Raw genomic sequence first — 461,373 nt, 5'->3', positions numbered from 1 at the left:
GCGGTCAAGCATCACGACCCGCGCACCATGATCGCGGCCAATCGCCTACTCGCCCAACGCTGTGACTACCCGCTCCACCTCGGTGTCACCGAGGCGGGGCCGATGTTCCAGGGCACCGTGAAATCGGCGGTCGCCTTCGCGATTCTGCTCGGTGAAGGGATCGGCGACACCATCCGGGTGTCCATCTCGGCGCCGCCGGTCGATCAGGTCAAAGCGGGCTGCCACATTCTGCAGTCGCTCGGCCTGCGTCCACGCAAGCTCGAGATCGTCTCCTGTCCAGGATGTGGCCGCGTCCAGGTCGATATCCATCGGCTGGCCGGGCAGGTGGAGGCGGCGTTCGAGGGGTTCCCGCATCCGCTGCGGGTCGCGGTGATGGGCTGCGTGGTCAACGGGCCCGGCGAGGCCCGCGAGGCCGATCTCGGCGTCTCCTCGGGCAACGGCAAAGGGCAGATCTTCGTCCGGGGCAAGGTCATTCGCACCGTGCCCGAACATCTGATCGTGGAAACCCTGGTGGCCGAGGCGATCGCGCTGACCGAGGGCCGCGAAGAAGCACCGGCGGAGGGGAACTCATGACCACCACACACGTCGAGCCCGCGACACCGGTGGACCTGGCGGCGATCCGGACGCGGGTGGACGGCGCGCTCGAATACTTCCTGCGGGACAAGGCAACCGCCACCGAACCGGCGCTGCCCGGCGAGCTCACCGGCACCGTGCACGACTTCCTGTTCGCCGGCGGCAAGCGGATCCGACCGCTGCTGTGTGTCCTCGGCTGGCATGCGGCCGCGGGCGAAGTGCCGGTGCCGCAACCGATTGTGCGGGCCGCGGCCTCGCTCGAACTGTTTCACGCCGCCGTGCTGATCCACGACGACATCATCGACAACAGCGACACCCGCCGCGACCGGCCCACCGTGCATCGCATTCTGGCGCAGCGACATCAGGATCGCCGCGATCCGGACCGGTTCGGCGCGCATGCCGCCCTCGTCCTCGGCGACCTGACGATGGTCTGGTCGGCCGAACTGCTGCACACCGCACAGCTCACCGCCGCGCAACTGGACGACGCGCTCACGGTGCTCGACGGCATGCGCGCGGACGTCATGTACGGCCAGTACCTCGACCTGCTCACCACCGCGCGACCGTCCAGCGACCTCGGGCGCGCGCTGCGGATCATCCGCTACAAGACGGTGTCCTACACCTGCGAACGGCCACTCCAGCTGGGTGCCGTGCTCGCCGGTGCCCACAGCGGGGTGCGGGCGGCGCTCACCGCCTACGCCGGACCGCTCGGTGAAGCGTTCCAGCTACAGGACGATCTGCTCGGCGTCTACGGCGATCCGGCGCGCACCGGCAAGTCCGATCTGGAGGATCTGCGCGACGGCAAGCACACCGCGCTGGTCGCGTTGGCCCTCGAACACGCGACGCCCGCGCAAGCCGCGCAGCTGCTGGCCCTGCTGGGCGATCCGGAGCTCGACGACCGTCAAGCCGACACCTGCCGCGAAATCCTCACCGCCACAGCGCGACACCACGTCGAGGCGATGATCCGTACGCGCTGGGCACAAGCCAACCGGGTCCTCGACCACGCGCCGTTCCCCGCCGCGGTCAACCAAGCGCTACGCGATGTCGCCGACGCCATCGTCTCGAGGAACACCTAGAAAGGTCGCGCTATGGACAGTGAGCTCGTACAGCAGTTGGTCGTGCCCCTAGCGATCGCTGCCCTTGCCGTCATCGTCTTCGTGGTCGGGAATCGGCTGCGGCCCGCCTCGTGGCGCGAGACCGAGGACGAAGGGTCCGGCACCCTGGTGCTCGACCTGATCAACACACTGTTCATGGCCGTGGCCGCCTTCGTCGTGGTGATCTGCTGGCAGCAGTACGACAACGCGCACAACCACACGGTCGCCGAGTCCAAGGCCCTGGTCGACGTCTACTGGGCCGCGCACTCGATGCCGGAACCGGCGCACCAGCAGATCCAGCGGCTGGTCCACGACTACACCGAGCAGGTCGTCACGGTGGAGTGGCCCGAGATGGACAACGAAGAGAGGCTGAGCCAGTCCACCCAGGACACCTTCGACAAGCTGCGCGACACCGTGCTGGCCATCCAGTCCGAGGATGCGTCGGTCACCGAGTTGCAAGCCAAAGCGGTGGCCGCCCTCGACGCGGTCGCGCAGGCCCGCCACGATCGCGCGATGGACGCGAAACTCGGCATGCCCGGATTCCTTTACACCGCACTGTGGTTCACCACAATTCTGCTGCTGTGCAGCGCGGCGCTGTCCGGTGTCGAGGTGACCAAACGCAGCGTTGTGATGACCGCGCTGCTCGGCGTCGTGGTCGGCGCGGCGATCGTCGCGATCTACGGGCTCGATCGGCCGTTCTCCGGCGGGAACATCGTGTCCAAGGACGCATTCGAACTGGCACTGTCCCGCTATCAGGACATCACCTGACCGAACCTGTTGGCTGCGAACCGATTACGAACGGAATGTGCGCACATGGCACAGAGCAGAGGATTCACCGCCGTGACGGCACTGCCCCTCGCCGCCGCGGCACTGGTTGCCGGTCCGGCCGCGGTCGCGACCGCCGATCTGCCACCACCGGAATGGCCATCGCTCGGCGAAATCGTCTCGGGCAGTGCCGCTCCGGGTGGCATCGATACCGGCAGCGCGTACTCCGGGACGCCGTTGCAGCTCGGTCCGAGCAGCGGCCCCGCAGTGCACGAATACCTCGGTACCGGTAGCGCAGGCATCGGTGCCGCAACGCACACCGAAACAGAAACCGGCACAGCGGAAATCGACGACACCGTGTCGGCGGCCCCGGTCCAGACAATGCCCGGCGGCTCCGCCGAACTCCCCGATCTCGACTCCGACGGCGTCCGGACAGCATGCACCGGCAGCGTCGCCGTCGGCGGCGCGCTCATCCTGCTCGGCATCGTGACCGGCAGCTCGCACGGCATCCTCGGCTCCAGCGGATCCGCGCTCGGCAGCGTCGTCGTCGGCAGCGCCGCCACGGGCAGCGGACTGGCCTGCCTCCTGTGGCCGCGCGACATCCTGCCCCCCTATCCCGGCAATCCGCTCCTGCTCCCCCCACCGTTGCCGATCCTGCCGCCGCTCCCCGCGCTACCGGACGTCCCCGCTCTCCCAACCGAAGCGCCACTCGCCCCTGAACTCACACCGGCGACACCGAACCTGCCGAGTCCCCGAACCCCGCTCCGCCCAACACATTCGGCGGAAGCGGAACTGATCCTCGACCCCGTTGCCTGGAATCCCTTGCAACTGGTGACGATCATGGTGGTCACGATCCTCACCGCCGTGCGCGGCGTCGCCGTCGTCAGACGTCGGCACAGCGGATAACCGGAGCAGTCCATGGCCCGTTCGGCACCGAATAGTTTCCGAACGACTCATCGACTCGCACGTACGTTTTGGGAAGGAATGGTTCTGCATCATGGGGTTCCAGCGCAAGCTCGGCAGTTCGTTGGCCGTCATCGGCCTGACCGTGCTCACCGGCGGCTTGCTGACCGGGACAGCGTTCGCCGACTGGCCCGCCGATGCGGGCGCGTTCCGCATCGCGAGCGTGAAAGATCCCAACAAATGCGTAGCCAGTGACGTCCCCGCCGGGCAGCCACCTCAGGTGATACGTCTGCTGAACTGCGACCCGGCCGCCGCCGACCAGCAGTGGGTCGCCGCCGACGGCAAGCCGAAATCGCGGCTACGGAACGTGCAGAAGAAGGGCCAGTGCATCAACGCAGACGGCCAGTCGGCCGAGTTGTTCGCACTGATTGCGCTCTCGTGTAAGACCGGCCTCGAGTTTGTCTATCAACCCGACAAGGACCACCCCCACGTCGGAACGATCGTCGGGAAACAGCCGAACAGCGCAAAGAAGTTCTGCTGGGAGCTGCCGGTGGAACCGGAGCACAAAGCCGCCGCGATGGTGCCGTGCCGGAACGGCGAGATCGCGCAGCTGTGGCGGGTGACCGCCGTGGGATGAGCGGGCGGCTAACTACACCGGCGCCACCAATCGAGGAAGTGCGCGAGGGCCGGGGCGTCGGAGCCGCGCATCCAGGCGATGCGGATGGCGATTTGGGGTGGGTTCGTGCCGAAGGGGATGACGACGATATTTTCGTGGGCGATTCGGGTTGCGCGTTTGCGGTCGAGCACGCTGATGCCGGTGCCGGTTGATACGAGGTCGAGGACTTGTTCGGCGTCGGATTCCTCGGCAACCAGGTTCGGGGCGCCGTCGCCCCAGATGTGGGTGACCAATTCGTCGTAGAAGTCCGGTCCGGTTTGTCGGGACCAGAGCACGATCGGCTCGTCGACGATCTCGGCTATTTCCAGGGACGCTTTTTCGGCCAGGGGGTGGCCTTTGGAAACCACCACTGCGGCTTCCTGTAGTCCGATGAGGTGTGTCTGCACCCGTGGGTGGGTGATATTTCCGCGGACGAACGCGACGTCGACCTCGCCCGATTCGAGCAGGTCGAGATTCCACGAGGTCCAGCCGGTAATAGTCGAGACGGTGATATCGGGGAACTCCTTGCGAAAGTCTCTGATGCGCTGGGAAATATCGCTGTCGGAGCCCGATCGGGTGAAGGCGATCTTCAACTCGCCCGCCGTGCCCGAAGCGCGCGCACGCACCGTGCGCTCGAGCTCAGCGGCCGTGGCGAGGAGTTGCTGCGCACCCGCCTGCAACGCCAAACCGGCCGCGGTCATCACGAAACCCCTGCCGGTGCGGGCGAGCAACTCGACTCCGAGCTCCTTCTCCAACGCCTTGACCTGCTGAGACAGCGCGGGCTGGGTGATGTGCAGCGACTCCGCCGCGCGACCGAAGTGTCGGTGCTCGGCTACTGCTAGGAAGTAACGAACGCGACGTAGGTCGTCCACGCGGTCAGCCTAGCCAGATAAGACTTCCTTATCAACGGGAAGCAAATACGTATTGGACCTGGCGTTCTGCGTGGCCCGAGACTGTAGCTACCGAACAGTCCGAGCCCCGCTACCGCGAGAAGGTGTCCCGATGCCGACAGTCGCCGCCGCCATAGCCGAGAATCTTCGCGCCAGGCAGATATCCGAATTCTTCGGCCAGAGCCTGCCTTCGCTGCTGGTATTGGCCGCCGAGGATCTCGGGATCCGGCAGATCGTTTACCGCACCGAAAACGCGGGCGGCACCATGGCCGACGGCTTCGCCAGGGTGTCCGGGCATTGTTCGGTCGTGGTGGCGCAAAACGGTCCCGCGGCTACCCTGCTCGTGCCGCCACTGACCGAGGCCGCGAAGGTCTCGATTCCCGTGGTCGCCTTCGTGCAGGATGTGCCGAGTCCGATTCGCAACAAAAACGCGTTTCAGGAAATTGATCACCAAAGTCTGTTTTCCGGGTGCACCAAATGGTTCGATCGCCTCGATGATCCGGTCCGCGTCCACGATTATGTCGACGCGGCCTTCCGGGCGGCGACCAGCGGCAGGCCGGGCCCGGCCGTACTCATGCTGCCGAAGGACGTCCTCGAACTGGACGCACCCGCACCGCCCGCAGGACTCGACCGCCCGGTGTTCCCGCTCGACCGGATCCGCCCGCCCGAGGCCGCTGTCCGGGCCGCCGCGCAGCTGCTGGCCGGTGCCGAGCGACCGCTCGTCGTCGCCGGTGGCGGCGCGGTCTCCGCCGACGCGGGCGCCGCCCTGGCCCGCCTGAGCGATCTGGCCTCGCTGCCGGTGGCCACCACCCCGATGGGCAAGGGCGTCGTCCCGGACACCGCCGATCTGAGTGTGGGCGTCATCGGCAATTACATGGGCCCGCACGGTGTTTCGCACGGCATGCGCGAGTGGATCGCCGGGGTGGACACGGTCCTGCTCGTCGGTTCGCGCACCAACGAGAACGGCACCGATGGCTGGACCCTGTTCCCGCCGGCGGCCACCGTCATCCACCTCGACATCGACCCGACCGAGATCGGCCGTAACTATCCGTCGCTGCGATTGGTCGGCGATGTCCGGACCGGCGTCGATGATCTCGCGGCCGCACTGCGCGACCTCGACCTGAGTAAGCGCAGCGCCGACCGCCCCGCGATCACCACGCAGATCGCCCGGTCCCGCGCGGAATTCGAGACGACCACGGCCGCCGTACGCACGTCGACGCGGCAGCCGCTGCGCCCGGAGCGGGTGGCCGACGAGATCAGCACGCTGCTGCCCGATGACGCCATCGTCGTCGCGGACGCCAGTTACTCCTCGATCTGGGCCGCGAACTACATCCGCGCCACCACCCATCGTCAGCGGTTCCTGCTGCCGCGCGGCATGGCCGGGCTCGGCTGGGGCCTTCCGCTGGCGCTCGGCGCGAAGGCGGCGCGACCGTCCGCTCCGGTGATCTGCCTGGTCGGGGACGGTGGTTTCGCGCACTGCTGGGCGGAGCTCGAGACGGCCGTGCGCGAGCACCTCGACGTCGTGGTGGTGGTGCTGAACAACGCCATCCTCGGCTACCAGAAGCACGCCGAGATCGTCCAGTTCGGCAGGCCGACCTCGGCGGTCGAACTCGGTCACGTCGACCACGCGCAGATCGCCACCGCATGCGGCGCGCACGGGCACACCATCCACACCGATGTGGAACTGCGCGAAGCGCTTTCGAAGGCGATCGTCGATTCGGCGACCACCGTCCTCGACGTCATCACCGACTCCGACGCCTACCCACCGATCACCGGCTGGGACGCCAACCGGGCACTCACCGACCATCTCGCCGACCAGAAGCTCAACTGACCGACAGATAACACCCTTCGAGAAAACGGAGACTCCCATGGCTTTCGACTACACGGCCTTTTTCGAGAGACGAATCGACGACATCCGCGCGTCGGGTCAATACCGCACCTTCGTCGAAATCGAACGCCTGGCAGGCCGATTCCCGCAGGCGGTGCACCACCACCGGGACGGGCTGCGCGAGATCACCGTGTGGTGTAGCAACGACCACCTGGGCATGGGCCAGTTCCCCGCCGTCGTCGAAGCCATGCACCGGTCGGTGAACCGCTCGGGCGTCGCGGCGGGCGGGTCGCGCAATATCTCCGGCAACAACCACACCCACATCTTGCTCGAACGTGAAGTGGCGCAACTGCATCGGAAGGAGGCGGGCCTGACCTTCATCACCGGCTACGCGGTCAACGATGCCGTGCTCGGGGTACTCGGCAAGGAGCTACCCGGGGCGATCTTCTTCTCCGACGAGCAGAACCACGCGTCGATGATCCTCGGCATGCGCGCCTCGCGCGCCGAGCGACGCATCTTCCGCCACAACGATCCCGCCCACCTCGATGAGCTGCTCGCGGCCACCGATCCGGATCGCCCGAAAATCGTTGCCTTCGAGTCGATCTACTCGATGGACGGCGATATCGCGCCGATGCCCGAATTGTGTGCCGTGGCAAAGAAACACGGCGCGCTCGTCTACGTCGACGAGGCACACTCGGTCGGCATGTACGGCCCGGAGGGATCCGGCATGGCCGCGCAGCTCGGCTGCGCCGATCAGGTCGACCTGCTGATGGGCACCTTCGCCAAAGGCTATGGCACCCTGGGCGGCTACCTGACCGGGCCCGCGCCGATCCTGGACGCCGTGCGTAGTTTCGCGCCGGCCTTCATCTTCACCCTCGCGATGCCGCCCGCCCTCGCGGCCGCCGCGCTGGCGAGCGTGCGGCATCTGCGGGAATCCGACAACGAGCGAATCCTGCTGCACCACCGGGCCGGACTACTCCAGGACCTGCTCGCCGACGCCGAAATCCCGTTGGTGTCCACCGAAAGTCATATCGTTCCCGTGCTCGTAGGTGACCCGTACAAATGCAAACAACTGGCCGACATCCTGCTCGAGGAATACCGCCAATACGCCCAGCCGATCAACTTCCCGTCCGTCGCGCGCGGCACCGAACGACTCCGGATCAATCCGTCACCGGTGCACAGTCCCGCGGCCGTGCACCGGTTCGCCGAGATCATCGACACCGTCTGGTCACGGCTGAACCTGCCCCGCCGCCCGGTACTCCCGATCGCCGGCCGCGTTGCGCTGGAGAAGGTTTCGGTATGAGTATCGAGACGCGGGCCGAGCCACGCCGGAGCCTGCATCCGGCGGTGGCGGCTGAGCCCCCGACGCCGTGGGCTCAGCACATACTTCTCTACGCCGCGTTCTTCCTGATGGGCGCCGAAATGTATCTGGTGGCACCGATGCTGCCGGAGATCGCGCGATCGTTGCACGCGTCGGTGGCCGCCTCGGCCACCATTGTCACCGCCTACGTTCTCGTCTACGCCGTCGCGGGTCCGCCCTTCGGTATCCTCGCCGACCGGTATCCGCGGCGCTGGTCGATCCTGCTCGGCTCGCTGGTCTTCATGCTCGGGAATCTGGCGTGCGCGGCGGCGGGCTCGCTGCCGATGTTGGTGGTCGGACGCGGTATCACCGGTCTCGGTGCGGCGATCGCGGCCCCCGCGATCTGGGCCTATCTCGCCGAGCGCACACCGCAGCACCGGCGCGGACGGGTGATCTCGCTCGGTGCGAGCGTCTATTCGCTCGGGCAGGTTCTCGGTGTGCCACTCGGCGCCGCCCTGGCCTCGCTGACCAGCTGGCGCTGGCCGTTCCTCGCCGTGGGCATACTGATGATCGCCACCTCGGCGGTGCTCTATGCGCGGCTCGACCACCTTCCCGCGACCGGCACCGCCCGCGGCTTCAGCGCACTCTTGGCGCCGTGGGCACAACCGCGAATCAGTTTGGGGCTCATCGCGACACTGCTGCTGCAAGCGGGCCGCCTCGGCGCCTACACCTTCGTCGGGGTGATCTTCGCCCAGCGCTTCGGTTTCAGCCTTAACGCACTCGGTCTCGTCGGCCTGCTCGTCGGCGCGGGATCGCTGGTCGGCTCGCTCGGCACCGGCACCATTCTCGATCACCTGCACCGGCGGAAGGTGAGCGGCGTGTGGGTTTCGGTGGTGGCTGCCGCCGCGTTCGCACCTTGTGCCGCAGTGGCTTTGAGCACGCAGCACGTGCTCGTCGCCCTGGTGGCGCTGACGCTGTGGTGCGTGTTCGGCGGGGCGTTCTACTCCAGCCAGCAGGCCTACCTGTCTTCGGCCGATCCGACTCAGCGTGCGTCCGTCGTGGCCTGGAACAACTCGATGATGAACGCGGGCATCGCGATCGGCACCACCCTGCTCGGCACGCTCACCGTCGGCAGTGCCGCCTTCGCCGGATTGACCGGCGCCCTCGGTATTACGGCGGCGCTGGTCGCGGCCGCCCTGCTCGTCCTGCTCCGAAAGGACCGTCAGCCAGCATGATTCCCGCATCGACCACCGCACCGAGTCGAATCGCCTTGCCCGTCGCCACGTGGGCGCAGGGTCCCTACATCTACGACGCCGACGGAAACGACTACCTCGACGGCTCGTCCGGCGTGCTCAACGTGAATGTCGGACATTCGCATCCGACCGTGTTGCAGGCCATCGAGGGCCAGCTCGGACAGCTGACCTTCGTGCACCGCACCCAGTTCCGCAATGATCCCGCGCGGCGACTCACCGAACGCCTGCTCTCGATCGCGCCCGCCGAGACCGCCGCCGTCGAGTACAGCAACTCCGGCTCCGAGGCCAACGAATGCGCGCTGCGGCTGGCGTTCGCCTACCAGCACCGGCGCGGCGCAACGCAGCGCACCGTCATCCTGTCCGAAGAGCCGAGCTACCACGGGATGACCGCGGCGGCGCTGTCCATCACGGGTAGTCCCAACAAGCGCGATCCGTCGGTGGAACCGCTGTTGGGGCAGCCGAACGGGAACCGAGTCCTGGTGCGCCCCAAGCCTGGTCGGCGGCGCGCCACCCACGAGGAGTGGGCCCAGGCCCTGCTCGGCGTCGGACCGTCCAAGGTCGCCGCCATCGTCATCGAACCGCTAGGCGGCGCATCCTCGGGTGCCGCGCCCATCGACGTCCACACCATGCAATGGCTGCGCCGGGAGACGAAGAACAACGGGATCGCCCTCATTGCCGACGAGGTGATGTCCGGCTTCGGGCGTACCGGAAAGTGGTGGGCCTGCGACCATTCCAGCATCGCCCCCGACATTCTCACGTCAGGAAAGGGGGTCACGGGCGGCTACACCAGCCTGGCGGTCACCATGATCTCCGAGACGATCACCTCGGCGATCGCGGAACCGCTCGGACCGATCGCGCTGGGGCACACCATGTCCGCCAACCCGCTGGCGTGTGCAGCCGCCAATGCGGTGCTGAGCGTCATTGAGGACGAAGCACTGCTGAGCAACGCCGCGTGCGTGGGTGAACTGCTCGCGGCGGCGCTGACTGCGCTGTGTGATCGATATCCGACGCTGCTGTCGGATCAATCGGGCATCGGGCTCATGCGGGCGCTGCATATCCAGACCGGACAGCCGGCCGACATGAACAAGCGAATCATCGCCGCTGCGAAGGGAAACGGGCTTGTTCTCTGTGCGGCAGGCATCGGCGAGGCAACCAATTCGGTGCTCGTGGCGCCGCCGCTGAACAGCACCCCCGAGCTCATCGATGAGCTGGCCGACCGCCTCGACAAGACGCTGTCGGCGATCTCCGGAAGCCGAGCAGGCGATGCGTGAGGTAGCCGAGCTGCTCGCCGCCCTACCCACCGACCTGTGGATCGGCGGCGAGCAGACACCGGCGCTCACCGGAAGCACCTTCCCCGTGCACAATCCGGCGACCGGTGAGGTCCTGATCGAGGTCGCCGACGCGGCGGCCGCCGATGGCGCCCGAGCCCTCGACGCCGCGGCTGCGGCACAAAGCGGCTGGGCTGCAACGTCGTCGCGCAGTCGAGCTGAAATCCTGCGTCGCGCATGGGAACTGGTCCTCGCGCGACGCGACGATTTCGCCATGCTGATGACCCTGGAGATGGGTAAACCGCTGGCGGAAAGCCAGGGCGAGGTCGACTACGGCGCGGAGTTCCTGCGCTGGTTCGCCGAGGAGGCGGTCCGCGTGCACGGCCGCTACACTCATTCGCCGTCCGGCAACGGCCGCATCCTGGTCACCAAACAACCCGTCGGTCCGACCTTGGCCATCACCCCGTGGAACTTCCCGCTCGCCATGGGCACCCGCAAGATCGCCCCCGCACTGGCGGCGGGCTGCACGATGGTGGTCAAGCCCGCGGCCGAGACGCCGCTGACCATGCTGCTGCTCGGGCAGGTCTTTGCCGACGCCGGACTGCCACCCGGCGTGCTGTCGATCCTGCCGACCGCGGACGCGGCGCCGCTCACCGACCCGATGTTCGCCGACGATCGGCTGCGCAAGGTGACCTTCACCGGCTCGACCGGCGTCGGCAAAATCCTGCTCGCCCAATCGGCTACGCGGGTCCTGCGCACCTCCATGGAACTCGGCGGCAACGCGCCCTTCGTCGTCTTCGCCGATGCCGACATCGATGCCGCGGTCGACGGCGCGATGGCCGCCAAGATGCGCAACACCGGTGAGGCGTGTACCGCGGCCAACCGCTTCCACGTCGACAACGCGGTCCGTGCGGAATTCACCACGAAGCTGACCGACCGTATGCGCGCGCTGAAAGTCGGTCCCGGCCATCTCGACGGGGTACAGGTCGGTCCGCTGATCAGCGAGAAGCAGCGCGGCATCGTCACCGAATTGGTCCGGGATGCAAGAGAAAAGGGCGCGCTCATTGCCACCGGTGGTGCGCGTATCGCGGGCGAAGGCTACTTCTTCGAGCCGACGGTGTTGACGGAAGTGCCTGCCGAGGCACGCATCCTGCGCGAGGAGGTGTTCGGTCCGGTGGCCGCGATCGCCGGTTTCGACGGCGAGGCGGAGGGGATCATCGCCGCCGACAACACCGAATTCGGCTTGGCCGCATACATTTACACCACCGACCTGGGCCGCGCGCTGCGCGTCGCCGAGTCGCTCGAAGTCGGCATGGTCGGGGTGAACCGCGGCGTTATTTCTGACGTGGCAGCACCTTTCGGCGGCGTCAAGGAGTCCGGTCTCGGCCGCGAGGCGGGCACCGAGGGCATCGAGGAGTACCTCGAAACCAAATATATTGCCCTGCCATGACACCGGAGCGACTTGCCATACGCGTATTTTTACGGCATCTTTACGGGTAGGTGCGCCGGGAAGTCTGGTCGGCAAACCCGGCCCGCAGAGCGGCGGGTCGGGCCGTTCGACCACGGGGAGATTCGCACCATGTTCGTGACACTCAGGGATGACAACAGGGGCGGACTCCACTACGTCAGCATGGCTCTCGGCTGGGATCCGGTGCACCAGCGCCGGTGGTTCGGCGGCGGCGCCAAAGACATCGATCTGAACGCGTCCGCCCTGTTGTACGCCGAGGACAGCCTCGTGGACGTCGTCTACCACGAGCAGCTCATGTCCAGAGACGGCGCGGTGCGCCATCTCGGCGACAGCACCACCGGAGAAGGCCACGGCGACAACGAGATCGTCACCGTCGATCTGACCCGGCTGGCACCGGAGATCACCCTCGTGTTCTTCCTCGTGACGTGTTACACGGGACAGAGCTTCAACCAGATCGAGAATGCGTTCTGCCGCATCGTCGATGGAGTGTCCGATGTCGAAATCGCCCGCTACGACCTGAGCAGTGCCGGGTCATACACCGGCTTGATCCTCGGCAAGCTGGCCCGATCGGGCAACGTGTGGCAATTCGACGCGATCGGTGAAGGTATCTCGGTCCGGCATCCCGCCGACGCGGTCCCTCAGCTGAGAACCTTGGTACCGTAACGGGATTCAGTCCGGCCTGGCCGGACCGTCGAGTTCGTCCAGCACCTGCTGCCCGATGGCGAACGCGGCATTCGCGGCAGGAACTCCCGCGTAGGCACCGGTATGCAACAGGACCTCGGCGATCTCGGCGGTGGTGACGCCGTTGCCGAGGGCGGCGCGCACGTGCAGCGCTATCTCCTCGTGTCTGCCCAGGGCCGTGAGTACCGCCAGGGTTATGCAGCTTCGGGTACGGCGATCCAGACCGGGGCGGGTCCAGAGGGATCCCCACACCGCCTCGGTGATGTATTCCTGGAAGGGGCGGGTGAATTCAGTGGTTTTCGCTTCGGCACGGTCGACGTGCGCGTCGCCGAGCACCTCGCGCCGCACCTGCGAACCCTGTTGTGCGCGCTCGTTCACGAATTCTCCTTCAACTGTCCGCGGATCAGGTCATTGACGATGCCGGGCTGTTCGACGTTGGCGAGATGCGCTGCCGGACCGATGATTTCGAGCCGAGCCAACGGCACCGCATCGACTATCCGTTGTGCGTGCGCCGGTGGCGTCGCGGGATCGTCCGCGCCCGCGACGACCAGTGTGGGTGCGCTGATCCTCGGCAAGCCAGCGGTGAGGTCCATGGTCTCGATCGCCGCGCAGCATGCGGCGTAGCCTTCGGCGGGAGTGCTCGCGATCATGTCCTGAAAGTCGTGGGTCCGTTCCGGGTGAGCAGCCCGCCACCGCGGGGTGAACCAGCGCTGCACGGCCGCCTCCGCCACCGCGCCGGTCCCGCAGGCTCGAACGGTCGCGGCGCGGTCGGCCCAGCCGCTGGGCGGACCGAGCTCGGCCGAGGTGCAGCACAGCGTCAGCGTGTGCAGCCGGTGCCGTGCGTGCTGTCCGACCCACATGCCGACCATGCCGCCGAGTGACAGGCCAACGAAATGCGCGCGGCGAATGTGCAGCCGGTCGAGCAGTGCGAGCGCGTCGGCACCGAGATCGGCCAGCGAGTACGGGCCGGGCGGCACCGGGGAACGACCGTGCCCGCGCTGGTCGTAGCGCACCACCCGATAGCCCGCCGTCGTCAGCGCGGCGACTTGGGGTTCCCACATCCGCAGGTCGCTGCCGAGCGAGCCGCTCAGCAGGACCGGAGGGCCATCCGGCGACCCTTCCGCGAGGTAGTGGACATCAACCGCAGTCATCGCTCCCCTGCCTGGGTGCCCGCGGTTGTGCCGCACACCCTTTGATGCCCGCACACCGGCTCGCCGCGCTGACACGCGTGCGTCTGCCAAACCCTGTGCGGCTGTCGCGGTTGACCTGAGTGGCGGTCATCGGCGCGACTGCCGGTCGCGTAGTGCGCGGCGAATGAATTCCTGCGTGGAACCCAGGTAGCCGGCCGGCTCGAGCAGCTCGCCGATTCTGCCGCGGCTCAGAAACTTTGCGATGGCGGGGGTGGTCGCGAGCACGTCGGCGAGGTCAGTCGTTGTCGCCTCGGCTTTGCGGCAACACTCCGCGACGAGGTCGCCTGCCTCTTGTCTGCCCACCGCACCGTGCGAGGCCGACACCAACTCGATCGCGACGTGCTCGGCCAGCAGCCGGCCGCCGGTGCTGTCGAGATCGGCACGCATGCGCTGCGCGTCGACCTGGAGACGGTCCAGGCAGACACGGAGCCAGTGCACCGCGGACCCGGTACTGCGCAGCAGCTCGATCAGTGGCCGCCACTCGGCATGCCACGAACCGGCGGCCCGCTGGTGTTCGTGCGCGGCGGCCGCCAGCAGCGTGGCGACAAGTCCGGGGGCTTGCGCCGCCGAACCGGCAGCGAGCACTGCGGCGACCGGATTCCGCTTGTGCGGCATCGTCGATGAGCCACCGCTGCCCGGCGGACCCTGTTCGGTCACCTCGGCGATTTCGGTCTGCGCCAGCAAAGTGATATCGCGGGCGATCTTCGCGACCGCGCCGCTCGTCTGACCGAGCACCCCGGCGACCTCGGCGATCCGGCTGCGCTCGGTGTGCCACGGCAGCACCGGCTCGGCGAGTCCGAGGCGATGCGCGAGCCCGCTCGATACGGGGATGCCCTTTCCAACCAGCGCAGCCAAAGTGCCTACAGCACCACCGAATTGGATTGCGAGGCGCTCTCGGAGAAGCGTGTCGATGCGGTCAAGCGCCGCGGCCAGGCCGCCGAGCCAGCCGGCCGCGGTGAGCCCGAAGGTGACCGGCGGTGCCTGCTGCAACAGACTGCGCCCGGCCAGCACGGTGCCCGCGTGTTCCTCGGCAAGCTGCGCGAGCCTGTCCGCGCAGCCGTGCAGATCGGCGCGCAGCGCGGACAGTGCCCGCGCGGTCACCAGCATGGCGGCGGTATCGAGGACGTCCTGACTGGTCGCGCCCAGATGGACGTAGGCAGCGGCCTCGGGGGTGACCCGTGCCGTCAGTGCGCGCACCAGCGGGCCCGCGGGATTGCCGATGCCCACCGCGGCAGCAGCGAGCTCCGCGATGTCGTACTCCGCTGCCCGGCAGCACCTTTCGATAGCAGTTGCGGCCTCGGCCGGAATTACGCCCACCGCGGCCGACGCCAGCGCGAGCGCCGCCTCGAAATCGAGCATCGCCTGCACCCAGGCCCGATCAGCGACCAGCTCGGCGACGGGTCCCGCCGCGAGCACGCCGTCGAACAGCCCCTCAGACATCGAAGAACACCGTTTCGCCAGCGCCCTGGAGGTGCACGTCGAACACGTATCCCTCGCCGTCGCGCACGGCGATCAGTGTGTCGCGCCGCTCCGGTGGCACCGTGGCCAGCACCGGGTCGGTTCGATGACGGTCGGCATGTTCCGGAAAGTAGACCCGGGTGACCAGCCGATGCAGTAGCCCGCGGGCGAACACCGACATATCGAGGTGCGGCGCCTGCAGACCCCCGGCACCGTCGCACACCGGACCGGGAACGACCGTGTAGAGGGCGAAGTGCCCGCGCCGAGTGTCGCTGCGCGCGAAGCCTCTTCGGTCGCTGTGCTCGTTGTCGGCCGAGCCGAGTGCGTCGGCCTGCCAGGTCTCGACCATGGCGTCATCGATGGCCGTACCGGCTCCGTCGAATACCCGGCCCGTGATCCACACCGCGCCAGGCGTTCCCGGCGGCACCGCGAACTCACACTCATCGCGGATCAAACCGATGTGCAGATAGGGTCCGACGGTCTGGGACGGAGTGCTGCGCAAGCTAGTCATCGTCGTCCTCCTCGTGTTCGAACGGTGTCGCGTCGCGGCCGCGTAGGACGATGTCGAACTCGAAGGCCAGCGCCCGCTCCGGCTCGCTGCGCGCGTAATCGATACGGCTGACCAGTAATTCACGCGCATGTTCAGGAACCGAGTTGAAAACCGGGTCCTGGAAGAACAGCGGATCGTCCGGGAAGTACATCTGCGTCACCAGCCGCTGGGTGAAGGCCTGCCCGAACAGCGAGAAGTGGATGTGGGCGGGTCGCCAAGCGTTGTGATGGTTGCGCCACGGATAGGCGCCGGGCTTGATCGTGGTGAACTCGTAGCGCCCGGCACCGTCGGTGTAGGTGCGCCCGGCTCCGTCGAAGTTGGGGTCCAGCGCGCAGTTCCAGCGGTCACGATCGTGCCGATAACGCCCGCCCGCATTGGCCTGCCAGATCTCCACCAGCGAGTGCGGGATGGGCTTGCCGTCGCCGTCGAGCAGCCGTCCGTGCACGATGATGCGCTGACCGATCGGCTCGCTCGCATGCTGGGCCGTCAGATCATTATCGTTGGGGCCGAGCCGATCCGAGCCGAACACCGGGCCGGTGAGCTCGGTGAGCCGCTGCGGCAACAGGATCAGCGATTCACGCGGATGCCGCAGCACCGTGGAGGTGTAGCCGGGAAAGTCCAGCGGCGGGTGGATGTCGTCGGGATCGCGACGGAATCCCGCCGGGTGCGCCGGTCGTGTCTTCATGACGTTGCCTCCAGAACGACGGCGAGGCCTTGGCCGACACCGATGCACAGCGCGGCCAGTCCCCACCGGCTGCCGCGGCGGCGCAGCTCGCGGGCGAGCTGGTTGACGATCCTGGCGCCGGATGCACCCAGCGGGTGCCCGAGCGCGATCGCGCCGCCGTTCACATTGACGATCGCCGGGTCCAGCTCCGGCCACCCGGCCAGACAGGCGAGGGACTGCGCGGCGAACGCCTCGTTGAGTTCCACCACTCCCACGTCGCTCCAGCCGATTCCTGCTCGCTGCATTGCAATTCGCGCGGCCTCTACCGGACCGATGCCGAACGCGTCCGGGTCGACACCTGCCGCGCCGCGACCGGCGATGCGGGCCAGTGGCGCGCTACCGATCCGATCGGCGAGCGTCTCGTCACCGAGCAACAGGGCGCACGCGCCGTCGCTCAGCGGTGAGGCATTGCCCGCGGTCACCGTCCCGTTCGTGCGGAACGACGGCCGCAGGCGTGTCAGGGTGGCCACGGTGGTGTCCGGGCGCACCGGCTCGTCCCGAGTGAGGTCGACGTCCGGCACGACCGCGACGTGATCGTCGTAGAAGCCGTCCTGCCATGCCTGCGCGGCAAGTTGGTGACTGCGCGTGGCGAATTCGTCCTGCGCTGCACGATCGATCCCGTAGAGGTCGGCGAGCAGTTCGGTGCCCTCGCCCAGCGATACCGTCCACCGCGCGGGCATCGCCGGATTGACCAGGCGCCAGCCCAGTGTCGTCGAGTGCAGCGTGGCATCGCCTGTGGGAAAGCCCTTGGGCGGCTTGGCCATTACCCACGGTGCGCGGCTCATCGACTCGACTCCGCCCGCCACGACGACCGCGGCGTCTCCGGTCTCGATCATGCGAGAAGCGTGCAGCACCGCGTCCAAACTCGAGCCGCATAGACGGTTCACGGTGGCGCCGGGCACCGAGGTCGGCCAGCCCGCGAGCAGCGCGGCCATCCGCGCGACGTTGCGGTTGTCCTCACCCGCCTGATTGGCGGCGCCGAACAGCACGTCGTCCACCGTCGCCGGGTCCAGTCGCGTGCGCTCGGCCAGTGCGCGCAGGACGTGTGCGGCGAGGTCGTCGGGGCGGATGCCGGCGAGCGCACCGCCGTAGCGGCCGAAGGGGGTTCGCACGCCGTCGTAGAGAAATGCTGCGCTCATGACTGTGCCTCGCGAACAACGGGTGCCGGCTCGCTCATGACGCCGCCTGCAAGGTGTGCAGGGCCGCGAGTTCGGCGGCGGTCGGCGGCTCGGTGACCGCCAGGTCGGCGGCGACCTTCAGCTCCCAACCGGTAGCGGCACGGACCTGTTCGGCGGTCACCCCGGGGTGCACGGCGGTCAGCACCAGCTCACCGTTCTCGTCGGGCCGCATGATGCCCAGATCCGTGATCACCTGGGTCGGTCCGGCCCCGCGCAGCCCGAGCCGCGCGCGCTCGGCACCGCCGCGCCCGTGCCCGAACGAGGTGACGAAATCGACTCGCTCGACGAAGGATCGGCGCGATTGCCGGACCACGACGAATACCTCACCGCACGATGCGGCGATCTCCGGCGCGCCACCCGCTCCGGGCAACCGCACCTTCGGCTTCCGGTACTCGCCGATGACGGTGGTGTTGATATTGCCGAAGCGGTCCAGCTGCGCCGCGCCGAGGAACCCGATATCGATGCGACCCGGCTGCAACCAGTAGTTGAACACCTCGGGCACACTGATCACCGCGTCGGCGGTTTCGGCGAGGATGCCGTCGCCGATCGAGGCGGGCAATCGCCCCGGCTTGGATCCCAGGGTGCCGGACTCGTAGATGAGCACCAGGTCCGGCGCGTGGGTGGTGCGCGCCAGATTCGCGGCGGTGGACGGCAGGCCGATGCCGACGAAACACCGCTTCCCACCACTCAGCGCCCGCGCGGCCACGACGGTCATCGTCTCGTCGGCGGTCGAGCTGCTCATGCCACGCTCCCTGCGATGTCGGCGAATACGTGCTGCTCCAGCCAGTCGGCGAAACGTTCTCGGTCACGGCTGATCGCGTCCCACGCGGCGTAGTAAGCGTTGTCCCGCTCGGAATACCCGTGCGCGTACGAAGGATTCGCGCCGCCGGGGACCTCGGCCACCACGGTCACCGCCCAGGCGGACAGGGTTATCGCGCCGGGCACCGGGGTGAGCTCGTCGACGATCTCTTCGACGGTGACCAGACTGCGGCGCGCGGCGAGCACGGCCTCCTTCTGCACCCCGAGCAGACCCCATAGCTGCACGTTTCCGGCCCGGTCCGCGCGCTGGGCGTGGATCACGGTGACGTCCGGATTGAGCGCGGGCACCGCGGTCAGCCGCTCACCGGTGAACGGGCAGGTGATCGGCTTGATGGTCTCGGTCACCGTCGGCAGATCCGTGCCGACGTAACCACGCAGCACCGCGAAGGGCAGTCCGGAAGCGCCCGCGACATAGCGGTTGGCCATGCCCGCGTGACTGTGCTCCTCGATCGCCAGCGCGCTCGGCCAGGCATGCTCGACCGCGTCCCGAAACCGGTGCAGCGAACCGACTCCGGGGTTGCCGCCCCACGAGAAAATCAGTTTCGCTGCGCATCCTGCGCCGATCAGCTGGTCGTACACGATGTCCGGGGTCATCCGCACCAGGGTCAGCTCGCGTCTGCGCTGCCGGATGATCTCCTGCCCGGCCGCGACCGGGATCAGGTGCGTAAAGCCTTCCAGGGCAACGGTGTCGCCGTCGTGGACGAGTTCGGCTACCGCGTCCGCCAAGGACGAAATCCGGGCCACAATCACTCCTTACGTTCGTCGGGTCTGTTTCTACTGCTGCCAGCCGGTGTAAGCCTCGGCGAAATATGCTGCGCCATAACGGGACTCGGCGATCAGCGACAGCTCACCGCGCTGTCGCTCGATATCGAAGGGGGACGCGCCGCCGACCGCGTGCAGCATCGTGGTCGCCCAGTACGAGAAGTGCTGTGCCCGCCATACCCGCCGTACGGCGCGCTCGGTGTACCGGTCGAGTACGTCGGCGTCACCGGTACGGTAGAAGTCGCCGATCACCTCGGCCAGCACGGCCACGTCGGCGAGCGCCAGGTTCAGCCCTTTCGCGCCGGTCGGCGGCACGGTGTGTGCGGCGTCGCCGGCCAGCAGCAGCCGGTCGTGGCGCAGCGGCGCGGTAACGAAGGAGCGGAACGGCAGCACCATCTTCGCGCTGATCGGGCCTTCCCGAAGGGCGAAACCATTGCCGTTGACGCGGCGGCGCATCTCGGTCCAGATCTGGTCGTCTTCCCAGTCCTGCGGGCGCTCGTCGGGCGCGCACTGGAAGTACATGCGCTGCATCGTCGGTGTGCGCTGGCTGATCAGCGCAAAGCCGAACTCCGAACGGGTGTAGATCAATTCTTGGTGCGAGGGCGGCGCCTCGGTCAGGAAGCCGAACCAGGCGAAGGGATATTCGCGGAACCACTCGCCGCGTGCGCCGGGCGGGAAGGCGTGGCGGCACATCGATCGGGAGCCGTCCGCACCGACGAGCAGGTCGGCCTCGATGCGCACGCGGCTGCCGTCCGGTTCGGTGCACGTCACCGTCGGGCGTTCGCCGGTGACGTCGACGGCGGTATCTGCCACGCCGTAGCGCACGTCTCCCCCGTCGACCGCGCGCCGCCTGGCCAGATCCAGGAACACCTCGGTTTGCGGGTACAGCCAGACGGATTCACCGATCAGCTCCTGGAAGTCGATCCGGTGGTTCTCCCCGTCGAAACGCAACACCACACCGTCGTGCCGGTGGCCCTCGGTGACCACTCGATCGGACACTCCCGAATCCACCAGCAGCCGAACAGAACCCGCCTCGAGAATGCCCGCCCGGATCGTGCCTGCGATCTGCTCGTAGGTGCGGATATCGACGACGATGGACTCGATGCCCGCGCGGTGCAGCAGATGCGAGAGCAGCAGGCCTGCCGGGCCGGCACCGACGATCGCTACCTGGGTGCGGGTGGTCCTCATGCCGGGCGAGCTCCTTCGTCGATCAACGGGACCGGCTCCGGCACGAGTCCATCGACGGTGGTGCGCGGCACGGCGGCCATGGCGAGCAGGCCGATCCCCGCGACCGCCGCGAAAAGGTAGAAGCCCCAGGGGTTCGCGGAACCGAGGACGATGAGCCAGCCGGTGATGGTCGGTCCGAAGATCGCGCCGAGGCGGCCAACGCCTGCGGCGAATCCCATTGCCGTGGCTCTGATCTCGGCGGGGTACGCCTGAGTTACGTAGGCGTAGATGAGTACCTGCGCCGAGAAGACGAAGACTCCGGTGACCAGCACCAGTGCGTTGAGCAGCACCGTGCTGGAAATCTTGATACTGAGCAGCGCGAGGAAAACCGCCGCCGCACCGAACCACACCAGCACCGTCGGTTTGATGCCACGCCGATCAGCGAGCGTTCCTGCGGTGAGCAGGCCGATCACCGCGCCGATGTTCAACATCAACAGCACCGTCAACGAGGTCGACATGTTGTACCCGGCATCACGCATCAACTTCGGCAGCCAAGTGTTCAACCCGTAAACGAGCAGCAGCCCCATGAACGATCCGACCCAAACCCCCAGCGTCGCACGCAGATACAACGGCTTCAGCAACACCGCGGGCCGTACCCGGGTCGGCGCGTCCTTGGCCGCGAGGAACGCCGCGGACTCCGGCAATTTCGCCCAGATCACCGGCAGCAGCACGAAACCGGCCAGGCCACCGCCGTAGAACAGCGGCTGCCAATGCGGGATGACCCGCAGCGCGAGCAGTGCGGTGAGCACCGCCCCGGTGTGGTAACCGGTCATGGTGATCGTGCTGGCGAAGGCGCGGCGCGCAGGCGGCATGTGTTCGGCCATGAAGGTCAGTGCGGTAGGCAGGCATGCGCCGAGCCCCACGCCGGCGATCAGCCGGAACGCGGCGAAGACACTGACCGATCCGGCCAGCGGAATAACAGCGGTGAACAGGGAGAACACCGCGATCGAGCTGATCAGCATGCGGCGGCGGCCGTAGCGATCGGCAATCGGTCCGGAGGCCGTCGCGCCGATGGCCACGCCAACCAGCGAGATGGTCGCGGCGAAAGTCGCACTGGCCGCGGTGAATCCGACGTGGTGCTGGTCGATGAGGGTGGGAATGACGGCGCCGAGCACGACTAGGTCGTAGCCCTCCAGCAGCACGATCAGCCAGCAGAGCACCGCCGGCCAGGAGAACAACTTCTTCATGGTGACTTCGTTTCTGGTGTGCAGTTGTGACTGCCATCACGCTACGATCGGCCACATCAGAAATCCAATAGATGTTTTTTCGCATCTGCATAGAGGAGATCTATGGCGGCCGAGTTCGATCTGAACCTCATCCGGACCTTCGTGCTGCTCTACGAGACGCGCAGCGTGACGGCGGCGGCCGACGTCCTCGGCGTCACCCAGCCCACCGTCAGCTACGGGTTGGGCAAGCTGCGCAGGCGGCTCGGCGACGAGTTGTTCGTGCGCGGTCCCGGTGGTCTGGTGCCGAGTTCGGAGGCCGAGCGGCTCTATCCGCCGCTGCGGACCGCCATCGAGCAGCTCGATGTGACCCTCGGCGCCGCAACACAATTCGATGCGTCGGGACCGGTCAGTTTCTCGCTCGGCCTCTCCGATCTCGGCGAGGTCAACACGCTGCCGCTGGTACTGGCGGAACTCGCGGCCCGCGCACCCGCCGCGACCCTGCAGGTGCACGCGTTCGACATCGACACCGCCACCGACGAACTCACCCGCGGCCGGGTCGATGCGATCGTGGCCAGCCCGGTGCTGGATTCGGTTCGGCTGCACCGGGTTCCGCTGTTCACCGAGGGGTATGCGGGCATGGTCGCGGTCGATCATCCACGCCTGCGCGGTGATTCGGCGACCGAGCACGAGCTGCGCGGCGAACGGCACATCGTCGTCGACGGAACCACGGGTCATCCCGCGCCCCGGCAAGCGTTGCGTACCTATGGACTGGAAGGCCGAATCGCCGTCCGCGTCACCCGTTTCGCCACTTTGCCGTATGCCGTGCAGGACACCGACCTGGTCGCGATCGTGCCGCAACGTGTCGCTCGCGCCTTGGCCAGGACCCATCGCGTGCGGACCTTCGCGTTGCCGTGGGCCATCGAACCCGCCGAGATCGCCGCCTACACCCGCCGGACGCCCGGCCGCAGTCCCGCCCAGGCGTGGTTTCTCGAGGTGATCCGAGCAGCGCTGCAAGATCTGCCCTGACCGCGCCGCCGACCCCACTTCTGCGGGCATGACTACCCGCCGCGCGGCACATACGATCCCCGGACAGGCAGACTGCTCGTCAGACGTCCCATAATTGAATACGGGGGCGGCGGGGCTGACGAATCGCTCTGACTTCGATGACGACCATGGGAGGAATCGTCAGTGAACGATGATCGGGCGGGAAAATTCGAGCAATTGGATCATGGGCGCAGCGGGGTGCTCGGGTTGGGGACGACCCTGCGCTGGTTCCGTGATCCGCTGGCCGTGATGGGTCGGCTCGCCGACCAGCAGGGACCGGTAGCCGGGTTTCGGATCGGGATGTTTCCTGCGGTGCTGGTCACCGGGCCGGAGGAGATCCACGAGGTCCTGGTGTCGCGGGCCCAGGAATTCCGGCGGGCCAGGGCGGTGACCGGCACGCTGTGGCCCGCGCTGCGGGAGGGGTTGATCATCTCCGAGGGCGAGGTACATCGCACGCAGCGGGCCATGGTCGCGCCGCTGTTCACGGCGCGGCGGGTGCCGAAATACGTCGACGTGATGGCGGCCCGCATGCAGGCGCATCTGCGGCGATGGCAGGCGGTGGGCGAAGTCGACCTGCTCGCCGCGGTGCAGGCGATGATGCACGATGTCGTCGCCGGGTTGCTGATCGATGAGCCGCTCGACGATCACGCGGACGTCGTCGACGCGGCGACCAGGATCTTCGACTGGGAGATGCGGGCGATGTCGCGGCCGATCGTCGCGCCGTTGAACATTCCGACGAAACGCAATCGCGACTTCATCTCCGATCTCGCCTTGGTTCGCGACTGGGCCGCGCGAGTGATCGACGCGCGCCGCAGGCATCCGGAGCGGCACGACGACATCGTGACCGCGCTGCTCGCCCAGCGTGACCGCGACGGCGCGCCGATGAGCGAGGATCGGCTGGTCGACGAGGTGATCAACCTGTGGGCGGCGGCGCACGAGACCAGCGCCGACGCGATGTTCTGGACCGCGTACGCGCTGTCTCGGCATCCCGGCATCGCCCGGCGGGCCACCGACGAAGCCGACCGCGTACTCGGCGGGGCGATGCCCACCGCTGAGGATCTGCAACAGCTCCCTTACTGTTTGCAGGTGTTCAAGGAATCGATGCGGCTGTATCCGCCGTCGCCCGCGTTCCTGCGCGAGGCCGCGCAGGACACGCGGATCGGTGACTACGCGATTGCCGAGGGCACGATCGTGTTCGTCGCCCCCTACGTGATGCACCGTTCGGCGCGGCAGTACCCCGATCCGTTGGCTTTCGACCCCGATCGGTTCGCCCAGGAATCGGCGCGACCGTGGGAACGACTGTCCTACTTGCCTTTCGGGGCGGGCGAACACGTCTGCATCGGTTCGGCCCTCGCGTTGCTCGAGGGGCAGATCTTCACCGCGCTGCTGCTCAGCGGCGGCACGCTGCAACGGATCGACGGCGAGGTCGGGATGAAGCTGACGATCAACCTGCGCCCGAAGCGCGAGGCCCGAGCGGTCTACACGCCGAGACGCCGGGTATCGACCCGCGAGCTGTCCGGGATCGAGGTCGGCGAATCTCGATGACTTCGCCGTCCTTGTCCGACCGCGTCGCGGGGGCGGTGTCGCGTCGATTCTGTCGGCGGTCCTCGTCCACCCGGGCCGCGACCGAGCAGATCGAACGCATCCTCGCCTTCGCGCTCGGCGTCGGTGTCTGGATCTTCGGTGTTGGTGACGCCGCCGAGATCGCCAGGCAGTCGCGGCACTTCCCGACCTGGTGGACCGTGCTGGCCATGTGTGGCGTGTACGGCACCGCGCTGCTGATGGCGGGGCTCGCACTGCGCGCCCCGCTGACTGCCGTGCGAGCCCTCGCGGCAACGCACGCAACGGTTTTCGCCGTGGCCGTCGCGTTGTCCGGCTTCGCCGTTGCGCCAGGACAGATCACCGACGACGTGGCCTGGATCTATCGACTGGTCCCGCTCGGCGGGGTCGCCGCCACGCTGGCCTGGCGGGCGCCGGTGGTCTCGATCTACGTCGTCGGCGTCGGCACGCTCGCCGCGTCGTCCACCGGACAGGCCACCGGCGACCTCAGCTGGACCGAGTTCGGGCTCACCTCGATGCGGATCCTCGGGATCACAGTCACCTTCGTCTACATCACGGAGATGGCGCGCCGCGCGGCCCGGCTGCTCGACCAGGAACGGGCGCGCGCGCACCATCAGGCCTCACGCGCGGCGGCAGACGAGGCACGCGCCAGCGAGCGAGCCCGCTTCGCCGGCGTGATCCACGACAAGGTGCTCGCCACGCTGCTCGACACCTCCCGTGGTGGTTGCCCCAGCATGCTTGCGCGGCAAGCCAATCAAGCCCTCGGTCAATTCGCCGCCATCGGGCGCGTCAGCGACCTGTGCACCGATCTGGAGGCGATCGACACGATCACGCGCGAAGCGGTCGGCGCCACCGGTGCCGAACTGCGCGTGCAGGTTCGGCACGACTGCAACTCGGCCGATCTGCGCATCGACTCAGCCACCGTCACCGCGCTCGCCCAGGCCGCCGCCGAAGCGGTTCGTAACAGCGTGCGGCACGCCGACGTGCCCGGGCGAACTGTCGCAAGACAATTGAGGATCGAGGCGCGCGCGTCCGGACTCACCGTCGTCGTCGGCGACGACGGCGCCGGATTCGACCCGGCGCTCGTCGCGGCCAATCGGCTCGGGCTCACCGTGAGCATCGTGCAGCGGATGCGCGAAGCGGGCGGCCGCGCCATCATCGAGTCGCAGCCCGGTGCAGGCACGCGGATCATCCTGGAGTGGAATGACCCCGATGACACCTGACAGCAGCGGCGACCTGAGCAGACTGCTCAGCGCGCACCGCTCCACCATGGTGACCATCATCGCCGTGGTGCTGGCCACCGACGCCGCCGTGATGATCCGCTCGGTCCGCCGAGCCGATCTGCCCATCTCGGTGACCCTGGTCGCCGCCGCGATCGTCATTGTCGCCGCCACCGTCGTCGTCGTGCTCGACACCGGGAAACCGATCCACACCTACGCGGCCGTTTTCGTGGCCTCCGCCGGCGCCGTCGCCACCCTGATCGCCAGCGACCAGGTGACCGCCGAACTCAACGCCAACACCAGCGTCTGGACCGCTTACACCGGCGGCAGCGCGCTCGCCATGCTCGTCCTGCGCGGCCGAAACATCCTGGCCTGGACGGGAACCGCGGCCACCTGGCTCGCCGTCGTGCTCGCTTCGGACGGCGACCCGACCGTCTACGTGCAGGCGATCGTGCCACTCGTCAACGTCGCCATCGCCGCCGCGTTCGCCGCTATCATGCGCCCCACCCTGCGTTCCCTGCACGAACTCGAAATCGAGTCCACCGCCCGCGCCGCCAAACAAGCCAGGCTCGACGCCCAGAACGCCGAACGCAAACGCCAACTCGATCGTCTGGACCGCCGCGCCCGCCCCATGCTCGAACGCATCGCGGCCGCCGTCCCCTTCCAGCCCGACGAGCGCGAAGAATGCCGCCTGCTGGAGGCCGAACTCCGCGACGAACTCCGCGCCCCCACCCTCTCCACCCCCGAACTCCTCGCTGCCGCCCGCGCCGCCCGCGCCCGCGGTGTCGAGGTCATGCTCCTCGACGACGGCGGACTCGAATCCGCCCCCGCCGCCCTCAGCACCCGAGTCCGCGAAGTAGCCACCCGCGAACTCGACAACACCACCCACGGACAAGTAACCGTCCGCGTACTCCCCCCGGGTCGCCACAACCTGGCCACCGTCCTGGTAGACGAGAAATGCGGCAACCGCCGCACCGAAATCGACAGCGCCGGAACAGTAACCGTCACCCTCGACCGAGCAGTCCGCTCAGACGAATCCAGCGACCCACCCCCACCCCGCAAGTCCCCCTGACCCGCAGAGCGGACCCAGGGGCGACCGCGCGACGCCCGGCGCGGCCTTGTGTGTGCGCAACACCGAAATGTACTACTGGACAAACGATCACGGGGAACTGGCGATGGCGGCTTGTCGACTGATGCCAGCACCAGTTCCACGTGATCGGACGACCAACAACGGGTTCAACCGCCTCGACAGGTAGTTTCCGATCTGCTTGGCTCGAGTCCGCGGCGCTGCCCGGTAACATCCAGCGGAATCCTGGTTTCGAGGCAGGTGAGGGGTGCCGACTGATGGCTGCTGATACACATGACGGGTCTGTCGGCGATGGGGCGCCTGGAACTGGTTTGTGGGTGCAACAGGTTCGGATCGTGCACCGGAGAGTGGAGTATCCGAGTCAGCCTGCGGTCGAAGAATTCGAGATGGTGATCGTCCCGAATGGGCCGATCGACGTCGACTGGCTCGGCGAGCAGATCGAGTCTTTGCATCTCGATTACGACGAAGAGTCGGCCAGGAATTTTCAGCGCTACCCCTACGACTTGACGCAGACGCGTAGGCATTTCAGCTGGGGTGCGGATTCTCAGACGGTCCAATTTCTCCTCGAGACGGCCGCGACCTTCGGACGCGACGGTTTGATCGCCGTGGGCGGCGCCGGAGCTACGTTGCTGCTCGAACAGGGTTGGCAGAAGCTGTACGACCAGCTGAAGGCGCGGGGGCACGACGTGCGGTACGGCAGGGTCGCGACGCTCTCCGATGAGGAGACCGAGAGCCGGGGGCGGTGGCTGATCGTGGGCGAGTACGGGGTCGAGTACGACGAGCTGACGCCCCGAGCGGTGGGTCAGAACAAGTCGGACCAGACCTATTCGCTGACGGCATCTGGTTTGGACGGTGCGGTCTACAGCGTTGTGTTCCGAGTTCGGGGTACCAGCGCGACACTGCTCGAGTGCAAGAAAGAGATGCCGTGATGCGCCCCAGCGCTTTTCGTACCTGCACAGCAGACCCGCGGTTGATGGCTACGTCAGCGGGGGCGGTGGGCTCGGATATCGACGGGTCGTCCGTCGGGATCGCGCGCCGTCATGGTCCATTGGGTGGGTAGGGTCTCGATCTCTCCGACGGGCCAACCGGCGGTCAGGATTCGTTGGCGGACTTCGCACAGCTGGTCGTGTGTTCCTACCCGCAGTCCCCATCCTGCTCGGCCCAGGGGGTCGACATCTGGGATTGCGGGGGTGGGGGTTTCAACGAGCATCAGGTGGTCCGCTGCGCCGACATCGATGACCGCGATGCGTGGATCGTCGGGGGTGGCGGGGCGTTCGAAGGCGCGTCTGGCTCCGAGCATCTCGTAGTAGCTCACGAGCTGGTCGAGGTTGGCGGTGGAGAGGGTCAGGTGGTTGATTCCGAGCAGTTCCTGCATGATGAATCGAGCGTAGTGTGGCTGTTGGGCGGGGCCTAGCCCTCGCTGTTCAGGGCCGCCGCACGAGCGCTCAGGGGGTGGCGTTTCGGTTCTCCAGCACCAGTTCTCGGTATTCGGCGGCGAGGCGGTGGCAGTCGCCGGGCCAGCGGGCGGAGATGTAGTTGCGGTCGTGGACGGTGAAGCCGCGGTTCGGGTGCGCTGCGGTGTCGCGGCGCGGGAGCAGCGGCCCGGGTTCGAATTGGCGCGGATCGCGTAGGGCGGCAGTGACTTCCGCTTGGACGGTTCGGGGGTAGGTGCGGTAGTAGTTGCCGAGGCGCAGGCGAGTCAGGTTCCAGGCGGAGAGTTCTAAAGTTGCTGTGACAGCGGTGGTTCGACGGTCGTAGAGCACGGAGCGGCCGGTTTCGGGGTCGGTGGCGCGGGCGGCCAGCAGTACGCCGTGGCAGACGGCGGCTACGGGTTTGTCGGCGAGTAGGGCGCGGCCGAAAATACCTTGGGCGGTGGTGGATTCGAGCATCGATTTCATGCCGGGTGCGTGGCCGCCGGGAACGACGACGCCGGAGATTTCGTCATCGATGACGTCGGTATAGGCGAGGGGTGCTTGGAAGTCGGGGTCTTCGCGCATCCGGTCGTAGTCGTGGAGCGCGTCGGCGCGCGTCATCAGGAGTGGAGACAGGATCGAGAAGCCCTGTTCGACGAGGCGATCGTCGGCGAGGGCGACTCGACCTTCGGGAGTGGCGAAGCGGACGGGCACGCCTGCGTCTCGCAGGGCCGCCCACGGCACCGCGGATTCGGTGGGGTCGTAGTCGCGGGCGGGCAGGAGAAACAGGATCATCTACAAATGGTAGCGGTGTATTTGCCCGTTTAGAGGTTCAATGGCTGACGGCCCGGTCGGGTGCGGCGCCAGGCGACCGCGAGGAAAGCGATGAGGCCGAGCAGGGGCAGGGTGGCGATGGTCCAGCTGAGCGGCAGGGGTGGGCCGGGTTGGTCGAGGACGTGGATGCCGTCGAGGGTCCCTTCCCCGTGGCCGAGGGGTCCGTCGAGCAGGAAGGTGATGCGGTAGTCGCCGGGGTCGTCGATGGCCATGATGTCCAGGCCCCAGGAATCACGTTTGCGCGGGTGGCGGACGAAGGGGGCGTTGCGTTTCCAGGACTTGAACGCGGGGCCTGCCATCCGGAACGCGCCGGTCTTGTCGGCGATACCGCCTTCGGGCATGAAGGTGAAGTCGAGCGACCTCATCGCGCGGATGGGCCAGGTGGAGAAGCCGACGGTCATGGCGTAGGGGCCGACCTGGACTCGTTCGGTGTGCACGATGTCGACGGGGGCGTATGCGGAGGCGGGGGCGATCGCGACCAACGACAGGGTGATCGCGGCGAGAACGGTGAGGGCGAGTCTGCGCAGCGCGATCATCGGGCGACCGCCGTGACGGGCGCGGGCAGCATCCGGACGAAGCGGCCGGCGAGGAAACCGGCGAGCAGGCCGAGCGGTATCGCGACGACCGTGGACAGCACGACGTCGTTGAGGGCGAGGCGGGCGAAGAAATGCGTGAACTGCAACTGCAGCGGGAACGTCACGCCGACCACGAGCCCGGTTACCAGACCAGCTGCCAGCACGATCTTGTTCGGGTCGTAGCCACGGGTGCGCGCCAGCCAGAACAGGCCCTCCACGGCGAGGGCCGCGACGATCAGGAACATCGGCATGATGGCGGGCAGGGACGGCGGCCGGGAACCGAGACCGTCGCGCAGTGGCAGCCCGATCGACGAGGCATAGACCTGCGCGGCCCACGGCGAGAACCACCACAGCGTCGCCTGGATCGCGCCGAGGGCGGCCGCGATGGCGATGGCGGCGCCGGGCCGGGCCAGCGCCGCGGCGCCGAGGACGAGCAGCATCGGCCCGAACAGCAGGACACCGAGAATGGTCGAGTCGACGGGCAGTTCCAGATTGTCCAGCGCCTGGGTGAGGATGGGCGCGAAGGTGATCATGATCGGGATTGCCAGCACGATGCCGACCTGACCCCAGCGGTGGTCGCGGTGGGCCGCGAAGACCATGATGCTGCCGATCATGGTGAGCGTGATCGACAAGAACAGCGCCACGTGCGACGGCGTGTTCAGCACCGCGTCGAAGCCGTAGATCGCATGCCACTGCATGTCGAGCAGACCATAGAGCAGGAACAACGCGGCGCCCGCCCCGGCAACCATATAGCCGAGCGGGGCCGTGAGGTTACTGCCGAATACCCGGATGGGCGTGCCGCCCAGGGCGGGCACCGGCCGTCCGGCACGTTGGGCGGCGGTGGCGAGGACAACCATGGCGAGGCTGGCGAATCCGGAGATGGCGCTGCCGGAATAGAGGAACAGGTGCGGCAGCGTGAAGAAGGTGTCGGGGCCGACGTCGTTGTGCCACTGGATGTCCCAGCTCAGGCCGATCAACGTGACGGCGGTGCCGAGCAGCACGCCCCATGCGCCGGCGCGGGCCGCCGTGCTGTTGTCGGACGTGGCGGTGTGCGCGGTGGGCGTGCTCCCGTCTTCGATCGTGTCGGACGGTGCTGAGATTTCCATGACGAGCGGTCCCTCCTCGGTGGTCTTGCGATTCGTGCTGATGCGTGCGTCTTTCGGCTCAGCCGCCGACCCACAGGGGCAAGGTGACTTGGTCGATGCCGTGGTGCGCGTCGATGTACAAGCGCAGTTCCCATGGGCCGGTCATCATCAGCGACACCGATGCGGCACGGAAATGCCCGGACCCGGTGGCGGCGGCCGCAACCGGGGCTCCGGCGTGGCCCATCAGCGGCTGTATCGCTTGCACCTGGACCGCCGCATGGTCTATCGCCGCCCCGGTGCGATCGGTGACGGCGACGTCCACGGTGGTGTCGCCGATACGAAGGCTGTCGATGGTGACGGTGACGAGGTGTTGCGGCGTACCGGCCTTCAGCACGACCGGATCGGGCGAGCCGGGCCACACCAGCCATCCGATGGCGGCTATGACGACCACGGCGGCTACCGCCGCGACGATACGAAGCGAGGGACGACCTGTGGACGACGCGCTCATCGATGCGCCCCCGCCGCGACATCGAGGACCACAGGAATGGTGAGCACGGTGTAGTTCCGCTCGACCTGGATCCAGAGCCGGTACCGGCCCGCGACCGGGAACGTGAAGGTGAACGGCACGTCAGGGCCGAACGCGGCGACCGTTTCGTCCGGCGGACTCTCGCCGTTGACGGGCGGCATGAGCATCACTCCGCGGCCCGCTTCGGGCGTGTCGTGCATCCCCGACATGTCGTGCGCACCGTTCATCCCTGGCATGTCGTGCCCCCTGCTCATCTCCGGCATATCCCGCATCGACATCGGACCCATCGAGTGGGCATGCCCCCAGACGGACGAATTCTGCACGGCCGCAGCGATATCCACGCTGCGGTCCGGCACCGGACCCGCCATGACCAGATGTCCGACCATGCCGAGCCATGGTTGCAGATCGGAAGTGTCGCCGACTTCGGCGGTGATGGTCGTGGGTTTCCCGGCCACCGCCTCGGTTGTCCGGACGGTAATGGCATTGCCATCGAGAACCATCGACGCGGACCTGTCCGACCCGCCGAGACGCAACGGAGTGCTGGGCGGCCGGGGCACAATGTCACTCGGCACTACCTCGACTCCCGTTGCCGCACGGGCCATTTGGACGCCCCCGCCACGACGAGCCAACTCCGCAGACAACGCATAGCGGCCAGGCTCGGACGCGTTCAGATGAACCTGATAGCGACCGGGACCGGTCCGGATCGGATGTAGGTGCGAGAGTCCACCATTCGGGCCGACCACCAGCAGATGCACGAACGCGCTGTCGTGCACGACGAGGTCGTCCGCCACCGCTCCGGTGGCCGCATCGATCAGGACCAGATCGAAATCGCTCCCCCGCCCGGCTACCGCCGAACCTTCCACCGTGAGCAGCACGGGCGGCCGGGAGAAGTCCGAAAGCATCGGCTGGCCCAGCGAATACGGATCGGTGACGTTGTCCACGGTGGGGTCGAGCTGACTGCCTGGCTGCGGCGGCAACGGCAGCGATACCGACAGCAGGGCGGCCGTCACCGAGACGGCGACCCCGGCCACCATTCCACCGGCAGGCAGCAACGCCCACGCAGTGCGCCGCGCCCGCATCGCGACCAGCACCGAGACCGGAAGCAGCACACCGGCTACCAGAAACCCGCCGTACACCAGCCGCTCCGGCGGCGAAGTGACCTGTGCTGGCACGACGAACGGAATCCGCGCCACCCGCACACCGTCACCGATCGCGAGTTCCCAAGGGCCAGGCCGATCCATGTCCAAGGTCGCGGAATACATCCCCGGCGTGCCGCCGAGTTCGACCACCGCTTCCGCAGTGGGAGCGCCGGGAGCAGGCAGGTCCGGCACAGATCCCATCGGCGTCGCCGCGACCGTCAGCTGCCCCGCGGCCGTGCCGGCGTGCGTGACGACATCCACCCGCAGCGGCCCCGGCACGCTCGTCACCCGGCGCAGCACGACCGTGAGCTCCCGTTCGCCCAGCGACTGCGCGACCGAGATATCCCCACCCGCGGACGCGGAATCAGCGGACGCGGGCGCCATTCCAGCCGACACGAGCAGGGCCAGCAACCCCGCGACGAGCAGAGCGCGACAGCGAACGGCACGGGCGACAGTCACTCGCGCCATGCTATGGCCGCGAACCGGCGAGATCATCACCTCCTGAGGGGATCCCGCCTCCCCCATCGGGTTGATGCCGTCATAGGGGAAGTCCCGGAGAATGCCCCCGCTACCCGCCGCGCAATTCGACTGGCGCTCTTGACAACCCAACCTCGGTAGAATGCAATATATTGCATGCCGGTTCCGCACAGCGAAGGTCTCGTCGCCAGGTCATTGCTTCGCGAGAACGCCTACCGCGCGATCCGGGACGCGATCGTCGACGGCACCCTCGCGCCCGGCGAGCGCCTCAACGACAACGACCTGGTGAAATGGCTCGGCGTCAGCCGCACACCGGTGCGGGAGGCGCTGATGCGCCTGGAGCAGGCAGGATTGGTGCAGACCAAGCCCGGCCGCTACACCATCGTCAGCCCGCTCGACGTCCGTGCGGTCCGCGCCGCCCAGTCCGTGACCACCGCCATGCACGAACTCGCCGTCCGCGAGGCCCTGCCCAACCTGTCCACCGACGAACTGGCGGCCATGCGCGCAGCCAACGCGCGCTTCGCGGAAGCCCTGCGCCGCAACGATGTCGACGCCGCGATCACCGCCGACGACGACTTCCATCGCATCCCGGTCACCGCGAGCGCCAACGACGCCATCCGCAGCGTCCTCGAACAGTTCACCCCGGTACTGCGCCGGGTGGAGCGCCTGCGGTTCTCCTCACTGAGCGGCCGCAGTTCCGTGGCCCAGCACGACCGCATCATCGCGCTGTGCGAGGCAGGCGATGTCGAAGGCGCGGTGGCAGGCACGAGGGCGAACTGGCAGACGCTGGTTCCCCTGCTCGAAAACCTTACTCCCGGAACGCAATAAACACACCGGCTGCACCCCCTAGGAACCATCGATGTCTCTCGACACCTTCGAGCGTTATCCCCTGCTGTTCGGACCGAGCCCGGTCCACCCGCTGGACCGGCTCAGCGATCATCTCGGCGGCGCTCGGATATGGGCCAAACGCGAGGACTGCAACAGCGGTCTTGCCTTCGGCGGCAACAAGACTCGCAAGCTGGAGTATCTGGTGCACGACGCGCTGAGCAAAGGCGCCGACACCCTGGTCAGCATCGGCGGCGTGCAGTCCAATCACACGCGGCAGGTGGCCGCGGTCGCCGCCAAAGCCGGCCTGAAGGCAGTACTGGTGCAGGAGAGCTGGGTCGACTGGCCCGACGCGGTCAACGACAAAGTCGGCAATATCCTGCTGTCCCGCATCATGGGTGCCGACGTGCGGCTGGTCCGGGCGGGTTTCGGAATCGGTTTCAAGGACAGCTGGCACCAGGCCCTCGACGACGTCCGGGCCGCGGGCGGCACCCCTTATGCGATTCCGGCGGGCGCGTCCGACCATCCGCTGGGCGGCCTCGGCTTCGCCAACTGGGCCTACGAGGTGCAGCGGCAAGAGCGTGAACTGGGCGTCTTCTTCGACACGATCGTGGTGTGCAGCGTTACCGGCAGCACCCAGGCGGGCATGATCGCGGGCTTCGCCGGTCAGGACCGGCCCCGTCGCGTGCTCGGCATCGACGGCTCGGCCGAACTCGCCGAGACGCACGCACAGGTGGCCAAGATCGCCCGCAGCACAGCCGAACTCATCGGCCTCGGCCGCGACCTCCGCGACGACGAGATCGCCGTCCTGGACGGCTGGGCCGGTGACCGCTACGGCATCCCGGTTCAATCCACCCTGGACGCCATCCGGCTCACCGGCAGCCTCGAAGGCATGATCATCGACCCGGTCTACGAGGGCAAGTCGATGGCCGGTCTCCTCGACCTCGTGCAAAACGGTGAAATCCCAAGGGGTTCCACCGTCTTGTACGCCCACCTCGGCGGCCAGCCCGCCCTCAACGCCTACAGCGGCGTCTTCTGACCGGACGGTGGCGCGGGCACCGGACACGCGTCCGCTGCTTCGGCCACCACCTGCGCGGCGTCCGGAACCGGCGGACGGGCCCCGGCGGCATACTCGGCACCCACGAGGGGTGGCGCCGAGTCGAGCGCTTCGTTCTCCGCCGCCGTGAAAGCCCGTGCCCTGCTGAGGAATCGCCAGCCTTCCGGCGCCTCCAGGCTGAAGCCACCGCCCCGGCCGGGCACCACGTCGATGACGAGCTGGGTGTGCTTCCACGCCTGGAACTGCGAGCCGGAGATCCACACCGGCACCGCGTCGAGGTCGGCGGCGGGCAGGTTCGCAGGCACCTCCCCCACCGCCAACCGCAGATCGAGGAGGCCGACCAGTACGTCGCGATCACCGACGATGAACTCCCCCAACGGATAACACATCGGCGACGAGCCGTCGCAGCAGCCGCCGGACTGGTGCATCATCAGCGCGCCGTGCACATCGCGGAGGCGGCGCAACAGCGCCGCCGCCCCCACGGTCGCGACCAAACGGGGCGGGGCGACACTCACCGTGGAGCCCTTTCCCGCGCTGCCCGCTTGCTCGACATCAGAAGAATCCCATGGCTTTCGGCGCGTAGCTGACCAGCAGGTTCTTGGTCTGCTGGTAGTGGTCGAGCATCATCTTGTGGTTCTCCCGGCCGATACCGGACTGCTTGTACCCGCCGAACGCCGCGTGCGCCGGGTACTGGTGGTAGGTGTTGGTCCACACCCGCCCGGCCTGGATGTCGCGGCCCGCACGGTAGGCGGTGCCACCGTCCCGCGACCACACGCCGGCGCCGAGGCCGTACAGGGTGTCGTTGGCGATCGAGATGGCGTCGTCGTAGTCGGTGAACGAGGTCACCGACACCACCGGGCCGAAGATCTCCTCCTGGAAGATCCGCATCGCGTTGCGGCCGGTGAAGATCGTCGGCTGCACGTAGTAGCCGCCGTTCAGGTCGCCGCCGAGCATCGCGCGTTCACCGCCGGTAATCAGCTGTGCGCCTTCGCCTTTGCCGATCTCGATGTAGGACAGCACCTTCTCGAGCTGATCGTTGGACGCCTGCGCGCCGATCATCGTCTCGGTATCGAGCGGATCACCTTGGCGCACTGCCTTTGTCCGCAGCGCGGCAAGGTCGAGGAAGCGATCGAAGATGTCGGCCTGGATCAGCGAGCGCGACGGGCACGTGCACACCTCGCCCTGGTTGAGCGCGAACATCGTAAAGCCTTCCAGGGCCTTGTCCAGGAAGTCGTCGTCGGCGCTCAGCACGTCGGAGAAGAAGATGTTCGGGCTCTTGCCGCCCAGTTCGAGGGTCACCGGGATCAGGTTCTGCGACGCGTACTGCATGATCAGCCTGCCAGTGGTCGTCTCACCGGTGAACGCGATCTTCGCGATCCGGTTGCTCGAGGCGAGCGGCTTGCCCGCTTCGAAACCGAAACCGTTCACGATATTGACCACGCCGGGCGGCAGCAGATCGCCGATGATGTCCCACAGGAACAGGATCGAGGCCGGGGTCTGCTCGGCAGGCTTGAGTACCACGGCGTTGCCCGCGGCCAGCGCGGGCGCCAGCTTCCAGGTCGCCATGAGGATCGGGAAGTTCCACGGAATGATCTGCCCGACCACGCCGAGCGGCTCGTGGAAGTGGTAGGCGACGGTCTCGCTGTCGATCTCCGACAGCGAACCTTCTTGGGCGCGAATGGCTCCGGCGAAGTAGCGGAAGTGGTCGACGGCGAGCGGGATGTCGGCGGCCAGCGCCTCCCGGATCGGCTTGCCGTTGTCCCAGGTCTCGGCGATGGCGATCGCGTCGAGGTGCTCCTCGATCCGATCCGCGATCTTGTTCAGGATCACCGCGCGTTCGGCGGGCGAGGTCTTGCCCCAGGCCGGGGCGGCGGCGTGCGCGGCGTCGAGCGCGAGCTCGATGTCTTCCGCGGTGGAACGTGCTACCTCGCAGAAGGTTTCACCGGTGATCGGGGTGGGGTTCTCGAAGTACTGTCCCTTGACCGGCGCAACCCACTGGCCGCCGATCCAGTTGTCGTAGCGAGGCTGGAAGCTCACCGGGGACTCCGGCGAACCAGGACGGGCGTATACGGTCATCGAAAACTCCTAGCGTTCACGGCGGTCCCCCCTGTGATCCACGACACTAGAGTTCCAACGTTGCATCATCGTTGGGAACGGCCGAGCTCACGATCCAGCATGGCGAGCTGCGCCGCGACTTGGGCATACAGCGAGGAATCCGGTTCGAGCGAGGCGAGATAGGCCGACCACGCGCCACGGTCCTCGCGACCGTCGACCGACGAGATCCACCAGCCGAGAATCGCCGGGTCCCTGGAGGTCAGCACCGCGGCCCGCATCCGCGCTCGCAGTGCTTCGCGCGCCCGGCCGACGCCGGGCGCGCGCGAGGCGGGCAGCAGTTGGCCGCGGTAGCGTGCGACGGCCGCGCCGATGTCGCCGCGGCGCAGGCTGCGCCGCAGTTCGCCCACGTCCGAATCGAGCTCGGTGAGTAGCCGGTAGGGGCGCGAGCCCAGTGCGGTGCCGCCGAGAATCCGGCGCAGGCGCGAGATCTCGGCGCGCACAGTGACCGCGTCGAGGTCCCGCTCGTCGAGCAGCACCGCGATGTGCTCGGTGCCGAGGCCCTCGGGATGTTCCATCAGCAGGAGCAGGATCTCCGAATGCCTGCGCGACAACGGGATTCGCTCGTTGCCGAACAGCAGCGCCGGGTTGGTGCCCAGCAGTTCGACCCGCGGTGTCGTGCGGATCGTGATCGGGTGGGCCCGCAGTTCCGACTCCGCGACGGCCACGGTCGCCCTGATCAGCGAAAGTACCTCCGGCGCAGCGACACGCGGGCCGCCGGTGATGTCGATCGCGCCGAGGATCCGGCCGGTCGCCGGGTCATGGACCGGTCCGGCGGCGCAGCTCCACGGGTGCACCATTCTGCTGTAGTGCTCGGCACCGAAGATCTGCACGCAATGATCAAGGGCCAGTGCCGTTCCCGGCGCGTTGGTGCCGACCGCGGCCTCGCTCCAGTCCGCGCCGTCGACGAAGTTCATCTCCGCCGCCCGGTCTCTGGCCGCCGAATCGCCCTCCACCCACAGCAATCGGCCGTGCGCGTCGCTCAGCGCGATCAGCAGCCCGGTGTCCCTGGCGTCCTCGACCAGCAAGGTCTGCACGACCGGGCGCACCGACGACATCGGATGGGTGCGCCGGTAACGCTCCAATTCGATTCCGGCCAGCGAGGTCCGGCCGATCTGCCGGTCCGGATCGATGCCGTTGCCGCGGCTGCGCACCCAGGAAGCCTCCACCACCTGGCGCACCGACCCCGGCGTCTCACCCCGCTCGACGAACGACTCGTGCGCCGCCGACACATCCGTGCTCACCTGCTCCGCGTCCTCGTCCGGACGCAACGCCACCCACGGATTCACCCGAATATCCGCACCGCCGGCCACGTACTCCATCCTCCTCGGCAAATCCGCCCCGATCAATGCGCCGCCGGGCCCAGCTCGACGCTACCCACCGATCCGGTGCGAGCCACCCGTTCGGCCGAACGGGTTCACCGAAGTCGCGCCAGAGCGCGCAAGTCCGAGATCCTGCGTGACCTGAGGCACCGATTCACCAAGCGGTGCGATGACTTTCGCAGCGCCGCACCGTCTGTATTCGCATGCGACTCGATAAGAAGAATGCAGTGGTGTACGGAGCGGCGGGCAATATGGGCGCGGCGGTGGCGCGAGCGTTCGCTCGAGAAGGGGCCCATGTGTTCTTGGCCGGGCGGACGCAGCAGACGCTCGACGCGGTGGCCGAGGAAATTATCGAGCAGGGTGGGCGGGCGACCGTCACTCCGGTTGACGTGCTCGATCGAGCTGCGGTCGAGGCGCATGCCGATCGCGTCGTCGACGAGGGTGGGACGCTCGATATCTCCTTCAACGCGGTCGGGATGGACGCTGTTCAGGACGTCGCGCTGGTCGACCTGGAGCCGGCGGATTTCCTGGCGCCGATCATGGATTCGGCGCGATCGCATTTCAGCACCACGACGGCGGCCGCGCGGCGGATGACGGCGCAAGGCTCGGGCGTCATCGTGCTGCTGTCCGCCACGGCGGCCGGTGAATCCCGGCACCGGATGGGCGGATTCAATATCGCCTGCGCGGGCATCGAAGCACTGAATCGCAGCCTGGCGGGCGAGGTCGGGCCTTACGGAGTGCGCGTGGTGTGCATCCGTTCCAATTTCACACCAGAGACCGTGCCTGAGTTGTCCGAATCCGATGAGGCGATTCAGTCCTTGGTCCGTGATACCCGATTGGGTCGACTGCCCCGGCTGACCGAGATCGCCGAGACCGCGGTGTATGCCGCCTCCGACGGCGCGGGTGCGATGACCGGCGCGGTGCTCAACCTTTCGTGCGGCGCGCTCGTCGACTGAGCTGCCCGGCCTGCCCCGTGACTCGTGCGTCGGCTCAGAGGAACGGGGCCACCTGCTCGGCCGCCTCGACCGGGTGGCCGGCTTGGATAGGGGCGCCGAGCGCTCGGAATTTCCAGACGTCGGCTTCGCGTTGGACTTTCGCGACCACCATGCCGGTGTGTTTGCCGCCGACGCGCAGGCTGCCGCCGGTGAGTTCGATGTCGGTGGTGCCGTCGACCAAGCGCCAGAAGGCGTTGCGCACTCGCTCGAATGTGTGTCCGGCGTAGGAGGTTACGACGAAAACGACGGTCGAGGCCTCGGGGGAAAGCCGGGTGAGGTCGACGTCGATCATCTCGTTGTCGCCTCTACCGGCACCGGTGAGATTGTCGCCCTGGTGTCGGACCGATCCGTCTTTCGAGGACAGGTGGCCGTAAAAGGCGGCGTCCAGGAGTTCGCGGCCGGAAAAGACCAATGCCGAGGCGTCGAGATCGATATCGACTTCCCGCAAACCGAATCGTCCCGGCTCACGTACCGGGTCCCAGCCCAATGCCATCTTCACATGGGACAATTCGGCGCCGCCCGGATTGCGCAGCGCCAATTCCTGTGCGGTGGCGAGCGCACTTGTCATTTCCGGATCGGGCAGTGGCCGCACCGGCTTCGGCGTGCGGCCTACCGCGACGCCGTGCGCGGACACCAGGGCGGCGAAACCGCTGCGGTAACCGTGCCCGAGGGGACGCAGCCGCCAGAGGTTGCCCCGATCCAGGTCGAAGGCGACAACCGTGGATTCCGCACCAAGTCCATCGATGACGTATTCGCACAGCCGATTGCCCGCGGTGTCATCGATCCGCAGTTCAGGCGCTGGATAGTTGCCCAGGCTGTCCTGCTGATCGTCGAGCGCGACGACAACGCGGACATGCTCGATCCCCGGGGGCACCACGCGCAGATCTATCGCCAATGCGCCTGGTTGGCCGCCTTCCCCGGGCACCAGCCGCACCCCCTCCCCCAGCGGCTGGTTGTAGAAGACCAGATCCGCGTCCGTCCGAACCATGCCGTTCGCGGTGAGCAGCAATGCCGACAGATCGACCGCCGCGCCGTGTCGCACCGAAACAACAATGTGCTCGGCCTCGAGCACATTTACCTGCCCCCGAGCCAGTTGCACGGTCATTCACCACACCCTACAAAAACAATCGTGGAATGCCGGGAACGGCGCGCGTCGATTATGGCGCTAGAGAAAGTCCGCCGAAATGCCATAATTTTCAGCTGCCGCGCTGCGCGCCAGTATTGTCATGACATCGAATCTCGAGGATCCGAAATCCACCGCTCGTGGGCCCGGCCGCACCTAGGCTTGTGCTATGTCGATAACACATCAGGTGGAACGAATCTTCGCGGGCCTCAACGCATCTCTGTATCGAGTGAGTGGCGGCAAGCTCGGCGGCCGGCTGGGCAAGGCGCCGATCCTGCTGCTCACCACCGTCGGCCGCAAGTCCGGCCAGCGCCGCACCTCACCGCTGCTCTACCAGCAAGAAGGCGACCGCTACCTCATCGCCGGATCCCATCGCGGCACCCCGACCCATCCCGACTGGGTGCTGAACCTGCGCGCGAACCCCGAGGCGGAGGTCCAGATCAACAGCAAGGCCATCCCCGTCACCGCGACCGAGCTCTCGCCTGCCGAGCGCGACGCCGCATGGCCCGGCCTCGACGCCATGTACCCCAGTTTCGCGGACTACCGCAGCAGAACCGACCGCACCATCCCGATCTTCGCGCTCGTACCGCGTTCGGACGGCACCGCCGGACCGCATTAGCCCTCGGTGCCCCCAGCTGCCGAGCCCGTTCCCCAGTTGTGACACAAAACTAGCGAACGTCACGATCGTGTCATAGTGTGGAGGAAGGCCACACCCGACCGATGGGGATTTCGCATGACCGTCGAGCACAACACCCGCGCACTCGAACACGACATCGTGACCGACTTCAGCTCGCGCCTGAGCTACGGCGGCTACCTCGACCTGACCACCTTGCTCAGCGCCCAGCATCCGGTCAGCAAGCCCGAGCACCACGACGAGCTGCTGTTCATCATCCAGCACCAGACCACCGAGCTGTGGCTCAAACTGGTGCTGCACGAAACCCGCGCCGCGCGGGCGGCTTTCGATGCCGACGACATCGGCGTCGCGCTGAAATGCATTGCGCGCGTGAAACATATCCAGAAAACGCTCACTGAGCAGTGGTCAGTGCTCGCGACCCTGACGCCCACCGAGTACGCCCAGTTCCGCGACTTTCTCGGCAATTCGTCGGGCTTTCAGTCGTACCAGTACCGAGCCGTGGAGTTCATTCTGGGCAACAAGAACGCCTCGATGCTGAAGGTCTTCGAAGCAGACCCGGTCGCGCACAAGGAATTACAGACGCTGCTGTACGAACCGAGCCTCTACGACGCGTTCTGGCGCCACGCCGCGCGCAGCGGACACGACGTGCCGCGCTCCACGCTGGACCGGGACGTGGCGAAGGCCTACGTGCTCGACCCCGAGCTGCTCCCTTTGGTGAAGTCCATCTACGAAGCGCCGGAACAACATTGGTCGGTCTACGAAACCTTCGAGGAGCTGGTCGACCTCGAGGAGAACTTCCAGCTGTGGCGGTTCCGGCACCTGCGCACGGTGCTGCGCACCATCGGCATGAAGCGCGGCACGGGCGGATCCAGCGGGGTCGGCTTCTTGCAGCGCGCGCTCGACCTCACCTTCTTCCCCGAACTGTTCGCTGTACGCACGGAGATCGGACGCTGACCGCATGACCTCGCCCTCCCTCGACTTCGCTACGCGCGCGAAAGCTCTCGACGACGCCGATCCGCTGCGCGACTATCCGAGCCGATTCCTCGGCAGCGACAACCCGGAGATCATCGCCTACCTCGACGGCAACTCCCTCGGCCGTCCGCTCCGCGCGACCGCCGACCGCCTCACCTCCTTCGTCACCGACGCGTGGGGTGGACGCCTCATCCGCGGCTGGGACGAACAATGGTTCGATCTCCCGCTCACCATCGGCGACCGGATCGGCGCGGCGGTGCTCGGTGCCGCCGCGGGCCAGACCACGATCGGCGACTCGACCACGGTGCTGCTGTACAAGATCGCCCGCGGCGCGCTCGCGCGCCGAGGACGGCGCACCGAGATCGTGCTCGACCGCGACAACTTCCCCACCGACCGCTACCTGCTGGAGGCGATCGCGACCGAGCTCGGCCTGACGCTGCGCTGGATCGAACCGGAGTTCACCGGCGGCGTCACCGCCCAGCAGGTGGCCGACGCCGTCTCCGACCGCACCGCGCTCGTCGTGCTCAGCCACGTCGCCTACCGGTCCGGCTATCTGCTCGACGCGCCCGCCATCAGCACCGTCGTGCACGACGCAGGCGCCGCGCTGCTGCTCGACCTGTGCCACTCGGCAGGCGCGGTCGAGCTCGAACTCGATTCCTGGGCCGTCGATTACGCGGTCGGTTGCACCTACAAGTATCTGAACGGCGGCCCCGGCGCACCCGCCTTCGGCTACGTCAACGCCGCGCACCTCGCCGATTTCACGCAGCCGATCTGGGGCTGGATGGGTCGCGAGAGTCCGTTCGAGATGGCGCAGGGTTACGTTCCCGCCCAGGGCATCCGGCGGGTCATCAGCGGGACCCCCGCGATCGTCGGCATGCTGCCGATCCAGGACACCCTCGACCTGATCGAGGAGGTGGGGATGGCGGCCGTGCGGGCGAAGTCGATTGCCCTCACCGAATTCGCGCTCGAACTGGTGCGGGCCTGGCTGCTACCGCTGGGCGTTGCGGTATCGTCGCCCACCGACCCCGCTCGTCGTGGTGGCCACGTGACGATCGACCACCCGGACTTCAAGGAGATCACCGCGCGACTCTGGCAACGCGGCGTCATCCCCGATTTCCGTCCGCCGCAGGGCATTCGGATCGGGCTGAGCCCGCTCAGCACCACCTACACCGAGGTTCTCGCCGGGATCTCGGCGATCCGCGATGAACTCACCACGCGCTGACCTCGCGGGCGCGGTCCTCGACGACATCGATTCGAGGCCGGGCAGCGCGACCTCGCTTGCCCGGACCGTGCTCGGCGCGTACGTCCGCGACCTGGGCGGCTGGCTCGCCATCGCCGACTTCAGCGCGCTGCTGGCCGGACTCGGCGTGCCCGAGCAGAGCACCAGGACCGCCGTCACCCGGCTGAAGAGCAAGGGCGTGCTCGACGCCGAGTCACGCGACGGCCGCAGCGGATACCGCATCACCGCCGCAGCCGAGGCGATGTATTCGCGCGGCGATCCGCGCATCTTCGGCTTCCGGCAGATGGCCGATGGCGACGCCTGGCACCTGATCTCGTTCGGCATCCCGGAATCCCAGCGCGCCGCGCGGCATCAGCTGCGCCGCAGGCTGTCCTCGATCGGCTGCGGCACCGTGTCGGCCGGCCTGTGGATCTGCCCGGAGTATCTGGCGGCCGAGGCGGCCACGATCGTCACGGCATTGGCGCTCGACGACTACGTGACCTCGTTTCGCGCCACCGACCTGACGGTGCCCGGCACGCTGCGCGCCGCGGCCGCGCAATGGTGGGATCTGCCCGCCCTCGCCGAGCGGCACCGCGCGTTCCTCGCCCACCACGGCGATATTCTCACTCGCGAGGATCTGACCGACCGTCAAGCCTTCGAGTACTTCGTCCCGCTGCTCGACGAATGGCGCATCATCCCCTATCTCGATCCCGGCCTCCCGGCGGCGATGTTGCCCGCCGACTGGCCGGGACCGGCCAGTGTGCGGCTGTTCGCGCAGGCGCAACAGCGCTGCCTGGCACCGAGCCGACGCTGGGTGCGGTCGAGCATCGAGGCCGGAAGCAAACCCGGAATATTGATCCACTGATTTCCGAAATCACTTGGCACCCAATGCCGTAAAGTGTGGCTCCGCGCCGGGCAACTCGGGCTGAGCACGCGCGCGAACAGGTGTTATTCCATTCGGTGGTGGACCGCAGTGCGGCGTTATACCATCAGGCCCCTTTGTCACTTCGTATGGCGGGACCAGAGCTTGACCAGTGGTATTCAGCGGACCCCCTCGTCCGCTCGTCGTGAACGTTCCCGCCGGAGCTCCTCGACACACTCCCCCACCCTCGCCGCACTGCTCGCCTCAGCCGTGGAACGCAATCCCGACGGTGTCGCGGCGGTGTGCGGCGACAGCTCGATCACCTACCGTCAACTCGACGCCCGTTCCTCGCGGCTGGCGCGGACGCTGCTCGCGCTGGGCGTCGGGCCGGAGACCATGGTGGCGGTGGCGCTGCCCCGATCGATCGACTCGGTCCTCGCGGTGTGGGCGGTCGCGAAGACCGGCGCCGCATTCGTGCCGATCGATCCGGGCTTGCCGGGCAAGCGCATCCAGTTCCAAGTGGGCGACTGCGGCGCCGACATCGGGCTGACGAACTGCGAAAACGCGCCCGCACTGCCCGCACGCGTGCGCTGGCTCGCGATCGATGACCCGGAGCTGGTCACGCGGACCGCCGCGGCATCGGCGAACCCCATTTCTTACCTCGATCGCCCTACGCTGCTTCGGGTTTCGAACGTGGCGTACCTGATCTATACCTCCGGCTCGACGGGCAGACCGAAGGGCGTCGCGGTCACCCACGCCGGTCTCGCGGCGTTCTGCGCCGAGCAGATCACCAGGTACACACTCACTTCTGCCGCGCGCACACTGCATTTCGCGTCACCGAGCTTCGACGCCTCGGTGCTCGAGCTGCTGCTCGCCATCGGCGCCGCCGCCACCATGGTGATCGCGCCGCCGACGGTCTACGGCGGCGCCGAGCTGGCGAGTCTCATCGCGCGCCACGAGGTCAGCCATGCCTTTCTGACCCCGTCGGCGCTGGCCTCGCTCGAGCCGACCGGACTCGACACGCTGCGGGTGGTGATCGTCGGCGGCGAAACCTGCCCCGCACCACTGGTTCACCGCTGGTCGGCTCCCGGACGCCGATTCTTCAACGGCTACGGCCCGACCGAGACCACCATCATGGTGTCGATCAGCGCGGCGCTGGCCCCGGACCTGCCGGTCACCATCGGCTCGGGACTGCCGGGGATCAGCTGCCGGGTACTCGACAAACGACTACGCCCGGTCGGCGTCGGTACCGCAGGTGAACTGTACGTCTCCGGGCCCGGCCTGGCCCGCGGGTACCACGATCGCTGCGGCCTGACGGCACAGCGCTTCGTGGCCGACCCGAACGGGTTGCCCGGCACCCGGATGTATCGCACCGGCGACATCGTCCGCCGCGGCACCGGCGGTGACCTCGAATATCTGGGCCGCAGCGACGATCAGGTCAAGGTCCGTGGCTTCCGCATCGAGCTCGGCGAGATCGAATCGGTGCTGACGAGCAGGCCCGGGGTGCGCGCGGCGGTTACCGTCGATCGCAAGACCGCGGCGGGTGAGACGGCGCTGGCGGCCTACGTGCAAGCCGAACCCGGCTACGCACTCGATGACACCGAACTGGCGAGCGCATTGGCTCGGCAGTTGCCGCACTACATGCTGCCCGCCACGATCACCATCATCGACCGAATTCCCTTGACGCGCACTGGAAAGGCGGACCGGGCGGCCTTGCGCGCCCGCGCTGTCGATCAGCTCGCGTGCCGCGCGCTGTCGGGCCCCGGTGAGGAACTGGTCGCCGAGGTCTTCGCTCAGGTACTGGGTCACGATCAGCTGGGCGCGGACTCCGATTTCTTTGCCTCGGGCGGCAATTCGCTGCTCGCCACCCAGGTCGCCGCACGGCTGAGCGAGATGTGGCAGGCGCGGATCCCGACCCGACTGCTGTTCGACCATCCGACCGTAACGGCGCTGGCGAAAGCCATTCAGGCGCAGCGGTTCGACGAGAGCCGACCGGCGCTGCTGGCCCGGCCGCGGCCCGAACGGGTGCCGCTGTCCCCGTCGCAGCTGCGGTTCTGGCTGCGTAACCGGTTCGATCCGGAATCGGCGGTGGACAATATCGGCTTCGCCTTCAGCATGTCCGGCGACCTCGATGTCGCCGCCTTGCGCGCCGCGTTCATCGATACCGTTGCGCGCCACGAGATCCTGCGCACGAGATATCCGGCCGACAGCACCGGACCGCGGCAGCACGCGCTCGAAGCGGGCAGTGGTGTCGCCGATTTCGCCGTCGAGGAGCTGGCGACGGCGACACCCGACGAGCTGGCCGAACGGGTGCACGCCATTCTGTGGCGCGGCTTCGACGTGTCGACCGAAGTGCCGCTGCGGGTTCGGCTGCTACGGACCGCCGACGACCACGTGCTGGTGTGCGCGGTGCACCATATCTGCGCCGACGGCTCCTCGCTGGCGCCGCTGGCTCGCGATATCGCCACCGCCTACACCGCGCGCGCCGCGGGCACCGCTCCGGCATGGCGTCCGCTCGATATCCAATACGCCGACTACGCGCTGTGGCAGCAGGAGCTGCTCGGCTCCCGCGACGACCCGGATTCGCTGCTGTCCCGGCAGCTTTCCTACTGGACGACCGAACTGGCCGGGCTGCCGGACGAACTCGATCTACCGAGCGACCGGCCCCGACCGAGCACCGCGTCGTTGCGCGGCGCGGCCACCCAGCGGCCGGTGCCCGCCACCCTGCACAGCGCGTTGCTCGCCGTGGCCCGCGAGCACAAGGCAACCCTGTTCATGGTGATGCGGACGGCCTTGGCCGTGCTGCTGTCGCGGCTGTCCGGCAGCACCGACATCGCCATCGGGGTGCCGATGACCAACCGGGCCGAGGCCGCCCTGGACGATCTCGTCGGCATGTTCGTCAATACGACGGTGTCGCGCACCAGGATCGACCCCGGCGAGAGCTTCGCCGCGCTGCTCGACCGGACCAGGGATCGGGATCTGGCGAACTTCGCCCATTCCGAGGTGCCGTTCGAGCACGTCGTCGACGCGGTCAACCCGGTGCGGTCGCCGGGGCGGCATCCGCTGTATCAGGTCGGTTTCGCGTTCCAGAACTTCGGCAAGGCCAGCCTCGAACTGCCCGGCCTGACCTTCGCCGGGCTCGATGTCGACACGCGTACGGCGAAGACCGATCTGCACATCGCGGTGGTCGACGACCACGGCGCCGACCGCACGCCGGGGCAGATCATCATCCGGTTCGGTTATGCCACCGATCTTTTCGACGAACCGACCGTGCTGCGGTTCCTCGACGCTTATGTCCGGGTGCTGCACCAGGTGGCCGCCGATCCGGTCGCCGCGGTCGGTGACATCGATATGGTGCATCCGGACGAACGGCGGCGGATCGAAGCATGGTCGGCCGGTGGTGCGCACGCGGTCGCGCCCGAGACCCTCGGCGCGGCGCTGCAACGCCGGGCCGCGGCCACGCCGGGTGCCGTCGCCGTGGTGTGCGGTTCGGCGACGATGACCTACGGGCAATTACAAACCCGAAGTAATCGGTTGGCGCGGTGGCTGATCGGGCAGGGTGTCGGACCGGAATCCGTTGTCGCGGTGGCCATGCGGCGTTCCCTCGATCAGGTTGTCGCACTGTGCGCGATCGCCGAAGCGGGCGGCGCTTGGGTGCCGATCGATCCGGATCATCCCGCCGAGCGGATCGGCCATGTGCTGGATTCCGCTGCGCCGCACTGTGTGTTGACCACCAGCGGGGACTTGTTCACGGTCACGGCGGCGCACGCCGTCGACAACTTGGACCTGACCGGATTGGACTCGGTGCCCGTCCGCGAGGACGAGCGCCGGATCCCGTTGCGTGGCGACCATCCCGCGTACGTCATCTACACCTCCGGCTCGACCGGGCGACCGAAAGGCGTGGTGGTCAGCCACGCGGCGATCGTCAATCAGCTCGGCTGGATGCAGCATCAGTACGGGGTCGACGCCGCTGACACCTATTTGCAGAAGACGCCGGCGACCTTCGATGTGTCGCTGTGGGGATACTTCCTGCCGCTGCGCGCCGGCGCGCGGATGGTGCTCGCCGGTCCCGACGACCATCGGGATCCGGCGGCGCTGTGCGGGCTGATCGCCGCGCACCGGGTCACCCTCACCGATTTCGTGCCGACCATGCTGACGGCGTTCGCCGGGCATGCCACTGCCGCCGAAGTGTCTTCGCTGCGTGCGGTTTTCGTCATCGGTGAGGCCTTGGCGCCGGAGACCGCGCGAGCGTTCGCGGCGATCAGCAGCGCCGAGGTGCACAACCTGTACGGGCCGACCGAGGCGGCGGTCAGCATCACCCAGCATCGCGTCGACGCGGCCGAGCCGGCGGCCACGGTGCCGATCGGGGTGCCCGAGTGGAATTCGCGGGTGTTCGTTCTCGATACGCGACTGCGGCCGGTGCCGGTGGGCGCGGTCGGCGAATTGTATTTAGCCGGAGTCCAGTTGGCGCGCGGCTATAAAGCCGCGCCCGGACTCACTGCCGGAAGTTTCCTCGCGAATCCGGCCGAGCGGGGTGCACGGATGTACCGGACCGGGGATCTGGTGCGCTGGAACGCTCACGGCACCCTGGACTACCTGGGGCGCAGCGACTTCCAGGTGAAGGTCCGCGGGCACCGCATCGAACTCGGCGATATCGAGACCGCGCTGCTCGCCGATCCAGGAGTCGGGCAGGCGGCGGTCGCGGTGAAACCGTCCGACGGTGGTGACCGGCTGGTCGGCTACGTCGTCGCGGCGGCCGACTCGGATGTCGACCCGAATGCGTTGCGGCAGTCGCTTTCTCGCATGCTGCCTGCCTACATGGTGCCGTCGGCGGTGCTGCTGCTCGACGCGCTTCCGGTCAATACCAGCGGCAAACTCGACCGGGCGGCACTCCCCCAGCCTGTTTTCGCGGCACGCGACGGCGTCGCCCCGTCGACGCCGCTGGAGATCACGATCGCCGAGGTATTCGCCGAGGTGCTCGCCGTCTCCCCGATCGGGGTGACCGACGACTTCTTCGAGCTCGGCGGTTCCTCGCTGATGGCTTTCACCCTGCATCAACGACTCTCGGCCAGGCTGGCCCGCGATGTGCCGATGTCGGCACTGCTCACCACCCCCACGGTGGGCGGCCTCGCCGCGCACCTCACCGGAACGGCCGCGCAGACTCGGGTGCCGACCCCGGCCGAGGACGCCGTACTCGACGATGACATCGCTGTGCACGACGGTCTCGCCCCGCCCACTGGGACACCGCGCGTGGTGTTGCTGACCGGCGCGACCGGCTTCCTGGGTGCACACCTGCTCCGAGATCTGCTGGAGCACACCGACGCACGCGTGTGGTGTCTGGTGCGCGCCGAAACCGCCGGCCAGGGTGCAGATCGAATCCGGCAGGTACTACAGCGTTACCGGCTGTGGAACGAGGCCGCCGGGGACCGAATCGTCGCGGTGCCCGGCGATCTCGCCGCGCCACGATTAGGGCTCGCCGACACCGAGTACGACCGACTCGCCGAGACCGTCGACGTGATCCTGCACAACGGTGCCCGCGTAAATCACATCGATCCGTACGCACGACTGCGCGCGGCCAATGTCGAGGGCACCCGCGACGTGCTCCGCCTGGCGACGACACACCGGCTCAAACCGGTACATTTCGTCTCCACGCTGGGCACGACCGTCGCCAAGACAGCGACACCTCGCCTCATCGTGGAAAGCACCAGGCTGCGGGCAGACCGGCTGGCCGAGAACGGCTATGTCCTGTCCAAGTGGGCCGCAGAGGAACTGGTGTGGCAGGCGGGCGACCGCGGCGTGCCGATCGGCATCTACCGCCCCGGAACCATCTGCGGCGACCCGCAATCCGGCCTGAACAGTGCCGACGATTCGTTCTGGAACATGATCCGCGCCGCCGCGATCCTCGGGCAGGCACCTGATGTCAGCGACGCCGCCGTCTCTCTCAGCCCGGCGACTTATGTCTCCCGCGCCATCGTGGAACTCGTCACGCACCCTCGCGCGGAGACCGTGTACCACTTGGTCAACAAGACCCCGGTGGCCGTGAAAACCATCTTCGCCCGGCTACGCCGCCACGGACTGCCGGTGACCACCGCCCCACTGGACACGGTGCGGGCCGCCCTCACCGCCGAATCCCACCGCCGCAACGCCGCCGGTGACGATTCACTCGTCCGCGCCGAACTGCTCAGCTCGAACTACCTCGGCCTCGCCCGCCTCGACTGGAGCGACGCCCACACCCGCGCCGCCCTCGCCGGCACCGGCATCACCTGTCCACCGATCACCGAAGCCGCCCTCGACGCTTACATCAGCGAGTTCATCGCCTCCGGTTTTCTGCCGTCCGGCGCGGCACAGGGTTTGCCCGCGCCGGACCCGATTCTCGGTGCCGGTCAGCAGGTGGTCGGGCCGGGGTCGGCGCCCGCGAGGACGGCGGTGAGCCAGAGCAGCGATGGTTCGTAGCCGAGGAGTTCGGCCGAGATGTGTTCGGAGGCAGGGACTCTGAAGAAGCGGAGGTTGGCGCCGGCTGCGCAGTAGCGTAGTACGACGGGTTCGATGGCGGCGATGGGGATGATCGGGTCGGTGGTGGAGTGCCACATGGCGATCGGGACGTCGGGGGTGTCGCCGTAGCCGAGACTGTCTCGGTGCAGGACGTTTTGGATATCGGGGTCCAGGAACGCCTTCGGGTCTTTGAGGTAGTTCTTCAGCGGGCGCCATGCGCCGGTCGCGGCCGCGGTGTAGAGGCAGCGGTGCTCGATGTCGTGGACCATGGTCATGCCGTCGGCAGTGAGGAACTTGTCGAGGGGCAGCAGGTCGGGAAATTCTCTGGACAGTCCGATCAGCCAGATCCAGCCGACGAAATCGGCCTGCCCGGCGATACCGGGGCCTGCGTCCATGGCGAACAGGGTCATGGCGTGTTTGTCGCCGGGCACACCGCCCTGGGCGCTGCCCTTGATCGGCAGTTCGGGGGCGTAGCCGCGGTGCAGTTCGGCCGCCCAGCCGGTGGCGCTGCCGCCGCCGGAGTATCCCCACAGTCCGATCGGTGCGTCGGCCAACCCCAGGCCCGCGCGCCGGGTCGCGCGGACACCGTCGAGCACCATGTGGCCCTCGCTCGGCGCCAGGGCGGTGCTGGTCTTGCCGTTGAAGTCGGGGATCGTCACCGCCATGCCTTCACCGAGGAACTGCAGCAACAGCTGGGTTTCCTTCATGGTTCCCGCGCGCACGGTGTGCGAAGGGTTGCACGCCGGGTCCAGACCGTCGATCGCCTCCTGATAGGAGATGACCGGTCGCGGGCTGGGGCCGAGCCACGGGATCCCCGGGATCATGACGGTGGTGGCGGTGACGATCGGGCGGTCCCGGCTGTCGGTGCTGCGGTAGAGGATCTGTTCGGTGTGCACCGGCGGCCACGGCACGCCGAGCAGGTAACTGGTGACCACGCGCTTGCGGATCACGTCACCGTTGGCGTAGCGGTCGAGGTCGTCCGGGTCGTCGTACCAGTGATCGTCCGCGGGCAGCGGGACGGGAATGAACCGGTAGATATCGGTTTCGCTCGGCAGTGGCGGCAGCTGGTTCTCGTCGGGGCGGACCGGCCAGGTGGCTTCGGGTCCGGTGCTCGGGGAATCCGTCTCGGCGGTCGCCGTCACGGCAACGGCAAGGGAAACACTGAGCGCGAAACCTACTGCGAATATGGCACGACGAACATGGATCACAATCGGGGTACCTCTCGGGCGGAGCTGACATCGAAGCCAGAGGCCGCTGTACGCAGCGGCCGCCAACCGGGACACCATCGAGCGCCCGACGGACCGAACGAGGTCTCAGTTCACACGACCGTTAGCACAGGTGTCACTACGCAACCGGCCAGGGTTTCCCGGCTACCACTGTGCACACTGCATAAATCTTGACGACCTGGAGTCAATCAGGATGTTGCCGAGCGGAATCGCAGCTGTTGCCCTGGTCGCAGCTGCGCGAGCAGGTCGACGTCGGCTGTGACCACGGTCCCGACGACCGGGTATCCGCCGGTGATGGGGTGATCGGCGAGGAAGACGACCGGTTCCCCGCTCGGTTGCACCTGGATCGCGCCGAGCGGTACTCCTTCGGTCGGCAGCTCCTTGTCGTTGATCCGGGTCAGTGGCGCGCCGTCGCCGACCCTGGCCAACCGCACACCTACGCGATCGGCGCGGTCGGTCATTTGCCAGCGGCCCGTGAACAGCGACTGCGGGTCGGCGAACCAGTCGTCCCGTGGACCGAGCAGCACCCGGACGGTGACCAGACCCGAGTCCATCGGGGGCACCGGCGCCACGTCGACATTCGGCCACGGGAAGTTCTCCGTCGGACCGATGCTGAGCTGCGCACCCTCGGCCAGCGGCTCGGGGCCGAGCCCGGCGAGGGTGTCTCTACTGCGCGAGCCGAGCACCGGATCGACGGCGATACCGCCGCGCACCGCGACATACACGCGCAGCCCGGCGATGGCCATGCCGAGCTTCAGCCGCTGTCCGGTGCGCAACGGGAGAACGGACGCGTGCGCCTGGGCGACGCCGTCCACGGTGATCGGCGCGTCGGCACCGGTCACCGCGAGCAGCACCGGCGCCTCGGCCACGAGTTCCAGTCCGCCGAGCAGGGTTTCGATGCCCGCGGCGTCCTCGGGATTGCCGACCAGCCGATTCGCCAGCTTCAGCGAACCTCGATCGGCCGCGCCGGATACGCCGACGCCGACGGAGAACCAGCCGGGCCTGCCGAGGTCCTGGATGGTGCTCAACATGCCCGCGTCGAGGATGCGTACCGCGGTCATTCGCCGGCCTCCTCGATGAAACGGACCCGGGTACCCGGGCGTAGCAGGGACGGCTCGGCCCGGTCGAGATCCCACATCCGGACGTCGGTGGTGCCGATGAGCTGCCAGCCGCCGGGCGAACGCCGCGGATAGACGGCGCTGTATCCGTCGGCCAGCGCCACCGAGCCCGCGGGCACCGAGGTCCTGGCCTCGGACCGCCGCGGTACGGCCAGCCCGGACTCGGCGGCCTCGAGATAACCGAACCCAGGAGCGAATCCGATGAACGAGCACCGCCACACCGTGCGGGTGTGCGCGGCGATCAGCGCGCGGACCGAGATACCCAACTGTGCCGCAACGCTTTCCAAATCCGGACCGTCATAACGGACCGGGATGGTGCGCACGTCATCCGGTAGTACCTCAGCCGAGCCCGCCCCCTGGATACTCCGAAACAGCTGCCGCAGTTGCTCTTCGACCGCCCGGCTGTCCGCGGCATCGGTCATGGTGACCAAGACGGTCTGTGCGGCGGGCAGGACGTCGTGCACGCCGCAGGGTAATTCGCGGCGGAGCAGGTCGATGAACGCGACCAGATCGGCGTGCTCGTCTGGCGCGACGAGCATCGACCGGTCCCCCGCGGGCAGGATCCGCAGCGGCGCCCTCGGCACGGTGATCGCGGACATCGACCCTCCTTCAGGCTAATTCGCGGCCGCGGGTTTCCGGCAGGCCGAACAGCGCGATGACCGCGAGAACATATCCGAAGGCGCCGAACATCATCGCGCCGGCCAGGCCCAGCGTGGTGGAGGCCAAAAAGCCGACCACGGTGGGGAATACGGCGCCGACACCACGACCGAAGTTGTAGGTGAAGCCCTGCCCGGTACCGCGGGACGCGGTCGGGTACAGCTCGGACAGGAACGACCCGAAGCTGGAGAAGATGGCCGCGGTACAGAAACCCAGCGGGAAGCCGAGAATCAGCACCATGGTGTTCGCCCCCTCCGGCACCTGGATATAGGAGACCATGAAGGCGACCGACAACACGGCGAAGAGCTGGATGGTGCGTTTGCGGCCGATCCGGTCGGCGAGGATGCCGCCGGTGACATACCCGAGGAACGCGCCGCCGATCAGCAGGAACAGATAACCGCCGGTACCAACGACATTCAAGTCACGGGTCTTCTTCAGGAAGGTCGGCAGCCAGGTGGCGAGAGTGTAGTAACCGCCCTGGACACCGGTGGCCAGCAAGGAGGCGAACAACGTCGTCCGGAGCAGGTCGCGCCGAAAGATCGACACGAATGATCCCGCACGATTACCCGCCGATTCCCGGCGCTGGGTGACCGTCTCGGAGTCGGTCAGATTGCGGCGCACCCAGATGATCAGCAATGCGGGCAGCGCACCGGTCCAGAACAGCACCCGCCAGGCGAGATCTTCACTGACGAACTGGAAGACGAGCGTGTAGACCAGGACCGCCAAGCCCCAGCCGACGGCCCAGGCGCTTTGCACGTAGGCCACCGTGCGGCCTCGATATTTGGTCTGCGCGTACTCCGCGACCAGGATCGCGCCAGCGGCCCATTCCCCGCCGAAACCGAGACCCTGGAATGCCCGGAAGACCAGCAGCGTCTCGAAATTGGGTGCGAAACCGCACAACACCGTGAACAGGGTGTAGGTGGCGACGGTGAGTTGCAGCGTGCGCACTCGCCCGATCTTGTCCGCCAGCACGCCCGCCAGCGCGCCACCGAGCGCGGACACCAGCAGGGTGACCGTGGTCAGCAACCCCGCCTGGCCCGAACTGATGGCGAAGTACGACGAGATGGCGCCGAGCGCCAGCGGCAGCACCTGGAAGTCGTAGGCGTCCAGCCCATATCCGCCGAACGCGCCGAGGAAGGCCTTCTTGCCTTTGGCGCTCAACGTTCGGAACCAGTCGAAGGGTTGTGACTTTTCGGCCGGATCCACCGGGAGGTCTGTGGAAAGGCTCATGGCTGCCTCGCAATGCTCGAGCTCAGGAGAGCGACGTACGTCACAGCAGACTACGGATCGTTGAACGATTCTGCAATCCTAAGGTGGGATCGTCGGCTGGCGGTTCGATCGCTGGGTTATGCTCGAACGGCAAAGCCACTGGTCCGCGGAGGTTTGGATGACGACACCGGTAGATCGGCCCGATCCCGTCTACACGGCACTGTCCGAACACAAGGGTCTGCTCGCCCGCTCCAGTCGCAGTTCGCAGACCGCCGACATCGTGCGGGCCAGCATCCTGGACGGGTCGCTGCGGCCGGGCACGCGGCTGTCCGAACCGGATATCTGTGCGGCACTGGGCGTTTCGCGCAACACGCTGCGTGAAGCGTTCCGCTCGCTGATCGAGGAACGGCTGGTCACCCACGAGCTCAATCGTGGTGCGTTCGTACGCATCCCGACTCCGGCGGATGTCGCGGAGCTCTACCAGTGCCGCCGGGTGATCGAGGGTGCCGCGGTGCACGGTTTCGATCCCGCGGGCCCGCCACCGACCGACCTCGCCGCCGCACTCGCCCACGCGGATGCCTGTGCCGCGAAACAGGATTGGACCGGCGTCGGCACGGCCGACATCGACTTCCACAAGGCGATCGCCGCGCTCAACCGCAGCAGGCGGCTGGACGAGATGATGTCGAGCGTGTGGAACGAGCTGCGTCTGGTCTTCCATGTGATGGCCGATCCGCTGACCTTCCACGAGCCGTACCTGGCCCGCAATCACGAGATCTACGAGGCGATGGTCGACGGTCGAACCGCCGAGGCCGAGCGGATGCTGGCCGATTACCTCAGCGACGCCGAGTCACACATTCGCGCGGCGTACACCCAGATTGTCGCCTGAGCTCTAAAGATCCGAGGCGGATCCCGACGAGTCCGCCGCGCCGGTTTCCGGCACCGTGAGCGCAATCCTGGTCACCGGGCCGTCGGCCGAGGACAGTGGGACCACTTGTCCGTGTGTCTCGTGCCAGGAGAGGTCCTCATGCCCGACAGCAGTGCGCAATTCCGGCCGATCGAGTCACTGCTCGCGCAGACCGCAACCGAGTTGGGAGTGCGGTCGGTGCTCGTGATGCGGTCGACGCCGACACATATGGCGGTGGAGGCGACGGCCGGTGCGGCGGAGGTGCATTACCCGGTCGGCGCCGAAGGCAAGAAGGGCTCGGCCTTCCCGGCGGCGCACGAGCTGTACTGCGAGCGGGTGGTCGACAACGACACTGCACTGTTCGTGCGTGATTCGCGCGCCGACCCGGATTTCGCGGGGAACGAGGACGAAGTGGAGTTCGGCTTGGTCAACTACCTCGGGTTGGCCGTGCACAACCCGGACGGCAGCGTGTACGGCACCGTGTGCGTGCTCGACGACCAGGCCCGCGACTACACCTCCGAGGAGCGAGCTCGGCTCGAAGAACTGCGCGCGGCGGCCGAGCAGGCCCTTGCCACGCGCCCCGCGGCGCTCTGAGCTGCGGCGGGACACGCACAGAAAATCTACAGTCGCCACTGTAGACATTCCGACGCCGCTGTTATATGGTTCATCCCGTCAGCAGAGAAGAAAGCCGCAGTGGCCGGGTAGAGGATGAACTTCCCGGAATGAGATGAAGTGACTGAATACCCTCCCCTCCGGGTGGCTGACGACAACGCCACCGGAGGGGAGGGACGTACACCACGAAAGGTAGGGAGCGGTGCCCGGTTCCGACGCGCTCTCAGCGTTCGGACGGCATAGCGCGTATCGCAGCGCAAGCGGGCATCGCGGTTCCATGGATTGGAGGTGGTCGACAGTCCTAACGATGCGATCCCCACACCCCACCCTGCAGCACGGGATGTGGAAAGACGAAGCCGGTCACGATGGCCGGCATGGTGAATAAACCCCCTCTGGGCCCCGGCGCTCCACGCGCCGGGGCCCAATTCTTTTTTCGCAGATAGGTATTCATGGAACAGACCCACGCCGACCCGGCAACCGACAACCCCGGCGCCAAACTGGACGACGACGACTATCCCGCCTACAGCATGGGCAGTGCCGCGGACGCCCTCGGCGTAACCCAGGCCTTCCTGCGCGCCCTCGACGCCGCCGAACTCCTGACCCCCCAACGCTCCGACGGCGGCCACCGCCGCTACTCCCGCTACCAACTGCGCATCGCCGCCAGGGTCCGCGAATTGGTCGACCAGGGCACCGCGCTCGACGCGGCCTGCCGCATCATCATTCTCGAAGACCAGCTCGCCGAAGCACAGCGCATCAACTCGGAACTGCGCCGGAATCACGGACAGCACGCGGCCGGCTCCGGACGCGATATCGCGCAGTAGCCGTTGCGCTCAACAGGTTCGAAGAGCTGATACGCGGACAGGGGCGGTGGTCGACGCGACCACCGGTTCACGCCTCGTTCGCGGTCAATGCGGCGACACCCGGACCAGTCAGCAGTGCGGCTGCCGCGGAACGGCCTGTCGCGAGCAGGAGCAGCGCGCCTGCGGTTCCCTGCACGAGTTCACCCGTGCCCGTTGACCACTCGATGTCGGTCGCGACGAGGCGATAGCGCGACAGGCGCTCTTCGATGCCGAACCGGTCGGCCGTTTCCCATACCCGATGCAGCGCCGATCGGGCTGGTACGGACGGCATGTCGTGGATGATGCCGAGCGGGATGGCGATATCTTGGGCATGCACGAGCACGTCCAGCAGGCGGTCGGCGGGGACTGTGCCGATCGGGACGAATCGGGACGGCGCGGTGGCGCGGAGGTCCGCGAGCAGCTGGCGGGTGCCGACGCGGTCGGCGTAGCGAATGGCGCTGTCCCGTAAGCCCCGATGCACGTTGCCACGGGCACGGATCAGATTGACCACTATCCAGCCGAGATTCGCGCGCGTCGACAGCACCAGATGCGCGACGACATCGCGGACTCGCCATCCCGCGCAGAGAGATGCGTGATCCCAGTCGGATTCGGCGCGGTCGGCGAGCAGGTCGGCCACGCGCGCGCGTTCGGCGGCGACGGCGTGCCAGATCTGCTCGGTCGTCATGGATTCGGGGTGGTTCATCGGTCGATCCCTCTCACTCGAAGTTCCATTACGGTAGGAACTCCACCCGAGTGGAGGTTCAAGTCGATGTGACCGAGGACACCTACCGCGCCGCGATGAGCATCGGCGAGTTGGCGCGCCGCACCGGCGTGCCCGTGCGAACCATCCGGTTCTATTGCGACAGCGGGATTCTGGAGTATCGCCGGACCGGCGGCGGGCATCGGATATTCGACTCCCCCGCCGCGGTGGACCGGCTGCTGCTGGTGCGCCGATTACGGGCGCTGGGTCTGCCACTGCCTGCGATTGTCGGCGTGCTCAACGGCGCTGAATCGCTCGGTGCGGTCGCGGCGGCCGAACGCGCCACCCTCGATGCCGAGCTCGACGCGCTCCGGTGGCGCAGAGCGACCCTGTTCGCTCTCGAATGCGCGCCGCCCGGCGAACACACACGTCGGCTGGAACTGCTTGCTGCGGTGCAGGACCGGAGCTCGATCATCGATAGCGCCGTCGCATTCTGGCGGCCCATTCTCGGTCCGCTGCCCCGCGAGCAGTTCGATTCGTTCATCGACATGAATCTGCCGACGCTCCCGAGCGATCCCGCGCCGAATCGGTTGGTCGCCTACGCCGAGCTCACCGCGCTCACCACCGATCCGCGCGTCAAAACGGCGATGACGCAGCAGATCTGGCGATCGGAGCGCGGGAGCATCGGTGACCGCAGGCAATTGGTGACGGCCGTCGCCGACGTCTGCGAGATCGTGGCCCCGCTGGTCGCCACCGGCGAAAGGCCCCGTCCGGGAGCGGAGCTCGACCAGTACGTGCACGCCCACGCGGCAGCCCGCCGCCAACGGGACACGCCCCGGTTCCGGCGCGCACTCCTCACCGGCACAGCGGACACGGATCCTCTGCTGCACCACTACTGGCACCTCACGGCCGAGATCACCGGCACGGAGGCGACGGCAGGAGCCATCCACTACTGGCTGTCGGACGCGCTGCGGCAGACGATCTAGCGCCGCAAAGGTTTCCTCGGCCTAGCGGTCGCGGCCCGCCGCGGGGGTGGACGTCTTGCGGCTGGTGCGGGCGCGGCGCCGGGCGGCCTGGAGTTCGGCGAGTTCCTGTTCGAGGATCTCGGCGATACGGAATTGGCCGGTGTCGTGGATTTCCGGGGTGGGGATGGCGGGCGCGTCTTCGCCGGGCTTGGCATCCGCTGGGGTGGTGGGCTTTTCGTCGGCCGGGGCGGTCGGCCGCTTGACGGCGGCGGTCGGCGCGGTCGCGGACGGGCGTTCGGCCGACTTCACGGTGAGTTTGTCGGGGGTGGCGGCGGGCTTGCTCGGCTTCGCCGGCGTGGCGATCGTCTTCGACGGAGCGGCCTGCTGCGCGGTGGCCTTGGTCGGGGTGGCCGACTTCTGGCTGGGGGCCGCGACGGCGGGCTTGGTCGCCGTGCCGGTGCCGTTCACCGGCGTGGCGGGCTTGCTGTCGGTGTCGCGCTTCTCGCCGTTCACGGGGGTGGCGGGCTTGCTCTTCGCGGCAGGCTCTTCGGGTGCCGGTGCCGGCACCGTGGGCTTGCGGTCGGGAGTGCTGGGCGCGGAGCCGTTTTCCGACTTCGCCGCCGGACGGATGTCCTTGGTGTCGGCGAGGTCGCTGCCGAGCGTCGCGGCGGCCACCACCTTTGCCGAGGGCGGCGGAGTGGCGGAACGGAACGCCGAGCGGACCGGAGCGGCGGGCTCGGGCGTGGCGGCATCGTCCTCGTCGGTGACCACGACGGTTTCGATCTCGGGGTCCACGACGGCGTCGCCGGTTGGCCCGGCGTCCAGTTCCGCGAGCGGGTCCGGTTCGGCCTCGACGGTCAGTTCGGCGATCGAGTTGGACGCCATCACCTCCGCCGCCGAGCGGCGCAGCCGGTAGCTGGCGATCGCGGGCAGCGTGCGGCGGATCTGCTCGGCCGGGTCGGGCAGATCCCGGACCTGGTCGGTGGCGCGGTGGATGGCGAGCCCGTAGCGGGCGCTCGCGGCGTCGTGGATGAGCAGCGCGACACCGATCATCACCGGCGCGACGGCGTGCACGGCGGCGTCGTACCAGTGCTCCGCCCGCAGATACGGGTAGGTGTTCAGGGTGACGGTCAGCGACAGCAGTGCGACCTCGGCGGCGACGACCTGCTTACGGTTGTCGACGACACCCCACTCGGCCACCTTGTTGGTGCCGATCATGATGATGATCAGGCAGACGCTGATCATCGCCTCCAGCAGGTAGCTGAACCAGTACAGCGGGTCACCGGGACCGCCGGGCGCGATGTTGTGCTGGACGTTCACCGCGGACCACAGCATGCCCGCGCCGACGACACCGGCCAGCGCACGCAACGACCAGGCCCGATGCCGGTACAGCGAGGCGAGTTTGGCATGCGGGCTCGACTCACGGCGCTGCGCCGCAATTGCCTTGCGGGCCACCAGTAGATCTCGCATGTCGGCCTTCTCGATCGCTTCGGTGGTCTGCCTGGCGCGGTCGGCCGCCGACGCGGCGGCTTGAGCCTCTTTCCAGCGCTGACCACGGTCTTGCCCGCGAATCTTCTCGGCGAGCTCGCGTTCGGCCAGCAGCTCGTCCTCGGAGAGCGCTTCGGTCAACGCGGGATCGAATTGGTATGCCAGCCGGCCGCGGGCCTTCTCGACCCGCCTCGCCAGCTGTGTGACCTCGTCCTCAATGGGATGCTGGATGGTCATTTCGGCTCCAGGAGGAGATTCGATGGCAGACAAGTGATCACGCGTGGGAAGGCTACATCGCATTCGCCCGCGACGCACCGTTGCCAGCGAAAACCGTCGATTTGCCGGGTGAATGCGGCGTGCCGCCGCGGTGTTTTCCGGATGATCATAGAACAGGCACGACGATTCGCAACCGCTGTGTTGCCGGCGGTCGACCAGGTGGCAGCCGTGCGGCGGCGGTCACTGCGCGCCGAGTGTCTTTGCACCGTCGGCGAATACGACGCGATCAGGAAAGGCCCGACTTCACTATGACCGGTTCGTCCGGCTCTCCACGATGAAACTCGCTGCGGTCGTGGCGCTCCCACCGATGTTGAGGGTGGCGAACCGACAGGCATCCGGCACTTGATAGGCTCCTGCCTGCCCGGTGACCTGTTTATAGGCATCGAGCACCATTCGTACACCGGTCGCTCCCACGGGATGGCCACCGCCGATCAATCCGCCACCAGGATTGACCGGTATCCGGCCGTCACGCGTTATATCGCCGCCTGCCACGGCTTTCCAGCTCTCCCCAGGGCCGGTGATGCCGAGGTGGTCTATCGCCATGTACTCGGACATGGCGAAGCAGTCGTGCACCTCCACCCCGTCCACCGCGTCGATATCGGGCAGGCCGGCACGGCCGAGTGCGTCGAGCATTGTCCGGCGCACATGGGGAAAGACGTATGGGTCCTCGGCGCTTGCTCGTATCTTTTGCGCCAGTGGCAGGCCCGCGGTGCGATGGCCCCAACCGCTGATCACCGCGCGACCCTCGGGCCGTAAGTCGCTGCGCCGCGCCAGGAATCGATCCGAGACCAGAACCACGGCGGCCGCACCGTCGGTCATCTGACTGCAGTCCTGGCGGCGTAGTCGACCGGCCACCGGCGGGTTCGCGGTGTCGTCGGTGCCGAAGCTATCCGGGGTGAATGTCCAATTCCTGGTCTGTGCCAGCGGGTTGGTGCGTGCGTTGGCGATATTGAGTTCGCTGATCGCGCGCAGGTGGGTGTCGTCGAGGCCGTAGCGGCGGTCGTACTCGTCGGCCAGCTCGGCGAACATGGTGGGCCACACGAACTTCGTGTCCTGTGCCTCGTGACCGACCCAGGCGGCGGCACCGAGATAGCCCGCCGCCACGTCGCCCGGCACGGTCTTCTCCAGCTCGGCGCCGATCACCAGGGCGCAGTCGTAGCGGCCGGATTCGAGGTCGGTCATCGCGGCCAGCAGCGCCATGCTGCCGGAGGCGCAGGCTGCTTCGTGCCTGCCCGCAGGTACGCCCCACAGTTCGGGGATGACCGTGGCGGGCATACCGCCGAGCTGACCCTGGCCGGTGAACAACTGCCCGAACGCGTTACCGACGTGGATCACGCCGATCTCGGACGGTGTGATGTCCGTTGTCGCGAGAGCCTGGCCGACCACGGTTCCCATGAGTGCGTCGAAGCCCTTGCCGTCGCGGTGCCAGTTGACGGCGAAATCGGTTTGGCTACCGCCTAGCAGGTGAATGGTGCTGGTGGACATCGGAACTCCTGTATCTGTTGGCAGAACGGTGTGCTTGCCGATTTCCGATCAGGACTGATCGCCGGTCAACGTCGTCCGCAATTCGCGGCGCAGCAGCTTGCCGACCGGGTTGCGGGGCAAGGTCTCGACGATCTCCAGTCGCTCGGGCAATTTGAAGGAGGCCACCTCGCGGGCGCGTAGATGCTCGGTCAGGACGTCCAGCGTCACGGTCGCGTCGGGCGCGGGAACCACGAACGCGCAACACTTTTCGCCGAGTACCGGGTCCGGGTAGCCGACCACGGCGACGTCGGCTACGCCGGGCGCGTCGGCAAGGAGGCCCTCGAGCTCGGCCGGGGCGATGTTCATGCCGCCGCGGATGATGATCTCTTTGATCCGGTCTACGAAACGCAGGTATCGGCCGTCCTCACCGCACAGCTCGAATACATCTCCGCTGCAGAGGAATCCGTCGTTGTCGAACGGTTCGGCCGAGGCGGTGCCTGGCAGGTAGCCGCCGAAGACGGCGGGGCCCGCGAGCCGGAGTTCGCCGGTCCCACCGACTTGCGTGACCGTCGCGCCGGTACCGACGTCGACGAGTTTCACCGCCGTCCGGTCGGCGAGCCGGGAGGCCCACTGCACGCCGGGTGCGCCGTAGCGCGGCAGGTACTGCGCGCGGATCTCCGGATCGGGGAAGTCGACGGGTGCGCCGAGCAGGCATACGCCTTCGTTGGAACCGAAGAAGTTGAGCACCTCGATACCCAGCTCGTCCTGCCAGCCGCGCACCACGCTGGGCGGCAGCGGGGCGCCACCGGACCCGACTCGCCGCAGTGACGACAGGTCGGCCGAGGCGCGCAGAGTTTCGTTGTGCAGCAGCATCGTCAACAGTGCGGGCGGCATGCTGGTGTGCGTCACCCGGTGCCGCGCGATCTGGCCGAGGAAGACCGGTAGGTCCAGCGGGTGATGTTGCACCAGGTGTCCGCCGGTGAGCAGCCATGGCAGGAAGGATGCGGCGAAGCCCGCCATGTTGACCATGGGGAAGGGGTTGAGCAGCACCGAGTCCGAGGTCAGATGCAGGCCGTCTTGCACGCCCCAAGCCATGGCGAGCCAGTCACCGTGGCAGCGGGGAATTCCCTTGGGTGCGGCTTCGGTTCCGCTGGTCCAGCAGATGGTTACGCGGTCGTTCACCGAAACCGCCAGTCCGCTGGCGTAGCACCGTAGCCGCTCCCGATCCGCGGTGTCGGCGGGTTCGCCCAGCAGGATCGCACCATCCGGCACGCCAGGTCCGAAGGCGAAGACGGTGCCCTCGTCACCCAGCACTTCCAGTGCCTCGCAGGCAAGTTCGCGCCCCGACAGTCGACCCGCCGTGATGATCGCCGTCGCGTCGGCGGCGGAAACAATGCCGGACAGCTCATGACGGCGATAGGAAGCGGGCATGGGTGTCGCGACCGCGCCGAGACGCCACAGCGCGAAATAGGTGGCCGTCAATGCGATCGAATTCGGCAACAGGACCGCGACGGTGTCGCCCTGTCGAATGCCGTTGCGGTGCAGCACCGCTGCGAGATCGAGGATGTGCTCGTCGAGTTCGCGCCAGCACAGCGTTCGTGGTTCCGCACCGGTCAACGCGGCGAGGTTGGCGGGATCGGTGACGGCGGGCGCGTCCGGTGCCGCGTCGACCCGGCGCTGGAAAAGCTCCGGCAGGGTGTCGGGCTGCCACCACCCTCGATCGAGATACTCGCGCACCCGGTCTTCTGGGTGGCAGGTACGGACATTCACCCTTGCGACAGCGGAACCACCTGCGACCGTGAAGTTCGCGGAGGCATCGGAGCTTGCGGGGTCAATGGAATTGGTCGCAGCGGCGGAGTCGGGGGCCACAGCAGTGGACTCGGTATCAGCCGTCGGGTCGGCGGCAACGGTGGCAGCGTTGGGGTCCGCGGCAGCCATGGGGCCGGCGGCAGCGGTGGTGGAGTCAACGACGGCGACATCTGCTGCAGTGATGGGTGATTCAGCCATGGGGTGTTCCTTCATTCGAGACGCCGCAGCACCACCGCGGAGCCCAGACCGAGGGCTGCGGGGATGGTGATCAGCGCGTGTTCGCCACCCGTGCGCGTCAGTGCGTCGAGGGCTTGGACGATCAGGTTGCCGCCGGTCGCGCCGAGGGGGTGGCCGACCGCGAGTGCGCCACCGGTCGGGTTGACCAGGTCCTCGTCGAGATCGAGCTCTCTGGTGAGCAGAATCGGTGTGACGGCGAAGGATTCGTTGGCCTCCACCACGTCCAGGTCGGCGGCGGTGAGACCGGCGCGCGCGAGCGCTGCCCGTGCTGCGGCGGCCGGGGCGGTCAGCAGTGGTGAGCGCACGGCGGTCTGCGCGGCGCCGACGATCCTCGCGATCGGCCGCCGCCCGAGCAGCCGTGCCGCGCGGACGCTTCCCACGACCACCGCGGACGCACCGTCGGCGAGCTGTGGCGCGGTCGCGATCGTGTGCAGGCCGGCTGCCGGGCGCGGAGAATCGGGCAGGCGGCGGGCTACCCGCTCCCAGGCCGGGTCATCTCCGAACAGGGCCGGTAGTGCGGCGAAAGCGGCACTATTGGCGTCCGGCCGAGCGCCCTCGTCCGCGGCGAGCAGCACGGTACCGCCCTTGTGTACGGCCACGATGGACTCGGAAGTCGTTGCGGCGGCTGCCTTCTGGTGTGAGCGCACCGCGTAGGCGTCGAGTTCGGCGCGGGTGATGCCGTAGGAGGCGGCGGTGAGGTCGGCGGACACTCCTATGGTCACGAAGCCGGTGCGTTCACCGAGGTCGGTGTCGGTAGCAATGGCCGGACGATCCGACAGCATCGGTACCCGGGACATCGACTCCACCCCGCCCGCGACGATGACGCCCGCATAGCCTGCGCCGACCCTGGCCGCGGCGCTCTCGATGGCGTCGAGTCCGGAACAGCACAGCCGCGACACGACGCCGCCGGGCACCCGGTCGGGCCAGCCGGCCCACAGCGCAGCAGCGCGCGCCAGATTTCCGCCCTGCTCCCCTACCGTCGTGCCGATGCCGACCAGGATGTCGTCGACGGAATCCACGCTGAGCGAACGGCTTTCGAGGGCGCTGAGTAGTTGTCCGAACAGCTCGTACGGCGGAATCTCGGCGAGCGTGCCCCCTGCTTTACGAACTCGTCCCCTAGGCAGCCGGACGGCGTCGTAGATGTAGGCGTCAGGCATTGTCGATCCTCGCGAGGGTTTCGAGGGTGTGGTGACCGGCGGGATCCTCGGCCGAAGTGGTAGGCACGACGACGATCTCGTCGGCACCCGCACGGCGATACGCGTCGAGGCGGTCGGCCAATGCGGCAGTGTCGCCGAACATACCTACGGCAGCAGGCAATTCGTCGGGCACGGCGGCCAGGACATCACGCGGGTGTGCACCACTCTGCGCCAGACGCACCACCTCGCCGAAGCCCGCCTCCTCGAACATAGCGTCGTAGCCGGGCGCCCGCAGATAGCCCACGACACCGCGGCGCACGGTGGCGCGCATGTCGGCGGTCGGGTCCGCGGCGGCGGTGACCCACACCGAGATCGCGGGGCTCGGTAGGCCCGTGTCGACGGCGGCCGCTCGCACCAGTTCGGCACACCGCGACACCTGTTCCGGCGTAACCAGATTCAACACCACACGATCGGCGGTACGGGCAGCGGCAGCCAGCGCACGAGCACCGAAGGCGGCCACGGCGATCGAGGAGTGCGGCGGCGCGAGCCGGAGCCGGTAGCCCTTGATGCGCTCCACCGCCCCCTCGAAATCGACCTTCGCGCCCGTGAGCAACCCACGCAGGATGCGCGCCGAGTCCTCCAGATGTACTGCGGTACGGGTTCTTTGACGGCCATGCCAACCGCTCACGACCACGGTGCTCGAGCTTCCGATAGCGACATCGACAGACCGGCCGGTGAGCGCGGCCACGCTCGCCACGCCCATGGCGATGGTGGCGGGACTGCGGACATCGACGGCAAACGGGCCGAGACACAGTGGGATTCGGCCGGGTGCCATCCCGATAGCGGTGGCCAGCGCGAAAGCATCGAAGGTCGCCATCTCCCCGATCCACAGCCGGTGGTAACCGAACTTCTCGGCTGCTTCGGCGACGGCGAGGGCGTCCAGCGGATCGCGGTCCTGCCAGTACGGCAGGCTCACGCTGAGCCGGTGCCGGTCGGCGCTCACTCGGCTGTTTGCGCCGCGGCGCGCATCCGGTCACCACTGACCCAGGTGGCGTGGAAACCGAGGGGCACGCGGGTCGGCAGGCCCAGGCGGCACAGTGGACCTGCGGCGAGGTCGGCAGCGTCGTAGATCCATACCTCCGACAGTTGGGTGTGGCTGTTGAAGGCGAACATGGTCAACCAGGCGTCGTCCTCGTCGCGCGCATCCGGCCGGGGCACCACGGCGAGCTCGCTGCCGAAGATGCCGTCGCCGAACGGCTGGGTCTGCTTGGCGCCGGTGCGCAGGTCGTATTTGATCACCGCGTCGAAGAGCATGGTGCTGTCCACCGACAGCCGCATCTGATACGACCAGCGGCCGCGTTGCCCGGTGCTGCCCTGGTCGATGGCCGGGAACTCGGTGTTGACATCGTCCATCACCTCCTCGAGGGTGGTGCCGGTGCGCAGGTTGAAGCGGTACTTGTGCAGTTTCGCCTCGGGCCGCAGGTAGGCGAGCAGCTGAGCGAGCGGGTTCGCGCGGTCGGAAACCGGGCTCGGCTTCGAGACCCGGCAGACCACCATGACGATCTCGTCGCCGTCCTCCCAGGCGTTGACCGTGTGATAGATGTAGCCGGGCGCGGCCTCGAACCAGCGCACCTGGGTGCCGTCGCCGCGGCGGGGCAGCACCGCGAAACGGCTGGGCAGCGTGCGGTCGAAGAACAACTTGAACCGGCCCGCCGCGGCGGCCCTCGGGTCGTTGTAGAGCGGCAGATCCATCAGGATCGAGTAGTTCTCGGTGATCGCCATGTCGTGCGGCAGCCGCGGTCCCGGCAGCTCGAGCCCGGTGTAGTGGGTGACCGTGCCGGACGGGTCGGCGACGCCGTAGCGCAGGTATGGCGCGTGGATGCCGTAGTCGAAGAAGATGAATTCCTCGGTGCGCTCGTCGACCTTCGCGTGCGCGGAGACCTCGCCGGGCAGCGTGCCGCCGAAGGTGTCGACGCCGCGGGTCTCCAGGCTGATCGGGTCCAGCGCATAGGGTTTGCCCGCGCGGTACCACAGCGAGAGCAGGTTGCCGTGATGGAAGACGACGTCGGTGTTGGCGGAGTTGCGTTCCCTGCGGTCACCCGGTGGGTTGTCGTCCCACGGCTCGATCACCCCGCGCCACAACGCCGTTCCCGCCGCACGCTCGGCCTCGAACTCGGCGGTGCGGATGTAGCGGTTGCGGTAGGTGGCCTTGCCGTTCTCGAAGTGCACCGCGTGCAACATGCCGTCGCCGTCGAACCAGTGGTAGCGACCGATGGGTGCGAACTGCGGGTTGGGGCCGTTGCGCACGTAGACGCCGTCGAGGTCGGCGGGGAGTTCGCCGTGCAGGACGGCGAGGTCGGTCGCGGTGATCTCGGCGGCGGACGGCGCGTACATGCCTTCCAGATACGGATTGGTCAGTGCTTGCGCGGCCGGCGCGATGAGTTCTTCCTTGAGCGTCACAATGCCCTACCCTCCACTACAGTTAATGAAGTGATACGCGTCTCAAAGAAGGGTGTCAAGAGTGCCTGGTGAGCGGATCAGGCCAGGCGGTCGAGGATGGTCTGCGAGACCGGTTCGAACCGGACGTCGGTGCGTTCGAGCCGGGCGTCGCAGCCGCGGCAGCGCAGCGCGGGCACCAAGTCCGAGCCGCACGCGCGGTGCCGGATACGCAAGCCCGGTTCGGGCGCTTCGGGATGCACCCGCGCCGACCAGGCGAGCAGGAAAGCGAAGATCGGGAACAGTGCGCGCCCGCGCGGGGTCAGCCGATATTCGCGGCCCGCGCCTTCGCCGGATCGGTACAGGATCTCGGCTTCACACAGGCGAGTGAGCCGCTCGGTCAACGTGGTCGGAGACATGTTCATGGCCATACGGAAGTCGCCGAATCGGCGCATGCCCGCCAGCGCCAGACCGGTCACGGTGGCGCTCCATCGATCGCCGATCGCGGCCATGACCTCGTCGAATTGCATATCGCTCCGCGCGGAAACCGGGGCGCGGGCGCGGCGCCTGCCACTGGAGGTGAAGTGCCCCAACGCGTCGTCGCCCAGCTCGACATCGGTGTCGCGCGGCGTCACCGTGTGGCCGCAGGTTCGGCACATCAGCACCGGCGGTCCCCGATGACCGCACGCGTCGTGTACCAAGTCGGGGTGCAGCGCGCCCTCGGCGGTCCACTCGCGCTGCCAGCCCCAGATGGAGACGAGGATTTCCCAAGTCGCGCGGCCCAGTTCGGTCAGCAGATAGTCGAATCTGTCCGGCGTCCCGGCCTGCGGCGTGCGAACGAAAACGCCTGCGTCGACAAGGGCCGCGAGCCGCGCGGTGAGCACAGCGGGCGGTGCGCCGGTGCGCTCGATCCACTGATTGAACCGGCGGGTGTGATTGACGAAGGCGTGCCGCAGGATGGTCAGCGTCAGGCGGTCGCCGAGCAGGTCGAAAGTCGCCGCAACCGGATGCGGAACGGGTTGCCCGGCGTCGATCGGCCCATCCGCCATTCGCGCGTACACCTTCGCATTTCGGGTCGACATTTGCACTTCATTAACTGTAGTCGATGGCACTTCTGACACTGCGTGTTCGGCCCGCAGGGTATCCCTGATACGCGCAACGCGTCGATCAGCTCGAGCACGCCGACATCGAATTGATCGCTGAGAACACCCCTTCGCCTTCCCCGCGGCCGCTTACTGCAGCGAGACGAGGATCGGTATCAAACCACGACCATCGGCATGTCCCTGTAGCGCTTTGCCCAAGACCGCGCCGAATGCCAAGGCCGGGTCGGTCGCCTTCATGGCGTATCCCGGTGTCGGCGAGGTGGTCAGGAGATCGCCCACTTCGACGGCCCCGTGGTCCGCGTCGACCATGCAGAATGCCTTGCCGTTGAGGGCAACCGTCACTCGTTCGCCTGCGCCGCCGACGCGATCGAGCACGATACCCGGCCGCAAGGTACCCGCTCCGGAGACGACGCCGGCTACCCGCCGGTCGTAGGGCCGCTCGCATTGTCGCAGTCCCCCACCGGAATCGATGACCAGCACACTGCCGGGCGCGAGGCCGGCGACCGGCGTATCGAAATCCTCGGCACAGTCGCCGCCGGCCAGGATCAGGTCGGTGGCGGTGACCGTTCCGGTGACAGTGACGTCGCCGACGAAGTGGCCCGCCGGGGTGCCCTGGCCCCAGATGCCTGGGCCGTGCTCGCTGTAGCCTTCGACCGCGGTGGCGTTGGTCGCGACACCGACGACACCACGTCCCCCTCGGCCGCCTGCGCCGAACACAGCGATCCCGGTCTCGGTGTTCCCTTCCACCGCAGTGTGTTCGGTGCTGGTACCGACGACACCACGTCCGCGTTGGCCGCCTGCGCCGAAGACGGCATCGCCTGCCCCCGTATGCTCGCCGAGTACGGCGGCGGTCGCCGGATCTGCGGACTGCTCTCTGACTGCCATCGGAGTCTCCTTGCTAAGTCATCAGTTGCCGGACACCGACCCGTTCGCCGGGCGTCAGCGAGCGGAGTCCTGGTGTGAGAGTGAGGTTGTGGTCGCGCAGAAAACGGCGCAGACTGCGGTCGGCCGCACGGTGGCGGGTGATCGACCAGGTCACCGTGTAATCAGAGTTGCTGCCGCAGCCTGCGGGTGAGTCGTCACCCGGGTAGCGGATCGTCTGCCGATAGGTGGTTCCACCGGCTGTATCGATGGCCTTGTCCCAGGCGGCTTTCGTCTTACCGATGCTGCCCATGGTGACGAAGCCGTCGCAGTCGGGAAACAGGAATGACCCGAGCTTAGCGATCGGAATAAGACGCAACCAGCTTCCGTCGTTCCATTCGATGGCTCGGCCGTCCAGGTTCATCCCGCCGCCATCCGGATAGCTGATCTCCTTCTCCCCCGGCGACACAGCCTGCTCGATGTGTTCCTTCGCTTTCTCGGTGAGCAGCTCGTTGGCAGCGGCCAGCCCGCGCTCGAGTTTGCCGGCGTCGCCGTTGTAGATCGTGTAGCTGAATACGATCGGTGTCGCGACATCGGCGGCGACGACGGGAGTGAAAGTCAGATTGACGCCGTGGTCACCGTCGTCGACGTCACCGGCGAAATGCGATTGCGTGGGATAAGAGCGACGTCCGGCTTTGAGACCGAAAGTAACCGTATCGGTATCGTCGTTCCGAGACCGGGTGGTGTCGATATGAAATTTCTCCAACGTGATGGTGTATATGCCCACGGCTACCTCCCCTGCCAGCACAACCCTCGGCTGATGAGTGTGGCAGAACAGCGCCGCCGTCTTCGCGGCATTGTTTCGCTGAGCGGACCGCGAATTCCGGACGGCTGTTGTCCGTTACGGAGGTGGTTGATTCCGGGCGTACTGCTTCGCGATCCACCGGCAGATGGCTTCCACGACGTAAGCCCGCTCGGCGTCGTCGAGCGCGTGCCCGGCCGGAATGCCGTGCCAGCGCGCGAGACAGGTGCGGCAGCACGTCGCGGTGGCGTGCTGGGCGACGAAGACGGGATGTCCGCGATAGGGCGTCTGCCGACCGTCGTTGGGCGGCTCGGCCGGGGCCAGTCTGCGGGCGATCAGATCCCCCGCGTGCTTACGAACGGTCTCGATCCCACGCAGGTCGACGACCGCGCGGTCCCGTCCGCGTAGCCGGAACTTCGCGCGGAAATGGTGCTGGCCGATCCGGTCCAGCCTGTCATCGAGTTCGTCCGTCATAGTCCGAGTTCGGTTCGAGGGCCGTGGCGGGCGTCGCTCTGATCGCCCCGAAACCGACGCTATCAGCGGCCACCGACACCAGCCTGAGCAGCAAGTATCGGCTCACTCGAACGCGCGGCTGGTCGAGACCGGGCATTGCCGATCCACCAGCTTGCCCGCGCCGCCGATCAGGCGCCGCCCTTGGCGAGGTAGTCGGCGGGGTCGTACAGGATGCACAGGCGCTGGATTTTCTCTTCGGCGAAGGTGAAGAACTCGGCGAGCCGGGTGACGCCCTCAGGCAGGTGGGCGTCGTAGAGGACAGCGGTGCCGTCGGGACCGTGCACCTCCTGGATCAGGTCGATCTTCTGGACATTCGCGATGAATCCCCGCACTCCCTGCAAAAACCGCGCCGCGCCGGTCACCGGCCCAGCGATCGGACCCTCGAAGTGCAGGTCGGCGGCGAGCAGCGGCGCCAGATCCGCGCCGTCCCCGTAGTTCTCGATCCCGCCCGTGAGGATCCGGTAGTACTCCCTGAGTATGGCGGGTGCCTTGTCGCTGACGACAGTCATGGTGATCTCCCTTGCCTCGGTACCTGGTTTAGAAACTAAACCACCTAGTAGAGATTTTCAACCACTCTGCTAGTCTGCCGATATGCGCTCGTACAATCAGTTCTGCTCGATGGCCCGCGCCCTCGACCTGGTCGGCGACCGCTGGATCCTGCTGATCGTCCGCGAGCTGCTCACCCAAGGTCCCTGCCGCTTCTCCGACCTGCGCCGCGGGCTGCCAGGCATCGCCAGCAACCTGCTGGCCGACCGCCTCCGCGACATGGAGAGCACCGGGCTCATCGCCCGGCACGACGAACCGCCGCCGGTCGCTGCCACGCTGATCAGCCTCACCGACCGCGGCCGGGACCTCAGCGGCGTGGTCCGCGAACTGACCCGCTGGGGCGCCCCACTGATGGCCGCTCCACCGGACGACGACGCATTCCGGGTGCACTGGTTCTCGCTGCCGCTGCGCCACCTGTGCACCGACACCACACCCGACGAACCAGCGAGCGTCGTGCGCCTCGGCGACCTGAGCGACGGCTGCGACATCATCGCCGACCGTGGCCGGATCGAGGTGCGCCCCTGCACGACCGACCGTCGACCCGACGCGACGGTCACCGCGCCACCGCAGGTGTTCGTCGCGCTGTTCACCGCAGCGGTGACCCTGCGGGCGGCGATGACGATGGGACTCGCCGTCGACGGCTCCGTCGCGGCCCTCGAACGCGTGCTACCCCGAGGCGCCGACGACTGACACGCACAACGGCGACAACGGTTGTGGACCACAGCTATCTCAGGGGATTACCACCGACTCCAGTTCCAGATCGATGCCGAGGCGGGCGAGCATTTCCCGGAACTCGGTCGCCGGGTAGCGTTCGTTCTCGGTGACCAAGCCGACGACGGTGCCGGTGCCCGGTACCGAGAGCGGACGGATCTGGTCTACTACGCCTTCGATGGGGTCGAAGAGGTGCAACTCGGGGCGGGCGCGCTCGAAATAGTCACGTAGCCAAGGCAAATGCGTGCTCGACAGGGTTATCGCGTCGATGGCGGGATGTGCTGCGAGCAGCGCGTTCAGGAAGTCGCTGATCACCGACGCGGTGTGTTCGCGGCGGAACAGGAAATCGCCGCTCTCCACCAGTTCGACCAACGATGACGCGTTGACCGCGTGGATCCGACCGATCGCCGAACCCGTTGTGGTACGCAGGAATTCGGTCAGCTCGGCGCTCTCCACCAGGGAACGCACACCGAGCACCGCGACCTCGTCGGCGATGGCCAATGCCTCGGCGATCGGCGGGCGCACCCCGAAAATCGGGACGGGGCTGTGCAGGTCGTCCAGGATGGTTACCGACGGCGCGTTGGAGGCCAGCAGGATGGCGCTCGGTGCGAACTCGGCCAGGAAGCGCACCGCACGGTCGACCACGGACAACAGTTCGGTCCTCGTCTTCGCGCCGTACGGGAAGCTGGCGCGGTCGGCGAGGTAGACGATGTCGCGGTCCGGCAGGCGCCGGTGCAGCAGTTCCACCGCCGAGTAACTGCCGAGGCCCGCGTCGAAGACGGCGATCGGCTGCCGTAGAGAGGTCACCCGCCGATCATGCCGGGCGGTCGCCGTGCGGTGGTCGTTGGTGCCTGACAGACTCGGCGGGTGACCGATTCTCGTGATGCCGACGCGACCCGGCTGGCAGCCGCTTCGCTGGCGCAAGGTGACCCGACCGGATGGTTCGAGCGACTCTACGCGGCCGCCTCAGCGGGCGCGGCGGTGGTGCCGTGGGATGCCGACGAGCCGAATCCGCTGCTGGTCGACTGGGTCGAGCGGCATGAGCGGGCCGGTGGCGGGATGCGGGCGATGGTGGTCGGATGCGGGTTGGGGCGCGATGCCGAGCACCTGGCCGGGCTCGGGTTCGAGACGACCGCGTTCGATGTGTCGGAGACCGCGATACAGACTGCGCGGCAACGCTTTCCGGCGTCCACGGTGAACTATCGGGTCGCCGATCTGCTCGCGCCGCCCGCCGAGTGGGCGGGTGCGTTCGACCTGGTGGTCGAGTCGATCACCGTGCAGTCGATGCCGGTCTCGGTGCGAGCGGCGGCGACGGCGCAGGTCGCGCGGATGGTGGCGCCCGGTGGCGAACTGCTGGTGATTGCGGCTATTCGCGAAGAAGGCGTGGCGGTGGACGGGCCGCCCTGGCCGCTCACCCGGGCGGAGATCGATGCGTTCGCGGTCGAGGATCTGCGGTCGATGCGGGTGGAGCAGGTGGCCCGACCGGACAAGCCGGGGTTCGCGCGGTGGCGTGCGGTGTTCCAGCGGAGCTGAGATCTGCGCGTCTCGAGCGACGACGGCAGGATGGGTAGGTGACCGACGACATCGGCCTGGTCTGGTACGCGGCCTACGGGTCGAACATGCACCTGAGCCGACTGCGGTGCTACCTCAACGGAGGCACGCCGGAGGGCGGCGCACGAGCCATGCTCGGCTGCCGCGACCCGGCCGAGCCCGTCCGCTCGGTGCCCATCATGCTGCCGGGCCTGCTGTATTTCGCCACCGAATCCCGGATCTGGACCGGCGGCCGCGCGTTCTACGACCCGGAGGGTCCGGGCGAGACCGCGGCTCGCGCCTACCTGCTCACCGCCGCGCAATTCTCCGACATCGCAGCCCAGGAGATGTACCGCTCCCCCGGCACGGACCTCGACCTGACCGAGGTGATCACCACCGGGCGCGCTCCTCTCGGCCCGGGCCGATACGAAACCCTCTCCTACGCAGGGACATTGGTCAACCACCCGATAATTACCTGCACCGCCCCCTGGCGCCACACCGACCTCCCCGGCAACGCCCCCTCCCCCGCCTACCTACGCCACCTCGCCGCGGGCCTCGTCGAATCCCACGGCTGGACCATCGAAGCCACCGCCACCTACCTCGCCACCCGACCGGGTGCTGACCTCACCTGGACCCCGGAAACCCTCACCACACTCCTGACCAGCACTCCGCCCCCGGTGTGATGCGCCGCCGAAAATAGTTTCAGCTGCGCGGGCAAATGTGAGAGCGTCGCGGCGTGCGCGATGGATGGCCCGAACGCCTGGTAGTACGTCCCTTCACCCGCAGTGACGCCCGGCAGGTAGCCGGTTGGCAGTACGCCGGTCCGTGGCAGATCTACAATTTCGACTCTGCCGATGACGATGAATTGCCAAGTGCGGCCGATGGATACATGGCAGTGGCCGATGCCGACACGGACCGCATTGTCGGGTTCTGCTGCACCGGACCCGAGGCGCGGGTGCCGGGCCTCGATGAGATTCCCGCCGTGGTCGATCTTGGCGTCGGCATGGACCCGCAATGGGTTGGCAGAGGTCACGGTGGGCACTTCGGCACCACCGTGCTCGCTCAGCTCCGCCGGGACTACCCGGCCATTCCGGTGCGCGTGGTCGTCCAGACCTGGAACACACGGAGCAGGCAGTTGTTCCGCCGACTGGGATTCGTCGAACGCGGCGAACACCACTGCGTGCAGAACGGTCGATCGGTCGCCTACACCGTGGCTGTGCTGTCGGCCTGAACGCCATGTCCGAATCCAGCCGGACATCGGATGATCATGTCCGTTGAATAGCTTTCATGAGCGAAACCGAAATCCCGACCACCAAGACGGCCCTGGTTACCGGCGCGAGCCGGGGCATCGGCCGTGCTATCGCGGAACGATTGGCCCGCGACGGTGCACTGGTAGCAGTACATTTCGGTCAGAACGACGCGGCGGCCAAAGACGTGGTCGCCGGCATCGAGGCCGACGGTGGCCGAGCTTTCGCGGTACGCGGCGACCTCAGCTCCACCGACTTCGCGCCCCTGCTGGATGACATGGACGCGGGCTTCGCCGGCCTCGGCGCTCCCGGCGGCCTGGACATCCTGGTCAACAACGCGGGCATGACCATCATGAAGGGCGTCGACACCATGGCGCCCGCGGAATTCGACACCCTCTTCGCCACCAATGTCCGCGCCCCGTTCTTCCTGGTGCAAGGCGTCCTCGACCGGCTCCGGGACGGCGGCCGCGTCGTGAATCTGTCCTCGGCCGTCACCAGGATGGCGGTCCCCGACATCCTGGCCTACACCATGACCAAAGGCGCCATCGACAGCTTCACCCGCGTCCTCGCCCAGACCCTCGGCCCGCGCGACATCACCGTCAACGCCGTCGCCCCCGGCTATGTACTCACCGATATGAACGGCTGGCTCATCGACAACCCCGACGGTCAGCGCGAAGCCTCGGCCAACGTCGCCCTCGGTCGCGTCGGCCGCCCCGCCGACGTTGCCGACATCGTCTCTTACCTCGTCAGCGACGACGCCCGGTGGATCACCGGCCAAACCATCGACGCCAGCGGCGGCACCGCCCTCTGACAAGACATGCTGTGCCGCAGTCGATTACGGTCCACAATAGCTTCGACGCTCGGAACCGAGCCCGGTTATCCGGTCGGCACAGCCCTGGCGGGCCCGTCAACGATCCGAGCTGTCAGCCAGCATCAGCTTGAAACCCACGTGGCTGGCTTCGAATCCGAGCTTGCCGTAGAAACGATGCGCGTCCACCCGACTACCGTGCGAGGTCAATTGCACCAGGGCGCAACCGCGTTCACGCGCCCGCCGCACGCACTCCTCGATCAGCCGCGATCCCAGACCGATGCCACGCATCGGCCGATCCACCCGCACCGCCTCGATCTGCGCCCGTACCGCACCCCTGCGGGCCAGGCCGGGCAGAAAGCTCAGTTGCGCCGTTCCCACCACGGCACCGCGGTGTTCGGCTACAAGTAACTCCTGACGCGGATCCTCGTCGATCTCGGCGAAGGCCGCGCGATACCGGCTCAGGTCGGCTACTGATTCGCGGCCGCTGCCGAGTGTGTCATCGGCGAGCATCGTCACCAGCGCAGAAAGGTCATCGATCGTCGCGGACCGGAAGATGATCTCGTCCATGCACTGATTCGATCACGAGCCGCGCAACAGGACTACCGTGCACGCCGCCGAGAGCCTGAAACCTGGGATCGGTAGGGGGCGCACGCGGCATCTACTTACCCCATGACATCTTCTCAACCTCCCATGAATCAACCGCAGTCCACCGGCTTGGACAAGAAGACCAGCGCGATCCTCTCGTACACGCTGGGGTGGCTCACCGGAATCATTTTCCTGTTCGTCGGAAAGAACGATCCGGACGTGAAATTCCATGCCGCGCAATCGATCGTCTTCTTCGGGGCGGTCTCGGTGGTCAATATCGTTTTGAGCATCGTCGGCTCGTTCCTCGGAGTCCTCGGGCTCATCTTCAGCCTCGCCGGACTCGCAGTCGCGATTTTCGCAGTCGTCGTCTGGATCATGGCCATGGTCCAGGCGAACAACACCGGTGGTGTCCGCGCGGAGCTGCCTCTCGTCGGAAAGTTCACTGCCCGCTATGCCGATCAGCTGGCCAACGCGAGCAAATAGCGGCATATACCCCCGCCGGCTTTCGTAGCCGATGATGCTGTCGGCATTCTGCACGGCATGCGACAGTCCGAAGATCAACGGCCCGAGGCTATCTCGGGCCGTTGGCGTTCGTGCGGCCGGTTCGGGGAGCGCTCAGCCCTCGCCGTCGAGGTTCAGCACGACCAGCGGCATGGGCCGGTCGACCTTGGACTGGAAGTCCGCCAGCAGTGGATGGTTGGCCAGCATCCAGGCCGCGAACTCGTCGTACTCCGCACCTTCGAGCACCTTGCCGGTCGCCTGATAGGTCTTGCCCCTGAGCTCGACAGTGACCTGCGGATTCGCCTTGATGTTGTACCACCAGGCCGGGTACTTGTCCTCGATGAACGAGCTCACGAACATGGTGTCGCCCCGGTACAAGGGTCCCAATGGAGTCGTGTGCCGCTTGCCGCTCTTGGCTCCCGTGGTGGTGAGCAGGATGAGGTCCCCGCCCGCGTAAGCACCGCCCACCTTGCCCGAGTTCTCCCGGAACTCCTTGATCACATCATCGTTCCAGTTGGCGATGCCGCCCTCCTGGTCCCATGCCTGGTTCCACGGCGCGTTCGGATCGTTGTAGTCGGTGATCTCGGCCTGCTCCGGCTGCCCCGCAGCCGATTCGGTTTCGCTCATGAGTCGAGTATGTCGCGCAGGTAGGACAGATACGGTCCTAATTCGACGAGAGATCGTGAGCAATTCGGACGCGTGCTCTGTCATGCTGCGGGACGCACGCGCTGGGCAGTCGTCCAGGTCGCTTGGTCGACAACGCACCTCGATGCACGCTCAGTAGCCGCTGTACGCGCTGTTCGATCGGCCACCAAGGGCTCTCCGGAAGAGTAACTGTCGCAGATTGTTTCAGCGTCCAACGCACTGATGTGCCGCTGGGCGCGCGGTTCGGTTGGACTGCGACCGTCGCCAGCGCTTTGGTCGTGATCAATAACGACCACCTGGACATCTCCTTGCTGGTCCACTGGGCAAAGCGTGAGTTGTACTGCCGGACCGCCGGACTCAACTCTTGATGGTCAGCCATTCGCGGACATCGGCCATTGCCGTGCCGCCGCTGTCGGCGTCGATGTCAGCGGCCAGGTCGGCGATGGAGACGTGGGCGAGCGCGTGTGCCCATGCGGCTTCGGCGGCAGCCATCGCACGGGCGATCGCGCACGGGCGTGCACATTGCCCGGCGGGAATGCCCAGCGGTCCGCGCTGCCTGAATCTCGCCACATCGGTAGGCGGGTTCGTCGCCATCAATAGCCCGCACCGCCTGTAAAGCGCTGATCTCCGAGGCGGGTTTGGTGAGGGTGTAGCCACCGGCTTGGCCCATGGCGGAGCGAACGATGCCGCCCCGCGACAAAGCCTGGAGGTGCTTGGCCGTATACGCCGGCGGGGTGCCGTGCAGTTCCGCCAGCCGCGCCACCGGCACCGGATCACGCCTTTGACCGAGCGTGACACAACTGTGTAGGGCCCATTCCACGCCGCTCGACATCTTCACGCCCCCACCCTAACCCATCGGGGATAAACGAAAAACGCTGACGAACTATTTTCCGCCAGGGGTGCATTTCTGGTCGACGATGCTGTCGGGAGTATTGACAACAGCACTGCTACATGACGTCAGATAGTCGTCCGTTTCAGGGTCGAAGATGGCAATCATATACCCGGATTTACCTTTGAAGCTGCCACGTTTGAGGCTTTCTCCACGCGCTTCACAATCGCTTGCAGTTACCGAAATTCTATCGTTCTTGGCAGTGATTTTTACTTTGGCTTTTGGGGCAGTCGTATGCGATCGGTTTGTTGGTTATCACTGGCTTGTCGCCATCGTCGGCGAGGGCCGCAGGCGTAGCGATCATCAAGCCCGCAACGACAAGACCGCACGTTGTGAGAATCCCGGTCGTTCGTGCACGATCGAGGTGCATAGCCGTTTCTATCCGTCGAAGGTGGACCAGCTGATCCGGTTCACCGTATCCCCATGTATTCGGAGCTGCAACGATTCCGGATGGGAGTGTCATGAAGCATCTGCGATGGTGGTCCACCGAACAGGGCCGGACCACTCACGTGGCCAGCGCGGGACTGAAACATGTGTCGTCCAGTTACCTCCGACAAGACGGACTTTAACTGCCGCGATGCCGCCGTCATCCTGTGTTGGGCTATCGATGCGGTACGGCACGATACAGCTCCGCGAACAACGACCCCCGCATGCTGAGCGAACCGGGCGCGGCTGCGGATCGTCGACAAGCTAGAACTCTCACAGCGCCTCGGCATCGCCGACTGGGGCCAGCCCGCTGCCGACCGCTTCACTCGCGGACATGCCGCAGTCACACCTCGGCCCGTCGATGGGCGCGCGTTGGTCGCCCATCCAGATATGTTGGTCGACGTGGCTTCCCAGCGCGCAAATGGCTCCCCTCTCGCGTCAAGACATGATTCGCAGGTCGGGAGTATTCTGGTTATCGGTGAGTCCGGGTTGTGGCTTGTCCGAAGTGCCGGTGTGCGGGGTTGAGCCGGTCGCGCTGGAGTCAAGAGTCGCCCCCGATTGCCCTCCCGGGCTTGCCGTTTCCCGTCGTTGCTGGTCGGCGAGCATGCGCGCGTAGACGATATTGGACAGGCGGCGTTTCAACGCCCGCGTCGCTTCCATCGAGGTCTTGCCCGCAGCTTTGCGGCGGTCGTAATAGGTGCGGCCCGCGCTGGGATTACGCAGCTGAACGATGGCCATGATGTGCAAGACCCGATTGATTTTCCGGTTCCCGGCACGCGATAGCCGATGCCGTTGCTGCTGACCAGAAGAAGCATCCAAGGGGGCGGTGCCGTTCCAGGACGCGAACCGGTTGCGGTCCCGGAATCGGTGCAGGTCACCGACATCGGCAAGCAGCCGGGCGGCCCCAGCGGGTCCGATCCCGTTGAGGTCGGTCAAGGTGGAACCACGTTCGGCGACGAGCTCGCGCAATTCCTTATCCGCGGTCTTGATCTTGCGATCGATGACCTCCAGTTGACCGATCAACTCAACGGTCAGGCGGCGGCGGACCTTGCCTGCGGGATCACGGGGCTTGACGGTCGCGACCAACTTCCGTGCTTGCATCGCGGACAGGAATTTCTTAGCCCCGCCGGGCAGCAATTCCAGCAGCAACCGGTGTAAACGGTTGACGGTGTCGGTGCGGGCGCGGCCGAGTTCGTCGCGTCGGTCGGCGAGCATGCCCAACGCGATCAGTTCCGAATCAGCTTGCACGCGATGCAGATTCGGTGAACGTAAAGCCGCCAACGCTACTGAATGCGCATCGACAGGATCGGTTTTGCGGCCGTTGCCGGTGGCGAATACCCGCACCTGCGCCGAGAGTTTCGCCGGCACATCGACGACGGTTTCACCGTCATGGACCAGGCGGTGGGCGAGGTGGCGGCCGATGCCATTGCATCCCTCGATCGCCCACACCCGATCCGGGTATCGCCTTGCGGCGGTGAGCATTGCGCTGTAGCCGGCGTTGTCGGTGTCATATCGCCCCGTCGCCAGCACCGCTGCCGCGGGGTCGATGATTTCGATCGTGGCTGAGCGTTTGTGCGGGTCCATCCCGATGATGACCTTCACCAGTGCATCCTTCCCGAATCGACGGATGGTGTCCGTGCGGGAAGGCACCGCTACTTCGAGCTGGGCAAACCCCTCTTAAGCCATTCCCTGCACGGTGACCGGTGAGGAGCAAGCCATTTGAGAGCCACACCAATGACGCAGGTGGGCAGCCGATTACCGAGCTTCTCACCGGGCACCTGGACCCGATCCTGGCCGGGATCAAGCCCTAGCGCCAATGCTAAGTAGCCGAATACAGTGCACGCTACAGACTTGGGGTTCCGGTAGTAACCGCCGAAAAATCAACGGATATGGCGTAGCTGCTGGTCAGCGTCGGCGTTCGGCTCCCGGGCCCAGGATCGAGGTCAGCTCGCGCATCGCCTGCGGGGACGGTTTGAAGTAGCGGCGCAGGTTCTCGGCCTTGCGGTGTCGGGACTTGGCCATCAGTTCCAGCAGGCTGGCCCCGGCTTCCCCGAGGTGGGTCAGGCCGGAGTGGCGCAGTTCGTGCAGGTCCCAGCCGGTTCCGGGCCCATCGGCGGCGGTGGCGGTGTCGAGCAGGTCGCGGGCTTGGTCGTAGGACAGCCGGGCAAGGCCGGTGTCGGGGCAGACGTCACGGCCAGACGCGTACCGCCGTTCGCCGCAGTCACCGATGCCTACGCCCCCGGATGACAGAGTCGGCCAAGGTCTCTCGGGGCCCGCGCAATGAGCAATGCCGTCCTGCCTACCGGTGCCTCCACCCGGCCGGGTGGAGGCACCTTCGTCGTTCCCGGCTAGCGCCGAGTCCGCCGCGATCATGGAATATTGTGCCGGTCATGACCACGGATGACTGGTTGGCCGACACCCGAACCTCTTATGACACGGTCGCGGTCAGCTATGCCGACCAAGTGCGCGGCGCCCTCGCCGGACACCAGTACCTTCGCGCGGCTCTGGCGTTGTTCGCCGACAGCGTGCGGACCGCTGGCGGCGGGCCGGTCGCGGACGTCGGCTGCGGCCCCGGTGAAGTCACCGCCCACCTGCATGAGCTCGGTGTCGACGCCTTCGGTATCGACCTCTCCCCGGCGATGATCGACGTGGCCCGGCGCGACCATCCCGGCCTGCGGTTCGAGGTGGGCTCGATGACGGAACTGAACCTGCCCGTCGCTTCGGTGGCCGGCCTGCTCGCCTGGCAGTCGTTGATCCACATCCCAGACGACGAGGTGCCGACTGTATTCGGGCGCTTCCACCGAGCATTGCGTCCCGGCGGACCGTTGCAACTCCTGTTTCACGTCGGCGACGAGTCGCGGTTGAAGACGGAGGGCTACGGCGGTCACCCGATGAAGGTCCATGTCCACCGCCGTCAGCCGGACCAGGTGGCGTCCTGGCTGCACGATGCCGGATTCGTGGTCGAGGCCCAGATGCTGCTCGACCCGGATGCGAAAGCTCAGCAAGCGATTCTTTTCGCACACAGTAAGTCCTAACTTCTGCATATGTCGGGCTCGCCATTCGGAACCGCGGGTCCCCGACGTACGCCGCCCGCCACGAACCCGACCTCCGGCACCAACCAATAGCGTAGGGAGCCAAACCAACCAGCAACAGGCCATCACCGCAGGATGAACCAGGACTCACCCGCGACCAGCCACGGCATATCCGTTGATTTTTCGGCGGTTACTACCGGAACCCCGACTTGGGCCATGCTGTCCAGTCAGTCTCTGCCGCTGCCGATTTGGGCGTTGCGGGCCATTCGCCGTGAGATGATCTCGTGTGGGTCGGCACTGGGCCGAGCGGGAGGAGGCAACGCCATGTCTGGCGAGCAAGAGCCCGAGCAATTCTTTTACCGCGATTCCAGTGAACTGGAAGCCCTTCAGCCGGACGAAGCCCTCGGGGCAGACGAAGCCCTTGAGCCGGACGAAGCCCTGTCCGAAGACTCCTGAGCGCGCCTCGCAAGCGGTGAGTGTGCTGGGTGACAAGTTAGCGCCGACCAGACCTGACTTCAGTCAAGGCGAGTGAGCTGTAACGCCGCTGATCGTGTTGCCCGGCAAGCCAATCGCCTGCCGGGCATCGTCCTGTCATGCCGCGTGCAGCGCGTCTGCGAACGTCCGCAACTGCCGATGTCCGCGTCATCGGTAGCCGCTCGGACACGGATAAGGCCCGCAGGGAGGCGGCCGGCGTTGCCATGGCCGGATTTCTCGAATCAGGGTGCTGCGTGGCCCGCCGTTCGCCGCCTGCAGGATGTCCGGATCTCGCGTTTTCTCGTCCAGCTCAGTGGGGCCGAACACGTTGTCTCTCAAACACACTGAGCGCACGGCGCAGAGGTGCGCAGTGAGGAGAGGACGATCATGGCAGGCAACCCATTGGGAATTTCACTGGAACCGGCGGCACAGGTATTCGTGGACGCGACATCGGAACCGCCGTATCTGTACCAGCTTCCGCCGGAGGAAGGTCGCAAGACCGTCGACGGCGCGCAGGACAGCTCGATCTTCAAACCTGAGATCGACGAGGAGTGGGTGACCATCGACGGCGGCCCGACGGGCTCGGTGCGGGCACGTATCGTCAAGCCTCTTGGAGCGGCGGATCCGCTGCCGGTGATCGTCTATACCCACGGTGCCGGGTGGGTTTTCGGTGACGCGCACACCCATGATCGTCTCGTTCGCGATCTCGCGATCGGTGTGAACGCCGCGGTGGTGTTCCCCGAATACGATCGCTCGCCCGAGGTGAAGTATCCGGTCGCGAACGAGCAGTCCTATCGCGTGGCGCGGTGGGTGAGCTCCGACGGTGCCGGCAAAGGGCTGGATGCCTCGCGCATGGCCGTCGCGGGCGATTCCGTGGGCGGGAATATGGCCATCGCGCTGACCCTCATGGCCAAGGAGCGCGGTGATGTGTCCTTCGCGCAGCAGGTGCTGTTCTATCCCGTTACCGACGCGAACTTCGGCACCGATTCCTACCGGCAGTTCGCGACCGGCTACTTCCTGACCCTCGAGGGGATGAAGTGGTTCTGGGATCAGTACACGAACAGCGCCGAGGATCGTGCACGAATCACCGTGTCGCCGTTGCGCGCCGGCCTCGAGCAGCTCGCCGGGCTCCCGCCCGCGCTGGTGATCACCGCCGAGGCCGACGTGCTGCGCGACGAGGGAGAGGCCTTCGCCGCTCGCCTGCGGGCCGCCGGGGTGCCGGTCACCCAGGCTCGTTACGGCGGCATCGTCCACGACTTCGTCATGCTCAACACGCTCCACGACACCCACGCCGCCACCGCCGCCGTCGCGCAAGCCGTTGACGTGCTGACACGGGCACTGCACGGCTGATTCGGAAGGAGCCGACGATGATGACAACCGTTCGCAAAGCCGTTCTCGCGGCGGTGAGCGCCGCAGGGGCGATCGCGCTCGCGGCCCCTGTCGAGGCCGAACCGACAAGCCCGACAATAGTTCTGGTGCACGGTGCATTCGCCGACGCGACCAGCTGGGACAGCGTGGCCGCGAAGTTGCGCGCCGACGGGTACCGAGCGGTGGTGCCGGACAACCCATTGCGCGGGCCGGGCAGTGACGCGGCGGTCATCGAGCAGACCTTGGCCGGTATCGACGGCCCGGTCGTGCTGGTCGGGCACTCGTACGGCGGTGCGGTGATCACAAACGTCGCCGACCCGGATGTGCGAGCGTTGGTCTACATCGCGGCCTTCGCTCCCGCGCCGGGCGAGCCGATGTTCTTCGCCATCAACCCGTTGCAGTTCCCTGGTAGCCGGTTGCTGCCGCCCGCGTTGTCGCTGACGGTCGCGAACGGCGGTCTGGACGGCTATGTCGATCCGGTCTACTTCCGCGAGGTCTTCGCGCAGGACGTCAGCGATGTCACCGCTGCGAACATGATCGCGCATCAGAAGTCCATCGCCGCCGGGGCGAATATCGAACTGTCCGGACCCGCCTCCTGGTCGACCACGCCCAGCTGGTTCCTGGTCTCCGCCGACGATCGCGTGATCCCTCCCGCCGCACAGCGTTTCATGGCGCGGCGCGCGGGCTCGCGCACCACCGAGGTGACCGCCTCACATGCCTCTCTCGTCTCCCAGCCCGCTGCCGCCGCAGCGGTGATCGAACAAGCCGCTCAGTAAAAGGGAATTCGCCATGACCACACCGTCGTCGATCGATCAGCACACTCTCGACCAGATCAATGCCGCCAACGAAAGCGGCCGCACCCCGGTGGTTTTCGTGCACGGCCTCTGGCTGCTGGCCAGCAGCTGGGACCGCTGGGCGGAACTGTTCGCCGCCGCCGGTTACGCACCGGTGACCGCCAACTGGCCCGACGACCCAGAAACCGTCGAGCAAGCTCTCGAACACCCGGAAGTGTTCGCGGGCAAGACCGTCGGACAGGTCGCCGACCACGTCACCGCCGTAATCGAGGCCCTCGACCGCAAGCCCGCGGTGATCGGGCACTCCTTCGGCGGCCTGCTCGCCCAGATCGTGGCCGGGCGCGGACTGTCGGTGGCGACGGTCGCCATCGACGCGGCGCCGTTCCGTGGCGTACTGCCGTTGCCGATCAGCTCGCTGCGAGCAGCTGCACCGGTGCTGACCAACCCGGCCAACCGGCATCGCGCGGTGCCGCTGACCTTCGAACAGTTCCGCTACAGCTTCGCCAACGCGGTCAGCGAGGACGAGGCCAAGCGCCTGTACGAGACATTCGCCGTCCCCGCGCCCGGTGCTCCGCTGTTCCAAGCGGCCGCGGCCAACCTCAACCCGTGGTCGGAAGCCAAGGTCGACTACGAGAATCCCGATCGCGGGCCGCTGCTCATCGTGTCCGGCGAGAAGGACAACACGGTGCCGCGCGCCATCACCGAGGCCGAATTCCACAAGCAGCGCAAGAACTCCGACGTCACCGAGTTCATCGAGATCCCCGGGCGCGGTCACGCCCTGACCATCGACGACGGCTGGCGCGACGTCGCCGAAACCGCACTGAAGTTCATCCAGCGCTTCGCCTGAGCACTGAATCCGGGAGCGGGACAACGAGGTCCCGCTCCCTGGGCGGGTCAGCCGACGCTGTGCAGGGCGGACCTGAACCGCTGCTGATACTTCTTGGGCGAGATTCCCAGCCGCATCACGAAGGCCCGTCGCATGGACTCGCTGGTGCCGAACCCTGACACCACGGCTGCCTCGGTCAGCGAGTGCCCGGCCTCCAGCTTTCCGCGAGCCACGGCGAAGCGCACGAAGCTCACGTACTCGGCGGGAGAACTGCCCAGCTCGCTGCGGAACAGGCGGGTCAGATGACGGGAGCTCACCTGCACATGCGCGGCAAGGCTTTCCACCGTGTACGGGAATGCCGGATCGGCCCAGATCAAATCGGCGACCTTGCGTACCAGCGGGCTGCTCGGAGTGGGCGCGGTCAGCGCCGCCGAGAACTGCGACTGGCCACCGGCCCGCTGCATGTACACCACCAATTGCTGCGCCACCTTGCGTGCGATATCCGCACCGTGGTCCTCCTCCACCAGAGCCAGCCCGAGATCGATGCCCGCCGCCACGCCCGCGGAAGTGTAGAGGTTACCGTCGCGCACGAAGATCGCGTCGGCGTCGACGTCGATCTGCGGGAACTTCGAGGCCAAATCCCTTGCGAACTCCCAGTGGGTGGCGGCGCGGCGCCCGTCCAGTACACCGAGATGGGCGAGTACGAACGCACCGTTGCAGATCGAAGTGAGCCGTCTGGCGTTCCGAGCCAGTTCCCGAGCACCTGAGAGCACCGATTCGGTGACGAATCGGGCCGGAAGCCATTCGCTGCCCGGGATCACCACGGTGTCGAACCGTCCAGCGTCGGACACCGCGCATTTGACCCCTACCGGCCCGCCGATCGAGGTTTCGACCGGCCTCCCATCACTGGAAACCAGCACCACCTCGTAGGCCGGCAAGGTTTGGTTGGTCTGCACGAAAACCTCTGCGGGACCAACGAAGTCGAGCATCTTCACCCCGTCGAACAGCAGAATCCCGATACGCTTGCGGGTCATTGCCGACTCCTCCCCGGCCGGTGGCCGTGCCGAATCTGTCCGCGCCGATCCGTTCGAGAGTGCACGACAGCGGTCCACTCACCGACAGCTCTGCCCGCGGCTTCGAACCTATGATTCGCCCGCATCAGCGGAATCGCTTTGCTCAGTGTGCATCGATTCATGTTCCGAGTGCGCAAGCGACGGCGCACCGATTGCGCCCCGCACAGCGGCGGGCCAATCTGGATTCAGTCGATCACTAGAGGTTGGTATGACGACAGTGTGGAAGTCAACGGATGTGCCTGCCGCACAGCGGGCGGATGCCGTGCGGGAAGCCGTCGGCAGTCAAGTTGTCCGCGTGGACATCGACCTGCCCGAGGACCCGCGAGAGGTCCAGGTCGACCTGAGTCTTTCCCACGCCGGACCCGTCCAGATACTGACCGTCAATTCCATGGCTACCACCGTGACCCGGAGCCCCCGTCTGGCGCGTGAGGAGAACGAACCCCAGCTCTTTCTCACGCTTCAGGGAGCCGGTGCCTCTGCGATGACCCAGCACGGTCGAGAGGCAAAGCTGAGCACCGGCGAGTTTGCTGTCTACACCACGTCGAGTCCCTACACTCTTGCCTTCGACCAGGGACTGGACGCACACTTCTTCCGGTTTCCCCTCGCCGAGCTGGCGATGCCGGAATCGGCTATCCACGAGGTATCCGCGCGTGTCCTCGGCGCGAGCAATGCTGTCGGCCAACTGACAGCCGGCTATTTGCAGCGCATCGCCGAAAGCACGGATCTGCGGTCGCGGGCGATCGCCGACACCCTCGCTCAGCCGACCATCGATCTGGTCCGCGCGGCCCTTTTCAGCAGCATGGCCGACCCGCGGGTCGGCAAGGAGTCGATGCAGACCACCCTCGAACTGCGTCTATTGGAATACCTGCGTACGCACCTCGGTGATCACAGCCTGACTGCAGCGAAGATCGCAGCCGCGCACCACATTTCCGTCCGGCACCTTTACACCGTGCTTGGGCGGGCCGAGATAAGTCTGGGCGAATGGCTGCGCACCCAGCGTCTGGAAGCCTGCCGACGCGAGCTTGCACATCCGAATGCCCGACATCGCACCATCGCCTCGATTGCCTACCAGTGGGGTTTCGCCGACGCCACCCACTTCAGCCGGGCCTTCCGCTCCGCGTACGGATTGACGCCGAGCGACTGGCGCAAAGCGAAAGCGAAGCCGCCCAACAATATTCGCTGACCACGCTCGCGCTGCCCGGGGCTCGACCATCTCGGTTTCGCCGACCTCGGGGTGGTGGGGTCAAACGACCGCTCTATGCCGCGTGGCGCGCGATCCCCAGGCCGCGCGGCTCCGGCTGGTGAACGCACTGAACTGCCAGGTATGCGTCGGTTCTGGGTCTACAGGTTGGCTCTGTCCACGAACTTCAACGTCAGTTGATCAGTGCCAACGAGAACACATCATCTCCCCGGACGCGTGGTTAACCGCAGCCGAAGAGCCTGCGGCATTCATTGGGCCGCCAGTAGCCGGACCTGACCGGCGGCCTACCCAGGGCACCTCCTATCGGACTAAACATGCTGGATGTGCGCGTTACATGAAACCCGAAACTGCACACCCACAGCCGCAGCGCAGGCGAACAATTTCAGACGGCGACAATATTCCATTGATAAGATTCAGAATGGGCGTAGTCTGCGGGGCCTCGGTCAATTGTGTTGCGGATGTCGCGCATCAAATACTTTTCAGAGTTGTCTTTCCCTGTATCCAAGAATACAACAACGCCCTCCGAGATCGGCTTTGCGGTAAACTTCGCCGCTTGATCGCAGTCATTTGGTTCATATCTTGCCGGAGGAGCTACGTGGGCTTCAGTATCGTTGAGCTCCTCCTCGGAATAGCGGTCCAGGGACCAAGAAATACATTTTCCCAAGCCGTTGCGAAGATTAATCTGCCCGCCTTCCAGTCGCACGGCGATCCACTGGACCCCCTTGTCGCTGGTGTCGCAGTCCAGATGCACTAACTTGATCTCCTTCGTGGCGTCGCCTTGGTCAACGCCCATCCCTGTGCAGTCCACTCGCTTACCCGCTTTCATCGTGAACGGTCCGGACGGCAGTGGATCCGTCGCACTGGCCTGCCCCATCCCGCACACCGAAACCCCGGCGGCAACAGACACGATCGCTATTCCACGAGCTACTGCGACGACACCAGCATTACCTTGAGCACGATGCATAGTATGTCCAATCCGTAGGGGTGGACCAGCCATTCCGGTCCACCGTACTTCCACGTATTCGAACCAGCGGAGATTCCGGATGGGACTGTCAGGCAGCACAGGGCGGTCGTCGGGCAAACCTCCACTCATCGGCGTAAGACGTTCTGCGGCGCTCCCGCCCAGGCTGACTTTAGTTAGTGCTAGTGAGCGATAATGCCGCGGAGCGCGCGCTGGTCAGCCGTCCAGATTGCTGGTGGACAGGGCTTCCCGACGCGCGCCCATGCCGAATTCAGTGCGTCCATTCGACCGCTTCCGTCACGCCCGCCGGCGCTGTGGGCCAGCAGCCGGAGAGCGGCTGGGCGCTGCGTCGTGCAGCCATGTCGCCCCCTTGAATCGGCCGGAGTTCAGTGGAGTCGCAAGTGCCCGGGGAATGCGCCAGAACAATTTTCCGATGCACGGACATCCTCCATGCGCCCGACGTGTGCCGGGTGGCGAGGATCCAGCATCGTGATGGAGAACCCGACTCCGCCTGAGGTGATCTCGAAACCCCTTCGACAGATTCTTTGCCTTGAAATGCCGGATACCGCGCCCGGCGAGCTCATGCTCGAATTGTCCGAACGCGACGGGAAGGGTCGATTGCGAGCAAGTTATTGACGTGTCGCCGAACTTCGCTCTGACACGCCGTAATGTACGATCCGCCGATTGGCGTCTCACGCCTTTTGTTCAGTTGTCGAGTTCGTATATTCGTTGGGCGTTGTCGCGGAAGACTTTGCGGAGGACATCGTCGCCGCGGGGGCCGAGAAGGTCGGCCAGCATGCCCGCTACAGTGGGCACCGTCGTATTCGGTCTGTCCATGGGAAAGTTCGATCCGAACATCAGGCGATCGGCTCCGAAGGCATCGATCACATGGTCCATCAGGGGACGCCACAGGTCGCGGAGTACCTCGTAGCGACCGATATTACCCTCCGGTTCGTGGCCGTACCCGAGTTGGGGAAATGCGAAGCCCGAACTCTTGGCGACCACGTTCGGATATTCGGCCACAGCCGAGATCCCGTCCCGCCATTCGCTGGCGATGCCAGCGCGCTGGGCCATCGTCCATCCGGTCCGCGATCCCATGGGCCCGAAGAGTCCGATCGGGGTGGCGAGGTGGCTCACCACAATCGTCGTCTGCGGGAATTCGCGCGCCAGGACCGGGACGTCCGCGAGTTGGTTCGAATTGACAGTGGCCTCGAAGGACAGGCCCCGTTCCGCCACGGCGGGGAACCCCGCGAGGAAATCCCGGCTGGCCAGCAGTCCGGGCGTATCGCACAGGCTTTTGACCTTCGGATCCGGGTGCCAGGCGGCAAGCTGACGTATGCATTTGACCTTCGTACTCACCTCCAGGTGAGTATCGAGGAGAGTTCTGCACTCCGGATCCCTCGGGTCCGCTCGGGCAATGATCGCGGCCAGGCTCGGACGGCCGTCCTTGCCGAAGGGCAGGGACATCAGCCACCGCGTCTCGTCGGCCGCCGCCAGCGCCCCCTTCGCCGCCCACCCTGCCTCGCAGTGCACGACGGAGCGGATCGGCGCCCCCACCGCCTCGACCACTCCCTCGACATCCGCCGTGTACTGGTCGGGGAGGTACGGCCGCGCTGCATTTTTCGGGGTGAGAAGAAGTTCCTGGTTCGGCTGCCCAGCCAGCCGCCCGAAGTGCTTTTCGACAAAACCGGGTGCCAGTCGATACATCTTCGCCAGACCGCTGGCCTCTCTCGGGGTCTGGAACGGGTCCCACTCATGCATATGGGCGTCGACGATCCCATCGACGACTCCTTCGAGACTGTTCGACATTGCTCCTCCTCAAAATCACCCCAAGGCTTCGGCTACCAGGTCAGCGCTGCGGCGACCAGGGGTTCGGCGCCCCCGCCAATGACTTCTTCAGAGCTGGACGTATGGGGGTCGGGTCGGGTCGACGAGGATCGGTATCGCGGGTCCGTAGCCGAACAGTATGAACACCGCCGGTTCGGTCGCATCCGGCAGACTCCCGTCGTAGTGCGGGGTGCCGGCCTTCCGAATTACGTACTGTCCCTGGGTCATCGGTAAAGTGGACGCGAGATCGATGCGGGTGCCCGCGCCGACGGACCAGGTTCCCGACACCACGATCGCTTGCCGGTCGGTCAGGTACGAGTGCGGTGTGCTCATCCAGCCCGGAAACCAGCGGGCATAGCAAACATAGAAGCCGGGCTTGAGGAACGAACCGAGGATCGGCACTGTTTCGAAGGTCCCCGGCGGATGTCCCGGCGGCGCCTCCCACGCCGTGTCGTCGGGGAGGCCGACGACCGTGGTCCCCGATCCGGGGGAACGGCCCTCGACGTCCCGAAAGGGGGAACACGCGCCCAGCAATCTTCGTGCGTCCACGACCGGCATCGCCATCTTGGTGAGAGCGGATGCCAGTGCGTGTTCTATGCCCCCGTCGTCGTTCGTGGTCACACCGACCTCCTAGTTCCCGGAAAGTGGAGTGCGCATCGTCTTGTGCATGCGTTTACCCGCCGTTGCGCGCCCGAACCGAACGGCCGGTTTGACGCTGCGCGCGTGACGGTCGGAGCCCGACTTGAAGAGCCCGAGTACGGCCCTCTGGGAATCCGCGGCCTCTTCTACAAACTCGCCGAGAACCTGGGCGCCGGCATCCCTGAGGAAGATTTCAACCAACGGCCAATCCTCAGCGGCCAGCTCCGACCGCCCTCCGCATAGCCGCCGCTACCGGTCAAGATGCCGCATCTCACGTTGAAGGAGCTCGGCGGAACTGTGGCTTGACCCCGGCAGTTCGACAAGTAGTGGAATGTCCGCACATGCCGCGTGGCGCGCGGCACTTCTGTCCAGTCTGTTTCTGCCGCTTACGATTTCGGACGCTACGAGCAGTTCGCCGTGAGATCATCTTTTCTGGGTCGGCGATGAGTACGTCGACGGTACGGACGTTTTCCACGTCCGCGAATACCTCGATGACGGCAAGAAGACCGGTAGCTGATACCGGCAATGTTCCTACCCGGCAGTGGATTACCTGACCGGCCCCCAAAACCACAAAAGAGGGATTGGGGCATTCTGTTTACAGCAGTTCGGGCGCGAACGAATTAACCGCTGCAAACACGAAACTTAACGCATCATCATCGGTCAAATTGTAATGAAACGCTACACCCCTCGCGACAATGCGACCATTGATCTCGGTGCTATTCGTTGATGTCTCCTGCTTCTGTTTCCGGAATTCCTCAGCAGTCCTCTTCCCCAGCTCTATTGTGTTACCGCGATCCCTCCACGTCAAACGCGCCAGATCATCGCTGGTGCTATCGAGCGCGAACAGAAATTCCTTCTCTTCGCTCGTCAGCAACGTTAAATGATGCTGTTGATACAGCAGCCCCACCGAGAACCCGACACTCACGCCGAACGCGAAGATGGCTGCTGCAAACCCTGCCCATTTCCGTTTACTCACGCACCCGAGCCTAGCACCGTATTTGCTGGCATCGGTAGATCCCGGGGGCAAATCCTCCGGCGCAGGTGCCGGAGGGAGGGATCACAGCCACCGAAGTTGTTCACCGGGACCAGGGACGATTTTCAAGCGTCGCTGGCCGCTCTGCGTAACACCGAACTGGTCACTAATGGCTAGCGCCGACACCCGAATCGACATTAAGGAGAACACTAATGCCAACAACGTTCGAGACAGTTTTCGACTCCAAATTTCTTTGGACAGCGGCGGGACCTAGCTCCCTGCCGGGTGGGCTCCAGCGGTTCGGGTCATCTATCTTCGAATGAGGTTCGGTCATGTCTATCTACATTGTCCCGAAATCGGAAGGCTCGAAGCGTCCGAATCGGTTCGCGTTCCGCTGCCGCGACGGCGGCAAGGTCTACTCTGTCCCGAAACTTCAGTACCTGTCCGGCGACGGTAGCGACTACATCGAGTCGGCTATTGCTGACAAGGTCGATGAGATTCGGATGACTCGGCGCCTGCTGATCATCGAATGCCCCGAAGCAGAGGACGAGATTGGCGGATGGCAGGCGATCAGATTGCCCACCTGTCCAACCAATGGGCTGAGGCTTCAACGGCGACTGTGGGGGAATCGGACGGCTCCGCCGACTCTTAGCCGAGTACGCGGGGCCTATCGAGGCCGAATTACTGTACCGCGGTTTCCGTTTGGCCGATATCGGTACCGAACGCTTGTCGTGGCATGAACTGGATGTGTTCCTGTCCCATCTACCGCCGACAGCAGACAGCGCGCTGTATCGCGCACGGTATCCCCGCTCATGGCACTGGACGCCGGACACTGAGCCATTGGCGCTGGTTGTGCACGCCGCACAGGGCGCGAACTGGCAACGCGCCGGGCAGACCAGGAGGAGGCAACACCATGTCGGATGAGCAAGCTACACCCGAAGTCACGGACCTGGACGAGATCCCGGCAACCCTGCTCAGGCCCGATGACGCGGCAACGCTGAGTCTGCGATACGTGGAGGGAGTGCCCACGCTCGTAGTCACCGGCGGAGCCGCTGTCCCCGAGATCATCACAGCTGTGGACGACTCGGGCACTCCCGTGGTGCAGTACACCGCGAGCCCAGTCACGTCCGCCCGGGCTTCGCACAATTTCGTGTACGGAGGCCCGGAGCCTCAGACCCGCTAGTGCTTCGGGATTATCTGTAGCGGTTGACGATGGGTCGACCAGTTGCCCGGCAGGCCAATCGCCTGCCGGGCATCGTCCGGTAATGCCGCGATCCGCGCGGAACCGAGGCACTCAGTGCGGGCGTGCGGAATATCAACGGGCAGAGTCCATCTCAGCATCGGCAACGCACCATATTGCCGAATTTGGTGCGTTCCGCGTGACCGCAGGGCGGGGCCGGGCGTTAGTCGAACCTGTGGTGGTCGGCTGCTGCCGTGCTCGATGTGCGCGCCTGGCTAGTGGTGGGGCCCGTGCCAACCCCGGGCTCCGCCAAGTTTGACCGTATAGTAGACGATCGAGGCGCAATCGAACGTACGAGATACGATAGCTGTAGCTCGTCGGTATGTAGAGCAGGGGCGAATGTGGGCGAGGGCAAATTCCAGGACACCGACATCTCCACCCGCACTCTGGTGGAGAGTCTCGTCCGCGAGGACGCGACAATCGCAGCTGGTGAACTCTACGACGTCGCCAATGCACTCAGCATGAGCGATCAACAGGTCCGGCTCTGCATCAAACGGCTCGTGGCGGAGGGCAAGTTTGTTCAGGAGGGTCGCGGCCGCAAGGCCGTGCTGCGCGCGACGGAGCTGACCCGTAACAGTCTCGAACCCGACCTCGACTTCGTGCACTACATGTATGCCCAGGATCGTGGAGAGGTTTCCTGGGATGGGCGCTGGCACTTGGTGGCGTTCGGTGTTCCTGAATCCGCGCGGCATGCCCGCGATTCCATGCGCGATACCATCCTGAGGCTCGGTGGCGCGCCGATTCAGGGTGGCCTCTACGTTTCGGCGAATCCGTGGGAAGAACGAATCCGTTCCGCCGCAACAACGCTGGGCGTTTCCGATCACATCACCACTCTTACAAGCACCGATCTGGCCATCGGTGGCCATACCGCCCCACGCGATCTTGCCGAGCAGTTATGGCCGCTCGGCCGCATTGCCGACGGTCACCGGCGGCTGCTGGTGTCCGCCGAGCAGTATTTGCAGGAGCTACGGGAGTCCTCGCGTGTTCGGCATCTGACGATCGCCGTCGCGTTGGCCGCGGAGTTCACCCACGCCATGGAGCCGGATCCGCTGCTGCCGCCTCAGCTGCTTCCTCAGCCGTGGGTCGGCACGGCCGCGCGCGCGGCGGTGGCCGCCTGCTGGGTGGAACTTCTCAAATCCGAACCCGCGCAACCTGTTCGATTGTTCCGCTGGTACTCGAAGGTCACCGGCGGGGCCACCACCTCCACTCACGCGTCGTAGTTCGGGACCCGTCGCCAGGGCCACGCACCTCGACGCACCACATTCGACGCAGCGACACCGCGGTCAGCGCTGTGGCCAGCAGGGACTGCGGTAGCGTCGCTGCCCCCAGAAGCAGCCCGACAGCGGACTCGACGAAGACGAGGCGCCGAGTCAGACGCAGATGATGTAATCCGCGCGGGCACGAACGTGTGGTGCTGTGGTTCGCCATCGGCACCCCTGGTTCAGATCGAAGCGAGCTCGGCGGTGCCGATGATGTGGTGGAGCACTCGGCGAGCAGCGGCAGGTGCCAGGGTGATTCCAGAATGCATACAGGCGACCAATACCTGAGGGGCGGTGCGCAGGGTGCCCAGGTAGGGCCGGCCAGCGGTGGGCATCGGCCGGAAGCCGACGCGAAAGTCCATCAGTTCCAGGAAATTTCGCAGGCCGAAATCGCGGCGGACGGCGTCGAGTGCCCGGTGTACCCGGATCAGGGGTCGATAGGGATCTTCCGTCGCCGCGTAGCTCTCCGCGCCCAGATATGTTCCCCGGTGCCAGGGCCGGATCTCGTAGTCCGGGCCGGACAGGACTCGTCGCGACAGCTGCGCGCTGGTTCGGAAGGTGTATCGGATCGTCGGTGCGGACTCGACCGCCAGCACGGCGCCCACCTGGGCGGCCAGACGTGGGACACCGAGCCCATTCGCCAACACCACATATCGCGCATGGAAGACGCCGGCATCGGAGCAGACCTGTACGCGACCGTCGATCTCAACCGCGATTTCGGAGACGGCAGCTTCCACGACCCGGGCACCGAGGTCTCGGGCAGCGGCCAGCAGTGTTCGTCGCATTCGCCCCGGTGCAACAGCACCTTCCTGCGGTGCGTACGCCGCGATTTCCGGTCGGCTACCCAAGGTGGGTTCCAGACGTGTGAAGCCTTCGGCATCGACGGCCTCGGTCGGGAAGCCCAGCCCCTGTTGTGCCCGCACGAACGATTCGGTGTCTTTCGGCGTTCGGAACCAGGTCAGTGACCCTGCCCAGGAGACCGATAGCGCACCGTCGAGATCCGCGTCCAGGGCGCGGAAGTCAGCGATGGCGTCGTGGTGCAGTTCGGAGCCGCTGCCGGTACGAGTAGCACCGATCCATCCGAACGCGCTATCGGTTACTCCCGCCCCGCGCACATCGAGATCGATACAGGTTACGCGAATACTGTTGCGCGCCAATGCATAAGCGATGGCAGATCCCACCACGCCCGATCCGATGACAATGACGCCGGTCGCCGCCTGGTCGAGATCTCGCATGTGGGGAAGGTCGCGCCTGCGCTGCCGGACGTCGTCGATCCTGCAACGGCGGTCGATGCCCAGGTGCCGCGTCGACGTCGATGGGGTGGCGATCCCAGCGGAGTACCCGGCCATATCTCACACCCTTTCGGTGACTCATAAAAACTATCGTAACTGATACGATCGTAATGACTATGAACGAAGGAAGGGTGATGAACTCTCTGACCCGCAGAGCAGCGCTGCTGCTCGTGACCGCAGCGATCACAACTGGAACGGTCCTGGTCCTCCCGGCTGCGGCCGCGGAGCACCGTCCACGCATCGTGTTGGCGAGCAGTGCCGCGCACGATCACCGCACTGACTCCCCGAGGTCGGACCTGCCGCACCACTACCCGGGCACCGGGGATCAGCGGTGTGGCGGCAGGTTCCAACGCCCACTCTCGCGAGTCCCGCGCCCAGACGGCGATGGAAAGGCGCTGTGCCGACCGCGAGCGAAGTGGTGCACGGCGCCGTGCGCGTGAAGAAACAACCCCCAGCCTTGGAAGTTAGGAGTATCCGATGAAGGTTCTCGCATTGGGAGGGCCGGGTGCCATGGGCACCGTGGCCGTGCACACCGCGGTGAATATCCCAGGCGTGACGGAAATCATTGTGGCAGACAGGGATCTGGCCGCAGCCGAAGGTTTGGCACGCCGCTTGGCCGACGTACCCACGCCTGTCCGGGCGATCCAGGTGGACGTTACCGACGATGTTCAGTTGCGCGCAGCGCTCGCACCGGCCGACGTGGTGCTCAATACCGTGGGGCCCTACTACCGCTTCGGGCTGGCGGTATTACAAGCGGCGATCGACACGCGGACGCACTACCTCGATATCTGCGACGACTGGGAACCCACGATGCAGATGCTCGAGCTCGACGCGGCGGCGCGGGCCAGGGAAGTGTGCGCGATCATCGGCATGGGCGCCAGCCCCGGCATCAGCAATTTGCTGGCGGCAATCGCTGCCGCGGAGCTCGACTCGGTTCGCGACGCCTACACCGCGTGGCCGGTCGACGTCGACGGCGCGGGCGATACGACCCGGGACGACGGGCAACTGCTCGGGCCCGACGGTCGCCCTTCTGCCGCAGCGGTGCATTGGATGCAGCAGAGCAGCGGCACGATCAAAGGCGTGACCGCCGGTCGGCTCAGCGAGCAACGCCCCCTTCGCCCGGTCACACTGGCGCTTCCCGGCGGACGACGCGGCACCGCGTACTCCATCGGCCACCCGGAGCCGATCACCTTGCAGCGCACCCTGAAACCCAGCGGCGATGCGATCAATCTGATGGTGATGAGTACATGGGCAATGGCCTACCTCGATACCCTGCGTCGCGATATCGACAGGGGAAAACTCACCAACGAAGCCGCGGCGGGCGCCTTCGCCGACCCGAACCTGCTACGGATCCTCCGCTCGGCGCCAAGAGCGCTACGCGCCAAGGGGCCCGGAACCCTGCCGCCGTTCTTCGCAGCGGTGTCCGGCACCAAGCGAGGCCGCCCGCACATGGTCCTGGCACACCTGAACCCGGCCGGCCCGCTAGAGGACCCGGCCCACACCTTGCTCGGCGATATGGCGCGGGTAACCGGAATCCCGTTGGCGATCGGCATGGCGCAGGTCATCGACGGCTCAGCCCGTCGGCCGGGCGTGCACCCGCCCGAAGCCGTCATCGACCCCGGGCGGTTCTTCGAGGTTCTCGATGTCGTGTTGGGTCGCCCGGCAGGCAGCGTCCCTGTCTATCTGGTCGAGCAGGAATCAATCGGATAGTCGACAGAAGGCCGGTCCGGATGTCGGACCGGCCCTCTCGATCAGATGGAGCGAAATCTGTTCAGCGGACCACCTGGTTCCCGGCATACTCACGCAAGGAATCAAGGTAGCCGGGTGCGTACAGCGTGCGTGGCGCGAACAGCGCCACCACTGCCGCCCGCCAATCCTGGTCATTGTCGAAGCGGGCCTTGACGATGTTGTGCGAGGCGTCCGGATAGCGCTGCACCGTGAGCTGGTGCGGCGGAAGGATCTCGCGGTAGACGCGTTCGGTCTCATCGACGTCGACATTGAGATCGTCGTCGCCCAGCGCCAGCAGTATCGGCACCTTGACTCGCGGCAGAACCGTGGTCACGTCGGAGCGATAGTTCCGTTGCACGAAATTCCAGCGTTCTTCTGGCATCGGGTCCGAGTCGTGTTGAGCGGCGAGATATTGCTCATAGGTGGCGTTCTCGCGTAGCGCCCGCAAACCGGCGTCGCGGCGATCGAGGGCAGCGGCGATATCGGCCTGAGAAGCGCCTCGATGCCGCATCTCGGCGAGCAGGTTGTATTCACCTTGTCGCAACCAATTCACCGCCGCGCCAACAAGAACCACGAACTGTAGATCGGGCAGATTCGCCGCCACCTCAGGCACGACCCAGCCGCCTTGACTGATCCCCCACATACCGATCCGACGCGGATCGATGTCATCGCGCTGGCGCGCCCACGCAATCGCCGCCTCGGCCTCGGCCGCGCGATCATGCATGCTCTGATCGAGCCAGTTCCCCGGCGCCCCATCGATTCCCGGCTTGTTCCAGGACAGCGACGCGTACCCGGCCTTGGCGAACGACTCCCAGATCGGTTCGTAGAACGAGTCACGGGTGGCATTGGCAGGCCCGTCCCCATGCACGAACACAACCAGGCCGTAAGGCCCTTTCCCGTGCTCAGGCAGCGCCAAAGTCGCTTTCAACGGCTGGGTCGACCCGGGAATCGTCAATTCCTCCTGCCGGATGGCGAAGTCGTTCGCGTAGATCACCCACCCGCCCGCGCCCACGACCAACGCCACCACGCAGCCGACAGCGATCAACGTACGACGCAACCACCGCTGGGACCTACCCGCAACGCCCCTGGCCGAAGACCCTTCCGAGGAAGACACTGCATCACTGGATCTGTCCATATATCTAACGTATCAGAAACGATCGTTTTGCATACAGACGTATCGATGCCTTTTATGTCGCAGGTGGCGCAACGTCATCAATGGAGCATCTAGGTGCAACCGAGGAGGCGGACGCCCGCTTCGTCGCAGGTCAGAAGGCATCGAGATGAGGCAAGCTTACTTGGGCGTACGGCGAGATCATGGCCACAGTTAACTATCGTGCATATAACGCTCGTTACAGATATGATCGTAGGATGTCAGCACCCCAGAGCGTTCGCTTGCCTCATGACAGCTCCCGATACGCAGTAGGCGCACGTGCACCGCAGCGCCCGCTGGCCGAGGGAGGTCAAAAGATCAGCCTGCGCCGTATCACCGCACGCACCGTCGCCGACATATGCGACCTGAGCGAAACCCTCACAACCGAACAGCGAGCGATGGTCGCCGACAACGCGATCTCGATCGCCGACGCACATTTCTCCGAAAGCGCTTGGTTCCGCGCGATCTACGTCGGCGAAGACCCGGCTGGATTCATCATGCTGCACAACGGCTACGACTACGAGGACGGCCTCGAATGCCATGGCGTGTTCCTCTGGCGCCTGATGGTGGCAGGACCGTACCAAGGCCTAGGGGTCGGCCGCAGAGCGATCGAAATGATCGTCGAGAGCCTCAAAGCCCGTGGTATCAGCGAACTCTACGCCGGCTGTGGCCAAGGCCCCTCCAGTCCGGGCCCGTTCTACGAAAAGCTCGGCTTCGTGCCCAGCGGTGTCTTCTACGGTGATGACGACGACGAAATCGGCATCGTGCTTCGCTGGTAGCCCGCTATCAGCTGCACCGATTAACCCGATCTCCCTGCCAGGCGGCATGGACGTTGTCTACACACCGTCCAGCCGAGCAAGAACTTGCTGACGAACAGGACGAGGCGGCGACCCGGACAACCGGAATCGGCTTCGACGATCCGGTACGTTTTGCCGTGGCCGACTTCCACGCCGGAGAAAGCATGCCGTGTACTGCTTCAGGATGCTCTTTCGGCGATGAATACGAATGCCGGTTGAGTGATAGCCCCGCTTCGTTTCAGCGCTGGACGATTCGGCTCCGCTTATAAAGGTTCACTCCGCCGCCTGAGATGAACACCGTGCAATCGGCGTTCCTGGCGCGCATCCATTGCTCTTTTATCTTGATTCGCCTTTCCCACTGCGCCGACGAGTGGCTGGCCAATCGAAAGGGAGGCTTCGGCCTCGACCTGAAAGTGAGGGGTATCAGGGGACCGCTGAACCTGCCCGCTCTGACGTGGCAGGACACCGTGTCGACAGTGATGGGAGCACCGCCTTCGTTGGTCACCCGCGCCCACACGACGAGAGTCTCGGTGCCCTCCCGATGGCCCGCCACCGAGAGCCTGAGCTTGGGCTGCGGCGCACCGGGAAGCAACGTCTGGATCCCTCGGGCGATGGCGGCTATCAACCCTCCTGAAGGATCGAGTCCGTCAGTCATGACGGTAATGATGGCAGGCGAAGCAGGTACAGGACAGTGCGATTCACGGCCAGCGTTCGAGGAAGGTGGCTGTCGGCGCCGAGATTCCAGCGGCCACCGACATCCGGCGGATGGTACGCACAGACTTTTGACGATGCCTCGATTCACGAACTCGCGCGCCGCATCTTCGTGAAATACACCGCCGGTTCCCGCGCGATCAGCCCGTACCCGCCGTCCGGAGTCGCCGCGAACGGAGCGGGCAAATACAGCACCGGCAGCACCTCACCGATCAACGGACGCTGCTCCCGCGTGATCCGATAACCGATCTCGACCACCTCGGGCACATCATCCTCCACAACCGCACCACCCTCGCGCCGGACACACCGATGCGGTTCGAGCCGCACCGTCCGAATCGCCGTACGCGCCCATCGAAACAGCACGCACTCACTCGCCCCCGGTCGCGCGTACTCCACCAACCCCCCACCATCACCCCAGAAGACGAACTGCTCATCCTCCATCGAGCTGTGATACCCGGCCTCCACACTCCACTGACCGACGATCTCGTCACCACGCATCGAGCGATTCAACCACCGCGCCACCCACCCAACGAGCATGTCCACACATGCCGCTGTGCGCGCTGAGCGAAGCAGCCACACCGTGGTGGCCGGGCACCCCGAAGTCGCTGCGGCTCAGAACATCCGATAGTGCCGAATACCGGCTGTCGGGGAACGATCCCGCAGTACTCATCAGGCCGTGAAGCATGGACAGCATGGCATCGAGAGCAGTGCCGTAGCTTTGGTGTCCCGGGCGTTCGCAGTCTCCAGCACCCATCTTCGTCATCCCGGCATGCCTTCTGACGGGATACGTTGTCCGCCTGTGGGTTCGGCTGAAGGCACGCCGGAATGACAGTAGGGTTGTTTCAGGCCTTGGCGGGCCCGGGTGCAGGATTTCGCTGCGGACGGGCTGCGCGGGTAGCGTCGCCCGCGGAGAGGTCGGTCAGAGGGGATGAAGGCATGATGGTGTCGCTGGGGCGGTGGCGGCGCTCGGTGACGTGCTGGCGTGTGTTGACCCTGGTCCTGGTCGCATTACCACGGGTGCTCGATGTGCCCTTCCCGGAGCTGCCGGACAGCGACGCCGGGGCGATCCACAGCGAGTCCACGGCGTTCGACGTAGCGGCGTACTCCCTGTCGTCGCCGCCGCTGCTCGAGCAATGGCTCGAATATGTCGCAGAGTCCGGCCTCGTGGTGCTGCTGCCCGCGGTCGTATTCGTGCTGCCGCGCAGGTATGCCCGGCTCGGAACGCGCTGGGCCGCAGCTATTCTGGCCGTTCTCGGTGCGGTAGGCGGATATCTCGGGATGTCGTCGCTCGAGTACGGCGCCACGCCGGTATCGGGTTTGCTGTTCCTGTCGCCGTTCTACCTGCTGGCGGCAGGCGCGCTCGTGCTGAGTGAACGGCAGCACCGGCCCGAGACGAGTGAGCCCGCGACGAGCTAGCGTTGCCATGACAAAACACTGGGGCGTGTTTGTCATATCTCCCACACCGGAGACCATGCAGTCCTCTAACGGTGATCGACCCGCCGATCTACAAATGTGGTCGACAGCGCGCGGGGTGATCAGTTGAATCGGGGCATGATGCATGTCCGGTTCGAGTTGGCGCCCCTCGAGAAGGTTGTTCCGTGGGGCGAGCATCGCCGTCTGCAGACCGATCGCCGGTGCGTTGCACTCCACCTGCGGACCAGATTCCCAGCAGATACCTTCTCCCCCTCAGACATGGAAAGACGGTACGGCGCACATGATTGAGCGTCATGACAATCCGCATAAGCGGACCTATTGTCGGCGACGTTCTGAAGGCCGATAAGGCTGAGAGCAGCGATGCGAGGTAGTGCCGCTGGCCGAACCGGCCAGCGCGGCCTGGCGAAGGTCAACAGACCCAGCTGATCCGGCGCCGGCCCAACGCACCAAAATGCCGATTTTCGTACGTCTGCTGCCCGGTTCTGGACCGCCGGTAGCTCCTAGACCGGTCGGAGACGACATCGCTGTCGGCGCGGGCAGCGTGATCACCCGCGACCTACCGCCGCGAGATTTCGCGGCAGGCAACCCGGCGCGGGTGATCCGCGAGCTTCAGCCCGCTGCTAGGCCACCTTTACTTCATCACCGTGCACCGGGTCCTGGTTGAGGGGTCCCGCCATCTCGTCGCCCTTGGCGTCGAGCGCGTACAGGAAGACGTAGACAACCTCCGACTTCTTGAACGGCTTCTTCTTGGGCTGTGGGACGGACACATTCACATTGTGCGATTGGCCGTCACAGGTGATCCCTGATGCCTTGCCGTTCGGATTATTGCTCTTTCCCTCACCGATCTCGGCCTTGATGCCTTTGAAGCCCCACTCCTTCTCGCACTGGTAGTTGACGGCTAGCACGACCTTGTCGCCGGAGATGTCCCCCGACACCACGCCTGCCGCTCCGGTGAACCGGTCGTCGGCATGTGCCACGCCCGATCCACCTGTGATGAGCGCGGAAACAGCGATGGCGATTGCGAACACATGGGGCCTCATGGGCACTCCTCTGCAGCCGGGGTCAGATACAGCTGCTTATTCGGTCCCGCAGCACGCTCGGATGGGTCGGAACCGCTGCGCTCGGGGTCGGTTGCGGCGATACTTCTGAGCTGGTCGGCACGTTCGTGCACGGTCAGTAGTAGGTGGTCGAAGCTGGCTTGCCGGCGGTCAACCAAACATCCGGTATGCCGCGACCCGGCAGACCGCGCTGACCTAGACGGCCGCACGACATAACTGAGGATCAACGCCCAAGGCCATCTCGGGGCGTTCGTCATCTCTGAGAATGTCCGAAAATGCCGCGTGGCGCGCGTTGGTCGGCTGATGACGGCTGCCCGACCGGGCAGATATTGGCGGAGTGTCGCGCGAGCGTGTCCGATCCGGCGTGCGTGCTGTTCCGAATAGAAGTTCATACGATAGTGCCCGCAAGAGAGCACCAGGAGATCCCGCTGTCGTATCCGGCCCCGCAGACCTGCGAGGTCAACGGTCTCCCAGAACATCCGATGGTGCCGGATTGACCATGGCCGGCTGACTATCTTTCCTGGCGTCGCCGGTGGTATGGCGTAGTAGTCGCCAGGCCCGCCCGGCACAGGCCGGGCGTAGCCAGTGAGTAACCAGTTGCGTTAGCCGAGTGGTTTTTCACACAACACACGAGCCTCGGCTTCGGCTTTGCCGTCGACGCTCGAGCCCCCCTCGGAGTCGAAAGACAAAACCTGCGCGTCCTTACCCTCCTCTGGGGCAATAAAGATGGTCTCCGCCTTGACCTTCAATATGTTTTTCAACCTCTGAAACACCCCATCGGGTATCTCCTCGTAGTTCGCCAGCTTGCCGCCCCAGTCCTCGCAGACTTTCTCGGCATCGGTCGCGTTCCAGACGATCTGGCCGGAGAGGCGATATTGGCGCTTGTTGGATTCGGCCTTGATGATCAAATCTTTCGCGCTTGTCGAGCTGTCGGGTTCGGCGTAGGCGATCGTGGTCTGTACTGGCCCGATAGCCATGGTGGCCGCCACGCTGGCAAGGATTCCTTTCGCACCCAACCGCAGGCGCTTGCCGGAGATGTTGTGAAGCGTCATGAGCAGCCTTCCGTCGTCGTTCTGCCTTGTTCGCACCTGGTCCGGCCCCGTCGTGCGCCGGGAAGATCCAACCAACCGCAACTGTTCCAGCTGGTTATTCGAGGCTCGAGCCTCGCCGGATCGGAGCGTGTTTTGCATACGGCGGCAGATCTCACCCCACGACACAGGTCACTCGTCCACCGGTGCGTCGGGCCCAGCCGAAGGATCGCGAGGACGACCACGTCGCCGCGGTATTCGCCAGGTCCTGTCGAACTTTCTCCCACGGTCCAGCACACGCCAGCTGGCTTGGACCGCAACCCTCATGTCCGCACATGCCGCGGTGCGCGTGGCTGGCGAACGCACGGTAGTGCCGAGTTCCGGGCGTTCGGACGAAGGTGACCAGAGGGCTACGACCGATCTCGCGAGGGCTTCTCTGTAACGAAGATCAGCAGGGTGCCAATCGCAGCCGTTTGCATCAACAGCTGCCCCACAGGGTCGGTAAAAACCGTGCCTGTACGGATGATCGACGTGATGATGCCCGCCGGAGCCAGGGCGGCCACGAGCAGCGCGACAGCCATTCTGCTCTTTGAGCGTCGTCTCCGCGGACCAACTGCCACGCCCATTTCCTGCCCGAGTGAAATCAAGCCAAGCAGGCCGGCAACGACACCAGTCAGGCCGAACAGACGACTTGCGGTCAGGTCACCCCAATCCTCACTGACAGCCAACCTGGTCAGGGCAACAATGTAGAGGCCGATGATGACAACGGCGGCGCCCCCTCTGAACTGTGCCCATCGCTTCTTCCGGCCATCTGCGGCAACCGATCCCGCCCCCTGTGTGCTCACAGCCGGAGAGCCTACAAGTCCGATGGTTACGCCGCCTGGTGTGCGGTGCACGCTCGTGCCGCGGAGCGCGCGATCCCAAGGCCGCGACCTCAGTCGACGAACGCACTCAAATGCCGATGAGCGATCAGCGTCCCTATGCGGTGGGCAGTGATTCCGGCTCCGTCGGCACGCCTGCGGATCGGCCGGAAGCCAGAACGCCGCCGGAGGGGATGGCTTCATTGCTATCAGTGGTTTGCGCGATCGAACCAGGTTCGCAGAAGATCGGGTGATCGATCAGCGCAACCCAGCGGTGCAACAGCCGGATTCGACTCCGTGCCGTATCAGGAATCTCTGAGAGTCTGCTGGAGTGTGAGCCGCACTGTGCGGTCGGGATCGTGGCGAAGGACCTCCTGCAGTGACGGGGGGAGCTCCGTGGCCCGGCGTGCGAGAGCACGGCGTACAGCTTCCGCAGGGTCACGGACTAGCACGAGCGCGACATCCTCACTCATGGGGTGGTGGGCAGCACCGATACTGCGGATCGCTGGGTCGCGATCGTGCACGAGCATGAATAGACATGCCTCCGACGAATCACCGCTGAGCACCAAGTCTTTCAAGGCATCAGCAACCAGGTGGCGCTGTCGGTCGCTGCCATGGGCAAGAATGTCGCCGCAGGCGACGCTCAGTCGTGTTGCTAGGCCAGCATCGACGGCAACCCTGACACGGCTGCGGCGGTAAGCGGCTGCAACGCAACGAAGTCCGTGTGGTTCGAAGTCGGCTCCCCCGAGGTCGACCTGTACCGGCGCCAACACGTCGGTGTGTCGTTCGAATTCTTCGCCAGGCGCGATCGAGGGCATACGCAGAGCGGTGTCGACTCGCATTGCGATTGTGCGCGCTTCCAGTGGGTCAACCAGCTCCATGATCTCGGTTAGGGCACGGACAGAGCGGACGCGAATGGTATTGGAAGTGGCGGTGTCCTCGACGATCTGAACGAGTTTGTCGACGGTGGCGGCGAGCAGCGCAGCAATTGGGCCAGCGGCGGTCGCTGCGGCGTGCTGGAGATCGGTCTCGGGTTCGCCAGGCGTACTCGGCAGTGTCGCATCTGGCGATTGGTCGCCGTAGTCGACCTGCATAATTGCCGAAGCTGGTCGGCGAAGCACCGCGGCAAGTACATCCGGCGTGAATCCAGTGGGTTCCGTGACGCCAATCAGTACATGGATGGCGTCAACCGCATTGGCCTCCATATCGCTGATCGCATAGCCGTTGGCAGGAATACCGATCGGGTAGAGCAGTACCCGGCCGCAGTTGCGGCGCGCGGCCAACTGGAGAGTCTTCGACGCGGGTTGTCCCCATTGGTTGAGTAGGAGCGCTGCGGCGATGTTGCGGTCGTGCGCTCCGACCGCGGTGATAGTCGAGATCAGCGGTGATCGAGCATCCTCGGGTAAGTCCCGCAGCATTGCCCACACACGGTCGTGGCTGACTGATGCTGTGACCAGTGCAGGGACTAGCGCTTCAGCGAGGTCGGTGCGTCGTGAATCAACTGCGTAGTAGGTTTCCAAGAGCAGTCGACAGATCGATTCGTCGCGGTGCGTGGACGCCGCCTCGGCCGGTGCGGCGACCGCGAGGATGCGGTCGACCGCCGACTCGGGGATCCGGATGCCGAATCGGGCTAGTGCCCTCAATGCGGCGAATTCCGGCCGCGGCTGGTGGACAGTGGAGAACTCCCAGGTCTTCTCAGCGAGTGTAAGCAACTGCTCGACGACCGGGAGAATTTGGGTGTCCTCACAGCGGCTCGCCTGCACAGCGACGACTTCTACAGCCGCGTTCTGAATGCGGCGGGTGCGGGTGGCCAGCCAGTGCGAAATGTCGACGCAGGTCTGGGCGTCGCGGGCGGTATCGGCAGCTTTGCCGGCGCGCCCGGCTCGCACATAGCTGTCGATCGCGTTGGTGTACCGATTCGCGGCGGCCTCGATATCCCCCTGCAGTTCCAGGGCGCGGCCCTCGGCGGTGGCGTCTCCGGTGATACGGCTTTCGATCAGCCACCACCGGATTTCGTCGTAGGCAAGCCCAAGCTGGCTCTGGTTGACCGCTTCGAGTGCGTTGATCGAGGAATTGGTCACCGTCTCAAGGACCCGTCGCCGGTCCGGCAGTGCCCGCACGTACATGTCGAGCCCAATCTGATACGGGCGGCCTTCGCCTGAGGCCAGCCATCGGCGTGCACGCAAAGCCGACCACGTGTCACCAAAGTAGCGATCTTCGCAACTGGCCATCGCGGACTGCTCCCAGAGACTCTCGGCGCGTTCGGCGTAGCCACGAGTGCCATAGGCGTACGCCGCGCGGGCGAGCACAAGTCCTTGCAGGCTGCCGAGTCGCCCACGTTTTGCCGAGTCGACCAACTCGCCGAAGGCGGCGTCGATGGCGCATTCATCGGCCAGCAAGGTCATGGATGCATCAGCGCGTGCACACCGCAGGCGCGTGCGAACCCGCTGATCGGCGCAGTCAATCTGCGGGGCAAACTCCAACAGCCCGGCGAGCAGATCCACGGTCGCGTCGGCGACCACCAGGCCGGACAGTCGCGGGGGTGTGTGGTCGCAATACCCATCGGCGATCACCCGTTCCAGCAGCAAGCATGTCAGCATCGCCGTCGTGGCCGCTCCGGGCACTGGAAGGCCGCCAAGGGCGCGGATTGCCTCCCCTATCTGAGCTTCGTCGGCCCGGGTGTGCAGAAGCACGGCCGCCACGGTGATTTCGCGGAGCTGTATCTCGTCCAGCTCGAATTCGCGAAGGGCGGCAAGGAATTCGTCGGCAACACTGTGGTCGCCGGAGAACAGTTGCGTTACCGCGGTGTCGAATAGGAGGGTGTAGGCGTCGTCCGCGCGGCCCGTGTGTCCCAGGGCCGCAGCCTGCTTGCGCAGCATTGCCATGGCATGCCCGGGAAACCCGCCAGTGCGTAACGCTTCGGCGATCGTGGCGTAAGCCGCGGCCGCGCGCGGGCTCAGTGTCGAGGAGCGCACCGGCCTCGATGACCAGCGACGTCAGATGCAATGCCTCGACAGGTCCAGTGACGAACCCGTATCGGTTGGGTGGGGGCTCCGGGTTCTCAACCGGGGCGACCCCGCAGTACGCATGAGCCCATGCGGGCCCGAACACGACCTGCACCACACGTGCGAGGTCACGCAGTTTGCGTGATAGTGCTTCGGCACCCCATACGTCGATCTCCAGATCGCCGGCGTATTTGTCTTGCAGGCGAGCCAGCTCGTCGACCGACGCTGTGTCGTTGTCCAGGCAGGCGGAGGTGACCACGATAAATGCGCGGGGATTGAACCGGCGCGGGCGGTGTGGGCCGACGAAATCGGCGTCGGTTCGGGGCGCACCGGCATAGTCTTCGACAGCTTCGCGAAGTTTGGCCGGTGCGAGCTCCTGATAGCGTTTGACCTGGTAGAGCACGCGTGTAGCGGTCCGTTCGGTTTCCACGATGTCCAGTCCGTATTGCGTCTGGCCCGACCGTCCGTAGAACTGGACACTGTGGTGGTCGCGCAGCAGGCTCACCATCTCGGCGACCACCCGTTCAAATACTGCTGGTTCGAGGACCGCGAACGGCAACTGACCCGGGTTCAGGGTCGGAGGAAGCGGGATCGCAACAGTGGCTCGGGCAGCCAAGATCTCCGGCAGCGATCGGCGCTCCGCATCCGCCGGCGGCGCGTCGAATTCTGCTGCGTTCGCCATCAAATCCTCACCATTCGGTTCTTTCCCGCGCCGACCACACTGCGGTCAACCTGATCGCAGCATGTCTGCTTATGTTGTCGTAGCGCGATCGCGGTGTGTTAGCCATTGCGGCCTCGCTGATCATTGCTCAAGTCTTCGACGACACCGCCGGGGCCTGCGTGCATTGTTGAGCCAGACAGGGACGCGGACCGCGTTGCCATCGGCCGCGGCGATGGCATTCGCTGGAACAGATCAATACCGGACTGTTGCCCCCCAGTGCGACAGGTGAACGCACTCAAATGCGCGTGGCGCGGTCCGGCTGGCCGCGCGGACTGCCCCCAAAGATCAACGGGCCGACGTCATCTCGGCAACGCACCATCATGCCGACGAACATGCGTGCGGGTGAGCTCGTCGCGCTAGCGGTCTCGATTGCCGACTGGAGCATGTCGGACCGGAAAGAAGCTTCGCATCAGCGCCGGGGGATCTGGACGTCGTCGATGAGTCCACCCGCTGCGCTCGCGTGCAACCACCCGTCAGAAAGCACGCGCGGGGCGCCGCGCGACAGATCGTTGTAGTGGGCATCCTTCTTGTCTCCCACCTCAGGCTGCTATCTCCCACGATCGGCGGGCCGGTGAATGATCACAGGGAGCATGTACAGATACGCTGGCGGCGTGTCCGAACCCGAGGCGTTCGGGGCACACGTCGCACGAATGGATAGATCGTTGGCCGAGAAGACATTCGAGGACAAGGCGCCCACATCGGATGCGCGCGCGAGGGGGGCGGATCAGATGCCGAGCCGAGTACGGCTTGTCGGGTTGCTTGCTGTCCCCGCGTTCTTTGTCGCAGCGATCGCGGCGTGGTTCATTGCCAGGCCCGACGACGGTTTGGCAGTCCGTTTCTACCGGTTCGACGTCATCCCCCTCGTCGCGGTCCCGATATTCTGGACGGCTGCCGTGGTGCTCTGCTTCGTGTGCGCGCCTAGGCTGAGTCGGTACCGCAAGTGGGTGTGGCAAACGTTTGTTGCCGTCGTGACGCTGGTGGCGGTACCGCTATGGATGTTGACGGCGTTCATAGCAGCCTGGTCCGACGATGACGGCAATGTCGAGGACATCGTGGTCAGCCCCGACGGCGGTCATGAAGCGGTCGCGGTGCCTTACTACGCCTTCGACTCCGGCTGCCACGTATGGCTTCGGGAGCGCGGCGGGCTGTTCAGCAGGCAAGCACTGGTGTGGGTCGAGTCCGAAGGGCCTTGCCCCGCACAGATGTCCTTCATAGGTGACAACACGATCAGCATCACCGAATTGCGCGGCGGAAAGACCCTGACGACCACCTTCGACCCCGATCGAACTTCCGTGGCTGCCGTGTTGTACTCGTAGCGAAGCTACTCGTTCTCGATCCACAATCGCCGCTTTTCCGCCCCGCCACAGGACCCGGCCGGACTGCTGGGCACGGCTCGAGGTGTCTTGCGTCAAGCGGGTGGCAAGGCGTCTGCGGCTGGTTGAATTGGTCGCGACAGCGATTCCGCGGCAGGTGCACTCACCAGCCTGACGTCTGCTCTTGCCGCTGGGCGCGCGTTGGACAGTCGCCCAGATTGGTTAGCTGGCAGGGCTTTCCATGTACGGAACTCGCCGATGTGCGTGCCCTGGCTGCCGGTATATAACCGTGCTCTGAAGCGGCCCGCACGAACGACGGTGGGCCGTATCCGGTCGCGGTCAGCGTGTGGTCCTGCGCGCCGAGGAGCCCATCGAGTACCCGACGACAACCACCGGAAGTCTCACCTCTAGTGCAGATAAGCCCGGAGTGCGGGGAGCTGCTGCACACCGCGGCCATGGCGGGTGAACCCGCGTGGTACTGCCACGGCTGCGACTACCGCGCCCATGCGGCGTAGGGATCGAGTCGAATTCCGGGGTGCTGCCGGTTAAGAGATAGCCCGTATTGCGGTCTGCACACGTGACGGTCCAGGAATCCTGAAGCACCGGCGAAGTGCCACATGTCGATCCATACTCAGGGTTGAAAGTGTTTCTCAACAACTGTTTTGAAAAACATGGGGGTTACCTTGAGTACACGTATCTTACGGACATCAAAGAGAGCGACTGCGGTCCTGGCTACGCTCGCGGCTGTCGCGGGTTTGACCCTGGCTGGGGCGCCCAACGCGGCTGCCGACGATCGGGCCACGTTCAAACTCACCTACGGTGCGACCTACTACATTGGCACGATCGACTTCACTAACCGGTCGGTCCTCGTCGCTGGCAGCCTCCGAGGCTTGAGCACCGGTTGCCGCCGGGGATGGGCTGCCGCATTCGATGGCTCCTTCGAGCGTTTGGACTACAACAGTACGAGCGCCACGTGCACGGGGCCCGTTCATCGGGAGATCCCGCTCACGGCAGACGTGGAGGGTGGAGTCAGGTTCGTCGAGGTCCGCCTCCAAGAGGCGGACGGCACCGAGCTTGCTTCCTGCTTCCTCACGCGCGGAGTGAAGGTGTGCGACTGAACCGCCCCGGCGAGTCGGTAGACTTACTATGCCGCTGAGCGCTCGGCCAGGCGGATGACATCCGTTGCGGCTCAGGCCATCCGCACATGCCGATGTAGATGATCACGATCCGCCATTTGGGCATCGAGATCCGTCGTGTGTGCAGAGCTGCACCGATCGGCGGATGACCTGCTTCGAGCACGTGAACGACATTCAGCAGGAGTACGGCCTGGCCTTATCGCCGAGGTGGAGGCGGCGGCGCGGGTCACCGATCGGACGCGGCGCCGCGCCAGTCGCGATTGTGGGCGCTTCTGATCGGTGCTAGAACGGTGTCATGCGCCGGTTGCTGCTCACCGAGAACATCACCGCCGACGGGCGGATCGAGATTCTCGATGAGTGGTTCGACCCGTCTCCCGAGGGGGGCATCGAGGACTGGTTGGGGGCGACGGAGCTCTTGGGCGCGTCCTCCGACGCGGTGTTGCTGGGGCGGCAGACCTTCGAGGACTTTCGCGGCTACTGGCCTCAGCACACCGACGAGCCGGCAGGTGCGTACCTGGACCAAGTGCAGAAGTACATCGTCTCTTCGTCGATGACGGATCCGCAGTGGCGCCACTCGACGATCCTGTCCGGTGACCCGGTCGAAGAGGTGCGTCGGCTCAAGGAGTCCGATGGCGGCGACATCACGTTGTGCGGCAGCCTGACCTTGGCGCACGTGGTGCTGGCAGCCGGGCTCGTCGACGAGATCCGGCTGCTCGTCTTCCCTGCCGTCCAGGGCCGGGGAAAGGGCCTGGTCGCTGAGGGCACCGCGCTCTCCGATCTCGAGCTGCTCGAGTCACGGGCGTTGCGTTCCGGCGTGGCTCTGCTCCGATACGCCGTGACCAACGGCTGAGCTGCCCGGGGACTGGCAAATCGGTTCCGTATCCGGATCGGCCGACTTGATGGTGCAGGACCGCGGCCAAATACTGGCCCGCGTCAGCAAGGCGGGCACCGCTCGCCGGCGTCGGCAGCGTCCGAACTTGTCCCATCACCACCATCCGCACTACCGCACATAGTTGCCCGGGTACGAACGGCTCATCGCCGTGCCCCGCACTGTCCACACGAACGTACGGAAGTGCCGCATAGCGCGCGTAGGCCCGACTTCCAAACTGGTTGGCTGACAGCACTTCTCAACGCGCTCATGCTGATGAGCGAGCGCGCTAGCTCGAGGAAGCCGTGTCCGGAGCGGAGTGGATAAGGTCCGTTCGCATTCGGCTGGGCCGATACTCACAGACGAGCGTGGCGGACCGTGACGGCCATCCGGCGCAGCCTGCCGACCAGCAGACCGTCGGTGTTGGGTGCCAGAGTCACACCGACGGTGTCGGCGATCTGGTCGGCTACCGCCGCCACCGCCGTGGTGTCGGTCCAAATATGTTCGGCGAACTCGGGTTTGCTCAGCTGCTCGAGGCAATAGTCGAGCTTGTCCACGGCAAACTGCTCTCGGCGAAGCAGTAGATCATTGGTGCAATCACCACCCCGTCGTGCTGGGCAAGCACATGATCGAGGACCTCGAACACGCCTTGCCGCCAGCTGGGATAGCTCTGGAAATCGGCACGCAGATCCGATGGCATCATCCGATGCAGACCGAACCCCACCTGCTCGGGATCGCATATGACGCTTCCGGGAAGCCGCCGATGCAGCTCGTACGCGGTCTGGGTCTTTCCTCCGCCGAAGGGCCCGTTGATCCAAAGCAGCATGGCTACAACCCTATCCACGGATTGACCGACCACCCTGGAGTATGGCCGCCCCGGATACTGATCCGCACGCCTCGTCGAGGTTCGAACGTCCGGTGTTGCCGCGACCCGCGCGTTCGATCACGCGCAATCGTTGGCCGGCAGTCGATCTCGCGAACGTCCGGATCTGACGGTCACAGATCGTTTTCGGGAAGCCGGACCGGCCGCTTGCACGCGATAAACCCGGTGATGTCGGTGGCCATCCCCGCGATAATGGCCGACGTGGAACAAGTGGAGGTCGTCGTCGCCCATCACGAGTGCGCGACCTTGCGTGTCGGTGACGTGTTCTTGAAGATCGACGCTGATCAGACGCGCACCGACGTCGAGGTCGAAGCGATGGCTATGGCGCCGGTCCCGACTCCGGAGGTCTTGTGGCGCAAGCCGCCGGTGCTCGCACTTGCCGCCCTTCCCGGCGTGGCACTGGGGCGCCTCGGCGAGCCGTCGAGCGCGTCGGCGGCGGCGTGGGCCGCGGCGGGTACCGCCGTCCGGATGCTGCACAACGGGCCACTGCCATCCCGGCCCGGGCGCAGCCTCGACGAGATCGCGTCGCATCTCGACGGCGAATGCGCGTGGCTCCGCGCGAACGAAATCCTTCCCGCCGACGTGATCACGCGCGATCGCCGAGGCTGCGCTGCGGCCGTGGACGCCGGTGTTCACGCACGGCGACCTGCAGGTCGCCCATGTGTTCGTCGACGGTGACGAGGTCACCGGCGTGCTCGATTGGTCCGAAGCGGGCCAGGGCGATGCGCTGTACGACCTCGCCACCCTGACGCTCGGACACCCGGAGCATCTCGACGATGTCGTGGCCGGCTACGGCACCGACGTCGACCTCGATGTCATCCGCGCGTGGTGGTCGTTACGAAGCCTGCGGGGGGTGCGCTGGCTGGTCCAGCACGGCTTCGACCCGGCCTCGCCGGGCTGCGAGGTCGACGTGCTGCGCGCACAGGCGATGCGAGACTGACGAGACATCCGGTCGCAGCCGCGGATTGCGCTCAGTCGGTGGCCGGGATGCCCTCGAGAATCCCCAGATGGAAACGTTTGACGGGGTTTGTCGGCCCGGCGGAGCCTGATCACATGAACTCCAAACCCTTCCTACTCGGCGCGATCGCCGCCGCCCTGCTGATCCCGGCAGCACCCGCGAATGCCAACGGGCCCATCGTCGTCGAGGGCACCTTCAAGCCCTGGCAGGATGGCGCCGTCGCCGTCACCCACGACCAGACGCTGGCTCCGGTCGGCAGTCATGCCAGGGTTGTCATCGGCAACTACGACGAGAAGACCGTCGCCATCCTGACCGTCCGCGGCCTCCTCCCCAACCGCGTCTACGGCTCACACGCACACGTGAAGTCTTGTGGCGCAAAGCCGGCCGACTCCGGCTTCCATTACCAGAACGTGGAGGACCCGAACGCCAAGGACAAAATGTCCATGGACGCAAGGTATGCCAACCCGCGAAACGAGCTCTGGCTCGACTTCACCACCGACAAGAACGGCAACGCGACACAGGTCTCCATCGTCGACTGGACCTTCCGCAAGGGCAAAGCCGGTTCGATCGTCGTGCACGAGAAGAAGACCGACACCACGGACGGCAATGCAGGCATGGCCGGCGCCCGCGTCGCCTGCCTGAGCGTCCCGCTCTAGTCCTTCCGCTCCCCCAGGTAGACAGATGAGGTGGACATAGCAGAACTGCAAGCCCGGGCCGTAGCGATTCACGACCTCTACGACGCACTCAACCTCGCCGAGCGAGGGCGGACGTGGAACCGGGCGGACTTCATGCTCGGATTCGTCGGCGACGTAGGCGATCTCGCGAAACTGGTCATGGCGGCCGAGGGCACCCGATCGATGCCCGGCGGGCGTGCGGCACTAGAACATGAACTCGCCGACTGCCTTTGGTCGGTGTTGATTCTGGCCCATCGGTACGAGGTGGATCTCGCGACGGTGTTCACCAAGACGATGGGTGAGCTCGAGGAAACCATTTCGGCCCGGCTGGATAATCAGCCGGGCCTTTGATCAGGTGCAGGTGTCAGGATTGGGTCCGGCTAGGTGAATCATCCTGATGGTAGGCGAGTTCGACGTTGTGGCTGACTTCACCACCGGTGACGGTGACCTGGCTGGTGGACGGAGGGTAGCCGCGGGCGACGATGGTGTAGCTGCCCTGGGGCAGGTCGGGGATCAGGTAATGGCCGTTGTCGTCGGTGCGGGTGGTGGCGGTCACATCGCCGGTGGCGTCGAGGAGGCTGATCTGGGCGTCGGGGATCGGGCGGCCGTCCTCGGATAGTGCGACGCCGGTGAGCACTGCCATGGCGGCCAGTTCGATGTCGTGGCGGAGCAGGCCGGTGTCGGGCACGGTGAGGGTGGTTGCGGTGGGGCGCATGTGTTCGGCTACGGCCACCAATGTGTATGTGCCGGTGACGATGCCGTGGCAGGTGTAGGTGCCGTCGGCGGCGGTGACTGCGGTGCCGACCACGTCGCCTTGCAGGTCGGCCAGCGTGACGGTCGCACCGGCCAGCGGTGTGCCGCGGCTGGCCGAGCGGACGACGCCGGACACCTCGCCTGAGCCGAGCAGGGTGAGGTCGAGGCGCTGGGGGCGCTGGCCCACGGACACGGTGACCGCGGCGGGTTGGTGGCCGGTGGCCGACACGATCAGCACGTAGCTGCCGCCCTCGGGTACGCCGATCAGGTAGCCGCCCTTGGCATCTCCGCTCGTTCGCGACACCTGATGTCCACGCTGGTCGATCAGGGTGAGCGTGGCGCCGGGCACCGGATGACCGTCTTCGCGGCGAATATGCCCGCCGATCGTGCCGTCGTCGTCGCCGGCGAATCCGTCTGCCTCCAGCACGGTGACCGCGGAACCGGCTGCCGCCACTGCGAACTGGTGCGAGCCGTTGCCGAGGTGCTCGGAGGCGTGACTGCTGACGGCCCCGGCCATTGCCGGCTCGGGTTCCGAAAGTACCTGCGCGGCACCCTCCCAGACCTGATCCTCGTCCCAACTCGACTCCGCGACAGGCGATGCCGTCGGCGCCGCCGCGACGGGCACCGGGGCATCCTGCAACGGAATCTCTTTCATGAACGTGAGCACCAGGCACGCCAACAGCGCCACTGCGGCCGCGACGTAGAACACCGCATGCATGGAGTCGGTGAACCCGGTCAGGATCGGCACCTTCAACGCATCGGGCAGTGACTCGATGCCGCTGGTGTTGCTCTGGATACCGGTGAGTTGATCGGCCCCGAACTCGAGCGGCAACTGTCCGCCGAACGCGTCGATTATCTTGTTGGGCAACAGGTTGAACATGATCGTCAGGAACACGGCGACACCGAGGGTGCCACCCATCTGCCGAAAGAACGTCGCCGACGCGGTGGATACCCCCATATCCGACCGTGGGCCCGCGTTCTGCGCCGCGATGATCAATGTCTGCATGCAGCCGCCGAGCCCGAGCCCGATCACCGCACCGTAGGCCAGCGGCTGCCACAGCGGGCTGTCGTAGTGCACCTGCGCGTACAGCGCCGAGCCGACCGCGATGACGAAAGTGCCTGCCACGGGCAGCATCTTGTAGCGACCGGTCATCTTGGTGATCCGCCCGGCGAGCTGCGCGCCGATCGTGATGCCGAGCACCAGCGGCAGCATCAGCAGACCCGCGTTGGTCGGGGTGAAGCCGCGGACCACCTGAAAGTACTGCGGCACCATGGTGATGGCACCGAACATGGCGACGCCGACGATGAACCCGCCCGCGATGGTGACGCTGAACGTCGAACTCTTGAACAGCCGCAACGGAATCAGCGCCGCGTCCTTCATCAGGAACTCGACGAGCAGGAACAGCAGCAACCCGAAGGCGCCGATCCCGTAACAGAGCAGCGACCGGTGCGAACCCCAACCCCAGTGTCGGCCTTGCTCGGCGACGACCAGCAGCGGCACCACGCCGATCGTCAGCGCCACCGCACCGAACCAGTCGATGCGATGACGCTGGCGCTGGTGCGGCACGTTCAGCACCTTCGCGACGACCAGCCACGCGAGCACGCCGACCGGCACGTTCACCAGGAACACCCAGCGCCAGCCGTCGATCCCGCCGAGCGTCTGATAGTCGGAGAAGAAGCCGCCGAGCACGGGGCCGAGCACCGTGGCGGTACCGAAGACGATCATGAAGTAGCCCTGGTAGCGCACCCGTTCGCGGGCGGGCACGATGTCGCCGATGATGGTGAACGCCAACGACATCAAGCCGCCCGCACCGAGCCCCTGGAACGCGCGGAAGCCGGCGAGCTGATACATGGAGGCGGCGAAGGTGCAGGCCACCGAGCCGATGATGAACAGCCCGATCGCCGTGAGATAGAACGGCTTACGCCCATAGATGTCGGCCAGTTTGCCGTAAAGCGGCGTGGTGATCGTCGCGGTGATCAGGTAAGCCGTTGTCGCCCAGGCCTGTTCATCGAAGCCGTGCAGGTCGTTGGCGATCTTCACGATCGCCACGCTCACGATGTTCTGATCCAGCGCGGCCAGGAACATGCCGAGCAACAGGCCGGACAGAATGGTCATGATCTGCCGGTGTGACAGTGCCGTGCCCTCGCCGGCTTCCAGGCCCGGCGGCATTGCCTGGGTGGTGGAATTCGTCATGTGCGCCCTGATTCTGGTCGGCTGTGTTGTGGCGTTGTCCTCGAACACGGGTATCCCTCGCCGGCCGCCGCGAGCACCTGCGCGGCCGTCGAGTGGGTCGGCCCGGCGCGCGGCCGAGCCTTGTGCGACAAGCGATCTGCTCTGTACTACTGCTGGTAGAACTCTCAGCGTGCGACAGATCGGCGAGCATACCGGTGCGCTGCGGGCCGCCAACGGGCGTGGGCCCTCCCCTTTTTCACCAGCAGGCTTGCTCGATCCGAGCAACTAGTTGCTGAAGCAAACAATACAGCGGCGCGCTGCCCGACTGCCAGCACGGGTGGGGTTGACCGAAACTCGCATCCGGATAGCCGCTTGCTATGTAAGGTCTTTCGTGTCTCGCCGCGGGCGAGGCAGCTTCTGCGGCGCGGGCTGCGGTTCGCCTGTCGCAGGCAAGGACCAGCATCCGGCGACAGGGGGAAGCAGCAGATGCCCGACAACGAACCGGCACCGGGCAACGGTGGCGCGACCCACTTCTGGACCTCGGCGCTGTTCTGGACCATCGTGGGCAGCGTCGCGGGTGTGCTCGCGGTGGTCGTCGGTGTCGCCGAGTGCGCGGGCTCGAATGCACCGTCGGTGGCGCCCAGTGCGTCCGGCGGCCCCGGTCCCGCCACCTCCGCCGGTCCGTCCGCGCGGCCCACGACCACCGCGCCGCCTTCGGTCGCGCACGGTGTGAAACGCAGGATCGCCAACGTCGAGGGAATCGACTTGGATACCGGGCAGATCCGCGATCAGAACGAGCCCGGTGTGGACATGAGCCCGTCCAGAACCGGCGACTCCCTCAACGCCATGACCCACGGCGCCGCGCGTTTCGCCATCCCGCGCGCCGACGCCGGCCTCGACCGCTGCACAACGATCGCCCCCGGCGCCTGGACCAAAACTCTCGACAACGTCTACCACCTGCTCCTCGACAGCCACCTCTGCGTGCAGACCGACCAGGGCAACCTCGCCGATCTCACGCTCACGCACATCCCTTCCGCCGCTGAGCAATACCTCGAGTTCGACTTCACCACCTGGCGCGCCGGCTAGCGCCGAGACGCAGCACGGCGATTCAGCACGCCCGACGCGCCGAGCCGCACGGTCGATGATCAACGGCAACCTCCAGCGCAGACCCACCCTCAGCGGGTGTGAGCTGCGTCGATCACGGGAGGAATCGAGTTGTGCACCACACCCGCGGATCCGGTCGGCGGCCGGACCCACTCTTTCGGGACGGTAATGTTGTCGCGTCGTGCGGTACAAGGCCCGGAGGGTGCGCTTCGCGATTGTGGGTACTCCGCGTTAGTCGTGTGTCACGGCGACCGAGTAGTTGACGCGGATTGGAAGGAGACCCGAGTCGATGCTTTCCGGGCAGAGTGGGCGCGTAAGCCTTCTCGGCGGTAGCGACGGCAAGGCCCCCGGAGCAGCTCCGATTCCGGTGCGTCCTCCCGAGCGCGCCGCCGTCTGGCACTGGCCGGACCTATCGGTATTGCTGATCGAGGACGATCAGGCCGATGCCCTGCTTGTCGAGGAGTTGATCGCCGACGGCGCACCCGGCCTGCCCGTGCGGTGGGTCCGATCCGCGGCCGAGGCCCGCGAGCGTCTGGCCGTCGAGCTACCCGATTGCGTGCTGCTCGACCTGCACCTGCCGGACGCGCAGGGGCTGGAGGCGCTGGCCACGGTGCGCGAATACACCGACCAGGTGGCGGTGGTAGTGCTCACCGGGCTGGACCAGGAACAGATCGGGCTGGCCGCGGTGGCGGCAGGCGCCCAGGACTATCTGATCAAAGGGCGGATCGAGCCCGAATTATTCGGTCGCGCATTGCGTTACGCCATCCAGCGCAAGCAGGCCGAACGCGCCGCGGCAGCGCTGCGGGCGAGCCAGATGCGCGCGCAGGAGAACGCCCGACTGGAACGCGGCCTGCTACCGACCCCGCTGCTGCGCGGTGAACGCGCGGTCGACATCGTGGCGCGCTATCGCCCCGGCCGGGCCAACGCCCTGCTCGGCGGCGACTTCTACGACGTCGTACAGCAGGCCGACGGCACCGTGCACGCCTTGATCGGCGATGTCGCGGGCCACGGCCCGGACGAGGCGGCGACCGGGGTGGCGCTGCGGCTGGCCTGGCGCACCCTGGTGCTCAGCGATATCTCCGGTATCCGGCAGCTGCGGCTGCTGGAGGAGGTGCTGCTCGCCGAACGCACCGGCAAGCAGATCTTCGCCACCCTGACCAGCCTGACCCTGTGCCCGGACGACCATCGCGTGCTGGTGACCAGGGCCGGGCATCCCGGCATGCTGTTACGCACCGGCTCGGCGGTGGACTGGGTCGAGGTGCCGGGCGGTCCTGCCCTCGGCTTCCTGCCCGGCCGCGCCGACTGGACCACCCACGAGATCACGCTGCCCGTCGGCTCCGGCCTGATGCTGTTCACCGACGGACTGTTCGAGGGGCACACCGCCGTTGGCGAGGAACGCCTCGGCGAGGAGGGCCTGCTGGAGCTGGCCCGCACCGTCACCGCCGCCGAGCCCTCGGCGTTCGTCGACGAGCTGATCCGGCGTGCCGAAGCGCTCGCCGAGTCGCACGGCGGCCTCGAGGACGACGTGGCGGTCATGTACTTGCAGTGGCATCACCGAGACCTGAATCAGGACAATCGATGACGACATCCCCCAGGAAGCAGTCCATCGCCGGTCGGCTGACCGTGCAGGGCTGGTTCATGCTCGTGCTGGCCCTCATGGTGATCCTGGTGATCGTGGGCACCGCGATCGGTGCCCATCAACTCACCAAGACCAACCGGGTCGCCGACCGGATGGTGGACGGGCTGCACCCCGCCACCGCCGAGACCTACCGCTTACAAAGCGCGCTGCTCAACCAGGAGACCGGCATCCGCGGCTACGCCATCGCCGCCGACGCGCAGTTCCTCGCACCGTATTACGAGGGCAAGCAGGTGGAGGCGCGGGCCGCGGCCCGGATCCGTGAGCTGCTCGCGGGCCGCCCGCAGCTACTCGCCGACCTCGACGCGCTGGAACGCGCGGCCGACGAGTGGCGCGCCGGTTATGCCGAACCGTTGACCGCTGCGGTCGCCGCGCGCGGCACCGGCGCCGTCGACGGGCCCGCGGCTGCCCGGGGCAAAGCGGCCTTCGACAACGTCCGCACCCTGTTCACCAAGCAGGACGCCGACCTCGCCGCCGAGATCGACCGGGAACGCGCCGAGCTGGAAAGCACTCGCGACGTGCGGGATACCGTGCTGGCGAGCATGGTCGCCGCGTTCCTGCTGGCCGCGATCGCGTTGACGCTGCTGGTGCGCAGGCTGGTCGCGCGGCCGCTGGACTATCTGGAGGCCGCCTCGCTGCGCGTCGCCGACGGCGACTTCGACCACCACATCGCCGCGCACGGACCCGCCGACCTGGCCACCGTCGCGGAGGCGGTGGAGAGCATGCGCCGCCGGGTCGTCGCCGAGTTGGAGTCCTCCCGCGTCCAGGAGGCGGTACTGGCCGAGCAGACGACCGAGCTGGACGCGCAGACCGCGGAGCTGCGCCGCTCCAATTCCGAACTCGAACAGTTCGCCTATGTGGCCTCGCACGATCTACAGGAGCCGCTGCGTAAGGTCGCCGCGTTCTGCCAGCTGCTGGAGAAGCGGTACGCGGGCCAATTGGACGAGCGCGCAACCCAATACATCGCCTATGCGGTGGACGGCGCCAAGCGCATGCAGGTGCTGATCAACGATCTGCTCACGTTCTCCCGGGTCGGCCGGGTCATCGATGGCAACGTGCCGATCAGTCTCGACCAGACCCTGGACAAGGCGATGACCAATCTCGCTGCGGCCGCCGAGGACAACGATCTGGCGCTGGAACGCCCGGACGAACTGCCGGAGATCACCGGCGATCCGACCCTGCTGACCATGTTGTGGCAGAACCTGATCGGCAATGCGATCAAGTTCCGCGCGCCCGATCGGTCGCCGGTCGTGCGGCTCGCGTGTGCGCCGGACGGCGACACCGGCGGGTGGCTGTTCTCGGTGTCGGACAACGGGATCGGCATCCCACCGGAGTTCGGGGAGAAGGTGTTCGTGATCTTCCAGCGGCTGCACAGCCGGGAGGAGTACACCGGCACCGGTATCGGACTCGCCCTGTGCAAGAAGATTGTCGAGCACCACGGCGGGAAGATCTGGCTCGACACCGAGTACACCGACGGCACCCGCTTCTGGTTCACGCTGAATTCGCCGGTGGCAGCGAGCGACTCCGAGCCGACCGGCGATTCGAGCTCATCCGGCGAGGCCGGGCAGGACACCGCGTACAGCGAGACCATTTCCCTCAGCGACGCCGGCGCGAACGGCGACACCAGTCCGGTCGAGCACACCAGCTCACCCAGCCCGGCGAGCTGACTCCGCTTTACCATTTCACCGAACCGGCTGTGCCTCAACGTGCCTCAGCCACACCACAAGGAGATTGCTTTTGTCCATCCCCGCTCAGCCCATCGACATCCTGCTCGTCGAAGACGATCCCGGCGACGAGTTGATGACTCGGGAAGCGTTCGAGGACAACAAGATCGGCAACACCCTGCACGTCGCGCACGACGGACAGGAGGCGCTCGACTTCCTCTACCGGCAGGGCGAGTACGCGGAGGCACCGCGACCGGACCTGATCCTGCTCGACCTGAATCTACCGAGATACGACGGCCGTCAAGTGCTCGAACGGATCAAGGCGGATCCGGATCTGTCGCACATCCCGGTGGTCGTGCTCACCACGTCGGCGGCCGAGGAAGACATCCTGCGTAGTTACAAGCTGCACGCCAACGCTTACGTGACGAAGCCGGTCGACCTGGACCAGTTCGTCGCGGCGATCAAGCACATCGACGATTTCTTCGTCCAGGTCGTCCGGCTTCCTCGACACCGCTGATCGGCGCCGGACAGCGTTGCCCCAGCCCCCGGCAACGTTGATCCAGCCCCGGCTACGTATTTCCGGCTCAGGCTGCGGTTATCCCAGCCTTCGGCGGTTCCGCTCGAACCTAAGCCGGGCGGCGCGGTTCCTCGACGGACAGCGCGTCGTCCACGGTGTTGTGCACGCTGAGCAGCTTGTCCAAGCCGGTCACCTCGATCGGGCGGCGCACCGGCGGCGAGGCCACCACGCGCAGCTGGCCGGATGGCAGGGCCTCCGCGGCGACGAGCAGCACGCTCAATCCGGCGGAGCCGAAGAATTCCACCAGGGACAGGTCTACAACCAGCGTGTTCGGCTGATCCCGCAGGGCTTCATCCACCGCAGCCTGGAACTGCGGAGCGGAGGCCATATCGATCTCCCCGGTCAGGGACAGAATCCGGGTGGAATCCACCGACCGCACGTCCGCCTCCAGGCTCTTCGCCTTTCCGTCCGCGCTCATCGGGCGTCCTCCTCGATACCGACGCACACGGCGCCAGCGGGCGCCGTTCCACCTCGGCTCGACCGACCTGAGCCTGCTACACCAAACCGGTTGCCTGGCATCGCCACTTCGCTACCTCCGACGCGTCGACCCTCCGCCCGCCCGAACACGGCGCGGAGATGATCCAACTCGCCAAACTACCGTAGTCGGACCTCGGTTGTTGCGCCCGCCTGGACCTGCGGCGTGCCGGTTCGGCAACCGACCGTGCGAAGTCGGCGCAGTCTCCGGCGATCGCAGGCCCCAACTGGCCTGATACCGCCTGAGGTTGGCCGATCGTGCCGAGTCGCGCGAGCAGCTGGTCGATCGTCAGCGCACTCGGGCGGGACGGCGATCGTCGGCGAAGTCCAGCTCCAATGTCACGGGAATCACTTCGACCTCCAATGCTTCACGCAGCCGGGTGACGGCGTGGCCGAGGATCTTGCGACGCAGTTCGGTGATGTCGGCGCTCGCCTCGGCGGTCACGATCAGGTGCAGTTCCGGTGCGGTGCGCTCGCCGGACAACCAGGCCGAGGCGGTGCGCACGCCCGGGTAGCTCTCGATATCCGCGGCGACCGGGGCCGCGGCGGTCGACGAGGCGAGCACGGTGGTGCCTGCCCATTCGGCGCCGCCGGTCCGCCAGGTGACCGACTTCGGCATCCGGAACACCTGTGCCAGCAGCCAGCGCAGGCACAGCAGGGCGACCAGCACGGCGACGGCGACCGCAGCCCACAGCACCCAGGTCGGCGGTGCGTCGGTGCCGGGAACCACGGTGTCGTCGGACTGGACCCAGCGCAGCCGCCCGTAGTGCGCGGCAACGGCCAGGAGGCCTGCGGCGAGCAAGAGCAGGCCGGTTAGGCCGAGCAGGGTCCGGTTCAACGTGGCCGGACGGTTGGTTCGCACCATCACACCTCTCCCGTCTTCGGTCCCCGCAGTTTGGCCCGCACGTGGCGCACCCGCTGCGGGCCGATCTCCTGAACGCGGCGGGTGAGCCGCTCGCAGATCTCCTCGGGCAGGCCCTCGGCGCCCGCGCGATCGGTGCGAGCGGAGACCTTGACCGCTTTGCGGCGCAACCGGATTCGGGCGGTGCTGACGCCGTCCACCGTGCCGGCGGCGCTGCGCAGGGCGGTGCGCAGTCCCCCGCGCGTCACCCCGGCGGAGATGCCGTCGTCGGCGGCGAGCGGCAGCACCGCGGCCCGGCCGGGCCACAGCGCCAGCGCGAGCAGCACGAAGCCGAACACCATCGCCGCGATACCCACGCCGAGCACCGGCATGTCGTGCCACTGCATCCCGTGCAGATCGGCGGCCACGGAGTCGTAGGAAACGAACTCGTGTGCGCCGACCAGGCGCTGGATCAACGACACCGCCACCGCGACGCAGACGGCCAGCAGCAGCGCCGCGACCAGGATCGCCGGACCGACCCGGCGCGGCCTGCGGATCACCGGACTCTCCTTCCCGCAACGGTTTCGGTGGTCAGCTCGGTCACCACGATGTCGATGGCGGTCACCGCGAGGCCGGTCAGCTCACGCGTCCGGCCGGCCAGGTGCGCGCGGCACGCCTCGGTCACCCGGCCGATCGGCGAGGGATAGCTGATCGGCAACCGGACCGCCAGGGTGGTGCGGTCCGGGTAGACCTCGGCGTCGACCCGCACGTCGGCACCCACGCCGGCCACCTCGCGGGCGGCCTGCTCGACGATCCGCCGGACCGCGCGCGGCGCGACCGTGAGCACGCCGGGATACTCGTCGGTGACGACGGCGGTGGTCATCGTCTGCCCTTGCCCTGCGCCGATTGGAGCAACCCGGCCAGGTCGAGTTCGCCGTCCAGCCAGCGGCCGACCAGCAGGCCGAGCACGGCGAACAGCAGCACGATGGTGAAGGCGCCGAAGCCGCCGAACGCACCGGCGAAGCCGAGCGCGAGACCGACCGCGAGGCAGATCGCTGTGGCGCTCATCTACTGCACCCGGCTGCTCTGCTCGGGTTCATCGTCGTCACCCGGGATGTAGACATCGTTGACGTTGATGTTGACCTCGACCACGTCCAACCCGGTCATCTGCTCGATCGCGTTGATCACGTTGCGGCGCACCGCCCGCGCCAATTCCGCGATGGCGACGCCGTATTCGACGACGAGTTCCAAATCGACGGCGGCCTGCGTCTCGCCGACCTCGACCGAAACCCCTTGGCCGACATTGGTGGACGCGCCAGGGATGCGATCCCGGATGGCACCGAACGCCCGCGCGGCCCCGCCGCCCAGGTCGTGCACGCCGCGCACCTCGCGGGCCGCAAGCCCGGCGACCTTCTGCACGACGATGTCGGCGATGGAGGTGGTGCCCTGGTCGCTGACCAGCTTGCTGTCCTTGTCCGACGATCCGGCGGTGGACACCCGGCTCGCCTGCGCCTTGTTGTCGGCAGCTGCCTTGTTGTCCGTGCTCTTGTCGGTGGTTGTCGTCGCGCTCATTGTTGCTCCTCCTGATTTCCCTTGCGGTGCATCGGATATCGCCTTCAGGTAGATCGACACCTGTCCGGTCCGGAACGTCACGGGCGTTGGGGTGTGAGCTAGGTAACCCCCTCACTGCCGAACGCGCCGGCGTCGAGTTCGGCCACCACCAGGCGTAGGCGGGCATCGGCCCAGTCGGTGTGGGCGAGTGCGGCGCGCACGGCTTCGCTGGCCTTCTCCAGCAGTGGCGGCAACGGCAACTCGGCCGCGGCGACGCGCACCTCCACCCGGCCCGGACCCACATCGATAGCGAGACCTCGTGCATCCCAGGGCCACCAGGCCGGGCTCTCCCCACCCAGGGGTGTCGCGGGGCGAATACCGTCGATCGTGTCCAGCGCGCCAAGGATCACGGCGATGAGGTCGCTGGTAGAAGTCACGGCACCGCCCTTATATCCACTCGGTTCAGCAAAAGACGCACGCCGCTCACGACCGTTCCGGCTCGATATCGAGAATCGACACCGAGACCTCGTCGACCGTCTGCCCGGTCTGCTCGAACACCACCCGCGAAACCTCCTGTTGCACCGCGTGACCGATCACCGCCGCGGCGCGCTCGGCCGAAATCACTATGTCCACTTGCACACTCAGCGCACCCGAGGCGCTGCGGCGCACCCGCACGCCCTCCGACGCCGCGGGGTCGGCGCTCGTCAGGCGCTGCTTGCCGACCCGCACCAACGACGAGACCAGCCCGCGCACACCGGGTTCGAGGCGGATGACGCCCGGCGTCGCGCACGCCGCCTGCGCGGCCACCGCGGCGACGACCGGGGCCTCGATGCGCACCTCGGAAACAGCATCGGTCGTCATCGCTGCGCGTCCCCCGTCTCGTCGTCCGCATAGATGTCGGCGACCACCAGGTCCAGCGTGGTGAGCACGAGACCGACCTGCGCGGCGAGCGCGGCGGTGACCCGTTCGCGCACCAGTGGCAGCGCGTCGCCGACGGTGGTGTGCCCGAACCGGATGGCCACGGCCAACTCGACCGCCACCTCGGTCTCGCCGTCCATCCCCATCCCGACGCGGCGCACCCGGCACTGCCTGGCACGTACGCCGGGCACCGAGTCCGCGGCGTAGCGCAGCACGGTGGCGACGGCTTGTTCACTCACCTCGACCGTGCCCGCCGCGGGGGTGGGCAATACCAGGGTCCGGCCGCGGCGGGCCTCCGCGCGCACCGCGGACATGATGCGCCCGGTCAGGTCGGGCGGCGGCGGGTCCGGTTCATCGATCAGTTCCTTGGTCGCCGCGCGCAGAGCCAGCAGGCTGTCCCTGGCCGACCGGCAGTGCGGGCAGGTCTTCTCGTGTTCGTCGCCGAGCCCCGCCTCGACCGCGTCGAGCCGGTCCCAGACATGTTCGATCTCGCGGCCGCAGGGCAGCCGGTAGTCCTGTTCTGTCGTTCCGTTCACCGCCATGGTTTCATCACCTCGGACAAATGGGCTCGTGCTCGGGCTATCCGGCCGCGCACCGCCGTCGTGTTCACTTCGACGATGTCGCCGATCTCCTCGTAGGTCAGCCCGTGCACCTCGCGCAACAGCCAGCAGGCGCGCTGTTCGGGCGTGAGCAGTTGGAGCGCCGCGTTCAGCGCCTCCAGTTGGGTGCTCACCTGAACGGCATGCTCGGGTTGGGTATCCGAGCGGGGCGATTCGGTGGTCTCCGGGTCGACCTCGACCGTCGGCCGACGCGCCCGGATCACATTCAAGCAGCGGTTGGTGGTCATCCGATAAAGCCAGCCGACGAAGGCGGCGTCATCGTTGAGCTGCGGCAGCCTGCGCCACGCGCCGAGGAATACTTCCTGGACGACGTCCTCGGCGTCGGAGCGGTCGGCGAGCATCTTGACCGCGAGGCGGAACATCTGTCCTTGATAGCGCAGCACTAGCTGCTCATAGGCCCTCATGTCGCCGTCGCGCGCCCTGCTCACCAGGGTCGCATCGTCAGGCGCGGTCTCGGCAACCGTTTCTGTCGTGGTCACAGCACCTCCTCCACCGCTCATCAGGTAGACACCGGGGATCGGAAAGCGTCACGTCCAGTATGACGTGATCGTTGTCTCAATGGTTGCTGCGTGCGCTTCGCTGGGGGGCCGTGTCTATACAGCGTGTGCATCCAACCCGGATGTGCCGCGACACAGCGGAGGTTTCGATGTCTCTGAGCGACAAGATCGGCAACAAGGTCGACGAGTTCGGCGGCAAGGCCAAGGAAGCCGCGGGCAACGCGACCGGCGACGACGACCTGCGCGCCGAAGGCAAGGCGGACCAGGCCGAGTCCGCGGTCAAGGGCGCGGTGGAGAACGTCAAGGACGCCATCGGTGACGCGGTGGACAAGGCGAAGAACGCGCTGGGCAAATAGCCCGGCCCGCGTGGCGTGCGGCCGCTGATCCGGCCGCACGCCGCCCGGCTCGAACAAAGGTATGACTGTGATCGATCATCGACCGACCAGAATCGCCGGTGCCGAACCGGGCACCGCACTGCTGGCCGCGGCCACCTGCCTGGCCTTGACCATCGGCGTCGCCGCCATGACACAGTCGGTCGTCGCGACCGTCGCCGCGTGCGCCGCCATCGTGGTCGGCCTCGTCGTTGTGCTGAACATCTTGTCGCACAAGGCTTGACGAGCTAGGGAGTGTAGAGCTCCGTGAGCTTCGGCAGGTCGTTGCTGCTGCTGCCGCCCGCGGCGAGCACGCGGCCGTCCGACAGAAGCGTGGCCGCGAAGTCGAAACGCCCGTAGCTCATCGGCGCCGCAGAGGTCCACGTGTCGGCGTACGGGTCGTACCGCGCCGTGGCGGTGAATGCGGCGTTGAGGCTTTGCTCGTCGCCACCGCCGAAGACGAGCACCTGGCCGGATCGCAGTGTGACGGCGTGGAAGCGGTCGCGGCCGAACGGCATCGCGGCCGCAGGCGCCCACCGTTCGGTGATGGGGTACCAGCGCTCGGTGGTGGCCAGCGAGTGCTTGTCGAACACCGGACCCGCGACCCATCCGTGACTCGTGCCGCCGACGACCAGCACACTCCCGTCGGGCAGCAGCACTGCCTGATGCATGGTGCGCGGCACGGCCATCGAGCCGGTCGGGGTCCACTTACCCGTTTCCGGATCGTAGACTTCACAGAACGCCAACGGCGCCACGTTGTAGTTGTCGACACGGATCGCGCCGCCCACCACCAGCACCCGGCCATCGGCGAGCAGAACCGCTCGATGAGCGTTGCGTGGATCGGTCATCGAACCCGTCGGCGCCCAACTGTCGGCGACCGGGTCGTACAGTTCGGCCGCGTTCGTCGTTTTGAGCGCCGTACCAGCCAGCCCTCCGGCAACCAGCACGCGACCGTCGGCGAGCACGGTGGCGGTGTGCAGACACCGCTCCAGCCCCATGTCGGTGCGGGTCGCGGACCACTTCCCGGTCACCGGATCGAATCGTTCCGTTGTCGCGACCGCGATCATCGGAAACTTGTACGGGCCGGTGATCCCACCCGCCGCGAGCACCGTCCCGTCGCCCAGGCGAGTGACGGTGTGCAATCGACGGCCGATGGCCATCGGTTCCGCCGTAGTCCAGGTGGCGGTCGCCGGGTCGAACAGCGCCGTGGCGGCGATCGCGGTGGCGGCCGCGTCGGCACCGCCGGCGAGCAGCGCCTGCTCTTCGCTCAAAGCGACCATGTTGTCGTCGTTTTCGAACCCGAGGTTGGCATCGGGCAGGTCACCGGCCATAGTCCAGGTGTCGGTCGCATCGTCGAGCGCTGTGCTCATTGTTCCCCCTCCGCCGGTGTGTAGATCTCGGTGCTCGCGGTGAGTTCCCAGTCGTCGGCGGACCAGTCGATGTGTTCGACGCCGCCGGTGACGAGCACTCGGCCATCGTCCAGCGCTACCGCGCCGAATCCCCAACGTCCCGTTGCCGTTCCGGTGACCGGGTGCCACTTCCGGGTGCGTGGATCGTAGAGTTCGGCGCTGCGGTATCCGGTGAGCAGGCCGAAGGCATTGGCGCCGCCGATTACCAGCACCCGCCCGTCCGGTAGTAGCACGGCGCGATGGAACAGGCGAGCGCACGACAAATCGCTCTCTCTGGTCCACGCGCCGGTGACCGGGTTGTAGCGTTCGGTCGTCCAATCGTGGTGCGCGTTGAAGACCCACCCCGCTATCCACCCCGACGAGCCACCGCCGGTGACGAGCACCGTGCCGTCCCGCAGCACCGTCGCCGTGTTGTCGAAGCGAGGGCGGGCCATGCTCCCGGTGGGCCGCCATGCGTCGGCCACCGGATCGTAGATCTCACAGAAGGCGAGACCGGTGTAGCCGGCACCGCCCACGTTGGCGGTGCCGCCGATCACGAGCACTCGGCCGTCGCGCAGCAGTACCGCTTGGTGCGCCGCTCGCGCGTCGTTCATCGGCGCGATCGAGGTCCACGTCTCGGCGTCCGGGTCGTAGATCTCCGCCGACGCCGAGGTGCCTGTCGTGCTCGACCGATCGGCGCGGCCACCCGCCACCAGCACCCGGCCGTCGGCGAGCCGAGTGGCCGAATGTGCCGTGCGCGCAACGGTCATCGTCCCCGCAGGCTCCCAGGTGCCGTCCGTCGGGTTGTAGCGTTCGGCAGTTGCCGAACCCGCGGGTGACACGCGCGGCGTGGGGAATCCGCCGACAGCCAGCGCCGTGCCGTCTGCGAGTGCGGTGAGGCTGTGCCCGGCACGTACCTGCGCGAGCGGACCGGTACTGGTCCACGCTCGCGCTACCGGGTCGAACACCGCACCGGCCGATACCGACGCGAACTTCGCGCCCTCGCCCCCGGCGACCAGTACCCGGCCGTCGGTGAGCAGCACGGCGTTCTCGTCCGGTGACTGCCAATTCACCGCTACCGGAAGATTTTTCGCCGGTGTCCAGGTCCCACCATCGGCTACCCGGCCGGACGCTTGGAACTCCTTTGTGCTGGAACGTGTCATGGCGTGTACACCTCCGCCGTCGTGGTGAGCAGGTCCTCGCCGAGGGTCGGGGCCGCCGGGCCGGACCGCACGACGCCGCCCGCGACGAGCACCTTGTCTCCCGGCAACGCCGCGACCGCCGCCGCCCAGCGGCCGACGGTCATGGTGGCGCTGATCGCCCAGGTGCCCGCAGCGCCGTTGGCGCCGGGTGTGTACAGGATGGTGTCGGTGTAGCCGGTGTCGAAGACACCGCTGTCGGTGCCGCCGATCACCAGGACCTTGCCCGAGGTCGGCAACAGCACGGCGCGGTGCTGGCTCAGCCCCCACGGCATGGCGGTGTCGGCCCGCCAGCCGCCGACGCCGTCGCCGTTGAGCTGGAACCGTTCGCAGGTCTCCTGGCTGTAGGGCTGGATCGTCGACGAATACGACGAGGTCGGGATGTCGCCGCCGGTGACGAGCACCGAGCCGTCCTTCAGCAGGGTGGCCTGGTGACCCTTGCGCGGCGCGGCCAGGCTCGCTGTTGTCGACCAGGTTCCGGTGTCGGGTCCGGTTTTGGGGTCGTACATTTCGCAGTAACCGAGCGCCGCGTATTGACCGCGACCGATGGTGATGACGCCGCCGACGACCAGAATCTTGTTGTTGGCCAACCGGATCGCTGGATGGCCGAGCCTGATGTCGTTCATCGGCTCGGCGACGGTCCACGTGTTCGCGGCCGGGTTGTAGATCTCGGTCGACCGCAGCGCCCGGTTGCTGTCGCCCGATCGCGCCGAACAGCCGCCCGCCACCAGCACGCTGCCGTCCGCGAGCAAGGTCGCCGAGTGCGAGAACCGCGGCTCGTTCATCGACGCGACCGTGGTCCAGCCGCCGCCATTGGCGGGGTCGAAAATCTCGGCCGTATTCGTGCCGCGCGCAGGGACCGTGACCGGGCCCGTAATACCGCCCGCGACAAGAACTTTGCCGTCGGCAAGCCGCGTGAGGGTGTGCAGCCTGCGGGCCGTGTTCAGCTGCCGCGCGGTCGCGGTCCAGGTGCTGGAGGCGGGATCGAACCGTGCCGAAAGAGCGAGTGGGTTGCGGCGGCCGTCCTCACCGCCGGCCAGCAGGATGGCGCCGTCGGCCGACATGACCGCGGTGTCGTTCGGCTCGGCCCAGAAGCCGGCGACCGGCAGGGTGCCCGTCGTCGGCGCCCAGCTGCCCGAAATCGCAGCGACAGCGGCATTTTCGGCGGCCGGATACCGGTTCGACGGGAATGGGCGCAAGCGCAATGGATCTGCTGGAAGTCTCATCAGTTCTTTCCCTTCACGGTGAACGGGCATACCAGGAGCAGGTCGAGGACGGCATCCGGATCGAGCCGTCCGTCGGCGGTGAGCAGGTGCGGGTCGAGGCCGGTGAGCGGGACGGTGACCCCCCAGTCCTGACCTCGGTCCTCGACTTCGGCGGTGATGCTGGGGAATCCGGCGCGCGGCATGCCGCCCAGCGTCGGGTCGGGCAGCAGTTTCACTGCGGGACGGCCGGTACCCGCGGCCAAGGTGGCGATCAGCGGCTCGCCCTCTCCGTAGTAGTCGACGAGCCGGGTGGTGCCGTCGGGCCCGAGGTCCCGGGAAAGCATTAGCACCAGTTCCGGTTTCGTCACGCTGTAGCGCTCGTGCCGAAATAGTTGCGGGAACCGGGATTTCGACAGCGTGAAGGTGGCCTTCGCGGTGCCGTCGGCGGGTGTGGCCAAGAATCTCTGCCATTGGTCGGCGAATTCGCGCCGGGCACTGAACACCCGGAGCATGCCCGCGCCGCCACCGGCGTGCACCCAGTCGTTGACCGCCTTGCGCAACTCGGCGCTGACCTTCTCCCCCAGTGCGATACCACCGTCGCGGGCCGTGTAGCGCAGGTGCAGTACCACATCGGTGATGGACTCGTAGTCGAACTGCCGGAACTCCTCGGGCAGCGACAACTGCCACTCGCTGATCGCGCCCGCACCCTCGAACGGCAGGAACCGCTCGTCGTGCAGGTTCGTCTCGAACAGGCCGGAGTCGTCCTGTCCGGTGCTGGTGACGATCGACTGCACCGGCCCGGTGAAGTCGCGAAACCGGATATCCGGGCCCGGCCGTTTGCGCGCGTACTTGCCCTCCGGCAAGCGCGGTTCGACCCGGACACTGCTCCGCGTCAGCGTCGCGGTGAGATTCACCGTGGTGTATGGCCCCACCACGCACGGCACCGTGACGCTGAGACTCTTGATCCTGCGGAAGTAGTGACCCGGGGTGTCCAGGTCGAACAGCACTTCGGGCAGCGTCACATAGCAGCGCCCGGTTTCCTTGAGCGCGAGCAGAGCGCGGCCGTCCAGCTGCGCCAACGAGATTCGCTTGGACAGCTCGAGCTCGCGAGCATTGGCGTCGAGGAACGCGGCGTCCATCCGATGCAGATCGGCGACCAGCCGCTCCCCCGACAGCAGACCCTTGTGCAGGCTGTCCCAGTACCCGAACTTGACGAAATTCGAGTCTTCGGTGCCCAATTCGTGCCGATAGGAGCGCTCGGCACGCTTTGCCACGTCATAGGCCAGCTGGTAGGTCTGGAAGAAGCTGGTCGACAGCTGACCGACCATCCAGTCGTAGAGCTCCCGGTTGGTGTACTTCCCGCGCAGGAACCGGTCGACTTCACGCGCCTGATCTCGCTGCTTGTCATGGTTGGTCAGCTCGGTATCGGCGATCTCCTTGCGCAGCGTCGCCGCCGCGACCTGCCGGTCGTACTGCGCGATCTCGATGTCGGCCTGTCCGGCCTGAAAGGCCCAGTCTTCGCCGCGCCGGTAATAGCCGCCCATGGTCGCGGCCAGACCCGCGCCCGCGCTCAGGATCCCGGCGGCCGTGCCGATGGCACCCGCGGCGTGGCTCAGCGAGTTGCTGATCTGGCTGCCGCCGAAGGTCGCTCCCGTGGTCGGCGGTGGGCCGACCTTGGCGTCCGGGAACAGCGCGGCCACCGACGCCGACGCCTGGAACAGGCCGCTCACGCCCTGCACGACCATGCTCGCGGTGGTGAGCGAGCGGTGCGTCTTCTCACCGTCGTTCATGAATTCGCGCTCGCTGTAGTACTTCTTCTTGTGCTCCGCGATCTGCTTGGACTTCTCCAGCGCGGCCAGCGCCTGATTCGCCTCGCTGACCTGGTGCACCCGCACGTTCCTTGCCGCGTCCAGGATGGCGCTCTCGTGGCCGGCCCGCAGCCGGGCCAACGCCTCGGCATCCCGTTTCTCCAGTGCCGCCAGCAGCGCCGCGCCGAACGACTTGACCTCGGCCGCCAGTTCCTTGGCCTTGGCCAGCATCGGCCCGAAGCGGTAGTGCGGCAGCGGCGCGTTGATGTCGTCGAGCACCGACGACAGGTCCAGTCCCGCCGCGACCGCCCGGACGAGCAGATTCGGGTCGATGACATTCCCGAAGGCGGGCAGCTTGCGAGCGACGCCATCGATGGTGCGACCGGACCGAATCTTGGACAACCGGTCGTCGACGAGATCCCAATACCCGAGCAGCTTTTCGTTGCGCGGAATGTGGAAGTAGTTGTACCAGGCCATTCCTGAGCCGATGGTGATGGCCGGTGCGACCGGGGCCTCGGTCGAATTGCCCGGCGCGATCAGACTTTCCGCCGCGACGACCGGGCTCACCGGACGGTTGCGGGTCGCCAGCTCGCGGAAGCTCTTGATAGGCGGCGGGGCGGGGTCTTTCACCTCTTCCGGCCTACGGCCGAGCAGTTCCGCGGCCAGGATGTACAGCTGCGCCGCCTGATTGATCGACTCGCCGGTGTCCTGGCGGAACAGCTGGTCGCCCCAGGCGATCAAATTGTCCAAGTACTTCATCACGACCGCCTTCTGATAGGCGGTTGTACGAAGCTGAGCGACTATGTCGGGCTGGAAGGGATTGCGCATCCACAGTCCGACCGCGTTGTGCTCACCGGTGCCCTGCGCAACCCGCCGCAGCACCTCCTCGATGCGCTGCTGGTAGTAGCCGCTGTTCGGCTCGGACGGGTCGCCCGCCGTCTGGAAGAACGGCTTGGTGCGCCAGAACCGTTGCGGCACCGGCTCGTTGCTGGTGTCCAGCGGGTCGAAGATGGTGTGGAACCACTTCTGCGCTTCCTCGAACTTCCGATCGATCGAGAGGCGCTCGGCGATCAGCAACGGCGAATGGAAAAACAACTCCCAGTTGTACGGCGCGTACGGGTCGGCCCGGTTGAATTCGACTGTCTCGACGGGCAGTTCGCCACCGATGTTCGAGTAGTCGGGATCGTATTCCGCAGCGAAGTCGAACGGCCCGCTGTAGAGCTCCGGCTTCGTCTGCAATTCGCGCCGATACAGTCCGACCGGTCCAGCCGAACCGAACTGGCCGGCAAACGATTTCGCATGCGGATGATAAAGCGGTTGGATGACGAAGTGGAAGTCGAAGATGAACTCCACGTGCGCCTGCAGCATGTATACCCGCTTGTTGTCGGTGTAGAACAAGACGTTCTTCCACATCTCGTTCATGTCCCCGATCCACTCCTGATGCGGGTGCAGCAGACGACGTTGCTGACCGGGCGGGGTTTTCCGCCAGACCGTGAGCGTCAGCGGGCTCCGCGGGTCGACCGTGTTGATGGTCGTGAAGGCGGTACCGCCGAGGTAGAACTCGTTGTATACCGTGCTCAAGACGGGGCGATCCGGTATCGGAGTCTGGTGCGGGTAGTGGTCGGGCTGGATCGTCGTCATGCCCCGGGCATTCACCGTCTCCCGTGCGTCGACCCGGAACCAACCACGCGCCCGCACCGGCGTTGGTTCGGTCTCCGGCTTTTCGCGGTACACCACGGCGAAGAACAAATCGCCCGCCGCATCGTCGGGAATCACGTACACCTGATATTGCGACAGTTCGTCGATGAACGAATACGGGCTGTGTGTAACGCTCAGTTGAGATTTCGCGGTCTTCTTGGCCTGCCACGCGCCGTTGATGAAGCTGCTCCAGTTGAGCTGGACCTTCATCACCCGGAGCGAATCCCGCATTTTGTCCCTCGGCGCGGGCATCTCGAACTCCACCGGCGCGCCCTCGTAGGTGGAGGTCAACCAGAACAGATAGAGCCGCTTGTTCCAGACGACCGGCAGCACGCTGTCGGTGTCGATGTCCAGGTCGACCTGCTGCCACGGCGTCCATCCCGAGCCCCCCGCCCGATAGACCAACTGGCAGGAGCGGAAGAAGTAACTCCGCGGGCTCGACTCGGTCCGGGCGAAGACGTAGAACACATTCGTGTTCTTGTCGTAGTACGTGCCGCAGGGGTGCAGTCGCGACACCTCTTCCAGTTGCTTCAGGTAGCCGCCGATCGCGGCTTCGCCGCTGCCCGTGTCGGATTCCTGCTGCATCAACTCGTTTTCGAGCTGCTTGAAGAACGGCGTCTTGTCCAGCCGCAGGTCGGGTTCGAAATAGTTCTCCGGGTACAGGAAGACCTTGTGGTTCGCCTCCCACAACCGGTACTGCTTCATCCACTCCCACACCCCGAGATCGCCGGGTGCGGCGAGGGTGACATTCGGCTCGAGGTCGAGCTGGATCCGCTGCACGAACAGCTGGACGCTGTAGATGGCCTGGGCGATCCGTGTGGTCAGTTGCGCGGCGCCCATGTCGACGTCGAGCAGGAAGTAGTCGTGCAGGCCGTACGCGTCGTGCCATTGGGGTGTGCCGTTGGCAGCCTGCACCGGGTTCGCCACCAGATAGGAGACCAGTGCGTTGCGCTGATGTTCGCGGATCGTGTCTTGCATCGGCGCGGCGATGACCGGCCAATCCCGCAGCGTGTGTTGCGCTTTCGCGGCCTGCCAGGCGGCCTGGGCGACCTCCGGGGTGAGTTCGGCGTGCAGCCAGGAGCCGAGGCGGTCGGCGGTCACACCGAGGCGGCGCAGCATCCGGACGGCGGTGTTGAGGACGGTCACCGCGCCGACGTCGAGGAAGCGCGCCCCCGCGGACAATCCGAGCAACTCGGCCAGCCCGGCGAGATCTCCGGCGTTCCAGCCGGTTCGGGCGGCTAGCACCGCGACGACCTCGGCGGGTGTCGCGTCGCGGCGGTCAGCGGTCTCCCACAGCAGTGCCAGTGTCTGGTTGCGGCCCGGCGTGGCGTTGCGCAGCCGGATCAGGTCCAGTAGCCGCACGAACTTGCCGAACAACGGTGCGGGCCCGGCAATCTGAGTCGACGGCAGGTCGTTGAGGTCGAGCCAGCCGACTCGATCGGCATAGCGGAACAGTGACGGTAGTTCGAGCGCGGTGATCCCCAGCTTCGCCGCGACCACTGCCACGCGGTGGATTCGAGCGAGTGAGCTGAACTGCTGCCCGAACGCCTTGCGGGTCATCGAGACTGCCCGATCGCTACTGACGTAGCTCGGTACCAGGAAGTCCTCGAGCACGGTCGACGAGGGCGTCGGCCGAAGCCATTCGCCGAGCAGTCGGTCGGCGGTCGCGGCGTCCAGTCCGATTGCCTGGCCGAGCTGCTGCTTGATGGTGATCTCGCTGAGGGTGCGCCGCAGCAGTGGGTTGAGCTTGCTCAACACGACACGGAATCTGCCTGCGGGGCCCAGGGTGTCGTCGGCGAAGAAGCTGACGGCGTCCCCGGCGGTCAGGAACGTATTACTGTCTCCTGCCGACAACGGAAGGTCTTGAACGGTAAGCAGGGTGGCGACCGCCGTGGCCAACCCCGCGCCGCCCGGTGCGTCCGTCAACGCTTCGGCCTCGGCCTTCGACAGGTAACCGCGAAGCTTCAGCGTGTGGTCGTTGATGTCGTAGAACACCTTGCCCACCAGAACTTTCGGGATCTGGTAGCCGACCGGCAGCTGCGGTAACGGCGCCGCGCAGACCGGAACTCGCAGGGCCTTCATCCGGGTCCGGACGAACCGTCGCGGCGCGTCGTACAGTTCCTCCACCGCGCCGATATACGCCGCGTTCCCGGGCAGCACCGCGCGCAGTTCGATGCGCTGGGCGTTGGTCATCGGGCCCGCGAAGACCAGCAGGCGATCGTCGCGGTGGTAGCGGATCGGCACCTTCGGCGGGAAAACCACCTCGTCGGGCAACGACTCCACACGCGCGGTGTACGTGACGGTTCCGAGCAAGGTGGCGGCAGCGTCCTGGGCGAGCGCCGGTTCCCAGCCGAGCTGGGCAAGGTGCTTCTTGGTCAGGTCGCCACGCTCGTCGAGGGTTTGCGCGGTCTCCAGATACACCGTCTGCAAGGCCGACCGCAGCACGGTGAGGATGCTCGCCAGTGTCTCGTCATCCGGAATCACCCCGCCCTGCGGCGGCAGCGTGGCGGTGAGCACCGCATCCACCTCAGGGATGGTGAATCCAGCATCCTGAATCGCCGCCACCGCGTCCAGGAACTGTTCGGTGACAACGGTTTGCGCGTAGATCGGCACGGGCGGTGCGGTGTCGATCAGAGTTGGCGGACGCACCGGGGCGCCACCGGACACCTCGCCCTCGACACCGATGGCGAACGCGGGCAACGGCTGTCCGACCGTCGGCAGCATCGGCGCGCCACCGAGCACCTCGTTCTCCACCGGCCCCCTGGCGAACACGCCCGCCAGAATCGGGAAGGGGCCGCCGCCGCCGTAGAGTTCGATGAGCCGCAACAGATCCGGGATGGACAGCGACAATGCGGAGGCGAGAGTGACCGTGCGCACCAGCGCCGACAGGTTGGCCAGATTCGCTACCCGGTTGGGGATCACCGCGCGGGTACCGGTGGTCAACGCGGCCAGATCCTCGTCGGTCAGTTGCAGCACCGCGAGCAGTGCCGCGGTCACCGTCGGGTCGGTGATGTCACCGAGCACCGACAACTCGGCCCGATCGGCGCGCAGCGCGAATGGATTCCGTGTGCCAGGCACCGTGGTCACCACCGACGGGTCAAGGAACATCCGGTCGTAGAGCGGCGGTTCGGCGTCGGTGCGGTAGATGTGGGTCGCCACCGTGTTGTAGAAGGTCGACACCTGGTCGACCGAGAGATCCAGGCGCGCGGTGATTTTACGCATCGCGCCGATGGTTCGCAGCGTCTCCCGGTTCAGCTCGCCTCGACTGTTGCTGCCGAAGATCGCGCGGTCCAGCGTGGTGGCGGACCAGCCGAGTGCGCGCTGCAACCGGACGAACCGATGGAGTCGGTCGAGGGCGCCGTGGTCGAGGCCGACGAGGGTCATCTTCGTGGTGTCGTACGGTGAACGCGCGTCGGCCTTGATCGACAGGGCGGCACCGGGATTGACGAACCTGGTGTCGAGCAGCTCGGTCAACTCGCCGTACCGCAACGAGCCCGCGTCGAGCAACGACCGCACATCACCGAGCACGGTGAGGAGATCGGTGGCAGGCGGCTTGCCGTAGAAGTCGGCGAGCGTGCGTGCCGGGGTGAGCGGCTCGCCCGCGACGATCTGTGCGGCAACAGTATTGAGCCCGAGCCGCTCGTCGGCACGCAGGGTCGGGGAATCCTGCGTGGCGCCGATGGTTTCGAGCAGTGATACCCGGGTGACCCCCATACTCGCCAGGTAGGAGCCGGTTTGATCGCGCCACAGGTCATACGGCAGATCCCAGGGGTACACGGCGGTGCGCAACTTCTCGTAAGCGCCGTTGTTCACGTGCTGCGGTTGGATCCGCAGCGTCGCGGCGTCTCCGTCGCTCTGTCGCAGCTTCGGCGGGATCGCCGTGGTCGGCGCGACGGTCGACTCCAGCAACTCGTTGATCAGATCGACACAGGGCAGCTCGAGGGTGGTGTTGTCGATGCTCAGGTCGACGTCGACCAGATCGCCGCGTCGTGCGTAGAGCACATCGGCCACGGTGCCCTCGTGCCGGTCGTCGCCCCCGCCGAGCCTGCGCAGGAAGTACAGCAGGTCGACCAGGTACGCGGCCTGGCCGTACACCGAGTGTGCGTCGTCGAAGGTGCCGTAGTCGACGGAGCCGAACAGCTCTTCCCAGTTCGGAATCGGGTGTGGCGCGGCCGGGTCGGCCGGTGCGAAGCTCGGCAGCCACGGCACGTCGAAGTGGGCTGCGGTGCGGTAGTCGGCGATCAAATTGACCGCGCCCGCGTGCACCTCGGTCGCCCTGGCGTGGATAGCGTGCGCGTCGGCTTCGCCGATCTCGTCGCAGACCGCGCTCGCAAAGGCGTCGCGAGCCAACCGGGCAACGGCGGACGAAGAGCCGAACCCGTTGTCGCGCAATGACTGCATGGCGTCGAAGCGGCGGGCGACCTTGAATGTGCGTTGGATCTCGCCGAGTTCGTCGCGCGCTTGCTCGTCGGGGACGGTGGCCGAGTTGACCGGCGTGCCGATGATCTCGAACTCTGGGTTCTCGGCGAGAAATCGGCTTGCGGCCGTTTCCGCGTGTTCCGGGCGGGACGATAGTTCGTAGGCGATGTGCGCGGTTGGATAGGTCTCGATGACTTTGCTTCGCACGGTGTCCGCGTACCTGGTGACGTGGTCGGAGTCCGACAGTGCCAGCGCCGTGTCCGAGCCAGTAATCGAGGCTCGAAGTTGCTGCGGCACACCGTCGGTCTGCTCGATCAGCTCGTGCCATGCGCCGTCGAGGCGCACCAGGTCGCGCAGGTGTCCGAACTCGCCGCTGTCGAATCTCGCCAGCAGTTCCCCCAGCAGTGGTGGGTTGTCACCGATCAGCCCGCGGAGTTCGAACGCGCGACGCAGCCGCGCGGTCTGCGGGTCGTCCACCGACTCGGCCGACAACGGGTCGCCATCGAGGTACGCGGCGTACATCCGCTGGCGGGCGTCGGGTTCGGTCACCGCGGCGGCGAACAAAGCGCCGACCGGCGACACCGGAACGTTTGCCGTCGGGTCGACGGTAGCCCGCACCTGTTCGGTCCGGAGAACGGCCGCGAACGCGGCTGCTCCGTCGGATGTTTCGATGAGATCCGCGGCCGCTGCGGCGTCCACCGCGGCTTCGATCTCGGCGGGCGAGCGCGCGGAGAACTCTGCCAGATCACGCGGCAGCCCTTGGCGCAGTGCGCCATAGAACAGTTCGGCGGACAGGCCTGTCACCTCGGCGTGCCGGGTGGCGGTGGCGAGATCCTCGATCTGCTCCCGGCTACGGCGCGTGGCCGCGGCCAGCGGGCCTATGTCAGCGGTGCCGAGGCCACCGATCGTCGCTCCGTCGAGCAACGGGGTGACCGCCGCGCGCACAGTCGTGTACTCGGTCCTGCGATCGACGGGAAGATGCAGATCGATGACGACCTCACCAGTGCCCGTGGGTTCGCGGCTGGATTCCACAGTAGGTCCGCCGTTGTGCGCGGCCCGGACGATCACGCCGACCGACCCACCCACCGCCGCGTAGTCGATGCGGTATCGGCCGTCGGCGCCGGTCACACTCTCGCCGACCGGCGCCTCCGAACGCAGCCTGCGCTCGGCTACGCTCACCATCACCCCGGCGACTGGCAGACCGTCCTGGTCGCTGATCGTGCCGGTGACCGAGTCTGTTTGCCCGACAACCTCGTTGGATGTCATCGATGTCCTCATTCCGCTGTTGACAGAACTGTCATGTCTGGGTCGGACGGCCGTGGTCGGCCGTCGATTCGTGCGCCCCTCAACGGAGCCAAGTGGTAAGGAACTGGTGCAGCGTCATACTCGGCTGCGGTACGTAGGGTTGATTCCCATTGCGCGGATCGGCGGATTTCGTGGCACGGTCGAGCAGCACGCCGGTGTTGTGGATGGTGTTCTTCACCGCGCTGGTGGTGGATAGCCCGTCGATGCCGAGATCTTTCGCCACACCATGGATCGCGGCATCGATACTGTGCGGCCCGGGGCCATCGTCTTCGGCGGGCTCGGGAGCCGATTCGGGTGTCACCGAATGCAAGGTGAGGCCACCGCCGAAGGCGAGGGTGCCGACCGAGGCATGACCGTAGAAGCCGTACTCCCGCATGTCGCTCAGGTTCAGGAAGGAGCCTGCTCCGCCTTTCGTGCCGCCCGGGCCGGGCACCGCGAATTCGGTGAGGGCGATCTGCTCGATCTCGGTATGCCAGTCACGCATGTAGAGATACGACTCGACGCCGCCGACGGCATCCCCTTCGACCGTGCCGATTTCCTTCTCCGGCCCGGCGGCGAGCAGACCGGCGAAGTAGAAGCCCTTGTTCAGGTCGTAGCCGAAGAGCGTCAGGCCCTCCCCGACCAGACCGTGCCCGGCGGCCGGCCCCGCGAAAATATAGACACCAGTGAATGCGGGCCCGACGGCCGAATCGGTGATTTCGCGTTCCTCGCTCGCCGCGGCGGTCGGCCCGGCGGGGTGGGCGGCGTCCCAAACCCCGCTCAGCACATCGACACTCAGCGGCCCCGGCGCTGCGCGCCGGAAGTCGCGCCATGAGGCGTAGTTCGACGGGTTGCCGCGATCGGAGTCGGAGGCATGCTGCGCGGGCGCCGGATGCGCTGCGGCCCAGGCGTTCTGCAGACCTTGCTCGGTCCACGGGCCGAACGCGCTGCTCCGAAACTGTTCGAAGGTCCGGTAGTTCGCTGGATCATTGGCGTTCTGATCACTTGTTCCGTTCTCACGTGACTGAGTACCCGCCGGATCCATCAATCGGATGGGGTTGTTTCGCACGTAGGCGTAGAGATTCGGGCCATCCACGAATCCCGCTGGGTCGCAGCTGATCCAGCGACCGAGCCAGCGGGCGCAATATCGAGCACCGTGGTAATAAAATCCGGTTTCGGTGTCCTTTTCCTTGCCGGTGAAGCGGTAACGCTTGAGGCTTACCTGGGCAGCACCGGTGGCGGACCGGTAGGAGGTGGTGCCGAAGGGGTGGAATTCCTCGTAGGAGAGGACGGCGGCGGTATCGCTCAGTTCGATTGTGGCGGAACCGAGATGGTCGGCCAGTTGGTAGCGGTGCACCGGGCGGGGATTCGGAACGGGGAGACGATTGTCGATGGTGGTTGTCTCGATCAGGGCAACGCGGCGGGTGCCGTCGAGGATGTGCAGGGACTCCCTGCGGGTGCGGACGGTGCCCGCAGTGACACGCTGGTATATCTCGCTGTTGCCCAGATAGATTCGGGTGTCAGTGGTGCCGTTGGTGCGTACCGTCGCGCGCACGCGCTGGCCGGTGGAGTCGTATTGGTAGTAGGCGTCGCCACCGCCGCCCAGATCGGCGTGGACCAGACGGTTGTCGGGGTCCCAATCGATGGTGGGCAGGTGCGGCATCGAGGTGGTGTTGCCGTTGGCGTCGTAGGTGTAGATCGCGGCGAGGCGATCATCCGGGTCGCCGGGAGTATCGCTGGCCGATAAGCGATTGCTGTCGACGGCCGTCGAATGACGGCGGCGCCAACCGCCGTCGGCTGCGGTATGGGTGACTGTGCTGATGTTGCCGCTCTTGTCGTAGGTGTATGTCTCGGTGTATGCGCGCATCGCGCTGCTGTCATTGGCGTGCGGGATCGGCGCGATCGCGGATTCGCCAGGTCCCGGTGGGGTGGTCTGGCCGATGTGTTCGCGGCCGGTTGCCGTGGCGAGCCGGTAGCTCGGGTCGTAGGTGAACGTTCGGGCGGCGCCGACAGCGGCATTCGCGAAGAAGACCGTCGGCTGCGCGGGATCGGCTGCGACACTGACGTTCCCGGACGGGTCGTAGGTGTAGCGCAGTGCTTGCAAGGCCGGGCCGTTGTTCGTGCGGGTGTCCACGGCGGCGAGCCGGAAGGTGTCGGGTTCGTAGGCGTAGCGGGTCTCGGTGCCGCAGCCCGAGGTGACCAGCGATCGTTGGCCGCGCGCGTTGTACTCGACGCCGGTGATGAACGCCGTCCACTCGGTGCTACCGCGGAGCCGGGATTCGAGGCGCTCCAACAGGTTCGCTTCGTTGTAAGTGGGCTTGGTCTCGCTGCCGTCGGGCGTACCGAGCAGGGTCGGCCGGTTCAGCGCGTCGTAGTCGGTGGTGCTGCGGTAGACCGTCGGCTCGAGTAGCCGCGTCGCCGCACGCAGCGCCTGCTCCGGGTCCGTGATGTCGGACAGGATCGACCAATCCGGTTCGGTGAGCGGGTCCGCCGCCAGCCGGCGCTCGCCGGCCAGCAGATTGCCCTTGAAGTCGACCTGGGCGGTGCGCACCACGCCTGCGCCGTCGAAGATGAGGTACGGGCGGGAGCGCAGGTTGTCGTCGGCGCCATGGTCGAGGGCGTCACCGTAGTACCCGCGCGACCGCAGGCGCTCCCCAGCACCGGCGGTGGTGGCGTATGAGTGGGTGGGACGGCGCAATTCGTCGTAGCGGTAGCGCTGGACCGTCCCACGGCCGTCCCACGAGCGTGCGGGTTGTCCGGTGACATCGACCAGCAACCACCGCTCGCCCGCATCCCGGCTTCGGGTATGCGCCGGCCGCCCGAGCATGTCGAACTGCTGCTCCAGCACCGGTATCTCGCGCGGATCGAGGGTGGCCAGCTCATGCCCCTGCACGTCGTGGATGACGGTGGTGGTCAACTTCTCGGCGCCGTTGTCGACGATGTCGATGTGCGCCCGGCCGAGGCTGTCGAGCTCGGTGGTGCCGTACGTACCCGCGTGCGGCAGTGTGGCTTTCGCGGACAAATTGCGCGGATCATTGGTGGGTAAGGTGATTCTGTCCGCGTACCAACGACTTTCGAGCACGGTGTCGTTGCGGTCCCACTCATGTTGTGCCCAGGCGTCGAAGGTGACCCGGCTGAGGGTGCCATCGGGGAAATCGGTGCGGATGAGCCTGCCGAGCGGGTCGTAGGTGAGGATCGAGGACACTCCGTGCCGCACCACGTCCGGTTCGGTGTCGAACTCCGCGTCGGGGGCGAAGTACGGTTCGTACTTCTTGATCGGGTTGCCTTTGTTGTCGTAGATCGTCCGGCCGGTGCCCACCCAGCGGGGCGCGCGATCGGCGCCCGGTTCCGCCGGTACCTTCGCCAGGATGACCCGGCCGCTGCCGTCGATGTAGGTCAGCGACTCCCGCACCCGGCTGTTCACCACCCGGTGCCGCTCACGCGCGAAGGTGTGCAGTCGCACCGGACGCGCGGTCAGGTCGTAGGTCAACCAGGTGGTGGGTCGATCGTTGTCGGAGGGTTCGGGGGTGGCCAGGTCGAGAACATCACCCTCAGCCCTGCCGTCCTTGCCGAGCACCGCGGTGGCGATCACCAAGCCGAGCGGGTCGAAACGGACGGCGGTGCGATTGGCATTCGGGTCGGTGAGCAGCCACGGCTGTAGCACGCGATAGTTGATCGAGGCGGTGACCACGTTGCCGACCGGATCGGTGATCCCGTTCTGCCTCAGGAGGTGGCGTTCATAGGCGATCTGCCAGGTCGCCCCGAAAGCGTCGCGGTAAGAGACCGGCAGGTAGAAACGTGCCGGATCGAACGTCTGCCTGCCCGACGGCAGCCACCAGACACCCTCGCGCAGCAGATATCCGGCCTCGGTGAGCATCTCGTCGGTGACCTTGGTGCCGTACAGCCTCGCCACCTGCCCGGCCGCGAACACCTGGCGGTAGGAGCGCCACGGCAGGGCGGGTACGGCGAGATGACCGAGCGGCAGTTCGGTGGACGCATCGGCGGCGGCATAGGTCTGCTGGGTTCGCGAGATCAGCCTGCGCTCTTCGCGCGCGCCGGAAAGCTCTTCCTGATAAGGGATTTCGTGGTGGGCGGCGCGCAGCAATCCGGCCCGTAGCTCGGTCTCGGTGAAGATTCGGCCTGCGCGCGACAGCCCGCCGACCTCGTATTCGCGACCTTCGATCGCGATGCCGACCCGCCAGCGGTCCTCGGCGGTCACATCGTTGCGCACCTCATGTTCGCTGACTGTCACGTGCAGCAGCCCCTGCGCGGTGGCCTCGGGGCGACGGCGCGGGTAGGCGATCCGCGCCGCGCGCAACACATTCCCCCACTCGTCGACGTCCAAAGTGACCGTGTGCCCGATCCGTGGATCTTCGGCCAGCCGTTCGGTGTGCACGGTCAACGTCTCACCCGGATCTACGGCGATCACGCAGTACGGCGCCGATCCGCGCGGCTGCAGCAGGCGCGGCCGATAATTCGATTCGGTCACCGAGTACGGCTCGCCGAGTTCGCCATGGCCGTCCTCGGCGTAAACCTCTTCCCGTAGGACGTGACCGCGCAACGCGCGCGCCGCTTCGCGCTCCTCCTCGGGCGTCAGCCCTGCGGGCAACAGCGTGTCGGTCAGATCCAAATCCTTGTCGTAGCTACGGTATTCGGTGGCGAACTGGGTGGAGAGCCGGGCACCGTCGCGGTACCAGCCGGTGTGTTGCCAGCGTTTGACGACCGCAGGCGGCTGGTACATCCGGTCATCCGCCCCGGCGAACGACAGCGCGTCCCGCTGTTCGACGTAGCCGAAACCACGGAACTCGCGCTCGACGCCGTCGTAGTAGCCGTGGCGGTAGCGGTAGGTCGCGACCAGCGTGGTATCGGCGATCTCGTCGCGCGTCCAGACCGCCGACACCACCTGCACCGGGAAAGGCAACCGGGTCGCCCATGGGTCGTTCGCCGCCTGATCGGCCAGGTAGTACGTCGTTGACGACTCGTAGGAGATGGTGGTGCGCAGGCCACGGTTGTTGTCGACCGCCGACAGCAGGTGCGGCTTGCCCGCCGCCATGAGGTCGAGGTAGCGGACCTGCGGGTCGAAGTCCGGTCGCGGCTCGGCCACCACCAGACAGGCGGTGCCCTTGCCGAGCAGATCCGTCACCGTGGTGGTGCTTGCCACATCCGGGACGCCGAAGCCGGTGATCGCCTCGGCGGCACTCCAGGAGTTGCCGGACTCGTTGAACCACAACGAGATCCGATCCGGACCCAGGTAGATCAGGTCCGTCGGCGCGCTCCCGTCGAGGTCGGCGAGCCGAATCCGGCGCTGGTCGAACCGATCCGGATTATCGAACACCGGCGCACCGGCCATCGGCACCTTCGGGCCGAACCGGCCGTAGCCCAGGTTAGGCCAGTAGGCGATCTCGCCGTTGCGGATACGGACCAGATCGGTGAGCCCGTCGCCGGTCATATCCGCCAGGTAGACACTCTGCTCGGGGTCGGCGAACACCAGACGCGGCCCATGTTCCTCGGTGTCCGCGTTCGACGTTCGGCTCGCTTCGCCGAAACCGGCGAAGCCTGCCGAGGGGTGCCAGGTGAAACCCTCGCTCTCGGTGAGCAGCACATCCGCGAGCCCGTCACCGCTCAGATCGACGAACCGCAGGTTCGGGTCAGCCCACGACACCACCGGCAACGAGCCGAAGACGGCGAAATCGGTCCAGCCGCCGACAGCGGTGCGCCGATGGAAACCCGCTGCCACACCGGCGAAGTCGGCCAATGCCTGGGTGCCGTCGCCCGCCAGATCCAGCAGCTGCCGCCCACTCGCCAGGCTCGCGCCGACCGGCAGCGGGTCGACGGCCCGCGACGCGGCGACGGACCCGCCGCCCCGGTTGGCGCGGTAGTACCAGGCGCCGCCCTCCTCGGCCAGTATCCCGGGGAGGCCTTCGCCGTCCAGATCGATCCAGCGGTAGCCGTCGTCCAGCCGCGGCGGCGCGGCGCCATCTGCTGTCGTCAGGGGATGGATCGCGCGGGAGACGGTCCGCTCGGTGTACTCGAAACTCAACGGCGGCAAATCGTTACGTACGTACCCTCCATCGACCCGCAGATAGCCCGCCTGGGTCGCCTCGGTCAGCTTCGTCGCCGCCGGATCGGGCAGATAGCCCAGGTTCGTCGCGGACACCAGCACCGGCTCGGCAGCGAGTTCGGCGATCCGGTGAAACATCAGGATTCGGTCGCACAACCGATACGTGCGTACCTCGAAGCCGGATCGTCTGGTAGAGAACGGATCCCGTCGCACCTTCCACGGCGCGACACCATCGGGGGTCGGCGCCGCGGCGTCGTGCTCGCCGTAGTCGAGCACCACCTCGAAGCAGAAGTCCGACTGTCCAGGTGTCGAATTGCCGTACCGGACCCGCTTGAGGTAGCGGTTGACCACGGTGTCGCGATTGCGCTCGCACGGCGCACCCAGGTCCACCCCTGCCCGGTCCTCCGGCTTGTACTCATAGCGGACCAGATTCCCGCGATCATCGGCGGTCTCCTCCAGCAGCCACTGGAAGACCCGGCCCGGGTCGGCCGGGTCGGCGATGCGGGCCGCGCCGTTGCGGCCGAACACACTGGTGACGTTCGCCGTTGAAGTCACCCGCCAATGCGTGTCCCCCGAGTTTCGGTCGCACCATCGCTCGATCCTCGAATACAACCCTTCGGTCCGCGGCCGATAGGCGACCACGTCGAAGCCGCTTTCGCTGCGCCGCGCCGGAAACACCGCGGGCACCAGATCTTCGGCGCCGGACAGCTGGAACACATCGATCTCGTCCAGATAACGGGGCAACCCCTTGTCGGTCTTGCGCGAGATCGACGGCACATCCATCGACCAACCGAGGCCGAACGGCCCGTTGCCCGCCCCGGAGTCGTAACCGAGATTCAGCTGTGGCGTCATCTCGGCCCGACCCGGGGTGAGCGGCACCGGTACCGTCACCCCCGCGGTGCCGGTCACCGGGTTGGTCGCGAACTTCTCCCCCATGCCGCGGATCGCACCCCCCGCCTTGGGCAACGACAGCGACGGTTGATCACGCTGCGGTGCCGCGCCGGACTCGCGAGCGCCCGCGGTGGCGGACGACGGCGGCGAGCCCGGGTCGGGTCGACGATCGGGCTCGGTCCGGGTTTCCGGGACAGGCTGTGGCATGAGTGGGCTCGTCCTTGTCGATAGGGGGACTGCGGGCGCGACTTATTTCCGGGGGCTTTGCAGTGCGTCCTCCACTGCCGCGAGGGCGTCGACCGGGGTGCGGTTCTGGCCCTTCTCGTTCTGGCCGAGCTGGGGCCAGCCGAAGCCTTGCGGGCCGTGCAGCTGGGTCCAGATCTCGCGGGTCTTGTCCAGCAGCTCGCGCTGTTCCATTTCGTTCAATGCGGACATGAATTCCTCCTCTATTCCGACGCCGCACGCCGCGGCGAAGTCCTGGGGCGACATTTCGTAGGCGATGTTCATGTCGCAGTCGCCGAACGGCGGGCAGCCCTCGGGCAGGCCACCGCCGAAGCCCTGACCGTCGGTGTATTGGTGGGCGAGCTGCCCTGGCAGATTCGGATTGCGGCCGTAGCCCGCGCCGATCATGCGTACACCTTCCGGGCGGTCGGCCCACATATCGAAGAAGTCGCCGCGATTCGCGTAGGCGATCACCCGCCGCCGGTCGCCGAGCCAATCGACCAGATTCCAGTACGACGCGTTGATGCCGCCGGAGTGGTCGCCACCGGGATTACCGCCCGATTCGAGGTCGATCATGCTGATCATCCGCGGGTGCGGGCCGCCCATTCGCGCGACCATGTCGCGGTGCGTTTCGACGGTCTCCAGCCAGTTCGGCCGCCAGTAGAAGTACACGATGAAGCACGCCAGGCGTCCCGAATCGACTGCCCGGCAAGCCCATTCGTAGTTGGCGGCGAAGTTGGCGTCGCGGAAGTCGCCGTCGTTGGATCGGAAGCTGAGTATCGCGTGCGGATAGGAATCGTCCACCGGGACCTGAAAATATGACACGTCCGCGAAAAAAGTGTCGACCATTGGATCTCCCTCGATTTCGTCTGCCCGAAATTTCCCCCGAGTGGTCGTCGCACCGCCGATCACCCCGCATCTCGACGCCGTGAGACGTCGATGAAACGTGAGTGAAGGGCGCGGACCGGAGACTCTTCCCTGTAGCAAGAACCGCCGGTGCCCGTTCAGCGCGACGGAGCCAATGCTGTAGCTGGACGGCGGGCCGGGGTAGTTGTCGGTCTGATGAGCGAACCGAGCGTTCCATTTGTCGGACCGCGAACGATATGAAGCACGTGCTCGGTTCGTTGCAGTATCTGCACGGGAGGACAGAGAGTGAACGAAGCGACGATGGAAAAGGCGGCCTTGGGGGGCCGTGGTGTGCTCGAGGGGGCATTCGCCCTGCTCGAAGCACTCGCGCACGGGGAAGAGCTCGGCTTGACCCAGCTCGCGTCGGCGGCAGGACTACCGAAGGCAACCGCCTATCGGTTACTCAATCAATTGGTCGCGGAAGGAGCAGTGCAGCGCCGCAGCGGGCGCTATCAGATCGGACCCCGGGTGTTTCGGCTCGGACAGACCTGGCAACCGGCGCGGTTGCTGCGAGCTGCCTCGGCCCGGCCGCTCGGGCAACTGACGGCGACATCGGATCGGGGCGGCTTCAGCCTCTCGGTGACCGACCGGGGGCACACGATGCTGATCGGCGGCATCGGGCGCGAGATCGATGCGGTCTTCCCGCTGCGGGCGGGGACGTTGCTGCCCTCGGGCACCGCCGCCGAACAGGTGCTGGCCATCGGTCATCCGAATCACCAACCACCCGAAGGGTTTTCGCCCCGCGAGTGGAGCCGTCAGGTCACCCTGGCGCGGGAGCGCGGACTCGCCTACGACACCGACCTGAGCCGATTCGGGCTGGCCTGCGTCGCGGCGCCGGTGCGCGGTCCGGGCGGCGAGGTGGTCGCCGCGCTGGCGGCGACGGTGGGCGAGCTGAACCGGCTGCCCGCGCTGGCCGAGGCGGTGGTGCGCACGGCAGGGCTGGTGAGCGCCAATCTCACGAGGCTGCTGCGGTCGCAGGGGGTCATGTCGCTCTGAGAGCGGGAGTCGTGGGGGTGCCGCCCAGGCAGTGGGGCGGCACCCCGACGGCTCGCACCTAACTCATCGCGTGTGAAACGCCACCACACCAAACTTGGGTGATGGCGCGGGTGGCGTGGATGTCGGACAGCGGGTCGCCGTCGAGCAGCACGAGATCGGCGCGCATGCCCGGTGCGATGGTGCCGCGGTCGGGCAGGCCGAAGTGGGCGGCGGGCGCCGTGGTCGCGGCGCGCAGCGCCTCGGCCGGGGGCAGGCCCGCGGTGACGAGCAGCTCCAGCTCGCGGTGCAGCGAGTCGCCGTGCGCGGGCTGGAAGGGCACGCCGGGTTCGGCGTTGGCGTCGCTGCCCGCGAGGACGGGCACACCGGCGGCGTGTAGCGTCGCGACGCTGGCGAGGCAGTCGGCGAAACCGAGGATGCCCAAAGTTGTTGCCACGCCCTGCATCATGACGAGGGTGGGCGCGGCGACGCGGCCCTGCTCCGCCATCCGGCGCACGGAGTCCGCGGGCAGCTGGCCGTCCATCGGGACGTGGGTGATGATGTCGCCGCCGACGTCCAGCGCCAGCGCGTAGGCGCCCAAAGATGCTGCGTGGATGACGATTCGGAGGTCCTTGGCCCGCGCCGCGTTGACCACTGCTTTGGCGGAGGCTTCGTCCGGGCCGCCCTCCCCCGGCGCTTCCAACACCAATTTGATGTAGTCCGACCCTGCCGCGGCACGCTCGGCGACCATCGCCTCGGCCGCCTCCGGACCGTGGATGACCGCGTGCTCGGCCATGCCGGGGATACGGGCGTGCGTACCGCCCGGACCGATGATCGGCGTTCCCGCACTGCGAATGTCGGTGGTGCCCGGCTGGTTACGCAGCGCCGCGAGGTGCTCGGGCGGCCAGGTGGTCATGTCCAGCGCCGTGGTGACGCCGTGCGCGACGAGCTGGTCGAGCGATTCCGGGCCGTGTAGGTGCACGTGGGCGTCGATGAGTCCGGGTAGCAGGATCGCGCCGTGACCGTCGATACTCTCGGCGCCCCCGGCATCGGTGCCGATCACCGCGCCGTCGATCACCACCGTGGTCGGCTCGGTCAGCTCCGCGCCATCGAAGACACGGACGTTGCGCAGAGCGGTCTTGCCGATCGCTGGGGAGTCGACGGTCACGCAAACCTCCGGTGCGGTAGTCGTGCAGCGGCGAGGGGTGCGACCGCTCCGCTACGGAACGTTAGTAGCCGCCAGTGGATTTGTCCGCACACGAAGTGGTAACGCAGTGTTCTTGCAGAGGCACCGTTTGGTCTCGCACATGGGGTGGCCGAGCAGCGAATACTGTGCGCGCTGCGCGCCTGACGTCAGCGGGCGGGATGAGACAGTGGTCCTACAGACCTCGGGAAAGCTACGCATATGCTCAGCTGGTGAACTACTGCCCATCGAGGGTGGCATCCGAAGTGTGACGCACAACACTGACGGGGTGATTATGACCGGGGACACGAGCGTTGCACTGCAAGCCGCCATCTTGCCGGGACTCGATACCGGCATTGCGGTACCGACTTATGACCGGTCCGGAATCACCACCGGCATAGTGCATTTCGGTGTCGGCGGGTTTCACCGCGCGCATCAGGCGATGTATATCGACCGGCTGCTCGAACGCGGCGAGGCGCGCGAGTGGGGCATCTGCGGCGTGGGCGTGCTGCCCGGTGACCGCCGGATGCGCGATGCGCTGACGGCGCAGGACGGGCTGTACACGCTGTCGGTGCTGGCCCCGGACGGCAGCTGGAACACACGAGTGATCGGCTCGATCGTCGAGTACCTGTACGCGCCCGACGATCCCGAGGCGGTGCTCGCGAAGCTGGCCGACCCGGCCACCCGGATCGTCTCGCTCACGGTCACCGAGGGTGGCTACCACTACTCGGCGACCACCGGCGCGTTCGACGCCGAAGATCCGGATATTCGAGCCGATCTCGCGCCAGATGCGGTGCCCGCCACCCTCTTCGGTCTGATCGTCGAGGGGCTGGCCCGGCGCAGAGCACGGAATATCGCACCGTTCACCGTGCTGTCGTGCGACAACATCGAGGGCAACGGGCACGTCGCGCGCACTACGTTCAGCGCGTTCGCCGCGCTGCGCGACCGCGAGTTCGGCGACTGGGTGGCGCGGGAGGTGCGCTTCCCGAACTCGATGGTCGACCGGATCACCCCGGCCACCCCGCCCGAGGCGGCGGCCCAGGTCGCACGCCGCTACGGGGTGGTGGACCGGTGGCCGGTGGTGACGGAGCCGTTCACGCAGTGGGTGCTGGAGGATTCGTTCACGCTCGGGCGACCCGATTACGGTGCGGTCGGCGTGCAGTTGGTCGAGGATGTCGCGCCCTACGAGTTGATGAAGCTGCGGCTGTTGAACGCGAGCCATCAGGCGCTGGCGTACTTCGGATATCTCACCGGTTATCGGCTGGTGCACGACGCGGCCCAGGATCCGGCGTTTCGCCGATTCCTCCTGCGCTACATGAACATCGAGGCGACACCGACCTTGCGACCGGTGCCCGGGGTCGATCTGGACCAGTACAAGCAGACGTTGCTCGAGCGGTTCGCCAATCCGGCGATCGGCGACACCGTGGCGCGGCTCTGTGCGGAGTCCTCGGATCGGATACCGAAGTGGGTGCTGCCGGTGGTGCGGAAGCGGCTGGCCGAGCACGGCGAGATCACCTGTGCGGCGGCGATTGTCGCGAGCTGGGCGCGCTATGCGGAGGGCGTCGACGAACACGGCGAGCCGATCGAGATCGTGGACCGGCTGCGCGATCGGCTGATCCCGCTGGCTCGCCGCCAGCGCGACGATCGCACCGCATTCCTCAGGGACCGTTCGGTTTTCGGCGATCTGATCGACGAACCACGGTTCGTGAGCGCCTATGTGGCGGCGCTGGATTCGCTGTACGCCAAGGGTGCCCGGGCTACCGTCGCGGAGCTGGCCGGGCCCGCCTGAGCTAGATGGGCAGGACCCGGGTCACCGCGTGGGTGTCGTCGCCGACGGCGAACCAGATGTCGAGGACCGAGCCCGCCCGGTGGGCGACGAGTTCGACGAGATCACCGGACCGCAGCGGCTTGGCGTACTCGATGATCGCGCGGTGCGCACCCGACTTCAGGTCATCGTGATCGGCCAGGACCTCTTCGACGCCGCTCAGGTAGACCGAGTTGTTGACGTGGTCGAGCATGTCGATATCGGTGATGCGCAGCGGGAACGGGCGCACCTGCACGCCGGTGGTTTCGGCGGCGGGCGCCGGGTCGGTGAGGGCGGCTTTCCAACGCAGGCGGTGTTCGGTGGTGCTGGCCAGCATCGGCTCCATGAAGCGGTCGCTCATCCGGGCGGGCACGCCGGATTCGGTGCCGAAGTGGATCAGGAAGGCTTCGGTCTCCACCAGGCCACCACTGCTGCCACAGATCTGCACGCGCATATTGCACCACCGGTTGGACAGGCCGGAGCACCAACGGCGCAGGGTGACCCGCTCGCCGAACTGGATCGGCTTGAGGACATCGATCACCGTGCGGCGCACCACCCAGCCGCGGTGGCTGTCGCCGTCCTCGACGGCGTCGAGGTGCTCGAAGCCGATGTCCTGCAGGTAGCGGGCGATGGCGTCGAGCCGCAGGCGTTGATCGCCGTCGGTATCGGCGAGACGTACCGGCCACCCCGTTTCGAACGGGGTTCCGGCGGGCGGACGTTCCGGCAGCACGCTGGGAATGACCATGGTCGGATAATGCCAGGTCATGGTCGCCGGGCGCGCGTCGGCACGGTCAGCGCGTCGCGCATCTCACACAATCGGCTTGTTGTTGATCGGTCGATCGGGCGGCTCAGTGGCGCCCGGAGTTGACCTTGACACGGTGTCAGGTCGTTGGGTGGACGCATGCATCCATACATCGGTTCAGGTCCTTACTGCTACAGCAATTCGCTGGCCATGCTGCTCGGTCCGCACGCGCCGGCGACCGGGGTGATCGAGACGTTGACCGGGTCGCCGTTCGGCTTCCAACTGGAGAACGGCTCGACGCCGTTCTTCGATCCGGTCGGTTGGCATCCGGAGATCGGGTTGGCCGCCGCTATCGAGTCGCTCGGGTGGTCGTGTGTACGCAGCGACGGCGGGTCCGACGCGGCGGCGCTCGACCGGCTGCGGGCGGCCTGCGCGCAGGGGCCCGCGCTGGCCGGGCCGCTGGAGATGGGTCTGCTGACTTATCGTCCGGCTGCCGGAATCGCTATCGGCGCAGACCATTACGTGGTGGTGCTCGCGGTCGAGGGTGACACCGTGTTGCTGCATGATCCGCAGGGAAACCCGTTCGCGACGCTGCCGACCGGGGCGTTCCTCGAGGCCTGGCGTGGCGAGAAGGTGACCTATATCGACACGCCGTTCGTCCTGCGCTCGGGATTCGTGCGGGAGCGAGTCGTCTCCCCCATCGATGCGCTGGAATCCGCTATGCCCCAAGCCATCCGGTCGCTCGAAGACTCTTCCGCCGTGGTCGAGAAATTTGCCGAGGTAGTCGCGCGGGGTCTGGACCCGGAGATCCGAAACCTCATGGCCATCTTCAGCATTCGAGTCGGCACCCGCCGGCTGCTGGATGCTTCGGTGAACTTGACCATGCTCGGCCGCACCGAGGCCGCCGCCCTGGCCGCCGCCCAATCACGCATCGTCGGCAGCCTGCAATATCCCCTGGTCACCGGCGACGATGCGGCACTGATCGCCATCCTGCGCACGCTCGGGCCCGGCTACGACCGCCTGCGCGCCGCGCTCGTCGGCTGAGCCGGCCGCGCTGGCAAAGAGCCCCGAGAGCAGATCGCGCTCTCGGGGCTCGGTTCGCGAACTGCCTACCGCTTCTTGGAAGTCCGCTCACGCTTCTCCCGGACACGCACCGAGATGCGTACCGGGGAACCGTCGAAGTTGAACTCCTCACGCAGCCGGCGTTCCAGGAAGCGGCGGTAGCCTGCCTCGAGGAAGCCGGTGGTGAACAGGACGAACGTCGGCGGGCGGGTCGTCGCCTGGGTGGCGAACAGAATGCGAGGCAGGCGGCCGCCGCGCATCGGGGGCGGGGTCGCCGCGACGACTTCCTTGAGCCAGGTGTTCAGGCGGCCGGTGGAGATGCGCTTGTCCCACGACTCGAGCGCGGTCTCCATGGCGGGCACCAGCTTCTGCACGGCGCGGCCGGTGTGCGCGGAGATGTTGACCCGCTGGGCCCACGGCACCCGGACCAGGTCGCGGTCGACCTCACGGTCCAGTTGCAGGCGGCGGTCCTCGTCGACGAGATCCCACTTGTTGAACGCCAGCACGAGCGCGCGACCGGAGTCGGCGACCATGCTGATCACCCGCAGGTCCTGCTCGGTGATCGGCTCGGAGGCGTCGATCAGCATGATCGCGACCTCGGAGGCCTCCAGTGCCGCCTTGGTGCGCAGCGAGGCGTAGAACTCGGTGCCGTTGGCGTGCGAGACCTTACGGCGCAGGCCTGCCGTGTCGACGAACTTCCAGACCTTGCCGCCCAATTCGACGAGCGAGTCGACCGGGTCGACGGTGGTGCCCGCGACATCGTGCACCACCGAGCGCTCGTCGTCGGCCAGCTTGTTCAACAGGCTGGACTTGCCGACATTGGGCTTGCCGACCAGCGCGACCCGGCGCGGGCCGACCCCGCCGGTGCCTTCGCGCGGGGTTTCCGGCAGCACCGCGAGCACGTCGTCGAGCAGATCGCCGGTGCCGCGACCGTGCGCGGCGCTGACCATCCTCGGCTCGCCGAGTCCGAGCGACCACAGCGCGGCAGCCTCGGACTCGACCTTCTGGTCGTCGACCTTGTTGGCCACCAGGATGACCGGAATCTTGCTGCGGCGCAGCATCTTCACCGCGGCCTCGTCGGTGGCGGTGGCGCCGACCACGGCGTCGACGACGAGCAGGATCGCGTCGGCGGTCTGCATGGCGACCTCGGCCTGGCGGGCCACCGACTGCTGCAAACCCTTGGCGTCGGGCTCCCAGCCGCCGGTGTCCTGCACCAGGAAGCGGCGCCCGGACCAGTTGGCCTCGTAGGAGATTCGGTCCCTGGTGACACCGGGGACGTCTTCGACAACGGCCTCGCGGCGACCGAGGATACGGTTCACCAGGGTCGATTTGCCCACGTTCGGTCGGCCGACGACCGCGAGCGTCGGCATGGCCAGCAGTTCTTCGCCGGCCAGCTCACCATCGAGATCGGTGAGCTCCCAGTCGGTTTCGTCACTCCAGATGCCGTCGCCGGCCATCACGTCTTCGGTCACTGGGAACCTCCCGTCCTGGTCTTCGAGATCTGCTGCGCGACAACGCGGTACAGCTCGTCGATGACCTCATCCATGTTCAGGTCGCTGGTGTCGACCAGCACCGCGTCGTCGGCCGGACGCAGTGGGGACACCTTGCGGGTGGAGTCGAGGTTGTCGCGCCGCTGCACGTCGGCGAGCACGGCCTCGTAGTCGTCGCCGCGGCCTTCGGCGATGTTCTGCTGATTGCGCCGGTGGGCGCGGGCCTCGGCCGAGGCGGTCAAGTAGATCTTGGCGTCGGCGGCAGGCAGCACGACGGTGCCGATGTCGCGTCCCTCGACCACGATTCGCTGTGCGGCCATCGTGATCTCGCGTTGCAGCGCGACGAGCAGATCACGGACCTCCGGCACGGCCGACACCGCGGAGACGGCCTTGGTGACGGCGTCGCCGCGGATCTCCGAGGAGACGTCCTCACCGTCGAGCTGGATCACCTCACGGCGCGGATCGGTGCCGATGGACAGCGGCAGCTCCTTGACGGCCGCACCGATGGCGGCGGCGTCGGTGAGCTCGATGCCCGCGCGCAGCACGCGCAGGGTCGCGACCCGGTACATCGCCCCGGTGTCCAGGTAGCGGGCGCCGAGCCGGGTGGCAAGGCGGCGCGAGACGCTGGACTTGCCGGTGCCGGACGGGCCGTCCATGGCGACGACGAGCGGGCTCGTCCCCGTCAGCTGCCGTGGCGTCTCCACCGGAATCTCCACACCCATCACAACGACACCGCCTCGTAGAGTTTGCCGATTTCACCGCGGCCGAGCACGCGCAACGTGCCGGGCCGTTGGTCGCCGAGCGCGACCGGACCGATATTGGTACGCACCAGCCGGGTCACCGGATGGCCGACCGCGTCGAGCAGCCTGCGCACGATGTGCTTACGCCCCTCGTGCAACACAAGTTTCACCAGGGAACGTCCCTCGCCGATTTCGAGCACCTGGAAGCTGTCGACCTTCGCCGGGCCGTCCTCGAGCTCGATGCCGTCCTTGAGCTTCTTGCCGATCGCCTTGTGCACCTCGCCGTTCACCGTGGCGAGGTAGGTCTTGGACACCTCGTAAGAGGGGTGCATGAGCCGGTGCGCTAGATCGCCGTCATTGGTGAGCAGCAGCAAGCCCTCGGTGTCGGCGTCCAGGCGACCGACGTGGAACAGGCGCTGACCGGCCGCGACGCGCTCGGCGACGATGTCACCGACGCAGGGGCGGCCGAGATCGTCGGACATGGTGGACTGCCAGCCCTTGGGCTTGTTCAGCACGATGTGCACCAGTTCCTCGCGCACCATCACGCGGGTGCCGTCCACCCGGACCACGGCGACCTGCGGGTCGATCCGCAGGCCCTGTTCGACCACGATGGCGCCGTCGACCTCGACCCGGCCCTGGGCGATCATCTCCTCGGCGGCGCGCCGGGAGGCGACACCGGCCTTGGCGAGGACCTTCTGCAAACGCTCGCCCTCGCCCCACGGCATTTTGGTGTGGCCTTCGGCGGCCGCAGGCTCGACGTGCTGGCGCTTGGCCGGCTTGGCGTTGTTCAGCAGAGGTGCGGACTGGGTTTGGCGCTGCGGCTTGGGGTTCTTCTTCTTGCCGGTGGGCGCGGGCTGCGGAGCGCGGCGCTGCGGGATGCCGCCCTGCGCGGGGCCGCGGCCGGTGGATCCGCCGGGTGTGGTGCCGCGATAGGAGTTGCCGGACTGGGCGTTGCCGCTCTGCCCGCCTTCGGAGCGGCCACGGTAGGCGTTGCCGCCGGTGCCTGCCTCGCTGCGGTCGCGGTACGGGGTGCCGCCCTGGTTGGCGCTGCCCTCGGGGCGGCCGCGGTAAGCGTTGCCACCGGAACCGGCCTCGCTGCGGCTGCGGAAGGAGCTGCCGCCTTGCGCGGAGCTGCGGTCGTTGCGGCCTTGGTATCCGCTGCCGCCATCAGCGCGGTCACGGTAGGAGCCGCCCTGCCCGCCTTCGGTACGACCGCGATAGGCGTTGCCACCGGAACCGGCCTCGCTGCGGCCGCGGTATGTGTTGCCGCTGTCCGAGCGGTCGCGGTAACCGCCGCCACCCTGCGCGTTGCCATCCCGCGCGCCGCGGTAAGAACTGCCGCCCTGCGCGGCCCCGCGGTCGTTGCGGCCCTGGTATCCACTGCCGCCGTCAGAGCGGTCGCGGTAAGAGCCGCCTTGAGCAGCACCACGGCCTTGGTATGTGCTGCCACCGTCGGAGCGGTCACGATAAGAGCCGCCTTGGGCGGAGCCACGGTCCGTGCGGCCGCGAGAGGCGTTGCCGCCCTCGGAACGGTCGCGATAACCGCCGCCGCCCTGCGCGGAGCCGCCACGATATGCGTTGCCGCCCTGCGTGTTTCCGCGCTGCGTGCTCGACTGCGCGCCGCGGTAGCCGCCGTCGCCGCGCGATGCGCCGCGGTCGGTCCCCCCTCGAGCGCCCGCACCCCGCGCGGGGCGCTGCTGCTCGTCACTGCGTTTCCTACGATCCGGTGTGCCATCTCGGCGAGCGGAATTATTCATTTTGTCCTGTCAATCCTCGCTGCCGAGGTCCAAGTCGGCCTCGGCGGGTTTTTTCAGCCTGGTGTAACGGGGGTCCGTATCCAGGCTCTCGTTGATCTCATCGATCAGGTCGACGCCCGGGAGCAGGGGCGCCAGTGGCGGCAGGTCGGACAGCGACGCGAGCCCGATCCGTTCCAGGAACAACTCGGTCGTGCAGTACATCGTCCCGTTCGTCTCCGGGTCGACGCCCGCCTCGGCGAGCAAGCCCCTGGCCAGCAGCGTGCGCATCACCCCATCGACGTTCACGCCGCGCACCGCGCTGACCCTGGTCCGGGTCACCGGCTGCCGGTATGCCACCACCGCCAGCGTTTCCAAAGCCGCCCGCGTCAACTTGGTGCGGGCGCCATCGAGCAACACCCGTTCCACATACGGTGCGTACTCGCTGCGAGTATAGAAGCGCCAACCGTCCCCGACGAAACGCAGATCGATCCCACTGCCCCGCGCGGACAGTTCCGCGCGCATCTCCCGCAACACCTCATCCACCCGCTCAGTGGTGTCATCCAACGCCGCCGCCAACTGCTCTACCGGGGCCGGAGCATCCACCACAAGCAACATCGCCTCCAACGCGGACCGGAACTCCGCATCCTTGAGACGCTCGGGGGTGAACTCCGCCACTGTGTTGTTGGCGACTGGTGTCGCGTCGTAGGTGGTTGCGTTTGGGGGGTCGGGTCGCGAGGTGTCTTTGTTCGCTGTTGCGGGGTTGTCTGCGTCCGATGGGTCGGGTTGCGAGGTGTCGTTCTTCGCTATTGCGGGGTTGTCTGCGTCCGATGAGTTGGCGTCGGTTGCGGCGGACTCGGTGGCGGCGGCCGAAGGTTGAGCGGTGTCGGGCGTCGAGATATCCGCAATCGCAGGCTCGGCGTCGGCGGACTTCGTCGCGGCCACGGTCTCGCCGCTGGGGGTCTGGTCAGCTGGGCGCTCGGCGCTGTTGGCTTCGGTCGCGTCGACTTCGAGTTCACTCGCGTCCGAGACCTCAGTGTCGACGGTGTCGCTCACGACGCCACCTCGCTCACGCTCGGTTCCGCCGTGCGCGACGGCGCGCTGTGTCCTTGGTTCGCTCGCTGACGCTCGCTCACCCGTAGTCCTCCTCGATAGTCACAGTGCCCGACGGGTCGGCGTCGGGGGCGTCGTCGCCGATCCAGCTGATGGAGAGTTGGCCGAGGGGGTCGGGTTGGTCGAACTCGATCGTTTTTCCTCGGTACAGCTCCAGCAGGGCAAGGAAGCGGGCGACGATCTCGATCGGCGCTGCGCAGTCGGCGACCAGTTCGCTGAAGGTCGTCCAGCCGCCTTTGCCGCGTTCTTTGAGCCGTTCGAGCACGAGCGCGGCCTGTTCGGCGACCGAGATGGCGTGCGAGTGCAGGTGGTCGAGGCCGACCTTGGGCACCGGGCGGGGCCGGAAAGCGGCGGCGGCGATCGCGGCGAACTCGTGCGCGTCTACTCCCAGCGTAACCTCGGGCAGCAGACCGGCGAAGCACTCCTCCAGCCCGACGGCGCGCGGGTAGCGGCGCAGCGCGACAGCCTCCAGTTCGCCGAACAGCTCGGCCACCTGCTTGAACGCCCGATACTGCAGCAGCCGCGCGAACAGCAGATCGCGCGCCTCGAGCAGTTCGAGGTCCTCGGCGTCGGTCATCTCCCCCGACGGCAGCAAACGCGCGGCCTTGAGGTCGAGCAGTGTGGCTGCGACAACCAGGAATTCGGTGGTCTGGTCGAGGATCTTGTCCGCCCGCAGGGTGGTCGCGGCGGCATTGGGGTAAGTGCCGTCGGACAGCGCGGCGGTCAGCGCCTTGGTGTAGGCGATGAATTCGTCGGTGACCTGATGCAACGCCACCTCGGTGACGTCGAGCTTGCGCGAACTGATCAGCGTCAGCAGCAGATCGAACGGGCCCTGGAAGTTGCTCAGCCGCAGATGGAACCCGGACTTCTCGTCCTTGGGCGCAGCGTCAGCTGAGCCGCCATCGCTCGAAGTCACGGTGTCGACCTGTTCGTCCGGGTCGTGCGGGCCTGCGTCGGCCCGCTCCAGGAGATCACCCGGTGCGGAGTCGGCACTGGCGGACTCCGAGCCGGGTGATGAGGTAACTGCTGCGGGTGGCGCGGGGTCGTTGCTGCCGATCACCGGCCGGACCGGTGGATGACTTCCCGCGCCATCGCCCGATATGCTTCGGCTCCACTGGATTTCGGTGCCCACGTGGTGATCGGCTCGCCGGCGACGCTGGCGTCGGGGAACCGAACGGTGCGCGAGATCGCCGCGTCGTAGACCAGGTCGCCGAACACCTCGACGACTCGCGCCATCACCTGACGCGAATGCAGTAGTCGGGCGTCGAACATGGTGACCACTATTCCGTACAGGCTCAGCCGCGGATTCAGCCGGTCGCGCACCTTTTCCACGGTGTCGTTGAGCAGCGCGAGGCCACGCAGCGAGAAGTACTCGCATTCCATCGGAATGATCACACCGTCGGCGCAGGCCAGCGCGTTGACGGTCAATAACCCGAGCGACGGCTGGCAGTCGATGATGATGTAGTCGTACCGATCGCGGATGCCGTGCAGGGCCCGGCCGAGCGAATGCTCCCGCCCGACCTCGTTGACCAGCTGGATCTCCGCCGCCGACAGGTCGATATTGCTGGGCAGCAGATCCATGTTCTCGACCCGGGTCGGCATCAGCACGTCGTCGATCGAACCCTTGGAACCGACGAGCAGGTCGTGCACGGTCAGGTCGAGATCATGGTGGGCCACACCCAATCCCGCCGACAGCGCGCCCTGCGGGTCGAGGTCGACCAGCAACACTTTGCGCCCGTATTCGGCGAGGGAGGCGCCGAGATTGATGGTGGAGGTCGTCTTGCCGACGCCGCCCTTCTGGTTGCACATGGCGACGATGAGGGCGTCGCCGTGCCGGTCCAGCGGTGGCGGGTCGGGTACCAGACGCAGTGGGCGCCCGGTCGGTCCCAGCGCCGCGTCCTCGGGGACTGGTTCGGCCCCGGTGCCCCACAGGGTTTCGGCCGCGGCCTCCGAGTACGGACCCGAGCGCGCACCCGTAAGCGGCTCCGCCCCAGCACCCATCGGCGGCTCTGCCGCTCCGGCTGATGTCACGATCCGCTGCTCCTTATACGTTCCTGCCCGTTGCCTCGCCGAGCGTAGCGAGGCGGATCAGGCCCGACCCTCGCTTTCGTACGGTCCGACTCTCGTTAGACGCTACCGCTTGCGAGCGTGCAAGTGCCGCGACGCGCGCGGCGTGTTCGCGGCACCACGCCGAGCCCCGAACAGCAAAACGCTACCCCGTATCGCTCAGCGCCACTCCGGGTCACCATCGAAATGCACGTCGAAGCGGTCGTGCAAGTCGTCCATGCTGTCCCATTCCGCCTCCCCGCGGGCGATCCGGCCGAGCTGCCGGAAGTACTCGAAGCGGACGATACCCGGTGTCAGCACGGCGAGAAACTCGGCGGGTCCGTCCGCCGACGCGCCGAAAGCGTGCACGGTGCCGGGCGGGACGACGACCAGTCCGCCTTTGCGCACCGCGCTGATTTCGCCGTCGACGAGGAACTCCATGGTGCCGTCGAGGACGTAGAAGATCTCCGTGGATTGCGTGTGGTGGTGCGGGCGAGTGCCATTCGCGCCTGCGGCGAGTACGAGACGGTTCGCGCCGAACAGACCGTCGGATCGCTCGCTGTCCTCCAGCAGCTGGAAGGACCCACCGCCGGGCAGCGCCACCGCTTCGACATCGGATTCCTGGACGATGAAAGACTTTGCCACTCAACTCACCTCACGTTTGCGCACGCCGAGCCGCACAGCGCGGACCCCGACACGAAGGGGTTAACTGGACCGCAGTCCGATTTGTTCCCCGAGCCGGGAGCGGCGTCTTGGAGCGACACACGCCCGCACAGCCCCGGTGAAATCTATGAACGCTTTGGCGGACTCGACTAACGAGCGCGCGGATGGGCGGTTGCCCAGACTTCGCGCAACGTGTTGACGGTGACCAGGGTGTAGATCTGAGTGGTGGTCACCGACGCGTGGCCGAGCAACTCTTGCACCACGCGCACATCCGCTCCCCCGTCGAGCAGGTGTGTGGCGAACGAGTGCCGCAGGGTGTGTGGCGAGACGGTGGCACCGATACCCGCGCGTTCGGCGGCGGTCTGGAGCACCTGCCAGGCGCTCTGCCGAGACAACCGCCCGCCACGCGCGTTGAGAAAAAGCGCGCCCGCGTTGCCTTTTCCGCTGGCGGCAAGCTTGGGACGACCCCGAACCAGGTAGGCGTCGACGGCGGCCAGCGCGGGCCTGCCGATCGGCACCATGCGCTGTTTACCACCCTTGCCATGCAGCACCACGGCACGTTCGTCGGTGTCGAGATCGTCGACGTCCAACCCGACCATCTCGGAAATCCGTGCGCCCGTGGAGTAGAGCAGTTCCAACAGGGCGCGGTCGCGCAGCCCACGCGGACCGCCGTCGGTGCCCGGCGCGGCCTCCGGATCACTCGCCGAACCACCACCCGCGGCTTCCAGCAACTTCAGCACCTGGTCGTAAGGCAACGCCTTGGGCAACCGACGACCGGGTGCAGGCGGTTTCACCGCGTGTGCCACATCGGTGGTGGTCATCCCCTCGGCCGCGGCGAACCGATGCAGCCCGCGCACCGCGATCAGCGCGCGAGCCACCGAACTCGCGGCCAGCGGCGGGAATTCAGCGCCGCCGGCCCGCAACGCCATGGTGAACTCGGCGACATCACCCTCGGCGACCTGATCGAGCGCGGTGATGCCGCGCCCGGTCAGGAAGTCGAGATATCGGCCGAGGTCACGCCGATAAGCGCCGAGGGTGTTACGCGCGGCGCCGCGCTCGACCGCGAGATGGTCGAGGTAGGCATCCAATTCCCGCGCGAGCACCGGCCGGCGCCCGTCAGTCCGCGGACTTCTCGGCCGCCTTGCGGCGCAGGAACGCGGTGGGCTGCCCGGGCCACGGCGCGTCGGCCGGGCGCAACTCGGTCTTGCTCGCCCGAGCCGCGGCGAGCGCGAAAACACCGGCGACGGCGGTCGCGTTGACGATCTCCCCCGCGAGCGCCGCGCGCACCGCCTCGTCGACCGGCATGCGCACGATCGAGAGGTCGGCTTCTTCGAATTCCGGCTCCGGCTGGTCGGTTTCGTACAGCCCGCGCGCGCAGTACACCCGCAACGCCTCGTCGGTGAACCCCGGCGAGAGCGCCACGTCCACCAGCACGGCCCATTCCCTGGCCGCCAGCCCGGTCTCCTCGGCCAGCTCGCGGCGTGCGGCGACGAGCGGATCCTCGTCGGGCAGGTCGAGCAGACCGGCGGGTAGCTCGAGCAGCCGCCTGCCGATCGGATGCCGGTACTGGTTGATCAGCACCACGTTGTCGTCGTCATCGATCGCGGCGACGGCGACAGCGCCGTGATGCTCGATCACCTCACGCTCGGCGACGTGCCCGCCGGGCATCCGCACCTGGTCGAGGCGCAACGCCAGGATGGCGCCGCTGTAGACGGTTTCGCTGGATACGGTTTCGAAATCGTGGCTGCCTGGTCCGGCGGTGCCACCGTCCTGCGTCATCGTGCTACGCCTGGTCCGCCGCGCTCGCGAACTCCTCGTCCGGGATGTCGACCGGAAGCCGCTCGGCCAGCTTGTATTTCAGCGCCGCCGCGACGAGCGCCGCGAACAGCGGGTGCGGGCGGGTCGGACGGCTCTTCAGCTCCGGGTGCGCCTGGGTGGCGACGAAGAACGGGTGCACGTCGGCGGGCAGTTCGACGAACTCCACCAGGTGCCCGTCCGGCGAGGTGCCGCTGAACTGCAGCCCGCTCTTGGCGATCCGGTCGCGGTAGGCGTTGTTCACCTCGTAGCGGTGCCGGTGCCGCTCGGAAACCTGCTCGCTGCCGTAGGCCTGGGCGACCACGGAACCCTTCGCCAGGGTGGCCGGGTAGGCGCCGAGGCGCATGGTGCCGCCGAGATCGGCCTCACCCGCGACGGCCTGTTCCTGATCGGCCATCGTGGAGATCACCGGATGCGGGGTGTCCGGCTCGAATTCGGCCGAGTTCGCCTCGACCAGACCGACCGAACGCGCCGCCTCGATGACCACGCACTGCAGACCGAGGCACAGGCCGAGCAGCGGAATGCCGCGTGCCCGGGCGTAGCTGATGGCGCCGACCTTGCCCTCGATGCCGCGGATGCCGAAGCCGCCGGGGATCAGGACCGCGTCCACGTCACGCAGCGCGGACTGAGCGCCGGCCGGGGTCTCGCACTCGTCCGACGGCACCCAGCGAATGAGTACCTTGGCCCGCGAGGCGAATCCGCCCGCGCGCAACGCCTCGGTGACCGACAGGTAGGCGTCGGGCAGGTCGACGTACTTGCCGACGAGCGCGACCTCCACCGTCTCGCGCGGCGAGTGCACCCGGTCGAGCAGATCGCCCCACACGGTCCAGTCCACGTCGCGGAACGGCAGCCCGAGCTTGCGCACCACGTAGGCGTCCAAGCCCTCGCGGTGCAGCACGCGCGGGATGTCGTAGATCGACGGCGCGTCGGGGGTGGAGATGCAGGCGTCGACCTCGACGTCGCACATCAGCGCGATCTTGCTCTTCAGCGCCTGCGGCACCTCGCGGTCGCAGCGCAGGATCAGCGCGTCGGGCTGGATGCCGATATTGCGCAGCGCGGCCACCGAGTGCTGGGTCGGCTTGGTCTTGAGCTCGCCCGAGGGCGCGAGGTAGGGCACGAGCGAGACGTGCAGGAAGAAGACGTTGTCCCGGCCGACATCGTGGCGGATCTGGCGCGCCGCCTCGAGGAACGGCTGCGACTCGATATCGCCGACGGTGCCGCCGATCTCGGTGATCACCACGTCGGGGGTCTGCCCGTCCGCATCCGGCGCGCTCATCGCGACGACCCGGCTCTTGATCTCGTCGGTGATGTGCGGGATCACCTGCACCGTGTCGCCGAGGTACTCGCCGCGGCGCTCCTTGGCGATGACCGTCGAATAGATTTGCCCGGTCGTGACATTCGCGTCCCGGGTCAGGTCCCTGTCGAGGAACCGCTCGTAGTGACCGACATCCAGATCGGTCTCGGCCCCGTCCTCCGTCACGAAAACCTCTCCATGCTGGAAGGGGTTCATGGTGCCGGGATCGACGTTCAAGTACGGGTCGAGTTTCTGCATCGTGACGCGCAGCCCACGCGCCGTCAACAGCTGACCGAGGCTGGAGGCGGTAAGACCTTTACCCAATGAGGAGGCGACTCCACCACTCACGAAGATGTGCTTCGTAGCCGTTCGCGCCTGATTCCGTGTATGACCCACGGGTCTTCACGGTAACACGGATCCGGCGTGGGGAACTAACGCCACGCACGTTTGCTGTTGGATCGCCGGAGCGTTGATCATGCGTCATGCCGACGGCTGTGAGGGAGGTCGCCGCGTGGGCTGTGCGGTATCGCGGTAGCGCGGCGAGTCCGGGGTCGCCGCCCAACTGTGCGTGCCGCCTATCGCACGCGAGCTGCGGGCGAAGGCAGACATTGTCAGCGGGGCATCGCAGCCAGGGTCAGCGAGGTTGCCTTGGCACCGGTGCCGTAGCGACCCGTGCCACCGTTCAGCTGCTCGCTCAGCGCGAGCACGGTGGTGACGCGGCCGATCTCCCGATCCAGGTTGTCGACGGTGCTGACCGTGGTGGCGAGCGGGCCGTCGGAGCGGACGATGGCGAGCGGACCCGGGTTCTCCGCGGCACCGGAGCGCCCCGCGAGCACGACACCCGCGCCACGACCACGCAGCGCGCCTGCGAAACGGGCGATGTTGGCACCCTGACTGTTCTCGGCGGACTTCGCGCCGTTGCCGGTGATCACGACCGCCGATTGCGCGGGGCGCACCGGGGTGTCGCCGTAGGCGAGGAAGCCGCCGCCACGCAGCGTCTCCAGCACCAGACCCAGTTCCTGCGGAGTGCCGCGGGTTTGCCCGTTGGCCGGATCGAGCAGTAGGACCAGGCCTAGCAGGTCGCCGGCCATGCTGCCCTGATCGACTGCGCCGGTGCGCAATTGGGCGCCCGCCGGGATGACATTGGTGACGGCGGAGCGCATCCGGTCGCCCTCGGTGGCGTCGACGAACGCGTCGGTGAGCGCGATCCGCCCGGTGATCGCGGCGCCCGAGGTTTCCAGCGCCTTGGTCACACCCTCGATATCGGCGGGATCGGCGTCGGGGGTGGTGAACACGGCGACGCTGCGATCGGCCAGGGTGCCGCCGAGGATGCGGCCCGCGGAGCCGGCGATGAAGCGGTCGGCCGCATTGAGCTGATCGGAGAGGCGCCGGTTCTGGTCCGACACCGTGTCGACCTGCTGGCGCAGATCGGATTTGTCCGCGCGTAACCCCGATAGCAGATCCGCTGCCAGCGTTTGCGAGCCGAGCACCACGCCGATGGCGAGGGCCAGGAAGATCGCCGCGATCGAGATGGCGTGCTGGCGTAACGAGATCATCGTTCTCCCTTGGTCATTTGTCGCCCGCGCCGACCAAGCCCTGCGCCCACAGCGCGAACCGGTCCCAGGTGTCGGCGGCCCAGGCCACGGCGTCGGTGCCGGTGTTGGAGGCGAGCAGCACCACGATCACCGCGATCAGGGCGGCGAGCACCACCATCGCGATGCCGATGCCGGACACCCGGTTTCGGTACAGCGTGGCCACGGCCTTGGCGTCCATCAGCTTGGTGCCGAGCTTGAGGCGGGTGAGGAAGGTCGCCGGGTTGCTCTCCCGGCGGCTGCGGTCGAAGAAGTCGTCGAGCGTGGCGGCGGCGCCCGCGGTGACGATCAGCGACGCGCCGTGATGGTGCGCGAGCAGCAGCGCCAGATCGGCGGGCGCGCCGGAGGACGGGAAGGTGGTCGCGCCGATGCCGAGATCCTGGATGCGTTCCAGGCCCTTGGCGTGACCATCAGTGTCGGCGGGCAGGATCACCTCGGCGCCGCATTTCAAGGTGGCGGAGGTGATCTCGTCCGGATCGCCGACGATGAGGTCGGGGCGGTAACCCTGCTTCATCAGGGTGTCCGCGCCGCGACCGACGCCGACCATGATCGGCACGTACTCCTTGATGAACGGCTTGAGCCGCTTCAGATCCTCGGCGTGGTCGGGGCCGTCGGCCACCACGACCACATGCCGGTGCTTCATCGCCAGTTCCAGCTCCGGCACGCCGATACCGTCGATCAGCAGGGCGCTTTCGGTGCGAATGAACTCGATGGTGTTGCCCGCGAACGCTTCCAGATGATCGGCCAGCCCGTTGCGCGCCTCGATCATCCGTTCGGCGATGTCGGAATCGGTCAGCTCGATGCCCTTGACCAGGACTTCGGGTTCCTTCTTGATCACCTTGTCGGCGTAGACGACGCCCTCGTCGATGCGGACCTTGACGCCGTCCTTGATCTTGCTGAACGCGTCGGAGCTCACCGTGTCCAGCAGCAGGATGTTGTTCGCCACCAGCACTTCCGGACCGAGGTTGGGATAGCGGCCGGAGATCGACGGCGACGTATTGATCACCGCGACCACCCCCGCCTCGACCAGGCGATCGGCGGTGAGGCGGTCCAGGTCCATCTCGTCGAGCACGACGACATCGCCTGGTCCGACCCGTTTCAGCAGGCGCCGGGTGTTGCGATCCACCCGGGCTATCCCGGAGAGGCCGGGCAGCGTTTCGGTGTTCCTCGACAACAACGCCAGCATCTTCATGGCTCCGATGCTGCACGCAAACCCTAAACCGTTGGTGGAGGCGCGCCGTACCACCTACCACATACATCACTGTGACAACACTGACACCACACGCGACACGCGGGAGAACTCGCCGCAAGGAGCGATTTGTGTCGGCCATCACATTCCTGCGTTTAGTTCGCGCGCCTAACGAGCCTGACCGCTATCGTTTCGTTACCGTCGACCAGCCCCGACGACATCTCGACGTGACGTGACGAAGGACGACAGCGTGATGTGCCTCGAAACCCTTGTGAATACCGGGCGATTGCGCCGTGGACCAGACGTTTCGCCCATATCGGCCGCTTCGGGACAATACAGACAATTGCGGGTGAGTCGATGAGCGCCAATTCGACGCGGGGTCACAGGCGACGAGTCGGGGGCGATCAGCACAATTCGGTCAATCCTCAGCAATGCGATAGCTATTCGATGCGGTGGGTTGAGTCGGTGGCACCGTTCGAGGATCAGTGGGCGTCACCCGAGGATCGATGGGCCACGCCCGAGGACCGGTGGACATCATCTGAAGACGGCTGGGCCGCGCCCGCGTATCCGCCGGCGGATCACCCAGCGCGGTCAGCCGAACTGTGGGCGTCACAAGAGGATCGATCGATACAGTCCGACCAGACCTGGCCGACGTCGGACGATGCTTGGCCGTCGCCGGAGAATCAGTGGTCCGAACCTGCGGATCGGCGGGCCGAACCCCAAGATCAATGGGCCCCGACCGAGAACCAATGGCCGGCGCCGGAACACGAGCAGGCACAACCAGATAATTCGTGGTCGTCGCCGGAGGATGCGTGGCGGTCGTCAAGAGGCCGGTCGGCGCAGCAGGACGATCGGTGGCCGTCGTCGGACGACGAGCGGGTGCCGTCGGCTGATGCGTGGCGATCCTCGGCCGCGGATCGACCCAAGCGGCGCGGCGGCAAGCATCGCATGCCCGCACCGCCGACGGCATTGAAGGGTCGCGCCGCCATCCTCGCGGTCGCCGCAGGCGCATTCGTCGCTGTCGGGCAGGATCTGCTGGCGGGCAGCGACGAACCGCCGATGGACACCACCGTGGTGCCGATGGCGCTCGGCCAGCCGCAGTCGTCGGCCGCGGCACCGGTCGGTACCGAACCAGGATTGCTCGCTGAAGGCCCGGCCGATCTCGGTCAGTTCAGCGACATCCTGCAAAACGGCAGCAAGGTCGCGGAGGAGATGTCCGCGCAGGCCGCCGCGAAGTTGCGCCCGCTGTTCACCAAGTTCACCTCCGGCACCTTCACGTCCGGCTACGGAATGCGCTGGGGCGCGCTGCATGCCGGCGTGGACGTTGCCGCGCCGATCGGCACCCCGATCGTCGCCGTGGAAGACGGCACCGTCATCAGCGCCGGACCCGCGAGTGGCTTCGGCATGTGGGTGCGGCTGCTCGGGGACGACGGCACGATCACCGTGTACGGCCACATCAACACGGCGCTGGTCAGTATTGGTCAGCACGTGCTGGCGGGCGACGAGATCGCCACCGTCGGCAACCGCGGCGAAACGACCGGCCCGCACTGCCATTTCGAGGTCTGGCTCAACGGCACCGACCGGGTCGACCCACTCCCCTGGCTCGCGACCCGCGGCATCAGCCTGGGTGCCGAACGCGATTGACACGGTCACCCAGCTCTTTCCGCGGCGCCTACTCGAGGCGGCCGACGATGCCTGCACCCCACTGTCTGTGACACCGGTTACACAGGGCCCCGGGCCTACCCGGTACTACCTATATGCTGCCCGTCACAGGTAACTCGAAGAGGAGACCCCATGGCCAGCACGACTGTCGACGCCGTCATCGCCGCCCCGCGTGATGTGGTGTATCGGCTCTTCGCCGACCGCGAGAGCATCAGCCCGTACCTTCCGATCAAGGTCAAGCTGACCAAGCCGGGCCTGACCGAGCGCGAAGGCGTCGGCGCGCAGCACCTGCTCGGTGTCGGCCCGCTCGGCGTCACCGAGGAGATCACCAAGCTGGTGCCCGGTGAGCGGATGGAATACAAGATCGTCAAGGGTGCCCCGGTGAAGCGGCACGTCGGCGTGGTCACCTTCGCCGACGCCGACAACGGCACGCGGGTCTCCTACACGATGGAGTCCGAGCCCAGCCTGCCCGTGCCCGCCAAGGTGCTCGAGTTCGGCTTGAAGAACCTGATCACCCAATTCATCAAGGCAGCGCAAAAGGCTGTGCGCTAGCGGTTCATCCCCCCACAGAGCGTCTACACGTTCCACACGAGGTCAGCTCCTGTGACTGGTGTGGACGCTCTGTGAGCCGCACTCCAGAGCAGGACCCAGCTGAGCACAGACGGCGGCGAGCGCGGTGTGCCGCAGCCGCAAGCCCGACGGCGGCAACCAGCAGCTCCTCGGCGTGCGCCCGGCCGATCTCGACAGCGCCCGCAGGCTAGACGGTCGCCCCGGACTTCTCTGCCCGCGCGAGCTCCAGCAGTTCCTCGGCGTGCGCCCGCCCGGTCTCGGTGTCGTCCAAACCGGCCAGCATGCGGGCCAATTCGATGACGCGCTCGTCCTTGGTCAGCGCGTGCACACCGCTGTTGACCTTGCCCTTGCCGTCGTCGGACTTGTCGACCACCAGGTGGGTGTCGGCGAAGGCGGCGACCTGCGGCAGGTGGGTGACCACGATGACCTGGTGGGTGCGCGCGAGACGGGCCAGCCTGCGGCCGATCTCCACCGCCGCGCGCCCGCCGACGCCCGCGTCGACCTCGTCGAACACCATGGTCGCGCCGTGGTCGGAGCTGGCGAGCACCACTTCGAGGGCGAGCATCACCCGGGAGAGCTCACCGCCGGATGCGCTCTTGCTCAACGGAAGTGACTGTGCACCGGAGTGCGCGGACAACCGGAACTCCACCTCATCGATGCCGGAAGACCCGGCGTGCACGTCTTTTCCGTCGATGGTCAGCGGCGCCGAGTCCTGCGGTCCTGCGGGCATCGGATGCACCTCGACCTCGAGCCGGGCCTTACCCATTGCCAGACCACCCAATTCGGCACTCACCGCCGACGCGAGCTTTCCTGCCGCCTTCTTACGCGCGGCACTCAGTTTCCGCGCCGCCTCCCGCACCCGCTCGGCCGCGATATCGACCTCGGCCGCCAACGCCGTCAACGTTTCCTCGGACACGTCGAGCGAGCCGAGGCGGCTGCGCGCGTCGTCGGCCCAGGCGATCACGCCGTCGATGTCGGGCGCGTACTTGCGGGTCAGCGACTTGAGCTCGGCCTGCCGGGTGAGCAGGGAGTCCAGCGCGCCGGGGTCCGACGGCAGATCCGAGAGGTACCCGCTCAGTTCGGTCGTCAGATCCACCACCACCGCGATGGCTTCACCGAGCCGGGGACCGAGCGCGGTCAGCGCGGGATCGTCGGCCGAGTCGATGCGAGCACGCGCGGCACCCAGCAATTCCAGTGCGCCGGAACCCTCTTCGGGCGAGTCGACCGGACCGGCGAGGGCGTCATGCGCGGTCGCCGCGGCCTCCCGCAACGAATCGAGATCGCTGAGCCTGCGCACCTCGTCGACGATCCGCACGTCCTCGCCGGGTTCCGGTGCGATGGCGTCGATTTCGGACAGCGAATGCTGCAGCCGGTCCGCCTCCTGCGCCAATTCCCTACTGCGCGCGGTCCGTTCGAGCAGTTCGGCGCGGGCATCCAGCCACGCGCGGCGGTGCACCGTGTATTTGCGCAACAGCGGCCCGACGGTGTCGGCGGCGAACTGGTCCAGCGCCGACAACTGCTGATCGGGGCGCTGCAACCGCAACTGGTCGTTCTGCCCGTGCACCGTCAGCAGCGGCGCGGTGAAATCGGCGAGCACCGAGGCAGGCACGCCGCGCCCACCCAGATGCGCACGGGACCGTCCGTCGCTGCCGACCGTGCGGATCGCGATGATGCTGCCGTCGTCATCCTGTTCGGCCGCAGCCGATTCCAGCACCTGCGTCACTTCCGCGCGGGCGGCGTCGTTCACATCGTCAACGGTGAAGCGGCCTTCTACCACCGCGCGCGCGGCACCGAGCCGTACCCGTCCCGCGTCGGCCCGCGCACCGCTCAGCAGGTGCAGGCTGGTGACCACCATGGTCTTGCCCGCGCCGGTCTCACCGGTGAGAACAGTGAGGCCCTCGTGGAATTGCGCGGTGGCCGTGGAGATGACGCCAAGGCCGTCAATCCTGATCTCGGTCAGCATGTGTGCTCTCCGTTCGCCGTCGGCCACGCCAGCCTGTCACGGGCAATTGGAACTTGCGCACCATCCGGTCCGCGAACGGCGCGGAATCGAGCCGCACCCAGCGCACCGGCTGGGCACCGCGGACCGCTTCCAACCGGCCGCCCCTCGGCAACTCCAGGGTGCGCCTGCCATCCAAGAAAACTATCGCATCGTGACCGGTGGCCACGCATTCGACCGCGATCCGCGACTCCGGGCTGGTCACCAGCGGCCGCGCGAACAGCGCATGGGCATTGCTCGGAACCACCAGCAGCGCCTCGAGTTCCGGCCACACCACCGGGCCGCCCGCGGAAAACGCGTAGGCGGTCGAACCGGTGGGCGTCGAGATCAGGATGCCGTCGCAGCCGAACGCCGACACCGGTCGTCCGTCGACCTCCAGCACCAGCTCCAGCACGCCTGTCCGCGAGGCGTTTTCGATGCTGGCCTCGTTCAACGCCCAGCCGGTCTGCACCACCTCGTCGTCCATCCGGACAGTGAAGTCGATGGTCATCCGATGTTCGATCCGGTAGTCGCCCCGAACCACGTGTGCCAGTGCGTCATCCAGGTGCTCGGCCTCGGCCTCGGTCAGAAAACCGATGCGGCCCAGGTTGATGCCGAGCACCGGCACCCCGGCCGGGCGCGCCAGTTCGGCAGCGCGCAGGAAGGTGCCGTCACCGCCGAGCACCAGCACCATCTCGCAGCCGATCGCCGCGTCCGGACCGTGCTCGACCACCCGCACCGGATAGCCACCCGGTTCGGCCTCGAATCGGGTGTCGACGGCCTCGTCGGCGAGTACCCGCAGGCAGATGCCCGCGTCCGCGAAGATTTTCGCCACCCGGTGGGCGGTCTCGATGATCTCCGCGCGGCCCGGATGTGCCACCAGCAGGATCTCCCGGCCACCGGCTCTGGTCGGCGCGTTCACTGTGGACCCTCCTCAACCGCACGCTCGACGAGAGCAGCGACTCGCTCCCCGTCGTCTTCGGGCTGCCCGTCTTTGCGCAACCACACGAAGTATTCGACATTGCCCGACGGGCCCGGCAGCGGGCTCGCCACCACCGCTTCGGTGCGCAGGCCGAGCACCGCGGCCGCGGTGGCGACAGCACGGACCGCTTCGGCGCGCAGCGCCGGGTCCCGCACCACGCCACCGGAACCCACGCGTTCCTTGCCGACCTCGAACTGGGGTTTCACCATGGGCAGCAGGTCGCCGCCCGGTGCGGTGCACGCGGCCAGTGCGGGCAGCACCAGGGCGAGCGAGATGAACGACAGGTCGCCGACGACCAATTCGACTGTGCCGCCGATGGTTTCCGTGGTGATGTTGCGCACGTTGGTGCGATCGACCACGCGGACGCGGTCGTCGTTCTGCAACCGCCAGATCAACTGGCCGTAGCCGACGTCCACCGCGACCACCTCGCGAGCCTCACGCGAGAGCAGCACATCGGTGAATCCACCGGTCGACGCGCCCGCGTCGAGACAGCGTTTACCCGCGATGGTGAGCCCGGCGGGCTCGAATGCCTCCAGCGCGCCGAGCAGCTTGTGCGCGCCACGAGAGGCCCACGACACCTCGTCGGGTTGTTCACGGACCAGCAGCGGCGTACCCGCCTCGACTGCGGTCGCCGGTTTCACGGCGACCGTTCCAGCTATCAGGACGCGGCCGGCGCCGATCAGCTCGACCGCGTGCTCCCGCGATCTCGCCAATCCGCGGCGAACCAGTTCGGCGTCCACGCGCGCGCGTCTGGCCACCTCAGATCTTGTCCACCGTGGCCAGTGCCTGCACGAGCACGTCGTGTGCCTGTTCCAGGATGCGCGCGCGGCGAGTGATGTCCGTGCCGGATTCGGCGCCCTCGGCCGCGGTCGGCGAGCCCGGCCAGCTGGTGCGCGTGGCGAGTTCGGTGAGCAGGCCGTCGATCTCGCTGCGGATGCGCTCCGGGTCGGCCGGCTCCGGGCGCCCTGGGCCACCCGGCAGATGCTGACCGGGCAGCGGGGCCCCGGGGCGGGGTCCGTTCGCGCCGGGTGCGTGCATACCGGGGCCGGTCGGGCGGGGCATGGGAGTAGTCATCGTGGCGTCAACGCTATCGGATTTCCGCAGCAGACGCGCGTACCGTCACGGCTCGTCCCGGGTTGCGCCGCAACCGGTCGGCGAGGTCAGCGGCGAGGTCGCTCGGGTCGGTGTCCGATTCGGTGGGCACCGGCGGGTGGTTCAGTGCGTCCAGCGAGTCGGCGACGTAGGTGGGGAGGAACTCGTCCGCGGCGTCCTTCAGCTCGTCGAGCGTGCTGACACCGGTCAGGACCAGCAGCGATTCGAGTCCGACGGTGTTCGCACCCTCGATATCGGTGTCGAGCCGGTCCCCCACCACCAGTGCGCTGCGGGTTCCGGCGCGCACGAGCGCGTCTTCCAACAGGGGTGCGTACGGCTTGCCCGCGACGATCGGTTCGCGGTCGGAGGCGGTGCGCAGCGCGGCGACCATCGATCCGTTGCCCGGCGCGAGGCCGCGCTCGTTCGGCAAGGTCTTGTCGGTGTTGGCCGCGATCCACAGCGCGCCTGCGCGCAGGGCGTACGCCGCTTCGGCGAGGTCGGCCCAGCACGTTTGCGGCGAATGTCCTTGTACGACAGCGGCGGGTGCGGTTTTGTCGAAGCGGCGGATCGGGCGCAGGCCGACGGCGGTCACCTCGGCGGCCAGGTCATCGGTGCCGACGACCAGCACGTCCGCGCCCGGCTCGAGCTGTTCGGCCAGCAGCCGTGCGGCCGCCTGCGCGCTCGTCACCACCTCGTCGGTGCTCGCGCGGAAGCCGAGCTCCGCCAGGTGCGCGGCGACCGTCTTCGGCGCCCTGCTGGCGTTATTGGTGACGTACATGAGCCGCTGCGCGGTCTCGTCGGGCGCCAACGCCGCCGGGGCGCCCTCGATCACCGCGTCGCCGCGATACAGGGTGCCGTCCAGATCCAGCAGCAAGGCTTCGTAGCGATCGCGTAGCCGCTGCTTCCGGTTACCTACCAATGTCTCCGGCACCCCGCATGTTCCTCATGTCTTCCGTATCGTCGCCCGCACGGTGCCGAACTCCGCATCCGCCGGACGCATTCCACCGCGCCGAGGCGCTGGCCCTCGGCAGGTCCGAGAAACCCGAACACTACGCCAGCGGGCCGACAGGAAAACGAACGGCATCGCCCCGGAGGCGACGCTCACACCCCTGCTAGGAGCAACCTCCAACGATTCGCCGCTGCAAGGGATGACGTAAAAACGACGAACGGGACGTGACGGTGGCTCTTCTCACGATTCGCCACCGTCACGTCCCGTTCGTTGCACTAGCTGGCGATGCAGTTGCCTGCGCCGTCGGCCTTGCCTTCCTTGGGCGACATGATGTCGGGGACCGAGCAGTAGGTGTCCTTCGGCATCGGGACGAACTTCACTTCGTCCTGGCCGGGCACGTGGCAGGTCGCCTGCGCGCCGACGCCGCCGGGGAGGTTGATGCTCTGGGTGAATTCGAGGCCGGCCTCTTCGCAGACGCGCTTGGCCTCCTGCCCGTAGTCGAACGGCTCGGCGTTAGCCGAGACGGTGCCCATCGCAGCCAATGCTGCGGCGGCCAAGCCGACGAATACCGTTGCCCGGACACTGCTCATCGTGAATCTCCTTGTAATCAGACGGTCCCGTTGACGTATCGCTGATCTCTACAACATCATCCGGGGATGCCACCCGTAAGTCGGCACACCCGTAGCGATTTCGCGCCACGAGAACCATACGTGGTCCGTGCCAGGCTAGCCGCGCATTCCGGCGAAGAGATCGCTGGGCGCGGGCAGCGAAACCTGCTGGGCCGCCGGGCAATCCAGGAAACTGGTCGGCACGCTTCGATGCGCCGACGAACTCGCACCTATGCCAGCATGCCAGTGGGCATGCGCCGATACTCGCTGAGATGCGAAGTCGCCCAAGATCTGGCGTATGTGGGGTGTGCACCTGGCTTTGGGGCGCTCGACAGGTTCGACTCCGGACCGCCGCACGGGTTTCTGATTTCCGCACGAGGAATGGCATGCGATTCGGTGTGCGCCAAATCAGAGGGTGTATGGGCGCAGCTGTCAGCTAGCCGCGCTCCGAGTTCAGCGTTGCCCGCACAGCGCGACAGTGGCACCCAACCGTGCCTGTCCAGCTGCAGGTCGTCGTCCGGGCGGGCACCGCCGGTGAGCTCTTCGGCACATTCTTTTTGCCGAGCAGGAGCACCGCCATTTGCCACTCGGGCGGCGGTGCCACTCCGGCTGGTGGCTACCGAGGATGTCGGCAACCGCTAGCCGGGCTACAGCTGCAGGTCGTCGTCCGGGAGGGCGCCGCCGGTGAGTTCCTCGGCGCGTTCTTCCGCGTCGGTTTCGCCGTCGAGGTCGGCCGAGGCGGCGTTGAGGAACCAGGTGAGGCCCTCGTCGGTGCGGCCTGCGGCGACGAGGGCGTCGGCGTAGGCGTAGAAGAGGCGGGCTGCGGCCGAACCGGTGCGCGACGGGTCCAGTTCGGACGTCTGCAGGGTGACGACGGCCTGGTCATACTCGCCGAGGTCCATCCGGGCACCCGCGACGACGATGCGCAGCTCGGTGGCTTCGTCACCGGTCAGGGCGCGGGCTTCGTCGCTGCGGCCGAGTTCGATGGCGCGTTCGGGGCGGCCGAGGCCGCGTTCGCAGTCGGCCATGACGGCGAGCAGTCCGGAGCCGCCGGACATGCGGCGGGCGGTGCGCAGCTCGGACAGGGCTTCTGCCCATTCACCCGCGTGATAGGCGGTGACGCCCGCGGTTTCGCGCACCACGGCAATGCGGCCCGCGCGCTGCCGGGCAGCCCGTGCATGTGCGAGGGCGAGGCGTGGGTCGTCGTCGATCAGTTTCGCTGCCATCACCAGGTGCCGGGCCACCGCTTCCGCGTTGGACTTGTCCAGGCTCAGCAGGTCGCGGCGAACAGCCGGTTCCAAGTCGGACGGCTGCACGTCATCGGGAAGGTCCGGCTCCTCCGGGCGCGCCGCACGACGGTCCTGCGACCGATCGTCACCGACACCCCGGGCACCCTCGCCACCACGACGCCGATTGTCCGGTCCGTTGCCCCGCGAATCGCTGCCCCGGTCGAATCCACCACGGCCGCCGGAGTCGCCACCGCGCTTGAAGCCGCCACGATCACCGGAATCCCGCTGGCCGCCGGAGTCGCCACCACGATTGAATCCGCCGCGGTCGCTGGAGCCGCCGCGGTTGAAGCCGCCACGGTCACCCGAGTCACTGCCACGGTTGAATCCGCCACGCTCGCCCGAACCACTACTGCGGTTGAAGCCACCGCGATCGCTGGAGCCGCGTTGTCCACCGGAATCGCCACCACGATTGAATCCGCCGCGGTCGCCGGAACCACCGCGGTTGAAGCCGCCACGGTCACCCGAGTCACTGCCACGGTTGAATCCGCCACGCTCGCCCGAACCACCACTGCGGTTGAAACCGCCGCGATCACCGGAGCCGCTGTTGCGATTGAACGCACCGCGATCGCCGGCACCACCACTGCGGTTGGATCCACCGCGGTCGCCGGCGTCGCGTTGGCCGCCGGAGTCGCCACCACGATTGAAGCCACTGCGCTCACCGGACCCACCACTACGGTTGAATCCGCCACGTTCACCCGAGCCGCGGTTGAAACCGCCACGCTCGCCGGAACTTCCGCGCTGCCCGGAATCGCCGCGACTACTCGAGTCGCCGCCGCGCTTGAATCCGCCACGGCTGTCCGAATCGCCACCCCGGTTGAATCCGCCGCGGTCGCTGGAGCCGCCACTGCGGTTGAAGCCGCCTCGACTGCCCGAATCGCCACCCCGGTTGGAGCTGCCGGATGAGCCGGCGTCGTCACGGCGGTTGAAGCCGCCGGATGAGCCGGCGTCGTCACGGCGGTTGAAGCCGCCGGAGTCGCCGCGATTGCTGGTGCCGCGCGAGCTCGAATCACCGCTGCGGTTGAAGCCGCCACGGTCGCCGGCGTTGCCACGCTGGCCGGAGCCGCTGCGATCGCCGGAGTCGCTGCGTTTGAAGCCGCCGCGCTGGCCGCTTTCGCGGTCGGGGCGCTTGCTGGTGGAGTCTGCACCGGACGCACCGCTGCCCTGGGAGGGGCGATCGGATCCCTCGCCGCGCCGGAAGGACTTCCGGTCGTCGTCGTTCTTTTCCGACACGGTGATCCCTTTCTGAGGTCCGCAAGAGGTGGTCGGGGGCCCCACAAATTCAATCACGTGTCCTGGTGGGGACATGACACGGCAAGGTCGTTCAGGCACGGCAAGGTGCTGAAACGACGATAGGGGACCCAGAATCTGGGTCCCCTATCGTGAAGGATGTTCCGGCGGTGTCCTACTCTCCCACACCCTGTCGAGTGCAGTACCATCGGCGCTGGCAGGCTTAGCTTCCGGGTTCGGAATGGGACCGGGCGTTTCCCTGCCGCTATGGCCGCCGTAACTCTATGAAACTATCCACACAGCAGCGCTGACACGATCCATCAGCGAAACCCCGGGTAGGGGGTTCGCAGACAGTGTGTGTCTGCTGCAGTGTCTGTGTGTTGTTTCAGATACTGCACAGTGGACGCGTAGCTTCTTTGTTGGTAAGTCCTCGGCCGATTAGTACCAGTCACCTGCACCCGTTACCGGGCTTCCAGTTCTGGCCTATCAACCCCATGGTCTGTGGGGGGCCTTAACCACTCGAAGGTGGTGAGAAACCTCATCTTGGAACAGGCTTCCCGCTTAGATGCTTTCAGCGGTTATCCCTTCCGAACGTAGCTAACCAGCGGTGCTCCTGGCGGAACAACTGGCACACCAGAGGTTCGTCCGTCCCGGTCCTCTCGTACTAGGGACAGCCTTCCTCAAGTTTCTGACGCGCGCGGCGGATAGAGACCGAACTGTCTCACGACGTTCTAAACCCAGCTCGCGTGCCGCTTTAATGGGCGAACAGCCCAACCCTTGGGACCTACTCCAGCCCCAGGATGCGACGAGCCGACATCGAGGTGCCAAACCATCCCGTCGATATGGACTCTTGGGGAAGATCAGCCTGTTATCCCCGGGGTACCTTTTATCCGTTGAGCGACACCGCTTCCACTTGCCGGTGCCGGATCACTAGTCCCGACTTTCGTCCCTGCTCGAGCTGTCGCTCTCACAGTCAAGCTCCCTTGTGCACTTGCACTCGACACCTGATTGCCAACCAGGCTGAGGGAACCTTTGGGCGCCTCCGTTACATTTTAGGAGGCAACCGCCCCAGTTAAACTACCCACCAGGCACTGTCCCTGAACCAGATCATGGTCCGAGGTTAGAAGTCCAATACGATCAGAGTGGTATTTCAACGATGACTCCACGAACACTGGCGTGCCCGCTTCACAGTCTCCCACCTATCCTACACAAACCGTACCGAACACCAATACCAAGCTATAGTGAAGGTCCCGGGGTCTTTTCGTCCTGCCGCGCGTAACGAGCATCTTTACTCGTAATGCAATTTCGCCGAGTCTGTGGTTGAGACAGCTGAGAAGTCGTTACGCCATTCGTGCAGGTCGGAACTTACCCGACAAGGAATTTCGCTACCTTAGGATGGTTATAGTTACCACCGCCGTTTACCGGGGCTTAAATTCTCAGCTTCGCACCCGAAGGCGCTAACCGGTCCTCTTAACCTTCCGGCACCGGGCAGGCGTCAGTCCGTATACATCGTCTTACGACTTCGCACGGACCTGTGTTTTTAGTAAACAGTCGCTTCTCACTGGTCTCTGCGACCACCCCCAGCTCAGGAAGTAAATTCCGTCACCAGAAATGGTCCCCCTTCTCCCGAAGTTACGGGGGCATTTTGCCGAGTTCCTTAACCACAGTTCTCTCGATCGCCTTAGTATTCTCTACCTGACCACCTGTGTCGGTTTGGGGTACGGGCCGTGTACCAACTCACTAGAGGCTTTTCTCGGCAGCATAGGATCACTGAATTCGCCTCAATCGGCTACGCATCACCTCTCAGGCTATATGCGGTGCGGATTTGCCTACACCACGCCCTACAGGCTTACACCAGTACAACCACTGACTGGCCCAGCTACCTTCCTGCGTCACCCCATCGCTTGACTACTACCAGCCGGGGTCATGTGCAGCCCCTCACTCGAGACCCGAAGGTCTTCTCGGAGGATTTGGACACTTAGCACAACTGATTCATCATGGGCGCGGATACACGGGTACGGGAATATCAACCCGTTGTCCATCGACTACGCCTGTCGGCCTCGCCTTAGGTCCCGACTCACCCTGGGCGGATTAACCTGGCCCAGGAACCCTTGGTCATTCGGCGGACGAGTTTCTCACTCGTCTTTCGCTACTCATGCCTGCATTCTCACTCCCATAGCCTCCACAACTAGGTCACCCTGCTGCTTCCATGGCTATAGGACGCTCCCCTACCCACCCCAACCACTGCACACCGTCCCGTAGAACGATGCGGATGTATTGTTGGAGTGCCGCGGCTTCGGCGGTGTACTTGAGCCCCGCTACATTGTCGGCGCAAAATCACTTGACCAGTGAGCTATTACGCACTCTTTCAAGGGTGGCTGCTTCTAAGCCAACCTCCTGGTTGTCTTCGCGACTTCACATCCTTTTCCACTTAGTACACGCTTAGGGGCCTTAGCCGGCGATCTGGGCTGTTTCCCTCTCGACTACGAAGCTTATCCCCCGCAGTCTCACTGCCACGCTCTCACACACCGGCATTCGGAGTTTGGCTGATTTCGGTAAGCTTGTAGGCCCCCTAGACCATCCAGTAGCTCTACCTCCGGCGTGAAACACGTGACGCTGCACCTAAATGCATTTCGGGGAGAACCAGCTATCACGGAGTTTGATTGGCCTTTCACCCCTACCCACAGCTCATCCCCTCAGTTTTCAACCTAAGTGGGTTCGGGCCTCCACGACGTCTTACCGTCGCTTCACCCTGGCCATGGGTAGATCACTCCGCTTCGGGTCTAGAACATGCGACTGTATCGCCCTATTCGGACTCGCTTTCGCTACGGCTACCCCACACGGGTTAACCTCGCCACATGCCACTAACTCGCAGGCTCATTCTTCAAAAGGCACGCCATCACCCACAGTGCACTAAAGCACTCGCAGGCTTTGACGGATTGTAAGCGCACGGTTTCAGGTACTATTTCACTCCCCTCCCGGGGTACTTTTCACCTTTCCCTCACGGTACTAGTCCGCTATCGGTCACCAGGGAGTATTCAGGCTTACCGGGTGGTCCCGGCAGATTCACAGCAGATTTCACGGGCCCGCTGCTACTCGGGTACTCACTACAAGAGCCGTTGAGTTTTCGTCTACGGGATTCTCACCCTCTACGACAGGCCGTTCCAGACCACTTCGACTAACACAACGGTTTCTGACTCCCGCTCCATCCGGCAGAATGAAGAAAGTGAGCCCCACTACCCCACATACACAACCCCTGCCGGGTATCACATGTACATGGTTTAGCCTCATCCGCTTTCGCTCGCCACTACTCACGGAATCACAATTGTTTTCTCTTCCTGTGGGTACTGAGATGTTTCACTTCCCCACGTTCCCTCCACACACCCTATATATTCAGATGCGGGTAACACGACATCACTCGTGCTGGGTTTCCCCATTCGGAAATCCTCGGATCTCAGCTCGGTTGACAGCTCCCCGAGGCTTATCGCAGCCTCCTACGTCCTTCATCGGCTCCTGGTGCCAAGGCATCCACCGTACGCTCTTAAACACTTACTAACAAAGATGCTCGCGTCCACTGTGCAGTTCTCAAACAACACACCCAGTACGAACCGAACCACCACCATGCCCACCCACCCCCGAAGGAGCGAATGCGGTCTGCGTGAAGCCCGAACCGGATCGTTATCTTGCCCAGAGAAACACTCGCGTGTTCTCTCAGGACCCAACAGTGTGCCGATATATCCCCTCACCGACCAGTCATGACGACCGATCGATACGTGAGAAGAGTCAGTCAGTGTTCCACCCATGAGCGTCCGCCGGATGACGTATGCATCCGAAACGGTCTCTGCCACAAGACGTTTAACATCCCACCTGTGTGGGTGTCCGTGGAGAAGTGCTCCTTAGAAAGGAGGTGATCCAGCCGCACCTTCCGGTACGGCTACCTTGTTACGACTTCGTCCCAATCGCCAATCCCACCTTCGACGGCTCCCTCCCACAAGGGGTTAGGCCACCGGCTTCGGGTGTTACCGACTTTCATGACGTGACGGGCGGTGTGTACAAGGCCCGGGAACGTATTCACCGCAGCGTTGCTGATCTGCGATTACTAGCGACTCCAACTTCACGGGGTCGAGTTGCAGACCCCGATCCGAACTGAGACCGGCTTTAAGGGATTCGCTCCACCTCACGGTATCGCAGCCCTCTGTACCGGCCATTGTAGCATGTGTGAAGCCCTGGACATAAGGGGCATGATGACTTGACGTCGTCCCCACCTTCCTCCGAGTTGACCCCGGCAGTCTCCTGCGAGTCCCCGCCATTACGCGCTGGCAACACAGGACAAGGGTTGCGCTCGTTGCGGGACTTAACCCAACATCTCACGACACGAGCTGACGACAGCCATGCACCACCTGTACACCGACCACAAGGGGGCCTACATCTCTGCAGGTTTCCGGTGTATGTCAAACCCAGGTAAGGTTCTTCGCGTTGCATCGAATTAATCCACATGCTCCGCCGCTTGTGCGGGCCCCCGTCAATTCCTTTGAGTTTTAGCCTTGCGGCCGTACTCCCCAGGCGGGGTACTTAATGCGTTAGCTACGGCACGGATCCCGTGGAAGGAAACCCACACCTAGTACCCACCGTTTACGGCGTGGACTACCAGGGTATCTAATCCTGTTCGCTACCCACGCTTTCGCTTCTCAGCGTCAGTTACTTCCCAGAGACCCGCCTTCGCCACCGGTGTTCCTCCTGATATCTGCGCATTTCACCGCTACACCAGGAATTCCAGTCTCCCCTGAAGTACTCTAGTCTGCCCGTATCGCCTGCAAGCTTAAGGTTGAGCCCCAAGTTTTCACAGAAGACGCGACAGACCGCCTACAAGCTCTTTACGCCCAGTAATTCCGGACAACGCTCGCACCCTACGTATTACCGCGGCTGCTGGCACGTAGTTGGCCGGTGCTTCTTCTACAGGTACCGTCACTTGCGCTTCGTCCCTGTCGAAAGAGGTTTACAACCCGAAGGCCGTCATCCCTCACGCGGCGTCGCTGCATCAGGCTTTCGCCCATTGTGCAATATTCCCCACTGCTGCCTCCCGTAGGAGTCTGGGCCGTGTCTCAGTCCCAGTGTGGCCGGTCACCCTCTCAGGTCGGCTACCCGTCGTCGCCTTGGTGGGCCGTTACCCCGCCAACAAGCTGATAGGCCGCGGGCCCATCTCGCACCGATAAATCTTTCCACCACGAAACATGCATCCCATGGTCATATCCGGTATTAGACCCAGTTTCCCAGGCTTATCCCGAAGTGCGAGGCAGATCACCCACGTGTTACTCACCCGTTCGCCGCTCGTGTACCCCGAAGGGCCTTACCGCTCGACTTGCATGTGTTAAGCACGCCGCCAGCGTTCGTCCTGAGCCAGGATCAAACTCTCCGTTGAAGACTCTCAACCAACCTCCGAAGAGGTCAATCAGAAGAATAACTAGAGTCCGAAAACCTAGCAAAACAAAACGCCAGCAAAAAGATTTGCTGACTAAATGTCCGACCTCTCAACCGGGGGGTATGAGAAGCCGGAACCAATTAAATAATTGGCACTGACATTCATCGACACACTATTGAGTTCTCAAAGAACACACGCACACACTTCATCCCCGGCGCTAACCGGTTCGTCCGTGAGGCAACTGTTCCAGCCTAAACGGCTTCTCTCGCGGAGTCAAGTCCGCGTGATCGCCCTAGACGTCTTGCTGATGGCCAGGCGCACCCCGTACTACCTCGTTTCCCAGTCCATCCGCTCAGCGTTTCCGCTGGGCTTCTCGGCTCCGGGTCGGTGTCCGTGTCGCTCTGACTTGGATAAAGTTACGCGGCGGATAACGCAGAGTCAAATCCGCTGTTCGCGCCGGTGTTTCCCCAGGTCAGAGCCGCAGACTCGGGCCGAACGCGGGCTCGAATTACACGGATGTGACTCAAGCCACCGCGATCTTCATGCACCTGCCCGCAGTACCCCGGCGAGGTTCTTCTTTCCGCGCCGCAGCACCAGCCACCGTCCGTGCAGGTAGTCGCTGTCGGAGGGGGTCCACTCGAGGTCGGAGACGCGCTCGTTGTTCACCGATGCCCCGCCTTCGTTCACCGCGCGCCGGGCGGCACCGCGACTTTCGCTCAGCCCGGTGGCGACGAGCAGATCGACGATCGTGCTCGGCTCCCCCGCCGCCAGCTCGGCCACTGCGGCTTCCCGCAACGCGGCACCCAGGGTCGGCTCGTCCAATTCGCGCAGCTCGCCCCGGCCGAACAAGGCCTGACTGGCCAACTGCACCGCGCGGGTGTTCGCCTCGCCGTGCACCAGCGTGGTCATCTCCGCCGCCAGCTTGCGCTGCGCTTCCCGCGCATGCGGGCGCTCGGCCGTGGCCACTTCGAGTTCGGCCAGTTCTTCCCGCGAAAGGAAGGTGAACCAGCGCAGGTACCGCAGCACGTCGGCGTCGGCGGTGTTCACGAAGTACTGGTACCAGGCGTACGGGCTGGTCATCTCGGGATCGAGCCACAGGCTGCCGCCGCCGGTCGACTTGCCGAACTTCTTGCCGTCGGCCGAGGTCACCAGTGGAACGGTGAGCGCATGCACCGCGGCACTGTCGACCCGGCGATTCAGTTCGACGCCGGCGATGATGTTGCCCCACTGATCGGAGCCGCCGACCTGCAACGTGCAGTCGTAGTTGCGACGCAGCTGCAAGTAGTCGTTCGCCTGCAACAGCATGTAGCTGAACTCGGTGTAGGAGATGCCCTCACCGTCGAGGCGGCGCTTGATGGTGTCGCGGGCCAGCATGACGTTCACCGAGAAGTGCTTGCCGATGTCGCGCAGGAAGTCGATGGTGGACAGCTGCCCGGTCCACTCCATGTTGTTCGCCAGCACCGCGCCCGTCGGCGAATCGTCCAGGTCGACGAACCGTTCCAGCTGCGAACGGATCCGGGTGGCCCACTCCTGCACGGTGTCGGTGGAGTTCATGGTGCGCTCGCCGACGTCGCGCGGGTCGCCGATGAGTCCGGTGGCCCCGCCGGCCAGCACGATCGGCCGGTTGCCCGCGCGCTGGAACCGCTTCAGCGCGAGCAACGGCACCAGATGTCCGGCGTGCAGGCTGGGTCCGGTGGGATCGAAACCGGCATAGACGGTCAACCGTCCCGCGTCCAGGGCCGCACGCAGCGCGTCCAGGTCGGTGGATTGCGCGATCAGTCCGCGCCAGGTCAATTCGTCGATGATGTCGCCGCTCACGCTGTCCCATCTTTCCGCACGGGTAATCGGTGGCTCGAGTGCGCCTCAGTGTGTCGGCTGTACCCGCCGCTGGTCGAGCGAATTACGCGCCTGGCAGAACTTCAGGACGCCTCGGCACGCGGCGCTCGGGGACTGCGCCGGTAGGTGGAGACCGCGGGCGAGGACGGTAGCCAGAACCGCCACGGCAGATCCGCGGCAGTGCTCACGCCGACCCGGGGACCGCTGGCGATCTCCTCGTCGAGGGCGCCGGCGAGTTCCAGCCGAATCGGCGAGGACGGTTCGAACAGCGGAGTTCCGTAGTCGTTCAAGGTGATGCCCAGCGCGCTGCCGAGATTGCCCGGCCCCTTCGCCAAATCGGCATCGGTCCGCGCGGGCAGCCGCCGAGCGCGGGCCTCCTCGAGCCCGGCGACCACCTCACCCGACCTGATCAGCACCGCACTCGCGCTCCCGTCCGGACCGCTGGTCACGTTGATGCACATGTGCATGCCGTAGCTCAGGTACACGTACAGCACCCCCGCCGGACCGAACATCACCGTGTTGCGCTTGGTTCGCCCACGCCCGGAATGCGACGCCGGGTCCGGCCACGGTCCCGCCGGATCACCCCCGTAGGCCTCGACCTCGACGATCCGGACCCCAACCGATCCGGACCAGAGAGTGGCGCCCAGGACACGGCGGGCGGCGGCGGGCGGATCGACGTTCAGCTCATCGGCACACACGACCACCATTGTCCAAGACGGCACCGACAGCTTTCGGTCAGCCGCCGCGCCGTCCCGATGATCTACAGGTAGGAGCTGTGCTGCCCACTCCGCAGGGTGATCAGGTCGTCAGCGATCACGGCGAGATAACCGACCGCGACCAGCGTCGCCAGCTGCGCCCACGACACCCACACGACGCCGATCGGAGTGGTCGCCGCGACGGCGACGGCCGCGATCAGCCGGAACCACGGCCGCGGCAACTTCAAGGCAAGGCGGAAGAAGAACTGCCCGAGGAAATACAGCGCGACACCACCGGACAGCGCGGCCGCGGCGGCCAGGCTGACGGATTCGTTGCCGTGCCCGATGCTCATCTGTAGGCCCGCCGAGGTCACGGTGATGCCGATGAGCAGCGGATATAACGCGTAACCGTAGGCAAGGACCGCGGGCCGGGAGCGCTCCCGGTCGGGTGTCGCGGCCAGCGCGTGCTCGCCGCGTTCGTCGTCGAAGCCGAAGTACGCCCACCACAGCACGTAAGCAAGGCACAGCGCGAGCGACACGGTGACGATGAGCTGCGGCGTGATTTTCACCCCGGCCAGTCCGGCGCCGATCGCGACGATGGACTCACCGATCGCGACGATCACGACCAAGCCGTGCCGCTCGCAGAAATGGCTCGCCCGGATGACGAAATCACCGGTATCGGTCAGATAGGGACTGGCGACCTGAACCGCGAACCCCAGGCCCCAGCACGCGTATTGCGGCCAACCGTGCAGGAATCCGCCGGCCAGCACCAGCCCCGCGGCCAGCAGGTTGAACGGCGCGATGTGCTTGATGGCCCGCGCGGCGGACGCACCACCGCCGGAGGCGAACAGCGCGGTGTGCACGGCGGTCACCAGCACGTAGCCGAAGCCGAAGGCGAGCCCGGTGCCGTGGAACGCATCCGGAATGGCCAGCGCGAGCACGAAGAAGGAGAACATCCCGATCAGCAACCAGGTTCGCCGAGCCGAGCTGTTCGGCGCCACCTCGTTGGTGAGCCACACATACCCGCTGTACATCCACCAGATCAGGCCGAACAGCAGCGCCACCTGGCCCAGCGCCTGCCAGCCCGGATGGTGGGTGAACACGTGGGTCAGCTGGGTGATGGTGAAAACGAAGACGAGATCGAAGAAGAGCTCCAGTGTTGAAGCCCGCAGCTGGCCGCCTTCGGCGGATAGCTCTGCGCTCTGGTTGGTCACCGCAGGAGCCTAGAACGAGCACGGGCAACACCATTCGACCTCGGTGCCGGGCGCGCCGGTCAACCGACGAGGTCGGGACCCAGCGAAAGGCCGTTGAGCTTGCCCGGATTCACCTGCAGTCGCAGGTTCTGGATGCGGCCGTCGACGATGTCGTAGGTGAAGGCCGCGACCGGGTGACCACCGATCCGGGCCACTGCGCCGAGTTCACCGTTGAGGTAGGTGGGCTCGAGCTCGTAGCCCGCGACGATCGGCTTGGCGAACACGCCGAGGGTCCAGCGGGCCACATGATCCGGGCCGTGCAGCGGTCGTCGGGCCGCGGTCACCACGCCGCCGCCGTCGGACCAGCAGGTCACGTCGGGGGCGAGCAGATCCATCAGCGCGTTGAGGTCACCGCCGGAACAAGCCGCCATGAACCGCGCGGTGATGTGATCGCGCTGGTCTTTGTCGGTGTCGAAGCGCGGGCGGCGGGCCTGCACGTGGGCGCGGGCCCGGTGCGCGATCTGGCGGATGGTCGGTTCGGGCCGGTCGAGGGTGTCGGCGATCTCGGCATGGGTGTAGCCGAACACCTCACGCAGCACCAGGACCGCCCGCTCGATCGGGCTCAGGGTTTCCAGCACCACCAGCATCGCGGTGGAGACGGTGTCGGCCAATTCGGTCTCCTCGGCGATGTTCGGTGTGGTGAGTATCGGCTCGGGCAGCCAAGGGCCGACGTAGCTTTCGCGGGTGGCCCGGGCGGAGGTGAGTCGGTTCAGCGCCAGGTTGGTGACGGTGCGGACCAGGTAGGACTTCGGGTGCCGCACCGTCGTCTGATCGGTGTCGTGCCATTTGAGCCAGGTGTCCTGGAGGATGTCCTCCGCGTCGGTGACGGTGCCCAGCATCCGATACGCGGTGGCGAACAGGAGTCGCCGGTGTTCGAGAAACGGATCTTGCGCGGGCGTCGGATTCACCATCGGGTCATGCTCCTCAATGATGTTCAGGTTTGCCAAGCGCCACCCGGTCCTGGGTGCGGGCCCGGCGGCCTGCCCTGAGCTTGACCGGGGGATTCATTCGCCTGCTGAGCCGGAACATCGGAAGTGGGCTGGCGCTGACCGATTCCTTGTAGGCGGCCGCCAGGCGTCCGGTCAGGTAGAAACGTCCGGGGGTGTCATCCGAGCGGGTGAACTGGATGACGCCGTCACGGCGGCCGAGGCTGACCGGCTGGTGAAAGTAGCCGAAGCGGAACGGTTTCGGCTGCTTGCCGCGCAGCTGCCGGACGATGGCCGCGGCGGTGTAGGCGGCCGTCGGCATGCCGCTCTGGCAGGTGCCGTGAAGCTGCCCCCAGGGCAAGCGGATCGCGGCGGCGGCGCCGATGGCGTGGATGTTCGGATGCGAGACCGAGCGCAGGGTCTCGTCGACCACGATGCGGCCGCGCGCGTCGGTGTCGATGCCGGCCTGGGCTGCCAGTGGCGGGACGCGGACGCCGGTCGTCCACAGCGTCAGATCGGCGGGAAGCAGTGTGCCGTCGGCCAATTCGACGGCGTCGGGCAGCACCTTGGTGACGGCCTGGCCGGTTTCGCGGGTGACGCCGAGGCGGTCCAGTGCGCGGTGCAGGTAGGCGCGGGCCTTGTCGCCCATCATGGCGCCGGGTTCGGTGTTGCTGATCAAGGTGACGCGCAATCCCGGGTGGTCGGCGGCGATTTCGGCCGCGGCCTCGATGCCGGTCAAGCCTGCGCCGCAAACCGCGACCTTGCCGCCCTGTGCTGCAACGACATTCAGAAGTTCCGCGAAGCGGTGTGCGGTTTTCGGGTCGTTGAGGGTCCAGGCGTGGTCGGCGGCGCCGGGGACGATGCTGGTGTCGGTGCTGCTGCCGAGGGCGTAGACCAGTTCGTCGTAGGGCAGTGTCATCGTGTCGTCGACTACGACCTGATGAGTGGCCGGATCGATGGAAGTGGCCCAGCCCTGGACGAATTCGACGCCGGTCCCGGTGAGGATGTCGGTGATGCGGTGGTCGGGCAGTTCCTGGCCGGCGGCGATCTGGTGCATGCGCAGGCGTTCGGTGAATCGCGCCGACGGGTTGACCAGCGTGATCCGCACATTCAGCGCACGGGTGCGGCGGGCCAGCGTCGCGGCGGTCAACAGGCCCGTGTAGCCGGCGCCGAGGATGACGATCCGGTGTTCGGTGTTCATGGGGTTGCTCCAATGATCGGGTCACCCGGGTTGGTGACGACCATGGGACAAACAACCCCGTGCCGACGTGACAGATGATCGATGTGACCTGCGTCACGCGAGATGTCAGCTCTTTCCCAGGGCCTCGGTGCGGATCAATTGGAGCAGGCTGGGGTTGTCCGTTGTCGTCGCCACGCTGACGATCTTGCGCACGAACTTGTTGTCATCGAGCAGCCGGAGCATGGCGGCCGCCAAGTCGACGCGGGCGGTGTAGCGCTTATCGGCGCGGCCCTCGACCAGCAGATAGTCGGTGACGGCGGGCAGTTCGTACAACCCGCCCGAACGCACGATGGTCCAGTCGAGATCCGCTGCGGCGAGCAGGGATTCCATCCGGCGCATGTCGTCGTACAGAGTCTTGCCCATCACCCGCGCGATGTAGGGCTGCAGCACGCGGTTGAACAGGAAGCCTGCGTCGGTGAACGGCTGCGGATCCACGGCGCTCGAGGACACCACCGCGATGCGTCGAATGTCGTTGTGGCGCATGGCGGCGAGAATATTGGCGACGCCGACCGAGTAGGTGTCGATCGGCTCCTTGCCGTACGGCACACCTAGCGTGGAGAGCACCGCGTCGGCGCCCGCGACGGCGATGCGTACCGAATCCGCTTCCCGCACATCGCCACCGAAGACGGTCAGCCGGTCGTGGTCGATCGGGAACTCTTCAGGCCGGCGCGTGACCGCGACGACGTCATGACCTGCGGCGAGTGCCTGATCGGTGAGTAGGCGGCCGGTGGGTCCGTTGGCTCCGAAAACAGTGATGCGCATGGTGATCCTTCGCGAGAAAGCGGTGCGACGCCCATTCCTCCGAGCGCCGTATCATATGAGGACCATATCAGTTGATATGAGTTTCATACAATACGAAAGAGGTAGCAATGGCGGATGCTCGCCGTCGCCGGCGCTCGGCCACCGCGGTCAAGGAGTCGCTGCGCGACCTGAACACCCAGCTGTCGCTGCTCAACAGGCAGTTCGGCGGCAAGGTCGACCTCAAGGACGTCGATTGGACCTGCCTCGAACTGGTCGATCGGCATGGGCCGCTCAGTGCCAGCGCGCTGGCCAAGCTCGCCGGGCTGCATCCCGCGACGATGACCGGCGTGCTCGACCGTCTGCAGCGCGGCGGCTGGATCACCCGCGAGCGCGACCCGGCGGCGACCGACCGCCGCGCAGTCACTATTCGGGCAACCCGCGAGCGCAACACCGAGCTCTACCAGGTGCTTTCGGGCATGAACGGTCGGATGGACGAGCTGTGCGAGCGATACACCGAGTCCGAACTCGAACTGATCGCGGACTTTCTACGGCGCACCGCCGCGGCCGGACACGAGTCGGCCGCCGAACTCAGCGGCGAGTGACCCTGGTGCGGCAGGGCGGAAGTCAAGGGTCGAAATAGGGACGCTTCCGGATGTGCCGGGGTGGGCTCGATTCCTACCGTCAGGAGATGGTTTCGGTTTCCCGGCCGCGCCGGTGGCGGCGGTTGTTCCTGATGCTCGCTGGGCTCGTCGCGTTGCTCGGGCTTGCGGTCGGCGGCTGTGTCCGCGTGGTGTACGTCAACGCGGTAGTCAACACTGTCGGCCGCGCGGAATTCGGCAACGAGCTCGCGGTTCCGCCGTTGGCGCCGTCGACGGTACGGCCGGATGGCACGCGCGAGTTCGACCTCGAAATGCGAACGGGGGTTACGGAATTCCGGCCAGGGCAGGCGACGGAGACCTGGGGGTTCAACGGTGCTTACCTCGGGCCGACGCTGCGGGCCCGGCGTGGCGAGCAGGTCGCGATCACCGTTCGCAACCAGCTGCCCGAGGCGTCGACGGTGCACTGGCACGGGATGCATCTGCCCGCGGTGATGGACGGCGGGCCGCACCAGATGGTGCAGGCAGGTGCGACGTGGACACCGCAGTGGACCATCGATCAACCCGCCGCCACGCTCTGGTATCACCCGCATCCGCACGGCGAGACCGAAAGGCATGTGCGGCGTGGGCTCGCGGGGATGTTCTTGCTCGACGACGAGCTATCCGAAAGCTTGCCGCTGCCACACGATTACGGCGTCGACGACCTGCCGGTCATTGTGCAGGATGTGAAATTCCGTCGGGCCGAGCTCGATATGTCGCATGCGATGTTCCGTGACGTCGGGTTTCTCGGCGATCAGACGATGGTCAACGGGACGCTGACGCCGTACCGCGAGGTCGGCGACGAGCTCATCCGGCTGCGCCTGCTCAATGCCTCCACGGCACGGGTCTACACCTTCGGCTTCGACGACGAGCGTCAGTTCTCGCTCATCGCGACCGACGGCGGGTTGCTGGAAGGCCCGCTGGCGCTTGATCGTTTGCAGCTTTCACCGGGCGAGCGGGCTGAGATCGTGGTGCGAGTCCGACCCGGTGAACGAACCATGTTGCGCAGCAACAAACTCGACGCCGGGTTGAGCTTCTGGACCCAGCGTTTCGCCGGCGGCGACGACACTTTCGACATCCTCGAGCTTCGCGCCGCCGACACACTGCGCCCGTCACCAGAACTGCCTGCGGCCCTTGCCCGTCCGTCGACCCCGGACGGTTCGGACTCGGTCCAGGAACGCCGCTTCGACATCAATATGGCAGGGATCAACGGCAAGCCGATGGCCATGGACCGCATCGACCTCGCCGTCACCCGCGGCACGGCCGAGACGTGGATCGTGCACAACAACGATGGCATGCCGCACAACTTCCACATTCACGACGTGCAGTTCCGCGTGCTCGGCCGAAACGACGGCCCGCCGCCCGCCGAACTCACCGGCCCGAAGGACACCGTTTTCCTCCCGCCGAACAGCACCGTCCGGCTGGCTATGCGTTTCGACGGTCCCGCCGATGCGGATACGCCGTACATGTATCACTGCCATCTGCTGTGGCATGAGGATCAGGGGATGATGGGCCAATTCGTGGTGGTCGAGGCGGGTGGATCGGTGGGTGAACCGCCGCGGCACGGGCATTGAGCGGCGGATCACCCCGCTCACCTCGCGGCATCGACGCTGGCCGCGCCGCAATCGAACATGCAGGTCTTGCCCTCGCCGCGCGGCCGCGCTAAATTCATCACACAGTGAATTCAACACTCGATGAATTGAGGCGACCATGTCGCAAGCCACCTCATCAACCGCCGTCGAGGTCCGGAACCTGACGGTGCGGCGCGGCGGGCGGGAAGTTCTGCACGATGTCTCGTTGACGATTCCGCGCGGGTCGATCACCGGATTGCTCGGTCCGTCGGGGTGCGGGAAGACGACGCTGATGCGGAGCATCGTCGGCACCCAGATCGTGCAGTCCGGGGAGATCTCGGCGCTGGGCCGTCCGGCCGGGGCGGCGGAGCTCAGGCAGCGCATCGGCTATGTCACGCAGGCGCCGAGCATCTACTCCGACATCAGCGTGCATGAGAACGTGGCGTATTTCGCCGCGCTCTACGGGCGCGAGCGTAGCGCGGTCGACGAGGCGATCAATGCTGTCGGGCTCACCGAGCACGCGCATCAGCGCGGCGATGAACTGTCCGGTGGACAGCAGACCCGCGCCTCGCTGGCCTGCGCCCTGGTCGCCCAACCCGAGCTCTTGGTCCTGGACGAGCCGACGGTCGGGCTGGATCCCGTGCTGCGCGTGGATCTTTGGCAGCAGTTCCATGAATTGGCCGCTGGTGGCACCACTTTGGTGGTGTCCAGTCATGTGATGGACGAGGCCGAGCACTGCGACCGGCTGCTGCTGATGCGCGACGGTCATCTCCTCGCCCAGCTCAGCCCCGACGAACTGCGCGCCGAAACCGGTGAGGAGAACCTCGAGCGGGCCTTCCTCACGCTGATCACGACGGGGCGCGCGGCATGAACGCCGACCCGTCCCGAGACCGCAACGCATCGTCGAACTCCAGGCAGGAACCATGACCGGCACACTCGCGCCCGCGACTCGGCGGACGCCTACCCTTCGCACCTATGTCGCGACGACCACCCGCATTCTGCGCCAGCTGCGCAACGACCACCGCACCGTCGCGATGATCCTGGTGGTCCCCGCGCTGCTGATGACGTTGCTGTACTTCATCTATCGGGACACCCCGACCAACCCGCTGAATCCGGTGTCGCTGTTCGATCGAGTCGGCATCAGCATGCTCGGCATCCTGCCGTTCATCGTGATGTTCCTGATCACCGCCATCGCCATGCAGCGCGAACGCACCTCGGGCACGCTGGAGCGGTTGCTCACCACGCCGCTGGCGAAACTCGACCTGCTCGGCGGCTACGGCACCGCCTTCTCGTTGGCCGCGGCGGCGCAGGCTGTGGTCGCCTGCCTGGTGTCGTTCGGCTTGCTCGGGCTCGACTCGGCGGGTAACCCCGGCTGGGTGGTGTTGATCGCGGTGGTCGACGCGGTGTGCGGCGTCGCGCTCGGTCTGCTGGCAAGTGCGTTCGCGCGCACCGAGTTTCAAGCGGTGCAGTTCATGCCGGTAGTCGTGGCGCCGCAGATCTTCCTGTGCGGCTTGCTCGTTCCGCGCGGCGAGCTGCCCGGCTGGTTGGAGGCGATCAGCAATGTACTGCCGTTGAGTTACGCCGTCGATGCGCTGCAACAGGTTTCGGTGCATCCGAACGCGACCGGTGCGATGTGGCGCGACCTGGCTGTCGTCGCCGGCTTCGCGATCGTCGCGCTGTGCCTGGGCGCGGCGACGCTACGGCGGCGCACCCCGTGACGGCGACCAACGGATCACCGGGCGAGGATCGTCCCGCCCGCTCCGGACGCAGACCAGGACAGTCCGGTGCGCGCGAGGCGATCCTGGCGGCGGCGCGGGCGCGGTTCGCGGAAGCGGGCTTCGACAAGACGTCCATCCGCGCCGTCGCCTCGGACGCGGGAGTCGACCCCGCCCTGGTGCACCACTACTTCGGCACCAAACAGGAACTGTTCGGCGCGGTCGTGCAGTTGCCGGTGAGCCCCGAACTCACACTGTCCGCCGTGGACGCCGCTCCCCTCGATCAACTCGGCGAAACCATCCTGCGTTCGGTACTCGGCGTCTGGGACTCCCCCGCAGGCCCCGGCATCGTCGCGATGGTCCGCAGCATCATCGCCGGCGGCGACGTCTCGCTGGCCCGCTCGTTCATCCTCGAGGTCGTCCTCGAACGGGTCCGCCAGCGCATCGCCACCCCCCACGACGACGGCCGCCTACGCGTAGCCCTGGTCGGCTCCCAAATGATCGGCGTCCTGATGGCCCGCAAAATCGTCGCCATCGAACCCATGGCATCCTCCCCCGCCGAAGACCTCGTCACCGCCGTAGCCCCCACCCTCCAGCGCTACCTCACCGGCGAAATAACCACACCCCCAACCGAACCGCCGGACCCAGCCTGACCTGGACATGGTGGCGACAACATCGAGTGGACCCGCCACCATGTCCCGCGCGCCAACGCCCACCCCGGATGTCTGCGCTCAACGGGACACGAAGGCGGCAAACGTCGAGTATGCCCGCCACCATGTCCCGCCAGACAACTCCGCATGCGCCGAGCGGGGCATGGTGGCAAGAAACGCCGAGGGGCCTGCCCTCAGGTCCCGCTCGACAACGCTCCACCCTGGATGTCCGCGCTTGGGACATGGGGGGTGGAGACGGCGGGTGGGTTCGCCGTTGTGTCCTGGTAGAGGTCAGGCTTCTACTGGCTGTGCGATGAAGTCGGCGTGTTCGGCGTCGGTGGCGTCGCGGGCCTCGTCGATGAGCAGCACGGGGATGCCGTTGTCGATGGGGTAGGCGCGGCGTAGGCGGGGGTTGTAGAGGACGGGGCCCTCGGGGGCGCGGACCAGCAGTAGCGGGCCCTTGTCCTGGGGGCAGGCGAGCAGGCTCAGCAGGGTGGCGTCCAAGGTGTGCTCCGGCATGACCGAAAACCTACCCGACGGCGTGGTCTGCTTCGACCTGCGGTCGGCGGCGGAACGAGATGTGGCGGTGGCCGAAGTAGCTGGCGATGGCGACCAGGCCCATCACCACGACGGCGGCGGGCTTGTCGGGGAAGTGCCAGACCGAGACGGCGAGCTCGAGCAGCGCCATATTCAGCAGCAGGCCACCGGAATTGACGGCGACGAACCGCAGGAAGTCGCGCAGCAGGTGTCCACGCACCCGGAACACCAAGGTGCGATGCAGCACGAACGCGATGACGATGCTGACGGCGTAGGCGGCCGCCACCGCGACCGACGGCGGCACGTTGTCGCCGAGTACCGCAAGCCAGACCACGGTCAGCCCGATGCCCAACGCGGTATTGAACCCGCCGACCGCCGCGAACGCCACCTCCTGCCGCTGCACCAGACGCAGCAGCGGCCCGGGCTTCGCCTGTTCGGCGGTGCTGAGATCGACGGCAATCGGATCACTGCTCAGCACAGCGCGCCCGCTCTGCCCGTCGCAGTCGTCCAACGAACGCGCGCCGCGAGTCGCCGTGGACGCGACCCCGTCGGCGCCCGCGGACACCTCACTTCGCTCATCGTTGAATTCCATCAGGTGCCCACCTCCAGTCGCGCCAGGCACTCTATCGCCCCGCCCCTTCGGCCGATCGACGGGCGCACCGATCGCGCCCAGAATCCGTCCGTACCGCAGCCGACGTCAATGTTCGCCGCTCGACGAATCCCGCCCGAACGCAGCGCTTCGGCCCGACCTCAGCAACTCTGCCAACAGATCTGCCCGGCACGGCACGGTCGCCGATCAAGACTGAGCTGCGATTCGACGACTTCACCCGGAGTCAACGGATTGCGGCGAACGAAACGAACTCGAGCCTTCGTCGGTCTGCCGCCATCAGCGACGCACGTCGGCCCGACACAGTTACTTCACTGACCTCGATGCGACGCCGGCTTCAACTGCGGCGTCAGCTCTTCACGTCCACCAGATCAGCCTCTGGCGCGGTGGGCTCCCCCGGATCGGTGTCAGCCGGCGCATCCACCCCATCACCGCGACGCCTGTTCCGCAGGAACACCCACTGCAGCACACCGATCCCGAGCAACCCGAGCAACGCTGCCGCCGCGCCGAGCTGCCAACCGGGCGGCTGCCAGCTCAGTTCCAGGTCACCGTTCTTCGTCCCGGCCGGGATATCCACCGCGACAAACGTTTTCGCGACGAGCCGGGTGGGGATCTCGTGACCGTTCAGGGTGGCACGGTAACCGGGCCAGCCGAGGCGGGCGAAGACGACTTGGCCGCCGTTGTCGGAATTCACCCGGACCTGGCTGGTCGTATCCGATTCCGACACAGAGGTGGCGGTGCTGCCTGTGGTGGCGGCGATCCGACCGTTGCGGGTGGAGATCAATCCGTCCACTCGTTCCAGCACGGAGATGGTTTGTTCGTGGCCTGGGTAGTCGACCCACTTCCAGCCGTCGGGGGCGGGCTGGTTGCGGGCATCGGGGTAGAGCCTGCGCTGCAGCACCACTCGGTCGACCTTCATCAGGTCGGCGATGGTCCGCCCGGTGGTCGGTTCGACCGCGAAGGCCCGGCGGTAGGCGTCGGGGCACACGCTGGTGTCCCAGAGCATGCACAGCATCTCGCCGAACCAGAAGTGTCCGTTGGGGGTGTAGCCGCTGACGTAGGTCAGCTCGAGATCCTTGGCGTAGTTGCCGAAGACGAGCGACCCGTAGGCGCCGTTCAGGTTCTTCTCGGCGGGCGGGATGGGCCCGCGGTCGGCGAGTTGCAGTGTGGTACCGGGGAAGTCGGGGAAGGCGGCCTTCATGTCCGAGCGCTTCTCCGGCAGGTTCCAGCTCATCGGCGTCGGCTGCACGGCTCGCACCTGGATGTAGGCGATCGGGGACACCGCGACCAGCGTCAGCACGCAGGCCGCGACCATCCCCCTGGTCCGGCCGAGCCACACCACCGCGGCACCGAGCGCGGCCACCGAAAGTGCCGCCAGCACATGCCAACCCAACTCCCGCGGCGCCGCGGAGAACGAGCGCACGAACAACAGCCCGATCAGCACCCCGGCGGCGATCCCGCGCCGCCGCCAGCCGTCGAAGGTCGCGTACCGACCCAGCAGCACGCACACCAACACCAGCAGCCCGAGCGCCACCATCGGCAGCACCCGCGCGGGCCAGCGCAGCGGACCGATGGTCCCCGGCCCGGCCGTCCACATCAGCGCCATGATCGCGAACAGCGCGATCGCGGTGAATTCCCGCCAGTTCTCCCGCGCCTTACGCCAATCGATGAACGCCAACGCCGGAATCAGGAACCAAGCGATGTAAACCACCGGCATCGGCTGCACATAACCCCACCACGAGTTGTAGGCAGGCAACGTGCTCGGCAGACTCGCGTTGAGCGACTCCGACCACGGCACGGTCAGGAACTGGTCGTTGTTGATCTGCGCGGTGCCGCGCCAGGTCACCTTCGCCGACAGCATGCTCGGCAGATAGGTCGCCAGCCCCGCCAGCGCCGCACCGGCGGCCGCCGCGAGCAACCGCAGCGACGGCGCCCACTTGCGTTGGTAGACAACCTCACCGACCGCCACCGCGCCGATCATCAGCCCGGCCTCGACCGCCGGAAAGATGTACTGCACCGAGATGGCCAGGTACAGGAAGATAAAAGTCGGGATCGGCCCGCTACGCCCGCGCGCATAACGAACACCGGAGGCCCACGCGTGCGCCAGCCACGCGGTCCCGACGAATGCGGTGTACCAGCTGGCTTCGTCGAAGAACAGCAGCCAGCCGGTGAACGGAATCGAGATGCCCGCCACCGCGGCCCACGGCGCGGATGCCCCGTATTCCAGGCAGATCCGGTACACCCCGAGCCCGAGGACGATCGCGAAGATCAGTTTGATGACGGTGGCGTAGAGCGCGACGTTGTCCACCGACGGCGCGATCAGATCGATCAGCAGCTGCGGCGGATTGAGCAGACCCGCCTCTTCGATGGTGTAGTTACCGGCCATCCAGTGCTCGGGGATCATCGCCGGGAACTTCCCGTCCCGCAGGCGATTTCCGAGCATCACCCACAGCGGGGCGTACTGCGACTCGGTGTCGTCGGTGTAGAAGTGCCGGGCGTTGGCCAGCAGCACGGCCACATATCCGGCAAGCACACCGAGCGCGGTTATGCAGCCCCACTTGTACACGTCCCGCCGGGCGAGGGCGTTGCTTTCCACCACGAGTCCCAGACCCTACCCGGCGGCGGGTTGCTCTTTCGCACGCCGCCGCGACCGCACGTACAGCCACTGCAGCACGCCGGTGCCCACCACCCCGGCCGCCAGCGCGGCGATGCCGATCTTCCAGCCGGGCGGGCGCCAGGTCAGCACCAGCTCGGCGTTCTGGGTGCCAGCGGGAATGTCAACGGCGACAAAGGATTTCGCCACCGTGGTGATCGGAATCTGCTTGCCGTCGATGGTGACGCGATAGCCGGGCCAGCCGAGCCGGGCGAACACCACCCGCCCACCGTTCAGCGAGCTGACCCGCACCCGGCTGGTGGTATCGGTCTCCGAGATCGACGTGGCGGTCACGTTCTTGGCATCCGCAACCCGGCCATTCACCGTGGAGATCGGCCCGTCCGCCCGTTCCAGCACCGAGATGTACTTCTCGTGGCCGGGATAGTCGACCCACTTCCAGCCGTCCGGCGCGGGCTGGTTGCGCGCGTCCGGGAACAGGGCCCGTTGCAGCACCACCCGATCCAGCTTCATCAGGTCGGCCAGGGTGCGCCCGGTGCTCGGTTCGGGAGCGAACATGCGCCGGAACGCGTCCGGGCAGACGCTGCTGTCCCACCGCATGCACAGCAGCTCACCGAAGTAGAAGTGACCGGTCGGGGTGTAGCCGTTGACGTAAGACAGCTCCAATGACTTGGCGTAGTTGCCGAAAACCAGCGAACCGTACGCGCCGTCGAGACTGTTGTCCCCCGGTTGCAGCAGTCCGCGTTCGGCGAGTTGCAGGGTGGTCCCGGGGAAATCCGGGAACGCCGCCTTGGCCTCGGAGCGGTTGGTCGGCAGGTTCCACGTCATCGGGGTCGGCTGCGCGGCCTGCACCTGGAAGAACGCGATCGGGAACATCGCCACGATCACCAGCACACAGGCCGCGGCGATGCCCTTGATTCGGTCCACCCACAACACCGCGACGCCGAGCGCCACGATCGCCGCGGCCGCCAGGACATGCCAGACCACATCGTGCGGATCGGCGGAGAACGACCGCACCCACAGCAGCAGCACCAGCACCCCCGCGGCGATACCGCGATTCTTCAGGTCTTTGGTCGTGCCGTAGCGCCCGAGCAACACGCACACCAGCACCAGCAGCCCGATGGCCAGCATCGGCAGCACCCGCACCGGCCAGCGCAGCGGACCGATCGAACCCGGTCCGGCCGCCCACATCAGCATCATCGTCGCGAAGAACGCGACACCGGATAGTTCCCGCCAGCTCTCCTTGGCCCGGCCCCAATCGATGAAGGCGAGCGCCGGGATCAGGAACCAGGCGATATAGGTGACCGGCATCGGCTGCACATACCCCCACCAGGAGGTGAACGCGGGCAGCGAGCTCGGCAGGCTGGCATTCAACGATTCCGACCACGGCACGGTGAGGAACTGATCGTTGTTGATCTCCATGGTGCCGCGCCAGGTCACCTTCGCCGACAGCATGCTCGGCAGGAAGGTCAGCAGCCCCGCGAGCCCGGCACAACCCCCGACCACCGCCAGCCGCGCGACCGGCCACCATTTGCGTTGATAGACAAGCTCACCCACCGCGACCGCGAGCAGCATCAACGCCGCCTCGACCGCCGGGAAGATGTACTGGGTGGAGATCGTCAGATAGAGGAAGACAAAGACCGGGATCGGCCCGCCCTGACCGCGCGTGTAGCGCACCGACGACGCCCACGCGTGCACCAGCCACGCGGTGCCGGTGAGCGCGGTCATCCAGCTGGCCTCGTCGAAGAACAGGAAGAACCCCGACAGCGGGAACGCGACACCGGCCACCGCCGACCACGCGGGCCGGCCACCGTAGGCGAGGCTGATGCGGTAGACGCCCAGTGCGGCGATGATCGCGAAGATCAGTTTGACGACGGTGGCGTACAGCGCCATGTTGTCGACCGACGGCGCGATCAGATCGATCAGCAGCTGCGGCGGGTTGAACAGGCCCGCGTCGTCCATCGTGTTGTTGCCCGACATCCACCGCTCGGGCACCAGTACCGGGAAGGTGCCGTCGCGCAGGGCGTCGCCGAGGCCGACCCACAATCCGGTGTACTGGGATTCGGTGTCGTCGGTGTAGAAGTGCCTGGCGTTGGCGAGCAGCACCGCGAGGTAGCCGAGGACCACGCCGACGGCGGTGACCAGTCCCCAGCGGTAGACGTCCCGGCGGGCCGCGCGGTCCCCCGCCGACGCATCCGGACGGGCGGCCCCGGCAGCCGACGCCTCGGCGACCTCGCTCGAGTCACCCCTCGTGACCTCGGCGGACCCCGGTCGCGTCACCCTCGACACTGCACTATCCGTCACGAGTTCCAAACCCTACACAGCAGTGTGGCGCTTGGCATCCGGCCGCCGACGCGTCGATGATGGGGGGATGCGCCGACCCGGAATCCGAAACCCGCACCATGCTAGAGTTCTGGGCGGCTCGGGCCCTGCTGTCCAGCGGGGGGTACCGGCACGCACCGTCATCGAAAGTCGATCCAGCTGATGCCGATTCCCTCCACCCGCACGCCCCGCCCCGCCGCGGTCACCTCGAACGGCGGGCCGTCCCGGCCGCATGCCGTCTCCGTGGTCGTGCCGATCTACCGTGGCGAGGACACCATCGGCGGGCTCGTCGCCGAACTGCACGAGCTCACCCGCCCCACCGAGACACCGGGCGGCGCCACCTTCCAGATCGACGAGATCATCCTGGTGCACGACCGCGGCCCGGACCGCTCCGATGTGGTGCTGCAGGAACTCGAGCGGACCTACCCCGAGGTGCGCACCATCTGGTTGAGCCGCAACTTCGGCCAGGACGCCGCGACGATCGCGGGCATGTCGGCGGCGGGCGGCGACTGGATCGTCACCATGGACGAGGACGGCCAGCACGATCCCCGGTTCATCGGCAGCTTCCTCGACGCCGCGCTGACCGAGCGCGCCGAGCTGGTGTACTCCAAGCCGAGCAACACCCGCCCGCACGGTTTCCTGCGCAATCTCACCTCACGCGGCGCGAAACTGGTGCTCGCGACGGTGTTCGCGTTCCCCGACTCCACCCGCTTCGAGAGCTACCGGCTGATCCGCGGCGCCATCGGCCGCCAGCTCGCCGACGTCGCCTCCAACGGCGTGTATCTCGACGTCGCACTGACCTGGGTGGTGGGTTCGGTCGCGCAGGTGCCGGTGGTGCTGCGCGCCGAGGGCCGCGAGGACTCCGGCTACAACTACCGCCGCCTGTTCTCGCTGTTCTGGAAGATGGTGCTGTGCAGCGGAACTCGTGGCCTGCGCCTGGTCAGCCTGCTGGGTGTGACGCTGGCGCTCTGCGGCGTCGTGATGGCGGGCGTCATCGTGTACGAGGCGCTCACCACCGACAATTGGGCGCCCGAAGGCTGGGCCTCGATGATCGTGGTGCTGCTGTTGGTGGCCGGGGCTATCTTGTTCTCACTCGGTCTGATCGCCGAATACCTCGGGGTGGCGTTGCATATCCTCGTGGGTAAGCCGCTTTATCTGACCGTCGATTCACCGACGCCGCGCCCGGTGGCAGCGGCGGGCCCGGTGCAAGACCGGGAACTGACCACCACTACCAAGGGGAACGACCGGGTTGAGCACTGACCGCATCATCTTCAGCCGTCCGTTCCGGTCGCCGCGCGAACTGGCCAACCTCGGCGCCGTGCTCGGCTCCGACCACAGCCACGGCGACGGACCGTTCACCGCGGCGGCCACCGCGAAGCTGAAGATGATCACCGGCGCGCCGCACGCACTGCTGACCACCTCGTGCACCTCCGCCCTGGAGATGGCGGGTCTGCTGCTGGAACTGGGCCCCGACGACGAGGTGATCGTCCCCAGCTTCGCGTTCACCTCCACCGCGACCGCCATGGCACTGCGCGGAGCCACCTGCGTCTTCGCCGACATCGATCTCGACACCGGCAACTTGGACCCGGAGTCGGTCGCGGCCGCCGTCACCGCCCGGACCAAGGCCGTGGTGGTCATCCACTACGGCGGCGTCGCCGCCGACATGGAACAGCTACTGGCCCTGGCCAATACGCACGGTTTCGCCATCGTGGAGGACAACGCGCACGGCCTCGGCGGCCGGTGGCGCGGGCGCCCGCTGGGCACGCTGGGCAGCCTCGGCACGCTCAGCTTCCACGACACCAAGAACGTGCACTGCGGCGAGGGCGGCGCGCTGCTGCTCACCGACGAGATCCTGATGGCGCGCGCGGAGATCATCCGGGAGAAGGGCACCGACCGGGCCCGCTTCCTGCGCGGCGCGGTGGACAAGTACTCCTGGCAGGACATCGGGTCCAGCTACCTGCCCAGCGAGCTGAACGCGGCGGTGCTCGACGCGCAACTCGACGAGTTCGACACGATCCAGGCCGGTCGGCACCGGGTGTGGGACGCCTACGCCGCCGGACTGCCGGAATGGGCCGCCCGCAACGACGTTCGGCTGATGACCGTGCCTGCCGACCGCGAGCACACCGCGCACCTGTACTACCTGCGCACGCCCACCGAGGAACGCCGCGACGACCTGATCGCACACCTGCGGGCGCGCAATATCGTGGCGCCGTTCCACTATGTGCCGCTGGACTCCAGCCCGGCCGGGTTGAAGCTGGGCCGCACGCCGCATCCGTGTGTGCGCAGCGCCGAGTTCTCGGGAACCGTTGTGCGCCTGCCGTTGTGGCCGGACCTCACCGAGGAGCAGGTCGCTCGCGTGGTCGAAGCGGTCACCGACTTCACCGTCTGAGGCTCACCCGACGACGTTCGAATGATTCGGCATCCGTGCGGGACGGGTCGAGCCGGGATGCCGTGCGCGATTCCGCCTTTCGCCGCACGCTCAGGCGTCGAGCACGTACAACTTCTCCCGGCCGCCGGCGATCAATGACTGCCGCACCACCCGCGACTCGTACCCGCGGAACAATTCGTCCAGCGTTTCCTCGGTGAACCGATGCGCCTGCGCGCCGTCGCCCGCATTGGTGAACCGCTGGCCGATCGCGGCGAGCACCCGGTTGTCGCTGCTGGCGATGTTGCGCACCGGCTCGGCGATGATCACCTGTTTGCGAGCCGCCGTCAGCATCCGGTCGAGCACCGGCGCGGGCTCGGGCAGGAAGTGGTACAGGCTGGCCTGCATCACCAGGTAGTCGGCCTCGGGCAACGGGGTGTCGGAGTTCAGGTTCCAGACCATGCCGCGTCCGCCCGCCTCGGTGAGCTGGGCGACGAACTTGTCGTTGCGGTCCAGTCCCGTGTAGTCCACGGACTTCCCGCGCAGATAGCGGGTGTACAAAGTCGCCGGCCCGCAGCACAAATCGACCACACTGGCGCCGTCGGGCACGAGCGCCTCGATCGCGCGGTACCGCGCCGTGTAGTGCCGGCCGTACAGCGCGCGAATAAGCAGCTCGTACACGGTGGCGTTGCGGTAGATAAGGCTCGTACGCACCAAGGACCCCTGAAAAATCGGACAGCAACGTCAGCGCTGGATGCTACGGCGCGGGCGCTCGGCGCGCGCGACCGGGTCGAGCCGCCGCACCCGGTGAATGCGGCGGCTCGACAACTGGATTCGTCGTCTCAGCTGTCGCCGAGGATGGTGGGCGCGTCGTCCTCGGTGAGAATTTCGTAGGCGTCGGAGGCCCGGTTGTACCACCAGGTATCGGGGCCCGGCTGCGGACGACCCGCCGCCTGTACCGCCCGAGTGGACGGCCGGTAGGAGGAGCTGCGCGGAATCTCCTCCACCACGTAGACCAGATCGGGCCGCTGGGCCGGGTCGAGCGCGCGCAGCGCCTCGGTCACGTCCTTGGGCTCCAACCGGAAACCCTTGCGCACGCTGACCGCGGCGACGGCAATGCAGTGCTTACCCACCTCCAAGCCGTAAGCCACTTCCATGTCGACTGCGGTGATGTCGTTGAGGACATCGACGATCGGCTGCCCGAACACCGGTCCCCGCGGTGTGCGGATCACGGTGTCCTTGCGGTCGATCAACCAGTAGTCGCCGTCGCTGTCGCGGCGGAACAGGTTCTCCGTCGGCATCCACGAGTCGCCGGGGGCGAACACCCCGCGCAACCCGCCCGCCGAGATGTCCACCCCGTCGGACGCCTTGCCGAGCAGCAGCCCGACCTCGTTGTCCGCGCAGCGCCGGGCGTAACCGGAGTCATCGACCAGGATCTGCTCGGTGATCGGGTCGTAGCCGACCAGCTCCACCCTGGCGGTGCCCGGCACCGGCCTGCCCTTGCAGCCGCGCTTGACGCCCTTCACGTTGGCCAGCACCACGTCGCCCTCGATGGAGGCGTAGAACTCCAGCACCCTGGCCGGATCGAACTGCTCGGTGGTGCGCCGCCACAGCCCCGCGGGCATGCCGGAGCCGATGAACAGGCGGATCGGGTGCCGGTGCCCGACCGGGAACACCTCGGCGTCGAGGATGTCGCGCAGCATCGTCCAGGTGTAGGTGACCACGGTGACCCCGTAGCGGTGCACCTCCTCGGCGAACTGCGCCGGATCCAGCGAACGCGCTAGCGCGATCCGGCTGCCGCCCGCGATCGCGCCGCCGAGACTCACCAGCAGACCGGACGAATGATGCAGCGGTGCAAGGCAATACACCGTGTCCCTGCGGTTCAGGTCGGCGGTTGTCGCGGTGCCGAAGGCGGACAGCGCCCAGCGGTGATTGGTGATGTATTTGGTTTCCAGCCGGTCACCGGTGCCGGTGACGAGCACGAACGCCAGCTCGCGCGCCAAGCCGGGATCGGGCCGGTACCAGGCCGGCAGTTTCACCTGGGCCGGATCGATCTGCTCGAGGTCGATCACCTGATCGCTCAACGGAATATCGAGCCGGCGGGTGTCGCCGCCGCCGAGCACCAGCACCCGCGCGCCGATGGTCGAGGCATGCCGCAGGTTCTCCGGATCGGTGACCACCGTGTCGACCCCGGTGAGCTCGAGCGCGCGGGCGAGCTCACTGCCCGGGGCGAGCAGCACCGCCACCGCGCCGAGCCGGGACAGCGCGGCGACCGTGGCCAACGCACTCGGCCGGGTCTCCATGATCACGCCGACCCGCATCGCGGGCCGGATGCCGACCGAGATGAGCCCGCGCACCACATTGTCGATGCGGACATTGACCGCCGCGTTGGTGTGCACCCGATCCTCGAACAGGAACAGGTCTTTCAGTGGTGCGCGCCTGCCCTGTTCGGCGATCAACCGGCCCAGCGAGATTCGGGTGTGCGGCTGAATCATGCCGAGCCGGGTCAGCCGCGGCAGCGCCCGCGCGGCCTCACCGGCCAGCTCGACCGAGCCGCGAACCGTGTTGCTGGCAATGCCTTCCAACGCCTTGCCGACGCCCGCGCCCGCCTCGGCCAGCGTCGCCGCGGTGTGCACCACCCGGGTGGCCGCCGAGCGCGGCCGGTTGCTGTCGACGTGCTCGGCCATCGGGTGGATCTCCGGCGGCAGCGGCTTGTCGCGGTCGAGCCAGTCGACCCACTGACGCACCAGCGGCCAGGTGTGGTTGGTCGCCGTGCTGCCCGCCACCAGGCCGAAATGCCCGGCGACCAGGGTCGCCTCGTACACCTCCGCGTTCGGCGCGGCCCGCACGATGCCGCGCACCGCGGCGGGCTGGCCGATGTCGTCGACCTCGCCGACGAACGCAAGGATCGGGCACTTCAGCTCGGCGAGGGAGACCGGCTGATCGCGAATCACGAAGCCGCCCAGCATCAATCGGTTGTGCGCGACGAACTGCTTGAGCAGATCCGCGGCGGCCGGACCCGCGTAGCCGACCCAGCCGTCGCTGTTGAGGAAGCGGCGCTGACGCTCCTTGGGCAGCAACGCCTCCCGGTCGTGCAGTTGCCGCAAGAAGTCGAACCTGGCCTTGGCGGTCTTCATCGGGTCGAGCAGCTGAAAGCCGATGCGCACCATGGAATCGGTGATCGGCAGCCGGGTGACCACGTGATCGGCGAGGAAGTCGGCGACCTCGGACACCATCCCGTAGGGCAGGCCGAACGGCATGCCCGCGACCACGTCGACCGGGCTGCCGAACGTCACGATGCTCTGCACGCCCTTGCCGAACCGGTAGGCGGCGACCTGGTAGGCGAACATGCCGCCCTGCGAATAACCCATCAGGTGCACGGCGCTGCCGGTCGCCTCGGTCACCGCGTCGATCGCGCTGCTGACCGCGAGGACATGGTCGGCGAGGTCACGCTCCCAGCCGCCCTCTTCGCTGGCGGGTGAGCCGAAATCGACGACCCAGCAGTCGATTCCGCCGCGCTGCAGGATGCCGACGGCGCCGTCCTCGACGTTGACGTCCCAGATGTCGGCGTTCACCATGAGCGGCGGCACGAGCAGCGCGACCGGACGGCCCGGGGTCGGGTCGTCGGGGAAGTAGTGCCGCAGCCGGTACATCCGCCTTCTCTCGACCACCTCGAACGGGGACGACTCGACGTCATGGGTCAACCCGCCGAAACGGATGACCTCCAGGCCGTTCTGCGCGGTTGCCATCAACCGCTGCGCCGATCCGACCAAATCCTTCGCACTGAACTTCAAGATCGCTCCTGGCCCTACCCTAGAACGTTGACCCTCATCATTCGCGTACCCGACCGAAGGGATAGCCCGCCGGCCCCCGACAAGTACGCCGATGTGTTTGGAAGAGAGCTTCCCACACCGTGTGTCCATTATGTGTCCGCTGTGACACGATCCATGCACGTTGGCCGGGGTCAGCGCCCGATTCCGCACAGATTTCCGACGCCGCGAACGAACTCGAATAAGCGGCGGAATGCCCAGTCCGCGGAATTTCGGTCACCGTCGAGCAGCCCCATGGCGGCGCCGCCGCGCAAAATAGCTATCCGCCGGCGAGCTGTCCGCTGTTCTGCGATTCCGGGCCGAAAGTTATGTCCCGGCTATTCGATCGGCGGCATGTCGTAACCATCCGCTCCGCCATCTCGTCGTTTCGCTGCACGCGACCCGCCACCCGCCCTACCATCGGTGCCAGCTCCGAACATGCTGTCGCGTAGACCATTTCGCCGTGTTCCGCGGGTATTTCGCCCACGTCGTTTTGTGCAGAAGTAACAGACACCGAATAACCATCGACCTTTGTCGAAGTCCGGTCGGTCTCACCCGCCGACCGCTGCGTGGATCGCCGGAAAACAGACACTGCCGCTTTTGAGAGAGGGTGTATCCGACATGACCGTTCTCGAGCACGTGACCGACCTCACCGCAACCACCGTCCCGCACCGGGCGCTGCGCCCGAAAGCCGAGCTGGCGTGGGGTGCCGAGCGACCGTTCCGGACCGTGGACCAGGAGGGTTGCCGCAGCTACCCGCTGATCGCCGCCGATAAGGTGGAGCGGTGACCGAGACACTGGAGCACCCGATCACCGACCGCGAGGCCCTGCCCGTCGAACTCGTCGACGACGCCGGACACGCGATCGGCACGTGCCCGGTGTCGCAGGCCCATCAGGCGCCCGGCCAGCTGCATCGCGCGTTCTCGGTGCTGCTGTTCGACGACACCGGACGCGTCCTGCTGCAGCAGCGCGCCGCGGTGAAAACACGCTTCCCGTCGCAGTGGGCCAACACCTGCTGCGGCCATCCCGCGCCCGGCGAGCCCGTCGCGGCGGCGGCCGCGGTCCGCCTCGCCGAGGAGATGGGGCTCGCCACGACCCTGGCCGAGGTCGGTGTGTACCGCTACCACGCCGAGGACGCGACGACCGGGCGCGTCGAGTTCGAATGGGACCACGTGCTGGTCGGGCTGCTCAGCGCCGGTTCGCCGCACCCGGATCCGGCCGAGGTCGCCGACTACGCCTGGATCCAGCCGGAGGCCCTGCGCGACGCGATGGCCGACGACCCGGACGCGTACACGCCGTGGCTGGCCGGCGTGCTCGAGGTCGCCGAGCGGGCGCTCACCGAGCGGTAGTCGCGCTGAGCCGGCCGACACCGGTGCGCACACCGGGTCCGAGGCAGTCGCCGATCATCGCCGGGGTCATCATCTCGTACTCGGCGGTGATCCGAACGCGACTGCCCTGCCCGAGGCCGTCGACGACGTCCAGCGTTCCGGTCGTCGGCTGTTGCATGGTCACCGGCCACGGCCCCGACAGCCTGCTCGTCGCGCCGTTGGACCACAGGACGTCGACGGTGATCGGGCCGTCGGCCGGGCGCAGGCAGTCGGAGGTGGCGATGTGGGTGCCGGTGAAGGTGCCACCGGTGATGCCCTCGGGGCCGCCCGTGCAGTCGCGGAGCGCCCCGACGGAGGTGAAGGTGAGCACGTGCGGGGTCATGTCGATCGCGCCGTCCACCGCGGTCCATCGGAAGTCACCGTTGTCGCACCGGCCCGAGGGCGGTAGCGCGGACGCGGCGGGGGTTTCGAAGGGGACGAGCAATACAACGGACAGCGCCGCTGTGCTGGCGATTTTCCCGAGCATCGACACCTTTTCTCGCGGACGGTTTTCCGAACGACCGGTGCACCGGCGTCGGAATGCGGACGTGCAGGAACAGGTGGAGCAGGATGAGAATCCCATCCCGTCCTTGCTGTTTTGTGCCGACACGCTCGGGACCGAAGATCGCGCGACCAAGGCGGCCACATATTTAGATGCGCATATCTAAGTAAGGCAATGTGGGGCAAAGACTGAGAAAAATCAAAGGAAGGGCACAGGCTATGACCAGGTCCGCCCTGCATTGTTAGAGACGTCAGAGGTTCTCTCCCGACGTGAGGTGCGCGATGGTCGAAATCGAGGTCACGGGTACGACCGTGACGATCCAGGTGGTCGGCGGACATCAGGTACTCGCCCTGCGCGAGCACATCACCTTCGATCTAGCGAACATCACTGCGGTCACCAAGGCCGAGGTCGATCGGCGCCCGCCGTGGGTACGCGCACCCGGCACCTTCTTCCCCGGCGTGATCGCCGCGGGGACGTTCCGCGGCAAGGGCCGTAAAGAGTTCTGGGACACCCGATTCGACGGACGCGCACTGCGCATCGAGCTCTCCGGTGCCGACTTCACCAGGGTCGTCGTCGATGTCGACGATCCGGATGCCGTGCTGCAGACGCTGCACACCGCCGTCGCCGCGTGAGTTCTCGCTCATAGCCCGAACGAACGCAACGGCCCCGAATACGGCTTGGGCGGCGGCGCCGCGAACTCTCCCCTACCCGACTTGCGCAGTCCGAGGGTGATCAGCGACTGCACGGTCAGCGTCGCCGCCGCCACCCCATCGATCACCGGTACCCCGATCTCGGCGCGGATGTGCGCGCACAGGTCCGCCATGCCCGCGCAGCCGAGCACGATCGCGTCGGAGCCGTCCGCGTCCACCGCCGTCCGACAGGCCTCGGTGACGGTCTTGCGGGCGTCCGGGTCCGTGGCCAGTGCGAGCACTGGGAGCTCGCAGGCGTGGATGCCGCGGCAGAACCGTTGCCGCCCATACCGCTCCACCAGATCGGCCGCGCGTCCGATGGTCCGGTGCAAGGTCGTGACGACGCTGAACCCACGACCCAGGTGACTGGCCGCCTGCATGCCCGCCTCGGCGATGCCGATCACCGGGCCGCCGGCCAGTTCGCGCGCGGCGTCCAAGCCCGGATCACCGAAGCAGGCGATCACATAGCCGTCGACACCCGCTTCCTCGCCGCGTCCGATGGCGGCGAGAAGGCCTGGGACGCTGAGGGCTTCGTCATAGTGACTCTCGATCGACGCGGGCCCCATCTCGGCGGTCACCGCATCGACGAGGGTGCCGGGACCGGCGACGACCCTGGCACAGTCCTCGATGGTGTCCGTCATCGCCCGCGTCGTGTTCGGGTTGATCACGTGGATCCGCATCAGGCAGGCACTCCGCGCACGGCCCACGGCGTTCTGGTGGCGAGCACGTAGTACACCGCGAAGCCGAGGCCGCAACCGATGAACCAGCTGTACTGCGCCGCCGTGTACATACCGGGAAGGTCCTTGGCCAGCACCGGGATCACCGCGACCAGCGCGCCGACCGCCGTCGCGAGCACGGCCGCGGGGTTGTATCCCTTGCTATACCAATAACTTCCGGTTTTCGACATGGTGAACAGGTCGTCGACCACCACGTGCTGTTTCCGCACCAGGTAGTAGTCGGCGATGAGCACGCCGAACAGCGGGCCGATGAACGCGCCGAGCACCTCGAGGGTGTAGTGGATCACCTCGGGGTTGTTGTACAGGTTCCAGGGGGTGATCAGCACCGAGCCGACCGCGGCGATCATGCCGCCCGCGCGCCAGCTGATCCGCTGCGGGTCCACGTGCGAGAAGTCGAAGGCCGGGGAGATGAAGTTCGCCACGATATTGATGCCGATGGTGGCGACGGTGAAGGTCAACGCGCCCAGCACGATCGCGAAGGTGCTGTCGATGCGCGCGACCGTCGCCACCGGGTCGGTGATCAGTTCGCCGTAGACCGGGACCGTCAGCGAGGCGGTGATCACCACCAGCAGCGAGAAGAGCAGGAAGTTGACCGGCAGGCCGAGTAGGTTGCCGCGGCGCACGGCGGCGAAAGTCTTTCCGTAGCGGGAGAAGTCGCCGAAGTTCAGCATCGGGCCGGAGAAGTAGGACACCACCAGCGCGATCGCGCCCAGCATCACCGGAACCGCGTCCCAACCGGTGTACTGCACGTCGCCGAGGTTCAGATCGATGGCGCCCCAACCGGCTTTCGCGATCAGGTAGCCGCAGAGCAGAAACATCACCACGTAGACCGCGGGCCCGCAGAAATCGATGAACTTGCGGATGGCTTCCATGCCGCGCCAGAACACGCACGCCTGCACCACCCACAGCGTCAGGTAACTCCCCCAGCCGAGCAGCGAAAGTCCCAGGAAGCCATAGTCGTCGGCCACCGCGTACGGAGCGAGCCCCGGAAAGAGTTTCACCAGAACGACATCCAGCGCCGCCGAGGCCAGGAAGGTCTGGATCCCGTACCAGGCCACCGCGATCAAGCCTCGGATGATGGCAGGGATGTTCGCTCCGAGCACCCCGAAGGCGCTGCGGCACATGACCGGATACGGCACGCCGGTCACCTGGCTCGGCTTCGCCACCAGATTGCAGAAGAAGTAGACGATGGTGATGCCGATCAGCAAGGCCGCCAACACCTGCCAGCTGGCCAGGCCCAGCGCGAACAGGCTGCCCGCGGTGACATAGCCGCCGACGCTGTGCACGTCCGACATCCAGAAGGCGAAGAAGTTGTACGAGCCCCAAGTCTGCGTGCGCAACGGCGCGAGATCGGCGTTGGTGAGGCGTGGATCGTAGGCCGCACCGACGGCGTGCGCCGGGGGCGCAATGCTCGGTGCCACAATTGTTTCGGTCATGGTTCTGCCCGTCCGGGAGGTGGAACTGTGCTCGAAACGACCGTATGGATGCGGCATTGCCCGACCATTGCGTCGTTATTTCCCGGCTATTGCGCGGCCGATATATCTTCCGGCGCGAGCAACCCGGTATCCGTCGGCAAGGTCTCGATAACAGTTTCCAGTCTGCGGTGATGGCGTTCGGCGGTGAGCAGCAGGCGATCCACGTCGCGCGCGAGAAACGCGTCCATCATGAGTGCGTGGTCGGTGTGCAGGCGCACCCGGTCGCCGCGACCGATGTGGACCATGGACTGCACCGGCTCGGTGACGTTCCACGCCGATTCCAGCAGGTGCAGCAGCCGGAACAGGCGCGACGGCCTGGTCAACGCGGCGTGGAAGTCGCGGGAACGGCGGTGGTAGGCGACCGGATCGTCATCCCGGATCGCCTGTTCGAGCAGCTCGTTCACCGCGATCAGTTCGGCGCGATCGGCGGCGCTCGCGTTGATCGCGGCCGCGGCCAAGGCGGCGTTCTCCAGGGTCTCCCGGACGATGTACATCTCGCGCAGCTCGGCGGCGGTCAGCTGAGCCACCACGTAACCGCCGTGCGGTTCATGGGTGACCAGCCCCTCCCCGATCAGCGTCTTCAACGCCTCACGGACCGGGATATGACTCACCCCGAACAGCACGGCCACCTCGCGCAGCGGTATGACGGTGCACGGCGGCACCGCGCCGTCCAGGATCACCCGGCGCAGTTCGCCGAGGATCACTTGCGGTCGGCCGGGTGTGTCGACGACCAACCTCGCGAGCAGCGCCGAACGTCGTCTCGGGGGCATGCGAACACGCTAGGCCAGGCGTGTTGCGATCGAGGTCGGCTGTGTGACGCTCAGGAAACGTTCACCGAACCGACCGGTCGCGGGCTAGGCCCGGCGTCGAAGTCCGGCCGGATGCGACTTCGACACAGAGCCTGGGGGTGTGCGTGCGGCCGCGGCGGCTCGTGCAATTCTGGAATGCGGACACGTACTACAGAGAGTTTCCGATGACGGTTTCGGCAGCGCAGTTCGTAGATCGCCGGTTCGCGACCCTGGTCGCCGAGTTCGACCGGCTGTTCCGGCGACCCCTCGACGGCGGCGGGGCCCTCGCGGTCTATCTGCACGGTGAGCCGGTGGTCGACGTCTGGGCCGGCTACGCCCGGCCGGAGGTGCCGTGGGCGCACGACACCGTGGCCATGGCGTATTCGACCGGCAAGGGTGTGGCCAGCACGGTGTTGCACCGGCTCGCCGAGCGTGGCGAGCTCGACTACGACGAGCCGGTCGCGACGTACTGGCCCGACTTCGGCGCCGCGGGCAAGGAGCGCATCACGGTGCGCGAATTGCTCAGCCACCGAGCGGGTTTGCACCGGTTGCGCGGGCTGCTGCCCGGCCCGTTCGATCGGTTCTTCGACGACGCGGCGGTGACGGCGGCCCTGGCCGCGGCGGCGCCGGATCCGCGCCACCTCGTCACCAGCGGCTATCAAGGAATCACCTTCGGGCACTTGGTCGCCGAGCTGGTGCGCCAGGTCACCGGCACGGAGTTCACCGAGGTGCTGCGCACCGAGATCGCCGAACCGCTTGCCGCCGAAGAACTCTGGTTCGGGGTGCCGCAGGCGCAGCGCGACCGGGTCGCGACCAACTTTCCCCGGCTGACCGTCGCGGGCATGAGCTGGGAGAACAGCTCCCGGCTACTCGGCAGGACCAGGTTCTCGGCCGCGATGGACACCACGCCGAAGGGCTTCGCCGACCTGGTTGCCGATCCGCGGCTGCATGATTCGGTGATGCCCGGCGTCAACGGGGTGTTCTCGGCCCGCGCGCTGGCCCGGCTCTACGGTGCCCTCGCCAACGGTGGCGAGCTCGACGGATTCCAGCTGCTGCGCCCCGAGACCATCGCCGAAGTCAGTCGCCGCCAGATCTTCACCCCCGATTACGTTCTCGCCCTGCGCATTCCGTGGGCGCTCGGCTACCACGGCGTGCCCATGCGCCCTTCGAAGGCGGACCCGATCTCCGCCTTCGGTCATTTCGGTCTCGGCGGCTCCGGCGCCTTCGCCGACCCCGCCACGGGCATGTCGCTGGGCTTTGTGACCAACCGTCTCGGCGGGCGGCTCACGCCCCTGGGCGACGCTCGGTTGGCTCGCCTCGGCGCGCTCGCGCACAACCTCGCCAAGGCGGCCTGACCGCAGGTCCGGGTGCCTGCGGTGTGGCGTCGGCCGGAATCATCGGACGTATTGCGGGCGGGATGGCAGCATGGGCGCCATGGAGTTGGTCGGTATGGAGCGAATCACGGCGGCCGCGGAATTGCTGGCGCCGGTGATTCGGAAAACGCCCATCGTCGCTTCCCGGGTGCTGTCCGAGCGTGCGGGCACCGAAGTGTGGCTGAAGTGCGAGAATCTGCAGCGGACCGGGTCGTTCAAGCCGCGCGGCGCCTATAACCGGATTGCTAATCTGCCCGCCGAGGACCGGGCGCGCGGCGTGGTCGCGGCGAGTGCCGGCAACCACGCGCAGGGCGTGGCCTGGGCGGCGACCTCGCTGAACATCACCTCGACCGTGTTCATGCCGGTGGGCGCCTCGCTGCCGAAGCTCGCGGCCACCAAGGCCTACGGCGCCGAGGTGCGGCAGGTAGGTGAGACCATCGAAGACGCCTTGGACGCCGCCATCGAGTTCGCCGACCGCACCGGTGCGACGTTGATCCATCCGTTCGACCACCCCGACGTCGTGGCCGGGCAGGCGACGGTGGCGCTGGAGATCCTGGAACAGATCCCCGACGTCGGCACCGTGCTCGTGCCGACCGGTGGCGGCGGCTTGATCGCGGGCATCGCGGTGGCGCTGCATCATCTGGCCCCGCAGGTGCGGGTGATCGGGGTGCAGGCGAAAGAGGCGGCCGCCTGGCCGGGTTCACTGACGGCGGGCAAGCCGGTGCGGGTCGGGCGGATGTCGACGATGGCCGACGGTATCGCCGTCGGGCAGCCGGGTCAGGTGCCGTTCGTCCATGTGGCCGAGCACGTCTCGGCTATGGTGACCGTCGACGAGGATTCGCTGTCCAAGGCGCTGCTGCTGTGTCTGGAACGGGCCAAGCTGATCGTCGAGCCCGCGGGTGCGGCGGCGGTCGCTGCCCTGATAAGTTGTGCCGCAGCGGATCTCGAACTGAAGGGCCCGGTGTGCGCGATCCTCTCGGGTGGCAATATCGATCCGCTGCTGCTCACCCGGTTGATCGGCCACGGCTTGAGCGCGGCGGGCCGCTATCTCGCTGTCCGCGTGACGATCTCGGATCAACCAGGCGGTTTGAGCGCGCTGCTCGCAGTGGTCGGCAAGACCGGGGCCAGCGTGGTCGACGTGTGGCACGCCCGGACCGGAACCTGGCTGGCGCTCGACGAGGTCGAGGTCTCCCTCACCCTGGAAACCCGCGGGCCCAACCATCGCGAGGACGTCCTCAACGCCCTCACCAACGCCGGTTACGCGGTCCGCGCGGCGGACTAGCAATTGTTGTGCCGACCGGGCGCTCGATCGCGCCCGGTCGGCCCCTCATCCGAGCGTCAGCACTTGCGCTTGTAGAAGTACTTCGAGTTGGCGTCCATGTCGGCCTGGGTGATCGCGATCATGTCGGTCTCGATCTTTCGGGTGACCGGTTTGCCTTCGATGGCTGCGGCGGCTTGGTCGACGCCCTTGGCGCCGATGCCCGCCGGGTCCTGGGCGATAAGTGCTTGCACGGTACCGGCTTTCAGGTCCTCGACCTGCTTGGGGCTGGCGTCGAAGCCGACCAGTTTCACCTGGCCGAGCTTGTTCGCGTTGCGCAGGCCGGTCGCCGCACCCTCGGCCGAGCTGAGGTTGGTGGCGAAGATTCCGGCGAGGTCGGGGTGCGCGGCCAGCGTCGCGGTGACGATCGACGCCGCCTGGGCCGCTTCGTTGTTGTTGTATTGCACGCCGAGCGAGGTGATGCCGGGGAAGCTCTTGATCGCGCCCTCGAAGCCCTGCGCCCGCGCGTCGGTGGTGGACGTGCCCGCCTTGGTGTTGATCACCAGCACCGGGCCTTTGTCCCCCACCAGCTTGGCCAGGGTCTGTGCGGCGAGTGCGCCGCCCTTCTTGTTGTCGGACGAAATCGACGACAGCGCAACGGAAGTGTCGTCCAGGGCGGTGTCCACCTCGACAATCTTGATGCCCGAATCCTTGGCCTGCTTGATCGGATTGGCCATCGCGGTGGCGTGGGTCGGCGCGATCAGGATGCCGCCGGGTTTGTTCGCCACCACGCCGGTCAGCACCGGCGTCTGCGATCCCGCGTCGAACTTCGTCGGCGCCTGCGTGTCGAGCTTGTAGCCGAGCTTGGTGGCCTGCTCCTGTGCGCCACACTGCATCGAGATGTAGAACGGCTCGTCCGCGACGCCCGGAATCAGCACCAGCTTCTTGCTGTCGGTGCCACCCGAATCGCCCACCTGCCCGCTACAGGACACCAGCAGCGCGCCGACCGACATCATCGCGCCGATCATCACCGCCGTCCGCTTCGCCACCGTCATTCGGCTACCTCCGCCATCTTGTTTGTCACTGTCGACTCCTATTTCCGATCGCGGGCCCGGCGGCGGAGCTGGTCGAACCAGACCGCCGCGACGAGCACCACACTCACCGCGATCGGCTGCCAGAACACCGGCACCTGCGCGATGACGAACCCCTTCTTCAGCACCGACGGAATGAACACGCCGATCACGGTGCCCACGATCGAGCCGACGCCTCCGAAAAGGCTGGTGCCGCCGATCACTACGCCCGCGATGGCATCCAGGTTGTCGGTGGTGTGCCCGCCGATGGTGGTGGTGCCGAAGTAGGCCAGGTTCATGAAGCCCGCCAGGCCCGCGAGCACGCCGGTGAGCAGATACACCAGCACCAGATGCCGGGTGACCGCGATGCCGGAACGCCGGGCGGCCTCCTCGTTGGAGCCGATGGCGTAGGTGTAGCGGCCGAAACGGGTGGTGTGCAGCACCCACGCGGCGACCACGGTGACCACGGTGGCGACCAGAACCAGGTTGGGGATGCCGCCGAAGGTGGTGCCGAAACCCAGTGTGTTGCGCAGCTTTTCGGGCACCGTCCGGGTGTCGATGCCGCCGGTGATCAGCTGGGCCGCGCCGAGGGCGGCGCCGAACGAACCGAGCGTGACGATCAGCGGCGGAATCTTGGCCTTGGCCACCAGTAGTCCGTTGATCAGGCCCCAAACACCGCCGCCCACAACGGAAAGCAGGAAACCGATGCCGATGATGCCCCAGCCCGCGCCGGTCGCATCCTGGTCCGGGCTCAGCGCTTCCATCGATTTGGCGCCGATCACGCCGGCGAAGATCAGCACCATGCCGACGGACAGATCGATGCCCGAGGTGATGATCACGAACGTCATGCCCACCGAAAGCACCAGCAGCACCGATGTTTCGATCAGCAGCGTCTGAAAGGTGAAGCGGGTGGGGAACGCGTCGGGCCGCAGGACGCTGAACACGATGCACAGCGCGACCAGCACCACGCCGATCCAGACCGTGCTCGCGCCGAGGAGTCGTTGCAGGACAGTGCGTTCGGGCAACTCGGGGCCGCCGTTGCCGTCGACAGTTTTGACCTCGGTCATGCCCGCACCTCGCTGACGCTCTGCTCCGGCATTGCTGGCGTGCTCATGCCGCACCCTCCTGTGACAGCGCGCCGGTCATCGCGCCGACCAACTGTTCGAGGGTGGCCTCGGCCGCGGTGAACCGAGCCACCCGCCGTCCGAGCCGCAGCACCTCGATGCGGTCCGCGACGGCCAGCACCTCCGGCATGTTGTGGCTGATCAGCACCACCGCGATGCCCTCGTCGCGGACCCGGCGGATCACCTCGAGCACCCGCTCGCGCTGCACCACGCCGAGCGCCGCGGTCGGCTCGTCCATGAACACCACCTTGCTCGCCCACATCACCGCCCTGGCCACCGCGACGCTCTGCCGCTGTCCGCCCGACAGCGAGCCGATCGGCACGTCCGCGCTCTGCAGGGTGACGCCGAGGCGCCGAAAGTGTTCGACCGCCTGGGCTCTCATCGCGGTGCGATCCAGCATGCCGAGCTTGCCCGCCAAGCCCTTGCGCACCAGCTCGCGGCCGAGGAAGAGGTTCGCCGCCGGGTCGAGGTCGGGGGCCACCGCGAGATCCTGGTACACGGTCTCCACGCCGAGTTTGCGTGCCGCCGTGGGCGTATTCAGCACCACTTGCTTGCCGTCCAGCAAAATCCGCCCGGAATCCGGCTGTTCGGCGCCGGAAAGGCATTTCACCAGAGTCGATTTACCCGCACCGTTGTCGCCGATCAAGGCGACCACTTCGCCCGCGCTCACCTGAAAGTTCGCGCCGCGCAATGCCTCCACCCCGCCGTAGCGCTTCACCAGTCCCTCGGCCCGCAGCGCGACGGCGGATTCGCCGGCCGGTTCGGCCTGTTTCGCGGCATCGTCCGAGGTCATCGGCCACATCCGTGCACGCACAGCTGAGCAAACGTCCAATCCATCGCCCGATGCTACGTTCGGGCTGAGGTCTCATGGGACGTATTCGGCAAAATGCGGGAGGCGCAACGGAATCCGGTTATTTGGGGTGAGAAAACAATGCACTGAACGCCCTCGGCGGCGGCTCGGCGAGTAGTGGATCGTCAGCACCCAGTTTCAGCACTGAAAGTCGCGGAGTTTCGCGGAACCATTGGGCGACGTCGCACGTCAAAGGAAATGCACAACGATCCCGTCGTCGAGTAGAAGGGAGTTGCAGAGTGGAACGTAGCAGCCCGCGATCGAGCCTGGGCGCCACATGAGCCCGCGCACCACCTGCTGGTGGACGACCAGCAGAACGAAACCGCGCCGCCCAGTTACCCTGGGGATATGAGCAGCATGGACGCCGATGTGACCCTCGCGGAGTTCGAGGTGCTGGAGCGCGCATCGTCCGAGGAAGTCGACGTCGAGCTGATCAATGGAAGGATCTACGTCGTTCCGGTTCCCGATGGTGAGCATGCCGAGTTCGCCAGCATCATCGGCGACCAAATTCGGGACCACTGCCCGGAGTGGCGCCTATTGCCCGAGGTCGGCGTGCGTATCCCGGCCCATCGCGAAAGCCGCGCCAGGGTGGATGGCGCAGTCGCACCGCGTGGCTATTTCCGGGATCAGCCATCGTGGTCCGACCCGGCAGGGGTGCTGATGATCATGGAGATCACTTCCGGTCGCGAACGCGACGCAGAGGTCGATCGGATAGAGAAGCGTGACGCGTATGCGCAGGCTCACATCCCGGCCTACCTGCTGATCGATCGCCATCGCGCCGAGATGACGGTCTACGGGGAGCCGGTGGATGGGGAATACCGGCACACCGCCACCGCCAAGTTCGGTGTCTCGCTCCGGCTGCCGAAGCCCTTCGAGTTCGACCTCGATACCAGCGAGTTCGTCTGATTTCTACCGTGTTCGGGTGTGCCGATGAGTGTTGGTTGGCGGCACACCCGCTCACTCAGTGTGCGCCGCCGAGTTCCAGCGCGAGCACGCCGATGATCACCAGGGCTATACCGCCGACCTGGATGAGGGTCAGGCGCTCGTCCAGGAAGAGGACGCCGATGATGGCGATGGCGGCTACGCCGACGGCGGACCAGATGCCGTAGGCGACACCGATCTGCATGCCGCGCTTCAGCGCTTGGGAGAGAAACCAGAAGGCGCTGGCGTAGCCGACAACCACGATGATCGACGGTATGACCTTGCTGAATCCGTCGGAGAGTTTCAACGATACGGTTGCGGTCACCTCGGACGCGATGGCAATGGCGAGCAGGAGCAAGGTCATGGCGGCAGCGTAACGAGTGCCGGACAATGACGAGGCAGCGCGCCGTGGGTGGCGCGGCGGCCGGGGGAACTCGGCGAGGGTGCGACGCGGCGGCGTCCGGCGACGAGGAGTAAGGATCGGGATGGATGCGGTGATGCTCGTCGGCGCGGCGGGGGCGTCGGTGGTTGTCGCGTTGATCGTGTTGCTCGTTGTCGCGGTCCAGCGGTCGATGCGTGCCGAGCGGGCGCGCAGAACTCAGCTGTGGGAATGGTCGAGGGCGCACGGGTGGTCGTATACCGAGCGGGCCCGCGCGGAGTGGACGTCGCGGCTACCCGGCCGAAATCCGCGCGGCCTCGGCGTGGTGATGACCGGGCAGCTCGGCGGCCGGTGGGTGACCGTGGCCGACTACAAGCACGAGACGTCGTCCTCGGACGGTAGTTCGACGACGCACCACTACATCGTTATTGTCGTGCGGCTGAATCAGCCGCACCTGCCGGTCAGTGTGCTGTCGCGGGGCTCACTCTCGCAGCTGGGCCGCAGCCTGTTCGGCGATAAACCGACCGCCACCGGCAATCCGACGTTCGACTATCGCTACCGGGTCGTCGCACCGGACCCGCACTACGCCCGCGGGCTGATCGGTCCTCAGCTGATCACCGCGCACCTCTACAACGCGGTCCCGCACTGGAGCCTCGCCGGCCAAGACCTGCTCACCTATCACAAAGGTCAGCTACGCCACCCCAAAGCAATCCCCGCCTTGGCCGCTCCCCTACTCCACGTAGCGGAACTACTCCCCCAGTGAGTGGCACACCAATTGCCGCCACCATGTGCCACTCGCCGAGGCTCAGCCCAACCAGCTGCGGAGCTCGGTTGTGGTACCGGCGATTTCGTCGAGTTGGCGGGCGACCTGGGTGCCCGCGGTGCCGCCGCGGGCGTTGCGGGAGGCGATGGAACCCTGGACGGTGAGGACCTCGCGCACGTTCGGCGTGAGAGCAGGGTCGATGGCGGCGAATTCCTCGTCGGTGAGCTCGGCCAGGCCGACACCGCGGGATTCGGCGGCCCGGACGCAAGCGCCGGCCGCCTCGTGCGCCACCCGGAACGGAACACCCTGCCGGACAAGCCATTCGGCGATGTCGGTGGCGAGAGTGAAACCGGCGGGAGCGAGTTCGGCCATCCGGTCGGTGTGGAAAGTGAGCGTCGAGACGAGGCCGGCGATGGCGGGCAGCAGCAGTTCCAGTTGCGCGACCGAGTCGAACAGTGGTTCCTTGTCCTCCTGCAGGTCTCGGTTGTAGGCCAGCGGCTGCGCCTTCAGGGTGGCCAGCAGCCCGGTGAGGTTGCCGATGAGCCTGCCCGCCTTGCCGCGGGTGAGTTCGGAGACGTCCGGGTTCTTCTTCTGCGGCATGATCGACGAGCCGGTAGACCACGCGTCGGCCAGGGTGATGTAGCCGAATTCCGGTGTGCTCCAGAGGATTACCTCTTCGGCCATCCGGCTGAGATCGACACCGATCATGGCGAGCACGAACGCGGCCTCGGCGGCGAAGTCCCGCGAGGAGGTGGCGTCGATCGAATTGGCCGCGGACCCGTCGAAATCGAGTTCGGCGGCGATCGCCTCGGGATCGAGCCCGAGCGACGAACCGGCCAGCGCGCCGGAACCGTACGGCGACACCGCCGCCCGCTTGTCGAAGTCACGCAGCCGATCGATGTCGCGCAGCAGCGGGTGCGCGTGCGCGAGCAGGTGATGGGCGAGCAGCACCGGCTGCGCGGCCTGCAGGTGCGTCTTGCCGGGCATCACCGCGTCGGGATGCGCGGCCGCCTGCGCCACCAGCGCGTCGACCACGTCGAGCACACCGGCCGCGACCCGGCGTACACCGTCGCGCAACCACATCCGGAACAGCGTGGCAACCTGATCATTCCGGGACCGTCCCGCGCGCAGCCGGCCGCCGAGCTCGGCGCCGACCCGCTCGATCAGCCCACGCTCCAGCGCACCGTGCACATCCTCATCGGACTCGGCGGGACCGAACGCGCCCGAATCCACGTCGGCGGCAAGCTGATCCAGCCCGGTGAGCATGCCGGCGAGATCGCTCTCCGAGAGCAGCCCGGCCTTGTGCAGCACCCGCGCATGCGCCTTCGACGCGCGAATGTCGTACGGCGCCAGGACCCAATCGAACTGCGTCGACTTGCTCAGGGCCGCCATCGCCTCGGCCGGTCCGGACGCGAAACGCCCGCCCCAGAGCGCACCGGTGTTCGTGCTGCCGCTCTGCGTCATGGTGTCCTGTCTCCTCGGGTTGCGGTCATCAGTAGGTGATGTCTGTGCCGTGCCGTCCGGTGCAGCGACTGTCCTCCGCACGGTGCCATCCGGAGCCGCGCGAGCAGCGCCGACCGACTGACCTTGCGCCAGCTGCCGTCGTGCGGGTCGCGAACTCTCCTCGGCCCGCACGACTTCAGCGCACTCGCTTACTTCTGGTTCAGATCCCGACGCGCCGCGACCTTCGAGGACAGTCCGTGGATCTGCACGAAACCCTTGGCCAGCGACTGGTCGAAGGTGTCGCCCTCGTCGTAGGTGGCGAGGTTGAAGTCGTAGAGGGACTGCTCGGAGCGCCGACCGTTCACGACCGCGTTGCCGCCGTGCAGCACCATCCGGATGTCGCCGGAGACGTGCTCCTGGGTTTCGCCGACGAACGCGTCCAGCGCGCGCTTGAGCGGGGAGAACCACAGGCCGTCGTAGACCAGCTCGCCCCAGCGCTGCTCGACCTGCCGCTTGTACCGGCCGAGCTCACGCTCGACGGTGACGGCTTCGAGCTCCTGGTGCGCGGTGATCAGCGCGATGGCGCCGGGCGCCTCGTAGATCTCGCGGCTCTTGATGCCGACGAGCCGGTCCTCGACCATGTCGAGGCGGCCGACGCCCTGCCGTCCGGCGCGGTGGTTCAGCTCGACGATGGCTTCCAGCACGCTCACCTGGCGGCCGTCGATGGCGACCGGAACACCCTTCTCGAAGGTGATGATGAGCTCGTCGGGGGCCTCGAAGTTGACCGTCGCGTCGGCGGTGTAGTCGTAGACGTCCTTGGTCGGCGCGTTCCAGAGGTCCTCGAGGAAGCCGGTTTCCACCGCACGACCCCACACGTTCTGGTCGATGGAGAACGGGGACTTCTTGGTGACGTTGATCGGCAGCGCGTTCTCCTCGGCGAAGGCGATGGCCTTCTCCCGGGTCCATGCGTAGTCCCGGACCGGGGCGATGACGTTCAGGTCCGGCGCGAGCGCGCCGATGCCGACCTCGAAACGCACCTGGTCGTTGCCCTTGCCGGTGCAGCCGTGCGCGACGGTGCTCGCACCGTGGAACTTGGCCGCCTCGACGAGGTGCTTGACGATGAGCGGGCGGCTGATCGCGGAGACCAGCGGGTAGCGGCCCATGTACATGGCGTTGGCCTGGATGGTCGGCAGGCAGTAGTCGTTGGCGAACTCGTCGCGCGCGTCCACCACGATGGCCTCGACCGCGCCGCAGTCCAGCGCTCGCTGGCGCACCACGTTCATGTCCTCGCCGCCCTGGCCGAGGTCGATGGCCACGGCCACCACCTCGGAACCGGTCTCCTTGGCGATCCAGCTGATCGCCACGGAGGTGTCCAGCCCACCTGAGTAGGCGAGTACGACGCGTTCGGACATGGTCTGTGTGCTCCTCGGTTTCGATGCTTGTGTTCGAAGTACGGACCGGCTTCCCGCCACAGCGGCCCGCACGTCCTACAAATGATTATGCACGATGATGCAAGCCCATTCACAACGGGGGTCCGGGAAGCGCCGCTGCGGCCCCGGATCGTTCGCGAAAGTCACTGCCCATCAGGCGAATTACGTCCTTGGCGTGCCGTTCTCCGGTGTGCGACCCTGAGAACGGAATCGTCGGGCGGGTAGAAGGACGGACGTCATGAACGCACTGCTACACCTCGTCGCGGGAGAGTTCAGCACCCTCGGCCACGGTGTCCTGGACGTCGGCCGCGCGGTCGTCGACCTCATTCAAGACATCATCGACGTGACAACGCCGGACCATCGCACACCGCGTGGTGGCGGCGGGCAATACCCGTTCTCCTGACCTGCGTCAGGCGATCTCCTCGATCTTCGCCGCCAGTTCGGCGCCGGTCAGCGGTTCGCGGGCGATGACGGCGATGGTGTCGTCGCCTGCGATGGTGCCGACGATGTAAGGCAGCGCGGCGCGGTCCAGTGCGCTGGCCAGGTAGTGCGCGGCACCGGGCGGGGTGCGCAGGACCGCGATATTGCCGCTGTGATCGGTGGAGACCAACAGGTCGCCCAGGAGCTTCGCGAGACGATCGGTGCCGCCGATAACGCCACGGATGGGATTGCCGTCCTCGGGCACCACGTAGACGCCGGCACCACCGTCGGCGGCGCGCAGCTTCACCGCGCCGAGTTCATCCAGGTCACGCGAGAGCGTTGCCTGCGTGGTCTCGATGCCTTCGGCGGCCAGTAAAGCCGCCAGTTCGGTCTGGCTGCGCACCGCGTGCGCGGTCAGCAGTTCGACAATGCGCGACTGCCGTCCGGCACGAGTGCGCGCGATCTCCGGGCCCGTCTTGCCCTGCTCCGGATGTGCGACGCTCACGACTGCACCTCGCCGACGCGCGCCATACCCGCGGACGCTGCGCGCATCGTTCGCTCGCTCACGACTGCTCGTCGCGGACGCTCACCTCTCATGCCGCACCATCACTTCGCTTGGCCAGCAACCACACCAGCAGCGCCTTCTGCGCGTGCAACCTATTCTCCGCCTCGTCCCACACCACGCTGTGCGGCCCGTCGAGCACCTCGTCGGTGACCTCCTCGCCACGGTGGGCGGGTAGGCAGTGCAGCACCACGGCGTCGGGCTGGGCGTGCGCGAGCAGCGCGCTGTTCACCTGGAACGGGCGGAACGGGCCGACGCGGTCGAGGCCGTCGTTCTCCTGGCCCATCGAGGTCCAGGTGTCGGTGACCAACGCGTCCGCGCCGTCGGCCGCGGCGATCGGGTCGGCGGTCAGGGTGATGGTGGCGCCGGTGTCGGCGGCCCGCTTGCGGGCGGCCTCCAGGATCCACGGCAGCGGCTCGAAACCCGTCGGCGCGGCGATGGTGACGTTGAGGCCCGCGGTGACGCCGCCGAGCAGCAGCGAGTGCGCCATGTTGTTGGCCCCGTCACCGAAGTAGGTGAGGTTGCGCCCCACCAGGTTTCCCTTGCGCTCGGCGAGGGTCTGCAGGTCGGCGAGCACCTGGCAGGGGTGGAACTCGTTGGACAGCGCGTTCACCACCGGAACCGTTGCGGTGGCCGACATTTCGTCGAGCCGGTACTGCTCGAAGGTGCGCCACACGATCGCGTCGACGTAGCGGGAGAGCACCCGGCCGGTGTCGCCGAGGGTCTCCTCGCGGCCGAGCTGGGTGTCGCGCCCGTCCACCACCACCGCGTGCCCGCCGAGCTGAGCGATGCCCATCTCGAAGGAGAACCGGGTGCGGGTGGAGTTCTTCTCGAAGATCACGCCGACCCCGCGCGGACCCTCCAGCGGACGCTGGGAGAACGGCGCGTGCTTGAGTTCGGCGGCCAGGGTGAGGATTTCGGCCTGTTCGGCCGGGCTCACATCGTCGTCGCGGAGGAAATGCCGTACCTGCTGTGCTGAAGTCATTGCGCCGCAGCCTCCTTCGCATCTTGGGTGGCCGAGTCCAGGATCTCCGGCAGATCGGCGACGAAATTGTCGGCCTGGGTCTCGGTGAGGATCAGCGGCGGGGCGAGCCGAATAACGTTGGGCTTGGCCGGATTAATCAGATATCCGGCGGCCCGGGCCCGCGCTTCGACGTGCGCGGAGACGTCGTCGGTGAGCACGATGCCGAGCAACAGCCCGGCCCCACGCACATGGTCGATCAGCGGATGCTCCAGCAGTTCGATGCCGTCGGCGAGCCGCTTGCCGACCGACTCCACATGCGCGAGCAGGTCTTGCTCGTCGATGGTGCGCAGCACGGCGAGCGCGGCCGCCGCGCACACCGGGTTGCCGCCGAAGGTCGTGCCGTGCAGGCCGGGGGTGAGCAGCTCGGCGGCCTCGCCGGTGGCCAGCACCGCGCCGATCGGCAGCCCGCCGCCGAGCCCCTTTGCCAGGGTGATCACGTCGGGCACGATGCCCGCAGCGTGGTGCGCGTAGAACTTTCCGGTCCGGCCGATGCCGGTCTGCACCTCGTCGAGGATGAGCAGCGCACCGTGGCGCGCGGTGATCTCGCGGGCCTTGACCAGGTAGTCGACCGGCGGCACGACGACGCCGCTCTCCCCCATCATCGGCTCCAGGAACACCGCGGCGGTATCCGCATCGACCACGGCTTCCAGCGCGGCGGCGTCGCCGTAGGGCACGTGCACGACGCCTGCGGGCAGCGGCTCGAACGGCGTGCGCTTCGCGGGCTGTCCGGTGAGCGCGAGCGCGCCCATGGTCCGGCCGTGGAAGGCCTCTTCGCAGGCGATGATCTTGCGGCGTCCGGTCAGCCGCGCGATCTTGAACGCGGCCTCGTTGGCCTCGGTGCCCGAGTTGCAGAAGAAGGCGCGCCCGCTGTGGCCGGCCTCGGAGGAGCCGTCACCGAAGTGCGCGAGCAGGCGCTCGGCCAGTTCGATCACCGGTTCGTTGGCGTAGATGTTCGAGACGTGCCCGAGCGTGCCGAGCTGCTCCGTCACCGCGGCCAGGATCGCCGGATGGGCGTGGCCGAGGCTGTTCACCGCGATGCCGCCCAGGAAGTCGACGTAGCGATTGCCGTCCGCGTCGTAGACCACGGCGCCCGCCCCGCGCACCAGCGCGATCTTGGGCGTGCCGTAGTTGTTCATCATCGCGGCGGACCACCGCGCCTGGAGTTCTTGGTCTGTACTCATTTTCTCGTTCCGTCCGGCGAGCCAGCCCCGTTCGAGGACGAGTCGGGCGTCACCATCGTTCCGATTCCTTCTCCGGTGAACAGTTCCAGCAGCACGGCGTGCGGCACGCGCCCGTCGATCACGTGCGCCGTCGGCACCCCGCCCTGCACGGCGCGCAGGCAGGCTTCCATCTTCGGCACCATGCCCGCGTCCAGGCGGGGCAGCAACTCCGCGAGCGCCGCCGTATCGATGCGGGTGATCAGCGAGGACCGGTCCGGCCAGTCGGTGTAGAGGCCTTCGACATCGGTCAGCACCACCAGTTTCTCGGCGCCGATGCCCTCGGCGAGCGCGGCGGCGGCGGTGTCGGCGTTGATGTTGTGCACCACCCCGTCCGCGTCCGGCGCGATGGTGGACACCACCGGGATGCGGCCCGCGTAGATCAGGTCGAGCACCGCGTCCGGATTCACCGAGGTGACGTCGCCGACCAGCCCGATGTCAGTGGGCTCGCCGTCGACCTCGACGGTGCGGCGGGTCGCGGTGAACAGTTGCGCGTCCTCGCCGGAGATGCCGACGGCGTACGGGCCGTGCGCGTTGATCAAGCCGACCAGTTCGCGACCGACCTGCCCGAACAGCACCATGCGCACCACGTCCATCACCTCCGGCGTGGTCACCCGGAAGCCGCCGCGGAACTCACCCTCCAGGCCGAGCTTCTTCAGCATGGCGCTGATCTGCGGGCCGCCGCCGTGCACCACCACCGGGTGCACGCCGACGGTGCGCAGGAACGCCATGTCGGCGGCGAAGGCCCGCTCGAGTTCCGGGTCGACCATGGCGTTGCCGCCGAACTTCACCACCACGATCTTGTCGCGGAACTTCTGCAGCCAGGGCAGCGCGTCGGCCAGGATGTGCGCCTTGTCCAGCGCCGAAAGCTCGTGGCGGAGTTGGCTTGTCATGAGCTGTACGCCGAATTCTCTTCGACGTAGCCGTGCGAGAGGTCGGTGGTGCGGATGGTGGCCGCGGCGGTACCGACATTCAGCTCGATCAGCACCTCGATGTCGCCACCGGACAGGTCGACCTCGCGGGCGCCCGGTGCGCCGACACCGTCGATACAGACCGGGTTTCCGTTGAACGACACCGAGATCCGGTTCGGGTCGAGGGTGACCGGCGCCATGCCGACCGCGGCGAGTACCCGGCCCCAGTTCGGGTCGGAGCCGAAAAGCGCTGTCTTGACCAGACTGTCGCGGGCGACGGTGCGCGCGGCGGCCACCGCCTCGTCCTCGCTGACCGCGCTCGCGACGGTGACCAGCACCCGCTTGGTGACGCCCTCCGCGTCGGCCATCAGCTGGGCGGCCAGGTCGTCGCAGACCGCGAGCACGGCGGCGTCGAGGTCTTCCTGGCTCGGGGTGACCTCGCTGGCGCCGTTGGCGAGCAGCAGCACGGTGTCGTTGGTCGAGCAGGAGCCGTCGACGTCGAGCCGGTCGAAGGTGCGCTTGGTGGCATTGCGCAGCGCCTGATCCAGCTGGTCGGGGGTGGCGGCGGCGTCGGTGGTCAGCACCACCAGCATGGTGGCCAGCGAGGGGGCGAGCATGCCCGCGCCCTTGGCCATGCCGCCGACGTTCCATTTGTCGCGATGGTGGAACGCGGCTTCCTTGGGCACCGTGTCGGTGGTCATGATCGCGTGGGCCGCGTCGAGCCCGCCGGAGAGCCCGCCGCCCATCTCGTGCACGATCTCGGTGATCGCGGGGACGAGCTTGTCCATCGGCAGCCGGTCGCCGATCAGGCCCGTCGAGCAGACGGCGATCTCGCCGGCACCGGTCTCGGAACCCCAATTGCTCAGTGCCGCAGCGAGTTCCTCGGCGGTCTTGTGCGTGTCCTGGAAGCCGCCTGGTCCGGTGCAGGCGTTGGCGCCGCCGGAGTTCAGGATCACCGCGCGCAGCCGCCCGCCTGAGAGCACCTGCTGCGACCACAGCACCGGGGCGGCCTTCACCTTGTTGCGGGTGAAGACGCCTGCCGCCGCGTACTCCGGGCCCTCGTTGAAAACCAGTGCCAGGTCCGGCTTTCCGCTGGCCTTGATGCCGGCCGCGATACCGGCGGCACGGAAGCCGAGCGGGCCGGTGACGCCCTGGTTGCGCACCAGCTTGCCGTTGGCGGTCTGCGTCGCAGCGGATGTCGTCACGGTGCCACTCCTACGGTGGAAAGTCCTGCGGTCTCGTCGAATCCGACGGCCAGGTTCATCGATTGCACCGCGGCGCCCGCGGTGCCCTTGGTCAAGTTGTCGATCGCGCCGATCACCACGAGCAAGCCCGCGTCGGCATCCACCGCCACCTGCAGGGTGACGGCGTTGGAACCGAGCACCGCGCCGGTCTGCGGCAGTACGCCTTCCGGCAGCAGGTGCACGAATGGCTCGTCGGCATAGGCTTTTTCATAGACAGCGCGCGCCTGCGCGGCATCCACCGAGGTCGGTGCCGTGCAGGTCGCCAGGATGCCGCGCGGCATCGGTGCCAGCACCGGCGTGAACGACACGGCGACGTCGATGCCCCCCGCCGCCTTGAGGTTCTGCGCGATCTCCGGGGTGTGCCGGTGCGCGCCCGCGATGCTGTACGCGCGCACCGAACCCATCACCTCGGAGCCGAGCAGGCCGACGTCGAGCTTGCGCCCGGCGCCCGAAGTACCGCTCACCGCAACGACATTCACGTTCGGCGCGACGATGCCCGCGGCGACCGCCGGCGCCATCGCCAGACTGGCCACGGTCGGGTAGCAACCCGGCACCGCGATCCGGCGCGCGCCACGCAGCTGCTCGCGGCCGCCCGGCAGTTCGGGCAGGCCGTAGGGCCAGCTGCCCGCGTGCGCGCTGCCGTAATACTTCTCCCACGCCTGCGCGTCGGTCAGCCGGAAGTCGGCGCCGCAGTCGATGATCACCGTCGAGGCGGGCAGCCGCTCGGCGATCGCCGCGGACTGGCCGTGCGGCAGGCCGAGGAACACCACGTCGTGCCCCGCCAGCTCCTCGACAGTCGTCGGTGCGAGCACCCGATCCGCCAACGGCAACAGGTGCGGTTGCAGCGCGCCGAGCGGGGTTCCGGCATTCGATCCCGCCGTCAACGCGCCGATCACCAGGCGGCCCTCGCGGTACGCCGGATGACCGAGCAGCAGTCGCAATACTTCCCCGCCCGCGTACCCACTCGCCCCGGCCACCGCAACCCGCAACGCGGGCCCTGCTGGCTCCGGCGCGTGCACCGAATCAACCATGTGATGATTATGCACGACTATGCAAGCTCATTCACCAGCTGGTCCCCTCTTGCTTGGATCCTGCTGGAAGAGCCAGGGGTTTCGCAGGGTTGGTACCCGGCTCGATGGGGTGCAAACACGCGTTGGGCGGGAGCTCATGCCTGGGATCTTGTCGCTGGCTCGCGGGCCGATGAGGTGCGCTGTCAACGCCGCACGAGGCGATCTTGATCAGCAGGCATACCGCGCGGATTCGGTGGTAGTTCCCACGCGAAGGGCGCAGGCGGGCGACCGCCGTGCCACCGGAAATATCGACCACAGGAGGATCACCATGCCGTTCACCAACCGCCGCATCGGCTCCGACCTGCGCCGATTGACCGTCGGCGCGGCACTGACCGCCGCGCTGATCGGTGGTGGCAGCGCACTGGCCACCGCGGAACCCGTGAGTGAGCAGGAAGCCCTCGACGCGGCACGGCAGGCGTTGATGGGCGCGACCGTGGAATCCGTCGAGCTGGACACCGCGGACGGCACCCCCAAATGGGAGGTCGACGTCAAAACCCGCGACGGTAACGGGTACGAGGTCACGGTCGACGCGCGCACCGGGACGATTGTCTCGATCGACCAAGACAACGACTGACCCGCGCCGGTTCACAGACCCCGGCCCTCGCCTGCCCCAGGGCCGGGTGGCCTCTCGTATTACATTACTGGACAAGTGATCACGTGGAAATGGTGCAGCCGGCTGCTCGGCCGACGCCACCATCACTTCCACGTGATCACTTGTCCAGCGGCCCCGAACCCGGACTTGACGCCCCCTCCACACCAGGTCCGGCAGCAGCACCGACACTCACAATCCGGTTGATAACCGCGATCGCAAAGTCCGGCCGGCTCCGAACAATGACGACGGATAAGCCGTCGATCTGAATCACCGACTACTTAAATCCATTCGGGATTCCGAAGGAGCAGCTGCGCCCGTCAGGAACGTTTCGAGTAACAAGTGCGACTTGTGAGCGATGTGTTCCAGACAACAACTATTCAGGAGGTTCGCAATGGTATCCACGAAACGGCTTACCGCCGGCGCCGTCGTTGCCACCGCCGCCGCAGCCACCGTGCTCGCCGGCGCCGGCGTCGCCCAGGCCGACGTCCCGGTATGGCAGGCCAACTGTCACGTTTACAACATCTTCAACACCGGCGGAATGGCCAATTGCGAGCTGCCGACCTGGCACCAGGTAAAGCTCACCTGCGTAGCCTGGCCCGTCCCCTTCACCTACTGGAAATACGGCCCGGTGCAATACGGCCAGAATCAGTCCTGGGCCAGCTGCGACTCACTGAACGCCCTGGTAGGCATCGAAGTAATCCAAGCGTAGGACCCAATCGCCGAATTTCAGGCTTCGCTTTCTATGAACCGGTCAGGATCTTGGCTTCCGGTGCGGCCGAAACTGCGTCGGTGACTGCTGATTGCGCGGTGGCCGCGTCGGTGACGGGTGCTTGGGCGGGGTAATAGTCGGCGGTTCTGGTGCCGGTGAAAAAATCGGTGGTCCAGCCGACTGCGAGGGTTTGCAGGGTTGAGATATTGACGGATTTGGGGTTGCCGCACAACAGATTTCCCATGGTGTCACCGCTGTCACCTTCGGCGTCGGTGTGCACGCCGGTGCCGATGCGGACGCCGAGATAGCGACGGTGCAGCAGGCGTTGGGCGGCTGCGGTGCCGACACCGAAGAGGTTGCATTGTGAGGGTTTCGCGGCGATATCGAGAATCGGCAGGTCGGTGTGGTCGAGGTCGGTGAGGGCTTGATCGGTGTTGTCGCCGAGGAATGATTTCACGGGGTCGAGCAGGACGAGTCCGTGTAAGTCGGTGAAGGCGGCGGGGTGGTCGGCGTGCAGTCGATGGGCGACGTATTCGACGGCCTCGGCGCCGGCGGAGTGCCCGACGAACACGGTCTGTTGTGGCAGTCGCAGATCGGGACGGTGCGCCGCCGCCGTGGCCGCGGCGAAGCTGCGGGCCAGTGGGCCGGCGGGGTCGGCGGCGGTGGCGAACAGTCCGGCGATGTTGTCGAGGAAGCCGGTGTTGTCGCCGAGGTTCTGCAGGGTGCAACCTGCCGGATCGAGGAACGGCAAGGAGGGTGCGAAGACGACGTAGCCGGCGGCGGCGAAATGCTCGGCGAGGCTTGCCACGTTCGCATTGCTTCGCGCGAAACCGTGTTGCAGCCAGACCAGACCATTGGCGGACCCCTCAGGCAGGTACCAGTCGGCATTGCGGTGCCGGATGGCACCCGTGCAGGCGATGTCGACGGATTCCGGCACTCGATCGGCATGCGCGATAGGTGTCGCGACGGTCGCCACGGCGCAGGCGGCGGCGAACGTGGCAGTGAGCACGAGGCTCCGTAGGTTCATCTTCACTCCTGTGCGGAAACACGCTGCTCCGAGGGGAGAGCCGGGGCTAACTGGTCACTTGACCAATTGAGACCCGCCGACCGGGAGCTGTCAAACGGTGGGTCACAGATCACACCGTGCACGTCGTGATTGCGGCTTTTGCCTGATGACGCGGCACTTCGGCGCCCTCGACCGGCTGCTCGGAACAGCAGAGAAGACCCGGCCCCAACAGGTTCCGGGTCTTCCGAATAGCCGACGATCAGCCCGCGTTGGCGGTGCAGATCACCTCGCTGATCTCCGTCCCCGACCTGTCCGCGGAACCGACATTGGCCAGGAATGCCGGCGGGTAATGCCGGGCAAGGCTGGTGTGGGCGGCGAACAGTGCGGCCGAGCGGTTGAATCCCGCACCGGTCGCGACCGCGCCGTCGGTGTAGACGAGCGCGCCGCAACCGTCCGCCCAGTCCACCAAAACGATGCAGTCGGCGATGCCGCACGCGTCGAGCGCCTCGGCAATCGCTTCCTCGCGGCTCGGCGCATCGATACTGGCGCCGTAGCTCCAGTCATCGCCACTGAATGCGATCGCACCGTGGAGACTGGCCGCATTCGCCGTGCCGGCACCGATTACCGACCCGGCCGCAAGACCCATCGTCGCGATCGCGACTGCGGCCTTACTCATGAACCTCATCAAGCACTTTCCTTTGTGAGCACGTGCGTTGAACGTTGACCCGACGAATCATGGCGGATCGCTGCCCGATTCGCCCAATTCATTTTCGAGAGGTCACCCTGCCCGCTGACAGCTACCGTTGAGCTGTTCCCCGAGCCGGAGCAGGCGCAGACTTCGGCAGCTGCGAGAGTTCGATACACGCGGCACAGTGGAAATATGGACGTCTTGCGTGACTACGCGCTGCTCGCCCTGCGGGTCGATCGGCTGGTGACCCAACACCCCACGGGAAGTTGGATTCTCGACTATCGAGGGCCTGCGCGGTGGCTGGACGAGGTCGCGAACGAGCCCTTGCCGAATCCGGCGGATCTGGTCCGGGCCGCGCAGGACATGGCGGCGGCCGTCGCCGACGACGATCCCGCCATGGCGGAACAGGTGCGGGCGCTGCACACCATCGCCCGACGGCTGACCGGAGCGCAGCTGCCGTTTCCCGAGCAGGTGCGAGGCATGCTGGGAATCGACGCCGAATGGATTCCCGACGAAGTATTCGACGAGGCCTACCAACTGCTGGACGAGGCCCTACCCGAGGCCAAAGGCACACTCGCACAACGGCTGCACGCCTGGCGCGACGCACACAGCCTGCCGCCCGGCCGACCAGAGCGCCTGTCCGAACTGATTCACCTGGCGCTGACGGAAACTCGGCGGCGAACCGAGGCGCTACTGCCGCTACCGGAAACCATGGATGTGACAGTGGAATTCGCACCAGGGCCGTTTCGAGGACTGCATCGAGGTGGAACCACAGGCAGCGTATTCGTCGATCCGAACCTGCCCTTCAACCTGGCCGACCTGTTCTATGTCGTTGCCCACGAGTCGGTTCCAGGACACATCTGCGAATTCATGATGAAAGAAAAGCATCAGGGCCACCGCCCCGACATCCAGGTGCGATTCATGCCGTCACCGGCCTATGTGGTGTCCGAGGGCATCGGCCTGCACGCCCCGCAGGTGCTGTTTCCCGACGACGAGGCCCAGCACTGGCTACTCGACAATGTCGAAGAGCTCCAACCCGATTCGAGCAACTACGCGACGATCCAGCACGCCCGCAACATCCTCTGGGGCGCATATTGCAACGCCTCGCTGCTGCTCGCCGAGGCGACACCATGGCCGAAGGTTCGTGACTACCTCGCCGACACCGCGCTGGTATCCGACGACGAACTGACGTTCCTACAGGGCTTTCTCAGCACCCCCTTCACCGAGCCCTACATCTTCACCTACTACCACGGCTGGCGCCTACTGCAACCGCACCTGAATGATCCGAGCTTCCTGAGGCGAGCGCTCACCGAACAACTCGCCGTCTCGTCACTGAAGGTCGGATAAAGCAGGCCACCCGGGCAGGCCGCAACACGTGGCCGAGTGCATCTTGTGGGTGGTGTGAGTGCCATATATGTTGGGGCGGTGAACTTCCTCTGTGGAAAGGACGCCATGCGTCCCTGCCGGTGATGCCCGGCAAGCGGCCGGTCTCCGATCGGCCGAAGACATCACGGATCGGCTGTCGGCGACGCAGGTCGAGATACCGCACTGCCGCAGCCCCGCGCCGGTCCATCGGCCAGACCGGATTCGACCATGGCCATCAATAACATTCAGTTCGACATGCAGATCCGGGTCTGCCGAACGCGCCCCTGGCTTCCCCCCGGCGTCCTCCCGTTCGTGCCACGTCCACTGCCGATCGTGCGAAGTGACGCTGTCGTACCCCGTGTCGACGGTGTGCCACTCACCGACCTGATCGACAGGTTCGAGCTCGCGGCAGGCATGCAGCCCGCGGGTGGCGCATACGGTGGCCTGGATCCCGGGTCGGCGTGGAACTTTCGGATTGATGACCATTTTCACGGAAGGTCCAGCATGACAACGAGAACGAAGACGCCGTTGCTCGTGTGTCAGTGCGGCGCGTGGGGCGACTGGCCGCTGCTGGCCGAGATCGTCGTCTCCGACAGCCTGGTGATCTGGCATCGCATCGAACAGCCCTATCGTCCGGAACGCGGCTATGACGCGTTCGGTCCATTCCGGTTCGACCGCAACCAATACGACGAAGCACTGCGAGACCTGATAGACCGATCACCGCAGCCATTGCGTGAACACGATTCGCCGCCCGCGTGATCAGCGCGAACGCGGACGAATCCGGCCGCGCGGCGCGCTGAATCCAGACCCGCTACTGAACCTCGATCTGCGTAGGGTCGGGCAGCGACTTCGGGCGCTCGTCGGTGTACCAGGCGTACTCGATTCCGCCGAGTCTCCCCTCCTCCACCCACAGAATGACCTCGCCGATCGGTGCCCGTTGCGGTCGGTGACACCTCCATCGTCACGGAATGTACGCAGTGCCGATCTTGAAGACCCCGTTGATCATGGCGCGACCGGCGTATCTGTCAGTCGGACGGCGGAGGGCTCCCCTGGACAATCCGGACCATCGGCGACGAAGATGGCTCCATGTTCCGACGCGCCGGTGTCGACCCCGCGGTCGAACGAATCCGACAGCTGGCGATCTCGCTCGAGGTGCCGCGGCCGTGGAACCTGGCGACCTTCGTCGCGCACGTGGCCGAGCGGGTTGGTAAGCCGATTCTGATTGTTCCGCAACAGGATCTGACCACGGGCGGGTTTCCGTGCGGGCTCGTGGTGGAACGCGCCGACGATATCGTCATCGCCTACGACGCGGCCAGCACCGGGTACCACACCGACCACATCGTGATGCACGAGATCGCCCATCTGCTGCTCGACCACGCCGGATTCGTTTCGCCGGGGGCTCAGCGCCGCACGCTCGCGGCACTGTTCCCGGACTTGGATATCGATAGTGTGCTGCGCGTGCTAGCCCGCAGCAATTACGACGATGTCGACGAGAACCAAGCCGAACTGTTCGCCTCGATGCTTATGTCCGACGTCGACCTCGAGGTTCAGCGGCCACGTTCGGTGCTCGGCCGCTTGGTCTTTCAGCGCTGAGCGATGATGACCTCGACGCTACCGACGGCGGTAACGCTACCCACGGTGATCGCCGCCTGCCTGTTGCTGGCCGGCCGCCTCGTCGGCTTGCTCAGCACCGAGCTCGACCGGCACGTCACCATCGCCTTCGGCTGTGTCGTCGCCACCGCGACAACCCGGGAACCGACAGTGCGCCGCCTCATCACCGATCTCTCCGGCGGTTGGCTCTCCGAGGAGCTGATCCTCGAACTCGGGGCGATCGGATTCAATGTCGGCTATGCGGCGGGGCTGCTGATCGGTGCGGCGCTGCTGTACCGCTTTCGCTCGCCGCGCGTCAGCTACGGGCTGGCCGCCGTATTCAGTGTCGCGGCACTGTGTTTCAGCACCTCCGGCGGTGGCAACGGCACGATCTTCGAACGCACCGGATGGGCACAGTTCGGATATTGGCTGTGCACGGCGCCGATCGGTGTCGCGATGGCGGTCCTCGTCATCCAGGCTGCCGGTGCCGAACTCCGCAACCGAGTCGGTCGCGGCGAAGCGGCGATGTACGTGGCGACACTCCTCGCGGGCGTCGCGGTGCTCGGACGCATCAGCGCCACCATGGTGGCGTCCGCCTTCCGGATCACCGGGCAGCACAATGCTTTCACCGCCATCCAGGCCGAAATCGATCGCAACGGCGTGTTTTTCGATCTCGTGCTGTGCATGGGCCTGACGTTGATCGCCATAGTCAACCGGATGGGCGTAGACGATCTGACGCGCCACCGAAAAGCGCTGCGGCCCCTCTGGTCCGAGCTGACCGCCGCCTGCCCGGAGATCGTGCACCACAGCCCCGTACCGGACGGGGCTCAGCCCAACCGATATCTCCTGCACCGCACCGTCATCGAGATCCGCGACAGCATGCTGGACCTGGGCCGTTACGCGACACCGCACCCGCCCGACATCGTGGCGGCGATCTCACGAGCCGCGCCGGCCGGCCCCGCCTACGATGCACTCGACCGCGCCGTCCTGCTCGTTCGCGCCCGAGACGCCAAGGCGCACGGCAACTCTGCGTCCGGTAGCCGCTTCTTCGCGCTCCCCGCCGCCGACAGCCTGCTCGGCGAGGTCACCGAATTGACCGCCATCGGCGCCCAATGGCCGCTCGCCAAGGCCATCGCGGCCCGGGCCGGACAACGCACCAAGCGGTGACTCGTCAATAGTCAGGCCAGCTGAGGCGGCCGGGGGGCGAGATCAGCGCCAGGTACCGTTGGGCGGTGAATCCAGCTGATGCGCGACGCCTCAAAGACGGTGCTCTCGAGACCCGCGTGGAAAATCTGCGGCTCCTGCTCGATCGGGCTGCTGATGGCGACGCCTCCGCCAACGAAACACTGCGTGCGCTCGTCCGCGACTATCCCGACTACCACCGGTCGCTGTACACCCGGGCGTTGAACCTGGCGGCGATCTTCGGCGACGACACGCTGCGAGAACCACTGCTGGCGTCGCTCGCCGACACCAAGTACAACTGCCAGGCCTGGGCGGCGATGGGCTGCGCTGCGCTCGGCTTCCGCGAGGCGGTGCCCGGCTTGGTCGCGATGCTGGATCACCCCCAGGACATGGCGCGCGAGCAAGCGATGATCGCGCTGGGCAAACTCGGCGACCCATCCGTCGTCCCCGCGCTCACCCCCGTGCTGCGGGACTCGATCGCCGGAATGCGCGAACGCGCCGCCGAGGCACTCGGCCTGATCGGCGGCGAGGCGGCCCTCGCCGCTTTATGGGAAGAATTCGAAAACCGCAGGTACTACCGCATCGGCTATATCGCCAGCGCGCTGGCCAAATTCGCCCCGGACATCATCCCGAGGCTGTGCGCGGCGGCCGACAGCGACGACCCGGACCGGCGCTACTGGGCTGCTGTCGCGCTGGGTTCGACCGGCGACGATCGTGCCGTGCCGACGCTGGAACGGTTGATGGCCCACGATCGTGGTGCAACGGTCTTCGACGGCATGGTGAGTGTCGCCGCGAAGAAAGGTCTCCGCACGCTCCGCCGCATCCAAGCCGCGATCGCAGCTCGCGAATCCTGATCGTCCCTGCCGATTTATCTTCGTAATCGGGGTGTTTCCGAAGTTTTCGGTATTACCATCGGAGCCGTGGGGAGAAGGCTTGCTCTGATTGTCGGCTCCGAATGTGCTGCGCTCCCCCATCTCGGATTTCCGGCCCCTCTCGTTGCGGAAGTTGCTGCCGCCCTTGCTGATTCCGGCCAATGGCGGCCGGCCGTACCCAGCGGTATGACGATTGTGAATCCGACCGTCCGGAATCTCCAAGCCGCGGTGCGCGCGGCATTCGAGTCCGCGGCACGGCAACAAGCAACGTTGCTGTTGTGGTTTATCGGGCACGGCCTCAGTACCAATGGCGACTATTATTTTCTGGCCCATGACTCACTCGAATCGGACGCAGACGGTAAGCCGATTCTGGACTCGCAGAATGCCGTTCATCTCGCCCAGACCCTCAAGGAACGGATCAGCGGTTCATCCGGGCTGGACGGCCTGCTGGTCGTGGTGGACAGTTGCGAAGCCGCGGCGGTAGCGGACGCCGGGGCACGCAGTTGGCCGACCCTCGTCCGGCAGGCCTCCGGCCGGGTGGACCTCCTGGTCGCCAGCGACGACGGCAATGCCTACGACGGATGCTTCACCCGCACCCTGCTCGCGACCTTCCGCAGCGGAATACCCAGCAGCGGCGAGAATTTGCTGTCCTCGGATCTGCTGGCGCCGGCCGCTCGGGCCTGTGCGCACCAGCAGCCACAGCACTTCTCGTTCGCCGCGGGGTCGCCCACTTCGGTCGCAGACCATGGATTGTGGCTGGTGCCCAATGTGACTCGGGCCCGCGACGCGGTGCGCGACCGTCCCGACGCGAGCACCGTCGACGAACTCGTCCGCGGACTGCACGTCACCAAGGCGCTGCGCAGCCAGGTGAACGCCGTGGCCGAGCACGGTTATGAGCGCCTGCGAATGCTGCTCGGACCGGGTGGCAGCGGTAAGTCCACCGCCGTCGCCCTGCTGGTGCGCCCCGACCTACTCGGCCTCGAAACCGCGATCAGCCCAGCACATATCGGCGCCGCCGTCTTTCTGACCGGCACCAGCACGCTGCGGTCGGTGACCGACGAACTCGCCGTTCAGCTCGAACGCCGAGTCGCGCTGCTCAGCGCCGCAGGTGAGATCGAACCCGCCGCGACGGAGGTAGCCGTCCCCGGTGAATATCCCAGGGTGGCGGCGAGATTGGCACGGGCGCTGCTGACGCTGGGTGAAACCGGCCGCACCACCACGCTGCTCATCGACGGGCTCGATCTGCCGACCGAACACGGCCACCGCGACGAACTGTGGACCGCGATCGAGACCTTGACCAGCCACGCCGACTTCGCGCATGTCCGCGTAATCGGCACTGCCCGTAGCGATGACGACGCCCTGCCACCGGCCCTGCGCATGTGGCGCTTCGAGCTGCCGATGCCGGGTGTGGGCGACGTCGGTGACTACCTATTGCGGCACGCGCAAGACGAACACGGTGACCCGTGGCCGAGGTCCCGGGTCACCCGCGCGCTCACCGCCGTCGACCCCGGCGTCCCGGCTGACGCGCCGTGGCCGGACCGCCCCTGGCGCGCGGTGGGCGGCTGGCTGCACGCCCGATTGATTGTGCAGGTCGATCGGTACCTCGCCGACGGCGACTTCACCGCGGGTCTGCCCATCGACTCGTTGGTGCGGCATCGACTGGGGCACCTGCTGTGGTCGCTGACCGGGACGCGTGCGGAGGCGGTCGGGCTGCTGATCACCGTCGTGGTCGCCGCGGAAGCCGGACCGGTCCTGCCGATCGACGTCGTCCGGCGCGCAGTGCACGATCTCGGTGCGCACACCATCGATGAAGCGCAGGTTCGCGATTCGGCGGTCGGCCTCGGCGCGCTGATCGCCCGGCGCCGCCCCGGTTCGACCGGCGAGCATCTCGGCGTCGCCCACGCGGCATTGAAAGACCCACTACGCAAGGCGAATCCACGCAAAGACATCTCGAGCGTCCGCGCGCACCGAGCAATCATCGCCGCGCTCGTCCAGAGCGGCACCGCCGAAGCCGCCGCGTATCGGGAAGTCGCCGCCATCCGGCACTACCTCGGAGCGGGCGACCCGGTCGGCGCGTTCGGCGCACTGTATGCGTTGCCCTCGGCGTCCCTGGCGGAGCGGATCGAGTTGTGGCAGGCGTGGCTGCCCAACTTCACCGCTCGGCTCGGCCCCGATCACCCCGAGACCCGTCGGGTGCGCGACACCATCGCACAATGGCAGACCCCACCCGATCGGCCCACGGGCGGCAGCCGCCGCCACATTCCCCGCTCCCTGATCGGCGCGGTGATCGTCGCCATCGTGCTGGGGTTGTGGGGCACCTGTTCGCGGACGGCACCCCCGCCCGCCGACATCGCCGTCACCGGCACCGTCGTCTTCACCACCCCGCCACCGGAGTCCACGGTGGACGAGACCGAACAGCTTCCGCCGAACCCGGGGCCCGAGCCGACCCGCACCGGACAGCCGCGGTCGAAGGCCACGACCGCGGCACCACCCACCACCACCACCGTCGAATCGACCACCGACCCGACGAAAGTCATCCCGATCCCACAAGTCACCTCGTCCACGACGCCGAAGCCGACCTGCACCCCTTACAACACCACGGTCCACTACGACGTCACCCAGGTCGGGAAGACAGTCAAGAAGTACATCCCCTTCGCCTACATGGAGTGCGACAACCTGGCCGTGGTGCTGCTCGACGACGGGATGGACGGTGAGGCATTCTCCATCCTCGACGGCCAATGCCCACCACCCCAGGGAAAGACCGAATGCTACCTGCGGGTGCTGTTCCACCCACCCGACGTCGGCCAGTTCGACGCCACGCTGAAGATCAACCAGAAAAACGGCAACCCACGCCTGAAAATCACGCTGCACGGCACCGGGAAGGCGTGAGGACACCGGCTCGCCACGTTGGTGTTGTTCGCTGCCGTCGACGTGGCCTGCTCGGCGACCGGAGTGACGGCTGCCCGCCACCGGGCTGTCTATTCTGACTCCGGGACGAGGACGATATTCATGCCCTGGGCGAGTACTGCGGTCGCGGTGAGGCCGAACAGGGTTCGGAATGTGTCACTGAAATGGCTGGCCGAAGCAAACCCCGCGTCGGCAGCTGCGCGGGTCAAGTCGATGCCCTCGGCGACGGCGCCTGCGACCGACAACAGCCGTGCCCACAAGCGATAGCGCCGCAAGCTGGTGCCGGCGTTCGCCGAAAACAGGTGCAGGAAACGGGAAGTGGAGATCCCGAGGTCAGCGGCCAGCTCCGCGGCGCCGGATTGTCCGGCGGGCTCGTTGACGATCGTGTTCATCACCGCTCGGATCCGTTCGTCGATCGTCGCTGGTGGCTCGGGGCCGGTGATGATCCGACGCAGCACTCGCGGGTCCGGATGGCGGGGCTGATTCAACAGGGCGGTCAATGCCGATTCGTCCCGGTGTCCCGTCGCCACGGGTGTCGTCGGCTCTCGCATCGCCGCTCGCAAACGGGCAGCGGCCGCCGAGCGAGGATCGAGATAGTAGAACAGCACCCGTCCGCTGGATTCGAGTTTATGGGCGGTGCGCGCCGGAATCAGCACGCTGCGCCGCTGCCACCGTCCACCATCCGGAGTGCGGACGGTGACCGTCTCGTCCACACCGAGGACGAAGCACTGCACCGGCGTCGAATGGGTGTCCAGCTGGAACGACGGGCCCAGGTACGCCGCCTGCCCCTGCCAGAGCCACAGGGTGCGCTCGCCCACGCGGCGGTTGCCCGAGTCGACCGTCATAGTCGTGATCATCGCAGTAGACGGGTCGCGAACGGGCATGTCAGGCGACACCGAGCACGAGTGCCGCGCCGACTAGCTCAACCAAGCAGTAGAACCAGTTCGGATAGAAACGCGTCCCGCTGTCGATCAGCCGCGAGACGACGCGGCCGCCCGCCATCCCGGCCAATGCGAACCCCACTGTCAGCGCTGCCCCGGCCCGCAGCTCACCGGCACCGAACGCCGACCACCACAGCACGCCTGCGACGGCCAGACCGAAGCCGCCGTACACCGCGCGAATCTCGGCCCGGCTCACCGCCGTTGACACCGACAACCCGAACGGCCGCGCCAGCGCGGCAGGGACGGCCAGCGCGTACATTCCCATCCCCGCGAACAGGACGCCGACAAGGCACAGCACAACGGTTCTCATCGCCTTGCCCCCACCGAACGAACCTGCTCGGCAGCGCGCTCACCCCGCAGCAGCGCGACGCCGACGCCGAGCGCCACCAATCCCGCGACGTCGACGGCTGCCACGCGCACCAATCCCGGGCCGACCGGACCCCCGGCGACCACCAGAACGAGAAAGCTGCCCATGCTGATCGCATTGGCGCGCACCGCGATCGGCCGCAGCGCGGGACGAAAGACCGCCACCAGCAACCCGACCCCGAGGACGGCGAACAGCACGGCCCGATGCCGCAGCACCACCTCGAGATCGCGCCCGGCCGGAGCTATGCCATAGGCGGCGTACATTCCCTGCGGTGCCACCGCACCGACGGCAGGTGCGGAGTTGAGCAACCCCGCGACGGCCAACAAGGCCAGCCCGACATGTCGTCGCATGATTTCTCCTTGGATCGACGTCTGGCGATCCTCACAGTCCGGTGCACCCTGACGCTTCCGAAAACCTGCTATAGCGGCGAAATGGCCCGACATGGGTTGAGGCGAGCCCCGCCGAAGAATCGCCGGCGGCGGTTGGTCCGCTAGCACTGCAACGTGAGCTCATGCCGCCGAACGCGCATCAGTCGTTTGTCAGATCCGTTGACGGACAGTGCTTCCCAACTCACGTTTCAGCGTGACCGTGCCGAATCTCGAGTGTCGGCGGCGATTCGGTCGGTGGGCATCGCCGGTGTCGACCCGCCATCGACGGCGACATGGAAACAGGTTGATGAATGGAAACCTGTTGACGTACGGTGACCATGTGAACGACGCACCGACCGCACAAGATCTGCTGCACATCACCTCCTCCGCCACCGCGCGAGCCCGGCGTGCGGCGAGCATGCCCGGCTGGGTGCCGCCGGTGGCGGCGTTATTGGGAGGCATCGGCGTCATGCTGCTCGGCCTGGGCGGCGACAGCGCCGACACCGTTGTCTCGGTCTGCGGGTACGGCGTGTGCGCCGCGTGCTTCGCTCTGCTGGCTTGGGTGTGGCGCGCTCAACGCAAAGGTGGTGTCGTTCCCCGATTCCTGAGCGACGAACCCACCCGGCGGTGGCAGCGGCTTTCGTTGTTGGTGCTGCCGCCGTTGCTCGCCGGTATCGTGGGCGGGCTCGTGAACGGATGGCTGCATGTCCTGTTCGGCGCATTCGTCGGTGGCTGGTTGTGGTTCGGGCTGAGGCGACAGCGGGCGGCCACATGCCCGAGCTGAGCGAGTTGCTGGCTTCGCTGCCCCGGCTGAAGTTGGTGGCGTTTCTCGAGGGGTGCGGTGAGGCCGAATTCGGGGTGATCGCCCGACTGTGCGAGCTGAACAAGTCCACCATGTCGAAGGCGATGACGGTGCTGGAGGACGCCGGCTATGTCTCGGTGCGAAAAGGGTATGCGGGACGCCGACCGAAAACGTGGCTCGCACTGACAGATAGCGGTCGAAGGGCATACCGCGAACACCTGGCTGCGCTGACCGCGCTCACGCAGTCAGCGCAGCAGAACTTCGCCCAGATGCAGCCGACGCCCGACGGAACGTGAACTGGCGAACGGCGTAGGCGCAGCGAGTGCGAAGGCACGCTCGCAGTCCGTACTGGACTTGTCAATTGCCGCGTCGTCGCATTGATCGGTACAAAAGCCACAACGCCAGCGCGACGGGTGTCAGGACCGCCGCGAACAGGATTCCGGCGAACATCCCGTAGCCGTGCGGATCGTCGGACACTCCAGTGGCACTGAGCACCGCCTCTCCGCCGAACAGCACGATCAACGCGGCTGTGCAGGCGAACGCGCCGAGCACAAGACGTCGCAGCGTTGTCCGCAGTGCGCTTGTGCGGGTAGTGCTGTCCGGCGTGTCCATCTTCTGCTCCGCGGGTTCGATTGTGCGGCAACTACTTCGGGTCGGAAGTGCAGACGGTCAGGAACGATTTCCGGTTCTCACGCTGGACGTCCGACGCGTCCAGCCAACCGCGCTCGCCGAAAAGGTACCTCTCAGACGGGTGCTGGGCCGACTCGCGCAAGACTCGACCGACGTCGGCCCTGGCACCGTACGCCTCCGGGCCGTCAACGGAGAAGGAGAGCGAACCCGCCTTGGTCCAGTCGTAGTCTGCGGGCAGCGGTTTCTGGACCTGGAGAGGTCCGCCGGTGTCGGTAGCCGAACCCTTGGCGGTCCGCAGCAGGTCCATGCGCTCCACCGGCACCCCCGGTTTCGGCGCGGTCCACACCTGGTCCGTGCTCTCCGAGGTGCCGGAGTCGAAGATCAACGTCAGGCCGGTGACGCCCTCACACGGAGTGCCCGTCCACAGTTTCAGGACGCCGTCGTCGACGCGAAATCCGGCCGCCGGCGGCAGCGACGGCGCGAACTGCGCCTCGGTGTCGCACGCCCCGGTCACCGCCGCTACGAACAGCGCAGTGCAGGCGACGCGCGGCCACCTAATAGCCGCCATCGGAAAGCCCCGCCTCCTCCTCGGTCTCGTTGCCGCCGGTGACCTGCTCCCACGCGTAGGAGGCGAGGAAGCCGGCATAGCCCTCCTCGGCCCATTGCTGGGAGTGGCGCTCCTCGTGGTGCAAAAAGCGGTCCAGGTCGAGTTTGCCCCGGTAGGGGCCGTTGTCGTTTTCGTACCACGCGTGGCCCGACCTCGCGACTTCTCGAAGCTGTTGCGCCGGATCTTTCGAGTCGTCGATATTGAGCATGAACGTGTCGCCCCAGGTCGTTCCGCCGTTTTGACTGAACTGGTCCTGGACCAGGTTCCCGCCCAAACCCATCATCATGCCGTTCGGGGTGGTCACCAACCGCCCGCCGTTGCCGTGTACGAATCCCACATCGTCGTTGTAGCTCCAGGAATTGTCCCGTTGCCGCTCGGTGATTCGCCGCAGTTCCGCGGATCCGTATGGGGTCGGGGCGAAGTCGGTCTTCTCGCCTTCGGCGCCGTAGTCGGTGCCCGCGTTCAAGATGTAGGTCATCCGCACCGCCTTCGCGGCGTCGTCCCCGCTCATGTTGTTCGGCATCAGGAAGAACGACTTGAAGATTCCGTCGCCGTCCTCGTCCTCGCGGATCTCCTCCATTCGGTCGAGGATCTTGAAATCCTCCGGCGTGATGTGGTGTTCGGAGACCATCTGCTTGATCGTGTCGATCGATACGCCCCGGCGCACGGCGTTCTCGAGCCACTGCCGGTAATAGCCGGTCACCGGCGGACCGGTCAGCAGCCCGGCGTCGCGCAGCGCCTGCTCCATCTCGGCCACGTTGGCGTCGATCTCCCCACCCTTTTTGGCGCCGTCGAGGGTGGTCGCACCGTGGTCGCTGATCTTGCGGTCCTGCGCGAGCTGCATCACCAGGGCGACGGCGGTGTCGATGTTCTTCGCCGTGGTGAGTATCGCCTTGGTTTCCTTTTCCAGCTGCGTCCTGATGGTTTCGCGATGCCGTGCGCTCTCCGCGCGGTCCTCGGCCTCGAACCGCGACTTCGGCGGCGGGTCCGGGGGCTTGTTGTCCACGATCGCGCCGTCGGCGGCGATGCCGAATTGGTAGGTGTCGGCGAGGGCGTCGTTATTGGCGACCCGGGTTTTCAGGGCGGACACGTCGTCCGACGCGTTCTGCATGGCGCGGTCGACCGCGGCCAGTTCCGCGATCAGGATTTCAGCGTTGTTCCGCGTTGTGCCCAGCGAACCGCGTGCGCGCTCGCTCGCGGGGCCGTGCCACTGCGGCAATCTCCTCGCGTCGTCGAGCTCGTCCTGCAGTCCGATGAGTTTGTCCCGCCGCCCACGCAGGTTGGTGGCCGACGTATCGAGCGCCTGCGAGTCCCATTTGCGGACATCGTGATAGCCGACGGCCATTACCCGAAAGCCCTTTCCGCCTCGACCTCGTTCTCGGCGTACAACTTCGCGGCCGCGGTCACCAAATCACCCCAGCCGCCGATCTCCTCTGCCCAGCCCTTCGCGCGGTCATTGAACGTCGTCACCAGCGTCGGCGCCTTCTTCGCCGCCTCCCCACCCGGCAATGCCGCTGCGAGCCCGGTCAAACCGTTGCCGGGGTCCACCGCCCTGGCCTGGGTCGCGGCGGATCCCGCCGCTTTCGCCGCCTCTTTCAGCTGACTGATCTCAACCTCGAACCCGCTCACAGTCCGTGACCTCTATCCCTGAATCCGATTGCTCTGAGGATCTTGCTCATGTCGCCGTCGCGTGGGCCGACCGTCGTGTCGCCGGCGTCGCGGAAAGTCGAGGGTTGCCTGAAATTGCCGTCCGCGCAGTTGCTGAGGTTGTCATCGGCGATCGAATTCGCGAATAACCTGCGTCGCGGAACGAGGAGGTCCACCTGCACAGCTTCGTCGTCTGCCCGAAGTGTTTCTTCTGGCATCGAATTCCCCTCTGGCGCACCGTCAATTGAGTAGGCGCAGTGCGTGGCACCGATGCTATCGGTCATCGACAGCCACATCTTGCCCCTGGTTTCGGGGGCTGAACGCCGGCCGCTGGATCGACCCGATCTCGCCGCCTGCCTCGGAGCAGAGCGAGGCCGTCAGCGGGCTGAGAGATCTCGACGGCCCGACCACCCGTGGCGATTGTGGTCGAGGATCTCGCGGCTGCTGTCGCGTTCTTCATCGAACTGGGCCTGGAACTGGAGGCGAAGCAACAGTCGGCGGTGCGGCTGCCTCCGCGGTCCCGAGGGCATCATCATCGGGCTGGTCGAGGAACTCCAATCGGTGATAGAAATCCGGCCGAAGTGACAGATGTGGCGCCTCGGCACAATGAACGCGGTCACGTAGTGGCGCGCAGCAGAGCTGCTATCATTAGAACATGCGTTCGAACGAATCCTTTGAGGAGCAGGTCAGGGCGCTGGAGGGTGCGGTGGCTGGGGTGCGCGGGTTGGATGTTTCGCGGGCTACCGAGGATGAGTTGGTGGAGTTGCTGGAGCGGCTGGAGTCGGGGGCTCGGATGTTGGCGGGGGTTATTTCGCGGGTGGCTTATCGGCTGCGGCAGTTGCGGGATGCGGTGTAGGGGGTTGTAGGGCGGAAGGTTCGAGGGCCAGCGAAGTTTGCAGGCCGGCTTCGCCTTTCGGGGTGAGGCGGACGGCGCGGCCGGTGCCGAATCGGGTGATCCAGTGGAGTTCCTGGAGGCGGCGGCAGAGGTGGGCGCCTGCGGCGCCGCCGAGGTGGGTGCGGCGTTCGGTCCAGTCGAGGCAGGGGCGGGCGAGGGGGCGGCGGGTGGCATGCAGGGCGGCTGGGTTGATACCGAGCGGGCCGGTCAGCCAGGTCAGACCGGCGTCGGTGAGGGCGAAACCGTTGTCCTGGTCAAGGTAGGCCTGGGTGGTCATGGCATCGGTGATGGCGACGCCCAAGCGTCCGGCCAGGTGGTCGTAGCAGGTGCGGCCGTGCGCCAAAGCTGCTGCGGCAGTGGCGGTTCGGAGATTGGTCACCGTCGGGCGGGGTGGGTCCAGGTGGGTGACCATGGACTCCAGTAGCTCGGCTACCTGCGGTCCCGCCAATTGGACGTAGCGGTGCCGACCCTGGCGGCGTTCGATGAGCAGCCCGCCCGCGAGGAGGCGATTGAGGTGTTCGGTCGCGGTGGACGCGGCCACTCCGGCGTGGCGGGCGAGCTCACCTGCGGTCCAGGCGCGGCCGTCGACCAAGGCGAGACACATGTCGGCTCGGGTGCGGTCGGCGAGCAATGCGGCGAGACCTGCCAGTTCGGCTCCTCTGGATGACACCACCCCATGATGGTGCGCGAACGTTTCGGCGGCCACCGAAATGATCCGGGGATACGGTCACGGCATGACAGCTCCTTCGATCACCGACCCCGAGCAAGTGCGCGCCACATTGATCAGCGCACCGGTGCCCGCTGTGCCCAGGGTGGACACGCCGGTCGGCCTCGCTTGGCTGCGCTCCCACGTGCCGCGCTTCGCCGAGGGAGCCGAGCATCAGCGGTTGCGGGCATTGGTCACTGCGGAACTCGTCCGGCTCTCCCCCGCCGATCTACGCGAGCGGGCCAGCACCACCGCCGGACCACTGCCCCATGTCCGGGTTTTGGCGGAAGCCCTTGGCCTGCACAACATTTCCGTCGACGCAGTAGCACTGGTCGCCGCGCACTATCAACCATACGAGCCGGACAACCCCGCGGCCGACGAAGCCGTCGCCGAGTTGGTAACAGCCATCAGCGGCGTAGCCGACGACACCACAGCGGTCCGAATCTGCCTCCTGGTACAGGCTTGTGCCGCAACCAGCGCACTGATCGCCAACGCTCGACAACTGACCGCCGAAGGCACCGCCGAACAGATCATCGAGCGGACCATGATCGAGCACCCGCCGCTTCGCTCGACCAGAAGGTTCGTCGACGGAGCGGTCGTCGAGCTCGACATGCGGCACCCTGGACTGGGATTCGGGGCGGGCCCGCACGCCTGCCCCGGCCGAGCACACGCCATCGCCATCGCCGCCGGAATCATCGAGGGGTCCGCATGAACAAGACGAAGATCTTCCACGAACTGCACCACGGCGACCGGCCGCTGGTCCTGCCGAACGCCTGGGACTACGGTTCCGCGGCAATCCTTGCGGCCGAGGGGTTCCCGGCGATCGGGACCACCAGCCTCGGCGTCGCCGTCGCGGCAGGTCTGCCGGACGGCACCGGGGTCACCGCCGCGGCGACGATGGCATTGGCCCGGTTACTCGCCCGGCTGCCGGTGCCGGTCACCATCGATATCGAAGGCGGCTTCAGCGAAAGCCCCAGCGCTGTCGCCGAATACGTCGCGCAACTAGCGGAGTCGGGTATCGCCGGAGTCAATCTGGAGGACGGCCGCACGGAAACCGCACTGGCCGAACCGGATCACCAATCCGAGTTGATCGCGGCGATCAAGGCCCGCTCCCCCGAGCTGTTCGTCAACGCTCGCGTCGACACCTACTGGCTGAAACTCGACACCGACACCACCATCACCCGCGTCGAGCAGTACACGGCCGCGGGCGCCGACGGCATCTTCGCCCCCGGCCTCACCGACTCCGACGAAATCAGCCGGATCGTCGCCGCTACTCCACTGCCCGTCAACATCCTCTACTCGCCGACCGGCCCTTCCCTCGCCGTGCTCGCCGACCTCGGTGTCCGCCGGGTGAGCACCGGTTCGCTGCTGTACCGCACGGCATTGGCCGCCGCCGTCGACGCCGCCCGCGCGGTCCGCGACGACAACCCCACCACCAGCGAAGCCCCGAGCTACGGTCGAGTCCAAGCCCTCACCGATCCCGCCTGAAAAAGCTCGCCGCAGGTGTCGATTCGATGGGTGCCCGATCGTCTAGTCGGTGAAGCCGGCAACAGGCCGACCTGTCCGAAGGAGCACCTCGATGAAGCAGTATCTGCTGAGCATCTACCAACCCGACGGTGACGGCGTACCCGACAATATCGACGAGATCATGCGCGATCTCGACGCGGTCAACGCCGATCTGCGGTCCTCGGGCGCGTGGGTCTTCGCCGCCGGTCTGCACCCACCGAGCACCGCGACCGTGGTGCGGGTAAAGGACGACGAAGCGCTTGTCACCGACGGCCCGTACATCGAGGGCAAGGAACACATCGGCGGCTTCACCGTCATTCAGGCCGCCGATCTCGACGAAGCCCTGGAGTGGGGCCGCAGGCTGGCCAAGGCGATCACGCTGCCGATCGAGGTCCGGCCACTGCATGACAGCTAGATGAACGCACCCGTGACCACGGCGACGATCGAGCAAGTGTTCGCCGAACATTACGGCCGCGCGGTCGCGAGCCTGACCCGCGTCTTCGGTGACATCGGTGTCACCGAGGACGCGGTGCAGGACGCGTTCACCGCGGCGGTCCAGCGCTGGCCGTCGGACGGGCTGCCGCCGAGCCCGCCCGGCTGGATCATCACGACCGCACGCCACCGGGCTATCGATCGGCTCCGCAGGGAAGCCGCCCGCGCGGACAAGTACGCCCAGGCCGCGTTGTTACAGGCTGACACCGAACCAGCCGAGGAGGGTGCGGTGCGCGACGACCGCCTACGGCTGATCTTCACCTGCTGCCACCCCGCCCTGGCCCGCACCGCCCAGGTTGCGCTCACCCTACGACTGCTCGGCGGGCTCACCACCGCGGAGATCGCCCGCGCCTTCCTGACTTCGGAATCGACTATGGCGCAACGACTTGTCCGCGCCAAAGGCAAGATCCGCGACGCCCGCATCCTCTATCGTGTGCCCGCCGACGCCGACCTCCCGGCCCGGCTGCACGCCGTCCTCGCGGTCATCTATCTGATCTTCACCGCGGGGCACACGGCCACCACCGGGGACAGTCTCACCCGCGCCGAGCTCTGCGCCGAAGCGATCCGCCTCGGCCGCCTGCTCACCGAACTCATGCCCGACGAACCGGAAGCCGCCGGGCTGCTCGCCCTCATGCTGTTGACCGACGCACGCCGAGCGGCTCGCACCGCCGCCGACGGATCCCTGGTCCCGCTGCCGGAACAAGACCGCGACGGCTGGGATCGCGAACGTATCGCAGAAGGTCACGCGATCGTGCGAGAGTGCTTGCGCCGCAACCAACCTGGGCCGTATCAGATCCAAGCCGCGATCAACGCCGTGCACACCGACGCCCCGACCGCGGCCGCCACCGACTGGCCGCAGATCGTCCAGCTCTACGACCAGTTGATCGCGCTGACGCCGAGTCCGATCGTTGGGCTCAATCGGGCGGTAGCAGTCGCCGAAGTCCACGGGCCCGCCGTCGCGCTCGCCCTGCTCGACGATCTCGACCTCGCGAAGTACTACCTGTACCACGCGATTCGGGCCGACCTCCTCGAACGACTCGGTCGCACAAGCGAAGCCGTGGTCGCTGTCGACGCGGCGCTCGCCCGCACCGAGAATTCGGTCGAGCGAGCCTTTCTCACCCAACGCCGCCGATCGTTGGCCCGACGCCTCTGAATGCCGAACGCGCCCCGATGTCGGAATCAGCTGCCGACGTAATCCCGTCCGGCACCCGACACCGCTGATATCGACCAGCGGCTCCGGATGTTGACTACCATCGATAGCAGCGGCCAATGGCCGAAAGGGGGTCGCTATGTTCGAGAGATTCTCCGATCAGGCCCGTCGGGTGATCGTGCTGACGCAAGAAGAGGCCCGAGAACACGGCCACGACTACATCGGCCCGGAGCACATGCTGCTCGCCATCCTCCGCGCGTGCGAGATCGGTTCCGCGGCCACCACCGCGCGTGCGCTGACGGAGCTGGGCATCGAGCCCGCCGCGGCCAGGGTGCAGATCGCGCTGACGCCGGGGACGGCGGACTACAGCGTGTCCGGGAACATTCCCTTCACCAAGCAAGCCAGGAAGGCGCTGGAGAACAGCCTGCGGGAAGCGCGGGCGCTCAATCACGCGCACATCGAGGCGAGCGATCTGTTGCTCGCACTGACCAGCACGGCCGACGACGACCCCGATACGCCGATCGCCGCCGCGGTCGACGCGCTGGGACTCGGGCACGAAAAGCTGAGGCGGGCCCTGGCGGCCGTCGCGACCCACCATGCGTCCGCACCGGTCAACCCGCGCTTCACCCCGCTGGTGCTGCGAGCGTTGGCCCGCGCCGACACCGAAGCCCACAAGACCAGCAACAGCAGAGCCGACACGGGGCACCTGATGCTCGGACTGCTCGCCCACGAGGACGAGGTCGTGCATCCCGCGTTGCGCGCACTCGGCATCGATCCGCAGCAGCTCGCCACCGAAGTGCTCAACCGGCTGCCCCAGAAGGACTGACCCGAGAACGTCAGTGCTTCTGCACTACCCGCTCACCTTCGCCGGGCTTCCAGATGGTGATATTCAGGTGATCCTCCACCACTTCGACGGTCGAGGCACTGCTCAGGTCGGCGACATAGAAGTGGTCGAACTCCTGACCACGAATATCGAACCCGCTCTCATCGAACAGGTCCTGCGCGAAACGAACGTGCACCTCCTTGTCCTGGACATCCACCACGGTGCCGAACAGCTTCGCGTCACCGTCGCTGACGTTCGTGTCCATGGTGGCGGTGTGCAGACAGAAGCGCGGATCGCGGGCGAGATCGCGGAACTTGGTGGTGCCGGGCATCCCCGCGATCACCAGCATGTCCTCGAACAGCCGCGGCTCGATCGGACTTATCCGGGGGAACCCGTCCGAACGCAGGGTGCCGAGCATGCACAGGTTGCCTGCGGCAGCATGTCGGCGAACGAAGATCTCGGCGATGTGCGGTGCTTCTGCGGTGAACTCGCTCCAAGTGGCCATATCTAGGACGATACGAGCAATCCTTGACATCTCCTGTCCAGTTTTCTGGCTAATCTCGACTGATGCGAGCAAGTCGACTGGTGCAGCTGCTGCTGATCCTGCAAACCCGCGGCCGGACCACGGCAGGCGAGCTCGCGGCGGAACTCGAGGTGTCGGTGCGCACCGTGTACCGGGACGTCGAGGCGCTGTCCGCCGCCGGCGTGCCGGTCTACAGCGAGCCGGGCCGCGCGGGCGGCGTGCGCCTGGTCGACGGCTACCGGACTCGGCTGACCGGCTTGACCACCGACGAAGCCGACGCCGTGCTGCTCGCCGGATTACCCGGCGCGGCAGCCGACCTCGGCCTCGGCACCGTGCTCGCCACCGCCCAGCTCAAAGTGCTGGCCGCCCTGCCTCCCGAATTGCGCGGCCGCGCAACCAGAATCGCCGAGCGCGTGCACATCGACGCGCCCGGCTGGTTCCACCGACCCGACGAGACGCCCACCCTGAACACCGTCGCCGACGGACTCTGGCACGACCGCAAGCTGCGGGTGCGCTACGGCCGCAAGGACAAGGTCGTCGACCGCACGCTCGACCCCCTCGGCCTGGTCATGAAGGCGGGCACGTGGTATTTGGTCGCACGGGACCGCACGGCGATCCGCTCCTATCGGGTCGGTCGGATCATCTCCGCCGAGCCGACCGGCGAATCCTTCGATCGGCCAGCGGATTTCGATCTGTCCGTCCATTGGTCCACGGCCGCCGACGATTTCGCGCAATCGATGCTGCGGGTCCGCGCCCGCTGCCGGATCGCCGCCACGCATCTACGGCTGCTGCGGTTGATGAACGAACCGGTCGCGATCGCCGAGGCGATGGCCACGGCGAGCGAGCCCGACGCGGCAGGCTGGGTCGAACTGACCCTGCCCTCGGAGTCGTACGAGGTACTCGCCCACGGCCTGCTGCCGCTCGGCGAATACGCCGAGGTCCTCGATCCGCCCGAATTGCGGGCTCGAGTGGCCGAAACGGCAGCTCGAATGCACGCGCTCTACACCGACTAGCGATCGCCACTTAGGACAGTCATGTTCCTAATGCTCTGCCATGCTGGATGGCATGTTGGAGACGTCGGCACGCCTGCTCAGACTGCTCGCTCTGCTACAGGCCCACCGCGACTGGACCGGGGCCGAGCTGGCCGAACGACTGCACGTCACCAGCCGCACCGTGCGCCGCGACGTCGACCGGCTCCGCGAGCTCGGCTATCCGGTGCACGCCACCCAGGGCACCGGCGGCTACCGCCTAGGCGCGGGTGCGGCCCTTCCCCCGCTGCTGCTCGACGACGACGAGGCGGTCGCGGTAGCGGTCGGCCTGCGCAGCGCGTCCGACGGAACGGTGGCGGGCATCGAAGAGTCGTCGCTGCGCGCACTGACCAAACTCGAGCAGGTGCTGCCGCCGCGCCTGCGCCACCGCGTCCGCACCTTGCGCGGCGCCACCATCCGAGTCGGCACCCCCGGCGCGGCGGTCGCGCCCGAGACGCTGATGGCCGTCGCCGAGGCCTGCCAACGCAACGAACGCCTCCGCTTCGACTATCGCGCCCACAACGGAGCTACCACCGTCCGCACGGTGGAACCACACACGCTCGTCCACTTCAGCCGCCACTGGTACCTGGTGGCCTGGGACGTCGACCGCGCCGACTGGCGCACCTTCCGCGCCGACCGACTCGCCCCGCGCATCCCCACCGGCCCGCGCTTCACCCCGCGCGAACCGCCGGAAGGCGATGTCGCCACCTATCTTTCGCACCAACTCTCCGCCCGTGCCTGGCCGTACCAGGCCACCGTCCTGCTGCACACCTCCGCAGCGGCCGCCACCCCGAACATCTGGCCGGGCATGGGCGTCCTCGAACCCGTCGACGCGGAAACCTGCCGCCTCCAGGTAGGTGCCGAAACCCCCGACGCCCTCGTCTGGATGATCACCTCGGTCGACATCGACTTCACGCTGCTGTCCGGCCCGCCGGAACTGGTCACCGCCCTGCGCGCCCAAGCCACCCGTTGCCACCGTGCGCTGCGCGATTTCCCTGCGCAGGAGCATGATTGAGCGCCGCAGGGGCCGGACCGACCGAAGCCTGCGGCCCGAGCGTCAGCAGGTCCAGTCGAGCACCGGCGCAAGGGATTTGGCCTGCGCCGAGGTGGGGACCAGTCGCAGCGCCGCATTGCGGATGGCGACGAGTGGCGGCGACGACAGCTGCGCGATCGTGCCTATCCGGCGGGAACGGGCGACGATCATTTGGGTGCGGGGCCTGCGTTCTCGGTCGTACCTCGCCAGGTCGGCGTCCTCGGTGGCCACCCGGGCGAGGATGACGGCGTCCTCGATGGCCTGGCAGGCACCTTGCCCCAGGTTGGGCGTCATCGCATGGGCGGCGTCGCCGACGAGGGCGATGCGGTCGGCGACATAGGTTTTCAGGTCGGGCAGATCGTAGAGGTCGTGTTTGAGGACGGCGGACTCCTCGGCCGACGCGAGCAGCGACGGGATCGGCTCGTGCCAGGTACCGAAGCGGCGGCGCAACTCGGCCAGGCCGCCACCGGGCATGCCCTCGGCCATGTTGGCGACTGCGAAACAGTAGACCCGACCATCGGAAAGCCCACCGAGGCCGAAACGTTCACCACGGCCCCAGGTTTCGCCCAAACCGTTGATCGGCTCGGCGGGAGTGGTCACCAGCCGCCAAGCGGTGTAACCGCTGTAGCGCGGGGTGACGTCGCCGCAGACCGCACGACGCACGACACTGCGAATCCCGTCGGCGCCGACAACCAGGTCACCGGTGGACGTACCCGCGGAGTGCACCACGGTGCCATCGGCCCGCGCCTCGGCCACCGCGACGCCCGCGCGCAGCACCGCTGCCGGGAGCGCCGCGAGCAGGATGTCCAGCAGATCGGCACGGTGCATCATGATCGGGCTGCCGTACCGCGCGCGGATCCCTTCGACATCCATGCGCGACAGCCACCGCCCCGAGCTGTCCCGGATGCCCGACGAGCCTTCCTCGATGGCCCGCGCACGCACCTGATCACCGAGACCGATGGCATCCAGTGCGCGAAGCGCGTTCGGCCACAGCGAAATTCCCGCACCGACCTCGCTGATCTCGGGTGCCCGCTCCAGCACCTGCACCGTCCAGCCACGCCGGGTCAGTGCGACGGCGGTGGTCAGACCGCCGATTCCACCGCCGACGATGATCGCCTCGGCCATCGTGACTCCTCCCTGTCGGATCGTCACGAGCGTAGGCCGCGGCCCACCGACCGGGGCCACGAGGACCCTTGCGTTCCGGCGAAACGCCGAAGCGGGGCCGGACCAGGCGGACCGCTCGTCGCTTCCGACGGGCGGCTGTGCCACCAGTTGTCCGGCCCCGCAACGGACCTCGACACCGCGGACCGGATGGTCCGCGCGATTCAGCTGACGATCGCGAACAAGAGCGCCGCGACCGCGAAACTCACCACGGACAGGATCGTTTCGAGCACGGTCCAGGTCTGCAGGGTCTGCTTGACGGTCAGGTTGAAGTACTTCGCGATGATCCAGAAGCCGCCGTCGTTGACGTGGCTGAGGATGATCGAGCCCGCGGCGATGGCCATGGCGATCAACGCGATCGACATCTGCGAGTAGTTCTGGCTCGCCACCAGCGGGGCGACGATGCCGCCCGTGGTGACGATCGCGACGGTCGCCGAGCCCTGGGCGATGCGCAGCCCGCAGCTGATGATGTAGGCGAGCACGATCACCGGCAGCCCGGCCGCGGACATGGTGTCCGCCAGGGCGGTGCCGATGCCGGTGGCGGAGATGACCTTTCCGAAGAAGGCGCCCGCGCCGACCACCAGCAGCAGCATGCCCACCGGCCGCAACGATTCCGCGGTCAGCTCGCTGAGCTCCTGCACCGTGGACCCGCGGCGCACGCCGAGCACATAGAACGCGATCAGCACCGCGATGAGCAGCGCCACCGCGGGCGTGCCGAAGAACGTCAGCACCTGCAGCAGCTGGGAGTCCTTGTCCAGCAGCTGGGTTCCGAAGGTGGCGCCAAGGATCAGCACCAGCGGGATGGCGATGATCGCGCCGATCAGCCCGACCGAAGGCGGGGTGGCCGTGACGGTCTTGGTCGCGACACCACCGGAACCGCCGCAGACGCGCTCCCCCTCATCGGGAGCGGTCTGCTCGTCTTCCTTGCGCACCAGGAACTCGTCGGGCACCTCGACATGCACCCGCTTGCCGATGTAGCTGCCCCACACGAGGCCCGCTGCCACGAATCCCGGCAGGCCGCAGACGAATCCCATCAGGATCAACCAGCCGAGGCTGACGCCGAGCAGCCCGCCCAGGGCAACCGGACCCGGGTGCGGCGGCAGGAAGGCGTGCGTCATCGACAGACCCGCGAGCATCGGCATCGCGTACAGCACCAGCGAACGGCCACCGCGCTTGGCGGCCACATAGATCAGCGGCGCGAGCACGAAGATGCCGATGTCGAAGAACACCGGGATGCCGAAGATGAGCCCGAGCAGGCCCATGGCGAACGGAGCGCCCTTCTCGCCGAACAGGTTCAGCAGCTTGCCGGTCAATACGTCGGCGCCGCCGGAGCGTTCGAGTATCGCGCCGAGTACCGTGCCGAGCCCGATGATCACCGCGATGTGCCCGAGGATGCCACCGAAACCGGTCTCCAGCAGCGAATCACCGGCCTTGATCGCGGTGCCGACGATCTTCGACACCGGCAGCCCGGCGGCAAGGGCAAGCCCGAGCCCGGTGAGCAGCAGCGCGATGAACGGCTCCAGCTTGACCTTGATGATGGCGAACAGCAACACGGCGATCGCCAACCCGCAGAGCACAAGCAGCCCCGGGGTTGTGGTGCGCAGCCAATCAACGGCGCCCATGGTGGACCTCTCAATTCATGGATCGAACGAACGATGCCGCACGAGTAGCGATTTCGGACCAGCGGCCCGCGGCGACATCGGAAGGGGAAACAACGTCGGTACCCGCCGTGACGGCAATCGCGCCCGCGGCCAGGAATTCGGCGGCGTTCCCCGCATTGACGCCCCCGGAAGGGATGAGCGCCACGTCAGGGAATGGACCACGCAGGTCCTTCAGGTAGCCAGGGCCGAGCGCCCTGGCGGGGAAGATTTTCACCGCGGCCGCACCGAGATCGAGCGCGGTGAGCACCTCGCTCGGCGTGAAAGCGCCCATCACGACCGGGATGTCGTGCTGTGCGGCGACCTCGGCAACGTCCGTGCGCAGTCCCGGGGTGACCAGGAACCGCGCGCCGCTGTCGATGGCGGCCTTGGCCTGTTCGCCGGTGAGCACGGTGCCGACACCGAGCACCGCGCCCTCGGCCGCGGTGGCCGCAGCGAGATAACCGAGTACACCCGGTGTGGTGAAGGTGAGCTCCAGCGCTCGAATTCCGGCCGAGGCAAGCGCTGCGGCGAGCGCGACCGGATCGGGGATCTCCGGTGCGCGCACCACGCTCAGCACGCGGTCGGCGCGGATGACCTCGATGGCCGAGGTAGTCACGATGTCTCCTTTCGCGAGGCGTTCATGCGCAGCGCGCGTCCGGCGAGAGTGCCGGTGGGCGCGCCGTTCTCGATGGCGAACTCGCCGTTGACGAGCACGTGCCGGATGCCGCGCGCCTGCTGTTTCGGATCGTCGGAGGTCGCGGTGTCCACCACGGTGGCGGGGTCGAACACCACGAGATCCGCGGCGTAGCCGGTCCGGACGAGCCCGCGGTCACGCAGCCGTAGCCGCGCTGCGGGCCGGCCGGTCAGATGGTGCACACAGTCCTCGAGCTCGAGCACACCGAGTTCGCGAACGTAGTGACCCAGGTAGCGCGGGAAGGTGCCCCAGGCGCGCGGGTGCGGCCGCGCCGGGGCGAGCAGCGCGTCGCTGCCGCCCATGTGCCCGGGGTGCACCATGATCGCGCGCACGTTCTCCTCGTGCCCGACGTGCTGCAGGATGCTGGTGGCCAGCTGGTCCCGACGCAGCAGGTCGAAGAACACCTCGACCGGCGCCATGTCGCGTTCTGCGGCGATCTCGTCCAGCCGTTTGCCCACGTAGCCCGCGAGCTCCCCGTTGGCCACGCCGCTGATCTGGATGGTCTCCCACTCGACGGTCACGCCGTGGCAGCCGTCGGAGCCGTTCACATTCACGTCCAAGGCAATTCGCGCCCGCGTCTCTGGATCGTCGAGGCGAGCCAGTGCCGCGTCCGGGCCGCCGGACATCGCCCAGCTCGGCAGCAGCGCCGAAAGTGTGGTCGCGCCAGGAAGGTACGGGTACGTGTCCAAGGTGATGTCGCAGCCCTCGGCCCGCGCGGCATCGATCAGCGCCAGGAATTCCGGTGCGCGACCACGATTCACGTGGAAGTTCATGGTGGCGTGTGTCAGGTGCAGCGCGCAGCCGGTCTTCTTGGCCAGCTCGATCATCTCGGCGTACGCCTCCAGCGCGCCCGCGCCGTAAGACCGGGTATGCGGCGCGTAGAACCCGCCGAACTCGGCGACCACCGCGCACAGCGCCGCCAATTCGCCGGTGTCGGCGTACATTCCGGGCGTGTAGGTGAGCCCGCTGGACATGCCGACCGCGCCCTCGCGCAACCCCTGCGCGAGCAGCTCCTGCATGCGGCCGATCTCCGCCGCCGTCGCCGGACGCTTGTCGGCGCCGACCACAAGCAAGCGCAGTGTGCCCTGCGGCACCAAATAGGCGGCGTTGGGCGTGATCCCGCGATCGAGCCGGTCCAGGTACTCGCCGACGGTGCGCCAGGAGAAGTCGAGATCGGCGGGATTGCCGTTCCACCCGGCGATTTGGCGCCGCACCACCGCGAGGGTGGCGTCGTCGATCGGGGCATAGGACAGCCCGTCCTGCCCGATCACCTCGGTGGTGATGCCCTGGCTGACCTTCGGGAAGTGCCCGGGTTCGGTCAGTAGATGCAGGTCCGAGTGGGCGTGCATGTCGATGAACCCCGGGCACAGCGCGGCGCCCGGACCGGCATCGATGACCCGGTCGGCCCCGGGGATACTGCCCGGCTCGGCGATGCGGGAAATCCGCCCCTGCTCGACGAGCACGTCGCCGCGAAAGCGCGGCGCACCGGTGCCATCGATGATGTCGATGTCGCGAAAGAGTAAGTCCGTCATGATCCGCGGCTCAGAAGAACGTGTGCAGGAAGTCGACGACCCGCGGCGACGGCGCGTCGGCGTCATCGATGACCGGGATGAGCCGCCACTTGTCGAAGGCGGTACAGGGATGCGACAAACCGAGCCGCACCACGGCGCCGACCGGCAGCTCGGTGCCGGGGGGCAGCCGCAGGAAGGTGTGCTGGTCGTTCAGCGCGGATACCGTCGCGGCCGGGTCCAGCGCCGAACCTTCCGGTCCCGCAACGCATTGCGGGACCGGAAGCCCCTCATCGAAGGGCAGGTCGCGCCTGCCCGCATCCAGCAGCGCCAGTTCCGGCTCCGGGCGCGACAGCGTGCGCGCCCAGCCGTGCATGGCCGAACGGAGCGGCTTCTCGCTGCGCGAAGCGGCGAACGGGGAGATGCCCGCGTAGAAACCGTCGTCGTGGATGATGTACGCGCCGGAGCGCAGCACCACCGAGGTCGGAACACCCGGTGCGCCTTGCTCGTCCGCGAGACCGGCGAGGCGCTCGACGACCAGGTCCGGGTATGCACTGCCGCCCGCGGTCACGATCGCGCCGTCCGGATACTGTCCGGCCGCGGCGATTTCACGGTGCAGGCGGGCGAGCTCGTCGAGATAGTGCCGCACCGTGTCGGTGGCCCCCGGCGTGCGGTCGTGTGCGAGTGCGCCTTCGTAGCCACCGACACCGGCCAGCGTGAGCCGCTCGGCGTCGGTGATCGCCGCCGCGACCTCCCGCGCCTGTTCGACCGTGCGTGCGCCGGTACGGCCGTGCGGCCCACCGAGTTCCACCAGCACCCGGACCTGGGCCGTACCCGGCGCGGTCCGCAGGTGCTCGTCCATCAGCACGACGGTTTCGACGCTGTCCGCCCAGCAGACGAACTCGAAGGAAGGGTCCTTCGCCGATTCCGCAGCGACCCAGTGCAAGCCGACCGGATCGACGAGCGCGTTGGCCAGCAGGATCCGGCCGACCCCGAACGAGCGCGCCACCTGCACCTGCCAGATAGTGGCCAGCGTGATGCCCCAGCAACCCGCGGCCAGCTGCTGTGCCCAGAGTTGCGGCGACATAGTGGTTTTGCCGTGCGGCGCGAGGTGCACGCCCGCGGCACTCGCCCAGTCGGCCATGACGGCGATGTTCGCCGCGACGGCCGATCGGTCGATGGTCAGCAGCGGCGTCTCGAACTGCGCGAGCTCCGGTGCGGTGGCGAGGAATTCGCGCACGGTGCGACCCCAGGCAGTGGGCGGCAGCCCTTTGTGCTCGGGACCGAGCGTCCGGTCTCCGAGTCCTGCTACGACGTCTTCGTCGATCGCCACGGCATTCCTTCCCAGCGAATTCGCATTTTCTCACATAGCATCTCGCTATTGCATATTTTGCAATGCTTGTTGCGCATCGTGTTTCGTGTGGTTATTCTGCACGGGATGGCCGGTGGCCGCAAGCACAGGAAGGAGATCGGTGTGACGTGGCCTACGTCGACCCGCCCACGGGCGGTAACCGTCGGCGAGGGACTTGCCGTGCTGGTCGCACAGCCGGGACCCCTGGAGGAGTCGGAGATCTTCGAGCGGACGGCGGGCGGTGCGGAGGCGAACGTGGCCACCGTGCTGCCGCAGCTGGGGGTCGACACGGCCTGGTTGTCGCGGGTGGGCGACGACGGATTCGGCCGGTACCTGCTCACCCACCTCACCGAACGCGGCGTCGACGTGTCGGCGGTCGTCACTGATCCCGGCAGGCCGACCGCGGTGTACGTCAAGGAACGCGGGAGCGGCTCGGGCAAGGCCACCGACCTGGCCGAGCGGGCGAGCCGGATGCTGTACTACCGGACCGGCTCCGCGGCCAGCGCGCTGTCCCCGGCCGACCTCGCGGCGACCCCGGCCGCCCGGCTGCTCGCGGGCTGCCACCTGGTCCACTTCACCGGGATCACCACCGCGCTCTCGGCGTCGGCGACCGCGCTCACCGAGGCACTGCTCGCGCTGCCCCGCGACGGCAGGCTGGTGAGTTTCGACCTGAACTTCCGGCCCGCACTGTGGGCCGGGCGCGCCGAGAAGGCCGCCGAGGTGCTCGCCCGACATGTGCGGGGCTGCGACGTGGTCTTCCTCGGCGCGGACGAGGCCGGTGCGGTGTTCGGCACCGACGACGCCGACGAATTGCGCGCGTTGTTCCCGGAACCCACGCAGCTGATCGTCAAGAACGACGCGCACACGGTCACCGGCTTCGACGGCGCGCACCGCGTCGAGGTGCCCGCGCTCGGGCTGGAGGTCACCGAGCGCATCGGCGCGGGCGACGCCTTCGCAGGCGGTTACCTCGCCGCGCTGCTGCACGACCAGCCGCTGGCACAGCGACTGCGCTTCGGGCACCTCTGTGCCGCCGCGGCGCTCACCGGAACCGGTGACGGCGCGCAGCTGCCCGCACCGGCGATACTGGAACGACTGGCCGCGGTGGACGAAACCACTTGGGCCGAACTGCATTACAACGACACCGTCATCGAGAATGTGGCCTCATGAGCGAGCTTCCCATGAGTCACCCTGAAGTCAGCGAGACACAGTCATGAGTCAGAGTTTGTCGCGTGCGTTGACCATTCTTGTTGCCCTCGGCGAGGATTCGCGCTCGCTGGACCAGCTGGCGACCCAGCTCGGCGTGCACAAATCGACGGTGCTGCGGCTGCTGCAGACGATGGAGGCGCAGCGCTTCGTCACCCACGACAGCCAGCACCGGTATGTGCTCGGGTCGCGGCTGTTCGAACTGGCCAACCGCACACTGGAGCAGCGCGACGTGCGCACCCTCGCACGGCCGCACCTGAGCGCGTTGAACGCCGACACCAAGCAGACGATCCACCTCGCCACCTACGAGTCCGGCGATGTCATCTACATCGACAAGCTCGACGCCACCCAGAGCGTGCGGATGTACTCGCGGGTGGGCCGACCGGCCCCGCTGCACTGCACCGCCGTCGGCAAGGTGCTCATCTCCGCGCTGCCCCGCGCGGAGTGGCGGGTCATCGCCGAGAAGATCGACTTCCACCCGTTCACCGAACGGACCATCCGCACGCCCGAGCGCTACCTGATCGAGCTGGAAAAGGTTGCCGCCCTTGGGTATGCGGAGGACCACGAGGAACACGAGAGCTTCGTCAACTGCATCGGCGTCCCGGTGCGCAACGGTACCGGCGCGGTGGTCGCCGCGGTCTCCATGTCGGTGCCGGACATGCTGCTCGACCACGACCAGGTACTGGCCCAGCTGCCGCGGGTTCGCGCGGCGGCCGACGCCATCTCCGCCGAGCTCGGCTGGATTCCCGGCCGAGCCACCACCGCCACGAAAGGCTGACCATGAGTGAGAAGATCGCCGTCCGCACCACCGACGCGCCCGCGCCCGCGCACACGTTCTCCCAGGGCGTACGCAAGGGACCGTTCGTGCAGGTCTCTGGACAGGGTCCGGTGGACCCGATCACCAACGAGTACCTGTACCCGGGCGATGTTGCGGCGCAGACCATCCGCACGCTGCAGAACGTGAAGGCGATCATCGACGCGAGCGGGGCGACGTTCGACGACGTGGTGATGCTGCGCGTCTACCTGACCACCCGCGACGACTTCGCCGCGATGAACGAGGCCTACGGCGAGTTCGTCAGCGCGAACACCACCGGCGACGTATTGCCCAGCCGCACCACCGTTTTCACGGGACTGCCGCGCGCGGAGATGCTCGTCGAGATCGACGCGATCGCGATCGTCACCGAGTAACGCGACACCGCGCAGCAGAACGAACAAGCCGCCCCGACCCACGAATGGGTCGGGGCGGCTTTGCCGCGTCGCGTAGTCAGCCGCGACGCGGAGCCTCGATTCGGCTGCCGCCGTCAGACTTTGGCAGCCAGTTCTTTGTCGATGGAGTCGACGTCCGCGTCTTCGTCGGCGGCGGCAGGCACCACGTGGTCCGCCAATTCGCGGCCGACCATGCCCGCGCCGGGAATCGCGTCCAGCAGTTGGCGAGTGTACGGATCGGCCGGCGCGGTCAGCACCTCTTCGACCGGGCCCTGCTCCACCACCCGGCCGTCCCGCATCACCACGACCTCGTGCGCCAGCGCGCGCACCACCGCCAGGTCGTGCGAGATGAACAGGTAGCTGACGCCCAACCGCTCCTGCAGCGACGCGAGCAGCGTCAGGATCTGATCCTGCACAAGCACATCCAGGGCCGACACCGCCTCGTCACACACCACCAGCCGCGGCTCGATGGCCAACGCACGAGCGATCGCGACACGCTGCCGCTGACCACCGGAGAGCTCGTTCGGGTACCGGTGCGCCATCGCGGCGGGCAGTGCGACCTGTTCCAGCAGTTCGGACACCCGCGCCCGGCGGGACTCGCGATCACCGATCCCAAAAGCACGCAACGGTTCGGCGATCAACCGCTCCACCGTCCACATCGGATCCAGCGACGCGTACGGATCCTGGAACACCGGCTGCATCGACAGCCGCGCCGCGCGCAGCTGCGGACCGCGCAGCCCGACCATGTCGACACCGTTCAGCTTGATCGAGCCGGAGGTGACGGGCACCAGACCCAGTACCATCCGCGCCGTCGTGGTCTTACCCGACCCCGACTCACCGACGATCGCTGTGGTGCGGCCACGGGCGATAGTGAACGACACATTGTCGACCGCGCGCAGCACCCCACCGCGACCGCGGATCCGGTACTCCTTGCTGATGCCGGAGACCTCGAGGATCGGAGAATCCTTGAGGGACTTGGTAACTGCGGTCTCGGCAGCGGGCTTCTCGACGGAGACCGTCGTGTCGGCGGTCTTGTCGGCAGCCTTATCAACGGAAACCGCTTTGTCGGCAGCGGCTTTGTCGACAGAAACCTTTTCGTCGGAAACCTTTTCGTCCGAAGGCTTCTCGTCGGAAGCCTTCTTGTCAGCGGCTTCGCCGTCGACGGACTCCTCGTCAGCAGCCTTGTCGTCGGCAGCCTTGTCGTCGACAGCCTTGTCGTCGACAGCCTTGTCGTCGGCAGCCTTTGCATCAGCCGCTTCGTCGCCGACAGCCTTGTCGTCCGCGACCTTGTCGTCGGTGCTGTTTTCGTCGGCCGCCGCTGTGGCGCCGGCCTTCTCATCGACTACCGTCTCGTCGGCTACCTTGCCGTCGGCAGCCTTCTCGTCCGACGGCTTGTCGTCAGCCGCCTTCTCGTCAGCGCCCTTCGCGACAGCGGCTTCCTCGTCGACGGCCTTCTCGTCGGCTACCGTCTCGTCGGCAGCCTTCGCATCAGCCGCATCGGCTTCAGCGGCCTTGTGGTCGGCCACCTTGCCATCGGCGATCTCTTGGTCGATGGCGTCTTCGTCGGCAGCCTTGTCGTCGGCGGCCTTGTCGTCGGCGGCCTTGTCGTCGGCGGCCTTGTCGTCGGCAGCTTCCTCGTCAGCAGCCTTCGCTTCCGCGGCCGTGACGACAGTCGCCTTCTCCTCGGCAACCTCTTCGGCGACCTTCGCAGCGGCAACCTTGCCGTTGGCGGACTTCTTCGCGGCACCCTTCTTACCGGCACCCTCGCCTTCGGCAACCTTCGTGTCGGCGGCCTCGGCAACGGCCTTGTCCTCGACCGGCTTTACGTCATCGAGCTCGTCGTCGGCCGCATCGTCGCCAGCGGCGTCCGCCGCGACCGCGTCATCGGCGGCCGTCTCGGTCGCCACCGTGCCGTCCGCGTCTTCGCTACCGGCAGTGGCCTTCTCGCCGGTGCCATTCGTGTCACCCACGCCGGCCGTCGCGGCAACGGTCTCGCCTTCCGCGACCACACCTTCAGCAGCCTCGACCGCCTGATCCGCCACCACCGGATCGGCCCGCCGCGGCGCGATCAACGCCGGCGCCGCCGCGACCAACCGCCGCGTGTACTCCTCCTGCGGATCCGTCAAAACCTGTCGCGCAGGCCCGGATTCGACGATCTTGCCGTCGGACATCACCACCACCCGGTCCGCCCGCTCGGCGGCGAGCCCCAGGTCATGGGTCACCAGCAGCAGCGCGGTGCCGAGCTCCTGGGTGAGCTTCTCCAGGTGGTCCAGGATCTGCCGCTGCACGGTCACGTCCAACGCCGAGGTCGGCTCGTCGGCGATCAGCAGGTCCGGGCGGCAGGCCAGGCCGATGGCGATCAGCGCACGCTGGCGCATACCGCCGGAGAATTCGTGCGGGTACTGCCGCGCCCGCCGGGCGGGTTCGGGCAAGCCGGCCTGCCCGAGCAGCTCGATGGCTCGTTCCTTCGCCTCGCGCCGCGAGCAGATCTTGTGCGCGAGCAGGGTTTCCGAGACCTGACGACCCACCCGGGATACCGGGTTCAGGTTGGACATCGGGTCCTGCGGGACCAGCCCGATCTCCTTGCCGCGCAGTCCGCGCAGCACCTTCTCGTCGGCGTGGGTGATGTCCGCGCCGCGCCACCGAATGGTGCCGCCGGTGACCCGGCCGGAGCCGGGCAGCAGACCCATGATCGCGTGTGCCAGTGTCGATTTGCCGGATCCGGAGGCGCCGACGATGGCGACCCGCTCCCCCGGCTGGACCACCAGGTCGGCGCTCTGCACGGCGGTCACGTCGCCGAACGACACCCGCAGATCACTGATCTCCAGAAGTGGTTCTGTCATTGCGGGCTCCTTCAGCGCCGTGTCTTCGGGTCGAGAGCGTCCCGCAGGGCGTCGCCGAAGAGGTTGAATCCCAAGCAGATGATCGCGAGCGCCACACCGGGGAAGATGCCCGGCCACGGCGTGCGGAGCAGGTATTGCTGTGCGTCGGACAGCATGATGCCCAGGCTGGGCGCGGGCGGTTTGATGCCCAGGCCGAGGAAGGACAGGATCGCCTCGCCGAGCACCGCCGTCGGCATGATCACCGTGGCCTGCACGATGATCGGGGCCAGCGAGTTGGGCAGGATGTGCTCGCCGAGGATGCGCCAGGACGGCACGTCCATGGTGTTGGCGGCGAGTACGAAGTCGGTTTCCTTGAGCCGCAACGTTTCCGCGCGCACCACCCGCATCATGATCGGCACCTGAGCGATGCCGAGCGCGATGGCGGCGTCGGCGAGACCGCCGCCGTTGATCGCGGTCAGCCCGACCGCCAGGATGATGAAGGGGAACGCGAGCAGCACGTCGGACAGCCGCGACAGCACCATGTCCGCGGCGCGCCAGTAGCCCGACAGCAGGCCGAGCGGCACACCGAGCAGCACCGCGCACAGCACCGAGAGCACGCCGACCTCGAGCGAGGCCCGGGTGCCGTAGAGCACCCTGGAGAAGATGTCGCGGCCCAGATCGTCGGTGCCCAAGAGGAATCCGACGGTGCCCGGCTGCTGGAACGGCGTCGAGAAGTGCACTTCACTCGGCGAGTACGGCGCGAGCAGCGGCGCGAAGACGCCCACGAAGATCACGATCAGCAGCAGCACCGCGCCGACCATGCCGAGCGGGTTGTGCCACAGCTGGCGCAGCACGCGGCCGCGCACCGCGGCCAGCGGCGGGGTCTGCAGGACCGGGTTCGGTTCGGCGGTGGTGGTCGTCTCGACGACCGGGGTGTCGGTGACTGTCATTGCGCCCTCCCGGACACTCGCACGCGGGGGTCGATCACCGTGTACAGCACATCGACCAGCAGGTTGATCACGATGTAGGACGCGGCGATCACCAGGATGACCGCCTGGATCACCGGGTAGTCGCGGGTGAACACCGAGTCGAGGGTGAGCTTGCCCATGCCGGGCAGGCTGAAGATGCGTTCGGTGACCACCGCGCCCGCGATGAGCCCGCCGAGCTGCAGGCCGACGATCGTGGTGACCACGATCAGGCTGTTGCGCAAGCCGAATCGGAAGATGACCGCGCCGCGGCTGAGCCCCTTGGCCCGAGCGGTGCGGACGAAGTCCGCGGTCAGCGTCTCCACCATCGACGACCGAGTCTGGCGCTGCACGACCGCCGCGTGCGCGAGACCGAGGATGATCGCGGGCAGCGTGAGGAAGTAGATGCCGCGCAGCGGATGCTCGAACGGCGAGACGTACCCCGAGGCCGGGAACCAGTTCAGCTGCACCGACAGGTAGAGCACCGCGAGGATGCCGACCCAGAAGGTGGGCACCGAAAGCGCCATCAGCGAGAACCCGTTGGCCGCCCACTCGGGCCACCGGCCGCGGTACACCGCCGCGAGCACGCCGCCGATCACGCCGGCCAGCACCGCGATGACCATGGCGTACAGCGCGAGCTGCATGGTCACCGGCAGCGTGGTGCCGATCATGTCGATCACCGGCGTGCCGGTGCGGATCGACTTGCCGAAGTCACCGGTCAGCGCGTGGGTGACGAACTCGAAGTACTGCACCGGCAGCGACCGGTCCATCCCCAATTCGGCGCGCACCGCGGCGAGGGCGGCCTCGTCGGCCTGCTCGCCCGCCAGCGTCGTCGCCGGATCACCGGGCAGCGCGCGCACCCCGATGAAGACCACGATCGAGGCGAGCACCAGCGTGACAGCGGACTGCCACAGACGGTGGAACACATACTGCAACATGGATTTTCAGCCCTTCCGATCCGCGACGAACGCGGCCTTGCCGAGCCGGACAGCGCCGTCGGCGTACACCTCGATGCCCGTCACCCATGTCGAGTGCACGGTCAAGTTACGCAGACGGTAGGTGTAGATATACGGGTTCTCCCGCTGAATGAATCGCACCGCCTGCTCGTATAGCGCGCCGCGTTGCGCGGCGTTCGTACTGTGTGCGGCCCAGCCCAGGAGGTCGTCCAGGATGGGCGAGTTGTATCCGCTGTAGTTACCGTTGGAACCGGTGGTGAGGAACCGGGCGGTGTTGCCGTCCGGGTCGATTCGGCCGGACCAGCCCAGCAGCAGGGCCTCGTAAGTGCCGCGCTTCTGCGCGTCCAGCATCGTCGAGTACTCGGCGGGCACGAGCCGTAGATCGAATCCACCCTCCGCAACGCTGTCCCGCAACGCCTGTGCGTACCGGAGATGGTCGGGCACGTTCATCACCTGCAACGTGATCGGGTACGGCAGCTGCACGCCCGCCTCCTCGAGCAGCTCCCTGGATCGCGCCGGATCGAAGGCCGGGCACGCCGTGCTGGCACGGGTGGCATACGAGGTGCGGGGCGCGATCGGCGTGCAGGCGGGCTCGTACCAGTTGTTGAACGCCTGCTCGACCAGTTTCTGCCGGTCGATACTCAGCGACAACGCCAGCCGGACGCGGGCGTCCTTGGCGATCGCGGTATCAATCGGCTTGACCGGTTTGCCCGCACCGTCGACATTGCCGATATTGATGTACATCCCCTGGAAACCGAACGATCCCGAGGTCAGCACGCGCAGCTGCGGCAACTTGGCCAGCGTGTCCACGTCCTGCGGGGACATGGTGTCGGCCACCTGGATGTCACCGGAGCGCAGGTTCGACTCGCGCATCTTCGGATCGGTCATGATCCGGTAGGTGATCGAGTCGAAGTGCACGTTCTTCGCGTCGTAGTACAGCGGGTCGCGTTCCACCTCGATCGAGGTCTGCGGGACCCGCTTGACGAACTTGAACGGGCCGACGCACACCGGGTGATCGCCGAAGTTCTTGTCCTTCTCCTTCAGCGCGGTGGGCGACATGATCATCCCGGCACGGTCCGCGAGCGCGGCGGTGATCGGCGCGAACGGCTGGTTGTATCGGATCACCACGTGCGTCGAGTCGGCCGCCTCGATCTCGCTGATCGCACCCATCTCACCGGTGCGCTGAGAGCCTTCCATCTTCCAGTGCCTGGTCAGGCTGGTCTCGACCGCGTCGGCGTTGAACGCGGTGCCGTCGGCGAACTGGATCCCGCTGCGCAGCGGGATGGTCACCGTCAGGCCGTCCGAGGAGATATCGGGCAGGGCGGTGGCCAGCTGGGGTACCAGGTTGCCGGACGCGTCGTTGTCGTAGAGCTTCTCGCAGACCGTGCTCATGACATAGCGCATGTAGAGCGAGCTGGATGTGGTCGGGTCGAGCTTGTCGGGTTCGTTCGACAGGCCCATCACCAGATCACCGCCCTCACGCACCGGCTGCGTGCCTACGGGTGTGCCGTAATCGTCGACGTGCGTTGCGGTCTCGGTGGTGTGTTGCGTCGGTGCGCAGGCAGCGAGGACGGCGGCGACGACACCGAGCACCGCCATCCGAGTGGAGCGAACGAGCATGCGCTACAACATACTTCAACACGCTGCATTTTTCGCCACCACCGTTTCTTTTTGTACATTGTTCTCTTAGCAGCCATCATCGGAAATCGTGGCGGGTGGAAATCGATACGGAAAATAGCGGTCCGGCGATTCCGGACCGCTAATTCCTGTGCGGTGTTCGACTATTGCGCGGCCGCGCGCCTTTTCAGTCCTTCTCGTCGAGGAAGGCGGCCTTTCCGAGCCGCACGACACCGTCCGCGTAGGCCTCGATACCGGTCACCCGCTTGGTGTGCACGGTGAGGACCCGGATCCGGTAGGTGTAGAGATACGGATTCTCCTGCTGAATGATCTGCGTCGCCTGCCCGTACAGCTCGGCCCGCTTGGCGGTGTCGGTGGTGCGCGCTGCCTGGGAAAGCAGCTCGTCCAGCTTCGGCGAGCTGAACCCGCCGTAGTTGCCGCCCGAGCCGGTGGACAGGAAGCGGGTCATATTGGCATCCGGGTCGAGCCGGCCCGACCAGCCGAGCAGCAACGCCTCGTAGGTGCCGCGCTTCTGCACGTCCAGCAGCGTCGAGTATTCGGCGGGCACGATCTTCAGGTCGAAGCCGCCTTCGGCGACGTTGGCCTGCAGGGCCTGTGCATAGCGAAGCTGATCCTGCGAATTGGTGACCTGCAGCGTGATCGGGTACGGCAGCTGCACACCGGCCTCGGTGAGCAATTGCTTCGACCGCTGCGGATCATAAGGCGGGCAGGCGATTCCGGCAGGCGTCGCATAGGTGCTCTTCGGCACGATCGCCGAGCAAGCCGGCTCGAACCAGTTGTTGAATACCGTGTTGACCAAGGTCTGCCGGTCGATACTCAATGAGAACGCCTCGCGGACTTTGGCGTTCTTCGCGAGCGGAGAGTCGATCGGCTTTGCCGGCTTGCCGACGCCGTCGACGTTGCCGATATTGAGGTAGATGCCCTGGAAGCCGAGCGAGCCCGTCTCCAACAGGTTCAGGTCCGGGTCCTTGGCCAGCGCATCGACGTCCTGGGGGGAGATCGTGTCGGCGACCTGAATGTCACCGGAGCGCAGGTTCGACGCGCGAATGTTCGCGTCGGCCATGATTCGGTAGGTGACCGTATCGAGATGCACGTTCTTCGCGTCGTAGTACAGCGGATCGCGTTCCACCACGATGGAGGTCTGCGGGATTCGCTTGACGAATTTGAACGGGCCGACACACACCGGGTTGTCGCTGAAGTTCTTGCCTTCATCCTTCGCGAGTGCAACGGGCGACATGATCATCCCGGCCCGGTCCGCGAGCGCCGCGGTGATCGGCGCGAAGGGCTTTTTGTAGCGAATCACAACGTGGGTCGGATCGGCCGTCTCGATCGACGCGATCGGACCCATTTCGCTGGTTCGCTGCGAGGTTTTCATACTGAAGTGCCGCTGCAGGCTGGTCTGCACCGCGGCCGCGTCGAACGGGGCGCCGTCGGCGAATTTGATTCCGGTGCGGACCGGGATGGTCACCGTCAGTCCGTCCTCGGACAGCGTGGGCAACGCGGTCGCCAACTGCGGCACCAGATTTCCGGACGCGTCGTTGTCGTAGAGCTTCTGGCAGATCGAGCTCATGACGTAACGCGTGTAGAGCGAGCTTGAGGTGGTCGGATCGAGCTTGTCGGGTTCGGCGGAAAGGCCCATCACCAGGTCGCCGCCCTCACGTACCGGCTGCGATCCCACGGGTGTGCCGTAATCATCTGTGTGCGTTGCCGTTCCAGCGGGGTGCTGAACCGGTGCGCAGGAAGCGATGGCGGCGGCGGTAACGCCGAGCACCAGCATCCGTGTGAAGCGAGCGAGCATGCGCTACAAGATACTTCAAGGTTTCGTACTTTTCTCGCCGGGTATTCCTTTTCGTAGATTGTTCTCGTTTTTGTCATCGGACCAATCCGAGCGCCTCTACAAATGACACGACAAATAGCGGTCCGGCGTTCCCGGACCGCTATTTGTTCGAAAGTTCAGTTATCGTCCCGCGGCGTAGCCCTGCATGCCACGGGGATTGGCTCCAGCTGAAAGTACACCGTTCTCCCGGTCGCGGGCCACCGCGCACAACCGGCCCTCCGACCACGGACCGCCCACCGTCACCCGGTGGCCACGCCGTTCGAGGTCGTCGATGACCTCGGCGCCGATCCGCGACTCCACCACCACCGAACCCGGGCTCATCGCCCGCGGATAGAACGAGCCGGGGAAGCTCTCCTGATGCCAGTTCGGTGCGTCGATCGCGCCTTGCAGATCGAGTCCGCCACGCACTTTTTCGCGCATGGCGACGGCGAGGAAGAAATGCAGGCTCCACTGATCCTGCTGATCGCCGCCCGGGGTGCCGAACGCCATGACGGCCTCGCCGTCGCGCAGCGCCAGCGACGGGCTGAGCGTGGTGCGCGGGCGGCGGCCCGGCGCAAGCGAATTGGGCAGGCCCGGTTCCAGCCAGGCCATCTGTAGTCGAGTGCCGAGCGGGAAACCGAGCTCGGGCACCACCGGATTGGATTGCAGCCAGCCACCACTGGGCGTCGCCGCGATCATATTGCCCCAGCGGTCCACGATGTCGAGCTGACAGGTGTCACCGCGAGTAGCACCGGAGGCGGCCACTGTCGGCTCGCCCGCGCCGCGCGGAACATCGACGGCCCCAACGGAATTGGTCTGCACGTAGCCACTCAGCCTGGGGCGCTGGCCATCCGGGCTGCCCGGCCGAAGTTCGTAGGACGCCTGCGGCCCGATCAGCGCGCTGCGCTGCGCGTTGTACCAGGGGGAAAGCAGCGTCGCGAGTGAGACCTGGGTGCTGTCGCCGTACCAGGCCTCGCGGTCGGCCATCGCGAGCTTCGAGCCCTCGATCAACGTGTGGTAGTACTCCGGCGTGCCGTACTCCAGGCGTTCCGGCAGCAGCGCGAGCTGTTGCAGCATGACCGGGCCCTGGCTCCACAGGCCGGGCTTCGCGACGGTCCAGCCGTTCCAGGTGTAGGTGACCGGATTCTCGTAGGTGGCACTGAAATTCGCGAGGTCGTCACCGGTCAGCGTGCCGATGTTCCGCTCGCCGGAGGTGTCCATGGTCGGCCGCGCGGCGGCGGCGACCAGCGCCTCGGCGATGAAGCCCTCCCGCCAGATGCGGCGCGCGGCCTCGATCTGGGTCTCCCGATCGGTGCCCGCGGCCTCGGCCTCGGCGATCAGCCTGCGCCAGGTCGCGCCCAGCGCCGGGTTGCGCAGCAATGCGCCTGCGGCGGGCGGCTTTCCGTCGCGCAGGTAGATCTCCGCGGAGCTGGTCCACTCGTTCTCGAACAGCTCGGCCACCGTCTCGACGGTCTCGCCGATCCGGTCGACCGCGGGGTGGCCGCGCTCGGCATTGCCGATGGCATAGGACAGCACGTCGGCCAGCCGCATCGTGCCGTGATCGCGCAGCAGCACCATCCAGGCGTCGAACGCGCCGGGCACCGCGGCGGCCAGCGGACCGGTGCCGGGCACCAGATCCAGGCCGAGCGCGTTGTAGCGGGCGATCGTCGCGCCGGCCGGGGCCGGGCCCTGACCGCACAGCACGCGCGGCGGCAGGCCCGCGGGTGCGAGAATGATCGGCACCTCACCGGCCGGGCCGTTCAGATGCGGCTCGACCACGTGCAAGACGAACCCCGCGGCGACCGCCGCGTCGAACGCATTGCCGTCGTTCTCGAGTACCGCCATCGCGGCGGCCGAGGCGAGCCAGTGGGTGGACGACACCATCCCGAAGGTGCCCTGCAAGGTAGGACGCGTGGTGAACACCTGGTGAGTATCTCCCCGGAGCGGTACGTACGTCCAAGACATCTATGGCACCAAACCGATAGCCTACGGTTATGGAACGTAGGCAACTCGAGTACTTCGTCGCGATCGTCGAGCACGGCGGGTTCACCCACGCTGCGCGGGCTTTACGGGTAGCCCAGCCGTCGCTGTCGCGGGCGATCGGCAAGCTGGAGCGCGAACTCGGGGTGGCGCTGTTTCATCGGGTCGGCCGCAATGCCGTGCTGAGCAATGCCGGGGAATTCATGGCCGACCGGGCGCGCCAGGTGCTGCGCGATCTGGATGCGCTGCGGGCCGCCGCGCAGGCCGTCGGCGCGGGCGTGGTCGGGCGCGTCGATGTCGCGGCCACCTCGTCCTCGACGCTGGAACCGGTGATCAGCACCATTGCCGAACTGCGCGAGCATCACCCCGGACTGACGGTGGGCACCTGGTCGGCGCTGTCGGCGGCGGAGGTGGTCGCCATGGTGTTGCGCGGGCGCTGCGAGGCAGGGGTGTGCGGCAGCGCGGAACGACCCGCCGGACGTGGTCTGGTGGCCCATCACCTGCGCGACGAACAGTTCCTGCTGGTGGCGCCGCCGGGCACCAAGATCGGCACCGATGGCACAGTGACGCCAGAAGACCTGCGCGGCATGAGCTTCGTGATCACCCAGCCGGCCACCGCCGTCCGGGCGCGCTTCGATCGGCTGGCCGCCACCGTCGGCGATCTGCGCATCGCCGCCGAGGTCGGTGACCGCAGCGTGGTGCTGCCGATGGTGCTGCGCGGCATCGGCGCGGGGCTGATGCCCGACGGCTGGCACGACCTCGCCTGCCGTGCCGGGGCCGAGGTGTATCGGTTCGACCCGCCGGAGAAGCTGCCGCAGTGGTTGGTGCACCGCGGCGGACCGCTCACCGCCGCGGCGCAGGCGTTCATCGACACCACGCTGAGCCATGCGGCCCGGGCGCGCGAGGTGGTGTAGCGAAGTCGGCTGACCGCGCACGGATAAGCGGAGCCATGCGTTGCCGGAGCCGCTCGCAGTAGCGGCCACACTCTTTCTGGCTTGCCGCACACCGACTGGCCGCCATGACACCCGTGCGGATGTCAAAGCGTGTGCGGCTACCGGGCTGGGCCTAGCCGGAGTTGCGCAGTGCTGTCGCGAGGCCGTTCATGGTGAGCAGGATGCCCCGCTTCACCAGTTCGGAGTCGTCACCCGCGCGGAGCCTGCGCAGCAGCTCCACCTGCATCTGGTTCAGCGGCTCCAGGTACGGGAAGCGGTTGTGGATCGACTCGGCCAGCGACGGGTTGTCGGCGAGCAGGTGATCGTTGCCGGTGATGGCGGCGTGCATGCGGATGGTCCTGGCGTGCTCGTCGCGGATCATGCCGAAGATCTTCTCTCGCAACGCCGCATCCTCGACCAGTTCGGCATAGCGGGCGGCTATATCGAGGTCGCTCTTGGCCATCACCTGCGCCAGGTTCGACAGCACGGTGCGCAGGAACGGCCAGCGGCGGTACAGGTCGGTCAGCGTCGCGAGCCGTTCGGGATCGCCACCGATCCACTCCTCCAACGCGGTTCCGGTGCCGTACCAGCCGGGCAGCATTACCCTGGCCTGGCTCCAGGACATCACCCACGGGATAGCGCGCAGATCCGAGACCGAGTTCGTAGGTTTACGAGAGGCGGGCCTGCTGCCGATATTCAGGTCGCCGACCTCGGCCACCGGGGTGGACTGCCGGAAATACTCGACGAAGCCCGGTGTTTCGTGCACCAGCCGGGAGTACGCCGCGCGGGCCCGATCGGCCAGCTCGTCCATCAGCTCGTAGGACGGCTCCGCGTCCGGCCCGAGCCCCTCCACGTCGAGCAGCGTCGACTCCAGCGTGCCCGCGATGAGCGACTCCAGATTGCGATGTGCCGCACCGGGTTCGGCGTACTTGGCGGCGATCACCTCACCCTGCTCGGTCAGCCGCAGTGAGCCGTGCACCGCACCGACGGGCTGGGCCAGGATGGCGTCGTAGCTGCGGCCACCGCCGCGGCCGACGGTGCCGCCGCGACCGTGGAAGAGCCGCAACCGGATTCCGGTCTTGCGCGCCACCTCGACCAGGTCGAGTTCGGCGCGGTACAGCGCCCAGTTCGCGGCCAGGTATCCGCCATCTTTGTTCGAGTCGGAGTACCCGAGCATCACCTCCTGCCGCATCCCGCGTGCCGCGACCAAGTCGCGGTACACCGGAACATCCAGCGCGGCAGCCAAAGTCGCCGCACCCGCACCGAGGTCCTCGATCGTCTCGAACAGCGGGACGATGCCCACCGAGCAGTGCGGCGGACCGTCCGGCTCACCGGGATCGAGCAGGCCGCCCTCCTTGAGCAGCAGCGCCGCCTCCAGCATGTCGCTGACCGAGGTACACATGCTGATGATGTAGTTGGGCACCGCCTCGGTGCCGAAGGTGTCCACCACATCGCGTGCGGCGCAGACGATGTCGACTTCCTTGCGGGCCAGCTCGCTCAGCCTGGCGTACGGGCCGAGCAGCGGGCGCCGGGTGCGCAGCTCGTCCGCGAGCAGTTCGACCCGCTCGTGTTCGGACAGGCTCGCGTAGTCCGGATGCACACCGGCCCAGGCCAACAGCTCGGCCACGACCTGCTCGTGCACCTCCGAGTTCTGCCGCATGTCCAGGCCCTGGAGGTGGAAGCCGAAGGTTTCGATGGCATGTCGCAGCGCGGCGAGTTTGTCGTCGGCGAGCAGTCCGTCACCGCTGGCGCGCAGCGAAGCGTCCACGGCGTCGAGATCGTCGAGCACAGCCTGCGGCGTCGGATACGGTTCGGCGCCGACGTCCAGACCGTTCGGCGGCACGCCGCCGAGGGCGCGGCGCGCGGTCGCGGTCAGGCGGGCCCGGATGCTGTGCACCGCACGGCGATACGGTTCGTCGGCATGGGTCGACGGGTCGGGGTATCCGGCTTCGGCGAGCGCGGCGACCTCAGGCGTCACCGGAACCAAGCGCGCCGACAACGCCAGCGCCTTCTCCAGCTCGACCAGGTCACGCAGGTACCGCGAGAAGGCGACGGTCGCGGCCTGGTGTCCGGCCTGTCGGACGACATCGGCTGTCACATAAGGGTTTCCGTCGCGGTCACCACCGATCCACGAACCGGGCCGCAGGATCGGCCGCGGCAGCAGCTCGACGCCGGGAAAGCGCGAGCGCAGCGCGGCTCGCACCTCGGCGTTGATCGCCGGGATCACGTCGAACAGGGTGATGTCGTAATAGCGCAGGCCCACCGAGATCTCGTCCTGGATCCGCAGGCGCGCCAACCGGATCAGCGCGGTGCGCCACAGACCGAGCACCTGCCTGCGGATCTGCTGCTCGTAATCGAGGCGCTCGCGCTCGTTATCGGAGTAGCGCTGGCGCAGCCGCATCAGCTCGGTGATCCTGGTCTGCCCGTCGAAGACGGTGCGGCGGCGGGTCTCGGTGGGGTGTGCCGTGATCACCGGGGAGACCAGTGCGTCGGCCAGCAGATCGGCGACCTCGGCCCCGTCCAGCGCAGCCGCGTCGAGCTTGCGATAGGTGGCGGCCAGCGACGAATCCTGCGGCGGCTCACCGGCCGCCTCGTGCGCCTTGCGGCGGCGGTCGCGCTGAATGTCCTCGGCCAGGTTGGCCAGCAGCACGAAATAGCTGAACGCGCGGATCAGCGGGAGCGCCACCGCGATGTCGACACCGTCGAGCATCTCGGCGACCGCGCTGCGCTCGACCTCCGCGCGACGCACCCGGAAGGCCTCGATGCGCACCCGCTCGATCAGATCGAACACCTCGGGGCCCTCATGGTCCCGGATGGTGTCGCCCAGGACGCCACCCAGAAACCGGATGTCGTCGCGCAGCGGCCGGATGGCGTCCTGTTGCGTCTCGCTCGTCGATTCGCCCATGATCAGACAGTATTGCCGTCGGCGCCGCGGCGGTATGCGACGGATCCCACACCGTGTCGCCGGGCGGTCGCCGAGCCGGGCCGGCCTCGGTATCGACCGCGCCGGGTGACCCCCGGGAAACCCGGGGAGTCAACGAGTTTCGTCCGGCTCAGCCCAGCACCTGGGAGAACCGCAGGTGGTTGCCCCACGGGTCGCGGAAGCCGCAGTCGCGCATGCCGTACGGCTGGGTGATCGGCTCCTGGGTGACCTCGACGCCGCCGTCGCGCAGCCGGGCGAAGGTGTCGTCGGCCGATTCGGTGGTGAAGATGAGCATGCCCGCCGCGCCGTTGTTCAGGCGGGACTCGGCCGCCGCGCGCGCCGCGTCGTCGGGCACCATCGCGGGGGTCTCCAGCAGGAACTCGATGGTGGGCTGACCGGCCGGGCCGACCGTCAGCCAGCGACCGCCGGGGAACGGCATGTCCTGGCGGAGCTCGAGGCCGAGCAGGTCGCGGTAGAACTCGAGGGCCTTGTCCTGGTCGCCGACGAGCACGCTGACGTGGGTGAGGGCGAGGTCTTTGCCGTTGCTCATGGTGTGTGTTCTCCTTCGGTAAAGCGGGACAACATTATCGACGGCGCTGCCGCGCCGAATTCATCGGTGGTCCTGGTGTCCCTGACCACAGCCCACCGAGGCCTACCCCTTCGGCCAGTACCAGGGCGGTTGATCCAGCAGGCCCTGGCCCGCGATGGTGGTCGCGCCGTTTTCCTTGACCAGCTCGATGGTCTGCAACTCCGGTGTGCTCTGCGCCAGCGCGGTGACCAGCGGCCGGGCGTGGGTGACGACCACGACCTGGGTGTCCGCGGCGACGGTGGCGATGAGCTCGGCGAGCGGGACCAGCAGTTCGGGGTGCAGGCTGGTTTCGGGCTCGTTGAGGACCAGGAGTTCGGGCGGGCGCGGGGTCAGCAGCGCGGCGACCAGCAGCAGGTAGCGCAGGGTGCCGTCGGACAGTTCGGCGCCGCCGAGCGGGCGCAACAGGCCGCGTTGATAGAGCGCCAGCTCGAATCTGCCGTCGTAGTCGACGATCTCGACCTCGCTGCCGGGGAACGCGCGATCGATCGCCTTGTCGAGCAGCTGCGCGTCGCCGATCTCGCGGATCGTCTGCAGCGCCGCCGCCAGGTCGGCGCCGTCGTGGCCGAGGACGGTGGTGCGGGTGCCGATCTGCGGCGACCTGGCGGGCGCGTCGGCGTCGGTGCGCAGGTGGTCGTAGAACCGCCAGGACCGGATGCGCTCGCGCAGCACCAGCAGATCCGGCGCGCTCTGCGGATCGGCCAGCTCGCTGAGCATGCTGTCGAACGGCTGCAGCGTGTGCGGCACCATCGCCCAGCCACCGTCGTCGGCGCGCAGGCGCACCACCGGGCCGCCGCGATCGGCGAGCAGGGTCGATGGGCGCAGCACCGGCCCGGCCCAGACCGCTTCGGCCTTGATCACCGGGTCGAGATTGAACTTCGAGGTGCTGTCGGGCGTCGGCGTGCCGAGCTCGGCCGCGTACCCGAAGTCTTCGCCGGCGAAGCCGACCCGCAGCGCCGCATCACCGCTCGGCGTGCTGCCCTGCCCCGCCCAGCGCGCCGACGCCACCCCGCCTTCGCGGGCCAGCGCGGCGATGGCCCCGTTACGCGAGAAGTCCGCCAGCAGTCGCAACGTCCGATAGAGACTCGACTTCCCACTGCCATTGGCCCCGGTCACCACGTTGAGCCGCCCCAACGGCATCGCCACCTGTCGCAACGACCGGTAGTTCTCGATAGCCAACGTCCGCAACATGACCCCAGGCTAACTATCCGCTATGACATGCGCCGCGCTACAGCTGCCGGATCACCCGCGCCGGATTGCCTGCCGCGAACACCCGCGGCGGCAGGTCCCGGGTGACCACGCTGCCCGCGCCGACCACGGTGTCGTCGCCGACCGTGACGCCCGGGCACACGATGACCCCGCCGCCGAACCACACGTTATCGCCGATCCGGATCGGCGCCGCGGTCTCCCACCGCTGCCTGCGCAGCTCGTGATCCGCCATCGGGTGCAGCGCGGTCAGCAGCTGGCACCGCGGCCCGATGGACACATCGTCGCCGATGACGATCGGCGCGCAATCGAGCAGGATCGCATCGTAATTCAGGAAACTGTTCGTCCCGATCTCGATGAGATACCCGTAGTCGCACTGGAATCGCGGCATGATCCACGACCCTTCCCCCAGCTTCCCGAGCAGCTCACGCAGCACGGCGTCGCGCCGCTCGCCCGCTTCGGACCGGTTGAACTCCGCGCAGAGTGCCTGCGCCCGCTGCCGCTGCGCCACCAGCTCGGCGTCGTTGTCCCGGTACAACTCCCCGCGGAGCATCCGCTCCTTCATCTCACCCACCCCGCCACCCTAGACACCGAACGGGACATGACGGCGACAGCTGTCGCGGTCATGTCCCGTTCGGCGGAGAGTGGTCAGGCAGGCATTCCCTGCACGGATAGTCGGTGGAAGAGGACCTGCTCGAGCAGCGCCACGAGCACCTCTTTCACCGATTCCCGGTCGCGCGCATCGCATTCCAGCACCGGGATCCAGTCGTCGAGTTCCAGCGCCTCGCGCACCTCGCCGAGGTCGAAATGCATGCCGTTGTCGAAGCGGTTGACCACCACCACGAACGGCGTCTGCTTCTCCTCGAAGTAGTCCAGCACCGGGTAGCAGTCGCCGATCCGGCTGGTGTCCACCATGATCACCGCGCCGAGCGCGCCGTCGACCAGGTCGTCCCACAGGAAGACGAAGCGGTCCTGGCCCGGCGTACCGAACAGGTACAGGATCAGCGAGCGGTCCAAGGTGATTCGGCCGAAGTCGAGCGCGACCGTGGTCTGCGTCTTCTCCGCGCGCCGGCCCGGATCGTCGACGCCGATCGCGACCTCGGTCATCGCCGCCTCGGTGACCAGCGGCTCGATCTCGGAGATGGCGCCGATGAAAGTGGTTTTGCCGACGCCGAATCCACCGCTGATCACGATCTTGACCGAGGACGGCATCGTCGGGGCGGGCGGCGGGTTGTCAGAGTGCCCGTACAAGGTCCCTGATCCTCTCGATGGCAGCGGTGGACAGTTGATCGGCCTCACGCACCGTCGCGTAGCCCCCGGCGACGAGGTCGCTCACGACGACCTTCGCGACACCGACCGGAACGCGCAGCGCGGTACCGATTTCCGCGATGGAGTGCGGCTGCTGGCACAGCTGCACCACGGTGCGCTGCTCGAACTGCAGCGGTGCGGACAGCGCCGAAGGCGGTGCCTGCACCAGGGTTTCGATGCGCAAACCGTCCATCAACGGCGTGGTGCGCCCCGCGGTGACGACAAAGGGACGCACAAACTGTTCATCACTGTCGACAAGCTCTTCGACCGGGGCTTCTTTTTGGCCTGGACGATCCGGATCGAACCAACCGAACATCTGGTTCATCGGGATCATCCGCGGGTCCGGCAGCCTCGGCCGGTCAGGATCTCTCATCTTCGCAACGTCTCTCGCAATTCGGAAATCAACGTCGGGTCAAGGAGCGACCCGGCGCGTTCGGCCAGCACGGCCATTTCGTAGCCGACCAGACCGACATCGCAGTTGCCGTCGGCGATGACGCCGAGGCAGCTGCCGTCACCCATGGCCGAGACGAGCAAAAAACCCCGCTTCATCTCGATCATGATCAGTTTGAGCCCATCGAACGAGTAACTGCGCGATGCGCTCTTGGCGAGGCTGGCCAGACCGGACACCATGGCGGAGAGCCGGTCGGCTGAGGTGCGGTCCAGACCCTCGGACATCGCGATGAGCAATCCGTCCGAGGAGACCGCCACGGTGTCGCGGACGCCGTCGGTTTCCCGGACGAAGTTGGCGAGCATCCAGTTGAACGTGTGCGGGTCGGCGCTCGGCAAGTGAGTGGTCACCGGTTCTCCTCTGCGATTGTCTGAGCCTGATCGTCGGCGCGGGCGTCGTGGTCGCGGGCACCGACATACGGACGGGTCGTCGACGGCGGCGGCGGTGCGCCGCGCTCGTGTCCGGCCCGGAACGACGAAAGCATGCTACGGGTTTCCTCCGGCGAGCGTTCCGGAATCGGGGCCCGATCGCGACGTTCGTTGGCGCCGTTGGTTTCCCGGCGCGGCTCGGTGGCCGGCGCCGTGCCCGCGGAACGAGACTTCTTGTTGCGCTTGACAAGTCCGTTACGCGTGGTGCGCGGTCCCGCGCCCGCAGGCGCTGCCCCGTTGACACCGTGGTGGTTCTCCGGCGGCGCATCCGGCAGCCGCCACGTGCCGGTATCGGTCAGCAACCGGTCCGAGTTGTCCGGCGGAGTGGAAACCGTTGGCGGGGACACGAATTGGGAGTACGCGGAGGTGGCGGGCCCGGAGGCGGGCGGTGCCGCGTGCTGCGGTCCGGTGTCGAACCGCTCTTCGCGCGGTATCGCCCGCTGCGCCGCGGTCCACGGACCCTCGGCCTGGCGAGGCGTGCCGTTGTACTCGTTCGACGGCGCCGCGTGTGCGGGACCCCGCTGGGTCGGCACGGTCGGCTCCGGCGCGTTGTTCCCGCGGATCACCGCGGGCGAGGTCATCGCGCCGTTGGTGGGCGACGGTTCGAGCTCGGGCACGCTGGTCGACTCCGAGTCGGCGCCCCAGGAGCGCTCCAGCCCGGCACCGGAGATCTTGGCCTGCACCGCGGCGGGCCGCCGATCCTGTTCCTGGACAAGGATGTCCAGCGGCAGCGACATCCGCGCGACGATGCCGCTGACCGGCGAGACGTTCAGCTCGACGTCGATGCCGAGCCGCTCGGCCAGCCGGCCGACCACGTAGTGGCCCAGGTAGCGGGTGGGCGCGACGATGAAGTCCTGCTCACCGCGCAGCCTGGCGTTCGACTGGGCCAGCTGGTCCATCGGCATGCCGACACCGTGGTCGACGACGGCGAGCAGATACCCGTGCGGCACCCGGCGGCCGTAGATCTCGACCTCGAGATCGGGTGGGGAGAAGGCGAGTCCGTTCTCGATCAGCTCGGCGAGCATGTGCGCGAGCTCGCTGACCACCGCGCCGGTGATCATGACGTCGTCCACTCGGCGCAGTACCACCCGGCGGTAGTCGTCGACCTCGGACAGGCCGGCCCGGATCACGTCGCTCAACGCGATGGGCTGGGCCCAGCGCCGCGGGCTGGCCTCACCGACGAGCACCAGCAGGCTTTCGGCGTTGCGGCGCATGCGGGTGGCCAGGTGGTCGAGCTCGAACAGGTTCGACAGACCCTTGGGATCGAGTTCCTCGCGCTCGAACTCGCTGATCAGGCCGAGCTGGCGGCGGACCAGGTTCTGGTTGCGCCTGGCCAGGTTGGCCATCGACTCGGTGGTGTTGCGGCGCACCAGCGCCTGCTGCGAGGCGAGTTCGAAGGCGGTGGTCTGCACCCGGTCGAGTGCGCCTGCCACGGCGGCGATTTCGGTACTCGCCCCGGGCGGGGCCTGCACCGGCATCGGCGCCTCCGGCCGGCTGTCGTCGGCCCGCGACCACGCCTCGATGACCTGGGGCAGGCGGCGCGAGGCCACATCGTCGGCCTCGCCGGCCAGCGCGGCCAGCGGGCGCACGATGGCGCGCACCGAGGTGATCACCAGCACGATCATGGCGGCGATGGCGATCGCGGAGATGACGAGGAAGGCGATCAGCTTGGTGGCAGCGGCATTACGCAGGCTGTCCGCGCGCTCCTGCACATCGTTGCCGACCGCCTGCTGCACGGTGCGCTGTTCATCGAGGACGCTGGACATCTGCGTCCACCAGGTCATCGGATCGACCTCGCGGACCAGCGGGCCATCGCTGGAGGCGATCGCGATGTTCTCCGATTGCTCTGCCTTGGTGGCGTTCTCGCTCAACATCGCCGCGTCCAGCTTGGCCTGCTGGCTCTTGGTCGCGTAGCGGGAGAACGCGGTGAAGCCCGCGAGCTTGGTGGAGCGGATCTCCATGAACTGCACGTACTCACCGCCGTTGAACCGGCCCGCGGTGAAGACGCCGTTGAGGAAGCCTCGCTCCTTGTCGACCTCCTCCTTGGCCGCGCCGAGCGCGTACAGCGCCTGCAGTCCGCGCTGGATCTGCGGGTCGCGGGCCTGGTCGAGGCCGAGCGCGAGGCGGTTCAGCGCGCTCACGCCGTCGGTGTAGAACTGGAAGACGACCTGCCTGCTGACGCGGCGCGAGTCGATCTGGGTGCGGGTGTTCGACAGCAGATTCAGCTGGCCGAGCGCCGAGCGCACCTGATCGGCGCCGGGGGCGTCCCCGGCCGCGTCGGCGGTCAGCGAGGCGAGTGCCGCGTCGACCTTGCCGCGCTGGTCGATCAGGGGCTGCTGCAGGCGATTGTCACCACCGAGCAGACCGTTGCTGAGCCCGAGCTCGCGCTGGATCTGGTTGGTGAGGTCCTGCACGCTCAGCGCCAGCGAGACGGCCTTCACCGTGTCGTTGGACTCGCGATAGTCCGAGATCTCCCGGAAGACAGTGACTCCCAGCAGGGCTAGCACCAAAATCAGCGCGAGCGCGAGAATTCGGGTGAGCTGACCACCGATGGTGCGCGGCCGGACGATGGCCGCCATTCTGCCGCTGGGCATCCCGGGGGAAACCGCAGATATGAGATCCGGTGTGTCCCCGGGCTTTGGTTGCCGTAGACGTGAACGCACCAACCTGCTACTCCTCCGAAAAGCCGGCCGTGACAGCTCCACGACGAGCGCACGGAAAGTCTCCGAGCAAAATCCCATATGCCCGGTCCGGCGTCAACTCGAGAACCCCGGACGGGGAACTTTGTTCATACTTTTCAACCCGAGCTGCAACCTGTTGCTACTAACTGTCCAGTTGCGGTCAGTTAATCTTGTACAAGGTTGAAGCAGAACTAATAACCCACCCGGTCGGGGGGATCAACGGGAAGAACCGTCGACACTCCGGGCGCCGACCCGAAATGCCCTCGGATAGTAGCGGAGTCGGCGACCTCCGCGCACCTCGTGCCGCTGCGGCACACACGTTTGACGGCACCGAGAGTTACGTCTACTCGGCGCCCGATCAGCAACGTGCCAGCAAGTAGCGGTGGAACTACTCGCCGCCGAGGATCGCGAGGACCTGCTCGGAGGTGTAGAACGGCTCGAGCCGCTCCCGAATCAGCTTGGACAGCACGCCGTTTCGCTTCGCGCCGTCGATGACGGCGGGGCCGTAGCGCAGGATTTCGGTGGTGATGTCGGCACCGGAGAGGCCGAGCTCGGGCAGCATGGCCGCGAGCGTGTAATCGCCGTACTTGGTGAAGAACACCTCGACGCATTCCTCGACGAGCAGACCGAAGTATTCCTTCTCCCTGGTGGTGACCGCGATTTCATAGCAGAGCAGCACCAGTTCGTTCAGGTCCTGCTGCGACAGATAATCGCGCAGCCCGCTCACCGGTTCGTCGGCGTGCAGATCCCAGAATTCCATGGCCGCGTCGTGCACCGGTGCGTCGCGCAACATTTCCCGGATCGCGTTGTTGGTGCGCTTGAGCGCGAAAACCGCGCCCTTGCCTGCCATGTCGCCGATGAAGGTGCTCTCGGTCGCCTTCTTCGCGCTCTTGGCGGCGGACTGGCCCATCGAGATCAGCGAGGAGACACCGGGGATCTTGCCGGCGAACTGCTTATTGGCCTCCATGAAATCGGAGATCAACTTGTCCACGAACTTCGAGGCGACGGTGGCGACCAGCGGGCTCTCGGTGAGCCGGTCCAGGATGCGCTCCTGGGCCTGGTGCATGCCGAAGATCTTCTCCAGCAACGCCTCTACCGGTTCGCGGTCGACCACCTGACCGAGGGTGTAGTCGTTGTTGTTCGCGATGTGGTCGTAGATCGAGTCGGCGAACACCCCGACCATGTCGGCGAGCACCGGACTGCCACCGATCAGGTCGATGATCGTCGCGACGGTCTGCTTGGCCTGATCGACCTCGACGATGTCGCGGAAGATCAGGGTGTCCGCGACACCGAGCACCGACTCGACATCGCGGGCAACGACTTCAGCGAATCGGTCGCCACTGACCTCGGCAAGCACGAAGTCGACTTGGGCATCGAGTAGCCGTTCAGCAATCTCGCGCGGCTCGGGCATCGAGTTCCACCAATCACAGTCGTAGTACGGCGCCCGGCCAGGTTACGGCCCGTGTGTTTCGGTGTCGTTGCCGCGCAACGACTTCCGTATCTGGTCCAGGCGTTCACGCGCCGCCTGCTCGCGCGCGTCCCATTGCTCGTCGGCACTGCGGCCCGCCGGGGTCTGCTGGTCGAGCTCGCTCATCCCCTGCGCGGTGCCGTAGCGCTGCTCGACCTTATCGCGAACTGACCCCCAAGTAGGGACACCGGAGGAGGAATATCCACCCGTCTCAGTCGGTGCCGTGATACCGGTCGGCGGTACCGGTACCGCGGGTACCGCGGAGGCCCGTCCGACCTGGCCGGATACGTCGTGCAGCGGCGCAGCGTCATGCACCGACGTCGGCATCGTGGTAGGAGTCACACCTGGTGAGGCCGTCGCATCACCGGTTTCCAGGAGGCCGATCAGGGCCGCGTGCACGGTCGCGAAGCCGGGCCGTTCCGCCGTGGCGACCAGCAGCACGCCGATCAGTTCACGGTCGGACAGGGCCGCCAGACGGGCCGCCATCTCGCTGTTTTCTGTCATAGCACCAGGCTACGCAGCACAAGGTGCGCCGCCTCACGACCGGACGATGGCACCGGCCCAGTCACGCACCAGCTCGAACCAGGCCGAGCCGCCCACCATGATCAGGTCGTTGTGGCCGGCGCCGGGGAAGATCTGCAGACGTTTCGGTTCGCGGGCCGCGGCGTAGAGGCGTTCGGCGTGCCGCAGCGGCAGGAGTTCGTCCTGGTCGCCGTGCATGATCAGGACCGGGGCACGCAGCGTGCGGATGCGCCGCGCGTTCGGGTACGCGTCGGGGACGAGCGGGCCGGGCAGGAACGGATAGACGGATCTGGCGGCGTCGCGCAGGCCGGAGAAGGTCGACATCAGCATCACGCCCGCGGGCGGATGCGCCTGGGCGAGTTCGAGCACGACACCGCCGCCGAGCGACTTCCCGAGGTAGAGAACATGATTCGGGTCGACGCCGGGTTGCTCGAGCAGTACCCGGCGGGCCGCACGCGCGTCCAGATAGGTGCCGTGTTCGGTGGGACGCCCGGTGCTGCGCCCATATCCGCGATAGTCGAAGGCGAGCACATCGAACCCGGCCTCGACGAGCAGTGCGAACAGCGCGACCCGGTCGCCGATATTGCCCGCGTTGCCGTGCGCGAACAGGATGTGGCCGACCGATTTCGGCGCGGGCAACCACCAGCCGTGCAGCGTTTCCCCGTCCGCCGTGCTGATCGACACGTCGGTATAGGCCATGCCGAGGATGGCGGGCGTCTGCAGGATCCGCCGATCCGGCAGATAGGTCAGCGCGTTCAGGATCGGACTGGCCGGATGTCGCATGATGTCGTTCTTACTCTTTCCCGACCGTTCTGGTCACTCGACCCGCATGACTTTCGTGCTCTGCTGTCCGGCCGCATGGCTGGAGCCCGCGCCGCCGATGATGCGCAGCAGCGTGCCGCGCAGCCGGGTGACCTCGTCCGCGCCGACGATCTCGTCCAGGTGCCGATCGAAACGCTCGACCACCGCGATGCCCGCGTCGACGACGGCCCAGCCGCGGGTGGTCAGGCGGACGAGGCGGGCGCGCCGATCGGCCGGGTCCACCTCGACTTCGACGTAGCCGTGCTGTTCGAGGTGGCGAATCAGTTCACCCATCGCCTGTTTGGTCATCCCGGCCCGCTCGGCGAGCGCGGTCTGCCTGGTGCCGTCGGGTTCGATCAACTGGAAGACCGGGGCGTGCGCGGCGCGCACATCGGTGAAACCGGCGGCGGCGATGCCCGCGTCGAGTTCGGCCGCCAGGGTGCGCGCCGCGGCAGACAGCAGACTTCCCAATGGTGCGGGGCGGTCGACCAACGGGTTAGTAAGGCGCTTGACCATATTACTCCTTGCTCCTACTGTTGGTAAGGCACCTTACTACCTTGAAGGGTTCTGATATGCGTACTGTCACAGTGGGTCTTGCCTGTGCCGCTTTGGTCACCGAAGTTGACTGGCTGTTGTTCTTCGACGGAGCGCTCGGGTGGGTCACCGCGACCGCCGTCGTGATCGTCGCGGTTCATGCCAGCACAGTCGGCCGCTTCGATTTCATGCGCGTCGTCTTGCGGGTGGCGCTCGGGCTGCTGCTGCTCGGTTCGGTGGCCGATCGGGTCGGGCTTTTCGGTGCGCCGGGCGGTGCGGGTGTTTCCTGGGGATCGTTCGATGCTTTCGTCGATTACACGCGAACGTTGTTGCCTAGCTTCACGAGTGGGCTCGCCGGAGCGACCGCCATAGTGGCGACGGTGCCCGAGGTGGTGCTCGGCGCTGCACTCGTCCTGGGGGTACTCCCCCGCATTACCGCAGCGTGCACTGCGGGACTGCTCTCGCTGTTCATGCTGGCAATGTGGACCGCACTGGGTTTCGGTGCAATGTCCGCCTACGCCGTTCCCGTCCTCGTCGCCGGGGCCGCGATGCTCGCCACTGCCGAGCGGCGTTCTGTCGAGCGCAGCTCGGTGACCGATCACCGGACGGTACCCGAACCCGCGTGAGCTCCGCGCGGGCCGAAGGTCGTTCGGATGCCTGGCTGCGATCGCCCTCGGTCCTGCCGCGCAACAGGATTGCCAGCAATTCCTTTGCGCGGCAGGTTGACTCGAAGGCTATCCGCGCAGAACCGCGCCGACGGCGTCTGCCGCTGCGGCTACCGCGGCATCGCGGGCCGCACTTGCCTCGTCCTCGGTGAGGGTGCGGTCGGTGGCGCGGAAACGCAGGGCGTAGGTGAGGGACTTGCGGCCCTCACCCGCTTGCGTGCCCTCGTAGACGTCGAACAGGGCGATATCCTCGAGCAGATCGCCGCCGCCGGTGCGCAGGGCCGACTCCACCGACGCGGCGGGAGTGCTCTTCTCGACACTGACCGAGACGTCCTGCAGCACCGCCGGGAACGGGGAAATTGTTGGCGCGGGCCGGGATTCGAGCAGCGGCAGTGCGTCGAGATCGAGTTCGACGGCGCAGGTCCGCGGCGGCAGACCGGAGCGTTCCAGCACAGCGGGGTGCAGTTCGCCCGCGTGACCAACGACCGTGCCGTCCACCACCAGCTCGGCGCAGCGACCAGGATGCCAAGGCAGCTGAGCCGCCGGACGGCGTTCGATCGTGACACCCGCCGCGTCGGCCACCGCATCGGCGAGGGCGAAGGCGTCGGCGGCCTCGGCCTGGCGGCCCTGCCCCCACGCGCCGCGCGGCTCGCGACGACCGGTGAGAACCGCCGCGACGTGCACCGGCTGGGCGGGCAGCGAGTCGATCAGGCCGGCGATCTGCTCGTCGGTGGGGCGACGGTCGACCGGCAGCGCCTCGACCGGGCGCACGTTGTCGCCGGGCAGCACCACCTGCGCGATGCCGTAGATGGTGAGGTCGCGGGCGCCGCGAGAGATGTTGCGGGCGGCCACTTCCAGCAGTCCGGGCAGCAGGGTGGTGGCCAGCTCGGCGCGCTCCACGTCGAGCGGGTTCAGCACCCGGGTGGTCGCGCGGCGCGGGTCGTCGGCGTCCAGACCCCAGGTGTCGAAGACGCCGGCGGGCAGGAACACCGGCGCGGGCACCTCGACGGCACCGGCGAAGGCCAGTGCGCGGCTGACCGCGCGGCGCCGCCGCTGGGTGGCGGTGAGGCCGCGACCGGCCGGCGCGGTGGGCAGCACGGACGGGATCTGCTCGAGCCCCTCCAGCCGCAGCACCTCCTCGACCAGGTCGGCGGGCTGGACCAGGTCGGGCCGCCAGCTCGGCGGGGTGACCGCGAGCTGCCCGTGGCCGGTGCTCTCGTCGACAGCGACCTCGACGGTGCAGCCGATCTGGGCGAGCCTGCGCGCGGACGTACCGGTCGGGTAGACGACACCGGCGACGCGGTCGGCCCGGTCGATGTCCATCCGGATCGGCGCCGCGGGCGGCACCGGGACGCGGACGTCGGTGAGCGCGGATTCGACGGTGCCGCCGGCGATTTCGGCGAGCAGCGTAGCGGCCCGATCGAGCGCGGCCACGTTGATCTCCGGGTCGACCACCCGCTCGTACCGCTTGCCCGCCTCGGACACCAGCTTGTGCCTGCGCGAGGTGCGGTAGACGAGCAGCGGGTTCCAGGTGGCGGCCTCCAGCACGATGTCGGTCGACTCCGCGCCGACCTCGGTGGTCGCGCCGCCCATCACGCCGGCCAGCGAGATGACGCCGGAATCGTCGGCGATCACCACGTCTTCGGCGTCCAGGATGCGCTCGACCTCGTCGAGGGTGCGCAGCGTCTCGCCCTTGTTGGCGGTGCGCACCACCAGGCCGCCGGTCAGCTTGGCCGCGTCGAAGGCGTGCAGCGGCTGACCCAGTTCCAGCATGACGTAGTTGGTGACGTCGACGGCAGGCGAGATCGGGCGCACGCCGGACAGCAGCAGCCTGCGCTGTAACCACCAGGGGCTCACCGCGTTCGGGTCGATGCCGGTGACCCGGCGCACCGCGAAACGGGTGCACTGCGAGTCCGGCTCGAGCCGGACCGACCAGGCGTCCTGCTCGTCGTCCGCCAAGGTGCGCACGGCGGGATCGGCGTAATCGAGGTCGAAGCCGCAGGCGAGTTCACGGGCCAGGCCGCGCACCGAGAAGCAGTAGCCCCGGTCCGGGGTGATGTTGAGCTCGATGACCGTATCGTCCAGGCCGAGCAGTTCGTTCGCGTCCGCGCCGGGCTCGGCGGTGCCCGGTTCCAGCACCAGGATGCCCGCATGATCCTTGCCGATACCGAGTTCGGCGACCGAGCAGATCATGCCGTTGGAGACGTGCCCGTAGGTCTTGCGCGAGGAGATGGCGAAGCCGCCGGGCAGCACACCGCCGGGCAGCACCACGACGACCAGGTCGCCGACGGCGAAGTTGGTTGCCCCACAGACGATTTCCTGAAGATCCGGATTACCGACGTCGACCTTGCAGAAGCGGATCGGCTTCTTGAACTCGGTCAGCTCGGTGATCTCGGCGACGCGGCCGACGACCAGCGGCTTGTCGATATCGCCGCCGATCCGCTCGAGCTTGTCGACTTCTTCGACCTCCAACCCCACCCGGACGAAGCCCGCGTCGAGTTCCTCCGCCGTCACCGACCAGTCGGGGACGGTGCGCTGGATGATGTCGGTCAGCCAGGACTGCGCTACTCGCACTTGACGTTTCGCTCTCTCGATCGAAGGGTGGTCTCGGTGGGGGCCGGCTCAGGACCGGATGCCGAAGGGCAGCGTGAAACGCACATCGCCCTCGACGATGTCGCGCATGTCCGGGATGCCGTTGCGGAACTGCAGCGTCCGCTCCAGGCCCATGCCGAACGCGAACCCGCTGTACACCTCGGGATCGATCCCGCTGGCGATCAGCACCTTCGGGTTCACCATGCCGCACCCGCCCCACTCGACCCAGCCCGCGCCGCCCTTCTTGTCCGGGAACCAGACGTCGACCTCGGCGGAGGGCTCGGTGAACGGAAAATAGTTGGGGCGCATCCTGGTTCGGGTGTCCGGCCCGAACAGCGCGCGGGCGAACGCGTCCAGCGTGCCGCGCAGGTGCGCCATGGTCAGGCCCTTGTCCACGGCCAGCCCCTCCACCTGGGAGAAGACCGGGGTGTGCGTGGCGTCGAGCTCGTCGGTGCGGAAGGTGCGGCCGGGGCACACCACGTAGATCGGCAGCTCGCGTTCCAGCAGCGAACGCACCTGCACCGGGGAGGTGTGCGTGCGCAGCACCTGGCGCGAGCCCTCCGGCGCGATGTGGAAGGTGTCCTGCATGGTGCGGGCCGGATGGTCGGGCAGGAAGTTGAGCGCGTCGAAGTTGAAGTGCTCGGTCTCCACCTCGGGACCCTCGGCGACCTCCCAGCCCATCGCAACGAACACGTCTGCGACCTGCTCGGAGATGACGGTGATCGGATGCCTTGCGCCGAACGGGTGCCTGCGGGCGGGCAGCGTCACGTCGATCGCCTCGGCCACCAGCACCGCGGCGTCCCGCTCTTCGAGCAGCGCCGCGCGGCGCGCCTCGAACGCCTCGGAGATCCGGGCGCGCGCCACGTTGACCCGCTTGCCCGCGTCGGCCTTCTCGGTCTTGGGCAGGCTGCCCAGCGCGCGCTGCGCCAGCGCCAGCGGCGCCTTGCCGCCGAGATGCTCGGTTTTCGCGACCGCGAGCGCATCCAGGTCGGCGGCAGCGGCGAACGCCTTCTCGGCCGCCGCCGCGGCTGCGGCCAGTGCCTCCTCGGTCAGCGTCGCGTTCTGCTCGACTGCGTCGTTGTCGTCGGCCACGGTGGTTCGACTCTCCCCTGGGGATCGGTTCGCGGGCACGGCTCGTTCCCTACCCACATTGCTGCTGGTGGAATCCTATTGGATGCGTCATATCCGATTCACACGGATTCCCCGCAGTGCCCCCGGGACCCCGTTTCACCACCTCGTTGCCGCGAAATTGCGACCATGGTCACAGCAGTAGGGATGTTGCCCGCGCGGGCACCGCCCGAGAACATGGAGGTCCGGGGACATGAGCAGATCGAAGGCGGCGGTAACCGTCGGATTCACCAGCCTTGCCATGATGGTGAGCCTGCTGGTCATCACCCTGCTCGGCAGCGGGACGGCGGCCGCCAACCCGCCGGGACCGAACCCCTACGCCTGGCTACCGGCGTGGCTGCAGAACATCATCTTCTGCGTGTTCTACGGCTACTGCGGCTGAGCTCGCACGGGGAAGCGCTGCACGCGCGTGCGGCTCGGTCTCTAGTTCGCGTAGCGCACACGGGAATTGGCGTACAGGCAAATGGCCGCCGCGGTGGCCAGGTTCAGGCTTTCGGCGCGGCCGCGGATCGGGATGCGAATGCGATGGTCGGCGCGCCGCGTCACGGCGGGATCCAAGCCGTGCGCCTCGTTGCCGAACAGCCAGGCGACCGGCCCGGTGAACAGTTCGTCGGCGTCGTCGAGCTCGACCTCGCCGTCGGCGGCCGTCGCGAGGATCGTGATGCCTGCGGCCGCAACGGAATCCAGCGTTTCGCCGATGTCACGATGCCGGGCGATCGGGACGTGGAACAGGCTGCCCGCACTGGCCCGCACGCACTTGCCGTTGTGCGGGTCGACCGAGTCACCGGCCAGCACCACGCCGTCGGCACCCACCGAATCGGCAACCCGGATGAGAGTTCCGGCATTGCCGGGTTCAGCCATCTCGACCGGCACGGCGAGCATGCGGGGCTGTGCCGCGAGCACGTCGGCCAGCGGCACATCGATCAGCGCACACACAGCGACGAGCCCTGGCGCGGTGACGGTTTCACCCAACTGCTGGGCAGCCCGATCGCTGACCAGCGTGGTGCGCACCCCCATCCCCGCAGCACTCGCGACCAGTTCATGCTCGCGGACCGCGGCACCGGCGGAGTAGAACAGCTCCTGCACCCGCCCGGTATCCAGCGCGGCCGCCACCGAATTGGCGCCCTCGGCCAGGAACAACCCGGTCTTGCGGCGCTGCGCACCGCGGTGCAGCTTGACAGCGGAAACGACCCGTGGATTGCGCTCGGAGAGCGCGTCCACGGGTCGTTCCGAAAGGTATTCGCTTGTCACCCGGTGACTTACGCGGCGGGCGCGTTGACGTCCTGCGGGAGGGCGGCCTTGGCGATCGCGACGAGACCGGCGAACGCCTCGGCGTCGGAGACGGCGAGCTCGGCGAGGATCTTGCGGTCCACCTCGACACCCGCGGCCTTCAGGCCCTGGATGAAGCGGTTGTAGGTGATGTCGTTCAGACGCGCCGCGGCGTTGATGCGGGCGATCCACAGCTTGCGGAAGTCACCCTTGCGCGCCCGGCGGTCCCGGTAGGCGTAGGTGAGCGAGTGCAGCTGCTGTTCCTTGGCCTTGCGGTACAGCCGCGAACGCTGGCCGCGGTAGCCCTTGGAGGCCTCGAGGATGGAACGACGCTTCTTCTGAGCGTTGACGGCCCTTTTGACGCGTGCCATGGGTCAGTCCTTTGTCGATCTAGGGGGCGCATGCGGGCACCCGGAGATTGTCAGTTCGGTCGGCGTCCGGAATCCGGAACGCGGTCGCTGGCTAGGTCTCTCAGAGACCGAGCAGCCTCTTCACGCGCGGGACGTCGACGGACGCGACGGCCTCCGTGCCATCCAGACGACGAGTCCGGCGGGACGACTTGTGCTCGAGCAGGTGGCGACGGTTCGCCTGCTGGCGAAGCAGCTTGCCTCGGCCCGACACCTTGAATCGCTTCGAGGCGCCGCTGTGGCTCTTCATCTTCGGCATGGATTCCTCTAATCTGTCTCGTCCCGGCGGCCCTTGCGGACCGCCGGCTCTTATCGGTATTACTGCGGCGGGTCGGCCTGCTCGGCCGGAGCCGCGGCGGGCGCGCTGTCTGCGGTGGCGGCTTCGGCGGGCGCGGGGCTCGGCTGCGCAGCGGGCTGCTGCTGCCGCGGAGCTGCGGACTCCTGCTGTGCCTTCACTCGCGTCTTCGCACCCTTGTGGGGCGCGAGGACCATGGTCATGTTGCGACCGTCCTGCTTGGCCGAGGTCTCGACGAACCCCAGGTCCGCCACGTCCGCGGCGAGACGCTGCAGCAGCCGGTAGCCCAGTTCGGGCCTGGACTGCTCGCGTCCGCGGAACATGATGGTGACCTTGACCTTCGACCCCGCCTCGAGGAAGCGCATGACATGGCCCCTCTTGGTCGCGTAGTCGTGGTCGTCGATCTTCGGGCGGAGCTTCTGCTCCTTGATCACGGTCTGCACCTGGTTCTTCCGAGACTCGCGCGCCTTCTGCGCCGTCTCGTACTTGAACTTGCCGTAGTCCATGATCTTGCAGACCGGCGGACGTGCATCCGGAGCGACCTCGACGAGATCGAGATCTGCCTCCATGGCGACGCGTAGTGCATCTTCAACACGCACGATCCCAACCTGCTCGCCGCTGGGTCCGATCAAGCGAACCTCGGGAACACGGATGCGATCGTTGATGCGGGTCTCAGTGCTGATGGGGCCTCCTAGGTCAAGCGGTGTCGTCAAGACGACCGCACGCAATAACTGCAACCCCTTTTCAACACAAAAGCCCCGGAGCGGTATTCCGCGTCGGGGCCCGAGGTCGACCGGTCAGCGCACGCCAAAGACTCGCATGCGATCTTGTCCACGCGGTTCTCGCGAGAGAACCCCTGCACAAGAAACCCGCCTCCGAGAAGGCGGGTGACCGGACCGTTTGACCTGACGATCGCTCGTCGGCAACGGTGGGAGTCGGGCTCCACTTATCAGCCCCGGGCTCGAAATCTTGGAAGAAGACACAACCAGGGGCGGTCGTCAGCAGAAAGTCTAACATTGCGTTCGGCTATCGCCGAATCGCGGTAAACCGCTTGCCCGCGCGCCCGGGTGCCTGCCACGCTCCCCCGGTGTCTACTTCACGCCGTGACCTGCTCCGATGGCAGTTCGACCTCACCTGGTCGCTCACCGAACTGCATCTCGACGCGCTGCGCGTCGAGGACTTCGACTGGGCACCCGCCGAACTCCACTGGACAGTACGCCCCGACGCCGACGGCGTGTGGCGGCCGGACTGGGCCGACACCGAGCCGGACCCCGTCCCGGTGCCGACCATCGGCTGGCTCAGCTGGCATATCGACTGGTGGTGGAGCGCGGCCATCGACCATCTCGCGGGCCGGACCCCACCCGAGCGCGAGGACGTGCACTGGGCGGGCGACGGCGTCGCGGCAGTGGCGCAGCTGCGCTGGCTGCGCGACACCTGGCTGGGCGCACTGGACGACCTGACCGACGCCGACCTGGACCGGCCCGCGGCCTTTCCGTGGCCCGCCGACGCGGGTTTGACGGTGGCACACCTGGCGAGCTGGGTGAACTCGGAGCTGATGAAGAACGTCGCGGAGATCGGCCAGCTCCGACTCCTCCGAGCGGCCTCGCTAGCCTCATAGCCATGACTGAAGAGCTCGACAACTCCGTGCGCGAACTGGCCGACATCCCGGCGGTGGAGGTGATCAGCCGGGCTGCGGTGATGCTGATGAGCTCGGCGGCGGAGAAGCTCGGGCTCGCGGACGAGGATCCGGAGACCAGCACGCGGCGGGATCTGGACGAGGCGCGCCGGGTGATCACGGCGCTGGCCGGGCTGGTCACGGCGTCGGTGGAGTATCTCGGGCCGCACGCGGGGCCGATTCGCGAGGGGTTGCAGTCGTTGCAGCGCGCGTTCCGGGAAGCGTCGGCGCATCCGGACGAGCCGGGTAAGGGGCCGGGCGAGAAGTACACGGGTCCCGTTTACTGACTCGGCCAGCGCTCGCGGCACCTCGAGTGCGCCGCAGTCGATAATTTTGCCCGGCGGGAAATTTTGCCCGCCGGGCAAGTTTTTGCCGTAGGCTGGTGGCATGCCCGCTGAAGAAGCGCTCGGCCTGCGCGAACGCAAGAAGCTCGATACCCGCATGGCGCTCAGCGACGCGGCGCTGGAGCTCGCCTTCGAGCGCGGCCTGGACAACGTCACCCGCGAGGACATCGCGAAGCGTGCCGGTGTCTCGGTGCGCACCTTCAACAACTACTTCACCGGCAAGTACGACGCGATCACCTATCGGCAGTCGGTCCGCATCCGGCGCAGCCTGGCGGCATTTCGCGAACGCCCGGCAGACGAACCGCTCTGGAGCGCGCTCACCGCGGCGCTGCTCGAGCCGCTCGAAGCCGAACAGGCCGAGTTCCGCGTCCCCACCGCCGCCCAGCTGGCCGAAGTCCGGAAACTGTTCCGCGCGCCCGAATTACGGTCCGCGCTGTTCACCGGGGTGTCCGAGGACTGGCTCGAGCTGATCGCGGAACGCACCGGGACCGACCCGCTGCACGATGTCTATCCACGGCTGGTGACCGGCATGATCGGCACCGTCATCGACGCGGCCATGGTGGCGTACGCACACGCGGACCCGCCGGTCCCCATCGCCCCGCTGCTGCGGCGCGCCCTCGACCAAGTCACCGCGGGGCTGCCTGAACCGCCGCGCTGACCGCACCGCCAGAAACTCATCATCGAACAAGGGGTGTATTTGTCATGCCTGAAAACTCTGCCGCCGTAGTCATTTCCGGCGCCGGACCGAACGGACTGCTGCTCGCCGGTGAACTCGCGTTGGCCGGCGTGCGCGCGATCGTGCTGGAGGAACTGCCCGCGCCGAGTGCCGAGCCGAAAGCGAACGGCCTTGTCGGCCAAGTGATTCGGCTGCTGGACATGCGGGGGCTGTATCACGTGTTCGGCGGTGCGCCCGGTGCGCCGCAACCGCTGCCCGGGTATTTCTTCGCCGGGCTGCGGCTGTCGTTCGCCGAGCTGCCGGACAATCCGATGGCCATACTCGCCATTCCGCAGCCGAAACTTGTTCGCCTACTGGAGAAGTGGGTGCGCGGGTTGGGTGTCGAGATCCGATGGGGGCATCGGCTCACCGAGTCGACCCAGCAGGACGGGGGCGTCGTCGTCACGGTGGCCGGGCCCGAGGGCGACTATCGACTCGACACCACCTTCCTGGTCGGCGCCGACGGCGGCAAGAGCCTCGTCCGTAATCAGGCCGGTATCGGATTCCCCGGGTACACCGCGACGGACAGCGTCGTGCGGATGGGGCACGTCTGGCTGCCCGACGAGCTACGGACCGCCGACGGCGGCGTCGAGGTGCCCGGTTTCGGGCGGCTCCCGTTCGGACACAACCGACTCGAACGCGGCGGGTTCGTCTTCGCCGAACTCGAACCGGGACGGCCGCTCGTCGCGAGCATGGAGTTCGGTGTCGAGCCGGTGCCCGCGGGCACGCCGATGACGATCGAGGAACTGCGCGCGGGTGTGCGGCGAGTACTCGGCGTCGACCTGCCGATCGAGGCGCCACGCGGGCCAGGACCACATGCGTTGCGCCGCATCGACAATCAGAACACCCGGCAGGCCGAGCGGTACCGGTCGGGCAATGTGTTCCTGGTCGGCGACGCGGCGCATGTGCACTCCGGGATCGGCGGGCCCGGCCTCAATCTCGGCCTGCAGGATGCCGCCAACCTCGGCTGGAAACTCGCCGCCGAGATCAACGGATGGGCGCCGGACGGCCTGCTGGACACCTACCACACCGAACGGCATCCGGTCGGGGTCCGCGTCATGATGAGTTCGCTGGCTCAAACCGCGCTCTTCGCACCGGGTCCCGAGGTCACCGCGCTGCGCACACTGTTCGACGAGCTGCTGGGACAGCCGGAGAACACCGCTTACATCGCGCGGTTGATGTCCGGGTCGAACACCCGCTACGAGGTGGGTGACAACCATCCGCTGTCCGGGCGGATGGTGCCCGACCTCACCCTCGAAACCGACAGTGGCACACAGCGGGTCGCGGAGGTGCTGCGGAAGGCGCGCCCAGTTTTGCTCATGCTCAACGACGCTCGCCCAGGTGGGAGTGCCGGTGCCGATAACAGCGCCGGTTTCAGAGTCAGGGACCTTGACGGGATCGGGGCTTACGCCGATGTCGCGGCAAGTTGGCGCGACCGGGTCGACACCGTGGTCGCGACGACTTCCGACGCGCCCGCCGCGGCAATGCTGATCCGGCCGGACGGGTACGTGGCGTGGGCGGCCAACGGTGATGCGCAGTCCGACCCGGAACGTTTGCGCGAAGCGTTGACCCGTTGGTTCGGTTCGCCACCCAGCTGATCCGGCCAACGGCAGGCACAGCGGGTCCGCGTCCTAGTGGCCAGGTCCCGAGGAGCGGCCGCACCCAGACCGTGTCTGCGCGGCCTAGCCCGGCCGGCCCCGCATGGCCGGCCTCCCCCGCATGGCAGGGCCCGCCTCCGATCGCCGGGCCCGCCCACGTCGCCAGGCCCGCCCCACATCGCCAGCTCCGCCCCGCATCGCCCGGCCCGCCCACATGGCTTTACCTGCCCCACATGGCTTGGCCTGCCCATAGTTTGGTCTGCCCACATGGTTTGGCCTGCCCCACATGGTTTGGCCTGCCGCGCGTGGCTTTTGGCCCACGGCGCAGGAATCTGCCTGCCGCGTGCGAACTTTGCCGCTGATACCTGTGCTGCAACACAAAATCTGGGACAGCGCTCAGCGACGTCGGCGCCCTGCGTCAGGAGGGAGTGGGCTGGGATGCGTGCTTGTCGAGAAGGAAATCGGCTACCGTCTCGGTCTGGCCGAGGATGGCGTGGCCGACATCGGGGAGCACGTGCACCGTCGCGTTCGGGACGCACCGGCGCACGCGTTCGGCGGTGGCCGCGGAGTCGATCATGACGTCACGGGCACCGACCAGCACCAGCATCGGCATGGTCAGTCCGCGCAAGGCGTCGTCGGAGAAGATGGGGAGTCGCTCGGTGCGCGGCTTGAACTGGGTGAAGGTCAGCACGATCTCGTCCAGGGTTTCTTCGGTCAGCGGCACGTCCAGGCCGGTCATGGTGCGGGCGGTCCGCCGCACACCGCGGGATCCGAAGAGGCTCAGGAACAGGGCTTTCGGTAGCCAGCCCATCTTTTGCGCGCCGATACCGCCGGGGCACAGCAGGGCGAGCCGGGTGATCCGTTCCGGTCGGCGGACGGCGTAGTCGAGGGCGACCCAGCCGCCGAGCGACGTCGCCACGACCGAAATCGTGCTGAGCCCAAGGCCTTCCAGCACATCGTCGAGCCATTGCGCGAGCCGATCGGAGTCGAGCGGCGGGCGCGACGGCGCGCTGCCGCCGGGCTCACCGATGATGTCGACCGCGTAGGTGCGGAAATGCGTTGCCCAGGAGGCGATATCGCCGCGCCACATCGTCGTGTTCGCGCCTGACCCGTGCAGGATCAGTAGCGGTGGCGCGTCCTGCGGACCGGACGCCACGACGAAGGTCTCCCCCTCGCGGGTCGGCAGGCGCAGGTGCTCGGCCGGTACCGGCCAGGTCTGCAGCAGTTCCGCGTAGCGTTGCCGGATCTGCGCGGCGCCCTTGTCGGACTTGTAGATTTTCTGCTCGCTCATGATGCGAGCACCCCCTCCATGTAGTCGAACAGCCGTGCGGTGTCCGCAAGGCCGCCCAGGACAATGACTTTCATGCGCGCCCGCTCCGCGTCGTACATCGTCTCGACCCGCAGCGGCTCGTCATCGGAGGACCGAGTGTTGGCCGCGCCCATCAGCAGGGTGGTCAGTCGATCGGCCATCCCTGGATCGACCGCGTCGACCTGAACGATGCTCGACACCTCGACGTGCCGCTGCCGCTCGACCGTCTCCCGCAGTGGCGCGGGCACCGGACGGCCGGTGAAGGCTTCCAGATCCTCGTGCGCGATCCGGTACTGCTTACCGATGCGGACCGCGGTGAGCCGCCCGTCGCGCACGTAGTTGCGGATTGTGCGGACGTGCAGGCCGAGGCGTTCGGCGACCTGTTCTACGGAGTAGAGGCGATCATTCACTCTAATACCTTAAACTTCCCTAAAGATTTGCACAATAGGGAGGTTTGAGGAAAATAGGGAAGCGCAGGCCGCCTCGCGGATGCCGCCGCGGTAGGGCAAGGTAAGCCCATGGCTACACGGATAGTTCTGGTCCCCGGATTCTGGCTCGGCGCTTGGGCCTGGGACGAGGTCGCCGCCGACCTGCGCGAGCGCGGCAACGAAGTACGAGCACTCACCCTGCCGGGCCTGGATCCCGCTGACCCCGAACGGCTTTCGGCCACACTGGAAACGCAAGCACAGGCGATCATCGACGCCGTCCCTGCCGCGGACACCGCCGTGCTCGTCTCGCACTCCGGCGGTGCCGCACCCGCCTACCTCGCCACCGACCGCGCGCCGGACCGATTCCACCGCGCGATCTACGTCGACTCCGCTCCCCTGCCCGCCGGCTTCGCTATCAACCCCGCACTCGCCGAACTCGGCCCCGAGTGGTTGCTCCCCGACTGGCCGCAACTGGAAGAGACCGGCAACAGCCTCGAAGGCTTGGACGAGGCCACGCTCAATCGCTTCCGCGAACGAGCCGTCGGCGAACCGACGACCATCGCCGTCGGTCCCCTGGAACTCAGCGACTCCCCCGCGCGCCTCTCGATACCGACCACCATCATCTGCAACAGCATCACCGCCGAACTCGCCAAAAAGTTCCGCGACAGCGGCGATGTCCCCGACTTCACCGAACTGACCCGCATCGATGCCGACTACATCGACCTCCCCACCGGCCACTGGCCCATGTGGTCCAAGCCGAAAGAACTAGCCGACCTCCTCCACACGGTAGCCAACCGAACAGCGGAATAGCCGCACCCGCACTCGGGATCCGCACTGATTACGGGCACCTGAAGCGGATCCCGAGAACCGGTGCAGGACTCGGCAACCGGCGCCCCGCGAGAACCGGCGCGCGTCCAGATAGCCGGTGCAGCTCAGCCCGCGAGCTGGCGTCGGAACCACGAGGTCAGGCCTGCGTCCACCGCGCGTGCCGTCGGCAGCTGGGGTGCGGGTTCGATGCCGGGTTCTTCGGCGAGGGGGTGCGCCAGGCCGGGGATCGACAGCAGTTCGGCCCCGTCGCCGATCGCGTCGACGAGCTGGAACGCGTCGGCACGCAACGCGGGATGATCCTCCTCGCCACTGACCACCAGCAGCGGTGCGCGCCCGGCGAGGAGGCCCGCCTTGGCGATGAAATCCAAACTGTCGACGGCTTTCTCGGACTCGGCGTCGTACGGATAGTCGCCGGGGAACAGGTCCACGACGGACCGCATCCGGATGGCGGCGTTCACGACGGCGCCCGCGAAGATCGGCGTCTCGGTTTCGGCGAGGACCCGCAGCGCGACGGCACCACCCAGAGAACCACCGAGCACGCCGATCGGGCCGTCGCCGACCGGCAGCTGCTCCCGGATCGACGCCAGCGCGGCCGGGAACTCCTCGGTCGCCTGCTGGACGAACGCGTGCAGAAACGACATCAGCACGTCCTCGCGTATCAATGCCAGCCCGGCGTCCATGCTGCCGTCGACCATCCGTGCCCCGCACATCGGCATACCGAGGTGCACCCGCCACGCGGGCAGACCGTCCATCGGCAACGCGGCGGCGAACGCCGCGTCCGACCTCGGCGCGTCCAGCATGTGCCAGGTGACGATCAGCGGCGCGGGGGCGTCGCCGGTCGGCGGCAGCGCGGTGAACGGCACGCCCGCGGCGGTGCCCGTGATCGGTGAATGCATGCCGTCACGGTAAAGCCGCATCCCCGCGGGCGGGAACCGATTTCGCCACCAGCAGAAGCGGTTAGGCCGCACTCCGCGGGACGTTGACGGTGACGGTGTCGATGTGGCAGCGGCGCCCGTCGACGGTCGGCGGGGAGATGGTGCCGCCCGTTCCGGTGTAGGTGAGTTCCGGGTTCAGGCAGCTCTGCGCGGCTTCGTCACGGAAGGTGAGCGTGGTGCCGGAGAACACCAGCCGATTGGCGAGTCGCGCGTTGTCCCACGGTTCGATCGCGAACAACGCCATGTTCTGGGCCTGCTTGCGCAGATTGATCGAGTAGCGCACCGAACCCGCTTGTCCCGTAATGGTTTGCGTCCACAGGCCGGTCGACTGGTCCAGGGCGATGTCCATCTCGAGCACCTCCCCCACCTGCACCGACATCGCGCGCCCCGAGTGGCACCCGCGGTAGCGCGGATCGTTGGAATACACGTTGACGTACTGCCCGGAAATCCACCACGTCGAGTACGTCGGCGGCTGCTGCACCGGCGCGCAGGCCGGACCCCACGTCAGCACCGGCTGCAGCACGCCCAGCCCGATCGGATAGTAATTCCTCCCCCCTTCCCGAGGCTCGAGCCCCGGCCACAAAAACATCGTCCCCACCCGCGCCGGTTTCGGCGGCACCGTGAACCGCGTCTGCATCCGCACGAATTCATTGGCCACCGGAATTTTGAAATACACCCGCGACTGCTGATCCGGCTCCAGCGGTACCGGTTGCGTACTCGGCGCACCCGGCGGAGCCGGCACCCCCGGCGGCCCCGGCTCCGCGAAAGAACTCGGCAACGCAACGAAACCCATTGCCACCGTAGCGATTACACCAGAAACAAGATACCGAGCCGCAGCCCGACGAATAAGATTCATACTTCCCCATGAAAACACAACAATTACCCCCCGTGAACGCCCCCAACTGGGGACCCCCGAACCCCCAGCCCACCCCTCCCCAATCCCCCTGACACAGAAAGGAATTCCCCGACAAATAGTACTTCTAATTGCCGCGCCAACTCTTTTCGCATTTGATTAATTCTTCACATACCCACCTGCGACGCAGGCGCTGCGTAAAGAACCAGGCCGGCGTGCGAACTACCAGCCCCGCATGCGAGGAGGCCGAAGGTCCCGGTTGCCTGCGGCTAGGCAGACAACCGGGACGCAATGCTCAGCGCAGCGCGGCGGCCTTGCGCGCCAAACGCTTGGTGGCGGTTTTTGCCGCCGCTTGCGCTTCGGTCGGCTTGTCGGCCGCCTTGGTTGCCTTCTTCGCGGGGGCCTTCTTCGCAGCCGCCTTGGTGGGCGATGCCTTGGTTGCCGCCGCCTTCTTCGCGGGCGCCTTCTTGGTGGGGGCGTCGGCTTGTTCCAGCGCTTCGCGGAGGAACTGTCCGGTGTAGCTCTCGGCTACGGCGGCAACGTCTTCCGGGGTGCCTTCGGCGACGACCGTGCCGCCGCCGGAGCCACCTTCGGGTCCCATGTCGATCACCCAGTCGGCGGTCTTGATGACGTCGAGGTTGTGTTCGATGACGATGACGGTGTTGCCCTTGTCGACGAGGCCGTTGATCACCTTGAGCAGCTTGCGGATGTCTTCGAAGTGCAGGCCGGTGGTCGGTTCGTCGAGGATGTAGACGGTGCGGCCGGTGGAGCGCTTCTGGAGTTCGGCGGACAGTTTCACGCGCTGGGCTTCGCCACCGGACAGGGTGGGGGCGCTCTGGCCGAGGCGGACGTAGCCGAGGCCGACGTCCACCAGGGTCTTGAGGTAGCGGTGGATGGAGCTGATGGGCTCGAAGAACTCCGCGCCCTCCTCGATCGACATGTCGAGGACCTCGGCGATGGTCTTGCCCTTGTAGTGCACCTCGAGGGTTTCCCGGTTGTACCGGGCACCGTGGCAGACCTCGCACGGGACGTACACGTCCGGCAGGAAGTTCATCTCGATCTTCAGGGTGCCGTCACCGGAGCACGCCTCGCAGCGACCGCCCTTGACGTTGAAGGAGAATCGGCCCGGCTGGTAGCCGCGCACCTTCGCCTCGGTGGTCGACGCGAACAGGGTGCGGATCTTGTCGAACACCCCGGTGTAGGTGGCCGGGTTGGAGCGCGGGGTGCGGCCGATCGGCGACTGGTCCACCTGGACCAGCTTGTCCAGGTCGTCCAGCCCCTTGATCCTGGTGTGCCTGCCCGGCACCTGCCGCGCACCGTTGAGCTTGTTCGCCAGCACGGTCGCCAGAATGTCGTTGACCAGCGTCGACTTACCGGAACCGGAGACGCCGGTGACCGCGGTGAGCACGCCGAGCGGGAAGTTGACGTCGATGCCGCGCAGGTTGTGCTCGGTCGCGCCGACCACGGTGAGCAGGCGCTTCTTGTCGATCGGGCGGCGAACCAGCGGCAGCTCGATCCGCTCACGGCCGGAAAGGTAAGCGCCGGTGAGGGATTCGGGCTCGGTGAGCAGCTCCTGGTAGGGACCGCTGTGCACCACGCGCCCGCCGTGCTCGCCGGCCAGCGGGCCGATGTCGACCACCCAGTCGGAGGCGCGGATGGTGTCCTCGTCGTGTTCGACGACGATCAGCGTGTTGCCGAGATTACGCAGCCGGGTGAGGGTTTCGATGAGCCGCCGGTTGTCCCGCTGGTGCAGGCCGATGGACGGCTCGTCGAGCACGTAGAGCACGCCGACCAGTCCGGAGCCGATCTGGGTGGCGAGCCGGATACGTTGCGCCTCACCGCCGGACAGCGTCGCCGCGGCCCGGGACAGCGACAGGTACTCCAGGCCGACGTCGAGCAGGAACCCGAGCCGCGCCTGTACTTCCTTGAGCACCTGCCCGGCGATCGCGGCCTCCCGCTCGCCCAGCGTGAGCGAGTTCAGGAACTTCGAGCACTCCCCGATGGACAGGTCACTGACCTCGGCGATGGACTTGTTGTCGCCTCCGGCGTTGATGGTGACCGCGAGGATCTCCGGGCGCAGCCGGGCACCGTCACAGACCGGGCACGGCACGTCGCGCATGTACCCGTCGTAGTGCTCCTTCATCTGCTCGGACTCGGTGCTCTCCATGCGCCGCTGCAGGAACGGCATCACGCCCTCGAAATCGGCGTAGTAGGAACGCTTCCGGCCGTAGCGGTTGGTGTAGGAGACGTGCACCTGGTCGGAGCTGCCCTCGAGCACGGCCTTGCGCGCCTTGAGCGGCAGCTTCTCCCACGGGGTGTCCATCGAGAAGCCGACGGCCTCGGCCAAGCCGGACAGCAGCCGGGTGAAGTACTCGGCGGTCTGGCCGCGCGACCAGGGCGCGATGGCACCATCGTTCAAGCTGAGCGCCGGGTCGGGCACCACCAGGTCGGGGTCGACCTCTTTGCGGATGCCGAGTCCGGTGCAGTCCGGGCAGGCGCCGTAGGGCGAGTTGAACGAGAACGACCGGGGTTCCAGGTCTTCGATGTCGAGCGGGTGCCCGTTCGGGCAGGCCAGCCGCTCGGAGAAACGGCGCTCCCGATCGTGCGCGTGCTCGTCCCGGTCGACGAAGTCGAGCACGACGATGCCGTCGGCCAGCCGCAGCGCGGTCTCGATCGAGTCGGTGAGGCGCTGTTTGGAGTTGTGCTTGACGGACAGGCGGTCGACGACCACCTCGACGTCGTGCTTCTCCTGCTTCTTCAGCTTCGGCGGATCGGTCAGCGGATACACCACGCCGTCGACCCGGACCCGGGAGTAGCCCTGGGTGTTCAACTGGTCGAACAGGTCTACGAACTCGCCCTTGCGGGTGCGCACCACCGGCGCGAGGACCTGGAACTTGATGCCCTCCTCCATGGCGAGCACCTGGTCGACGATCTGCTGCGGCGTCTGCTTGGCGATCAGCTCGCCACACACCGGGCAGTGCGGGGTGCCCGCGCGCGCGTACAGCAGGCGCAGGTAGTCGTACACCTCGGTGATGGTGCCGACGGTCGAGCGCGGGTTGCGGTTGGTCGACTTCTGGTCGATCGACACCGCGGGTGAGAGCCCCTCGATGAAGTCGACGTCGGGCTTGTCCATCTGCCCGAGGAATTGCCGCGCGTACGCCGACAGCGACTCCACGTACCGCCGCTGGCCCTCGGCGAAGATCGTGTCGAACGCCAGACTCGACTTGCCGGAGCCGGACAGTCCGGTGAACACGATGAGACTGTCGCGGGGCAGGTCGAGGTCGACCCCCTTCAGGTTGTGCTCCCGAGCTCCGCGCACAGTGAGGCGTTCCGCCACCAGGTGTTTCCCTTCTCGATCGTGTTCAGATGAACCGACAAACGGCGTCCAGACTTATCCCGGCCGTCATGCTAAACGCGCCCACCGACAAGTTTCGCTCGCGCGAGGTGTACCAGCGACAACGGCGCTCGCGCCGACGACATCGCGGTGGGTTCCGCCAGGCTCAGTGCTCGGTCCGCCGCAGGTCACCGGACAAACCGCGGACCTGCCAGCCCTCAGCGTCGACGGTGACCGACAGCACATTCGAGCCGACCCGCAGTCCGCCGACGCGTAGCGGCAGATAGCGAGCGGGGACCACCGGTGCGACCGACAGCACCCCCTCCGGAACACTCGGTTCCAGTCTCAACAGGGTACGCAAAAACAGCAACGGTGCGGCAGCCGCCCAGGCCTGCGGCGAACACGACGTCGGATACGGCACGGGGATGTCGAATTCGGCGCGGTCGAAGCCGCAGAAGAGTTCGGGCAGCCGGTAGCCGAAGCGGGTCGAGGCGTCGAGCACGGCGGAGACCACCCGGTTCGCGTGGTCGGTGAAGCCGTAGCGCATCAGGCCCGCGGCGCAGATCGCGTTGTCGTGCGGCCATACCGAGCCATTGTGGTAGCTGACCGGGTTGTAGGCACCCATCGAGGTGGCCAGCGTGCGGATTCCCCAGCCGCTGAACATCTCCGGCGAGAGCAGATGGTCGGCGACCCGCGCGGCCTTGTCGTCGTCGATGATCCCGGTCCACAGGCAGTGCCCGATATTGGAACTGAGCGCGTCGATCGGTCGCTTGTCCCGGTCCAGACCGATCGCGTACCAGCCTTTGTCGGGCAGCCAGAACGCCTCGTTGAAGGCGATTTTCAACTGGGCGGCCTTGCCCCGCCAGCGCTCCGCCGCCTGGTGGTCGCCGGTACCCGCGGCCAGCGTGGCCCGGGCGAGATACGCCGCGTAGACGTAGCCCTGCACCTCGGCCAGCGCGATGGGTGCCTCGGGCAGCGTGCCGTCGGCGAAGTTCACTCCGTCCCAGGAGTCCTTCCAGCCCTGGTTGGCCAGGCCGTGTTCGGCGGCGCACTGGTATTCGACGAAACCGTCGCCGTCCGCGTCGCCGTAACGCTCGATCCACTCCAGCGCGCGATCGGCGTGTGGCAGCAGTTCGTCGCGGATCCGCGCGTCCAGCCCCCACCGGTACAACTCGCCGAGCAGCATCACGAACAACGGTGTTGCGTCGGCGGTGCCGTAGTAGGCGGTGCCGCCGCCGAGCAGCAGCGTGGCCGCCCGGCCGAAGCGCACCTCGTGCGGGATCCGGCCCGGCTGCTCTTCGGTCGTCGCGTGCAATTTCTTGCCCTGGAGATCGGCCAGGCTCTGCAGCGTGCCGACGGCCAGCCTGCGATCCAGCGGCAGCACCATCCAGGAGGTGAGCAGCGAGTCCCGGCCGAACAGCGCCATGAACCAGGGCGCGCCCGCGGCCACCACCGCGCGTTCGGGGTGGTCGGGGTCGAAGATGCGCAGCGCGCCGAGGTCGGTCAGGGTGCGTTGCAGCACCGAGGCGAGGGTCTCGTCCGCGGTGTGCACGGTCGGCGAGTTGGCGTACCACTCGCGCAGCCGCTGTGCCGGCGCGCTGCGGTTCACCGGCGTGCCGCAGGGGTAGCGCGGTGGTGCGATGTCGGTGCCGAGGGCGGGCAGGTACTCGATGCAGGTGGACCATTCCCCGCGTCCGGGCAGGCTTACCTGCCAGCACAATTCGCGGCCGGTCGCGGTGGCCGAGCTGCCGCTGACGGTCACCGCCATGCCCAGCTCTTCGCGGCTGATCTGGATGGCGCCGTCGGTGGCTCGCGCCGCCGTGACCACCGCCTGCTCGCGGCCGGTGCGCCCCTCCTTCACCTCGAACAGGTCGGCGAAATCGGCGTCCAGTTCCAGCCTGATCGTGCAGTCGAGCGGCGCGCTGGACAGATTGCGTACCACCAGGTCCTCGCGCATGCCGTCGCCGACATGCCTGCCGATGATCACCAGCGCGGTGCTGTCGGCGGTACCCGCACGCGGCGCGGTACGGGCCAGCAGCGTCGCGCTGTACGGCTCGTCGTAGCGCACGGTGAGCGGTTGCGGTGCCAATCCGTCGACGGTGAGCCGCCAGTACGACAGCACCCTGGTGTCGCGAACGAACAAGCCCGCCGCGCGATCCGGGGTGATCGCGCCGCTGACGTCACTGATGCAGAAGGTCGAGCCCTCGACCAGGGTGACCCCAGCGTTGATGGCCGTCGGCGCCTCCGTATCCGAGCCGTCGCCCCACGGATGGGTCACGCGCCAGCCCCGGGGGCGCTCGGCGAACTCACGCCACCGGAGTGGGCACCATGACCCGGGTCGTCCGTTCGGCCACGATGCGGCGGTAGAGCCGCTCGTGGTCGCGCGCCATCCGCAGCCTGCCGAACCGCTGCTCGGCCGATGCACGGCAGGCCCGGCGATCCAGCGTGTGCACCTTGTCCAGGGCGTCCACCATTTCGTTGACGTCGCGGCAGAGGAATCCGGTCCTGCCGTGGTCCACGATCTCCGGGGCCGCGCCGTTGGGGAACGCGAGAACCGGTGTGCCGCAAGCCAACGACTCGGCCATCACCAGCCCGAAGGGTTCGGGCCATTCGATCGGATTGATCAACGCGTCGGCATGGCGCACCAATTCGACCCGGCGCGCGGTCGGTTCCTCGCGCGGTTCGGGGTCGTCGGGGCCCATCAGTGGACGCACCCGCTCAGTGTAATAGCGACGTTCCTCGGGTTCGCGCATCTTGGTGATCATGAGCAGTTTGCGCCGGGCCAGCCGGGCGATCTGCACCGCGCGGTGCACGCCCTTCTCCTCGTTCATCCGGCCCACGAACACCACGTATCCCCCGCCACCGGGGCCGTATTTGTAAGTGTTGAGGTCGATTCCGTGATGGATCACCTCGGCGATCGGCACGCTGCCCGCCATCCGCCGCTGCGACTCGGAGATCGCGACGATGTGCGCGTGGCGCGCCATCGAGCGGAACAGTTCCTGGCGCATCTCCGAGAACGGGCCGTGGTTGGTGACCACGACCGGCGGTCCGTCCTGGATGGCGCCGACGAACGGGCCGAGTGAGGTGTGATCGTGGATGATGTCGACGTCGGCCAGCGTCTCGTAAGCGGCGAGCACGTGCATCAGCTCGGCCTCACCGACGCCGATCTGGCTGGTCGGCTGCTCGTACAGCGAGTAGCGGCGCACCGGGCAGGTGGATTCACCCACCGTGAAAAGGTGCACGTCGTGGCCGAGCATGTCGAGGCCGACGGAAAGATTGGCGACTACCGATTCGGTGCCGCCGTAGGCGGGCGGTGGTACCGGTACCCATGGCGGAACTATCTGCCCGATTCTCATGGGAGCCTGCGTTCTTCGACGCCTCGGCCTTCCTCGGCGGAACCCCACTGTGCGCCGCAGCCACCGCAGCGCACCGAAATATCGGGTAGTTCATCAAAGGCATCGACTGCGTCGGATCCGCATCCCGGACAGGTGCGGGGCGATCCGAAGATCGCGCTGAAATCTAGTGTCGCTGAATATGTCATCTCGAGTTCCCACGTACATATGAGCCTTATGGCTCCGCTGCCCACGGCCCCTCTGGTTGACTTCATTGCAAGCTTACCCGGAACCTCGTTATCTACTCGAGGAATTCGCGCAGGCTCGTTTCGGCGTAACGACGACAGGGAGGCCGCCGTGCTCGAGGTATTTCTCGTAGACGACCACGAAATCGTCCGGCGCGGCCTGGTCGATCTGCTGGAGGGTGATCCGGAGCTGACGGTGATCGGCGAGGCGGGTGATGTCGCGCAGGCGATGGCGCGAATCCCGGTGCTGCGCCCCGCGGTCGCGGTGCTCGACGTGCGACTGCCCGACGGCAACGGCATCGAACTGTGCCGCGATCTGCTGGCCGAGGTCGAGGGGCTGCGCTGCCTGATTCTCACCTCCTACACCGATGACCAGGCGATGCTCGACGCCATCCTGGCCGGGGCCAGCGGCTACGTCGTGAAGAACATCAAGGGCATGGAACTGGCCGCCGCGATCAAGGCGGTCGGCGCGGGCCGCTCGCTGCTGGACAACCGGGCCGCGGCCGCGTTGCGAGCCCGGCTGCGCGACGGCGCCCCCGACGACGACGGCCCGCTGGCCGGGCTCACCGAACAGGAACGGCGGCTGCTCGCTTTGCTCGGTGAGGGCCTCACCAACCGGCAGATCGCGGCGCGAATGTTCTTGGCCGAGAAGACGGTGAAGAACTACGTGTCGCGGCTGCTCGCCAAGCTCGGCATGGAGCGACGGACCCAGGCGGCCGTGCTGGCCAGCAAGCTCGGCGAGCGCTGAACCTCGACATGACCGACGCCGTGCCGAACTCCGTGATCGACACCCTGCGCGCCATCGTGGACACGGCCACCCGCATCGCCGTCGACCACGCCAGGCTCTACGAGTGGGCCCGCACCCGGCAGGCGTGGATCGAGGCGACCAGGGACATCGCCACCGAGTTCCTGGCCGGTACCGAGTCGCAGCGGGTGCTCGCGCAGGTGGTCGAGCACGCGCGCACGTTGACCGAGTCGGCGCAGGCGATCCTCGCGGTGGTCGAGCCGGGCATCCCGCCCGAGGAGGCCACCGAACTCGTTGTCGCGCAATGGTCGCGGGCCGCCGTGCCGGACGCGGAGCGCATCGTGCGGCTCACCGACACCGCCACGGGCAAGGCCTTCGCGGAGCGGACGACGGTACACCTGACCGACGCGCGGAGCATCGACTTGGGAGTGCCGGTCGGCGCGGCCGGGCCCGCGCTGATCCTGCCGCTGCAAACCGCCGGCGTCGTGCTCGGTGTGCTCATCGTGGTGCGCGCGGCCGAAGCCGCGCCGTACTCCGACGAGCTCGTCGCGCTCACGGCGGCGTTCACCGATCAGGCCGCGCTGGCCATGCAGCTCGCCGAAGCGCAGCGCCGGGCGCGTGAACTCGATGTGCTCGCCGATCGCGACAGGATCGCGCGCGACCTGCACGATCACGTCATCCAACGCGTCTTCGCGGTCGGGCTCGGGTTGCAGGGTCTGGCCGCGCGGGTCGACGATCCGCAAGTCCGGCATCGACTTTCCGACGAGATCGACCGACTGCAGGAGATCGTGCACGAAATACGCACGACGATCTTCGATCTGCACGGCGGTACGGGTGCCTCGCTACGGCGGCGTCTGGAAGACGCCATCCGGCAGCAGACCGCGGCGACCGCGATCCGGGCGCGGCTGCACGTCGACGGTCCGCTGTCGGTGGTCGGGTCCGCGCTGGCCGAGCACGCGGAAGCCGTTGTGCGCGAATCGGTCAGCAACGCGGTGCGGCATTCCGGTGGCGATGTCGTGACGATCGAGATCACCGTCGGGGACGAGCTGACCATCCTGGTGCAGGACAACGGATCCGGCGTGCCGGATGACGTAACCGCCAGCGGGCTGGCGAATCTCGCGCAGCGGGCCGGCGAATCAGAGGGGCGGTGCAGTGTCGAGCGCGCTGCGGACGGGGGTACGCGGGTGCGCTGGTCGGCCCCGCTGAGCTGACCGGGGCGCTGGTCGCCGTCAGTCCGGTTCCACGAGGCTCAGATCGCCGTCGTAACGGCGGTACAGCAGCCGCCCGCGCCCGTCGATCGAGTCGGTGAAGAACAGGAACGGCAGTCCGTGATGACACAGAATCTGCGCAGCCCGGTCCTCGTCCAGGACGGGTGCCGGTTCCGGATCCACTGCGATCGGTAGCGAATTCACCCGCTGCGGACCGCTCGTCACCGCATCCTGGCGGGACAGCCGGACACCGAGCGGGTCCCCCCAGGCCACCACCGCGTCCACGCCGGTCTCGCTGTCGGTGAAGAGGTACGCGTCGTAGTCCATCGTGTCCATCACCGCCGTCGCCTCGCCGGCGGTGCCGGTGAGTAGCTCGCACGACTTGCGGCGCACGATCGGGCGCGGCTCGGTGACCTGCGCCAGCGGCGGACGCGCCGGATCCGGCCAATCCCTGCTCGTGCTCGTCGCCAGCCGGGCCAGTTGCCGGTCCAGTCGCTCGGCGGCGAAGGTGACCGCGAACCCACCGGGCCCCGTCACCTGCACCCGGGTGGCGACACCGCGGCAACGAATATTGGCCTGTACCACGGTCACCGCGTCGGTCTCCGGCGGCGCGGTGACCCGGACCCTGGTCGCCGCGTCGAGATGGTGGCGGCGCAGCACCCGGCCGATCGCCCGGACCGCCCGCGTCACGTCCACGTCCGGCACCGCGCCGAACGTGGTCACCGCCAGATCGAGATCACTTGCGGTCAGCCAATGTTGCGGTGCGGACGGATGCAGCAATCCCGACGACTTCATGTGACACGCCCTGACTTCGAATTCGATCCCGTCGCCCCATATCACCATCGCAATGCCCCGGCGAACAGGGCCGAAAGTCCCCCAAGGGCGAACTAGACTGGCGCGAGGCGCAGTTCACGCGCGCACCACAAGGGGAAACCGAGATGACCGAGGACCGCGGCACCGACCCCTACTCCGTGCGCGACACCCTCTCGCAACTGCGGCTGCGCGAGTTGCTCAGCGAGGTCAAGGAGCGGGTCGAGCTCATCCTGGACTCGCGCGACCGGATGGACGGGCTGGTCGAGGCGATGCTCGCCGTCACCTCAGGGCTCGACCTGGACGAGACCCTGCGCACCATCGTGCGCACCGCCACCAGCCTGGTCGATGCCCGCTACGGCGCGCTCGCCGTGCGCGGCCACGACCAGCAGGTGGTGCAGTTCATCGACGAGGGCATGGACGACGAAACCCGCAGTGCCATCGGGCGTTTGCCCGCGGGCCACGGCGTACTCGGCGTGGTGTTCAACCAGTCGAAACCGCTCCGGCTCGACGAACTCACCAATCACCCGGCCTCCGTAGGCCTTCCGCCGCACCACCCGCCGATGCACACCTTCCTCGGGGTGCCGGTGCGGATCCGCGGCGAGGTGTTCGGCAGCCTCTATCTGACCGAAAAGGCGGGCGGGCAACCGTTCACCGACGATGACGACGTACTGGTGCAGGCGCTCGCGGCCGCCGCGGGCATCGCGGTGGACAACGCGCGGCTCTACGAATCGGCGCGCACCAGGCAGGCGTGGATCGCGGCGACCCGCGATATCGCCACCGAATTCCTGGCGGGTAACCGGTCGGCCAACGTGCTGGCGCACGTGGTCGAGCACGCCCGCACGCTGACCGGCTCACACCAGTCCTTCCTCACCGGTCCCGACGAGGAAGGCGAGCTCGCGGTCACCCAATGGTGCGGTCCCGGTGCGGGTTACACGGACAAGGCCGTGCAGACCGAGGGCACCGCGCTCGGTGAGGCGTTCACCCGGCGCACCCCGCTGCGCTTCGACGACGCGAGCGCGATCAGTGTCGGCCTCGCGCTACCCGACGCCGGGCCGCTGCTGATCCTGCCGCTGTGCACTCCGGACAGCACCCTCGGCGTGCTGACGACGGTGCGACCGGTCGGCGCCGCGCCGTACTCCGACGAGCTGGTCGAGCTGACCGCCGCGTTCACCGATCAGGCCGCGCTGGCCATGCAGTTGGCCGACGCGCAGCTGCGGATGCGCGAGATGGACCTGCTGGCCGACCGTGATCGGATCGCACGCGACCTGCACGACCACGTCATCCAGCGCCTGTTCGCGGTCGGCATCACCCTGCAGAGCGCCGTCGCCCGGGCTACCGTTCCCGAAGTGCGGCAACGCCTTTCGACCGTGGTCAACGATCTGCAAGAGGTGGTGCAGGAGATCCGCACCTCGATCTTCGACCTGCACGGCGGCCACGGCAATCCGCTGCAGCAGCGGCTCGAGCAGGCGATCCGCCAGCAGACCACCGAAACCCCACTGCGGTCGACCTTTTCGGTGACCGGTCCGCTGTCGGTGCTGGAAGCCGAACTGGCCGATCACGCCGAAGCCGTGGTGCGCGAGGCCGTCAGTAATGCGGTCCGGCACTCGGGGGCGGATACTGTCGCGGTGGAGATCAGTGTCGACGACGATCTGACCATCGCGGTGACCGACAACGGCTGGGGCATCCCGAATCACGTGGTGCGCAGCGGGCTACGCAACTTGGAGCAGCGCGCGGAGAAGGCCGACGGACAGTTCACCATCGGTCCCGCAGGGAACACGACGGACGATGCCATGCCGGGTACCCGGCTGTGCTGGTCGGTGCCGCTGCCGTGAACCGAACACTTGTCGTGCCCCTGCGTGATCTGGCCGAGCATCGGCGCGGGCGAGTCCAGCGCCAACGCGACGAAACCGAGCGGCAACGGCGCCCAGGCAGGCGTCAGCGAGGCCGAGTCGGGCCGCCGACCTCAGCCGGCGGGCCCGAGCAGCACGACAGAGTTGTTCCCGCCCATACCCAGCGACAGTTTCGCGGTGATGCCGCCCTCGAACGGCTGCGGTCCGTCCAGCAGCCGCGGATGCGGTGCCGCGACGATCGGCGCTGCGGGCACGATGCCGCGCTCGTAGCCGAGCGCAGCCACGGCCACTTCGACACCGGCGGACGCGCCCTGACAGTGGCCGACCAACGGTTTGAGCGCATAGATGTGCGGCTGGTCGTCGAACATGGTGGCCAGCAGATCTCGTTCCGCGTTGTCGCATTGCCGAGTACCGGTGCCGTGTGCGTTGAAGTAGCGCACATCGGCCGCGGCCACACCGGCGTTGGCGAGCGCGCGCCTGGTGCATTCGCGAATCTGCTCGTGCGTGGGATCGACCGACACCACGTGATACGCGTCGTTGCTCATGCCGCCACCGAGCACCGCCGCGTAGGGCCGGTCCACCGAGCGGGTCAGCACGAACGCCACCGACCCCTCGCCGAAGCAGAAGCCGCGAGTGCCCTCCTGGAACGGGCGGCACCCGTCCAGCGGTTCGGCGTCGGTCACCGCGGCACCCATGCCGGCGAAGTGCTCGACCATATCGGGGGTGCCGGACAAATCGGTGGCGACACACACCACGTCGTCGGCGATCCCCGCGTCCAGCCAGAGTTGCGCGGTGACCAGCGCGGCATTGGCGGAGCTGCACGTCGCGGACACGTTCATCGCCGGGCCGTGGAACCCGTACTCCTGCATGAGTACCGAGATGGGGGTGGAGGGGATCAGCGGCAGATAGCCGCGGGACCGGCGATGGCCCTGATCGATGAGGTAGAAGTCGCGCCAGTTGACGACGTCGCCGAGCACGATCGCGTGCAACAATCCCACCGTGCGGCCGGGCTGCCAGCCGCGTGCCAGCGCGTCGGTGATGGCCTCCCTGGCCGACTCGTGCATGGCCCGGCCGTATCGGCTGGTGCTGACCGTGTGGTCGCCTCCGTCGGGCACCAGCGCAACCCAGGCATCCTCGTCGCGACCGGGCCCGTATCCCGATTCCACCGAGGCCGCCGACTTACCGCTGAGCAGTCCCTGCCACAGCGCCTCGCGACCCCAGCCGTAGGCGGTGACGGCACCGATCCCGGCGAACGTCATATGATCTTGATGCTGGTGTCGGTCGTTCGGGGTGTCACCCGGCATTGCATCGCTCCTTCACCGCTTCCGCAGCCGATCTGCGGTGTAACAGATAATTACTACAGAACCGGTTCTGTAATGATCACCAGGCAGAGCCCGATTTAATGCCGGAACTGTGATCGAAGCAATAGCGTCGACGCTGTGCTCTGCTACACGTCGGCACCAGAATAATCCCATCTTCCAATGGCCATAATCGGGTCGACGATCGGGGGTTCGAGTGGGTGAGGACAAGGTAGCCGCTGCGGTCGACGCTGCCGAGCAGCTGGCTGAGCGCTACCGGTCGCTGGTCGAGCACTCACCCGATGGCATCTGCGTGCACGAGCGCGGCGTCCTCGTCTACGCCAACCCCGCTACCGTCCGTTTGCTGGCTGCCGACAGTGCCGAGGACGTGATCGGCAAACCCCTGACCCAGTTCGTCCATCCGGGCTCGGTCCCAGGGATGCTGGAGCGGATCAGCCACCTCACCACCAAGGGTGCCGCCTCCAATCCGACGGAGATGACACTGGTCCGGCTCGACGGGGTGCCGGTGCCGGTGGAGACCGTTTCGGTGCTCACCGCGTGGCACGACCGCCTCGCCTATCAGGTGGTCATCCACGACCTCACCGCCCAGCGACACGCCGAAGCCGCACAGCACTTGGCCGAACAGCACTTCACCACGGTCGTCTCGCAGTTGGAGGAGGGCGTGGTGGTGATCGACCCGGAGGGGCGCATCGAGTCGGCCAATCCGGCCGCCATGCGCATCTTCGGCAGCGACGGTTCCGACAACGAGCTCATCGGCAAGACCATCCAGTCCCTGCCGATGACCCTGCTCGACGCGAACGCGCAACCGCTGCCGCCGACCCGCCACCCGATCGCCCGCACGCTGGCCACCGGCGAGACCATCACCGGCTACGTCTTCGGCGTCGACCGCGCTGACGGGCAGCGGCGCTGGCTCTCGGGCAGCAGCCGCCTGCTCAACCCCGACGATCCGCGCTCCTCGGCGGTGTCCTCGTTCGCCGACATCACCGAATTCCGGGCCAGCAGAAGGCAATTGGAGTACCAAGCCACCCACGACTCGCTCACCGGGCTGGCGAACCGGTCGCTGATCCTGTCCCAGCTGGCGGGCGCGCTCGCCACCAGCGAGGACCTGCCGGTGTCCACCGTGCTGTTCATCGATCTGGACGGGTTCAAGGCGATCAACGACACGCTCGGGCACGCCATCGGCGACACCGTGCTGCAGATCGTCGCGCAACGGTTGCAGCGCGCGCTGCGCGGCGACGACCTGGTCGGCAGGCTCGGCGGCGACGAATTCCTGGTGCTGCTGTCCGGGCGCACCCGGCGAGTCGACATCGACGCGCTGGTGGCCCGGCTGCGCGCGACGATGGCCGAGCCGATCATCGCGCGCGGGCATCGGATCGAGGTGAACGCCTCGATCGGCGTCACCCCGCTCACCGTGGGCGACCGCCGCACCCCCGAGGCCGTGCTGCACGACGCGGACCTGGCGATGTACCGGGCCAAGCCGACCGGGCATCGCGAGGGCGCGGTCAGCAAGGGACGCAGGCCGAACAGCACGCACGCGTCCTGACAAGCTCCACCCATGATTCTCGAACACGCGCTGCTGCCTGTCCGGCCGGAACTGGCCGATGATTTCGAAGTCGCCTTCGCCCGCGCGCGGCCGATCATCGCGAGCATGCCCGGGTTCCGGTCGCTGTCGCTCAGCCGCTGTGTCGAGACGCCCGGCACCTACCTGCTGCTGGTGGAATGGGAGCGGCTCAGCGATCACGTCGAAGGTTTTCGCGGCTCGCCGGAATACCTGAAGTGGAAGGAGCTGTTGCATCACTTCTATGAGCCGTTTCCGGTGGTCGAGCACTTCTTGCCAGTGATCGACTAGCACGGCACACCGGACCACAACCCCATAGAGCGCGCCGACGGCGGTCGTACACGACGGCGAGCCGACGACGCGATCCCCGGTACACCAGCGGTTACGGCGAGCCCGCCGCAATCGCAGTAGACTCGACAACCTTGTTTTCCGAGCGTTCGCGTGCGCATTGCCGTGCGTGTGTAGCGTTCGCTCGGCTCATCGCGGTGAAGGAGTTCAGTTTGCCCGACCTCACTCAGGATCGTGCCGCCAGTGACGGCGCGCCGGAGCTGACCCGCGAGACCGAGCAGGAACAGGCGTACCTCTCGGTGCTGTACGACCGGCTCGACGAAATGCGCGAGTACGCGCGCAACCGGTTACGCACCGTGCTGCTGGAATCCGGCGGCACCCCGCAGGCGCGCAGCGAGCGCGAATCGTTCAGCCACCTCTACACCGAGGATCTGGCCAAATACGATGCGGCCGAACACGGTCTGTGTTTCGGCCGGATCGATCTGGCCGACGAGTACCGCTACATCGGCAGGCTCGGCATCCTCGACGAGAAGGACGACTACGAGACGCTGCTGCTGGACTGGCGCGCCCCGCTGGCCCGCCCGTTCTACCTGGCCACCACCGCCGCACCGGACGGCGTGACCCGGCGCAGGCACATCCGCTCGCGCAACCGCAGTGTCACCGCGATCAACGACGAATACCTCGATCTGGACGCCGCCCGCCGGGCAGGCGCGACCGACGACGACGGCGGGGTCGGCAGCGAGAGCGCGCTGCTCGCCGCGCTCAACGCGGCCCGCACCGGGCACATGAACGACATCGTCGAGACCATCCAGCACGAGCAGGACGCGATCATCCGCTCGGAGCACAAGAGCGTGCTGGTCGTGCAGGGCGGGCCGGGCACCGGCAAGACCGCCGTCGCGCTGCACCGCGCCGCCTACCTGCTCTACACCTACCGCCAGCAGCTGGCCAAGAGCGGCGTGCTGATCATCGGGCCGAACGCCACCTTCCTGGACTACATCGGTCAGGTGCTCCCCTCGCTCGGTGAGACCGGCGTGCTGCTGTCCACCATCGGCGACCTCTACCCGGGTGTGAAAGCCGCTAGGGAGGATTCGTTGCGGGCCGGCGAGATCAAGGGCTCGCTGGACATGCTGGAGGTGCTCAAGCAGGCGGTCCGCGACCGGCAGGAAGTACCGGCCGAACCGATCCGGCTCAGCTTCGACGGCTACCCGGTGACGTTGGACCGCAAGATCGCCACCAAGGCCCGCGGCCGGGCTCGCTCCTCGCGCAGGCCGCACAACCTGGCCAGGCCGATCTTCACCAGCGCGGTGATCGACGCGCTCACCGATCAGCTGGCCGAGACGATGGGCGCCGATCTGTCGGGCGGCCCGAGCCTGTTGAGCCGCACCGACATCGCCGAGATCCGCGACGAGATGCGGGCCGATCAGGAGATCCAGCAGGCCATCGGCACGCTGTGGCCGCTGCTGTCCCCGCAGGACGTGCTCGCCGATCTGCTGGCCGACCCCAAGCGGCTCGACCGGGTCGCGAGCACGTTGTCCGCCGAGGACCGCGCCGAGCTGGTGCGACCGGACAACGGCGAATTCAGCGCCGCCGACGCCCCGCTGCTCGACGAGCTGGCCGAGTTGCTCGGCGTGGACGACACCGAGGAGCGCGAACGTTCCCGGCGCCGCTGGCGCGCACAGCTGGCCGAGGCGCAGGACGCGCTCGACATCCTGACCGGTTCGGCGCCACAGGATCTGGAAGACGACCTCGATCCGGAGATCCTGATGGCCTACGACCTGATCGACGCGAGCCAGCTGGCCGAACGCCAGGACGTGCGCACCAGGCAGACCACCGCCGAGCGCGCCGCGGGCGACCGCACCTGGACCTACGGGCACGTCATCGTGGACGAGGCGCAGGAGCTCTCGGAGATGGCCTGGCGAATGGTGATGCGGCGCATCCCGAATCGCTGGATCACAGTAGTCGGCGATGTCGCGCAGACCGGCGACCCGGCCGGCGCCTCGTCCTGGCAGCGGGTGCTGGAACCGTATGTGGCCAAACGGTGGAAGCTCACCGAGCTGACCGTCAACTACCGGACCCCGGCCGAGATCATGGACGTGGCCGCGGACGTGCTCGCCGCGATCGATCCGGCGGCGTCGGCGCCGCGCTCGGTGCGCGACAGCGGCAACCCGCCGCGCGGGTACCGCGTCGCCGCGAGCGACGTGCGCGACCAGATCGCGAAGCTGGTCGCCGGGGAGACCGGGCCGGGCACCACCGCGGTGATCGCGCCGCACGCGCTGGTCGAGGAGCTGGCCGAGCTGGCCGGTGAATCGGTGCGGGTGCTGACCGTGCACGATGTGAAGGGGCTGGAGTTCGACGCGGTGTATCTGGTGGAGCCGCAAGCGATCCTGGACGAATCACCGCGTGGGCTCAACGACCTGTACGTCGCGCTGACTCGTGCGACGCAGCGGCTGGGTGTGGTGCACAGCGAGGAACTGCCGGAGGTGTTGCGCGCGCTGCGCTGAAAAGTGCGCTCTGCGTTGCGATCCGGTCGTACGTCTGCCGCGCATCCTACGTCGGAAAAAGCTGGCGCAAACGCGAGAACTCCGCATCACACCAATGGGTGCAATGCGGAGTTCTCCGAAGTTCTGCTAGCGAACGGTGTGCACGATCAGCACATCCGAGCGCGACTTGCGGGCGACGTCCGACGGGACGGAGCCGAGCAGGCGACCGGTCAGCGTGTTCAGCCCACGGTTACCGACCACGAGCAGATCGGCGTCCACTTCCTTGGTCAGCGTGAGCAGCGACTCGACCGGCTCGCCGACCACGGCACGCTCGACGATGTCCACCGCGCCCGCGGCCGCGGCCTTGTCCCGCGCGGTGCGCAGGATCTCGTTGGTGGGGGCGGACCCGCGCACCTGGTAGGCCTCTTCCTTGAGCACATCGGCGGCGGCGGCCACGTCGCGATCGTCGGTCGGGTAGTAGGCACACGCGATGACCAGGGTCGCGGCGGACACTCCAGCCAGCGCCGCGGCCTTCTCGACGGCGACGTATGACGAGTCCGAGCCATCAGTACCGACAACAATGGTCCGGTAGGCGGTCATTCTCTCCTCCAACTGTGCGGTTTAAGGGTGCCTACGTCCGGGTTCCATACCAAGACGTGCCCCGGCGCAGCGACTTGGGTCGACCCTAGCGGCAAACGGACCGGAAGTAACAGCAATCGCGACACATCACATCGGAGGTGTCCGGGTATTGGCGTCACACGTTCGCCAGGAAATGCCGGAAGGCCATCGGCAACCAGCGCGGACACAATTGTCCGGCCGGTAAACTGTGATCGAGCACAACCCACGTGAACGATCTTGTCCCCCTGGGATATTCGTCACATACCAGCGTCGATCGAACAGACATCAGCCCGCCTCGGCGCGCGAATCTCGCACCGGGACGGGCCGTCCGAGCCTGGGACTAGCGTGCCATTACGGCCACTGCCGGTAGTTCGCCCAGAATAAGCCCAGAATCGCTCCGATGATGTCCATGCGTTCCTCTCCTGCAGTAAAAAGGACGCGCAATATTAGCGCGGCAAGCAAGATCAGAGGTCGAAAAGCGGTCCGGTGATGGTCAATCCGAGGTCATCGACGTGGGCGAAGAACGCGAACAGCATCAACGCGGCACCGGCGAGCGCCACGTTCTTGTTGAAGTTGACCATCTCGCCCTGCTTGGCCTGCGGATCGGTTTCCTTCCAGAACGGGTGCATCAGCACCGCCGTCACCAGCAACAGCACCGCGAGCAGCAGCGAACCGAGATCGGCCCACACGCCGAGCAGCACGCTGAGCCCGCCGAGGCCGAACAGCGCACCCGAGCCGAGCACCGAGAGCTTCGCCATCGGCACCCCCTTGCTCGCCGCGTAACCCGCCATCGCCTCGGTCTGCATGACGTGACCGAGCGCCGAGCTCAGGAACAACACCGCGAACAACACCCGTCCGATCAACACCACGACATCCATGTCCAGCTCCCTCAATTGGCTGACAGTAGGTAGTGCAACATTCAACTAAGAGTTCCGGAAGGTATTCCCGAGCCCGTGGTCGAATGGTCGAATACGGTCGGCCCGGCGACTATGTCCTGGTCGGCAAGACCTTTGCCGTGACCTCGTTGCGCGAGCGTAGCGAATTCTTGGCGTATTCCAGTGGAGCCATTCCGACTTCCGCGGTGAACTCTCGCGAGAAGTGCGCCTGATCGAAGTATCCCAGTTCGGCGGCCAATGCGGCGAGATCTTCGGTCCGGCCGCGCGCGAGCAGTTCGGCGCCGTCTTGCAGCCGGTAACGGCGCAGCACCCACTTCGGGCCTGCGCCGACGTAGCGCCGGAACATCCGCTGCAAGGTGCGGGTGGGTATGCCGAATCGGTCGGTGATCTGATCGACCCTGGTCAGCTCCGCATCCCCGGCCATCGCGTCGATGATGCGCAGCACCGAGTGGTAGGTCGGATCATCGGCGGCGGGCCGGGCCGCGAGGAACTCGTCGAGCACGGCGCCGCGCTGCTCGTCGGTGGCCGCGTCCAGGACGCGGTCGGTCAGCCCGCGGGCGTCGGGCATGACGTCGGTCAGGTCGACGGTGGTGTCGCGGAACGAACCGACGTCGAGTCCGGTGTAGGCGCCGAAGCCGCCCGCGCGGAAGCGCACGCCGAACACCTCGCCCGCTCCGTGGAGTTCCCGGATGAATTTCGTCGTGCACACGCCGGTGACGAAACCGCCTGTGCGGGTTGCGGATCGCTCGAAGGTGACGTTGACGCTCGGATAGGAGAGCACCTCCGCCCGGTACGGCGGCCTGCCGCGCAGATCCCAGCGCACCGACCAGTACCACTCGACGAAACGGTCCACCGCTGGGCCTGCCGGTAGCCGGGTCAGGGAGCGGTACTTGGCCTGTTCGTCCGGGTGCAGGATGCCGGTGGTGTCGGCGGGCGCGACCGGGTTCCTCGGCAGTCCCGACGCGGAATCAGTGCTGCCCGGCATGGTTTCGCTCCCGTCGGGCACCGTGTCGCTTTCTTACAAGACCGGCGCCACCCGCCCGACCAGGATTGCTGTCATGACGAACACCGTGAACCCCATCGCCGACGGCTACCACTCCATCACCTGTTTCCTCGCGGTCGGCGACGGCAATAAGGCCATCGATTTCTACTCCGCCGTCTTCGGCGCCGAGGTGATCACCCGCAACGATCTGCCCGACGGTCAGCCCGCACACGCCGAACTGAAGATCGGCGACTCGACCCTTCAGCTGGGCATGCCGATCCCGGACAACAACGTGCTCGCCCCGAACGGCGAGTGGGTGCACACCTCGATCGTGCACTACTGCCCCGACGTCGACGGGGTGATCAAACGCGCCATCGAACACGGCGCCCGCAGTGCCGAAGAACCCCAAACCTTCGTCACCGGAGACCGTTTCGGCGTGGTCATCGACCCCTTCGGCCACCGCTGGGCCGTCATCACCAAGGTCGAAGACGTCTCCCGCGAGGAAGCCGAACGCCGCGTCAACGAGTGGATGGCCACCCAGGGCTGAGCCCCAATCCCGCACCCCTTCTTGCGGCGAACACGGTGTGTCGCACGGCAAGTCGGTGTGCGGGAACCGAAAGGTGGTGCGGGAACTCAGCAGGTGTGCGGTCGCACCCCTGCCCCTCGTCCGGGACGGAAGCGCGGCGACGGCACTCAACTCAGTCCGGCGGCGTCCATGCCGCGCAGTTCCTTCTTCAGGTCGGCGATCTCATCGCGCAGCCGGCCAGCGAGCTCGAATTGCAGCTCGCGGGCCGCGTTCATCATCTGCGCGGTGAGTTCCTTGACCAGGTCGGCGAGTTCGGCGCGCGGCATCGACTTGATGTCACGGCCCTCGTAGACGCCCGCGCTGACCGCGCGGCCCGGCTCGCCCTGAGCGCGACGGCCGCGGCTGGAGTTGCGGCCGGAGCCGCCGACCTCCACCTCGGTCTCCTCGGCCTCCCGGTACACCTGGTCGAGGATGTCGGCGATCTTCTTGCGCAACGGTTTCGGGTCGATGCCCTGCTCCGTGTTGTAGGCGACCTGCTTGGCCCGGCGCCGGTCGGTCTCGTCGATGGCGTGCCGCATCGAGTCGGTGATCTTGTCGGCGTACATGTGCACCTCGCCGGACACGTTGCGCGCCGCGCGGCCGATGGTCTGGATCAGGCTGGTGCTGCTGCGCAGGAAGCCTTCCTTGTCCGCGTCGAGGATCGCGACCAGCGACACCTCGGGCAGGTCGAGACCCTCGCGCAGCAGGTTGATGCCGACGAGCACGTCGTATTCGCCGAGCCGCAGCTGACGCAGCAGTTCGACGCGGCGCAGCGTGTCGATCTCCGAGTGCAGGTACCGCACCCGCACGCCGAGCCCGAGCAGATAGTCGGTGAGGTCTTCGGCCATCTTCTTGGTGAGCGTGGTGACCAGCACCCGCTCGTCCTTCTCGGTGCGCAGCCGGATCTCGTGCACCAGGTCGTCGATCTGGCCCTTGGTCGGCTTGACCACGACCTGCGGGTCGACCAGACCGGTCGGGCGGATGACCTGCTCGACGACCTCGCCGCCGACCTGGCCCAGTTCGTACGGGCCGGGGGTGGCCGACAGATACACCGCCTGGCCGATCCGTTCGGCGAACTCCTCCCAGGTGAGCGGTCGGTTGTCCACCGCGGAGGGCAGCCGGAAGCCGAACTCCACCAGGTTGCGCTTGCGCGACATGTCGCCCTCGTACATGCCGCCGATCTGCGGCACCGTCACGTGCGACTCGTCGATGACGAGCAGGAAGTCGTCGGGGAAGTAGTCGAGCAGCGTCGCGGGCGCCGAGCCGGCCGGGCGGCCGTCGATGTGGCGCGAGTAGTTCTCGATGCCGGAGCAGAAGCCGACCTGCCGGATCATCTCCAGGTCGTACTGGGTGCGCATGCGCAGCCGCTGCGCCTCGAGCAGTTTGCCCTGCCGCTCCAGCTCGGCCAGCCGCTGCTCCAGCTCGGTCTCGATGTCGCGGACCGCGCGCTCCATCCGGTCCGGGCCCGCCACATAGTGGGTGGCCGGGAAGATGCGCAGCATGTCCACCTGGCGCACCACATCGCCGGTGAGCGGGTGCAGGTAGTACAGCGCCTCGATCTCGTCGCCGAAGAACTCGATGCGGACCGCAAGCTCCTCGTAGGACGGGATGATCTCGACGGTGTCGCCGCGCACCCGGAACGAGCCGCGGGTGAACGCCATGTCGTTGCGGGTGTACTGCACGTCGACGAGCAGGCGCAGCAGTGCGTCGCGGTCCACCTCGGTGCCGACCTCGAGCTGCACCGAACGATCGAGGTAGGACTGCGGGGTGCCGAGGCCGTAGATGCACGACACCGACGCGACCACCACCACGTCGCGGCGCGACAGCAGGCTCGACGTCGCCGAGTGCCGCAGCCGCTCGACGTCGTCGTTGATCGAGCTGTCCTTCTCGATGTAGGTGTCGGTCTGGGCGATGTACGCCTCGGGTTGGTAGTAGTCGTAGTACGAGACGAAGTACTCGACGGCGTTGTTCGGCAGCATCTCCCGCAGCTCGTTGGCCAGCTGGGCGGCGAGCGTCTTGTTCGGGGCCATTACCAGCGTCGGGCGCTGGAGCCGTTCGATGAGCCACGCGGTGGTCGCCGACTTACCGGTGCCGGTGGCGCCGAGCAGCACGACGTCGCGCTCCCCCGCCCTGATCCGGCGTTCCAGCTCCTCGATGGCGGCGGGCTGGTCACCGGCGGGCACGTGCTCACTGACTACCTGGAAGCGCCCGTCGGTGCGCTCGATCTCGCCGACGGGCCGGTGCTCGGAGTGCGCGAGCGGGGTCTCGGCCGCCGCCCTCTCCGCGTAGCCTTCCGTCGGAATCTCGGTTGCGAATGCCATGTTCACCAGCCTAAGCCCAGCCACCGACAGATTCTCTGGTCGCGCGGGCGGTGGCTGCCGCGGACCGGGGTGAGCGGGTTTCGGTCAGCGTCGCCGTAGCGTCCTCGCGCCGAGTACCCGGATTATTGAACGACGGTCGTTGCTCGCGCATTCCCAGCAATCCATTCCTGGCCGCCCGGGCGCTGGCCGCATACGCCCAGCCGCCATTGTTCCCAGTTCCGCCGCACATGGCGAGACAACACGAGCGCACCAATGCCGTTTCACTTTCGACCGGCGATATGTGTCCGAAATGTCCTTTGCCGCAACACAATTCGTAGCCAAAAACATATCGCGTCATTGCGCCCACCCACCATTCCCCAGGTGTACGCTGATTTGGTTGTTCGGACAACGCGTTCGGATGTGGCGAAGAACAAGAGCCATGAGAGGTCTGATTCCATTGCTCAATACCGTGCCGACCACCGGCTTCGCAGGAACTATCGCCCGGCACCTCCGCGCAGCGGTCCCCGGACTGAATCAGAACGCCACTGCCGCCGCATCGAACACCGCATTACCGCCCGGGCACCCACCGCACCGGCCGCACATCGAGTTCTTCAACCTCGCGGAACTCACCAGCACCGACTGCAAGGGCTTCGTCCGCCAGGTCGAGCGCTACCACCACGAACCGTGGGGCGTGTACATGGCCCGCATCGTGCCCGTCCCGCACCGCCACTACCTCGAGTGCTGGCTGCTGCCCGCGCTTTCGCTGCGTGTGACGCTGACCCGCCGCAACCCGGCGCATCACGTGGATCACGATTTCCACCTGGATATCGGCGAGTTCACCGAGATCGAGCCGAAGCATTGGAAGGCCGTCGACCACTACCTCGACATCGAGGTGCACCGCGGCCACAATGTCGAACTGCTCGGCGTCGACGAGCTGCTGGCCGCCCACGCGGCCGGATTGGTGGACACCGCACAGGCGCACCGGGCCTTCGAGTGCGCGACGGCCGCGCTGGACGGACTCGCCGCCAACGACCACTGCGTCGAGGACTGGCTGGCCACCCATGGCATCACGCTCACCTGGATGTAACCCTCGGGTCACTCGACTCCGGCGGGGCGGCGGTAGATTCTGAATGCATGACCCAGGCACCTTCCGTCGACGTACATCGGCCCAAGGTCGAGTACTTCGACCTCGCGGCGCTGACCAACACCGATCCCAAGGGATTCGTGCGGCCGGTCGAGCGGTACCAGGTGGAGCCGTGGGGCCTGTACATGGCGCGCACCTCGGACCACGAGCAGTTCCACTACATCGAATCGTGGCTGCTGCCCGACCTGGCGCTGCGTGCCAGCGTCTTCCACTACCACCCTGAGCACCAGCGCGACCAAGACTTCTACCTGGACCTGGGCGAGTTCGGCCAACTGGAGCCGGACCGCTGGAAGTCGGTGGACCACTACCTCGACATCGTCGTGCGCACGGGCCGCGATACCGAACTGCTCGACGTCGACGAACTGCTCGCCGCGCACACGGCCGGGCTACTCACCGCCGCCGAGGCCCAGGCCGCCATCGAGACCGCGACCACCGCCATCGACGGCATCGCCGCCAACGGCTACAGCCTGGACCGCTGGCTGCAATCCCGCGGCGTCACCCTCACCTGGCTCTAGTTTCCGGCCTGCGCGCGCCCGACGGCAACGCCGCTAGCGATCCCGCCAAGCCTGCATGCGGGGGTAGGCGGCGGCGAACCAGGGCTCTTTGACGTCGAGGTAGGCGATCGTCGCCGCCTCGCCGGTCAGCCCGGTCGCCTTCGCCTCCGCCGCACGCTTGACCTCGAGGTACTCGGCGCGGGCGTCGGCGTCGGCGCGCAACCAGTCACGGAACAGCAGCGCGTACTCCTGCCCGGGCGTACCGGCCACGCGCACATGCACATTGGCGAGGCGGCCGGGGTCGGCGTTCTGGTGGTAGCGCTTGGTCCACAACGTGACGTCCGTGCCCGCCGGATCCTGCGCCGTCGGCCTCGGGCAGTCTTCCGTAATCTCCGGTCGCACCGGAAATCCCGCCGCCCCCAACGCATCCCGCAGGCCGTCGGCCGCCGCGAGGTCCGCGACGGTGATCTGTAGGTCGAGCACGTCCTTGGCGGGCAACTCCGGCACGGCGGTCGAGCCGATGTGATCGATGCGCGACGCCGCCGCCCCGCACGCCACCCACAGCCTGGCGATGAGCCGCTGCGCCTGCACGGCCCAGTCCGGGTTCGCCGGCACGAGCCGGATGTCTTTCTTGCGCGCGGGCGTCCCGGCACGGAGGTTGCGCTCGAACGGCACCAGCCGCTCCTGCCACAGCCGCCGCACCTCGTCCTCGATCGCCGCGGGCGCGCCACTGTTGTCGAGCAGCACGTCGGCGACCGCGCGGCGCTGTTCGTCGGTGGCCTGCGCGGCAATACGCGCCCGCGCATCGGCTTCGGCGACGCCGCGGAATTCGACCAGCCTGCGCAGCCGAGTTTCCGCATCGACATCGACGACAATTACCAAGTTCATCAATGGTGCGAGACCATTCTCGACCAGCAGCGGAATATCCTGCACAACAATGGCGTCGGGCGCGGCCGCGGAAATGAGTTCGGCGGTGCGCTTGCCGACCAGCGGATGCGTAATCGAATTCAGGGTCGCCCGCGATTCCTCGTCCGCGAAAGCCTTGGCCGCCAGGGCGGGCCGGTCCAGGCTGCCGTCGGCCGCCAGGATCTCGGTGCCGAACGCGTCAACGAGCGCCGCCAGGCCCTCGGTACCCGGCGCGACCACCTCCCTGGCGATCAGGTCGGAATCGATGATCACCGCGCCGAGATCGGCGAGAATTCGCGCCACCGTCGACTTGCCCGCTCCCATGCCTCCGGTGAGGCCGATCCGCAACATCGGACCAGTCTCGCATCCCCCGGCCGGGGCGGCCTGCGCGCCCACACCGCCGGGCAGTGCCGCAAGGACCGACGTTCGACTTCGGCGACACAATCAGCCCGATTACCCATCCAGGCCGCGCTTTCCACCTGCCGCCGCCGTAATTGCCCGATCCGTGACGAGGCCGAGACCATTTCGCAACAATTCCGGCCGGACCCGGTACTCGGACGACAACTTTCCGACACGCCGACCCAATTACTTGCGCAAAATACTCTGCACGGCACTTTCGTTCGGCTAATCTTCGCCGTGGCGATCCAGGGCGCCAGCACCAGCAAGCAAAGGAACAGCATTGGGCACCAGATACAACCAGACGGCTCGCCACCGCCTGGGCATGGCGGGTGGCGTGCACTGCACCCAGATCCCCGCCGTCGCGGCCGCGTTAGCCGAACACCGCCGCACATGGTTCAGCGCGTTGATCAGCCCGGCCCGGCACAGCTTCGCCGCTATGCGAAAACGCTCCGCCGTCCCGTCGGTCCGGTGGGTGCCCGCCACCGCGAGCTGAGGCGTACACGTCGAGAAGTGGCCCAGCCCCCGCCAGGGCTGGGCCACTCTCATGCCCGAATCAACCCGCTCGGCTTGCGCCGGGTGCCGGGTTGTTGTGTCGGCATCGAATTCGGCGGCACCGGATAAGGGATCCCGGTCTCCGCCGTACCCAACGCGATATTCGGGCCGCATTGGGCGACCGCGGCATCCATTTTCGGTTTCGGGTCCGGCAGCACCGGTTTCGCGATATTCGGTGCCGAGCCGAAATCGAAGGTGGAGGTCATATCGCCGGTGACCCCGCGTCGCCACGCGGTCAGATTCGGCACCTCCACTCCGAACCTGGTTTCCAGCAGTCGCAGCTGTGAGGTGTGGTCGAACGTCTCCGACGCGACGAGACCGCCCCGGGTATACGGCGAAATCACCAGCGCCGGAACGCGATAGCCCAAACCTATCGGACCGGCGATGCCCGCCGAGGAGGACACGCGGTCGAGCGGCACGGTGAGGAACTCGCCGGGGGTGCCCGGTGGCGGGGTCGGCGGGGTGACGTGGTCGAAGAAGCCGCCATTCTCGTCGTAGCTGATGATCACCGCCGTCTTCTCCCACACCTTCGGGTTGGCGGTGAGGATGTCGAGCAGCTGCACGATGCCGAAGGCGCCGAATGCCGCGGGCAGCGCGGGATGTTCGCAGTTCAGCAGCGACGGGATCACCCAGGAGACGGCGGGCAGCGTGTCGTTGGCGACGTCGGCCTGAAAGTCGTTGGGGTAGACCGGTGCTCTACCGCGGCGCGCCAATTCCGAGTCGGGGTCGGCGGATTGGGTGAAGCAGCCGAGCATGCCGTCGAGCAGCACCGACGACAGCGGGCCGATGTCGCGGTTGTTGTAGACCTTCCAGCTGACGCCCGCCTCGGACAGGTTCTCCGGGTAGGTGCGCCAGCTGTAGACGTGCTGCGGGATCAGTTTGGGGGTTTCCACCAGCGGACCGCCTGCGCGGCCGTCCGGGTCGATGGTGGCGCTGATCCAGTACAGCCGGTTCGGGTCGGTGGGGCCGAGCACCGAGCAGTGGTAGTTGTCGCACAGGGTGAAGGCGTCGGCGAGCTCGGTATGGATCGGAATGTCTTCGGGCAGGTAATAACCCATGGCCGCGGGCGCGTTGGCCGGGCCGACGCTCTCGACCGACATCGGCATCCACTGGTCGTTGTCGCCGCCGTTCCAGGCGCGGTGCATGCCGCTCCAGCTGTGGTCCGGGTCGTTGATGCATTCGCCGTCGAGCGAGGCGCCGCGGGTGGTGTCGAGGCGGAACGGATTCAGGTAGCCGTCCGGGCCCGGGCCCGCACCAGGCGTCCAGCCGTACTGGCGCCAGGCGGCCGACGGGTCGTCGAACCCGCGGACGCCGGACAAGGAGCCGAAATAGTGGTCGAAGGAGCGGTTTTCCTGCATGAGCAAGACGAAGTGCTCGATATCGCCCAATCCGCCCAGGCCGGCGGGGTCGGCGGCGTAGGCCCGTTCGATGATCGGGTTGGCCCAAGATGCCAACGCGCCCACCGCACCGGCCGCCGCCGCCTTCGCTAGGAATTGTCTGCGATTGAGCCCGCTGAACGGCCCCGCTGCGCACATCTCTTCGGCCGACCTTTCCGCCAGGGCTGTCGAGCAGAATTTCGCGATCCGCGCCGACCCTACCCGACGTGCTGCGACACCGCAGAGAAAGATCGTTTAGCCGGATCGGAACGTGGGCGAAAGCACGGTGCGAGAGGGTGATTCCGCCTGGTTGCCGGAGGGCTGCCCGAATTGTCCCGCCGTTCTGAGTGTTTCACACCTTTTGCCCGCTTTCACCGTTTCGCGGGCACGGATTCCCGCGTGGGCGTGGTCATGTCGGCGACACCGCGCAGAAATTTCCGCCACACCAGCGCGGCGGTGGCACCGAAGCCGAGGCAGAGCCCGAGCCAGATGCCTGGTCCGTCCCAGCCGAGACCGAACCCGAACACGGCCATGGCGGGTACCCCGATGGCGAAGTAGCCGATCAGCGTGCTCTGCATCCCCGCCTTGGTGTTTCCGATGCCGCGCAGCAGGCCGATGGACAGGTTCTGCGAGCTCTTGCAGTACTGCTGGATGATCGCGAACCACAGCAGCGTCGAGGCGGCGGCGATGACGGCGGTGTCATCGTGGTGCGAGCCGAGGAACGGCGCGAGAACCGCGCCGGGGAACAGCACATAACCGAGGCCGACCACGGTCATGAAGGCGAAGCCCAGCAGCACGGTGCGCCGCGCGATGGCCGCCACCGCATGCCGGTCGCCCTGCCCGACCGTGCGGCTCACCAGGATCGAAGAGCCCTGGGACAGACCGATATTGACCTGGTAGACGATGTAGGCCAGCTGGTTGACGACATTGCTCGCGGCCAGCGCCACCGGCCCGAAGCTGCCCATCAGCACCGCGGCGATCGAGGTGATCGCCGCTTCCGCGCCGTAGGTCAGCGAGATCGGCGTGCCCATTCGGACGATGCGGGTCACCGTGGCCCGGTCCGCCTGCCACGCGCGCAGGGACAGCAGGTCGCCGAGCAGCGGGTCGCGCCGGACGGTGCGCAGGTAGATACCGAACGTCCAGAGCTGAACGAGGGTGGTGGACAGGCCGATCCCGGCCAGGCCGAGTTTCGGCACGCCGAACCAGCCGTAGATGAACAGCGCGTTGAGCAGTGCGTTGACGCCGATCGACAGCAACGTCACCCGCAACAGTGAGCCGGCCCGGCGCATGCCGACGGCGAACTGCCGCAACACGTTCAGCCAGAGCATCGGTATCAGGCCGGGGGCGAGGGTCCACATGATGGGGCGGGCCAGCTCGAGCACGTCGGGGGCCTGGCCGAGCCAGCGCAGCGCGTAGCCCAGCGCGATCAGCAACAGCGCGCCCGTCGTCGACGTCACCGTCGCCACGAAGGCCGCCGCGCGCACGAACCCGCGGATCTCGGCGCGCGCTTGCTCGTCGAGATCACCTCGCCCGGTGCGTTTTTCGCTACCGCCGACGGCCTCGGCGATCATGTTCCCGACACCGGTGATCATGCCGACGCACATAGTGCGCAGCTGGTTGTACAGCAGCAGCGCGAGCCCGCCCGCGGCGACGGCGGCGACGCCGAGCAGCCCCATCATCGCCAGATCGACCGTGGTCAGCGCCACCTGGGCCAGCTGGATACCCGCGATCGGCGCGGCCAGCGCGACGATGGCTCGATACTCTCGAAACGCCATGTGACCTAAGCTCCCGTCCGAACGCTGTATGCCGCCAGCCGCACCGATTCGTCGTACGCCCGGCAGAGCCTGATGATGCGCTGTTGCGCCGCCCGGTCCAGCAGTCCGCGTTCGCGCAGCCAGTCGTCGTCGTACACGGTGTCGAGGTACTTCTCCCCCGCGTCACACACCAGCACGATGACCGTGCTGCCCGCGGGCACATGCACGAGACGCCGCAACGCCACATGGATTGCGGCGCCGCCGGTTCCGCCGACGAGGATGCCGGTGCGCCGCGCGACCACCCGGGCGGTGGCGAACGCATCGATGTCGCCGACTCGGCAGTCCTCGTCGATGGCGTCGTATTTGACGTTGCCGCCCACCGGGAATCCGGCGGGGCTGCCCGCGCCGGTCTGCCAGTAGCCGCCTGCCGCGCCGCCGAAGATGATGGAGCCCATCGGTTCGACACCGAGGGCATGGACCCGCGAGCCGAGCCTGCGGAGTTCTTCGACCGTGCCGCAGAGGGATCCGCCGGTCCCGACGGCGCCGATCAGATAGTCGACGTCGGTGTCGATATCGGCGAGCAGTTCGTGGGCGAGTTCGCGGTAGCCCGCGTTGTTGTGTGGATTGTTGTGCTGGTCGGGGCGGTACGCACCGGTGCGGGCGGCGATCTCCGCCGCGATCCGCCTGCGCTCGACGGTGCTCGGCCCGCCGCCGCTGCCGCCGTCCACCGAAACCAGCTGGGCACCCATCGCTTTCATGGCCCGCAGCTTGTCCACGGCGGCGTGGCCGTCGACCACGGCGGTGAAGGTGTAGCCGCGTTCCAGGGCCATGAGCGCGAGTCCGGTGCCGGTGTTGCCGGAGGTCGGTTCGACGATGTGCCCGCCGGGGCGCAGTTCGCCGCTGCGTTCGGCCTGCAGCACCATTTCCCGCGCCATCCGCACCTTCGCCGAGCCGGTCGGGTTGAACTGCTCCAGCTTCAGCAGCAGGCGGGTGCCGGTGCCGGTGCGAATGAGTTCGAGCAGTGGGGTGGAGCCGATGAGCTCGGAGGCCGAGCGGACGACGTTCTCGCGACGCCGTGGGAGATGAGCCACGGCGTCGTGCGCAGCCGCTGGCCGGTGCGCGTCCGGTGCGGCTACGTATTCCTGCGTGTCTACCTGTCCAAGCGCCACAGGAACCGGCCTTCCTGATGTGTGACGACTACCTTCGGCGGCAATGGGAGCTGGTGGAATTCGCTCTCGTTCTTGTCCATCTGGTAGCCCGCCGTATTCGGATACAGCAGCAGGTCACCGCGGGCAGGCCGTTGCGGCAGCGGCACTTTGCGCCAGGTGAGGACGTCGTACTCCATGCAGCTCGCGCCGCCGACGCAGCTGGCGATCGGTTGTGCAGCCGGGTCCGTGCGCCGGGGCACCAGGATCGGATCCAGCAAAAACTCGCTGCCTTTCCACTGCTCGGACACGCTCATGCTGAGGCCGTGCACGGTGGTGATGCCGTAGTCGGCGTTCTGTTTGAAGCCGAGGACGGGGAACACGGTGAAGCCGGCATCGATCAACAGCGCCCGGCCGGGTTCGATGAACAGCTGGATGTCGTTGTCGCGCAGATGGCTTGCCAGTGTGCGACCGTCGAAGCCCGTAGTAAGGATGGCGTCCAGCATGTCGGCGCCGGTCGGCTCCTGCGCGTACGGATAGAACTTCTCGAATCGCTTGCCCGCGTGGAACCAGTCGTCGCGCCGATGGGCCAGGAAAGCCTGCCAATCGTCGTCTCCGACATAGCGGCAGGCGAAGCCGCCGCCAATGGAGAGGGCGGTGATCGGCAAGCCTTGCGCTTTCGTCTCGGCGCACAGCCGGATCAAGTCGTAGGCCAATTCGGCCCGCGGTGCGACGGCGTAACCATCGAGGTGGAACGAGAACCCGATCAACTCGAGCTGCGGCCGCCACTGCGCACACAGCGTGATCGCGGTCTCGAGATCTGTTGCCGATAAACCGAATCGACTGTGCGGTGCGTTCGGCGGCAACCGCCGCAACAGGATCCGCACCGGACCGGCACTCCGCGCGATCTCCGCCACCCGGGCCAGCTCGTCGAGGGCGTCGATCGCGACCACGCAGTCGTGCCTGGCGGCCAGCCGCAGCAGCGCATCGGTTTTGGCCGCTCCGGTCACTCCGATGTCGCGGCCGCGGATGCCGTGCGCCAGCGCGTGCACCAGTTCGGGCTCGCTGGCGACATCGACGGCACCGTCTAGATCGGCGATGGTGGGCAGCCAGCAGCCCGCCTTGTTCGCCTTCTTGCCGTAGTAGATCTGGCCGCGCACACCGTGTCCGGCCAGGGTTTTCTGGAAGGAGCGCAGGTTGCGCGCGAACTGCTCCGGATAGAGGACGTGGAACGGGCCCCCGACGGCGTGGTGGATGTCGAAGAGCAGCTGCGGGTCCGTGCGCACCCGGCGCTGCCATTCCTGTTCCAGCGCAGGCAGTGCGGGCAGATCGATGAGTGCGGCATTCAGGACCACAGTTCCACCCGCTGTCCACGTCCGGCCGCCACCGCGCGCGTCGCCAGCGCGTGCGCTACCGGGATGTCGGTGATGATCATGCCGCTGGCGAACGCGAACACCCGATCGTCGGCGCCGGATCGTCCCGGCGCCCGCCCCGCCACGATGTCGGGCAGTTCGGCATCGATCACCGGCCGCCCCTCCGGTCCCGCAAGCCGGGTGCCGGTGACGCCGAGTTGCCCTGCGCTGGTGGCGATCGCGTAGTCGGCGGCGCGTAACGCGCCGCTCTCGACCCCCTTGCTGGCCACCGAGATCAGCAGCCCACCCGGCGGCAGCCACTCGGTGCGCACCTTGGGATGCGCGGCCCTGCCGGAGGCGACGACGACGACGTCGGACTCGGTGACCGCCGCGGGCACATCGTCGACCAGTTCGATGTCCCGGTCCGGGAACCAGCGGTGCAGTGCCGCAATACTTTCCGCGATGCCGTCCGGGTGGGTGCCGAACAACCGCAGCCGCTCCAGGTTCGGCAGGGCGGTCAGCAAGTACGGCAACGTGTTCCGGCCTTGGACGCCGGTGCCGATCATCAGCGCGCTCGTAGCGCCCGCGCGGGCACAGTGTTTCGCGATGATCGCGGTGGTGGCCGGCGTGCGGGAGGCACCGACGCGCTGGCAGTCCATGAACGCGAACGGGAGGCCGGTGGTGTCGTCGTAGAGGCTGATCGTCGTGTAGTACTTGTCCGCGCTCTCGCTGCCCTGCCGGTAGGAGGTCTTGAAACCGAGCTGCTCGAGCGAACCGTCGTAGCCGAGCATCGAATACGACACCGCGTCGCGTTCGGTCTTCGGGATCGGCATCATCAGCTTCACCGGGCAGCGGGAATCGCCCTGCGCGTACGCCAGGTAGCCGTCCTCGACCAGGTCGATGACCTCGGCGGGCGGGATGTCGATATCGGCCAGATCGGTGCGCGTGAGGATGTGCAGTGCGTTGCTCATAGAACTCCGATGTCGTTGGGCGAATCGAGCAGCCGCCCGGACGGCGGCACCCCATCCACCGGGCTGCGGGCCGGCGCGCTCGCCACGAATGCCGTTGGGGCAGCACACATCCCGATCCGAGAAAAAGCCATGTCAGCATCGTAGACTATCGGTAATGATTTTCATTAGCATTATAAGTGAATTCGGACACATGCACCGAGTCGGGCGCGACATCCCCGCCGTTCCGGCGGATCCCGGGCCGATGGCTAACCTCGAGCTAACCTCCTGGCTGTGCCGATCAGGGAGGTGGTCTCGCGCTGCGCGCCGAAGGCGAAGCTGTGGTTGTGGCTCGCCTCCGCCGTCGTGTCCCTGACACTGGCCGCGGGCACCGTGTACTCCTGGACCCACGCCGGAAGCAGGCACGCGCCGGTCGCGGAGAAGGGCGTCACGGTGTCGAGTTATGCCGAGGCGGAAGCCGCGGTGACGCCACATCTCCCCCAGGATCGCGTCGTGCCCCGGGTATCCACCGGCGTGCTGTTGAACGCGCTGCAATTCATCAATGCCCACAACGTGAAAGCCACCGGACATATCTGGCAGCACATTCCGCCAGGATTTCCGGACGACATCGAGCCAGGCGTCCTGCTACTCGAGGCCGAGGACCCGCACTGCCCCAAAAAGGTGTTCGAGTATCCGCTCGGGGAGAACCGCGTGATCGTCTGGTCGTTCTCTACAATCATCCGGCAGCAATTCAACTACGAGGACTATCCGCTCGATCACCAGGACATCTGGCTGCGGATGCGCCCGGTCGACATGATCCATCCGGTCCAGCTGGTGCCCTCGTTCGAATCGTTCCCGCCGTGGGATGGCAAGGCCCTCAACGGATTGGACCCCGACCTCGTCTTCGGCGACTGGACACCGGACTACACGGTGTGGAGCCTGAACCGCCAGGAATACAGCATGCTGTCCCATCCCGGGCTGTCCAATACCGACGAGCTGTATTTCAACGTCGGCGTCAGCCGGGGCCTGCTCGGACCGATGCTCGGCCGGATCGTGCCGGTGCTGCTGCTCGCCGTCCTGATGTTCCTGTCGCTGTTCGTGATCACCACCGACCCCGACCGCCGGCCCATCTCGGGTTTCACCGCCTTCGCGATCATCACCTTCTCGGTGTCCACCGTGCTCGTCGTTGCGGTCAACGACAACGCGGCGCGCACCGAAATCGGCTCCGCGGGCATCTCCTACATCGAGTACTGGTATTTCACCCTCTACGTGATGACCCTGCTCGTCGCACTCAACGCCACCATGTTGCTGCACGGCGCCTTCAGCAAAGCTCTCGCCTGGCGCGACAACCTGCTCCCGAAGATCCTGTTCTGGCCACTGTTCACCGGCATCATGTTCGCCGCGACCCTCGGCTACCTCGGGGTCTGAAGAACCCGATCAGCGGGTCGCGAGCAACCATCCAGACAACAACTGCGACGACGTCGCCACGACGACGGCTGCCGCGGAGTCCATGCACCGGCTACAACCCGAGCGAGCGCACCAGGTCCAGCATCTCCAGGTGGAAAAGCTTTGCGGGGTCTTGTGATTGGGGAACCAGATGCCCGTAGACCTCCAGCGCGATCAGTCCGTGCATCCGGCCCCACATGCGTAGCGCGAGACCGAGTGCGGCAGGGGGCAACTCGGGAAAGTCAGCGCGGACGTGGGCGACGAGACCCGCATCGAAGTCGGACCATGTTGTGTCGCCGAGATTTTGGTGCTTCTCCGCGCTGGGCCACGCGGCGGCGGTCAGGCCGACGAGGCCGGTGCACGCCCGCAACGCGGCGGTGGCGGCGGGTCCGCCCGGCGGCGGCTGGTAGCCGGGCACCGGGTCGCCGTAGATGAGCCGGAACTCGGCGGGATGCTGAATTGCCCAGTCGCGCACGGCCTCACCCCACGCCACAATGCGCCCGGCGGGGTCGTCGGCGGGGACCGCGTCGCGTGCGGCCTCGACCCGGTCGACCAGGGCGGTGTACACGTCGGAGATCAGGGTGGAGATCAGCTCGTCACGAGTGGCGTAGTAGCCGTAGATCGCGCCGGCTGTCATGCCCATGTCGCGGGCGATGGCGCGCAATGAGACGGCATCGGGGCCGCCCTCGGCCAATAACCGCAGAGCAATGGCCTTGATCTCACCGGACGCCTGCGCGCGCATGCGCTCTCTGCGACTCTTCACGGCCTCCACCACGGTTGACACTCTACAGCGTTTGGCTACTATCACCCGTGTCGTTACTGAACGGCGTGTAGTAACTGGACAGTGTTTAGGGAGTGGATCGTGGACATCGGGATTTTCGGCGCGACAGGCGTCATCGGCAGTCGCGCCGTAAACGAGGCAACGCGGCGCGGGCATCGGGTGACCGCGTTCAGCCGGGATGCTGGTCGCTTCCCCGCTGAGCGCGGCACCGTGACCTGGCAGGTCGCCGACTGGCTCGACGCCGACAGCATCGCGGCCGCCATCTCCGGCCTCGACGTGGTGATCAGCGCGGTCAACGCCGGGCACGGCATCGCCGATACCATCGCGCGCGCAGGCGATTTCGTGGTCGGGGCGCAGGCGATGGTCCGTGCGCTCGAACGGCAGCCGCGGGTCCGGGTGATCGCCGTGGGCGGCGCAGGCAGCCTGGAGATCGCACCCGGCCTGCAACTGGTCGACACCGGCGCGGACTTCGTACGGTCCCTCACCGAGGATCTCGGTGTGCCCGCCGAGTACGCCGAGGTGGTGCGGGCGTTGCGGGACGCGTTGAACGTCTACCGGCTGTCCAACCGCAACTGGACCTATCTCAGCCCCTCCGCCGGCCGGATCAACCCCGGCACGCGAACAAACCGTTTCCGGGTCGGCGGCGACCAGTTGCTCATCGCCGCGGACGGAGCGCCCGATCTTTCGGCCGAGGATCTCGCCGTCGCGCTGCTGGACGAGGTCGAACAGCCGCGCTACCTCCAGCGCCGCTTCACCGTCGGTTACTGAAACAGCCGTGCCCAATCGGCTGCCGCAGGCACGGCTATCCGAAACCTGTCGTACCCCTCTGCCACAATAGAAACCAGGTCGGACGTCGATCGAGTTGTTGCCCAACGTAATTGGCAACTCGACCGAGGAGGCGCAATGCCCGACGTTCCAGCTTCGATGCCCGACCCGCGTGAACCGATGTTTGTCGATGTCGAGCGGCTGGTCGAGTTGGCGGCTGAGATCGAACGGCATCGGTACCTGTTGCGCGCCGCCGCCGATGGCTATCGGTGGCGGGTCGCGCGGCAGGTGGAACACCTGGATCCGCCGGATCGGGACATGCGCCTCGCGCATGCGGAGCGGCTGATCGACGCCTTGATGATCGATCCGATCCGGCACAACGACCTGGACCTCGGCGCCTACCGCGCCGTGCGCGACGGTGCGCCGATCGACTTCGACGCCGAACGCAGGACCTACGTGCTGCGCAGGCCCGGCCAGGACCCACTGCCGATTCGGCCGGGCCTGCCGGAACATCGCCTCGGTGTGATCGCCCGCCTCGCCGGACTCGGCCTGCGATTGGAGCAGATCCAGGTCGTCGCCCTCACCACGGCCCAAGCCGTCGGCCCGCTGCGGGCGCCGACCACCACGCCGCAGGTGAAGCGTGGCACCACGAAGCCATCGCGGCGGAACACCCGCACCCACCAGGGGGAGCGGAAACGCCACGCAGGCAACTGACCGCGGCGGTCCTCGATACCGGGGACCGCCGCACCGCTGGATGGACTCGTGCCCCGCAGACACCGCACCGCATGACAGTCCCTTGCTAATTTTCCCTCGCTGTTCCTATGCTGGCAGGCATTACCTGATAGTGACTGTCAGATAGCGATCCCTGGAGGGGCGATGGCACAACCCACCATCCTCGACCGGCCGGAACCGCCCGCTCCGACTCAGCGGTGGGGTGCGGCCGGGCGGTGGGGTGCCGCGATGGCCCGGCATCGCAAGGTCGTGCTCGGCGTCTGGCTGCTGCTGGTCGTGGTGTGCGGCGCGGCGTATCCCGCGCTGCACGCCCGGCTCGGCACCCCTGACTACTCAGTGCCCGGCTCCGACTCCGTCGCGGTCGATCATCTTGTCGCGGATCACTTCTCCCGGTTCGGCATCGAGCAGGACCTGATCGTCTTCCACTCGGCCGAGGGCACCGTCGATACACCGGCATACCGGGCGACCATCGATCGGGCGATCACTGTCGCCAGGCAGACCTCGGGCGTCGCCGGGGCCATCGGCCCGTTCGACGGCAACGCTGCCCAGATATCGGCCGACCGGCACACCGCGTTCGGCATCATCGGCGTCGACGGCGACATCTCGGCCCGAGTGCGGGTCGTGCAGGAATTGCGGGCGGCCATCGAGACCGGACCTGGTGCAGGCACCCAGGTCATGCTCACCGGGTATGCGCCGATCCAGTCCGAGATGATGCAGATCGAGACGGCCGACCTGCAACGCGCGGAAACCCTCGGCATTCCGGTGGCGACGGTGTTGCTGGTGCTGGCACTCGGGGCATTGACCGCAGCTCTGCTACCGATCACAGTGACCGCGGCGGGCATCGCGGTAGCCGTCGGCGCGCTCTTCGGCCTGACGACCTTCCTCGCCTTCGATTCCCTGGTGCTCTCGGTGGCGACGATGATCGCCACCGGCACCGCGATCGACTACGCGATGTTCATCGTCAGCCGCTTCAACGAGGAGCTGACCCGCCGTGGCGTCCGAAACCGTCGCGACCGCAACGCCATTCACGAGTCCGTCGGCGCGGCGATGGACACCACCGGCCGGACGGTGCTCGCCTCCGGACTCATCGTGATGATCTCGCTGTGCTCGCTGGCCGTCGTCGGGCTGCCGATGCTGAACGGCATCGCCGTCGGCGTGGTCACCGCGGTACTCGCCACTATGACCGCGGCGTTCACCCTGCTGCCCGCGCTGCTCGCGACGCTGGGCCCGGCGGTGAATCGCGGAGCGCTGCCCGAGCGGATGCGTCCGGCGGAGGTGCGATCCGTGGCGGCGTCGAGCGCATGGGCGCGGTGGGCGCACACCGTGATGGCGCGGCCGGTGCTGTTCGGCACGGTCGGCGTCGCGCTCTTGGTCGTGGCGGCGGCGCCGCTCACCGGCCTGCGCTACGGCGTCGACGTGGGCACCGACGCGCTCACCGAGCGCCCCGCCGGGCAGGCGATCGCCCTGGTCGAAAAGAACTTCACGCCCGGCCTGCTCGCCCCCATCGAGGTGGTCGCGACCGGCGCGGACGCAGCGCCGTTGACCAGCGCGGCACGCGAGGACGCCGACCGGTTCATCAATGAACTTTCCCGTGACCCCCGCATCGCGACCGTGCTGCCGCAGTACGCGGACGGCCGGATGTTCGCGGCCGTCGTCCCGCGCGCCGCGTTCGGGTCCACCGCCGCGTCCGATCTGGTCACCGATATGCGTTCCCGCGCAGCGTCTCTCGGTGACGCCGAGGTGCGCATCGGCGGCACCACCGCGCTGTTCGTCGATGTGTCCGAACGGATCACCGGTCGATTCCCCTGGGTGATCGCGCTGGTGCTGGCGGTCTCCTTCGCCTTCCTCGTCGCCGCGTTCCGCAGCATCGTGCTGGCGGTCAAGGCGATCCTGTTGAATCTGCTGGCCACCGGTGCGGCACTGGGCATTACGGTCGCGGTCTTCCAGCACGGCATCGGCGAGTCGGCGCTCGGCTTCCACAGCACCGGGTTCCTCCAGATCTATCTGCCGATGCTGGTGTTCGCGGTGTTGTTCGGCCTCTCAATGGATTACGAGGTGTTCCTCATCCGCCGGATGAAGGAACACTGGGATGTCCACCACGACAACGCCGCGGCGGTCGCCGATGGGCTGCAACGCACCGCCAGGCCGATCACCGCGGCCGCCGCGATCATGGTCGCCGTCTTCGCCAGCTTCGTGACCGCGAATGTGCTGGAGCTCGAGCAGATCGGGTTCGCGCTCGCGGTCGCCATCGCGATCGACGCGGTGCTCGTGCGGCTGGTGCTGGTGCCCGCGTTCATGCGGCTGTTCGGGCGCTGGAACTGGTGGCTGCCGAAGCTGAATAAACGCCGCGTGACTAGCGGAACATAGTCTCGATCTGATCGATGATCGATCCGATGGCCTCGGTGTAGACGTCCCTCAGCCGTCCCGCGAAACCCGTTCCGGCCCAATGGTCCAACGCCGCGACACAACCCCAGACCGCGGTCGCCGCGGCCATCCGTACCCGTAAATCGTTGGGCGCGAAACCGGTTCGTTCGGCGAACAGTGTCCGGAACTGGTCCTCCATCTCGCGCATCTGCTTGCTCTGGCCGACCTTGATCTCGGGGATCGCCGCCGTGTATTGCAGCCGCTGGCGGATGCGCCGCTCCGACTCCTCGGTCAGCAGCGATTCGATCAACAGCGGGACGAGCATCCGCGCGACGGCGATCAGGCCCGCGGGATCGACGATGGTGCCGCCGCCTGCGGTACGGATCGCCTCCAGCACCTTCGGGTCTGCCTCGTCGTGCAGCACGAGCATCTCTTTGGTGCCGAAGTAGCGGTAGACCGAGCTCGGCGAGACCCCGGCCGCGGCGGCGACCCGTTCGATGGTGACATTGCGGTACCCGTGCTCATCGAACAGATCCAGCGCGACCCGCTGGATCCGGCTCATCGCCTCGATCTTCCTGCGCTCCCAGGAAGTGGACGGAAGCTCCACAGCGGCATCGGACATCATCGTTCAGAATACCGGGCGGGATCGGCCGCCACGGCCCCGACATGGGCGAAGGCCCCGGTCCAGTGGACCGGGGCCTTCGTCACAGGTGTCTATCAGGCGTTGCCGGAGAGCTTCTCCCGCAGAGCCGCCAGCTGCGCGTCGCTGGCCAGCGAACCGCCGGCCGACTCGGTCGAGCTGGAAGACGAGGAGGACGCCTGCGCGCTGCCGCCGCTCTCGGAGGAGTAGTTGGACGAACCGCCACCGTTCGCGGCCTCGGCCGCGGCGTCGGCCGCCATCTTCTCCATCTGAGCGGTGTGCATCTTGTGGCGACGCTCCGCCTCGGCGTAACGGCCTTCCCACTCTTCGCGCTGCTTGTCGAAGCCCTCGAGCCACTCGTTGGTGTCGGGATCGAAGCCCTCGGGGAAGATGTAGTTGCCCTGGTCGTCGTAGCTGTCGGCCATGCCGTACTTCGACGGGTCGAACTCGGCGTGGTAGTCCTCGTTCGCCTGCTTCAGCGACAGCGAGATCCGGCGACGCTCCAGGTCGATGTCGATGACCTTGACCATCGCGTCGTCGCCGACCGCGACAACCTGGTCCGGGACCTCCACGTGGCGCTCGGCCAGCTCGGAGATGTGCACCAGGCCCTCGATGCCCTCTTCGACGCGCACGAACGCACCGAACGGAACCAGCTTGGTGACCTTTCCGGGCACGATCTGGCCGATCGCGTGGGTCCGGGCGAACTGACGCCACGGGTCTTCCTGGGTCGCCTTGAGCGAGAGCGAAACCCGCTCGCGGTCCAGGTCGACGTCGAGGACCTCGACGGTGACCTCGGTGCCGACCTCGACGACCTCGGACGGGTGGTCGATGTGCTTCCAGGACAGCTCGGAGACGTGCACCAGGCCGTCGACGCCGCCAAGGTCCACGAAGGCACCGAAGTTGACGATCGAGGAGACCACACCCTTGCGGACCTGGCCCTTCTGCAGCTGGTGCAGGAACTCGCTGCGGACCTCGGACTGGGTCTGCTCGAGCCATGCGCGGCGGGAAAGAACGACGTTGTTGCGGTTCTTGTCCAGCTCGATGATCTTGGCCTCGATCTCCTTGCCGACGTACGGCTGGAGGTCGCGGACACGACGCATCTCGACGAGCGAGGCGGGCAGGAAGCCGCGGAGACCGATGTCGAGGATCAGGCCGCCCTTGACGACCTCGATGACGGTGCCCTTGACGGCCTCGTCCTTCTCCTTGAGCTCCTCGATCGTGCCCCACGCGCGCTCGTACTGAGCCCGCTTCTTCGACAGGATCAGGCGGCCTTCCTTGTCCTCCTTGGTGAGAACAAGAGCCTCGACCTCATCACCCACGGAAACGACCTCATTCGGGTCGACATCGTGCTTGATGGAGAGTTCGCGGGAAGGGATGACGCCTTCGGTCTTGTAACCGATGTCGAGCAGGACCTCGTCGCGGTCGACCTTGACGATGGTTCCTTCGACGATGTCGCCGTCATTGAAGTACTTGATCGTGGCGTCGATGGCGGCGAGGAAATCCTCGGCGGAGCCGATGTCGTTGACGGCTACCTGCGGCGAGGTGACGGTGGTGGGCATATGTCGGTTTGCTCCGGACGGATTGTGGTCGGTTGCGGACATTGGAACTTTCGGTACGCTGGCGAATTCACCGCGGTGGTGTGAAGACGGACACTAGGAACGTACCGCACGTAACGCACGTGAAACTCAGCACGGGTGGTTGACTCCGGTACGGCTGTACAGAAGGCACTCGCGCGTTCAGCGTACGCGACCTTGGTCCAGGCGGGCAAACCGGTCCGGCCGCCACGCCGGGATACGCTGACGGCGTGTCGGAAGATCGCCATGCAGAGGCAAACACACTGCTCGGAACCGCGGGAACCGCGCGCACCCGGATCAGCTCGGCCGCCAGTCAACAGGCCAGTCGCCGCTGGTGGGACGCCGACGCAGGCCAGTATCACGAGACGCACGCCGATTTCCTCGGCGTGGATTCCCCAGACGGCGAATTCGTCTGGTGCCCGGAGGGGTTGCACGAAGGCGACATGCGTTTCCTCGGCGAGGTAGCGGGCAAGCGGGTCCTGGAGATCGGCTGCGGGTCGGCGCCGTGCGCACGCTGGCTGGCCGGGCAGGGAGCGCACTCGGTCGGGCTCGACCTGTCGATGGGCATGCTGGCGCGCGGCCGGGCCGCGATGGATCGGGGCGGGCCGCAGGTGCCGCTGATCCAGGCGGGCGCCGAGACCCTGCCCTTCGCCGACGAATCGTTCGACCTGGCCTGCTCGGCGTTCGGCGCGATTCCGTTCGTCGCCGACTCCGCCCAGGTGATGCGCGAGGTCGCCCGGGTGCTGCGGCCCGGCGGTCGCTGGGTGTTCTCGGTGAACCACCCGATGCGCTGGATCTTCCCCGACGATCCCGGCCCGGCCGGGCTCACCGCCGCCATCCCCTACTTCGACCGCACTCCTTACGTCGAGGTGGACAGCGAGGGTGAGCCGACCTACGTCGAGCACCACCGCACCATCGGCGACCGGGTCCGCGAAATCGTGTCCGCCGGGTTGCTGGTGGTGGACATCGTCGAACCGGACTGGCCGGAGTGGCTCGACCGCGAGTGGGGTCAGTGGAGCCCGTTGCGCGGCGAGATCTTCCCCGGCACCGCCATCTTCGTCACCGAGAAACCTGCGCGATGAAGACGACGGCGTCGGCTCCGGCGAGCGCCGCGGGAGACAGCGGGCCGTAGCGGTGGTCCGTCGAGACGCGCGCGGTGACGTCCGGATCGAGGGCGGCGGTGAGTGATCGGGCAGGGAACAACGCCCGGTCGGTGGTCGCGGCCGAGAGGACGGCGTGCAGGCTGCGCGGATCATCCTGTGGTGCCGGGCTATTCGCGCATCGGCCGTAATCCGCCGCGATGAAGACGTACTCGGTACCGAGGGTCGCCGCCGCGAGCGCGCCTGCGCTCCACCAGCGCCACGACAGCTCCTTACCCTCCCACTGACCCTGCCAGCTCGACTCGGTCCGCTGGAGGTGACTGTTGTGGGCGAACACCAGACAGGGCCCGCGATGCTTCTCGATGCGGACGATGTCGAGCAGGTTGTCCGCCATCATGCCGTCGCGCAGGCCGAGCAGGATGGCGGCTCGGTCGGGGCCGGGCGTAGCCATTGCGGCGTGGTAGCGGAGCAGGCCGTGCGCCATCCTGGCGAGCAGGTATGCGCGCTCGAAGTCGGTGTCGGAGCCGGCTTGTCGCAGACCGGGGGCCTCGGTGGTGTAGACCGCGAGGAGATCGTCGGCGGCCAGCCGCAGTGTGCGGGCGCGGTCGGTGCGACCGATGGACCGGCTCGGATCCATCATCGCGTCGGGGTTCGCCCAGTCGGCGTCGTCACCGAGCAGCGTGTCGAGGGTTTCGGCGTCGTGCGGAAGTCGTTCGGCGGGTAGGTGTTCGCGCAGATAGGCGTGCGCGCCCAGCAGCGTGGCGCGGGGGCTCGGCGCAGCGGTGATCTCGGTCGGAGCGTCGAATCCGTAGCAGCGCACCTGGTGTCGCGGAGCACGGCCGGCGTTGTAGTCGCGCAGCCAGGCAACCAACTCGTGGTTGGACGCCCACGCGTCCCAGCCGTGATTGAAGCCCGCCGCGACAACCTCGGCAGGCTCGCCGCGGCCGGTCCGCACGTAGTCGTCGATGACAGCCGCTGCGACGCAGTCGATTTCGAGGGCGATGGAGCGGTAGCCGTGGTGTTCGACCAGATACTTCAGCAGTTCGTTACGCAGCAGCGGGAAAGCCTCGACCCCGTGAGTCGGCTCGCCGAGGCCGAGCAGGGCGGGCGGCCAGTCGAGTGTGTCGAGGAATCGGCCGATGGTCGCGCCGGCAGTGCTTTCGCTGCCGAAGCGGAGGCCGATGTCGTGCACGGAAAGTTGCCTGGTCATGCGGTGCCTTTCTGGGTGTTCCATCAGGTACCTTCGACCGTATCGTTGAACAATCGGTTGAGACTTTTGCTCGTGTCGGCTGGTAGACAGACGCGTCAACCCTCAAACTGAGGAGATGGCAGCGCGAACTCTGCGGCCCGCCGACCTGGCTCGTGAGCACGGTTTGTCCACCCAGGCGGTACGCAATTACGAAGACGAGGGAATCCTCCCGCCTGCCGAGCGCAGCGATGCCGGGTACCGCCGCTACTCCGAGGCGCACGCTCGAGCGTTGCGCGCGTTCCTCGCCTTGCGCGCGGGTTACGGGCATCAGACATCGGCCGCGATGTTGCGGGCCGCGCACCGAGGCGACGAAGCGGCACTGTTCCGCCTCATCGACCAGGCGCACGCCGACCTGCTGCACGAACGCAAGACGCTCGACGAGGTCGCCGCCGCCCTCGGCACCCTGGCCGCCGCGCCACGACCGGTCGAGGACCGGTCGCACGGCCTCACCATCGGCGCGCTGGCGCATCGTCTCGGCATGCATCCCGCATCGCTGCGCAAGTGGGAAGACGCGGGCATCCTGCGCCCGCACCGCGAACGGTCCACCGGCTACCGGATCTACCCGCCCGATGTCGTGCGCGACGCCCACCTGACCCGGCAACTCCGGCGCGGCGGCTACCCACTCCCCCGCATCAAGCTCTTCGTGGATCACCTACGCGCCGTTGGCGATTCGGAGGACCTGTCGGACGTGCTCGAGGAATGGCGAACCCGCCTCAACCGCCGCAGCCGAGCCATGCTCGCCGCCGCCCCGCATCTGGACGCCTACCTCAGCGCAGACCGGTCCGCCGAACAGGACGCGGCGGCGGCCGAACGCGAGTAGGCCCCGCCGCCGTATTTCCTTCCCGGGCAGGGCCTTTCATAGAGAAGCGGTGGCGAAGCTCGCTTCGCCACCGGACCTCGTCATCATCATTTAGGTTTACGGCCCGCCTGTTCGAGCGCCAGCCGTAGCGCGAATTCGATTTGGGCGTTGATGCTGCGCAGGTCGTCGGCCGCCCACTTCGCGATCGCCTCGTGGACGGCCGGATCGAGCCGTAGCAGCAGCTTCTTGCGCTCAGCCATGGGCTTCGGCGCTCAGTTGTAGAGCGAGCCGGCGTTCACGACGGGCTGGGTCGCTCGGTCACCGCAGAGGACGACCAGCAGGTTCGAGACCATGGCGGCGCGGCGCTCCTCGTCCAGTTCCACCACACCCTGCTCGGTGAGCCGGTCGAGCGCGAGGCTGACCATGCCGACCGCACCCTCGACGATCTGGGTGCGAGCGGCGACCACCTGGGAGGCCTGCTGGCGAACCAGCATGGCCTGGGCGATCTCCGGGGCGTAGGCGAGGTGGGTGATGCGGGCCTCGAGCACCTCGATGCCCGCCAGCATGGTGCGGTCGCGCAGCTCGACGGTGAGCTCCTCGGCCACTTCACTGCCGTCGCGCAGGCTGGTGCGGGTGTCGTCGTGCGAGTCGTAGGGGTGCGTGGTGGCCAGGTGCCGGACCGCGGCTTCGGACTGGGTCTGCACGTACTCCTCGTAGTCGTCGACGGCGAACGCGGCCTTGAAGCTGTCGACCACCTTGTAGACCACCACGGCCGCGATCTCGACCGGGTTGCCGTCGGCGTCGTTGACCTTCAGCTTCTGCGTCTCGAAGTTACGCACGCGCAACGAGATTCGCTTACGGTCGGTCAGCGGCAGCACCGAGTAGAAGCCCGGGTCGCTCACCGAACCGATGTAGCGGCCGAAGAACTGGACCACCTGGGCTTCGTTCGGGTTCACGATGATCAGGCCGGTCGCCGACAGCAGCAGCACGAGCACCAGGAAACTCGCGACGATCGCCCCGATGAGCGCGGGCAGGTTGCCGTTCTGCGCCGCCGCGATGTAGCCGAGCGCCGCCGCGCCGCCGAACAACAGGGTGAGCACCAGCCACGCCACCAGCACCAAGAAGCCGTTGACGTGTAATGCGGGCCGAAGCTTCATGACATCCTCCAGGTATCAAAGTGATATCACGAAGATAGCAGACGGCGGTGCCGGTCGGCACCACCGAATTCCTGGAGCCGAGCCCTGGGAATTCGAGGCAGAGATTCCCAGGGCAGCGGTGGATCAGCTCGCGGCGGGACGGATGTTGCGGTTGAAGCGGAAAATGTTGCGCGGGTCGTACTTTGCCTTCAGCTGCGCGAGGCGCGTGTAGGTGGCGGGGGCGTATCCGGCGCGGGTTTGGGTCTCGTCGGCGTCGGCGCCCGCGCCGTAGAGGAAGTTGAGGCTGTGGCCGATGGTCCACGGGGCGAGGGCACTGCGGATTTTGTCCTTGGCCGCGGTGGTGTCGTCGGGGTCGGTGATCACTCGGACGATGTAGGCGGCGTCGCGGTGGTCGACTACGGCGCCGTTCCCGCCTGGACTGCTCAGTGCCCCGCCGAGGTGGCGGAGGTCGACGACCGCGTCGGCGCCGGAGTCCGGTCCAGCGGCGGAGAGCAAGGCGGACAACGTTTCTGCGGTGAGTTCGCCGAGCAGTGCGTTGGTGGCGGCGTAGGCGTGCGGGTGATCGGGGTCGCTGTGGATGGTGTGCGACTCGGTGTAGGGCATCGTGCGCAGGTCGTCCTTCAGGCGGTCGCCCACCGCGCGCAGCGGGGCGACCAGCCGTTCGCCTTCCGCAGCGGAGCCGTTGAAGGCGATCCGGAACGAGGCCACGTACCGGCCGCGCAGCGGGGCGGGCACCTGCGGGATGTCGGGGAAGATCAGGGTGGCGACGGTGGAGGTCAGCTGGTCGGGAACCGTTGCGGTCCACCGCCGCCAGACCTCGAGGGCCTGCTCGACCAGCGGGGTATCGAAGACGAGCTGGCCACCGTACACCTCGGTGACGGGCAGCAGCGCCAGCTCGATCGCGGTGACCACGCCGAAGTTGCCGCCGCTGCCCAGCACCGCGCCGAACAGTTCGTCGCCGGGGACGAGCCTGCGCACGCGGCCGTCGGCGGTGACCAGCTCGACGGCGCGCACCTGCTCCGCGGCATAGCCGAATTCCCTTGCCAGCAGGCCGATTCCGCCGCCGAGCAGGTAGCCGACGACGCCGACCGAAGGGGAGGAACCGTTCAGCGGCGCGAGGCCGTGCGCCGCGGCGGCGGCGACCAGCGCACCGGCACGCACGCCTGCGCCGACGCGTGCCGTCCTGGCCGCGGGGTCGATGTCGATGCCGGTCATCCGGCGAGTGCTGATCAGCACTCCCCCGTCGGCCGCGACCGACAGGCCGTGCCCGGTCGCCTGCACCGCGACCGGAAGATCTTGCCGCGCGGCGTATTCCACCGCGGCGCGAACGTCTTCGGCGTGTACTGCGCCGACAACCAACGCGGGCCGGTGCGTGTAAGCGGTCTGGAAGCCGCTGATCTCCTCGTCGTAACCGGGGTCACCCGGACGGAAGACCGGGCCGGTGAAGGTGTCTCTGTCGATGGTGTGCGCTGCGTTGTTTCCCATGCACTCGACGATGCTCGCCCTCACATCAGAAGTACAACAAATAGATCTTCTCGAAGTTAGAATCAACAGTTATGGAACTGCGTCAGCTCCGCTACTTCGTCACCGTGGTGGAGGAAGCCAATTTCACCCGCGCCGCCGCGCGCCTGCACCTGGCGCAGCCGGGCCTGAGCGCACAGATCCGCCAGCTCGAACGCGAGCTCGGCCAGCAACTGCTCGACCGCGGCGGCCGCACGGTGACGCCGACCGAGATCGGCGCCGCGGTGCTGAAGCACGCCCGCGCCGCGCTCGCCGCCACCGAACGCATCACCGAGACCGTGGACGAGTTCACCGGCCTGCTGCGCGGTCACGTCCGGGTCGGCCTGATCTCCGGCGCCGCCACCGAGGAGCTCGACGTCGCCGCCGTACTCGCGGACTTCCACGACGACCACCCCCAGGTCGGCATCAGCCTCACCGAGGACACCTCCGAACGCATGCTGACCGCGCTGAGCCGCGGCGAACTGGACGTCGCGCTGGTCGGGTTGACCGGCGCGGCAATGGATTACGGCATCGGCCTGGACGTGGTGCTGGAAACCGCCGTCGTCGCCGCGGTAGCCGCCGACGACCGAACCCACGGTGCCGAAATTCCACTCGCCGACCTGCGCGATCACCCGCTGATCTGCCTACCACCGGGCACCGGCATCCGCGGCGTCCTCGAACGCTCCTGCGCGGCAGTGGGGTTCGAGCCGAACATCGCCTTCGAAGCCGCCGCTCCCCCACTGCTGCTCCAGCTGGCCGCCCGCGGCCTGGGCATCGCCGTCGTACCGCAGTTGACCCCTGCCGAGGCAAAAGCCCTCGGCGTACGCACGATCCGCATCGTCCACCCCGAGCTGCGCGGCCGGCTAGCTCTGGCCTGGCGCACCGACCGCCCCGCCGCCCCCGCGGCAAAAGTCCTCATCGGCCAGCTACGCATCGCACTGCACGCCAAACCCTGACATCGAAAGCACTCGCGCCAAAGTAAGCCGCACACCCTTCGCGCCACCGCACACCCGGTATAGGCGGTGTGCGGCTCAGGCAAAGGGTGTGCGGCTCAGCGAGTTAGAGGAGGCGGGACAGGAAGGCTTGGGTGCGTTCGTGTTTGGGGTTGGCCAGGAGCTCGCGGGGGGCGCCTGCTTCGACGATCACACCGGCGTCCATGAAGACCAGTTTGTCGGCTACCTCACGGGCGAAGCCCATTTCGTGGGTGACCACGACCATGGTCATGCCGGACTGGGCCAGTTCCCGCATGACCTGGAGTACCTCGCCGACGAGCTCGGGGTCCAGGGCCGAGGTGGGCTCGTCGAACAGCATCAACTTGGGGTCCATGGCGAGCGCGCGGGCGATGGCCACGCGCTGCTGCTGGCCGCCGGACAGCTGGGCGGGGTAGGCATTCGCCTTCTCCGCCAAGCCGACTCGGTCGAGCAGCTCCTGCGCCTTGGCCATCGCATCGGCCTTGCGGACCTTCTTGACCTGGATCGGCGCCTCGATCACGTTCTCCAGCACGGTGCGGTGCGGGAACAGATTGAAATGCTGGAACACCATGCCGATTTCGCGCCGCTGCCGGGCCGCCTCGCGCGGATGCAGCTCGTAGAGCTTGCCGTTCTTCTCCTGGTAGCCGACGAGTTCGCCGTCCACATAGAGCCGACCGGCATTGACCTGCTCGAGGTGGTTGATGCAGCGCAGGAAGGTGGACTTGCCCGAACCGGACGGCCCGATCACACACAGCACCTCGCCGCGCCCGATCTCCAGCGAGACACCCTTGAGCACTTGCAGCGCGCCGAAGTTCTTGCAGACCCGGTCCGCGACAATCATCGGTTGAGTGTCTTTGCCGACACTCGTCTCCGCACTCATTTCGCCTTCACAATCGTCTGGGCGTCGGCCAGATCCTGCAGCTGCTTACCGGTCAGCTGCCTGGACAGGCCACGCGAGTAGTAGCGCTCCAGATAGAACTGCCCGACCATCAGCACGCTGGTGATCGCGAGGTACCAGGTGGCGGTGACCAGCAGCAGCGGAATCGGCTGGAAGTTCACGCCGTAGATCTCGCGGGCCCGGCCGAAGAGGTCGGTGCTCAACGGCAAGGCGGTGACCAGCGAGGTGGTCTTCAGCATGCCGATGAGCTCGTTGCCGGTCGGCGGGATGATCACCCGCATCGCCTGGGGCAGCACCGTCCTGCGCATGGTCAGGCTCCAGGACATGCCGAGCGCGGTCGAGGCCTCACGCTGTCCTTCACCGACGGAATTGATCCCGGCGCGCACGATCTCGGCCATGTAGGCGGCTTCGTTGAGCCCGAGGCCGATCACCGCGAAGGTGAACGCGGCCTGCATGTTCTGCACGTTCAGCTCGAACAGGTGCGGGCCCCACGGGACGCCGAGCACGATCTGCTTGTACAGCGACGGGAACAGGCCCCAGAACACCAACTGCACGAAAACCGGTGTGCCACGGAAGATCCAGAGATACACCCAGGCCGCCGAGCGCAGCACCGGGTTCGGCGACAGCCGCATCACCGCGAGCAGCGTGCCGAGCGAGACGGCGATCGCCATGGCGAGCACGGTCAGTTCGAGGGTGACCACCGCACCGGCGAGAATCCGGCTGTCGAACAGGTACTTCCGGTAAGTACCCCACTGGTATGCCTCATTGGTCGCGGCACCGTAGACGAACAGTCCGACGAGCACCAGGATGACCGCGGCGGCGATCCACCGGCCGGGCCTACGCAGCGGAACCGCTTTGATCGGTTCCGGTTCGTTGGGATCCTCTGCCACACCGGGCCCGGGGTCGCCGGGCTCCGGCTTGGTTTCGTTCGAGGTCATTCGATCAGCTCGCGGCGCCGTTGATGACCGACTTGGTGATGGCGCCTTCCTCGACGCCCCAGTTCTTGGCGATCTCCAGGTACTTACCGTTGTCGACCAGGCTCTGCACGGCCTGCTGCAGCACGGCGGCCAGCGGCGAACCCTTGGCCACGGCCCAGCCGTACAGCGCCGCGCCGTAGGCCGCCGCGCTGGTCTTCTCGATCTTGCCTTCGCTCTTCTGGATCGCGTACACCGTCACCGGCAGGTCCGCGGCCATGGCGTCGACCTGGCCGAGCATCAGCGCGTTGGTCGCGGCGCTCTGCTCCTCGAAGGACTTGATGTCGATCGCGGGCTTGCCTTCGTCCTGGCACTTCTTGCTCCGGGCCGGGAGGTCGTCGGTGTCCTGGATGGTGGTCGCCTGCACGGCGACCCGCTTACCGCAAGCGTTGTCCGGGTCGACCGGCTTGCCCTTTTGCTGCGCCCACTGGGTGCGCACGTTGAAGTAGGTCGTGAAGTCGACCTGCTGCTCGCGCTCCTTGGTGTCGGTGATCGAGGACATACCCACGTCGTAGGTGCCGGCCTGGATGGTGGGGATGATCTTCTCGAAGGCGGACTCGAGGTACTCGGCCTTCACACCCAAGGTGGCGGCGACGGCATCCATCAGGTCGACGTCGTAACCGACGATCTTGCCGCTGGGATCCTTGTACTCGTTGGGCTGGTACGGAATGTTCACCCCGACAACGAGCTTGCCGGACTGCTTGATCTTGTCGGGGAGCTGCGCCGCGATCGAGTCGTTCTTCTCGACCTTCACCTTCTCCACGGCGGGTCCGGAGTCTTCGGTGTTACTACAGCCCGTCAGGACAAGTGCGCCTCCGGCGAGTACGCACACCGCCTGCAGGGCGCGCCTGCCAAGAACCGATCGAACAGACACAGCAGCCCTCCACATTTCGGATTCAAGAAACCCGGGTGTCACCACCCGTTGGCAATCTAAGCGACCGAGACGCTTCGTGCTGGACAGTAACGGAACTTTCATCCGTTCCTTGCTGAACACTCCGGGCTACCACACTCTGACTACCGGCGGTGGACCCTAGCACAAACTTGTTCGGTGAACTCGCTGGTCGATGCCTGTCCGCCCAGGTCCGCCGTGGCGATGCCCGCTTCGAACGCGGCGGCGACACCCCGTTCGATGCGTTCGGCGGCGTGCTGGAGGTCGCCGCGCCGGTCGCGAGTCCCCAACCAGCGCAACAGCATTGCCGCCGACAGTTGCAAGGCTGCGGGGTTGGCGCGGTTGCGCCCCGCGATGGTCGGCGCCGCGCCGTGCACCGCCTGTGCCATGGCGTGGGTGGCCGAGCAGTTGAGCGACGCGGCCAGGCCGAGCGAACCGCTCAGCTCGCCCGCCAGGTCGGAGAGGATGTCGCCGAATAGATTCTCGGTGACCAGCACGTCGTAATCGGCGGCCGCGCGGACGAGATGGGCGGCCGTCGCGTCGACGTGCTCGTCGGTGACCTCGACCCCGGGATAGGCGTGGGCAATTTCATAGCACACGTCGCGGAACAGACCCATCGTCATCGGCAGCACGTTGGCCTTGTGCACAATGGTCAGTCGCTTGCGGCGCGTCGTGGCGAGCCGCAGGGCCTCGTGCGCAATCCGCTCACAAGCCTGCCTGGTCACCACGCCGACCATCATCGCCACGTCCTCGGTCGGCCGGAACTCCCCCGACCCGGCGAACATATTGCGATCGGCGTAGAAACCTTCGCTGTTCTCCCGGACGATCACCAGATCAATTTTCGGGGCCGCCGCGCGCACGCCGGCGAACGCGCGGGCCGGACGGATGTTGGCGTACAACCCGAAACGCTTGCGAATGGCACCGCCCGGCGCGACCGCAGTGCGGTGCTCGGCCGGGTAGGAGGCGTTGTCGTGCGGGCCGAGGATCCAAGCGTCCACGCCGTCCAACGCCTGCAAGGTCTGCTCCGGCAACGGGTCGCCGTGTTCTTCGATGGCCCGGTGCCCCATGAGCAGCGGCACCCATTCGATCGGCGCGGCACCCGCCGCCGACACCGCCTCGTCGACGACCTGTCGGGTGGCCCGCACCACTTCCGGCCCGATGCCGTCGCCGTCGATCAGTCCCAGCCGCACCGGTAGCCCGGTCCCCGCGCTCACGATCGCCGCTCGCCGACGCTCGACTCCGTCGTGCGCGAGACCGCGCGCCGCCGCTCACTCCGGCTCACGCTCGGCGCTGTCCGAATATGGCGTTTCTGGTTCACCACCTCATCCTCGCGCCGCGCCCCGCCCGGCGGCGCACCGACCCACCGACCGCTACCGTCCGGAGACCATCTGGTCAGGCGGGATTTCCTGACCGCAAGCCTGGGTATACGGCCAGAGGACGGCGATCGGTGCCGCGCGCGCCGATCGGCCGTGGATGATTTAGGCAATGGCCGGCGTTGTAGTCGGCATACCGAATACGAGAGGACGTCATGGCCACCCAGACGCTGACCCAGCAGAATTTTGACGAGGTAGTCACCGGAAACGACGTGGTACTCGTCGATTTCTGGGCTGAGTGGTGCGGCCCGTGCAAGAGCTTCGCACCCACCTTCGAGGCCTCTTCGGAGAAGCACGCCGATGTCGTGTACGGCAAGGTCGACACCGAGTCCGAGCAGGGGCTCGCGGCCGCCGCCAACATCCGCTCCATCCCGACCATCATGGCCTTCCGGGAGGGTGTGCTGGTGTTCGCGCAGCCCGGCGCGCTGCCCGCCGCCGCGCTGGAAGACCTGGTCACCCAGGTGAAGGAGCTCGACATGGACGAGGTGCGCAAGCAGCTCGCCGAGCAGCAGGCCGGCGCCGAGCAGTAACTCGCCGAATCACAAGGGCCGTTCGTCGCGCGTGCGAGGAACGGCCCTTCTGCTGTGTCAGCTACCGAGCAGATTGACGCCGGCAATCATCGCGCGAACCGTCGATTCCGCACTGTCGTCGGCCAGGGCGGCGCCCCAGCCCCGCCGGCCGTTGCACTCACACTGCACGAAGGTCGCGGTGCCCTCGCCGGTGCGGCGCTGGTGGAACTGCAGAATTTCGACGTGGTAGCCCTCCTCGTAGAGGGCCGAGGTCATCGCCGCGACGAGGCTGCCGGAGGCGACCACCGTCCGCAGGTGGTCGGTGAACTCCAGCGTCACGGCGAAATCGGCGCTGCGGCTACCCGCGGGCGACCAGTCACCGAGCCGAATCGGCCCGGTGTGCTCGCAGTAGCGGTCGTGGAACTGCGCCGGGGTGAGGTCGGCACTTTCGTGGCGCAGACCCTTGGGGGCGGCGGCATGGAACGCGTGGGTATCGAGAGTGAGGATTGTCATTGAAAGTAGGTCTTCCCGAGGAATGTCGTGGCTCAGTTGACAGAGGGGACCAGCACTAACAAGTCATTCAGCCCGCAGCGAGGGGGCCGGTCCGAATCAGACCCCGCTACGGCGGGTTACTACGAGGAGAAGTCGCCGCTGCGCCACCATCGCGGTAAGCGGAATTAGCGCGGCGCTGTCGCGGTCTGCGACGTTGAGCGCTGCGCTGTGGCGGTCGGCGGGATTCGGCACGCGCTTGAGGATAGGGACATCTCAGCGCAATAGCAACCATATTCGATGCCCGATTTGTCTACCGGCGGGTAGCCTTTGCCCAGCTCAGGGCTGCAGAGCGGCAATGCGGGCCGATCACGGCCGTTATGTGCGGCACATGTTCAGCTCGGCGCCATCTACGTGACATCTGCGGGAGCGTGTCGGGAGGGCGTGTCGCGCTCGTGAAACGACGAGATCCGGGCCCAGTGGACCCGGATCGCGTGACGTGGTCCGATCGAAGGACCTTGCACGAAGTGCGGTGGATCAGTCGGCGACGACCTCGTTCAACTTTCCGGTCGCCACGTCGAAGATGAAGCCGCGGATCGAGTCTTTGTGCGGCACGAACGGACTCGCGACGATGCGGGCAATCGATTGCCGCACATCGGTTTCCAGATCGGTGAACGCCTCCGCCGCCCACTCCGGCTTGATGCCGACCTCCTGCTGGATCGACGACTTGAAGTCGTCGTCGGTGAAAGTGAGCATGCCGCAGTCGGTGTGGTGGATCAGGATGATCTCGCGGGTACCGAGCAGGCGCTGGCTGATCGCGAGCGAGCGGATCTCGTCGGCGGTGATCACGCCGCCCGCGTTCCGGATGACGTGCGACTCCCCCTCCTGAATGCCAAGCGCCCCATAGACATTCAGCCGGGCGTCCATGCAAGCGACCACCGCGACATGCTTGGCGGGCGGCAGCGGCAGCGGGCCGGTGAAGCTGCTCGCGTAGGCAGCGTTGTTCTGCATATACTCATCGGTCACGGTCATGGGCGGTCCCCTGCGTCAGGTATGCGTGGCTGCTTATATGTGGCGTGGCCCACGATAAATACGCGCGGGCGCGAGCGGACCGGTCCCGCTCACCGTGATTCGTTTACTGGCGTGCCGACAGCGACACATGCTCGCCTCACATTGCGGGGCTGGGCAGGTGCGGCAGCTCCGGGATCGTCGAATCGAGGTTCGGCTTGACCCTGACGCTGCGTCAGGGTCGGAGGCTTTACGCATGATCAACAACACCACCTCCGCGGCTCGGCTCGCTCCCCCGATCGGCGGATTCCAGGAGATCGGAGGCCGCCGGATCTTCCTGCACCGGTCGGGTAGCGGCGGGCCTGCCGTCGTGTTCTTGCCGGGCGCCAGCGCCGTCGGTCTGGACTATTTCGTTGTCCAGCAACAGGTTTCACAGTTCACCACCGCGGTGCTGTACGACCGTGGCGGCACGGGCTACAGCGATCCGATCCCGTTGCCGCGCACCGTCACCGCCGTCGCCACGGAACTGCACGAGTTGCTGCACGCCCAGCAGATCCCCGCCCCGTACGTGCTCGCGCCGCACTCCCTCGGCGCCTTCTACGCGCATCGGTTCACGCAGCTGTACCCGCAGGAAGTCGTCGGGCTGGCCTGGTTGGACGGCCTGCACCGTGACTGGGACGACTTCATGCCACCGGCGGCGTCCTTTGCCGAGTTCGAGCGGCAGGCACCCGGTCCTGCGCAGCTCGAACAGCTGCGCCCGGTCATGCGTGCGATGAACGCCGAGTTGTTCGCGGACTACCCGGAGCAGGTGCGGGAGTCGCTGATCGAGGCAAAGGACAGTGCCGAATGGCGCGCGGTCGGCATCGCCGAGCGCAGCAGGCTGGCCGCGCTCGCGGCCGAATTGCAGGCCGGACCGAACCTTCCGGACGTGCCGGTGGTCGCGCTCAGCGTGGTGGGCGCGGACCCCACGCAGGATGCGGCGACATCGCGCGCGATGCAGGACGGCCGTCAGCGAATGGACGCGGCACTGGTGGGTTCGGTCTCGCACGGCGAGCAACGGATCCTCTCCGACACCGTGCACCACCGGCTGTGCTTCGACCGCCCCGATGCCGTGGTCCAAGCGATTCGCGACGTGATCGAGCGGGCAGCCGGCTGAGTGCACCCACTCCGGCGGTCCTGTCGGCGTACCGCCCTAGACTCGGCGCGATCATATTTCGCGAAGATCCGAGGAGGACGGTGCTCACGATCGGCCAGTTGGCGGCGACCGCCGGCGTGACCGTGCGCACCGTCCGGCACTACCACCAGGTCGGTCTGTTGCCCGAACCCGAACGCGACGCGTCGGGCTATCGCCGCTACCGCGCGCAGGCGGCGGTGGATCTCATCCGGATCAGGACGCTCGCCGATGCCGGTGTGCCGCTGGCCCGTATCGATGCGCTGCTGCACGCCCAGCCGACCGAGTTCGCCGCCGCCATCACCGACATCGACGCCGCGTTGCGACGCAAGATCGACGAACTCAGCGAATACCGCCGCCGGATCGCGGAATTGGCCGGTGGCGAAAGCCTTGTCCTGCCCGCCGACGTGGTCGCCATCCTGGACCGGATGCGCGACCTCGGGGTGAGCGAGCAGCGGGTGCGCCTCGAACGCGACGCATGGATCCTGATGCAGGCACTGGAGCCACACGTCATGCCGCAGCGGATACGCGACAAGAACGCCGGTTTGGCCGACCCCGAAACGCTGCGCCTGTATCTCGCCTGCGATCAAGCGGTCCGGTGGGATCCGCACGACCCACGTCTGGATCAACTCATCGATGATCTGGACGCCTGGGAGATCCGGCACGAACGCGACGGCGGCGCGACCGGATACCTGAAGCTGGTCACTGCACAGATCTCCGAGGCGTCACCGGCCTGGCAGCGTGTCCTCGAGGTGCTCGCGCACCGCGCCGAGCAACGGCGCACCGCCGCGTCCGGCGGCTGACCTCGATCGCTAGGGAACTACTCGGCAGGCTTAGGCTCCGGGTCGATGGCGAGGCCCGAGATGAGCTGCTCGATCACCGAGCGGACCGCCGCGGTGTCCGCGATGTCGTCTTCGGTGTGCGCGAGGTATTGCGCGGCCTCGTCCAGCGCGCCGACGACGACCAGCGCCAGCGGTCGCACGGGTTGGGACCTGACGCGCCCCGCGGCGATGGCTCCGGCCAACGCGTTCTCCACCAGGCCGATCGTGTGCCGCAGTTCGATCTCCCGCCACCGGCGCCAGCCGAGCACCGCAGGGCCGTCCAGCAGCGCGATCCGTTGCACTTCCGGAGCGGTCGAGGCCTGCAACCACGCCAGGCAGCCCACGATCAGGTCGGCAAGCGGATCATCGGAGTGCGACGCGGCGACCGCGGTACCGATCACCTGGACCAGGCTGCGTTCGAGATCTTCGAATACCGCCTCGAACAGCTCGCGCTTCTCACTGAACTGGTGGTAGAGCGCACCACGACTGACTCCGGCCGCCTCGGCCACCGCGACCGTGCTCACCGCGCCATATCCGTGCTGCCCGAACAGTTCTCGCGCGGCCCGGATCACCGCACCCCGGGTCGAGGCCGAACGTTCGGCTTGGGTTCGACGATCAGCGTTCATAGCGACGTCGAAGTCTAGGGCAGCACCGAACCCGGCTTCGATCCGAGCCGCCGCACCCCTTGACCGGCGGTGCCGGTATCCAGGAACATACAGTCAGACTGTTTGTATTTCAGAAGGATTCAGCATTATGTCCGCGAAAACCACCGAACTGTTCGAGCGCTATCACGCCTGCTGGGTCGACCGCGATCCCGACCGCATCGTCGAATTGCACACGCCCGACTCGATATTCCACCTGCACTCCGGGAGCGAGCCCGCGCGTGGCCGCGCCGAAATCCGCGCCGCCGCCGCGCAAACCTTCGCCCTGGTCCCCGATCTCACCTTCCACCTGGTCAATCTGCGGGTCGGCGACGACTTCTGGGTGGTCCAGTGGCGGCTCACCGGCACCTCGGTCGCCGGCAACCCCGTAGAGGTCGACCTCGCGGACCTGGTCCTGATCGAGAACGGCGCGGTGCGGGAAAAGCACTCCTACGTAGACGGAGTGGCGATGCAGGCCGCACTGGCGGCACCCGCCGATATCGCCTGAGTCGGCAAATCCCTTCGGCGGCAAGGATTCCTGATACGCGACGCCGGCGATCCGGTCCGCTGAGCGGACTGGATCCTCGGCCACCACCGCCCTCCCCTGGCACGCTGCGAACGGCAGCTCGTCGCGAGCGCCATAGTTCAACGGGCTAGGTAGAGGCGAACATATGAAGAACCAGTGGATAGCCTGGCAACACGCGTGGAACCAGACTCTCAGCATCCAGTACTCGTTCCCGCCGACAACTGCCGTCGTGCAAATCGCCCTGTCCTCCAGATATGACCTGGACGAGTGGGCGACCCCGATCGCGCAAGCCATCGCGGGCTGGACCCATTACCGGACAGCGGATGGTTCCCAGCATGAGCTACCGACCCATACGCCGACCTTTTACTCGAGCAACATCACCGAGGTCAACGGGCTGCTGATCTCCTACAACTGCCACACCGATGTGGTCATCAACTGGTTCATTTGGGCCTGACCCCACACACCGAGGAGCCGAGATGGAACTTCCATTCATTCAAGGCGCCGGGCAGGCGCCAGATATCGACACCGTCCTGACCGTGGCGCTGTACGACGCCGAGTCCGGCCGAATCGTCCACCAGCACGCCGCGGTCGTCTTCGCCGGCGGGCGCGCCATCCCCGAGGCCGAAGCGATCGAAGCCGCCCGGACCAGCGCCGCCGGAGTCGGTCACCGTACGAGGGAACTGAAGGTCGCCGTCAGCGACAACCCCGACGCGCTACGTGGCCCGCACCGGATCGACACCGGGACGGGCGCGTTCGTCCGCCTCCCGCTCGCCGAGCCTGCCGAACGCGGTCCGGCGTCTGCGACCTGACCGCGCCCGCCTCAGTGCGCGGCGTTGTCCCAACTGCGACCGGTGCCGACCGAGACGTCGAGGGGCACCGAGAGGTGGATCGCGGCGGCCATCTGTTCCTTGGCCAGCGCCTCCAGGGTCTCCCGTTCCCCCTCGGCGACCTCGAACAGCAATTCGTCGTGGATCTGCAGCAGCATCCTGGAGCGCAGGCCCGCGGCCTCGATCGCCTTGTGCACGTTGATCATCGCGACCTTGATGATGTCGGCGGCGGTGCCCTGGATGGGGGCGTTTAGCGCCATCCGCTCGGCGGCCTCGCGGCGCTGCCGGTTGCTGGAGTCCAGGTCGGGCAGGTAGCGGCGGCGGCCGAACAGGGTCGAGGTGTAGCCGACCTTGCGGGCCTGCTCGACCACCTCGTACAGGTAATCGCGGATGCCACCGAAGCGGTCGAAGTAGACGTCCATCTGCTCCTTGGCCTCGGTGGTGCTGATCTTCAGCTGGGCGGCCAGGCCGTAGGAGCTCAGGCCGTAGGCCAGCCCGTAGGACATCGCCTTGATCCGGCGGCGCAGCTCCGGGGTCACCTCGGCGATCGGGATGTCGAAGGCCTTGGACGCCACGAAGGTGTGCAAGTCCTCACCCGAGTTGAAGGCCTCGATCAAGCCTTCGTCGGCGGACAGGTGCGCCATGATGCGCATCTCGATCTGGCTGTAGTCCGCGGTCATCAGCGACTCGTAGCCGGCGCCGACGACGAAGGTGTCGCGGATCTGCCTGCCGGTGTCGGTGCGGATCGGGATGTTCTGCAGGTTCGGCTCGGTGGAGGAGAGCCGGCCGGTGGCGGCGATGGTCTGGTTGAAGGTGGTGTGGATGCGTCCGTCGTCGGCAACGCATTTCAGCAAACCGTCGACGGTCACCTTCAGCCGCGTCGCGTCGCGATGCTCGAGCAGGTGCTGCAGGAACGGGTGCTCGGTCTTCTCGAACAGCGACTCCAGCGCGTCGGCGTCGGTGGTGTAACCGGTCTTGGTGCGCTTGGTCTTCGGCATGTCGAGCTCGTCGAACAGCACCACCTGCAGCTGCTTGGGAGAGCCGAGGTTGATCTGCTTGCCGATCACCTCGTAGGCCGCGTTGGCCGCATCGGTCACCTTGTCGGCGAACTGGCGTTGCAACGTCTCCAACTGGTCGGTGTCGACCGCGATGCCCGCGTCCTCGAGGTTGGCCAGCACGCTGAGCAGCGGCAGTTCCATGTCCTCTAGCAGCGGGACGGACTCGATCTGCTGCAATTCGGTGTCGAGTGCGTCGGCGAGGTCGGCGACGGCCCTGGCGCGCAGCATTTCGGTCTGCGCGAGTTCGGCGTCGACGGTGTCCTCGTCGTCGAGCAGCGAAAGCTGGGGGGTCTCATCGGTTTCGGCGCGCAGTTCGCGGCGCAGGTAGCGCAGCGAGAGGTCGTCGAGGTTGAAGCTGCGCTGGCCTGGGCGGACCAGGTAGGCGGCCAGCGCGGTGTCGCAGGTGAGCCCGCCGAGCGTCCAGCCGCGGCCGCGCAACGCGTGCATGGCGGCCTTCGCCTCGTGCAGCGCCTTCGGCACGGCCGGGTCGGCGAGCCAGGCGCCCAGTGCCGCTTCGTCTTCCGGGGTCAGGATCGAGACGTCGATGTAGCCGCTCTCACCGTCGCCCGCCGCGATGGCCAAAGCGCGCACGTCACCGTTGCCGGGGGTGCCCGAGCCGACGATCGAGACGCCCTGCCGGACACCGGCTTTCGCGTGCTCGGTGAGCCAGTCGGCGACCGCGCCGACCTCCAGCGCGCCGCCGCTGATCTCGAAGCCCGCCTCGGCTTCGGGCTCCTTCGGGGCCAGTGTCTCGAACAGCCGGTCCCGCAGCACGCGGAACTCCAGGTCGTCGAAGAGCTGATGGATCTTGTTGCGGTCCCACGGCTGCTGCGCCAGCTGGTCCGGGGTGTACGGCAGCGGCATGTCGCGCACCATCTCGGTGAGCTGACGGTTCAGGATGACGCTGCTCAGGTTGGCGCGCAGTGCGTCGCCGACCTTGCCCTTCACCTCGTCCACCTTGTCCACCAGCGAGTTCAGGTCGCCGTACTCGCGGATCCACTTGGCCGCGGTCTTCTCGCCGACGCCGGGGATGCCGGGCAGGTTGTCGCTCGGGTCGCCGCGCAGCGCCGCGTAGTCCGGGTACTGGGCAGGGGTGAGGCCGTATTTGGCGAACACCTCGTCTGGGGTGAACCGGGTCAGGTCGGAGACGCCCTTGCGCGGGTAGAGCACCGTCACGTTCTCGTTGACCAGCTGGATGGCGTCGCGGTCACCCGAGACGATGAGCACTCGGAAGCCTTCGTCCACCGCCCGGGTGGTGAGCGTGGCGATGATGTCGTCGGCCTCGAAGCCCTCGATCGCCATCACCGGGATGCCCATCGCGCCGAGCACGTCCTTGGTGAGTTCGACCTGCCCGCGGAACTCGTCCGGGGTCTGCGACCGGTTCGCCTTGTACTCCGGGTACGCCTCGGTGCGGAACGTCTTGCGGTTCACGTCGAACGCCGTCGCGATGTGCGTCGGCTTCTCGTCGCGCAACAGGTTGATCAGCATCGCGGTGAACCCGTACACCGCGTTGGTGGTCTGCCCCGTCACCGTCTTGAAGTTCTCCGCCGGTAGCGCGAAGAACGCGCGATAGGCGATCGAATGCCCGTCCAGCAACAGCAGAGTCGGCCGGTCTCCCGGTGCGGATTCGCTGGAGCCGGACGCGGTGACAGGACGCTGAGCAGTCGTGGGTGAACTCACGCCCCAGAGTCTAGGGACCAGCACCGACAAGGTGATACGCCGACACCCACCGACCCCGAAACCCCGCACGTTCGTCGGCCGAGAACGTGTCGGCATCACGTCATACGATGGGGTCCGCTGCGCGGGCAGCTGGGTCACAGGGAGGGAAATCTCGATGCTTCGTTCCGCGGAAGCGATGCACGCCCATCTGATCGACGAGGTCAATCTCATGCTGCGGCGGCTCGGCATGTACGGCGGTGAGCCAGCCTTATGGACCCTCTTCCACCACCTGTTCTTCCTCGAAGACACCGACAACGGGCTGCAGGACCTGCACGAATCCTGGCAGGCGCGCAACGCTTTCACACCCATCGGCGTCAAAGGCGCGCTGCACCGCCACCTCCCGGAAAACCTCCGCTCGGCGTTGCCCTCGATGTATGCCGAAGCCGCTCGGCAACGCGGCTGGCTGACTATGGACCGAGCGCTGACCACCGACGAGTACACGAGTCTGCGCGCCGCGATCGACACGTTCGTCGCGCAGGATCGCAGCTGGGACGACGTCGTCGCGGCATTCGGCCCACCCAGTGTGCTGTTCGGCGGGACGAACCCGTGGTACGAGAAGACCCTCGCCTACGCGACCGAGGACAAGTCGGAGCCGATGGTCTTCTTCCATCTGTGGAACGACTGCCAGACCCGACCGAGGGACGCCGGGCCGATCCTGCTCGCGGTCCGCTACGGCGCCGGGCCGTTCGCGGCGTCCTTCTCCTTCACCCCCGAGGGCATCCGGCGCCGCCCGCCGCAGGAAGAATTCTGAGGCGGGCGGCGCAGGGGGTTACAAGGTTGCGACGAGTTCCCGCAAGACCGGGAGGCTGAGGGAACCGGAGCCGAGGACTATGTCGTGGAAGGCTTTGATGTCGAAGGCGCTGCCGAGGCGTTCGGTGGCGGCGAGGCGCTGCCTGCGGATCTCCAGCTGGCCGATCTTGTAGCCGACGGCCTGGCCCGGCATGCCGATGTAGCGGTCGACCTCGGTGGTGATCTCGGCGATGCCTGCAGGCGCGTTGGCCACCATGAAGTCGATGGCCTGCTGCCTGCTCCAGCCTTTCGCGTGCAGGCCGGTGTCGAGGACGAGGCGGCAGGAGCGCATGGAGTCGCCGGACAGCATGCCGAGGCGGCCCAGATCGTCCTCGTACAAACCCATTTCGTCGGCGAGCCGCTCGGTGTAGAGCGCCCAGCCCTCGACGAACGCGGTGTTCGCGTACGACTGGCGCTGGAACCGCGGCAGGTGGTCGAGTTCGTTGGCGATGGTGAGTTGCAGGTGGTGGCCGGGGATGGCCTCGTGGAACGCCACCGCGGCCGTCTCGAACCGCCCGCGGCCGGTGGGATGATAGGTGTTGACGAAGTAGGTGCCCGGCCGGGAACCGTCCGCGGCGGGCGGAAAGTAGTACGCCGCAGGGGCGTCCGCGGCGAGGAACTCCGGCATCGGCACGATGTCGCAGGATTCCTTGGGCAGCCTGCCGAACCAATCGCCCACCTGGGCGTTCGCGGAGGTCAGCGCGTGGCGCGCGTCGAACATGATCTGTTCGCCGTCGATGTAACACAGCTCGGGATCATCGCGCAGCCTGGCGAAGATCTCGCCGAGGTCGGCGGTGCCGAACAGCCGCTCGCCGATCGTCGCGTATTCCTCGCGCAGCGCGGCGAGCTCGGTCAGGCCCAGCTCGTGGATTTCGTCGGCACCGAGCTCGGGCAAGGTGGTGTGGTAGCGCAGCTGGCGCTGGTAGATGTCCTCCCCGTCGGCGCCGAGCCAGCACAGGCCCGCCTTGTCATCCGGCCGGCTCGCGGGCAGCAGTTCGTTGAACAGCACCTCCCGGTAGCGCTGGAACGCCGGGCGAATGACATCGCGTGCCACCTCGGTCAATTCGGCGCGCCAGTTCGCCTCGCTCGCCCAGTTCGGCGGACCGGTGAGGGTGACGAACGGATCCTCGGCCAGCTCCGAGGCCAGATATCCGTCGAGCTGGTTCAGCGACCGCTCGAGGGTGATCCGTGGGGGCGTGCGGCCCGCGGCCAACCCGTCCCGGAACCGATCGACGGCCTGCGCGAGCATGGTGTCGAACTGCCGGAAGCGCTGCACCAGCGCGAGCGCGTTGGCCGGCTCCGGCGCGTTGGTCTGCGGCGCCATCGTCAGCAGGTAGGCGTGCACGCCTTCCATCTGATCGGAGGCCATCTCCAGTGGACGGCACTCCAGCCGCTGGATGGCGCCCGCCAATTCGGTGCGCAGCAGGCTGCGGGTGGTGCGATCGGTGGGGTCGAGCCGCTCGGCGTCGAGCGCGTCGACCTGGCGCAACAGGTCACGCCAGGTCGACAGCAATTGTTGTTCGGCCGCGGCGGACAGATCCTCGACGCGATCGTCGAAGCGCCGATCGCCGAGCAGTGTCGCGTCGCTGGGTTTGGCCGCCAGGAAGGTGTCCCAGTACCGCTCGGCCAGACCTGTCAGCTCATCGTGACCATTCATGGTCACGATCATGCCTCGAGGACGGCCTTGCGGCCCTGGGGATTACACCGGAACTACCCGACGCCCAGGTAGGCCGACTTCACCGACGGGTCGGTGAGCAGGTCGCGACCGGAGCCGGTCTTGGTGACATCACCGGTCTCCATGATGTAGGCGCGGTGGCTGCGTGAGAGCGCCTGCTGGGCGTTCTGCTCGACCAGCAGCACCGTGGTGCCCTGCTGGTTGATCTCGGTGATGATCCGGAAGATCTGCTGAATGATCATGGGCGCCAAGCCCATCGACGGCTCATCCAGCAACAGCAGCCGTGGCCGCGCCATCAGCGCCCGGCCGATGGCCAGCATCTGCTGCTCACCGCCGGACAGTGTGCCGCCGACCTGCTTGCGCCGCTCCGACATACGCGGAAACAGCTCGAACACCCATTCCAGCGTCTGGTTGTACTCCGCCTTCTGCTTGAACGGCCTTCCATAGCAACCCATGTCGAGGTTTTCCTGCACCGTCATGCCGGGGAAAACACCCCGGCCCTCCGGTGCCTGGATCAGGCCCTCACCCACCCGCTCGTGCGCCTTCATGTGGGTGATGTCGCGACCCTCGAACACGATCTTGCCGCGGGTCAGCGGCAGCAGGCCCGACAGCGCCCGCATGGTGGTGGTCTTGCCCGCGCCGTTCGCGCCGAGCAGGGTCACCAGCTCACCCGCCGCCACCCGCAGCGAAATCCCGTGCAGTGCCTGGATTCTGCCGTAGTTGACGACCATGTCGGTGACCTCGAGCAGGGTGTCGGACGCGTCCGAACCTGCCTTGGTCACGTCGACGGTCTGCTGGTCCGGTTCTCTGTGCGATGTCATCGCTGCTCCTACCCGTCCGTCCCGTGCGCGCTCGTCCCCGACTCGATGGCGTCGTCGGGCACACCGAGATAGGCGGCGATCACCGCGGGGTCCTCCCGGATTTCGGCGGGCAGCCCGTCCGCGATCTTGCGGCCGAACTCCAGCACCACGATCCGGTCGGTCACGCCCATCACCAGGCGCATGTCGTGCTCGATCAGCAGCACGGTGAACCCGTCGTCGCGGATCTTGCGGATCAGATCCATCAGCGCCGACTTCTCGCTCGGATTGAACCCGGCCGCGGGCTCGTCCAGGCAGAGCAACTTCGGCTCGGTGGCCAGCGCCCTGGCGATCTCCAAGCGGCGCTGATCGCCGTAGGAAAGGTTGCGCGCCTTCTCCACTGCCATCGGTGCGATGCCGACGAATTCGAGCAGCGCCATGCCCCGCTCGATCGCGTCGTGTTCCTCGCGGCGGTGCCGCGCGGTGCGGAAGATGGCGCCCGGCACCGAGGTCTTGTGCCTGGCGTCGGTGCCGACCACCACGTTCTCCAACGCGGTCATCTCGTTGAAGAGCCGGATGTTCTGGAAGGTACGCGCGATGCCGAGCCGGGTGATGGCGTTGCGCTTGGTCTTCGTCAGCGGTGCGCCGTCGAAATACACGGTGCCCGAGGACGGGCGATACACCCCGGTGATCGCGTTGAAGCAGGTGGTCTTGCCCGCGCCGTTGGGCCCGATGAGCCCGAGGATCTCGCCGCGGCGGATCTCGAAACTCACCGCGTCCAACGCGGTCAGACCACCGAACTTCACGGTCAGCTCCTCGGTGCGCAGCAGCGGCGCACCGACTTCGGTCTCGATCTCGCGATGCGAGGCGACGACCTCCGCGACCGTCTCGGCGTCGGCCAGGTCCGGAATCACCGCGGTCACGTCGACCACACCGGCACTGGGCTCCGCCTCGGGTTCGGCGACATAGCCCGCGGCCATGTCCTCGTTGTCGAACAGTGCGCCCCCGGCGCCCGGCCCGGTCATCGGGTCGCTCCGATCGTGTCGTCGCCGGACGGTCTGCGCACGGCTTGGTACACCTGCCGCCCGTAGGCGAGCAATTTCTGCCGGACCGGGAACAGGCCCTGCGGTTTGAAGATCATGACCACCATCAGCGTGATGCCGAAGAACAGATACTTGTAGTCGCCGAGTGACTGAGCGCCCGGCTTCTGGAAGACCAGCACATTATTCAGCACGACGAGCATCACGATCAGGGCGACCAGTCCGCCGGCCAGATAGCCGAGCCGGATCGGCCGTTCCTGATCACGAGCCCACCTGCGCCACCCCACGATCAGCCCGACGACCAGCGCGATGGTGAAGATCAACGCGATCCAGCCGACCGCCGTCTGCCCGACCGCCTGCACCGAAAGCAACCGGTTCGGCAGGTACACGATGACGAACGCGCCGACGATCACGCCGAGCTTGTTGCCCTGCCCGCCGATCACGACCGCGCACAGGAACAGCATCGAGTTGATGATGTTGAACCCGGTGGGATTGATGAACTGCACCTGCCCCGCGTACAGCGCGCCGGAGAGCCCGCCGACCGCGGCGCCGATGGTGAACGCCCACAGCTTGAACTTGAAGGTGGGCACACCCATGATCTCGGCCGCGTCCTCGTCCTCCCGGATCGACACCCACGCGCGGCCTACTCGGCTGCGCTCCAGGTTGCCGACGATCAGCAGGGTGAGAATCACCAGCACCATGCCGACCCAGAACCACCAGGCGCCCGCGTTGGCCTTGTCGAGCAGGTTGGCGGACTCCGAGTTTCCGACATTGCCGGAGGAGAACACGCCGTTCGGCTTCGTCTCGGACTCGCCGATGTGCGGGTAGGCGATGCCGGACAGGCCGAGGCTGCCGTTGGTCACGTCGCCGAGGTTGTCGGCGAGCAGCCGGACGATCTCACCGAAGCCGAGCGTCACGATCGCCAGATAGTCGCCGCGCAAGCGCAGCGTCGGCGTGCCGAGAATGAGGCCGGAAACCGCGGTGACCGCCACCGCCAGCGGCAGACAGGCCAGCCACGCCCAGTCGTCGTTCAACCAGCCCTCACCGGTCTGATTCCACGGACTGTTGGGACTGGTGAGCAGGCCGACGGTGTACGCACCGACGGCATAGAACCCGACATAGCCGAGGTCGAGCAGACCCGCCTGTCCGACAACGACATTCAGGCCGACAGCGAGCAGGGCGTACATGGCGAACTGCGCCATCACGCCGCCGAAGCTGGTGCCCGGAGTGTCGATGAACGGGGGCGGGAACAACGGCAGCAACGCCAGCGCAATGAGGGCGGGCACGCCGACCGCCCACTGAGCAGGCCGGGACAGACCGCCCCACCAGGAACGCAGGGCGTCACCGACACCGTGCATCGGTCGCTCCGGCGCCGGTGGCGGAGCGGCAGTCTTGGTCGAAACGTTCATGCTCGTGCCTTCCCGAGACTCTCACCCAAAATGCCGGTCGGCCGAATCATCAGCACCAGCACGAGCACCACGAACGCGACCACGTCGCGCCATTCGGTGCCGAACAGGATCTGGCCGTAGTTCTCCGCCAGTCCGAGCAGCAGGCCGCCGAGCAGCGCGCCGCGCAGGTTACCGATACCGCCGAGCACCGCGGCGCTGAACGCCTTGATGCCGAGGATGAATCCGCCCGAGTAGATGATCCCGTTCGGGATCTTGAGCGCGTACAGCAACGCGGCCGCACCGGCGAGCACGCCGCCGATGAGGAAGGTGAGCATGATGATCCGCTCCCGCGAGACACCCATCAGCGTCGCGGTGTCGGGATCCTGTGCCACGGCCCGGATGCCGCGGCCGAACTTGGTCTGGTTGATGAGCAGCTCGGTGACGATGGCCAGGATGACCGCGGCGACGATGATCACCAGCGTCACGTTGCTGACGTCCGCGCCGCCGAAGCTGAACTGCGTGGTCGGTTCCACCAGCATGATCGGCTTCTGGGCATTGGTGCCACCCACGGACGGCCAGATCTTCGGCAGCACGAAGTGCACGATTTCCTGGATCACGAACGAGGCGCCGATGGCGGTGATGAGGAAGATCAGGGGTTTGGCGCCACGCCTGCGCAGCGGCCGATAGGCGACGCGTTCCAATCCGACTGCCGCGGCCCCGGAGACCGCCATGCCGAAGATCATCGCCAGCGCCAAATAGGTGATGGTGAGGATGATGCCCTGGGAGTAGACATCACCGCTCGGCGAGAAACCGAGCAACATGAGCCCGATGTACTGACCGAACAGGCCGAGCATGAATATTTCCGAATGGGCAAAATTGATAAGCCGCAAAACGCCGTAGACCAGGGTGTAGCCGACAGCGACCAGTGCGTAGATCGCACCATAGGACAATCCGTCGACGGTCAGTCGCCAGAAATCTTGGATCACGCCTTCATAGTTGAAGTCGATTGATCCGCCGGCGAGTTGTACAGCGCCGGCTAATGCAGTGGGTGTCATTCGTAATTCGCCCTCATTCATTCGCCCTCACGAAACAGCAGCACGTATCGGGATTCGCGCGAACCCCGGTACGTGCTGCGCGACTCGTGTGTATGGGTTACTTGACCGTGTAGATCCAGATCAGTGCGTTGCTGAGCTCGCCGTTGGCGCTCCACTTGTACTGACGGGCCAGTCCGGCACCGTCGTAGCTACGCACGTACTCCAGCAGGTCAGGACGAGTTACCTTGCCCGCGTCGATACCCTTGGCCAGGATGGTGGCCAGGTCGTAGGCCTCGACCGAGTAGACACCCGAGGGCTGCTTGTTGAAGGCCTGGTAGTCCTTCTCGAACTTCTCCGGAGCCGGACCACACGGGCAGGTCAGCGTCGCGCCCTTGGCCGCGCTGCCCGCCTGGGACAGGAACTGCGGGTCGTTGGTGCCGTCCGGGGCGACGAAGACGCCCTTGAAGCCACCCGACTTCAGCTGCTGCGCCAGCGGCGCACCCTCGGCGTAGTAGCCGGCGAAGAAGACGGCGTCCGCGTTCGCACCGGCGACCTTGGTGACCGTGGCGGAGAAGTCCTTGTCACCGGTCTTGATGCTGGACGAGCAGCTGGCGTCGGCCGCGGCACCGAGACCGTCGGTGATGCTCTTGGCCAGGCCGGTGCCGTAGTCGCTGTTGTCCTGCACGACGCAGACCTTCTTGTAGCCCGCGGTGCCGGTCAGGTACTTCGCCACCGAAGGGCCCTGCACGTCGTCATGGGCCAGGCCGCGGAAGAAGCTGGTCCAGCCGTTCTGGGTCAGCGTGGCATTGGTGGCCGAGGAGGTCAGCGAGGCCAGGCCGGCGTCGCTGAGGATCTTGCCGGTCGCCTTGGTCTCACCGGAGAACGTCGGGCCGAGCAGGGCGACGATCGACTTGTCGTTCACGATCTGCGGGATGACCTGGGTGGCCTTCTGCGGATCGCCCTCGGTGTCGAACGACTTCAACGTGATCTGGCAGCCGGGGTTGGCCTTGTTGTGCTGATCGAGCGCCAGCTTCGCGCCCATGTCGATGTTGATCCCGAGCGCAGCATTCGGGCCCGTCAACGCGCCGGCAAAGGCGATGCTGGTCGGGGCGCAGGTCGCCTTGCCGTCGCCGGCGGGGTCGGCGGCCTTGGACGCGTCAGCCTTCGCAACTTCCTTGCCGTTGATGTCTACCTGCACTACCGGCTGGATGGACAGCCCGGCTGCGCCGCTGGTACCGGACGAATCCGTACCGTTGCTGCTGGTCGATTTGTCACTACAACCGGTCAGCACCAGCGCGGCGGCAGCGCCGATAGCCAAAACACCTCGCGTCGTACGACTGTGCCATGTCGAACTAAGCACGTTTCACCTCTAAGTCCTGTGCTCCCCCGGGATCACCGAGGAGGCCGACCACGTCAGCCCGGTCAGAACTTAGCGTTCATACGTTAGTTCCGCATCACATTCGGATCATGAACGCGACATCGTGTCGAATTTTTGTTCACGATCGCGTTTCGCACGCGTAAAATTCACACCCGGCGACGACCGAGGTCACTTGGGAGCGAGGTTCTCCAGCACGACCTCCGCGACAGCCTTCATCGTAGTCCGGCGATCCATTGCGGTCCGCTGAATCCACTTGAACGCCTGCGGCTCGGAAAGACCTTGGGTCTGCATCAGCACGCCCTTGGCCCGCTCCACCAGCTTGCGCGTCTCCAGCCGGTCGGACAGGTTCGCCACCTCGCCCTCCAGCGCGGTGATCTCGTGGAAGCGGCTCGCCGCCAGCTCGATCGCCGGCACCAGATCCGACTTGGTGAACGGCTTCACCAGATAGGCCATCGCGCCCGCGTCACGCGCCCGCTCGACCAGGTCGCGCTGACTGAACGCGGTCAGAATCACCACCGGCGCAACACGTTTCGACGCGATCTCGGCCGCCGCATCGATGCCGTCCCTGCGCGGCATCTTCACATCCATGATCACCAGATCCGGTCGATGCTCCACGGCGAGATCCACCGCCTGCTGACCGTCGCCGGCCTCACCGACCACCAGATAACCCTCTTCGGTCAGCATCTCCACCAGATCCATGCGGATGAGCGCCTCGTCCTCGGCGACGACAACCCGCTTCGCCCCCGCGTCGCGCTTCGTGCCTGCGCCCCCTGCTGCTGTGCTCATAGGTAGACCCCTCTGGTTCAGATGCCTGCTCCGACACGCCGAAGGTTGGACGTTGGTCCAACTACCCGACCATCGACCTCACCACCGCGCTATCGAGTGATGTAAAGAGTACCTTTCACTTCGGCATAGAACTCATATACCCAGGGCAAACCGCCCGGCCGCGGGCCGACGACCAACCAGTTAGGTCCAAGCCCACCCCACCCGCTATCATTTTCTCCCGGTGCGCCGGGTTGGCGGAACTGGCAGACGCGACGGTCTCAAAAACCGTTGTCCGAAAGGACGTGTGGGTTCGAGTCCCACACTCGGCACTCGACACTGGGACACCCTTGTCCGCGGGATGCGCGGACTTGGGTGTCTCGTCGTCACACTGGGGGCGCAGCCCCCAGACCCCGCTCGGCGGGGCTTCGCCCCCCGAACCCCCTTCCAGTGGTGGCGTGGGTTGGGATGGTCGCGATCGATTGCTCACCTCTTTGCGCACGGTTTGTAAAACTAGTACAGCGCCTTTGACGCCATCGGATTGTTCCAGCCTGGAGATCCGCACAGGAATACCTGGAAGTTCAACGGCGCGTTGCCCCATCGGTTTCGCATTTGATTCGCTGGGAAGTCGCGTGCTGCTGGGGGCGACCAGTACAATCGAGTCGTCACGTAAGTGATGCTGGGCGGTGGGACGCCAGTTGCACGACGCCCCATCTGGTGGGTTACCTAGCCCGCATCCAGCGGACCAAGACGAGTGCTCCGGCGATACGGCAGATCCGATCAAGATGGTGCCGTAATCGACCGGAGCCTCTCGCTTTTTCCGGCGATGTTTCGCCATTCCCCACCACCTCCTCCCTGGGCGCGATGTCTGGACCGTGTCCATCGCCCCTCGGGAAGAGGTGTCACCACTCTATGTCAGGCAAAGACCAGAAACGTTGACACACAGGCGATTCCACACCGAATCAGCGTGCGTTCGCACCCTTTGTGGGTGCAGACTGGAACTACACAATCTTTAGCAGCGCGAGTGGCTCGGTTGCAGTGGGGAATGGCCGGATCGGTTTCGCATTTAGTTCGCTGCGAAGTCGCGTGCTGCTGGGGGCGACCAGTACAATCGAGTCGTCACGTGAGTGATGCTGGACGGTGGGACGCCGGTGGTGCGACGCACCACCTGTGGGGTTTACCTAGCCCGCAACCAGCGGACCAGTACGAGCGCTCCGGCGATCACGGCAGCTCCTGTCAAGATGATGCCGTAATCGACCGGAGCCTCTCGCTTTTTCCGGCGATGTTTCGCCATTCCCACCACCTCCTCCCTGGGCGCGATGTCTGGACCGTGTCCATCGCCCCTCGGGAAGAGGTGTCACCACTTTATGTCAGGTGATGACCAGAATTGTTGTCTCACAGGCGATTACACACCTAATCCGCGCGCGTTCGCACCCTTCGAGGGTGCAGACCGAAACCTCACACCCCATCTGTGAGCCCTACGCCCTATATGTGGGTGAATGACAAGGGGTGTGCGCACCACGACTGGAGGGGAACATTCGGGTCCGATTGCCCGACAAGGGTTTACCCGAGTGGTGCTGGGGGAGGGATCGGAGGCACTCGGCGGCCTCCAGCAGGCGGTCGCGCGCCGTCATCCTTCAGCGGAGTCGGCTACCTGTGGTGGTGTCGCCAGAGGTAGGAGTGAGCGGATTGGTTGCGATGGAGGGTAGCCCTCTTGTGCTGGGGGTTTGCAAGCTCGAAGCATTGCGTGCGCGTTCCTCACCGCAGGGGTGTAGTGGTGCGTATTGGAACGCCCGAGTGCGCTCACCCCTCGCGAATCCCGGGAGAAAAGAAGGGGTAGCTGGCGGATCTCCACCACGGTTGAAGCTTGAAACTTATACTGACGCACAGCAGATCGGATGCAACTCGTACCAACATGATCGGTGGTGCTGCCGGTCATTTCGCTGAGGAGTCGAAACACCATGTCCGATGACCACATCCCCACGATCCGGACCGATATCCCGCATTCCGCACGAATCTGGAACTACTGGATGGGCGGCAAGGACAACTACGAAATCGATCAGATCGTCGGGGATGCCAGCCTCGAGGTGGACCCGGACATCCGCACTATGGCGGTGCAGTCGCGGCAGTTCCTGATCCGCGCGGTGAGCCACCTCGCCCGGGAGGAAGGTATTCGCCAGTTCCTGGACATCGGCACCGGCTTGCCCACCATGCAGAACACGCATGAGGTCGCGCAGGCGATCGCGCCGGAGTCGAAAGTCGTGTACGTGGACAACGATCCACTGGTCCTCGCGCACGCCCGCGCGCTACTCAACAGCACCACGAACGAAGGCGTCACCACTTACATCGACTCGGATTACCACTACCCGGAGCAGATCGTCGCGGACGCGCGCAACGTGCTGAACTTCGACGAACCGATCGGCGTCATGTTCATGGGCGTGCTCGGCCACGCCAAGAGCTACGACGAGATGCTGCGCATCGTGCGCACCGTGATGGGCGAGGTGCGGCCGGGCAGCTACCTGGTGCTGTGGGACGGCACCGACGACAGCCAGGCCTACGTCACGCTGTGCGAGAACTACACGAACAGCGGCGGCGTGCCCTATGTGCCCCGCCCCCAGGCGCAGATCCGCGCCGCTTTCGACGGCCTGGAGCTGATCGAGCCCGGTTTCGTCTCGATCACCCAGTGGCGGCCCCCGGCGACCGAAGTGGGCGAGGCACAGCCCATTTCCGCGTACGGCGGAGTCGCACGCAAGCCCTGATACTGGAGAACAGCGGCGCCCCCGGTGCGTGGACCGGGGGCGCTTACAACATCGAACCGTTCGGGCGCCCATCTCGTATTCACCCGTAGAGTAGGGCACAACGACGCCCAAATCAGCGGAGGTTGCGATGCGGGTGAACAGAACGACTGTCGATCTGAGCGAATACCCAGATCTGGTGGTCATCTACCTCGGGATGCGGGTGCACAAGCCGCGCGGCATCCTGCGTCTGCTCGGCCTGGGGCCGAAACTCTATCGCTCGCACCAGGATCGGCCGGACGGGCTGCTCTCGCACGAGGACGTGATCTGGTCGCTGTTCCCGCCGCACTGGGGCGCCCGGCAGTACTGGCGCGACCTGGACAGCCTGGAACGCTGGACCAGGTCGGCTCCGCACCGGGACTGGTGGCAGAAGTTTCTGCAGGACGCCGGCGGCACCGGGTTCTGGCACGAGGCGTACTTCATGCGGGGCGGCATCGACGCGATGTACGGCGACATGCACACCCCGACCGGCATGGCACGGTTCGCGCCGGTGGTCGCCTCGCGCGGGCGGATGTTCTCCACCAGGGGCCGGGTGCGGGACGAGCCGGCCAAGGTCGCGCCGGTGGTCGACGAAAAGAGTTACTACAGCGGCGAACCCGAGTAGTTCGTATCACAAGCTAATCACAACGCTATGTTTCGATGATCCCATCATGGGGTAAGTGCACAGGGACACACCTGAACATGATCAACGGCAAATGCGACGCACACCTCATCCCGGGAACTTGTGCGCCGTTCCTCGTGTACGGCAACCGACCTGCAGATGAATATTGCTCCAGAGCGCACGTTTCGGAGGTTTTCGGACATCGACGGCGTTATCGAACGTTTACCGTATTCCTATGCACGTCCTGTTCGTCTGCAACGGCAATGTTTGCCGTTCTGTGATTGCCGAGCGCCTGACCCGCGCTATCGCGGTCGAACACGCCCTGCCGAACCTGACCGCGGAGAGCGCGGGCACCCGGGCACTCGTGGGCTTCCCGGTCGAACCACTTGCCGCGCAAGCCATCGAAGGCCTCGGCGGCGACGCGAGCAACTTCAAGGCCAGGCGGCTCAAGGACGAGATGGTGGACAACGCCGACCTGGTGCTCACCATGACCCAGCAGATCCGCGACACGGTGAGCGAGATGGGGTTCGGGGTGGCCTGCCGCACCTTCACCCTGCTGGAAGCGCACCGGATCGCCCACGTCACCGGCGCCCGCTCCATCGCCGCACTGCACGAGTCCCGCAACGACCTGTCGATCGTCGGCCGGGAGAACATCACCGACCCGATCGGACTGTCCGAGCAGGCGTACTGCGACGTGGGCGACCGGATCGCCGAAGCACTGGTCCCGCTGTTGCTCGCATTGGCCCCGCACGAGCAGACCAGGCCCGTCGCCGACGAGCAGCGCGGGTTGATCATCGAACCGGACGCCAACCCGCCGCTGGCGACTTTCCTGGCCGCGCACCGCGTCAGGTAGTCTTCCGGCTCAGCGAATATCACCCCTTCGACACAGCAATGCAGGGCTGCTATGTCCATTTCCGCGCCGGAAGTATTACACTCCCGCGGACAACAACTTTCCGCCGTTGCTGGTTCGACACACGACAGGAATAGACATGCCGAAACGCATTTCGGATGTTTCGCTCCATGTGTATGTGACACCGGAAACCCTCGAACGAGTCGTCGAGACCGTGCGCGAGGTGGTGGATGACCACCTGCAGGACCGCGACATGTTCGCGTGGCGCTTCACGCTGCCGGTGGATACCGACGATCCGACCCACGTGACGCTCGAAACCCAGTGGCGGATGGAGCATCCCGGCGACGAACCGGGCGACCGCGGCACCTACGAGATCGCGCTCAGCCTGGTCGGTGCACCCACCGTGCTCACCGACGCCGACGTGGCCCGCCTGGAACAGCAACTGCTGCACGGGATCTACGGTGTCGCCCGCACCGAGCCGGGCCAGAACATCCCGTTCTCCATCCGCGCCATGCAGCGGGCCGATCTGGACCTCGACGTCGAGCGCGAACGGATCTGACGCGAGACCCCCGAAACGACTGCGCCGCACCAACTTCCCGGCCGGGAAGCGGATGCGGCGATAGTCAGCGAACAGTGAACCTACCGCGCGGCGTTGGCCCCCCGCGCCGGGAAGTGCCGAATCAGCCCCTCCTGCACCGTGGTAGCCAGCAACTCCCCGCTGCGCGAGAAGAAGCGGCCGGTGGCCAGACCACGCGAGCCCGAGGCAACCGGGGACTCGGTGGCGTAGAGCGCCCACTCGTCGAACCGGAACGGCCGGTGGAACCAGATCGAGTGGTTCACCGTCGCCGCCACGATCCGGTCCAGTCCCCAGGACAGTCCGTGCGTGGTGATGATCGAATCCAGCACCGTGGTATCGGACGAATAGCCAAGCGTCGCAACGTGAAGCAGTGGGTCGTCGGGCAGTCGCCCGTCCGTGCGCATCCACACTCGGTTGTGGTTGAGCCGCTCCCCCGTGCCCTTCAGGATCCAGGCCGGGTCGTTGGTGTAGCGCATGTCGATCGGGTGCGGCGCCTTGATGAACATCTCCAGCTTGTCTTCCAAGCCGACGAAGGTCTCCTCGATGCGCGGCAGCGTGTCCGGGTCGGGCACGTCGGGCAGCGGATGCCCGTGCTCGAGGCCCTTGTTCCAGTCCTGGAACGCCGCGAGCATCACGAACAGCTCCTGGTCGTCCTGGAGGGCGGTGACGGTGCGGTTGGCGAACGCGCGGCCATCGCGGTGCCGGTCCACCCGGTACTCGATCGGCTTCTTCGGGTCGCCGCCGCGCACGAAATGCGCGTTGATCGCGTGCACCGGACGGTCACCGACCGTGCGGCCCGCCGCGATGATCGCCTGCGCGACGAGCTGGCCGCCGAACGTGCGGCTCCACACCTTCTCCGGATGCTGACCGACGAACACGTCCTCGTCCATCTGCTCCAAATCGAGCAGACCGAGCAAAACGTCGAGATCAGACTTCCCGGCCGCCGACGAATCGACGACCGACCCTCCAAGGGAACTATTCACTATTAATGATCCTCCTCACCGATGCGATGCACGTGGATCAGGTTGGTAGAACCGACCGTACCCGGCGGGGAGCCGGCCACGATTACCACGAGGTCACCCTTTTGGTATCGCTCCATGGACAGCAGTGCTACATCGACCTGGTGGATCATAGCGTCGGTGGTGTCCACCATCGGCACGATGAAGGTCTCGGTGCCCCAGGTCAGCGCGAGCTGACTGCGCACCTCCGGCAGCGGAGTGAACGCCAGCAACGGCAGCGGGGTGTGCAGCCGAGCCAGGCGGCGCACCGTGTCACCGGACTGGGTGAACGCCACCAGTGCCTTGGCGTTGAGCCGCTCGCCGATGTCGCGGGCGGCGTAGGAGATGACACCGCGCTTGGTGCGCGGCACGTGGGTCAGCGGGGGCACCCTGGTCGATTCGGTCTCGACCGCATGCACGATGCGCGCCATGGTGCGCACCGTCTCGATCGGCCAGGCGCCGACCGAGGTCTCACCGGAGAGCATCACCGCGTCGGCGCCGTCGAGCACCGCGTTGGCGACATCGGAGGCCTCGGCCCTGGTCGGGCGCGAGTTCTCGATCATCGACTCCAGCATCTGGGTCGCCACGATCACCGGCTTGGCGTTCTCGCGCGCCATCTGGATGGCCCGCTTCTGCACCAGCGGCACCTGCTCCAGCGGGAGCTCGACGCCGAGGTCACCGCGGGCCACCATGACCGCGTCGAACGCGAGCACGATGGCTTCCAGGTTGTCGATGGCCTCGGGCTTCTCCAGCTTGGCGATCACCGGCACCCGGCGCCCGACCCGGTCCATGATGTCGTGCACCAGCTCGACGTCGGCCGGGGACCGCACGAACGACAACGCGATGAAGTCCACGCCGAGCTTCAGCGCGAATTCCAGGTCCTCGATGTCCTTCTCCGACAGCGCGGGCACCGAGACATCCATGCCCGGCAGCGAAACGCCCTTGTTGTTGGAGACCGGTCCGCCCTCGGTCACCCGGCAGACGACGTCGTTGCCGTCTACCCGGATGACGGTGAGCCCGACCTTGCCGTCGTCGACGAGCAGCCGGTCGCCCGCCTTCGCGTCCTGCGCGAGTTCCTTGTATGTGGTCGAAACACGGTCGTGGGTGCCGTCGACCTCGTCGACGGTGATCCTGACCTCTTCACCCGTCGCCCAGACGGTCTTGCCCTCGATGAATCGGCCGAGTCGGATCTTCGGTCCCTGCAGGTCGGCCAGGATGCCGACCGCTCTGCCGAGGTGGTCGGAGGCCGCCCGCACCTTCTTGTAGTTCTCAGCGTGATCCGCGTGTTCGCCGTGACTGAAGTTCAGTCGAGCCACGTCCATGCCGCTCTCGACGAGTTCGCGGATACGGTCCTCGGTGGCAGTAGCCGGGCCGAGCGTGCACACAATCTTCGTCCGTCGCATCACGGGTAGAGCCTAGTCCCGACCAGTACCCGGGGCCCGCTGTGCCCCAGGTGAAAGCTGGGTAAAAAAATGAACGTTTACTTGGTGAAACCTCCAAGCGTTACGCATTGCGCAACATGCCTGGCCAGCGTCGCGGGGTCGGACCAGCGGCGCAGAAATGTTACTCGCTGGTAGTTAGCTGCCGCGTCGAAATCGGGTCTCGGTCGGCCGGATCGATCAGGTCGCCACGTGCCGGGCCAGGCGCGTCTCCAACCGCGTCTGGCCGAAGCCGAGGAACAGGCAGATGACCCAGTAGTAGATGGCCGCGACGCCGTAGAGCGCGAAGAAGTCGAAGGTCGGCGCCGCCGCTATCTGCGCGACGCGCAACAGTTCGGTCACCAGGATGGTCGAGGCCAGCGAGGTGTCCTTCACCAGCGAGATCAACGTGTTGGACAGCGGCGGGACCGCGATCCGCGAGGCCTGCGGCAAGATGATCAGCCCCATCATCTGCGGATACCGCAGGCCGAGCGCCTGCGAGGCCTCCCACTGCCCCTTCGCCACGCTGAGGATGGACGCCCGCACGATCTCGGCCGCGTACCCGCCGACGTTGAGGCTGAACGCGATCACCGCCGCCGGGAACGGATCGATCACGAGGCCGAACTGCGGCATCGCGTAGAACACGATGAACAGCTGCACCAGCAGCGGCGTGCCCCGAATGATCGAGATGTAGAACCGGGCGGCCGCCGACAGCGGCCATATCGGTGACATCCGGGCCAGCGCCACGAACACCGCGATCACCAGGCCGATGACGAAGCTGATCGCGGTGAGCGGAAGTGTCTTCTCGACGGTGGCCTGCAGCATCGGCCACAGGTTGTGCCAGATCAGTTCCCGAGTAGCGGCATCCATGGAGAGCGTCGGCTACTTGCTGACGTCGGTGCCGAAGTACTTGTCCGAGATCTTGGCCAGTGTGCCGTCGGCCCGCAGCTCGTTGAGCGCCCGGTCGACATCGGCGATCACCGCGTCGCCCTTACGGGCCGCGAACGCCTGCTTGCTGGTCTCGCCGGTCTTCCCGGAGACCTTCACACCGGTGTCGCCGGTCTTCTTGGTGTACTCGGCGACCGCGAGGCTGTCGTTGACGGTCGCGTCGACACGGCCGTTCTTCAGCAGCTGGATGGCCTGCACGAAACCTTCGACGGCCTCGACCTTCGCGCCCGCACCGGTGGCGACCTTGCCCCAGTTGCTGGTGGCGGACTGGGCGCAGGTCTTGCCGTTCAGGTCGGCGAGGGTGGTGATGGCGTTGTTGTCCGCGCGGGTGACGATCACGCCGTCGGAGGTGGTGTAGGGGCTCGACAGCGCGTACTTGTTCGTGCGCTCGTCGTTGATCGTCACCTGGTTGGCGACCAGGTCGAAGCGCTTGGACTCGAGGCCGGCGAAGATCGCGTCCCACGGCGTCAGCACGAACTCGACCTTCTTGCCGAGCTTGTCGCCGACCGCCTGGATCACCTCGATGTCATAACCGGTGATCTTGCCGTCGGTGCCCTGGAAGCTGAACGGGGAGTAGGTGCCTTCGGTGCCGACCTTCAACACGTTCGCATCGCTGCTGCTACTGCAGGCGGTGAGCCCGGTGGCGGCGACGATGGCGAGCATGGCGGCGGCGAACAGCTTGCGACGCACGGGTTCCCTCTCTTCGGTGTATGGACATCCCACACACAACACGCAAATCCGGCTCATGCTACGCCGGGACTTCTGCGAAGGACCCTATCTCGATCATGGTGCGCGAAAGGGTTGTACTCGCGGAAACAACCGGCGCGTCGAATGGCTGCGCCCCCATTTTTCGGGGCGTTGACCTGCCGGATTGCCGAGCCAGGAACGCCGAACGGGCACCGCCGAATCGGCGATGCCCGTCGTCTCGATATCGCGACTCACTCGCGCAGCGGACGACCCTCGCTGTCGGGCACCTTGCCGGTCAGCATCAGGATGCCGTCGATGATCGTCCAGATCGCGCCGATACCGCAGGTCAGCCAGAAGACCGCGATCTGCGCGATGGCGATGCCGGTGTAGCCGGTGTAGAAACGGCCGACACCGAACGCGCCGAGGAAGATCTGCAGCAGGCCCGCGACGAGCTTCTGCTTGTCCGAGAAAGGGACGCCGAACTGATCGCGGCCGTAAGGCGCTTCCGGGTCGTTCGGGTTGTAGCCCTGAGGGCCGTACTGGGGCGCGTAACCGCCCGGCTGCTGGCCGTAGGGGTTGGGCTGGCCGTACTGCGGCTGGGCGTACGGGTCGGCGGGCGGCTGGCCGTACTGCGGCTGCGCGTAGGGGTCGGACTGCTGGGCGTCGAACTGTGGGAGCGCCGCGGTGTCCTGCGGCTTGTTGAGATCCGGCCCTGTCCCGGGCGGACCGTACTGCGGTCCACCGAATCCTGGGTTGTTCTGCTGGTAGGGGTCGGTCACCAATGTCCTCCTCATTCGTGCGGGGCACCCACTGCCCGGCATTGATCGATCTGCCGAGCGGGAAGATGCTCGCGACGATCACGAGACATTCTGGTTGGACCGGAGTGTTTTGTCGCCCCGTAGCTCTCGGCACTCGCCCGGGTTATCCGCTGCGGACGCGGCGCTGTTATCGAACGGCGGAAAATTCGGAGCAACCCGAATGGGGGCCATGGGCGGTGCCGCCGCGTAGTCGACGACGGCACCGTCATATTCAGGGCTTGTCGGGATCCGCTACTTTTTTGGACGCAGTGGTGGTCGCGTCCGAGTCGACGCCGGTTGCCGTGTCGGCGGAGGTGTCGGCAGCGTCCCCCTCCACGGCGTCGTCCTTCTCCACGGCAGCGTCCTTCTCGACGGCGTCGGCTGTTTCGCTCGACTCCGTCTCGATGTTGTCCGTCGCGGTCGCACCGTCGGTTTCCGCCGAATCCTTCTCCAGCACAACCGTGTCCGATCCCGCGGACGACGCACCTGCCGCTCGCAACGCACCGATCTGCCACGGCCACGGACGGCGTTCCGTCGACGGTTGCAATTGTTCGGGAGCCTCGCGGCCCTTGGTCGCGAACACGAAATAGGCGATGGCCGCGAGGAATACGATCGCGGAGGTGAACGAGTTGATGCGGATTCCGGCGAGCTTGGTGGCCTCGTCGTCGCGCATCAGCTCGACGAAGAAGCGGCCGAAGCTGTAACCGGCGACGTACAGCGCGAACAGGCGTCCGTGCCCGATCCGGTAGCGCTTGTCCAGCTGCACGAGCAGCACCACGATCAGCACGTTCCAGATCAGCTCGTACAGGAACGTGGGGTGCACGACCTTGTCGACGACGCCGTTGGAGACGCCGTTCATCGCGTCCGGCTTCAGGTTGTCGTCGTAGCGGAAGTAGATCTCCAGGCCCCACGGCAGGTCGGTGGTGCGACCGTACAGCTCCTGGTTGAAGTAGTTGCCGAGGCGGCCGATCGCCTGCGCCAGCAGGATCGGCGGCGCGATCGCATCGCCCAACGCGGGCAACGGGATTCGGTACACCCGGCAGCCGATCCAGGCGCCGACGCCGCCGAGCAGCACCGCGCCCCAGATGCCGAGGCCACCGTTCCAGATCTCCAGCGCGGCTTTGGGGTCACCATCGGGGCCGAAGTACTTCTGCCAGTCGGTGGCGACGTGATACAGCCGACCGCCGACCAGACCGAACGGCACCGCGAACATCGCGACGTCCAGGATCGCGCCCTGTTGGCCGCCGCGGTCGCGCCAGCGCCGTTCGCCCCACCAGATGGCGACGACGATGCCGAGGATGATGCACAGCGCGTAGGCCCGCAACGGGAATGGACCGATGTGCCACACGCCCTGCGGGGGGCTGGGTATGTACGCCAGGACTTGTAAGGTCACGGGGCCACCGTAGCGGAGAACCGCGGCGACGCAGGAACCACCGCACCGTGGCGGTCACCGTACAGCGTAGGAATCACCGCCGACGGTGGCCGTACTTACGAGGCGACGGTCGCCGAACGCACGCCCTCGGCCAGTTCGGCGGTGAGCGCGCGGACCGCGTCCAGGCTCTCGCCCGCGGCGGTGACCAACGCCGAGCCCACGATGACTCCGTCTGCGTAGGAAGCGATTTCGGCCGCCTGCGCGCCCGAGCGGACGCCGAGACCGACGCCGATCGGGATGTCGGAATGCGCCCGGATGCGCGCGCACAATGCGGGCGCGGCCGAGGACACCACATCGCGGGCGCCGGTGACGCCCATGGTCGAGGCCGCGTACACGAAGCCACGCGACGCTTCCAGAGTCTTGACCAGACGCTCCTCGGTGGAGGACGGCGCGACCAGGAAGATGCGATCGAGGTTGTGCGTGGACGAGGCGACGAACCAGTCGTCGGCCTCCTCCGGAATGAGGTTCGGCGTGATGATTCCGGCGCCACCCGCCGCGGCGAGATCGCGCGCGAAGTTGTCGACGCCGTACTTCAGCACCGGGTTCCAGTAGCTCATGACCACGGCCTGGCCGCCCGCCGAGGTGATCGCCTCGACCACGGAGAACACGTCGCGCACCCGCACGCCGCCGCGCAACGCCTGATCGGCGGCGGCCTGGATGGTCGGGCCGTCCATCACCGGATCGGAGTAGGCGACGCCGACTTCGACGATGTCGCAACCGGATTCGACCATGGCACGGCAGACCTCGATGGAACCGGCCAGATCGGGGTAGCCCGCGGGCAGGTAGCCGATGAGCGCGGCACGACCCTCACCACGCGTCGCGGCAAAGGTATTGGCGAGACGGGACTGCTGACTCACTTTTGCTCGTCCTTCTCGTCGATCAACCCGAACCAGCGCGCCGCCGTATCCATGTCCTTGTCACCGCGACCGGACAGGTTCACCAGGATGATCGAGCCGGGGCCGAGCTCCTTGCCCAGTTGCAGCGCGCCCGCGACGGCGTGTGCGGACTCGATCGCCGGGATGATGCCCTCGCTGCGGCTGAGCAGCAGCAGGGCGTCCATCGCCTCGGTGTCGGTGATGGGGCGGTATTCGGCGCGGCCGATGTCCTTGAGCAGCGCGTGCTCGGGGCCGACGCCCGGGTAGTCCAGACCCGCGGAGATAGAGTGCGAGTCGATGGTCTGACCGTCCTCGTCCTGCAGCAGGTACGAGTAGGCGCCCTGGAACGCGCCGGGCGTGCCGCCGGTGAAAGTGGCCGCGTGCCTGCCGGTTTCGACGCCGTCACCGGCCGCCTCGTAGCCGACCAGCCGGACGTCGGGGTCGTCGAGGAAGGCGTGGAAGATGCCGATGGCGTTGGAGCCGCCGCCCACGCAGGCCACGACCGCATCGGGCAGTTGCCCGGTGGACTCCTGCACCTGCACCCTGGCCTCCAGGCCGATGACCCGCTGGAAGTCGCGCACCAGCATGGGGAACGGGTGCGGGCCGGCGGCGGTGCCGAAGCAGTAGTAGGTGTCGTCGGCGTTGCTGACCCAGTCGCGCAGCGCCTCGTTGATCGCGTCCTTGAGCGTCTGCGAACCGGTGGTCACCGAGACGACCTCGGCGCCGAGCAGCCGCATCCGCGCCACGTTCAGCGCCTGCCGGGCGGTGTCGACGGCGCCCATGTAGACGACGCAGTCCAGGCCGAGCAGCGCGCAGGCGGTCGCGGTGGCGACGCCGTGCTGACCGGCGCCGGTCTCCGCGATGACGCGGGTCTTGCCCATCCGCTTGGCGAGCAGCGCCTGGCCGAGCACATTGTTGATCTTGTGAGAACCGGTGTGGTTCAGGTCTTCCCGCTTGAGCAGGATGCGCGCGCCGCCCGCGTGCTCGGCGAGCCTGGTGCACTCGAACACCGGCGACGGGCGTCCGGTGTAGTCGCGCTGCAACCGGTCCAGTTCGTTGAGGAAGTCCGGGTCGAGCCGGGACTTCTCATACATCGCGGTGACGTCCTCGATGACCGACATGAGCGCCTCGGGGACGTGCCTGCCGCCGTAGACGCCGAAGTGGCCGCCGGTATCGGGTTCGTGCGCGCTGCGGTGTGCGACGCCGTCGCTGGCCTTGGGTAGCTCTGTCACTCCGGTCACCGGCCCCGCCGCGCCGGCTTCGGGCAGGACGGGTGGGTACCCGCGGTCACCAGCTCGGACACGGCCGCGCGGGGATCGCCGCTGGTCACCAAGCCTTCGCCGACGAGAACGGCGTCCGCGCCCGCGCCGGCGTAGGCGAGCAGATCGGCCGTGCCGCGGATGCCGGATTCGGCGATCCGGATGACCTCGGTCGGCAGACCGGGTGCGATCCGGGCGAACACGTCCCGGTCGACTTCCAGGGTCTTGAGATTGCGAGCGTTCACGCCGATCACCGAGGCGCCTGCCTCGAGCGCGCGATCCGCCTCTTCCTCGGTGTGCACCTCGACCAGCGCGGTCATGCCGAGCGATTCGGTGCGGTCGATGAGCGAGGACAGCACGTCCTGCTCGAGCGCCGCGACGATCAGCAGGATCACGTCGGCGCCGTGCGCGCGGGCCTCGTGGATCTGGTACGGCCCGACGACGAAGTCCTTGCGCAGGATCGGGATGTTCACGGTGGCGCGCACCGCGTCCAGGTCTTCCAGCGACCCGTGGAAGCGCCGGCCCTCGGTGAGCACGCTGATGATCCGCGCGCCGCCGTCCTCGTACGCCTTGGCCAGGCTGGCCGGGTCGGGGATGTCGGCGAGTTCGCCCTTGGAGGGGCTGGCCCGCTTCACCTCGGCGATGACGCCGATGCCGTCTTCGAGCAGGGCCGCGCGTGCGTCGAGTGGGCTTGCCGCCGCCGCGGCGGCCGCCTTGATCGCCTGGAAGTCGAGGAGGGCTTCCCGAGCGGCCACATCCGCGCGGACCCCGTCGAGAATCGAGTCGAGTACCGTCATCTGGCTCGAATCCTTTCTGGGGAGACGGACTTGCTGCCTGAGAATCCCCCAGGCGCTGTCTCACCGATGCTGACAAAGAATAAATGGGCGTACCGGCCGCGTTTGCGCCGGGGCTTGTTGTGGACCAGGCAACCAGTCCGCGCACAAGGTGTGAACCGCCACAGTCGGCACGCGCGAATCGCTCAGCGGACACGTCCGCCTGCCTCGCCCTGGTCCGGATCGTCGGTGCGCCCACCAGAGTTCGCGGTGTCTTCGGTCGGGTCGGCGCCCGCGTCCAACGCGTCCCACAGCACGCGTTCGGACAACTGGTGCTGTTCGGCGCCTGCCGCGGCGTCGGTGCGCTGCTTGCTCACCTGTTCGGTGGCGTCGGCGCGGCGGAAGGCCGGGTTGTCGTACTTGCCGGACAGGCGGGCGGTGTCCTGCGGCATCCGGGTGAGCAAGCCGCCCGCCGCGAACGCCGCCAGCGCGCCGAGCAGGGCCAGCACGGCCGGCAGCAGCGACGTGGTCGCCTCCCCCACCTGCGCTCTCGCAGGGAGCTCGGCCAGCTTGGCGGCGCGTTCGGCGATCTTGCCGGAGTTGGTGAGCAGGGCGAAGGCCGGGACCGCGGCCACCGCCGCGACGAGTGCGATCAGCACGCCGAGGGTGCGGCGCAGCCAGCCACGCGTGGCCAGTACCGCGGCGATGGAGGCCAGCAGCACCAGGGCCAGCGGGGTGAGCGCGCCGAACCAGACGCCGCCGTTGAGGCGGTCGGTGCGCGGTTCGGTGAGGCCGTCGGAGGAGGTGACGGTCACCCAGGTCATGCGCGAGGAGCCCCAGAGCGCGACGGCCGCGAAGGCGAGCAGGACGAGGGGGCCGATCGGGGATTTGCGCCGCGTTCCGGGGGTGCCCTCCGTCTCGGCACCGGCGGTCGCCGGGGTGACGAGGTCGGGGTCGGGCACCGATCCGTCAGGTCCACCGTCGCCGACTGCCCCGGCACTGCGGGGAACGCCGGGATCGCGGCGCGCCGTTTCGGCAGGCGGTCCCGACCCGGTCCCGGTACCGGCGGGATCGGAGGTGCGCGCCGAGTCGGTGCCGCCGCCGGATTCGGCTGCCGTCATGCGTCCGCGCCGTTCGTCGCGCCGTACGCGCGGACCGTTTTCGCCGCGGCGATCGCCTTGAGTACCGCCATCGCCTTGTTGCGCGCCTCGACGTCCTCGTACTCGGCGACCGAGTCGGCGACGATGCCCGCGCCCGCCTGGACGTAGGCGGTGCCGTCCTTGAGCAACGCGGTGCGGATGGCGATCGCGGTGTCCGCGTCGCCCGCGAAGTCGAGGTAGCCGACGACGCCGCCGTAGACGCCGCGGCGGGTGGGTTCGAGTTCCTCGATGAGCTCCATCGCGCGTACTTTCGGCGCACCGGACAGCGTGCCCGCCGGGAAGCAGGCGTTCACCGCGTCGAGCGCGATCTTGCCCGCGGCGAGCCGGCCCGACACCGTCGAAACGAGGTGCATCACATGGCTGTAGCGCTCGATGTGCCGGTACTCGGTGACCCGCACCGTGCCCGGCTGGCAGACCCGCCCGAGGTCGTTGCGGCCCAGGTCGACGAGCATCAGGTGCTCGGCGTTCTCCTTCTCGTCGGCCAGCAGGCCCTTCTCCAGCAGCAGGTCGTCCTCTTCGGTGGCGCCGCGCCACCGGGTGCCCGCGATCGGATGGGTGGTCGCCACCCCCTCCTTCACGGTGACCAGCGATTCCGGGCTGGATCCGACGATGGAGAACGCGGTGCCGCCGTCGCCGTCGGGCACGTGCAGCAGGTACATGTACGGGCTCGGGTTCGACGCGCGCAACATCCGGTACAGGTCCAGTGGCGCGCCGTCGTAATCCATTTCGAAGCGCTGCGAGAGCACCACCTGGAACGCCTCGCCCGCCTCGATCTCCTTGACCAGGCGGCGCACGCCCGCGCCGAACTCCTCGGTGGTGCGCCGGCGCCGGAACTCCGGCTCCGGCCGATCGAAGACCGACACGGTGGACGGCGCGGGGGCACCGAGCGCCTCGGTCATCCGGTCCAGCCGGGCGACCGCGTCGTCGTAGGCCTCGTCGACCCGCTCGGCGGTGCCGTTCCAGTTGACGGCGTTGGCGATCAGCGTGATCGCGCCTTCGTGGTGGTCGAACGCGGCGAGGTCGGTGGCGAGCAGCAGCACCATTTCCGGCAGTTGCAGATCGTCGAGCGCCAGGTTCGGCAGCCGTTCGATCCGGCGGACCGCGTCGTAGCCGAGGTAGCCGACCATGCCGCTGGTCAGCGGGGGCAGGCCGGGCAGTCGCTCGGTCTGCAGCAGTTCGAGGGTTTCGCGCAGCGCGACCAGCGGATCGCCGCCCGAGGGCGCGTCCACCGGGATGTTGCCCAACCAGGCCGCTTCGCCGTCGACCACCGTCAAGGCCGACGGGCTGCCCGCGCCGATGAACGACCAGCGCGACCACGATCGCCCGTTCTCCGCCGACTCGAACAGGAACGTTCCCGCCCGGTCGTCGGCCAGTTTGCGGTAGGCGGAGAGCGGAGTTTCGGAGTCCGCCAACACCTTTCGGGTCACCGGTACCACTCGATGTTCCGCGGCCAGCTGGTGAAACTGTTCGCGGGTCGTGGTGGTGGGAGTCGACGCGCCTTGCATGGTCACATCATCCCAGGCCACACCGACAGCCCATGCGGCGCACCCCGGGCGGCTGCGCCAAGACCGGCTTCGACCACCACGAACACCTCCGGCCCGGACGGCCCAAACCACATCCACCACACCAGTAACAAACTCGACCGCCCGGTTCTCATGCCCCCGATCGGCGTGTGACGGGCGTCTCTACACTCGCTCCGTTCCATCTCGCACGCGGTATCCCATGATCGAGAGGAGACAACTGATGTACCCCTCGCAACCGGAGGGCAGGCACGCCGCCCCGGGCGGTGCGCCGAGCCAGCCCCCACGGATGGTCGGTCTGCAGTCGAAGACAGGCCCCCAGGGTGCCCCGAATGCACTAGCCACCTTCGTCACCTACGCGAAGGCGCTCGAATCCCTGGACAAGAACCATTTTCCGGACGAGTACGCCACGCACGCCGACCGCATCAAGGAACTGAGGCCGTTCCTGCGCGCGCACGGCATTCTCGACGTCATGCAGATCAAGAACCCCGAAGTGGCGGCCCTGCTCGGCGTGTAGGGCGCAGCCGCGTAGTCCGTCAGCAGGTCAGCTCTGGCCACAGCGAAGGCGGGAGTGCGCAATTGAGCCGCAACGGTGCGGTACCGGGTGCGACATGTGCCCGGTACTGTCCCTTTCTATGCAGACAGGACAGCTCGCTCCCCAGTTCGAGCTCCCCGATCAATCAGGCACGCCCCGTTCGCTCGACGCGTTGCTCGCGGACGGTCCGCTGGTCCTGTTCTTCTACCCCGCCGCGAACACGCCGGTGTGCACGGCCGAGGCCTGTCACTTCCGGGACGTGGCCGCCGATTTCGCCGCGCTCGGCGCCTCGTGCGCGGGCATCAGCGCCGATGGCGTCGACACTCAGGCCGGTTTCGCCGACACGCAGCGCCTCGGCTACCCCCTGCTCTCCGATCCCGACGGCACGGTCGCCGCGCAATTCGGCGTGAAGCGCGGGCTGCTCGGCAAGCTGGCGCCGGTGAAGCGCCAGACCTTCGTCATCGATCAGGAACGCACCGTCCGCAAGATCATCACCGGCGAGCTGCGGGCCAACGTGCACGCCGACGAGGCGCTGAAATTCCTGCGCGAGCGCGCGAGCTAGTTTCCGGCCACCGGGACGTCCGCAGGCCGAAACGCCGAGGCGAACAGCCCGTTTCCGCACACATCCGGCTTACGCTGGCCCCATGACTGCGACCGACGGACAGCTGCAGCAGAAATCGACCGGGCCGGCCTGGAAGACATGGGCCGTCGGCGGGCTTGCGGTTCTCGCCCTTTTGTTCATCGCCTACTTCATCCTGTCCGCCTTCATCCCACGCTGGTGGGCGCAGCGGATCGCGGAGATGGTCAACGGCAGCTTCAGCAAGGGCATCGGCTGGGGGCTGGTCTTCGGCGGCGTGTGCACGGTCGTCCCGCTGTTCCTGCTGCTGTTCGCGGTGCGGGTGTGGCGGCGCAGGGGTGGCCGGTTCATGGCAGGCGTGGCGGTCGTCCTCGCGGTGCTCGTCGCGATTCCCAATCTGATGACGCTGACCATCGTGCTCGGCGGCAGCAATGCCGCGCATGCCGGACAGCGCATTCTCGACGTCGACGCACCCGCCTTCCGCGGTGCCACGGTGGCCGGTGCGATCGCCGCGGCCGCGGTCTTCCTCGCGGCGCTGTTCCTGGTCGTCACCCGCTGGTGGCGGCGCAGGCATCCGAAGCGGCAGACCGCTCCAGCAACCCCTGCGGACACCACCATGACGCGGCCCGACGGTTTGTGAGTGAGCTCACGCTCCTTAGCAACTTCATGACGGGCGAGCGAAGTCGTGGCAAACTCAGAGTCACGGGTGACTGTGAACATGCTTTTCAATAATCGGTAGGCTTACTAACAAAACCACGTCACTTGGCTTGAAAGAAGGCACACAGTGACGAAGTGGCTCGACCCGGTTGAACAACGAGCATGGCGCGCGATTGTTGCGCTGATGACCCGCCTACCAGGCGCTTTGGATACCCAGCTGCAGCGCGAATCCGGGGTCACCCATTTCGAGTATTGGGTTTTGACCCTGTTGTCCGAGGAACCGGGCCATCGGCTGCAGATGAGTGACCTCGCCCACAAGGCAAATGCATCGCTATCACGGCTTTCACACGTCGTGTCGAAGCTGGAACGGATGGGCTGGGCGGAGCGCTCCGCTACCGCCGGGCGCCGAGGCGTGCAGGCGGTACTGACAGACGACGGCTACCACAAGGTCATCGAGGCGGCGCCCGGTTATCTGGACGCGGTGCGCCACCTGGTGTTCGACGGGCTCGAGCCCGAACAGACGGCCCAGCTGGCGGAATTGAGCGAGCTGCTCGCCGATCACCTCACCGATGCGTTGAGTCGATCCCCCGGGTCCGGGCAGGAAGATCGGTCCGCGGAGACCTAGTCAGGCCGGTTCGGCGAGCAGCACGTCGGAGTCGAAGCAGGTGTGTGTTCCGGTGTGGCAGGCCGCGCCCTCCTGGTCGACGACCAAGAGGATCGTGTCGCCATCACAGTCGAGCCGGACCTCGTGCACGTATTGGGTGTGACCGGAGGTCTCCCCCTTGACCCAGTACTGCTGGCGCGAGCGCGAGTAGTAGGTCGCCTTGCGCGTTTCCAAGGTGCGGGCCAGCGCCTCGTCGTCCATCCACGCGACCATCAGCACGTCACCGGTGCCGCGTTCCTGCGCGACGGCGGCGACCAGGCCCGCGTCGTTGCGCTTGAGGCGGGCGGCGATGGTGGGGTCGAGAGTCATGGCACCGTTATAACAGTCGGACATCGGCGTTACGCAGGGCGGCCACGGTGTCGCTGTCGGATTCGTCGAGTGCGGCGGTCAGCGTGTTGCGGTAGGTGTCCCCGGCGGACCGGAGCCGTTCGCGCCCTTTGTCGGTGATCACCGTGTAGACACCGCGCCGATCATCCGGGCACAGGTCTCGATAGGCCAGCCCGGCGGCGTCGAGCCTGCCGACCAGCCTGGTCACCGAACTCTGATTCAAGCCGAGCCGCGCGGACAGATCCTGCATCCGCAGTTCGCCGTCGGGCGCCTCGGCCAGGAAGCCGAGGGCCCGGAACTCCGAGAGTCCGAGGCCGTGCCCACGCTGCACCGCCGCCGCCAACCGACCCTCCACCTGGGCGTGCAGGGCGATCAACCGGTTCCACATCTGCTCGTCGTGCGCACTGTTCGACACCACTTATGTGTACATGCATGCTCCTGCATGCGCAAAGAAGGGTGCCGGGCACTGCGAGATCACCGCTCAGCGGCGCGATTCAGTTCGCCGAGTAGTTGCCAGGTGCGCTGCTGATCGGCGGGCGTGGTGAGGTCGGTTTGGGCGAAGACCACGTCGGTGGCGCCCGCCTCGAAGTACTCGGCGACACGGTCGGCGACGATTTGTTCGTCGCCGATGACGACGAGCTCCGCGGCGCGAGAAACCCCGGACAGCTCGATGATTCGGCGGTAGGAGGGAATGTCGTTGTAGAAGGCGGACTGCACCTCGGCTTCCGCGCGTGCGCCGTCGACGTCGTCGGTGACGACACCGGGGACCATGGCGACGATGCGCGGCGCGGGCCGGCCCGCCCGCTCGGCGGCCTTGGTGAGGGGTGCCACGATGTGGTCCGCCAGCGCCTTCGGCCCGACCAGGAACGGTAGTGCGCCGTCGGCGAGTTCGCCGGTGACGCGCAGCGCCTGCGGACCCATCGCGGCGACCAGCACCGGCACCGTCGGCTGCGCGCCCGCGACCGCGGTGGGCAGCGGCGCGACCGCGGTGAGCGTCTCGCCGTGGAAATCCACTGTACCGCTGCCGAGTACGTCGTGCAGCGCGGTCAGGAACTCACGCAGCCGGGCGATCGGCCGGTCGTAGGTGACGCCGAAGGCCGGCTCGGTGAACGCCTGCGTGCCGAGGGCAAGCCCGAGGGTGAACCTGCCGTGGGTCGCGGCCTGCGCGGTCTGCGCCTGGCCGCCGATCAGCAGCGGATGGCGGGCCGAGATCGGTATCGCCGAGGTCCCGACGGCCAACTCGGGCACCTCCCGCCCGACCACCGCGGACAGCACGACGCTGTCGTGACTGAACGTCTGCCCGAACCACAGCGAACTCAACCCGGCCGCGGCTGCTTGCCGGCCTGCGGCCACCGCAGCGTCCACCACATTGTCGGTCGCGTCGAGACTGAAGGGCGACAGCGAGATTCCGATGCTCATCCCCGGTGCAACATCGGTCGCCACGGCACTGATTCCGACACGGTAAATCCGCCACCGCGACCGGCCGAGCGGGTATCGCGGCGGCGTGGGCCGTGCTGGTGCGACTGCGAGCCGACGACTAGCGGACGACGATGTCCGCCGCGCGCATCGAGTCCTTGACCTGGCCGATGGTCAGCTCACCGAAGTGGAAGACGCTGGCCGCGAGCACCGCGTCGGCGCCCGCTTGGACGGCGGGCGCGAAGTGTTCGACGGCGCCCGCGCCGCCGCTGGCGATGACGGGGACCGAGACCGCGGCGCGGACGGCACGGATCATGGCGAGGTCGAAGCCCGCCTTGGTGCCGTCGGCGTCCATCGAGTTGAGCAGGATCTCGCCGACGCCCAATTCGGCTCCGCGCGTTGCCCATTCGACGGCGTCCAGCCCGGTGCCGCGTTTGCCGCCGTGGGTGGTGACCTCCCAGCCGGACGGGGTGGCGGGTTGCCCGGCCGGAACCGTGCGGGCGTCCACGGACAGCACGATGCACTGCGAGCCGAACCGCTCCGACATCTCGCGCAGCACCTCGGGGCGCGCGATGGCGGCGGTGTTCACCGACACCTTGTCCGCGCCCGCGCGCAGCAGCCGGTCGACGTCCTCGACGGTGCGCACTCCGCCGCCGACGGTGAGCGGGATGAAGATCTGCTCGGCCGTGCGGGTGACCACGTCGATCATGGTGCCGCGATCGCCGGTGGAGGCGGTGACGTCCAGGAAGGTCAGCTCGTCGGCACCCTGCGCGTCATAGGTCGCGGCCAGTTCGACGGGATCGCCTGCGTCACGCAGGTTTTCGAAGTTGACGCCCTTGACCACCCGGCCGGCGTCGACGTCCAGACACGGAATCACGCGTACCGCCAACGTCATCGGCTCACCCTTCCTCCGCGGTCACCGGATCGGCGACCGTGCAGATCATTTCGAGGAGTTCCTCGTGCACGCCCGGCGCGGCGGCCAGCACCGAACCCGAGGTGATGGTCCACGGCTCGCCCGCCAGGTCGGTGACCACACCACCCGCGGCGCGGATCAGCGCAACGCCCGCGGCGTTGTCCCAGGGGTGGTGGCCGAACACGATGGCCCCGCCGAGCACCCCCGACGCGGTGAACGCCAGGTCGATGCCGGTGGAACCGTGCATCCGCACGCGGGAGGAGAGCCTGCTGAGCGGGCCGAGCAGATCGAAGCGGAACTGCCCGGGGATCCGGCCCTGCGCGTCCACGTTGAACGCGCCGAAGCCGATCATCGCGTCGGCCAGCTTCCCGTGCGGCAACGGCGGCAGCGGTTGGCCGTTCAGCAGCACCGGGCCGCCGGCGATCGCGGCGTAACGCTGCCCGAGCAGCGGCAGCCAGGTCAGGCCGAGTACCGGCTCGCCCTCGTGCACCAGCGCGAGCAACATGCCCGAAAGCGGGTGTCCGGACGAGTAATTGAACGTTCCGTCGATCGGATCGAGCACCCACGCGGTGCCCGACACGAGCTGCGGGCCGCCGAACTCCTCACCGTGCACCTCGATTCCGGTGCGCTGCTCCAGCTGGGCGGAGATGGTGCGCTCCAGCTCCAGATCAAGCTCGGTGGCGAAGTCGTTGCGGCCCTTGGTCACCGCGCTCGGCGCGCCGACCCCCTCGATGAAGCGCGAGGTGACCGAGTCCAGGATCTCGCGCGCGACCGCGAGCAGTGCCGAGAGGTCCTGGCTCATCTCACCGCGGCCAGCGCCTCGGGCAGCGTGAACCGGCCCGCGTAGAGCGCCTTGCCGACGATCGAGCCCTCGACGCCGTCGGGCACCAGTTCGGCGATCGCGATCAGGTCCTCGATGGTGGAGACGCCGCCGGAGGCGATCACCGGCGCGTCGGTCGCGGCGCAGACCTCGCGGAGCAGGTCCAGGTTGGGGCCGGTCAGCGTGCCGTCCTTGGTGACGTCGGTGACCACGTAGCGGGAGCAGCCGTCGCGCTCCAGGCGCTCGAGCACCTCCCACAGGTCGCCACCGTCGCTGACCCAGCCGCGGCCGCGCAGCCGGTAGTCGCCGTCGATGATGCGCACGTCCAGGCCGACCGCGACGCGCTCGCCGTGCTTGGCGATGGCCTTGGCGCACCACACCGGATCCTCCAGCGCGGCGGTGCCCAGGTTCACCCTGGCGCAGCCGGTGGCCAGTGCGGCCTCCAACGTGTCGTCGTCGCGGATGCCGCCGGACAGCTCCACTTTGACGTCGAGTTCGCCGACGACCCCGGCCAGCAGTTCGCGGTTCGAGCCGCGGCCGAACGCCGCGTCCAGGTCGACCAGGTGCACCCACTCCGCGCCCGCGCGCTGCCATTCCAGGGCTGCTTCGCGGGGGGAGCCGTAGCTGGTTTCGCTACCGGCCTCACCCTGTACGAGGCGCACAGCTTCGCCATTGGCAACGTCGACGGCGGGCAAAAGCACGAGACTCACGACTGCGCCTCGCTGACGCTCGGCTCCGTCGTCGTCTTTGACGCTGCGCCGATGGTTCGGTCGCTGCGCTCCCTCACGACTGCGCCTCGCTGACGCTCGGCTCCGTCGTCCTCGACGCTGTCTCGATGGTTCGGTCGCTGCGCACACTCACGGGCATGAGCCTAGTGGTTAGCTGTGCGCGCCCGGTCTCCGGCCTGCGCGGATAGGAGCTGGGTCACCGATCGAGGATGCGGGTGAGCAGCCGGACCAACTCGGCGCGCTCCGCGGCGTCCAGACCGGCCAGTAGTTCGTCCTGCGCACCGGCCAGGCGCTCGTCCAGTTCGGCGAGATGAGCCGTGCCCGCCTCGGTGATGGTGACGATTTTGCGCCTGCGGTCACCGGGGTCCGGGCTGCGCTCGACGAAGCCGCGGTCGGCCAGCTCGTTGACGGTGGCGACGATGTCGCTGCGGTCGATCCGGGTGCGCCTGCCCAGGTCGGCCTGGCTGATAGCACCGAATTCGCCGAGCGCGGCGAGCAGCGCGTAGTGATAGCGCCGCGAGCCGGTGGCGTGCAGTGCCCGCTCGGTCGCCCGGTTGGCGACGAGGGCGACTTGATTGACCAGCCGAGTCGGCAAGGCCCGCAGTTTGGCGGGAGCGTCCTCGCGCGAGATCTCCATGCCAGCAATCTAACGCTTGTTGGTCACACCCACAATATGTTGCGGGTGGCCGGACAGCGGCTCGACGCCTTGGTCGGCAGCTCCTGCGAGCCGCATCCAGCTCTTCATCGCCAACCGCAGCCGGCGGGCATTCCGAACCGAACCATTCGGCTACTGCCGTCGGTGTCAGGTCAGCGACGGCAGAGGTTCAGCGCTATCTGCCAGTACCCGGCGTCGATAACAGACCAGCGCGGCGGCCACCGCGAACAGTGCGGTCAACGCCGACGCAGCGATCCGGAAACCTTGCCCGATCAGGAATTCTGTTGCCGCGCGCTCGATTTCGGCGAGGGTGTGCTTGTCGCGGTCGTCGAAGAGGATCGATGCCCGTGGCCATTGGTACAGGATCGACAGCAGGAATTGTCCGCTGACCAGTGCGGCCAGCGACAGGACCACCCAGCGCAGCCCGATTCGGTAGCGCACCGCCGCCACACCGGCGATCAACGCGCATAGCGTCAGCACACCACCGAGCGGGCGCATCACGTCACCGACCGCGACCACGCTCATGAACTGTTCGGTGAGCTCCAGCGACTCGGGGATGTCCCGGAAAATGTTGGGATACAACAGCATTGTCTCCGCTGCCGTGGTGCCGAACGCGAAACACGCGACCACCGCATACCCCGATAGCACGACCAACGGGACTGTGACACTGCGCATAATGTCCTCCTCGGATCGACGGTAGATCCGGGCCGCCACCTGCGAATCCGGCGCGAACCCCCATATCCGCCGCGCCGAGGTCAGGGTCTACCCGGAGGGCCGGCGACCACGGCCTCCTGCGCGAGCCACCCCGTTGGCCGGAAACCACCGGTAGTGTCTCGCCTCGGCGATCGCTCCGGTCACTTACTTCCGCACTCTCCCTAGGGATCTCATATGTCGCGCTCGACTCACGCTGCCGTGCTCATGATTTCGGCAGCCACCTGCACCGCGGTGCTCGCCACCGCGCCGACCGCCGCGGCCGCGCCGCCCGAGGAGGCGCGGCTGGCCGGCTGTGATTTCGGCGCCGTCGCGGGGACCTACGACTACGCGAGCTTCGATGAGCACGCGAACAAGATGCTCGAGCTGACGACCGGGACGTTCCGGATGGAATTCGAGCAGGCCCGGCCGACCATTCAGGCCAACGCCGCCGCGAATCACGCCCGCGCCGAGGTTAATTCGGTGGACTGCCGGGTCGTGTCCGGCGACGCGGCCACGGCGGACGTCACCGTCGACGTGGTGCGGACGACGACGAGCGACGCCACCGACGGCCTGCCGAAGACCAACAAGATGTCCCTGCTGATCACCGTCGAGAACGTGAACGGTCGCTGGCTGGTCAACCGGGCCGAAACCAAGTAGGGCTACAGCGCCTGCACCCAATTGCGCAGCAGCTGAGCGCCGGCGTCGCCGGACTTCTCCGGGTGGAACTGGGTCGCCGAGAGCGCCCCGTTCTCCACCGCGGCGAGGAACGGCACGCCGTGCTCGGCCCAGGTCAGCTTCGGGGCGTCGAAGTGATCGCCGGGCGGCAACTCCCACTTCTGCGCGGCGTAGGTGTGCACGAAGTAGAACCGGGTGTCGGCGTCCATCCCCGCGAACAGCACGCTGTCCTGCGGCGCCGACACGGTGTTCCAGCCCATGTGCGGCAGCACCGGCGCGGACAGCCGTTCCACGGTGCCCGGCCATTCGGCGCAGCCGTCGGTCTCCACGCCGAACTCGACGCCGCGCTCGAACAGGATCTGCATGCCGACGCAGATGCCGAGCACCGGGCGGCCACCGGCCAGGCGCTGGCCGATCATTCGCTCGCCCCGCACCTTTCGCAGTCCCGCCATGCAGGCGGCGTAGGCGCCGACGCCGGGGACGACGAGGCCGTCGGCGGCCAGCGCGACCTCGGGATCGGCGGTCACCTCGACCTTCGCGCCCGCACGGACCAGCGCCCGCTCGGCGGAGTGCAGATTGCCCGAGCCGTAGTCGAGCAGGGCAACAGAGGTCACAGCGTCCCCTTCGTCGAGGGGATGCCCTGCACCCGAGGATCGAGTTCGACCGCGGCACGCAAAGCCCGTGCCACCGCCTTGAATTCGGCCTCGGTGACGTGGTGCTGGTCGCGGCCGTACAGCACGCGCACGTGCAGGGCGATGCGCGCGTTCAACGCGATCGACTCGAAGACGTGGCGGTTCAGCACGGTGGAATACGGTGCGCCGGGAGCGGCGCCCGCGGAGCGACCTCTGACAGGAGAGCCGGGAATCACGGCGTGCAGCAGGTGTTCCGGCTCGCCGGTGTGCACACAGTACGGACGCCCGGACACGTCGACCGCGGCGTGCGCCAGGGTCTCGTCCATCGGGATGAAGGCATCACCGAACCGGCGGATACCGACCTTGTCGCCCAACGCCTTTCCCAGCGCCTGGCCGAACACGATCGCGGTGTCCTCCACCGTGTGGTGCGCCTCGATCTCGATGTCGCCCTCGGCCCGCACGGTCAGGTCGAAGCTGGCGTGCGCACCGAGCGCGGTCAGCATGTGGTCGTAGAACGGGACGCCCGTGGCGATCTCGGTCTTGCCGGTGCCGTCCAGGTCCAGCTCGACCACGATGCTGGACTCTTTGGTGACGCGCTCCACCCGCGCGATTCTGTTCATGATCTTTTCCTCCACAGGCGGATTCATCGGGGCGTGCGGTCGGTGTGCACCAAGAGGCGGCTGACTTTCAGCAGTTCGTCGTTCTCCGCGGCCAGACCGATGGTGGCGCGCAGGTAGCCGGGGATGCCGACGTCGCGGATCAGCACGCCGTGGTCCAGGTAGCGCTGCCAGCTGCCCGCCGCGTCGGTGAAGCGGCCGAACAGCAGGAAGTTCGCGTCACTGGGGATCACGTCGAAACCGATCTCGGTCAATTCCGCGGCCACTCGATCACGCTGCGCGGCGAGTTCGGCGACGCTGCCGAGGGTTTCGTCGGCGTGCCGCAGCGCTGCCCGCGCGGCCGCCTGGGTGACCACCGACAGGTGGTACGGCAGGCGCACCAGCAGCATCGCCTCGATCACCGCGGGCGCGGCGACCAGGTAGCCGAGGCGACCGCCCGCGAAGGCGAACGCCTTGCTCATGGTTCTGGTCACCACCAACTTCGTGGGGAACCGGTCGATCAGCGCGAGGGCGCTCGGCTGCGCGGAGAACTCACCGTATGCCTCGTCGACCACCACGATGCCCGGCGCGGCCGCGAGGATCCTGGCCAGGTCGTCCTGCGGAATGCTGTGTCCGGTCGGGTTGTTCGGGCTGGTCACGAACACCACGTTCGGCGAGCGCTCCGCGATGGCGGCCACCGCGTAGTCGACGTCGAGGGAGAAATCGGCGTCGCGCTTGGCCTCGATCCATTCGGTGTCGATGCCCTCGGAGATGATCGGGTGCATCGAGTACGACGGCACGAAACCCAGAGCGCTGCGGCCCGGTCCGCCGAACGCCTGCAGCAGCTGCTGCAGGATCTCGTTGGAACCGTTTGCCGCCCAGACATTGTCGGTGTCCACCGCGACACCCGTCTGCCTGGTGAGGTAGTCGGCCAGATCGGCGCGCAACGCCACGGCGTCCCGGTCCGGGTAGCGGTGCAGGTCGGCGGCGGCGATCCGAATGGATTCGGCGACGTCGTCGATCAGCGCCCGGCTCGGCGGGTGCGGGTTCTCGTTGGTGTTCAGTTGCACCGGCACCGTCAATTGCGGTGCGCCGTAAGGCTTCTTGCCGCGCAGGTTCTCCCGCAGCGGTAGGTCGGCCAGGCTGATGGCCGCGCCGGGCACGGTGGCCTGCCCGGTCATGACAGCGCCTCGAACCGCGCCTGCACGGCCTGGCCGTGGGCGGGCAGGTCCTCGGCGTTGGCGAGGGCCACCACGTGACCGGCGACATCCTTCAGCGCCGCCTCGGTGTAGTCGACGACGTGGATGCCGCGCAGGAACGTCTGCACGCTCAAACCCGAGGAGTGCCTGGCACATCCGGCGGTCGGCAGCACGTGGTTGGAGCCGGCGCAGTAGTCGCCGAGGCTCACCGGTGCGTACGCGCCGACGAAAACCGCTCCGGCACTGCGTACCCGGGCGGCCACCGCGGCGGCGTCGACGGTCTGGATCTCCAGGTGTTCGGCCGCATAGGCGTTCACCACGCGCAGGCCCTGCGCGATGTCGTCCACGAGCACGGTCCCGGATTGCTTGCCGCGCAACGCTTCGGTCACCCGTTCGGCGTGCTTCACCACGGTCAGCTGCCTGGTCAGCGCCGCGTCCACCGCGTCGGCCAGCTCCGCGCTGTCGGTGACCAGCACGCTGGCCGCGAGTACGTCGTGCTCGGCCTGGCTGATCAGGTCCGCCGCCACGTGTACCGGGTCGGCGGTCGCGTCGGCCAGGATCGCGATCTCGGTCGGCCCCGCCTCGGCGTCGATGCCGACCAGGCCGCGGCACAGCCGCTTGGCGGCGGTCACGTAGATGTTGCCGGGTCCGGTGATCAGATCGACCGGCTCCAGCTGGGCTCCGTCGGTGTCGACGCCACCGTAGGACAGCAGCGCGACGCCCTGCGCGCCGCCGACCGCCCACACCTCGTCGACGCCGAGCAACCGCGCGGCAGCCAGGATCGTCGGGTGCGGCAGGCCGCCGAATTGCGCCTGCGGGGGCGAGGCCACCACCAGTGAGCCGACACCCGCTGTCTGCGCGGGCACCACGTTCATCACCACGCTCGACGGGTAGACGGCGTTGCCGCCGGGCACGTACAGCCCGACCCGTTCGACCGGCACCCAGCGCTCGGTCACCGTGCCGCCGGGCACCACCTCGGTGGTCTTGTCGGTGCGCCGCTGGTCGGCGTGCACCTTCCTGGCCCTGGCGATGGATTCCGCCAGCGCCGCACGCACGGCAGGATCCAGCTCGGCCAGCGCCTTTTCCAGCTCGGCCGCTGGTACGCGCACCGTGGCCGGGCGCACGCCGTCGAACTGCTCGCTGTACTCCTGCGCCGCCGCGACGCCGCGATCGCGGATCGCCTCGACCACCGGCCGCACATGATGCAGCACCGAGTCCACGTCGACTCCCCCGCGCGGCAGCGCGGCGCGCAGCTCGGCAACAGAGGGAGTGCGACCGCGCAGATCAACGCGGGCGAGCTCGATGCGGGTAGTCATGTGGTGTCGATCCTTGTCTTCAGCCGAATCCGCAACAGGAAAGTTGCAGCTACCAGCCTAGTCGGCCGACGCCACCGGTTATCCGCGTGGTGGTGTACGGCTCACCCCGCAGCGTCGCCGCAGTTCGACCACGCCGTCACCGGCCAGCTCATCGACCGCGACCGCGCGTCCGACCACCGCGAGCACGATCGCCTCCCCCGGCCCACGCACCTCCGGACCATGACCCCTCCGACCATCCACTGTTGGTCGTGCGAACGCCGCTCAGGTCAGCGACGGGAAGCGGGTATCGCTGTCGAGCAGCAGCTTGCCGCCGGAGTTGATCACGCGCAGGGTCATCGCCTTGTCCTGGCCGTCGACGATCAGGCTGGCCAGCTCGATGTCGAGCGAGCCGTCGGAGTTGTTGCCTGCCTTGACAGCGCGAATGCTGGAGAAGTTTTCGACCGTGTGCGTGGTCCAGTACTGACGGAACGCGGTCTCGGAGCCGTAGAGCTTCTGCGCCGCGGGTGTCAGCGTGGACCAGGAGCCGCTTGCGTCGTCGTAGAACCGCTTCACCAGCGCCGCCGCGGGTCCCTCGGTGACCGTGCCGTCGCTGGGGGTCTTACCGACCGTTCCGGACGGCGGGGTCGAGCTCGTTCCACCCGTCGAGGAACTGGTCGACGGCGGGCTCGCGTTCACCGTCGGCGAATTCGAGTCCTGCTGCGTCAGCGTGCCGATGAGGATCGCGCTTACCGCTACGACGGCACCGATGGCCGCGCCGATGATGACGGCCTTGCTCTTACCGCCGGACTTGCGCGGGACGGGGCGAGGCTGGGCAGCGGTGCGCGGGTGGGTCGCGGTGTTGGTCTGCGCGGGGCGACGCGGCGCGGGCTGCGGTCGGGGGGCGGGGCGCTGCGGGCGGGGCTGGCGTTCGGTCGGCTGATGGACCGGAGCCGAGACCGCCGAGGGGCGCAGTGCGCGGGTGGCGGATTCGGGCGCGCCGTTGCGGCGGCGCACGAAAGCTTCACTGGCGGGGACGAATCCGGCGGTCACCGGCGCGGGGCCCGCGTCGGCGAAGGCGGCGAGGTGGTCGAGTGCCGCGCGCATGGTCGGCCGGTCCTGGGGTTCCGGGCTGAGCAGGTCCAGCAGGAAATCCGTTGCGGGACCGGCGTTGCGGGGTTCGCTGACCTGACCGTTGGCCGCGGCGTACAGCACCGCGAGCGGGTTGGCGTTCGCACCGTACGGCGGCTCGCCTTCCAGCGCGTGGAAAAGTGTTGCGCCCAGGGCGAATACGTCCGAGGCCGGGGTCGGGTCGGCGCCACGGGCCATCTCGGGGGCGAGGTAGGCGGCGGTGCCGCAGATCAGGCCGGTTTCGGTGAGCGTGACGTCACCGGCGGCACGGGAGATGCCGAAGTCGGTGATCTTCACGGTGCCGTGGTCGTCGAGCAGGATATTGCCCGGCTTCACGTCGCGGTGCACGATGCCCGCGTCGTGCGCGGCGATCAGCGCCGAGGCGACCTGCTCACCGATGCGGGCGACCTGTGTCAGCGGCAGCGGGCCCTGCGTGGAGAGCACGCCGGCCAGGCTGTTGGACTTCAGGTACTCCATCACCAGGCATGGATCGCCCTGATGCTCGGTGATGTCGAACACGACGATCGCGTTCGGATGCTGGAAGCGGGCGGCGTTGCGAGCCTCTCGAATCGCACGTTGGCGCACCACATCACGCTCGGCCTCGGGCAGGCTCGGCTTGATATGGATCTGCTTGACGGCCACCGAGCGTTGCAAGCGCTCATCGATGGCACGCCAAACAACACCTGTGCCGCCGCTACCAATCCGCTCGACCAGGCGGTAATGCTCCGCGATCAACTGACCGGTATCGATGGCGCCTACTCCGAACCTTCTCGAAATCGTGACATCCCGCTTATTGCTTACAGACGCGGTCCGGGGACGAGTGTAGCGGGCCGCGGAACTTCGGTCCGCGCCAGCAGGGGCATATTCTCCGCCCACATCGGCGCGGCGCGGCTAGCGCGCCGCCCGCAGCATCCGCCCCGCCGCGTCCACCGCGGGTCCGGAGCTGTTCGCGTCGTTGACGAATACAGCAAACGCCAGGTCATCGGCGATGCCGACGAACCACCCGTGCGCGTGCTGGTCGTCGATGTATTCCGCGGTGCCCGTCTTGCCGAGCAAGCCCGGAATATCGCGCAGCTGGGTCGCGGTGCCTGCCGTGACCGTCTCCCGCATCATGGCTTTGACCTGCTCGGCAACGCTGGCAGGCAGCGCGGCCGGCGTCTTGTCCGGCGTGCCGGGCTTGCCCTGCACGATGGCGGGCGCGGGCACCGAGCCGTGCGCGATGGACGCGGCGACCAGCGCCATGCCGAACGGGGTAGCGGTCACCTTTCCCTGGCCGATAGCCGACTCGACCCGCAGCGCCGGGGTGTCCGCGGGCGGCACCTTGCCGGTGACGGTGGTCAGCCCGGGTGTGACGTAGTCGATGCCGAGGCCGAGCTGTGCCGCTGCATTCGGCAACGCGTCGGCGGGCAGTTTCACCGCGAGCGAGCCCATGGTCGTGTTGCAGGAACGCGCGAACGCGGTATGTAGCGGCACCTGTCCCAGGTCGAAATTGTTGTCGTTGGGGATCTTGCGACCCTCGATGTTCGCGACGCCTGGGCAGGGCAGCACGGTGTCCGGGGTGACCGTGTCCGCTTGCAGTGCGGCCGAGACGGTCACCGTCTTGAAGGTCGAACCGGGCGGGTACAGGCCGGTGAGCGCGATCGGACCCTGCGCGTCGGCGGCATTGTTCTGCGCGACCGCGACCACATTGCCGGTGGAGGGTTGCAGCGCGACGATCGCCGCGGGCTGAGTGATCGGCGCCAGCGCCGCCTCGGCCGCCTGCTGCAAGTCGATGTTCAAGGTGGAGGCGATATCGGCGGTCGGCTTCGGATCCTGGCCGCCGACCCGCTGGGTGCCCTCGCCGGTCTGCGCGCGCACCGCCCAGCCCGCGCCGGCGTCGGCGTTCTGCTGCCACAGCTCGGCGAGTCCGGACAGGGCGGGCGAGGCCAGCGATTTGTCGGTGGTGAGCAAGCGGGTCTGCGGCGCGAGCGTGACGCCCGGCACGGCGGCGAGCTGCGGCTGGATCGGCGCGATATCGGCGTCGCGCAGGCTGATCGCGGTGATCGGTTTACCCTGCGCCGCAGCGAGTTCCGCCTGCAGCGACTGCGCGGTGAGGTCGGGCGCGATCGGGGTCAGCAGCGCCGCGAGCGCGCCGGTATCCGCGCCGGGGCTCACGTTCACCAGCGTGACCACCTGCTGGGTCATCAACTCGCCGCCGCTGGCGTCGAGGACGCGGGCGGGCTTGGGATAGACCGGGCTGTAACTCAGCGGGCCTGCGGCCAGGCCCGGCGCGACCGTGTCCGGGTTCCACTTGACCTTCCAGCCGTCGCCGCCCTCGTCCGCGGTGCCGGTGGTGGTGTAGGTCCACTCGGCCGCGCCGTCCTTGCCGAGCTTCCAGGTGGCGGCCAGCGTGAAGGTGTTCTTGTCGATCGAGCGGACGTCGAAGCGCACCTCTTTGCCGAGGCCGTCATAGAGCTTGCCGAGGGCGTCGGCGGCCTTCGCCGGGTCATCGGTGAGGTCTGCGGCGGCCGCCACGTCGTCGCGGTTCAGCGCGTCGGCGAACTGGCCTGCGACGGTGTCGGGCTGGTCCGGGCCGGACGAGCAGGCGGCGAGCACGAGCGCGGGTGCGGCGAACAGGACGAGGGACTTCCGGTGGGTACGCACCCCGCCGACTGTAACCGCCGACCCCGGCCAGCCGGCAGCGGCCGTGCCGGGATCGGAGCTCGCGTGCCTGATCAGGCCGTGTGCCAGGCGCCCGCGACGAGTGCGGCGGCATCGGCCTCGGTGAGCTCGATGTCGAACTCTTCCGCCAGAATCTTCGGTAGTTCGGTCGCCTCGATCTGCCGGGTTTCGCTGGTGCCGTCCGGCCGCTCGGTGATCACCGTGGTGCCGTCGACGACGCGGTGTACGTCTGGGAGGAACCGCTGCGCGTACGGGCGAGTGGTGAACGGTGAACGCGGCGACGTCGAAACGAAGTGGTTGCCGACCGCGAAATCGATGCGGTACTGCGGCGTCATCGCGAACGTGTAGCGGTTGATCCACCCGTCCTTGTCGAACTGGTGCAGCACCCATAGGTCGCTGTCCAGCTCGCCCCGGGTGAGCTCCAGCCGGAACCGCCAGTCACCCGCCGTGAATTCGCCTACTTCCGTGGACAATTCGATCGGTTCGAGCGGGCCCGCGCCGAAGCCGACGTCACACAACCACACTCGGTCGTCGTCGCTGGTGGTCACGCGCAGCAGGGCGTGCGTCGCGGGGCGCAGGCCCTCCGTCGCCCCCATGGTGACTCGTGCGTGCAGGGCCGTGATGCCGAAGCCGAGCCGTTCCAGCGCGGCCGCGAACAAGCCGACATGCTCGTAGCAGTAGCCGCCACGGCGTTGCCGAACCAGCTTGTCCTGCAACGATTTCAGATCGAGCGGGATGCTGCGGCCGAGGATGATCTCCAGGTTCTCGAAGGGGATCGAGGTGGTGTGCGCGTGCACCAGCTTGCGCAGCGTGTCGAGGGTCGGTGCGCGTTCGCCGTCGAACCCGATGCGCGCCAGGTACCCGTCCAGGTCCAGGTCCGCGCCGTTCCAGTGGTACGCCGGGTCCGTCGGCTTGCTCATCGTGGCCTCACTTCCTCGTCGGTGTTGCCAGGCACAACCGTGTCCGGTCACGATCCTGTTCCCCGTGGTGCGAATCGGCGAGTGTGGGCTCCGCCATGGTTGCTGCTCTGCCGTTCGGCCCGGATCAGGCGGCGCACTTGGCGTTCGGCGGTGCGGCTGGTCCGGTCGCGACGCCGTGGGCGACGTCGACCAGGTAGTCGCGGTCCGGACCGTCCACGGGTTCGGTGCCGAGGAGCAGCCGCTCTACGACGCAACCGCCCTCGAAGAAGGCCGGGCCGACGCTGTGATCACCGGGAACGACGGCGCCGTTCAGGTCGCGGCCGGTGACGATGGTGTACATCGAGGTCGGTTTGCCCGCGGCGAGCAGCCCGGCCCGCATCTCCAGCGTGGTCGGGTAGGGCACCACATCGTCACCGGTGCCGTGGATCAGGAAGGCGCGCTTGACGTCGATCCGGCCGGCCAGCAGCGCGGGCGAACGCTCGACGTAGGCCTGCGGGCAGGCGATCGGTGTGCAGCCGCCCGCGTCGCGCTCGATCTGCGCGGGCAGGTCCGGGTCGACCACCGACGCGCCGAGCCACATCGTGAAATCGTCTGCGGGACCGTAATTGTCGACCCAGTAGTCGAACAGCCCGCGCGGTCCGTGCGCCGCGGCGAGCCCGCTCATGATGCCGCCCTGGCTCCAACCCCACAGGACCGTACGCGTGATGGAACGATGCTCGTCCCGGTACCACTGGGTCGCGGCGACGATATCGCGCCAGCCTGCCCACAGGTTCCACTCACCCGTGCGCCACACACTGCTGGCCGAGCGCAGATCCATCGACAACACCGGGGTGCCGGTGCGCCGGGAGATCGACGTCAGATAACCCGCGTAGTCGCCGGCGGACCCGTCGTGCCCGTGCACCGCGACGACCAGATCCGTGGGCGGAAGATCACCCGGTGCGCAGCGGTACGGCTCGTAGACCAGCCCGGTCGCCTCCTCACCATCGACCGTGAGCGTCACCGGCCGCACCGCAACCTCCGTCGCACAGTCCGGTTCGGCCGACACCGACGCGCTGGTCATCGCGCATGCAGCCAATAGGGCACCCACCGCCACCAGTACATATCCGCGCCTCATCCTCGAATAATGGCACGCCACCGGTACGGCGCCCGAGCACCCGGCCGGACCGAACCGCGACCCGTCACGCAGCCCGCGGCGATTCGGCACCAGACCGAATCGTGACAACTGCGCCGCCCACCATCGCCGCCGCTCCCACCACGATCCCGAACACCGTCGCACCACCGGTCAGACCGATTGCGTCACTGAGGAACCCGGCGGACAACGGCAGTGCGGCGGCGGGCAGGTATCCGCCGACATTCTGTGCGGCGTTCGCCTCGGCGAGCCGATCGGCGGGCACGCTCGCGCTGATCGCACTGAGACCGCCGAATTGGCCCAACCCCTGCCCGACTCCAGCCAGGACCGCAGCCGCCGCGAACAGGACGAGCGACGACAACCGCAGCGAGAGGATCAGCGTCAGCATGCTCGCCGTAGTGGCGACGGCGCCGCCGAGCGGGATCGTGCGCACCGACCAGCGCCGCGCGGCGAACTGAATGCCGGTGGCGCCAAGGAACATCACGAAGGCGAGCCCGCCTGCGACGACTCGGTTGGTGGCGCCGAGCAGGTGCGTGAGCAGGGACGGGCCCAGCGAGAGCACGAAGGAGGTCGCCGTGATCCCCGGCGCGAACACCGCGATGCCGAGCAGCACCGCCGTCCGCCCACCCGGTGCCACGGCGGGAATCCGCAGCCACGGGCCGCGCCCACCCGCGCCCTTCGGCAGCTCCAGCCGGGCAACCACCACGAAAGCCGAAGCAAGCAGCGCGATCTCGACCACGAATATGGTCACCGTCGGGCCGGGCACCGTCTCCGACAGAACACCGGCGAGCAGCGGCCCGAGCCCGGCACCCAACACCATCGCCGACGAAGCGGCCAGCGCCGCAGTACGTTTACGCCCCGGCCCGCCCACATCGGTCACCGCCGCCATCCCGGCAGACACCGCCGCACCCACCGCGATACCGGTGAGCAATCGCGCAACGGCAAGCACCGCAACCGAACTCGCGGTGGCGAACAGCACGCACGCCACCATCGCCAGCGCGATCGCGGGCAGCAGCACCGGCTTGCGGCCGATGCGATCCGACACCACCCCGGCGACCAGCAGTGCGCCGAGTAGTCCGGCGATATAGCTGGCGAAGATCGCCGTCAAGGTTCCGGCGGAAAAGCCGAGCTCGCGCTGCCACACCACGTATAGCGGCGTCGCCGCGTTCGACAGCACGAATACCGCCATGACCGGCCACGCCGCCAACCACACGAGGCCGTTCTTCGCAGGCACCGACTGTCGGTGCGTCGTGAGCGTCGCCATGCCAACCTCCACTAGTTCGACTTTTCTCGTACCGATACGATCGCGGTCGAACTTAGCATCTAGTACGATAAAATACGTACAGGGCGCGACGACCCCAGGAGACCCGATGCCACCGGCCAGCACAGTCCCCGAGACCCGTCTGCCCGAACCGGACCGCGCCGACCTGCGCCTCGACCAGGTGCTCGCCGCACTCAGCGACCCGCTGCGGCTGACCATGGTCCAGAAGCTGCTGACCGAGTCCCCCGACACCGACCGCTCCTGCGGCTGGTTCGACATCGATCGCCCGAAATCGACACTCACGCACCACTTCCGGGTGCTGCGCGAGGCGGGCGTGACCAGACAGCAGCGCTACGGTCTCGAGCGCCGCAGCAAGGTCCGCATCGACGACCTCGACGCCCGCTTCCCCGGCCTGCTCGACCTGGTCCGCGCCTGGGAACCGGAATAATGACGTCCGAACGCTAGGATTCGCCTATGCGTTCGATTGATGTCGCCGAGCGGCGGGCCAGGCTGGCGGTACGGCACCGGCTCGCGGCGGCGAACCGTACCGACGAGGTCGCCGAGATCGTCCGGTCGCTGGTGGTGCTGCACGCGACCGACCCGGCGACGGTGTTCCTCTCGGTCGGCGCGCGCAGCAACACCGCCACCCCGGCGCACGTCGAGCGGGCGCTCTACGACGACCGGACGCTGCTGCGCCTGCTCGCCATGCGGCGCACCATGTTCGTCGCGCCGATCGAGCTGGTCCCGGTGTTGCAGGCGTCGTGCGCGGATGCCTTGGCGCACAAGCAGCGTCGCACCTACGGGAAGTACCTCGAGCAGGCCGGCGTCGTCGACGGCGACGTCCAGCAATGGCTCGCCGAGGTAGAAGCCGAAACCCACGACGCACTGCTCTCAAGAGGCGCCGCTACCGGCATCCAGCTGAGCAAGGATGTGCCCCGCCTGCGCACGCAGGTGAATACCGCGCCGGACAAGGCGTATTCGAAGCCGACCAACATCACCACCTGGGTGCTGGTGACGCTCGGCTGCGAAGGCCGCATCGTGCGCGGCCGCCCGAACGGCAGCTGGTCGAGCAGCCAGTACACCTGGGAGCCGATCGAATCCTGGCTGCCCCACGGTGTTCCGTCGATGCCCGTCGAGCAGGCCCGCGCCGAACTGCTCCGGCAGTGGCTGCACGCCTTCGGCCCCGCCCCGATCACCGACCTCAAATGGTGGACCGGCTGGGGTGTCGGCGAAGTCCGCAAGGCCCTCACCGACCTCGACGTGGTCGAGGTCGATCTGGACGGCGCAACGGGTTTGCTGCTCGCCGACGACGTGGAACCCGTTGCGGCGCCGGAACCTTGGGCGTCACTGCTGCCCGCGCTCGATCCCACCCCGATGGGCTGGCAGTCCCGCGACTGGTACCTCGGCCCGCACGCGCCCGCCCTGTTCGACACCAACGGCAATATCGGGCCGTCCATTTGGTGGAACGGCCGCATCGTGGGCGGTTGGGCGCAGCGCAAGGACGGCGAGATCGTCTATCGCCTACTGGAAGACGTGGGTGCCGACGCCACGGCGATGATCGAGGCGGAAGTCGCGCGGACCGCCGAGTGGTTCGGCGACGTCCGCGCCATCCCGCGTTTCCGTACTCCGCTGCAACGGGAACTGACCGCCTGAATCAGCGCCGCCGCGAAAATCCTTCGCTCGCAATACTTCCTGGCTCACTCACCCCGCACAGGCTGCACCCGGCGGCGGGGGCGGAGCGGTATCGACGCCGACGAGCACATTGGTGACGTAGTCGCGGGCCGCGCCATCCAGCGGCTCGAGCCCCTCGGCCACCCGCTCCACCACGCAGATGCCTTGCCGCCAGGTGGGTCCGACGTCATGTACGCCGGGCTGGATGCTCCCGTCGGCGCCGCGGTCGGTGACCACCGTGTACATCGAATACGGCTTGCCCGCCGCGATCAGCGCGTTCTTCAGATCGACCGAATGCTGGTACGGCACATCCACATCGAAGATCCCGTGGATCAGGAAGGTCCGCTCGGCGTCGATCTTCGGCGCGAGCGCGACCAGGGAACGGTCGGTGTACGCCTGCGGGCACACCTGCGGCGTGCAGCCACCCGCGTCGCGTTCGATCTGCGCGCGCTGCGCCGGGAAGAACGCGCTGGTGAGGTTCCAGTAGTCGACGATGTTCGTCGGCGCGAACGCATCGACCCAGTAGTCGAACAACCCGGCGGGCCCGTTCGCCACCGCCAGCCCGGCCGTCATCCCACCTTGGCTCCACCCCCACAGCACGGTCTTGCCGATCGACGGATGCTCGGCCTTGTACTGCTGAGTGATGGCCACCGCGTCCTGCCACCCGGCCCACGGGTTGAACTCGCCGGGCTTCCACACGCTGTTCTCGGCGCGCTGATCCAGCGTCAGCAGTGCGGCGCCGGTACGCCGGGCGATCCCGGACATCACGTCGGGATAGGAGGCCGCCGTCTCGCTGTACCCGTGCACCGCGACGATCAGGGTGCGCGGGGCCAGGTCACCCGGATTGCACCGGTACGGCTCGTAGACCCGCCCGGTCGCCTGTTCCCCGTCGACGCTCGCGGCGATCGACTGGACCGCCACGTCCCCGGCACACTCGGGCTCGGCGGACGCCGACGGTGCGGCGAGCCACGATGCGGCCAACACGGTCACCATCGACAACAACCACGCAAGGAAGCGACGGCCAGCAGTCATCGGCGCATCGTACCCAGCCAGGGCAAACGTTCGGCTAACGGTCGGCGAGCTGACTGTCGGGGCAGTGTCGGGCACGTCACCCCAGGCATCAGCGCAGGTCGGCAGCGCGGCTGGGCTTCGTGGGCACCGGACCGATACGTCTGCCATCAACCGCCTGGGTCGCGGCACCAGCCCGGCGACATGAACCCGCAGCCCGCCCGTGCGCGAGATCAGGCCGCGCAGGTGGCACCCGGCGGCGGCGTGGGCGCGGTATCCACATCCGCCAACACGTCGGTGACGTACTCGCTGGCCGCCCCATCCATCGGCTCCAGATCCGTCAGAACCCGCTCCACCACGCAGGCACCTTGGAACCAGACCGGACCGATCCAGTGCGTACCGGGCAGCACGGCACCATCGGGTCCGCGACCACTGACGACCGTGTACATCGAGTACGCCTGCCCCGCCGCCGCGAGCCCGGCCTTCAGATCGAGCGAATGCTGGTACGGCACAATCGGATCCGCGGTTCCGTGCACCAGGAACACGCGCTGAGCGGTCATCTTCGCCGCGAGCGCCGCCGTGGAACGCTCCGCATACGCCTGCGGACAGACCGCGGGTGGGCAACCACCGGCGTCGCGCTCGATCTGCTGCACCTGCGGCAGACCCAGCGTGTTCCCGACATTCCAGTAGTCGACGGTGTTCGAGGGCCCCGCGGTATTGACCCAATAGTCGAACAGCCCGGCAGGTCCGTGCGCCAATGCCAGCCCGCTCGTCATGCCACCTTGGCTCCACCCCCACAGCACGGTTTTGCCGACCGACGGATGCTCCTTCTTGTACCACTCGGCGGTGGCGACCACGTCGTGCCAACCGGCCCACGGGTTCCACTCCCCCGTCTTCCACACGCTGTTTCCGCCGCGCTGGTCCAGCGTCAGCAGCGCGGCACCGGTCCGCCGCGCGATCGCGGACATGACGTCGGGGTAGTCGGCCGCCTTCTCGTTGAACCCGTGCACCGCGAGGATCAGGCTGCGCGGCGCCAGATCGCCGGGGGCGCAGTGATACGGCTCGTAAGCCCACCCGTGCGACTGCTCCCCATCGACGGCGACAGTGATCGGCCGCATCGTCACGGCCCCCGCACACTCGGGTTCGGCCGACACCGAAGGCGCGCCGACCAAGGAGACCGCAAGGATTGTCACGATCGACAGCAGCGCGGCAACCAGGCGATACCCGCCGTTCATCCCGGCATCGTGGCACGGGCGCACGCGATTGTGTTGCGCAACAACGGTAATGCGATGAAGACGAGACGGCACGCCTGTTGATCGGCGCCGGAGATCGTTCCGCTACATGTCGAGGCCGAGGTCGAGCACCCGGACCGAGTGGGTCAGGGCACCGACGGCCAGGTAGTCGACACCGGTCCGCGCGTAGTCGGCGGCCACCTCTAGACCGAGTCCACCGGAGGATTCCAGTTTCGTCGCCGGCGCGGCCGCGTTACGGCGTTGCACGGCGGCCTGGGTCTGCCACAGCGGGAAGTTGTCCAGCAGCACGAGTTCCACGTTCTCGGCCAGCACGGCATCCAACTGCTCGAGGCTGTCGACCTCCACCTCGCAGGCGATGTCGGGAGCCAGCGCGCGAACGGCGCGCAGCGCCTCGACCACCGAGCCCGCCGCGACCACGTGATTGTCCTTGATCAGCGCGGCGTCGCCGAGACCCATGCGATGGTTCACCCCACCGCCGACCCGGACCGCGTACTTCTGCAATGCGCGCAGCCCGGGCAGGGTCTTGCGGCTGTCCCGGATCTTGCAGTCCGTGCCCGCGACCTCGTCGACCCAGGCGGCGGTGGCGGTGGCGATGCCGGAGAGGTGGCAGACCAGGTTCAGCATGGTCCGCTCAGCGGTGAGCAGCCCGCGGGTCGGGGCGACCACGGTGAGCACCGATTGTCCCGGCGTCACCCGGGTTCCGTCGGCGACCCGCCCGGTGACCTCGTACTCGCCCGCGCCGATCACCTCGTCCAGCACCAGCAATCCGACATCGAGCCCGGCCACCGTCCCCGGCTGCCGCGACACCACGGACGCCTTCACCACCGCATCGGCGGGCACCGTCGCCGCGGTGGTCACGTCCGGCCCGTAGCGCAGGTCCTCATCGAGCGCGGTACGGATGAGCGCGACCACCTCGTCCCGAGCCAACCCCGTGTCCAGACCCATCAACCACTCCTTACTACTCACGCGCGAACGCTTCTCACTGAGGTCGAGCGGCACCGGGCGAAAGCTGTTCGCCGACACCATGTGCCACTCGACTCAACGTCGGGATGTCATCGGTCGAGACGGGGGCGACCCTGTTCGTCCAGCACCACCGACCGGCTGCGCCGGAGCCGGTCGTCGGGCTCCGGGTAATCGGATCGGGTATGGCAGCCGCGACTTTCGGTGCGAGCCGACGCGGCAAGGAGCAGGGTCTGCGCCGTGAGGGTGAGCGCGGCGTCCTCGATGTCGGCTATGCGGTCGGCGACTACCAGCCCTGCCGTATCGGCCGCCACAGCACCCTCGAACGACACCGCGGCAGGCACGGTTTCACGTTGCGTCACCGCATCTTTCAGGCGCTTGATCGCCTCGTCCAGCCCGGCCCGATCCCGCACCACCGAGGCGTGCTCGGTCATCAACTGCTGCAGCACAGCACGATCCGCCCGTTCGGCGCCCCTGGTACGGACTTCGGTGACGCGGACTCGCTCCCCGAGACGTTCGGCCGCGGCCGCACCGACTCGTTCGCCGACCACGAGACCTTCGAGCAAGCTGTTGGACGCCAACCGGTTCGCCCCGTGCAGTCCGGTGCGGGCCACCTCGCCAGCGGCATAGAGACCGGCGACCGCCGTTCGACCGTAGGGGTCGGTCACCACGCCGCCGCACTGATAGTGCGCCGCCGGGGCCACCGGGATCAGGTCGACGCCCGGATCGATCCCCGCGGCCAGGCAGGACGCGGTGATCGTCGGAAACCGTTGCGCGAAACCCTCGATCGCCCGCGCGTCGAGATAGACGTGATCGGTACCGAGGGCACGCATCCGCGCCGCAATGGCCCGCGACACCACGTCCCGAGGTGCCAGATCCCCGCGCGGATGAACGCCGGCCGTCACCGAATCACCTTCGGAGTCGACCAGAATGCCACCCTCGCCGCGCACGGCCTCACTGATCAGCGGACGTCGTCCGAGTCCACCCGGCGTGTACAGCACGGTCGGATGGAACTGCAGGAACTCCAGATCCGCCACCGCCGCACCCGCCCACAGTGCGAGCGCGACTCCGTCGGCGGTCGCACCCGGCGGGTTGGTGCTGAGGGCGTACAGCTGGCCGAGGCCACCGGTCGCCAGCAGCACCGCGGGCGCGTGCACGACCCCGAAACCCTTGTCGGACACCGCGAGTACGCCCTGAACCCCGGCGGGGCCGGTGAGGATCTCGCAGGCCGCCGCACCGAACAACACCGGAAGCCCGGCCGCGTTCAGCGCACGCTGCACCTCCGCGCCGGTGGCGTCGCCGCCGGCGTGAATGATCCGCCGGGTGCTGTGCCCGCCCTCGCGGGTCCGCGAAATCTGCCCGTCCCGCCCGAGATCGAAGACCGCGCCGAGATCGGTCAGTGCCGCGACCGCGGCCTGCCCGCCCTCGACGATGGATCGCACGGCCTCGACGTCGCACAGCCCGGCACCGGCCTCGACGGTGTCGTGCACATGCGATTCGACCGAATCACCGTGCGGCGCAACGACGGCGATCCCGCCTTGGGCGTACTGCGTCGATGTATCGGTGGCGCCGCCCTTGCTGAGGGTGAGCACTCGCAGTCCGCGTAGCGACGCGGTGCGCGCCGCCGTGAGACCGGCGACGCCACCGCCGATCACCACCAGATCGGCCGCGGCCTCCCAGTCGATCGACACCGGAGTCATCGGCCCGTGCCTTCCTCGCCGACCACCGCCGTTACGGCAGGGGTCGGCGTCATTCACCACCGCCCGGATTGCCGATCTCGATCATCCGCTGCACCGAGTTACGGCCGCGCGCAGCGGTTTCCAGGTCGACGTGGACCTCGTCCTTGCCCTCGACCAGGCAGCGCAGCAAGGCCGCCGGGGTGATCATCTTCATGTACTTGCACGAGGCTCGGTCGTTCACGGCCTGGAAGTCGATGCCGGGGGCGGCCTTTCGCAGCTGGTGCAGCATGCCGACCTCGGTGGCGACCAGCACCTGGGTGGCCTGGCCGCGCTGTTCGCGCACCTGCTTGGCCGCGTCGATCATGCCGCCGGTGGACAGGATGTGCACCCGGTCGGCCGGGAACGCGCCCTCCCCCGCCAGGTACAACGCCGAAGTGGCGCAACCACATTCGGGGTGCACGAACAGATCCGCGTCCGGGTGGGTCCGCGCCTGCTCGGTCAGCTCGTCGCCGTTGATGCCCGCGTGCACGTGGCACTCGCCGGCCCAGATGTGCATGTTCTCCCGGCCGGTGATCCGCTTGACGTGCGCGCCGAGGAACTGATCCGGCAGGAACAGCACCTCGCGGTCCGGGTCGATCGAGGCGACCACGTCGACCGCGTTGGACGAGGTGCAGCAGATGTCGGTGAGCGCCTTCACCTCCGCGGTGGTGTTCACGTACGACACCACCACCGCGTTCGGGAATTCGGCTTTCCAGGAACGCAATTCGTCCGCGGTGATGGAGTCCGCGAGCGAGCAGCCTGCCCGCTGATCGGGAATCAGCACGGTCTTGGCGGGGCTGAGGATCTTCGCGGTCTCGGCCATGAAGTGCACGCCACAGAACACGATGGTGTCCTCGGGTGCGGCCGCGGCGATCCGCGACAGTGCCAGCGAGTCCCCGACGTGATCGGCCACGTCCTGGATCTCCGGCAACTGATAGTTGTGCGCGAGAATCGTCGCGTTCTGTGCGCGGGCCAGTCGCTTGACTTCCTGCGCCCACTCCGGGGTTGCTTCGACACCGGTGAACCCCGACGGCCCGTCGAACACCTGCCCCATCAGCGGAGGCGCTAGTTTCGCACCCATCGTCGCCATGATGGCTCCCTTCGTCGTGCGACCGACTCCTCCGCCGATTCGCACCAAACCAGGTTTTCGACTTATAATCGAAAACGTGGCCCATAGTAGCACTATCCACGAATCGCTCACCGCGGTGTTCCAGGTTCGCCGCTTCCCCGCGAACATCACCGCAGGTCCCAGCCCTGCCAGTGCCAGAAACGGGGTCATCGGTCGCTGCCCACCTTGGCAACGGACCGAATTGGCGGTGCTGCTGTGGGAGCGCGCGCTGGACCCGCAGAAGGGCACCTGGTCGCTGCCTGGCGGCCGTTTGCGCGACGACGAGGACCTCGACACCTCAGCGCGCCGTCAGCTCGCCGAGAAGGTCGATGTGCGCGAACTGGCCCATCTCGAGCAGCTGTCGGTGTTCAGCGCCCCCGACCGGGTGCCTGCGCCGCGCCGCATCGCCTCGGCCTATCTCGGACTGGTCCCGCTCACGGCAGACCCACAGCTACCCGGCGATACGGCCTGGCATCCGCTCTCCGCGCTGCCGCCGATGTCCTTCGACCACGGCACGGTCGTCGAGCACGCGCGCACCCGTCTGGCCGCCAAGCTCTCCTACACGAATATCGCCTTCGCGCTCGCCCCGGCCGACTTCACCATGTCCACGCTGCGCGAAATCTATTGCGCGGCATTAGGTTACGATGTCGACACCACGAACCTGCAACGAGTCCTCAGCCGCCGCAAGGTGATCACCCCCACCGGCAAGACCCGGGCCCCCGGCCGCGCGGGCGGTCGCCCCGCAGCCGTCTACCGCTACACCGACTCCGGCATCCGCGTCACCGACGAATTCGCCGCGTTACGCCCGCCGACCTGACGAGACCTATTCGACGCTCGTCTTACGATGCTTACTCCCCCGCCGATACCGCCGCTTGTTCGCCACCGGTTGCGCGGCACTGCTGCGCCGCAACGCATCCCGCCGCCGCCAAGCGGTCAGATCCGCCCGCTCACGCACCTGCTCGGCGGGCAGATCCGACGCTGTCCCCACCCTGTTGTTCTCGTTCATCACCGGACCTCCCTTCCATAGCCGGGCCAGCACAAGCTACCCCCACCCCCAACATCGTCTCCACTCAATTTATGCCGCCCGACCAGGCCGCACGTCATGGTGCACCGCGAAGCGCCGGAAGTGCCGCGGCGAGAACGGCTCAGGCGGTCTTCATCTGCGGCTGCGGCGGCGGGGTTGCGGTGCGGGCGAACACCCGCGCCAGGCCCCAGAAGATCAATTCCACGAACCAGAACAGCACCAGGAACACCTGGACGACGATCACCGGGATCGCCAGGAACAGCACCGACGGCACGGCGATCAGCACCCAGATGACGACCGCGCCGAAACTCGCGCCGCGCAGCCTGCTGGCCAATCGCACTGCGGCCCACATCATCCAGTACCGCGGCACCGAGACACCGAGCTCACGCAGGCAGCGCCGGAAGATCCCGTCGGCGTCGGCGATGCTCACCTGCTCGGTGTCGCGCAGGTAGTCGTGCAGGATGGCGGCGCGGGTGTAGGCGCCGTAGCGCGGCACGAGCCAGACCAAAACCCGTGGCACCGAGGCGAAGTCGGTGCGGAACCCGGCCGGGATCACGAATTCTTGGGAATCACCTTGATAGACGAGGGGTTCGACCACCCGCCAGAACTTGGCGTCGATCTCCTCGACAACCAGCCCGCTACCGACGAACGCCACGACTCGTTCCTCTCTGAACGCACAGCGCATGCCACCATTCTAGGTTTTTTCGGTACGCCGGTGCCGTCCCGCGGGCAACGGTTCGGACAACGCTCAGCGGCGGGGACGAGTCTCCGGCAGCGAACCGGAACCGGCCTCGGGGGCCGGTTCGTAGCCACGGTAAGGCATCGGGGCACCGCCCGCCGGGTACGACGCGGCACCGTATGGCCCGAATGCGCCTGCCGGGTCGAACGATCCGGTCGGCACGGCGGTGTTGTTGCCCAGATCCTCCGAGGAATTCAACGCGGCGAGGAACAACACGAGCAGTGACGCGATCAACGGCTGGACGATCAGCGCGAGCCAGGTGCCGACCTCCGTCGGCAGTTCGACGATCTGCCCGAGCGGCGGATCGTCCGGCCGCGGGTGCGCCCACTCGGCGACCTGTTCACCCAGCCGCGCCATCACCGCGGCACCGACGAGCGAGCCGAGCAGTAGACCGATGGGCAGCAACGGCCCGCGCGCCGCGCGCCACCGCCAGGCGGCGACGGCGGTCAGCAGGCCGACGACGGCCGCCAGACACACGAACACCGCCACCGCGTCGAACTGGTGCACGCTCTCGCCGGTCAAGACGGCGCCGCGGCCGGGCTCGACCACGAACAGCTGCTCGGTCGGCGCGAGCAGCCCCCACCCGACGCCGACCACCGCACTGACCAGCACCACCGCCAAGGCGATCACCGCGGCTGCGCGCGCCTCGTTCCGCATCGCCTGCACTAGCGGCGTTCCAGACTGGTCGCGTCGATCACGCCGTGCCGGGAACACTTGGCCCGCCAGCCGTCGGGGCTCACCTGCACGACCATCCGGCGACCGCACTGCTCGCAGAAGCGCGGCGGCTCCAAGCCCAGCGCGGCGGCCGCGGGCACGGCGTCGTCGAGGCCGGGCACGATCCGTTTGCCGGTGAACGGGTTGTAGCGCTCGTCCATAGGCAAGACATTACTCATGGGGGCGGTCAGAGGGTTTCGTTGAGCGCCTTGATCGGCATCTTCAACTCACCGAGCAGATCGAGATCCGCCTCGGCGGGCCTGCCGAGGGTGGTCAGGTAGTTGCCGACGATGACGGCGTTGATTCCGCCGAGGATGCCCTGCTTGGCACCGAGGTCGCCGAGGGTGATCTCGCGACCGCCGGCGAAGCGAAGGATGGTGCGCGGCAACGCGAGCCGGAACGCCGCGACGGCGCGCAGCGCGTCGGCGGCGGGCAGCACCTCGAGGTCGCCGAAGGGCGTGCCGGGGCGCGGGTTGAGGAAGTTCAGCGGCACCTCGTCGGGCTCCAGCTCGGCCAGGTTCGCGGCGAATTCCGCACGCTGCTCCAGGGTTTCGCCCATGCCGAGGATGCCGCCGCAGCAGACCTCCATGCCCGCCTCGCGGACCATGCGCAGCGTGTCCCAGCGCTCTTCCCAGGTGTGCGTGGTGACCACGTTCGGGAAGTGCGAGCGCGAGGTTTCCAGGTTGTGGTTGTAGCGGTGCACGCCCATGGCCGCGAGCTGGTCGACCTGCTCCTGGGTGAGCATGCCCAGCGAGCATGCGACCTGGATGTCCACCTCGTTGCGGATCGCCTCGACACCGGCCGCGACCTGTGCCATCAGCCGCTCGTCCGGGCCGCGCACGGCGGCCACGATGCAGAACTCGGTGGCACCGGTCTTCGCGGTCTGCTTGGCCGCCTCGACCAGGCTGGGGATGTCGAGCCAGGCCGCGCGCACCGGCGACTGGAACAGGCCGGACTGCGAGCAGAAGTGGCAGTCCTCGGGGCAGCCGCCGGTCTTCAGGCTGATGATGCCCTCGACCTCGACCTCCGGGCCGCACCACTTCATCCGCACGTCGTGTGCCAAGGCCAGCAATTCTTCGAGGTGTTCGTCGCCGAGGCGAAGCACCTCCAGGGTCTGTTCCTGGGTCAGTCCTTCGCCGCGGTCGAGCACTTGCTCGCGGGCGAGCGCCAGGATGGAGAGGTCTACAGGGGCCTGGGTCACTGCACGAATCCCTTCGTTCGGCCGAGGTGGCCGTGCAACTTGAACGGTGTTCAGGCTAGGGTAGACGGGACAGTGAGTCAAAACACTGCGGGCCGGATGATGGACCGTGCCGTGGCTCTCATCGACCACCGCGGCGCACCAGCGAGCGGCCCCGAGGCGGTAACCTCCGTAACCACGAAGGGGTTGGCGACGCCTCCTCGGACAGGGAAGGAAAACGGGTGCAACTGCACAGAGCGGACGTGGTCGACGGTGCCATCGCGATCCTCGACCAGTACGGCCTCGCCGACCTGACCATGCGCCGCCTCGCCGGTTCCCTCCAGGTCCAGCCGGGCGCGCTGTACTGGCACTTCCCCAACAAGCAGGCGCTGCTCGGCGCGGTCGCGGACAAGATCCTGCTGCCGATGGACGAGCCGATCGTCGCCACCGAATGGTCCGGCCAGATCAGCGAATTGGCGCACCGGCTGCGCGACTGCCTGCTCGCCTATCGCGACGGCGCCGAATTGGTCTCGGCTACCTACGCCTCGCGACTCACCACGAGCAAAGGCCGGGAACGCATGGCGGGCGCGGCTATTCGCGCGGGCATGCCGCGCCACGAAGCCGAGCTCAGCTCGTTCACCCTGCTGTACTACGTCCTCGGCCAGACCGTCGACGAACAGTCCAGGATGCAGATGGAGTCCGCCGGTGCCCTGCCCGACGACGAGACCCCCCTCGACGAAACCCCCGACCCCACCGCACGTTTCGACTTCGGCCTGCAACTGTTCATCGCAGGCGTGCGCCACCTGCTCGGCACGCGGGTGCGCTGAGCCGCACACTTGCCGAGTTGCCGCACACGGAACCGCATCCGGGTGCGTCGCGACGGGAAGTGTGCGGCTGTTCTAGCCTGCCAGCGCCGGTTGTTGCGTGGTACGGCCTGCGGGGCGGGGCAGACCGAAGTGGTCGCGCAGCGTTGTGCCCGAGTATTCGGTGCGGAACAGCCCGCGCTGCTGGAGGATCGGGACGACGGTCTCGGCGAACACCTCCAGACCGCCCGGGTAGTACGGCGGCATCACATTGAAACCGTCTGCGGCACCGTTGCGGAACCACTCTTCGATCGTGTCGGCGACCTGCTCAGGGGTGCCTGCGAACACCCGGTGGCCGCGCGCACCGGCCAGCTTGTGCAGCAGGCCGCGCACGGTCGGCCGTTCCCGCTGCACGATTCCGGCGACGACCTGGAGCCGGCTGCGGGCGTTGTCGGTGACCTCACCCGCGTCGTCGAACAGATCCACCGGGACCGCCTCGTCGAGCGGGAGGTGCCGCAGGCTCTTACCGACGATGTTCTCCAGTTGTGTCAGACCGTATTCCGGCACGGTGAGCTCGTTGAACTCACGCTCGAGCCGCTTGGCCGCGGCCTCGGTGTCGCCGATGAACGGGCTGATGCCCGGCAGGATCTTGACGTGGTCCGGGTTGCGGCCGAAACCCACTGCCTGCGCTTTGATGTCGGCATAGAACCGCTGCGCGTCCTCGAGCCGCTGGTGCGCGGTGAAGATCGCCTCCGCGTACTTACCCGCGAACGAGCGGCCCTCGTTGGACGCCCCCGCCTGCACGAGCACCGGATACCCCTGCGGTGTGCGCGGCGCGTTGAACGGTCCACGCACGCTGAGGTGTTCGCCGACGAAGTCGATCGGGTGGATCTTGGCCGGGTCGGCGTACACCCCGCTCGCCTGGTCGAGCAGGATGGCGTCGTCCTCCCAGCTGTCCCACAGCGCGACCACGGCGTCCACGAATTCCCTTGCCCGCGCGTAACGTTCGGCATGATCGGGGTGCTTGTCGAGGCCGAAGTTGGCGGCGGCGAGGTCGGTTCCGGTGGTGACGATGTTCCAGCCCGCCCGGCCGCGGGAGATGTGGTCCAGTGTGGAGAACAGCCTGGCCAGGTTGTAGGGCTCGTAGTAGGTGGTCGATGCGGTGGCGATCAGGCCGAGATGTGTTGTCGCCGTGGCGATGGCGGTGAGCAGGGTGATCGGCTCCAGTCCGGAGCCCGCGTTGTGCTTGACGTTGGTGCGCAGCGCCGGACCGTCGGCGAAGAACACCGCGTCCAGCTTCGCGGCTTCGGCGGTGCGGCCGATCTGCTGGTAGTAGTCCACGTCGTAGATCCGGCCGGGCTGGCTGTCGGGATGCCGCCAGGCGGCCTCGTGGTGGCCGGACGGGTAGATGAAGGCGTTGAGGCTGAGCTGACGCGGAGTAGTCATGAGGCTTGCTTCTCTTCTTCGTTGCGGTCGTCGGCGCCGACGCCGAGGCTGGCCAGCAGCAGGGAGCGGTGCCGGATGAAGCCCGGATCACCGTGCCTGCGTGGGCGTTCCAGATCTATCCGCTGGTCGAGGGCGATCCGTCCCTCGTCGAGCACGAGGACACGGTCGGCGAGCAGCAGTGCCTCGTCGACATCGTGGGTGACCAGCAGGACGGCAGGCTTGTGCCGCGCGCACAGGTCTTGCAGCAGCACGTGCATCCTGATCCGGGTGAGCGCGTCGAGCGCGCCGAACGGTTCGTCGGCCAGCAGCAGTTCCGGCTCCCGTACCAGCGAACGGGCCAGCGCGACGCGTTGCTGTTCGCCGCCGGAAAGCTCCCTGGGCCAGGCCTTTTCGCGACCTGCCAGACCTACCTCGGCGAGCGCGGCCCGCCCGCGCTCGGCGGCACCGGTCCCGCGCAGACCGAGGATCACGTTGTCGAGCACCCGGATCCACGGCAGCAGCCGGGAATCCTGGAACACCACCGCACGTTCGGCCGGAACCGTCAGTTCGCCCGAGCCGGGCACGTCATAGTCCAGTTCCGCCAGCGCACGCAGCAGGGTGCTCTTTCCGGAACCGCTACGACCGAGCAGGGCAACGAATTCTCCGCGCGCGATGTCGAGATCGATGTCGCGCAGCACGACCCGCTCGCCGAACCCGCGACGCAATGCGCGCGTCCGGACGACGTTCAGTCCCCCAATGTCTGTCGCCATGACAGTGCCTTCCTTTCCACCGCACGCACGGCGAGATCACCGAAAAGTCCGAGCAGGCCGTAGATCACGAGCCCGACCACGATCACGTCGATCTGGCCGTAGGTGCGGGCCTGGGTCATCAGGTAGCCGATGCCGCTGGTGGCATTGACCTGTTCCACCACCACCAGGGCCAGCCAGGCGATGGTGACCGCGAGGCGAAGTCCGAGGAAGAAGCCGGGCAGCGAGCCGGGTAGCGCGATGCGGCGGATGAAACCCCAGCGCGAAAGCCCTACCGTCTGTGCGAGTTCCACGTACCTGGAGTCGACGCTGCGCAGGTAGGCGTGGGTGTTCAGATAGATCGGGATGGCCACACTCGTCGTGATGACAAGCAGCTTCATCTCCTCGCCGATGCCGAACCACACGATGAACAGCGGGATCAACGCCAGCGTCGGAATCGCGCGCTTGATCTGAATGGGACCGTCCACCAGCGCTTCACCAACCCGGCTCAAGCCCGCCACCAGCGCGAGGACCAGGCCGACGGCGACACCGAGGACCAGGCCGTAACCGGCGCGCTGCACCGAGGTGAGCAGGTTGGATTGCAGCCTGCCGTCGGCGAGCAAGTCACCGGCGGTCTCGGCGACCGTCCACGGTGCGGGCAGAGTCTCCGGATCCAGTGTGCCGGAGGCGGATCCGAGCACCCACGCGGCGATCAGCAGCGTCGGTCCGACGGCGGCGCCGAACGGGATCGGTCGACCTGGGCCGAGCCTGGGCCGGTTCGGCTTGCGCTTGGCGAGTTCTCGCGCGGGTGTGGCACTGCGCCCGACCTTGTTCCATACTCCGGCGTCCAAGGTGGCCATCAGCGTTCCTTCGGTGCGAACGCGGCACCGCTGGCGGTGACCGCCTCGGTGATCGCGGCGTCGTAGCGCAGGTCGAAGCCGTTGGCCGCCTGCACCTTCTTCGGCAGCTCACCGGCTTTGGCGATGGCGTCGATGGTGGCCTGCTGCCGGTCGACCAGCTTTTGATCCAGATGCGGGAAGGTGAAGGTGCCCAGCGAGTCCACGATCCGCTTGGCATCCTCCGGACTGACCTTCTGGTTGTCCACGTAGTACCTGCGCGCCCACTCTTCCTGATGGGTGTTGACCCACTGGTTCGCCCGCACGAACGCGCCGACGAGGGCGCGGGTCGCGGCGGCCTTGGCCGGATCCTGCACGACCGCACGGCGCGCATACAGATAGCCGAGTCCGCCGTAGATGCCCTCGGTCTGCGCGTCCGGGATCAGCGACGCACCCGGAGTACGCAGCAGCCGAGTCACATTCGGCTCGATCAGCGGCGCGATGTCGACCTGCGCGGTGCGCACGGCGTCGAGGAACTCGGCGAGTTGCAGCCGGATCAATTGCACGTCGCCGGTTGTCAATCCGGCCTTGTCCAGTGCGCGCAGCACCGCGGCCTGCTGGGCGGTGCCCTCGGCGTAGGCGATCTTCTTGCCCTTCAGGTCGGCCAGCGTGCTCACCGACTTGCCCGGCGCCACCGCGAGTTTCAGCGCTGTCGGGCTGGTTTGGTAGGCGGCGACGATCGGCACGTCCTGCCCGGCGATGAGCGCGTGGATCGGCGGCACATCGCCCACCTGCGCGACGTCGGCGGCTTCGGCGCGGAAGGCCTCGAGGATGGCCGGGCCGCCGACGAAATTGGCGAACTCGACCTGGAACGGCAGCTTGTCCAGCTCACCGGAGATCCGCAGCACCGACTGCAGGCGCTCGGACTGGTCGGCGACGATCAGCTTGGTGCCTGCCGGAACCTCAACGGGTAGTGGCGTGTCCGCGGCGACGGGACCGACCGGCTTGTCGCTGTTCGCGCAGCCGGTGAGTCCGAGGGTCGCAACGGTTGCCACGGCGAGCAATGCGGCGGTGGTGCGGCCTTGGCGGCCGAACAGAAACGTGCGTGGTCGGTACATGCAGGGATTCAAACAAGACAAATCCGGCCCGAACACCGTTTGTCTCATGCTGGTTCGAACTGCTCAGCGCGGTGCCGCCGCCGTCGTCTGCGCCCGGACCTGCTCCTGATACTGCCGGATGAACGGCAGGATCTGCTGGTCGATCACCGTGTTGTACTCGACCGGGCGCTGCATCGGATTGGCGTGCCCGGTGTTTCGCGCCTGCACCACCGACAGCGTGCCGTCCACGCCGCCGACCTGTTCGATCAACACCTGGTGCGAGTACTCGACATCGACCACCCGGTCCCGGCTCGGGTCGCGCGGGCGGATGAAAACGATGGCGGGGCGCGGCTTTCCGTCCACCGGCGCGGCCAGCGCCTTCAGATCCTTGGTCGCGCCGCCCGCCACGATCGCGGTGAACTGTGCCTCGATCAGTCCGTTGCTCGCCGCGTTGCGCGAGAAGATCTTCTCCCGCAACACCTCCCCCAGCACCGTGCGCAACCGGGCGAAGCGGATGCCGGGCGGCCGGCCGTCGCCGCCGTAGGAGACGAAACGGTCGCGGCGCGCATAGGTTTCCACGGCCAGCCGCAGCAGGCGGCTCTCCCGCGCGCCGGGCAGCCAGCGCATCCAGCGCACCATGTCCTCGCCGCGGCCGCGGCTCTCCGGGCGGACCGCGTTCAGGTCCACCGGGGTGCAGTCCAGGATCACCCCGGCTAGGCGCCGGTCGCTGTCGAGGTGGATGTGTTTGGCGACCTCCAGTGCGATCACGCCGCCCATGCTGTGGCCGACCAGCACGATGTTCTTCAAGCCGGACAGCTCGGTGGCGCGCACGATCAGGTCGGCGATGACCTTGGTGTCGATACCTTCGTTGTCGTAGCGGATGGCCCAGACCACGCCCATACCGCGCAGCGCGGGCAGGGCGGCGGCGGTCGCGCTGGCGTCCAAGCCGCCGAGGCCGACCATGTCGACCACCACCGTGTCCCAGTCTTCGGGATCGGCCGGGGCGGCGACGGGCAGAATCGCAGGGTCGGTGCGGGCGAGTCGTACCTGTTCGGGTTCTACGTCGTAGGTGAGGTACTGGGCGAAGACGACCAGTACGGCGGCCAGCAGTACGACCACCCGCAGCACCGCGGACCTGGTCCGGCGCAACGTCTTCCACTCGTGCCACAGGCTGGTGTCCCGTAGCCGGGCTTTGCGTCGCGCGTCGTCCCAGTCCGCGACGGTGGACGGGTGCCGGTCATCGAACGGCGACATCCATCCCACTGTAGGTAAGGGTGTGGACTGCCGCCATTCCACTCCTGACCCCGCGACGCCGCGAACCCGACCGAACGGTAGAGTTCTGCCGTCAACCTCGGCGGGTGCGGGAATCCGGTGTAATTCCGGAACGGTCGCGCCACTGTGATCGCCCTCACGGCGAAAGTCAGACCTCCCCTGCCGGGACAACTCTGGAGAGGCCGCGACTTGCCTGTGGAGCACCACCGAATCATGTGCGCTCGGCGCACCGAGCATCAGCCCGGTGCGGGCACGAGCGAGCGAAGCGCACGCCCTTGGGGCAGGCCGGGACCGAGCTCCAATGCGGTGGCGGCATGAGCGATCGCAGCGAACGCATCATGTGGCGGCGTCTTTGCGGCAAGCCGGATCCCCTCGCCAGCGGGATGGCCGCGTGACTCGCGTCCGCCCGGCGCTGATCTTCCCTGTCCTCGGGGCCCTGCTGATCTGCGCGATGATTCTCGCCACCGGCTTCGGTGCGGAAACCTTGCCCGTCGCTTCGGTATTGGAGGTGTTGCAGCACCGGGTGACCGGGCAGGCGCCGACCGACTTCGGCCTGGACACGATCGTTTGGCAGTTGCGGGTGCCCCGGACTGTGCTCGCCGCGATCGTCGGCGCCGGGCTGGCGCTTGCGGGCGCGGCCATGCAGACCCTGGTGCGTAATCCGCTGGCCGACCCGTATCTGCTCGGGGTTTCCTCAGGTGCAGGCGTCGGCGCGGCTGCGGTCATCACCTCCGGGTTGTTCGCCGGGGCCGGGGTGTGGGCGTTGTCCGGTGGGGCGCTGGTCGGGGCGTTCGTCGCGGCGGGGCTGGTGTTCCTGATCGCGGTGCTGCAGGGCGGGCTGACGCCGTTGCGGCTGGTGCTGACCGGCACCGTGCTCGGCTCCGGGTTCGCCGCGTTGAGCAGCTATCTCATCTTCCGCCGTCCGGATCCGTCGCACGCTCAGGCGGTGCTGTTCTGGTTGCTCGGCAGCCTCGCGGGTGCCGACTGGACGCGAATCGCGTTGCCGCTCAGTGTTGTCGCGCTCGCGGGTGCCGCGCTGCTCGGTGCGAGTGGCTGGCTCGACGCCCTGACCGTCGGCGGCGACACCGCCGCCTCGCTGGGCGTTCCCGTGAAAGAGCTGCGGATCGCGCTGTTCGTGCTGCTCGCGGTGCTGGTCGGCGTGCTCGTGGCGGTGTCCGGCGGAATCGGCTTCGTCGGGCTGGTTGTCCCACACGCGGCCCGCTTGCTGGTCGGCCCGCGCCACCGGACGCTGTTACCCGCCTGCGCGCTCTGCGGTGCGTTGTTCCTCGTCGTGGCCGACGCCGCCACTCGAATCGTGGTTCGCCCCATCGAGATTCCCGTAGGGGTGCTCACCGGGCTCATCGGTGCACCTACCTTCCTGATTCTGATGGGGCGACGGCGTTACCGGTTCGGTGAGTCATGAGCGGTAACAACACTGCGCAGCGCAGCATCGAAACCACCAGCACCACTGGGGTGTTGGAAGTGCACGGGCTCGCGTGCGCCGCCGGGCGCCGGACCGTGGTCTCCGACGTGAGTTTCGCGATCCAGGCCGGCGAGACGATCGGGATCGTCGGGCCGAACGGCGCTGGAAAGTCGACGCTGTTGCAGACTCTCGCCGGGGTGCGGCGGCCGGTGCGTGGCCGGGTGGCGGTGGACGGCCGAGTGCTGCACGAGATGTCGTCGCGCCGAAGGGCACGCACGGTGGCGATGGTCGCACAGGACGAACGTCCACCCGCAGACCTGCGCGCGGGCGAGGTCGTGGCGCTGGGCCTCACCCCGTACCTGCCGCCATGGGGTGCCGGGTCGCCGCTCGAACAACAGGCTGTCCAAGACGCGTTGGCCACGGTGGACTTGACCGGATTCGCCGACCGACCGGTTCATCGACTCTCCGGTGGTGAGCGCCAACGAGTGCTACTCGCCCGTGCGCTCGTGCAGAACACCCCGGTCCTGCTGCTGGACGAACCGACCAACCACCTGGACATCACCCACCGCCTCGAACTCCTCGCCCTGACCCGCACCTTGCCACGAACCGTCATCATGGCGCTGCACGATCTGACCCTGGCGGACCGCTACTGCGACCGAATCCTTGTGCTACACAACGGCATCACCCACCCCCTCGCCGCGCCGGCCGTCGCTCTGGCTCCGGAGGTCGTCGACACGGTGTTCGGCGTCCGCGCCCTCCGCGTCCCCCATCCCGAAACCGGCGAGCCCCACCTCCTGATCACTCCCCGCGAGGCGACGCCATGAATTCGCATCGGCCAGTACACATCAGCACTCCGCGCACGCACCAGCGGATCTGCACGCCGCACACGCACCGGACGGCCGCGCACATCACCACGACGCGCACGCACCAACCTGCAATACCGTTCGTCGCCGCACTACCGGCGCGCGTCAGCGGCGAACGGGACACCCGGGCGGGTTCTCACGCATTTCGGCGCGATCTCCCGTTCGTGGACTACTCGAACCTTTGAATTCCTTGAGAGGCGAATCTATGAAGCACACCCTGCGAGTGTTGGTAGCGGTCACTCTGGCCGCAGCGGTGGCCGGATGCAGTGCGGAGAACACCGCGTCCGGAGACCTCACGATCCGGAATTGCGATGTGGACGTGCGGTTTCCGGCTCCCGCACAACGATTGTTCGTCAACGACGGGAATCTGATCTCGATGGCGCTCGCGCTCGGAGCGCAGGACCAGGTGGTCGCGGTGTCGAGTGTGCAGCGCGACGCCGATACGTTGCGCAGGCACTACGGACCCGTTGTCGATCAGCTGAAGTCTGTTGCGCCCGAATACCCTTCACGCGAGACCGTGCTGGCGCAGGGCCCCGACGTGATGGTCGCGGGCTGGAGCTACGGCTATGACGAAGCCAAGAACCTGACCCCGGAGTCGTTGAGCAAGGCCGGGATCGCGGCCTACACCCTCACCGAGAGCTGCCGTCAGCGCAATGGTGAACGCCCGCGCGGCATCGTCGAGCCGTGGACGGCGCTGCGCACCGATCTCACCAACCTAGGCGCCATCACCGGCCGCGCCGACCGCGCCACCGAGTTGACCGCCGACCTGGATCGACGCCTCGCCGCGCTGACCGCCGCACCGCAGGCGGAGCGCAAGCCGACCATCTTCCTGTTCGACAGCGCCACCGATTCCCTGATGTCCAGCGGCAGTTTCGGTGCGCCCCAGGCGATCCTGGACGCCGCCGGTGGGCACAACGCGCTCAGCGACGTGGCCGACACCTGGACCAGAGTGTCCTGGGAGCGTCTGGCCGCCGCGGACCCCGACGCCATCATGTTCGTCGACTACCCGCCGCAGACCTTCGCCCAGAAGGTCGAGGCCCTGCGCGCCAAGCCCGGCATCAACCAACTCCGTGCCGTCACCGAGGGCCGCTTCCTCAATCTCCCGTACGCCATGTGGACCAGCGGCCCCCTCAACATCGACGCCGCCGAGCAGATCCGCAAGCAACTCGAGCACTGGAACCTGGTCCCCGCCTCCAACATTCAACCCCTGGCAGACGACGCCCTCCGCTGAAGCCAGCACACCGTCGGGGCACAGCGGCGAGGGCGGCCGCCTTTCCGAGGGACAAGCGCCGGCCGAGGCCGTTGTCTGCCTACCAGGCACCGGCGGGCGGCCCATCGTGCTCGCGTCGATGGTCGTGCCACCGCCGACCTCGCTGCGGACCTAGCTCGGACGACGGGGAAGCCGTGCGGACCAACCAGGTCAGGCGAACGGCGACCAGTCGGCGGCGAACCAGCCAGCTGCCGCGGCCGTGAAGCGGTCGCGGTCCCAGGAGCCCGCGCCTTCGGGGATGGCGCCGACCAGGTCGACACCGGTGACGCGCGGTAGGTCGCCGCGGTTGCACGTCGCGGCGAGGTCGGGTTCGGCGGGCCACGAGCCGATCACCAAGCCCGCGCAGCGCACACCCGCCGAATGCAAGGCACGCGTGGTCAATTCGGTGTGATTGAGCGTGCCGAGACCGGCGGCGGTCACCAGAAGTACTGGCGCGTCGAGCTTCTGCGCGAGATCGAGCAGAGTGAAATCACCGAGCCGAACAAGCAGTCCGCCCGCGCCCTCCACCAGGGTGAGCTCGGCGTCGTCGAGCGCCGCAATGCCCGCCACGGTTTCGGCCAGGGTGAGCTCGGGCAATCCCGCACGCCGAGCGGCGGTATCGGGCGCGAGCGGATCCGGGTAGCGCGCGAATTCCGAGGTCCGGGTGACGCCGCTGAGCCGTTCGATTTCGGCGAGATCGCCGGGTTCACCTGCGGCTACACCGGTTTGGCCCGGCTTACAGACCGCCACCGACCGACCGACGGCCAGCGCCGCCGCCGCGACAGCCGCAGTGACCACGGTCTTACCGACTTCCGTGGAGGTCCCGGTAACCAAGAGAACGCTCATACCGCCATCCTTCGTGTCCCTGCCGTTCCAGCGATGCTCATGCGCGCACCGCGTCCAACCCACGGGCCTGCGCCAGCACATCACCGAGAACCGTTGCGATGGTGTCGAGTTCGGCATCCGTCAAGTTGGCGCGGGCCGTGAGCCGTAGCCGTGACGTGCCTTCCGGCACCGACGGCGGACGGAAGCACCCGACATCCAGCCCCTGCGCCCGGCAGGCCTGCGCGGCATCGAAGGCAACCTGCGCTTTGCCGAGCACCACCGACACCACCGCCGAATCCGGCGCCGGCACACCGGCGATCCGCGCGATATCGGCGGCCCGCTCCAGTACCCGGCCCGCCAGTTCGGGTTCCCGGCGCAACACCCGCAGCGCCGCGCGCGCCGCGCCGACGGCGGCCGGCGCGAGTCCGGTGTCGAAGATGAAGGTGCGCGCGGCGTCGATCAGATGCGCCCGGACCCGCTCGCTGGCCAGCACCACGCCGCCTTGCGCCGCAAGGGATTTCGACAATGTCGCGGTGATCACCAGATCCGGCTCCCCGACCAGGCCGAGCTCGTGCACCAGCCCGCGCCCACCCGCGCCACGCACCCCGAGACCGTGCGCCTCGTCCACGATCAGCACCGCGCCCCGTGCCCGGGTCACCCGATGTAACTCGGCCAGCGGCGCGAGATCACCGTCGGCGCTGAACACCGAATCGGTGAGCACCAGCGCCCGCTCCTCGGTCCGCGCGGCAAGCAGACGGTCCACCGCGTCGACATCCCTGTGCGCGGCGACCTCCACCCGTGCCCGCGACAGCCTGCACGCATCGACGAGCGACGCGTGACTGCCCGCGTCGGAAACGACCAGCGCACCACGCCCCGCGAGCGCCGTGACCGCGCCGAGGTTGGCGGCGTACCCCGAGGCGAACACGAGTCCTGCCTCGGCACCGACGAATTCGGCGAGCTCGGTCTCCAGCAGCTCGTGCTCGGCGATGGTGCCGGTGACGAGCCGGGAGCCGGTCGAGCCCGCCCCCCAGCGCCGCACCGACTCGATCGCTCCGTCGATCACCTCGGGGTGGCGGACCAGCCCGAGATAGTCGTTGGAGGCAAGGTCGAGCGACGGCGACCGCGCCGCGCGGGGACGAAGTTCACGCCGCAGTCCGGCGGCCATCCGCGCGGACGCACGCTCGTCCAACCAACTCAATGGATCGGTAGTCACAGCTCCGGAGCATACTTGAACACCGTTCAGGACGCATAGCCCCGACTGATCCACTCACCCGGAGAACCAGTTCGGCGTATCGAACCGGAACACCTCCCCCGGCGTCACCGTGCGCAGATCCTGCTCGAGTTGCGCCAGCCGATCGGCGCCGAGCTGCCGCGCCCACCGCGCATGGATCCGATCGAAGACCTGCGCGGACCGGTTCAGCATGTCGACGGCGCGCTCGGTCAGCGTGTAGACCTTGCGCCGCGCATCGGTCGGATCATGCCCCGGCCGCAGATAACCCAGCCGCTCGAGCATCTCGATATGCTTGCCCGCGGCCTGTTTCGAGATACCAAGGGCGCGACCGAGATCGGCGGCGGTACACCCGTACGGCCCACCCACCCGGCCGACGGCCTGGAAGAGGAAGCCGTGCATCGGCCGCAGCTCGGCGTGCCCGTGCTCGGCCAACTCGGCGTGCACCTCGTCGATGACGGCACGAAAGCCGAGCAGCATCCGCAACGGCAGTTCATATCCGCCGGAATCACTTGACATATTGGACAACCTCGTTGACTATATGGACAACCTGATTGTCTATCTTACGGAGTGCCCACGCATGACGCTCATCCAACACACCGAAACCCGTCGCACCGAAACCCCCGGCGGTGTCATGACCACCCTCGCCTCGCCCACCCAGGGCGGCACCGCGCTCGCCCTCTGGCGGGTCGAGGTGCCCGCCGACAAGTCGGGCCCGGTCCACACCATCGACACCGAGCAGATCTGGACCGTCGTCGCGGGCAGTCTCACCGTCGACCTCGACGGCACGAAACTCACTGCCGCCGAAGGCGATACGGTGATCATGCCCGCCGACGTGCTGCGCCAGGTGCACACCGAGGCCGGCTTCACCGCCATCGTCACGGCACAGGCGGGCGCCAAGGCGGGCGTGCAGGGCAGCGACACGATGGTCGTGCCGCCCTGGATCGCCTGAGCCGACCGGCGATCACGACTGCGCCGCCACGGCGGCACGCATCCCGGTCGTGATCGCCGCGATGTCCTCGTCGGTGCTGATGAACGGCGGCATGGTGTACACGAGGTTCCGGAACGGCCGCAGCCACACTCCGGCGGCGACCGCGGCGTCGGTCGCGGTACGCATGTCCACGGGGCGGTCGAGTTCGATCACACCGATCGCACCGAGTACCCGGGCCTCGACGACATTCGGCAGCGCACGCAACGGGGCGAGACCGGTTTCGAGACCGGCCTCGATCCGCGCCACGTCGCCACGCCAGTCCCCTGCCGTCAGCAGTTCGAGTGAGGCCACCGCGACCGCGCAGGCCAGCGGGTTGCCCATGAAGGTCGGCCCGTGCATCAAGCCGCCGTGTCCCGCGCTGATCGTCTCGGCGATCAGCGCGGTGCACAGCGTGGCGGCCAGGGTGAGGTAGCCGCCGGTCAGCGCCTTGCCGACACACATCACGTCCGGTCCGACACCGACCTGATCGGCCGCGAAAAACGTTCCGGTGCGGCCGAATCCGGTCGCGATCTCATCGAAAACGAGCAACACACCGTATTCATCGCACAGCCTGCGCAGATCGCTCAGGTAGCGCGGGTGATGCCAGCGCATCCCGCCCGCACCTTGCACGACGGGCTCCACGATCACCGCCGCGAGTTCGTCGGTGTTGGCGCCGATCAGCCGGTCCAGTTCCGCCACATATTCCGGCCGGAAGTCGCTCGGCGGCATCGGCGCGAAAACCTGATCGACCAGCACGTCGGTCCACAGCGAGTGCATGCCGCCGGTCGGATCGCACACGCTCATCGGCGTGAAGGTGTCGCCGTGATAGCCGCCGCGCCAGGTGAGCAGCCGCCGTTTCTCCGGCCGGCCGAGCGCACGCCAATATTGCAGGCACATCTTCACCGCGACCTCGACCGACACCGAACCGGAGTCGCACAGGAACACCTTGTCCAGGCCGGGCGGGGTCAGCTCGACGAGCAGTTCGGCCAGCCGCGCAGCCGGTTCGTGCGTCAGGCCGCCGAACATCACGTGGCTCATCCGCTGCGACTGCGCCACCAACGCGGCGTCGAGCACCGGGTGCCGGTAGCCGTGGATGGCGGCCCACCAGGAGCTCATGCCGTCGATCACCTCGCGGCCGTCGGCCAGCGTCAGCCGGGTGCCACGGGCTTCGGCGACCACCAATGGTTCGGTGGTGGCCGGGAATCCGCCGTAGGGGTGCCAGACGTGTTTGGCGTCGATGGCGGCGATCTCGTCACGGGTCAGTGCCACAGGAATCCTCGCGGTCGAGCGACGACCCCGTCCAACGGACGGGCTTGAACGCCGTTCAAGTTACCACCGGAGCTGCGCGCGAGCGGCATCCGTGCGAATTCCCGGCGCTCAGCGGCCGTCCAGGGCTATTCTTTGACTCCGTCAAAGATCAGCAGAGTCGCATCGCAGGAACGGAGCCGTCGTGACCACCGTCGCCGCCACGGATATCGCCGCAGTCCGGGAATTCAACCGCCGCTACACCAAGGTCATCGGCGTGCTCCGAGAAGGCTTGCTGGACAGCGAGTACTCGCTGACCGAGGTCCGAATCCTGTTCGAGCTGGCCAACTCCGGCACCGCCGAGGTGGTAACCCTGCGGCAGACACTGGATCTCGACGCCGGCTACCTGAGCCGCATCCTGGCCCGCTTCGAGAGCGCGGGCCTGGTCCAGCGCAACCGCTCCGACAGCGACGGCCGCCGCCAAGAGGTCCGGCTCACCACCAAAGGCAAGGAAATCTTCGCCGTGCTCGACCAACGCTCCAGCGACGAGATCGGCTACCTGCTCACCGCCAAACCGCCCGCCGCCCGCGCCCGGCTGGTCACCGCGATGCGGACCATCCAGCAGATCCTGGACCATCCCGCCAACGCGGCGGCGGCGCCACCGTTCGTCATCCGGGCGCCGAAGCCCGGCGACTACGGCTGGGTCATCGAGCGGCACGCCCGGCTCTACACCGCCGAATACGGTTGGGACGGAACGTATGAGGAGCTGATCGTGCGCATCGTCGCCGACTACCTCAATGCACACGACGAGCAGCGCGAGCAGGCCTGGATCGCCGAAGCCGGCGGCGAGCCGGTGGGCAGCATCTTCTGCGTCGCCGAGAACGAGACCACCGCACGGTTGCGGCTGCTGCTGGTCGAGCCCAGCGCGCGCGGACTCGGCGTCGGGTCCGCGCTGGTCGAGGAGTGCCTGCGCTTCGCGACCGCCGCGGGCTACCGCGAGATGGTGCTTTGGACCAACGACGTCCTCACCGCAGCCCGGCACATCTATCAGCGGGCCGGTTTCGAACTGGTCGAAGAGAGCCCGCACCACAGCTGGGGTGCGGACCTGATCGGTCAGACCTGGCGGCGTTCGCTCGAGTCACCCAGGTAGCGCTGCGTGTCTCGCAGCGAAAGGCGTTGCGCTACATCCGGAGCGGAGTCCGCGGCCGTCGATCAAGACAGACCGGTGCCCCGATCTGCGCTCCGGATCGCGGGATCGTCATTCAGCGACGTCGGCCTCCAACACCTCGTTCACCACTACGAGCGCCCGCCGCAAATCGACCAGCCCGCCGTCGCCCAAACTGCCCGCGATCATCTGCTCGATGCCCTGAATCCGTTGCGCCGCAACGCCGAGCGCGTCTTTACCGGCGTCGGTCAGCACGACCAGCCGCGCCCGCCGATCAGCGGGGTCGACCTGCCGCTCCACCAAACCGCGGCGCTCCAGATGAGTCACCAACTCCCCCATCGACTGCTGTGTCATGCCCGCCGACTCCGCCAGCGCGGTAATCCGGGAGCCGACCGGATCGAGATGACGAAAGACCGCGTAGTGCGCCGGGCGCAGCTGATCGTCGAGCCGCGCGCGCAGTTCCCGGTTCAGCGCGCGCTCGTAAGCGGTGGTCGCCTGGCTCAGCAGTTTGAGCAACGTGGCGTTCGGATCGACCGTTGACATATTACGAAGGTTACCTTTATAAATTGGGTTATGGAAGACGGCACCACACTGACCTACCGCAACGGGCATCAGGTCACCCTCGTTGCCAGGGGCGAAGATGAGCAGGGCCCCTATCTGCGGCTGCACCATCGGCTGCCGCGAGCCGAACGGCAGGCGGGCCCGCATTGGCATCCGGTGCTGTCCGAGCAGTGGACCGTTCGCGAAGGTCGCGCCCGCTACAAGATCGACGGCGTCGAGCTCATTGCCGAGCCCGGCGACACCGTGACGGCACCGGCGGGCGTCGTGCACGAGTTCTGGAGCGAGGCGCCCGGCACCACGTTCGATCACGAGATCCGCCCGCCGCTGCGGCACTGGGAGATGTTCCAGCTCTGGCACAACCTGGACACCGCGGGCAAAACCACCCGGTCCCGGGTGCCACGCGATCCACTCGCGCTGGCATTGCTGTGGGATTACCAGGACGGCTACCTCGCCGGGATCCCGCGCTGGGCGCAGCGCGCCGTACTGGGCGGACTGGCCCGCCTCGCCGTCCGGCTCGGTTACTCTCGGCGCTGGCTGGACACCTGACCGGGTCCCCGCGGACCCGCCCGTCGCAACCGCCCCCGCCGAGTAAAACGCCACTGCCGCTAATGTCGTTGCTATGGCTCAGCCCGACGCAGCGTCCGGTGACGCGACACCCCTCGGTGTGTGGCCCGGCACCGCCTACCCGCTGGGCGCGACCTACGACGGGGCAGGCACCAACTTCTCGGTGTTCTCCGAGGTCGCCGACGCCGTCGAGTTGTGCCTGATCGCCAGGGACGGCACCGAGACCCGGATTCCGCTCGACGAGGTCGACGGCTATGTCTGGCACGCCTACCTGCCCGCGGTCGGACCCGGCCAGCGCTACGGCTTCCGGATACACGGTCCCTACGACCCGGAACACGGATTACGTTGCGATCCGAGCAAATTCCTGCTCGACCCGTACGGCAAGGCCTTCGACGGCGAGTTCGACAACGACCCGTCGCTGTACACGCACGGCCTGGACTCGCTCGGCCACACCATGGCGAGCGTGGTGATCAACCCGTACTTCGACTGGGGCACCGACCGCGCGCCGAACCGCCCGTACCACGAGACGGTGATCTACGAGGCGCACGTCAAGGGCATGACCGCCACCCACCCCGACATTCCGGAAGAGTTGCGCGGCACCTACTCCGGCATCGCGCATCCGGCCATCATCGAGCATCTGAAAGGTTTGGGCGTCACCGCGATCGAGCTGATGCCGGTGCACCAGTTCCTGCACGACACCGTGCTGCTCGATCAAGGCCTGCGAAACTACTGGGGCTACAACAGCTTCGGCTACCTCGCCCCGCACAACGAGTACGCCGCCATCAAACGCGCCGACTCCGCGGTGACCGAGTTCAAGGCGATGGTGCGCGATCTGCACGCCGAGGGCATCGAGGTGATCCTCGACGTGGTCTACAACCACACCGCCGAGGGCAACCACCTCGGCCCGACCCTCAGCTTCCGCGGCATCGACAACGCCGCCTACTACCGCCTGCTCGACGACGACCCGTCGCACTATATGGATTACACCGGCACCGGCAACAGCCTGAACGTGCGGCACCCGCACACGCTGCAGCTGATCATGGACTCGCTGCGCTACTGGGTGCTGGACATGCACGTCGACGGCTTCCGCTTCGACCTGGCCGCCACGCTGGCCCGTGAGCTGCACGACGTCGACCGGCTGTCCGCCTTCTTCGATCTGGTGCAACAGGATCCGGTGATCAGCCAGGTGAAGCTCATCGCGGAACCGTGGGACGTCGGCGAGGGCGGCTACCAGGTCGGCAACTTCCCCGGCCTGTGGACCGAGTGGAACGGCAAGTTCCGCGACACCGTGCGCGACTACTGGCGCGGCGAGCCTGCGACGTTGGGCGAGTTCGCTTCTCGGCTCACCGGCTCCTCCGATCTGTACGAAGCGACCGGGCGCAGGCCGAGCGCCAGCATCAACTTCATCACCGCGCACGACGGCTTCACCCTGCGTGACCTGGTGTCCTACAACGAGAAACACAACGAGGCGAACGGCGAGGACAACCGCGACGGGGAGAGTTGGAACCGGTCGTGGAACTGCGGCGTCGAAGGCGACACCGACGACCCGGACATCCTCGCCCTGCGCGCCAGGCAGAGCCGTAACCTGCTGGCCACGCTGGTGCTCAGCCAGGGCGTGCCGATGCTCGCGCACGGCGACGAGATGGGCCGCACCCAGCACGGCAACAACAACGTCTACTGCCAGGATTCCCCGCTGGCCTGGATGGATTGGTCACTGATGCAGCAGAATTCGGACCTGCTGGAGTTCACCCGCAACGTGATCGCGTTGCGCACCGAGCACCCCGTCTTCCGGCGCCGTCGCTTCCTCGACGGCAGGCCGGTGCGGTCCAAGGACCGCGCCCGCGACATCGCCTGGCTCACCCCGGAAGGCGCGGAGATGACCACCGCGGACTGGGACAGCGGCTTCGGCAAATCGCTGACGGTGTTCCTCAACGGCAAGGGTATTCACGAACCCGACCCGCGCGGTCAGCGGATCTCCGACGACTCGTTCCTGCTGTGCTTCAACGCCCACGACGAAGCCATGGACTTCACCCTGCCCAACGCCGACTACGGCACGCAGTGGACTGTCGCACTGGACTGTTCGACGCCGACCGGCCTGACCGAAGCGAGTTATCCAGCCTCGGCCACCGTCCCGGTCGAATCCCGGTGCCTGCTGGTGCTGCGCCACGCCGGATGACCCGAACGCCCATGACCCCAACGGAATCCCCCGAGACGCATGTGACCGATCCGCTCTCGCTGCGCCGCACCACGGCCAGGCCGACGACGATTCGCAGCACCTACCGGCTCCAACTCCGGCCCGACGCACTGACCTTCAGCGATGCCCGCACGATCGCGGAATACCTACAGCAGCTGGGTATCTCGCATCTCTACCTGTCGCCGATCCTCACCGCGGCGCACGGTTCCAACCACGGCTACGACGTCACCGACCCCACCACGGTGTCGGCCGCTCTCGGTGGACCGGCCGGGCTCAAGGCGCTGTCCGACGAGGTGCGCAGCCGCGGCATGGGATTGGTCGTCGACCTGGTGCCCAACCACGTCGGGGTGGCCGACCCACGGCAGAACGCCTGGTGGTGGGACGTGCTGCGCAACGGCCGCGAATCCAGCTTCGCCCACTACTTCGACATCGATTGGAGCCCGGGCAACGGCGCGGGCGGGCGCCTGGCGCTGCCGGTGCTGCAAAGCGAGAACGACCCCGCGGCCCTCACCGTCGACCGCTCCGGCCCGGAACCGATGCTGGCCCTGCACGATCTGCGTTTCCCCATCGCGCCCGGCACCGACGGCGACAATGCGCTGCGCATCCACGACAAGCAGCACTACCGCCTGGTGAGCTGGAAGGCAGGGGTGTGCACCTACCGCCGGTTCTTCGCGGTCAGCAGCCTGGCCGCGATCCGTCAGGAGGACAACGAGGTCTTCGAGGCCACCCACCGCGAGCTCGCCGCCTGGTGCGAGCACGACCTCATCGACGGCGTGCGCATCGACCACCCGGACGGATTGTCCTATCCCGCCGCCTATCTCGCGCGGGTGCGCAGGCTGATCGGCCCGAACCGGCTGCTGCTGGTGGAGAAGATCCTGGCCAACCGGGAGCCGCTGGATCCGACCCTGCCGGTCGACGGCACCACCGGCTACGACGCGCTGGCCGATCTCGGTGGCGTGCTCATCAAGCCGGAGGGCGAGCAGGCACTGACCGAGCTGTCCAAGAAGCTGGCCGGTCACGGCAGCGATCGCGCCTGGATCGGCGAGACCGAACACCGAATCAAGCGGGCGGTCGCGGAAAACCTGCTGGCACCGGAGATCCGGCGCCTGGTCGCGGCGATCAAGCGGGACGCGGGCGCGGACAGCTTCGACACCATGGCGATGACCAACGCGACCATCGAGGTGCTCGCGTTCATGCCGGTGTACCGGGCCGATTACGCGCCGCTGGCCGGCATGGCCGGCGCCGTCATCGCCGAGGTGGAGCGGCGCAACAGCGAACTCACCGCGCCGCTCGCGGTGCTGGTCGCCGCGCTCGCCGCGGACGGCGAGGCGGCGGTGCGGTTCAGCCAGGTCTGTGGTGCGGTCACCGCGAAGGCGGTGGAGGACACCATGTTCTATCAGGCCGCCCGGCTGGTCTCGCTCCAGGAGGTCGGCGGCAATCCGGCCCGATTCGGCCACTCGCTCAACGAGTTCCACCTGTCCAACAGCGAACGCGCGCATCGGTGGCCTGCCACCATGACGACGCTGTCCACCCACGACACCAAGCGCGGCGAGGACGTGCGCGCCCGCATCGGTGTGCTCTCCCAGGTCGCCGACACCTGGGCGCAATGCGTCGAGGCATGGGACGAGGCCGCGCCCGGCCCGGACGGCGCGACCACCTTGTTCTTGTTGCAGAACATGTTCGGGGTGTGGCCCGCCGACGGCAGGCCCGCCGCCTCCGTCCCCGGCCTGCGCGAGCGGCTGCACCTGTTCGCCGAGAAGGCGATTCGTGAAGCAGGCACCAAAACCTCCTGGGAGGAGCCGGATGCCGAGTTCGAGTCCGCGGTGCACAGCTGGATCGACACGGTGATCGACGGCCCGGTCGGCAGCGAGCTCGGCGACCTGGTGCACGAGCTGGCGCCGCACGCCTGGTCGGACGCGCTGTCGCAGAAGCTGCTCCAGCTCTGCGGGCCGGGTATCCCGGACATCTATCAGGGCTGCGAGTTGTGGGAAGACTCCCTTGTCGACCCGGACAACCGCCGCCCGGTGGATTTCACGATCCGCATCGGCATGCTGCAATCGCTCACCGGCACACCGGCATTGGACACCACCGGCGCGGCGAAGATGTGGATCGTCGCGTACGCGCTGTGGCTGCGCAGGGAGCGCCCCGACTGCTTTGTCGGGGGCACCTACCTGCCGCTGTTCGCCACCGGCGAGCAGGCCGGCAGGTTGGTGTCCTACGCCCGGGGCCGCGTCGGTGCGGCCCCGGAAGTGATCGTCGCGACCACCCGGCACAGTCTCGGCCTCGCCGAAACCGGTTGGGGCGACACGACTCTCGACCTACCGCCGGGCACCTGGACGGACCGGCTGACCGGTCATACCTTCCAGGGCCGGGCTCGGCTCGAGAAGCTCTTCGGCCTGCTGCCCGTCGCACTGCTCGTGCGCTGAGACCGCGCTGACCTTCTCCAGCAGCTCCTCGGGGAACATGCCGCCCAGCTGCGCGCGCCAGCGGCGCAGGTTGGGCGGATCGTAGCCCTCTTTCTCGTTGACCAGCGAGGCGAGCCGGATGCCCTGCTCGTGACCGTTCGCGAGCTTGCGCCAGGAGTCCAGGTAGAACCGCGGGCTGCGCGGATTACGCAGTGTGCGCACCACATTCAAGACGCGGTAGACGGGCTTCAGCGACGGATGCGGCCACATGTGGCGTTCGCCCAGTGCCCGGCAGCCCTCGGACAGTTTGTCCAGCCGATCGCGATCGAAGGCGAGCCCGACGGATTCGGCTTCGCGCACCATCCAGCGCAGCGTGAGGTCGGAGAGCCCGCATTCCTTGTGCCCGCCACCGATATCGCTGTGCGCGCCCTCGAACCACACCTGCTTGACCCGTTGGAAGCCCTTGCGGTACTTCACATCCGGTACGACCGGCACCTCCCACAGGCACGGCTCGAAATTGCGCCGCCGCTCGTCGATGGCCAGGGCCTGCCTGGCGCAGTGCACGCTCGGGCCCAGCTTGACGTCGTGGAACTGGTAGCGCAGCGAGGTCACGCCAGGCACGCCGAGCGCGCCGACGGTGTCGAAGACGCCGAGGAAATTGATCTTCGGTGCCTGCCGGTGGCAGTTCTCTCTGCGGAACTTCTTCCACCGCGCCGGGATCGTGCCGTCCTTCGGCGGCACTTCCTGATAGATCTTCAGCGCCTCCGGGTACTTGCCGCCGATCATCGCCTCCGGCGTCAGCATGCCGATGCGGTCGATCAGGCTCGCCAGGCTGCGCGCGGTGAACGCGCCCCGGCTGAAGCCGAAGATGTAGATCTCGTCGCCCGGCTCCCAGTTCAGGGCCAGGTGCCAGTACGCGGACGACAGGTTCGCCTGCAGCCCGAGGCCGAAGGCGCCACCCATCACCCGGTCGGCGAGGAAGCCGCGCGCGCCGGGTCCGGACACATAGGTGACCCACTGCTGGATCTTCCCCCCCGCCGGACCGGGCGCGTCGAACCGGATCGTCTGCGCGATCTTGATGATGTTCGATACCGTGCCGCTCGACTCTGCTTTCCAAGTGCCGTCACAACACACAACCAGGCGTTTCATGGACCAAATCCTCCCGCCGGATTCCTGAGGAAACCCGCGTACTCGACTACTCGAATCATCGAGGGCGCATGCGGCAGCGTTAATGAACAGCGCTTGTTTCAATCAGGTAGAGCCAAGCAAGAAGGGAAATATTCCCTGGTCAGAGCCAGGTAGGCTCGCCGAAAACAGCCCCGGAATCGTCGACCTCGGGAGATTTGTATTCGACGTAAGCATATTGGCGGATGGTCACCGGGCCGGTACACGAATTCACCTTGATGTGGAAGTCGCGGAAACTGAGCTGGATCAGCTTGCCGGGAATCATGTCCTTTTCCGCGATCGCGACTTCGCCGACGTCGCCGGGGGCAAGATTCAGCGTGGCGACCGGGTTGGGATTGAAACTCGGTTGCTGCCCGATAACGACATCGGGTGTCGCGCCGAGGGTGCCCGCGCCGATGGTCACCGCGCAGCCCACGTGGTAGCCGATCCGGAGCTTGCCCGCCGTCGCCCCGTCGACCTGGCCGTAGGCGATCGAACTGACCAACGCCTCCCGGGTGGTCGCCATGAAGTTCAACGGCGGGATCCGGTAGATGTACTCCTCCCGGCTGCCGATGGTGAACTTCTTCGAGCTGCCCGGCGGGGTGAACGACTTCTCGTGCGGCGGCATGCTGATGATCTCGGCCTCCGCGGTCGGCGCCAGCGCGGCCACGGACGCGGAGGCCACCACGACGCCCGTCAGTGCCCGGACCGCCCTTTTCACATTCGACGCCATAGCCCAGACCTTAGTAGCAGCTGGCTATACCACCTGTGTGCGACACGACAGAACGGTGCGTCGAACGCAATGCCGCGCCGACCACTGATCGCCCGTCCAGCAGACGGCTACGGTGTGCACATGCTCCACGGAAGAGAAGCCGAACAAAACCAGATCGATCGGCTTCTCGCTGCGGCCCGCGACGGTCGCAGCGCCGCGCTGGTGGTGCGCGGCGAACCGGGTATCGGCAAGACGGCGCTGCTGGATTACGCAGCCGCGCAGGGCCTTCCGACGGTGCGCAGCGCGGGCATCGAGTCCGAGGCCGAATTGCCTTTCGCCGGACTGCATCTGCTGGTCCGGCCGGGAATCCAGCTACTCGAAACGCTGCCCGACCGGCAGCGCGACGCACTGCGCGGCGCCTTCGGCTTGGCCGAGCACGATCCGGCCGACCGCATGCTCATCGGGCTCGCCGTGCTGTCGCTGCTGGCCGAGGAGGCGGCCGACGGCCCGCTGCTCTGCCTGATCGATGACGCGCACTGGCTCGACCGCGCGACGGCGGAGACCCTGCTGTTCGCGGCGCGACGCCTCGACGCCGAGGGCGTGGTGATGATCTTCGCGACCCGGACCGGCGACGCCGAGTTCCCCGCCCCCGGCCTGCCCGAACTCGTGGTTCCCGGGCTGCGCCAGGAAGCGGCGGCGGCGCTGGTGGACCGGAACGGCCCCGATCTGGCACCCGCGCTGCGGTACCGGCTGCTCGCCGAGTCGGCGGGCAATCCGCTTGCGCTGCTGGAACTTCCGGCGGTGCTGGCCGCCGAGGCACCGGACGCCGGGCTGAGCCCGCTGCCGCTGACCCAGCGCTTGCAGGTCGCCTTCCACGGACGGGTGAGCAAACTGCCGCTGCCCACCAGAACGCTGCTGCTGGTCGCGGCCGCTGCGGGCACCGCGGAACTGGCGACGACGCTGCGGGCCGCCGCCGCGCTCGGCGCGCACCTCGCCGACCTGCAACCCGCCGAAGACGCGGGCCTGGTGCACAGCGACGGACGAACCCTCACCTTCCGCCATCCGCTGCTGTGCTCGGCCGTGTACCAGGGTGCGCCGCTGACCCAGCGCCTTGCCGTGCACGGCGCGCTGGCCGAGGCGTCGACCGGACCGGAGAACGCCGACCTGCGCGCGTGGCATCTGGCCGCGGCGGCGACCGGACCCGACGAGGCGACCGCGACGGCGCTGGAAGACACCGCCGATCGCGCGCGCAGCCGCTCCGGGTACTCCGGTGCCGTCACCGCCTACGAGCGGGCGGCCGGGCTGAGCACCGATGCGGCGGCTCGGCTGCGACGGCTGGTGCTGGCCGCCGAAACTGCCGGCGAGGCCGGGCAATTGAGTCGCGCGCGCACGTTGGCCGAGCGGGCCGGCGCGCAGACCGCCGATCCGCTGCTGACCGCCCGCTTGCGCCTGGTCCTGGCGACCGCGGAGTTCGGCGTCGGCAAACCGCGCGCGGCGCACGAATTGCTCTTGGCCGCAGCGGATTCGGCGCGGGCCGGTGATCCCGTGCGGGCAGCCCGCATCCTGTCCCAGGCCGTGCACACCGCGTGGTATCTCGGCGCAGCCGAATTGGCAGACGTCGCAACCGCATTGACGGCGCTGTCCCTGCCGGACGAGGAACCGCTCACCCCGATCATCGGTTACGTGGTCGCGGCCATCCATGGCCGGTTCACCGTCGACCTGCGCGCAGCCGCCGCCGAGGCGTGCCGTCGAGGCGCCGACACGCCTCGCGATCTCGTGCTGATGTGCGGCACCGGGCTGGTGGTCGGGCAGGACGAACAAGTCACTGAGCTCGCGCAAACACTCATAGCGGAATGCCGGGATCAGGGCCGGATCGCCCTGCTGCCCACCCTGCTGTTCTTTCGCGCCGAGGCCGAGCTGTTCCTCGGTCGGCCCCAGGAGGCCCGGGTCGCCGCGACGGAAGGGTTGCGGATCGCCGAGGACATCGGGCAGGGGCAGTGGATCAGTCAGCAGTCCACCTTTCTCGCCTATCTCGCCGCGCTCGAAGGTCGCGGGGAGCAGTGCCGTGCGCTGGTCGATCGCGCGCAGGCCGAGGAGTTCGGCGGCGCGGCGGCGGCCGGGGCACAGTGGGCGTACTGGGCGCTCGGCGTGCTGGATCTCGGTCTCGGCCAAGTCGACAGCGCGCTGTCCCGGCTGGAAGCGGCGAACAACGAGCCGATGCGTCATCAGGTGACCGGGCTGCGCGCGATACCGGATCTGATCGAGGCGGCGGTGCGGATGGGCAAGCCGGAACGGGCCGACGACGGGCTCGAACGTCTCGAAACTTGGGCCGCGGCGTCCCGGCAAAGCTGGGTGGAAGCACTGGCCTGCCGCTGCCGGGCGCTGATCGATGACGCGAATGCCGAGCAGCACTACCTTGCGGCGCTGCGGCTCGGCGGGCGGCCGTTCGAACATGCCAGAACCCAACTGCTGTACGGCGAATGGTTGCGCCGCAATCGCCGCAAGGCCGACGCGCGGATCCAGTTGCAGCCCGCGCTGGAGGTCTTCGAGCGGCTCGACGCCGGTCCGTGGGCCGAGCGGACCCGCACTGAACTCGGCGCGCTGGGCGTCGGTACGGCCGCGCGGCCCGCGCACGGCGTGCTGGCCGCGCTGACGCCGCAGGAGCTGCAAATTGTGCGGCTCGCGGCGCAGGGTATGTCCAATCGGGACATCGCGGCGCAGTTGTTTCTCAGCCCGCGCACCGTCGGGCATCACCTGTACAAGGCGTATCCGAAGCTGGGCGTGGTGTCGCGGGGTGAACTCGCGGGGCTACCGCTCGACGCGGACTAGCGGGTGCGCTCGATCGAGCGACGCGCCACGGCGAGGCCGACGATCCAGCGGGTCGCGCCGACCGCAGCGGCGATCAGCACCGCCGCCTGCGGCGATCCGGTGATCAGCGCAAGGATCAGGCAGGTCACCAGCCCGGCGGCCAGCGCCTCGAGCTTGTAGAACGGCCACGCGCTGCCCGCGATGTCGATCGTCGCGGAGCGGGCCGGCGGGTGAACAACTGCCATCTAGTAAGGATATACGCACAGCGAAGTTCGGTCTACCAAACTTCGGTGTCTCGGGGGACACAGTCAGGCGCGACTACGATCGATACTTATGCCACTGACAGGAGAATACGAACCGAGCCCGTCCGCCCAGGCACGCCAGCAGGTCGAAACGTATGAGAAGTCCGGCGGCACCAAGGGCACCACGATGCAGGGCAAGCCGGTCATCCTGCTCACCACCAAGGGTGCGAAGTCCGGCAAACTGCGCAAGACCCCGCTCATGCGGGTGGAGCACAACGGCGAGTACGCGGTGGTCGCCTCCCTGGGCGGCGCACCGAAAAATCCAGTCTGGTACTACAACATCAAGGCCGACCCGCACGTCGAACTGCGCGACGGGCCGGTGAACAAGGACTACACCGCGCGCGAGGTCTTCGGTGACGAGCGCCAGCTGTGGTGGGATCGCGCCACCGAGGTCTGGCCCGATTACATCCAGTACACCAAGAAGACGGATCGGACCATCCCCGTCTTCGTGCTGACCCCGCAGGACTGAGTCCGACCGCAGCACCGCCACCCGCCGCACCAGCCCGACGCGGCGGGTGGCAGCATATTTCGGGTGTCCAATCCGCTTGATGTCATCGACGCACTGTCCGCTTCTCGTCCCCCGCTGAGCGCGGACGAGATCGACGCTGCCGCCAAGCGAATTGCCGACATTATCGAGCCGACTCCCCTGCAGCGCAGCGAGCGGCTCTCGCGGCTCACCGGAGCGAACGTCTACCTCAAGCGCGAGGACCTTTCCGCGGTCCGCTCCTACAAGCTGCGCGGCGCCTACAACCTGGTGATGCAGCTGACCACGAGCGAACGCGCAGCCGGTGTCGTCGCGGCCAGCGCCGGCAACCACGCGCAAGGTGTCGCGTTCGCCTGCCATGCGATGGGCATCAAGTGCCGCATCTACGTACCGACCACCACACCGAAGCAGAAGCGCGACCGCATCCGGGTGCACGGTGGTGAATTCGTGCAGCTGATCGCGGTCGGCGAGACCTACGACGCCGCCGCCGCGGCCGCCGCGGCCGATGTCGAGCGCACCGGCGCGACGATGGTGCCGCCGTTCGACGACGCGCGCACCGCGGCCGGGCAGGGCACCATCGCACCGGAAATCCTGGAGCAGCTCGGCACCTCGCCCGACCTGGTGGTTGTGCCGGTGGGCGGCGGTGGCTGCCTAGCCGGCATCGGCACCTACCTGCGGGAACGGTCGCCGCGCACCGCGATCCTCGGCGTGGAACCGGCCGGCGCGGCCTCGATGACCGCCGCGCTGGTCGCGGGCGGGCCGGTGACGCTGCCGGAGATCGACCCGTTCGTCGACGGTGCCGCGGTACGCCGGATCGGCGCGGTGCCCTTCGCGGCGATCGCCGGATTCGGCGGCCGGGTGGTCTCGCACGCCTCGTTGCCGTTACTGACCACCACCGAGTCTCCCAGCGGCGCAAGCTCTTTCCGGATGATGCAGGTCGACGAGGGTGCCATCTGCACCACCATGCTCGACCTGTACCAGAACGAGGGCATCATCGCCGAGCCCGCCGGCGCGCTGGCGGTTACGGCGCTCACCGAGCTCGCGGTGGAACCCGGATCGACGGTGGTGTGCCTGGTCTCCGGCGGCAACAACGATGTGTCGCGCTACGGCGAGATCATCGAGCGCTCGCTGGTGCACCGCGGCCTGAAACACTATTTCCTGGTGGACTTTCCGCAGGAGCCGGGCGCGCTGCGGCGGTTCCTGGACGAGGTGCTCGGGCCCGACGACGACATCACCATGTTCGAGTACGTCAAGCGGAACAACCGCGAAACCGGCTCGGCGCTGGTGGGTATCGAGCTCGGGGCGCCGGAGGGCCTGGGCGCGTTGCTGGAACGAATGGCCGAGTCGCCGATCCAGTGCGAACGGCTGGAGCCGGGCTCCCCGGCCTACCGCTACCTGACCTGACCTACGCCGCTGCCTCGCGCGTCGCCTCCATCGGGACGCGCCGGGTGGCGCGCAGGCAGTTCAGTACCAGCGGCAGCAGCCAGAAGGCGGCGGACTGGTCGTAGGACAGCTGGGCCGCCGAGAGCCGGTTGTGCACGAAGCCGACCGAAAGACCCAGGCGCGGTTCGGCCCAGCCGAACGAGCCACCGAGGCCGATGTGGCCGAAACCGGCGCGGGCGCCCGGCATCGGCAGCGAGTGGTAGCCGAGCCGCCACATCATCGGCGCGTAAAACAAAGCGCTGTCGAGCCGGTAGGTCTGAATACGGCGCACCGCCTTGATGGTTCGCGGGCTCAGGTACGGACGTCCCTCCACCACACCGTCGTTCGCGAGGGCGCCGTACATGGTGGCCAGGGCCGGGGCAGTGCAGACGCCGTTGCCCGCGCCCAGTTCGGTCTGCAGGATCGGCGGATCTTCGCCCTCCAGAATCGTTTCCAGGCCGGGCAGGAACAGGCAGCGCGTCGCGGCACCGAGGGCGCCGGGGATCAGGTGGCTGCGGCCGAGCACCATTGCGCCGACCGGCTTTCCGATCAAACTCAGCTGGGAACCCGCCAATGGTGCGTATGTGGTCTGCGCGGAAGTCGGTGGGGTGCCGAGGTGGATGCCGTCGATACCGAGCGGTTCGGCGACCTCCGTGCGGAACAGGTCCGCCATGCCGCGGCCGGTGATCGCCCGGGCCAGGCCCGCCATCAGCCAGCCGAAGGTGAGCGCGTGGTAGGCCGGAACGCCCAGCAGGCGATCGGGTTTCGCGGCGGCGAGGCGCTGCTCCATCAGTTCGTGATCGAGCACGTCGTGCATGCCGGTGGCGAGCGGGGCGAGGGCGGACAGGCCCGCGCTGTGCGTCATCGCCTGGCGCACGGTGATTTTGCTCTTGCCGTTGGCGCCGAATTCCGGCCAGTACTCGGCGACCGGTGCGGTGTAGTCGATCAGCCCCCGATCGGCGAGCCGGTGGATGACGGTGGCGGTGACGCCCTTCGTCGCGGAGAAGATGATCGACCCGGTGTCCTGCGTCCACGGGGTGCCGCCGCCGGATCCGGTCCAGATGTCGAGCAGTGGCTCACCGTGCAGATGCACCGCCAGCGCGCCACCCGCGCCGCGGCGGTGTCCGAAGGTCCTGGCGAAAGCGCGTACCAGCGGGGCGAATTCGGCGGTGGCGCTGCCACCCATTCCGGGCGGGATCGGCGCTAGATCCCCCGTAGCGTCGTTGCTCATCTTTCTACGGTAATGGCGGCGGTCCCGCCCGGCAACGTGTCTGTCTCGGACAGCGCGGTATCGTGACTTTCCCGCAATCGCATTCGGGGGCCGGTGTGCGAATTTCTACGGCCGCGAGCCGGTTTCGTTATCTGTCCGCGAGGATCGCGAACGAGTGAGCGGGAATTGTTGTCGCCGACGGGCCTTCGGTCGGCGGTTCCCACGACAGCAGCGAGAAACCGGTAACCGGCACGGTGACCTGGTCTTCGGACAGATTGCACACCAGCTTCAGCGCGCCGCGATGCACGACGATCCAGCGGGCGCTCTCGTCGTAGTCGACCGAGGTATGCGACAGCCATGGATCGGTGAGTTCGGGACGCTGCCTGCGCAGGGCGAGCAGCTTGCGGTAGCAGGACAGTAGCCGGAGGTGGCGGGATTCGTCGAGTTCGGCCCAGTCCAGTTTCGAGCGCAGGAACGTCGACGGGTCCTGCGGGTCGGGCACCTCCTCGGCGCTCCAGCCGTGATCGGCGAACTCGGCTTTGCGGCCGTCCGCGGTGGCGGCGGCGATCACCGGGTCGGTGTGCGAGGTGAAGAACTGGAACGGGGTGCGTGCGCCCCATTCCTCCCCCATGAACAGCATGGGTGTGTAGGGCGAGCACAGGACGAGTGCGGCTTTGATCGCCAGTTGGCCGTCGGTCAGGTAGGCACTGGGGCGGTCACCGATGGCGCGGTTGCCGATCTGGTCGTGGTTGCAGGTGTAGGCAAGCAGCGCGGCGGCCGGGGTCACCGCGGTGTCTATCGGGCGGCCGTGGGTGCGGCCGCGGAAACTGGAAAACGTTGCGGCGTGGAAAAATCCGTGCGTCAGCGTATCGGCCAGACAGCGCAGTGAACCGAAATCGGCGTAGTAGCCCTGCCGTTCGCCGGAGACCGCGGTGTGGATCGCGTGGTGCAGGTCGTCGTTCCACTGCCCGGTGAGTCCGTAGCCGCCCGCGGCGCGCGGGGTGATCAGGGTGGGGTCGTTGAGGTCGCTCTCCGCGATCAGGGTGAGCGGCCTGCGCACGTGGGCCGCCAGACGTGTTGTCTTGGTGGCGAGTTCGGCGAGCAGATGATTGGCTGTCCGGTCTACCAATGCGTGTACCGCGTCCAGCCGTAGCGCGTCGATGTGGAAGTCGCGCAACCAGCGCAACGCATTACCGATGATGTGCGCGCGCACCTCGTCCGAGTCGGGTCCGTCGAGGTTGAGGCTCTGCCCCCAGGTGTTGCGACCATCGGTGAGGTAGGGCGCGAACCGCGGCAGATAGTTGCCGGACGGGCCGAGGTGGTTGTAGACGACGTCGAGCGCGACCGCCAAACCCCTGGCATGGCAGGCATCCACGAACCGCTGCAACCCATCCGGCCCGCCGTACGGTTCGTGCACCGCATACCAGAGCACCCCGTCGTAGCCCCAGTTGTGCGGCCCGTCGAACGCATTCACCGGCATCAACTCGACCACGGTGACCCCGAGGTCCACCAGATGATCGAGCCGCTCGATCGCCGAGTCGAACGTCCCTTCCGGCGTGAACGTCCCGACATGCATCTCGTAGTACACCGCGCCCGCCAGCTGTCGCCCGGTCCAGTTCGCATCCGTCCACACCGAGGGATCCAGCCGATGCAACGCCGATCGCCCGTGCACCCCGTCGGGCTGTCGCGGTGACCGCGGATCCGGCAGCACGGTCGGATCTTCGTCGATCAAGAACCCATACCGAGCCCCCTCCGCAGCCGTCACCTCCACCCGCCACCAGCCGCCGGCACACCGGTCCATCGAATGAATCGCGCCATCCAGGTCCAACCGCACCCGCTCCGGCAGCGGCGCCCACACCTCGAACAAGGTCACCAAGCCAGCATTCCACGCCCGCGTGTCCGCTGCCCGAGTGCAACCCGCCACCCGCCGCGCAACCGAGGCTCGAGCGGCGTCGATCCGCCAGGCTCGCACAGGTCAGAGGACCCGCCCCGGGCGCATTGGCTCGACGGCTATGCCGCGCGATGCGCAGCGGTGGTCGCAAGGTGGGCAGCGGTGGTTCCGGCGGCGCTGATCGGCGAGCCGCTGAGGTACTCCCGCTCCGTTGGCTACCGGGAGACGGCTACGCCCAGGGATTGGGCGCCGAGGAAGCGGGGGGCGTCTTCGGCGTAGAAGACGTCGATGTCCTGGATTTCGAAGCCGGCGATTGTCACCAAACTGCGGATGTCGCGGTTCAGGTTGCAGCCGCCGCACAAGGTTTTCTGCACCGGGTTCAGTCGGTTTTGCCACACCTGGACCTTGTGATCAGGAGCGAGGCCGTGCTCGACGAAGTGCAGGGTGCCGCCCGGGGCAAGCACCCGGCGGAGCTCGGCGAGCGCGGTCGCGACATCGGGGATCGTGCACAGCGTCCACGTCGACACCGCGGAGTCGAAGGTGTTGTCCTCGAATGGCAGCGACTGCCCATCCAGCCCCGCCCGCTCGATCGGCACCTTCGACTCGGCTACTCGCTTACCGGCCAACCGCCACCCGAGATCAGCAGGCTCGACCGCACTGACCGCCGCCACCGTCTCCGGGTAGAACGGCACATTCAACCCCGACCCGAACCCGATCTCCACCACCCGACCGGTCAGGCCCGCACACACCCGCTCCCGCAGCGGGTCATTGAACCGCATCCCACAGGCCACATCGACCAGCCGCGGCACAACTCGATCTCCATAGAAGCTCACCAGCCCACTGTCCCAGCCCCAACCCACCCGCGCCACACCTGACCTCGACACCGCCCAACCCCGCCCCACCTGCCCCGAGTCGCCCACGCCCCAGCAGCCCGCACCCGCGCTCCAGTCGCCGCAACCGCGACAGCGCTCACCGCGTCACGGAATGGCGAGCGCCAGCTTCAATGCAGTGTTGACCGCCATGATGGTGGCCGGCGATACCGTGCCGAGCAGCACTGTGAGCTCGTCACGCCGCAATTGCTGCACATCGTCGGTGGCGATATGACCGACGAGCGGGTCGGCGGTCGACAGGGGAACCATGGTCGGCAAGCTTGCGAACTTGTCCGTTGAGGTAATACGAACCGCCAGCACGCGAGACAACTCCCTATTTCTGCGGTTGTTCGAAACGATCAACCACGGTTTGGCACCGTGGCCGATGTCCGCACGATAGATCTGGCCTCGTACCGGAGCACCGATTGTCATCCGGGCATCACCTGATCGACCTCGTCGGCGTACCGGCGCCTCCGCTCTTCGGCTTCTGCCTCGTCGTGGATCTCCGGCCACACTGCGGCGAGCTGCCGATAGCCCTGATCCAGCGCCTCGTCGATCAGCACCTGAGCACCGATCGACATCAATACGCGGATCACAGTCGCTTCGGATGCGTCGGGGGTGAGTTCGTAGCCGAGATGGGCGGCAAGGGATTCGAACAGCAGCCACTCGGCCCCCTTCCGGTCGCTCAGCGTCGCCAAGGTGCGTTCCTCCCGCTCAGTGAGCGTCAGCGTTGTTCGTCTGGTCATGCATCAGATCGTACATCGATATCGATGCACTGACCATCATCAGCTAGTGATGCAACCTTGCGCATCACATATTTTTGAAACGATCAGTGCAAAACTGTGCTAGCGTCGTCCCCATGCCACGACCGAGACAGTTCGACGAGGAGCGGGCAGTGGACGCCGCGATGCGCGCGTTCTGGACCGCCGGCTACGAGGCGACCTCGACCCAGGATCTGTGCGACGCGACCGGACTGGGCCGCAGCAGCATCTACAACACCTTCACCAGCAAGCACGACCTGTTTGAGCGAGCATTGCGCCGCTACATGACGACCAAGAACGCCGCGACCTTCGCACTACTCGACGGTGACGAGCCCGCGAAGGACAAGATGCGAGCACTGCTGTGGCAGGTGGTGGACGCACCGGAGCAAGACCCACTGGGCTGCCTGGTGGTCAATTCGATGATCGAGCTCGCACCGCGCGACCCGGAAGTGGCCGCGGCATTGCGTGCCGATCAGCGCCTACGCCTGGCGGCACTGCGCACCGTGCTCGAAAGCGGCAGGCGCGCAGGCGAAATCGACAAATCCAAGAAGGCCGAAGACCTGGCACACTTCGTCGTCGCCACCATCTCGGGCATGCGAGTGGCCGCCCGCAGCGGCGCGGACCGTACCGCACTGGCAGCCATCGCCACCACCGCACTGAACGCCCTCTGACCCCACGCAATTGGTTGTACAGCGACTTCTCGTGCGCCAATTTTGAACCGAATGATCCAAAACTAGAGAGGTACCCGATGCCCTTCGCCGTCTACATCCTGGGCTTGTCCATTTTCGCCCAGGGCACCTCCGAGCTGATGCTCTCCGGCTTGCTCACCGAGCTGTCCGCCGACCTCGGCGTCACCATTCCGCAAGCCGGACTGCTGATTTCGGCGTTCGCACTGGGCATGCTCGTCGGCGCACCGGTGCTCGCGGTCGCGACGTTGCGCTTGCCGCAGCGCAGTGCTTTGCTCGCGTTCCTGGCGGTGTTCGTCGGCGCCCACGTCGTCGGCGCGCTGACCTCGGACTACTGGGTGCTGTTCGCGACGAGAGCAGTCGGCGCCTTCGTCTACGCCGGATTCTGGTCCGTCGCGGCGACCACCGCCATCGGCCTGGTCCCCGCGAACGCACGCGGCAAAGCGATGAGCATCGTCGCCGGCGGCCTCACCATCGCCACCGTCGTCGGCCTGCCCGCAGGCACCGTGATCGGCCAGCACCTCGGCTGGCGCGCCGCGTTCTGGACGGTCGCGATCATGTCCGCGCTGGCAATGATCGGCGTACTCGCCAAGATCCCCGCAGGCCGCTCGACCACCACACCCGATCTCCGAAAAGAACTGCGCAGCATCACCAATCCCCGCCTGTGGCTGTCCTACAGCACCACCGCACTCGCCACCGCCGCACTGATGGTCAGCTTCGCCTACCTCGGCGCTCTGCTGTCCCACACCACCGGCCTCGCCGACGGCTGGATCCCGCTCGTGCTGGCGGTCTACGGCGTCGGCAGCTTCCTCGGCATCGTCATCGGCGGCCGCACCGCCGACGCCCACCCGATCCGCACCCTCTACGTAGGCATCACCGGCCTGATCCTCACCTCGGTCCTGCTGGCCCTGACCGCCGAGCACCCCGCCCCCGTTGTTGCACTCACTTTCCTACTCGGCGCCTTCGGTTTCGGCACCAACCCCACCCTCAACAGCCGAGTCTTCAACCTCGCACCCCAAGGCCCCGCCCTCGCCCCCGCCTTCAACGTCTCCTCCTTCAACATCGGCATCACCCTCGGCCCCTGGCTGGGCGGCCTGGCCATCGCCGCCGACCTCGGCTACGCCGCCGTCGCCTGGATCGGCGCCGCCATCGGCCTCGCCGCCCTAGCCACAGTCACCTGGGAACAACACCTCACCCTCCGCCCCACCCCAACCCCCACCCCGCACCCCGCACTAGTCCACTAAACCCAACAGCCCCACCCCGTTGCCATCTGCACACCCATTTCGTAAACCGCACACCCGCTATAGCGGGTGTGCGGTTTACACAAACGGTGCGCACCCTCCCAAATGAATCACGCAGCGCCCACCTACCGGCCCGAAAACAGCACCACAGCCAGTCCCCCACTCCCCACCGCCGCTCCCACAACCCAAGCCGTGGAAGAGAAAGCCGGGAACCCACCTCACGCGCCCAGCACTATCCGGGCATCCCACAAAGCGCCAAAACGCAGGGACAGCAGGACCGAAACGTCACTGAGCACAACCGCACAGCTCAACCCCGCCGAAGCCCTCCCGAACGCAACAGTTCCCGAACCACCCACTCGATCCCCCACCGACTCCCATACTGAACCCGGAAGCATGCCTGATCGGAAAAGGGGCCAGCACTGTAACTGGCTGGGCATTGCCCATGCAGGTTCGAATCCTGTCGCTTCCGCTAAACGGCCAAACACCCGGGCCCGAGCAGCGCCTTCAAATCACCCATCAGCGCCGACGACGGCGTAACCCGCAAACTGTCATCGAGCTTCAACAACGTCGTCTTCTCCCGCGCCCCCACATGCCGGACATGGACATCAGCAGTACCGGGATGCCGAGAAAGGATGCGCTTGAATTCGCTGATCTTGTCCGGCGTACACATCCGAGTGGACATCACCACCGCCAGCGGTTTGGCCACACCGATCGAGGACAGGTCCGGCACGGCAAGATCGTTGGCGATCAACGAGATCCGGTCGTCGCGCACCGACACCCGCGCCTTCACCAGCACCACCGCGTCCTCGACGACATCCATGCCGTACACCGAGTACGCCTGCGGGAAGAACAACACCTCGATGCCACCGGCCAGATCTTCCAGCTGCGCCGATGCCCACGCCAGGCCGTTCTTGTTGATCCGCCGGTTCACCGAGGCGAGGATGCCGCCGACGGTCACCTGGGTGCCGTCCTTGATGTCGCCTTCGAGGATCGCCGGGATGTGCGTATCCGATTGTGCCGCAAGGACATGCTCGACGCCGTTGAGCGGATGCCCGGACACGTAGAGGCCCAGCATCTCGCGCTCCAGCGCCAGCTTGTGCTTGGACTCCCACTCGTCGTCGGGCACCTTCACGTTGAACACCGACGACACCGACTCGTCGGCGTCCACCCCGCCGAACAGATCGAACTGCCCGATCGCCTCCGCCTTCTTGGTGGACATCACCGCGTCGATGGCGTCGGAGTGGATCAGCAGCAGCCCCTTGCGCGGGTGCCCGAGCGAGTCGAATCCGCCTGCCTTGATGAGGGATTCGGTGACCTTCTTGGTGCAGGCCACCGCGTCGATCTTGTTCAGATAGTCGGAGAAGTCGGTGAACTTCGACTTCTCCTTGCGGGCGGCGATGATCGAGGACACCACGTTGGCGCCGACGTTGCGCACCGCGCCCAACCCGAACCGGATGTCCTTGCCCACCGAGGCGAAGTTCAACTCGGACTCGTTGACGTCCGGCGGCAGCACCGTGATGCCGAGGCGGCGGCAGTCCGACAGGTAGACCGCGGCCTTGTCCTTGTCGTCACCCACGGAAGTGAGCAGTCCGGCCATGTACTCGCCCGGATAGTTGGCCTTGAGGTAGGCGGTCCAGAACGAGACGAGACCGTAGCCCGCGGCATGCGACTTGTTGAACGCGTACCCGGCGAACGGAAGGATGGTGTCCCACAGCGCTTTCACCGCGGCCTCGGAGAAGCCGTTTGCGGTCATGCCCGCGTGGAAGCCCTTGTACTCGGCCTCCAGCACCTCGAGCTTCTTCTTACCCATGGCCTTACGCAGCGCGTCGGCCTTACCCATCGAGTAGCCGGCGACCTTCTGCGCGATGAACATGATCTGCTCTTGGTAAACGATCAGACCGTAGGTCTCCGAGAGGATGTCCTTGAGCGGTTCCTCGAGCTCGGGGTGGATCGGCGAGATCGGCTGACGGCCGTTCTTGCGGTCGGCGTAGTCGTTGTGCGCGTTCATGCCCATCGGGCCGGGGCGGTACAGCGCGAGCACCGCGACGATGTCGTTGAAGCCGGTCGGCTGCATGCGGCGCAGCAGGTCGCGCATGGGACCACCGTCGAGCTGGAACACACCGAGTGTGTCACCGCGGGACAGCAATTCGTAGGTGGCCGGGTCGTCCAGCGGCAGGGTGTCCAGGTCGAGGTCGATGCCGCGGTTGGCCTTGATGTTCTCCATCGCGTCACCGATGACGGTGAGGTTGCGCAGGCCGAGGAAGTCCATCTTCAGCAGGCCGATGGCCTCACACGACGGGTAGTCCCAGCCGGTGATGATGGCACCGTCCTGGGCCCGCTTCCAGACCGGGATGGTGTCGGTGAGCGGCTCCGAGGACATGATCACCGCGCAGGCGTGCACACCCGCGTTGCGGATCAGGCCTTCCAGTCCGCGGGCCGTCTCATAGATCTTCGCGACATCGGGGTTGCTGCCGATGAGTTCGCGGACCTCGGCGGCTTCCTTGTACCGCTCGTGGTCGGGGTCCATGATGCCGGACACCGAGATGTCCTTGGCCATGATCGGCGGCGGCAGCGCCTTCGAGATCTGGTCGGCGATGGCGAAACCCGGCTGACCGAACAGCACCCGCGCCGAGTCCTTGATCGCCGCTTTGGTTTTGATGGTGCCGAAGGTGATCACCTGGGCCACCCGGTCGCTGCCCCACTTCTCGGTGGCGTAGCGGACCATCTCACCGCGACGGCGATCGTCGAAGTCGATATCGATATCGGGCGCGGACGGACGCTCCGGGTTCAGGAACCGCTCGAACAGCAGGCCGTGCGGGATCGGGTCGATATTGGTGATGCCCAGCGCGTAGGCGACCAGCGAACCGGCCGCCGAACCACGGCCGGGGCCGACCCGGATGCCGACCTCTTTCGCGTGCGAGACGAGGTCACCGACGACGAGGAAGTAGGCGGGGAACCCCTTCTGCTTGATGACGTCGAGCTCGAAGTAGGCGCGGGTGAAGTACTCGTCGGGCACCCCGTCGGGGAACCGGCGCGCGAGTCCGCGCTCGACTTCCTTGCGCAGGAACGAATTCTGGTCCTCGCCGTCGGGCACCGGGAACACCGGCATCCGGTCGCGGAACTCCCAGACGTCGTCGTAGGACTGCACCCGCTCGCCGATGGCCACGGTGTTGTCGCAGGCGCCGGGCACCTCCGAGTCCCACAGCTCGCGCATCTCCTCGGCGGACTTCAGGTAGTAGCCGTCACCGTCGAACTTGAACCGAGTCGGGTCACTGAGCGTCTTGCCGGTCTGAATACACAGCAGCGCTTCGTGATTGGTCGACTGATCCTTGGTGACGTAGTGGCAGTCGTTGGTCGCGATCGGCGGGATGCCGAGTTTCTTGCCGATCTCCAGCAGTCCCTCGCGGACCCGCCGTTCGATGGACAGCCCGTGGTCCATGATCTCCAGGAAGAAGTTCTCCTTGCCGAAGATCTCCTGCCACTTCGCCGCCGCCTCCAGGGCTTCGCGATCGTGGCCGAGGCGCAACCGGGTCTGCACCTCACCCGAGGGGCAGCCGGTGGTCGCGATGATGCCCTCGGCGTACTGGGCGATGATCTCCTCGTCCATCCGCGCCCACTTGCCGAGCTGACCCTCCAGCGACGCCAGCGACGACAGCTTGAACAGGTTGCGCAACCCTGTCGCGTTCTCGGCGACCATCGTCATGTGCGTGTAGGCGCCGGAACCGGAGACGTCGTCGCCCTTCTGGCTCGGATCGCCCCACAGCACGCGCTTGGTGTCGAACCGGGAGGCGGGCGCGATGTAGGCCTCGATCCCGATGATCGGCTTGATGTCGGCCTTCTTCGCCGAGTTATAGAACTCGGAGGCGCCGTACATATTGCCGTGGTCGGTCATCCCGACCGCGTTCATTCCCAGCCGTTTCGCCTCCGCGAACAGGGGTGAAATTTTGGCCGCACCATCGAGCATGGAGTACTCGGTGTGGTTGTGCAGGTGAACGAACGATCCGGACGAGGCGGCCAAGACGGTCCTTCCTCCCAAGGTCTCGACGGGGGTTGGCTGGACCGATTCTAGGGGTCCCCACCGACTGGTTCGGACAGGCGCGCGGCGCCATCGTTGGTGTTCGGCGTGTCGGTGGCAAAGATCACCGGCGCGTCTCGCCGACCTACCGTACTTGCGTCCGAATTCCGCTAGCAGGGGCGGGTCGAGGTTTCCCGCACGCGCGAAATTCGGCCCGATCCAATCGGTGTCGAGTGCTCTCGCCCGCAACCCGGCTGCCCCCAGAATCGATGGCAACCCACCGCGGTTACGCCCCTCGAAAGCGGGCACAGCCACAGCACATTCAACAGACACGAGTGTGCCAACCCATCGAGGTACTGATGAAGTCGCTCAACGCACTGTTCGCCATTCCCGCTGTTCCCGCCGCCGCGGCGGCCGTCATGGTTGCCACTGCCGCCCCTGCCGCGGCTCAGATCGTCGACCCGTTCGAGAGTTTCTACTCGCTGACGCAGGGGCTGTGCGTCGCGCAGGTGAGCTCCTCGGTCGTCAGCAACGCCTACCCGGAGCACGCGGGCTTCACCGTGGCGACCACCATGTACGGCGTCGGCGGTTGCAGCCTGCCGCTCACGCTGAACTGGCGCAACGTGGACACCGGTGAGACGGGCACGTTCACGGTGACCGCGCAGGGCCCCGGATATTGGAGCAACAGCGGCCGTTCCGCGCTGTTCCGCCCGGGCACCGGCAAGTTCACCGCCACGCTGACGGTCGGCGCGGCGCACATTCCGGAGCCGGGCACGGGCGAGTTCCGGGTCGACCGCTACGAGGGTTGAGCCGACCTCCGACCTGCACTTGCCTTCGAACGCCATAATCACCGGATGAACGCGCTGCCGGTGTGCCGGTTTCCGGGGCCACGATGACGACCACCGTCGTCGCCCTCGTCGTCTCGGCGGCGCTGATCGCCGGTGCGCTGGTGATCTGGCCCCGAACCCGCCGGGTGGTGACCACACCCGCGGAGCGCGCGGTGCACTCCGCGCTGCACACCGCCTCCCTCGCCGCGATTCCGTTGCGGCGCGGGCTCACCGAACAGTCGGCGCAGGAGTCCGCGCCGCACCTGCGGATGCTCACCGGCGCCGAGGCGCTCGGCGTGGCCGACCCGGACGGCACGCTGCTCGCCTGGGACGGCCCACATGCCGAACTGGCCGAGCATTTCACCGATGCGGCCAAGCGTGCGGTCGCTGGGGAACGACCGGTGCTGGTCGCCGGACCCGGCAGCGGCGAACACGCGGGCCGCACGCTCATCGCGCAACCGCTGCTGATCGACAGCACCGGGGTGGCCGGGGCAATCGGCGTGGTCACGACCGGCCAACCCGGGCCCGGTTGGCTCGGTGCGGTCGCCGAGGTGGCCCGGTACGCCTGCGGCCAGCTCGAATTGGCCGAACTCGACGCCTCCCGGGCCCGGCTGGACCGCGCCGAAGTGCGCGCGTTGCGGGCTCAGATCAGCCCGCACTTCATCTACAACGCGCTCAACACCATCGCCTCGTTCGTGCGCACCGACCCGGACCGGGCTCGCGAACTGATCCTCGAATTCGCCGACTTCACCCGCTACTCGTTCCGCGCCGCAGGCGAATTCACCGTGCTGGCCGACGAGCTGCGCAATATCGAGCGCTACCTCGCCCTCGAACGCGCCCGCTTCGGCGACGCGCTCGACGTGCGCTTGCAGATCGCACCGGAGGTCCTCGGCGTCGTGCTGCCCTTCCTCGCCCTGCAACCCCTCGTGGAGAACGCGGTCCGGCACGGCCTCGCGGGCGGCACCCGCGGCGGCACCGTGAGCATCACCGCCACCGACGCGGGCACCGACTGCCTGATCAGCGTCGAGGACGACGGTGTCGGCATGGATCCGGAGCTGCTGCGCTCCGGCGCCCTCGATGCCATCGAAACCGGGAGTGGTCCAGCGGGTTCCGGCGAGTCGGCGCACGTCGGCCTGTCCAATGTGGACGATCGCCTGCGCGCCGCCTTCGGCAACGACTACGGGCTCATCGTCGAAACCGCACCCGGCGCGGGCACCAAGGTCTCCCTGCGCGTGCCCAAGTTCCGGGCGGGAATCCAAGCGTGACCCCCAACGCACCTCTGCACGGACAGCGGCCCGCATGACGAATCGTTTGAATCCCCAGCGCTCGCGGGAGTCGCACACGGTTGTGGCAAACAGCAAGAAGCCCCGCCATGGTGCGACCGTGCCGAAACCCTGGTGCGGTGGGGATCGGGCCGAGCGTCGGCACCGATTGCTTACGATGGAGCGGTTGTGACCCGGACCACCGATAGAGGGGCCGGTACCTTGCGCGTGCTGGCCGTCGACGATGAAAAGCCTGCTCTGGACGAGCTGGTGTATCTGTTGCGCGCCCAGCCCGGCGTCGGCGATATCCACGACGCGGCCGACGCGACCACCGCGCTGCGGATGTTGCGCGCCCACGCGGTCGACGCGGTGTTCCTGGATATCAACATGCCCGGTCTGGACGGAATGGAGCTGGCCGGCATCCTGTCGGAGTTCGCGAACCCGCCCGCGGTCGTCTTCGTGACCGCGCACGACGACCGGGCGGTGGCCGCCTTCGATCTCGGTGCCGTCGACTACCTGCTCAAACCGTTGCGCGAGGAGCGGCTCGCCGAGGCGGTGCGCCGGATCGCCGCGACCCGAGGCACCCCGGCACCCGTCGCCGACGAACCCAGGGCCGATCCGAGCGAGGTCATCCCGGTCGAGCTCGGTGGCGTGACCACGCTGGTGCCCCGGTCGAGCGTCAGCTGGGTGGAGGCGGACGGCGACTACGCGCGCCTGCACACCAGCGCCGGTTCACACCTGGTGCGGATTCCGTTGTCCGCGTTGGAGTCCCGGTGGCAGGACGCGGGATTCCTGCGGGTGCACCGGTCCTACCTGGTCGCGCTCCGGCTGGTGACCGGCCTGCGCACGGTCGGCACCGGGACGGTGGTGTGCCTGCGCGCCGACGGCAATGCCGGCGCGGTGGAGCTGCCGGTCAGCCGCCGACAGGTGCGCGAGCTGAAACAGCGTCTGGTGCACGGCCCCCGGCAGCAGTGGACCGGCCAATGACCGGACCGCAGCACCGGCCGACCCGGCAGCGCGTTGTGCTGTCCGAGCGTCGCGGCGCGCGCCGAGTGCGCACCCGAGTGGAGGTGGCCGAGCAGACCGAGATCGGTGAGGCACTGATCGGCGGCCTGATCCGGGCCCAGCTCGGGCTCGCGCTGCGGCTCGGCTTGGTCATCATTGTCGTATTGTGCGCGCTCCCTGTGCTTTTCGGGATCGGCTCGATCGGCTCGACCGTGGTGTTCGGCATGCGCCTGCCCTGGCTGCTGCTCGGCGTCGCGGTCTACCCGCTGCTGTACCTGGCCGGGCGGTTGTACGTCCGCCTCGCAGAACGCAACGAACAGGACTTCCTCGACCTGGCCGAGGACTGACATGAGCAGCCATCCGGCAGACGGAGTCCGGGCCGATCGGACGGGGGTGCGGTGACGGCGGGGTCCGTGCCGGTGCTGACGATGCTGGCGCTGATCTTCGCCGCCCTCGCCACCGTCGCGATCGGCGCCTACGGAGTTCGCCTGGCGCGCACCACCTCCGACTTCCTCGTCGCCTCCCGCAGCGTCCGGTCCGGCTGGAACGCGGCGGCCATCTCCGGTGAATACCTCTCGGCCGCTTCCTTTCTCGGCGTCGCCGGACTGATCGCCAAGTACGGCGCGGACGCGCTGTGGTACCCGGTGGGTTTCACCGCCGGATACCTGTCGCTGCTGCTGTTCGTCGCGGCACCCTTGCGACGGTCAGGTGCCTACACGGTGCCCGACTTCGCCGAATTCCGTTTGGGCTCGGTCCGACTGCGCAGGCTGGCCGCGCTCGTCGTGGTGCTCGTGTGTGCGGTGTACCTGATCCCGCAGTTCCAGGGCGCCGGGTTGACCTTGCACACGCTGCTCGGCGTGCCCGACTGGGTGGGCGCGGCGGCGGTGGGCTCGATCGTGATAGCGAACGTCGCGGGCGGCGGCATGCGGTCGATCACGCTGGTGCAGGCGTTCCAGTACTGGCTGAAGTTGACCGCGGTGGCGATTCCGGCGCTGGTGCTGCTCGGTCATTTCTTCGCCGCGGACCAGCAGCTCGGTGCGCCCGCTCCCCCGGTGGTCACCGAGCGCACGGTGGTCGACGTGCGCACCGCCGTGGTGGTGCAGGTCGCTGCGCCGCAACAGGTTTCGATCATCGGGACGCTCGACGACCGGCC

General features: G+C 67.3%; 425 protein-coding genes, 2 tRNA genes, 3 rRNA genes, 4 pseudogenes and 1 riboswitch (2 of these 435 cut by a window edge). Of the genes and pseudogenes, 164 read left to right on the top strand and 270 right to left on the bottom strand.

The window, feature by feature from the left end:
• The 5 genes from ispG to DMB37_RS34470 all read left to right on the top strand — a co-directional run.
• Positions 1–573, top strand: partial view of a flavodoxin-dependent (E)-4-hydroxy-3-methylbut-2-enyl-diphosphate synthase gene (ispG, locus tag DMB37_RS34490; RefSeq protein WP_135236261.1) — the 3' portion only. Its footprint begins 552 nt before the window's first position; 573 of the gene's 1,125 nt are visible here — the last part of the coding sequence; the start codon falls outside the window, past its left edge; its stop codon occupies positions 571–573.
• Positions 570–1,646 carry a polyprenyl synthetase family protein gene (locus DMB37_RS34485; protein ID WP_135236260.1) on the top strand — a complete coding sequence of 359 codons (1,077 nt, stop codon included), beginning with the start codon at positions 570–572 and terminating at the stop codon, positions 1,644–1,646. The genes ispG and DMB37_RS34485 overlap by 4 nt, the downstream gene beginning before the upstream one ends.
• Before the next feature lie 12 nt (positions 1,647–1,658).
• Positions 1,659–2,432 carry a DUF4239 domain-containing protein gene (locus DMB37_RS34480; RefSeq protein WP_135236259.1) on the top strand — a complete coding sequence of 258 codons (774 nt, stop codon included), beginning with the start codon at positions 1,659–1,661 and terminating at the stop codon, positions 2,430–2,432.
• A 45-nt stretch (positions 2,433–2,477) separates the two neighbouring features.
• Positions 2,478–3,335, top strand: coding sequence for a hypothetical protein (locus DMB37_RS34475; protein WP_135236258.1), 858 nt, complete (start codon positions 2,478–2,480; stop codon positions 3,333–3,335).
• Between the two features lie 91 nt (positions 3,336–3,426).
• A complete protein-coding gene (locus tag DMB37_RS34470) occupies positions 3,427–3,969 on the top strand; it encodes an RICIN domain-containing protein (RefSeq protein ID WP_135236257.1) in 543 nt (180 codons plus the stop codon).
• Between the two features lie 8 nt (positions 3,970–3,977).
• On the opposite strand, the gene DMB37_RS34465 is transcribed toward DMB37_RS34470, so the two are convergent.
• Complete coding sequence (locus tag DMB37_RS34465; protein WP_135236256.1) at positions 3,978–4,859, bottom strand: LysR family transcriptional regulator; 882 nt, start codon at positions 4,857–4,859, stop codon at positions 3,978–3,980.
• Positions 4,860–4,989: 130 nt separating this feature from the next.
• Here DMB37_RS34465 and DMB37_RS34460 point away from each other — a divergent pair, with 130 nt between their 5' ends.
• The 6 genes from DMB37_RS34460 to DMB37_RS34435 all read left to right on the top strand — a co-directional run bounded on the left by DMB37_RS34460 (position 4,990) and on the right by DMB37_RS34435 (position 12,657).
• Positions 4,990–6,708 (top strand): acetolactate synthase catalytic subunit, encoded by a 1,719-nt coding sequence (locus DMB37_RS34460; RefSeq protein ID WP_135236255.1) that lies wholly within the window; start codon positions 4,990–4,992, stop codon positions 6,706–6,708.
• Between the two features lie 37 nt (positions 6,709–6,745).
• Positions 6,746–8,008 (top strand): 5-aminolevulinate synthase, encoded by a 1,263-nt coding sequence (hemA, locus tag DMB37_RS34455; RefSeq protein WP_135236254.1) that lies wholly within the window; start codon positions 6,746–6,748, stop codon positions 8,006–8,008.
• A complete protein-coding gene (locus DMB37_RS34450) occupies positions 8,005–9,240 on the top strand; it encodes an MFS transporter (RefSeq protein ID WP_135236253.1) in 1,236 nt (411 codons plus the stop codon). Before hemA ends, DMB37_RS34450 begins: the two co-directional genes overlap by 4 nt.
• Positions 9,237–10,529, top strand: a complete 1,293-nt coding sequence (locus tag DMB37_RS34445; protein WP_135236252.1) for an aspartate aminotransferase family protein — start codon at positions 9,237–9,239, stop codon at positions 10,527–10,529. Before DMB37_RS34450 ends, DMB37_RS34445 begins: the two co-directional genes overlap by 4 nt.
• On the top strand, positions 10,522–11,976 hold the full coding sequence (locus DMB37_RS34440) for an NAD-dependent succinate-semialdehyde dehydrogenase (protein WP_135236251.1): 1,455 nt from the start codon (positions 10,522–10,524) through the stop codon (positions 11,974–11,976). The genes DMB37_RS34445 and DMB37_RS34440 overlap by 8 nt, the downstream gene beginning before the upstream one ends.
• 129 nt (positions 11,977–12,105) lie before the next feature.
• On the top strand, positions 12,106–12,657 hold the full coding sequence (locus tag DMB37_RS34435) for a TerD family protein (RefSeq protein ID WP_135236250.1): 552 nt from the start codon (positions 12,106–12,108) through the stop codon (positions 12,655–12,657).
• A gap of 6 nt (positions 12,658–12,663) precedes the next feature.
• Here DMB37_RS34435 and pcaC read toward each other — a convergent pair whose 3' ends face one another.
• The 10 genes from pcaC to DMB37_RS34385 form a co-directional block, all read right to left on the bottom strand.
• The gene (gene pcaC, locus DMB37_RS34430) at positions 12,664–13,053 is read right to left on the bottom strand and encodes a 4-carboxymuconolactone decarboxylase (protein WP_135236249.1); all 390 of its coding nucleotides are present in this window, start codon (positions 13,051–13,053) and stop codon (positions 12,664–12,666) included.
• Positions 13,050–13,826: a 3-oxoadipate enol-lactonase gene (gene pcaD, locus DMB37_RS34425; protein ID WP_135236248.1), complete on the bottom strand. Its 777-nt coding sequence runs from the start codon at positions 13,824–13,826 to the stop codon at positions 13,050–13,052. Before pcaD ends, pcaC begins: the two co-directional genes overlap by 4 nt.
• Before the next feature lie 126 nt (positions 13,827–13,952).
• Positions 13,953–15,305 carry a 3-carboxy-cis,cis-muconate cycloisomerase gene (gene pcaB / locus DMB37_RS34420; RefSeq protein WP_135236247.1) on the bottom strand — a complete coding sequence of 451 codons (1,353 nt, stop codon included), beginning with the start codon at positions 15,303–15,305 and terminating at the stop codon, positions 13,953–13,955.
• Positions 15,298–15,834 (bottom strand): protocatechuate 3,4-dioxygenase subunit alpha, encoded by a 537-nt coding sequence (gene pcaG, locus DMB37_RS34415; RefSeq protein ID WP_135236246.1) that lies wholly within the window; start codon positions 15,832–15,834, stop codon positions 15,298–15,300. The genes pcaB and pcaG overlap by 8 nt, the downstream gene beginning before the upstream one ends.
• Positions 15,827–16,558: a protocatechuate 3,4-dioxygenase subunit beta gene (gene pcaH, locus DMB37_RS34410; RefSeq protein ID WP_135236245.1), complete on the bottom strand. Its 732-nt coding sequence runs from the start codon at positions 16,556–16,558 to the stop codon at positions 15,827–15,829. Before pcaH ends, pcaG begins: the two co-directional genes overlap by 8 nt.
• Positions 16,555–17,736 (bottom strand): thiolase family protein, encoded by a 1,182-nt coding sequence (locus DMB37_RS34405; RefSeq protein WP_135236244.1) that lies wholly within the window; start codon positions 17,734–17,736, stop codon positions 16,555–16,557. The genes pcaH and DMB37_RS34405 overlap by 4 nt, the downstream gene beginning before the upstream one ends.
• 34 nt (positions 17,737–17,770) lie before the next feature.
• On the bottom strand, positions 17,771–18,517 hold the full coding sequence (locus DMB37_RS34400) for a CoA-transferase subunit beta (RefSeq protein WP_135236243.1): 747 nt from the start codon (positions 18,515–18,517) through the stop codon (positions 17,771–17,773).
• Positions 18,514–19,338 (bottom strand): CoA transferase subunit A, encoded by an 825-nt coding sequence (locus DMB37_RS34395; RefSeq protein ID WP_135236242.1) that lies wholly within the window; start codon positions 19,336–19,338, stop codon positions 18,514–18,516. The genes DMB37_RS34400 and DMB37_RS34395 overlap by 4 nt, the downstream gene beginning before the upstream one ends.
• Before the next feature lie 30 nt (positions 19,339–19,368).
• Positions 19,369–20,544: a 4-hydroxybenzoate 3-monooxygenase gene (locus DMB37_RS34390; RefSeq protein WP_135236241.1), complete on the bottom strand. Its 1,176-nt coding sequence runs from the start codon at positions 20,542–20,544 to the stop codon at positions 19,369–19,371.
• Positions 20,541–21,770 (bottom strand): aromatic acid/H+ symport family MFS transporter, encoded by a 1,230-nt coding sequence (locus DMB37_RS34385; protein WP_135236240.1) that lies wholly within the window; start codon positions 21,768–21,770, stop codon positions 20,541–20,543. The genes DMB37_RS34390 and DMB37_RS34385 overlap by 4 nt, the downstream gene beginning before the upstream one ends.
• A gap of 102 nt (positions 21,771–21,872) precedes the next feature.
• Here DMB37_RS34385 and DMB37_RS34380 point away from each other — a divergent pair, with 102 nt between their 5' ends.
• From DMB37_RS34380 to DMB37_RS34360, 5 genes are all read left to right on the top strand, one after another.
• Entirely contained in the window at positions 21,873–22,775 is a 903-nt protein-coding gene (locus DMB37_RS34380; RefSeq protein ID WP_135236239.1) for a LysR family transcriptional regulator, read from the top strand.
• 162 nt (positions 22,776–22,937) lie between these two features.
• On the top strand, positions 22,938–24,338 hold the full coding sequence (locus DMB37_RS34375) for a cytochrome P450 (RefSeq protein WP_135236238.1): 1,401 nt from the start codon (positions 22,938–22,940) through the stop codon (positions 24,336–24,338).
• The gene (locus tag DMB37_RS34370) at positions 24,335–25,576 is read left to right on the top strand and encodes a sensor histidine kinase (protein WP_135236237.1); all 1,242 of its coding nucleotides are present in this window, start codon (positions 24,335–24,337) and stop codon (positions 25,574–25,576) included. Before DMB37_RS34375 ends, DMB37_RS34370 begins: the two co-directional genes overlap by 4 nt.
• Positions 25,566–26,645: a hypothetical protein gene (locus DMB37_RS34365; protein WP_135236236.1), complete on the top strand. Its 1,080-nt coding sequence runs from the start codon at positions 25,566–25,568 to the stop codon at positions 26,643–26,645. Before DMB37_RS34370 ends, DMB37_RS34365 begins: the two co-directional genes overlap by 11 nt.
• Before the next feature lie 350 nt (positions 26,646–26,995).
• Positions 26,996–27,589, top strand: coding sequence for a hypothetical protein (locus DMB37_RS34360; RefSeq protein ID WP_135236235.1), 594 nt, complete (start codon positions 26,996–26,998; stop codon positions 27,587–27,589).
• Between the two features lie 53 nt (positions 27,590–27,642).
• Here DMB37_RS34360 and DMB37_RS34355 read toward each other — a convergent pair whose 3' ends face one another.
• From DMB37_RS34355 to DMB37_RS34330, 6 genes are all read right to left on the bottom strand, one after another.
• On the bottom strand, positions 27,643–28,035 hold the full coding sequence (locus tag DMB37_RS34355) for a VOC family protein (RefSeq protein WP_135236234.1): 393 nt from the start codon (positions 28,033–28,035) through the stop codon (positions 27,643–27,645).
• A 70-nt stretch (positions 28,036–28,105) separates the two neighbouring features.
• On the bottom strand, positions 28,106–28,867 hold the full coding sequence (locus tag DMB37_RS34350) for a type 1 glutamine amidotransferase domain-containing protein (RefSeq protein WP_135236233.1): 762 nt from the start codon (positions 28,865–28,867) through the stop codon (positions 28,106–28,108).
• 29 nt (positions 28,868–28,896) lie between these two features.
• Complete coding sequence (locus DMB37_RS34345; RefSeq protein ID WP_135236232.1) at positions 28,897–29,442, bottom strand: hypothetical protein; 546 nt, start codon at positions 29,440–29,442, stop codon at positions 28,897–28,899.
• The gene (locus DMB37_RS34340) at positions 29,439–30,587 is read right to left on the bottom strand and encodes a hypothetical protein (RefSeq protein ID WP_206055071.1); all 1,149 of its coding nucleotides are present in this window, start codon (positions 30,585–30,587) and stop codon (positions 29,439–29,441) included. The genes DMB37_RS34345 and DMB37_RS34340 overlap by 4 nt, the downstream gene beginning before the upstream one ends.
• A 58-nt stretch (positions 30,588–30,645) precedes the next feature.
• Positions 30,646–31,074, bottom strand: coding sequence for a FixH family protein (locus DMB37_RS34335; protein ID WP_135236231.1), 429 nt, complete (start codon positions 31,072–31,074; stop codon positions 30,646–30,648).
• Entirely contained in the window at positions 31,071–32,615 is a 1,545-nt protein-coding gene (locus DMB37_RS34330; RefSeq protein WP_370465434.1) for a hypothetical protein, read from the bottom strand. The genes DMB37_RS34335 and DMB37_RS34330 overlap by 4 nt, the downstream gene beginning before the upstream one ends.
• 249 nt (positions 32,616–32,864) lie before the next feature.
• On the opposite strand from DMB37_RS34330, the gene DMB37_RS34325 reads away from it, so the two are divergent.
• A complete protein-coding gene (locus DMB37_RS34325) occupies positions 32,865–33,536 on the top strand; it encodes a GntR family transcriptional regulator (protein WP_135236229.1) in 672 nt (223 codons plus the stop codon).
• A 31-nt stretch (positions 33,537–33,567) separates the two neighbouring features.
• Positions 33,568–34,572: a 1-aminocyclopropane-1-carboxylate deaminase gene (locus DMB37_RS34320; RefSeq protein ID WP_135236228.1), complete on the top strand. Its 1,005-nt coding sequence runs from the start codon at positions 33,568–33,570 to the stop codon at positions 34,570–34,572.
• On the opposite strand, the gene DMB37_RS34315 is transcribed toward DMB37_RS34320, so the two are convergent.
• The 3 genes from DMB37_RS34315 to DMB37_RS34305 form a co-directional block, all read right to left on the bottom strand.
• Positions 34,554–35,105 carry a DUF779 domain-containing protein gene (locus DMB37_RS34315; protein ID WP_135236227.1) on the bottom strand — a complete coding sequence of 184 codons (552 nt, stop codon included), beginning with the start codon at positions 35,103–35,105 and terminating at the stop codon, positions 34,554–34,556. The two genes, DMB37_RS34320 and DMB37_RS34315, sit on opposite strands and share 19 nt — an antisense overlap.
• Before the next feature lie 37 nt (positions 35,106–35,142).
• Positions 35,143–36,666, bottom strand: a complete 1,524-nt coding sequence (gene adh / locus DMB37_RS34310) for an aldehyde dehydrogenase (protein WP_135236226.1) — start codon at positions 36,664–36,666, stop codon at positions 35,143–35,145.
• A 65-nt stretch (positions 36,667–36,731) separates the two neighbouring features.
• The gene (locus DMB37_RS34305; RefSeq protein WP_135236225.1) at positions 36,732–38,024 is read right to left on the bottom strand and encodes a helix-turn-helix domain-containing protein; all 1,293 of its coding nucleotides are present in this window, start codon (positions 38,022–38,024) and stop codon (positions 36,732–36,734) included.
• A gap of 203 nt (positions 38,025–38,227) precedes the next feature.
• Between DMB37_RS34305 and DMB37_RS34300 the strand changes: the two genes are divergently transcribed.
• Positions 38,228–38,980: an SDR family NAD(P)-dependent oxidoreductase gene (locus tag DMB37_RS34300; protein ID WP_135236224.1), complete on the top strand. Its 753-nt coding sequence runs from the start codon at positions 38,228–38,230 to the stop codon at positions 38,978–38,980.
• 34 nt (positions 38,981–39,014) lie between these two features.
• On the opposite strand, the gene DMB37_RS34295 is transcribed toward DMB37_RS34300, so the two are convergent.
• Positions 39,015–40,124, bottom strand: a complete 1,110-nt coding sequence (locus DMB37_RS34295; protein WP_135236223.1) for a TerD family protein — start codon at positions 40,122–40,124, stop codon at positions 39,015–39,017.
• 187 nt (positions 40,125–40,311) lie between these two features.
• Between DMB37_RS34295 and DMB37_RS34290 the strand changes: the two genes are divergently transcribed.
• The 5 genes from DMB37_RS34290 (at position 40,312) to DMB37_RS34270 (ending at position 50,282) form a co-directional block, all read left to right on the top strand.
• The gene (locus DMB37_RS34290) at positions 40,312–40,761 is read left to right on the top strand and encodes a nitroreductase family deazaflavin-dependent oxidoreductase (RefSeq protein ID WP_135236222.1); all 450 of its coding nucleotides are present in this window, start codon (positions 40,312–40,314) and stop codon (positions 40,759–40,761) included.
• Positions 40,762–40,875: 114 nt separating this feature from the next.
• Positions 40,876–41,730, top strand: a complete 855-nt coding sequence (locus tag DMB37_RS34285) for a tryptophan 2,3-dioxygenase (RefSeq protein ID WP_135236221.1) — start codon at positions 40,876–40,878, stop codon at positions 41,728–41,730.
• A 4-nt stretch (positions 41,731–41,734) separates the two neighbouring features.
• The gene (locus DMB37_RS34280) at positions 41,735–42,970 is read left to right on the top strand and encodes a kynureninase (protein ID WP_135236220.1); all 1,236 of its coding nucleotides are present in this window, start codon (positions 41,735–41,737) and stop codon (positions 42,968–42,970) included.
• Positions 42,951–43,832 (top strand): PaaX family transcriptional regulator C-terminal domain-containing protein, encoded by an 882-nt coding sequence (locus tag DMB37_RS34275; protein ID WP_135236219.1) that lies wholly within the window; start codon positions 42,951–42,953, stop codon positions 43,830–43,832. Before DMB37_RS34280 ends, DMB37_RS34275 begins: the two co-directional genes overlap by 20 nt.
• 267 nt (positions 43,833–44,099) lie before the next feature.
• Positions 44,100–50,282: a non-ribosomal peptide synthetase gene (locus tag DMB37_RS34270; RefSeq protein WP_206055070.1), complete on the top strand. Its 6,183-nt coding sequence runs from the start codon at positions 44,100–44,102 to the stop codon at positions 50,280–50,282.
• Here the strand turns inward: DMB37_RS34270 and DMB37_RS34265 are convergent.
• The 4 genes from DMB37_RS34265 to DMB37_RS34250 all read right to left on the bottom strand — a co-directional run bounded on the left by DMB37_RS34265 (position 50,213) and on the right by DMB37_RS34250 (position 54,552).
• The gene (locus DMB37_RS34265; protein WP_240771783.1) at positions 50,213–51,463 is read right to left on the bottom strand and encodes a lipase family protein; all 1,251 of its coding nucleotides are present in this window, start codon (positions 51,461–51,463) and stop codon (positions 50,213–50,215) included. The genes DMB37_RS34270 and DMB37_RS34265 overlap by 70 nt on opposite strands.
• A 272-nt stretch (positions 51,464–51,735) precedes the next feature.
• Complete coding sequence (locus DMB37_RS34260) at positions 51,736–52,608, bottom strand: biotin-dependent carboxyltransferase family protein (RefSeq protein ID WP_135236217.1); 873 nt, start codon at positions 52,606–52,608, stop codon at positions 51,736–51,738.
• A complete protein-coding gene (locus DMB37_RS34255; protein ID WP_135236216.1) occupies positions 52,605–53,264 on the bottom strand; it encodes an allophanate hydrolase subunit 1 in 660 nt (219 codons plus the stop codon). The genes DMB37_RS34260 and DMB37_RS34255 overlap by 4 nt, the downstream gene beginning before the upstream one ends.
• Before the next feature lie 10 nt (positions 53,265–53,274).
• The gene (locus tag DMB37_RS34250; protein WP_135236215.1) at positions 53,275–54,552 is read right to left on the bottom strand and encodes an MFS transporter; all 1,278 of its coding nucleotides are present in this window, start codon (positions 54,550–54,552) and stop codon (positions 53,275–53,277) included.
• Positions 54,553–54,709: 157 nt separating this feature from the next.
• Between DMB37_RS34250 and DMB37_RS34245 the strand changes: the two genes are divergently transcribed.
• From DMB37_RS34245 to DMB37_RS34235, 3 genes are all read left to right on the top strand, one after another.
• Positions 54,710–55,417, top strand: a complete 708-nt coding sequence (locus DMB37_RS34245) for a GntR family transcriptional regulator (RefSeq protein ID WP_135236214.1) — start codon at positions 54,710–54,712, stop codon at positions 55,415–55,417.
• 138 nt (positions 55,418–55,555) lie between these two features.
• On the top strand, positions 55,556–56,029 hold the full coding sequence (locus tag DMB37_RS34240; protein WP_135236213.1) for a GAF domain-containing protein: 474 nt from the start codon (positions 55,556–55,558) through the stop codon (positions 56,027–56,029).
• Positions 56,030–56,574: 545 nt separating this feature from the next.
• Entirely contained in the window at positions 56,575–56,868 is a 294-nt protein-coding gene (locus DMB37_RS34235; protein WP_206055402.1) for a MerR family transcriptional regulator, read from the top strand.
• 67 nt (positions 56,869–56,935) lie between these two features.
• Here the strand turns inward: DMB37_RS34235 and DMB37_RS34230 are convergent, their stop codons facing one another.
• On the bottom strand, positions 56,936–57,589 hold the full coding sequence (locus DMB37_RS34230; protein WP_135236211.1) for a maleylpyruvate isomerase family mycothiol-dependent enzyme: 654 nt from the start codon (positions 57,587–57,589) through the stop codon (positions 56,936–56,938).
• A 50-nt stretch (positions 57,590–57,639) separates the two neighbouring features.
• Here DMB37_RS34230 and DMB37_RS34225 point away from each other — a divergent pair, with 50 nt between their 5' ends.
• Complete coding sequence (locus DMB37_RS34225; RefSeq protein WP_206055069.1) at positions 57,640–58,572, top strand: MerR family transcriptional regulator; 933 nt, start codon at positions 57,640–57,642, stop codon at positions 58,570–58,572.
• Positions 58,573–58,593: 21 nt separating this feature from the next.
• Here DMB37_RS34225 and DMB37_RS34220 read toward each other — a convergent pair whose 3' ends face one another.
• From DMB37_RS34220 to DMB37_RS34170, 11 genes are all read right to left on the bottom strand, one after another.
• Positions 58,594–60,276, bottom strand: coding sequence for a hypothetical protein (locus tag DMB37_RS34220; protein WP_135236210.1), 1,683 nt, complete (start codon positions 60,274–60,276; stop codon positions 58,594–58,596).
• Between the two features lie 285 nt (positions 60,277–60,561).
• Positions 60,562–61,800, bottom strand: coding sequence for an acetyl-CoA acetyltransferase (locus DMB37_RS34215; protein WP_135236209.1), 1,239 nt, complete (start codon positions 61,798–61,800; stop codon positions 60,562–60,564).
• A gap of 48 nt (positions 61,801–61,848) precedes the next feature.
• On the bottom strand, positions 61,849–63,786 hold the full coding sequence (locus DMB37_RS34210; RefSeq protein ID WP_240771782.1) for a class I adenylate-forming enzyme family protein: 1,938 nt from the start codon (positions 63,784–63,786) through the stop codon (positions 61,849–61,851).
• Between the two features lie 11 nt (positions 63,787–63,797).
• On the bottom strand, positions 63,798–64,982 hold the full coding sequence (locus DMB37_RS34205) for an acetyl-CoA C-acyltransferase (protein ID WP_135236208.1): 1,185 nt from the start codon (positions 64,980–64,982) through the stop codon (positions 63,798–63,800).
• Entirely contained in the window at positions 64,975–65,964 is a 990-nt protein-coding gene (locus DMB37_RS34200) for an LLM class F420-dependent oxidoreductase (protein WP_206055068.1), read from the bottom strand. Before DMB37_RS34200 ends, DMB37_RS34205 begins: the two co-directional genes overlap by 8 nt.
• Positions 65,961–67,421: a carotenoid oxygenase family protein gene (locus tag DMB37_RS34195; protein WP_135236207.1), complete on the bottom strand. Its 1,461-nt coding sequence runs from the start codon at positions 67,419–67,421 to the stop codon at positions 65,961–65,963. The genes DMB37_RS34200 and DMB37_RS34195 overlap by 4 nt, the downstream gene beginning before the upstream one ends.
• Before the next feature lie 77 nt (positions 67,422–67,498).
• Complete coding sequence (locus DMB37_RS34190; protein ID WP_240771781.1) at positions 67,499–68,479, bottom strand: helix-turn-helix domain-containing protein; 981 nt, start codon at positions 68,477–68,479, stop codon at positions 67,499–67,501.
• 150 nt (positions 68,480–68,629) lie between these two features.
• Entirely contained in the window at positions 68,630–69,385 is a 756-nt protein-coding gene (locus tag DMB37_RS34185; protein ID WP_135236205.1) for a hypothetical protein, read from the bottom strand.
• Positions 69,386–69,398: 13 nt separating this feature from the next.
• Positions 69,399–70,148: a hypothetical protein gene (locus tag DMB37_RS34180; protein ID WP_135236204.1), complete on the bottom strand. Its 750-nt coding sequence runs from the start codon at positions 70,146–70,148 to the stop codon at positions 69,399–69,401.
• A 114-nt stretch (positions 70,149–70,262) separates the two neighbouring features.
• Positions 70,263–70,637: a DUF4186 domain-containing protein gene (locus DMB37_RS34175; protein WP_135236203.1), complete on the bottom strand. Its 375-nt coding sequence runs from the start codon at positions 70,635–70,637 to the stop codon at positions 70,263–70,265.
• A 167-nt stretch (positions 70,638–70,804) separates the two neighbouring features.
• Positions 70,805–71,185 (bottom strand): nuclear transport factor 2 family protein, encoded by a 381-nt coding sequence (locus DMB37_RS34170; protein WP_135236202.1) that lies wholly within the window; start codon positions 71,183–71,185, stop codon positions 70,805–70,807.
• A gap of 82 nt (positions 71,186–71,267) precedes the next feature.
• Between DMB37_RS34170 and DMB37_RS34165 the strand changes: the two genes are divergently transcribed.
• On the top strand, positions 71,268–71,912 hold the full coding sequence (locus DMB37_RS34165) for a helix-turn-helix domain-containing protein (RefSeq protein ID WP_135236201.1): 645 nt from the start codon (positions 71,268–71,270) through the stop codon (positions 71,910–71,912).
• 39 nt (positions 71,913–71,951) lie between these two features.
• Here DMB37_RS34165 and DMB37_RS34160 read toward each other — a convergent pair whose 3' ends face one another.
• Entirely contained in the window at positions 71,952–72,740 is a 789-nt protein-coding gene (locus tag DMB37_RS34160; protein WP_135236200.1) for a glutamate racemase, read from the bottom strand.
• Positions 72,741–72,800: 60 nt separating this feature from the next.
• Here DMB37_RS34160 and DMB37_RS34155 point away from each other — a divergent pair, with 60 nt between their 5' ends.
• The 4 genes from DMB37_RS34155 to DMB37_RS34140 are packed head-to-tail and all read left to right on the top strand — an operon-like array spanning position 72,801 to position 75,521.
• Complete coding sequence (locus DMB37_RS34155; protein WP_135236199.1) at positions 72,801–73,466, top strand: bifunctional 2-polyprenyl-6-hydroxyphenol methylase/3-demethylubiquinol 3-O-methyltransferase UbiG; 666 nt, start codon at positions 72,801–72,803, stop codon at positions 73,464–73,466.
• A 38-nt stretch (positions 73,467–73,504) separates the two neighbouring features.
• Positions 73,505–74,146: a histone deacetylase gene (locus DMB37_RS34150; protein WP_240771780.1), complete on the top strand. Its 642-nt coding sequence runs from the start codon at positions 73,505–73,507 to the stop codon at positions 74,144–74,146.
• A 53-nt stretch (positions 74,147–74,199) separates the two neighbouring features.
• Positions 74,200–74,694 (top strand): GNAT family N-acetyltransferase, encoded by a 495-nt coding sequence (locus DMB37_RS34145; protein WP_135236198.1) that lies wholly within the window; start codon positions 74,200–74,202, stop codon positions 74,692–74,694.
• A 56-nt stretch (positions 74,695–74,750) separates the two neighbouring features.
• Positions 74,751–75,521, top strand: coding sequence for an SDR family oxidoreductase (locus tag DMB37_RS34140; protein WP_135236197.1), 771 nt, complete (start codon positions 74,751–74,753; stop codon positions 75,519–75,521).
• A 96-nt stretch (positions 75,522–75,617) separates the two neighbouring features.
• Here the strand turns inward: DMB37_RS34140 and DMB37_RS34135 are convergent, their stop codons facing one another.
• Positions 75,618–76,088 (bottom strand): GNAT family N-acetyltransferase, encoded by a 471-nt coding sequence (locus DMB37_RS34135; protein ID WP_135236196.1) that lies wholly within the window; start codon positions 76,086–76,088, stop codon positions 75,618–75,620.
• A 123-nt stretch (positions 76,089–76,211) separates the two neighbouring features.
• On the opposite strand from DMB37_RS34135, the gene DMB37_RS34130 reads away from it, so the two are divergent.
• On the top strand, positions 76,212–76,589 hold the full coding sequence (locus DMB37_RS34130) for a DUF4870 domain-containing protein (RefSeq protein ID WP_240771779.1): 378 nt from the start codon (positions 76,212–76,214) through the stop codon (positions 76,587–76,589).
• 132 nt (positions 76,590–76,721) lie between these two features.
• On the opposite strand, the gene DMB37_RS34125 is transcribed toward DMB37_RS34130, so the two are convergent.
• From DMB37_RS34125 to DMB37_RS41555, 5 genes and pseudogenes are all read right to left on the bottom strand, one after another.
• Positions 76,722–77,234, bottom strand: a complete 513-nt coding sequence (locus DMB37_RS34125) for a nitroreductase/quinone reductase family protein (protein WP_135236194.1) — start codon at positions 77,232–77,234, stop codon at positions 76,722–76,724.
• 375 nt (positions 77,235–77,609) lie between these two features.
• The gene (locus DMB37_RS42045; protein WP_370465443.1) at positions 77,610–77,744 is read right to left on the bottom strand and encodes a hypothetical protein; all 135 of its coding nucleotides are present in this window, start codon (positions 77,742–77,744) and stop codon (positions 77,610–77,612) included.
• A gap of 124 nt (positions 77,745–77,868) precedes the next feature.
• Positions 77,869–78,084, bottom strand: a pseudogene (locus tag DMB37_RS42040) (Rrf2 family transcriptional regulator); the annotation flags it as partial.
• Positions 78,085–79,005: 921 nt separating this feature from the next.
• Positions 79,006–80,169 carry an IS110 family transposase gene (locus DMB37_RS34115; RefSeq protein ID WP_135230933.1) on the bottom strand — a complete coding sequence of 388 codons (1,164 nt, stop codon included), beginning with the start codon at positions 80,167–80,169 and terminating at the stop codon, positions 79,006–79,008.
• Positions 80,170–80,472: 303 nt separating this feature from the next.
• The gene (locus tag DMB37_RS41555; protein ID WP_240771778.1) at positions 80,473–80,940 is read right to left on the bottom strand and encodes a hypothetical protein; all 468 of its coding nucleotides are present in this window, start codon (positions 80,938–80,940) and stop codon (positions 80,473–80,475) included.
• Positions 80,941–80,957: 17 nt separating this feature from the next.
• Between DMB37_RS41555 and DMB37_RS34105 the strand changes: the two genes are divergently transcribed.
• The 5 genes from DMB37_RS34105 (at position 80,958) to DMB37_RS34090 (ending at position 85,082) form a co-directional block, all read left to right on the top strand.
• Complete coding sequence (locus tag DMB37_RS34105) at positions 80,958–81,602, top strand: class I SAM-dependent methyltransferase (RefSeq protein ID WP_135236193.1); 645 nt, start codon at positions 80,958–80,960, stop codon at positions 81,600–81,602.
• A gap of 321 nt (positions 81,603–81,923) precedes the next feature.
• Positions 81,924–82,055, top strand: coding sequence for a hypothetical protein (locus DMB37_RS41765; RefSeq protein ID WP_255508328.1), 132 nt, complete (start codon positions 81,924–81,926; stop codon positions 82,053–82,055).
• 405 nt (positions 82,056–82,460) lie between these two features.
• Positions 82,461–83,423: an alpha/beta hydrolase gene (locus DMB37_RS34100; protein ID WP_135236192.1), complete on the top strand. Its 963-nt coding sequence runs from the start codon at positions 82,461–82,463 to the stop codon at positions 83,421–83,423.
• Positions 83,424–83,440: 17 nt separating this feature from the next.
• The gene (locus tag DMB37_RS34095; protein ID WP_135236191.1) at positions 83,441–84,217 is read left to right on the top strand and encodes an alpha/beta fold hydrolase; all 777 of its coding nucleotides are present in this window, start codon (positions 83,441–83,443) and stop codon (positions 84,215–84,217) included.
• Between the two features lie 13 nt (positions 84,218–84,230).
• A complete protein-coding gene (locus tag DMB37_RS34090; RefSeq protein WP_135236190.1) occupies positions 84,231–85,082 on the top strand; it encodes a carboxylesterase in 852 nt (283 codons plus the stop codon).
• A gap of 47 nt (positions 85,083–85,129) precedes the next feature.
• Here DMB37_RS34090 and DMB37_RS34085 read toward each other — a convergent pair whose 3' ends face one another.
• Positions 85,130–86,095, bottom strand: a complete 966-nt coding sequence (locus tag DMB37_RS34085; RefSeq protein ID WP_135236189.1) for a GlxA family transcriptional regulator — start codon at positions 86,093–86,095, stop codon at positions 85,130–85,132.
• Between the two features lie 247 nt (positions 86,096–86,342).
• Between DMB37_RS34085 and DMB37_RS34080 the strand changes: the two genes are divergently transcribed.
• Positions 86,343–87,317, top strand: a complete 975-nt coding sequence (locus DMB37_RS34080; protein WP_135236188.1) for a helix-turn-helix domain-containing protein — start codon at positions 86,343–86,345, stop codon at positions 87,315–87,317.
• Between the two features lie 400 nt (positions 87,318–87,717).
• Here DMB37_RS34080 and DMB37_RS34075 read toward each other — a convergent pair whose 3' ends face one another.
• The 4 genes from DMB37_RS34075 to DMB37_RS34060 all read right to left on the bottom strand — a co-directional run bounded on the left by DMB37_RS34075 (position 87,718) and on the right by DMB37_RS34060 (position 91,738).
• Complete coding sequence (locus DMB37_RS34075) at positions 87,718–88,242, bottom strand: hypothetical protein (RefSeq protein ID WP_135236187.1); 525 nt, start codon at positions 88,240–88,242, stop codon at positions 87,718–87,720.
• 759 nt (positions 88,243–89,001) lie between these two features.
• On the bottom strand, positions 89,002–90,105 hold the full coding sequence (locus DMB37_RS34070; protein ID WP_135236186.1) for an amidohydrolase: 1,104 nt from the start codon (positions 90,103–90,105) through the stop codon (positions 89,002–89,004).
• 87 nt (positions 90,106–90,192) lie between these two features.
• Positions 90,193–90,744: a hypothetical protein gene (locus DMB37_RS34065; protein ID WP_135236185.1), complete on the bottom strand. Its 552-nt coding sequence runs from the start codon at positions 90,742–90,744 to the stop codon at positions 90,193–90,195.
• Positions 90,745–91,357: 613 nt separating this feature from the next.
• On the bottom strand, positions 91,358–91,738 hold the full coding sequence (locus tag DMB37_RS34060) for a DUF732 domain-containing protein (RefSeq protein ID WP_135236184.1): 381 nt from the start codon (positions 91,736–91,738) through the stop codon (positions 91,358–91,360).
• Between the two features lie 1,578 nt (positions 91,739–93,316).
• Here DMB37_RS34060 and DMB37_RS34055 point away from each other — a divergent pair.
• A complete protein-coding gene (locus DMB37_RS34055) occupies positions 93,317–94,195 on the top strand; it encodes a PaaX family transcriptional regulator C-terminal domain-containing protein (protein WP_167769018.1) in 879 nt (292 codons plus the stop codon).
• 221 nt (positions 94,196–94,416) lie between these two features.
• On the opposite strand, the gene DMB37_RS34050 is transcribed toward DMB37_RS34055, so the two are convergent.
• A complete protein-coding gene (locus DMB37_RS34050; RefSeq protein ID WP_167769017.1) occupies positions 94,417–95,469 on the bottom strand; it encodes an FAD-binding oxidoreductase in 1,053 nt (350 codons plus the stop codon).
• A 534-nt stretch (positions 95,470–96,003) separates the two neighbouring features.
• On the opposite strand from DMB37_RS34050, the gene DMB37_RS34045 reads away from it, so the two are divergent.
• Positions 96,004–97,236: a saccharopine dehydrogenase family protein gene (locus DMB37_RS34045; RefSeq protein WP_135236182.1), complete on the top strand. Its 1,233-nt coding sequence runs from the start codon at positions 96,004–96,006 to the stop codon at positions 97,234–97,236.
• Positions 97,237–97,297: 61 nt separating this feature from the next.
• On the opposite strand, the gene DMB37_RS34040 is transcribed toward DMB37_RS34045, so the two are convergent.
• Positions 97,298–98,299, bottom strand: coding sequence for a S9 family peptidase (locus DMB37_RS34040; protein WP_240771777.1), 1,002 nt, complete (start codon positions 98,297–98,299; stop codon positions 97,298–97,300).
• Positions 98,300–98,622: 323 nt separating this feature from the next.
• On the opposite strand from DMB37_RS34040, the gene DMB37_RS34035 reads away from it, so the two are divergent.
• Positions 98,623–99,183, top strand: coding sequence for a GNAT family N-acetyltransferase (locus tag DMB37_RS34035; RefSeq protein WP_135236180.1), 561 nt, complete (start codon positions 98,623–98,625; stop codon positions 99,181–99,183).
• An 816-nt stretch (positions 99,184–99,999) separates the two neighbouring features.
• Here DMB37_RS34035 and DMB37_RS34030 read toward each other — a convergent pair.
• Together DMB37_RS34030 and DMB37_RS34025 are read right to left on the bottom strand one after the other, a co-directional pair.
• Entirely contained in the window at positions 100,000–100,410 is a 411-nt protein-coding gene (locus tag DMB37_RS34030) for a hypothetical protein (RefSeq protein WP_135236179.1), read from the bottom strand.
• Positions 100,400–100,675, bottom strand: coding sequence for a hypothetical protein (locus DMB37_RS34025; RefSeq protein ID WP_135236178.1), 276 nt, complete (start codon positions 100,673–100,675; stop codon positions 100,400–100,402). Before DMB37_RS34025 ends, DMB37_RS34030 begins: the two co-directional genes overlap by 11 nt.
• Before the next feature lie 173 nt (positions 100,676–100,848).
• On the opposite strand from DMB37_RS34025, the gene DMB37_RS34020 reads away from it, so the two are divergent.
• Positions 100,849–101,328, top strand: a complete 480-nt coding sequence (locus tag DMB37_RS34020) for a hypothetical protein (protein WP_135236177.1) — start codon at positions 100,849–100,851, stop codon at positions 101,326–101,328.
• A gap of 526 nt (positions 101,329–101,854) precedes the next feature.
• Positions 101,855–102,010, top strand: a pseudogene (locus DMB37_RS41550) (sugar O-acetyltransferase); the annotation flags it as partial.
• On the opposite strand, the gene DMB37_RS34010 reads toward DMB37_RS41550, so the two are convergent.
• From DMB37_RS34010 to DMB37_RS33995, 4 genes are all read right to left on the bottom strand, one after another.
• A complete protein-coding gene (locus DMB37_RS34010) occupies positions 101,967–102,386 on the bottom strand; it encodes a hypothetical protein (RefSeq protein WP_135236175.1) in 420 nt (139 codons plus the stop codon). The pseudogene DMB37_RS41550 and the gene DMB37_RS34010 overlap by 44 nt on opposite strands.
• Before the next feature lie 620 nt (positions 102,387–103,006).
• Entirely contained in the window at positions 103,007–103,456 is a 450-nt protein-coding gene (locus tag DMB37_RS34005) for a hypothetical protein (RefSeq protein ID WP_135236174.1), read from the bottom strand.
• 386 nt (positions 103,457–103,842) lie between these two features.
• Complete coding sequence (locus tag DMB37_RS34000; RefSeq protein ID WP_135236173.1) at positions 103,843–104,277, bottom strand: hypothetical protein; 435 nt, start codon at positions 104,275–104,277, stop codon at positions 103,843–103,845.
• Positions 104,278–104,597: 320 nt separating this feature from the next.
• The gene (locus tag DMB37_RS33995; protein ID WP_135236172.1) at positions 104,598–107,267 is read right to left on the bottom strand and encodes a hypothetical protein; all 2,670 of its coding nucleotides are present in this window, start codon (positions 107,265–107,267) and stop codon (positions 104,598–104,600) included.
• Positions 107,268–107,493: 226 nt separating this feature from the next.
• Here DMB37_RS33995 and DMB37_RS33990 point away from each other — a divergent pair, with 226 nt between their 5' ends.
• Positions 107,494–108,033, top strand: coding sequence for a hypothetical protein (locus DMB37_RS33990; RefSeq protein WP_135236171.1), 540 nt, complete (start codon positions 107,494–107,496; stop codon positions 108,031–108,033).
• A 394-nt stretch (positions 108,034–108,427) separates the two neighbouring features.
• Here the strand turns inward: DMB37_RS33990 and DMB37_RS41760 are convergent, their stop codons facing one another.
• The gene (locus tag DMB37_RS41760; protein ID WP_255508327.1) at positions 108,428–108,556 is read right to left on the bottom strand and encodes a hypothetical protein; all 129 of its coding nucleotides are present in this window, start codon (positions 108,554–108,556) and stop codon (positions 108,428–108,430) included.
• Positions 108,557–108,629: 73 nt separating this feature from the next.
• Here DMB37_RS41760 and DMB37_RS33985 point away from each other — a divergent pair, with 73 nt between their 5' ends.
• Entirely contained in the window at positions 108,630–109,334 is a 705-nt protein-coding gene (locus DMB37_RS33985; protein ID WP_135236170.1) for a hypothetical protein, read from the top strand.
• A 1,428-nt stretch (positions 109,335–110,762) separates the two neighbouring features.
• Positions 110,763–111,317 carry a dihydrofolate reductase family protein gene (locus DMB37_RS33980; RefSeq protein ID WP_135236169.1) on the top strand — a complete coding sequence of 185 codons (555 nt, stop codon included), beginning with the start codon at positions 110,763–110,765 and terminating at the stop codon, positions 111,315–111,317.
• Positions 111,318–111,691: 374 nt separating this feature from the next.
• Here the strand turns inward: DMB37_RS33980 and DMB37_RS41065 are convergent, their stop codons facing one another.
• Together DMB37_RS41065 and DMB37_RS41060 are read right to left on the bottom strand one after the other, a co-directional pair.
• Complete coding sequence (locus DMB37_RS41065; RefSeq protein WP_206055067.1) at positions 111,692–111,892, bottom strand: hypothetical protein; 201 nt, start codon at positions 111,890–111,892, stop codon at positions 111,692–111,694.
• The gene (locus tag DMB37_RS41060) at positions 111,859–112,161 is read right to left on the bottom strand and encodes a hypothetical protein (protein ID WP_206055066.1); all 303 of its coding nucleotides are present in this window, start codon (positions 112,159–112,161) and stop codon (positions 111,859–111,861) included. The genes DMB37_RS41065 and DMB37_RS41060 overlap by 34 nt, the downstream gene beginning before the upstream one ends.
• Positions 112,162–112,386: 225 nt before the next feature.
• Between DMB37_RS41060 and DMB37_RS41545 the strand changes: the two genes are divergently transcribed.
• The 4 genes from DMB37_RS41545 to DMB37_RS33960 all read left to right on the top strand — a co-directional run bounded on the left by DMB37_RS41545 (position 112,387) and on the right by DMB37_RS33960 (position 114,201).
• Positions 112,387–112,896: a hypothetical protein gene (locus DMB37_RS41545; protein ID WP_240771776.1), complete on the top strand. Its 510-nt coding sequence runs from the start codon at positions 112,387–112,389 to the stop codon at positions 112,894–112,896.
• A complete protein-coding gene (locus DMB37_RS41540; protein ID WP_240771775.1) occupies positions 112,880–113,158 on the top strand; it encodes a phosphotransferase in 279 nt (92 codons plus the stop codon). The genes DMB37_RS41545 and DMB37_RS41540 overlap by 17 nt, the downstream gene beginning before the upstream one ends.
• A 113-nt stretch (positions 113,159–113,271) precedes the next feature.
• Complete coding sequence (locus DMB37_RS33965) at positions 113,272–113,832, top strand: superoxide dismutase family protein (RefSeq protein ID WP_135236168.1); 561 nt, start codon at positions 113,272–113,274, stop codon at positions 113,830–113,832.
• Positions 113,833–113,862: 30 nt separating this feature from the next.
• A complete protein-coding gene (locus DMB37_RS33960; RefSeq protein ID WP_135236167.1) occupies positions 113,863–114,201 on the top strand; it encodes a MazG nucleotide pyrophosphohydrolase domain-containing protein in 339 nt (112 codons plus the stop codon).
• A 13-nt stretch (positions 114,202–114,214) separates the two neighbouring features.
• Here DMB37_RS33960 and DMB37_RS33955 read toward each other — a convergent pair whose 3' ends face one another.
• Positions 114,215–116,797: an MFS transporter gene (locus DMB37_RS33955; protein ID WP_135236166.1), complete on the bottom strand. Its 2,583-nt coding sequence runs from the start codon at positions 116,795–116,797 to the stop codon at positions 114,215–114,217.
• A 465-nt stretch (positions 116,798–117,262) separates the two neighbouring features.
• On the opposite strand from DMB37_RS33955, the gene DMB37_RS33950 reads away from it, so the two are divergent.
• From DMB37_RS33950 to DMB37_RS33935, 4 genes are all read left to right on the top strand, one after another.
• Positions 117,263–117,862: a hypothetical protein gene (locus tag DMB37_RS33950; RefSeq protein ID WP_135236165.1), complete on the top strand. Its 600-nt coding sequence runs from the start codon at positions 117,263–117,265 to the stop codon at positions 117,860–117,862.
• 385 nt (positions 117,863–118,247) lie between these two features.
• The gene (locus DMB37_RS33945) at positions 118,248–119,462 is read left to right on the top strand and encodes a PP2C family protein-serine/threonine phosphatase (protein ID WP_240771774.1); all 1,215 of its coding nucleotides are present in this window, start codon (positions 118,248–118,250) and stop codon (positions 119,460–119,462) included.
• Positions 119,459–121,183 carry a CHASE3 domain-containing protein gene (locus tag DMB37_RS33940; protein ID WP_206055065.1) on the top strand — a complete coding sequence of 575 codons (1,725 nt, stop codon included), beginning with the start codon at positions 119,459–119,461 and terminating at the stop codon, positions 121,181–121,183. The genes DMB37_RS33945 and DMB37_RS33940 overlap by 4 nt, the downstream gene beginning before the upstream one ends.
• A gap of 70 nt (positions 121,184–121,253) precedes the next feature.
• Positions 121,254–121,697 carry a response regulator gene (locus DMB37_RS33935; protein WP_135236163.1) on the top strand — a complete coding sequence of 148 codons (444 nt, stop codon included), beginning with the start codon at positions 121,254–121,256 and terminating at the stop codon, positions 121,695–121,697.
• 109 nt (positions 121,698–121,806) lie between these two features.
• Here the strand turns inward: DMB37_RS33935 and DMB37_RS33930 are convergent, their stop codons facing one another.
• From DMB37_RS33930 to DMB37_RS33885, 10 genes are all read right to left on the bottom strand, one after another.
• On the bottom strand, positions 121,807–122,175 hold the full coding sequence (locus tag DMB37_RS33930; protein ID WP_135236162.1) for an STAS domain-containing protein: 369 nt from the start codon (positions 122,173–122,175) through the stop codon (positions 121,807–121,809).
• A 345-nt stretch (positions 122,176–122,520) separates the two neighbouring features.
• A complete protein-coding gene (locus DMB37_RS33925) occupies positions 122,521–123,096 on the bottom strand; it encodes an alkaline shock response membrane anchor protein AmaP (RefSeq protein ID WP_135236161.1) in 576 nt (191 codons plus the stop codon).
• Positions 123,096–123,632 (bottom strand): DUF6286 domain-containing protein, encoded by a 537-nt coding sequence (locus DMB37_RS33920; protein ID WP_135236160.1) that lies wholly within the window; start codon positions 123,630–123,632, stop codon positions 123,096–123,098. The genes DMB37_RS33925 and DMB37_RS33920 overlap by 1 nt, the downstream gene beginning before the upstream one ends.
• Positions 123,629–123,955, bottom strand: coding sequence for an Asp23/Gls24 family envelope stress response protein (locus DMB37_RS33915; RefSeq protein ID WP_135236159.1), 327 nt, complete (start codon positions 123,953–123,955; stop codon positions 123,629–123,631). Before DMB37_RS33915 ends, DMB37_RS33920 begins: the two co-directional genes overlap by 4 nt.
• Entirely contained in the window at positions 123,952–124,140 is a 189-nt protein-coding gene (locus tag DMB37_RS33910; RefSeq protein ID WP_135236158.1) for a hypothetical protein, read from the bottom strand. Before DMB37_RS33910 ends, DMB37_RS33915 begins: the two co-directional genes overlap by 4 nt.
• Complete coding sequence (locus DMB37_RS33905; protein ID WP_135236157.1) at positions 124,141–124,644, bottom strand: Asp23/Gls24 family envelope stress response protein; 504 nt, start codon at positions 124,642–124,644, stop codon at positions 124,141–124,143.
• Between the two features lie 98 nt (positions 124,645–124,742).
• Complete coding sequence (locus DMB37_RS33900; protein ID WP_135236156.1) at positions 124,743–125,060, bottom strand: hypothetical protein; 318 nt, start codon at positions 125,058–125,060, stop codon at positions 124,743–124,745.
• 46 nt (positions 125,061–125,106) lie between these two features.
• Entirely contained in the window at positions 125,107–125,484 is a 378-nt protein-coding gene (locus DMB37_RS33895) for an Asp23/Gls24 family envelope stress response protein (protein ID WP_135236155.1), read from the bottom strand.
• The gene (locus tag DMB37_RS33890; RefSeq protein WP_135236154.1) at positions 125,481–126,083 is read right to left on the bottom strand and encodes an Asp23/Gls24 family envelope stress response protein; all 603 of its coding nucleotides are present in this window, start codon (positions 126,081–126,083) and stop codon (positions 125,481–125,483) included. The genes DMB37_RS33895 and DMB37_RS33890 overlap by 4 nt, the downstream gene beginning before the upstream one ends.
• Positions 126,074–126,640: an RNA polymerase sigma factor gene (locus DMB37_RS33885; RefSeq protein ID WP_206055064.1), complete on the bottom strand. Its 567-nt coding sequence runs from the start codon at positions 126,638–126,640 to the stop codon at positions 126,074–126,076. The genes DMB37_RS33890 and DMB37_RS33885 overlap by 10 nt, the downstream gene beginning before the upstream one ends.
• 167 nt (positions 126,641–126,807) lie before the next feature.
• On the opposite strand from DMB37_RS33885, the gene DMB37_RS33880 reads away from it, so the two are divergent.
• Together DMB37_RS33880 and DMB37_RS33875 are read left to right on the top strand one after the other, a co-directional pair.
• Positions 126,808–127,014 (top strand): CsbD family protein, encoded by a 207-nt coding sequence (locus DMB37_RS33880; RefSeq protein ID WP_135236152.1) that lies wholly within the window; start codon positions 126,808–126,810, stop codon positions 127,012–127,014.
• Positions 127,015–127,075: 61 nt separating this feature from the next.
• A complete protein-coding gene (locus tag DMB37_RS33875) occupies positions 127,076–127,273 on the top strand; it encodes a hypothetical protein (RefSeq protein ID WP_135236151.1) in 198 nt (65 codons plus the stop codon).
• A gap of 4 nt (positions 127,274–127,277) precedes the next feature.
• Here DMB37_RS33875 and DMB37_RS33870 read toward each other — a convergent pair whose 3' ends face one another.
• The 6 genes from DMB37_RS33870 to DMB37_RS33845 all read right to left on the bottom strand — a co-directional run bounded on the left by DMB37_RS33870 (position 127,278) and on the right by DMB37_RS33845 (position 148,053).
• Positions 127,278–128,399, bottom strand: a complete 1,122-nt coding sequence (locus DMB37_RS33870) for a kelch repeat-containing protein (protein ID WP_135236150.1) — start codon at positions 128,397–128,399, stop codon at positions 127,278–127,280.
• Positions 128,396–129,580, bottom strand: a complete 1,185-nt coding sequence (locus tag DMB37_RS33865) for a kelch repeat-containing protein (protein WP_135236149.1) — start codon at positions 129,578–129,580, stop codon at positions 128,396–128,398. Before DMB37_RS33865 ends, DMB37_RS33870 begins: the two co-directional genes overlap by 4 nt.
• Positions 129,577–130,842, bottom strand: coding sequence for a kelch repeat-containing protein (locus DMB37_RS33860; RefSeq protein WP_167769016.1), 1,266 nt, complete (start codon positions 130,840–130,842; stop codon positions 129,577–129,579). Before DMB37_RS33860 ends, DMB37_RS33865 begins: the two co-directional genes overlap by 4 nt.
• Positions 130,842–140,012 (bottom strand): neuraminidase-like domain-containing protein, encoded by a 9,171-nt coding sequence (locus DMB37_RS33855; RefSeq protein ID WP_206055063.1) that lies wholly within the window; start codon positions 140,010–140,012, stop codon positions 130,842–130,844. The genes DMB37_RS33860 and DMB37_RS33855 overlap by 1 nt, the downstream gene beginning before the upstream one ends.
• Before the next feature lie 79 nt (positions 140,013–140,091).
• Positions 140,092–147,189: a SpvB/TcaC N-terminal domain-containing protein gene (locus DMB37_RS33850; protein ID WP_135236146.1), complete on the bottom strand. Its 7,098-nt coding sequence runs from the start codon at positions 147,187–147,189 to the stop codon at positions 140,092–140,094.
• Positions 147,190–147,231: 42 nt separating this feature from the next.
• On the bottom strand, positions 147,232–148,053 hold the full coding sequence (locus DMB37_RS33845; RefSeq protein WP_135236145.1) for a hypothetical protein: 822 nt from the start codon (positions 148,051–148,053) through the stop codon (positions 147,232–147,234).
• Between the two features lie 303 nt (positions 148,054–148,356).
• Between DMB37_RS33845 and DMB37_RS33840 the strand changes: the two genes are divergently transcribed.
• Positions 148,357–149,106, top strand: a complete 750-nt coding sequence (locus DMB37_RS33840) for an IclR family transcriptional regulator (RefSeq protein WP_135236144.1) — start codon at positions 148,357–148,359, stop codon at positions 149,104–149,106.
• A 58-nt stretch (positions 149,107–149,164) separates the two neighbouring features.
• Here DMB37_RS33840 and DMB37_RS33835 read toward each other — a convergent pair whose 3' ends face one another.
• Positions 149,165–150,250, bottom strand: a complete 1,086-nt coding sequence (locus tag DMB37_RS33835; protein WP_135236143.1) for an amidohydrolase family protein — start codon at positions 150,248–150,250, stop codon at positions 149,165–149,167.
• A 310-nt stretch (positions 150,251–150,560) separates the two neighbouring features.
• Here DMB37_RS33835 and DMB37_RS33830 point away from each other — a divergent pair, with 310 nt between their 5' ends.
• Positions 150,561–152,054 carry a mannitol dehydrogenase family protein gene (locus DMB37_RS33830; RefSeq protein ID WP_135236142.1) on the top strand — a complete coding sequence of 498 codons (1,494 nt, stop codon included), beginning with the start codon at positions 150,561–150,563 and terminating at the stop codon, positions 152,052–152,054.
• 1 nt (position 152,055) lies between these two features.
• On the opposite strand, the gene DMB37_RS33825 is transcribed toward DMB37_RS33830, so the two are convergent.
• Positions 152,056–152,814: an acyl-[acyl-carrier-protein] thioesterase gene (locus DMB37_RS33825; RefSeq protein WP_135236141.1), complete on the bottom strand. Its 759-nt coding sequence runs from the start codon at positions 152,812–152,814 to the stop codon at positions 152,056–152,058.
• Between the two features lie 156 nt (positions 152,815–152,970).
• Here DMB37_RS33825 and DMB37_RS33820 point away from each other — a divergent pair, with 156 nt between their 5' ends.
• On the top strand, positions 152,971–153,855 hold the full coding sequence (locus DMB37_RS33820; protein ID WP_135236140.1) for a hypothetical protein: 885 nt from the start codon (positions 152,971–152,973) through the stop codon (positions 153,853–153,855).
• 65 nt (positions 153,856–153,920) lie between these two features.
• Here the strand turns inward: DMB37_RS33820 and der are convergent, their stop codons facing one another.
• The 12 genes from der to steA form a co-directional block, all read right to left on the bottom strand.
• Positions 153,921–155,330 (bottom strand): ribosome biogenesis GTPase Der, encoded by a 1,410-nt coding sequence (gene der, locus DMB37_RS33815; protein ID WP_135237989.1) that lies wholly within the window; start codon positions 155,328–155,330, stop codon positions 153,921–153,923.
• A gap of 11 nt (positions 155,331–155,341) precedes the next feature.
• Positions 155,342–156,085, bottom strand: a complete 744-nt coding sequence (cmk, locus tag DMB37_RS33810; protein ID WP_135236139.1) for a (d)CMP kinase — start codon at positions 156,083–156,085, stop codon at positions 155,342–155,344.
• A complete protein-coding gene (locus DMB37_RS42035) occupies positions 156,085–157,860 on the bottom strand; it encodes a pseudouridine synthase (RefSeq protein ID WP_135236138.1) in 1,776 nt (591 codons plus the stop codon). The genes cmk and DMB37_RS42035 overlap by 1 nt, the downstream gene beginning before the upstream one ends.
• 9 nt (positions 157,861–157,869) lie before the next feature.
• Positions 157,870–158,514 (bottom strand): SMC-Scp complex subunit ScpB, encoded by a 645-nt coding sequence (scpB, locus tag DMB37_RS33800; RefSeq protein WP_135237988.1) that lies wholly within the window; start codon positions 158,512–158,514, stop codon positions 157,870–157,872.
• Between the two features lie 454 nt (positions 158,515–158,968).
• Positions 158,969–159,865 carry a ScpA family protein gene (locus DMB37_RS33795; protein ID WP_135237987.1) on the bottom strand — a complete coding sequence of 299 codons (897 nt, stop codon included), beginning with the start codon at positions 159,863–159,865 and terminating at the stop codon, positions 158,969–158,971.
• A gap of 140 nt (positions 159,866–160,005) precedes the next feature.
• Entirely contained in the window at positions 160,006–160,950 is a 945-nt protein-coding gene (locus DMB37_RS33790) for a ParA family protein (RefSeq protein ID WP_107655413.1), read from the bottom strand.
• Positions 160,951–161,175: 225 nt separating this feature from the next.
• The gene (locus DMB37_RS33785) at positions 161,176–161,640 is read right to left on the bottom strand and encodes a cupin domain-containing protein (RefSeq protein WP_206055062.1); all 465 of its coding nucleotides are present in this window, start codon (positions 161,638–161,640) and stop codon (positions 161,176–161,178) included.
• Between the two features lie 167 nt (positions 161,641–161,807).
• Positions 161,808–162,761, bottom strand: coding sequence for a site-specific tyrosine recombinase XerD (gene xerD / locus DMB37_RS33780; protein WP_135236137.1), 954 nt, complete (start codon positions 162,759–162,761; stop codon positions 161,808–161,810).
• A gap of 13 nt (positions 162,762–162,774) precedes the next feature.
• A complete protein-coding gene (locus DMB37_RS33775) occupies positions 162,775–163,437 on the bottom strand; it encodes an NUDIX hydrolase (protein WP_135236136.1) in 663 nt (220 codons plus the stop codon).
• A gap of 4 nt (positions 163,438–163,441) precedes the next feature.
• Entirely contained in the window at positions 163,442–165,163 is a 1,722-nt protein-coding gene (locus DMB37_RS33770) for a CTP synthase (RefSeq protein WP_135236135.1), read from the bottom strand.
• A gap of 215 nt (positions 165,164–165,378) precedes the next feature.
• Positions 165,379–166,323: a copper transporter gene (locus DMB37_RS33765; protein ID WP_135236134.1), complete on the bottom strand. Its 945-nt coding sequence runs from the start codon at positions 166,321–166,323 to the stop codon at positions 165,379–165,381.
• A gap of 13 nt (positions 166,324–166,336) precedes the next feature.
• Positions 166,337–167,551, bottom strand: coding sequence for a putative cytokinetic ring protein SteA (steA, locus tag DMB37_RS33760; protein WP_107655408.1), 1,215 nt, complete (start codon positions 167,549–167,551; stop codon positions 166,337–166,339).
• An 876-nt stretch (positions 167,552–168,427) separates the two neighbouring features.
• Here steA and DMB37_RS33755 point away from each other — a divergent pair.
• Complete coding sequence (locus DMB37_RS33755; RefSeq protein WP_240771773.1) at positions 168,428–169,192, top strand: M23 family metallopeptidase; 765 nt, start codon at positions 168,428–168,430, stop codon at positions 169,190–169,192.
• A gap of 150 nt (positions 169,193–169,342) precedes the next feature.
• Positions 169,343–169,762, top strand: a complete 420-nt coding sequence (locus DMB37_RS33750; protein ID WP_135236133.1) for an SRPBCC family protein — start codon at positions 169,343–169,345, stop codon at positions 169,760–169,762.
• Positions 169,763–169,967: 205 nt separating this feature from the next.
• On the opposite strand, the gene recN is transcribed toward DMB37_RS33750, so the two are convergent.
• The 16 genes and pseudogenes from recN to DMB37_RS33670 all read right to left on the bottom strand — a co-directional run bounded on the left by recN (position 169,968) and on the right by DMB37_RS33670 (position 190,036).
• Complete coding sequence (recN, locus tag DMB37_RS33745) at positions 169,968–171,743, bottom strand: DNA repair protein RecN (RefSeq protein WP_135236132.1); 1,776 nt, start codon at positions 171,741–171,743, stop codon at positions 169,968–169,970.
• Positions 171,721–172,680 (bottom strand): NAD kinase, encoded by a 960-nt coding sequence (locus DMB37_RS33740; RefSeq protein WP_135236131.1) that lies wholly within the window; start codon positions 172,678–172,680, stop codon positions 171,721–171,723. Before DMB37_RS33740 ends, recN begins: the two co-directional genes overlap by 23 nt.
• Positions 172,677–173,498, bottom strand: a complete 822-nt coding sequence (locus DMB37_RS33735; protein WP_135236130.1) for a TlyA family RNA methyltransferase — start codon at positions 173,496–173,498, stop codon at positions 172,677–172,679. The genes DMB37_RS33740 and DMB37_RS33735 overlap by 4 nt, the downstream gene beginning before the upstream one ends.
• Before the next feature lies 1 nt (position 173,499).
• Positions 173,500–173,814, bottom strand: a complete 315-nt coding sequence (locus DMB37_RS33730; RefSeq protein ID WP_325050712.1) for a hypothetical protein — start codon at positions 173,812–173,814, stop codon at positions 173,500–173,502.
• Between the two features lie 13 nt (positions 173,815–173,827).
• Positions 173,828–174,763: an HAD-IIA family hydrolase gene (locus tag DMB37_RS33725; protein WP_240771772.1), complete on the bottom strand. Its 936-nt coding sequence runs from the start codon at positions 174,761–174,763 to the stop codon at positions 173,828–173,830.
• A 293-nt stretch (positions 174,764–175,056) separates the two neighbouring features.
• Positions 175,057–175,371, bottom strand: a complete 315-nt coding sequence (locus tag DMB37_RS33720) for a hypothetical protein (RefSeq protein ID WP_135236129.1) — start codon at positions 175,369–175,371, stop codon at positions 175,057–175,059.
• A 665-nt stretch (positions 175,372–176,036) separates the two neighbouring features.
• Positions 176,037–176,990, bottom strand: a pseudogene (locus DMB37_RS33715) (tetratricopeptide repeat protein); the annotation flags it as partial.
• A gap of 1,077 nt (positions 176,991–178,067) precedes the next feature.
• Positions 178,068–178,184: ribosomal RNA gene (rrf, locus tag DMB37_RS33710) — 5S ribosomal RNA — on the bottom strand.
• Between the two features lie 139 nt (positions 178,185–178,323).
• Positions 178,324–181,460: ribosomal RNA gene (locus tag DMB37_RS33705) — 23S ribosomal RNA — on the bottom strand.
• Positions 181,461–181,805: 345 nt separating this feature from the next.
• Positions 181,806–183,324, bottom strand: a 16S ribosomal RNA gene (locus DMB37_RS33700).
• The 16S, 23S and 5S rRNA genes sit together here, the layout of an rRNA operon.
• Before the next feature lie 540 nt (positions 183,325–183,864).
• Positions 183,865–185,142, bottom strand: coding sequence for a tyrosine--tRNA ligase (gene tyrS, locus DMB37_RS33695; RefSeq protein ID WP_135236128.1), 1,278 nt, complete (start codon positions 185,140–185,142; stop codon positions 183,865–183,867).
• 101 nt (positions 185,143–185,243) lie between these two features.
• Positions 185,244–185,867, bottom strand: a complete 624-nt coding sequence (locus DMB37_RS33690; RefSeq protein ID WP_135236127.1) for a DNA-3-methyladenine glycosylase — start codon at positions 185,865–185,867, stop codon at positions 185,244–185,246.
• A gap of 53 nt (positions 185,868–185,920) precedes the next feature.
• Positions 185,921–187,069, bottom strand: a complete 1,149-nt coding sequence (locus DMB37_RS33685; protein WP_135236126.1) for a low temperature requirement protein A — start codon at positions 187,067–187,069, stop codon at positions 185,921–185,923.
• Between the two features lie 59 nt (positions 187,070–187,128).
• Positions 187,129–188,019: an RNA polymerase sigma-70 factor gene (locus DMB37_RS33680; protein ID WP_135236125.1), complete on the bottom strand. Its 891-nt coding sequence runs from the start codon at positions 188,017–188,019 to the stop codon at positions 187,129–187,131.
• Positions 188,020–188,032: 13 nt separating this feature from the next.
• A complete protein-coding gene (locus tag DMB37_RS33675; RefSeq protein WP_135236124.1) occupies positions 188,033–189,235 on the bottom strand; it encodes an NAD(P)/FAD-dependent oxidoreductase in 1,203 nt (400 codons plus the stop codon).
• Positions 189,236–189,340: 105 nt separating this feature from the next.
• Positions 189,341–190,036: an NAD(P)-dependent oxidoreductase gene (locus DMB37_RS33670; RefSeq protein ID WP_135236123.1), complete on the bottom strand. Its 696-nt coding sequence runs from the start codon at positions 190,034–190,036 to the stop codon at positions 189,341–189,343.
• A gap of 107 nt (positions 190,037–190,143) precedes the next feature.
• Between DMB37_RS33670 and DMB37_RS33665 the strand changes: the two genes are divergently transcribed.
• From DMB37_RS33665 to DMB37_RS33645, 5 genes are all read left to right on the top strand, one after another.
• Positions 190,144–190,617: a MarR family winged helix-turn-helix transcriptional regulator gene (locus tag DMB37_RS33665; protein ID WP_135236122.1), complete on the top strand. Its 474-nt coding sequence runs from the start codon at positions 190,144–190,146 to the stop codon at positions 190,615–190,617.
• 86 nt (positions 190,618–190,703) lie between these two features.
• Complete coding sequence (locus DMB37_RS33660) at positions 190,704–192,224, top strand: multicopper oxidase family protein (RefSeq protein WP_135236121.1); 1,521 nt, start codon at positions 190,704–190,706, stop codon at positions 192,222–192,224.
• Positions 192,225–192,360: 136 nt separating this feature from the next.
• On the top strand, positions 192,361–193,092 hold the full coding sequence (locus DMB37_RS33655; RefSeq protein WP_135236120.1) for an ABC transporter ATP-binding protein: 732 nt from the start codon (positions 192,361–192,363) through the stop codon (positions 193,090–193,092).
• Positions 193,093–193,144: 52 nt separating this feature from the next.
• On the top strand, positions 193,145–193,939 hold the full coding sequence (locus DMB37_RS33650) for an ABC transporter permease (protein WP_135236119.1): 795 nt from the start codon (positions 193,145–193,147) through the stop codon (positions 193,937–193,939).
• On the top strand, positions 193,936–194,589 hold the full coding sequence (locus DMB37_RS33645; protein ID WP_135236118.1) for a TetR family transcriptional regulator: 654 nt from the start codon (positions 193,936–193,938) through the stop codon (positions 194,587–194,589). Before DMB37_RS33650 ends, DMB37_RS33645 begins: the two co-directional genes overlap by 4 nt.
• A 288-nt stretch (positions 194,590–194,877) precedes the next feature.
• On the opposite strand, the gene DMB37_RS33640 is transcribed toward DMB37_RS33645, so the two are convergent.
• The 4 genes from DMB37_RS33640 to DMB37_RS33625 form a co-directional block, all read right to left on the bottom strand.
• Positions 194,878–195,105 carry a Trm112 family protein gene (locus DMB37_RS33640; protein ID WP_135236117.1) on the bottom strand — a complete coding sequence of 76 codons (228 nt, stop codon included), beginning with the start codon at positions 195,103–195,105 and terminating at the stop codon, positions 194,878–194,880.
• A gap of 10 nt (positions 195,106–195,115) precedes the next feature.
• Complete coding sequence (locus tag DMB37_RS33635; RefSeq protein ID WP_135236116.1) at positions 195,116–195,715, bottom strand: GtrA family protein; 600 nt, start codon at positions 195,713–195,715, stop codon at positions 195,116–195,118.
• A 364-nt stretch (positions 195,716–196,079) separates the two neighbouring features.
• Positions 196,080–198,326, bottom strand: a complete 2,247-nt coding sequence (locus tag DMB37_RS33630; protein ID WP_240772610.1) for a hypothetical protein — start codon at positions 198,324–198,326, stop codon at positions 196,080–196,082.
• A 15-nt stretch (positions 198,327–198,341) separates the two neighbouring features.
• A complete protein-coding gene (locus DMB37_RS33625) occupies positions 198,342–200,468 on the bottom strand; it encodes a hypothetical protein (protein WP_240772609.1) in 2,127 nt (708 codons plus the stop codon).
• A 357-nt stretch (positions 200,469–200,825) separates the two neighbouring features.
• On the opposite strand from DMB37_RS33625, the gene DMB37_RS33620 reads away from it, so the two are divergent.
• Complete coding sequence (locus tag DMB37_RS33620; RefSeq protein WP_135236115.1) at positions 200,826–201,923, top strand: glycosyltransferase; 1,098 nt, start codon at positions 200,826–200,828, stop codon at positions 201,921–201,923.
• Positions 201,913–203,052: a dTDP-4-amino-4,6-dideoxygalactose transaminase gene (rffA, locus tag DMB37_RS33615; protein ID WP_135236114.1), complete on the top strand. Its 1,140-nt coding sequence runs from the start codon at positions 201,913–201,915 to the stop codon at positions 203,050–203,052. The genes DMB37_RS33620 and rffA overlap by 11 nt, the downstream gene beginning before the upstream one ends.
• A gap of 90 nt (positions 203,053–203,142) precedes the next feature.
• On the opposite strand, the gene DMB37_RS33610 is transcribed toward rffA, so the two are convergent.
• Positions 203,143–203,742, bottom strand: coding sequence for a trans-aconitate 2-methyltransferase (locus tag DMB37_RS33610; protein WP_135236113.1), 600 nt, complete (start codon positions 203,740–203,742; stop codon positions 203,143–203,145).
• 128 nt (positions 203,743–203,870) lie between these two features.
• Positions 203,871–206,822 carry an acyl-CoA synthetase gene (locus DMB37_RS33605; RefSeq protein WP_135236112.1) on the bottom strand — a complete coding sequence of 984 codons (2,952 nt, stop codon included), beginning with the start codon at positions 206,820–206,822 and terminating at the stop codon, positions 203,871–203,873.
• Between the two features lie 636 nt (positions 206,823–207,458).
• Between DMB37_RS33605 and DMB37_RS40800 the strand changes: the two genes are divergently transcribed.
• Both DMB37_RS40800 and idi read left to right on the top strand, forming a co-directional pair.
• Positions 207,459–207,626 (top strand): hypothetical protein, encoded by a 168-nt coding sequence (locus tag DMB37_RS40800; RefSeq protein WP_167769015.1) that lies wholly within the window; start codon positions 207,459–207,461, stop codon positions 207,624–207,626.
• Positions 207,623–208,186: an isopentenyl-diphosphate Delta-isomerase gene (gene idi / locus DMB37_RS33600; RefSeq protein ID WP_206055061.1), complete on the top strand. Its 564-nt coding sequence runs from the start codon at positions 207,623–207,625 to the stop codon at positions 208,184–208,186. The genes DMB37_RS40800 and idi overlap by 4 nt, the downstream gene beginning before the upstream one ends.
• Here the strand turns inward: idi and DMB37_RS33595 are convergent.
• On the bottom strand, positions 208,173–208,691 hold the full coding sequence (locus DMB37_RS33595) for a hypothetical protein (RefSeq protein ID WP_135236111.1): 519 nt from the start codon (positions 208,689–208,691) through the stop codon (positions 208,173–208,175). The genes idi and DMB37_RS33595 overlap by 14 nt on opposite strands.
• A gap of 296 nt (positions 208,692–208,987) precedes the next feature.
• On the opposite strand from DMB37_RS33595, the gene DMB37_RS33590 reads away from it, so the two are divergent.
• Complete coding sequence (locus DMB37_RS33590) at positions 208,988–209,338, top strand: hypothetical protein (RefSeq protein ID WP_135236110.1); 351 nt, start codon at positions 208,988–208,990, stop codon at positions 209,336–209,338.
• Positions 209,339–209,346: 8 nt separating this feature from the next.
• Here the strand turns inward: DMB37_RS33590 and DMB37_RS33585 are convergent, their stop codons facing one another.
• The 3 genes from DMB37_RS33585 to DMB37_RS33575 form a co-directional block, all read right to left on the bottom strand.
• Entirely contained in the window at positions 209,347–210,075 is a 729-nt protein-coding gene (locus DMB37_RS33585) for an aspartate/glutamate racemase family protein (RefSeq protein WP_135236109.1), read from the bottom strand.
• Complete coding sequence (locus DMB37_RS33580) at positions 210,075–211,568, bottom strand: NCS1 family nucleobase:cation symporter-1 (RefSeq protein WP_135236108.1); 1,494 nt, start codon at positions 211,566–211,568, stop codon at positions 210,075–210,077. Before DMB37_RS33580 ends, DMB37_RS33585 begins: the two co-directional genes overlap by 1 nt.
• Positions 211,569–211,654: 86 nt before the next feature.
• Positions 211,655–212,377: a GntR family transcriptional regulator gene (locus DMB37_RS33575; protein WP_135236107.1), complete on the bottom strand. Its 723-nt coding sequence runs from the start codon at positions 212,375–212,377 to the stop codon at positions 211,655–211,657.
• A gap of 203 nt (positions 212,378–212,580) precedes the next feature.
• Here DMB37_RS33575 and DMB37_RS33570 point away from each other — a divergent pair, with 203 nt between their 5' ends.
• Positions 212,581–213,750, top strand: a complete 1,170-nt coding sequence (locus DMB37_RS33570; protein ID WP_135236106.1) for a serine hydrolase domain-containing protein — start codon at positions 212,581–212,583, stop codon at positions 213,748–213,750.
• 70 nt (positions 213,751–213,820) lie between these two features.
• On the top strand, positions 213,821–215,050 hold the full coding sequence (gene ilvA, locus DMB37_RS33565) for a threonine ammonia-lyase (protein WP_135236105.1): 1,230 nt from the start codon (positions 213,821–213,823) through the stop codon (positions 215,048–215,050).
• A 56-nt stretch (positions 215,051–215,106) separates the two neighbouring features.
• Here the strand turns inward: ilvA (DMB37_RS33565) and DMB37_RS33560 are convergent, their stop codons facing one another.
• Genes DMB37_RS33560 through DMB37_RS33550 form a run of 3 tightly spaced genes read right to left on the bottom strand, consistent with a single transcriptional unit; the run spans position 215,107 to position 218,013 of the window.
• The gene (locus DMB37_RS33560; protein WP_135236104.1) at positions 215,107–216,081 is read right to left on the bottom strand and encodes an ABC transporter substrate-binding protein; all 975 of its coding nucleotides are present in this window, start codon (positions 216,079–216,081) and stop codon (positions 215,107–215,109) included.
• 38 nt (positions 216,082–216,119) lie between these two features.
• Complete coding sequence (locus tag DMB37_RS33555; protein WP_135236103.1) at positions 216,120–217,163, bottom strand: ABC transporter permease; 1,044 nt, start codon at positions 217,161–217,163, stop codon at positions 216,120–216,122.
• A gap of 43 nt (positions 217,164–217,206) precedes the next feature.
• Positions 217,207–218,013: an ATP-binding cassette domain-containing protein gene (locus DMB37_RS33550; protein ID WP_222595025.1), complete on the bottom strand. Its 807-nt coding sequence runs from the start codon at positions 218,011–218,013 to the stop codon at positions 217,207–217,209.
• Positions 218,014–218,370: 357 nt separating this feature from the next.
• Between DMB37_RS33550 and DMB37_RS33545 the strand changes: the two genes are divergently transcribed.
• On the top strand, positions 218,371–218,976 hold the full coding sequence (locus DMB37_RS33545) for a Uma2 family endonuclease (RefSeq protein ID WP_206055060.1): 606 nt from the start codon (positions 218,371–218,373) through the stop codon (positions 218,974–218,976).
• Positions 218,977–219,031: 55 nt separating this feature from the next.
• Here DMB37_RS33545 and DMB37_RS33540 read toward each other — a convergent pair whose 3' ends face one another.
• Positions 219,032–219,355: a multidrug efflux SMR transporter gene (locus DMB37_RS33540; protein WP_135236102.1), complete on the bottom strand. Its 324-nt coding sequence runs from the start codon at positions 219,353–219,355 to the stop codon at positions 219,032–219,034.
• 121 nt (positions 219,356–219,476) lie between these two features.
• Between DMB37_RS33540 and DMB37_RS33535 the strand changes: the two genes are divergently transcribed.
• Positions 219,477–220,133 carry a hypothetical protein gene (locus tag DMB37_RS33535; protein WP_135236101.1) on the top strand — a complete coding sequence of 219 codons (657 nt, stop codon included), beginning with the start codon at positions 219,477–219,479 and terminating at the stop codon, positions 220,131–220,133.
• A 42-nt stretch (positions 220,134–220,175) separates the two neighbouring features.
• On the opposite strand, the gene argH is transcribed toward DMB37_RS33535, so the two are convergent.
• Both argH and DMB37_RS33525 read right to left on the bottom strand, forming a co-directional pair.
• Positions 220,176–221,597 carry an argininosuccinate lyase gene (gene argH / locus DMB37_RS33530; RefSeq protein WP_135236100.1) on the bottom strand — a complete coding sequence of 474 codons (1,422 nt, stop codon included), beginning with the start codon at positions 221,595–221,597 and terminating at the stop codon, positions 220,176–220,178.
• 188 nt (positions 221,598–221,785) lie between these two features.
• Positions 221,786–222,988, bottom strand: coding sequence for an argininosuccinate synthase (locus DMB37_RS33525; RefSeq protein ID WP_135236099.1), 1,203 nt, complete (start codon positions 222,986–222,988; stop codon positions 221,786–221,788).
• A gap of 256 nt (positions 222,989–223,244) precedes the next feature.
• Between DMB37_RS33525 and DMB37_RS40795 the strand changes: the two genes are divergently transcribed.
• The gene (locus DMB37_RS40795; protein WP_167769013.1) at positions 223,245–223,409 is read left to right on the top strand and encodes a hypothetical protein; all 165 of its coding nucleotides are present in this window, start codon (positions 223,245–223,247) and stop codon (positions 223,407–223,409) included.
• Between the two features lie 6 nt (positions 223,410–223,415).
• Here DMB37_RS40795 and DMB37_RS33520 read toward each other — a convergent pair whose 3' ends face one another.
• The 6 genes from DMB37_RS33520 to argC all read right to left on the bottom strand — a co-directional run bounded on the left by DMB37_RS33520 (position 223,416) and on the right by argC (position 229,415).
• Complete coding sequence (locus tag DMB37_RS33520) at positions 223,416–223,931, bottom strand: arginine repressor (RefSeq protein ID WP_135236098.1); 516 nt, start codon at positions 223,929–223,931, stop codon at positions 223,416–223,418.
• 88 nt (positions 223,932–224,019) lie between these two features.
• Entirely contained in the window at positions 224,020–224,973 is a 954-nt protein-coding gene (gene argF / locus DMB37_RS33515; protein ID WP_135236097.1) for an ornithine carbamoyltransferase, read from the bottom strand.
• Entirely contained in the window at positions 224,970–226,193 is a 1,224-nt protein-coding gene (locus DMB37_RS33510; RefSeq protein ID WP_135236096.1) for an acetylornithine transaminase, read from the bottom strand. Before DMB37_RS33510 ends, argF begins: the two co-directional genes overlap by 4 nt.
• Positions 226,190–227,122: an acetylglutamate kinase gene (gene argB, locus DMB37_RS33505; RefSeq protein ID WP_135236095.1), complete on the bottom strand. Its 933-nt coding sequence runs from the start codon at positions 227,120–227,122 to the stop codon at positions 226,190–226,192. The genes DMB37_RS33510 and argB overlap by 4 nt, the downstream gene beginning before the upstream one ends.
• A complete protein-coding gene (gene argJ, locus DMB37_RS33500) occupies positions 227,119–228,345 on the bottom strand; it encodes a bifunctional glutamate N-acetyltransferase/amino-acid acetyltransferase ArgJ (protein WP_135236094.1) in 1,227 nt (408 codons plus the stop codon). The genes argB and argJ overlap by 4 nt, the downstream gene beginning before the upstream one ends.
• The gene (argC, locus tag DMB37_RS33495) at positions 228,342–229,415 is read right to left on the bottom strand and encodes an N-acetyl-gamma-glutamyl-phosphate reductase (protein WP_135236093.1); all 1,074 of its coding nucleotides are present in this window, start codon (positions 229,413–229,415) and stop codon (positions 228,342–228,344) included. The genes argJ and argC overlap by 4 nt, the downstream gene beginning before the upstream one ends.
• A 307-nt stretch (positions 229,416–229,722) precedes the next feature.
• Here argC and DMB37_RS40790 point away from each other — a divergent pair, with 307 nt between their 5' ends.
• Both DMB37_RS40790 and DMB37_RS33485 read left to right on the top strand, forming a co-directional pair.
• Positions 229,723–230,028, top strand: a complete 306-nt coding sequence (locus DMB37_RS40790) for a PepSY domain-containing protein (RefSeq protein WP_167769012.1) — start codon at positions 229,723–229,725, stop codon at positions 230,026–230,028.
• 409 nt (positions 230,029–230,437) lie between these two features.
• Positions 230,438–230,755, top strand: a complete 318-nt coding sequence (locus DMB37_RS33485; RefSeq protein WP_135236091.1) for a hypothetical protein — start codon at positions 230,438–230,440, stop codon at positions 230,753–230,755.
• A gap of 31 nt (positions 230,756–230,786) precedes the next feature.
• Here DMB37_RS33485 and DMB37_RS33480 read toward each other — a convergent pair whose 3' ends face one another.
• Both DMB37_RS33480 and DMB37_RS33475 read right to left on the bottom strand, forming a co-directional pair.
• The gene (locus DMB37_RS33480) at positions 230,787–231,782 is read right to left on the bottom strand and encodes an alpha/beta hydrolase (RefSeq protein WP_135236090.1); all 996 of its coding nucleotides are present in this window, start codon (positions 231,780–231,782) and stop codon (positions 230,787–230,789) included.
• Between the two features lie 238 nt (positions 231,783–232,020).
• Positions 232,021–232,407: a DUF4189 domain-containing protein gene (locus DMB37_RS33475; RefSeq protein WP_240771771.1), complete on the bottom strand. Its 387-nt coding sequence runs from the start codon at positions 232,405–232,407 to the stop codon at positions 232,021–232,023.
• Between the two features lie 234 nt (positions 232,408–232,641).
• Here DMB37_RS33475 and DMB37_RS33470 point away from each other — a divergent pair, with 234 nt between their 5' ends.
• The 6 genes from DMB37_RS33470 (at position 232,642) to DMB37_RS33445 (ending at position 240,347) form a co-directional block, all read left to right on the top strand.
• Complete coding sequence (locus tag DMB37_RS33470) at positions 232,642–233,796, top strand: hypothetical protein (protein ID WP_135236088.1); 1,155 nt, start codon at positions 232,642–232,644, stop codon at positions 233,794–233,796.
• A gap of 522 nt (positions 233,797–234,318) precedes the next feature.
• Positions 234,319–234,573 (top strand): hypothetical protein, encoded by a 255-nt coding sequence (locus tag DMB37_RS41055; protein ID WP_206055059.1) that lies wholly within the window; start codon positions 234,319–234,321, stop codon positions 234,571–234,573.
• Positions 234,574–234,900: 327 nt separating this feature from the next.
• Positions 234,901–235,407 carry a CUE domain-containing protein gene (locus tag DMB37_RS33460; RefSeq protein WP_135236087.1) on the top strand — a complete coding sequence of 169 codons (507 nt, stop codon included), beginning with the start codon at positions 234,901–234,903 and terminating at the stop codon, positions 235,405–235,407.
• A gap of 3 nt (positions 235,408–235,410) precedes the next feature.
• Positions 235,411–236,571, top strand: a complete 1,161-nt coding sequence (locus tag DMB37_RS33455; protein ID WP_135236086.1) for a DUF6545 domain-containing protein — start codon at positions 235,411–235,413, stop codon at positions 236,569–236,571.
• 65 nt (positions 236,572–236,636) lie between these two features.
• On the top strand, positions 236,637–237,440 hold the full coding sequence (locus DMB37_RS33450; RefSeq protein WP_135236085.1) for a HEAT repeat domain-containing protein: 804 nt from the start codon (positions 236,637–236,639) through the stop codon (positions 237,438–237,440).
• Positions 237,441–237,644: 204 nt separating this feature from the next.
• Positions 237,645–240,347 (top strand): ATP-binding protein, encoded by a 2,703-nt coding sequence (locus tag DMB37_RS33445; RefSeq protein WP_135236084.1) that lies wholly within the window; start codon positions 237,645–237,647, stop codon positions 240,345–240,347.
• Between the two features lie 89 nt (positions 240,348–240,436).
• Here DMB37_RS33445 and DMB37_RS33440 read toward each other — a convergent pair whose 3' ends face one another.
• From DMB37_RS33440 to DMB37_RS33430, 3 genes are read right to left on the bottom strand one after another with little or no spacing between them, the layout of a single operon-like run.
• Positions 240,437–241,210, bottom strand: a complete 774-nt coding sequence (locus tag DMB37_RS33440) for an AraC family transcriptional regulator (RefSeq protein WP_167769011.1) — start codon at positions 241,208–241,210, stop codon at positions 240,437–240,439.
• A gap of 40 nt (positions 241,211–241,250) precedes the next feature.
• Positions 241,251–241,616, bottom strand: a complete 366-nt coding sequence (locus DMB37_RS33435; protein ID WP_135236082.1) for a DUF4345 domain-containing protein — start codon at positions 241,614–241,616, stop codon at positions 241,251–241,253.
• Complete coding sequence (locus tag DMB37_RS33430; RefSeq protein ID WP_135236081.1) at positions 241,613–242,023, bottom strand: phosphopantetheine adenylyltransferase; 411 nt, start codon at positions 242,021–242,023, stop codon at positions 241,613–241,615. The genes DMB37_RS33435 and DMB37_RS33430 overlap by 4 nt, the downstream gene beginning before the upstream one ends.
• Positions 242,024–242,381: 358 nt before the next feature.
• Here DMB37_RS33430 and DMB37_RS33425 point away from each other — a divergent pair, with 358 nt between their 5' ends.
• Positions 242,382–242,825: a hypothetical protein gene (locus tag DMB37_RS33425; RefSeq protein ID WP_135236080.1), complete on the top strand. Its 444-nt coding sequence runs from the start codon at positions 242,382–242,384 to the stop codon at positions 242,823–242,825.
• A complete protein-coding gene (locus DMB37_RS33420) occupies positions 242,813–243,139 on the top strand; it encodes a transcriptional regulator (RefSeq protein ID WP_135236079.1) in 327 nt (108 codons plus the stop codon). The genes DMB37_RS33425 and DMB37_RS33420 overlap by 13 nt, the downstream gene beginning before the upstream one ends.
• Positions 243,140–243,200: 61 nt before the next feature.
• Here the strand turns inward: DMB37_RS33420 and DMB37_RS33415 are convergent, their stop codons facing one another.
• Genes DMB37_RS33415 through DMB37_RS33395 form a run of 5 tightly spaced genes read right to left on the bottom strand, consistent with a single transcriptional unit; the run spans position 243,201 to position 246,011 of the window.
• A complete protein-coding gene (locus DMB37_RS33415; protein ID WP_135236078.1) occupies positions 243,201–243,455 on the bottom strand; it encodes a hypothetical protein in 255 nt (84 codons plus the stop codon).
• 31 nt (positions 243,456–243,486) lie between these two features.
• Positions 243,487–244,041, bottom strand: coding sequence for a hypothetical protein (locus DMB37_RS33410; protein ID WP_135236077.1), 555 nt, complete (start codon positions 244,039–244,041; stop codon positions 243,487–243,489).
• Positions 244,028–245,425, bottom strand: a complete 1,398-nt coding sequence (locus tag DMB37_RS41530; RefSeq protein ID WP_135236076.1) for a hypothetical protein — start codon at positions 245,423–245,425, stop codon at positions 244,028–244,030. The genes DMB37_RS33410 and DMB37_RS41530 overlap by 14 nt, the downstream gene beginning before the upstream one ends.
• Complete coding sequence (locus tag DMB37_RS33400) at positions 245,425–245,709, bottom strand: hypothetical protein (protein ID WP_135236075.1); 285 nt, start codon at positions 245,707–245,709, stop codon at positions 245,425–245,427. The genes DMB37_RS41530 and DMB37_RS33400 overlap by 1 nt, the downstream gene beginning before the upstream one ends.
• Positions 245,706–246,011: a hypothetical protein gene (locus DMB37_RS33395; RefSeq protein ID WP_135236074.1), complete on the bottom strand. Its 306-nt coding sequence runs from the start codon at positions 246,009–246,011 to the stop codon at positions 245,706–245,708. The genes DMB37_RS33400 and DMB37_RS33395 overlap by 4 nt, the downstream gene beginning before the upstream one ends.
• Before the next feature lie 371 nt (positions 246,012–246,382).
• Here DMB37_RS33395 and DMB37_RS33390 point away from each other — a divergent pair, with 371 nt between their 5' ends.
• Positions 246,383–246,583 (top strand): hypothetical protein, encoded by a 201-nt coding sequence (locus DMB37_RS33390; protein WP_135236073.1) that lies wholly within the window; start codon positions 246,383–246,385, stop codon positions 246,581–246,583.
• On the opposite strand, the gene DMB37_RS33385 is transcribed toward DMB37_RS33390, so the two are convergent.
• Positions 246,534–247,292 carry a helix-turn-helix transcriptional regulator gene (locus tag DMB37_RS33385; RefSeq protein ID WP_135236072.1) on the bottom strand — a complete coding sequence of 253 codons (759 nt, stop codon included), beginning with the start codon at positions 247,290–247,292 and terminating at the stop codon, positions 246,534–246,536. The two genes, DMB37_RS33390 and DMB37_RS33385, sit on opposite strands and share 50 nt — an antisense overlap.
• A gap of 64 nt (positions 247,293–247,356) precedes the next feature.
• Between DMB37_RS33385 and DMB37_RS33380 the strand changes: the two genes are divergently transcribed.
• The 5 genes from DMB37_RS33380 (at position 247,357) to DMB37_RS41755 (ending at position 251,302) form a co-directional block, all read left to right on the top strand.
• The gene (locus DMB37_RS33380) at positions 247,357–248,040 is read left to right on the top strand and encodes a hypothetical protein (protein ID WP_206055058.1); all 684 of its coding nucleotides are present in this window, start codon (positions 247,357–247,359) and stop codon (positions 248,038–248,040) included.
• Positions 248,037–248,816: an isocitrate lyase/phosphoenolpyruvate mutase family protein gene (locus tag DMB37_RS33375; protein WP_135236071.1), complete on the top strand. Its 780-nt coding sequence runs from the start codon at positions 248,037–248,039 to the stop codon at positions 248,814–248,816. Before DMB37_RS33380 ends, DMB37_RS33375 begins: the two co-directional genes overlap by 4 nt.
• A gap of 91 nt (positions 248,817–248,907) precedes the next feature.
• Entirely contained in the window at positions 248,908–249,249 is a 342-nt protein-coding gene (locus DMB37_RS33370) for a YciI family protein (RefSeq protein WP_135236070.1), read from the top strand.
• The gene (locus tag DMB37_RS33365; protein WP_135236069.1) at positions 249,250–250,479 is read left to right on the top strand and encodes an RNA polymerase sigma factor; all 1,230 of its coding nucleotides are present in this window, start codon (positions 249,250–249,252) and stop codon (positions 250,477–250,479) included. It abuts the gene before it with no gap.
• A 136-nt stretch (positions 250,480–250,615) separates the two neighbouring features.
• A complete protein-coding gene (locus DMB37_RS41755) occupies positions 250,616–251,302 on the top strand; it encodes a Clp protease N-terminal domain-containing protein (RefSeq protein WP_135236068.1) in 687 nt (228 codons plus the stop codon).
• A 10-nt stretch (positions 251,303–251,312) separates the two neighbouring features.
• Here the strand turns inward: DMB37_RS41755 and DMB37_RS33355 are convergent, their stop codons facing one another.
• On the bottom strand, positions 251,313–251,804 hold the full coding sequence (locus DMB37_RS33355) for a pyridoxamine 5'-phosphate oxidase family protein (RefSeq protein ID WP_135236067.1): 492 nt from the start codon (positions 251,802–251,804) through the stop codon (positions 251,313–251,315).
• 62 nt (positions 251,805–251,866) lie between these two features.
• Between DMB37_RS33355 and DMB37_RS33350 the strand changes: the two genes are divergently transcribed.
• Positions 251,867–252,835, top strand: a complete 969-nt coding sequence (locus DMB37_RS33350) for a YafY family protein (RefSeq protein ID WP_135236066.1) — start codon at positions 251,867–251,869, stop codon at positions 252,833–252,835.
• Between the two features lie 52 nt (positions 252,836–252,887).
• Positions 252,888–253,865: a YafY family protein gene (locus DMB37_RS33345; protein WP_135236065.1), complete on the top strand. Its 978-nt coding sequence runs from the start codon at positions 252,888–252,890 to the stop codon at positions 253,863–253,865.
• A 42-nt stretch (positions 253,866–253,907) separates the two neighbouring features.
• Here DMB37_RS33345 and DMB37_RS33340 read toward each other — a convergent pair whose 3' ends face one another.
• The 5 genes from DMB37_RS33340 to DMB37_RS33320 all read right to left on the bottom strand — a co-directional run bounded on the left by DMB37_RS33340 (position 253,908) and on the right by DMB37_RS33320 (position 260,219).
• Positions 253,908–255,008 carry an FAD-dependent oxidoreductase gene (locus DMB37_RS33340; protein WP_135236064.1) on the bottom strand — a complete coding sequence of 367 codons (1,101 nt, stop codon included), beginning with the start codon at positions 255,006–255,008 and terminating at the stop codon, positions 253,908–253,910.
• Between the two features lie 200 nt (positions 255,009–255,208).
• Positions 255,209–256,666: a GntP family permease gene (locus tag DMB37_RS33335; RefSeq protein ID WP_135236063.1), complete on the bottom strand. Its 1,458-nt coding sequence runs from the start codon at positions 256,664–256,666 to the stop codon at positions 255,209–255,211.
• A 10-nt stretch (positions 256,667–256,676) separates the two neighbouring features.
• Complete coding sequence (locus DMB37_RS33330; RefSeq protein WP_135236062.1) at positions 256,677–257,300, bottom strand: bifunctional 4-hydroxy-2-oxoglutarate aldolase/2-dehydro-3-deoxy-phosphogluconate aldolase; 624 nt, start codon at positions 257,298–257,300, stop codon at positions 256,677–256,679.
• Positions 257,297–258,910, bottom strand: coding sequence for an amidohydrolase family protein (locus tag DMB37_RS33325; RefSeq protein ID WP_135236061.1), 1,614 nt, complete (start codon positions 258,908–258,910; stop codon positions 257,297–257,299). The genes DMB37_RS33330 and DMB37_RS33325 overlap by 4 nt, the downstream gene beginning before the upstream one ends.
• Before the next feature lie 10 nt (positions 258,911–258,920).
• Positions 258,921–260,219, bottom strand: coding sequence for an alanine racemase (locus tag DMB37_RS33320; protein ID WP_135236060.1), 1,299 nt, complete (start codon positions 260,217–260,219; stop codon positions 258,921–258,923).
• Positions 260,220–260,360: 141 nt separating this feature from the next.
• Between DMB37_RS33320 and DMB37_RS33315 the strand changes: the two genes are divergently transcribed.
• From DMB37_RS33315 to DMB37_RS33305, 3 genes are read left to right on the top strand one after another with little or no spacing between them, the layout of a single operon-like run.
• The gene (locus DMB37_RS33315; protein ID WP_240771770.1) at positions 260,361–261,404 is read left to right on the top strand and encodes a sugar kinase; all 1,044 of its coding nucleotides are present in this window, start codon (positions 260,361–260,363) and stop codon (positions 261,402–261,404) included.
• Between the two features lie 43 nt (positions 261,405–261,447).
• Complete coding sequence (locus DMB37_RS33310; protein ID WP_135236059.1) at positions 261,448–262,218, top strand: IclR family transcriptional regulator; 771 nt, start codon at positions 261,448–261,450, stop codon at positions 262,216–262,218.
• Positions 262,219–262,220: 2 nt separating this feature from the next.
• Complete coding sequence (locus tag DMB37_RS33305) at positions 262,221–262,628, top strand: RidA family protein (RefSeq protein WP_135236058.1); 408 nt, start codon at positions 262,221–262,223, stop codon at positions 262,626–262,628.
• Between the two features lie 113 nt (positions 262,629–262,741).
• Here DMB37_RS33305 and DMB37_RS42030 read toward each other — a convergent pair whose 3' ends face one another.
• The 7 genes and pseudogenes from DMB37_RS42030 to DMB37_RS33270 form a co-directional block, all read right to left on the bottom strand.
• Positions 262,742–264,172: an ATP-binding cassette domain-containing protein gene (locus DMB37_RS42030; protein ID WP_370465433.1), complete on the bottom strand. Its 1,431-nt coding sequence runs from the start codon at positions 264,170–264,172 to the stop codon at positions 262,742–262,744.
• 465 nt (positions 264,173–264,637) lie between these two features.
• Positions 264,638–265,489 (bottom strand): annotated as a pseudogene (locus DMB37_RS42025) (ABC transporter ATP-binding protein); the annotation flags it as partial.
• Positions 265,490–265,500: 11 nt separating this feature from the next.
• Positions 265,501–266,418, bottom strand: coding sequence for an ABC transporter permease (locus DMB37_RS33290; RefSeq protein WP_240771768.1), 918 nt, complete (start codon positions 266,416–266,418; stop codon positions 265,501–265,503).
• Positions 266,415–267,371 (bottom strand): ABC transporter permease, encoded by a 957-nt coding sequence (locus DMB37_RS33285; protein ID WP_135236057.1) that lies wholly within the window; start codon positions 267,369–267,371, stop codon positions 266,415–266,417. The genes DMB37_RS33290 and DMB37_RS33285 overlap by 4 nt, the downstream gene beginning before the upstream one ends.
• 6 nt (positions 267,372–267,377) lie before the next feature.
• The gene (locus DMB37_RS33280; RefSeq protein ID WP_135236056.1) at positions 267,378–269,009 is read right to left on the bottom strand and encodes an ABC transporter substrate-binding protein; all 1,632 of its coding nucleotides are present in this window, start codon (positions 269,007–269,009) and stop codon (positions 267,378–267,380) included.
• 184 nt (positions 269,010–269,193) lie between these two features.
• A complete protein-coding gene (locus DMB37_RS33275) occupies positions 269,194–270,705 on the bottom strand; it encodes an ABC transporter substrate-binding protein (RefSeq protein ID WP_240771767.1) in 1,512 nt (503 codons plus the stop codon).
• A 279-nt stretch (positions 270,706–270,984) separates the two neighbouring features.
• Positions 270,985–272,766 carry a gamma-glutamyltransferase family protein gene (locus DMB37_RS33270; RefSeq protein ID WP_135236054.1) on the bottom strand — a complete coding sequence of 594 codons (1,782 nt, stop codon included), beginning with the start codon at positions 272,764–272,766 and terminating at the stop codon, positions 270,985–270,987.
• A 71-nt stretch (positions 272,767–272,837) separates the two neighbouring features.
• On the opposite strand from DMB37_RS33270, the gene DMB37_RS33265 reads away from it, so the two are divergent.
• Positions 272,838–273,737, top strand: coding sequence for a LysR family transcriptional regulator (locus DMB37_RS33265; RefSeq protein WP_135236053.1), 900 nt, complete (start codon positions 272,838–272,840; stop codon positions 273,735–273,737).
• A 151-nt stretch (positions 273,738–273,888) separates the two neighbouring features.
• Here the strand turns inward: DMB37_RS33265 and ppc are convergent, their stop codons facing one another.
• The 12 genes from ppc to DMB37_RS33205 form a co-directional block, all read right to left on the bottom strand.
• Complete coding sequence (ppc, locus tag DMB37_RS33260) at positions 273,889–276,660, bottom strand: phosphoenolpyruvate carboxylase (protein ID WP_135236052.1); 2,772 nt, start codon at positions 276,658–276,660, stop codon at positions 273,889–273,891.
• 148 nt (positions 276,661–276,808) lie between these two features.
• The gene (locus DMB37_RS33255; protein ID WP_135236051.1) at positions 276,809–277,228 is read right to left on the bottom strand and encodes a VOC family protein; all 420 of its coding nucleotides are present in this window, start codon (positions 277,226–277,228) and stop codon (positions 276,809–276,811) included.
• 102 nt (positions 277,229–277,330) lie between these two features.
• Positions 277,331–278,455, bottom strand: a complete 1,125-nt coding sequence (locus tag DMB37_RS33250; protein WP_135236050.1) for an AAA family ATPase — start codon at positions 278,453–278,455, stop codon at positions 277,331–277,333.
• A gap of 37 nt (positions 278,456–278,492) precedes the next feature.
• Positions 278,493–279,044, bottom strand: a complete 552-nt coding sequence (locus DMB37_RS33245) for a sugar O-acetyltransferase (RefSeq protein WP_135236049.1) — start codon at positions 279,042–279,044, stop codon at positions 278,493–278,495.
• 74 nt (positions 279,045–279,118) lie between these two features.
• Positions 279,119–279,682 carry an ATP/GTP-binding protein gene (locus DMB37_RS33240; RefSeq protein ID WP_135237973.1) on the bottom strand — a complete coding sequence of 188 codons (564 nt, stop codon included), beginning with the start codon at positions 279,680–279,682 and terminating at the stop codon, positions 279,119–279,121.
• A gap of 22 nt (positions 279,683–279,704) precedes the next feature.
• Positions 279,705–280,103: a DUF742 domain-containing protein gene (locus DMB37_RS33235; protein ID WP_240771766.1), complete on the bottom strand. Its 399-nt coding sequence runs from the start codon at positions 280,101–280,103 to the stop codon at positions 279,705–279,707.
• A 44-nt stretch (positions 280,104–280,147) separates the two neighbouring features.
• Complete coding sequence (locus tag DMB37_RS33230; protein ID WP_135237972.1) at positions 280,148–280,531, bottom strand: roadblock/LC7 domain-containing protein; 384 nt, start codon at positions 280,529–280,531, stop codon at positions 280,148–280,150.
• A gap of 41 nt (positions 280,532–280,572) precedes the next feature.
• The gene (locus tag DMB37_RS33225; RefSeq protein WP_240771764.1) at positions 280,573–283,248 is read right to left on the bottom strand and encodes a nitrate- and nitrite sensing domain-containing protein; all 2,676 of its coding nucleotides are present in this window, start codon (positions 283,246–283,248) and stop codon (positions 280,573–280,575) included.
• Positions 283,249–283,723: 475 nt separating this feature from the next.
• The gene (locus DMB37_RS33220) at positions 283,724–284,746 is read right to left on the bottom strand and encodes a hypothetical protein (protein ID WP_135236047.1); all 1,023 of its coding nucleotides are present in this window, start codon (positions 284,744–284,746) and stop codon (positions 283,724–283,726) included.
• Between the two features lie 42 nt (positions 284,747–284,788).
• Positions 284,789–285,307, bottom strand: coding sequence for a hypothetical protein (locus DMB37_RS41045; protein ID WP_206055056.1), 519 nt, complete (start codon positions 285,305–285,307; stop codon positions 284,789–284,791).
• A 33-nt stretch (positions 285,308–285,340) separates the two neighbouring features.
• Positions 285,341–286,108, bottom strand: a complete 768-nt coding sequence (locus DMB37_RS33210; protein WP_135236046.1) for an alpha/beta hydrolase — start codon at positions 286,106–286,108, stop codon at positions 285,341–285,343.
• A 33-nt stretch (positions 286,109–286,141) separates the two neighbouring features.
• Entirely contained in the window at positions 286,142–286,642 is a 501-nt protein-coding gene (locus DMB37_RS33205) for a MarR family winged helix-turn-helix transcriptional regulator (protein WP_135236045.1), read from the bottom strand.
• Positions 286,643–286,698: 56 nt separating this feature from the next.
• Between DMB37_RS33205 and DMB37_RS33200 the strand changes: the two genes are divergently transcribed.
• Positions 286,699–287,286: a hypothetical protein gene (locus tag DMB37_RS33200; RefSeq protein ID WP_135236044.1), complete on the top strand. Its 588-nt coding sequence runs from the start codon at positions 286,699–286,701 to the stop codon at positions 287,284–287,286.
• A 108-nt stretch (positions 287,287–287,394) separates the two neighbouring features.
• Here DMB37_RS33200 and pheT read toward each other — a convergent pair whose 3' ends face one another.
• Both pheT and pheS read right to left on the bottom strand, forming a co-directional pair.
• Complete coding sequence (gene pheT, locus DMB37_RS33195; protein ID WP_135236043.1) at positions 287,395–289,899, bottom strand: phenylalanine--tRNA ligase subunit beta; 2,505 nt, start codon at positions 289,897–289,899, stop codon at positions 287,395–287,397.
• 48 nt (positions 289,900–289,947) lie between these two features.
• Positions 289,948–291,009 carry a phenylalanine--tRNA ligase subunit alpha gene (gene pheS, locus DMB37_RS33190; RefSeq protein WP_107655320.1) on the bottom strand — a complete coding sequence of 354 codons (1,062 nt, stop codon included), beginning with the start codon at positions 291,007–291,009 and terminating at the stop codon, positions 289,948–289,950.
• A 229-nt stretch (positions 291,010–291,238) separates the two neighbouring features.
• Here pheS and DMB37_RS33185 point away from each other — a divergent pair, with 229 nt between their 5' ends.
• Positions 291,239–291,427 carry a hypothetical protein gene (locus DMB37_RS33185; protein WP_135236042.1) on the top strand — a complete coding sequence of 63 codons (189 nt, stop codon included), beginning with the start codon at positions 291,239–291,241 and terminating at the stop codon, positions 291,425–291,427.
• A gap of 41 nt (positions 291,428–291,468) precedes the next feature.
• Here the strand turns inward: DMB37_RS33185 and DMB37_RS33180 are convergent, their stop codons facing one another.
• The 4 genes from DMB37_RS33180 to infC all read right to left on the bottom strand — a co-directional run bounded on the left by DMB37_RS33180 (position 291,469) and on the right by infC (position 293,753).
• Complete coding sequence (locus DMB37_RS33180) at positions 291,469–292,266, bottom strand: RNA methyltransferase (RefSeq protein ID WP_135236041.1); 798 nt, start codon at positions 292,264–292,266, stop codon at positions 291,469–291,471.
• A gap of 38 nt (positions 292,267–292,304) precedes the next feature.
• Positions 292,305–292,685: a 50S ribosomal protein L20 gene (gene rplT, locus DMB37_RS33175; protein WP_107655317.1), complete on the bottom strand. Its 381-nt coding sequence runs from the start codon at positions 292,683–292,685 to the stop codon at positions 292,305–292,307.
• A 100-nt stretch (positions 292,686–292,785) separates the two neighbouring features.
• A complete protein-coding gene (gene rpmI / locus DMB37_RS33170) occupies positions 292,786–292,980 on the bottom strand; it encodes a 50S ribosomal protein L35 (protein ID WP_135236040.1) in 195 nt (64 codons plus the stop codon).
• Between the two features lie 59 nt (positions 292,981–293,039).
• Entirely contained in the window at positions 293,040–293,753 is a 714-nt protein-coding gene (gene infC / locus DMB37_RS33165; protein ID WP_186818372.1) for a translation initiation factor IF-3, read from the bottom strand.
• A 350-nt stretch (positions 293,754–294,103) separates the two neighbouring features.
• Between infC and DMB37_RS33160 the strand changes: the two genes are divergently transcribed.
• From DMB37_RS33160 to DMB37_RS33145, 4 genes are all read left to right on the top strand, one after another.
• The gene (locus tag DMB37_RS33160; protein ID WP_135236038.1) at positions 294,104–294,634 is read left to right on the top strand and encodes a DinB family protein; all 531 of its coding nucleotides are present in this window, start codon (positions 294,104–294,106) and stop codon (positions 294,632–294,634) included.
• 2 nt (positions 294,635–294,636) lie between these two features.
• Positions 294,637–294,978 carry a DUF1844 domain-containing protein gene (locus DMB37_RS33155; RefSeq protein ID WP_107655315.1) on the top strand — a complete coding sequence of 114 codons (342 nt, stop codon included), beginning with the start codon at positions 294,637–294,639 and terminating at the stop codon, positions 294,976–294,978.
• A gap of 100 nt (positions 294,979–295,078) precedes the next feature.
• Complete coding sequence (locus DMB37_RS33150; protein WP_135236037.1) at positions 295,079–295,693, top strand: TetR/AcrR family transcriptional regulator; 615 nt, start codon at positions 295,079–295,081, stop codon at positions 295,691–295,693.
• A gap of 44 nt (positions 295,694–295,737) precedes the next feature.
• Positions 295,738–297,348, top strand: coding sequence for an FAD-dependent monooxygenase (locus DMB37_RS33145; RefSeq protein ID WP_135236036.1), 1,611 nt, complete (start codon positions 295,738–295,740; stop codon positions 297,346–297,348).
• A 418-nt stretch (positions 297,349–297,766) separates the two neighbouring features.
• Here DMB37_RS33145 and DMB37_RS33140 read toward each other — a convergent pair whose 3' ends face one another.
• The gene (locus tag DMB37_RS33140; RefSeq protein WP_135236035.1) at positions 297,767–298,639 is read right to left on the bottom strand and encodes an alpha/beta fold hydrolase; all 873 of its coding nucleotides are present in this window, start codon (positions 298,637–298,639) and stop codon (positions 297,767–297,769) included.
• Positions 298,636–299,067, bottom strand: a complete 432-nt coding sequence (locus tag DMB37_RS33135; protein ID WP_135236034.1) for a helix-turn-helix domain-containing protein — start codon at positions 299,065–299,067, stop codon at positions 298,636–298,638. Before DMB37_RS33135 ends, DMB37_RS33140 begins: the two co-directional genes overlap by 4 nt.
• Before the next feature lie 108 nt (positions 299,068–299,175).
• Here DMB37_RS33135 and DMB37_RS33130 point away from each other — a divergent pair, with 108 nt between their 5' ends.
• Positions 299,176–299,895 carry an alpha/beta fold hydrolase gene (locus DMB37_RS33130; RefSeq protein WP_135236033.1) on the top strand — a complete coding sequence of 240 codons (720 nt, stop codon included), beginning with the start codon at positions 299,176–299,178 and terminating at the stop codon, positions 299,893–299,895.
• Between the two features lie 122 nt (positions 299,896–300,017).
• Here DMB37_RS33130 and DMB37_RS33125 read toward each other — a convergent pair whose 3' ends face one another.
• The 5 genes from DMB37_RS33125 to DMB37_RS33105 form a co-directional block, all read right to left on the bottom strand.
• Positions 300,018–300,809: a S9 family peptidase gene (locus DMB37_RS33125; protein WP_135236032.1), complete on the bottom strand. Its 792-nt coding sequence runs from the start codon at positions 300,807–300,809 to the stop codon at positions 300,018–300,020.
• 61 nt (positions 300,810–300,870) lie between these two features.
• Positions 300,871–301,647, bottom strand: a complete 777-nt coding sequence (locus tag DMB37_RS33120; RefSeq protein ID WP_135236031.1) for a hypothetical protein — start codon at positions 301,645–301,647, stop codon at positions 300,871–300,873.
• A 349-nt stretch (positions 301,648–301,996) separates the two neighbouring features.
• The gene (uvrA, locus tag DMB37_RS33115; RefSeq protein ID WP_135236030.1) at positions 301,997–305,038 is read right to left on the bottom strand and encodes an excinuclease ABC subunit UvrA; all 3,042 of its coding nucleotides are present in this window, start codon (positions 305,036–305,038) and stop codon (positions 301,997–301,999) included.
• 163 nt (positions 305,039–305,201) lie between these two features.
• Positions 305,202–307,313, bottom strand: coding sequence for a glycogen debranching N-terminal domain-containing protein (locus tag DMB37_RS33110; protein WP_135236029.1), 2,112 nt, complete (start codon positions 307,311–307,313; stop codon positions 305,202–305,204).
• A 28-nt stretch (positions 307,314–307,341) separates the two neighbouring features.
• Positions 307,342–308,391 carry a glycosyltransferase gene (locus DMB37_RS33105; RefSeq protein WP_135236028.1) on the bottom strand — a complete coding sequence of 350 codons (1,050 nt, stop codon included), beginning with the start codon at positions 308,389–308,391 and terminating at the stop codon, positions 307,342–307,344.
• Positions 308,392–308,724: 333 nt separating this feature from the next.
• On the opposite strand from DMB37_RS33105, the gene DMB37_RS33100 reads away from it, so the two are divergent.
• Together DMB37_RS33100 and DMB37_RS33095 are read left to right on the top strand one after the other, a co-directional pair.
• Positions 308,725–309,360 carry a response regulator transcription factor gene (locus DMB37_RS33100; protein ID WP_107655305.1) on the top strand — a complete coding sequence of 212 codons (636 nt, stop codon included), beginning with the start codon at positions 308,725–308,727 and terminating at the stop codon, positions 309,358–309,360.
• A gap of 8 nt (positions 309,361–309,368) precedes the next feature.
• Entirely contained in the window at positions 309,369–310,568 is a 1,200-nt protein-coding gene (locus DMB37_RS33095; RefSeq protein ID WP_135236027.1) for a sensor histidine kinase, read from the top strand.
• 18 nt (positions 310,569–310,586) lie between these two features.
• Here DMB37_RS33095 and DMB37_RS33090 read toward each other — a convergent pair whose 3' ends face one another.
• Complete coding sequence (locus DMB37_RS33090) at positions 310,587–311,360, bottom strand: sigma 54 modulation/S30EA ribosomal C-terminal domain-containing protein (RefSeq protein ID WP_135236026.1); 774 nt, start codon at positions 311,358–311,360, stop codon at positions 310,587–310,589.
• A 143-nt stretch (positions 311,361–311,503) separates the two neighbouring features.
• On the opposite strand from DMB37_RS33090, the gene DMB37_RS33085 reads away from it, so the two are divergent.
• Complete coding sequence (locus DMB37_RS33085; RefSeq protein ID WP_135236025.1) at positions 311,504–313,210, top strand: GAF domain-containing sensor histidine kinase; 1,707 nt, start codon at positions 311,504–311,506, stop codon at positions 313,208–313,210.
• A 131-nt stretch (positions 313,211–313,341) separates the two neighbouring features.
• Here the strand turns inward: DMB37_RS33085 and DMB37_RS33080 are convergent, their stop codons facing one another.
• Positions 313,342–314,487, bottom strand: coding sequence for a beta-ketoacyl synthase N-terminal-like domain-containing protein (locus DMB37_RS33080; RefSeq protein ID WP_135236024.1), 1,146 nt, complete (start codon positions 314,485–314,487; stop codon positions 313,342–313,344).
• 256 nt (positions 314,488–314,743) lie between these two features.
• Here DMB37_RS33080 and DMB37_RS33075 point away from each other — a divergent pair, with 256 nt between their 5' ends.
• The 3 genes from DMB37_RS33075 (at position 314,744) to DMB37_RS33065 (ending at position 318,894) form a co-directional block, all read left to right on the top strand.
• Positions 314,744–316,090: a diguanylate cyclase domain-containing protein gene (locus DMB37_RS33075; RefSeq protein WP_135236023.1), complete on the top strand. Its 1,347-nt coding sequence runs from the start codon at positions 314,744–314,746 to the stop codon at positions 316,088–316,090.
• A 12-nt stretch (positions 316,091–316,102) separates the two neighbouring features.
• Positions 316,103–316,396 (top strand): antibiotic biosynthesis monooxygenase, encoded by a 294-nt coding sequence (locus DMB37_RS33070; protein WP_135236022.1) that lies wholly within the window; start codon positions 316,103–316,105, stop codon positions 316,394–316,396.
• Between the two features lie 209 nt (positions 316,397–316,605).
• Entirely contained in the window at positions 316,606–318,894 is a 2,289-nt protein-coding gene (locus DMB37_RS33065) for an ATP-binding domain-containing protein (protein WP_370465249.1), read from the top strand.
• 126 nt (positions 318,895–319,020) lie between these two features.
• Here the strand turns inward: DMB37_RS33065 and DMB37_RS33060 are convergent, their stop codons facing one another.
• The 3 genes from DMB37_RS33060 to DMB37_RS33050 all read right to left on the bottom strand — a co-directional run bounded on the left by DMB37_RS33060 (position 319,021) and on the right by DMB37_RS33050 (position 321,372).
• Positions 319,021–319,473 (bottom strand): universal stress protein, encoded by a 453-nt coding sequence (locus tag DMB37_RS33060; protein ID WP_014983412.1) that lies wholly within the window; start codon positions 319,471–319,473, stop codon positions 319,021–319,023.
• Between the two features lie 482 nt (positions 319,474–319,955).
• Positions 319,956–320,384 carry a DoxX family protein gene (locus DMB37_RS33055; protein WP_370465247.1) on the bottom strand — a complete coding sequence of 143 codons (429 nt, stop codon included), beginning with the start codon at positions 320,382–320,384 and terminating at the stop codon, positions 319,956–319,958.
• A 94-nt stretch (positions 320,385–320,478) separates the two neighbouring features.
• Positions 320,479–321,372, bottom strand: a complete 894-nt coding sequence (locus DMB37_RS33050; protein ID WP_135236021.1) for a helix-turn-helix domain-containing protein — start codon at positions 321,370–321,372, stop codon at positions 320,479–320,481.
• 73 nt (positions 321,373–321,445) lie between these two features.
• Between DMB37_RS33050 and DMB37_RS33045 the strand changes: the two genes are divergently transcribed.
• Complete coding sequence (locus DMB37_RS33045) at positions 321,446–321,916, top strand: VOC family protein (RefSeq protein WP_135236020.1); 471 nt, start codon at positions 321,446–321,448, stop codon at positions 321,914–321,916.
• Positions 321,917–322,062: 146 nt separating this feature from the next.
• Here DMB37_RS33045 and uvrB read toward each other — a convergent pair whose 3' ends face one another.
• Positions 322,063–324,255, bottom strand: a complete 2,193-nt coding sequence (gene uvrB, locus DMB37_RS33040; protein ID WP_240771763.1) for an excinuclease ABC subunit UvrB — start codon at positions 324,253–324,255, stop codon at positions 322,063–322,065.
• Positions 324,256–324,673: 418 nt separating this feature from the next.
• Between uvrB and DMB37_RS33035 the strand changes: the two genes are divergently transcribed.
• Together DMB37_RS33035 and DMB37_RS33030 are read left to right on the top strand one after the other, a co-directional pair.
• Entirely contained in the window at positions 324,674–325,321 is a 648-nt protein-coding gene (locus DMB37_RS33035) for a DUF402 domain-containing protein (protein ID WP_135236019.1), read from the top strand.
• 47 nt (positions 325,322–325,368) lie between these two features.
• Entirely contained in the window at positions 325,369–325,893 is a 525-nt protein-coding gene (locus tag DMB37_RS33030) for a DUF402 domain-containing protein (RefSeq protein WP_135236018.1), read from the top strand.
• Between the two features lie 33 nt (positions 325,894–325,926).
• On the opposite strand, the gene coaE is transcribed toward DMB37_RS33030, so the two are convergent.
• Positions 325,927–327,129 (bottom strand): dephospho-CoA kinase, encoded by a 1,203-nt coding sequence (coaE, locus tag DMB37_RS33025; protein ID WP_135236017.1) that lies wholly within the window; start codon positions 327,127–327,129, stop codon positions 325,927–325,929.
• 328 nt (positions 327,130–327,457) lie between these two features.
• Here coaE and DMB37_RS33020 point away from each other — a divergent pair, with 328 nt between their 5' ends.
• A complete protein-coding gene (locus DMB37_RS33020; RefSeq protein WP_135236016.1) occupies positions 327,458–327,670 on the top strand; it encodes a hypothetical protein in 213 nt (70 codons plus the stop codon).
• A 49-nt stretch (positions 327,671–327,719) separates the two neighbouring features.
• Here the strand turns inward: DMB37_RS33020 and DMB37_RS33015 are convergent, their stop codons facing one another.
• The 5 genes from DMB37_RS33015 to DMB37_RS32995 all read right to left on the bottom strand — a co-directional run bounded on the left by DMB37_RS33015 (position 327,720) and on the right by DMB37_RS32995 (position 334,327).
• Positions 327,720–329,264 carry a phospholipase C gene (locus DMB37_RS33015; protein ID WP_135236015.1) on the bottom strand — a complete coding sequence of 515 codons (1,545 nt, stop codon included), beginning with the start codon at positions 329,262–329,264 and terminating at the stop codon, positions 327,720–327,722.
• Between the two features lie 212 nt (positions 329,265–329,476).
• Positions 329,477–330,880: an MATE family efflux transporter gene (locus DMB37_RS33010; RefSeq protein WP_135236014.1), complete on the bottom strand. Its 1,404-nt coding sequence runs from the start codon at positions 330,878–330,880 to the stop codon at positions 329,477–329,479.
• A gap of 5 nt (positions 330,881–330,885) precedes the next feature.
• Positions 330,886–331,950, bottom strand: a complete 1,065-nt coding sequence (locus DMB37_RS33005) for a PLP-dependent cysteine synthase family protein (protein ID WP_135236013.1) — start codon at positions 331,948–331,950, stop codon at positions 330,886–330,888.
• Positions 331,951–332,009: 59 nt separating this feature from the next.
• A complete protein-coding gene (locus DMB37_RS33000) occupies positions 332,010–333,359 on the bottom strand; it encodes an alanine racemase (RefSeq protein ID WP_135236012.1) in 1,350 nt (449 codons plus the stop codon).
• The gene (locus DMB37_RS32995; protein ID WP_135236011.1) at positions 333,350–334,327 is read right to left on the bottom strand and encodes an ornithine cyclodeaminase; all 978 of its coding nucleotides are present in this window, start codon (positions 334,325–334,327) and stop codon (positions 333,350–333,352) included. Before DMB37_RS32995 ends, DMB37_RS33000 begins: the two co-directional genes overlap by 10 nt.
• Positions 334,328–334,597: 270 nt before the next feature.
• Here DMB37_RS32995 and DMB37_RS32990 point away from each other — a divergent pair, with 270 nt between their 5' ends.
• A complete protein-coding gene (locus DMB37_RS32990) occupies positions 334,598–335,731 on the top strand; it encodes a hypothetical protein (protein ID WP_135236010.1) in 1,134 nt (377 codons plus the stop codon).
• A gap of 91 nt (positions 335,732–335,822) precedes the next feature.
• Here DMB37_RS32990 and DMB37_RS32985 read toward each other — a convergent pair whose 3' ends face one another.
• Complete coding sequence (locus DMB37_RS32985; protein WP_240771762.1) at positions 335,823–336,512, bottom strand: TetR/AcrR family transcriptional regulator; 690 nt, start codon at positions 336,510–336,512, stop codon at positions 335,823–335,825.
• Positions 336,513–336,611: 99 nt separating this feature from the next.
• On the opposite strand from DMB37_RS32985, the gene DMB37_RS32980 reads away from it, so the two are divergent.
• From DMB37_RS32980 to DMB37_RS32970, 3 genes are all read left to right on the top strand, one after another.
• Positions 336,612–337,298 carry an NAD(P)-dependent oxidoreductase gene (locus tag DMB37_RS32980; protein WP_135236008.1) on the top strand — a complete coding sequence of 229 codons (687 nt, stop codon included), beginning with the start codon at positions 336,612–336,614 and terminating at the stop codon, positions 337,296–337,298.
• A gap of 135 nt (positions 337,299–337,433) precedes the next feature.
• The gene (locus DMB37_RS32975) at positions 337,434–338,009 is read left to right on the top strand and encodes a hypothetical protein (RefSeq protein ID WP_135236007.1); all 576 of its coding nucleotides are present in this window, start codon (positions 337,434–337,436) and stop codon (positions 338,007–338,009) included.
• A 162-nt stretch (positions 338,010–338,171) separates the two neighbouring features.
• Positions 338,172–340,394: an MMPL family transporter gene (locus tag DMB37_RS32970; protein WP_135236006.1), complete on the top strand. Its 2,223-nt coding sequence runs from the start codon at positions 338,172–338,174 to the stop codon at positions 340,392–340,394.
• Here the strand turns inward: DMB37_RS32970 and DMB37_RS32965 are convergent.
• Both DMB37_RS32965 and rpsA read right to left on the bottom strand, forming a co-directional pair.
• Positions 340,381–340,998 carry a TetR/AcrR family transcriptional regulator gene (locus DMB37_RS32965; RefSeq protein WP_167769010.1) on the bottom strand — a complete coding sequence of 206 codons (618 nt, stop codon included), beginning with the start codon at positions 340,996–340,998 and terminating at the stop codon, positions 340,381–340,383. The genes DMB37_RS32970 and DMB37_RS32965 overlap by 14 nt on opposite strands.
• A gap of 110 nt (positions 340,999–341,108) precedes the next feature.
• Positions 341,109–342,590 carry a 30S ribosomal protein S1 gene (gene rpsA, locus DMB37_RS32960; protein WP_135236004.1) on the bottom strand — a complete coding sequence of 494 codons (1,482 nt, stop codon included), beginning with the start codon at positions 342,588–342,590 and terminating at the stop codon, positions 341,109–341,111.
• Positions 342,591–342,835: 245 nt separating this feature from the next.
• On the opposite strand from rpsA, the gene DMB37_RS32955 reads away from it, so the two are divergent.
• Positions 342,836–343,687, top strand: coding sequence for a class I SAM-dependent methyltransferase (locus DMB37_RS32955; protein ID WP_135236003.1), 852 nt, complete (start codon positions 342,836–342,838; stop codon positions 343,685–343,687).
• Here the strand turns inward: DMB37_RS32955 and DMB37_RS32950 are convergent.
• Positions 343,665–344,939 carry an erythromycin esterase family protein gene (locus DMB37_RS32950; RefSeq protein ID WP_240771761.1) on the bottom strand — a complete coding sequence of 425 codons (1,275 nt, stop codon included), beginning with the start codon at positions 344,937–344,939 and terminating at the stop codon, positions 343,665–343,667. The two genes, DMB37_RS32955 and DMB37_RS32950, sit on opposite strands and share 23 nt — an antisense overlap.
• Positions 344,940–345,030: 91 nt before the next feature.
• Between DMB37_RS32950 and DMB37_RS32945 the strand changes: the two genes are divergently transcribed.
• Positions 345,031–345,774, top strand: a complete 744-nt coding sequence (locus tag DMB37_RS32945; RefSeq protein ID WP_240771760.1) for a MerR family transcriptional regulator — start codon at positions 345,031–345,033, stop codon at positions 345,772–345,774.
• An 86-nt stretch (positions 345,775–345,860) separates the two neighbouring features.
• On the opposite strand, the gene DMB37_RS40785 is transcribed toward DMB37_RS32945, so the two are convergent.
• The 3 genes from DMB37_RS40785 to DMB37_RS32935 all read right to left on the bottom strand — a co-directional run bounded on the left by DMB37_RS40785 (position 345,861) and on the right by DMB37_RS32935 (position 348,395).
• On the bottom strand, positions 345,861–346,013 hold the full coding sequence (locus DMB37_RS40785) for a hypothetical protein (RefSeq protein ID WP_167769009.1): 153 nt from the start codon (positions 346,011–346,013) through the stop codon (positions 345,861–345,863).
• A 12-nt stretch (positions 346,014–346,025) separates the two neighbouring features.
• Entirely contained in the window at positions 346,026–346,910 is an 885-nt protein-coding gene (locus tag DMB37_RS32940) for an SPFH domain-containing protein (RefSeq protein ID WP_135236002.1), read from the bottom strand.
• A gap of 123 nt (positions 346,911–347,033) precedes the next feature.
• Positions 347,034–348,395: an FAD-binding oxidoreductase gene (locus DMB37_RS32935; RefSeq protein WP_135236001.1), complete on the bottom strand. Its 1,362-nt coding sequence runs from the start codon at positions 348,393–348,395 to the stop codon at positions 347,034–347,036.
• Positions 348,396–348,466: 71 nt separating this feature from the next.
• Here DMB37_RS32935 and DMB37_RS32930 point away from each other — a divergent pair, with 71 nt between their 5' ends.
• Positions 348,467–349,366 (top strand): LysR family transcriptional regulator, encoded by a 900-nt coding sequence (locus DMB37_RS32930; RefSeq protein ID WP_135236000.1) that lies wholly within the window; start codon positions 348,467–348,469, stop codon positions 349,364–349,366.
• A gap of 103 nt (positions 349,367–349,469) precedes the next feature.
• Here the strand turns inward: DMB37_RS32930 and DMB37_RS32925 are convergent, their stop codons facing one another.
• From DMB37_RS32925 to DMB37_RS32910, 4 genes are all read right to left on the bottom strand, one after another.
• Entirely contained in the window at positions 349,470–350,222 is a 753-nt protein-coding gene (locus DMB37_RS32925; protein ID WP_135235999.1) for an amino acid ABC transporter ATP-binding protein, read from the bottom strand.
• Between the two features lie 35 nt (positions 350,223–350,257).
• The gene (locus DMB37_RS32920) at positions 350,258–351,217 is read right to left on the bottom strand and encodes an amino acid ABC transporter permease (RefSeq protein WP_135235998.1); all 960 of its coding nucleotides are present in this window, start codon (positions 351,215–351,217) and stop codon (positions 350,258–350,260) included.
• Between the two features lie 4 nt (positions 351,218–351,221).
• Positions 351,222–352,142, bottom strand: a complete 921-nt coding sequence (locus tag DMB37_RS32915) for an ABC transporter substrate-binding protein (RefSeq protein ID WP_167769008.1) — start codon at positions 352,140–352,142, stop codon at positions 351,222–351,224.
• A gap of 125 nt (positions 352,143–352,267) precedes the next feature.
• Entirely contained in the window at positions 352,268–353,356 is a 1,089-nt protein-coding gene (locus DMB37_RS32910; protein WP_135235997.1) for an isocitrate/isopropylmalate dehydrogenase family protein, read from the bottom strand.
• A 314-nt stretch (positions 353,357–353,670) separates the two neighbouring features.
• Here DMB37_RS32910 and trxA point away from each other — a divergent pair, with 314 nt between their 5' ends.
• Positions 353,671–354,045, top strand: a complete 375-nt coding sequence (gene trxA / locus DMB37_RS32905) for a thioredoxin (protein ID WP_135235996.1) — start codon at positions 353,671–353,673, stop codon at positions 354,043–354,045.
• A 57-nt stretch (positions 354,046–354,102) separates the two neighbouring features.
• Here trxA and DMB37_RS32900 read toward each other — a convergent pair whose 3' ends face one another.
• Together DMB37_RS32900 and DMB37_RS32895 are read right to left on the bottom strand one after the other, a co-directional pair.
• Positions 354,103–354,537, bottom strand: a complete 435-nt coding sequence (locus DMB37_RS32900; RefSeq protein ID WP_107655279.1) for a 2-keto-3-deoxygluconate kinase — start codon at positions 354,535–354,537, stop codon at positions 354,103–354,105.
• A gap of 513 nt (positions 354,538–355,050) precedes the next feature.
• Positions 355,051–355,545, bottom strand: coding sequence for a carbonic anhydrase (locus DMB37_RS32895; protein ID WP_135235995.1), 495 nt, complete (start codon positions 355,543–355,545; stop codon positions 355,051–355,053).
• Positions 355,546–355,777: 232 nt separating this feature from the next.
• Here DMB37_RS32895 and DMB37_RS32890 point away from each other — a divergent pair, with 232 nt between their 5' ends.
• Entirely contained in the window at positions 355,778–356,677 is a 900-nt protein-coding gene (locus DMB37_RS32890; protein WP_135235994.1) for an alpha/beta fold hydrolase, read from the top strand.
• Positions 356,678–356,757: 80 nt separating this feature from the next.
• Positions 356,758–357,495, top strand: coding sequence for a MerR family transcriptional regulator (locus DMB37_RS32885; RefSeq protein WP_135235993.1), 738 nt, complete (start codon positions 356,758–356,760; stop codon positions 357,493–357,495).
• A 17-nt stretch (positions 357,496–357,512) separates the two neighbouring features.
• Here the strand turns inward: DMB37_RS32885 and DMB37_RS32880 are convergent, their stop codons facing one another.
• Positions 357,513–358,139 (bottom strand): TetR/AcrR family transcriptional regulator, encoded by a 627-nt coding sequence (locus DMB37_RS32880; RefSeq protein WP_135235992.1) that lies wholly within the window; start codon positions 358,137–358,139, stop codon positions 357,513–357,515.
• Positions 358,140–358,266: 127 nt separating this feature from the next.
• Between DMB37_RS32880 and DMB37_RS32875 the strand changes: the two genes are divergently transcribed.
• The 3 genes from DMB37_RS32875 (at position 358,267) to DMB37_RS32865 (ending at position 359,489) form a co-directional block, all read left to right on the top strand.
• Positions 358,267–358,662, top strand: coding sequence for a nuclear transport factor 2 family protein (locus DMB37_RS32875; RefSeq protein ID WP_206055055.1), 396 nt, complete (start codon positions 358,267–358,269; stop codon positions 358,660–358,662).
• A gap of 163 nt (positions 358,663–358,825) precedes the next feature.
• Positions 358,826–359,134, top strand: a complete 309-nt coding sequence (locus tag DMB37_RS32870) for a hypothetical protein (protein WP_135235991.1) — start codon at positions 358,826–358,828, stop codon at positions 359,132–359,134.
• Between the two features lie 22 nt (positions 359,135–359,156).
• On the top strand, positions 359,157–359,489 hold the full coding sequence (locus DMB37_RS32865; protein WP_135235990.1) for a hypothetical protein: 333 nt from the start codon (positions 359,157–359,159) through the stop codon (positions 359,487–359,489).
• Positions 359,490–359,500: 11 nt separating this feature from the next.
• On the opposite strand, the gene polA is transcribed toward DMB37_RS32865, so the two are convergent.
• Positions 359,501–362,245 (bottom strand): DNA polymerase I, encoded by a 2,745-nt coding sequence (gene polA, locus DMB37_RS32860; protein ID WP_135235989.1) that lies wholly within the window; start codon positions 362,243–362,245, stop codon positions 359,501–359,503.
• Between the two features lie 154 nt (positions 362,246–362,399).
• On the opposite strand from polA, the gene DMB37_RS32855 reads away from it, so the two are divergent.
• Complete coding sequence (locus tag DMB37_RS32855) at positions 362,400–363,035, top strand: hypothetical protein (RefSeq protein ID WP_135235988.1); 636 nt, start codon at positions 362,400–362,402, stop codon at positions 363,033–363,035.
• Between the two features lie 18 nt (positions 363,036–363,053).
• Here the strand turns inward: DMB37_RS32855 and DMB37_RS32850 are convergent, their stop codons facing one another.
• The 7 genes from DMB37_RS32850 to DMB37_RS32820 form a co-directional block, all read right to left on the bottom strand.
• A complete protein-coding gene (locus tag DMB37_RS32850; RefSeq protein WP_240771759.1) occupies positions 363,054–364,730 on the bottom strand; it encodes a DUF885 family protein in 1,677 nt (558 codons plus the stop codon).
• Between the two features lie 53 nt (positions 364,731–364,783).
• On the bottom strand, positions 364,784–365,479 hold the full coding sequence (locus DMB37_RS32845; protein ID WP_135237963.1) for an ABC transporter ATP-binding protein: 696 nt from the start codon (positions 365,477–365,479) through the stop codon (positions 364,784–364,786).
• A 98-nt stretch (positions 365,480–365,577) separates the two neighbouring features.
• Positions 365,578–366,570 (bottom strand): ABC transporter ATP-binding protein, encoded by a 993-nt coding sequence (locus tag DMB37_RS32840; protein ID WP_135235986.1) that lies wholly within the window; start codon positions 366,568–366,570, stop codon positions 365,578–365,580.
• Complete coding sequence (locus DMB37_RS32835) at positions 366,567–367,994, bottom strand: branched-chain amino acid ABC transporter permease (protein WP_370465245.1); 1,428 nt, start codon at positions 367,992–367,994, stop codon at positions 366,567–366,569. The genes DMB37_RS32840 and DMB37_RS32835 overlap by 4 nt, the downstream gene beginning before the upstream one ends.
• Positions 367,991–369,028 carry a branched-chain amino acid ABC transporter permease gene (locus tag DMB37_RS32830; RefSeq protein WP_135235985.1) on the bottom strand — a complete coding sequence of 346 codons (1,038 nt, stop codon included), beginning with the start codon at positions 369,026–369,028 and terminating at the stop codon, positions 367,991–367,993. Before DMB37_RS32830 ends, DMB37_RS32835 begins: the two co-directional genes overlap by 4 nt.
• 97 nt (positions 369,029–369,125) lie before the next feature.
• Positions 369,126–370,325 (bottom strand): branched-chain amino acid ABC transporter substrate-binding protein, encoded by a 1,200-nt coding sequence (locus DMB37_RS32825; protein ID WP_135235984.1) that lies wholly within the window; start codon positions 370,323–370,325, stop codon positions 369,126–369,128.
• A gap of 228 nt (positions 370,326–370,553) precedes the next feature.
• The gene (locus DMB37_RS32820; protein ID WP_014983319.1) at positions 370,554–371,171 is read right to left on the bottom strand and encodes an ANTAR domain-containing response regulator; all 618 of its coding nucleotides are present in this window, start codon (positions 371,169–371,171) and stop codon (positions 370,554–370,556) included.
• A 224-nt stretch (positions 371,172–371,395) separates the two neighbouring features.
• Between DMB37_RS32820 and DMB37_RS32815 the strand changes: the two genes are divergently transcribed.
• The 5 genes from DMB37_RS32815 (at position 371,396) to DMB37_RS32795 (ending at position 375,952) form a co-directional block, all read left to right on the top strand.
• Positions 371,396–371,479: transfer RNA gene (locus DMB37_RS32815), tRNA-Leu, on the top strand.
• Positions 371,480–373,108: 1,629 nt separating this feature from the next.
• The gene (locus DMB37_RS32810; protein ID WP_135235983.1) at positions 373,109–373,906 is read left to right on the top strand and encodes an SAM-dependent methyltransferase; all 798 of its coding nucleotides are present in this window, start codon (positions 373,109–373,111) and stop codon (positions 373,904–373,906) included.
• 127 nt (positions 373,907–374,033) lie between these two features.
• Positions 374,034–374,546, top strand: a complete 513-nt coding sequence (locus tag DMB37_RS32805) for a phenylacetaldoxime dehydratase family protein (RefSeq protein ID WP_135235982.1) — start codon at positions 374,034–374,036, stop codon at positions 374,544–374,546.
• Between the two features lie 232 nt (positions 374,547–374,778).
• A complete protein-coding gene (locus DMB37_RS32800) occupies positions 374,779–375,396 on the top strand; it encodes a low molecular weight phosphatase family protein (RefSeq protein ID WP_135235981.1) in 618 nt (205 codons plus the stop codon).
• Positions 375,397–375,532: 136 nt separating this feature from the next.
• Positions 375,533–375,952: a hypothetical protein gene (locus tag DMB37_RS32795; RefSeq protein ID WP_135235980.1), complete on the top strand. Its 420-nt coding sequence runs from the start codon at positions 375,533–375,535 to the stop codon at positions 375,950–375,952.
• A gap of 80 nt (positions 375,953–376,032) precedes the next feature.
• On the opposite strand, the gene DMB37_RS32790 is transcribed toward DMB37_RS32795, so the two are convergent.
• The 11 genes from DMB37_RS32790 to DMB37_RS32740 all read right to left on the bottom strand — a co-directional run bounded on the left by DMB37_RS32790 (position 376,033) and on the right by DMB37_RS32740 (position 387,822).
• Positions 376,033–376,860, bottom strand: a complete 828-nt coding sequence (locus tag DMB37_RS32790; protein WP_240772607.1) for an acyl-CoA thioesterase II — start codon at positions 376,858–376,860, stop codon at positions 376,033–376,035.
• Positions 376,861–376,955: 95 nt separating this feature from the next.
• Entirely contained in the window at positions 376,956–378,374 is a 1,419-nt protein-coding gene (gene pyk / locus DMB37_RS32785) for a pyruvate kinase (RefSeq protein ID WP_186818892.1), read from the bottom strand.
• 213 nt (positions 378,375–378,587) lie between these two features.
• Complete coding sequence (locus tag DMB37_RS32780) at positions 378,588–379,256, bottom strand: amino acid ABC transporter permease (RefSeq protein WP_135235978.1); 669 nt, start codon at positions 379,254–379,256, stop codon at positions 378,588–378,590.
• A gap of 12 nt (positions 379,257–379,268) precedes the next feature.
• A complete protein-coding gene (locus DMB37_RS32775) occupies positions 379,269–379,997 on the bottom strand; it encodes a transporter substrate-binding domain-containing protein (RefSeq protein ID WP_370465432.1) in 729 nt (242 codons plus the stop codon).
• A gap of 275 nt (positions 379,998–380,272) precedes the next feature.
• Entirely contained in the window at positions 380,273–380,800 is a 528-nt protein-coding gene (locus DMB37_RS32770) for a TM2 domain-containing protein (protein WP_135235976.1), read from the bottom strand.
• A 250-nt stretch (positions 380,801–381,050) separates the two neighbouring features.
• Positions 381,051–382,211, bottom strand: a complete 1,161-nt coding sequence (gene lgt / locus DMB37_RS32765) for a prolipoprotein diacylglyceryl transferase (RefSeq protein WP_135235975.1) — start codon at positions 382,209–382,211, stop codon at positions 381,051–381,053.
• Positions 382,212–382,306: 95 nt separating this feature from the next.
• On the bottom strand, positions 382,307–383,107 hold the full coding sequence (gene trpA / locus DMB37_RS32760) for a tryptophan synthase subunit alpha (RefSeq protein ID WP_135235974.1): 801 nt from the start codon (positions 383,105–383,107) through the stop codon (positions 382,307–382,309).
• Positions 383,104–384,366 (bottom strand): tryptophan synthase subunit beta, encoded by a 1,263-nt coding sequence (gene trpB, locus DMB37_RS32755; RefSeq protein WP_135235973.1) that lies wholly within the window; start codon positions 384,364–384,366, stop codon positions 383,104–383,106. The genes trpA and trpB overlap by 4 nt, the downstream gene beginning before the upstream one ends.
• The gene (gene trpC / locus DMB37_RS32750; RefSeq protein ID WP_107655248.1) at positions 384,363–385,181 is read right to left on the bottom strand and encodes an indole-3-glycerol phosphate synthase TrpC; all 819 of its coding nucleotides are present in this window, start codon (positions 385,179–385,181) and stop codon (positions 384,363–384,365) included. Before trpC ends, trpB begins: the two co-directional genes overlap by 4 nt.
• A 182-nt stretch (positions 385,182–385,363) precedes the next feature.
• The gene (locus tag DMB37_RS32745) at positions 385,364–386,119 is read right to left on the bottom strand and encodes a TIGR02234 family membrane protein (protein WP_135237961.1); all 756 of its coding nucleotides are present in this window, start codon (positions 386,117–386,119) and stop codon (positions 385,364–385,366) included.
• 155 nt (positions 386,120–386,274) lie between these two features.
• A complete protein-coding gene (locus DMB37_RS32740) occupies positions 386,275–387,822 on the bottom strand; it encodes an anthranilate synthase component I (protein ID WP_135237960.1) in 1,548 nt (515 codons plus the stop codon).
• A gap of 238 nt (positions 387,823–388,060) precedes the next feature.
• Here DMB37_RS32740 and DMB37_RS32735 point away from each other — a divergent pair, with 238 nt between their 5' ends.
• The 4 genes from DMB37_RS32735 to DMB37_RS32720 all read left to right on the top strand — a co-directional run bounded on the left by DMB37_RS32735 (position 388,061) and on the right by DMB37_RS32720 (position 390,231).
• A complete protein-coding gene (locus tag DMB37_RS32735) occupies positions 388,061–388,354 on the top strand; it encodes a hypothetical protein (RefSeq protein ID WP_107655244.1) in 294 nt (97 codons plus the stop codon).
• 118 nt (positions 388,355–388,472) lie between these two features.
• A complete protein-coding gene (locus tag DMB37_RS32730; RefSeq protein WP_135235972.1) occupies positions 388,473–388,934 on the top strand; it encodes a peroxiredoxin in 462 nt (153 codons plus the stop codon).
• Between the two features lie 82 nt (positions 388,935–389,016).
• Positions 389,017–389,589: a permease gene (locus DMB37_RS32725; RefSeq protein ID WP_135235971.1), complete on the top strand. Its 573-nt coding sequence runs from the start codon at positions 389,017–389,019 to the stop codon at positions 389,587–389,589.
• Positions 389,590–389,790: 201 nt separating this feature from the next.
• Complete coding sequence (locus tag DMB37_RS32720; protein ID WP_240771758.1) at positions 389,791–390,231, top strand: MarR family winged helix-turn-helix transcriptional regulator; 441 nt, start codon at positions 389,791–389,793, stop codon at positions 390,229–390,231.
• Here the strand turns inward: DMB37_RS32720 and hisI are convergent, their stop codons facing one another.
• The 8 genes from hisI to DMB37_RS32680 all read right to left on the bottom strand — a co-directional run bounded on the left by hisI (position 390,232) and on the right by DMB37_RS32680 (position 395,804).
• Entirely contained in the window at positions 390,232–390,579 is a 348-nt protein-coding gene (gene hisI, locus DMB37_RS32715; RefSeq protein WP_135235969.1) for a phosphoribosyl-AMP cyclohydrolase, read from the bottom strand. It abuts the gene before it with no gap.
• 7 nt (positions 390,580–390,586) lie between these two features.
• Positions 390,587–391,012 (bottom strand): MarR family winged helix-turn-helix transcriptional regulator, encoded by a 426-nt coding sequence (locus tag DMB37_RS32710; RefSeq protein WP_206055052.1) that lies wholly within the window; start codon positions 391,010–391,012, stop codon positions 390,587–390,589.
• 59 nt (positions 391,013–391,071) lie between these two features.
• Positions 391,072–392,016 (bottom strand): TIGR03564 family F420-dependent LLM class oxidoreductase, encoded by a 945-nt coding sequence (locus DMB37_RS32705; protein ID WP_135237958.1) that lies wholly within the window; start codon positions 392,014–392,016, stop codon positions 391,072–391,074.
• A gap of 118 nt (positions 392,017–392,134) precedes the next feature.
• Positions 392,135–392,908 carry an imidazole glycerol phosphate synthase subunit HisF gene (gene hisF, locus DMB37_RS32700; RefSeq protein WP_135235968.1) on the bottom strand — a complete coding sequence of 258 codons (774 nt, stop codon included), beginning with the start codon at positions 392,906–392,908 and terminating at the stop codon, positions 392,135–392,137.
• A gap of 4 nt (positions 392,909–392,912) precedes the next feature.
• The gene (locus tag DMB37_RS32695) at positions 392,913–393,728 is read right to left on the bottom strand and encodes an inositol monophosphatase (protein WP_135235967.1); all 816 of its coding nucleotides are present in this window, start codon (positions 393,726–393,728) and stop codon (positions 392,913–392,915) included.
• Entirely contained in the window at positions 393,725–394,456 is a 732-nt protein-coding gene (gene priA / locus DMB37_RS32690) for a bifunctional 1-(5-phosphoribosyl)-5-((5-phosphoribosylamino)methylideneamino)imidazole-4-carboxamide isomerase/phosphoribosylanthranilate isomerase PriA (protein ID WP_135235966.1), read from the bottom strand. Before priA ends, DMB37_RS32695 begins: the two co-directional genes overlap by 4 nt.
• Before the next feature lie 214 nt (positions 394,457–394,670).
• The gene (locus tag DMB37_RS32685) at positions 394,671–395,111 is read right to left on the bottom strand and encodes a MarR family winged helix-turn-helix transcriptional regulator (RefSeq protein ID WP_135235965.1); all 441 of its coding nucleotides are present in this window, start codon (positions 395,109–395,111) and stop codon (positions 394,671–394,673) included.
• A 165-nt stretch (positions 395,112–395,276) separates the two neighbouring features.
• The gene (locus tag DMB37_RS32680; protein ID WP_135235964.1) at positions 395,277–395,804 is read right to left on the bottom strand and encodes a hypothetical protein; all 528 of its coding nucleotides are present in this window, start codon (positions 395,802–395,804) and stop codon (positions 395,277–395,279) included.
• A 213-nt stretch (positions 395,805–396,017) separates the two neighbouring features.
• Between DMB37_RS32680 and DMB37_RS32675 the strand changes: the two genes are divergently transcribed.
• A complete protein-coding gene (locus DMB37_RS32675) occupies positions 396,018–396,479 on the top strand; it encodes a hypothetical protein (protein ID WP_135235963.1) in 462 nt (153 codons plus the stop codon).
• Positions 396,480–396,481: 2 nt separating this feature from the next.
• Here the strand turns inward: DMB37_RS32675 and hisH are convergent, their stop codons facing one another.
• The 10 genes from hisH to DMB37_RS32630 form a co-directional block, all read right to left on the bottom strand.
• A complete protein-coding gene (hisH, locus tag DMB37_RS32670; RefSeq protein ID WP_135235962.1) occupies positions 396,482–397,111 on the bottom strand; it encodes an imidazole glycerol phosphate synthase subunit HisH in 630 nt (209 codons plus the stop codon).
• Positions 397,108–397,752, bottom strand: coding sequence for an imidazoleglycerol-phosphate dehydratase HisB (gene hisB / locus DMB37_RS32665; RefSeq protein ID WP_135237957.1), 645 nt, complete (start codon positions 397,750–397,752; stop codon positions 397,108–397,110). The genes hisH and hisB overlap by 4 nt, the downstream gene beginning before the upstream one ends.
• Before the next feature lie 20 nt (positions 397,753–397,772).
• Positions 397,773–398,906, bottom strand: a complete 1,134-nt coding sequence (locus DMB37_RS32660; protein WP_135235961.1) for a histidinol-phosphate transaminase — start codon at positions 398,904–398,906, stop codon at positions 397,773–397,775.
• Complete coding sequence (gene hisD / locus DMB37_RS32655; protein WP_135235960.1) at positions 398,903–400,240, bottom strand: histidinol dehydrogenase; 1,338 nt, start codon at positions 400,238–400,240, stop codon at positions 398,903–398,905. The genes DMB37_RS32660 and hisD overlap by 4 nt, the downstream gene beginning before the upstream one ends.
• Positions 400,241–400,318: 78 nt before the next feature.
• Positions 400,319–400,450: a hypothetical protein gene (locus tag DMB37_RS41750; RefSeq protein ID WP_255508326.1), complete on the bottom strand. Its 132-nt coding sequence runs from the start codon at positions 400,448–400,450 to the stop codon at positions 400,319–400,321.
• A 51-nt stretch (positions 400,451–400,501) separates the two neighbouring features.
• Positions 400,502–402,082: a serine/threonine-protein kinase gene (locus DMB37_RS32650; RefSeq protein WP_135235959.1), complete on the bottom strand. Its 1,581-nt coding sequence runs from the start codon at positions 402,080–402,082 to the stop codon at positions 400,502–400,504.
• A 156-nt stretch (positions 402,083–402,238) separates the two neighbouring features.
• The gene (locus DMB37_RS32645; RefSeq protein ID WP_135235958.1) at positions 402,239–403,990 is read right to left on the bottom strand and encodes a penicillin-binding transpeptidase domain-containing protein; all 1,752 of its coding nucleotides are present in this window, start codon (positions 403,988–403,990) and stop codon (positions 402,239–402,241) included.
• Positions 403,991–404,061: 71 nt separating this feature from the next.
• Positions 404,062–404,928 (bottom strand): arylamine N-acetyltransferase, encoded by an 867-nt coding sequence (locus DMB37_RS32640; protein WP_135235957.1) that lies wholly within the window; start codon positions 404,926–404,928, stop codon positions 404,062–404,064.
• 124 nt (positions 404,929–405,052) lie between these two features.
• On the bottom strand, positions 405,053–406,042 hold the full coding sequence (locus tag DMB37_RS32635) for a S9 family peptidase (RefSeq protein WP_240771757.1): 990 nt from the start codon (positions 406,040–406,042) through the stop codon (positions 405,053–405,055).
• A 64-nt stretch (positions 406,043–406,106) separates the two neighbouring features.
• Complete coding sequence (locus DMB37_RS32630) at positions 406,107–407,321, bottom strand: MFS transporter (RefSeq protein WP_135235956.1); 1,215 nt, start codon at positions 407,319–407,321, stop codon at positions 406,107–406,109.
• A 106-nt stretch (positions 407,322–407,427) separates the two neighbouring features.
• On the opposite strand from DMB37_RS32630, the gene DMB37_RS32625 reads away from it, so the two are divergent.
• Both DMB37_RS32625 and DMB37_RS32620 read left to right on the top strand, forming a co-directional pair.
• Positions 407,428–407,766, top strand: a complete 339-nt coding sequence (locus DMB37_RS32625) for a helix-turn-helix transcriptional regulator (protein ID WP_135235955.1) — start codon at positions 407,428–407,430, stop codon at positions 407,764–407,766.
• Positions 407,767–407,792: 26 nt separating this feature from the next.
• The gene (locus DMB37_RS32620; RefSeq protein WP_135235954.1) at positions 407,793–408,971 is read left to right on the top strand and encodes a winged helix DNA-binding domain-containing protein; all 1,179 of its coding nucleotides are present in this window, start codon (positions 407,793–407,795) and stop codon (positions 408,969–408,971) included.
• A 48-nt stretch (positions 408,972–409,019) separates the two neighbouring features.
• Here the strand turns inward: DMB37_RS32620 and DMB37_RS32615 are convergent, their stop codons facing one another.
• The 5 genes from DMB37_RS32615 to nadA form a co-directional block, all read right to left on the bottom strand.
• The gene (locus DMB37_RS32615; RefSeq protein WP_135235953.1) at positions 409,020–410,021 is read right to left on the bottom strand and encodes a S9 family peptidase; all 1,002 of its coding nucleotides are present in this window, start codon (positions 410,019–410,021) and stop codon (positions 409,020–409,022) included.
• A 209-nt stretch (positions 410,022–410,230) separates the two neighbouring features.
• Positions 410,231–411,232: a S9 family peptidase gene (locus DMB37_RS32610; protein WP_135235952.1), complete on the bottom strand. Its 1,002-nt coding sequence runs from the start codon at positions 411,230–411,232 to the stop codon at positions 410,231–410,233.
• 102 nt (positions 411,233–411,334) lie between these two features.
• Positions 411,335–412,195, bottom strand: coding sequence for a carboxylating nicotinate-nucleotide diphosphorylase (nadC, locus tag DMB37_RS32605; RefSeq protein WP_135235951.1), 861 nt, complete (start codon positions 412,193–412,195; stop codon positions 411,335–411,337).
• A gap of 107 nt (positions 412,196–412,302) precedes the next feature.
• Entirely contained in the window at positions 412,303–413,910 is a 1,608-nt protein-coding gene (locus DMB37_RS32600) for an L-aspartate oxidase (protein WP_135235950.1), read from the bottom strand.
• A 49-nt stretch (positions 413,911–413,959) separates the two neighbouring features.
• Complete coding sequence (nadA, locus tag DMB37_RS32595) at positions 413,960–415,018, bottom strand: quinolinate synthase NadA (protein WP_135235949.1); 1,059 nt, start codon at positions 415,016–415,018, stop codon at positions 413,960–413,962.
• 76 nt (positions 415,019–415,094) lie between these two features.
• Here nadA and DMB37_RS32590 point away from each other — a divergent pair, with 76 nt between their 5' ends.
• Entirely contained in the window at positions 415,095–415,853 is a 759-nt protein-coding gene (locus DMB37_RS32590; protein ID WP_135235948.1) for an NUDIX domain-containing protein, read from the top strand.
• Between the two features lie 6 nt (positions 415,854–415,859).
• Here the strand turns inward: DMB37_RS32590 and DMB37_RS32585 are convergent, their stop codons facing one another.
• The 5 genes from DMB37_RS32585 to bioB all read right to left on the bottom strand — a co-directional run bounded on the left by DMB37_RS32585 (position 415,860) and on the right by bioB (position 418,714).
• Entirely contained in the window at positions 415,860–416,042 is a 183-nt protein-coding gene (locus DMB37_RS32585) for a hypothetical protein (RefSeq protein ID WP_135235947.1), read from the bottom strand.
• Between the two features lie 139 nt (positions 416,043–416,181).
• On the bottom strand, positions 416,182–416,745 hold the full coding sequence (locus tag DMB37_RS32580; RefSeq protein WP_240771756.1) for a DUF1353 domain-containing protein: 564 nt from the start codon (positions 416,743–416,745) through the stop codon (positions 416,182–416,184).
• A 63-nt stretch (positions 416,746–416,808) separates the two neighbouring features.
• Positions 416,809–417,456 (bottom strand): DUF2567 domain-containing protein, encoded by a 648-nt coding sequence (locus tag DMB37_RS32575; protein ID WP_135235946.1) that lies wholly within the window; start codon positions 417,454–417,456, stop codon positions 416,809–416,811.
• Positions 417,457–417,464: 8 nt separating this feature from the next.
• Entirely contained in the window at positions 417,465–417,674 is a 210-nt protein-coding gene (locus DMB37_RS32570) for a hypothetical protein (RefSeq protein ID WP_135235945.1), read from the bottom strand.
• A 26-nt stretch (positions 417,675–417,700) separates the two neighbouring features.
• Positions 417,701–418,714 (bottom strand): biotin synthase BioB, encoded by a 1,014-nt coding sequence (gene bioB / locus DMB37_RS32565; protein WP_135235944.1) that lies wholly within the window; start codon positions 418,712–418,714, stop codon positions 417,701–417,703.
• 218 nt (positions 418,715–418,932) lie between these two features.
• Here bioB and DMB37_RS32560 point away from each other — a divergent pair, with 218 nt between their 5' ends.
• Positions 418,933–419,517 carry a TetR/AcrR family transcriptional regulator C-terminal domain-containing protein gene (locus DMB37_RS32560; protein ID WP_135235943.1) on the top strand — a complete coding sequence of 195 codons (585 nt, stop codon included), beginning with the start codon at positions 418,933–418,935 and terminating at the stop codon, positions 419,515–419,517.
• Positions 419,518–419,589: 72 nt separating this feature from the next.
• Here DMB37_RS32560 and DMB37_RS32555 read toward each other — a convergent pair whose 3' ends face one another.
• From DMB37_RS32555 to DMB37_RS32535, 5 genes are all read right to left on the bottom strand, one after another.
• Positions 419,590–420,939, bottom strand: coding sequence for an LLM class flavin-dependent oxidoreductase (locus tag DMB37_RS32555; protein WP_135235942.1), 1,350 nt, complete (start codon positions 420,937–420,939; stop codon positions 419,590–419,592).
• Positions 420,936–421,688, bottom strand: a complete 753-nt coding sequence (locus DMB37_RS32550; protein ID WP_135235941.1) for an ABC transporter ATP-binding protein — start codon at positions 421,686–421,688, stop codon at positions 420,936–420,938. The genes DMB37_RS32555 and DMB37_RS32550 overlap by 4 nt, the downstream gene beginning before the upstream one ends.
• A complete protein-coding gene (locus tag DMB37_RS32545) occupies positions 421,664–422,524 on the bottom strand; it encodes an ABC transporter permease (RefSeq protein ID WP_135235940.1) in 861 nt (286 codons plus the stop codon). Before DMB37_RS32545 ends, DMB37_RS32550 begins: the two co-directional genes overlap by 25 nt.
• Positions 422,524–423,618, bottom strand: coding sequence for an ABC transporter substrate-binding protein (locus DMB37_RS32540; protein ID WP_135235939.1), 1,095 nt, complete (start codon positions 423,616–423,618; stop codon positions 422,524–422,526). The genes DMB37_RS32545 and DMB37_RS32540 overlap by 1 nt, the downstream gene beginning before the upstream one ends.
• Positions 423,619–423,681: 63 nt before the next feature.
• A complete protein-coding gene (locus DMB37_RS32535) occupies positions 423,682–424,851 on the bottom strand; it encodes an alpha/beta fold hydrolase (RefSeq protein WP_135235938.1) in 1,170 nt (389 codons plus the stop codon).
• Between the two features lie 108 nt (positions 424,852–424,959).
• Positions 424,960–425,024, top strand: a riboswitch (cobalamin riboswitch).
• Between the two features lie 236 nt (positions 425,025–425,260).
• On the opposite strand from DMB37_RS32535, the gene DMB37_RS32530 reads away from it, so the two are divergent.
• The 3 genes from DMB37_RS32530 to DMB37_RS32520 all read left to right on the top strand — a co-directional run bounded on the left by DMB37_RS32530 (position 425,261) and on the right by DMB37_RS32520 (position 428,386).
• A complete protein-coding gene (locus DMB37_RS32530; RefSeq protein WP_240771755.1) occupies positions 425,261–426,292 on the top strand; it encodes an iron ABC transporter permease in 1,032 nt (343 codons plus the stop codon).
• Entirely contained in the window at positions 426,289–427,116 is an 828-nt protein-coding gene (locus tag DMB37_RS32525) for an ABC transporter ATP-binding protein (RefSeq protein WP_135235936.1), read from the top strand. The genes DMB37_RS32530 and DMB37_RS32525 overlap by 4 nt, the downstream gene beginning before the upstream one ends.
• Positions 427,117–427,360: 244 nt before the next feature.
• Positions 427,361–428,386, top strand: a complete 1,026-nt coding sequence (locus DMB37_RS32520) for an ABC transporter substrate-binding protein (RefSeq protein WP_135235935.1) — start codon at positions 427,361–427,363, stop codon at positions 428,384–428,386.
• 189 nt (positions 428,387–428,575) lie between these two features.
• On the opposite strand, the gene bioD is transcribed toward DMB37_RS32520, so the two are convergent.
• From bioD to DMB37_RS32505, 3 genes are all read right to left on the bottom strand, one after another.
• A complete protein-coding gene (gene bioD / locus DMB37_RS32515) occupies positions 428,576–429,250 on the bottom strand; it encodes a dethiobiotin synthase (protein ID WP_135235934.1) in 675 nt (224 codons plus the stop codon).
• Between the two features lie 37 nt (positions 429,251–429,287).
• Entirely contained in the window at positions 429,288–430,394 is a 1,107-nt protein-coding gene (locus tag DMB37_RS32510) for an 8-amino-7-oxononanoate synthase (protein ID WP_206055389.1), read from the bottom strand.
• A 102-nt stretch (positions 430,395–430,496) separates the two neighbouring features.
• Positions 430,497–430,976, bottom strand: coding sequence for a MarR family winged helix-turn-helix transcriptional regulator (locus DMB37_RS32505; protein WP_135235932.1), 480 nt, complete (start codon positions 430,974–430,976; stop codon positions 430,497–430,499).
• 61 nt (positions 430,977–431,037) lie between these two features.
• On the opposite strand from DMB37_RS32505, the gene DMB37_RS40780 reads away from it, so the two are divergent.
• Positions 431,038–431,409, top strand: a complete 372-nt coding sequence (locus DMB37_RS40780; RefSeq protein ID WP_167769007.1) for a cupin domain-containing protein — start codon at positions 431,038–431,040, stop codon at positions 431,407–431,409.
• Positions 431,410–431,421: 12 nt separating this feature from the next.
• Here the strand turns inward: DMB37_RS40780 and DMB37_RS32495 are convergent, their stop codons facing one another.
• Complete coding sequence (locus DMB37_RS32495) at positions 431,422–432,696, bottom strand: adenosylmethionine--8-amino-7-oxononanoate transaminase (protein ID WP_135235931.1); 1,275 nt, start codon at positions 432,694–432,696, stop codon at positions 431,422–431,424.
• 181 nt (positions 432,697–432,877) lie between these two features.
• On the opposite strand from DMB37_RS32495, the gene DMB37_RS32490 reads away from it, so the two are divergent.
• Complete coding sequence (locus DMB37_RS32490; RefSeq protein ID WP_135235930.1) at positions 432,878–433,822, top strand: helix-turn-helix domain-containing GNAT family N-acetyltransferase; 945 nt, start codon at positions 432,878–432,880, stop codon at positions 433,820–433,822.
• Between the two features lie 108 nt (positions 433,823–433,930).
• Here DMB37_RS32490 and DMB37_RS32485 read toward each other — a convergent pair whose 3' ends face one another.
• Entirely contained in the window at positions 433,931–434,380 is a 450-nt protein-coding gene (locus DMB37_RS32485) for a MarR family winged helix-turn-helix transcriptional regulator (protein WP_135235929.1), read from the bottom strand.
• Between the two features lie 30 nt (positions 434,381–434,410).
• Here DMB37_RS32485 and DMB37_RS32480 point away from each other — a divergent pair, with 30 nt between their 5' ends.
• The 3 genes from DMB37_RS32480 to treY all read left to right on the top strand — a co-directional run bounded on the left by DMB37_RS32480 (position 434,411) and on the right by treY (position 439,582).
• The gene (locus tag DMB37_RS32480) at positions 434,411–434,944 is read left to right on the top strand and encodes a cupin domain-containing protein (RefSeq protein ID WP_135235928.1); all 534 of its coding nucleotides are present in this window, start codon (positions 434,411–434,413) and stop codon (positions 434,942–434,944) included.
• A 73-nt stretch (positions 434,945–435,017) separates the two neighbouring features.
• The gene (gene glgX, locus DMB37_RS32475) at positions 435,018–437,138 is read left to right on the top strand and encodes a glycogen debranching protein GlgX (protein ID WP_135235927.1); all 2,121 of its coding nucleotides are present in this window, start codon (positions 435,018–435,020) and stop codon (positions 437,136–437,138) included.
• An 11-nt stretch (positions 437,139–437,149) separates the two neighbouring features.
• Entirely contained in the window at positions 437,150–439,582 is a 2,433-nt protein-coding gene (gene treY, locus DMB37_RS32470; RefSeq protein ID WP_135235926.1) for a malto-oligosyltrehalose synthase, read from the top strand.
• Here the strand turns inward: treY and DMB37_RS32465 are convergent.
• Complete coding sequence (locus DMB37_RS32465) at positions 439,475–440,710, bottom strand: DUF2235 domain-containing protein (RefSeq protein ID WP_135235925.1); 1,236 nt, start codon at positions 440,708–440,710, stop codon at positions 439,475–439,477. The genes treY and DMB37_RS32465 overlap by 108 nt on opposite strands.
• Positions 440,711–440,849: 139 nt before the next feature.
• Positions 440,850–441,458, bottom strand: a complete 609-nt coding sequence (locus DMB37_RS32460; RefSeq protein WP_240771754.1) for an MspA family porin — start codon at positions 441,456–441,458, stop codon at positions 440,850–440,852.
• 120 nt (positions 441,459–441,578) lie between these two features.
• Between DMB37_RS32460 and DMB37_RS32455 the strand changes: the two genes are divergently transcribed.
• A complete protein-coding gene (locus DMB37_RS32455) occupies positions 441,579–444,266 on the top strand; it encodes a helix-turn-helix transcriptional regulator (protein WP_135235924.1) in 2,688 nt (895 codons plus the stop codon).
• On the opposite strand, the gene DMB37_RS32450 is transcribed toward DMB37_RS32455, so the two are convergent.
• Entirely contained in the window at positions 444,263–444,490 is a 228-nt protein-coding gene (locus DMB37_RS32450) for a hypothetical protein (protein WP_135235923.1), read from the bottom strand. The two genes, DMB37_RS32455 and DMB37_RS32450, sit on opposite strands and share 4 nt — an antisense overlap.
• 88 nt (positions 444,491–444,578) lie before the next feature.
• On the opposite strand from DMB37_RS32450, the gene DMB37_RS32445 reads away from it, so the two are divergent.
• Both DMB37_RS32445 and ilvA (DMB37_RS32440) read left to right on the top strand, forming a co-directional pair.
• On the top strand, positions 444,579–445,016 hold the full coding sequence (locus tag DMB37_RS32445) for a nitroreductase family deazaflavin-dependent oxidoreductase (RefSeq protein ID WP_135235922.1): 438 nt from the start codon (positions 444,579–444,581) through the stop codon (positions 445,014–445,016).
• Positions 445,017–445,079: 63 nt separating this feature from the next.
• Positions 445,080–446,435: a threonine ammonia-lyase IlvA gene (ilvA, locus tag DMB37_RS32440; RefSeq protein WP_135235921.1), complete on the top strand. Its 1,356-nt coding sequence runs from the start codon at positions 445,080–445,082 to the stop codon at positions 446,433–446,435.
• A 1-nt stretch (position 446,436) separates the two neighbouring features.
• On the opposite strand, the gene DMB37_RS32435 is transcribed toward ilvA (DMB37_RS32440), so the two are convergent.
• The 5 genes from DMB37_RS32435 to DMB37_RS32415 all read right to left on the bottom strand — a co-directional run bounded on the left by DMB37_RS32435 (position 446,437) and on the right by DMB37_RS32415 (position 451,169).
• Positions 446,437–447,684 (bottom strand): serine hydrolase, encoded by a 1,248-nt coding sequence (locus DMB37_RS32435; protein WP_135235920.1) that lies wholly within the window; start codon positions 447,682–447,684, stop codon positions 446,437–446,439.
• 127 nt (positions 447,685–447,811) lie between these two features.
• Positions 447,812–449,536, bottom strand: a complete 1,725-nt coding sequence (gene treZ, locus DMB37_RS32430) for a malto-oligosyltrehalose trehalohydrolase (RefSeq protein ID WP_135235919.1) — start codon at positions 449,534–449,536, stop codon at positions 447,812–447,814.
• Between the two features lie 233 nt (positions 449,537–449,769).
• Entirely contained in the window at positions 449,770–450,387 is a 618-nt protein-coding gene (locus DMB37_RS32425) for a class I SAM-dependent methyltransferase (RefSeq protein ID WP_135235918.1), read from the bottom strand.
• Between the two features lie 144 nt (positions 450,388–450,531).
• Complete coding sequence (locus tag DMB37_RS32420; RefSeq protein WP_370465243.1) at positions 450,532–450,855, bottom strand: type II toxin-antitoxin system PemK/MazF family toxin; 324 nt, start codon at positions 450,853–450,855, stop codon at positions 450,532–450,534.
• A complete protein-coding gene (locus DMB37_RS32415) occupies positions 450,852–451,169 on the bottom strand; it encodes a hypothetical protein (RefSeq protein WP_107661287.1) in 318 nt (105 codons plus the stop codon). Before DMB37_RS32415 ends, DMB37_RS32420 begins: the two co-directional genes overlap by 4 nt.
• A 113-nt stretch (positions 451,170–451,282) precedes the next feature.
• Between DMB37_RS32415 and DMB37_RS32410 the strand changes: the two genes are divergently transcribed.
• From DMB37_RS32410 to DMB37_RS32400, 3 genes are all read left to right on the top strand, one after another.
• The gene (locus DMB37_RS32410; RefSeq protein ID WP_135235917.1) at positions 451,283–451,855 is read left to right on the top strand and encodes a TetR/AcrR family transcriptional regulator; all 573 of its coding nucleotides are present in this window, start codon (positions 451,283–451,285) and stop codon (positions 451,853–451,855) included.
• Between the two features lie 77 nt (positions 451,856–451,932).
• The gene (locus DMB37_RS32405; protein ID WP_135235916.1) at positions 451,933–453,114 is read left to right on the top strand and encodes a Cmx/CmrA family chloramphenicol efflux MFS transporter; all 1,182 of its coding nucleotides are present in this window, start codon (positions 451,933–451,935) and stop codon (positions 453,112–453,114) included.
• 384 nt (positions 453,115–453,498) lie between these two features.
• Positions 453,499–453,580 (top strand) — tRNA-Tyr (locus DMB37_RS32400).
• On the opposite strand, the gene dnaE is transcribed toward DMB37_RS32400, so the two are convergent.
• The gene (gene dnaE, locus DMB37_RS32395; RefSeq protein WP_135235915.1) at positions 453,581–457,129 is read right to left on the bottom strand and encodes a DNA polymerase III subunit alpha; all 3,549 of its coding nucleotides are present in this window, start codon (positions 457,127–457,129) and stop codon (positions 453,581–453,583) included. It abuts the tRNA gene before it with no gap.
• Positions 457,130–457,485: 356 nt separating this feature from the next.
• Here dnaE and DMB37_RS32390 point away from each other — a divergent pair, with 356 nt between their 5' ends.
• The 5 genes from DMB37_RS32390 to DMB37_RS32370 all read left to right on the top strand — a co-directional run.
• On the top strand, positions 457,486–457,935 hold the full coding sequence (locus DMB37_RS32390) for a hypothetical protein (protein ID WP_135235914.1): 450 nt from the start codon (positions 457,486–457,488) through the stop codon (positions 457,933–457,935).
• An 83-nt stretch (positions 457,936–458,018) separates the two neighbouring features.
• The gene (locus tag DMB37_RS32385) at positions 458,019–459,218 is read left to right on the top strand and encodes a sensor histidine kinase (protein ID WP_135235913.1); all 1,200 of its coding nucleotides are present in this window, start codon (positions 458,019–458,021) and stop codon (positions 459,216–459,218) included.
• Positions 459,219–459,404: 186 nt separating this feature from the next.
• Entirely contained in the window at positions 459,405–460,202 is a 798-nt protein-coding gene (locus tag DMB37_RS32380; protein ID WP_135235912.1) for a LytTR family DNA-binding domain-containing protein, read from the top strand.
• Entirely contained in the window at positions 460,199–460,567 is a 369-nt protein-coding gene (locus DMB37_RS32375; RefSeq protein WP_135235911.1) for a hypothetical protein, read from the top strand. Before DMB37_RS32380 ends, DMB37_RS32375 begins: the two co-directional genes overlap by 4 nt.
• An 81-nt stretch (positions 460,568–460,648) precedes the next feature.
• Positions 460,649–461,373, top strand: the beginning of a protein-coding gene (locus tag DMB37_RS32370; RefSeq protein ID WP_206055388.1) for a cation acetate symporter. 1,000 nt of this gene lie beyond the right edge of the window; the window shows 725 of its 1,725 coding nt (coding positions 1–725); it begins with the start codon at positions 460,649–460,651; its stop codon lies beyond the right edge, outside the window.

This window comes from Nocardia sp. CS682, from assembly GCF_004634405.1.
Lineage (GTDB): Bacteria > Actinomycetota > Actinomycetes > Mycobacteriales > Mycobacteriaceae > Nocardia > Nocardia ninae.
This window is presented reverse-complemented; position numbering and strand designations above follow the sequence as displayed.

Coding starts and splice junctions, on each gene's coding strand:
- DMB37_RS41755 (WP_135236068.1), top strand. CDS start 250,616: ATGTTCGAGAGATTCTCCGATCAGGCCCGTCGGGTGATCGTGCTGACG.
- DMB37_RS33845 (WP_135236145.1), bottom strand. CDS start 148,053: ATGGTCGACACTTTTTTCGCGGACGTGTCATATTTTCAGGTCCCGGTG.
- DMB37_RS32775 (WP_370465432.1), bottom strand. CDS start 379,997: ATGCTCGCCATCGTCGCCGCCACCGGGCTCACCGCCTGCAGTAGCAGC.
- DMB37_RS33155 (WP_107655315.1), top strand. CDS start 294,637: ATGACTGAAGAGCTCGACAACTCCGTGCGCGAACTGGCCGACATCCCG.
- DMB37_RS34445 (WP_135236252.1), top strand. CDS start 9,237: ATGATTCCCGCATCGACCACCGCACCGAGTCGAATCGCCTTGCCCGTC.
- DMB37_RS33125 (WP_135236032.1), bottom strand. CDS start 300,809: ATGCATTCACCGATCACGGGCACCGCCGCGGGCGTGCCGTTCACCGCG.
- DMB37_RS33765 (WP_135236134.1), bottom strand. CDS start 166,323: ATGATCTCGTTACGCCAGCACGCCATCTCGATCGCGGCGATCTTCCTG.
- DMB37_RS33240 (WP_135237973.1), bottom strand. CDS start 279,682: ATGCCGTCCTCGGTCAAGATCGTGATCAGCGGTGGATTCGGCGTCGGC.
- DMB37_RS34405 (WP_135236244.1), bottom strand. CDS start 17,736: ATGAGCGCAGCATTTCTCTACGACGGCGTGCGAACCCCCTTCGGCCGC.
- DMB37_RS34175 (WP_135236203.1), bottom strand. CDS start 70,637: ATGACGGACGAACTCGATGACAGGCTGGACCGGATCGGCCAGCACCAT.
- DMB37_RS33380 (WP_206055058.1), top strand. CDS start 247,357: ATGACAGCTCCTTCGATCACCGACCCCGAGCAAGTGCGCGCCACATTG.
- nadC (WP_135235951.1), bottom strand. CDS start 412,195: ATGGGTCTGGACACGGGGTTGGCTCGGGACGAGGTGGTCGCGCTCATC.
- DMB37_RS32920 (WP_135235998.1), bottom strand. CDS start 351,217: ATGACCTCGAACGAAACCAAGCCGGAGCCCGGCGACCCCGGGCCCGGT.
- DMB37_RS34130 (WP_240771779.1), top strand. CDS start 76,212: ATGAATCAACCGCAGTCCACCGGCTTGGACAAGAAGACCAGCGCGATC.
- DMB37_RS33280 (WP_135236056.1), bottom strand. CDS start 269,009: ATGCTCGTTCGCTCCACTCGGATGGCGGTGCTCGGTGTCGTCGCCGCC.
- DMB37_RS32915 (WP_167769008.1), bottom strand. CDS start 352,142: ATGTGGAGGGCTGCTGTGTCTGTTCGATCGGTTCTTGGCAGGCGCGCC.
- DMB37_RS41530 (WP_135236076.1), bottom strand. CDS start 245,425: ATGGCCGTCGGCTATCACGATGTCCGCAAATGGGACTCGCAGGCGCTC.
- DMB37_RS33580 (WP_135236108.1), bottom strand. CDS start 211,568: ATGACCGAAACAATTGTGGCACCGAGCATTGCGCCCCCGGCGCACGCC.
- DMB37_RS33860 (WP_167769016.1), bottom strand. CDS start 130,842: ATGAGACTTCCAGCAGATCCATTGCGCTTGCGCCCATTCCCGTCGAAC.
- DMB37_RS34220 (WP_135236210.1), bottom strand. CDS start 60,276: ATGACCATCCAGCATCCCATTGAGGACGAGGTCACACAGCTGGCGAGG.
- DMB37_RS32855 (WP_135235988.1), top strand. CDS start 362,400: ATGCTTCGTTCCGCGGAAGCGATGCACGCCCATCTGATCGACGAGGTC.
- DMB37_RS33830 (WP_135236142.1), top strand. CDS start 150,561: ATGACCGGGGACACGAGCGTTGCACTGCAAGCCGCCATCTTGCCGGGA.
- DMB37_RS33355 (WP_135236067.1), bottom strand. CDS start 251,804: ATGGCCACTTGGAGCGAGTTCACCGCAGAAGCACCGCACATCGCCGAG.
- DMB37_RS41045 (WP_206055056.1), bottom strand. CDS start 285,307: ATGACAGAAAACAGCGAGATGGCGGCCCGTCTGGCGGCCCTGTCCGAC.
- DMB37_RS33730 (WP_325050712.1), bottom strand. CDS start 173,814: ATGACTACTCCCATGCCCCGCCCGACCGGCCCCGGTATGCACGCACCC.
- DMB37_RS33350 (WP_135236066.1), top strand. CDS start 251,867: ATGCGAGCAAGTCGACTGGTGCAGCTGCTGCTGATCCTGCAAACCCGC.
- DMB37_RS33310 (WP_135236059.1), top strand. CDS start 261,448: ATGAGTCAGAGTTTGTCGCGTGCGTTGACCATTCTTGTTGCCCTCGGC.
- DMB37_RS32555 (WP_135235942.1), bottom strand. CDS start 420,939: ATGACTACTCCGCGTCAGCTCAGCCTCAACGCCTTCATCTACCCGTCC.
- DMB37_RS32455 (WP_135235924.1), top strand. CDS start 441,579: ATGCTCCACGGAAGAGAAGCCGAACAAAACCAGATCGATCGGCTTCTC.
- DMB37_RS33085 (WP_135236025.1), top strand. CDS start 311,504: ATGACCGAGGACCGCGGCACCGACCCCTACTCCGTGCGCGACACCCTC.
- DMB37_RS34135 (WP_135236196.1), bottom strand. CDS start 76,088: ATGGACGAGATCATCTTCCGGTCCGCGACGATCGATGACCTTTCTGCG.
- DMB37_RS33890 (WP_135236154.1), bottom strand. CDS start 126,083: ATGGCGGTGAACGGAACGACAGAACAGGACTACCGGCTGCCCTGCGGC.
- DMB37_RS34480 (WP_135236259.1), top strand. CDS start 1,659: ATGGACAGTGAGCTCGTACAGCAGTTGGTCGTGCCCCTAGCGATCGCT.
- DMB37_RS40780 (WP_167769007.1), top strand. CDS start 431,038: ATGACGCTCATCCAACACACCGAAACCCGTCGCACCGAAACCCCCGGC.
- DMB37_RS33540 (WP_135236102.1), bottom strand. CDS start 219,355: ATGACCTTGCTCCTGCTCGCCATTGCCATCGCGTCCGAGGTGACCGCA.
- DMB37_RS32995 (WP_135236011.1), bottom strand. CDS start 334,327: ATGAGCAACGCACTGCACATCCTCACGCGCACCGATCTGGCCGATATC.
- DMB37_RS33955 (WP_135236166.1), bottom strand. CDS start 116,797: ATGACGAATTCCACCACCCAGGCAATGCCGCCGGGCCTGGAAGCCGGC.
- DMB37_RS33895 (WP_135236155.1), bottom strand. CDS start 125,484: ATGACGACCGATGCTGTTTCCGAGGTGCGCATCGAGGCCCCGGTCGTC.
- DMB37_RS34340 (WP_206055071.1), bottom strand. CDS start 30,587: ATGGAAATCTCAGCACCGTCCGACACGATCGAAGACGGGAGCACGCCC.
- DMB37_RS33635 (WP_135236116.1), bottom strand. CDS start 195,715: ATGGAATTCAACGATGAGCGAAGTGAGGTGTCCGCGGGCGCCGACGGG.
- DMB37_RS33415 (WP_135236078.1), bottom strand. CDS start 243,455: ATGGACACGCCGGACAGCACTACCCGCACAAGCGCACTGCGGACAACG.
- DMB37_RS34085 (WP_135236189.1), bottom strand. CDS start 86,095: ATGACCCGCAAGCGTATCGGGATTCTGCTGTTCGACGGGGTGAAGATG.
- DMB37_RS33200 (WP_135236044.1), top strand. CDS start 286,699: ATGCGTACTGTCACAGTGGGTCTTGCCTGTGCCGCTTTGGTCACCGAA.
- DMB37_RS33235 (WP_240771766.1), bottom strand. CDS start 280,103: ATGAACCAGATGTTCGGTTGGTTCGATCCGGATCGTCCAGGCCAAAAA.
- DMB37_RS32940 (WP_135236002.1), bottom strand. CDS start 346,910: ATGAAGCTTCGGCCCGCATTACACGTCAACGGCTTCTTGGTGCTGGTG.
- DMB37_RS34090 (WP_135236190.1), top strand. CDS start 84,231: ATGACCACACCGTCGTCGATCGATCAGCACACTCTCGACCAGATCAAT.
- nadA (WP_135235949.1), bottom strand. CDS start 415,018: ATGGCGACGATGGGTGCGAAACTAGCGCCTCCGCTGATGGGGCAGGTG.
- DMB37_RS32735 (WP_107655244.1), top strand. CDS start 388,061: ATGTACCCCTCGCAACCGGAGGGCAGGCACGCCGCCCCGGGCGGTGCG.
- DMB37_RS33185 (WP_135236042.1), top strand. CDS start 291,239: ATGAGCAGATCGAAGGCGGCGGTAACCGTCGGATTCACCAGCCTTGCC.
- DMB37_RS33560 (WP_135236104.1), bottom strand. CDS start 216,081: ATGACGGTGGCGAAGCGGACGGCGGTGATGATCGGCGCGATGATGTCG.
- hisF (WP_135235968.1), bottom strand. CDS start 392,908: ATGACGTTGGCGGTACGCGTGATTCCGTGTCTGGACGTCGACGCCGGC.
- DMB37_RS34020 (WP_135236177.1), top strand. CDS start 100,849: ATGATGGTGTCGCTGGGGCGGTGGCGGCGCTCGGTGACGTGCTGGCGT.
- ppc (WP_135236052.1), bottom strand. CDS start 276,660: ATGGGCGAATCGACGAGCGAGACGCAACAGGACGCCATCCGGCCGCTG.
- DMB37_RS33575 (WP_135236107.1), bottom strand. CDS start 212,377: ATGCCCCCGAGACGACGTTCGGCGCTGCTCGCGAGGTTGGTCGTCGAC.
- DMB37_RS33480 (WP_135236090.1), bottom strand. CDS start 231,782: ATGAACCTACGGAGCCTCGTGCTCACTGCCACGTTCGCCGCCGCCTGC.
- DMB37_RS40795 (WP_167769013.1), top strand. CDS start 223,245: ATGAACGCACTGCTACACCTCGTCGCGGGAGAGTTCAGCACCCTCGGC.
- DMB37_RS33285 (WP_135236057.1), bottom strand. CDS start 267,371: ATGTTGCAGTATGTGTTCCACCGTCTGTGGCAGTCCGCTGTCACGCTG.
- DMB37_RS34100 (WP_135236192.1), top strand. CDS start 82,461: ATGGCAGGCAACCCATTGGGAATTTCACTGGAACCGGCGGCACAGGTA.
- DMB37_RS32800 (WP_135235981.1), top strand. CDS start 374,779: ATGCACGTCCTGTTCGTCTGCAACGGCAATGTTTGCCGTTCTGTGATT.
- DMB37_RS33555 (WP_135236103.1), bottom strand. CDS start 217,163: ATGACCGAGGTCAAAACTGTCGACGGCAACGGCGGCCCCGAGTTGCCC.
- argF (WP_135236097.1), bottom strand. CDS start 224,973: ATGACTTCAGCACAGCAGGTACGGCATTTCCTCCGCGACGACGATGTG.
- DMB37_RS34095 (WP_135236191.1), top strand. CDS start 83,441: ATGATGACAACCGTTCGCAAAGCCGTTCTCGCGGCGGTGAGCGCCGCA.
- DMB37_RS32420 (WP_370465243.1), bottom strand. CDS start 450,855: ATGACAATCGGTGCTCCGGTACGAGGCCAGATCTATCGTGCGGACATC.
- DMB37_RS32720 (WP_240771758.1), top strand. CDS start 389,791: ATGACCCGCCTACCAGGCGCTTTGGATACCCAGCTGCAGCGCGAATCC.
- hemA (WP_135236254.1), top strand. CDS start 6,746: ATGGCTTTCGACTACACGGCCTTTTTCGAGAGACGAATCGACGACATC.
- DMB37_RS32875 (WP_206055055.1), top strand. CDS start 358,267: ATGTCCGCGAAAACCACCGAACTGTTCGAGCGCTATCACGCCTGCTGG.
- DMB37_RS33775 (WP_135236136.1), bottom strand. CDS start 163,437: ATGACGCAGGACGGTGGCACCGCCGGACCAGGCAGCCACGATTTCGAA.
- DMB37_RS34165 (WP_135236201.1), top strand. CDS start 71,268: ATGCGCTCGTACAATCAGTTCTGCTCGATGGCCCGCGCCCTCGACCTG.
- DMB37_RS32600 (WP_135235950.1), bottom strand. CDS start 413,910: ATGACTCCGGTGTCGATCGACTGGGAGGCCGCGGCCGATCTGGTGGTG.
- DMB37_RS33150 (WP_135236037.1), top strand. CDS start 295,079: ATGCCCGCTGAAGAAGCGCTCGGCCTGCGCGAACGCAAGAAGCTCGAT.
- DMB37_RS34475 (WP_135236258.1), top strand. CDS start 2,478: ATGGCACAGAGCAGAGGATTCACCGCCGTGACGGCACTGCCCCTCGCC.
- ilvA (WP_135236105.1), top strand. CDS start 213,821: ATGGGCGCCATGGAGTTGGTCGGTATGGAGCGAATCACGGCGGCCGCG.
- DMB37_RS34125 (WP_135236194.1), bottom strand. CDS start 77,234: ATGAGCGAAACCGAATCGGCTGCGGGGCAGCCGGAGCAGGCCGAGATC.
- DMB37_RS34400 (WP_135236243.1), bottom strand. CDS start 18,517: ATGAGCAGCTCGACCGCCGACGAGACGATGACCGTCGTGGCCGCGCGG.
- trxA (WP_135235996.1), top strand. CDS start 353,671: ATGGCCACCCAGACGCTGACCCAGCAGAATTTTGACGAGGTAGTCACC.
- DMB37_RS34010 (WP_135236175.1), bottom strand. CDS start 102,386: ATGAGGCCCCATGTGTTCGCAATCGCCATCGCTGTTTCCGCGCTCATC.
- DMB37_RS33640 (WP_135236117.1), bottom strand. CDS start 195,105: ATGCCGGAGCACACCTTGGACGCCACCCTGCTGAGCCTGCTCGCCTGC.
- DMB37_RS33145 (WP_135236036.1), top strand. CDS start 295,738: ATGCCTGAAAACTCTGCCGCCGTAGTCATTTCCGGCGCCGGACCGAAC.
- DMB37_RS33905 (WP_135236157.1), bottom strand. CDS start 124,644: ATGAGCGCGACGACAACCACCGACAAGAGCACGGACAACAAGGCAGCT.
- pcaB (WP_135236247.1), bottom strand. CDS start 15,305: ATGTCTGAGGGGCTGTTCGACGGCGTGCTCGCGGCGGGACCCGTCGCC.
- DMB37_RS33950 (WP_135236165.1), top strand. CDS start 117,263: ATGCCCGACAACGAACCGGCACCGGGCAACGGTGGCGCGACCCACTTC.
- DMB37_RS33470 (WP_135236088.1), top strand. CDS start 232,642: ATGGACGTCTTGCGTGACTACGCGCTGCTCGCCCTGCGGGTCGATCGG.
- DMB37_RS33375 (WP_135236071.1), top strand. CDS start 248,037: ATGAACAAGACGAAGATCTTCCACGAACTGCACCACGGCGACCGGCCG.
- DMB37_RS33675 (WP_135236124.1), bottom strand. CDS start 189,235: ATGAACACCGAACACCGGATCGTCATCCTCGGCGCCGGCTACACGGGC.
- DMB37_RS32790 (WP_240772607.1), bottom strand. CDS start 376,860: ATGGACGAGGACGTGTTCGTCGGTCAGCATCCGGAGAAGGTGTGGAGC.
- DMB37_RS34350 (WP_135236233.1), bottom strand. CDS start 28,867: ATGATCCTGTTTCTCCTGCCCGCCCGCGACTACGACCCCACCGAATCC.
- DMB37_RS33485 (WP_135236091.1), top strand. CDS start 230,438: ATGGTATCCACGAAACGGCTTACCGCCGGCGCCGTCGTTGCCACCGCC.
- DMB37_RS32545 (WP_135235940.1), bottom strand. CDS start 422,524: ATGGCCACCTTGGACGCCGGAGTATGGAACAAGGTCGGGCGCAGTGCC.
- DMB37_RS32730 (WP_135235972.1), top strand. CDS start 388,473: ATGCAGACAGGACAGCTCGCTCCCCAGTTCGAGCTCCCCGATCAATCA.
- DMB37_RS33850 (WP_135236146.1), bottom strand. CDS start 147,189: ATGCCACAGCCTGTCCCGGAAACCCGGACCGAGCCCGATCGTCGACCC.
- DMB37_RS34290 (WP_135236222.1), top strand. CDS start 40,312: ATGTCGATAACACATCAGGTGGAACGAATCTTCGCGGGCCTCAACGCA.
- DMB37_RS32445 (WP_135235922.1), top strand. CDS start 444,579: ATGCCACTGACAGGAGAATACGAACCGAGCCCGTCCGCCCAGGCACGC.
- DMB37_RS33045 (WP_135236020.1), top strand. CDS start 321,446: ATGACGAACACCGTGAACCCCATCGCCGACGGCTACCACTCCATCACC.
- hisI (WP_135235969.1), bottom strand. CDS start 390,579: ATGACTCTCGACCCCACCATCGCCGCCCGCCTCAAGCGCAACGACGCG.
- DMB37_RS34245 (WP_135236214.1), top strand. CDS start 54,710: ATGACGACACCGGTAGATCGGCCCGATCCCGTCTACACGGCACTGTCC.
- DMB37_RS32635 (WP_240771757.1), bottom strand. CDS start 406,042: ATGAGGCGCGGATATGTACTGGTGGCGGTGGGTGCCCTATTGGCTGCA.
- DMB37_RS33925 (WP_135236161.1), bottom strand. CDS start 123,096: ATGGTGCGAACCAACCGTCCGGCCACGTTGAACCGGACCCTGCTCGGC.
- DMB37_RS32485 (WP_135235929.1), bottom strand. CDS start 434,380: ATGTCAACGGTCGATCCGAACGCCACGTTGCTCAAACTGCTGAGCCAG.
- DMB37_RS33865 (WP_135236149.1), bottom strand. CDS start 129,580: ATGACACGTTCCAGCACAAAGGAGTTCCAAGCGTCCGGCCGGGTAGCC.
- glgX (WP_135235927.1), top strand. CDS start 435,018: ATGGCTCAGCCCGACGCAGCGTCCGGTGACGCGACACCCCTCGGTGTG.
- rpsA (WP_135236004.1), bottom strand. CDS start 342,590: ATGCCCACCACCGTCACCTCGCCGCAGGTAGCCGTCAACGACATCGGC.
- DMB37_RS34025 (WP_135236178.1), bottom strand. CDS start 100,675: ATGACGAAGATGGGTGCTGGAGACTGCGAACGCCCGGGACACCAAAGC.
- DMB37_RS34440 (WP_135236251.1), top strand. CDS start 10,522: ATGCGTGAGGTAGCCGAGCTGCTCGCCGCCCTACCCACCGACCTGTGG.
- DMB37_RS33015 (WP_135236015.1), bottom strand. CDS start 329,264: ATGTGCGCAGCGGGGCCGTTCAGCGGGCTCAATCGCAGACAATTCCTA.
- DMB37_RS33365 (WP_135236069.1), top strand. CDS start 249,250: ATGAACGCACCCGTGACCACGGCGACGATCGAGCAAGTGTTCGCCGAA.
- DMB37_RS33435 (WP_135236082.1), bottom strand. CDS start 241,616: ATGAGAACCGTTGTGCTGTGCCTTGTCGGCGTCCTGTTCGCGGGGATG.
- DMB37_RS33430 (WP_135236081.1), bottom strand. CDS start 242,023: ATGCGACGACATGTCGGGCTGGCCTTGTTGGCCGTCGCGGGGTTGCTC.
- DMB37_RS33750 (WP_135236133.1), top strand. CDS start 169,343: ATGGCCAGCACGACTGTCGACGCCGTCATCGCCGCCCCGCGTGATGTG.
- DMB37_RS34345 (WP_135236232.1), bottom strand. CDS start 29,442: ATGATCGCGCTGCGCAGACTCGCCCTCACCGTTCTCGCCGCGATCACC.
- DMB37_RS33595 (WP_135236111.1), bottom strand. CDS start 208,691: ATGCTCGGGAAAATCGCCAGCACAGCGGCGCTGTCCGTTGTATTGCTC.
- DMB37_RS33525 (WP_135236099.1), bottom strand. CDS start 222,988: ATGTCCGAACGCGTCGTACTCGCCTACTCAGGTGGGCTGGACACCTCC.
- DMB37_RS34260 (WP_135236217.1), bottom strand. CDS start 52,608: ATGACCGCGGTACGCATCCTCGACGCGGGCATGTTGAGCACCATCCAG.
- DMB37_RS34450 (WP_135236253.1), top strand. CDS start 8,005: ATGAGTATCGAGACGCGGGCCGAGCCACGCCGGAGCCTGCATCCGGCG.
- cmk (WP_135236139.1), bottom strand. CDS start 156,085: ATGGGTGTGGAGATTCCGGTGGAGACGCCACGGCAGCTGACGGGGACG.
- DMB37_RS34390 (WP_135236241.1), bottom strand. CDS start 20,544: ATGAGGACCACCCGCACCCAGGTAGCGATCGTCGGTGCCGGCCCGGCA.
- DMB37_RS33620 (WP_135236115.1), top strand. CDS start 200,826: ATGCCGATTCCCTCCACCCGCACGCCCCGCCCCGCCGCGGTCACCTCG.
- DMB37_RS33930 (WP_135236162.1), bottom strand. CDS start 122,175: ATGAGCGCGGACGGAAAGGCGAAGAGCCTGGAGGCGGACGTGCGGTCG.
- DMB37_RS32540 (WP_135235939.1), bottom strand. CDS start 423,618: ATGTACCGACCACGCACGTTTCTGTTCGGCCGCCAAGGCCGCACCACC.
- rpmI (WP_135236040.1), bottom strand. CDS start 292,980: ATGCCGAAGATGAAGAGCCACAGCGGCGCCTCGAAGCGATTCAAGGTG.
- DMB37_RS34140 (WP_135236197.1), top strand. CDS start 74,751: ATGAGCGAAACCGAAATCCCGACCACCAAGACGGCCCTGGTTACCGGC.
- DMB37_RS33475 (WP_240771771.1), bottom strand. CDS start 232,407: ATGGGTCTTGCGGCCGGGTCGGTAATCGGTGCCGGCACGGCGAATGCG.
- DMB37_RS32850 (WP_240771759.1), bottom strand. CDS start 364,730: ATGAATGGTCACGATGAGCTGACAGGTCTGGCCGAGCGGTACTGGGAC.
- DMB37_RS33665 (WP_135236122.1), top strand. CDS start 190,144: ATGGCGGATGCTCGCCGTCGCCGGCGCTCGGCCACCGCGGTCAAGGAG.
- DMB37_RS32680 (WP_135235964.1), bottom strand. CDS start 395,804: ATGCGCAGTGTCACAGTCCCGTTGGTCGTGCTATCGGGGTATGCGGTG.
- DMB37_RS32620 (WP_135235954.1), top strand. CDS start 407,793: ATGCGTTCGATTGATGTCGCCGAGCGGCGGGCCAGGCTGGCGGTACGG.
- DMB37_RS34470 (WP_135236257.1), top strand. CDS start 3,427: ATGGGGTTCCAGCGCAAGCTCGGCAGTTCGTTGGCCGTCATCGGCCTG.
- DMB37_RS34485 (WP_135236260.1), top strand. CDS start 570: ATGACCACCACACACGTCGAGCCCGCGACACCGGTGGACCTGGCGGCG.
- DMB37_RS32935 (WP_135236001.1), bottom strand. CDS start 348,395: ATGGGAAACAACGCAGCGCACACCATCGACAGAGACACCTTCACCGGC.
- DMB37_RS33305 (WP_135236058.1), top strand. CDS start 262,221: ATGAGTGAGAAGATCGCCGTCCGCACCACCGACGCGCCCGCGCCCGCG.
- DMB37_RS33225 (WP_240771764.1), bottom strand. CDS start 283,248: ATGCCCAGCGGCAGAATGGCGGCCATCGTCCGGCCGCGCACCATCGGT.
- DMB37_RS34370 (WP_135236237.1), top strand. CDS start 24,335: ATGACTTCGCCGTCCTTGTCCGACCGCGTCGCGGGGGCGGTGTCGCGT.
- DMB37_RS41055 (WP_206055059.1), top strand. CDS start 234,319: ATGACAACGAGAACGAAGACGCCGTTGCTCGTGTGTCAGTGCGGCGCG.
- DMB37_RS32900 (WP_107655279.1), bottom strand. CDS start 354,537: ATGACAATCCTCACTCTCGATACCCACGCGTTCCATGCCGCCGCCCCC.
- DMB37_RS32970 (WP_135236006.1), top strand. CDS start 338,172: ATGGCACAACCCACCATCCTCGACCGGCCGGAACCGCCCGCTCCGACT.
- DMB37_RS32945 (WP_240771760.1), top strand. CDS start 345,031: ATGGCAGCGCGAACTCTGCGGCCCGCCGACCTGGCTCGTGAGCACGGT.
- DMB37_RS34335 (WP_135236231.1), bottom strand. CDS start 31,074: ATGAGCGCGTCGTCCACAGGTCGTCCCTCGCTTCGTATCGTCGCGGCG.
- DMB37_RS34385 (WP_135236240.1), bottom strand. CDS start 21,770: ATGAAGAAGTTGTTCTCCTGGCCGGCGGTGCTCTGCTGGCTGATCGTG.
- DMB37_RS32415 (WP_107661287.1), bottom strand. CDS start 451,169: ATGACCAGACGAACAACGCTGACGCTCACTGAGCGGGAGGAACGCACC.
- DMB37_RS32840 (WP_135235986.1), bottom strand. CDS start 366,570: ATGACCGGGCCGGGCGCCGGGGGCGCACTGTTCGACAACGAGGACATG.
- DMB37_RS41545 (WP_240771776.1), top strand. CDS start 112,387: ATGTCGGTGGCCATCCCCGCGATAATGGCCGACGTGGAACAAGTGGAG.
- DMB37_RS34080 (WP_135236188.1), top strand. CDS start 86,343: ATGACGACAGTGTGGAAGTCAACGGATGTGCCTGCCGCACAGCGGGCG.
- DMB37_RS32520 (WP_135235935.1), top strand. CDS start 427,361: ATGAAGCACACCCTGCGAGTGTTGGTAGCGGTCACTCTGGCCGCAGCG.
- DMB37_RS33345 (WP_135236065.1), top strand. CDS start 252,888: ATGTTGGAGACGTCGGCACGCCTGCTCAGACTGCTCGCTCTGCTACAG.
- DMB37_RS33455 (WP_135236086.1), top strand. CDS start 235,411: ATGATGACCTCGACGCTACCGACGGCGGTAACGCTACCCACGGTGATC.
- DMB37_RS33410 (WP_135236077.1), bottom strand. CDS start 244,041: ATGGCGGCTATTAGGTGGCCGCGCGTCGCCTGCACTGCGCTGTTCGTA.
- argC (WP_135236093.1), bottom strand. CDS start 229,415: ATGGTTGATTCGGTGCACGCGCCGGAGCCAGCAGGGCCCGCGTTGCGG.
- DMB37_RS34170 (WP_135236202.1), bottom strand. CDS start 71,185: ATGACTGTCGTCAGCGACAAGGCACCCGCCATACTCAGGGAGTACTAC.
- DMB37_RS33340 (WP_135236064.1), bottom strand. CDS start 255,008: ATGGCCGAGGCGATCATCGTCGGCGGTGGAATCGGCGGTCTGACCACC.
- DMB37_RS32845 (WP_135237963.1), bottom strand. CDS start 365,479: ATGGTCGTCAACTACGGCAGAATCCAGGCACTGCACGGGATTTCGCTG.
- DMB37_RS34325 (WP_135236229.1), top strand. CDS start 32,865: ATGCCGGTTCCGCACAGCGAAGGTCTCGTCGCCAGGTCATTGCTTCGC.
- DMB37_RS32385 (WP_135235913.1), top strand. CDS start 458,019: ATGACGACCACCGTCGTCGCCCTCGTCGTCTCGGCGGCGCTGATCGCC.
- DMB37_RS32705 (WP_135237958.1), bottom strand. CDS start 392,016: ATGAGCATCGGAATCTCGCTGTCGCCCTTCAGTCTCGACGCGACCGAC.
- DMB37_RS33445 (WP_135236084.1), top strand. CDS start 237,645: ATGACGATTGTGAATCCGACCGTCCGGAATCTCCAAGCCGCGGTGCGC.
- DMB37_RS32390 (WP_135235914.1), top strand. CDS start 457,486: ATGAAGTCGCTCAACGCACTGTTCGCCATTCCCGCTGTTCCCGCCGCC.
- DMB37_RS33370 (WP_135236070.1), top strand. CDS start 248,908: ATGAAGCAGTATCTGCTGAGCATCTACCAACCCGACGGTGACGGCGTA.
- steA (WP_107655408.1), bottom strand. CDS start 167,551: ATGAAGATGCTGGCGTTGTTGTCGAGGAACACCGAAACGCTGCCCGGC.
- DMB37_RS34240 (WP_135236213.1), top strand. CDS start 55,556: ATGCCCGACAGCAGTGCGCAATTCCGGCCGATCGAGTCACTGCTCGCG.
- DMB37_RS33060 (WP_014983412.1), bottom strand. CDS start 319,473: ATGACCGCCTACCGGACCATTGTTGTCGGTACTGATGGCTCGGACTCG.
- DMB37_RS32575 (WP_135235946.1), bottom strand. CDS start 417,456: ATGCGGAACGAGGCGCGCGCAGCCGCGGTGATCGCCTTGGCGGTGGTG.
- DMB37_RS32890 (WP_135235994.1), top strand. CDS start 355,778: ATGATCAACAACACCACCTCCGCGGCTCGGCTCGCTCCCCCGATCGGC.
- DMB37_RS33570 (WP_135236106.1), top strand. CDS start 212,581: ATGACGGTTTCGGCAGCGCAGTTCGTAGATCGCCGGTTCGCGACCCTG.
- DMB37_RS32450 (WP_135235923.1), bottom strand. CDS start 444,490: ATGGCAGTTGTTCACCCGCCGGCCCGCTCCGCGACGATCGACATCGCG.
- DMB37_RS34380 (WP_135236239.1), top strand. CDS start 21,873: ATGGCGGCCGAGTTCGATCTGAACCTCATCCGGACCTTCGTGCTGCTC.
- DMB37_RS33420 (WP_135236079.1), top strand. CDS start 242,813: ATGCCCGAGCTGAGCGAGTTGCTGGCTTCGCTGCCCCGGCTGAAGTTG.
- DMB37_RS34190 (WP_240771781.1), bottom strand. CDS start 68,479: ATGTCGACCCGAAATGCGAAGGTGTACGCGCGAATGGCGGATGGGCCG.
- DMB37_RS33655 (WP_135236120.1), top strand. CDS start 192,361: ATGTCGCAAGCCACCTCATCAACCGCCGTCGAGGTCCGGAACCTGACG.
- DMB37_RS32375 (WP_135235911.1), top strand. CDS start 460,199: ATGACCGGACCGCAGCACCGGCCGACCCGGCAGCGCGTTGTGCTGTCC.
- DMB37_RS33585 (WP_135236109.1), bottom strand. CDS start 210,075: ATGCGGATCCACGTGATCAACCCGAACACGACGCGGGCGATGACGGAC.
- DMB37_RS32830 (WP_135235985.1), bottom strand. CDS start 369,028: ATGACACCCACTGCATTAGCCGGCGCTGTACAACTCGCCGGCGGATCA.
- DMB37_RS33255 (WP_135236051.1), bottom strand. CDS start 277,228: ATGAGCAACGGCAAAGACCTCGCCCTCACCCACGTCAGCGTGCTCGTC.
- DMB37_RS32660 (WP_135235961.1), bottom strand. CDS start 398,906: ATGACCGGGCAGGCCACCGTGCCCGGCGCGGCCATCAGCCTGGCCGAC.
- rplT (WP_107655317.1), bottom strand. CDS start 292,685: ATGGCACGCGTCAAAAGGGCCGTCAACGCTCAGAAGAAGCGTCGTTCC.
- DMB37_RS33980 (WP_135236169.1), top strand. CDS start 110,763: ATGCGCCGGTTGCTGCTCACCGAGAACATCACCGCCGACGGGCGGATC.
- adh (WP_135236226.1), bottom strand. CDS start 36,666: ATGACCGTATACGCCCGTCCTGGTTCGCCGGAGTCCCCGGTGAGCTTC.
- trpC (WP_107655248.1), bottom strand. CDS start 385,181: ATGACGGTACTCGACTCGATTCTCGACGGGGTCCGCGCGGATGTGGCC.
- DMB37_RS33550 (WP_222595025.1), bottom strand. CDS start 218,013: ATGACCTCGGACGATGCCGCGAAACAGGCCGAACCGGCCGGCGAATCC.
- bioD (WP_135235934.1), bottom strand. CDS start 429,250: ATGAGCGTTCTCTTGGTTACCGGGACCTCCACGGAAGTCGGTAAGACC.
- DMB37_RS32740 (WP_135237960.1), bottom strand. CDS start 387,822: ATGCAAGGCGCGTCGACTCCCACCACCACGACCCGCGAACAGTTTCAC.
- hisD (WP_135235960.1), bottom strand. CDS start 400,240: ATGACTACCCGCATCGAGCTCGCCCGCGTTGATCTGCGCGGTCGCACT.
- DMB37_RS33915 (WP_135236159.1), bottom strand. CDS start 123,955: ATGACCACCGCCGTCGTCACCGACGAGTATCCCGGCGTGCTCACGGTC.
- uvrB (WP_240771763.1), bottom strand. CDS start 324,255: ATGGCATTCGCAACCGAGATTCCGACGGAAGGCTACGCGGAGAGGGCG.
- coaE (WP_135236017.1), bottom strand. CDS start 327,129: ATGTTGCGGATCGGCCTCACCGGAGGCATGGGAGCGGGCAAGTCGACG.
- DMB37_RS32820 (WP_014983319.1), bottom strand. CDS start 371,171: ATGAGCACAGCAGCAGGGGGCGCAGGCACGAAGCGCGACGCGGGGGCG.
- DMB37_RS32535 (WP_135235938.1), bottom strand. CDS start 424,851: ATGTCGCCGTTCGATGACCGGCACCCGTCCACCGTCGCGGACTGGGAC.
- DMB37_RS40790 (WP_167769012.1), top strand. CDS start 229,723: ATGCCGTTCACCAACCGCCGCATCGGCTCCGACCTGCGCCGATTGACC.
- DMB37_RS32835 (WP_370465245.1), bottom strand. CDS start 367,994: ATGAACGTTTCGACCAAGACTGCCGCTCCGCCACCGGCGCCGGAGCGA.
- DMB37_RS34330 (WP_370465434.1), bottom strand. CDS start 32,615: ATGGCGCCCGCGTCCGCTGATTCCGCGTCCGCGGGTGGGGATATCTCG.
- DMB37_RS32640 (WP_135235957.1), bottom strand. CDS start 404,928: ATGAGCAAGCCGACGGACCCGGCGTACCACTGGAACGGCGCGGACCTG.
- DMB37_RS34255 (WP_135236216.1), bottom strand. CDS start 53,264: ATGTCCGCGATCACCGTGCCGAGGGCGCCGCTGCGGATCCTGCCCGCG.
- DMB37_RS33035 (WP_135236019.1), top strand. CDS start 324,674: ATGAGAGGTCTGATTCCATTGCTCAATACCGTGCCGACCACCGGCTTC.
- DMB37_RS33440 (WP_167769011.1), bottom strand. CDS start 241,210: ATGACGGTCGACTCGGGCAACCGCCGCGTGGGCGAGCGCACCCTGTGG.
- argB (WP_135236095.1), bottom strand. CDS start 227,122: ATGACAAGCCAACTCCGCCACGAGCTTTCGGCGCTGGACAAGGCGCAC.
- DMB37_RS33335 (WP_135236063.1), bottom strand. CDS start 256,666: ATGGGCGCCGTTGATTGGCTGCGCACCACAACCCCGGGGCTGCTTGTG.
- DMB37_RS32780 (WP_135235978.1), bottom strand. CDS start 379,256: ATGGATGCCGCTACTCGGGAACTGATCTGGCACAACCTGTGGCCGATG.
- DMB37_RS33250 (WP_135236050.1), bottom strand. CDS start 278,455: ATGTTGCGGACGTTGGCTATCGAGAACTACCGGTCGTTGCGACAGGTG.
- treY (WP_135235926.1), top strand. CDS start 437,150: ATGACCCCAACGGAATCCCCCGAGACGCATGTGACCGATCCGCTCTCG.
- DMB37_RS32570 (WP_135235945.1), bottom strand. CDS start 417,674: ATGGACGAGCGCTACAACCCGTTCACCGGCAAACGGATCGTGCCCGGC.
- DMB37_RS33205 (WP_135236045.1), bottom strand. CDS start 286,642: ATGGTCAAGCGCCTTACTAACCCGTTGGTCGACCGCCCCGCACCATTG.
- DMB37_RS33070 (WP_135236022.1), top strand. CDS start 316,103: ATGATTCTCGAACACGCGCTGCTGCCTGTCCGGCCGGAACTGGCCGAT.
- DMB37_RS32975 (WP_135236007.1), top strand. CDS start 337,434: ATGCCCGACGTTCCAGCTTCGATGCCCGACCCGCGTGAACCGATGTTT.
- der (WP_135237989.1), bottom strand. CDS start 155,330: ATGGCCGGCGACGGCATCTGGAGTGACGAAACCGACTGGGAGCTCACC.
- DMB37_RS34235 (WP_206055402.1), top strand. CDS start 56,575: ATGGGCAGTGCCGCGGACGCCCTCGGCGTAACCCAGGCCTTCCTGCGC.
- DMB37_RS32685 (WP_135235965.1), bottom strand. CDS start 395,111: ATGGAGATCTCGCGCGAGGACGCTCCCGCCAAACTGCGGGCCTTGCCG.
- DMB37_RS34070 (WP_135236186.1), bottom strand. CDS start 90,105: ATGTCGAACAGTCTCGAAGGAGTCGTCGATGGGATCGTCGACGCCCAT.
- DMB37_RS34305 (WP_135236225.1), bottom strand. CDS start 38,024: ATGGAGTACGTGGCCGGCGGTGCGGATATTCGGGTGAATCCGTGGGTG.
- DMB37_RS32460 (WP_240771754.1), bottom strand. CDS start 441,458: ATGGCGTCGAATGTGAAAAGGGCGGTCCGGGCACTGACGGGCGTCGTG.
- DMB37_RS32505 (WP_135235932.1), bottom strand. CDS start 430,976: ATGTCAAGTGATTCCGGCGGATATGAACTGCCGTTGCGGATGCTGCTC.
- DMB37_RS34250 (WP_135236215.1), bottom strand. CDS start 54,552: ATGAGCCTTTCCACAGACCTCCCGGTGGATCCGGCCGAAAAGTCACAA.
- DMB37_RS32510 (WP_206055389.1), bottom strand. CDS start 430,394: ATGGCCGCCGGACTGCGGCGTGAACTTCGTCCCCGCGCGGCGCGGTCG.
- DMB37_RS34035 (WP_135236180.1), top strand. CDS start 98,623: ATGTCAGCACCCCAGAGCGTTCGCTTGCCTCATGACAGCTCCCGATAC.
- DMB37_RS33265 (WP_135236053.1), top strand. CDS start 272,838: ATGGAACGTAGGCAACTCGAGTACTTCGTCGCGATCGTCGAGCACGGC.
- DMB37_RS32550 (WP_135235941.1), bottom strand. CDS start 421,688: ATGGCGACAGACATTGGGGGACTGAACGTCGTCCGGACGCGCGCATTG.
- DMB37_RS33290 (WP_240771768.1), bottom strand. CDS start 266,418: ATGACAGTCACCGACACCCCGGTCGTCGAGACGACCACCACCGCCGAA.
- DMB37_RS34435 (WP_135236250.1), top strand. CDS start 12,106: ATGTTCGTGACACTCAGGGATGACAACAGGGGCGGACTCCACTACGTC.
- DMB37_RS33535 (WP_135236101.1), top strand. CDS start 219,477: ATGGATGCGGTGATGCTCGTCGGCGCGGCGGGGGCGTCGGTGGTTGTC.
- DMB37_RS32725 (WP_135235971.1), top strand. CDS start 389,017: ATGACTGCGACCGACGGACAGCTGCAGCAGAAATCGACCGGGCCGGCC.
- DMB37_RS41060 (WP_206055066.1), bottom strand. CDS start 112,161: ATGCTGCTTTGGATCAACGGGCCCTTCGGCGGAGGAAAGACCCAGACC.
- DMB37_RS33940 (WP_206055065.1), top strand. CDS start 119,459: ATGACGACATCCCCCAGGAAGCAGTCCATCGCCGGTCGGCTGACCGTG.
- DMB37_RS32405 (WP_135235916.1), top strand. CDS start 451,933: ATGCCCTTCGCCGTCTACATCCTGGGCTTGTCCATTTTCGCCCAGGGC.
- DMB37_RS34355 (WP_135236234.1), bottom strand. CDS start 28,035: ATGCAGGAACTGCTCGGAATCAACCACCTGACCCTCTCCACCGCCAAC.
- DMB37_RS34050 (WP_167769017.1), bottom strand. CDS start 95,469: ATGCGAGATCTCGACCAGGCGGCGACCGGCGTCATTGTCATCGGATCG.
- DMB37_RS34295 (WP_135236223.1), bottom strand. CDS start 40,124: ATGACCGTGCAACTGGCTCGGGGGCAGGTAAATGTGCTCGAGGCCGAG.
- DMB37_RS34460 (WP_135236255.1), top strand. CDS start 4,990: ATGCCGACAGTCGCCGCCGCCATAGCCGAGAATCTTCGCGCCAGGCAG.
- DMB37_RS33105 (WP_135236028.1), bottom strand. CDS start 308,391: ATGAGAATCGGGCAGATAGTTCCGCCATGGGTACCGGTACCACCGCCC.
- DMB37_RS34185 (WP_135236205.1), bottom strand. CDS start 69,385: ATGGCAGTCAGAGAGCAGTCCGCAGATCCGGCGACCGCCGCCGTACTC.
- DMB37_RS34280 (WP_135236220.1), top strand. CDS start 41,735: ATGACCTCGCCCTCCCTCGACTTCGCTACGCGCGCGAAAGCTCTCGAC.
- DMB37_RS40785 (WP_167769009.1), bottom strand. CDS start 346,013: ATGGCTGAGCGCAAGAAGCTGCTGCTACGGCTCGATCCGGCCGTCCAC.
- DMB37_RS33230 (WP_135237972.1), bottom strand. CDS start 280,531: ATGCTCGCCAACTTCGTCCGGGAAACCGACGGCGTCCGCGACACCGTG.
- DMB37_RS32950 (WP_240771761.1), bottom strand. CDS start 344,939: ATGGAACACCCAGAAAGGCACCGCATGACCAGGCAACTTTCCGTGCAC.
- DMB37_RS34300 (WP_135236224.1), top strand. CDS start 38,228: ATGCGACTCGATAAGAAGAATGCAGTGGTGTACGGAGCGGCGGGCAAT.
- pcaG (WP_135236246.1), bottom strand. CDS start 15,834: ATGACTAGCTTGCGCAGCACTCCGTCCCAGACCGTCGGACCCTATCTG.
- DMB37_RS34205 (WP_135236208.1), bottom strand. CDS start 64,982: ATGCCTGACGCCTACATCTACGACGCCGTCCGGCTGCCTAGGGGACGA.
- DMB37_RS33460 (WP_135236087.1), top strand. CDS start 234,901: ATGTTCCGACGCGCCGGTGTCGACCCCGCGGTCGAACGAATCCGACAG.
- DMB37_RS33870 (WP_135236150.1), bottom strand. CDS start 128,399: ATGAGCACAGCGCTCGACGATGCGACCGACACCTGGACTATGGCCGGT.
- DMB37_RS33395 (WP_135236074.1), bottom strand. CDS start 246,011: ATGACCGATAGCATCGGTGCCACGCACTGCGCCTACTCAATTGACGGT.
- DMB37_RS34320 (WP_135236228.1), top strand. CDS start 33,568: ATGTCTCTCGACACCTTCGAGCGTTATCCCCTGCTGTTCGGACCGAGC.
- argH (WP_135236100.1), bottom strand. CDS start 221,597: ATGACGCAGAGCGGCAGCACGAACACCGGTGCGCTCTGGGGCGGGCGT.
- DMB37_RS32865 (WP_135235990.1), top strand. CDS start 359,157: ATGGAACTTCCATTCATTCAAGGCGCCGGGCAGGCGCCAGATATCGAC.
- DMB37_RS33680 (WP_135236125.1), bottom strand. CDS start 188,019: ATGGTGAATCCGACGCCCGCGCAAGATCCGTTTCTCGAACACCGGCGA.
- DMB37_RS33325 (WP_135236061.1), bottom strand. CDS start 258,910: ATGACGGACTTACTCTTTCGCGACATCGACATCATCGATGGCACCGGT.
- DMB37_RS34045 (WP_135236182.1), top strand. CDS start 96,004: ATGAAGGTTCTCGCATTGGGAGGGCCGGGTGCCATGGGCACCGTGGCC.
- DMB37_RS32695 (WP_135235967.1), bottom strand. CDS start 393,728: ATGAGCCAGGACCTCTCGGCACTGCTCGCGGTCGCGCGCGAGATCCTG.
- DMB37_RS32580 (WP_240771756.1), bottom strand. CDS start 416,745: ATGCGCTGTGCGTTCAGAGAGGAACGAGTCGTGGCGTTCGTCGGTAGC.
- DMB37_RS32870 (WP_135235991.1), top strand. CDS start 358,826: ATGAAGAACCAGTGGATAGCCTGGCAACACGCGTGGAACCAGACTCTC.
- DMB37_RS33790 (WP_107655413.1), bottom strand. CDS start 160,950: ATGGGTGCTGGGGCGGAGCCGCTTACGGGTGCGCGCTCGGGTCCGTAC.
- DMB37_RS33030 (WP_135236018.1), top strand. CDS start 325,369: ATGACCCAGGCACCTTCCGTCGACGTACATCGGCCCAAGGTCGAGTAC.
- DMB37_RS33590 (WP_135236110.1), top strand. CDS start 208,988: ATGGTCGAAATCGAGGTCACGGGTACGACCGTGACGATCCAGGTGGTC.
- DMB37_RS34365 (WP_135236236.1), top strand. CDS start 25,566: ATGACACCTGACAGCAGCGGCGACCTGAGCAGACTGCTCAGCGCGCAC.
- DMB37_RS34105 (WP_135236193.1), top strand. CDS start 80,958: ATGACCACGGATGACTGGTTGGCCGACACCCGAACCTCTTATGACACG.
- DMB37_RS34030 (WP_135236179.1), bottom strand. CDS start 100,410: ATGCGTGGTGACGAGATCGTCGGTCAGTGGAGTGTGGAGGCCGGGTAT.
- DMB37_RS33670 (WP_135236123.1), bottom strand. CDS start 190,036: ATGCGCATCACTGTTTTCGGAGCCAACGGACCCACCGGCCGCCTACTC.
- pcaH (WP_135236245.1), bottom strand. CDS start 16,558: ATGAAGACACGACCGGCGCACCCGGCGGGATTCCGTCGCGATCCCGAC.
- DMB37_RS32610 (WP_135235952.1), bottom strand. CDS start 411,232: ATGAACGGCGGGTATCGCCTGGTTGCCGCGCTGCTGTCGATCGTGACA.
- DMB37_RS33650 (WP_135236119.1), top strand. CDS start 193,145: ATGACCGGCACACTCGCGCCCGCGACTCGGCGGACGCCTACCCTTCGC.
- DMB37_RS32925 (WP_135235999.1), bottom strand. CDS start 350,222: ATGATTGTCGCGGACCGGGTCTGCAAGAACTTCGGCGCGCTGCAAGTG.
- DMB37_RS34285 (WP_135236221.1), top strand. CDS start 40,876: ATGACCGTCGAGCACAACACCCGCGCACTCGAACACGACATCGTGACC.
- DMB37_RS34210 (WP_240771782.1), bottom strand. CDS start 63,786: ATGGCTGAATCACCCATCACTGCAGCAGATGTCGCCGTCGTTGACTCC.
- DMB37_RS34215 (WP_135236209.1), bottom strand. CDS start 61,800: ATGTCCACCAGCACCATTCACCTGCTAGGCGGTAGCCAAACCGATTTC.
- DMB37_RS32930 (WP_135236000.1), top strand. CDS start 348,467: ATGGAACTGCGTCAGCTCCGCTACTTCGTCACCGTGGTGGAGGAAGCC.
- DMB37_RS32615 (WP_135235953.1), bottom strand. CDS start 410,021: ATGACTGCTGGCCGTCGCTTCCTTGCGTGGTTGTTGTCGATGGTGACC.
- recN (WP_135236132.1), bottom strand. CDS start 171,743: ATGCTGACCGAGATCAGGATTGACGGCCTTGGCGTCATCTCCACGGCC.
- DMB37_RS40800 (WP_167769015.1), top strand. CDS start 207,459: ATGACCGTTCTCGAGCACGTGACCGACCTCACCGCAACCACCGTCCCG.
- DMB37_RS32805 (WP_135235982.1), top strand. CDS start 374,034: ATGCGGGTGAACAGAACGACTGTCGATCTGAGCGAATACCCAGATCTG.
- DMB37_RS33220 (WP_135236047.1), bottom strand. CDS start 284,746: ATGCCCGAGCCGCGCGAGATTGCTGAACGGCTACTCGATGCCCAAGTC.
- DMB37_RS32895 (WP_135235995.1), bottom strand. CDS start 355,545: ATGACCGTGACCGATGAGTATATGCAGAACAACGCTGCCTACGCGAGC.
- DMB37_RS32435 (WP_135235920.1), bottom strand. CDS start 447,684: ATGAGCAACGACGCTACGGGGGATCTAGCGCCGATCCCGCCCGGAATG.
- DMB37_RS33510 (WP_135236096.1), bottom strand. CDS start 226,193: ATGAGTACAGACCAAGAACTCCAGGCGCGGTGGTCCGCCGCGATGATG.
- DMB37_RS41555 (WP_240771778.1), bottom strand. CDS start 80,940: ATGATCGCGGCGGACTCGGCGCTAGCCGGGAACGACGAAGGTGCCTCC.
- DMB37_RS33825 (WP_135236141.1), bottom strand. CDS start 152,814: ATGGTCATTCCCAGCGTGCTGCCGGAACGTCCGCCCGCCGGAACCCCG.
- DMB37_RS33965 (WP_135236168.1), top strand. CDS start 113,272: ATGAACTCCAAACCCTTCCTACTCGGCGCGATCGCCGCCGCCCTGCTG.
- DMB37_RS34230 (WP_135236211.1), bottom strand. CDS start 57,589: ATGAACCACCCCGAATCCATGACGACCGAGCAGATCTGGCACGCCGTC.
- DMB37_RS33880 (WP_135236152.1), top strand. CDS start 126,808: ATGTCTCTGAGCGACAAGATCGGCAACAAGGTCGACGAGTTCGGCGGC.
- DMB37_RS33140 (WP_135236035.1), bottom strand. CDS start 298,639: ATGAGCGAGCAGAAAATCTACAAGTCCGACAAGGGCGCCGCGCAGATC.
- DMB37_RS33720 (WP_135236129.1), bottom strand. CDS start 175,371: ATGAGCAGTGTCCGGGCAACGGTATTCGTCGGCTTGGCCGCCGCAGCA.
- DMB37_RS41765 (WP_255508328.1), top strand. CDS start 81,924: ATGTCTGGCGAGCAAGAGCCCGAGCAATTCTTTTACCGCGATTCCAGT.
- DMB37_RS33875 (WP_135236151.1), top strand. CDS start 127,076: ATGACTGTGATCGATCATCGACCGACCAGAATCGCCGGTGCCGAACCG.
- DMB37_RS33080 (WP_135236024.1), bottom strand. CDS start 314,487: ATGACGTTCGCCGGGATCGGTGCCGTCACCGCCTACGGCTGGGGTCGC.
- DMB37_RS33010 (WP_135236014.1), bottom strand. CDS start 330,880: ATGGCGTTTCGAGAGTATCGAGCCATCGTCGCGCTGGCCGCGCCGATC.
- DMB37_RS42035 (WP_135236138.1), bottom strand. CDS start 157,860: ATGAATAATTCCGCTCGCCGAGATGGCACACCGGATCGTAGGAAACGC.
- DMB37_RS34275 (WP_135236219.1), top strand. CDS start 42,951: ATGAACTCACCACGCGCTGACCTCGCGGGCGCGGTCCTCGACGACATC.
- DMB37_RS32880 (WP_135235992.1), bottom strand. CDS start 358,139: ATGAACGCTGATCGTCGAACCCAAGCCGAACGTTCGGCCTCGACCCGG.
- DMB37_RS33660 (WP_135236121.1), top strand. CDS start 190,704: ATGGTTTCGGTTTCCCGGCCGCGCCGGTGGCGGCGGTTGTTCCTGATG.
- DMB37_RS32630 (WP_135235956.1), bottom strand. CDS start 407,321: ATGGCGACGCTCACGACGCACCGACAGTCGGTGCCTGCGAAGAACGGC.
- DMB37_RS32480 (WP_135235928.1), top strand. CDS start 434,411: ATGGAAGACGGCACCACACTGACCTACCGCAACGGGCATCAGGTCACC.
- DMB37_RS33130 (WP_135236033.1), top strand. CDS start 299,176: ATGGCTACACGGATAGTTCTGGTCCCCGGATTCTGGCTCGGCGCTTGG.
- DMB37_RS33210 (WP_135236046.1), bottom strand. CDS start 286,108: ATGCGACATCCGGCCAGTCCGATCCTGAACGCGCTGACCTATCTGCCG.
- DMB37_RS32585 (WP_135235947.1), bottom strand. CDS start 416,042: ATGAACGAGAACAACAGGGTGGGGACAGCGTCGGATCTGCCCGCCGAG.
- DMB37_RS33820 (WP_135236140.1), top strand. CDS start 152,971: ATGCATCCATACATCGGTTCAGGTCCTTACTGCTACAGCAATTCGCTG.
- DMB37_RS32410 (WP_135235917.1), top strand. CDS start 451,283: ATGCCACGACCGAGACAGTTCGACGAGGAGCGGGCAGTGGACGCCGCG.
- DMB37_RS33690 (WP_135236127.1), bottom strand. CDS start 185,867: ATGGTGGTCGTGTGTGCCGATGAGCTGAACGTCGATCCGCCCGCCGCC.
- DMB37_RS32625 (WP_135235955.1), top strand. CDS start 407,428: ATGCCACCGGCCAGCACAGTCCCCGAGACCCGTCTGCCCGAACCGGAC.
- DMB37_RS33855 (WP_206055063.1), bottom strand. CDS start 140,012: ATGACATCCAACGAGGTTGTCGGGCAAACAGACTCGGTCACCGGCACG.
- DMB37_RS32810 (WP_135235983.1), top strand. CDS start 373,109: ATGTCCGATGACCACATCCCCACGATCCGGACCGATATCCCGCATTCC.
- DMB37_RS33095 (WP_135236027.1), top strand. CDS start 309,369: ATGACCGACGCCGTGCCGAACTCCGTGATCGACACCCTGCGCGCCATC.
- DMB37_RS33090 (WP_135236026.1), bottom strand. CDS start 311,360: ATGAAGTCGTCGGGATTGCTGCATCCGTCCGCACCGCAACATTGGCTG.
- DMB37_RS32675 (WP_135235963.1), top strand. CDS start 396,018: ATGTCGCGCTCGACTCACGCTGCCGTGCTCATGATTTCGGCAGCCACC.
- DMB37_RS33050 (WP_135236021.1), bottom strand. CDS start 321,372: ATGCCGGGCAGCACTGATTCCGCGTCGGGACTGCCGAGGAACCCGGTC.
- DMB37_RS34005 (WP_135236174.1), bottom strand. CDS start 103,456: ATGACGCTTCACAACATCTCCGGCAAGCGCCTGCGGTTGGGTGCGAAA.
- pcaD (WP_135236248.1), bottom strand. CDS start 13,826: ATGACTGCGGTTGATGTCCACTACCTCGCGGAAGGGTCGCCGGATGGC.
- DMB37_RS32525 (WP_135235936.1), top strand. CDS start 426,289: ATGAGCGGTAACAACACTGCGCAGCGCAGCATCGAAACCACCAGCACC.
- DMB37_RS42045 (WP_370465443.1), bottom strand. CDS start 77,744: ATGGCTGCCGCCGAAGCCGCATGGGCACACGCGCTCGCCCACGTCTCC.
- DMB37_RS32795 (WP_135235980.1), top strand. CDS start 375,533: ATGCCGAAACGCATTTCGGATGTTTCGCTCCATGTGTATGTGACACCG.
- DMB37_RS33390 (WP_135236073.1), top strand. CDS start 246,383: ATGCGTTCGAACGAATCCTTTGAGGAGCAGGTCAGGGCGCTGGAGGGT.
- DMB37_RS32465 (WP_135235925.1), bottom strand. CDS start 440,710: ATGAAACGCCTGGTTGTGTGTTGTGACGGCACTTGGAAAGCAGAGTCG.
- DMB37_RS33910 (WP_135236158.1), bottom strand. CDS start 124,140: ATGAGCGCCACAGCGATCTGCCTCGCGGTCGGTCTCGCGCTCGGCTTC.